At 67.0% G+C, this 450,453-nt stretch carries 438 protein-coding genes, 6 tRNA genes, 1 rRNA gene, 2 other RNA genes and 3 pseudogenes (2 of these 450 cut by a window edge); 168 read left to right on the forward strand and 282 right to left on the reverse strand.

The genetic code is table 11. The annotated features are described in order from the left end of the window. The 13 genes from NEF64_RS12510 to rpsB form a co-directional block, all read right to left on the reverse strand. Positions 1 to 184: ribosomal RNA gene (locus NEF64_RS12510) — 16S ribosomal RNA — on the reverse strand; it reaches 1,303 nt to the left of the window's first position. Between the two features lie 630 nt (positions 185 to 814). After that, entirely contained in the window at positions 815 to 1,045 is a 231-nt protein-coding gene (rpmE, locus tag NEF64_RS12515) for a 50S ribosomal protein L31 (protein ID WP_031393312.1), read from the reverse strand. Positions 1,046 to 1,147: 102 nt separating this feature from the next. Further along, positions 1,148 to 1,651 (reverse strand): 3-hydroxyacyl-ACP dehydratase FabZ, encoded by a 504-nt coding sequence (gene fabZ / locus NEF64_RS12520; protein WP_414711891.1) that lies wholly within the window; start codon positions 1,649 to 1,651, stop codon positions 1,148 to 1,150. An 11-nt stretch (positions 1,652 to 1,662) separates the two neighbouring features. After that, positions 1,663 to 2,328, reverse strand: a complete 666-nt coding sequence (locus NEF64_RS12525; protein ID WP_031439361.1) for an OmpH/Skp family outer membrane protein — start codon at positions 2,326 to 2,328, stop codon at positions 1,663 to 1,665. Then, positions 2,328 to 5,048, reverse strand: a complete 2,721-nt coding sequence (bamA, locus tag NEF64_RS12530) for an outer membrane protein assembly factor BamA (RefSeq protein WP_081877562.1) — start codon at positions 5,046 to 5,048, stop codon at positions 2,328 to 2,330. Before bamA ends, NEF64_RS12525 begins: the two co-directional genes overlap by 1 nt. 118 nt (positions 5,049 to 5,166) lie before the next feature. Further along, positions 5,167 to 6,300 (reverse strand): RIP metalloprotease RseP, encoded by a 1,134-nt coding sequence (gene rseP / locus NEF64_RS12535; RefSeq protein WP_031394217.1) that lies wholly within the window; start codon positions 6,298 to 6,300, stop codon positions 5,167 to 5,169. After that, complete coding sequence (locus NEF64_RS12540) at positions 6,297 to 7,454, reverse strand: 1-deoxy-D-xylulose-5-phosphate reductoisomerase (protein WP_056405632.1); 1,158 nt, start codon at positions 7,452 to 7,454, stop codon at positions 6,297 to 6,299. Before NEF64_RS12540 ends, rseP begins: the two co-directional genes overlap by 4 nt. After that, positions 7,451 to 8,206, reverse strand: coding sequence for a phosphatidate cytidylyltransferase (locus NEF64_RS12545; protein WP_056405693.1), 756 nt, complete (start codon positions 8,204 to 8,206; stop codon positions 7,451 to 7,453). The genes NEF64_RS12540 and NEF64_RS12545 overlap by 4 nt, the downstream gene beginning before the upstream one ends. A 65-nt stretch (positions 8,207 to 8,271) precedes the next feature. Beyond that, on the reverse strand, positions 8,272 to 9,039 hold the full coding sequence (locus NEF64_RS12550) for an isoprenyl transferase (protein WP_042466469.1): 768 nt from the start codon (positions 9,037 to 9,039) through the stop codon (positions 8,272 to 8,274). Beyond that, positions 9,036 to 9,593 carry a ribosome recycling factor gene (gene frr / locus NEF64_RS12555; RefSeq protein ID WP_031394213.1) on the reverse strand — a complete coding sequence of 186 codons (558 nt, stop codon included), beginning with the start codon at positions 9,591 to 9,593 and terminating at the stop codon, positions 9,036 to 9,038. The genes NEF64_RS12550 and frr overlap by 4 nt, the downstream gene beginning before the upstream one ends. Position 9,594: 1 nt before the next feature. Beyond that, a complete protein-coding gene (gene pyrH / locus NEF64_RS12560) occupies positions 9,595 to 10,323 on the reverse strand; it encodes a UMP kinase (RefSeq protein WP_056405631.1) in 729 nt (242 codons plus the stop codon). Positions 10,324 to 10,730: 407 nt separating this feature from the next. Then, positions 10,731 to 11,663 carry a translation elongation factor Ts gene (gene tsf / locus NEF64_RS12565; protein WP_056405630.1) on the reverse strand — a complete coding sequence of 311 codons (933 nt, stop codon included), beginning with the start codon at positions 11,661 to 11,663 and terminating at the stop codon, positions 10,731 to 10,733. 90 nt (positions 11,664 to 11,753) lie between these two features. Continuing rightward, on the reverse strand, positions 11,754 to 12,605 hold the full coding sequence (gene rpsB, locus NEF64_RS12570; RefSeq protein ID WP_056405629.1) for a 30S ribosomal protein S2: 852 nt from the start codon (positions 12,603 to 12,605) through the stop codon (positions 11,754 to 11,756). A gap of 292 nt (positions 12,606 to 12,897) precedes the next feature. Here rpsB and NEF64_RS12575 point away from each other — a divergent pair, with 292 nt between their 5' ends. Beyond that, entirely contained in the window at positions 12,898 to 13,173 is a 276-nt protein-coding gene (locus NEF64_RS12575; RefSeq protein ID WP_235516292.1) for a hypothetical protein, read from the forward strand. Positions 13,174 to 13,309: 136 nt separating this feature from the next. Here NEF64_RS12575 and pssA read toward each other — a convergent pair whose 3' ends face one another. Both pssA and NEF64_RS12585 read right to left on the reverse strand, forming a co-directional pair. Then, entirely contained in the window at positions 13,310 to 14,098 is a 789-nt protein-coding gene (gene pssA, locus NEF64_RS12580; protein ID WP_056405692.1) for a CDP-diacylglycerol--serine O-phosphatidyltransferase, read from the reverse strand. 98 nt (positions 14,099 to 14,196) lie between these two features. Continuing rightward, positions 14,197 to 14,925, reverse strand: a complete 729-nt coding sequence (locus tag NEF64_RS12585) for a phosphatidylserine decarboxylase (RefSeq protein ID WP_031440639.1) — start codon at positions 14,923 to 14,925, stop codon at positions 14,197 to 14,199. Between the two features lie 196 nt (positions 14,926 to 15,121). Between NEF64_RS12585 and NEF64_RS12590 the strand changes: the two genes are divergently transcribed. Next, positions 15,122 to 16,342, forward strand: a complete 1,221-nt coding sequence (locus NEF64_RS12590; RefSeq protein ID WP_031394019.1) for an NADP-dependent isocitrate dehydrogenase — start codon at positions 15,122 to 15,124, stop codon at positions 16,340 to 16,342. Positions 16,343 to 17,045: 703 nt separating this feature from the next. Further along, positions 17,046 to 18,824, forward strand: coding sequence for a cation:proton antiporter domain-containing protein (locus tag NEF64_RS12595; protein WP_056405628.1), 1,779 nt, complete (start codon positions 17,046 to 17,048; stop codon positions 18,822 to 18,824). Positions 18,825 to 18,833: 9 nt separating this feature from the next. On the opposite strand, the gene NEF64_RS12600 is transcribed toward NEF64_RS12595, so the two are convergent. The 7 genes from NEF64_RS12600 to NEF64_RS12630 all read right to left on the reverse strand — a co-directional run bounded on the left by NEF64_RS12600 (position 18,834) and on the right by NEF64_RS12630 (position 30,845). Further along, positions 18,834 to 20,426, reverse strand: coding sequence for a long-chain fatty acid--CoA ligase (locus tag NEF64_RS12600; protein ID WP_252573808.1), 1,593 nt, complete (start codon positions 20,424 to 20,426; stop codon positions 18,834 to 18,836). 19 nt (positions 20,427 to 20,445) lie between these two features. Next, positions 20,446 to 24,003 (reverse strand): DNA polymerase III subunit alpha, encoded by a 3,558-nt coding sequence (gene dnaE / locus NEF64_RS12605; protein ID WP_056405626.1) that lies wholly within the window; start codon positions 24,001 to 24,003, stop codon positions 20,446 to 20,448. Positions 24,004 to 24,869: 866 nt separating this feature from the next. Next, positions 24,870 to 25,346, reverse strand: a complete 477-nt coding sequence (locus tag NEF64_RS12610) for a glutathione peroxidase (protein ID WP_192070122.1) — start codon at positions 25,344 to 25,346, stop codon at positions 24,870 to 24,872. Continuing rightward, positions 25,343 to 25,939, reverse strand: coding sequence for a GNAT family N-acetyltransferase (locus tag NEF64_RS12615; protein ID WP_056405624.1), 597 nt, complete (start codon positions 25,937 to 25,939; stop codon positions 25,343 to 25,345). The genes NEF64_RS12610 and NEF64_RS12615 overlap by 4 nt, the downstream gene beginning before the upstream one ends. Beyond that, complete coding sequence (locus tag NEF64_RS12620; protein ID WP_056405623.1) at positions 25,936 to 26,649, reverse strand: ABC transporter ATP-binding protein; 714 nt, start codon at positions 26,647 to 26,649, stop codon at positions 25,936 to 25,938. The genes NEF64_RS12615 and NEF64_RS12620 overlap by 4 nt, the downstream gene beginning before the upstream one ends. After that, complete coding sequence (locus tag NEF64_RS12625; protein ID WP_031396032.1) at positions 26,642 to 27,892, reverse strand: lipoprotein-releasing ABC transporter permease subunit; 1,251 nt, start codon at positions 27,890 to 27,892, stop codon at positions 26,642 to 26,644. Before NEF64_RS12625 ends, NEF64_RS12620 begins: the two co-directional genes overlap by 8 nt. Positions 27,893 to 28,370: 478 nt before the next feature. After that, a complete protein-coding gene (locus NEF64_RS12630; protein ID WP_056405622.1) occupies positions 28,371 to 30,845 on the reverse strand; it encodes a TonB-dependent receptor in 2,475 nt (824 codons plus the stop codon). 242 nt (positions 30,846 to 31,087) lie between these two features. Between NEF64_RS12630 and NEF64_RS12635 the strand changes: the two genes are divergently transcribed. Then, the gene (locus NEF64_RS12635; RefSeq protein WP_252573810.1) at positions 31,088 to 31,552 is read left to right on the forward strand and encodes an Hsp20 family protein; all 465 of its coding nucleotides are present in this window, start codon (positions 31,088 to 31,090) and stop codon (positions 31,550 to 31,552) included. A gap of 365 nt (positions 31,553 to 31,917) precedes the next feature. On the opposite strand, the gene NEF64_RS12640 is transcribed toward NEF64_RS12635, so the two are convergent. Then, the gene (locus NEF64_RS12640) at positions 31,918 to 33,552 is read right to left on the reverse strand and encodes a CTP synthase (protein WP_031395051.1); all 1,635 of its coding nucleotides are present in this window, start codon (positions 33,550 to 33,552) and stop codon (positions 31,918 to 31,920) included. Positions 33,553 to 33,636: 84 nt separating this feature from the next. Then, positions 33,637 to 34,029: a preprotein translocase subunit SecG gene (secG, locus tag NEF64_RS12645; protein ID WP_031395050.1), complete on the reverse strand. Its 393-nt coding sequence runs from the start codon at positions 34,027 to 34,029 to the stop codon at positions 33,637 to 33,639. Positions 34,030 to 34,264: 235 nt separating this feature from the next. Here secG and NEF64_RS12650 point away from each other — a divergent pair, with 235 nt between their 5' ends. The 8 genes from NEF64_RS12650 to eda all read left to right on the forward strand — a co-directional run bounded on the left by NEF64_RS12650 (position 34,265) and on the right by eda (position 41,811). Beyond that, positions 34,265 to 34,582, forward strand: a complete 318-nt coding sequence (locus NEF64_RS12650; RefSeq protein WP_031395049.1) for a MarR family transcriptional regulator — start codon at positions 34,265 to 34,267, stop codon at positions 34,580 to 34,582. Further along, positions 34,521 to 34,952 (forward strand): hypothetical protein, encoded by a 432-nt coding sequence (locus NEF64_RS12655; protein ID WP_235516291.1) that lies wholly within the window; start codon positions 34,521 to 34,523, stop codon positions 34,950 to 34,952. The genes NEF64_RS12650 and NEF64_RS12655 overlap by 62 nt, the downstream gene beginning before the upstream one ends. Further along, positions 34,949 to 35,878: an N-acetyl-gamma-glutamyl-phosphate reductase gene (argC, locus tag NEF64_RS12660; protein WP_056405620.1), complete on the forward strand. Its 930-nt coding sequence runs from the start codon at positions 34,949 to 34,951 to the stop codon at positions 35,876 to 35,878. Before NEF64_RS12655 ends, argC begins: the two co-directional genes overlap by 4 nt. A gap of 23 nt (positions 35,879 to 35,901) precedes the next feature. Beyond that, positions 35,902 to 37,365: a glucose-6-phosphate dehydrogenase gene (gene zwf / locus NEF64_RS12665; RefSeq protein WP_037528659.1), complete on the forward strand. Its 1,464-nt coding sequence runs from the start codon at positions 35,902 to 35,904 to the stop codon at positions 37,363 to 37,365. A gap of 251 nt (positions 37,366 to 37,616) precedes the next feature. Then, positions 37,617 to 38,321, forward strand: coding sequence for a 6-phosphogluconolactonase (gene pgl / locus NEF64_RS12670; protein WP_031396120.1), 705 nt, complete (start codon positions 37,617 to 37,619; stop codon positions 38,319 to 38,321). A gap of 1 nt (position 38,322) precedes the next feature. Then, positions 38,323 to 40,137, forward strand: a complete 1,815-nt coding sequence (gene edd / locus NEF64_RS12675; protein WP_031440817.1) for a phosphogluconate dehydratase — start codon at positions 38,323 to 38,325, stop codon at positions 40,135 to 40,137. A gap of 88 nt (positions 40,138 to 40,225) precedes the next feature. Then, positions 40,226 to 41,194 (forward strand): glucokinase, encoded by a 969-nt coding sequence (gene glk / locus NEF64_RS12680; protein WP_056405619.1) that lies wholly within the window; start codon positions 40,226 to 40,228, stop codon positions 41,192 to 41,194. Continuing rightward, on the forward strand, positions 41,191 to 41,811 hold the full coding sequence (gene eda, locus NEF64_RS12685) for a bifunctional 4-hydroxy-2-oxoglutarate aldolase/2-dehydro-3-deoxy-phosphogluconate aldolase (protein WP_056405618.1): 621 nt from the start codon (positions 41,191 to 41,193) through the stop codon (positions 41,809 to 41,811). Before glk ends, eda begins: the two co-directional genes overlap by 4 nt. 252 nt (positions 41,812 to 42,063) lie before the next feature. On the opposite strand, the gene mltG is transcribed toward eda, so the two are convergent. The 6 genes from mltG to fabD form a co-directional block, all read right to left on the reverse strand. Continuing rightward, complete coding sequence (gene mltG / locus NEF64_RS12690) at positions 42,064 to 43,032, reverse strand: endolytic transglycosylase MltG (RefSeq protein WP_056405617.1); 969 nt, start codon at positions 43,030 to 43,032, stop codon at positions 42,064 to 42,066. A 100-nt stretch (positions 43,033 to 43,132) separates the two neighbouring features. Then, on the reverse strand, positions 43,133 to 44,395 hold the full coding sequence (gene fabF / locus NEF64_RS12695) for a beta-ketoacyl-ACP synthase II (RefSeq protein ID WP_037528671.1): 1,263 nt from the start codon (positions 44,393 to 44,395) through the stop codon (positions 43,133 to 43,135). Positions 44,396 to 44,516: 121 nt separating this feature from the next. Continuing rightward, entirely contained in the window at positions 44,517 to 44,753 is a 237-nt protein-coding gene (locus NEF64_RS12700) for an acyl carrier protein (protein WP_031393971.1), read from the reverse strand. Between the two features lie 161 nt (positions 44,754 to 44,914). Beyond that, positions 44,915 to 45,652, reverse strand: a complete 738-nt coding sequence (fabG, locus tag NEF64_RS12705) for a 3-oxoacyl-[acyl-carrier-protein] reductase (RefSeq protein ID WP_031440821.1) — start codon at positions 45,650 to 45,652, stop codon at positions 44,915 to 44,917. 1 nt (position 45,653) lies between these two features. Next, positions 45,654 to 46,082, reverse strand: a complete 429-nt coding sequence (locus NEF64_RS12710) for a GxxExxY protein (RefSeq protein ID WP_031393973.1) — start codon at positions 46,080 to 46,082, stop codon at positions 45,654 to 45,656. A gap of 33 nt (positions 46,083 to 46,115) precedes the next feature. After that, positions 46,116 to 47,075, reverse strand: a complete 960-nt coding sequence (fabD, locus tag NEF64_RS12715) for an ACP S-malonyltransferase (protein WP_056405616.1) — start codon at positions 47,073 to 47,075, stop codon at positions 46,116 to 46,118. A 194-nt stretch (positions 47,076 to 47,269) separates the two neighbouring features. Between fabD and NEF64_RS12720 the strand changes: the two genes are divergently transcribed. The 9 genes from NEF64_RS12720 to NEF64_RS12760 all read left to right on the forward strand — a co-directional run bounded on the left by NEF64_RS12720 (position 47,270) and on the right by NEF64_RS12760 (position 54,889). Next, positions 47,270 to 47,626 (forward strand): RcnB family protein, encoded by a 357-nt coding sequence (locus NEF64_RS12720; RefSeq protein ID WP_037528667.1) that lies wholly within the window; start codon positions 47,270 to 47,272, stop codon positions 47,624 to 47,626. 172 nt (positions 47,627 to 47,798) lie between these two features. After that, positions 47,799 to 48,233: a 30S ribosomal protein S6 gene (gene rpsF / locus NEF64_RS12725; RefSeq protein WP_031393977.1), complete on the forward strand. Its 435-nt coding sequence runs from the start codon at positions 47,799 to 47,801 to the stop codon at positions 48,231 to 48,233. A 2-nt stretch (positions 48,234 to 48,235) separates the two neighbouring features. Next, on the forward strand, positions 48,236 to 48,460 hold the full coding sequence (rpsR, locus tag NEF64_RS12730; RefSeq protein ID WP_031393978.1) for a 30S ribosomal protein S18: 225 nt from the start codon (positions 48,236 to 48,238) through the stop codon (positions 48,458 to 48,460). An 11-nt stretch (positions 48,461 to 48,471) separates the two neighbouring features. After that, positions 48,472 to 49,068, forward strand: coding sequence for a 50S ribosomal protein L9 (gene rplI / locus NEF64_RS12735; RefSeq protein ID WP_031440825.1), 597 nt, complete (start codon positions 48,472 to 48,474; stop codon positions 49,066 to 49,068). A gap of 379 nt (positions 49,069 to 49,447) precedes the next feature. After that, complete coding sequence (locus NEF64_RS12740; RefSeq protein ID WP_031393980.1) at positions 49,448 to 49,759, forward strand: hypothetical protein; 312 nt, start codon at positions 49,448 to 49,450, stop codon at positions 49,757 to 49,759. Between the two features lie 75 nt (positions 49,760 to 49,834). Beyond that, complete coding sequence (locus NEF64_RS12745) at positions 49,835 to 50,647, forward strand: hypothetical protein (protein WP_252573811.1); 813 nt, start codon at positions 49,835 to 49,837, stop codon at positions 50,645 to 50,647. Beyond that, on the forward strand, positions 50,644 to 51,021 hold the full coding sequence (locus NEF64_RS12750; RefSeq protein ID WP_156360245.1) for a Rap1a/Tai family immunity protein: 378 nt from the start codon (positions 50,644 to 50,646) through the stop codon (positions 51,019 to 51,021). The genes NEF64_RS12745 and NEF64_RS12750 overlap by 4 nt, the downstream gene beginning before the upstream one ends. 268 nt (positions 51,022 to 51,289) lie before the next feature. Next, a complete protein-coding gene (locus NEF64_RS12755) occupies positions 51,290 to 54,370 on the forward strand; it encodes a TonB-dependent receptor domain-containing protein (RefSeq protein ID WP_056405615.1) in 3,081 nt (1,026 codons plus the stop codon). A 207-nt stretch (positions 54,371 to 54,577) separates the two neighbouring features. Continuing rightward, the gene (locus NEF64_RS12760; protein ID WP_031440198.1) at positions 54,578 to 54,889 is read left to right on the forward strand and encodes a hypothetical protein; all 312 of its coding nucleotides are present in this window, start codon (positions 54,578 to 54,580) and stop codon (positions 54,887 to 54,889) included. A 140-nt stretch (positions 54,890 to 55,029) separates the two neighbouring features. Here the strand turns inward: NEF64_RS12760 and NEF64_RS12765 are convergent, their stop codons facing one another. Together NEF64_RS12765 and mutL are read right to left on the reverse strand one after the other, a co-directional pair. Then, on the reverse strand, positions 55,030 to 55,311 hold the full coding sequence (locus tag NEF64_RS12765; protein ID WP_156360244.1) for a hypothetical protein: 282 nt from the start codon (positions 55,309 to 55,311) through the stop codon (positions 55,030 to 55,032). Positions 55,312 to 55,876: 565 nt separating this feature from the next. Further along, complete coding sequence (gene mutL / locus NEF64_RS12770; protein WP_056405614.1) at positions 55,877 to 57,691, reverse strand: DNA mismatch repair endonuclease MutL; 1,815 nt, start codon at positions 57,689 to 57,691, stop codon at positions 55,877 to 55,879. Between the two features lie 149 nt (positions 57,692 to 57,840). On the opposite strand from mutL, the gene NEF64_RS12775 reads away from it, so the two are divergent. From NEF64_RS12775 to NEF64_RS12800, 6 genes are all read left to right on the forward strand, one after another. Further along, on the forward strand, positions 57,841 to 58,884 hold the full coding sequence (locus tag NEF64_RS12775; RefSeq protein WP_031439534.1) for a rod shape-determining protein: 1,044 nt from the start codon (positions 57,841 to 57,843) through the stop codon (positions 58,882 to 58,884). A gap of 101 nt (positions 58,885 to 58,985) precedes the next feature. Beyond that, positions 58,986 to 59,873 (forward strand): rod shape-determining protein MreC, encoded by an 888-nt coding sequence (locus NEF64_RS12780; RefSeq protein WP_056405613.1) that lies wholly within the window; start codon positions 58,986 to 58,988, stop codon positions 59,871 to 59,873. Positions 59,874 to 59,919: 46 nt separating this feature from the next. After that, positions 59,920 to 60,441, forward strand: a complete 522-nt coding sequence (gene mreD / locus NEF64_RS12785; RefSeq protein WP_031440173.1) for a rod shape-determining protein MreD — start codon at positions 59,920 to 59,922, stop codon at positions 60,439 to 60,441. Positions 60,442 to 60,454: 13 nt separating this feature from the next. Next, positions 60,455 to 62,527 (forward strand): penicillin-binding protein 2, encoded by a 2,073-nt coding sequence (gene mrdA, locus NEF64_RS12790; protein WP_107045554.1) that lies wholly within the window; start codon positions 60,455 to 60,457, stop codon positions 62,525 to 62,527. Beyond that, entirely contained in the window at positions 62,524 to 63,633 is a 1,110-nt protein-coding gene (rodA, locus tag NEF64_RS12795; RefSeq protein ID WP_031392826.1) for a rod shape-determining protein RodA, read from the forward strand. The genes mrdA and rodA overlap by 4 nt, the downstream gene beginning before the upstream one ends. A 117-nt stretch (positions 63,634 to 63,750) precedes the next feature. Beyond that, a tRNA-Lys gene (locus NEF64_RS12800) sits at positions 63,751 to 63,826 on the forward strand. 757 nt (positions 63,827 to 64,583) lie between these two features. On the opposite strand, the gene NEF64_RS12805 is transcribed toward NEF64_RS12800, so the two are convergent. Next, complete coding sequence (locus NEF64_RS12805) at positions 64,584 to 64,760, reverse strand: hypothetical protein (RefSeq protein ID WP_156360243.1); 177 nt, start codon at positions 64,758 to 64,760, stop codon at positions 64,584 to 64,586. A 407-nt stretch (positions 64,761 to 65,167) separates the two neighbouring features. Here NEF64_RS12805 and NEF64_RS12810 point away from each other — a divergent pair, with 407 nt between their 5' ends. Together NEF64_RS12810 and NEF64_RS12815 are read left to right on the forward strand one after the other, a co-directional pair. Further along, on the forward strand, positions 65,168 to 65,632 hold the full coding sequence (locus NEF64_RS12810; RefSeq protein WP_031392833.1) for a DUF6265 family protein: 465 nt from the start codon (positions 65,168 to 65,170) through the stop codon (positions 65,630 to 65,632). Positions 65,633 to 65,816: 184 nt separating this feature from the next. Then, positions 65,817 to 66,251 (forward strand): DUF7684 family protein, encoded by a 435-nt coding sequence (locus NEF64_RS12815; protein ID WP_031393313.1) that lies wholly within the window; start codon positions 65,817 to 65,819, stop codon positions 66,249 to 66,251. Positions 66,252 to 66,505: 254 nt separating this feature from the next. On the opposite strand, the gene NEF64_RS12820 is transcribed toward NEF64_RS12815, so the two are convergent. The 3 genes from NEF64_RS12820 to NEF64_RS12830 form a co-directional block, all read right to left on the reverse strand. Further along, positions 66,506 to 67,198, reverse strand: coding sequence for a hypothetical protein (locus NEF64_RS12820; RefSeq protein WP_156360242.1), 693 nt, complete (start codon positions 67,196 to 67,198; stop codon positions 66,506 to 66,508). A gap of 101 nt (positions 67,199 to 67,299) precedes the next feature. Beyond that, positions 67,300 to 68,568, reverse strand: a complete 1,269-nt coding sequence (locus NEF64_RS12825; RefSeq protein ID WP_056405609.1) for a hypothetical protein — start codon at positions 68,566 to 68,568, stop codon at positions 67,300 to 67,302. Positions 68,569 to 68,707: 139 nt separating this feature from the next. Beyond that, a complete protein-coding gene (locus tag NEF64_RS12830; RefSeq protein WP_056405608.1) occupies positions 68,708 to 69,778 on the reverse strand; it encodes an acyltransferase family protein in 1,071 nt (356 codons plus the stop codon). A gap of 625 nt (positions 69,779 to 70,403) precedes the next feature. Here NEF64_RS12830 and NEF64_RS12835 point away from each other — a divergent pair. Further along, positions 70,404 to 71,396, forward strand: coding sequence for a glycoside hydrolase family 5 protein (locus NEF64_RS12835; RefSeq protein WP_056405607.1), 993 nt, complete (start codon positions 70,404 to 70,406; stop codon positions 71,394 to 71,396). A 62-nt stretch (positions 71,397 to 71,458) separates the two neighbouring features. On the opposite strand, the gene NEF64_RS12840 is transcribed toward NEF64_RS12835, so the two are convergent. Then, complete coding sequence (locus NEF64_RS12840; protein WP_056405606.1) at positions 71,459 to 72,667, reverse strand: ROK family transcriptional regulator; 1,209 nt, start codon at positions 72,665 to 72,667, stop codon at positions 71,459 to 71,461. 434 nt (positions 72,668 to 73,101) lie between these two features. Between NEF64_RS12840 and NEF64_RS12845 the strand changes: the two genes are divergently transcribed. Next, positions 73,102 to 74,538, forward strand: a complete 1,437-nt coding sequence (locus NEF64_RS12845) for a glycoside hydrolase family 125 protein (protein ID WP_252573813.1) — start codon at positions 73,102 to 73,104, stop codon at positions 74,536 to 74,538. A 35-nt stretch (positions 74,539 to 74,573) separates the two neighbouring features. After that, positions 74,574 to 76,886: a GH92 family glycosyl hydrolase gene (locus NEF64_RS12850; RefSeq protein WP_252573815.1), complete on the forward strand. Its 2,313-nt coding sequence runs from the start codon at positions 74,574 to 74,576 to the stop codon at positions 76,884 to 76,886. 21 nt (positions 76,887 to 76,907) lie between these two features. Here NEF64_RS12850 and NEF64_RS12855 read toward each other — a convergent pair whose 3' ends face one another. After that, entirely contained in the window at positions 76,908 to 78,146 is a 1,239-nt protein-coding gene (locus NEF64_RS12855) for an amino acid deaminase (RefSeq protein WP_252573817.1), read from the reverse strand. Positions 78,147 to 78,264: 118 nt separating this feature from the next. On the opposite strand from NEF64_RS12855, the gene NEF64_RS12860 reads away from it, so the two are divergent. From NEF64_RS12860 to NEF64_RS12870, 3 genes are read left to right on the forward strand one after another with little or no spacing between them, the layout of a single operon-like run. Next, positions 78,265 to 79,713, forward strand: a complete 1,449-nt coding sequence (locus NEF64_RS12860) for an N-acyl-D-amino-acid deacylase family protein (protein ID WP_252573819.1) — start codon at positions 78,265 to 78,267, stop codon at positions 79,711 to 79,713. 12 nt (positions 79,714 to 79,725) lie between these two features. Next, positions 79,726 to 80,118 (forward strand): RidA family protein, encoded by a 393-nt coding sequence (locus NEF64_RS12865; protein WP_192070096.1) that lies wholly within the window; start codon positions 79,726 to 79,728, stop codon positions 80,116 to 80,118. Then, the gene (locus tag NEF64_RS12870; protein WP_252573820.1) at positions 80,119 to 81,456 is read left to right on the forward strand and encodes a GntT/GntP/DsdX family permease; all 1,338 of its coding nucleotides are present in this window, start codon (positions 80,119 to 80,121) and stop codon (positions 81,454 to 81,456) included. A 1-nt stretch (position 81,457) separates the two neighbouring features. On the opposite strand, the gene NEF64_RS12875 is transcribed toward NEF64_RS12870, so the two are convergent. Beyond that, entirely contained in the window at positions 81,458 to 82,321 is an 864-nt protein-coding gene (locus tag NEF64_RS12875; protein ID WP_252573823.1) for a glycoside hydrolase family 2 protein, read from the reverse strand. Between the two features lie 107 nt (positions 82,322 to 82,428). Here NEF64_RS12875 and NEF64_RS12880 point away from each other — a divergent pair, with 107 nt between their 5' ends. The 11 genes from NEF64_RS12880 (at position 82,429) to NEF64_RS12930 (ending at position 94,017) form a co-directional block, all read left to right on the forward strand. Further along, positions 82,429 to 83,337 carry a TonB-dependent receptor domain-containing protein gene (locus tag NEF64_RS12880; protein ID WP_252573824.1) on the forward strand — a complete coding sequence of 303 codons (909 nt, stop codon included), beginning with the start codon at positions 82,429 to 82,431 and terminating at the stop codon, positions 83,335 to 83,337. Between the two features lie 35 nt (positions 83,338 to 83,372). Beyond that, complete coding sequence (locus tag NEF64_RS12885; protein WP_252573826.1) at positions 83,373 to 85,679, forward strand: beta-N-acetylhexosaminidase; 2,307 nt, start codon at positions 83,373 to 83,375, stop codon at positions 85,677 to 85,679. Continuing rightward, positions 85,676 to 86,617 (forward strand): alpha-L-fucosidase, encoded by a 942-nt coding sequence (locus tag NEF64_RS12890; protein WP_420833714.1) that lies wholly within the window; start codon positions 85,676 to 85,678, stop codon positions 86,615 to 86,617. The genes NEF64_RS12885 and NEF64_RS12890 overlap by 4 nt, the downstream gene beginning before the upstream one ends. After that, the gene (locus NEF64_RS12895; RefSeq protein ID WP_252573828.1) at positions 86,601 to 86,960 is read left to right on the forward strand and encodes a discoidin domain-containing protein; all 360 of its coding nucleotides are present in this window, start codon (positions 86,601 to 86,603) and stop codon (positions 86,958 to 86,960) included. Before NEF64_RS12890 ends, NEF64_RS12895 begins: the two co-directional genes overlap by 17 nt. Before the next feature lie 68 nt (positions 86,961 to 87,028). After that, on the forward strand, positions 87,029 to 88,852 hold the full coding sequence (locus NEF64_RS12900) for a diguanylate cyclase (protein ID WP_082446560.1): 1,824 nt from the start codon (positions 87,029 to 87,031) through the stop codon (positions 88,850 to 88,852). A gap of 188 nt (positions 88,853 to 89,040) precedes the next feature. Next, positions 89,041 to 89,649, forward strand: coding sequence for an alpha/beta hydrolase (locus NEF64_RS12905; protein WP_056405603.1), 609 nt, complete (start codon positions 89,041 to 89,043; stop codon positions 89,647 to 89,649). Between the two features lie 253 nt (positions 89,650 to 89,902). Next, positions 89,903 to 90,808: an ATP-grasp domain-containing protein gene (locus NEF64_RS12910; RefSeq protein WP_056405602.1), complete on the forward strand. Its 906-nt coding sequence runs from the start codon at positions 89,903 to 89,905 to the stop codon at positions 90,806 to 90,808. Next, positions 90,808 to 91,824 carry an LLM class flavin-dependent oxidoreductase gene (locus NEF64_RS12915; RefSeq protein ID WP_037529438.1) on the forward strand — a complete coding sequence of 339 codons (1,017 nt, stop codon included), beginning with the start codon at positions 90,808 to 90,810 and terminating at the stop codon, positions 91,822 to 91,824. The genes NEF64_RS12910 and NEF64_RS12915 overlap by 1 nt, the downstream gene beginning before the upstream one ends. Next, a complete protein-coding gene (locus NEF64_RS12920; protein ID WP_082446558.1) occupies positions 91,821 to 92,555 on the forward strand; it encodes a methionine ABC transporter ATP-binding protein in 735 nt (244 codons plus the stop codon). The genes NEF64_RS12915 and NEF64_RS12920 overlap by 4 nt, the downstream gene beginning before the upstream one ends. Beyond that, entirely contained in the window at positions 92,552 to 93,214 is a 663-nt protein-coding gene (locus NEF64_RS12925) for a methionine ABC transporter permease (protein ID WP_056405601.1), read from the forward strand. The genes NEF64_RS12920 and NEF64_RS12925 overlap by 4 nt, the downstream gene beginning before the upstream one ends. A gap of 8 nt (positions 93,215 to 93,222) precedes the next feature. Further along, positions 93,223 to 94,017 (forward strand): MetQ/NlpA family ABC transporter substrate-binding protein, encoded by a 795-nt coding sequence (locus tag NEF64_RS12930; RefSeq protein WP_056405600.1) that lies wholly within the window; start codon positions 93,223 to 93,225, stop codon positions 94,015 to 94,017. Here the strand turns inward: NEF64_RS12930 and NEF64_RS12935 are convergent. The 4 genes from NEF64_RS12935 to NEF64_RS12950 form a co-directional block, all read right to left on the reverse strand. Continuing rightward, entirely contained in the window at positions 93,987 to 96,107 is a 2,121-nt protein-coding gene (locus tag NEF64_RS12935) for a phosphocholine-specific phospholipase C (RefSeq protein WP_252573830.1), read from the reverse strand. The two genes, NEF64_RS12930 and NEF64_RS12935, sit on opposite strands and share 31 nt — an antisense overlap. 176 nt (positions 96,108 to 96,283) lie before the next feature. Beyond that, positions 96,284 to 96,547 carry a hypothetical protein gene (locus NEF64_RS12940; protein WP_056405598.1) on the reverse strand — a complete coding sequence of 88 codons (264 nt, stop codon included), beginning with the start codon at positions 96,545 to 96,547 and terminating at the stop codon, positions 96,284 to 96,286. Further along, the gene (locus NEF64_RS12945; protein WP_235516290.1) at positions 96,544 to 97,119 is read right to left on the reverse strand and encodes an SAM-dependent methyltransferase; all 576 of its coding nucleotides are present in this window, start codon (positions 97,117 to 97,119) and stop codon (positions 96,544 to 96,546) included. The genes NEF64_RS12940 and NEF64_RS12945 overlap by 4 nt, the downstream gene beginning before the upstream one ends. A 135-nt stretch (positions 97,120 to 97,254) precedes the next feature. After that, a complete protein-coding gene (locus tag NEF64_RS12950) occupies positions 97,255 to 97,533 on the reverse strand; it encodes a hypothetical protein (protein WP_252573832.1) in 279 nt (92 codons plus the stop codon). 176 nt (positions 97,534 to 97,709) lie between these two features. On the opposite strand from NEF64_RS12950, the gene NEF64_RS12955 reads away from it, so the two are divergent. Continuing rightward, entirely contained in the window at positions 97,710 to 98,672 is a 963-nt protein-coding gene (locus NEF64_RS12955; RefSeq protein WP_056405596.1) for a 2-hydroxyacid dehydrogenase, read from the forward strand. 6 nt (positions 98,673 to 98,678) lie between these two features. On the opposite strand, the gene NEF64_RS12960 is transcribed toward NEF64_RS12955, so the two are convergent. Genes NEF64_RS12960 through NEF64_RS12985 form a run of 6 tightly spaced genes read right to left on the reverse strand, consistent with a single transcriptional unit; the run spans position 98,679 to position 107,657 of the window. Then, positions 98,679 to 99,683, reverse strand: a complete 1,005-nt coding sequence (locus NEF64_RS12960; protein WP_056405595.1) for a sugar kinase — start codon at positions 99,681 to 99,683, stop codon at positions 98,679 to 98,681. Next, a complete protein-coding gene (locus NEF64_RS12965) occupies positions 99,680 to 101,125 on the reverse strand; it encodes a mannitol dehydrogenase family protein (protein ID WP_252573839.1) in 1,446 nt (481 codons plus the stop codon). The genes NEF64_RS12960 and NEF64_RS12965 overlap by 4 nt, the downstream gene beginning before the upstream one ends. Continuing rightward, positions 101,122 to 102,534, reverse strand: a complete 1,413-nt coding sequence (gene uxaC / locus NEF64_RS12970; protein WP_056405593.1) for a glucuronate isomerase — start codon at positions 102,532 to 102,534, stop codon at positions 101,122 to 101,124. The genes NEF64_RS12965 and uxaC overlap by 4 nt, the downstream gene beginning before the upstream one ends. After that, positions 102,531 to 103,715, reverse strand: a complete 1,185-nt coding sequence (gene uxuA / locus NEF64_RS12975) for a mannonate dehydratase (RefSeq protein WP_056405592.1) — start codon at positions 103,713 to 103,715, stop codon at positions 102,531 to 102,533. The genes uxaC and uxuA overlap by 4 nt, the downstream gene beginning before the upstream one ends. A 4-nt stretch (positions 103,716 to 103,719) precedes the next feature. Beyond that, positions 103,720 to 105,003 (reverse strand): MFS transporter, encoded by a 1,284-nt coding sequence (locus NEF64_RS12980; RefSeq protein ID WP_056405591.1) that lies wholly within the window; start codon positions 105,001 to 105,003, stop codon positions 103,720 to 103,722. Further along, complete coding sequence (locus tag NEF64_RS12985; protein ID WP_056405590.1) at positions 105,000 to 107,657, reverse strand: glycoside hydrolase family 2; 2,658 nt, start codon at positions 107,655 to 107,657, stop codon at positions 105,000 to 105,002. Before NEF64_RS12985 ends, NEF64_RS12980 begins: the two co-directional genes overlap by 4 nt. A gap of 545 nt (positions 107,658 to 108,202) precedes the next feature. On the opposite strand from NEF64_RS12985, the gene NEF64_RS12990 reads away from it, so the two are divergent. The 3 genes from NEF64_RS12990 to NEF64_RS13000 all read left to right on the forward strand — a co-directional run bounded on the left by NEF64_RS12990 (position 108,203) and on the right by NEF64_RS13000 (position 113,166). Continuing rightward, the gene (locus NEF64_RS12990; RefSeq protein ID WP_056405589.1) at positions 108,203 to 109,840 is read left to right on the forward strand and encodes a ShlB/FhaC/HecB family hemolysin secretion/activation protein; all 1,638 of its coding nucleotides are present in this window, start codon (positions 108,203 to 108,205) and stop codon (positions 109,838 to 109,840) included. Positions 109,841 to 109,910: 70 nt separating this feature from the next. After that, positions 109,911 to 112,475, forward strand: coding sequence for a two-partner secretion domain-containing protein (locus NEF64_RS12995; RefSeq protein ID WP_252573841.1), 2,565 nt, complete (start codon positions 109,911 to 109,913; stop codon positions 112,473 to 112,475). Position 112,476: 1 nt separating this feature from the next. Continuing rightward, on the forward strand, positions 112,477 to 113,166 hold the full coding sequence (locus tag NEF64_RS13000) for a L,D-transpeptidase (protein WP_252573843.1): 690 nt from the start codon (positions 112,477 to 112,479) through the stop codon (positions 113,164 to 113,166). Here the strand turns inward: NEF64_RS13000 and NEF64_RS13005 are convergent. After that, positions 113,160 to 113,870: a prolyl hydroxylase family protein gene (locus tag NEF64_RS13005; RefSeq protein WP_043156602.1), complete on the reverse strand. Its 711-nt coding sequence runs from the start codon at positions 113,868 to 113,870 to the stop codon at positions 113,160 to 113,162. The two genes, NEF64_RS13000 and NEF64_RS13005, sit on opposite strands and share 7 nt — an antisense overlap. A 212-nt stretch (positions 113,871 to 114,082) precedes the next feature. Here NEF64_RS13005 and NEF64_RS13010 point away from each other — a divergent pair, with 212 nt between their 5' ends. Continuing rightward, complete coding sequence (locus tag NEF64_RS13010; protein WP_234387285.1) at positions 114,083 to 114,529, forward strand: PA2169 family four-helix-bundle protein; 447 nt, start codon at positions 114,083 to 114,085, stop codon at positions 114,527 to 114,529. Between the two features lie 46 nt (positions 114,530 to 114,575). Here NEF64_RS13010 and NEF64_RS13015 read toward each other — a convergent pair whose 3' ends face one another. Beyond that, complete coding sequence (locus NEF64_RS13015; protein WP_031393552.1) at positions 114,576 to 117,164, reverse strand: PAS domain-containing protein; 2,589 nt, start codon at positions 117,162 to 117,164, stop codon at positions 114,576 to 114,578. Positions 117,165 to 117,305: 141 nt separating this feature from the next. Then, on the reverse strand, positions 117,306 to 117,575 hold the full coding sequence (locus tag NEF64_RS13020; protein ID WP_031393553.1) for a GlsB/YeaQ/YmgE family stress response membrane protein: 270 nt from the start codon (positions 117,573 to 117,575) through the stop codon (positions 117,306 to 117,308). A 170-nt stretch (positions 117,576 to 117,745) separates the two neighbouring features. Between NEF64_RS13020 and NEF64_RS13025 the strand changes: the two genes are divergently transcribed. After that, positions 117,746 to 119,221 (forward strand): helix-turn-helix transcriptional regulator, encoded by a 1,476-nt coding sequence (locus NEF64_RS13025; RefSeq protein WP_043156603.1) that lies wholly within the window; start codon positions 117,746 to 117,748, stop codon positions 119,219 to 119,221. 39 nt (positions 119,222 to 119,260) lie between these two features. On the opposite strand, the gene NEF64_RS13035 is transcribed toward NEF64_RS13025, so the two are convergent. Then, positions 119,261 to 120,379: a Gfo/Idh/MocA family protein gene (locus NEF64_RS13035; protein ID WP_056405586.1), complete on the reverse strand. Its 1,119-nt coding sequence runs from the start codon at positions 120,377 to 120,379 to the stop codon at positions 119,261 to 119,263. 196 nt (positions 120,380 to 120,575) lie between these two features. Here NEF64_RS13035 and NEF64_RS13040 point away from each other — a divergent pair, with 196 nt between their 5' ends. Continuing rightward, positions 120,576 to 121,418 (forward strand): type 1 glutamine amidotransferase, encoded by an 843-nt coding sequence (locus NEF64_RS13040; protein WP_056405585.1) that lies wholly within the window; start codon positions 120,576 to 120,578, stop codon positions 121,416 to 121,418. A gap of 96 nt (positions 121,419 to 121,514) precedes the next feature. Beyond that, entirely contained in the window at positions 121,515 to 121,991 is a 477-nt protein-coding gene (locus tag NEF64_RS13045; protein WP_056405584.1) for a GAF domain-containing protein, read from the forward strand. Positions 121,992 to 122,001: 10 nt separating this feature from the next. Here the strand turns inward: NEF64_RS13045 and NEF64_RS13050 are convergent, their stop codons facing one another. The 5 genes from NEF64_RS13050 to NEF64_RS13070 form a co-directional block, all read right to left on the reverse strand. Beyond that, the gene (locus NEF64_RS13050; RefSeq protein WP_056405583.1) at positions 122,002 to 123,402 is read right to left on the reverse strand and encodes a PepSY-associated TM helix domain-containing protein; all 1,401 of its coding nucleotides are present in this window, start codon (positions 123,400 to 123,402) and stop codon (positions 122,002 to 122,004) included. Then, the gene (locus NEF64_RS13055) at positions 123,402 to 125,765 is read right to left on the reverse strand and encodes a TonB-dependent receptor family protein (RefSeq protein ID WP_235516289.1); all 2,364 of its coding nucleotides are present in this window, start codon (positions 125,763 to 125,765) and stop codon (positions 123,402 to 123,404) included. The genes NEF64_RS13050 and NEF64_RS13055 overlap by 1 nt, the downstream gene beginning before the upstream one ends. 169 nt (positions 125,766 to 125,934) lie before the next feature. Next, the gene (locus NEF64_RS13060; RefSeq protein WP_056405581.1) at positions 125,935 to 126,360 is read right to left on the reverse strand and encodes a DUF2946 family protein; all 426 of its coding nucleotides are present in this window, start codon (positions 126,358 to 126,360) and stop codon (positions 125,935 to 125,937) included. A gap of 9 nt (positions 126,361 to 126,369) precedes the next feature. Then, positions 126,370 to 127,542 (reverse strand): endonuclease/exonuclease/phosphatase family protein, encoded by a 1,173-nt coding sequence (locus NEF64_RS13065; RefSeq protein WP_162235350.1) that lies wholly within the window; start codon positions 127,540 to 127,542, stop codon positions 126,370 to 126,372. Then, on the reverse strand, positions 127,543 to 129,993 hold the full coding sequence (locus NEF64_RS13070; RefSeq protein ID WP_252573845.1) for a TonB-dependent receptor plug domain-containing protein: 2,451 nt from the start codon (positions 129,991 to 129,993) through the stop codon (positions 127,543 to 127,545). A gap of 250 nt (positions 129,994 to 130,243) precedes the next feature. Between NEF64_RS13070 and NEF64_RS13075 the strand changes: the two genes are divergently transcribed. Continuing rightward, positions 130,244 to 132,622 (forward strand): TonB-dependent receptor, encoded by a 2,379-nt coding sequence (locus NEF64_RS13075; protein WP_252573847.1) that lies wholly within the window; start codon positions 130,244 to 130,246, stop codon positions 132,620 to 132,622. A 49-nt stretch (positions 132,623 to 132,671) separates the two neighbouring features. Here the strand turns inward: NEF64_RS13075 and NEF64_RS13080 are convergent, their stop codons facing one another. Both NEF64_RS13080 and NEF64_RS13085 read right to left on the reverse strand, forming a co-directional pair. Next, entirely contained in the window at positions 132,672 to 134,465 is a 1,794-nt protein-coding gene (locus tag NEF64_RS13080) for an autotransporter domain-containing protein (protein WP_056405578.1), read from the reverse strand. Positions 134,466 to 134,560: 95 nt separating this feature from the next. Next, positions 134,561 to 135,043, reverse strand: coding sequence for a hypothetical protein (locus NEF64_RS13085; RefSeq protein WP_056405577.1), 483 nt, complete (start codon positions 135,041 to 135,043; stop codon positions 134,561 to 134,563). A gap of 358 nt (positions 135,044 to 135,401) precedes the next feature. On the opposite strand from NEF64_RS13085, the gene NEF64_RS13090 reads away from it, so the two are divergent. The 7 genes from NEF64_RS13090 to NEF64_RS13120 all read left to right on the forward strand — a co-directional run bounded on the left by NEF64_RS13090 (position 135,402) and on the right by NEF64_RS13120 (position 140,947). Continuing rightward, positions 135,402 to 135,983: an SRPBCC family protein gene (locus NEF64_RS13090; RefSeq protein WP_056405576.1), complete on the forward strand. Its 582-nt coding sequence runs from the start codon at positions 135,402 to 135,404 to the stop codon at positions 135,981 to 135,983. Further along, the gene (locus tag NEF64_RS13095) at positions 135,983 to 137,161 is read left to right on the forward strand and encodes a zinc-dependent alcohol dehydrogenase (protein WP_037530290.1); all 1,179 of its coding nucleotides are present in this window, start codon (positions 135,983 to 135,985) and stop codon (positions 137,159 to 137,161) included. Before NEF64_RS13090 ends, NEF64_RS13095 begins: the two co-directional genes overlap by 1 nt. A gap of 14 nt (positions 137,162 to 137,175) precedes the next feature. Further along, complete coding sequence (locus NEF64_RS13100; protein ID WP_037530287.1) at positions 137,176 to 137,976, forward strand: SDR family NAD(P)-dependent oxidoreductase; 801 nt, start codon at positions 137,176 to 137,178, stop codon at positions 137,974 to 137,976. 99 nt (positions 137,977 to 138,075) lie between these two features. After that, a complete protein-coding gene (locus tag NEF64_RS13105; protein WP_056405575.1) occupies positions 138,076 to 138,555 on the forward strand; it encodes a MarR family winged helix-turn-helix transcriptional regulator in 480 nt (159 codons plus the stop codon). A gap of 98 nt (positions 138,556 to 138,653) precedes the next feature. Next, positions 138,654 to 138,914 carry a DksA/TraR family C4-type zinc finger protein gene (locus tag NEF64_RS13110; RefSeq protein ID WP_056405574.1) on the forward strand — a complete coding sequence of 87 codons (261 nt, stop codon included), beginning with the start codon at positions 138,654 to 138,656 and terminating at the stop codon, positions 138,912 to 138,914. Positions 138,915 to 138,969: 55 nt separating this feature from the next. After that, a complete protein-coding gene (locus NEF64_RS13115) occupies positions 138,970 to 139,842 on the forward strand; it encodes an exonuclease domain-containing protein (protein WP_252573849.1) in 873 nt (290 codons plus the stop codon). Positions 139,843 to 139,939: 97 nt separating this feature from the next. Further along, positions 139,940 to 140,947: a zinc-dependent alcohol dehydrogenase family protein gene (locus NEF64_RS13120; protein WP_056405572.1), complete on the forward strand. Its 1,008-nt coding sequence runs from the start codon at positions 139,940 to 139,942 to the stop codon at positions 140,945 to 140,947. Positions 140,948 to 140,964: 17 nt separating this feature from the next. On the opposite strand, the gene NEF64_RS13125 is transcribed toward NEF64_RS13120, so the two are convergent. Continuing rightward, a complete protein-coding gene (locus NEF64_RS13125; protein WP_056405571.1) occupies positions 140,965 to 141,399 on the reverse strand; it encodes a DUF3291 domain-containing protein in 435 nt (144 codons plus the stop codon). A gap of 126 nt (positions 141,400 to 141,525) precedes the next feature. Between NEF64_RS13125 and NEF64_RS13130 the strand changes: the two genes are divergently transcribed. From NEF64_RS13130 to NEF64_RS13140, 3 genes are read left to right on the forward strand one after another with little or no spacing between them, the layout of a single operon-like run. Next, complete coding sequence (locus NEF64_RS13130) at positions 141,526 to 142,398, forward strand: SDR family oxidoreductase (protein ID WP_056405570.1); 873 nt, start codon at positions 141,526 to 141,528, stop codon at positions 142,396 to 142,398. Then, a complete protein-coding gene (locus NEF64_RS13135; RefSeq protein ID WP_037529043.1) occupies positions 142,395 to 142,607 on the forward strand; it encodes a hypothetical protein in 213 nt (70 codons plus the stop codon). The genes NEF64_RS13130 and NEF64_RS13135 overlap by 4 nt, the downstream gene beginning before the upstream one ends. Before the next feature lie 38 nt (positions 142,608 to 142,645). After that, a complete protein-coding gene (locus tag NEF64_RS13140) occupies positions 142,646 to 143,560 on the forward strand; it encodes an EthD domain-containing protein (protein WP_056405569.1) in 915 nt (304 codons plus the stop codon). A 10-nt stretch (positions 143,561 to 143,570) separates the two neighbouring features. Here the strand turns inward: NEF64_RS13140 and NEF64_RS13145 are convergent, their stop codons facing one another. Together NEF64_RS13145 and NEF64_RS13150 are read right to left on the reverse strand one after the other, a co-directional pair. Then, entirely contained in the window at positions 143,571 to 144,377 is an 807-nt protein-coding gene (locus NEF64_RS13145) for a universal stress protein (protein WP_056405568.1), read from the reverse strand. Positions 144,378 to 144,433: 56 nt separating this feature from the next. Then, positions 144,434 to 144,916 (reverse strand): potassium channel family protein, encoded by a 483-nt coding sequence (locus tag NEF64_RS13150; RefSeq protein ID WP_056405567.1) that lies wholly within the window; start codon positions 144,914 to 144,916, stop codon positions 144,434 to 144,436. 132 nt (positions 144,917 to 145,048) lie between these two features. Between NEF64_RS13150 and NEF64_RS13155 the strand changes: the two genes are divergently transcribed. Next, the gene (locus NEF64_RS13155) at positions 145,049 to 145,621 is read left to right on the forward strand and encodes a cytochrome b (protein ID WP_162235349.1); all 573 of its coding nucleotides are present in this window, start codon (positions 145,049 to 145,051) and stop codon (positions 145,619 to 145,621) included. A gap of 16 nt (positions 145,622 to 145,637) precedes the next feature. Here the strand turns inward: NEF64_RS13155 and NEF64_RS13160 are convergent, their stop codons facing one another. The 3 genes from NEF64_RS13160 to NEF64_RS13170 are packed head-to-tail and all read right to left on the reverse strand — an operon-like array spanning position 145,638 to position 148,395. Beyond that, positions 145,638 to 146,180 carry a RidA family protein gene (locus NEF64_RS13160; RefSeq protein ID WP_082446553.1) on the reverse strand — a complete coding sequence of 181 codons (543 nt, stop codon included), beginning with the start codon at positions 146,178 to 146,180 and terminating at the stop codon, positions 145,638 to 145,640. 35 nt (positions 146,181 to 146,215) lie between these two features. Then, complete coding sequence (locus NEF64_RS13165; protein WP_252573851.1) at positions 146,216 to 146,782, reverse strand: GNAT family N-acetyltransferase; 567 nt, start codon at positions 146,780 to 146,782, stop codon at positions 146,216 to 146,218. An 11-nt stretch (positions 146,783 to 146,793) separates the two neighbouring features. Further along, positions 146,794 to 148,395 carry a flavin monoamine oxidase family protein gene (locus NEF64_RS13170; RefSeq protein WP_276576757.1) on the reverse strand — a complete coding sequence of 534 codons (1,602 nt, stop codon included), beginning with the start codon at positions 148,393 to 148,395 and terminating at the stop codon, positions 146,794 to 146,796. A 381-nt stretch (positions 148,396 to 148,776) separates the two neighbouring features. On the opposite strand from NEF64_RS13170, the gene NEF64_RS13175 reads away from it, so the two are divergent. The 10 genes from NEF64_RS13175 to NEF64_RS13220 all read left to right on the forward strand — a co-directional run bounded on the left by NEF64_RS13175 (position 148,777) and on the right by NEF64_RS13220 (position 158,595). Beyond that, positions 148,777 to 149,472 (forward strand): endonuclease/exonuclease/phosphatase family protein, encoded by a 696-nt coding sequence (locus NEF64_RS13175; protein WP_031441229.1) that lies wholly within the window; start codon positions 148,777 to 148,779, stop codon positions 149,470 to 149,472. Positions 149,473 to 149,523: 51 nt separating this feature from the next. Continuing rightward, on the forward strand, positions 149,524 to 151,812 hold the full coding sequence (locus NEF64_RS13180) for a patatin-like protein (RefSeq protein WP_056405563.1): 2,289 nt from the start codon (positions 149,524 to 149,526) through the stop codon (positions 151,810 to 151,812). A 110-nt stretch (positions 151,813 to 151,922) separates the two neighbouring features. Beyond that, positions 151,923 to 152,303 carry a LapA family protein gene (locus NEF64_RS13185; RefSeq protein WP_042467388.1) on the forward strand — a complete coding sequence of 127 codons (381 nt, stop codon included), beginning with the start codon at positions 151,923 to 151,925 and terminating at the stop codon, positions 152,301 to 152,303. Further along, positions 152,303 to 152,977 (forward strand): orotidine-5'-phosphate decarboxylase, encoded by a 675-nt coding sequence (gene pyrF / locus NEF64_RS13190; protein WP_056405562.1) that lies wholly within the window; start codon positions 152,303 to 152,305, stop codon positions 152,975 to 152,977. Before NEF64_RS13185 ends, pyrF begins: the two co-directional genes overlap by 1 nt. Before the next feature lie 92 nt (positions 152,978 to 153,069). Continuing rightward, complete coding sequence (locus NEF64_RS13195) at positions 153,070 to 153,702, forward strand: phosphoribosylanthranilate isomerase (RefSeq protein WP_056405561.1); 633 nt, start codon at positions 153,070 to 153,072, stop codon at positions 153,700 to 153,702. A gap of 97 nt (positions 153,703 to 153,799) precedes the next feature. Beyond that, positions 153,800 to 155,038: a tryptophan synthase subunit beta gene (gene trpB / locus NEF64_RS13200; RefSeq protein ID WP_056405560.1), complete on the forward strand. Its 1,239-nt coding sequence runs from the start codon at positions 153,800 to 153,802 to the stop codon at positions 155,036 to 155,038. Then, positions 155,035 to 155,862: a tryptophan synthase subunit alpha gene (trpA, locus tag NEF64_RS13205; RefSeq protein ID WP_252573853.1), complete on the forward strand. Its 828-nt coding sequence runs from the start codon at positions 155,035 to 155,037 to the stop codon at positions 155,860 to 155,862. Before trpB ends, trpA begins: the two co-directional genes overlap by 4 nt. Beyond that, positions 155,859 to 156,710, forward strand: coding sequence for an acetyl-CoA carboxylase, carboxyltransferase subunit beta (accD, locus tag NEF64_RS13210; protein ID WP_056405558.1), 852 nt, complete (start codon positions 155,859 to 155,861; stop codon positions 156,708 to 156,710). The genes trpA and accD overlap by 4 nt, the downstream gene beginning before the upstream one ends. A gap of 44 nt (positions 156,711 to 156,754) precedes the next feature. Beyond that, complete coding sequence (locus NEF64_RS13215) at positions 156,755 to 158,074, forward strand: bifunctional folylpolyglutamate synthase/dihydrofolate synthase (protein ID WP_056405557.1); 1,320 nt, start codon at positions 156,755 to 156,757, stop codon at positions 158,072 to 158,074. A gap of 68 nt (positions 158,075 to 158,142) precedes the next feature. After that, positions 158,143 to 158,595, forward strand: a complete 453-nt coding sequence (locus NEF64_RS13220; RefSeq protein ID WP_056405556.1) for a DUF6628 family protein — start codon at positions 158,143 to 158,145, stop codon at positions 158,593 to 158,595. A 19-nt stretch (positions 158,596 to 158,614) separates the two neighbouring features. Here the strand turns inward: NEF64_RS13220 and NEF64_RS13225 are convergent, their stop codons facing one another. After that, positions 158,615 to 159,955 (reverse strand): AmpG family muropeptide MFS transporter, encoded by a 1,341-nt coding sequence (locus NEF64_RS13225; protein WP_056405555.1) that lies wholly within the window; start codon positions 159,953 to 159,955, stop codon positions 158,615 to 158,617. Between the two features lie 87 nt (positions 159,956 to 160,042). Then, positions 160,043 to 160,474, reverse strand: coding sequence for a response regulator (locus NEF64_RS13230; RefSeq protein WP_031395459.1), 432 nt, complete (start codon positions 160,472 to 160,474; stop codon positions 160,043 to 160,045). Between the two features lie 119 nt (positions 160,475 to 160,593). Here NEF64_RS13230 and NEF64_RS13235 point away from each other — a divergent pair, with 119 nt between their 5' ends. Together NEF64_RS13235 and rsmD are read left to right on the forward strand one after the other, a co-directional pair. Continuing rightward, entirely contained in the window at positions 160,594 to 162,198 is a 1,605-nt protein-coding gene (locus tag NEF64_RS13235) for a pseudouridine synthase (RefSeq protein ID WP_252573855.1), read from the forward strand. After that, positions 162,198 to 162,734 carry a 16S rRNA (guanine(966)-N(2))-methyltransferase RsmD gene (rsmD, locus tag NEF64_RS13240; RefSeq protein ID WP_056405554.1) on the forward strand — a complete coding sequence of 179 codons (537 nt, stop codon included), beginning with the start codon at positions 162,198 to 162,200 and terminating at the stop codon, positions 162,732 to 162,734. The genes NEF64_RS13235 and rsmD overlap by 1 nt, the downstream gene beginning before the upstream one ends. Positions 162,735 to 162,769: 35 nt before the next feature. Here the strand turns inward: rsmD and NEF64_RS13245 are convergent, their stop codons facing one another. The 4 genes from NEF64_RS13245 to NEF64_RS13260 all read right to left on the reverse strand — a co-directional run bounded on the left by NEF64_RS13245 (position 162,770) and on the right by NEF64_RS13260 (position 166,893). Next, positions 162,770 to 164,029, reverse strand: coding sequence for an MFS transporter (locus NEF64_RS13245; RefSeq protein ID WP_056405553.1), 1,260 nt, complete (start codon positions 164,027 to 164,029; stop codon positions 162,770 to 162,772). Positions 164,030 to 164,078: 49 nt separating this feature from the next. After that, positions 164,079 to 165,725 carry an inorganic phosphate transporter gene (locus NEF64_RS13250; RefSeq protein WP_056405552.1) on the reverse strand — a complete coding sequence of 549 codons (1,647 nt, stop codon included), beginning with the start codon at positions 165,723 to 165,725 and terminating at the stop codon, positions 164,079 to 164,081. A gap of 220 nt (positions 165,726 to 165,945) precedes the next feature. Next, on the reverse strand, positions 165,946 to 166,272 hold the full coding sequence (locus NEF64_RS13255; protein ID WP_252573857.1) for a UrcA family protein: 327 nt from the start codon (positions 166,270 to 166,272) through the stop codon (positions 165,946 to 165,948). A gap of 225 nt (positions 166,273 to 166,497) precedes the next feature. Next, the gene (locus NEF64_RS13260) at positions 166,498 to 166,893 is read right to left on the reverse strand and encodes a GFA family protein (protein ID WP_031396463.1); all 396 of its coding nucleotides are present in this window, start codon (positions 166,891 to 166,893) and stop codon (positions 166,498 to 166,500) included. A gap of 110 nt (positions 166,894 to 167,003) precedes the next feature. Here NEF64_RS13260 and NEF64_RS13265 point away from each other — a divergent pair, with 110 nt between their 5' ends. Next, positions 167,004 to 169,286: an ATP-dependent helicase gene (locus NEF64_RS13265; protein ID WP_056405686.1), complete on the forward strand. Its 2,283-nt coding sequence runs from the start codon at positions 167,004 to 167,006 to the stop codon at positions 169,284 to 169,286. 44 nt (positions 169,287 to 169,330) lie between these two features. Here NEF64_RS13265 and NEF64_RS13270 read toward each other — a convergent pair whose 3' ends face one another. Beyond that, a complete protein-coding gene (locus NEF64_RS13270) occupies positions 169,331 to 169,663 on the reverse strand; it encodes a hypothetical protein (RefSeq protein WP_156360237.1) in 333 nt (110 codons plus the stop codon). 120 nt (positions 169,664 to 169,783) lie between these two features. Between NEF64_RS13270 and NEF64_RS13275 the strand changes: the two genes are divergently transcribed. Then, on the forward strand, positions 169,784 to 170,338 hold the full coding sequence (locus NEF64_RS13275) for a glycine zipper 2TM domain-containing protein (protein WP_031440853.1): 555 nt from the start codon (positions 169,784 to 169,786) through the stop codon (positions 170,336 to 170,338). A 116-nt stretch (positions 170,339 to 170,454) separates the two neighbouring features. Here NEF64_RS13275 and NEF64_RS13280 read toward each other — a convergent pair whose 3' ends face one another. Beyond that, on the reverse strand, positions 170,455 to 172,620 hold the full coding sequence (locus NEF64_RS13280) for a prolyl oligopeptidase family serine peptidase (protein ID WP_082446581.1): 2,166 nt from the start codon (positions 172,618 to 172,620) through the stop codon (positions 170,455 to 170,457). 57 nt (positions 172,621 to 172,677) lie between these two features. On the opposite strand from NEF64_RS13280, the gene NEF64_RS13285 reads away from it, so the two are divergent. Continuing rightward, positions 172,678 to 174,093 (forward strand): MFS transporter, encoded by a 1,416-nt coding sequence (locus NEF64_RS13285; protein ID WP_056405550.1) that lies wholly within the window; start codon positions 172,678 to 172,680, stop codon positions 174,091 to 174,093. A 14-nt stretch (positions 174,094 to 174,107) separates the two neighbouring features. Here NEF64_RS13285 and NEF64_RS13290 read toward each other — a convergent pair whose 3' ends face one another. Then, a complete protein-coding gene (locus NEF64_RS13290) occupies positions 174,108 to 175,868 on the reverse strand; it encodes a DUF885 domain-containing protein (protein WP_056405549.1) in 1,761 nt (586 codons plus the stop codon). Between the two features lie 128 nt (positions 175,869 to 175,996). On the opposite strand from NEF64_RS13290, the gene NEF64_RS13295 reads away from it, so the two are divergent. Next, entirely contained in the window at positions 175,997 to 176,821 is an 825-nt protein-coding gene (locus tag NEF64_RS13295; protein ID WP_056405548.1) for an alpha/beta fold hydrolase, read from the forward strand. A 42-nt stretch (positions 176,822 to 176,863) separates the two neighbouring features. On the opposite strand, the gene NEF64_RS13300 is transcribed toward NEF64_RS13295, so the two are convergent. After that, positions 176,864 to 177,196: an FtsB family cell division protein gene (locus NEF64_RS13300; protein ID WP_042466854.1), complete on the reverse strand. Its 333-nt coding sequence runs from the start codon at positions 177,194 to 177,196 to the stop codon at positions 176,864 to 176,866. 23 nt (positions 177,197 to 177,219) lie between these two features. Further along, positions 177,220 to 178,500, reverse strand: coding sequence for a phosphopyruvate hydratase (eno, locus tag NEF64_RS13305; protein WP_031393148.1), 1,281 nt, complete (start codon positions 178,498 to 178,500; stop codon positions 177,220 to 177,222). 153 nt (positions 178,501 to 178,653) lie between these two features. Between eno and NEF64_RS13310 the strand changes: the two genes are divergently transcribed. The 5 genes from NEF64_RS13310 to NEF64_RS13330 all read left to right on the forward strand — a co-directional run bounded on the left by NEF64_RS13310 (position 178,654) and on the right by NEF64_RS13330 (position 180,636). After that, positions 178,654 to 179,163, forward strand: a complete 510-nt coding sequence (locus NEF64_RS13310; RefSeq protein WP_031393149.1) for a hypothetical protein — start codon at positions 178,654 to 178,656, stop codon at positions 179,161 to 179,163. Positions 179,164 to 179,167: 4 nt separating this feature from the next. Beyond that, complete coding sequence (locus NEF64_RS13315) at positions 179,168 to 179,521, forward strand: phage holin family protein (RefSeq protein ID WP_234387280.1); 354 nt, start codon at positions 179,168 to 179,170, stop codon at positions 179,519 to 179,521. Next, the gene (locus NEF64_RS13320; protein WP_052149343.1) at positions 179,518 to 179,790 is read left to right on the forward strand and encodes a hypothetical protein; all 273 of its coding nucleotides are present in this window, start codon (positions 179,518 to 179,520) and stop codon (positions 179,788 to 179,790) included. Before NEF64_RS13315 ends, NEF64_RS13320 begins: the two co-directional genes overlap by 4 nt. A gap of 67 nt (positions 179,791 to 179,857) precedes the next feature. Next, complete coding sequence (locus NEF64_RS13325; RefSeq protein WP_042466851.1) at positions 179,858 to 180,325, forward strand: hypothetical protein; 468 nt, start codon at positions 179,858 to 179,860, stop codon at positions 180,323 to 180,325. A gap of 80 nt (positions 180,326 to 180,405) precedes the next feature. Continuing rightward, positions 180,406 to 180,636 (forward strand): DUF4170 domain-containing protein, encoded by a 231-nt coding sequence (locus tag NEF64_RS13330; RefSeq protein WP_031395167.1) that lies wholly within the window; start codon positions 180,406 to 180,408, stop codon positions 180,634 to 180,636. Between the two features lie 313 nt (positions 180,637 to 180,949). Here the strand turns inward: NEF64_RS13330 and NEF64_RS13335 are convergent, their stop codons facing one another. From NEF64_RS13335 to carA, 4 genes are all read right to left on the reverse strand, one after another. Next, positions 180,950 to 181,600 carry a rhomboid family intramembrane serine protease gene (locus NEF64_RS13335; RefSeq protein ID WP_056405546.1) on the reverse strand — a complete coding sequence of 217 codons (651 nt, stop codon included), beginning with the start codon at positions 181,598 to 181,600 and terminating at the stop codon, positions 180,950 to 180,952. 5 nt (positions 181,601 to 181,605) lie between these two features. Then, positions 181,606 to 182,082, reverse strand: a complete 477-nt coding sequence (gene greA, locus NEF64_RS13340) for a transcription elongation factor GreA (RefSeq protein ID WP_031394601.1) — start codon at positions 182,080 to 182,082, stop codon at positions 181,606 to 181,608. Positions 182,083 to 182,155: 73 nt separating this feature from the next. Beyond that, on the reverse strand, positions 182,156 to 185,488 hold the full coding sequence (gene carB / locus NEF64_RS13345) for a carbamoyl-phosphate synthase large subunit (RefSeq protein WP_056405545.1): 3,333 nt from the start codon (positions 185,486 to 185,488) through the stop codon (positions 182,156 to 182,158). A gap of 304 nt (positions 185,489 to 185,792) precedes the next feature. Continuing rightward, complete coding sequence (carA, locus tag NEF64_RS13350) at positions 185,793 to 187,067, reverse strand: glutamine-hydrolyzing carbamoyl-phosphate synthase small subunit (RefSeq protein WP_056405544.1); 1,275 nt, start codon at positions 187,065 to 187,067, stop codon at positions 185,793 to 185,795. Positions 187,068 to 187,207: 140 nt separating this feature from the next. Between carA and NEF64_RS13355 the strand changes: the two genes are divergently transcribed. The 3 genes from NEF64_RS13355 (at position 187,208) to rpoD (ending at position 191,787) form a co-directional block, all read left to right on the forward strand. Next, a complete protein-coding gene (locus NEF64_RS13355; protein ID WP_056405543.1) occupies positions 187,208 to 187,660 on the forward strand; it encodes a GatB/YqeY domain-containing protein in 453 nt (150 codons plus the stop codon). Between the two features lie 237 nt (positions 187,661 to 187,897). Further along, positions 187,898 to 189,760, forward strand: a complete 1,863-nt coding sequence (dnaG, locus tag NEF64_RS13360; RefSeq protein ID WP_252573859.1) for a DNA primase — start codon at positions 187,898 to 187,900, stop codon at positions 189,758 to 189,760. Next, positions 189,760 to 191,787 carry an RNA polymerase sigma factor RpoD gene (gene rpoD, locus NEF64_RS13365; RefSeq protein WP_031440180.1) on the forward strand — a complete coding sequence of 676 codons (2,028 nt, stop codon included), beginning with the start codon at positions 189,760 to 189,762 and terminating at the stop codon, positions 191,785 to 191,787. The genes dnaG and rpoD overlap by 1 nt, the downstream gene beginning before the upstream one ends. 675 nt (positions 191,788 to 192,462) lie before the next feature. Here the strand turns inward: rpoD and NEF64_RS13370 are convergent. Beyond that, complete coding sequence (locus NEF64_RS13370) at positions 192,463 to 192,651, reverse strand: hypothetical protein (protein WP_252573861.1); 189 nt, start codon at positions 192,649 to 192,651, stop codon at positions 192,463 to 192,465. A gap of 903 nt (positions 192,652 to 193,554) precedes the next feature. On the opposite strand from NEF64_RS13370, the gene NEF64_RS13375 reads away from it, so the two are divergent. Then, positions 193,555 to 194,097 carry a pseudouridine synthase gene (locus NEF64_RS13375; protein ID WP_056405541.1) on the forward strand — a complete coding sequence of 181 codons (543 nt, stop codon included), beginning with the start codon at positions 193,555 to 193,557 and terminating at the stop codon, positions 194,095 to 194,097. Between the two features lie 423 nt (positions 194,098 to 194,520). Here the strand turns inward: NEF64_RS13375 and rplS are convergent, their stop codons facing one another. Both rplS and trmD read right to left on the reverse strand, forming a co-directional pair. Continuing rightward, a complete protein-coding gene (rplS, locus tag NEF64_RS13380) occupies positions 194,521 to 194,913 on the reverse strand; it encodes a 50S ribosomal protein L19 (protein WP_031395442.1) in 393 nt (130 codons plus the stop codon). Between the two features lie 2 nt (positions 194,914 to 194,915). Continuing rightward, on the reverse strand, positions 194,916 to 195,641 hold the full coding sequence (gene trmD / locus NEF64_RS13385) for a tRNA (guanosine(37)-N1)-methyltransferase TrmD (protein WP_056405684.1): 726 nt from the start codon (positions 195,639 to 195,641) through the stop codon (positions 194,916 to 194,918). A 363-nt stretch (positions 195,642 to 196,004) separates the two neighbouring features. Between trmD and NEF64_RS13390 the strand changes: the two genes are divergently transcribed. Continuing rightward, a complete protein-coding gene (locus NEF64_RS13390) occupies positions 196,005 to 196,910 on the forward strand; it encodes an NAD(P)/FAD-dependent oxidoreductase (protein WP_252574950.1) in 906 nt (301 codons plus the stop codon). Positions 196,911 to 196,973: 63 nt separating this feature from the next. Here NEF64_RS13390 and rimM read toward each other — a convergent pair whose 3' ends face one another. From rimM to ffh, 3 genes are all read right to left on the reverse strand, one after another. Continuing rightward, the gene (gene rimM / locus NEF64_RS13395) at positions 196,974 to 197,516 is read right to left on the reverse strand and encodes a ribosome maturation factor RimM (RefSeq protein ID WP_056405539.1); all 543 of its coding nucleotides are present in this window, start codon (positions 197,514 to 197,516) and stop codon (positions 196,974 to 196,976) included. A 234-nt stretch (positions 197,517 to 197,750) separates the two neighbouring features. After that, positions 197,751 to 198,176, reverse strand: coding sequence for a 30S ribosomal protein S16 (rpsP, locus tag NEF64_RS13400; protein ID WP_031396325.1), 426 nt, complete (start codon positions 198,174 to 198,176; stop codon positions 197,751 to 197,753). Positions 198,177 to 198,242: 66 nt separating this feature from the next. Further along, positions 198,243 to 199,772, reverse strand: coding sequence for a signal recognition particle protein (gene ffh / locus NEF64_RS13405; RefSeq protein ID WP_056405683.1), 1,530 nt, complete (start codon positions 199,770 to 199,772; stop codon positions 198,243 to 198,245). Between the two features lie 306 nt (positions 199,773 to 200,078). Here ffh and NEF64_RS13410 point away from each other — a divergent pair, with 306 nt between their 5' ends. From NEF64_RS13410 to NEF64_RS13425, 4 genes are all read left to right on the forward strand, one after another. Continuing rightward, a complete protein-coding gene (locus NEF64_RS13410; RefSeq protein WP_056405537.1) occupies positions 200,079 to 201,704 on the forward strand; it encodes a putative bifunctional diguanylate cyclase/phosphodiesterase in 1,626 nt (541 codons plus the stop codon). Between the two features lie 116 nt (positions 201,705 to 201,820). Then, complete coding sequence (gene mtaB, locus NEF64_RS13415; RefSeq protein WP_056405536.1) at positions 201,821 to 203,068, forward strand: tRNA (N(6)-L-threonylcarbamoyladenosine(37)-C(2))-methylthiotransferase MtaB; 1,248 nt, start codon at positions 201,821 to 201,823, stop codon at positions 203,066 to 203,068. After that, the gene (gene ftsY / locus NEF64_RS13420) at positions 203,065 to 204,000 is read left to right on the forward strand and encodes a signal recognition particle-docking protein FtsY (RefSeq protein ID WP_031396330.1); all 936 of its coding nucleotides are present in this window, start codon (positions 203,065 to 203,067) and stop codon (positions 203,998 to 204,000) included. The genes mtaB and ftsY overlap by 4 nt, the downstream gene beginning before the upstream one ends. A 46-nt stretch (positions 204,001 to 204,046) precedes the next feature. Then, the gene (locus tag NEF64_RS13425) at positions 204,047 to 204,658 is read left to right on the forward strand and encodes a septation protein A (RefSeq protein ID WP_261362605.1); all 612 of its coding nucleotides are present in this window, start codon (positions 204,047 to 204,049) and stop codon (positions 204,656 to 204,658) included. A gap of 49 nt (positions 204,659 to 204,707) precedes the next feature. On the opposite strand, the gene NEF64_RS13430 is transcribed toward NEF64_RS13425, so the two are convergent. Both NEF64_RS13430 and pspF read right to left on the reverse strand, forming a co-directional pair. Then, positions 204,708 to 205,322 carry a superoxide dismutase gene (locus NEF64_RS13430; RefSeq protein WP_031396332.1) on the reverse strand — a complete coding sequence of 205 codons (615 nt, stop codon included), beginning with the start codon at positions 205,320 to 205,322 and terminating at the stop codon, positions 204,708 to 204,710. A gap of 104 nt (positions 205,323 to 205,426) precedes the next feature. After that, the gene (gene pspF / locus NEF64_RS13435; protein WP_031396333.1) at positions 205,427 to 206,488 is read right to left on the reverse strand and encodes a phage shock protein operon transcriptional activator; all 1,062 of its coding nucleotides are present in this window, start codon (positions 206,486 to 206,488) and stop codon (positions 205,427 to 205,429) included. Between the two features lie 174 nt (positions 206,489 to 206,662). On the opposite strand from pspF, the gene NEF64_RS19270 reads away from it, so the two are divergent. The 9 genes from NEF64_RS19270 to NEF64_RS13475 all read left to right on the forward strand — a co-directional run bounded on the left by NEF64_RS19270 (position 206,663) and on the right by NEF64_RS13475 (position 209,799). Next, positions 206,663 to 206,797, forward strand: a complete 135-nt coding sequence (locus NEF64_RS19270) for a hypothetical protein (protein ID WP_261362606.1) — start codon at positions 206,663 to 206,665, stop codon at positions 206,795 to 206,797. Between the two features lie 40 nt (positions 206,798 to 206,837). Further along, complete coding sequence (gene pspA / locus NEF64_RS13440; protein ID WP_031396334.1) at positions 206,838 to 207,503, forward strand: phage shock protein PspA; 666 nt, start codon at positions 206,838 to 206,840, stop codon at positions 207,501 to 207,503. A gap of 1 nt (position 207,504) precedes the next feature. Next, positions 207,505 to 207,813 (forward strand): envelope stress response membrane protein PspB, encoded by a 309-nt coding sequence (gene pspB, locus NEF64_RS13445; protein WP_043158492.1) that lies wholly within the window; start codon positions 207,505 to 207,507, stop codon positions 207,811 to 207,813. A gap of 1 nt (position 207,814) precedes the next feature. Further along, entirely contained in the window at positions 207,815 to 208,198 is a 384-nt protein-coding gene (gene pspC / locus NEF64_RS13450) for an envelope stress response membrane protein PspC (RefSeq protein ID WP_031396336.1), read from the forward strand. A gap of 27 nt (positions 208,199 to 208,225) precedes the next feature. After that, entirely contained in the window at positions 208,226 to 208,528 is a 303-nt protein-coding gene (locus tag NEF64_RS13455) for a hypothetical protein (RefSeq protein ID WP_031396337.1), read from the forward strand. Positions 208,529 to 208,539: 11 nt separating this feature from the next. After that, positions 208,540 to 208,809, forward strand: a complete 270-nt coding sequence (locus tag NEF64_RS13460; protein WP_031396338.1) for a hypothetical protein — start codon at positions 208,540 to 208,542, stop codon at positions 208,807 to 208,809. A gap of 22 nt (positions 208,810 to 208,831) precedes the next feature. Continuing rightward, positions 208,832 to 209,071 (forward strand): hypothetical protein, encoded by a 240-nt coding sequence (locus tag NEF64_RS13465; protein WP_031396339.1) that lies wholly within the window; start codon positions 208,832 to 208,834, stop codon positions 209,069 to 209,071. 12 nt (positions 209,072 to 209,083) lie between these two features. After that, a complete protein-coding gene (locus tag NEF64_RS13470; RefSeq protein ID WP_031396340.1) occupies positions 209,084 to 209,323 on the forward strand; it encodes a hypothetical protein in 240 nt (79 codons plus the stop codon). Positions 209,324 to 209,391: 68 nt separating this feature from the next. Next, complete coding sequence (locus NEF64_RS13475) at positions 209,392 to 209,799, forward strand: SufE family protein (protein ID WP_081874150.1); 408 nt, start codon at positions 209,392 to 209,394, stop codon at positions 209,797 to 209,799. On the opposite strand, the gene NEF64_RS13480 is transcribed toward NEF64_RS13475, so the two are convergent. Continuing rightward, positions 209,796 to 210,158 (reverse strand): (2Fe-2S) ferredoxin domain-containing protein, encoded by a 363-nt coding sequence (locus NEF64_RS13480; RefSeq protein ID WP_320466365.1) that lies wholly within the window; start codon positions 210,156 to 210,158, stop codon positions 209,796 to 209,798. The genes NEF64_RS13475 and NEF64_RS13480 overlap by 4 nt on opposite strands. After that, complete coding sequence (locus NEF64_RS13485) at positions 210,143 to 210,682, reverse strand: J domain-containing protein (protein ID WP_031439670.1); 540 nt, start codon at positions 210,680 to 210,682, stop codon at positions 210,143 to 210,145. Before NEF64_RS13485 ends, NEF64_RS13480 begins: the two co-directional genes overlap by 16 nt. A 216-nt stretch (positions 210,683 to 210,898) precedes the next feature. Here NEF64_RS13485 and NEF64_RS13490 point away from each other — a divergent pair, with 216 nt between their 5' ends. After that, on the forward strand, positions 210,899 to 212,479 hold the full coding sequence (locus NEF64_RS13490) for a SulP family inorganic anion transporter (protein WP_051916675.1): 1,581 nt from the start codon (positions 210,899 to 210,901) through the stop codon (positions 212,477 to 212,479). Continuing rightward, complete coding sequence (locus NEF64_RS13495; RefSeq protein WP_031396345.1) at positions 212,476 to 213,114, forward strand: carbonic anhydrase; 639 nt, start codon at positions 212,476 to 212,478, stop codon at positions 213,112 to 213,114. Before NEF64_RS13490 ends, NEF64_RS13495 begins: the two co-directional genes overlap by 4 nt. A 32-nt stretch (positions 213,115 to 213,146) precedes the next feature. On the opposite strand, the gene NEF64_RS13500 is transcribed toward NEF64_RS13495, so the two are convergent. The 11 genes from NEF64_RS13500 to NEF64_RS13550 all read right to left on the reverse strand — a co-directional run bounded on the left by NEF64_RS13500 (position 213,147) and on the right by NEF64_RS13550 (position 223,764). Beyond that, on the reverse strand, positions 213,147 to 215,114 hold the full coding sequence (locus NEF64_RS13500) for an energy transducer TonB (protein ID WP_252573863.1): 1,968 nt from the start codon (positions 215,112 to 215,114) through the stop codon (positions 213,147 to 213,149). 45 nt (positions 215,115 to 215,159) lie between these two features. Then, positions 215,160 to 215,548: RNase P RNA component class A (gene rnpB / locus NEF64_RS13505), an RNA gene on the reverse strand. Positions 215,549 to 215,559: 11 nt separating this feature from the next. Continuing rightward, complete coding sequence (locus NEF64_RS13510; RefSeq protein WP_081874152.1) at positions 215,560 to 216,192, reverse strand: N-acetylmuramoyl-L-alanine amidase; 633 nt, start codon at positions 216,190 to 216,192, stop codon at positions 215,560 to 215,562. A gap of 53 nt (positions 216,193 to 216,245) precedes the next feature. Continuing rightward, positions 216,246 to 217,160 carry a DMT family transporter gene (locus NEF64_RS13515; RefSeq protein WP_056405533.1) on the reverse strand — a complete coding sequence of 305 codons (915 nt, stop codon included), beginning with the start codon at positions 217,158 to 217,160 and terminating at the stop codon, positions 216,246 to 216,248. A 60-nt stretch (positions 217,161 to 217,220) separates the two neighbouring features. Further along, positions 217,221 to 218,099 (reverse strand): CheR family methyltransferase, encoded by an 879-nt coding sequence (locus NEF64_RS13520; protein ID WP_234387279.1) that lies wholly within the window; start codon positions 218,097 to 218,099, stop codon positions 217,221 to 217,223. A 29-nt stretch (positions 218,100 to 218,128) separates the two neighbouring features. After that, positions 218,129 to 219,268, reverse strand: coding sequence for a chemotaxis-specific protein-glutamate methyltransferase CheB (gene cheB / locus NEF64_RS13525; RefSeq protein ID WP_082446549.1), 1,140 nt, complete (start codon positions 219,266 to 219,268; stop codon positions 218,129 to 218,131). Positions 219,269 to 219,285: 17 nt separating this feature from the next. Continuing rightward, entirely contained in the window at positions 219,286 to 219,651 is a 366-nt protein-coding gene (locus tag NEF64_RS13530; RefSeq protein ID WP_031396352.1) for a response regulator, read from the reverse strand. Positions 219,652 to 219,736: 85 nt separating this feature from the next. Continuing rightward, positions 219,737 to 220,168 (reverse strand): chemotaxis protein CheW, encoded by a 432-nt coding sequence (locus tag NEF64_RS13535; protein WP_031396353.1) that lies wholly within the window; start codon positions 220,166 to 220,168, stop codon positions 219,737 to 219,739. Next, positions 220,168 to 222,522 (reverse strand): chemotaxis protein CheA, encoded by a 2,355-nt coding sequence (locus NEF64_RS13540; protein WP_056405532.1) that lies wholly within the window; start codon positions 222,520 to 222,522, stop codon positions 220,168 to 220,170. Before NEF64_RS13540 ends, NEF64_RS13535 begins: the two co-directional genes overlap by 1 nt. 100 nt (positions 222,523 to 222,622) lie before the next feature. Next, positions 222,623 to 223,267: a histidine phosphotransferase family protein gene (locus NEF64_RS13545; RefSeq protein ID WP_056405531.1), complete on the reverse strand. Its 645-nt coding sequence runs from the start codon at positions 223,265 to 223,267 to the stop codon at positions 222,623 to 222,625. Between the two features lie 104 nt (positions 223,268 to 223,371). Then, positions 223,372 to 223,764 (reverse strand): M67 family metallopeptidase, encoded by a 393-nt coding sequence (locus NEF64_RS13550; RefSeq protein WP_056405530.1) that lies wholly within the window; start codon positions 223,762 to 223,764, stop codon positions 223,372 to 223,374. 17 nt (positions 223,765 to 223,781) lie between these two features. Here NEF64_RS13550 and NEF64_RS13555 point away from each other — a divergent pair, with 17 nt between their 5' ends. Genes NEF64_RS13555 through mtgA form a run of 4 tightly spaced genes read left to right on the forward strand, consistent with a single transcriptional unit; the run spans position 223,782 to position 227,638 of the window. Continuing rightward, on the forward strand, positions 223,782 to 224,729 hold the full coding sequence (locus NEF64_RS13555) for an RluA family pseudouridine synthase (protein ID WP_056405529.1): 948 nt from the start codon (positions 223,782 to 223,784) through the stop codon (positions 224,727 to 224,729). 52 nt (positions 224,730 to 224,781) lie between these two features. Then, positions 224,782 to 225,684, forward strand: a complete 903-nt coding sequence (gene rpoH, locus NEF64_RS13560) for an RNA polymerase sigma factor RpoH (protein ID WP_031396358.1) — start codon at positions 224,782 to 224,784, stop codon at positions 225,682 to 225,684. After that, positions 225,674 to 226,957, forward strand: coding sequence for a flavin monoamine oxidase family protein (locus tag NEF64_RS13565; RefSeq protein WP_235516288.1), 1,284 nt, complete (start codon positions 225,674 to 225,676; stop codon positions 226,955 to 226,957). The genes rpoH and NEF64_RS13565 overlap by 11 nt, the downstream gene beginning before the upstream one ends. A gap of 9 nt (positions 226,958 to 226,966) precedes the next feature. After that, a complete protein-coding gene (gene mtgA / locus NEF64_RS13570) occupies positions 226,967 to 227,638 on the forward strand; it encodes a monofunctional biosynthetic peptidoglycan transglycosylase (RefSeq protein ID WP_252573865.1) in 672 nt (223 codons plus the stop codon). A gap of 27 nt (positions 227,639 to 227,665) precedes the next feature. Here the strand turns inward: mtgA and NEF64_RS13575 are convergent, their stop codons facing one another. From NEF64_RS13575 to NEF64_RS13610, 8 genes are all read right to left on the reverse strand, one after another. Then, entirely contained in the window at positions 227,666 to 227,989 is a 324-nt protein-coding gene (locus tag NEF64_RS13575) for a YbaB/EbfC family nucleoid-associated protein (protein WP_031395321.1), read from the reverse strand. Then, positions 227,986 to 229,689 (reverse strand): DNA polymerase III subunit gamma/tau, encoded by a 1,704-nt coding sequence (locus NEF64_RS13580; protein ID WP_056405679.1) that lies wholly within the window; start codon positions 229,687 to 229,689, stop codon positions 227,986 to 227,988. The genes NEF64_RS13575 and NEF64_RS13580 overlap by 4 nt, the downstream gene beginning before the upstream one ends. 381 nt (positions 229,690 to 230,070) lie before the next feature. Further along, an RNA gene (ffs, locus tag NEF64_RS13585) (signal recognition particle sRNA small type) lies at positions 230,071 to 230,164 on the reverse strand. A gap of 70 nt (positions 230,165 to 230,234) precedes the next feature. Beyond that, positions 230,235 to 230,471, reverse strand: coding sequence for a hypothetical protein (locus tag NEF64_RS13590; protein WP_031441523.1), 237 nt, complete (start codon positions 230,469 to 230,471; stop codon positions 230,235 to 230,237). Positions 230,472 to 230,553: 82 nt separating this feature from the next. Beyond that, positions 230,554 to 230,904, reverse strand: a complete 351-nt coding sequence (locus NEF64_RS13595; RefSeq protein ID WP_056405525.1) for a hypothetical protein — start codon at positions 230,902 to 230,904, stop codon at positions 230,554 to 230,556. Positions 230,905 to 231,043: 139 nt separating this feature from the next. Then, positions 231,044 to 231,349 carry a 2Fe-2S iron-sulfur cluster-binding protein gene (locus tag NEF64_RS13600; RefSeq protein WP_056405524.1) on the reverse strand — a complete coding sequence of 102 codons (306 nt, stop codon included), beginning with the start codon at positions 231,347 to 231,349 and terminating at the stop codon, positions 231,044 to 231,046. A 13-nt stretch (positions 231,350 to 231,362) separates the two neighbouring features. Next, complete coding sequence (locus NEF64_RS13605; RefSeq protein WP_056405523.1) at positions 231,363 to 232,433, reverse strand: cysteine desulfurase family protein; 1,071 nt, start codon at positions 232,431 to 232,433, stop codon at positions 231,363 to 231,365. Then, positions 232,430 to 233,581, reverse strand: a complete 1,152-nt coding sequence (locus tag NEF64_RS13610; protein WP_056405522.1) for a cysteine desulfurase family protein — start codon at positions 233,579 to 233,581, stop codon at positions 232,430 to 232,432. Before NEF64_RS13610 ends, NEF64_RS13605 begins: the two co-directional genes overlap by 4 nt. A gap of 63 nt (positions 233,582 to 233,644) precedes the next feature. On the opposite strand from NEF64_RS13610, the gene NEF64_RS13615 reads away from it, so the two are divergent. Next, the gene (locus NEF64_RS13615; protein ID WP_031395613.1) at positions 233,645 to 234,301 is read left to right on the forward strand and encodes an alpha/beta hydrolase; all 657 of its coding nucleotides are present in this window, start codon (positions 233,645 to 233,647) and stop codon (positions 234,299 to 234,301) included. 145 nt (positions 234,302 to 234,446) lie between these two features. On the opposite strand, the gene NEF64_RS13620 is transcribed toward NEF64_RS13615, so the two are convergent. Continuing rightward, a complete protein-coding gene (locus NEF64_RS13620; protein ID WP_056405521.1) occupies positions 234,447 to 234,626 on the reverse strand; it encodes a hypothetical protein in 180 nt (59 codons plus the stop codon). Next, positions 234,623 to 235,585: a threonine ammonia-lyase gene (locus NEF64_RS13625; protein ID WP_056405520.1), complete on the reverse strand. Its 963-nt coding sequence runs from the start codon at positions 235,583 to 235,585 to the stop codon at positions 234,623 to 234,625. Before NEF64_RS13625 ends, NEF64_RS13620 begins: the two co-directional genes overlap by 4 nt. Before the next feature lie 137 nt (positions 235,586 to 235,722). Between NEF64_RS13625 and NEF64_RS13630 the strand changes: the two genes are divergently transcribed. The 4 genes from NEF64_RS13630 (at position 235,723) to NEF64_RS13645 (ending at position 239,801) form a co-directional block, all read left to right on the forward strand. Further along, positions 235,723 to 236,958: a type III PLP-dependent enzyme gene (locus NEF64_RS13630; RefSeq protein WP_031440749.1), complete on the forward strand. Its 1,236-nt coding sequence runs from the start codon at positions 235,723 to 235,725 to the stop codon at positions 236,956 to 236,958. A gap of 132 nt (positions 236,959 to 237,090) precedes the next feature. Continuing rightward, positions 237,091 to 238,152, forward strand: coding sequence for a 1,9-bis(guanidino)-5-aza-nonane synthase (locus NEF64_RS13635; RefSeq protein WP_031396469.1), 1,062 nt, complete (start codon positions 237,091 to 237,093; stop codon positions 238,150 to 238,152). Between the two features lie 116 nt (positions 238,153 to 238,268). After that, complete coding sequence (locus NEF64_RS13640; protein WP_031396468.1) at positions 238,269 to 238,694, forward strand: MAPEG family protein; 426 nt, start codon at positions 238,269 to 238,271, stop codon at positions 238,692 to 238,694. A 72-nt stretch (positions 238,695 to 238,766) separates the two neighbouring features. Beyond that, positions 238,767 to 239,801: an alpha/beta hydrolase gene (locus NEF64_RS13645; RefSeq protein WP_056405519.1), complete on the forward strand. Its 1,035-nt coding sequence runs from the start codon at positions 238,767 to 238,769 to the stop codon at positions 239,799 to 239,801. 72 nt (positions 239,802 to 239,873) lie between these two features. Here the strand turns inward: NEF64_RS13645 and NEF64_RS13650 are convergent, their stop codons facing one another. The 12 genes and pseudogenes from NEF64_RS13650 to NEF64_RS13705 all read right to left on the reverse strand — a co-directional run bounded on the left by NEF64_RS13650 (position 239,874) and on the right by NEF64_RS13705 (position 255,729). Continuing rightward, positions 239,874 to 241,760, reverse strand: coding sequence for an XrtA/PEP-CTERM system amidotransferase (locus NEF64_RS13650; protein WP_056405518.1), 1,887 nt, complete (start codon positions 241,758 to 241,760; stop codon positions 239,874 to 239,876). Further along, positions 241,761 to 243,266, reverse strand: a complete 1,506-nt coding sequence (xrtA, locus tag NEF64_RS13655; RefSeq protein ID WP_235516287.1) for an exosortase A — start codon at positions 243,264 to 243,266, stop codon at positions 241,761 to 241,763. Beyond that, a pseudogene (locus NEF64_RS13660) lies at positions 243,263 to 243,799 on the reverse strand (glycosyltransferase); the annotation flags it as partial. The pseudogene NEF64_RS13660 and the gene xrtA, both read right to left, overlap by 4 nt. A gap of 1,178 nt (positions 243,800 to 244,977) precedes the next feature. Further along, positions 244,978 to 246,009 carry a FemAB family XrtA/PEP-CTERM system-associated protein gene (locus tag NEF64_RS13665; RefSeq protein WP_056405516.1) on the reverse strand — a complete coding sequence of 344 codons (1,032 nt, stop codon included), beginning with the start codon at positions 246,007 to 246,009 and terminating at the stop codon, positions 244,978 to 244,980. After that, on the reverse strand, positions 246,006 to 246,833 hold the full coding sequence (locus NEF64_RS13670) for an XrtA system polysaccharide deacetylase (protein ID WP_056405678.1): 828 nt from the start codon (positions 246,831 to 246,833) through the stop codon (positions 246,006 to 246,008). Before NEF64_RS13670 ends, NEF64_RS13665 begins: the two co-directional genes overlap by 4 nt. A gap of 43 nt (positions 246,834 to 246,876) precedes the next feature. Then, positions 246,877 to 247,950, reverse strand: coding sequence for an ExeA family protein (locus NEF64_RS13675; protein WP_056405515.1), 1,074 nt, complete (start codon positions 247,948 to 247,950; stop codon positions 246,877 to 246,879). Positions 247,951 to 247,962: 12 nt separating this feature from the next. Further along, positions 247,963 to 249,615: a hypothetical protein gene (locus NEF64_RS13680; RefSeq protein WP_234387277.1), complete on the reverse strand. Its 1,653-nt coding sequence runs from the start codon at positions 249,613 to 249,615 to the stop codon at positions 247,963 to 247,965. After that, positions 249,612 to 250,643: an AAA family ATPase gene (locus NEF64_RS13685; RefSeq protein ID WP_056405676.1), complete on the reverse strand. Its 1,032-nt coding sequence runs from the start codon at positions 250,641 to 250,643 to the stop codon at positions 249,612 to 249,614. Before NEF64_RS13685 ends, NEF64_RS13680 begins: the two co-directional genes overlap by 4 nt. A 10-nt stretch (positions 250,644 to 250,653) precedes the next feature. After that, on the reverse strand, positions 250,654 to 252,177 hold the full coding sequence (locus tag NEF64_RS13690) for an XrtA system polysaccharide chain length determinant (protein ID WP_056405514.1): 1,524 nt from the start codon (positions 252,175 to 252,177) through the stop codon (positions 250,654 to 250,656). An 11-nt stretch (positions 252,178 to 252,188) separates the two neighbouring features. After that, complete coding sequence (locus NEF64_RS13695; protein WP_031393819.1) at positions 252,189 to 252,833, reverse strand: XrtA/PEP-CTERM system exopolysaccharide export protein; 645 nt, start codon at positions 252,831 to 252,833, stop codon at positions 252,189 to 252,191. Between the two features lie 128 nt (positions 252,834 to 252,961). Beyond that, positions 252,962 to 254,203, reverse strand: a complete 1,242-nt coding sequence (locus tag NEF64_RS13700; RefSeq protein WP_056405675.1) for a pyridoxal-dependent decarboxylase, exosortase A system-associated — start codon at positions 254,201 to 254,203, stop codon at positions 252,962 to 252,964. Beyond that, positions 254,203 to 255,729: an acyl-CoA ligase (AMP-forming), exosortase A system-associated gene (locus tag NEF64_RS13705; RefSeq protein ID WP_252573867.1), complete on the reverse strand. Its 1,527-nt coding sequence runs from the start codon at positions 255,727 to 255,729 to the stop codon at positions 254,203 to 254,205. The genes NEF64_RS13700 and NEF64_RS13705 overlap by 1 nt, the downstream gene beginning before the upstream one ends. A 77-nt stretch (positions 255,730 to 255,806) precedes the next feature. On the opposite strand from NEF64_RS13705, the gene NEF64_RS13710 reads away from it, so the two are divergent. Genes NEF64_RS13710 through NEF64_RS13720 form a run of 3 tightly spaced genes read left to right on the forward strand, consistent with a single transcriptional unit; the run spans position 255,807 to position 257,559 of the window. Beyond that, positions 255,807 to 256,085 (forward strand): acyl carrier protein, encoded by a 279-nt coding sequence (locus tag NEF64_RS13710; RefSeq protein WP_031441379.1) that lies wholly within the window; start codon positions 255,807 to 255,809, stop codon positions 256,083 to 256,085. An 11-nt stretch (positions 256,086 to 256,096) separates the two neighbouring features. After that, on the forward strand, positions 256,097 to 256,759 hold the full coding sequence (locus NEF64_RS13715) for a hypothetical protein (protein WP_056405512.1): 663 nt from the start codon (positions 256,097 to 256,099) through the stop codon (positions 256,757 to 256,759). Continuing rightward, entirely contained in the window at positions 256,747 to 257,559 is an 813-nt protein-coding gene (locus NEF64_RS13720; protein WP_056405511.1) for a hydrolase 1, exosortase A system-associated, read from the forward strand. The genes NEF64_RS13715 and NEF64_RS13720 overlap by 13 nt, the downstream gene beginning before the upstream one ends. 311 nt (positions 257,560 to 257,870) lie before the next feature. On the opposite strand, the gene trxB is transcribed toward NEF64_RS13720, so the two are convergent. Then, positions 257,871 to 258,839, reverse strand: a complete 969-nt coding sequence (trxB, locus tag NEF64_RS13725) for a thioredoxin-disulfide reductase (protein ID WP_056405510.1) — start codon at positions 258,837 to 258,839, stop codon at positions 257,871 to 257,873. A 125-nt stretch (positions 258,840 to 258,964) separates the two neighbouring features. Here trxB and NEF64_RS13730 point away from each other — a divergent pair, with 125 nt between their 5' ends. From NEF64_RS13730 to fdhD, 3 genes are read left to right on the forward strand one after another with little or no spacing between them, the layout of a single operon-like run. Beyond that, the gene (locus tag NEF64_RS13730) at positions 258,965 to 261,253 is read left to right on the forward strand and encodes an FdhF/YdeP family oxidoreductase (protein ID WP_252573869.1); all 2,289 of its coding nucleotides are present in this window, start codon (positions 258,965 to 258,967) and stop codon (positions 261,251 to 261,253) included. Then, on the forward strand, positions 261,160 to 261,765 hold the full coding sequence (mobA, locus tag NEF64_RS13735) for a molybdenum cofactor guanylyltransferase (protein WP_320466367.1): 606 nt from the start codon (positions 261,160 to 261,162) through the stop codon (positions 261,763 to 261,765). Before NEF64_RS13730 ends, mobA begins: the two co-directional genes overlap by 94 nt. Next, entirely contained in the window at positions 261,762 to 262,574 is an 813-nt protein-coding gene (gene fdhD, locus NEF64_RS13740; RefSeq protein WP_056405673.1) for a formate dehydrogenase accessory sulfurtransferase FdhD, read from the forward strand. Before mobA ends, fdhD begins: the two co-directional genes overlap by 4 nt. Here the strand turns inward: fdhD and NEF64_RS13745 are convergent. From NEF64_RS13745 to NEF64_RS13760, 4 genes are all read right to left on the reverse strand, one after another. Continuing rightward, positions 262,553 to 262,629 (reverse strand) — tRNA-Met (locus tag NEF64_RS13745). The two genes, fdhD and NEF64_RS13745, sit on opposite strands and share 22 nt — an antisense overlap. A 65-nt stretch (positions 262,630 to 262,694) precedes the next feature. Next, positions 262,695 to 263,213, reverse strand: coding sequence for a 2'-5' RNA ligase family protein (locus tag NEF64_RS13750; protein WP_056405672.1), 519 nt, complete (start codon positions 263,211 to 263,213; stop codon positions 262,695 to 262,697). Between the two features lie 136 nt (positions 263,214 to 263,349). Then, entirely contained in the window at positions 263,350 to 265,197 is a 1,848-nt protein-coding gene (locus NEF64_RS13755) for a potassium transporter Kup (protein ID WP_107932838.1), read from the reverse strand. Positions 265,198 to 265,508: 311 nt separating this feature from the next. Beyond that, positions 265,509 to 265,949 (reverse strand): Lrp/AsnC family transcriptional regulator, encoded by a 441-nt coding sequence (locus tag NEF64_RS13760; RefSeq protein ID WP_082446547.1) that lies wholly within the window; start codon positions 265,947 to 265,949, stop codon positions 265,509 to 265,511. Positions 265,950 to 266,076: 127 nt separating this feature from the next. On the opposite strand from NEF64_RS13760, the gene ald reads away from it, so the two are divergent. Together ald and NEF64_RS13770 are read left to right on the forward strand one after the other, a co-directional pair. After that, a complete protein-coding gene (gene ald, locus NEF64_RS13765) occupies positions 266,077 to 267,183 on the forward strand; it encodes an alanine dehydrogenase (RefSeq protein WP_056405671.1) in 1,107 nt (368 codons plus the stop codon). Between the two features lie 52 nt (positions 267,184 to 267,235). Beyond that, positions 267,236 to 267,454 (forward strand): DUF3072 domain-containing protein, encoded by a 219-nt coding sequence (locus NEF64_RS13770; protein WP_056405507.1) that lies wholly within the window; start codon positions 267,236 to 267,238, stop codon positions 267,452 to 267,454. A 78-nt stretch (positions 267,455 to 267,532) separates the two neighbouring features. Here NEF64_RS13770 and NEF64_RS13775 read toward each other — a convergent pair whose 3' ends face one another. The 20 genes from NEF64_RS13775 to NEF64_RS13870 all read right to left on the reverse strand — a co-directional run bounded on the left by NEF64_RS13775 (position 267,533) and on the right by NEF64_RS13870 (position 285,189). Beyond that, the gene (locus tag NEF64_RS13775) at positions 267,533 to 268,210 is read right to left on the reverse strand and encodes a tetratricopeptide repeat protein (RefSeq protein ID WP_235516284.1); all 678 of its coding nucleotides are present in this window, start codon (positions 268,208 to 268,210) and stop codon (positions 267,533 to 267,535) included. After that, entirely contained in the window at positions 268,171 to 268,605 is a 435-nt protein-coding gene (locus NEF64_RS13780; RefSeq protein WP_056405506.1) for a cytochrome c-type biogenesis protein, read from the reverse strand. The genes NEF64_RS13775 and NEF64_RS13780 overlap by 40 nt, the downstream gene beginning before the upstream one ends. Continuing rightward, the gene (locus NEF64_RS13785; RefSeq protein ID WP_031440727.1) at positions 268,602 to 269,129 is read right to left on the reverse strand and encodes a redoxin family protein; all 528 of its coding nucleotides are present in this window, start codon (positions 269,127 to 269,129) and stop codon (positions 268,602 to 268,604) included. The genes NEF64_RS13780 and NEF64_RS13785 overlap by 4 nt, the downstream gene beginning before the upstream one ends. Beyond that, positions 269,126 to 271,039 carry a heme lyase CcmF/NrfE family subunit gene (locus tag NEF64_RS13790; protein ID WP_056405505.1) on the reverse strand — a complete coding sequence of 638 codons (1,914 nt, stop codon included), beginning with the start codon at positions 271,037 to 271,039 and terminating at the stop codon, positions 269,126 to 269,128. The genes NEF64_RS13785 and NEF64_RS13790 overlap by 4 nt, the downstream gene beginning before the upstream one ends. Beyond that, entirely contained in the window at positions 271,036 to 271,482 is a 447-nt protein-coding gene (ccmE, locus tag NEF64_RS13795) for a cytochrome c maturation protein CcmE (protein WP_056405504.1), read from the reverse strand. The genes NEF64_RS13790 and ccmE overlap by 4 nt, the downstream gene beginning before the upstream one ends. Before the next feature lie 111 nt (positions 271,483 to 271,593). Next, positions 271,594 to 272,319: a heme ABC transporter permease CcmC gene (ccmC, locus tag NEF64_RS13800; RefSeq protein WP_031440724.1), complete on the reverse strand. Its 726-nt coding sequence runs from the start codon at positions 272,317 to 272,319 to the stop codon at positions 271,594 to 271,596. A gap of 105 nt (positions 272,320 to 272,424) precedes the next feature. Beyond that, complete coding sequence (locus NEF64_RS13805; protein WP_056405669.1) at positions 272,425 to 273,474, reverse strand: Leu/Phe/Val dehydrogenase; 1,050 nt, start codon at positions 273,472 to 273,474, stop codon at positions 272,425 to 272,427. A 105-nt stretch (positions 273,475 to 273,579) separates the two neighbouring features. Continuing rightward, positions 273,580 to 273,656: transfer RNA gene (locus NEF64_RS13810), tRNA-His, on the reverse strand. A 74-nt stretch (positions 273,657 to 273,730) separates the two neighbouring features. After that, on the reverse strand, positions 273,731 to 274,495 hold the full coding sequence (gene gspN, locus NEF64_RS13815; protein ID WP_056405503.1) for a type II secretion system protein N: 765 nt from the start codon (positions 274,493 to 274,495) through the stop codon (positions 273,731 to 273,733). Further along, entirely contained in the window at positions 274,492 to 274,968 is a 477-nt protein-coding gene (gene gspM, locus NEF64_RS13820) for a type II secretion system protein GspM (protein ID WP_037532937.1), read from the reverse strand. Before gspM ends, gspN begins: the two co-directional genes overlap by 4 nt. Then, positions 274,965 to 276,086, reverse strand: coding sequence for a type II secretion system protein GspL (gene gspL, locus NEF64_RS13825; protein ID WP_056405502.1), 1,122 nt, complete (start codon positions 276,084 to 276,086; stop codon positions 274,965 to 274,967). Before gspL ends, gspM begins: the two co-directional genes overlap by 4 nt. Next, positions 276,083 to 277,063 carry a type II secretion system minor pseudopilin GspK gene (gene gspK / locus NEF64_RS13830; protein WP_037532276.1) on the reverse strand — a complete coding sequence of 327 codons (981 nt, stop codon included), beginning with the start codon at positions 277,061 to 277,063 and terminating at the stop codon, positions 276,083 to 276,085. The genes gspL and gspK overlap by 4 nt, the downstream gene beginning before the upstream one ends. Further along, positions 277,050 to 277,763, reverse strand: coding sequence for a type II secretion system minor pseudopilin GspJ (gene gspJ, locus NEF64_RS13835; RefSeq protein WP_082446545.1), 714 nt, complete (start codon positions 277,761 to 277,763; stop codon positions 277,050 to 277,052). Before gspJ ends, gspK begins: the two co-directional genes overlap by 14 nt. Continuing rightward, a complete protein-coding gene (gene gspI / locus NEF64_RS13840) occupies positions 277,760 to 278,155 on the reverse strand; it encodes a type II secretion system minor pseudopilin GspI (protein WP_056405501.1) in 396 nt (131 codons plus the stop codon). Before gspI ends, gspJ begins: the two co-directional genes overlap by 4 nt. 19 nt (positions 278,156 to 278,174) lie before the next feature. Beyond that, positions 278,175 to 278,657, reverse strand: a complete 483-nt coding sequence (locus NEF64_RS13845; RefSeq protein WP_082446543.1) for a GspH/FimT family pseudopilin — start codon at positions 278,655 to 278,657, stop codon at positions 278,175 to 278,177. Further along, complete coding sequence (gene gspG / locus NEF64_RS13850) at positions 278,632 to 279,072, reverse strand: type II secretion system major pseudopilin GspG (RefSeq protein WP_031395041.1); 441 nt, start codon at positions 279,070 to 279,072, stop codon at positions 278,632 to 278,634. Before gspG ends, NEF64_RS13845 begins: the two co-directional genes overlap by 26 nt. A gap of 8 nt (positions 279,073 to 279,080) precedes the next feature. Next, a complete protein-coding gene (gene gspF, locus NEF64_RS13855; RefSeq protein WP_056405499.1) occupies positions 279,081 to 280,307 on the reverse strand; it encodes a type II secretion system inner membrane protein GspF in 1,227 nt (408 codons plus the stop codon). Between the two features lie 120 nt (positions 280,308 to 280,427). Beyond that, positions 280,428 to 282,071 (reverse strand): GspE/PulE family protein, encoded by a 1,644-nt coding sequence (locus NEF64_RS13860; RefSeq protein ID WP_082446541.1) that lies wholly within the window; start codon positions 282,069 to 282,071, stop codon positions 280,428 to 280,430. Continuing rightward, positions 282,068 to 284,311: a type II secretion system secretin GspD gene (gene gspD, locus NEF64_RS13865; RefSeq protein WP_252573871.1), complete on the reverse strand. Its 2,244-nt coding sequence runs from the start codon at positions 284,309 to 284,311 to the stop codon at positions 282,068 to 282,070. The genes NEF64_RS13860 and gspD overlap by 4 nt, the downstream gene beginning before the upstream one ends. Positions 284,312 to 284,361: 50 nt before the next feature. Then, positions 284,362 to 285,189, reverse strand: a complete 828-nt coding sequence (locus NEF64_RS13870) for a type II secretion system protein N (protein WP_056405496.1) — start codon at positions 285,187 to 285,189, stop codon at positions 284,362 to 284,364. Between the two features lie 142 nt (positions 285,190 to 285,331). On the opposite strand from NEF64_RS13870, the gene NEF64_RS13875 reads away from it, so the two are divergent. After that, positions 285,332 to 286,018 (forward strand): prolyl hydroxylase family protein, encoded by a 687-nt coding sequence (locus tag NEF64_RS13875; RefSeq protein ID WP_056405495.1) that lies wholly within the window; start codon positions 285,332 to 285,334, stop codon positions 286,016 to 286,018. Positions 286,019 to 286,258: 240 nt separating this feature from the next. Here the strand turns inward: NEF64_RS13875 and NEF64_RS13880 are convergent, their stop codons facing one another. Together NEF64_RS13880 and NEF64_RS13885 are read right to left on the reverse strand one after the other, a co-directional pair. Then, on the reverse strand, positions 286,259 to 289,075 hold the full coding sequence (locus NEF64_RS13880) for a TonB-dependent receptor domain-containing protein (RefSeq protein WP_056405494.1): 2,817 nt from the start codon (positions 289,073 to 289,075) through the stop codon (positions 286,259 to 286,261). Positions 289,076 to 289,170: 95 nt separating this feature from the next. Next, complete coding sequence (locus tag NEF64_RS13885) at positions 289,171 to 290,790, reverse strand: hypothetical protein (protein WP_056405492.1); 1,620 nt, start codon at positions 290,788 to 290,790, stop codon at positions 289,171 to 289,173. 328 nt (positions 290,791 to 291,118) lie between these two features. Here NEF64_RS13885 and NEF64_RS13890 point away from each other — a divergent pair, with 328 nt between their 5' ends. Further along, a complete protein-coding gene (locus tag NEF64_RS13890; protein ID WP_031396424.1) occupies positions 291,119 to 291,454 on the forward strand; it encodes a DUF6481 family protein in 336 nt (111 codons plus the stop codon). A 288-nt stretch (positions 291,455 to 291,742) separates the two neighbouring features. Here the strand turns inward: NEF64_RS13890 and ahpF are convergent, their stop codons facing one another. The 5 genes from ahpF to lon all read right to left on the reverse strand — a co-directional run bounded on the left by ahpF (position 291,743) and on the right by lon (position 297,274). Continuing rightward, positions 291,743 to 293,326: an alkyl hydroperoxide reductase subunit F gene (ahpF, locus tag NEF64_RS13895; RefSeq protein ID WP_056405490.1), complete on the reverse strand. Its 1,584-nt coding sequence runs from the start codon at positions 293,324 to 293,326 to the stop codon at positions 291,743 to 291,745. A 208-nt stretch (positions 293,327 to 293,534) separates the two neighbouring features. Beyond that, on the reverse strand, positions 293,535 to 294,098 hold the full coding sequence (gene ahpC / locus NEF64_RS13900) for an alkyl hydroperoxide reductase subunit C (RefSeq protein ID WP_031396422.1): 564 nt from the start codon (positions 294,096 to 294,098) through the stop codon (positions 293,535 to 293,537). A gap of 188 nt (positions 294,099 to 294,286) precedes the next feature. Then, positions 294,287 to 294,361, reverse strand: a tRNA-Val gene (locus NEF64_RS13905). A gap of 73 nt (positions 294,362 to 294,434) precedes the next feature. Then, positions 294,435 to 294,707, reverse strand: a complete 273-nt coding sequence (locus tag NEF64_RS13910) for an HU family DNA-binding protein (RefSeq protein WP_031438963.1) — start codon at positions 294,705 to 294,707, stop codon at positions 294,435 to 294,437. A 173-nt stretch (positions 294,708 to 294,880) separates the two neighbouring features. Further along, positions 294,881 to 297,274 carry an endopeptidase La gene (gene lon / locus NEF64_RS13915; RefSeq protein WP_031438964.1) on the reverse strand — a complete coding sequence of 798 codons (2,394 nt, stop codon included), beginning with the start codon at positions 297,272 to 297,274 and terminating at the stop codon, positions 294,881 to 294,883. Positions 297,275 to 297,472: 198 nt separating this feature from the next. Here lon and NEF64_RS13920 point away from each other — a divergent pair, with 198 nt between their 5' ends. Beyond that, the gene (locus tag NEF64_RS13920; RefSeq protein WP_056405488.1) at positions 297,473 to 299,209 is read left to right on the forward strand and encodes a M1 family metallopeptidase; all 1,737 of its coding nucleotides are present in this window, start codon (positions 297,473 to 297,475) and stop codon (positions 299,207 to 299,209) included. Further along, entirely contained in the window at positions 299,206 to 299,520 is a 315-nt protein-coding gene (locus NEF64_RS13925) for a hypothetical protein (protein WP_235516283.1), read from the forward strand. The genes NEF64_RS13920 and NEF64_RS13925 overlap by 4 nt, the downstream gene beginning before the upstream one ends. A 30-nt stretch (positions 299,521 to 299,550) precedes the next feature. Here the strand turns inward: NEF64_RS13925 and NEF64_RS13930 are convergent, their stop codons facing one another. The 32 genes from NEF64_RS13930 to NEF64_RS14085 form a co-directional block, all read right to left on the reverse strand. Beyond that, positions 299,551 to 300,186, reverse strand: a complete 636-nt coding sequence (locus NEF64_RS13930) for a DUF4198 domain-containing protein (protein ID WP_235516282.1) — start codon at positions 300,184 to 300,186, stop codon at positions 299,551 to 299,553. A gap of 127 nt (positions 300,187 to 300,313) precedes the next feature. After that, positions 300,314 to 301,444, reverse strand: a complete 1,131-nt coding sequence (locus NEF64_RS13935) for a calcium:cation antiporter (protein WP_197975092.1) — start codon at positions 301,442 to 301,444, stop codon at positions 300,314 to 300,316. Positions 301,445 to 301,647: 203 nt separating this feature from the next. Next, on the reverse strand, positions 301,648 to 302,913 hold the full coding sequence (gene clpX, locus NEF64_RS13940; RefSeq protein ID WP_031396414.1) for an ATP-dependent Clp protease ATP-binding subunit ClpX: 1,266 nt from the start codon (positions 302,911 to 302,913) through the stop codon (positions 301,648 to 301,650). 108 nt (positions 302,914 to 303,021) lie between these two features. Continuing rightward, entirely contained in the window at positions 303,022 to 303,711 is a 690-nt protein-coding gene (locus NEF64_RS13945; RefSeq protein ID WP_031396413.1) for an ATP-dependent Clp protease proteolytic subunit, read from the reverse strand. A 114-nt stretch (positions 303,712 to 303,825) separates the two neighbouring features. Beyond that, positions 303,826 to 304,752 (reverse strand): glycosyltransferase family 2 protein, encoded by a 927-nt coding sequence (locus NEF64_RS13950; RefSeq protein WP_252573873.1) that lies wholly within the window; start codon positions 304,750 to 304,752, stop codon positions 303,826 to 303,828. Positions 304,753 to 304,963: 211 nt separating this feature from the next. Beyond that, the gene (gene tig, locus NEF64_RS13955) at positions 304,964 to 306,607 is read right to left on the reverse strand and encodes a trigger factor (RefSeq protein ID WP_056405482.1); all 1,644 of its coding nucleotides are present in this window, start codon (positions 306,605 to 306,607) and stop codon (positions 304,964 to 304,966) included. 69 nt (positions 306,608 to 306,676) lie between these two features. Next, positions 306,677 to 306,761 (reverse strand) — tRNA-Leu (locus NEF64_RS13960). 35 nt (positions 306,762 to 306,796) lie between these two features. Further along, positions 306,797 to 307,921: a tyrosine-type recombinase/integrase gene (locus NEF64_RS13965; RefSeq protein ID WP_252573875.1), complete on the reverse strand. Its 1,125-nt coding sequence runs from the start codon at positions 307,919 to 307,921 to the stop codon at positions 306,797 to 306,799. After that, positions 307,922 to 308,272 carry a MarR family winged helix-turn-helix transcriptional regulator gene (locus NEF64_RS13970; protein WP_252573878.1) on the reverse strand — a complete coding sequence of 117 codons (351 nt, stop codon included), beginning with the start codon at positions 308,270 to 308,272 and terminating at the stop codon, positions 307,922 to 307,924. 139 nt (positions 308,273 to 308,411) lie between these two features. Continuing rightward, positions 308,412 to 308,696, reverse strand: coding sequence for a hemolysin XhlA family protein (locus tag NEF64_RS13975; protein WP_252573881.1), 285 nt, complete (start codon positions 308,694 to 308,696; stop codon positions 308,412 to 308,414). Positions 308,697 to 308,705: 9 nt separating this feature from the next. Continuing rightward, positions 308,706 to 308,957, reverse strand: coding sequence for a hypothetical protein (locus NEF64_RS13980; protein ID WP_252573884.1), 252 nt, complete (start codon positions 308,955 to 308,957; stop codon positions 308,706 to 308,708). Between the two features lie 3 nt (positions 308,958 to 308,960). Next, positions 308,961 to 309,923: a hypothetical protein gene (locus NEF64_RS13985; RefSeq protein WP_252573887.1), complete on the reverse strand. Its 963-nt coding sequence runs from the start codon at positions 309,921 to 309,923 to the stop codon at positions 308,961 to 308,963. Continuing rightward, on the reverse strand, positions 309,923 to 310,423 hold the full coding sequence (locus NEF64_RS13990) for a collagen-like triple helix repeat-containing protein (RefSeq protein ID WP_252573889.1): 501 nt from the start codon (positions 310,421 to 310,423) through the stop codon (positions 309,923 to 309,925). The genes NEF64_RS13985 and NEF64_RS13990 overlap by 1 nt, the downstream gene beginning before the upstream one ends. Positions 310,424 to 310,427: 4 nt before the next feature. After that, a complete protein-coding gene (locus tag NEF64_RS13995) occupies positions 310,428 to 311,039 on the reverse strand; it encodes a phage adaptor protein (RefSeq protein WP_252573892.1) in 612 nt (203 codons plus the stop codon). 4 nt (positions 311,040 to 311,043) lie between these two features. Then, positions 311,044 to 311,403, reverse strand: a complete 360-nt coding sequence (locus NEF64_RS14000; RefSeq protein ID WP_252573906.1) for a hypothetical protein — start codon at positions 311,401 to 311,403, stop codon at positions 311,044 to 311,046. Between the two features lie 62 nt (positions 311,404 to 311,465). Continuing rightward, positions 311,466 to 312,371 carry an SU10 major capsid protein gene (locus tag NEF64_RS14005; protein WP_252573909.1) on the reverse strand — a complete coding sequence of 302 codons (906 nt, stop codon included), beginning with the start codon at positions 312,369 to 312,371 and terminating at the stop codon, positions 311,466 to 311,468. 62 nt (positions 312,372 to 312,433) lie between these two features. Further along, the gene (locus NEF64_RS14010) at positions 312,434 to 313,384 is read right to left on the reverse strand and encodes a hypothetical protein (protein WP_252573912.1); all 951 of its coding nucleotides are present in this window, start codon (positions 313,382 to 313,384) and stop codon (positions 312,434 to 312,436) included. A 341-nt stretch (positions 313,385 to 313,725) separates the two neighbouring features. Further along, positions 313,726 to 315,768 carry a portal protein gene (locus NEF64_RS14015; RefSeq protein ID WP_252573915.1) on the reverse strand — a complete coding sequence of 681 codons (2,043 nt, stop codon included), beginning with the start codon at positions 315,766 to 315,768 and terminating at the stop codon, positions 313,726 to 313,728. A gap of 7 nt (positions 315,769 to 315,775) precedes the next feature. Next, positions 315,776 to 317,461, reverse strand: coding sequence for a terminase large subunit (locus tag NEF64_RS14020; protein ID WP_252573918.1), 1,686 nt, complete (start codon positions 317,459 to 317,461; stop codon positions 315,776 to 315,778). 12 nt (positions 317,462 to 317,473) lie between these two features. Then, a complete protein-coding gene (locus tag NEF64_RS14025) occupies positions 317,474 to 318,010 on the reverse strand; it encodes a hypothetical protein (protein ID WP_252573921.1) in 537 nt (178 codons plus the stop codon). Between the two features lie 44 nt (positions 318,011 to 318,054). Continuing rightward, positions 318,055 to 319,938 carry a hypothetical protein gene (locus tag NEF64_RS14030; protein ID WP_252573923.1) on the reverse strand — a complete coding sequence of 628 codons (1,884 nt, stop codon included), beginning with the start codon at positions 319,936 to 319,938 and terminating at the stop codon, positions 318,055 to 318,057. Between the two features lie 42 nt (positions 319,939 to 319,980). After that, a complete protein-coding gene (locus NEF64_RS14035) occupies positions 319,981 to 322,266 on the reverse strand; it encodes a hypothetical protein (RefSeq protein ID WP_252573926.1) in 2,286 nt (761 codons plus the stop codon). Then, positions 322,266 to 322,922: a hypothetical protein gene (locus NEF64_RS14040; RefSeq protein ID WP_252573928.1), complete on the reverse strand. Its 657-nt coding sequence runs from the start codon at positions 322,920 to 322,922 to the stop codon at positions 322,266 to 322,268. Before NEF64_RS14040 ends, NEF64_RS14035 begins: the two co-directional genes overlap by 1 nt. Then, positions 322,919 to 323,785, reverse strand: coding sequence for a hypothetical protein (locus NEF64_RS14045; protein ID WP_252573931.1), 867 nt, complete (start codon positions 323,783 to 323,785; stop codon positions 322,919 to 322,921). Before NEF64_RS14045 ends, NEF64_RS14040 begins: the two co-directional genes overlap by 4 nt. A 14-nt stretch (positions 323,786 to 323,799) precedes the next feature. Beyond that, positions 323,800 to 324,795 carry a hypothetical protein gene (locus NEF64_RS14050; protein WP_252573934.1) on the reverse strand — a complete coding sequence of 332 codons (996 nt, stop codon included), beginning with the start codon at positions 324,793 to 324,795 and terminating at the stop codon, positions 323,800 to 323,802. 8 nt (positions 324,796 to 324,803) lie between these two features. Beyond that, the gene (locus NEF64_RS14055) at positions 324,804 to 325,121 is read right to left on the reverse strand and encodes a hypothetical protein (protein WP_252573937.1); all 318 of its coding nucleotides are present in this window, start codon (positions 325,119 to 325,121) and stop codon (positions 324,804 to 324,806) included. 28 nt (positions 325,122 to 325,149) lie between these two features. Beyond that, positions 325,150 to 325,824: a hypothetical protein gene (locus NEF64_RS19275; RefSeq protein WP_261362607.1), complete on the reverse strand. Its 675-nt coding sequence runs from the start codon at positions 325,822 to 325,824 to the stop codon at positions 325,150 to 325,152. A 478-nt stretch (positions 325,825 to 326,302) separates the two neighbouring features. After that, positions 326,303 to 327,880 (reverse strand): hypothetical protein, encoded by a 1,578-nt coding sequence (locus NEF64_RS14065; RefSeq protein ID WP_252573940.1) that lies wholly within the window; start codon positions 327,878 to 327,880, stop codon positions 326,303 to 326,305. Positions 327,881 to 327,924: 44 nt separating this feature from the next. Further along, complete coding sequence (locus NEF64_RS14070; RefSeq protein WP_252573943.1) at positions 327,925 to 328,719, reverse strand: phage tail protein; 795 nt, start codon at positions 328,717 to 328,719, stop codon at positions 327,925 to 327,927. 1,273 nt (positions 328,720 to 329,992) lie between these two features. Then, the gene (locus tag NEF64_RS14075; RefSeq protein ID WP_252573946.1) at positions 329,993 to 330,310 is read right to left on the reverse strand and encodes a hypothetical protein; all 318 of its coding nucleotides are present in this window, start codon (positions 330,308 to 330,310) and stop codon (positions 329,993 to 329,995) included. A 51-nt stretch (positions 330,311 to 330,361) separates the two neighbouring features. Then, positions 330,362 to 330,547, reverse strand: a complete 186-nt coding sequence (locus NEF64_RS14080; protein ID WP_252573949.1) for a hypothetical protein — start codon at positions 330,545 to 330,547, stop codon at positions 330,362 to 330,364. A 352-nt stretch (positions 330,548 to 330,899) separates the two neighbouring features. After that, the gene (locus NEF64_RS14085; RefSeq protein ID WP_252573952.1) at positions 330,900 to 331,229 is read right to left on the reverse strand and encodes a hypothetical protein; all 330 of its coding nucleotides are present in this window, start codon (positions 331,227 to 331,229) and stop codon (positions 330,900 to 330,902) included. Between the two features lie 1,848 nt (positions 331,230 to 333,077). Between NEF64_RS14085 and NEF64_RS14090 the strand changes: the two genes are divergently transcribed. Both NEF64_RS14090 and NEF64_RS14095 read left to right on the forward strand, forming a co-directional pair. Further along, positions 333,078 to 333,260: a hypothetical protein gene (locus NEF64_RS14090; RefSeq protein WP_252573955.1), complete on the forward strand. Its 183-nt coding sequence runs from the start codon at positions 333,078 to 333,080 to the stop codon at positions 333,258 to 333,260. A 91-nt stretch (positions 333,261 to 333,351) separates the two neighbouring features. Further along, positions 333,352 to 334,173, forward strand: coding sequence for a hypothetical protein (locus NEF64_RS14095; protein ID WP_252573957.1), 822 nt, complete (start codon positions 333,352 to 333,354; stop codon positions 334,171 to 334,173). A 9-nt stretch (positions 334,174 to 334,182) separates the two neighbouring features. Here NEF64_RS14095 and NEF64_RS14100 read toward each other — a convergent pair whose 3' ends face one another. From NEF64_RS14100 to NEF64_RS14150, 11 genes are all read right to left on the reverse strand, one after another. Next, positions 334,183 to 334,638: a hypothetical protein gene (locus tag NEF64_RS14100; protein WP_252573959.1), complete on the reverse strand. Its 456-nt coding sequence runs from the start codon at positions 334,636 to 334,638 to the stop codon at positions 334,183 to 334,185. Further along, positions 334,635 to 334,910 carry a DNA ligase LigA-related protein gene (locus tag NEF64_RS14105; protein ID WP_252573962.1) on the reverse strand — a complete coding sequence of 92 codons (276 nt, stop codon included), beginning with the start codon at positions 334,908 to 334,910 and terminating at the stop codon, positions 334,635 to 334,637. The genes NEF64_RS14100 and NEF64_RS14105 overlap by 4 nt, the downstream gene beginning before the upstream one ends. Before the next feature lie 14 nt (positions 334,911 to 334,924). Beyond that, positions 334,925 to 335,497 carry a dATP/dGTP diphosphohydrolase domain-containing protein gene (locus NEF64_RS14110; protein WP_252573964.1) on the reverse strand — a complete coding sequence of 191 codons (573 nt, stop codon included), beginning with the start codon at positions 335,495 to 335,497 and terminating at the stop codon, positions 334,925 to 334,927. Between the two features lie 33 nt (positions 335,498 to 335,530). Further along, on the reverse strand, positions 335,531 to 335,725 hold the full coding sequence (locus NEF64_RS14115) for a hypothetical protein (RefSeq protein WP_252573965.1): 195 nt from the start codon (positions 335,723 to 335,725) through the stop codon (positions 335,531 to 335,533). A gap of 14 nt (positions 335,726 to 335,739) precedes the next feature. Then, positions 335,740 to 336,027, reverse strand: a complete 288-nt coding sequence (locus tag NEF64_RS14120) for a hypothetical protein (protein WP_252573967.1) — start codon at positions 336,025 to 336,027, stop codon at positions 335,740 to 335,742. Positions 336,028 to 336,219: 192 nt separating this feature from the next. After that, positions 336,220 to 337,014: a hypothetical protein gene (locus tag NEF64_RS14125; RefSeq protein ID WP_252573969.1), complete on the reverse strand. Its 795-nt coding sequence runs from the start codon at positions 337,012 to 337,014 to the stop codon at positions 336,220 to 336,222. A gap of 141 nt (positions 337,015 to 337,155) precedes the next feature. Further along, a complete protein-coding gene (locus NEF64_RS14130) occupies positions 337,156 to 337,392 on the reverse strand; it encodes a hypothetical protein (protein WP_252573971.1) in 237 nt (78 codons plus the stop codon). After that, on the reverse strand, positions 337,389 to 337,652 hold the full coding sequence (locus NEF64_RS14135; RefSeq protein WP_252573973.1) for a hypothetical protein: 264 nt from the start codon (positions 337,650 to 337,652) through the stop codon (positions 337,389 to 337,391). Before NEF64_RS14135 ends, NEF64_RS14130 begins: the two co-directional genes overlap by 4 nt. Next, complete coding sequence (locus NEF64_RS14140) at positions 337,649 to 337,846, reverse strand: hypothetical protein (protein ID WP_252573975.1); 198 nt, start codon at positions 337,844 to 337,846, stop codon at positions 337,649 to 337,651. Before NEF64_RS14140 ends, NEF64_RS14135 begins: the two co-directional genes overlap by 4 nt. Then, the gene (locus tag NEF64_RS14145; protein ID WP_252573977.1) at positions 337,833 to 337,991 is read right to left on the reverse strand and encodes a hypothetical protein; all 159 of its coding nucleotides are present in this window, start codon (positions 337,989 to 337,991) and stop codon (positions 337,833 to 337,835) included. Before NEF64_RS14145 ends, NEF64_RS14140 begins: the two co-directional genes overlap by 14 nt. Positions 337,992 to 338,151: 160 nt before the next feature. After that, the gene (locus NEF64_RS14150) at positions 338,152 to 338,586 is read right to left on the reverse strand and encodes a hypothetical protein (protein WP_252573980.1); all 435 of its coding nucleotides are present in this window, start codon (positions 338,584 to 338,586) and stop codon (positions 338,152 to 338,154) included. A gap of 165 nt (positions 338,587 to 338,751) precedes the next feature. Between NEF64_RS14150 and NEF64_RS14155 the strand changes: the two genes are divergently transcribed. Then, on the forward strand, positions 338,752 to 340,011 hold the full coding sequence (locus NEF64_RS14155) for a HEPN domain-containing protein (RefSeq protein ID WP_252573984.1): 1,260 nt from the start codon (positions 338,752 to 338,754) through the stop codon (positions 340,009 to 340,011). Between the two features lie 5 nt (positions 340,012 to 340,016). On the opposite strand, the gene NEF64_RS14160 is transcribed toward NEF64_RS14155, so the two are convergent. The 5 genes from NEF64_RS14160 to NEF64_RS14180 are packed head-to-tail and all read right to left on the reverse strand — an operon-like array spanning position 340,017 to position 344,837. Continuing rightward, a complete protein-coding gene (locus NEF64_RS14160; RefSeq protein WP_252573986.1) occupies positions 340,017 to 340,289 on the reverse strand; it encodes a hypothetical protein in 273 nt (90 codons plus the stop codon). Then, entirely contained in the window at positions 340,289 to 340,849 is a 561-nt protein-coding gene (locus tag NEF64_RS14165; RefSeq protein ID WP_252573987.1) for a hypothetical protein, read from the reverse strand. Before NEF64_RS14165 ends, NEF64_RS14160 begins: the two co-directional genes overlap by 1 nt. Further along, the gene (locus tag NEF64_RS14170; RefSeq protein ID WP_252573989.1) at positions 340,846 to 341,088 is read right to left on the reverse strand and encodes a hypothetical protein; all 243 of its coding nucleotides are present in this window, start codon (positions 341,086 to 341,088) and stop codon (positions 340,846 to 340,848) included. Before NEF64_RS14170 ends, NEF64_RS14165 begins: the two co-directional genes overlap by 4 nt. Positions 341,089 to 341,103: 15 nt before the next feature. Next, on the reverse strand, positions 341,104 to 343,209 hold the full coding sequence (locus NEF64_RS14175) for a DNA polymerase (RefSeq protein ID WP_252573991.1): 2,106 nt from the start codon (positions 343,207 to 343,209) through the stop codon (positions 341,104 to 341,106). Positions 343,210 to 343,259: 50 nt separating this feature from the next. Beyond that, on the reverse strand, positions 343,260 to 344,837 hold the full coding sequence (locus tag NEF64_RS14180) for a DnaB-like helicase C-terminal domain-containing protein (RefSeq protein WP_252573993.1): 1,578 nt from the start codon (positions 344,835 to 344,837) through the stop codon (positions 343,260 to 343,262). Between the two features lie 284 nt (positions 344,838 to 345,121). On the opposite strand from NEF64_RS14180, the gene NEF64_RS14185 reads away from it, so the two are divergent. Further along, positions 345,122 to 345,445, forward strand: a complete 324-nt coding sequence (locus NEF64_RS14185; protein ID WP_252573995.1) for a hypothetical protein — start codon at positions 345,122 to 345,124, stop codon at positions 345,443 to 345,445. A 50-nt stretch (positions 345,446 to 345,495) separates the two neighbouring features. On the opposite strand, the gene NEF64_RS14190 is transcribed toward NEF64_RS14185, so the two are convergent. The 9 genes from NEF64_RS14190 to NEF64_RS14230 all read right to left on the reverse strand — a co-directional run bounded on the left by NEF64_RS14190 (position 345,496) and on the right by NEF64_RS14230 (position 351,021). Then, positions 345,496 to 345,693: a hypothetical protein gene (locus NEF64_RS14190; RefSeq protein WP_252573996.1), complete on the reverse strand. Its 198-nt coding sequence runs from the start codon at positions 345,691 to 345,693 to the stop codon at positions 345,496 to 345,498. A gap of 16 nt (positions 345,694 to 345,709) precedes the next feature. Next, on the reverse strand, positions 345,710 to 345,949 hold the full coding sequence (locus tag NEF64_RS14195; protein ID WP_252573999.1) for a hypothetical protein: 240 nt from the start codon (positions 345,947 to 345,949) through the stop codon (positions 345,710 to 345,712). Then, positions 345,942 to 346,214 (reverse strand): hypothetical protein, encoded by a 273-nt coding sequence (locus NEF64_RS14200; RefSeq protein ID WP_252574002.1) that lies wholly within the window; start codon positions 346,212 to 346,214, stop codon positions 345,942 to 345,944. Before NEF64_RS14200 ends, NEF64_RS14195 begins: the two co-directional genes overlap by 8 nt. Beyond that, positions 346,211 to 346,360 carry a hypothetical protein gene (locus NEF64_RS14205; RefSeq protein WP_252574014.1) on the reverse strand — a complete coding sequence of 50 codons (150 nt, stop codon included), beginning with the start codon at positions 346,358 to 346,360 and terminating at the stop codon, positions 346,211 to 346,213. Before NEF64_RS14205 ends, NEF64_RS14200 begins: the two co-directional genes overlap by 4 nt. A 13-nt stretch (positions 346,361 to 346,373) precedes the next feature. Then, entirely contained in the window at positions 346,374 to 346,595 is a 222-nt protein-coding gene (locus NEF64_RS14210; protein ID WP_252574016.1) for a helix-turn-helix domain-containing protein, read from the reverse strand. 11 nt (positions 346,596 to 346,606) lie between these two features. Continuing rightward, positions 346,607 to 347,110: a glycoside hydrolase family protein gene (locus tag NEF64_RS14215; RefSeq protein ID WP_252574018.1), complete on the reverse strand. Its 504-nt coding sequence runs from the start codon at positions 347,108 to 347,110 to the stop codon at positions 346,607 to 346,609. Positions 347,111 to 347,127: 17 nt separating this feature from the next. Further along, a complete protein-coding gene (locus NEF64_RS14220) occupies positions 347,128 to 347,601 on the reverse strand; it encodes a hypothetical protein (protein WP_252574021.1) in 474 nt (157 codons plus the stop codon). Next, a complete protein-coding gene (locus NEF64_RS14225; protein ID WP_252574024.1) occupies positions 347,552 to 348,190 on the reverse strand; it encodes an ssDNA-binding protein in 639 nt (212 codons plus the stop codon). The genes NEF64_RS14220 and NEF64_RS14225 overlap by 50 nt, the downstream gene beginning before the upstream one ends. 215 nt (positions 348,191 to 348,405) lie before the next feature. Continuing rightward, entirely contained in the window at positions 348,406 to 351,021 is a 2,616-nt protein-coding gene (locus tag NEF64_RS14230) for a DNA-directed RNA polymerase (protein ID WP_252574026.1), read from the reverse strand. Between the two features lie 441 nt (positions 351,022 to 351,462). On the opposite strand from NEF64_RS14230, the gene NEF64_RS14235 reads away from it, so the two are divergent. Genes NEF64_RS14235 through NEF64_RS14245 form a run of 3 tightly spaced genes read left to right on the forward strand, consistent with a single transcriptional unit; the run spans position 351,463 to position 352,568 of the window. Further along, complete coding sequence (locus tag NEF64_RS14235; RefSeq protein ID WP_166747620.1) at positions 351,463 to 351,618, forward strand: hypothetical protein; 156 nt, start codon at positions 351,463 to 351,465, stop codon at positions 351,616 to 351,618. Between the two features lie 2 nt (positions 351,619 to 351,620). Then, positions 351,621 to 351,839: a hypothetical protein gene (locus NEF64_RS14240; RefSeq protein ID WP_031396410.1), complete on the forward strand. Its 219-nt coding sequence runs from the start codon at positions 351,621 to 351,623 to the stop codon at positions 351,837 to 351,839. A 60-nt stretch (positions 351,840 to 351,899) separates the two neighbouring features. Then, positions 351,900 to 352,568, forward strand: coding sequence for a retropepsin-like aspartic protease family protein (locus tag NEF64_RS14245; protein WP_234387754.1), 669 nt, complete (start codon positions 351,900 to 351,902; stop codon positions 352,566 to 352,568). A gap of 262 nt (positions 352,569 to 352,830) precedes the next feature. Here NEF64_RS14245 and gatB read toward each other — a convergent pair whose 3' ends face one another. The 4 genes from gatB to gatC are packed head-to-tail and all read right to left on the reverse strand — an operon-like array spanning position 352,831 to position 356,505. Continuing rightward, a complete protein-coding gene (gene gatB, locus NEF64_RS14250) occupies positions 352,831 to 354,312 on the reverse strand; it encodes an Asp-tRNA(Asn)/Glu-tRNA(Gln) amidotransferase subunit GatB (protein ID WP_056405480.1) in 1,482 nt (493 codons plus the stop codon). Beyond that, entirely contained in the window at positions 354,309 to 354,725 is a 417-nt protein-coding gene (locus NEF64_RS14255) for a hypothetical protein (RefSeq protein WP_235188237.1), read from the reverse strand. Before NEF64_RS14255 ends, gatB begins: the two co-directional genes overlap by 4 nt. Further along, on the reverse strand, positions 354,719 to 356,203 hold the full coding sequence (gatA, locus tag NEF64_RS14260) for an Asp-tRNA(Asn)/Glu-tRNA(Gln) amidotransferase subunit GatA (RefSeq protein WP_056405478.1): 1,485 nt from the start codon (positions 356,201 to 356,203) through the stop codon (positions 354,719 to 354,721). The genes NEF64_RS14255 and gatA overlap by 7 nt, the downstream gene beginning before the upstream one ends. Continuing rightward, positions 356,203 to 356,505, reverse strand: a complete 303-nt coding sequence (gene gatC / locus NEF64_RS14265) for an Asp-tRNA(Asn)/Glu-tRNA(Gln) amidotransferase subunit GatC (protein ID WP_031396405.1) — start codon at positions 356,503 to 356,505, stop codon at positions 356,203 to 356,205. Before gatC ends, gatA begins: the two co-directional genes overlap by 1 nt. 127 nt (positions 356,506 to 356,632) lie before the next feature. Here gatC and NEF64_RS14270 point away from each other — a divergent pair, with 127 nt between their 5' ends. Both NEF64_RS14270 and ruvX read left to right on the forward strand, forming a co-directional pair. Continuing rightward, positions 356,633 to 357,742: a DUF3089 domain-containing protein gene (locus tag NEF64_RS14270; RefSeq protein ID WP_056405476.1), complete on the forward strand. Its 1,110-nt coding sequence runs from the start codon at positions 356,633 to 356,635 to the stop codon at positions 357,740 to 357,742. After that, complete coding sequence (gene ruvX / locus NEF64_RS14275) at positions 357,739 to 358,206, forward strand: Holliday junction resolvase RuvX (RefSeq protein ID WP_056405475.1); 468 nt, start codon at positions 357,739 to 357,741, stop codon at positions 358,204 to 358,206. Before NEF64_RS14270 ends, ruvX begins: the two co-directional genes overlap by 4 nt. Here the strand turns inward: ruvX and NEF64_RS14280 are convergent. Further along, complete coding sequence (locus NEF64_RS14280; protein ID WP_056405473.1) at positions 358,203 to 359,771, reverse strand: hypothetical protein; 1,569 nt, start codon at positions 359,769 to 359,771, stop codon at positions 358,203 to 358,205. The genes ruvX and NEF64_RS14280 overlap by 4 nt on opposite strands. A gap of 100 nt (positions 359,772 to 359,871) precedes the next feature. On the opposite strand from NEF64_RS14280, the gene NEF64_RS14285 reads away from it, so the two are divergent. Next, positions 359,872 to 360,858, forward strand: coding sequence for an aspartate carbamoyltransferase catalytic subunit (locus NEF64_RS14285; protein ID WP_056405470.1), 987 nt, complete (start codon positions 359,872 to 359,874; stop codon positions 360,856 to 360,858). After that, positions 360,855 to 362,072, forward strand: a complete 1,218-nt coding sequence (locus NEF64_RS14290) for a dihydroorotase (RefSeq protein ID WP_056405467.1) — start codon at positions 360,855 to 360,857, stop codon at positions 362,070 to 362,072. Before NEF64_RS14285 ends, NEF64_RS14290 begins: the two co-directional genes overlap by 4 nt. Before the next feature lie 31 nt (positions 362,073 to 362,103). Here NEF64_RS14290 and NEF64_RS14295 read toward each other — a convergent pair whose 3' ends face one another. Genes NEF64_RS14295 through NEF64_RS14305 form a run of 3 tightly spaced genes read right to left on the reverse strand, consistent with a single transcriptional unit; the run spans position 362,104 to position 364,557 of the window. Next, a complete protein-coding gene (locus NEF64_RS14295) occupies positions 362,104 to 363,399 on the reverse strand; it encodes an SPOR domain-containing protein (RefSeq protein ID WP_056405465.1) in 1,296 nt (431 codons plus the stop codon). Positions 363,400 to 363,418: 19 nt separating this feature from the next. Then, positions 363,419 to 363,847, reverse strand: coding sequence for a hypothetical protein (locus NEF64_RS14300; protein WP_056405464.1), 429 nt, complete (start codon positions 363,845 to 363,847; stop codon positions 363,419 to 363,421). Continuing rightward, the gene (locus NEF64_RS14305; RefSeq protein ID WP_031394522.1) at positions 363,844 to 364,557 is read right to left on the reverse strand and encodes a ParA family protein; all 714 of its coding nucleotides are present in this window, start codon (positions 364,555 to 364,557) and stop codon (positions 363,844 to 363,846) included. The genes NEF64_RS14300 and NEF64_RS14305 overlap by 4 nt, the downstream gene beginning before the upstream one ends. A gap of 196 nt (positions 364,558 to 364,753) precedes the next feature. Here NEF64_RS14305 and NEF64_RS14310 point away from each other — a divergent pair, with 196 nt between their 5' ends. Continuing rightward, complete coding sequence (locus tag NEF64_RS14310; RefSeq protein WP_056405462.1) at positions 364,754 to 365,821, forward strand: SPOR domain-containing protein; 1,068 nt, start codon at positions 364,754 to 364,756, stop codon at positions 365,819 to 365,821. A gap of 22 nt (positions 365,822 to 365,843) precedes the next feature. On the opposite strand, the gene NEF64_RS14315 is transcribed toward NEF64_RS14310, so the two are convergent. Both NEF64_RS14315 and serB read right to left on the reverse strand, forming a co-directional pair. After that, complete coding sequence (locus tag NEF64_RS14315) at positions 365,844 to 366,578, reverse strand: Crp/Fnr family transcriptional regulator (protein WP_056405459.1); 735 nt, start codon at positions 366,576 to 366,578, stop codon at positions 365,844 to 365,846. 140 nt (positions 366,579 to 366,718) lie between these two features. Continuing rightward, positions 366,719 to 367,600, reverse strand: coding sequence for a phosphoserine phosphatase SerB (gene serB, locus NEF64_RS14320; protein ID WP_031393966.1), 882 nt, complete (start codon positions 367,598 to 367,600; stop codon positions 366,719 to 366,721). Between serB and miaA the strand changes: the two genes are divergently transcribed. The 6 genes from miaA (at position 367,593) to leuA (ending at position 374,931) form a co-directional block, all read left to right on the forward strand. Next, positions 367,593 to 368,522 (forward strand): tRNA (adenosine(37)-N6)-dimethylallyltransferase MiaA, encoded by a 930-nt coding sequence (miaA, locus tag NEF64_RS14325; protein WP_056405457.1) that lies wholly within the window; start codon positions 367,593 to 367,595, stop codon positions 368,520 to 368,522. The genes serB and miaA overlap by 8 nt on opposite strands. Before the next feature lie 82 nt (positions 368,523 to 368,604). Continuing rightward, on the forward strand, positions 368,605 to 370,353 hold the full coding sequence (locus tag NEF64_RS14330; protein ID WP_056405455.1) for an acetolactate synthase 3 large subunit: 1,749 nt from the start codon (positions 368,605 to 368,607) through the stop codon (positions 370,351 to 370,353). Beyond that, positions 370,353 to 370,868, forward strand: a complete 516-nt coding sequence (gene ilvN, locus NEF64_RS14335; protein WP_031395186.1) for an acetolactate synthase small subunit — start codon at positions 370,353 to 370,355, stop codon at positions 370,866 to 370,868. Before NEF64_RS14330 ends, ilvN begins: the two co-directional genes overlap by 1 nt. Positions 370,869 to 370,975: 107 nt before the next feature. Further along, positions 370,976 to 371,995 (forward strand): ketol-acid reductoisomerase, encoded by a 1,020-nt coding sequence (gene ilvC, locus NEF64_RS14340; RefSeq protein WP_056405453.1) that lies wholly within the window; start codon positions 370,976 to 370,978, stop codon positions 371,993 to 371,995. A gap of 478 nt (positions 371,996 to 372,473) precedes the next feature. Further along, complete coding sequence (locus NEF64_RS14345) at positions 372,474 to 373,079, forward strand: YceI family protein (RefSeq protein ID WP_056405452.1); 606 nt, start codon at positions 372,474 to 372,476, stop codon at positions 373,077 to 373,079. A 193-nt stretch (positions 373,080 to 373,272) separates the two neighbouring features. After that, on the forward strand, positions 373,273 to 374,931 hold the full coding sequence (gene leuA, locus NEF64_RS14350; RefSeq protein WP_056405450.1) for a 2-isopropylmalate synthase: 1,659 nt from the start codon (positions 373,273 to 373,275) through the stop codon (positions 374,929 to 374,931). A gap of 42 nt (positions 374,932 to 374,973) precedes the next feature. On the opposite strand, the gene NEF64_RS14355 is transcribed toward leuA, so the two are convergent. From NEF64_RS14355 to NEF64_RS14385, 7 genes are all read right to left on the reverse strand, one after another. Continuing rightward, complete coding sequence (locus NEF64_RS14355) at positions 374,974 to 375,651, reverse strand: type 1 glutamine amidotransferase domain-containing protein (RefSeq protein ID WP_056405666.1); 678 nt, start codon at positions 375,649 to 375,651, stop codon at positions 374,974 to 374,976. 105 nt (positions 375,652 to 375,756) lie between these two features. Continuing rightward, entirely contained in the window at positions 375,757 to 376,113 is a 357-nt protein-coding gene (locus tag NEF64_RS14360) for a dihydroneopterin aldolase (RefSeq protein ID WP_031395191.1), read from the reverse strand. Further along, positions 376,106 to 376,879 (reverse strand): SDR family NAD(P)-dependent oxidoreductase, encoded by a 774-nt coding sequence (locus tag NEF64_RS14365; RefSeq protein WP_056405447.1) that lies wholly within the window; start codon positions 376,877 to 376,879, stop codon positions 376,106 to 376,108. The genes NEF64_RS14360 and NEF64_RS14365 overlap by 8 nt, the downstream gene beginning before the upstream one ends. Continuing rightward, positions 376,876 to 377,502 (reverse strand): GTP cyclohydrolase I FolE, encoded by a 627-nt coding sequence (gene folE / locus NEF64_RS14370; RefSeq protein ID WP_081874053.1) that lies wholly within the window; start codon positions 377,500 to 377,502, stop codon positions 376,876 to 376,878. The genes NEF64_RS14365 and folE overlap by 4 nt, the downstream gene beginning before the upstream one ends. A 173-nt stretch (positions 377,503 to 377,675) precedes the next feature. Then, positions 377,676 to 378,515 (reverse strand): S-formylglutathione hydrolase, encoded by an 840-nt coding sequence (fghA, locus tag NEF64_RS14375; protein WP_056405445.1) that lies wholly within the window; start codon positions 378,513 to 378,515, stop codon positions 377,676 to 377,678. Next, the gene (locus tag NEF64_RS14380) at positions 378,515 to 378,898 is read right to left on the reverse strand and encodes a VOC family protein (protein WP_056405443.1); all 384 of its coding nucleotides are present in this window, start codon (positions 378,896 to 378,898) and stop codon (positions 378,515 to 378,517) included. Before NEF64_RS14380 ends, fghA begins: the two co-directional genes overlap by 1 nt. Positions 378,899 to 378,908: 10 nt before the next feature. After that, positions 378,909 to 380,015 carry an S-(hydroxymethyl)glutathione dehydrogenase/class III alcohol dehydrogenase gene (locus tag NEF64_RS14385; RefSeq protein WP_031394797.1) on the reverse strand — a complete coding sequence of 369 codons (1,107 nt, stop codon included), beginning with the start codon at positions 380,013 to 380,015 and terminating at the stop codon, positions 378,909 to 378,911. A 118-nt stretch (positions 380,016 to 380,133) separates the two neighbouring features. Here NEF64_RS14385 and NEF64_RS14390 point away from each other — a divergent pair, with 118 nt between their 5' ends. Both NEF64_RS14390 and NEF64_RS14395 read left to right on the forward strand, forming a co-directional pair. After that, on the forward strand, positions 380,134 to 380,337 hold the full coding sequence (locus tag NEF64_RS14390) for a hypervirulence associated TUDOR domain-containing protein (protein ID WP_031394798.1): 204 nt from the start codon (positions 380,134 to 380,136) through the stop codon (positions 380,335 to 380,337). A gap of 48 nt (positions 380,338 to 380,385) precedes the next feature. Next, a complete protein-coding gene (locus tag NEF64_RS14395) occupies positions 380,386 to 380,646 on the forward strand; it encodes an SWIB/MDM2 domain-containing protein (protein WP_031394799.1) in 261 nt (86 codons plus the stop codon). A 178-nt stretch (positions 380,647 to 380,824) separates the two neighbouring features. Here the strand turns inward: NEF64_RS14395 and NEF64_RS14400 are convergent. Then, a tRNA-Arg gene (locus NEF64_RS14400) sits at positions 380,825 to 380,901 on the reverse strand. A gap of 245 nt (positions 380,902 to 381,146) precedes the next feature. On the opposite strand from NEF64_RS14400, the gene NEF64_RS14405 reads away from it, so the two are divergent. The 4 genes from NEF64_RS14405 (at position 381,147) to NEF64_RS14420 (ending at position 384,157) form a co-directional block, all read left to right on the forward strand. Then, positions 381,147 to 381,842, forward strand: a complete 696-nt coding sequence (locus NEF64_RS14405; RefSeq protein WP_159043710.1) for a hypothetical protein — start codon at positions 381,147 to 381,149, stop codon at positions 381,840 to 381,842. A 236-nt stretch (positions 381,843 to 382,078) separates the two neighbouring features. Continuing rightward, on the forward strand, positions 382,079 to 383,011 hold the full coding sequence (locus tag NEF64_RS14410) for a glycosyltransferase family 2 protein (RefSeq protein ID WP_252574029.1): 933 nt from the start codon (positions 382,079 to 382,081) through the stop codon (positions 383,009 to 383,011). A gap of 82 nt (positions 383,012 to 383,093) precedes the next feature. Continuing rightward, entirely contained in the window at positions 383,094 to 383,483 is a 390-nt protein-coding gene (locus NEF64_RS14415) for an oligosaccharide flippase family protein (protein ID WP_159043709.1), read from the forward strand. Continuing rightward, the gene (locus NEF64_RS14420; protein ID WP_252574031.1) at positions 383,456 to 384,157 is read left to right on the forward strand and encodes an MATE family efflux transporter; all 702 of its coding nucleotides are present in this window, start codon (positions 383,456 to 383,458) and stop codon (positions 384,155 to 384,157) included. Before NEF64_RS14415 ends, NEF64_RS14420 begins: the two co-directional genes overlap by 28 nt. Before the next feature lie 18 nt (positions 384,158 to 384,175). Here the strand turns inward: NEF64_RS14420 and NEF64_RS14425 are convergent, their stop codons facing one another. Genes NEF64_RS14425 through NEF64_RS14440 form a run of 4 tightly spaced genes read right to left on the reverse strand, consistent with a single transcriptional unit; the run spans position 384,176 to position 386,445 of the window. Then, a complete protein-coding gene (locus tag NEF64_RS14425; RefSeq protein ID WP_056405436.1) occupies positions 384,176 to 384,607 on the reverse strand; it encodes a DUF1178 family protein in 432 nt (143 codons plus the stop codon). After that, complete coding sequence (locus tag NEF64_RS14430; protein ID WP_056405434.1) at positions 384,604 to 385,431, reverse strand: carbon-nitrogen hydrolase family protein; 828 nt, start codon at positions 385,429 to 385,431, stop codon at positions 384,604 to 384,606. The genes NEF64_RS14425 and NEF64_RS14430 overlap by 4 nt, the downstream gene beginning before the upstream one ends. Further along, positions 385,431 to 385,685, reverse strand: coding sequence for a glutaredoxin 3 (grxC, locus tag NEF64_RS14435; RefSeq protein WP_031396302.1), 255 nt, complete (start codon positions 385,683 to 385,685; stop codon positions 385,431 to 385,433). Before grxC ends, NEF64_RS14430 begins: the two co-directional genes overlap by 1 nt. Positions 385,686 to 385,716: 31 nt before the next feature. Then, a complete protein-coding gene (locus NEF64_RS14440; protein ID WP_056405432.1) occupies positions 385,717 to 386,445 on the reverse strand; it encodes a ComF family protein in 729 nt (242 codons plus the stop codon). Between the two features lie 41 nt (positions 386,446 to 386,486). Between NEF64_RS14440 and NEF64_RS14445 the strand changes: the two genes are divergently transcribed. After that, positions 386,487 to 387,359 (forward strand): class I SAM-dependent methyltransferase, encoded by an 873-nt coding sequence (locus NEF64_RS14445; RefSeq protein ID WP_056405431.1) that lies wholly within the window; start codon positions 386,487 to 386,489, stop codon positions 387,357 to 387,359. A gap of 2 nt (positions 387,360 to 387,361) precedes the next feature. Here the strand turns inward: NEF64_RS14445 and NEF64_RS14450 are convergent, their stop codons facing one another. From NEF64_RS14450 to NEF64_RS14480, 7 genes are all read right to left on the reverse strand, one after another. Continuing rightward, positions 387,362 to 387,604 carry a hypothetical protein gene (locus tag NEF64_RS14450; protein ID WP_252574033.1) on the reverse strand — a complete coding sequence of 81 codons (243 nt, stop codon included), beginning with the start codon at positions 387,602 to 387,604 and terminating at the stop codon, positions 387,362 to 387,364. Between the two features lie 96 nt (positions 387,605 to 387,700). After that, positions 387,701 to 388,522, reverse strand: coding sequence for a transporter (locus NEF64_RS14455; protein WP_056405429.1), 822 nt, complete (start codon positions 388,520 to 388,522; stop codon positions 387,701 to 387,703). Then, positions 388,519 to 389,289, reverse strand: coding sequence for an exodeoxyribonuclease III (xth, locus tag NEF64_RS14460; RefSeq protein WP_056405427.1), 771 nt, complete (start codon positions 389,287 to 389,289; stop codon positions 388,519 to 388,521). Before xth ends, NEF64_RS14455 begins: the two co-directional genes overlap by 4 nt. A 6-nt stretch (positions 389,290 to 389,295) precedes the next feature. Further along, entirely contained in the window at positions 389,296 to 389,634 is a 339-nt protein-coding gene (erpA, locus tag NEF64_RS14465) for an iron-sulfur cluster insertion protein ErpA (protein WP_031394554.1), read from the reverse strand. Positions 389,635 to 389,723: 89 nt separating this feature from the next. Then, positions 389,724 to 390,947: a M23 family metallopeptidase gene (locus NEF64_RS14470; protein ID WP_056405425.1), complete on the reverse strand. Its 1,224-nt coding sequence runs from the start codon at positions 390,945 to 390,947 to the stop codon at positions 389,724 to 389,726. Positions 390,948 to 391,196: 249 nt separating this feature from the next. Then, positions 391,197 to 391,661 (reverse strand): peroxiredoxin, encoded by a 465-nt coding sequence (locus NEF64_RS14475; protein ID WP_056405423.1) that lies wholly within the window; start codon positions 391,659 to 391,661, stop codon positions 391,197 to 391,199. Beyond that, complete coding sequence (locus tag NEF64_RS14480; RefSeq protein ID WP_056405420.1) at positions 391,654 to 394,338, reverse strand: bifunctional [glutamine synthetase] adenylyltransferase/[glutamine synthetase]-adenylyl-L-tyrosine phosphorylase; 2,685 nt, start codon at positions 394,336 to 394,338, stop codon at positions 391,654 to 391,656. Before NEF64_RS14480 ends, NEF64_RS14475 begins: the two co-directional genes overlap by 8 nt. Positions 394,339 to 394,411: 73 nt before the next feature. On the opposite strand from NEF64_RS14480, the gene NEF64_RS14485 reads away from it, so the two are divergent. After that, positions 394,412 to 394,594: a hypothetical protein gene (locus NEF64_RS14485; protein ID WP_056405418.1), complete on the forward strand. Its 183-nt coding sequence runs from the start codon at positions 394,412 to 394,414 to the stop codon at positions 394,592 to 394,594. 30 nt (positions 394,595 to 394,624) lie between these two features. Here NEF64_RS14485 and NEF64_RS14490 read toward each other — a convergent pair whose 3' ends face one another. Further along, on the reverse strand, positions 394,625 to 395,278 hold the full coding sequence (locus NEF64_RS14490; RefSeq protein WP_031439350.1) for a sigma-70 family RNA polymerase sigma factor: 654 nt from the start codon (positions 395,276 to 395,278) through the stop codon (positions 394,625 to 394,627). A 344-nt stretch (positions 395,279 to 395,622) separates the two neighbouring features. Then, positions 395,623 to 396,426: a response regulator gene (locus NEF64_RS14495; RefSeq protein WP_031394883.1), complete on the reverse strand. Its 804-nt coding sequence runs from the start codon at positions 396,424 to 396,426 to the stop codon at positions 395,623 to 395,625. 211 nt (positions 396,427 to 396,637) lie between these two features. Here NEF64_RS14495 and NEF64_RS14500 point away from each other — a divergent pair, with 211 nt between their 5' ends. The 3 genes from NEF64_RS14500 to NEF64_RS14510 all read left to right on the forward strand — a co-directional run bounded on the left by NEF64_RS14500 (position 396,638) and on the right by NEF64_RS14510 (position 398,968). Next, positions 396,638 to 396,880, forward strand: a complete 243-nt coding sequence (locus NEF64_RS14500) for a NepR family anti-sigma factor (protein WP_128082163.1) — start codon at positions 396,638 to 396,640, stop codon at positions 396,878 to 396,880. A 140-nt stretch (positions 396,881 to 397,020) separates the two neighbouring features. Further along, complete coding sequence (locus NEF64_RS14505) at positions 397,021 to 398,562, forward strand: sensor histidine kinase (RefSeq protein ID WP_031439352.1); 1,542 nt, start codon at positions 397,021 to 397,023, stop codon at positions 398,560 to 398,562. A 271-nt stretch (positions 398,563 to 398,833) separates the two neighbouring features. Further along, entirely contained in the window at positions 398,834 to 398,968 is a 135-nt protein-coding gene (locus tag NEF64_RS14510) for an entericidin A/B family lipoprotein (protein ID WP_031394885.1), read from the forward strand. Between the two features lie 77 nt (positions 398,969 to 399,045). On the opposite strand, the gene tatC is transcribed toward NEF64_RS14510, so the two are convergent. The 10 genes and pseudogenes from tatC to NEF64_RS14560 all read right to left on the reverse strand — a co-directional run bounded on the left by tatC (position 399,046) and on the right by NEF64_RS14560 (position 408,297). Continuing rightward, the gene (tatC, locus tag NEF64_RS14515; protein ID WP_031394886.1) at positions 399,046 to 399,837 is read right to left on the reverse strand and encodes a twin-arginine translocase subunit TatC; all 792 of its coding nucleotides are present in this window, start codon (positions 399,835 to 399,837) and stop codon (positions 399,046 to 399,048) included. A 175-nt stretch (positions 399,838 to 400,012) separates the two neighbouring features. Further along, a pseudogene (gene tatB, locus NEF64_RS14520) lies at positions 400,013 to 400,381 on the reverse strand (Sec-independent protein translocase protein TatB); the annotation flags it as partial. A gap of 49 nt (positions 400,382 to 400,430) precedes the next feature. Further along, entirely contained in the window at positions 400,431 to 400,670 is a 240-nt protein-coding gene (locus NEF64_RS14525) for a twin-arginine translocase TatA/TatE family subunit (RefSeq protein ID WP_031394888.1), read from the reverse strand. Positions 400,671 to 400,698: 28 nt separating this feature from the next. Continuing rightward, positions 400,699 to 401,310 carry an SMC-Scp complex subunit ScpB gene (scpB, locus tag NEF64_RS14530; RefSeq protein ID WP_056405415.1) on the reverse strand — a complete coding sequence of 204 codons (612 nt, stop codon included), beginning with the start codon at positions 401,308 to 401,310 and terminating at the stop codon, positions 400,699 to 400,701. Further along, a complete protein-coding gene (locus NEF64_RS14535) occupies positions 401,307 to 402,065 on the reverse strand; it encodes a segregation and condensation protein A (RefSeq protein WP_235516280.1) in 759 nt (252 codons plus the stop codon). Before NEF64_RS14535 ends, scpB begins: the two co-directional genes overlap by 4 nt. Before the next feature lie 33 nt (positions 402,066 to 402,098). Beyond that, complete coding sequence (locus NEF64_RS14540; protein WP_056405411.1) at positions 402,099 to 403,121, reverse strand: glycoside hydrolase family 3 N-terminal domain-containing protein; 1,023 nt, start codon at positions 403,119 to 403,121, stop codon at positions 402,099 to 402,101. 59 nt (positions 403,122 to 403,180) lie between these two features. Continuing rightward, entirely contained in the window at positions 403,181 to 403,906 is a 726-nt protein-coding gene (locus tag NEF64_RS14545; RefSeq protein WP_056405408.1) for an SPOR domain-containing protein, read from the reverse strand. Beyond that, the gene (gene argS / locus NEF64_RS14550) at positions 403,906 to 405,630 is read right to left on the reverse strand and encodes an arginine--tRNA ligase (protein WP_056405406.1); all 1,725 of its coding nucleotides are present in this window, start codon (positions 405,628 to 405,630) and stop codon (positions 403,906 to 403,908) included. The genes NEF64_RS14545 and argS overlap by 1 nt, the downstream gene beginning before the upstream one ends. A gap of 78 nt (positions 405,631 to 405,708) precedes the next feature. Beyond that, positions 405,709 to 406,863 (reverse strand): DUF1501 domain-containing protein, encoded by a 1,155-nt coding sequence (locus tag NEF64_RS14555; protein WP_252574035.1) that lies wholly within the window; start codon positions 406,861 to 406,863, stop codon positions 405,709 to 405,711. Between the two features lie 3 nt (positions 406,864 to 406,866). Continuing rightward, a complete protein-coding gene (locus NEF64_RS14560; RefSeq protein WP_252574037.1) occupies positions 406,867 to 408,297 on the reverse strand; it encodes a DUF1800 domain-containing protein in 1,431 nt (476 codons plus the stop codon). Positions 408,298 to 408,503: 206 nt separating this feature from the next. Here NEF64_RS14560 and NEF64_RS14565 point away from each other — a divergent pair, with 206 nt between their 5' ends. Continuing rightward, on the forward strand, positions 408,504 to 408,797 hold the full coding sequence (locus tag NEF64_RS14565) for a hypothetical protein (RefSeq protein ID WP_031394322.1): 294 nt from the start codon (positions 408,504 to 408,506) through the stop codon (positions 408,795 to 408,797). Between the two features lie 58 nt (positions 408,798 to 408,855). Here NEF64_RS14565 and NEF64_RS14570 read toward each other — a convergent pair whose 3' ends face one another. From NEF64_RS14570 to NEF64_RS14670, 21 genes are all read right to left on the reverse strand, one after another. Next, positions 408,856 to 410,022, reverse strand: coding sequence for a deoxyguanosinetriphosphate triphosphohydrolase (locus tag NEF64_RS14570; protein WP_056405403.1), 1,167 nt, complete (start codon positions 410,020 to 410,022; stop codon positions 408,856 to 408,858). Next, on the reverse strand, positions 410,019 to 412,235 hold the full coding sequence (locus NEF64_RS14575) for an SPOR domain-containing protein (protein WP_056405401.1): 2,217 nt from the start codon (positions 412,233 to 412,235) through the stop codon (positions 410,019 to 410,021). Before NEF64_RS14575 ends, NEF64_RS14570 begins: the two co-directional genes overlap by 4 nt. A gap of 112 nt (positions 412,236 to 412,347) precedes the next feature. Next, positions 412,348 to 413,955 (reverse strand): cell division protein FtsZ, encoded by a 1,608-nt coding sequence (ftsZ, locus tag NEF64_RS14580; protein ID WP_056405399.1) that lies wholly within the window; start codon positions 413,953 to 413,955, stop codon positions 412,348 to 412,350. Positions 413,956 to 414,069: 114 nt separating this feature from the next. After that, positions 414,070 to 415,332 carry a cell division protein FtsA gene (ftsA, locus tag NEF64_RS14585; RefSeq protein ID WP_031393123.1) on the reverse strand — a complete coding sequence of 421 codons (1,263 nt, stop codon included), beginning with the start codon at positions 415,330 to 415,332 and terminating at the stop codon, positions 414,070 to 414,072. Between the two features lies 1 nt (position 415,333). Further along, positions 415,334 to 416,281, reverse strand: a complete 948-nt coding sequence (locus NEF64_RS14590; protein WP_056405396.1) for a cell division protein FtsQ/DivIB — start codon at positions 416,279 to 416,281, stop codon at positions 415,334 to 415,336. Next, the gene (locus NEF64_RS14595) at positions 416,278 to 417,231 is read right to left on the reverse strand and encodes a D-alanine--D-alanine ligase (RefSeq protein WP_056405395.1); all 954 of its coding nucleotides are present in this window, start codon (positions 417,229 to 417,231) and stop codon (positions 416,278 to 416,280) included. The genes NEF64_RS14590 and NEF64_RS14595 overlap by 4 nt, the downstream gene beginning before the upstream one ends. After that, entirely contained in the window at positions 417,228 to 418,085 is an 858-nt protein-coding gene (gene murB / locus NEF64_RS14600) for a UDP-N-acetylmuramate dehydrogenase (protein ID WP_235516279.1), read from the reverse strand. The genes NEF64_RS14595 and murB overlap by 4 nt, the downstream gene beginning before the upstream one ends. Before the next feature lie 80 nt (positions 418,086 to 418,165). Beyond that, on the reverse strand, positions 418,166 to 419,596 hold the full coding sequence (gene murC / locus NEF64_RS14605) for a UDP-N-acetylmuramate--L-alanine ligase (RefSeq protein WP_031439537.1): 1,431 nt from the start codon (positions 419,594 to 419,596) through the stop codon (positions 418,166 to 418,168). Further along, positions 419,593 to 420,750 (reverse strand): undecaprenyldiphospho-muramoylpentapeptide beta-N-acetylglucosaminyltransferase, encoded by a 1,158-nt coding sequence (gene murG / locus NEF64_RS14610; RefSeq protein WP_031395403.1) that lies wholly within the window; start codon positions 420,748 to 420,750, stop codon positions 419,593 to 419,595. Before murG ends, murC begins: the two co-directional genes overlap by 4 nt. Beyond that, positions 420,747 to 421,979 carry an FtsW/RodA/SpoVE family cell cycle protein gene (locus tag NEF64_RS14615; RefSeq protein ID WP_235516297.1) on the reverse strand — a complete coding sequence of 411 codons (1,233 nt, stop codon included), beginning with the start codon at positions 421,977 to 421,979 and terminating at the stop codon, positions 420,747 to 420,749. The genes murG and NEF64_RS14615 overlap by 4 nt, the downstream gene beginning before the upstream one ends. A gap of 5 nt (positions 421,980 to 421,984) precedes the next feature. Beyond that, positions 421,985 to 423,298 (reverse strand): UDP-N-acetylmuramoyl-L-alanine--D-glutamate ligase, encoded by a 1,314-nt coding sequence (gene murD / locus NEF64_RS14620; protein WP_056405390.1) that lies wholly within the window; start codon positions 423,296 to 423,298, stop codon positions 421,985 to 421,987. Continuing rightward, positions 423,295 to 424,365: a phospho-N-acetylmuramoyl-pentapeptide-transferase gene (gene mraY / locus NEF64_RS14625; protein WP_031395401.1), complete on the reverse strand. Its 1,071-nt coding sequence runs from the start codon at positions 424,363 to 424,365 to the stop codon at positions 423,295 to 423,297. Before mraY ends, murD begins: the two co-directional genes overlap by 4 nt. Next, positions 424,366 to 425,748, reverse strand: a complete 1,383-nt coding sequence (locus tag NEF64_RS14630) for a UDP-N-acetylmuramoyl-tripeptide--D-alanyl-D-alanine ligase (RefSeq protein ID WP_031395400.1) — start codon at positions 425,746 to 425,748, stop codon at positions 424,366 to 424,368. It abuts the gene before it with no gap. Beyond that, positions 425,745 to 427,211 carry a UDP-N-acetylmuramoyl-L-alanyl-D-glutamate--2,6-diaminopimelate ligase gene (locus NEF64_RS14635; RefSeq protein WP_082446530.1) on the reverse strand — a complete coding sequence of 489 codons (1,467 nt, stop codon included), beginning with the start codon at positions 427,209 to 427,211 and terminating at the stop codon, positions 425,745 to 425,747. The genes NEF64_RS14630 and NEF64_RS14635 overlap by 4 nt, the downstream gene beginning before the upstream one ends. Before the next feature lie 24 nt (positions 427,212 to 427,235). Next, the gene (locus tag NEF64_RS14640; RefSeq protein ID WP_037528403.1) at positions 427,236 to 428,975 is read right to left on the reverse strand and encodes a peptidoglycan D,D-transpeptidase FtsI family protein; all 1,740 of its coding nucleotides are present in this window, start codon (positions 428,973 to 428,975) and stop codon (positions 427,236 to 427,238) included. Then, positions 428,972 to 429,604, reverse strand: a complete 633-nt coding sequence (locus NEF64_RS14645) for a hypothetical protein (protein ID WP_056405388.1) — start codon at positions 429,602 to 429,604, stop codon at positions 428,972 to 428,974. Before NEF64_RS14645 ends, NEF64_RS14640 begins: the two co-directional genes overlap by 4 nt. Then, complete coding sequence (gene rsmH / locus NEF64_RS14650; protein WP_031395594.1) at positions 429,601 to 430,557, reverse strand: 16S rRNA (cytosine(1402)-N(4))-methyltransferase RsmH; 957 nt, start codon at positions 430,555 to 430,557, stop codon at positions 429,601 to 429,603. The genes NEF64_RS14645 and rsmH overlap by 4 nt, the downstream gene beginning before the upstream one ends. Then, positions 430,554 to 430,964: a division/cell wall cluster transcriptional repressor MraZ gene (locus NEF64_RS14655; RefSeq protein ID WP_311723314.1), complete on the reverse strand. Its 411-nt coding sequence runs from the start codon at positions 430,962 to 430,964 to the stop codon at positions 430,554 to 430,556. The genes rsmH and NEF64_RS14655 overlap by 4 nt, the downstream gene beginning before the upstream one ends. A 413-nt stretch (positions 430,965 to 431,377) precedes the next feature. Then, positions 431,378 to 431,758, reverse strand: coding sequence for a hypothetical protein (locus tag NEF64_RS14660; protein ID WP_234387749.1), 381 nt, complete (start codon positions 431,756 to 431,758; stop codon positions 431,378 to 431,380). After that, positions 431,731 to 432,711, reverse strand: a complete 981-nt coding sequence (locus NEF64_RS14665) for a cysteine synthase A (RefSeq protein WP_031395591.1) — start codon at positions 432,709 to 432,711, stop codon at positions 431,731 to 431,733. The genes NEF64_RS14660 and NEF64_RS14665 overlap by 28 nt, the downstream gene beginning before the upstream one ends. Before the next feature lie 99 nt (positions 432,712 to 432,810). Beyond that, positions 432,811 to 432,981, reverse strand: coding sequence for a hypothetical protein (locus tag NEF64_RS14670; RefSeq protein WP_156360231.1), 171 nt, complete (start codon positions 432,979 to 432,981; stop codon positions 432,811 to 432,813). A gap of 233 nt (positions 432,982 to 433,214) precedes the next feature. Here NEF64_RS14670 and NEF64_RS14675 point away from each other — a divergent pair, with 233 nt between their 5' ends. The 3 genes from NEF64_RS14675 to aat all read left to right on the forward strand — a co-directional run bounded on the left by NEF64_RS14675 (position 433,215) and on the right by aat (position 435,190). Continuing rightward, positions 433,215 to 433,601: a hypothetical protein gene (locus NEF64_RS14675; protein WP_031395590.1), complete on the forward strand. Its 387-nt coding sequence runs from the start codon at positions 433,215 to 433,217 to the stop codon at positions 433,599 to 433,601. Positions 433,602 to 433,719: 118 nt separating this feature from the next. Next, positions 433,720 to 434,445 (forward strand): ParA family protein, encoded by a 726-nt coding sequence (locus NEF64_RS14680; RefSeq protein WP_031440793.1) that lies wholly within the window; start codon positions 433,720 to 433,722, stop codon positions 434,443 to 434,445. A 10-nt stretch (positions 434,446 to 434,455) separates the two neighbouring features. Next, complete coding sequence (gene aat, locus NEF64_RS14685) at positions 434,456 to 435,190, forward strand: leucyl/phenylalanyl-tRNA--protein transferase (RefSeq protein WP_056405386.1); 735 nt, start codon at positions 434,456 to 434,458, stop codon at positions 435,188 to 435,190. Positions 435,191 to 435,225: 35 nt separating this feature from the next. Here the strand turns inward: aat and NEF64_RS19380 are convergent. The 5 genes and pseudogenes from NEF64_RS19380 to NEF64_RS14710 all read right to left on the reverse strand — a co-directional run. Next, a pseudogene (locus tag NEF64_RS19380) lies at positions 435,226 to 435,660 on the reverse strand (DUF2155 domain-containing protein); the annotation flags it as partial. Next, on the reverse strand, positions 435,660 to 436,049 hold the full coding sequence (locus NEF64_RS14695; protein WP_031395586.1) for an NADH:ubiquinone oxidoreductase subunit NDUFA12: 390 nt from the start codon (positions 436,047 to 436,049) through the stop codon (positions 435,660 to 435,662). The gene NEF64_RS14695 and the pseudogene NEF64_RS19380, both read right to left, overlap by 1 nt. A 92-nt stretch (positions 436,050 to 436,141) precedes the next feature. After that, the gene (locus NEF64_RS14700; RefSeq protein ID WP_056405385.1) at positions 436,142 to 436,687 is read right to left on the reverse strand and encodes a DUF192 domain-containing protein; all 546 of its coding nucleotides are present in this window, start codon (positions 436,685 to 436,687) and stop codon (positions 436,142 to 436,144) included. Positions 436,688 to 436,716: 29 nt separating this feature from the next. Beyond that, complete coding sequence (locus NEF64_RS14705; RefSeq protein WP_414711856.1) at positions 436,717 to 437,307, reverse strand: cold shock domain-containing protein; 591 nt, start codon at positions 437,305 to 437,307, stop codon at positions 436,717 to 436,719. A 142-nt stretch (positions 437,308 to 437,449) separates the two neighbouring features. Beyond that, positions 437,450 to 437,971 (reverse strand): regulatory protein RecX, encoded by a 522-nt coding sequence (locus NEF64_RS14710; protein WP_235516278.1) that lies wholly within the window; start codon positions 437,969 to 437,971, stop codon positions 437,450 to 437,452. Positions 437,972 to 438,242: 271 nt separating this feature from the next. Between NEF64_RS14710 and NEF64_RS14715 the strand changes: the two genes are divergently transcribed. Next, positions 438,243 to 439,973, forward strand: a complete 1,731-nt coding sequence (locus NEF64_RS14715; protein ID WP_056405660.1) for a fatty acyl-AMP ligase — start codon at positions 438,243 to 438,245, stop codon at positions 439,971 to 439,973. Positions 439,974 to 440,182: 209 nt separating this feature from the next. Continuing rightward, complete coding sequence (locus tag NEF64_RS14720; RefSeq protein WP_235516277.1) at positions 440,183 to 442,507, forward strand: putative bifunctional diguanylate cyclase/phosphodiesterase; 2,325 nt, start codon at positions 440,183 to 440,185, stop codon at positions 442,505 to 442,507. 144 nt (positions 442,508 to 442,651) lie between these two features. Here the strand turns inward: NEF64_RS14720 and NEF64_RS14725 are convergent, their stop codons facing one another. After that, a complete protein-coding gene (locus tag NEF64_RS14725) occupies positions 442,652 to 444,115 on the reverse strand; it encodes a CYTH and CHAD domain-containing protein (RefSeq protein WP_252574050.1) in 1,464 nt (487 codons plus the stop codon). Positions 444,116 to 444,192: 77 nt separating this feature from the next. Further along, positions 444,193 to 445,116 carry a helix-turn-helix domain-containing protein gene (locus tag NEF64_RS14730; protein ID WP_056405378.1) on the reverse strand — a complete coding sequence of 308 codons (924 nt, stop codon included), beginning with the start codon at positions 445,114 to 445,116 and terminating at the stop codon, positions 444,193 to 444,195. A 371-nt stretch (positions 445,117 to 445,487) separates the two neighbouring features. Here NEF64_RS14730 and NEF64_RS14735 point away from each other — a divergent pair, with 371 nt between their 5' ends. From NEF64_RS14735 to NEF64_RS14755, 5 genes are all read left to right on the forward strand, one after another. After that, positions 445,488 to 446,486, forward strand: a complete 999-nt coding sequence (locus NEF64_RS14735) for an NAD-dependent epimerase/dehydratase family protein (protein WP_037528139.1) — start codon at positions 445,488 to 445,490, stop codon at positions 446,484 to 446,486. A gap of 59 nt (positions 446,487 to 446,545) precedes the next feature. Further along, on the forward strand, positions 446,546 to 447,421 hold the full coding sequence (gene yghU, locus NEF64_RS14740; protein ID WP_031395473.1) for a glutathione-dependent disulfide-bond oxidoreductase: 876 nt from the start codon (positions 446,546 to 446,548) through the stop codon (positions 447,419 to 447,421). Positions 447,422 to 447,627: 206 nt separating this feature from the next. After that, positions 447,628 to 448,647, forward strand: coding sequence for a ferritin-like domain-containing protein (locus tag NEF64_RS14745; protein ID WP_031395472.1), 1,020 nt, complete (start codon positions 447,628 to 447,630; stop codon positions 448,645 to 448,647). A gap of 51 nt (positions 448,648 to 448,698) precedes the next feature. After that, positions 448,699 to 449,742, forward strand: a complete 1,044-nt coding sequence (locus NEF64_RS14750; RefSeq protein ID WP_031395471.1) for a ferritin-like domain-containing protein — start codon at positions 448,699 to 448,701, stop codon at positions 449,740 to 449,742. An 81-nt stretch (positions 449,743 to 449,823) separates the two neighbouring features. After that, positions 449,824 to 450,453 carry the 5' portion of an outer membrane protein gene (locus tag NEF64_RS14755; protein WP_056405377.1) on the forward strand. Its footprint extends 240 nt past the window's final position, so the window shows 630 of its 870 coding nt (coding positions 1-630); the start codon lies at positions 449,824 to 449,826; the stop codon falls past the right edge of the window.

The following is a 450,453-nucleotide window of genomic DNA, read 5'->3' on the forward strand; positions in this document are numbered from 1 at the left end:
AAATCTTTGGACTTACGTCATCATCCGGTATTAGCAGTCGTTTCCAACTGTTATTCCGAACCAAGGGGCAGATTCCCACGCGTTACGCACCCGTGCGCCACTAAACCCGAAGGCTTCGTTCGACTTGCATGTGTTAGGCATGCCGCCAGCGTTCATTCTGAGCCATGATCAAACTCTCAAGTTTATGCCACCATCACGTCGCAGTGGAATTCCACGACACGACAGCTCATCTCAAGGAGCCGCTCTACACAAAATTCTTCAGACGACCCGCGCAGTTCGAAAACCGCACAGACCGTCCATTACGTATGGATACGTGAAGGACATATGAGAACGACTTAGCTTTAAACGATTATCCAGAGCCTTGAGGACCCCAGAAACCGCAAGCCGCCGCCCACATGTCCCTTCATCTAAACCTACAATGTCAAATAGCCGACAAAAATACCGACACTCGCATAACCTCCCTCGCGGAAGGCTTGGAGCATCTGGTTGTTTGCGACCTCAGCAACCAGACCGTGTGGCCGTTCGCTGCGGTGACACCCCTCTAGGGCCCATCCCCAACCCCGTCAAATGCAAATTTCACTTTTATGGCAATTTTTGCGAACTGGCGCGCTGCGGAGCTTCTAGACCGCCCTACCCCAGTTCCTGCCCCTCCCGATGGGCCGGGTCGTGCAATTCCGCGACCCGGTACCGTGGTAGAGACCGCTTCGCCTTATTCACCTTATTCAAACGCGAAATGAAAAACGAAAAAGCCGGCGCACGCTGATTGCGTACGCCGGCTTTATCTTCCGCCAATCCGACATGGGTCGGACAGGAATTACTTGCGAAGCGTGAGACCGCCACCGAAGCGCTTGTTGAAGCGGGCGACCTGGCCACCGGTGTCGAGCATCGTGCCACGACCGCCGGTCCACGCCGGATGAGCGAGCGGGTCGATTTCGAGCGTCATCACATCACCTTCCTTACCCCAGGTCGACCGGGTCTGGTACTTAGTACCATCGGTCATCTGGATCGTGATCATGTGATAGTCGGGATGCGTATCGGCCTTCATCGTATGTCTCCGGTATAAACGGCTGGTTCCGACCAGCCTAAAGCACGGCGGGCCCGTACACACAGCAGAGCCGTGATGCAAGCGAGCCCCCCGTTTTGGCAATTACGCCTTAGGCGGATCGGCGATCATCGCGGTAAAATTCGCTCCCGCCACCAGCTGACCGTCAACCAGGGCGCGCCCTGCGAATTTACAGACGCTTGCGCGCTTCTGCACGAACGTCACGTCGAGCTGAAGCAGAACCCCGGGCTCGACCGGCTTGCGGAACTTCGCACCGTCGATCGCCATGAAATAGACGAGCTTTCCCGAACCTGCGAGACCGAGCGATTCGACCGCCAAGATGCCGGCGGCTTGCGCCATTGCCTCGACGATCAGCACGCCGGGCATGATCGGCCTGCCAGGGAAATGCCCCTGAAAAAACTGCTCGTTCATCGACACCGCCTTGATCGCGCTGATCGATGTGTCGGGGACGAGATCCACGACACGATCAACCAGCAACATCGGATAGCGGTGGGGCAATGCCGCCATCACCCGGCCGATATCGAGCGGTCCGCTCGATCGACCGGGCGCAGCGTCAGCCACGTCGACGTTCACGTTATCCGTGCTCACCGACGATGTTCTCAGCGGCCCTGCGGCGTCGTGCGCGCGGGGGTCGCGCGGGCGGGTGCCGCTGCGGCAGGTGCGGCTGCCCCACCCTGCTGGCCCTGCTGGTTCGGCTGCCAGCCGGCGGGCGGCGTGATGCCGACGGTCGGGACGAGACGGTCGAGCTCGGCCGTGATCGACGCCGTGATATCGGCAGCCGGCTGTGCGAACAATGCGGCATCCGGACGAAGCAGCAGGGTCACGTTCTTGGCGCGGACAGCATTGCTGACCGCATCGCCGAGCTTCGCCTGGATCTGTTCGATGACATATTGCTGGGCGCGCTGTGCCGGCTGGGTCAGACGGGCGAGTTCCTGGTTTGCCGCGGTCTCGCGTGCCTGGATCGCCTGAGCCTGGCTCTGGAGCGACGCCGCATTCGGGGTCGGCGCGCGCTGTGCGGTCTGGAAGGCGGTCACGAGCGGCTGCAGTTCACGGGCGATCGCCTGGCGGCGGGTCTCGGCCTGGTCGAGCTGTGCCTTGTAGGTCGTCTCGATCTGGCCACGCGCGGTGGTCCAAGCCTTGGAGCCTGCGATCGCGCCCTGCGGGTCGGCGACCGCGATACCCGAAACCTGGGCCTGCGCCGGTGCGACGATCGCCGCCGGTGCGAGCACGGCTGCGGCGAGAAGAAGCGTCTTGAACGTCGTCATCAGAACTGTGTCCCTACGTTGAAAGTAATAAGCTTGGGGTCATCACCCGGCTGCGTCAGGATCGCCTTGGCGAGATCGATACGCAGCGGGCCGAATGGCGAATTCCAGTTCACGCCGATACCCACCGACAGACGCGGTCGCGGCGAGTTGCCAAGGAACGTCTCCTTGAACGGCGCGATCGCGCTGGTCGCGATGACATTGGCCTCGGCACCCGCGCAGGCACCGCCGAGCGTATCGGAATAGCCCGTCTGACACGTCGTTGCCCGCTGCGCCGTTTCGGTCGCGCCGGTCGGCGTGTAGGTGTTGAAATAGAGCTGGCGGCCTGCGCTGTCGAACAGCGGCGTGTTGATCGGCAACACGGTGACATTGCCGGCCGCGTCGACCGACGTTGGGAAGACCGCGGTTGGCAATGGCTTGGTGATGCCGAACAGGCTGCCGATCTGCGCGTAGATGGTCGGGCGAAGCCCCAGTTCGCGCGCGCCAGAGCCCAGCGGAATCTCGATTTCGGCACGAGCCAGATAATAAGCCCGGCCGCCGAGCGCGTCATCGACGATCTGGTTGCGATCGGTCACCACGGTCTGCGTACCATCGGCCGCAGTGACATATTGCTGGCGCAGGACTCGCGGACCGACGCCGCGAATGTCGAAACCACGGAATTGCGGCTCGCCCAGATAGAAGCGATCGGTGATGCGGACGCGGTCGACGCCCTCGCCACGGCTCTTCTCGAGCGAGTGGATATAGCCGCCTTCCGCGATGATCGAACCGATAAAGCCGCTGCCGAGGTTCCAGAATTTGGATCCTTCGGCGCGCGTACGGATATACTTCACGTCGCCGCCCAGACCGGCAAAGTCCTGGCTGAACGAGAAGCGTTGCCCGGCGGTCGGACGCAAACGGCTGTTCAGCGTATCGTAGATCAGCGAATAGCCGATCGACGACGTCCAGCGATTGCCGAGTGCCTCACAGAGGTAGCGCCCGGCCTTGAGCGGGTCGCAGACGCCGTTGGTGAAATAGGACGCCTGATCGAGGCCGACCTCGTCATAGGACAGGCCGTAGCGGCCCGACAGCGACCAGAACTCCGTCAGCGGCACGCCGGCACGGATCTGGAAGCCCGTCGAGACCTGTGAATAGGTCGTCTGGCGGTCGTTCCCGACATAGTTGAAAGAATTGTAATCGCGCCGGAATATGTCGCCACCGAGCGCGATGTTCTTGTCGAATAGATAGGGCTCGGTGAAACCAAGCTCGATCGACTTGGAATAGCTGGAATAGTTCACGCCGGCGCGCAGTTCCTGGCCCTTGCCGCGGAAATTGCGCTGCGTGATGTTCGCCTGGATGATGAACCGCTCGAGACTCGAATAGCCCGCCGACAGCTGCAATTCGCCCGTCGAGCGCTCTTCCAGATTGGTTTCAAGGATCACGCGATCGGGCGCGGAGCCCGGCGTCTGCTTGATCTCCATCTTGTCCTGGAAATAACCGAGCGAGTTGATGCGATCCTGCGAGCGCTTCACCTGGAAGCTGTTGAACGCGTCGCCCTCGGCAAGACGGATCTCGCGACGCACGACCTTGTCCTGCGTCTGCGAATTGCCATTGATCTCGACGCGCTCGACATAGGTGCGCTTGGCTTCGGCGATATTGAAGTTGATACCCATGGTCAGGGTATCGACGTCCTTCTGGAACTCCGGGTTCACCTCGGTGAACGCATAGCCGAACAGGCCCGCGGTCTGGCTCAGATTGTCGACCGAATCCTCGACGAGCTTCGCGTTATACCACTCGCCCTTCTTGAGCGGCAGCGTCGAGGCGAGCTTCTTGTTGTCGAAGTCGCGGATCTGGCTGTCGACGGTCACGTCGCCGAATTTGTAGCGCTTCCCCTCCTCCACCACGTAGGTGATGATGAAGTCCTTCTTGTCCGGCGTCAGCTCGGCGACCGCGGACGTGACGCGGAAATCGGCATAGCCCTCGGTCAGGTAAAACTGGCGCAGCTTCTGCTGGTCATAGCTCAGGCGATCCTGATCGTAGCTGGTCGCCGAGGACAGGAGGCGGAACAGCCGCGCCTGCTTGGTCGCCATCTGGCCGCGGATCTTGTCGTCCGAAAACACCTCGTTGCCGAGGATGTTGATCTGGCGGACCTTGGACTTCGGGCCTTCGCTGATCTCGAACACGACATCGACGCGGTTCTGGTCGAGATTGACCATCTTCGGATCGACCACCGCGGCGAAGCGGCCCTGCCGGCGATAGAGCTCGATGATCCGGGCAATATCCTGGCGGACCGCGGTGCGCGTGAAGATCTGCCGCGGCGCGAGCTTGATCTCTTTCGTGATCTTGTCCGCCTTGAGCGCCTTGTTGCCCTCGAGAATCACGCGGTTAATGATCGGATTCTCGCGGATACGCAGGACGATATTGCCGTCCTCGACCCCGGCGATCGAATAATCCGCGAACAGGTCGCTTGCCTGCAGGTCCTTGAGCGCCTGATCGAGCGTCTCGGCCGTGTACGGAATGCCGACGCGGAGCTTGGTGTAGCTCAACACGGTCTCGGGCTCGATGCGCTGCGAGCCTTCGACACGCAAAGTCTTGATCAGAGTCTGGGATACAGGCGCCGCTACGGGCGTTGTAGGAGCAGATGCAGGGGCAGCCGCCTGTGCACGCGGCGGACCGGATCGTGCCTGAGCCGCGGGCGCGGCGCCGGTAGGCGCAACCTGTGCCCAGACCGGCACGCCGGACAGCATCGTACCTGCCAGGAGCAGGGCGCCGTTACGCGCCAAAGTGTAACCGTTGATTGCTGTCACCAAACCCACCCCAAGAAACTTGCATACGCAAGGGCGCGCCCGCCCTGCCCTAACCGCGTCAGCCGATCAAGCCGGCCAGATTCTTCCACAACCCGAAATTGCCGAGATCGTTGAAGGTCACGAGAAGCATCAATGCGAGGATCGCCGCAAGACCGCCGCGATACGCCCATTCCTGAACGTCGGGACCGACGGGCTTTCGCCGGACTGCCTCTATCGCATAAAATAGCAAATGTCCGCCATCAAGCATCGGCACTGGCAGCAGGTTGATGAACCCCAGATTGATGGACACCAGCGCAATCAGAAAGACATAGGCATCGAGGCCGAGCGACATCTGCTCGCCCGAGACCTTGGCGATACTGAGCGGTCCGCCAAGCTCCTTGACGGAGCGACGGCCCGAAATCACCTGGCCTAGCGTCTCGACCATCATCGAGACGATCTCGCCCGTCCGCTTCACCGAGACGGCCGGTGCTTCGAGCAAGCCGACGCGAACGACGATGGGTTTGCCACCGGCGATCCCGAGCCGGCCGATCCGATATTCATTCCCGAACCGGTCGCGCTGGAGCTCGGTACCGATCACGACATCGCGCGATACCAGTCGTCCATCACGCAGTACATCAATGCGGGTGCGTTCTCCCGCACGGATGCGGGCATAGCGTGCCATGTCGTCGAAGGTTTCGACCGAACGCCCGCCCAGCGCGGTGACCCGGTCGCCCTGTTGCAGACCGGCGAGTGCCGCCGCACTGCCCGGAACGGTGGCCCCGATCACCGGCGGCATCCGGACGTCGCCATAAGCGAGCGCGAATCCGGCGAGGATGACGATTGCGACGACGAAATTGACCACCGGACCTGCGGCAACGACAATCGCGCGCTGCCAAACCGGTTTCGACTGGAATGTCCGCTGACGTTCGTCGGCAGGCAAGGCGAGCCATTCGGCGGAAGGCTGGCTTGCCGGGGTCATGTCCCCGGCGAATTTCACATAACCGCCAAGCGGCAGCCAGCCGAATTTCCAGCGTGTGCCGCGACGATCGGTAAAGCCCGCGATCTCGCGTCCGAACCCGATCGCAAAGGCATCGGCCTTGATCCCGAATATCCGTCCAGCGAGATAATGGCCCATCTCGTGAACGAACACGAGCGGTCCGATGACGAGCATAAAGGACAGGATCGTCAGCAGGATACCGGGCGTTTCGATCAAACCACGCAATCCTTCACACGCTCGCTCGCAAGGCGCCGCGCCTCGGCGTCGATGGCCAGAACGGCATCGACGCTATCCGGTGCGGCCGGATCGTAGCGTATCAGCGTATCCTCCACGATTGCGGCAATTTCGAGGAAGCCGATCCGGCGGTTGAGAAAGGCGTCGACCGCGACCTCGTTCGCCGCGTTGAGGATCGCCGGGCGCCCCCCGCCCGCGTCCAGTGCTTCGCGGGCCAGCCGCAGTGCGGGAAACCGGACCGGATCGGGCGCCGCAAAATCGAGTCGGCCGATGCCGACGAGATCGAGCGGCGCCATCGGTGTCGCCATCCGGTCGGGCCAGGCCAGGGTATGTGCGATCGGCGTGCGCATGTCAGGCGGGCCGAGCTGCGCGAGAACCGAGCCATCGACATAGTCGACCAGGCTGTGAATCACCGACTGCGCATGGATGACGATCTCGATCCGGTCGGGAGCGATCGGGAACAGCCGGGCGGCCTCGATCAGTTCGAGCCCCTTGTTCATCATCGTCGCCGAATCGACCGAAATCTTGGCGCCCATCGACCAGTTGGGATGCTTGACCGCCTGTTCGAGCGTCACGCCGCGCATCTGATCGGTCGTCCAGTCGCGGAAGGGCCCGCCGCTGCACGTCAGGATAATCCGCCGCACGCCTTCGGGCCGCGCGGCATCAAAGCATTGGAAAATTGCGTTATGCTCGGAATCTGCCGGGAGCAGGGTCGCCCCGGACCGCGCAGCTGCGCGCAAGATGACGTCGCCCGCGGAGACCAGCGGCTCCTTGTTCGCGATGACGACCGTGCCGCCCTGCTCGATTGCCGACAGGACGGGCTTGAGGCCCGCACAGCCGACGATCGCGCCCATCGTCCAGTCGGCGCCCGATGCGGCGGCCTCGGCGATCGCGTCCGCACCGCCACCGGCGCGGACACCCGTTCCCGCCAGCGCCGCCTGCAACTCTGGCAGGCACTGCTCGTCGGCAACCACCGCGAATTCGGCGCGGGTCCGGATCGCGGCCGCAGCGAGCCGTGCGACGTCGCAATTCGCGGTCAGTGCAACGACGCGAAAACGATCGGGCTCGCGTTCGACGAGATCGAGCGTCGACGTACCGACCGACCCGGTCGCACCGAGAATCGTGACGCTTTTCATGAGTATAAGCTCGGCAACATGATGAGTAACGCCGCGACGGGGGCGACCGGGACGAGCCCATCGAGACGGTCCATCACGCCGCCATGCCCGGGCAGCGTATTGCCGCTGTCCTTGACGCCTGCGACGCGCTTCAACCAGCTTTCGTACAGGTCCCCCATCTGCGCCAGCGCCGCGAGAAACGGCGTGGCGACCGCAAGATGGAACGGCAGCGCATATTCAACGTGAAGGATCGCCGCGACGATGCCCGCGAGCACCACGCCGCCAATCAGGCCCGACCAGGTCTTGTTCGGGCTGATCACGGGTGCAAGCTTGGGTCCGCCGAGTGAGCGTCCGGTGAAGAACGCGCCGATATCGCACGCCCATACCAGCGACAGCGCCCAGAGCGTCAGCAGCACGCCGTCCTCCTGACGCCGGATGATCATCAGCGCGAGCACGGGTAGCCCGCAATAGATAATTCCGAGCGCCAGCGGAGGCTTACGCGTGGTGATGACGACGAAGAACGCCGCCCCGGCAAGCAGGCCGAGCGTGAAGAAGTCGTGCACGACGAGGATCAGCGAGGCCGGCGCCATCAGCGCGAGCGGCACGGACAACGCGAACTGCGTCATGCGCCTGGTTTTCGCGTCGGCGCCCTGCAGCATCGCCCATTCGGCCATCATGAACAGCGCGGCCACCACGCCGAGCAGCCAGAAGGCGATGCCGCCCAGCGTCAGCGCGATGCTCGCGACGACGATCATGCCGACGCTCGCGATCATCCGGAGCTTGAGGTTGGATGGTGTGCGAAGCGCCTGATCGGGGGCCCGTTCGGGATCGGTAAGCGTCACAGCCCACCGTAGCGGCGTTGCCGCACGCCAAAGGCCGCAACGGCCTCGGCCAGCGCGTCGCCATCGAAATCGGGCCAGAGCGTGTCGACGAACAGCAGTTCGGCATAAGCCGCCTGCCACAACAGGAAATTCGACAGGCGTTGTTCGCCCGAGGTGCGGATCATCAGGTCCAGCGGGGGAAGATCGCGCGTGTCGAGTTCGCCCTCGACCATCGCCGCGTCGATGCTTGCCGGATCGAGCACCCCGTCGCGCGCGCGTTCCGCAAGCCTGCGGGCCGCGAGCACGAGTTCGGCATGGGCGCCGTAGTTGAGTGCGATCGCGAGCAGCGGACCGGTATTGGCCGCGGTCCGCGCGATCGCATCGTCGACCATCGCGACCAGATCGGGCGAAAAGGCGTGGTAGTCGCCGATGACGCGCAGACGGACATTCTCGCGGGTCAGCTCGTCGAGATCGCTGCGGATGAAATGCCGCAGCAACCCCATGAGATCGCTGACCTCTTCCGCAGGACGGCGCCAGTTTTCCGACGAGAACGCATAGAGCGTGAGCGCCTCGATCCCCATCGCGCGCGCCGCGCGGGTGACGTTTCGCACCGCATCGACGCCCGCCTTGTGGCCGGCAAAGCGGGGGAGGAAGCGCTTCTTCGCCCACCGCCCATTGCCGTCCATGATGATCGCGACATGGCGCGGCACCGCGCCGCCCCCAGGAACGGCGACGAGCGACGCAGCCTGGGAGGCTCCGGCCGAAGCAGCGCCAAGCGGCCTCACTTGCCCAGGATTTCCTTTTCCTTGGCGCCCGCGGTCGCGTCGAGATCGGCGATCGTGCTGTCGGTGAGCTTCTGCACCTCGACTTCGTGACGCTTGCGCTCGTCCTCGCCGAACACGCCCTTCTTCTCGTCGACCTTCAGCGAGTCCATCCCGTCGCGGCGGACGTTACGGACTGCAATGCGGGCCTTTTCAGCATATTGGCCGGCGAGCTTGGCAAGTTCCTTGCGGCGCTCCTCGGTCAGATCGGGAATCGGCAGACGCAGCGTCTGGCCGTCGACGATCGGGTTGAGACCCAGCCCAGCGGAGCGGATCGCCTTGTCGGTCGGGCCGACATTCGACTTGTCCCAGACCTGCACCGACAGCATCCGCGGCTCAGGCGCCGACACGGTCGCGACCTGGTTGAGCGGCATCGACGAGCCGTAGACCGTGACCATCACCGGATCGAGCAGCGCGGTCGACGCGCGGCCGGTGCGAAGCCCCGCCAGATCATGCTTCAGCGCTTCGACGGCACCCGCCATGCGGCGTTCCAGGTCGCTCTTGTCATACGCTGCCATCTTAACTCTCCTGCTCGTTCTGGACGATCGTCGACACGCCATCACCCGCCAGCACCGCGGCAAGATTGCCGGGTTCGCGGATGTTGAAGACGACGATCGGGATATTGTTGTCGCGGCACAGAGCGATCGCGCTCGCGTCCATGACCTTGAGGTCCTCGGACAGCACCGTGCTGTACGAGATCGTCTCGTAGCGCGTTGCGTCCGGGTCCTTTTTCGGATCGGCGCTGTAGACGCCGTCGACCGACGTGCCCTTGAACAGCGCGTCGCACTTCATCTCGGCAGCACGCAGCGCGGCGCCCGAATCGGTGGTGAAATAGGGGCTGCCGACACCGGCGGCGAAGATCACGACGCGGCCCTTTTCAAGGTGCCGTTCGGCGCGACGCCGGATGAAGGGTTCGCAGACGCTCGCCATCGGGATCGCCGACTGGACGCGCGTGTCGATGCCGATCTGCTCGAGCGCGTTCTGCACCGCGAGCGCGTTCATGACGGTCGCGAGCATGCCCATATAATCGGCGGTCGCGCGCTCGAAACCCTTGGCGGCGGCGGCGAGGCCACGGAAGATGTTGCCACCCCCGACGACGATGCAGATCTCATAGCCCTTGGCGCGGACGTCGGCGATCTCGCCGGCGACACGTGCGGTGACGGTGGGATCGATCGAAAGACCGGCGGGTCCCATCAGGACTTCGCCCGACAGTTTGAGCAAAATGCGTTTGAAGCGCGGAGGCGTCATAAATCTCGAATTGTGATTGGCGGGGCGGCGCGGACCTTAGGCGGCGAGGCCGGGGATGTGAAGCGCTGCGACGTGCCTGTGTGGACTCTGAGCGATCAGGAGACGGAAAATCGTCGACCGCAGGAGGGCGCGCGAGGGGAAATGCCGTCATTTCCGCGGGAACGGACGCCCATAGGGGGTGGATCGCGAGCGAACACCGATTGCATAGGGTCTGGATCCCCGTCTGCGCGGGGATGACGGAGTAGTACGCGGTTACTCCGTGATCCTTCTCCCCTCGGGGAGACGGTGGACCAGCGGGGCCGGATGAGGGGCGTGAGGTTCGAGACCTCGCCACTCCCCTCACCCTTCCCACGGCCAAGTGGCCGTGGGCCCCTTCCCTCTCCCCGGACGGGAGAGGGAGGGCGTTGTTACGCCTGCGGAACGCCCGAGGCGGCAGCGACTTCGGCGGCGAAGTCGGACTGTTCCTTCTCGATGCCTTCGCCGAGCTGGAAGCGGACATAGTCCACCAGCTTGATCTCGGCGCCCGCGTCCTTGCCGGCCTTGGCGACGACGTCGGAGATCTTGGTCTTGCCGTCCATCACGAACAGCTGGCTGACCAGAGCATGCTCCTTGCGGTACTTGGCGATGCCGCCTTCGACCATCTTGGCAATGATATCAGCAGGCTTGCCCGATTCGGCGGCCTTCTCGGTCGCGATTGCGCGCTCACGCTCGATCTCGGCTTCGTCGAGATCCGCTTCGTTCAGCGCCTTCGGGAACGCCGCTGCGATGTGCATCGCGAGCTGCTTGCCGAGCGTCTGGAGCACCTCGTCCGAAGCCTCCGACTCGAGCGCGACGAGCACGCCGATCTTGCCGAGGCCCGGCGATGCCGCGTTGTGGATGTACGGAACGACCGCACCCTTGCTGACTTCGAGCGTGCGCGAACGGCGCAGCGACTGGTTCTCGCCGATCGTCGCGACGTTGTTCGTCAGGACTTCCTCGACGGTCTTGCCCGATGGCATCGGCTGCGTCTTGAGCGAATCGATGTCACCGCCGGTGGCGAGCGCGATCTGCGTCACGTCACGGACAAACGACTGGAACTGATCGTTCTTTGCGACGAAATCGGTTTCCGAGTTGACCTCGACCGCAGCACCCTTGGTGCCCGAGACGGCGACGCCGACGAGACCCTCGGCCGCGGTGCGGCTGGACTTCTTGGCGGCGGCGGCGAGACCCTTGGTCCGCAGCCAGTCCATCGCCTGCTCCATGTCGCCGGCGTTCTCGCTGAGCGCCTTCTTGCAGTCCATCATGCCCGCGCCGCTCTTTTCGCGCAGATCCTTGACCATTGCTGCCGTGATATCAGCCATGTCCGTAAATCCTCTTTAGTCTGAATGTAGTTGCGGGCGAGGTAAGGCCAGATGCCCTACCCCGCCCGCATGACGGTTCGGCGACGACGCTTATGCGTCGATCTGGCGCTCACCCTCGGCCGCGAACTCTGCGGCGGTCTCGGCATTCGCCGCAACCTGCGTCGTGTCGGCGGTCGGCTCGACGATCGGCTCGGCGATCGCCTCTTCCTTCGGCGGCTCGACCATTGCGCCGATGTCGGCACCGGTCCGGCGCTGCTGCTCCTGGCCACCACGAGTCGCTGCGATTGCAATGGCTTCGCAGTAGAGGCGGATGGCGCGGGCGGCGTCGTCGTTTGCGGGCACCGGGAAGGCGATTCCGTCCGGCGAGACGTTCGAATCGAGGATCGCGACGACGGGAATACCCAGCGTGTTGGCTTCCTTGATCGCCAGCTCTTCCTTGTTCGCGTCGATCACGAACATCACGTCGGGAATGCCGCCCATGTCGCGGATGCCGCCGAGCGAAAGCTCGAGCTTGTCCTTCTCGCGGGTGAGCTGGAGCACTTCCTTCTTGGTCAGGCCGACGGTGTCACCCGACAGCATTTCCTCGAGCGTCTTCAGACGCTTGATCGAACCCGAAATGGTCTTCCAGTTGGTGAGCATGCCGCCCAGCCAGCGATGGTTGACGAAGTGCTGGCCTGCGCGACGTGCGGCGTCGGCGACGGGTTCCTGCGCCTGGCGCTTGGTGCCGACGAACAGGACCTTGCCACCGCCGGCGACGGCCGACGACACGAATTCGAGCGCGCGCGCGAAGAGCGGCACGGTCTGCGAGAGGTCGAGGATGTGGACGCCGTTGCGGTCACCGAAGATGTAAGGCTTCATCTTGGGGTTCCAGCGATGCGTCTGGTGACCAAAATGTGCGCCCGTTTCAATGAGCTGCTGCATCGAGACGACTGGTGCCGCCATAGGATATGTCCTTCCGGTTGTGCCTCTGGGAAGCGGATGACGTGCCGGCCGAATGACCGAAACGCACCGGGCTATGATGCCTCCCATGCGGGGTTAGAGGCGCGGCCCTTAGCCGGGGACCGCGCCAAATGCAACGGCTTACCGCCGACTTGACAAAAGAACGCAATAAGAACATAACGGGGCCAGAACAGAACAGAGGTTCGACTCGGCGCAGAATCACCCCGGAACGGCGGTGATCCAAATGCGACGAACGGAACGATGTTTTCGACCGGGTGTTGCGAACCTTAACACAATGTTCGCATTTGCAGGGAAGGCGAGCGGGAAGATGAGCGGGATGATGATAGTGAGCTTCATGGTGTTCTCGGGGTCGTTCGCAGTCGCGACCGCGGTGATCCTGACGTCGATCGCACCGCAATGGTCGCGCATCGTCAGCTTGGCATCGGGCAATGTCGAGCCGGCCTTCGCCCCGCTGCAGACGCTCGCGCGGGCCGAGCGCCGCATCGCGGTCCGCCGCTGGTCTTCGACCGGCATGCCGCAGCCGTCACAGCGCTGGAATGCCGCCGCCTGAACTTTGGCGGTGTGACCTGGGGGCCTGTCGACAGGCGCCTTGCTGACCCGCGGGCGTGGTCGGCTTGTGGATTACACGGAGTCCGCCTGGGGATCGTCCGCCCCGGGCCAGCAGGCCCGGGGCTCGATCGGCCGGATCAGAGACCCGGCTTGGAGGATGTCTCGCCGCTACGGACGCCGGCGCGCTGGCGGCGGACCCTGGCATAGCTGGCGATGCTGAACGGCATCGAGACGATATAGAGAAGGCAGATGAGGCTGAGCGTGTGCCACGGGGCGCTGACGAGCGCGGCACCGAGCAGGACGACGAGTGCGATCGCCTCGAACCGGACGTTGCGACGCAGCTTGAGCGAACTCCACGACCAGGTCGCGATGCTCGACACCATCAGCAGCGCGACGAACGCGATCCAGGGTGCGACGAGATAGGGCGAAGCGAAGAGCGGTTCGTCGGTCCAGAACCAGAAGAACATCGGCATGAGCGCGAGGCCTGCGCCGGCAGGCGCGGGAACACCGGTCAGGAAGCCTGCGGACTTGTGCGGCTGATGGCTTTCGTCGATCTTGGCGTTGAAGCGCGCGAGCCGGAGCGCGCAGAACACGGCGAAGATCAGCGCACAGATCCAGCCCATCCGCGGCAGCGCGGCGAGCGACCAGAGATAGACGATCAGTGCAGGGGCGACCCCGAAGGAGATCGCATCGGACAGCGAATCGAGTTCCGCGCCGAACCGGCTCTCGCCGTGGAGCATGCGCGCGATCCGGCCGTCGAGCCCGTCGAGCACGCCCGCGACCATGATCATCGCGACCGCGCTTTCCCATTGGCCGCCGATCGCGAACCGGACGCCGCTGAGACCCGAGCACAAAGCGAGCGCGGTGACCGCATTGGGTGCGACCGCGCGGAGCGGCAGACCGCGACGCGGCCGGCGCGCCCGCATCGCGCGGCCCGCCGCCTGCGACTCGTCGGCGCGGCTGGCGGATCCGTAAGACGTCCCGTCCCGATCGTTCACCGGACCATCATTCGAAGGACCATCGATCACTGGGCAATGCCGCCGACGGGCACGCCGCCGACCCGGCCGAGCACGGTCTCGCCGGCGATGCTGCGCTGGCCGAGACAGACCTGGGGCACGACATGATCGGGGAGATAGACGTCGACGCGGCTGCCGAATCGGATGAGCCCGATCCGCTGGCCGACCGCGACCATGTCACCCGCCTTGACGAAGCCCAGGATGCGGCGCGCGACGAGCCCGGCGATCTGGGTGAAGCCGATCCGCATGCCGTTGCGATCCTCGACCACGAAATGCTGGCGCTCATTTTCCTCGGACGCCTTGTCGAGATCGGCGTTGAGGAACTTGCCCGAGATATAGACGACCTGGCGGATCGTGCCCGCAATCGGCGTGCGGTTGATGTGCACGTCGAACACCGACATGAAGATCGACACGCGCACCAGCGGCGCGTCGCCCAGACCATTCTCGCCCGCGAGCTCACGCGGGATGGGGACGCGCTGGATCATCGTGATCAGCCCGTCGGCGGGGGCGACGATCAGCCCCTCGCCCTGCGGCGTGGTGCGGACGGGGTCGCGAAAAAAGGTCGCGACCCAGATCACGACGCCGACCATCGGCCAGAACAGCACATGGCTGAGCATCGTCAGCAGCAATGTGATGCCGGTCGCGATGGCGACGTATTTATAGCCTTCCGGATGGACTGCGGGAAATCGCCATTTGACCGTGGAGGTCGTGACGGGCGGCTTGTCGAGCGATGCCATAGCGTGCGGGTCTATCCGTGCCGGACGCGCGATACAACGATGAACAGCCTTTTCGCGACAGGACCGTGGGTTGCGCAAGGTTGCTCGAGGTTGCTTCGCGCGACATTCGGCAGTCGATCGGCGCGCGCCCGACGGTTGATCGCCGGGGCGCGCTCCCCTAGACGCTCCCCCAACCCCCTCCCCCGAAGGACGATATATGGCGAAGATCAAGGTTAAGAATCCGATCGTGGAGATCGACGGCGACGAGATGACCCGGATCATCTGGGAATGGATCCGCGAGCGCCTGATCAAGCCGTATCTCGACATCCAGCTCGATTATTACGATCTCGGCGTCGAGCATCGCGACGCGACCGACGACCAGGTGACGATCGACAGCGCGCTCGCCACGCAGAAGCACGGCGTCGCGGTCAAGTGCGCGACGATCACGCCCGACGAGCAGCGCGTGACCGAGTTCGGCCTGAAGAAGATGTGGAAGTCGCCGAACGGCACGATCCGCAACATCCTGGGCGGGACGATCTTCCGCGAGCCGATCGTGATCAAGAACGTCCCCCGCCTGATCCCGGGCTGGACCCACCCGATCGTCGTCGGCCGCCATGCGTTCGGCGACCAGTATCGCGCGACCGATTTCCTCGTCCCCGGCCCCGGCAAGCTGCGCCTGGTGTTCGAAGGCGATGACGGCGCGACGATCGACCGCGAAGTGTTCCAGTTCCCGTCGGCGGGCGTCGCGATGGCGATGTACAATCTCGACGACTCGATCCGCGATTTCGCGCGCGCGTCGATGCATTACGGCCTGAACCTGAAATGGCCGGTGTACCTGTCGACCAAGAACACGATTCTGAAGGCCTATGACGGCCGCTTCAAGGACCTCTTCGCCGAGGTTTTCGAGAGCGAATTCAAGGACAAGTTCAAGGAAGCGGGCATCGTCTACGAGCATCGCCTGATCGACGACATGGTCGCGTCGGCGCTGAAGTGGAACGGCGAGTTCGTGTGGGCGTGCAAGAACTATGACGGCGACGTCCAGTCGGACCAGGTCGCACAGGGCTTCGGCTCGCTGGGTCTGATGACCTCGATCCTGCTGACCCCGGACGGCAAGACCGTCGAGGCCGAGGCCGCGCACGGCACGGTCACGCGCCACTTCCGCATGCACGAGCAGGGCAAGGCGACCTCGACCAACCCGATCGCGTCGATCTTCGCCTGGACCGGTGGCCTCAAGTATCGCGGCAAGTTCGACGACACGCCCGACGTGACGAAGTTCGCCGAGACGCTCGAGCGCGTCTGCGTCCAGACGGTCGAGAACGGCCACATGACCAAGGATCTCGCGATCCTGATCGGGCCGGACCAGCCCTGGATGACGACCGAGCAGTTCTTCGAGCAGGTCCGCTCGAACCTCGAAGCCGAAATGGCCAACTGGGCCTGACGGACGGCCCCTCCCGGAAACGGGAGGGGCCTTTTTTTTGGGTGCGGGTTGCGTGATGGCGGCCTTCCGTGACGCCGCGCGCTCACGGCGCTGCGAGGCTCGGCCGGCCCGGCGTCCACGGCCCTCCCGGCTCTCCAACTCCCCTGCTTTAGCTTTCCGGTCCTGGCCCTCTCCGCCGTCATCCTGACGGAAGTCAGGACCCAGGGTTACGCGCGCCGCGCTGCTTGGCTCTGGATCCTGACTTTCGTCAGGATGACGGGTTGGGGGGTGGGGCGTGGGTCGTTGCCGAGTAGCGGGGCTTGGCTTTGCGCAGCTTCGGTTTGCGCTGGTCAATCGCTGCCTGCTCCGCGCCGCGCCCCCGCCCCGCCCCGCCCCGGCCTGCTCTGAGCCCCGCCACCGCCGTCATCCTGACGAAAGTCAGGATCCAGGGTTACGGGCGGTGCGCTGCTTGGCTCTGGGTCCTGACTTTCGTCAGGATGACGGGTGGAGGTGGATGTCGGTGTTCGATGCCCGGCATTGCGCTGCCCGGCTTGGCTTGGCTTGGCTTGGCTTGGCTTGGCTCGGCTCGGCCCACCTCGGCCCAGCCAAGCGCGGCTCGCCCCGCCCCCCCCCCCGCGCTGCCGCTCGCAGGCGCACGAACCGCGCGGCGGTGGGGCGGTATTATTCCCTGACGAATCGGGGAGGCGTCGCCTAAGGTCGGGGGATGGCATTACGGCTCGACAATCAGGGTTTCAGCGACACACTCGTCATTCTCGGCGCGGCGGGGCTGGTGATCCCGGCGTTTGCGCGGTTCAGGGTCAGTCCGGTGATCGGGTTCATCCTGGTCGGGCTGCTGGTCGGGCCGGCGGGGCTGGGTTCGCTTACCGGGGCGGTGCCGTGGCTCTATTACCTGACGATTTCCAACCCCGAGGCGATCGAGCCGTTCGCCGAGTTCGGGATCATCCTGCTGCTGTTCTCGATCGGGCTCGAGCTGTCGTTCCGGCGGCTCTGGTCGATGAAGCGGCTGGTGTTCGGGACGGGGGCGGCCGAGCTGATCGGGTCGGCGATGATCATCGCGGTCGCGCTGCATTTCATCGGGCAAGGCTGGGCGGGCGCGATCGGGCTGGGCTTTGCGCTGGCGCTGTCGTCGACCGCGCTGGTGCTGCCGCTGGTCGGGACGACCGGCGCGGTCGGGCGCGGGGCGTTTGCGATGCTGCTGTTCGAGGATTTGGCGCTGGTGCCGCTGATCTTCGTGCTGGGCGCGCTGGCGCCGACCGCGACCGCGGACGGGTGGAGCAACCTGGCAGGCGTCGCCTTGCGCGGCGCGGCCACGGTGGTGGCGATGTATGTCGGCGGGCGGCTGATCCTGCCGCGGCTGTTCGGGCAGGCGGCGCGGACCAAGAGCCCCGAGCTGTTCCTGGCGGCGTCGCTGCTGGTGGTGATCGTGGCGAGTGTCGCGACGACCGCGGCGGGGCTGTCGCCGATCGTCGGCGCGCTGCTCGCCGGGCTGCTGATCGCGGAGACCGAATATCACAGCGAGGTCGAGGTGATCACCGCGCCGTTCAAGGGGCTGGCGCTCGGCGTGTTCCTGATCACGGTGGGGATGAGCCTCGACCTGCGGCTGATCGCGCAGAACTGGCCGTCGCTGCTGCTCGCGGTGACGGGGGTGGTGGCAACCAAGGCGGTGGTGACGTTCCTGTTCCTGCGCGTCGCCAATTCGCGGCGCGGGGTGGCGGCGGAGACCGGGCTGCTGATGGGCAGCCCGTCCGAGACGACGCTGATCGTGCTGGCGACCGCGGCGCAGGCGCAGCTGATCCTGCCATCGACCGCGAGCTTCTGGCAGACGGTGACCGCGATCGGGCTGACGATCACGCCGCTGCTCGCCAAGCTCGGCCGCACCGTGTCGCGCCACCTGGAGAGTCGCACGGTCGCCGATGCGGGCGATGTCGAGATCGACGAGGAGGGTCCGGGGACGGTGGTGATCGGCTTCGGCCGGGTCGGGCGGATGGTCGCGGACATGCTCGCGGTGCACGGCCAGCGCTATGTCGCGGTCGAGGCGGATATCGACTCGGTCGAAGCCGCGCGGGCGCAGGGGCATCCGGTGCTGTTCGGCGACGTCGCGCGGCCCGAGCTGGTCGACCGGCTGAAGCTGGATACCGCCAAGGCGCTGATCCTGACGATGGACGACCCGGTGCTGACGGTGCGGCTGGCGCGGCGGGTGCGGCTGCTGGCGCCCAATTTGCCGATCGTCGCGCGCGCGCGCGATACCGCGCATGCTGCCGAGCTGTACCGCGCGGGCGTGACCGATGCGGTGCCCGAGACGCTGGAGAGCTCGCTGCAGCTGGCGGAGGCGGTGCTGGTCGACCTGGGCGTCGCGATGGGGCCGGTGATCGCGTCGATCCACGAGAAGCGCGACGAACTGCGGCAGGAGATCAAGGCCGCGGCGGACATGCTGGTCGAGCCGCGGGTCCGCAAGGCCAAGCGGACGCCGCGGAAGGTCTAGCGCAGGGCGTCAGGCGTCGGTGAGGGTGAAGTCCCTGAACCGTTCGCGGAGCGCGGTTTTCAGGAGTTTGCCCGTTGCGGTGTGGGGCAGTTCGTCGACGAAGACGATCGCGTCGGGGAGCCACCATTTGGCGACGTGCCGGGCCAGGTGATCGCGGATCGCGGTGTCGGTGACGGTGCTGCCGGGCTTGCGGACGACGATCAGCAGCGGGCGCTCGTCCCATTTGGGGTGGTGGATGCCGATCGCCGCGGCCTCCGCGACGCCGGGGCAGCCGATCGCGGCGTTTTCGAGATCGACCGAGCTGATCCATTCGCCCCCCGACTTGATGACGTCCTTCGACCGATCGGTGATCTGCATCGTGCCGTCGGTGTGGAGCATCGCGACGTCGCCGGTGTCGAACCAGCCCTCCGCGTCGACCGCGTCGCTGTCCGCGCCGAAATAGCGCTGCACCACCCAGGGGCCGCGGACCTGGAGCGAGCCGGCGATCGAGCCGTCGCGTGGCAGCACCTGCCCCTGATCGTCGACGATGCGCAGTTCGATGCCGAAGGGGACGCTGCCCTGCTTGGTGACGAGATCGAGCTTCTCGTCATGCGTCATCATGTCCCAGTGCGGCGGCGCGAAGCCCGCGGTGCCGATCGGCGAGGTCTCGGTCATGCCCCAGAGATGCTTGACCGACGCGCCCATGGTCATGATCCGGTCGATCATCGCGCGCGGTGCCGCGGCGCCGCCGATCGTCACCAGCTTCAGATGCTCGGGCGCCTCGCCAGTCGCGTCGATATGCCCGAACAGCGCGAGCCAGACGGTCGGCACGCCCGCCGAATGCGTGACATGCTCCTGGTTCATCAGCCGGCACAGCACGCCCGGATCGTTGATGGCCGAATAGACGACCTTTGCCCCCGACAGCGCGCAGGCGAAGGGCAGCCCCCAGGCGGCGGCGTGAAACATCGGCACGACCGGCAGCACGACCGCGCTGGGGGACAGATCGAACACCCAGGGCGCGACCTCCGCCATCGCGTGGATCAGCGTCGAGCGGTGCGTGTAGAGCACGCCCTTGGGATTGCCGGTGGTGCCGCTGGTGTAGCAGAGCATGCACGGATCGCGCTCCGGCCCCTCGACCCAGGCATAGTCGCCATCCTGCTCGTCGAGCAGCGCGCGGAAGCCGTCGGGGCCGAGATCGTCGAAACAGACATAGTGCCGCACGCTCGACCATTGGCCGCGCAGCCGGTCGACGATGGGTTGGAAGGCCTTGTCGTAGAGCATCACCCGGTCTTCGGCGTGGTTGGCGATATAGACGAGCTGTTCGTCGAACAGCCGCGGGTTGATCGTGTGGATCACCCCGCCCATCCCGATCGTGCCATACCAGGCGATCAGGTGGTGCGCGTGATTCATGGCCAGCGTCGCGACCCGGTCGCCCGGACGGACGCCAAGCTTCTCAAGAGCTTGCGCGAGCTTCTTCGCGTCGCGTGCGATCCCGGACCAGTCGGTGCGGGTCTCGCGGCCGTCCGCCCAGTAGCTGACGATCTCGCGCCGGCCATGTTCGCGCGCGGCATGGTCGATCAGCCGGGGGACGCGAAGCTCGAAGTCCTGCATTCCACCCAGCATTCCCGCTCTCCCAAGCTGTTTATCCGACGAGAGCCAGCCGCGTTTCTGAGGTCTTGAGCTCCACCTTTGTCACACCGTGCAACGACTCGATGTGCTCTGCAAGCTCGCCGTCGAGCAGGAAATCGCGGCCGAGCAGGATGCTGACCTCGCCGTCGGGGAGCATCGCGCGGACCCGCACCTCACCGCGCGCGCCGCGGTGATCGGCGAGCAAGGACGCGAGCCCGGCGAAGGCGGCCATGTCCGAGATGGTCACGACGACCTGGAAGCGCGCAATGTTGGCGAGCCCCTCGAACGGCTGGATCCGCTTGATGCTGACGCGCGGCGTGTCCTCGCCGGGCTTGCGGTCGAGCTCGACGGTGATGAGCCCGCAGCCGCCCGCCTTGGCGGCGTCTTCCAGATCCTTCGAGACCTGATCGTCGAAACAGGTCGCCATGAACTGGCCGCTGGCGTCCGAGCATTGCGCCATCATGAAGCGCTTGCCGCGCGCGGAGGTGCGATAGCGCGCATCCTCGACCAGCACCGCCATCGTCGCGCCGGCGCGGCTGCCGTCGTCGGGAATGTTGAGCTCCGACAAGGCGGTATAGGCGCGCGCGCCGTGGCTGTTGGCGATGTGGCGGTGGCGGTCGACCGGGTGCGCGGAGAAGTAGAAGCCGAACGCCTCCTTCTCCTGATCCATCCGCTGGCTGAGCGTCCAGCGGACCGACGGCGGCAGCTTGATCGCGTCGCCCGCGGGTTCTGCATCGCCGAACAGACCGCCCTGCCCGCTGGTCTTGGCGGCGTGGGTGCGCGCGGCGATCGCGAGGATCGTCTCGGCGGTGGCGTGGATCCCGGCGCGGTTGGGCTCGAACCCGTCGAACGCGCCCGCGGCGGCGAGCGTTTCGAGCTGGCGCTTGTTGAGCAGGCGCGGGTCGACGCGCTTGGCGAGATCGTCGAGCCCGGCAAACGGGCCGTTCTGGACGCGCTCGACGATGAGCTTCTCCATCGCGCCTTCGCCCACGCTCTTCAGCGCGCCGAGCGCATAGCGGACCGCCAGATTGTTTCCCCGCGAAGGCGGGGACCCAGTCTGGGCACCCGCCTTCGCGGGTGAACTGTCTTCTTCCTCGGTGTCGGGCAGCACCTCGACGTCGAACTCGGCCTGGCTCGCGTTGATGCAGGGCGGCAGCGTGGCGATGCCCAGACGGCGCATGTCGTCGGTGAAGATCGCGAGCTTGTCGGTCTGGTGCAGGTCGTAGCACATCGACGCGGCGAAGAATTCGTGCGGGTGATGCGCCTTCAGCCACGCGGTCTGGTAGGCGAGCAGCGCATAGGCGGCGGCGTGGCTCTTGTTGAAGCCGTAGCCGGCGAACTTGTCGATCAAGTCGAACAGCTCGTTGGCCTTCGCCTTGGGGATGGCGTTCACCTTCGCGCAGCCCTCGACGAAGATCGCGCGCTGTGCGTCCATCTCGGCCTTGATCTTCTTGCCCATCGCGCGGCGCAGCAGATCGGCGCCGCCGAGCGAGAAGCCCGCGAGGATCTGCGCGGCCTGCATGACCTGCTCCTGATAGACGAAGATCCCGTAGGTCTCCGACAGGATCGATTCGAGCGCAGGGTGCGGATATTCGATCGTCTCGGTGCCGTTCTTGCGGCGGCCGAACGACGGGATATTGTCCATCGGGCCCGGTCGGTAGAGCGAGACGAGCGCGATGATGTCGCCGAAGTTGGACGGGCGCACCGCGGACAGCGTGCGGCGCATACCCTCCGATTCGAGCTGGAACACGCCGACCGTGTCGCCCTTCTGGAGCAGCGCGTAGACGCCCGCGTCATCCCATTCGAGCGCGTCGAGATCGACCTTGATCCCGCGCTTGGCGAGCAATTGCACGCCCTTCTGGAGCACCGAGAGCGTCTTCAGCCCGAGAAAGTCGAACTTCACGAGCCCTGCGCCCTCGACATATTTCATGTCGAACTGCGTGACGGGCATGTCCGAGCGCGGATCGCGGTAGAGCGGCACAAGCTGGGCCAAGGGCCGGTCGCCGATCACCACGCCGGCGGCGTGGGTCGACGAGTGGCGCGGCAGCCCCTCCAGCTTCATCGCCAGATCGAGCAGCTTTCGCACGCCATTGTCGTTGGCATATTCCTTGGCGAGTTCGCCGACGCCGTTCAGCGCGCGCTCGAGCGTCCAGGGATCGGTCGGGTGGTTGGGGACGAGCTTTGCCAGCCGGTCGATCTGGCCATAGCTCATCTGCAGCACGCGGCCGGTGTCTTTCAGCACCGCGCGCGCCTTCAGCTTACCGAAGGTGATGATCTGCGCGACCTGGTCGCGGCCGTATTTCTCCTGGACGTAGCGGATCACCTCGCCGCGGCGGGTTTCGCAGAAGTCGATGTCGAAATCGGGCATCGACACGCGTTCGGGGTTCAGGAAGCGCTCGAACAGGAGCCCCAGCTTGATCGGGTCGAGATCGGTGATGGTCAGCGCCCAGGCGACGACCGAGCCTGCGCCCGAGCCACGGCCGGGACCGACCGGAATGTCATGGTCCTTCGCCCATTTGATGAAGTCGGCGACGATCAGGAAATAGCCCGGAAAGCCCATCTGGACGATCACGTCGACCTCGAAGGCGAGCCGCGCGCGATAGACGTCGCGCCAGCCGTCCTCGGCCTCTCCGTGGAGTTCGGTGATGCGCGCGAGACGCGCCTCGAGCCCGGCCTCGGCATCGTCGCGGAGCAGTTTCGCCTCGCCTTCGATATCGCCGGCGAGGCTGGGGAGGATCGGCTTGCGATAGGGCGCCATCACCGCGCAGCGCTGGGCGACGACGAGCGTGTTGGCGATCGCCTCGGGCAGGTCGGCGAACATCTCGTGCATCACCGGCGCGGGCTTCATCCACGCTTCGGGGCAGCTGCGGATGCGGTCCTCGGTCTCGACATAGGTCGAATGCGCGATGCAGAGCATGGCGTCGTGCGCATCGCCGAACGCGCTCTCGGTGAAGCAGCACGGATTGGTCGCGACGAGCGGCAGGTTGCGCTCGTACGCGATGTCGATCAGCGCGTCCTCGGCGGCGATCTCGGTCGCGTCGCCGCGGCGCGACAGTTCGATGTAGAGGCGGTCGCCGAACAGCCCCTCGAGGCGGCCGAGATAGGCACGGGCGCGGTCGGGCTGGCCCTCCGCGAACAGCCGGGCGAGACCGCCCTCGCCGCCCGCGGTCAGTGCGATCAGCCCGTCGGCATGGCGCTCGAGCGCGGCGAAATCGACATGCGCTGGCATCTCGATCGGGCGGTCGAGATGCGCCATCGAGACGAGTGCGCAGAGATTGTCATAGCCCTTCGCGTTCTGCGCATAGAGCGCGATCCAGTCGAACGGGGTGGCGATGCCGTCGGGCATGTCGGGGCGGCTGAGGCCGAGCATCACGCCGATGACCGGCTGGACGCCATCCTTCTTGGCGGCGTCCGAATAGGCCATCGCGGCGTAGAGCCCGTTGCGGTCGGTCAACGCGGCGGCGGGGAAGCCGAGCGCGCGCGCCTGCTTGGCGATCGCCTTGGGATCGATCGCGCCGTCGAGCATGGTGTAGCAGGAAAAGACGCGGAGCGGGACGTAACCGGAATGCATGGGTGAGAGGTAGGCGTTGCGGCGTGATTCGACCAGACGCGATGGCGGGGGGTGCGGGGTGGGACGGGATGAGTTGAGTCTGTGTGTGTGGGTTTTTGGTTCGAGGCTGTTCTCCCGCGAAGGCGGGAGTCCAGTCTGGGCCCCCGCCTCCGCGGGGGAACAGTCTTGTGGTGCGGGTGCTGCCTATAGTTACCACCCCGGCGGAGGCCGGGGCCCAGTTGGTGGGCGTTGCTGACTGAGGTCTGCGCTGCGTTACTGTGGCCTCTCCAACTGGGCCCCGGCCTTCGCCGGGGTGGTCCGGAAGGGAGCGGGACGCCGGGCTGGGCCCCCGCCTTCGCGGGGGAACATCCTTGTGGTGAGGGTGCTCCCCACAAGCACCTCCCCGGCGGAGGCCGGGGCCCAGTTGGGGGACGTTGCTGACTGAGGTCTGCGCTTCGTTACTGTGGCCTTTCCAACTGGGCCCCGGCCTTCGCCGGGGTGGTAGGAAAGGAGGTGGGAGTCCGGGCTGGGTCCCTGCCTTTCCGGGGGAACAGTCTTTTGGTGCGGGTGCTGCCCACAAGCACCTCCCCGGCGGAGGCCGGCGCCCAGGTGGGGGACGTTGCTAACTGAGGTCTACGCTTCGTTACTGTGGCCTTTCCAACTGGGCCCCGGCCTTCGCCGGGGTGGTCCGGAAGGGTGCGGGACGCGCCGGGCTGGGTCTCTGCCTTTGCGGGGGAACAGTCTTTTGGTGCGGGTGTCGCCCACAATTACCACCCCGGCGGAGGCCGGGGCCCAGTTGGGGGACGTTGCTGACCGAGGTCTGCGCTTCGTTACGGCGACCTTTCCAATTGGGCCCCGGCCTTCGCCGGGGTGGTAGGAAGGGCGCGCTAGAGCAGTTTTTCGATGTCGGTGCGGATGTCGGCGGGTTTGGTGGTGGGGGCGTAGCGGTCGACGACCTTGCCGTTGCGGTCGATCAGGAACTTGGTGAAGTTCCATTTGATCGCCTTCGACCCCAGCACGCCGGGGGCGTCGGATTTCAGGCGGTCGAACAGCGGGTCCGCCTCGCCGCCGTTGACGTCGACTTTCGCAAAGACGGGGAAGGTCACGTCGTAGGTGAGCGTGCAGAAGTTCGCGATCTCCGCCGCGTCGCCGGGTTCCTGCGCGCCGAACTGGTTGCAGGGGAAGGCCAGCACCTCGAACCCGCGGTCGGCATAGTCGCGGTGGAGCGCCTCGAGCCCTTCATATTGCGGGGTGAAGCCGCATTTGGAGGCGGTGTTGACGATCAGCAGCACCTTGCCGGCATAGGCCGCGAGCGACGCGGGGGTGCCGTTGGCGGCCTTCACGGTGAAGTCGGTGATGGTCATGCGCGGTCCTCGTGTCGGGCGAGCAGATAGGTCAGGTTCTGACGGACGCCCGGCCATTCGTGCGACAAGATGCTGTAGACGATGGTGTCGCGCAAGCGGCCGTCCGCCATCACCTGATGCCCGCGCAGCACGCCGTCGCGTTTCGCGCCGAGCCGCTCGATCGCGGCCTGTGAGCGCTTGTTGAGGCTGTCGGTGCGGATCTGGACGCATTCGCAGCCGAGCGTGTCGAACGCGTGGGCGAGCAGCATCCGCTTGGCCTCGGTGTTGACGCCGGTGCGCTGGACCGCGGTGGCGTAGAAGGTGCCGCCGATCTCGAGCCGCCGGTTGGCCGCGCTCATCCGCATGAAGCGGGTGCTGCCGCGGACGATGCCGTCCACCACCACCGCGAAGACCCGCGCGCGGCCAAAGTCCTGCTGCTCGAACGCCGCCGCGAGCCAGCGATCGGGCGCCTTCATCAGCGCGACATTGGCGTAGAACAGGTCCCAGAGATTATCCGCAGACGCGGCGGCAACGAGCGCGTCCTTGTCCTCCGCGACCAGCGGGCGGAGCGTGACATGACGCCCGACGAGCGTCGGTGTCGCGTCCCAGCTCAAGCCAGCCGGCCCTCGTGCAGCCGGAACACACGGTCCATCCGCGCGGCGAGCCGTTCGTTGTGGGTCGCGACCAGCGCCGCGGTGCCCTGTTCGCGGACCAGCCGGACGAATTCGGCAAAGACGATGTCGGCGGTATGCTCGTCGAGATTGCCGGTCGGCTCGTCCGCCAGCACCAGCGCGGGCTTGTTGGCGAGCGCGCGGGCTACCGCGACACGCTGCTGCTCGCCCCCTGAGAGCTGACTGGGGCGGTGCGTGAGGCGGTGGCCGAGCCCGAGCTGGGTCAGGAGTTCGGCCGCACGCGCATCCGCCTGTGCGCGCGTCGCGCCGTGGACGAGCTGTGGCAGGACGACATTCTCGGTCGCGTTGAAATCGGGGAGGAGGTGATGGAACTGATAGACGAAGCCGAGGCTGTCGCGGCGTACCACCGTGCGGTCATGCGCGTTGAGCTTCGACGCCTCGGTACCGGCGATCTTGATCGATCCCTGGAAGCCACCTTCGAGCAGGCCGACCGCCTGGAGCAGGGTCGACTTGCCCGAGCCCGAGGGGCCGAGCAGCGCGACGATCTCACCCGGTGCGATTCCGAGGTCGATGCCGCGCAGCACGTCGATCGTCGCGCCGCCCTGCGTGAAGCTTTTGGTCAGACCGCTGGTCTGCAGGACATAGTCGTACGCCTGCGCGCTGCGCCGCTCGATCGGAAGGCCATTATTCATAACGCAGCACCTGCACTGGGTCAGTACTCGCCGCCTTCCAGGCCGGATAGAGCGTGGCGAGGAAGCTGAAGATCAGCGCCATCAGCGCGATCACGATGATCTCGACCGGATCGGTCTTCGACGGGAGTTCGGTCAGATAGCGGATCGAGGGATCCCAGAGATTCTGCCCCGTCACGAGCTGGACGAAGTTCACGACGCCCTGCCGGTAGAACAGGAAGACGAAGCCGAGCCCGAGCCCGGCGAGCGTGCCGAGCGCGCCGATCGTCGTGCCGACGACGATGAAGATCCGCATCAGCCCGCCGCGCGTCGCACCCATCGTCCGGAGGATCGCGATGTCGCGCGTCTTGGCGCGGACCAGCATGATCAGCGACGACAGGATGTTGAACACCGCGACGAGGATGATGATCGACAGCACGGTGAACATCGCGACGCGCTCGACCGCCAAAGCCTCGAACAGCTGCGCGTTCATCGTCCGCCAGTCCTGGATGACCGCGCGGCCGCCGATCTTCTCGGCGAGCGGCCTCAGGATCTCGCCGACCTTGTCCGCATCGACGGTCTTCAGCTCGACCATGCCCGCGGCATCGCCCATCAGGAGGAGCGTCTGCGCATCCTCGATCGGCATGATGATATACGCCTTGTCATAGTCATAGACGCCGATCTCGAAGATCGCGCCGACCTTGTAGCTGACGATGCGCGGCACGGTGCCGAACGGCGTGGTCTGCCCCTGCGGGCTGAACAGCGAGATGTCCGAACCGACCTGCGCACCGAGCGACTCGGCGAGCCGCGAGCCGATCGCGATCCGGCCGGAGCCTTGCGTGATCGACTGGAGCGACCCCATCAGCACCTTGTCCTGGATCGTCGAGTTGCGGCGGATGTCGTCGACGCGCATGCCGCGGACCAGCACCGCCTCCGCGCGGCCGTTATAGGTGGCGGCGAGCGGCTGTTCGATCAGCGGCACCGCGCTGGTGACGCCGGGGGTGGCGCGCGCCTGTGCGACGATCTCGCGCCAGTCGGGCATCCGGCCGCCGAGCGGCTGGACCACCGCATGGCCGTTGAGCCCGACGATCTTGTCGAACAGCTCGGCGCGGAAGCCGTTCATCACGCTCATCACGATGACGAGCGCGGCGACGCCGAGCATGACGGCGACCAGGCTGATCGAGGCGACGAGGAAGATGAACGCCTCGCCCTTGCCCGGCAGCAGATAGCGCCGGGCGATCATCCGTTCATAGCGTGACAGGATCATGGGTGCGGGGGTTCGATCGTTAGAAGAGATGTCCATCGGCTCTAGGACGCGGCCCCGCGCGAGGCAACCATGGCCGCGTCTGGATTGGTCTGTTGCGGATTCGACACAGCCCCCTGCCAATCGTGTGGCGCGCCCCGCAAACAGGGTGACAAACACCACGCAATTACTTAGCAAAAACCTCGCTGAGACACAGGCAACGGCCGTGGTTCGGGGAATGCTTTGACGCCGCACCGAAGGTGCAGAGCGGAAGCGACAAAATGGGGGCTGACGAGCGATCGTCACGCAGGCGCCCGGATCGGAAACGGTCCGGGCGTTTGCTTGTCCGGGCCATTTTCCTTACAACGAATACACTATTCGCCGCTCCCGGAACCCCCGAAGTGCAACAGGCACCGGACGAAGAGTGGGAGCTTCCAATTCTCACCCTTCGCCCGGATCTCTCTTTATAGCAGATAGAGTAGAGCAGCGTTTGTGAACCGTATCAGAACGAGCGCGAGATCGTGACGCCGTACGTGCGCGGATCCCCCGGCTGGCCGACGACCAGCCCCGTGCTGCCCGATTGCAGCGCGAGCAATTCGTAATAATCCTTGGCGAAGACGTTGCGGACCCAGGCGAAGACGTTCAGCCGGTCCTCGCCGCGGAAGCCCAGCCGGACATTGCCGAGCGCATAGCCCTTGATGTTCGTATAGGCCGAGGCGGACGGGTTGGACGAGAAGGTCGAGCGATAGCTGCCGTCATAGCCCAGATACACCTGGCCATCGAGACCGCCGATCCGCGCGGGCAGGTCGTACTCCGCGCCGTAGGAAAAGGCCCATTTCGAGATGCCGGGCAGACGCTGGCCCGATATGTCGCAGTTTGCGGGGCTGATCCCGCCCGGGGTCCCTGCCGGGCTTGGGATCTGGCCCGCGGTGGCGGTAGTGCCGCCCGACAGCTCGGGCGGGCATGGCGCATCGACGAAGCGGACATATCTGGCGTCGGTATAGGCGCCGTTGACGTAGAGGTTGAAGCGCGACGTCGGGCGGAACGCCGAGTCGAATTCGAACCCGCGCGTCCGCACCTTGCCCGCATTGGCCAGATAGCCGCGTAGTACGCCCAGCTGGCCGTTGGTGACGGTCGCCTGGTAATCGTTGATCTCGGTCCAGAAGCCCGCGAGGTTGAGCGTCACGCGGCGGTCGAGAAACTGCGTCTTGAGTCCCAGTTCGTAATGGTTGACCGTCTCGGGCTTGACCGTCGCCGAGGCGAGGATCGGGTTGTTCGCGCCGTCGAGCGGGAGCCCCGACAGGTTGATGCCGCCCGATTTGTAGCTGCGTGCATAGGTCGCATAGGCGTGGATGTCCTGAGCGACGTCATAGGCGAGCGTGGCGTCGCCCGACACGTTCCAGTCGTCGAAGGCGGGGGTGTAGACCTGTGGCGCGAGCGTGCTGCACCGGTCGCGCGTGACCGAACTGGCCGCCTGCGCGGTGGTCGAACAGTTGAGCACCGCCCCCGCCCCCGCCCCCGTCCCCGTCGTCACGACCGAGACATAGGAGCCGGTCTTCCTGTCGTAATTGACGCGCAGGCCCGGGGCGAAGGAGAGGGTGTCGGCGATGTGCCACGTCACCTTGCCGAACCCGGCCGCGGACGTGTTCTTGAAGCCGATCGTGTTGGTCGCGGTCAGGCCGTCGAGCACCGCGGGGTTGGATGCGTTCGCGCTGGTCGGGTTGAGCAGATAGCGGCTGGCGGCGGCGCCCTGGACCTGGAGCCCCTGCGTGTCGATCGTCTGGTGGAAGTAGAACAGCCCGGCGACGTAATCGACGGTGTTGCGGCCGTTCGACGAGAGGCGGACCTCCTGGCTGACCTGTTCCTGCTGCGACGGGTTGGCGGAGACCGAGGTGATCGGCAGGCCGATGAAGTCGCGGTCGTTCGACGGCTTCCAGTCCCAGACGCGCCATGCCGAGACCGAGGTCAGCGACACTGGTCCGAGATCCCATTCGGCGAGCAGCGCGGCGCCGCCCAGCTCCTGCCGTGCGCGCAGCGGGGTGTCGAGATCGGTCACGCGGTCGAACGCGTCGCGCGACGGCGGGGTGTAGTTGAGCGCGGCGGCGAGCGCGTCATATTGCCGCGACACGGGCCGCTGCGTGGTGCCGACGCGTGCGAAGATCTGCGCGCAACAATCGGGGTTCTGGTGATTATAATCGCCCGACAGCGTGAGATCGAGATTGCCGGTCGCGTGCCAGAAGAGCTGGCCGCGCAGACTCTGATTGTCCTGCGCGTTGACGTCCTTGCCGGTGCGGAGATTGCGGATCGTGCCGTCGCGCCGGGTGATCGACGAGGACAGCCGGATCGCGAGCCTGTCGTCGACCAGCGGGCCCGACACCGACGCCTTGGCCTGGACGAAGCGGAGATTGCCGGTGGTGAGCTCGATCCGCGCCTCGGGGGTGAAGCTGGGCTTGCGCGTGTAGATGTTGATCGCGCCCGCGGTGGTGTTCTTGCCGTAGAGCGTGCCCTGCGGCCCGCGCAGGATCTCGATCCGTTCGGTGTCGGTGAAGTCGAACGTCGCCGACGCGATGCGGCTGTAATAGACCTGGTCGACATAGATGCCGACCCCCTGTTCGATGCCGTCATTGGTAAGGCCGAACGGCGCGCCGAGCCCGCGGATGTTGGCGGCGGAGTTGCGCGGGTTGGTCGAGTAGAATTGCAGCGTCGGCTGAAGCTGCGTGATGCGGTTGACGTTGTACGCGCCGGTGTCGGCGATCGCCTGGCCGCCGATCACCGACATCGCGATCGGCACGCTCTGGATCGTCTCCGCGCGGCGGCGTGCGGTGACGACGATGTCTCCCCCGCCCTGCTGTGCCGCGCCGAGCCGGCCGGTGTCGCGCTGTGCGTCCTGCGGCGCGGGTGCGGCCTGATCGGCGGGTGTGGGCAGCGGTGATGCGGCCGCCTGTGCGGCGACCAGCATCGCGAAAATATGGGCCATAATCGTCTCCCTTGAACCTTGGCGCTAAAAGTCCATTGATTTGGTGGGATTTCAATCGGGAACGGCTTTGCGGGCGCAAAGCTGCGCTATCGGGGGCCTGGAAAAAATCTTGGCGGGGCGATCTTGAAGGTTTTTGCGGGGTGACCAGATCACTGCCGCACGGCGCCTGATGGGCCGTGTGCCCGGGCCGCGCATAGGCGGGCCAGGGCTGAAGTTGGATTGCTCAAGACGAGGATTTGACCATGCGACTCGACCTTACCCCCTATCGCCGCTCGACCGTCGGGTTCGACCGGCTGTTCGACATGATCGAGACGAACGCGCGCGGCGCGACGTCCGACAATTACCCGCCGTTCAACCTCGAGCGGATCGCACAGGACCGTTACCGCATCACACTGGCGATCGCCGGCTTCTCGCGCGACGAGATCGCGATCACCGCGCAGCAGAACCTGCTGCTGGTCGCGGGCAAGAAGGAGGAGCGCGCGCCCGAGGGCCAGCTGCTCCATGTCGGCATCGCCAACCGCTCGTTCGAGCGGCGGTTCGAGCTGGCGGACTTCGTGCTGGTGGAGGATGCGCGGCTGAACGACGGGCTGCTCGTGATCGACCTGGTCCGCGAAGTGCCCGAGGGGATGAAGCCGAAGAGCATCGCGATCAAGACCGGCGCGCCGCTGGCTGCGGTCGATACGGTTGCTGTCGATCAGGCTGCCTGATTTTTGGTCAGCGCGGTGGGGCGTCCGGATCCTTGGGGTCCGGGCGCCTTTTTTGTGTCTGGGGTTCGGCGTTTAGAAGAAATTTGTTCGCGCGGAGGCGCGGAGGCGCGGAGATTTTCCTGGCCGCGTTGCGGCCCTCATGAAATCCTGCGCGAACCTGAGTGAGGCTGGCTGCGATAGGCCACGAATGCACTCCGCGTCTCCGCGTCTCCGCGTGAACACATTCTTCTGTTCGGATCGGGCGCAGCGAGTTTTGTTCGCGCGAAGGCGCGAAGGCGCTAAGATTTTGGGTCCCTTTGCGCCTTTGCGCCTTCGCGTGATCGATATTTCGCCCTTGCGGGCGCCCGTGAGGGCGCCCGGTCGAGTCAGACGAGGCGGCTCTGTTTGACCGCGGCTTCGATGAAGCTGGCGAACAGGGGGTGTGGGTCGAAGGGTTTGCTTTTGAGTTCGGGGTGGAACTGGACGCCGACGAACCAGGGATGGTCGGGACGCTCGACGATCTCGGGCAGCGTGCCGTCGGGCGACATGCCCGAGAAGACCAGACCGCCCTGTTCGAGCACGTCCTTGTACCCCGTATTCACCTCGTAACGGTGACGATGGCGTTCCGAGATGTCGGTGCCGCCATAGATCGCCGCGACGACGCTGTTGCCGTCGAGCTTGGCGTCATAGGCGCCGAGCCGCATCGTGCCGCCGAGATCGCCCTCGGCCGCGCGCGTCTCGAGACCCTCGCGGCCCATCCATTCGGTGATCATGCCGACCACCGGCTTGTCGGTCGGGCCGAATTCGGTCGACGAGGCGTCGGGCACGCCGCCGAGACCGCGCGCGCCCTCGACGCAGGCCATCTGCATCCCGAAACAGATCCCGAAATAGGGGATCTTGCGCTCGCGCGCGAACTTGACCGAGGCGATCTTGCCCTCCGCGCCGCGTTCGCCGAATGCACCGGGGACGAGGATCGCGTCGCAGGGCTCGAGCTGGCCGGCGATGTCGCTCTCGGCATTCTCGAACAGCTCGGCGTCGATCCAGCGGACGTTGACCTTGACGCGGTTGGCGATGCCGCCATGGACCAGCGCCTCGTTGAGCGACTTGTAGGCGTCCTGCAGGCCGACATATTTGCCGACCACGCCGATCGTGACCTCGCCCTGCGGATTGGTCAGCCGGTCCATGATCTCGGTCCAGCGCGACAGGTCCGGCGCGGCGGCGGGTTCGATCCCGAACGCGCGCAGCACCTCGATATCGAGGCCCTCGCCGTGATATTGCAGCGGCACCGCATAGATGCTCTTCGCGTCGAGCGCGGGGATGACCGCGCTGGCGGGGACGTTGCAGAACAGCGCGATCTTCGCGCGCTCCGACGGCGGCAGCGGGTGTTCGCAGCGGCAGACGAGCACGTCGGGCTGGACGCCGAGGGCGGCGAGTTCGCGGACCGAATGCTGGGTCGGCTTGGTCTTCAGCTCGCCCGCAGCGGCGATATAGGGAACCAAGGTCACGTGGATGCTGATCGCCTTGCCGCGCCCTTCCTCGTTCTTCAGCTGGCGAATCGCCTCGATGAAGGGGAGCGATTCGATGTCGCCGACGGTGCCGCCAATCTCGCAGAGCACGAAGTCGACATCGTCGGTCTCGGCCCGCGCGAACGCCTTGATCGCGTCGGTGACGTGCGGGATGACCTGCACCGTCGCGCCGAGATAGTCGCCGCGGCGTTCGCGGGCGATGATCTGCTGATAGATGCGGCCGGAGGTGACGTTGTCCGACTGGCGCGAGGGCACGCCGGTGAAGCGTTCATAGTGACCGAGGTCGAGATCGGTCTCGGCGCCGTCGTCGGTCACATAGACCTCGCCGTGCTGATAGGGCGACATCGTGCCGGGATCGACGTTCAGATACGGATCGAACTTCCGGATCCTGACGCTGTAGCCGCGTGCCTGGAGGAGGGCGGCAAGCGATGCCGCCATGAGACCTTTACCGAGCGACGATACCACGCCCCCGGTGATGAAAATGTACCGAGCCATGGGAAGAGTCTCGTAGCGTGTGTTGGGGACGAACGACAAGCGCCCGCGGATCACGCAGGGCGCTTTTGTCGGCGAATGGAGTGTTTAGCGGGCGAGCGGGACCGCGCCATTGTCGGCAGGCGCCGGTGCGGCGGCGCCGGCATTCTCTGCACCACCGGCGAAGGGTGCCGCATCGCCCTTGGGCTCCGCGGTCGGAACCGCGGTGGCGGCGGCGGCGGGCGTGCGGGCGAGCGACGTGTCGATGTCGGTGCTGCGGTGATTCGCCGCGAGGATCGCGAGCAGGATCGAGAACAGCACGAACATCGTCCCCAGCACGCCGGTTGCGCGCGTCAGGAAATCGGCGGCGCCGCGGGCCGACATCAGCCCCGAGGGACTGCCGCCCATGCCCAGACCGCCGCCTTCCGACCGCTGCATGAGGATCACGGTGACGAGGGCGGCCGCGATGATCGCGTGGATGACAAGCAGGAAGGCGAACATTGCGCGGAAAACCCCGGAACTTTTACGAAGCCGCGCACATAGGCGAGCCGGCGGCAACGATCAACCGCATCCCGGGCTCCGGATATCGCACGCGACACCGAAACACACGGAAACAAGCCGTGCGGGCGGGCGTTGTGACAGCGTAATGACGTTCCTTAACGGGACGTAGACCCTGAAATTCAGATGGCGGATCAACGCTGTGGCATCAATGGCAGTCAATACTCTATCGACGTGGATGACGGCTCTGGTCGATTATGTCCGTTCGGGTGAACCGGATCTGACCAATCGCCAGATGGCGCTTTTGCTGCTCGTCTATCTCAAACCCGGCCCGCATACGGTGCGCGGTCTGGCGCGTGCACTGAACGTATCGAAGCCGGTCGTCACGCGCGCCTTGAACAGATTGGGTGCCCTCGGCTATCTGCGCCGGCAACGCGACGATAGCGACAAGCGCAACATCTTCGTCGCGCGGACGAGTGAAGGGGCAGATTTTCTTGAAGAATTCGGGCAGTTCATCGGCGATAACGACGCCGCGCCCCGCGCCGCGACAGCCTGACGGCGTCATTCAGCCGCGTGATTCTGCCGACTCGCGTCGCCAGAGTTTCGCGCTGACCGGGCGTTCGGTCGATCTCGACCTGCGCACGCACGCGGTCCGCCGCGACATTGCCGACATCCGCCTCGCCGAGCATGTCTTTGCGCCGCATTATGCGGTGCCGATGATCCGGCTGGTCGCGCGCACCGCGACGCTGCGCGCGGGCCGTGACACGGCGAGCGAGACGGTCACCGCGCTGGCGGTCGGCGACACGATCGAAGTGCTCGAGATCGCCGGATCGTCCGCCTGGGGGGTCGCGCAGCCGCACGGGCTGGTCGGCTATGTCGAGATCGACGCGCTCGACCTGCCGGACAGTAAGGCCGTGGCGGCATGACCGCGACGGTGTTCATCGATGGTGCGGCGGGCACCACCGGGCTCGAGATCCGCGACCGGCTCGCCGGGCGGTCCGACATCCGGATCGCGTTGCTCGACGAGGCGAACCGCAAGAATCCCGCGGCACGCCGCGCGGCACTCAACGATGCCGATTTCGTCATCCTCTGCCTGCCCGACGACGCCGCACGCGAAGCGGTCGCGCTGATCGACAATGACCGCACGCGGGTGATCGACGCATCGAGCGCGCACCGCGTGGCGCCGGGCTGGACCTATGGGTTCGCCGAGCTGCCGGGCCAGGCGGCGCGGATCGCCGCGGCGACGCGGGTGTCCAACCCCGGCTGCTATCCGACCGGCTTCCTTGCGCTCGTAGCCCCGCTGGTCGCGGCCGGGCTGCTGCCGGCGGGCCATCCGCTGAGCGTCAACGCGACATCGGGCTATTCGGGCGGCGGCAAGGCGATGATCGCCGAGTTCGAGGGGGCCGGCGCCACCCCGACCGCGTTCCGCGCCTATGCGCTGGGCCTCGCGCACAAGCATATCGCCGAGATGACGCAGCATGCCGCGCTGACGCATGCGCCGATCTTCGCGCCCGCGGTCGCCAACACCTATCGCGGAATGGTCGTCGAGGTGCCGTTGCACCTTCATGCCCTGCCCGGCCGACCAACGCTGGCGGCGGTCGAGGACGTGCTGCGGCACGCCTATGACGGCGCGGCGCTCGTGAGCGTGGCGGCGGGCGATGCGGCGGCGATCGCGATCGAGGAAAATGCCGGAACCGACCGGTTGACGTTGCGCGTCTGCGGCAACGATGCGACCGGTCACGCGCGGCTGGTCGCGACACTCGACAATCTGGGCAAGGGCGCCGGCGGCGCCGCGGTCCAGAACCTCAACATCATGGCCGGGGTCGACCCGGTCGCCGGTCTGGTTTCGTAAGACCGACTGACCCAGGAGCTCTCATGCACCGTAATCCCGTAGCCAAGCTGCTCCTGTTCGGCGCCACCGGCGATCTCGCGCAGCGGATGCTGTTGCCCTCGCTCTATGGCCTGCACGCCGACGGGCTGCTGCCCGAGGGGCTGACGATCACCGGCGCGGCGCGTCACGATCACGACGACGCAGCGTATCGCACCTTTGCGAGAGCCGCGCTCGACGAGTATCTGAAGGACGATCGCAAGGATGCGGGGACGATCGACGCGTTCCTCGAGCGCGTGCATTACCAGCCGACCGACCTGTCCGATCCGGCGAGCTTCCAGCCGCTGGCGGACAAGATCGGCGACATTTCGGGCGGGCTCGCCATCTATCTGTCGACCGCGCCGTCGCTGTTCGAATCGGCGATCGAAGGGCTGCACAAGGTCGGACTGGCGGGCGAGACGGTCCGCGTCGGGCTGGAAAAGCCGCTCGGCTATGACCTGCCGACGAGCCGCGAGATCAACGACGCGGTCGCCAAGGCGTTTCCCGAGAACCGGACCTACCGGATCGATCATTATCTGGGCAAGGAAACCGTCCAGAATATCCTGGCGCTGCGCTTCGGCAACTCGTTCTTCGAGCCGGTGTGGAATGCGCAGGGGATCGACAACGTCCAGATCACGATCTCCGAGACGGTCGGGCTGGAAGAACGCGCGGGCTATTACGAGAGCGCGGGCGCGCTGCGCGACATGGTGCAGAACCATATCCTGCAGCTGCTCGCGCTGATCGCGATGGAGCCGCCGGCGCGGTTCGAGGGCACTGACGTGCGCGACGAGAAGTCGAAGGTGTTCCGATCGCTCCGGCTGATCAAGCCCGAAGAGGCGCCGCACGTCACCGTGACCGGGCAATATGCCGAGGGCGCGGTCAACGGGAAGTTCGTGAAGAGCTATTCGGAAGAGCTCGGCCAGACGTCGACCACCGAGACGTTCGTCGCGATCAAGGCGCATGTCGACAACTGGCGCTGGCAGGGTGTGCCCTTCTACCTGCGCACCGGCAAGCGGATGGCGGCGCGCGGCAGCGAGATCGCGATCCAGTTCAAGGCGGTGCCGCATTCGATGTTCGCAGGGCGCGGCGGGCTGCTCCAGCCCAACATGCTGATCATCCGCCTTCAGCCCGAAGAGCATGTCCAGCTGCTGGTGATGGCCAAGGAACCGGGTCTCGACCGCGAGGGCGTGCGGTTGCGCGAGGTGCCGCTCAACCTCAGCCTCGACGCCGAGTTTGCGGGCACGCGCCGACGGATCGCCTATGAGCGGCTGCTGCTCGACCTGATCGAGGGCGACCAGACATTGTTCGTGCGACGCGACGAGGTCGAGGCGCAGTGGACCTGGATCGATGCGATCCGCGAGGGCTGGAAAGCGAACGGAATGAAGCCCAAAAGCTATCCGTCGGGCAGCTGGGGCCCGTCCGCCGCGATCGCGCTGACCGAGCGCGACGGCGTGACCTGGCAGGACGACTGAGCATGTTTTCCTCCGTTCGTCCCGAGTAGCCGTCGAGCTTGTCGAGATGGCGTATCGAGGGATCGGCCCGGTTGTGGCATTGTACCTCGATACGGGCTCTCGGCTTCGCTCGATCCCTACTCGGCACGAACGGGACTGGTTGGTACGAACGGGCCGCTGAGTAGGAACGGGACTGCTGGGTGCGAACGGGACTGGCGGACACGACCTGAACTGTTGGGCACGAACACTAATTTCTAAGTGAGTTTGAGCATATGACCGAGATCGAATGGTGGGATTACGAGGACACCGAAGAGCTCGCAGCCGCGGTTGCCGGCGACATCCAGTTCGTCATCGAGAGCGCGCTCGACGCGCGCGGCTCGGCGGTGATCGCGCTGGCGGGCGGCAAGACGCCGATGGCGGCGTATGAGAAGCTCGCCCAGGCCAAGCTCGACTGGAAGAAGGTCACGATCATCCCCGGCGACGAGCGGATCGTGAAGCTGGGCGATCCGATGTCGAACGTCACCGCGCTCGCCAAGATCTTCCTGCCCAAGGGTGCGCGGGTGAAGCCGATCGTCCCCGATGCGATCTCCGACTACAAGGCCGCTGGCCGCTCGGCGGATGCGCTGATGCAGGACCTGCACTGGCCGCTGGACTTCTGCCTGCTCGGCATGGGCACCGACGGCCATACCGCGTCGATCTTCCCCGGCCCCGATTTCGACGAGGCGCTGAGCGGTCCCAAGGAACGCCGCGCGGTGGGCGTGATGCCCGAGCCGCTGCCCCCCGAGGCGCCGGTCGCGCGCGTCACCCTGTCCGCGGCGGCGATCGCTTCGTCCAAGGCGCTGATGATCATGATCACCGGCGAGGAGAAGAAGACGCTGCTCGAACAGGCGATCGAGCAGGGTCCGTCGTCCAAATATCCGATCGGGCGCGTGCTGGCCGAGGTCGAGCTGCCCGTCGACATCCACTGGGCCGCCTGAGATGCTGAACGCCGTCGTCTCCGCGGTCACCGACCGGATCATCGAACGGTCACGCGACAGCCGCGCCGCCTATCTCGCGCTGATCGACCGCGAGGGCGAGGCGCAGGTGCGCCGGCCGTCGCTGGGCTGCGCAAATCTCGCGCACGCCTATGCGGGAACCGAGGAGGACCGCGATGCGATGAAGGCCGATGCCGGCATGAACATCGGCATCGTGACGGCGTATAATGACATGCTGTCGGCGCATGCGGTCTATTACCGCTATCCCGAACTGATGAAGGTCTGGGCGCGCGAGGCCGGCGCCACCGCGCAGGTCGCGGGCGGCGTGCCGGCGATGTGCGACGGCGTGACGCAGGGCTATCCGGGGATGGAGCTGTCGCTGTTCAGCCGCGACACGATCGCGCTGAGCACGGCGATCGCGCTGAGCCACGGCACGTTCGAGGGCGCGGCGCTGCTCGGCATCTGCGACAAGATCGTGCCGGGGCTGCTGATGGGCGCGCTGCGCTTCGGGCATCTGCCGATGGTGCTGATCCCAGGTGGGCCGATGCCGACCGGGCTGCCCAACAAGGCCAAGGCCGCGGTGCGCGAGAAGTTCGCCGAAGGGCTGGTCGGCCGCGAGGAACTGCTCGAGGCGGAGATCGGCGCCTATCATTCGAAGGGCACCTGCACCTTCTACGGCACCGCCAATACCAACCAGATGATGATGGAGGTCATGGGCCTCCACATGCCGGGCGCGGCGTTCGTCAATCCGGGCACGAAGCTGCGCCAGGAACTGACGCGCGCGGCGGTCCATAGGCTCGCCAAGATCGGGGCACGCGGCGACGACTACCGGCCGCTCGGCCGCTGCGTCGACGAGCGGGCGATCGTCAATGCGGCGGTCGGCCTGCTCGCGACGGGCGGGTCGACCAACCACCTGCTCCACGTCCCCGCGATCGCGCGTGCGGCGGGGATCGTGATCGACTGGGAGGATTTCGATCGCCTGTCGGCCGCGGTGCCGCTGATCGCACGCGTCTATCCCAACGGTTCGGCGGACGTGAACGCGTTCGAGGCGGCGGGCGGCATGCCCTATGTGATCCGCGAACTGCTGGGCGAAGGGCTGCTCCACGGCGACATCATGACGATCGGCGGACAGGATCTGTCGGCCTATGCGAAGACCGCGGTCGTCGCGGACGGCGCGCTCGAATGGCGCGACACGCCCGACAGCGGTGACGAGACGATCCTGCGCCCCGCCACCGCGCCGTTCTCGGCGGATGGCGGCATGCGGATCCTCGCGGGCAATATCGGCCGCGCGTGCATCAAGGTGTCCGCGGTCGAGCGCGATCGCTGGATCGTCGAGGCACCGGCGATGGTGTTCGACGACCAGCTCGACGTGATCGAGGCGTTCAAGCGCGGCGAGCTGGAAAAGGACGTCGTCGTCGTCGTCCGCTTCCAGGGGCCGCGCGCCAACGGCATGCCCGAGCTGCACAAGCTGACCCCGCCGCTGGGCGTGCTGCAGAATCGCGGGTTCAAGGTGGCGCTGGTCACCGACGGCCGCATGTCGGGCGCGAGCGGCAAGGTGCCGTGCGCGATCCATTGCTCGCCCGAGGCGCTGCTCGACGGCGCGATCGGGCTGATCCGCGACGGCGACATGATCCGCGTCGATGCGGTCAACGGCACGCTGGAAGCGCTGGTCGATGCGGACGTGTGGGCGACGCGCGAGATGGTGACGCTGCCGCCCGCGGTCAGCGGCATGGGCCGAGAGCTGTTCGGCATGTTCCGCGGGCTGGCCGACGAGGCCGAAAAGGGCGCGTCGGCGATGCTGGCGGGCGCGGGGCTTTAAAGCCCGCGCGAACCGTTCGTTCCGGGCGATGTCCTTCGACGTCGCTCAGGACGAACGGCGATAAGAGATCAAGGATCGGGAGAGACCAATGGAAATCGTAGCGGCAGATATCGGCGGGACGCATGCGCGCTTTGCGATTGCCGAGGTCGAGAATGGCCGCGTCGTCAAGCTGGGCGAGCCGGTGACGATGAAGACCGCGGATCATGCGTCGCTGCAGACCGCCTATCAGGCGTTCGAGGCGGGGCTGGGACGGCCCCTGCCCCACGCGCTGGGCATCGCGGTCGCGTCACCGGTCGCCAACGATGTGATCCGCCTGACCAACAATCCGTGGATCATCCGCAAGTCGCTGATCACCGAGCGGCTGAACGCGGACCAGTGGGTCGTCGTCAATGATTTCGGCGCGGTCGGCCATGCCGTCGCGCAGGTCCCCGACAGCGACTTCATCCATCTGTGCGGACCCGACACGCCGCTGCCGTCCGAGGGGATCACGACGATCTGCGGGCCGGGCACCGGCCTGGGCGTCGCCCAGCTGCTGCGGCACCGCGACCGGTACCAGGTGCTCGAGACCGAGGGCGGTCACATGGATTTCGCCCCGCTCGACGGGATCGAGGATGCGCTGCTCAAGCGGCTGCGCAAGACCTTCACGCGGGTGTCGGCCGAGCGCGTCGTCGCCGGGCCGGGGATCGTCGCGATCTACGAGACGCTGGCCGAGATGGAGGGGCGTTCGGTGCCCAGCCGCGACGACCGGACGATCTGGACCGAGGCGATCGACGGCACCGATTCGATCGCGCTGGCCGCACTGGACCGCTTCTGCCTCGCGCTCGGCGCGGTGGCGGGCGATCTTGCGCTCGCGCAGGGCGCCAAGGCGGTGGTGATCGCGGGCGGGCTCGGCTTCCGGATCAAGGACCGTCTGGTACGCTCGGGCTTCGACCAGCGCTTCGTCGCCAAGGGCCGGTTCCAGACGATGATGGCGGCGATGCCCGTCAAGCTGATCACCCATCCCCAGCCCGGCCTGTTCGGCGCCGCGGCTGCCTTCGCACAGGAACACACGCAATGACCGCCACAGCCTTGCCCACCATTGCAAACATCATGCAGACCAGCGCCGTCATCCCGGTGCTGGTGATCGAGGACGCGGCGCTGGCCCGTCCGCTCGCCGAGGCGCTGGTCGCAGGGGGCCTGCGCGTGCTCGAGGTGACGCTGCGCACCGGCGCCGCGCTCGAGGCGATCGCCGAGATGAAGAAGGTCGAGGGTGCGATCGTCGGTGCGGGCACCGTCATCAACACGCGCCAGTTCGCCGAAGTGATGGACGCGGGCGCCGAGTTCATCGTCTCGCCCGGCCTGACCGAGCGGCTCGCGACGCCGATCATCGAGAGCGGCGTGCCGTTCCTGCCGGGCATCGCCAATGCCGCGGACATCATGACCGGGCTCGACCTCGGCCTCACGCATTTCAAGTTCTTCCCGGCGGAGGCAAGCGGTGGGCTGAAAGCGCTGAAGGCGCTGGCGGCGCCGTTCTATCAGGCGCGGTTCTGCCCGACCGGCGGGATCACCGAGGCGTCGGCGCCCGAGTGGCTGGCGTTCAAGCCGGTGCTGTGCGTCGGCGGCAGCTGGGTGACCGGCGGCACGATGGCCGAGATCGAGATGAAGGCACGCGCGGCGAACGCGCTGCGGGGGTAAGGATCGGACGTGCGGCACTGGTGCCCACGTCCCCCCCTTCCCGTTCGTGCCGAGTAGAGGCCGAGTAGCCCCGATGGGGCGTATCGAGGGCTCGTATCGAAGCACCGCTTATCCGAAAAGGGGGTATCGACGGAGGGGGCCCGTGCGCCAATTGTCCCTCGATACGCCGCTTCGACTTCGCTCAGCAGCTACTCGGGACGAACGGGGTGGCTGAGCGACCCGGCGCCATGCTGTCGGGCGCCGAGGGGGCGATTACATCTCGCCGCGGGCCTTGCGGATGGCGTACCATTTGCGGACGTTGGCGTTGTGCTGGTCGAGCGTGTCGGCGAAGACATGGCCGCCGGTGCCGTCCGCGACGAAATACAGCGCCTGGGTCTGTGCCGGGTCGAGCACCGCGTCGATCGAGGCGCGGCCGGGATTGGCGATCGGGCCGAGCGGCAGGCCGGGGCTGGCATAGGTGTTGTAGCCGTTCTTCGCCTGCAGTTCGGAGCGCAGGATGCGGCGGCCGAGCGGGCGCCCCTTGGTGATCGGGTAGATGACTGTCGGATCCGCCTGGAGCGGCATGCCGACGCGCAGACGGTTGCCGTAAACCGCGGCGACCATGCGACGCTCGGACGGCTTGCCGGTTTCCTTCTCGACGATCGAGGCGAGGATGATCGCCTGTTCGGGGGTCGCCACCGCGATGCCCGGCTTGCGCGCCGCCCAGGCCTTGGCGAGGTACGCCGTCATCGCCGACTGCATCTGCGCGACGACCGTGGCGCGCGTGTCGCCGCGCTCGAACGCATAGCTGTCGGGCAGGATCGAGCCTTCGGCGGGGACGGGCACGGTACCGGTCAGGCCGTCGGCCTTCATCAGCGCGTCGTGGACGAGGACCGAGGGATAGCCCTCGGGGACCGCGACCAGCCGCTGGACGACCTTGCCGCCCTGCATCAGCTTGAGGATATCGGACGGGCTGGCCTGTGCGGGGATGCGATATTCGCCCGCCTTGATCGGATCGCCCGAGCCGAAGATGCGCGCGTAGAGGCGGAAGCGGCTGGCGGAGCGGATCGCGCCGGCCTTTTCGAGCTCGGTCGCGGCGGCGGCGAGGCTTGACCCCTGCGCGACCTGGACGGTGAGCGTGCGCGCGGCCGGGCCGGCGCCGCCCCAGCCCTGGACGACGAGGAACAGCGCGACGACCGCCACGAGGGCGAGGATCACTCCGAAACAGCCGACCTTGCGCATTAAAGTTCCCCGGCGGAGGCCGGGGCCCAGTTGGGCGAACGGCTCGCTTCTATCGATAGACCATTCCAACTGGACCCCGGCCTTCGCCGGGGCACAGCGGTTACTTGACCAGCGTCATCACCAGCGAGGCGTTGGTGCCGCCGAAGCCGAACGAGTTATTCAGCACCGCGCGGACTTCGCGCTTCTTGGCGACGTGCGGCACGAGGTCGACGCCGATGCAGCTGTCGCTCGGATTGTCGAGGTTGAGCGTCGGCGGCACGATCTGGTCGCGCAGTGCGAGGATGCAGAAGATGCTCTCGACCGCGCCGGCGCCGCCGAGCAGATGGCCGATCGCCGACTTGGTCGACGACATCGACAGGCCCGAGATCGCATCGCCGAACAGCCGGCGGACCGCGCCGAGTTCGAGCTCATCGCCCATCGGCGTCGAGGTGCCGTGCGCGTTGATGTAGTCGATGTCCTCGAGCTTGAGGCCCGACTTCCTGATCGCCATCTGCATCGAACGGAACGCACCGTCGCCTTCGGGATGCGGTGCGGTGACGTGATAGGCGTCGCCCGACAGGCCATAGCCGATCACCTCGGCATAGATCTTCGCGCCACGCGCCTTGGCGTGTTCATATTCCTCGAGCACGAGCACGCCCGCGCCCTCGCCCATCACGAAGCCGTCGCGGTCCTTGTCATAGGGACGCGAGGCCTTTTCGGGCGAATCGTTGAAGTTGGTCGACAGCGCGCGCGCCTGCGCGAAGCCGGCGATGCCGAGCGGGCAGACGGTGCCCTCCGCGCCGCCCGCGAGCATCACGTCGGCATCGTCCATCGCGATCATCCGCGCGGCGTCGCCGATCGCATGCGCGCCGGTCGAGCAGGCGGTGACGACCGCGTGGTTGGGTCCGCGCAGGCCGTATTTGATCGAGACCTGACCCGAGATCAGGTTGATGAGGCGGCCATGGACGAAGTGCGGCGAGACGCGGCGCGGCCCCTTGGTGTGGAGGACGATCGATTCGCTCTCGATACCCGGCAGGCCGCCGATGCCCGAGCCGATCGACACGCCCGCGCGCCAGCTTTCCTCGACCGTCATCTCGGTCAGGCCGGCGTCTTCGAGCGCCTGGCCCGCGGCGTCGATGCCGTAGATGATGAAGGGATCGACCTGGCGCTGGACCTTGTGGTCGACTCGCTTGGCGGGATCGAAGCCATATTCATGGTCTGCGGGCTTCACCTCGCAGGCGATGCGACAGACCTGGTCCGACGCATCGAACCGGGTGATCGGGCCCGCCCCCGACTTGCCGGCGAGAATGTTCGCCCAAGCCGTTTCAACATCGGCCCCCAGGGGGGTGACCAGGCCTAGCCCGGTTACGACGACACGCCGCATGACCTCAAACTCCACATGCTTCCAAAACGAAACGGCTCCCCGCCCTCTTAGCCCAAGGACGGGGAGCCGCTCAGATCATAGCCACCAGGGCAAGCCCGACGGATCGGACCTCAAGCCCTGATCAGGCCTTGTGCTCGTCGATATAGGTGATCGCGTCCTTGACGGTCGCGATCTTCTCAGCCGCGTCGTCAGGGATCTCGACGCCGAATTCTTCTTCGAACGCCATGACCAGCTCGACGATGTCGAGGCTGTCGGCACCCAGATCGTCGATGAAGCTCGCATCTTCGGTCACCTTGTCGGCTTCGACGCCGAGATGCTCGACGACGATCTTCTTCACGCGGTCTGCGGTCTCGCTCATGTTCGTTCCCTCTATCTTTGGGGGTTTTTACCAGTTCCTGAACGCCCGTAGAACGGGGTCCGTTTCGTGGCAAGGGTCAGTTCATCGCCTTGCCGGGTCGCTTTGCGCGATTGCGGGCGAAAACCGGGCGTTAGCCCGGCTCATGCCGCGGATCCGTGACGTCAGATCATCGCCATCCCGCCATTCACGTGCAGCGTCTGCCCGGTGACATAGCCCGCCTCGCGGCTGGCGAGATAGACGATCGCCGCGCCGATGTCCGCGCCCTCGCCCAGCCGGCCGGCCGGAATCTTCGTCGTCAGCGCGGTCTTCTGCGCGTCGGGGAGTGCGTCGGTCATCGGCGAGGTGATGAAGCCGGGGGCGACGCAGTTGACGGTGATGCCGCGGCTGGCGAGCTCCTGCGCCATCGATTTCGACATGCCGATCAGCCCCGCCTTCGACGCGGCGTAGTTCGCCTGGCCGGGATTGCCGGTGACGCCGACGATCGAGGTGACCGAGATCATCCGGCCGAAGCGCGCCTTCATCATCGGCTTGGCGGCGGCGCGCATCAGGCGGAACGCGGCCTCGAGGTTGACGCGGATGACGCTGTCCCACTCGTCGTCCTTCATCCGCATCGCGAGATTGTCGCGGGTGACGCCGGCATTGTTGACGAGGATGTCGATCTTGCCGAGCTTCTCCACCGCCTGGGGGACGAGCGCGTCGACCGCGGCGGGGTCGGACAGGTCGCAGGGCAGCGCGACATGGTCACCGCCGAGGGTGGCGAGGAAGGCGTCGAGCTTGGCGGCGTTGGAGCCGGATATGGCGAGGCGCGCGCCCTGTGCGGCGAGGGCCCGGGCGATCTCGGACCCGATCCCGCCCGATGCGCCGGTGACGAGGGCGGTCATGCCTGTGAGGTCGAACATTCTAGTCTCCAATAGATTGGTTCACGCGGAGACGCGGAGACGCGGAGGGGCGATGGTCATTGACGATCCGTCGCACCCCTTCCTTGAGCGTCGCGCCACCGAAGTTGATAAGCAGCCCGACGGGCTGTTTGGTGAGGCGTAGATAGGTGAGCAATTGCTTGCCGTGGACGGCGTTCAGTTGCTCTACCGATTTGATTTCTACGAGAAGGCGCTCGTCGACCAGGAGGTCGATCCGAAAGGCCGCTTCGAAGCGGGTCCCGTCGAATTCGATGTCTACCGGTCGCTGCCGCGCCACGTGGTAACCCAGACTGGCGAGCTTACCCGCCAGCACCAGTTCGTAGACGCTTTCGAGAAGTCCCGGACCCAGAGCACGGTGAATCCGAACGGAGAGATCGAGCACATCGCCGCTGATCTGGTCGATCTCTCTCAAATCTTCTCTCCGCGGCTCCGCGTCTCCGCGTGATCACATCTTCTTCACGAAATCCTCGATGTCGTCCATCGTGATGACGCTGGTGGTTTCGGCGTCGGGGGCGGTGCGTTTTACCATGGGGGCGAGGACCTTGCCGCCGAATTCGACGAAGCGGCCGACGCCGGCTGCGTGCATCGCGAGGACCGATTCGCGCCAGCGGACCATGCCGGTGACCTGCTGGACGAGCAGGTGGCGGATCGCGCCGGGGTTGGCGACGGAGACCGCGTCGACATTGGCGAACACCGGCACCAGCGGCGCGCGGAGGTCGGCGTCGAGGAGGGCGGCTTCCATCGCCTCGGCGGCCGGCTGCATCAGCGGGCAGTGGAACGGCGCGGAGACCGGGAGCAGGACCGCGCGCTTGGCGCCGAGATCCTTGGCGAGCGCGATCGCCTTCTCGATCGCGAGGCGGTGGCCCGAGATCACGACCTGCGACGGGTCATTGTCGTTGGCGACGGTGCAGACCAGCTCGGCCCCGCCCTCGGCGAGGATCGAATCGACCGCGGCGCCGGCGATCAGCTGCGCCTTTTCGAGGTCGGTACCGAGCAGCGCGGCCATCGCGCCCTCGCCCACCGGCACCGCTGCCTGCATCGCCCGGCCGCGCAGCTTCAGCAGCCGCGCGGTGGTCGACAGGTCGAGCGCGCCCGCGGCGCACAAAGCGGTATATTCGCCGAGGCTGTGCCCGGCGACATAGTCGGCCTTGTCGGCGAGGCGCAGACCGCCCTCCTTCTCGGCGACGCGCAGCGTGGCGATCGCGTTCGCCATGATCGCGGGCTGCGCATTCTCGGTGAGGAGGAGGTCGTCGGCCGGCCCCTCGCTCATCAGCCGGAACAGATTCTGGCCGAGCGCCTCGTCGACTTCGGCGAAGACCTCGCGCGCGGTGGCGCTGGCGTCGGCGAGCGCCTTGCCCATGCCGACAGACTGGCTCCCCTGGCCGGGGAAGATGAACGCGCGCATGACCTCTCCTCTTTGAAGCGGGCGGACTAGAAAGGTGTGGCCCGAGTTGCAACCGCGCGAACCTGAACGGACCCGGCAGGTTTGCGACAAAATGCGACCAATTCGCGACCCCTGCGACAAGCGCCTGCGACAAGCGGCCCCCAGATTATGGAGGACGCCGCAGCATCGGCGCCGTGTTTCAACGGGAGAGTATCATGAAGACGTTCATCCTCAGCGCGCTTGCCGCCACCCTCGTCGCCAGCCCGCTGCTGGCCGCCGCTCCGGCCGAGGCGCAGCAGCGCCGCGAAGTGACCACCGTGCGCCAGAACAACAATGGCCGCACCGTCGTCACCAAGCGGACCACCGTCCGCCCGAACCAGTATCGCAATTTCCGCACCGGCCAGCGGTTCGACCGCCGTTATGCGCAGAACTACCGGGTGATCACGACGTACCGCAACTATCGCCTCGCCGCCCCGCCGCGTGGCAGCCAGTGGGTCCGTTCGGGTCGTGACGCGCTGCTGGTCAACGGCCGCGGCAACGTGGTCCAGGTGCGGGGTGGCGCGTTCCGGTAATCGCGCCGTCAGGGTCGTAACCAACCTTGCCTTTCCCCGATAATCGGGTAAGGGCCATCGCAACCGGGGTGAGGGATTCGCGTCCCTTGCCCCGGTTTGCATTCTAGACGACAGCCGGAGGGGTGCACGCATGGGGCGTGTATCAGCGATCGGCCAAGACGAAGGACAAGACATGGCTCTTTACGAGCACGTGTTCCTTGCGCGCCAGGATCTGGCACAGGCGCAGGTGGACGCTCTGGCGGAAATCGCCACCAAGATCGTGAACGACAACGAAGGTCGGGTCGTAAAGACCGAGAACTGGGGCCTGCGTTCGCTGGCGTACAAGATCGCCAAGAACCGCAAGGCGCACTATGTGATGCTCGAGATCGATGCCCCGGGCAACGTGATCGCAGAGCTGGAGCGCCAGACGCAGATCAACGAAGACATCATCCGTTACATGACGGTCAAGGTCGACACGCTCGAAGAGGGCCCGACCGTGATGATGCGCAAGTCGGACCGCGACCGTGAGCGTCGTGGCGACCGTGAAGGTGGCCGTGAAGGCCGTCCTGACCGCGGCGATCGTCCGGACCGTGGTCCCCGTCGTGACCGCGAAGAGGGAGCTGAATAATCATGGCACGTCCATTCTTCCGCCGCCGCAAGAGCTGCCCGTTCTCTGCCAAAGACGCTCCCCGGATTGACTATAAGGATGTCCGGTTGCTGCAGGGCTTCGTGTCCGAGCGTGGCAAGATCGTCCCGTCGCGTATCACTTCGGTGGCCGCAAAGAAGCAGCGCGAACTGGCCCAGGCCATCAAGCGTGCGCGTCATCTGGGCCTGCTGCCCTACATCGTTAAGTAAGGAGCGCCCCCATGGACGTCATTCTGCTTGAGCGCGTCGAAAAGCTCGGCGCCATCGGCGACGTGGTGAAGGTCAAGGACGGCTATGCCCGTAACTTCCTTCTCCCGAACAAGAAGGCGCTTCGTTCGAACGAAGCCAACCGCAAGGTTTTCGAAGCGAACCGTGCGCGGATCGAATCGGACAACGCATCGCGCCGTGCCGATGCCGAGACCGAAGCGAAGACCTTCACCGACGCGAGTGTGACCCTTATCCGTCAGGCGTCGAACACCGGTCAGCTCTACGGCTCGGTCGCGGTTCGCGATCTGGTCGATGCGCTGGTGGCCGATGGTCACAAGGTCGGCAAGTCGGCGATCGTGCTCGACAAGCCGATCAAGGCAATCGGCGTGTACACCGTCAAGGTTGCACTCCACCCCGAGGTGTCGGTGTCCGTCAAGGTCAACGTCGCCCGGTCGCCGGAAGAAGCCGAGATGCAGGCTCAGGGCGTCGACGTCATGTCGTCGATGTTCGAGCGCGACGAGGCTGGCTTCGTCGAGGATTACGATCCGAACGCAGAGCCCGGCGCGACCGCCGAAGCCCCGCGCGACCAGGAGGAAGAGGCACAGGGCTAACCCCCTCGCCTTTCCTGGCCAAATCGAAAAAGGCCCGTCCGGAGCGATCCGGGCGGGCCTTTTTCATGTCCGCGGCAGGAACGCCAGCGGCTCAGGGGCAGGTGACGCAGGCACCGACCATCGCGGCGAGGGGCACGAGCGCGAAGATGACGGGGAGGATCTGTTTCATGGCCGGCGAACTCTTTGAGATGGGACGCGGCGATAATGCCCAAGGCCTGCAAAAGGTTGCGGGCAGATGAACCGCGCGGCGCGGCGAACCGGCGGCATTCACCCCGCCCCCTGCTCCACCGCAGAAGACGCACATTCTGGCCAAAATCGATTGTCAGCGCGCGATTGTGATCGCTGAGTGCAGGTTCCAGTTTTTGGAAAGGTTAAGAAAATGCGTACGAGTCTCCAGAAATATCCGACGGTTGCCCTCCTGCTGATCGGGTCGATCGGGCTGGGCGGTTGCGCCACCAAGGGCTTTGTCCGCGAGCAGATCGCGACCGTCAACACGCGCATCGACGGCATGGACGGCCGCCTGCGGACCGTCGAGGGCACGTCGGGCGAGGCGCTGACCCAGGCCCAGGCCGCAGCCGGCCAGGCGCAGCAGAACGGCCAGCGGATCGACCAGATCAATGGTCGCGTCGACGGCATGGAGCAGAAGATGCAGCAGCAGATGCAGCAGCGCCAGCGCAAGCCGCGCGGCTGAGCCTGACCCTGCTCCATGCCAATACCCGGGACGGCTTTCGCCGCGCAGGATCGCCATCGTGAGAGGATCTTGCGCGTGAGAGGGCCGTTACCGGGACGGTACCGGGCGGCGGCGCTTGCCGGCCTGGCGCTGGCGCTCGTCGCCGCGCCGGTGCCGCTGGCGGCCGCTGCCGGCGCCAAGGTCGCCGCGAAGACGGGTGGCAAGGCGGGTGGCAAGGCCGCTGGCAAGACGCGCGCGAAGCCGCGGCGCGGGGTGGCGGTGGCCGCTCCGGTCGTGCCGCTCGCGCTGCCGCTGCTGTCGCCGGCTGCGGACCAGATCGTCGCCTGGGTCGCGGCGGCGAAGGACAATGCCGGCCTGCCCTATGCGGTGATCGACAAGCAGGCGGCGTCGCTGCTGCTGTTCGATGCGAAGGGCGCATATGTCGGGCAGACGCCGGTGCTGCTCGGCGTCGGGATCGGGGACGATTCGTCGCCGGGCGTCGGCGCAAAGGATCTGGCCGAGATCGGCCCCGCCGAGCGGACCACGCCCGCGGGCCGGTTCGTCACGAAGTTCGGCCGCGCGTTCGGACGCCAGTCGGTGCTGTGGGTCGACTATGCCAATTCGGTCGCGATCCATGCGGTGATCACGACCCACAAGAAGGAACGCCGGGTCGAGCGGCTGGTGTCGCCGAGCCCGGAGGACAACCGGATCAGCTTTGGCTGCATCAATGTCGGCAGCAAATTCTATACCGGCCAGCTGAGCCCGCTGTTCCGCCGCAAGGGCGGCGTGGTGTATATCCTGCCCGAGAGCCGGACGCTCGACGACGTGTTTCCGCGGGCGCGGCTGCTGCCCTATCTGAAGCCGACGCCGGTCGCGGCGACCCCTGGTGCGGAAAGCGAACCGACATGATCCTGCTCTGGCTCGCCGTGGTGGCCGCTGCCCCCGCTCCTGCCCCCGCCCCCACTTCCCGCACCCCCGCTCGCGCCGACCGCCCCGTGGTGGTGAGCGCGCTGACGACCGAGGAGCTGATCGCGCAGTGCCGCGGCAAGGATGCGGACCCGGCGCCGAGCTTCTGCACGGGCTATATCCTCGGCGCGTTCGACACGCTGTCGATGGCGCGCGAGATCTGCCCCTCGGCAACCAAGGGGTCGACGATCGACGCGGTGGCGACGACGCGGAAGTATCTGCGCACCAAGGGCAAGAAGGCGAAGGCCGCACCGATCTTCGTGGTCCGCGACGCGCTGCGCCGGTCCTTTGCGTGCAAGCGGAACGCCAAACGCTAGCCCGCCCGCCGTACCGGTAGCGGTACGGCCCTATGACAATCCGCCGAAGTGCCGCCCGCGACGATTCGTCGGCGGGCGGCCTGCCAATGTGCGGCGCCACGGTGAACGGCGATGGCTCTCGATAACCGAAATAGTGCCTATTCTGAACATGCTCGCAACATTCGTATGAAGAGGTCATATTTAGGTATTGTCATATAAGTCAGAATGGAGAATTCATGTCCCCGGAACCGGACCAAGCGCGATCGCGCAGCCGGACAAGGGGGCCTTCATGAACTTCAGACATACCACGTCCTATATTGCACTTGCCGGATCGCTGTTGCTGACGGCGATCCCCGCTGCGGCGCAGACCGCGACGGACAGCCCGGCGACGCCGGCCCAGGCCAAGGTCGAGGCCGATGCGCAGACCGCGTTCGCCGCGGGCGATACGGCCAGGACCGTGTCCGACGACATGATCGTCGTCACCGGATCGCGGATCCAGCGACCCAACATGACATCGGCCGCGCCGATCACCTCGGTCACCGCGCAGGACATCCGCGCGCAGGCGGCGATCACCGTCGAGGACGTGCTCAACCGCCTGCCGCAGGTGTCGCCCGACAGCCAGCAGACCTATCAGGATTCGGACGGCCGCCAGCGGATCAAGCTGCGCAGCCTCGGCTTCGAGCGGACGCTGGTGCTGGTCGACGGCAAGCGGCTGGGCACGCAGAACGGCCAGGACGTCGGCATCATCCCGCCCTCGCTGCTCGAACGCGTCGACGTGCTGACCGGCGGCGCGTCGTCGGTCTATGGATCGGACGCGGTCGCGGGCGTGGTGAACTTCATCCTGAAGAAGGATTTCGAGGGGATCCAGCTCGACGGCAATTACAGCTTCTACAATCACGAGAACAAGGACACGATCGTGTCGCCGCTGGCGCGCGCGAACGCGTTCGAGGCGCCGCGCGGGCTGACCAATGATGGCGGCCGGTCCGACGTCACGCTGACCGCGGGTACCAAGCTGTTCGACGGCGCGCTGCGCGTGTCGGGCTTCGTCAATTACCGCCAGGCCAATGACGTCCCCTATGACGCGCGGTCGAGCTCGGCGTGCCAGCTGGTCCAGACCGGCAAGGACGGCCCGCTGTCCTGCTCGCTGTCGACCTATTCGCCGAGCGGCTATATCTCGCCGCGCAGCGGGGCGAACAGCGGCGTCGGCTATGTCAACGATCCCGCCGGCACGCGCAGCTTCGTGCCGTACGGCGCGGGGGCGGGCAACGCGGCCAACCCCTATGACGGCTATTCCTATCAGCGCGAATTCGAACGCTATACCGCCGGCGGCTTCGTCAGCGCGAAGATCGCGCCAGAGCTCGAGCTCTATGGTTCGGGGATCTGGTTCCGCGACAGGTCGGTGAACCCCTATCCGACGCGCGTCTACAGCTACACCGCCTATGGCGACACGCCGTACCAGGTAAACTGCAACAACCCGTTCCTGTCGACGTCGCAGGCCAGCACGATCTGCGGTGCGCAGGCGGGGACGTCGGCGCTCGCGCCGCTCGACGTGCGCTATCGCTTCAACGACCTGCCCTTCTCGCCCGACGTCTATCTGAACAAGGGGATCCGCGCGACCGCGGGCATCCGCGGTACCGTCGGCGAGGCGTGGACCTATGACCTGGGCGGCGTGTTCTCGCGCAACCAGCAGGACATCACCTTCGGCAATTTCGCCGATTTTGATCGGGTGAACCGCTCGCTCAACGTCGTCAGCGTCAACGGCACGCCGACCTGCGCGGCGACCGTGTCGGGGGTCGACCCGGCCTGTGTCCCGTTCAACGCGTTCAGCGCAGGGACGCTCGGCGGACCGCTCGCCGACTACCTCTTCACCGCGCGCAGCGGCACCTCGACCGGCGTCGCCAAATTGTGGGACATCGTGTCGTCGGTGACCGGCGACCTCGGCAAATACGGGATCACCTCACCCTTTGCGAACCAGGGCGTCGCGATCGCGCTGGGCGGCGAATATCGCAAGGACAGCTATGCCTCGTCCGCGGATGCGATCTACCGCGAGCAGAATGGCGGCGAGGATTTCAACCTGAGCCAGGACGTGTGGGAATCGAACATCGAAGTCCAGGCGCCGCTGATCGAGGAGCGCCGCTTCGCGCATCTGCTGCAGGTCACGGGCGGCTATCGCGTGTCGAAATACAGCAGCAATCCCAAGACCTTCAACACGTGGAAGCTCGAGGGCACCTATGCCCCGGTCAGCGACCTGACGTTCCGCGCGTCGTTCAACAAGGCGCAGCGCGCGCCGACCGTGTTCGAGATCCGCCAGGCGACCGCGATCAACTATAGCCGGCAGGGCGGATCGCAGAACGACTTCTGCGCCCCCGTGCCGCGCCAGATCGCGGACCCCGCCAATCCCGGCCGCACGATCACCACGACCACGCCGATCGCCTCGCGCGAGGTGTGCGCGGCGACCGGGCTGTCCGACGCACTCTATGGCAGCGCGACTCTGTTGTGCCCGAACGACCAGTGCACGGTGCGATCGGGCGGGTTCACCGCGGATCCGGAAACCGCCTATACCCAGACCTATGGCCTGGTCGTGAAGCCGAGCTTCCTGCGCGGGCTGGTCTTCTCGGTCGATCGCTACCGGATCAAGATCAACAACTCGCTCGGCTATAACGACGACAGCTATTACACCGATGGCTGCCAGCGTTCGAACGGCGACCCGTTCTTCTGCTCGGGGATCGTCCGCCAGCCCGGCACCGGCATCCTCTACGCCGCCGCCGCGAACAACCCGACCAGCGGCTTCATCCGCGCGGGCACGACCAATTATTATTTCTCGATCGCGCGCGGCTGGGACTTCCAGAGCCAGTATACGCTGGGTCTGGGCGGGGTCGGCAAGATCGACTGGAACTTCAACGGGTCGCTGACCACCTTTGCCGGCGGGCAGGATTCGCCGCTCCAGCCCAAGCGCAATTGCGCGGGCTATTACGGCAATGGCTGCGGCCAGCTGCTGCCGAAATGGTCGCACGGGCTGCGGACGACCTATACGACGAGCGACGGCATCTTCAGCACCTCGTTCAACTGGCGCTATGTCGGGTCGCTGACGAGTGCGGACAATTCGGGCGATCCGGCGATCGGCGGCACGCCCGACCGGGCGCGGACGACCTTCTACAGGATCGCGCCGGTGAATTATTTCGACCTGGCGCTGACCTTCGCCGTGTCGCGCGATTTCTCGCTCCGGCTGATCGCGAACAACCTGCTCGACAAGACGCCGCCGATCCTGGCGAATTCCTATGACATCAGCCTGGCGCGCAGCAACACGATCCCCGCGCGCTACGACGCGCTGGGCCGCAACCTCGCGGTCGGGGCGACCGTGCGGTTCTGATCGAACCGGGGCGTATCGGGGGGCTCGTCGTTCGCGACGGGCCCCCTTTTTTTTTGGTGCGGGAGCCGGCGACGTCCGCCCGTCGCTCCGCCCTCGAGACGCGTTAAGATCCGCGTGCCGGGCGCCGGCAATTTTGACGTCATGACGCAAACGGAACAAGACTGCGTCGAGAGTGTTCGAACCTGTTGTAAGTACAGGGAGAGTTAAATGTCAGATTATCGGGGCGGCGAGCCAATTCGTCAGAAGAGCGGCGCAGGCAAGACGATCGTCATCGTCCTTGTCGTCATTGCGGCCATCGTCGGTGTCCTCTTTGCGACCGGGTTCTGGAGCGCCAACGTGAAGGAAGGTTCGCTTCCGGAGGTCTCCGTCAAGGGCGGTGACATGCCGAATGTCGATCTCGACTCGAAGGCGGTCGTCGTCGGCACGAAGAAGACCGAAGTCGAGGTCCCCAAGGTCAAGACCGAGACCGAAACGGTCGACGTGCCCACCGTGGGCGTCAAGGACAATGGCGAGAAGTAAGACTTCGCCTGACGTCACGAGCCCTCACCTGACGGTGGGGGCTTTTTTTTTTGTGACGAGACGCGGATGTGAGGGCGTTATCGCCGGGCACCGGGCAGCCGGTGTCAACGGCTCAACTAGGTGGAAACTCGACTTTCAGCCTATAAAGCGAGCATGAGAATCCTCATGCCGAGAAGGTGCAAAGCCGGCAGTGCGAGCGCAGTGACGAAGCGCCATTTTGTCAATCGGCGATAGCAGAGAAAGCCCGCCGTCATAGCAGCGACGAGCATGATAGGCTGAGCGAGCAAGAACAATACCAGCGCCCACGCGCCGACGGACTGTCCACCGTCCATCGCCATCGGCGAAACTAACGCGAGCATTGCCGCTCGACCCAATAGAGTGCCAGACAGCAGCGATGCCGCGAGCGGAAGCATACGCGTCACGGTAATTGCCAGATGTTTTGCCGGGCATGAACGCTCCTTTGCTTCCAACCTCGCTAAGCTTCGAATGTCTGCAATTACGCGAAGGTGGAAGTGTCAGCTTAATCCACCTGCCAAGTTAACCTGTTGCGAACAACGTTGGCAATGGCCATGGACGACGCTCGCAGTAGATAGCACTCCTGCCACGAAAGTGTTGAAGTATCTCGTCGAATCAGAATATGCAGAAGCACAAAGAAGTCGATCCTAAAACATAACCTATGTTATGCATTATGCGCTTTATCCATGTCCGGATAAGCCTTGAAGTACACCTGAAAGGTGTATTTTCCATAAATCGTAGTATCAATAGTTAATTGTCGATCCTCGGATCAAACTTAATAATAGTCCTGAGCAGCCTGCTTTATTACATGCCGATGCGTTCGGCAGGCGGTTCTGCTGGGGGGGGGGGGGGGGGTACCGTGAGCAGTGCCTGTCGAACACCATCGTTGGTCAAAGCTCTTGTATTTACGATAATCACGAACGGGAGTGTGGGGGGCTGCGGGAGACGGCGCCCACCCCCACGCCGCACGGTTTACTTGCGGCCGAACAGTTTCTCGATGTCGCCGTGCGCGAGCTTCACCCAGGTGGGGCGGCCGTGGTTGCATTGGCCGGAATGGGGGGTGATCTCCATTTCGCGCAGCAGCGCGTTCATCTCGGGGACCGAGAGGATGCGGCCGGCGCGGACCGAGCCGTGGCAGGCCATCGTGCCCGCGACCGCGTCGAGCCGTTCCTTGAGCGACAGCGCCTCGTCGAACGCGGCGAGTTCGTCGGCGAGGTCGGTGACGAGCCCTTTGGGATCGCTCTGGCCGAGCAAGGCGGGGGTCGCGCGGACGAGCATCGCGCGCGCGCCGAAGCGCTCGAGGTCGAGCCCGAACTCGGACAGTTCGGCGGCGCGTGCCTCGAGCCGGTCGCAGGCGGGTTCGTCGAGCTCGACGACCTCGGGGATCAGCAGCGCCTGGCTCGCGACCGTGCCGCCGGCGAGTGCGGCGCGCATCCGTTCGAGGACGAGGCGTTCATGCGCGGCATGCTGATCGACGAGCACGAGACCGTCCTCCGCCTCGGCGACGATATAGGTCTTGGCGACCTGGCCGCGCGCGACGCCCATCGGGAAGGCGCTGGTCTGTGGCGGCGGCGTCCAGGCGGGTTCGGCTCTTGCCTGTGGGGGGGCGGCGAAGAAGGTGGGGCGGGCGTCGTTGACCGTGGCGTAGCTGCGGTTTTCTAGCGGCAGTCTTTGGGGCGTGCCCTCACCTTCCCACCCGCTTTGCGGGCGGGCCCCTTCCTCTCCCCCGGGGGGAGAGGAGGTTTCCTGCTGCCACATCGACAGGGCGGACTCGGATGCGCGCTGGCTGCGGTGGCCGGCGGCGTCGAGGGCGCGGCGCAGGCCCGAGACGATCAGGCCGCGGACCATCGCCGGGTCGCGGAAGCGGACCTCGGTCTTGGCGGGGTGGACGTTGACGTCGACCTGGTCTGTCGGGACGTCGAGGAACAGCGCCACGACCGCGTGCCGGTCGCGCGGGAGCATCTCGGCATAGGCGCCGCGGATCGCGCCCATCAGCAGCCGGTCCTTCACCGGCCGGCCGTTGACGAACAGATACTGGTGATCGGCGATGCCGCGATTGTAGGTCGGGAGACTGGCGACCCCGCCGAGCACGAGCATGCCCGAGTCGACCGGGCGTTCGAGATCGATCGTGACCGCATTGTCGGCGAGCGCGCGATCGGTGAGCGTCGCGACCCGGCCCGGCCGGTCCTCGACCTGCGTCGCCGCCAGCGTGCGGCGGCCGTCATGCTCGATCGTGAAGCCGATATCGGGACGCGCCATCGCGAGCCGGCGGACGACGTCGAGACAGGCGGCATATTCGGCGCGCGGGGAGCGGAGGAACTTGCGGCGGGCGGGGACGCGCGCGAACAGATCCTCGACCACGACGCGCGTGCCGGGGGGCAGCGCGGCGGGCCCCTCACGCTCGACGCGGCCATTGTCGACGATCCGCGACCAGCCTTCGGCCCCCCTCACCCGGCTCTCGATCGTCAGCCGCGCGACGCTGGCGATCGAGGGCAGCGCCTCGCCGCGAAAGCCGAGCGTCACGACCGATTCGATGATCTCGTCGGGCATCTTCGAGGTCGCGTGCCGTTCGAGCGCGAGCATCATGTCGGCGGGCGTCATGCCGCATCCGTCGTCGGCGACTTCGATGCGCGATGTGCCGCCTTCGACGAGGAGAATCGCGATGCGTCCGGCGCCTGCGTCGATGGCGTTCTCGACTAACTCCTTCAACGCGCTGGCGGGTCTTTCCACCACTTCACCGGCGGCGATACGATTGACGAGATGCTCGGGGAGACGCCGTATTGACATGGGTTTGCGTCTAGACCAAGCGACGGCATCCCGCGACCCGCAAACGCCCGCTTATTAGGCACCCGGTGCTCGAAAACACCGGCGGGGCCCGCGAGATGATGTGCGAAATGCCGCCCGTCCGGCGGCCAGGATTACGGGACCCTGATTGAATGGCCTTCTACTCGCGTTTCTTCAAGTTCATGTCGCACGACATGGCGATCGACCTCGGCACCGCGAACACGGTTGTCTATGTCCGTGGCCGCGGCATCGTCCTGAACGAGCCGTCGGTGGTCGCGGTCGAGACAATCAACGGCATCAAGCGCGTCAAGGCGGTCGGTGACGACGCGAAGCTGATGATGGGCAAGACCCCGGGCAATATCGAGGCGATCCGCCCGCTGCGCGACGGCGTGATCGCGGACATCGACGTCGCCGAGCAGATGATCAAATATTTCATCCAGAAGGTGCACGGCCCGCGCCGCTTCGCCCGTTGGCCCGAAATCGTGATCTGCGTGCCGTCGGGGTCGACCAAGGTCGAGCGCCGCGCGATCCGCGACGCCGCGTCGAACGCGGGCGCGAGCACGGTCTGGCTGATCGAGGAGCCGATGGCGGCCGCGATCGGCGCCGACATGCCCGTGACCGAGCCGATCGGCAGCATGGTCGTCGACATCGGCGGCGGCACGACCGAGGTCGCGGTGCTGTCCCTGCGCGGTCTGGCCTATACGACGTCTGTCCGCGTCGGCGGCGACAAGATGGACGAGGCGATCGTCAGCTATGTCCGCCGCAACCACAATCTGCTGATCGGCGAAGCGACCGCCGAGCGGATCAAGCAGGAGGTCGGCATCGCCAAGCCGCCGGTCGACGGCATCGGCACGATCATCCACATCAAGGGCCGCGACCTGGTCAACGGCGTGCCCAAGGAAATCCAAATCAACCAGGGCCAGATCGCCGAGGCGCTGAGCGAGCCCGTCGCGACGATCGTCGAGGGCGTCCGCGTCGCGCTGGAGAACACGGCACCCGAGCTGGCCGCGGACATCGTCGACCAGGGCATCGTCCTGACCGGCGGCGGCGCGCTGCTGCAGGGGCTGGACGAGGTGCTGCGCGACGAGACCGGCCTGCCGGTGACGGTCGCCGAGGACCCGCTGACCTGCGTCGCGCTGGGCACCGGTCGCGCGCTGGAGGACCCGCTGTTCCGCGGCGTGCTGATGAGCGGCTGAGAAGCGTGTAGGTGGGAATCGGGTCAGTGGAAATCGCATCGACCGAGTCGCGGGGATAGGGCCCCGGACCCGGCGATGCCCGAGAACGAGGGGACAGGCGCATGGCGCCAGCCCGCGACCGCCGGACGGGGTTTTCCCGACGGCGTCAATATGGGGTGTTCGTAGGCTATGTGCTCGCCATCGCCGGTGCGGTGGTGGGCGCAGCGTTGCTCGTCGTCTCGACCTTCAACCCGCCCGCCTTTGCCGGCGCGCGGATGGGCGTGGCGGGCCTCACCGCGCCGGTCTCGTCGGGTCTCGCCTGGGTCGTGGGCGGGGTCGCCGCGGTGCCCGAGGCGATCGGGACCTATTTCTTCGTCCGCCAGGAAAATGTCGCGTTGCGCCGCGAGCGTGAGCAGACGCGCGCTTTGCTGATGCGTGCGCGGACGATCGCCTATGACAATCGCCGGCTGCGATCGCTGCTGAAGGTCCGTGACCGGATCGCCGAACCCGTCGTCACCGCGCGACTGGTCAGTTCGAGCGCGTCGAGCGGGCGCCGCTTCGCGCTGCTCAATGCGGGCCGCTGGAGCGGGGTGCGGCCGGGCATGGCGGTGCGCGGCCCCGACGGGCTGGTCGGGCGCGTCGTCGAGACCGGCCCGAATGCGGCGCGCGTGATGCTGCTGACCGACGGCGACAGCATCGTGCCGATCCGCCGGACGCGCGACGGGCTGCCCGCGATCGCGGTCGGGCGCGGCGACGGCATGCTCGACGTCCGGTCGGTCAACGCGACCAACGTCAAGTTCAATGCGGGCGACCTGTTCGTCACGTCGGGCGTCGGCGGTCTGTATTCGCCCGGCATCCCGGTCGCGCGGGTGATGACCGCGGGGGCGGATTCGGTGATGGCGCGGACCTTCGCCAATCCCGACACCTTCGATTTCGCGGTGGTCGAGCCAGGCTTCATGCCGGTGCCGCCGCCGCGCCCCCTTGCGCCCTCCGACAATAGCGCCAAGTGACTGCCAAACCACCCTATCCCGTCTTCCCCCAAATGATCGACCAGCCGTGACCACCCGCAACAGCGTCGACTACAAGCCATTCGAACCGAAGGTCGCAGGCGGCCGGGCGCGGGCGATCCCGTGGCTGACCGTCATGGCGGGATCGCTGATGACGATCGTGCCGCTGATCGCGACGATCCCGATCCTGCCGCCGTTCGGCTTCGTCATGCTGCTCGCATGGCGGCTGCTCGCGCGTTACGCGCTGCGCCCCTGGGCGGCGGCACCGCTCGGGCTGTTCGACGACCTGCTCAGCGGGCAGCCGCTGGGCAGCGCGGTGCTGCTCTGGTCGCTCGCGTTCGTGGCGATCGACATGATCGAGCAGCGGCTGGTGTACCGCGATTTCTGGCAGGACTGGCTGATCGCGAGCGGCGGAATCGCGTGCTGCGTGATCGGCGGGCGATTTCTGGGCGTACGGGTCGGCACGCATGTCGACACCGTGCTATTGGCGCAGATCGTGATCACCATGATGCTCTTCCCGCTGGCGGCGCGGATCGTCGCGACGATCGAACGACGCAGGGTTCAGGAATGAGGCGGGTTTCCGAATGAGACGGCCGCCGCGTGTCGTGACCGAGATGTCGCAAGCCTATAGTTTCTCGCGCCGTGCCTGGATGCTGGGCGCGGTGCAAGGTGGCGTCGGGCTGATGCTGGCCGGGCGGATGGCATGGCTGTCGATCGCGCAGAACGAACGCTACACGATGCTGTCCGAGAGCAACCGCGTGAACATGACGCTGTTGCCGCCGCGGCGCGGCTGGATCGTCGACCGCCACGGCGTGCCGATCGCGAACAACCGCACCGATTTCCGCGTCGACATCATCCCCGACCGGCTGCGCGACAAGGAACGCGTGCTGCCGCTGCTCGGCCGCATCCTCCAGCTGCCGCCCGAGGAGATCGAACGGATCGCGATCGACCTCGACCATGCCGCCGGGTTCCAGCCGGTCCAGGTCGCGGAGAATCTCGACTGGGAGCGGTTCGCCGCGGTCAGCGTGCGCCTGCCCGAGCTGCCCGGCGTCGCGCCGACGCGCGGCTTTGCGCGCAACTATCCCGCAGGCGCCGCGGTCGCGCATCTGACCGGCTATGTCGGCGTGCCCAATGCCGAACAATACAAGAAGACGCGCGACCCGCTGCTCGTTACCCCCGGCTTCAAGCTCGGCAAGGACGGGCTCGAGAAGATGCTCGAACCCGCGCTGCGCGGCGAGGCGGGCGCGAAGCGGGTCGAGGTCACCGCGCGCGGCAAGCTGGTCGCCGAGCTCGCGACCAAACCCGACGTGCCGGGCAAGACCGCGCGGCTGACGATCGACGCGGGGCTGCAGGAATATGCCGCGCGCCGGCTGGGCACCAATTCGGGCTCGGTGGTTGTCATCGACTGTCGCACCGGCGAGATGCTCGCGATGGTGTCGATGCCCGCCTATGACCCGAACAGCTTTTCGGACGGGATCAGCCATCTCGAATGGCAGATGCTGAGCGACGACGATCACGTGCCGCTGATGAACAAGGTCACGCAGGGGCTGTATCCGCCGGGCTCGACGGTCAAGCCGATGAACGGGCTCGCGCTGCTCCATGCCGGCGTCCCGGCCGACGCGCGGGTCAATTGTTCGGGCGCGATGCGGCTGGGGACGAGCGTGTTCCATTGCCACAAGCGCGGCGGGCACGGGCCGCTCGACCTCAAGAACGCGATCATGCAGAGCTGCGACATCTATTTCTACGAGATGGCGCGGCGGGTCGGCTATGCCGCGATCGCGCCGATCGCGCGGACGCTGGGCATGGGGCAGAAGTTCGACCTGCCCTTTTCGACGCAGCGGTTCGGGACGATGCCCGACCCCGACTGGAAGCTTCACAAGTACAAGCGGCCCTGGACGGTCGCGGATTCGCTCAACGCGTCGATCGGCCAGGGCTATGTGCTCGCCAACCCGTTGCAGCTGGCGGTGATGGCGGCGCGGATCGCATCGGGCCGCGACCTGCAGCCAAGCATTCTCGCGAGCCAGGTCCACCGCGACGCGCCCGCGCTGGCGATCGATTCCGAAAATCTCGCGCGGGTGCGCGAGGCGATGTTCGGCGTGATCAACCAGGGCGGCACCGGCGGCGCGGCCAAGCTGCTGATCCCGGGCGTCGCGATCGCGGGCAAGACCGGCACCGCGCAGGTCCGCCGCATCACCATGGCGGAGCGGCGGTCGGGCGTGCTCAAGAACGGCCAGCTGCCGTTCAAGCTGCGCGACCATGCGCTGTTCATCGGCTTCGCGCCCGCGGACAACCCGCGCTACGCGCTCGCCGTGGTACTCGAGCATAACGGGCACACGGTGCGCAACCTCGACACGCCGATGATCGGGCGCGACATCATGACCTACATGCTCGACCGCGAGCGCGCGCTGAAGACGCTCGCCGAGGTCGAACCGACCTGGGGCGGCGACATCAGGACGCGGATGGCGGCGACCGCGGCGACCTATCGCGCGGCGCAGAGCGCCCCGCCCGCCGCGATCGCGACCAAGACCGACGCGACCGTGCCGAGCGACGCCCCGGCAGTCGAGAACGCCACCGACGTCGCCAACCGGACGCAGGCGGATCTGGCGACCGCGGGCGGCGGGGTCGCGGAAGACGGAACCACGGAGCGCGGCCAATGACATCGCGGATCATCCCCGAACAGCTTGCCACCCTGCCCTGGCGGACGTTGCTGCTGGTCACGGCGATCGGGACCTTCGGGCTGGTCGTGCTCTATTCGGCGGCGGGCGGCTCGCTGCGCCCCTGGACGCTGCCGCAGGGCATCCGCTTCTTCATCCTGCTGGCAGGCTCGGTCGTGCTCTCACGCATCCCCGAGCGCGTCTGGAAGGCGGCGGCGTGGCCGACCTATGGTGCGCTCGTCCTCGCGCTCGTGCTCGTCGAGCTGCTCGGCGCGGTGCGCGGGGGCAGCCAGCGCTGGCTCGACCTCGGCTTCATCCGGCTGCAGCCGTCCGAACTGATGAAGCCGGCGATCGTGCTCGCCTGTGCGCGCTTCTACGACATGCTGCCGCCCAACGAGACGCGGCGGTTCGCGGCCGTCTGGCCCGCCGCGGTGCTGATCGGCATCCCCGCGGCGATCGTGATGAAACAGCCCGATCTGGGCACCGCGCTGATGATCTGCGCGGGTGGCGCGACGGTGATGTTCCTAGCGGGCATTCCGCTGAGGCTGTTCGTCGGCGGCGCGGTCGCCGCGTCGGTCGCGATCCCGCTCGCGATCAACTTCGCGCTGCACGACTATCAGCGCAACCGCATCCTGATCTTCCTCGATCCCGAAAGCGATCCGCTGGGCACCGGCTATCATATCAGCCAGTCGAAGATCGCGATCGGATCGGGCGGGCTGTGGGGCAAGGGGTTCCTCAACGGCACGCAGAGCCATCTCGACTACCTCCCCGAAGGGCATACCGACTTCGTCTTCGCGACGATGGCGGAGGAATGGGGGCTGGTCGGCGGCTGCCTGCTGATCCTCGCCTTCCTACTGGTGATCCGCTGGGGGATCGAGGTCGGCCAGCGCGCGCAGTCGCGGTTCGCGCGGCTGGCCGCTGCGGGGCTCGCCACGACGATCTTCTTCTATGTCGCGATCAACCTGATGATGGTGATGGGCCTCGCCCCCGTGGTGGGCATCCCGCTGCCGCTGTTCAGCTATGGCGGGTCGTCGCAGATGACGGTGCTGCTGTGCCTGGGGATATTGATGTCGATCGACCGGGAAAATCGCAAGACGACACGCTGGTAAGCAGAAAAAGACAGCAATTTGGACGAAAGGGGGTTGCGGCCCCCGATGAGTCTGCTAACAGCGCGCCTCCAGCAGCGGGGCGCCACACCAGGGCGCCACTCAAAACCGCCCCGGAATGGACGCATAGCTCAGTTGGTAGAGCAGCTGACTCTTAATCAGCGGGTCCTTGGTTCGAGCCCAAGTGCGTCCACCATTCTCCACCGCAGAAAACAAATGTTTTCCACTGCGGCGGAGTCATGTCTGTTCGATATGGTCTGATCTGTCTTCCGACAGTTTCTCTCCCAACTGGATGATATACGCTCGCCGCGCGACCGCGATCTTTCGCGCCTTGTTCGCGATTGGCTCGCTGCAGGTTCGCATGACGTTGAGCATTGCGTGACCGGAGATCGGTCGTACGACCGGGTTGCCCGTCTTCGACTGTATCAGGGCGATCTGCTCGCCTAGCTGGGCCCCTGCCCGCGCGATCGCGCGGTACCCGGCGCCTGTGGCATCCTCCGAGCCTAATACGTCCCAGGCGCGCCGGCAGCGGTCGCTCGGACTCGCTCATTGGGCCGCAGTCCCTGCCCGTCCCAGCTGGGGCGGCATCGTGACGAGCAGGGAACCCTTGCGGGGAGGCGAGGCCTCATCTGCCGGGTGAGGCTTTGTGGTTAAGAAATGGTTAACGCCGTGGATCGTGGCGCCGTTTGTACGAACGAGGCTGGTCGAAGGCCACAGCACCTCGGCACGGATCGACTTCGGTGATGTCCCGACCATGACGGGACAGATGATGCGGAGCGATAGCTCTTCCGCATCGCGCATCGGCCACGCCTTGCGGATGGTCGCAAGCATACGTTGCTATTCGGCAACCGCGATGGCTGAACCGCTTCTACGGCTCACCATCGCTGACCTTGCCGACCTCTCAGATATGCCCCTGACGTCTGTTGCCAGTGACAGCCGAGCTCGGCTTTGAGTTAGATATAGGCCGGCGTCGTACCATGGCCCTGGTATTTCTCGCCTTTCACGCTGCTGCGATTGAACATGCCGAGATCTCGGTTGCCCGCCTTCATACTGCTCGGCATCCGCTGGCAGTAACCACGATCCTGGTTTGCTGATCCAGCACCATGTGGTGTCGAGGCCTTGTCGCGCATCGTGAACTCCTATTAACCCTATTGTTTAACTCTTTTCACAATCGCGTTAATTGCGACGTAACTGAGTTCGTGAGAGTCCAAGAATTGAGCGGCGCATTGGTTCCGACCCAAAATTCCGGTAAATTTTGCGAGCAACCAAAGTACCATAGTGCCCTTGGTGCCGTGATACCCAGGGCCGAGGACGTGACGAGCCGGGCAAGGCCGAAAGGTCGCAACGGCCCCCTGTTCGGGCAGGCCAAGCGCGCCGAGATAGAGCCGGGGACAAATTTTCGCGCGATCGTGCTGGTCGACGCGGCCACGGTCCAGGCACGAAAGACACGGTGGATTCCGTCGGCCGAGGCGCTAGGCTGCGCCTGATCACAGGGAGACGTGCCGTGATACGGACCTTGGCCGCTATTGGTCTTGCGATGGCCGTTCCAGCGACCGCGCAGCACACGCGCTCACTGGGGACCGGCACGTCGCCACCCGCGTCAATCGATCAACTGGCCTGGCTGGCTGGCAGCTGGGTCGGCACGGGAATGGGCTCCGACGTGACGGAAACCTACTCCGCACCGCTGGGAGGCCGGATCACGGGCCATTTCGCGATGGCCGACGGCAAGGGCGGCGTTTCGTTTACCGAACTCGTGGACTACGTCCCGCTCCGGGGATCGCTGGCCTATCGGGTTCGTCACTTCAGCCAGGACATGACGGGCTGGGAAGATGGGACGGGCAAGCCCGTAATCTTCCCGCTGGTGGCGGTAGAGAAGGATCGATGGTTTTTCGACGGCATGACGATCGAACGCACGAGCCCAAGCGCGCTCACCATGTGGGTAAGGATCACCGAAAAGGGCACGACGAACGAGGTTCCCTTCAGACTGGTCCGGACGCGCTAGGTGGTTCGATAGGTGAGCGGGATTGGTAGCAAGGTGTCCGCGATGTCAATTTGACCGATGTCTGCATTCGGGTCGGAGGCAGAATGGCCGGAGTTGGTGGTGAACAGACCGACCGCTTTCGGGCAGAAACGTGGCGAAGCTGCCGTTTACTTGCACTCGGCTAGGCCGCCGCTAGGCTGTCTCCATGCAAATCAACTATGTTCATCTACGTCCGGACGAAGCGCCGCCTGCGATGGTGGCTCGACCTTACCGAGCAGTGATGATCGCAAAGCTGGATACAAGTCAGAGCTGGCGAAACGACATCGCCTCGTGGCTTGTGCAGAGCGGATGCCTTTACTTCATCGCGTGGGGTACAGATTGCGAGGCGTGGCACGATACCGTGGACTGGACCGTGTTGGAGGGCTTCAACTTCGGCGACATACCGGACGACAAGTTCGTGATGACCACGTGGCATGACAAAGAACCGCTTGCAGAGGCTCTTTGGTTTGCAGGTCATAGCGCATCACACCCTGACGTTGTCCTTCACGAAACGGTGATTGTGCATGTTGCGCCAGAAGAGCAGCGCGTCGCCACGTTGCAATGTTACAACGAAAGCCAAGGGCTGGCGGATGGAAGCTAACCCGCAGATCGCGCCCTAACCGGACGTCCGCTTCCGGGCCGCGTCAACGGCGCGGTGAACAGCCGCAAATGGGCGTAAGCGGACAAGCAGGCAGGCATGATCCATCTCTGGATTCGGCTGACGATATTACGGCCTGCCGGTGCATCGGTAAGCTCCGTCGCGGCATAGGCTGCTTGCCGATCACGAGTTGCTGTGGGCTGTGATCGGCCGCGGCGGAGGGGGGCTCTGCCGCCACGGAGGGCGACAGCGCGCGATCAGTCGCGACGTCGGCGTGTCAATTTTCTCAGCTGGGCTTGATTGAGTTCCCGGGTCCGCTTGCGATCGGCAATCAACGCCCGTCGAAGAGCGGCACCGTGCAGAGGCTGTGCAATCCACCTTGACGACCGCGCGCGAGCACGCCGCACTTTACGTTTCGCGGGTGACAGCCTCCGTGCCTTTTTGGGCATTGACGCTCCAGCCTGGCTCGGTGCGGCATTGGCCTTCTGCGCCACCGGAATGTTGCCACCTTCAGCTGGAACTGCGGTCGAGATAGCGGCTGGCTGCGGCCTGACAGGCGGTGCGATGGAGGCTTTTGGGGTTTGGGCGACGGGAGCCTTGACCAGAGCCGGGCGGGGATCTGCCTGGCGGGCATAATAGGCTGCGCCAACCGTGCTCATGATCCCCAGAACGACTGCGGCGATCGCCGAGTATCGTGCCGTACGGATGCTTCGTTGGTTACGGGCCGTGAGGACCGCCAAACGCTTGTCGATGTCCTGACGCTGGTTCGCGAGCGCCCAGAGCGCCGCGTTGCTCCCGATCCTTGCGCCGTAGTGCGAACCCGGAATCGTGCTCGCGGCGACCAGATATTCCCGATCGGCCGGCTCGATGGCCGGCGGTTGCAGGGGAGAATCGTCGGGGAGTGTTTCCGCAGACCGGGTTGCCGTTGAGGGAGATTCGCTGCTTGCCATGGAAAAGCTACGTATCAGATTGAATTAGGTTTTATGCAGCCAATCGGTCCCGACATAGCACACCGACGCCAATACTCCCCGGATGCAGGCCGGGTCCTGCTTCAGGCCGCGATCGATCCTCGAGGCGCGGGGCCATTCGGTCGCGACGTCTGGGGCTTGGGCGCGGTGGCGGCCATATACCCGACCAGCATCCACAAGGGGGCGGCGACCTTCATCGAGAAGATCGCGGTGCCGCCGATCATCATGTTGGCGAAGAGATAGACCGCGGTCGCCCAGGCGCAGCGCTTCGAGGCGGTGTCCGTCGCGCGCTGGCCAAGCGAGAAGAACAGCCAGATCGCGATCAGTCCGAAGATCGAGCTGGAGGCGGTGACATAGCCGAAGCCGGTGTCCATCAGATGCCGCGCCTTCATCGCATTCGCACCGAATATGGTCGGAATGTCGAGCTTGCGCAGCGCCTCGGTGGTGATGCCCAGCCGGCCGATCAGATCATCATTATGCGTCACAGTGTCGCCGACGGCGAGAAACGCCAGCAGGACCAGAACCGGTGCGATCAGCAGCGTGAGTCCGCGCGACAGATACGGGAAGATGAAATATCCCATCATCGTCACCACCGCCAGCGCCGACGACGTCCGCGTGTTGTTCGACAGCAGGATCAGCACGATCGTCGTCACCATCGTCGTCCGGATGGCGACGCTCAACCGTCCCCATGTGGCGACGAGGAACACGCAGAGGATACCGGCGAAGTTCGCATTGGAAACCTGCTCGAGGAACACCGACGAGGTCCGCGCGCCCGAAAACACCCCGAAGGAAAAGCGCGATTCGAACCCCGCCGCATTGTTGAACAGGCCGGTCTCGTTGAACTCGCTCACCTCCATGCCGCGCGTTGCCGCATAGTAATTGCCCGGCTGGAATACCGACACATAGGCGGTCGGGAAGGCGATCTCGAAGATCAGCACCGTCAGGGTGATGATCGTCAGCAGCGCAAAGGCGAGATGCACCTGGGGAAAGCTGCACCGACGACCGAGCAGGAAGAAGGACGCGATGATCGCGACGTTGCGAAAGGCATCGGGGAACACCGCATCGCTCGCGAGCGACGTGAACACCGCAAGGAGCGCAAACAGGTAGAGCAAGCCGATCGCCGGAGCGTCTTCGCCGTCTGGGCGGCGCTTGAGCAGCGCCAGCCCCATCGCGCCGCCGAGCAGCAGCCCCTCCATCGCGATCGGCGCCGCGGACGTGAGGCCCTTCACATGCGCGCTGATGATCGCGAGTATCGCATTGTACAGGCTCGCGGAGACGACGAGCGTGACCGCGAGGATCCCGAACCTGTGATCGCTGATCAGCGCCTTGCCGCCGGTTGGCGTCGCCGTCATGCGCCGCGCCCTGATCCCGGTGATAGGTTGTGAAGTCTTCATGATGTCACCGTTTGCAGTTGGTGCGGATGATCGAGGCCGACGCGCCGTTGGACGAACATTCTACGGCTGCCCGTCGATGGCCAGCCCTAAATCCCAACTAGGATGTGCCGAGTTCGGCGGCGGCGGGCGGCTTGCGGCCACCGCGCAGCAGCCTGTTCATGCCCTTGAGCAGCGGGAGTTCGATGGTCCGGTGGACGACGATCCCGGCGACGCTGCTGACGACGAGCGCGAGGATAACGAAGACGGCACCGTTCGCCATGCCCAGATCGAGACCGACGACATGGGCCGCGACGCGGGTGCCCGCGATCACGAAGATATGGCTGAGATAGATGCTGTAGGACGCGTCGCCGAGCAGGGACAGTTTCGGCAGGTCGGGCAAATGGCCCGAGATCTCGATCTGCAGCGCCGCGCACAGCAGAATGACCGCGGGTATGCCGAGGACAATGAATTGCGAGACGGAAGGCCTTTCGAGATCCATCCAGAACAGCATGGCGAACGCGCCAAGCCCTGCCACCGCCCAGATGCCGGGCGACAGGCGCGGAAGACGGCGGATCGTACACGCCAGAACAATCCCCGCGAGAAATTCGGCGAGGCGGTCCGTACCGTAGAAGGCCGCGGTCGTCCCGGAGAGCCACGTCTTGGCCGATACGTACACGAGCGCCAGCAGCACGGCGACGAACAGGGGCCTGAGCGTCTGCCTGACGGCCAGCGCGCAGGCAAAGACCGCGTAGAACATCATCTCGGTATTGAGCGTCCAGCCCGGAACGATGACCGGGGTCAGGACCTCCGCATTGGTCGCGGCAACGGCCGGGTTCCAATAGGGGAGAAACAGGAGCGAGAAGCCGAGATGCGGAAGGTCGAACTTGGTCGACCGCAACAGATCGCCGAAGAACAGCGCGACCATCGCGGCAAATATCGTCAGAACCCAGTAAAGCGGCGCGATCCGGATCAGGCGCTTGACCAGGAAGTCGCCGATGCCGACCTTGCGATCCCTGGTCGTCCACCACATGACGAACCCGCTCAGGACGAAGAAGATATCGACGCCGAACGATCCAGACATGGGAAGTTCGCGAATATGCGCCACCTGCTCGACTTGTACGACCGCGTGGAAATAGACGACGGCCAGTGCAGCGATACCGCGCAGATATTGCAAGGAGGACAGGTGCATCCCGGATTTTGGTACGGAGGTCACTGATTGTCCGCCTTACAGTTTAAACAGGTTTACGGGCCCTGCGGCACGCAACCGGTGCTGCAGGACAGGATATTCGACTATTATACGCGTCGATTTCGGCATCTGACGGGGGTACAACCTCAGAGTCATAGGGTGCTCGTCGAACCACGTCGGCGGTTCAGCGTCATGTCGACGGGCTTAAAACCGCATTATCAGATAGATAGAGGGCATATCTGACCGCACGCTGGTCCCCATCCGGTATCGTGAGCGGGCTTCTGGCATAGAATGGCGCTGACTTCCACGGGATTCCCGGCGTCCGCGCGACCCGGAATGGCACTGACCGCGGCTGGCAGGCATGTCGTCGCATCAGAGCATTTGGTTACCGGACGATTCACTTTGCCGATGATCTCGACCATGTTCATGCCGAACACGCGCCACCTGTGTCACACGTCTCGATGGCATCTGTCGAACTCTGTCAGTAATTGTGACGCTCCCGATAATTTTTCGGCGCCAACGTCTTGTTGCGGAAGAAAAATTTAACACAAATTGGCTATTTGAAGGATCGCACTGTGCTTCACATCGAAAGCACGGCATTCCATACAAACCTCGTAGGTGAAGTAAGATGATTCTTCCTCGCGTCATCGCCGCTGCCACGGCCCTGCTGTCCTTCGCCACGGCCGCCGAGGCCGCGCCGCGGTTCGGCGTCAATCTCGCGGGATGTTCGTTCGTCGCGAACGGCGCGCTGTGCCCGACCGTGGCCGACGTCGCCTGGTACGTCGACAAGGCCGGGTTTCGCAGCATCCGCCTGCCGTTCAACGGCAGCCAGATGAATGACCCCGTCGTCCTCCAGCGGGTGATCGACGTGGTCAAGGCGGCCAACGCCCGCAACGTGCCCGTGATCCTCGACCGCCATGACTATAAATGGCCGACGCCGGCCGAGCAGATCGCATTCTGGCTGCCGATCCTGCGCAAGCTCGACAATTCCGAAATGGTCATGATCGACCTGATGAACGAGCCGCGCTTCTTCACCGATCCCGTGGTGACGAACGACTGGATGCAATGGGTTCGCGATACCAACCAGATCGTCGCAGGCATTCGCAACGCGGGGTTCAAGCACCGCATCCTCGTCGAGTGGCCGCAATGGTCCGCGTCATTCCGGTTCGACAAGAACGAACCGGCCAGCCGGGACTGCGAGAGCGCTGCGTGCGCGATCGATCGCTCGGGCGGCCTCATCGATCCGCTGAACCGCATCATCCTGTCGCCGCATCGCTATTTCGACACCGGCTCCAGCGGTACCAATGCCGAGTGCGTCAGCGAACCGGCGGGCGACGGCGGACTGAAGATCTTCGCCGCCGCTGCCCGGAAGCGGGGATATCGGGCGATCCTGGGCGAATATGCACTGGGAAGCTCGAAGGGGCTGCCCGCATCCTGCACCGCGATCGCGGCGAACGTCGTCAAGTCGATCAAGACCGACAGTGACGTCTGGCTCGATGCGATGGCCTGGGGCGGCGGTCGCGCGTGGACGGAATCCTATTTCTTCAAGATCGAACCGACCAAGGGCACGCGGGAATCGGTGCCGGTGGCGGCCTACACGAAGATGATCGCGGGACAGTAAGCCGCGAGGGCCCCTCCCTCGCAGGCGCGGCGTGAAGGGCCGTATTCCGGCTCTTCACGCCCCTACCGGCCGACCTGCATCAGGATGGCGTCGGAGGGGAGCAGCTTGTCGAGGAAGGGTAGCAGCGCGGCGCCGATGACCGGTGCGTCGGCGGCAAGGGCGCCGCGGATGATCGTGGTCATCGGGGGCTGTACGGTGACCGCCAACGCGCCGGCGAGGCGGGCGATCAGGCGGTCGAGCAGCGCGGTGTCGAGCCGGCCGCCGATGACGATGGCGTCGGGATCGATCAGACAGGTGATATTGATCAGCGGTGCGATCAGCGCCTTGGCGGCGAGATCGACCCAGCGTTCGAGCACGCGGTCGGTCTGCGGATCGGCGGGCCGGATGTCCTTCTGGCTTTCGACATCGAGGCCGGCCTCCTTCAGCATCTGCAGCAGCGCCGAGATCGAGACGATGTCCTGCACGACCGCGCCCGGCGCCGGGTTGGTCGCGTCGGGCAGCAATCCCAGTTCGGCGCTGCGCTTGTTCGCGCCCTCGACGAAATGGCGGTCGATCATCAACCCGCCGCCGAGCCCGGAATTGATCAGGATATAGAAGAAGCTCGCCAGCGGTGACCCCGCCCCCGCCTGCGCCTCGCCGATCGCCGCCGCGGCGGCGTCGTTCTCGATCACGGTCGGCCAGGGCATGACCGGGGCGAGCAGCGCGGGGATCGAGAGGCCCGCCCAGCGATCATAATCCGACGGCCGCCCGGGCAGCGTGATGACCCCCAGATCATTGGGCACCGCGACCCCGACGCCGATCACGCGGTCGCGTCCGATCCCGGCCTCCGCGAGCAGCGATTCGAGGTTGTGCGCGACGAACGCGACGACGTCCTCGGGCATCGCAAAGGCGATATCCTGCGCGATCCGGCTGCGCACCTGACCCGCGAGATCGAGCACGACCAGCGTCAGGTGATCACGATCGATGTTGAGGCCGATCGCGACGCATCCCAGCGGCTCGATCGTCAGCTGGATCGCGGGCTGGCCGCGTGGGCCCTGAAGGCGGCCGACCTCCTTCACCAGACCCGCGTCGATCAGGCGGCGCGTGATGTTGGCGATCGTCGGCGCGGTGAGCCCGGTCGTCCGGCTCAGCTCGACACGGCTGGTCTCCGGGCTGAGCCGGATGGCCTGCAGAACCACGCGCTGATTATAGTCGCTCGCACGCGCCAGGTTCGTGCCCGACAACGACACTGCGAGGCGCGCACCGCGCGCTTCCCGTATCGGTTTGTCCATCGTGATATGCCCCTCCGACGTATTCTTACACGTCCGGCGAAAGAAAAGTCGATGGGCCCGGCCGGGCTCATCGATCCGCCCGGGCCCTATCACGCGCCACCCCGCTGCAACCGCATGGAAAACCGACCGCGTGAAAGAAAATTAAATTTCTTAATCTGCTTGCGCCCCGGTACGTCGGCCCCTAGCCTTCACCCCAGCACATCATGTCGCGCCGCCGTTCAATGGTTCGACAGTATCTTTCCGGCAATCCCGACGAGGACGCCGGCCCCGGACGTGTATTGGAGAGGCGCATTGGCAGCATCACGAGGCATCGCCTGCAAGGACACCGGGCGATTGGTGGAGCGTGTACGGAGCAATCTTCTTCCAGGACTTGCATGTGTGGAGATGTCAGCCGCATGATCGGGGTGTCATCTTCTGCACTACTTCGCCGCGACATGCTGAAGGCCGGCGCTGCGGCGCTGTGCACGGCAGCGGCGACGCCCGTGTTCGGGGTCGCGGCGGGGGCGCCTGTCGGTGGCGGCGCCCGGCCGCCGCGCGATCAGCGTCGCTTCGTCAGCCCGGCGGTCGAGCAGGAGATCGTGCGGGTGAAGGCGAGGATCGCGGATCCTGCGCTGCGCCATCTGTTCGAGACCTGTTATCCCAACACGCTCGACACGACGGTCCGGTTGGGGATCGTCGACGGCAAGCCGGACGGGTTCGTCATCACCGGCGACATCGAGGCGATGTGGCTGCGCGACAGCTCGGCGCAGATGCAGACCTATGTCCATCTGTGCCGCCGTGACCCGGAGCTGCGCCGCCTGTTCCACGGCGTCATCCAGCGCCAGGCGCGGTGCATCCTGATCGATTCCTACGCCAATGCCTTCATGGCGGATCCGCAGTCTAAGTCGAACCTGGGCGCGATCGACGACCTGACCGAGATGCGCGCGGGCGTTGCCGAACGCAAATGGGAGCTCGATTCGCTCTGCTATCCGATGCGGCTCGCCTATGGCTACTGGAGCGAGACGCGCGATACCGCGCCGTTCGACGCGCTCTGGGCCAAGGCGATGGCGCGGGCGGTGGCGACGATGCGCGAGCAGCAGCGCAAGACCGATGACGGCCCGTACCGGTTCGAGCGCGTCAATCGCCACGCGACCGAAACGCTGATGCTGAAGGGCGTCGGTGCGCCGACACGCAAGGTCGGGCTGATCCATTCGATGTTCCGCCCCTCGGACGATGCCTGCACGCTGCCCTTCCTGATCCCGTCGAACCTGTTCGCGGTGTCGGCGCTGCACATGCTCGCCAAGGTTCATGTCGAGGCGCGGCACGACAGCGCCGCGGCGGCGGAGTGCATTGCGCTCGCCGACGAGGTCGACGCGGCGCTGCGCACGCATGGCCGGATGGCGGATCGCGCGGGCGGCACGGGCACGGGCGGGGACGTCTGGGCGTTCGAGGTGGACGGGTTCGGTAATGCGATCTTCATGGACGATGCGAACGTGCCGAGCCTGTCGGCGCTGCCGCTGCTCGGCGCCGCGTCGCGCACCGATCCGCTGTACCGTCGGACCCGGGCGGCCGCCTGGAGTGCGCGCAATCCGTATTTCTTCACCGGCAGCGCGGCGGACGGAATCGGCGGCCCGCACAAGGGGCTGGGCATGATCTGGCCGATGTCGATCATCGTCCGCGCGATGACCAGCGACGACGATGCCGAAATCCGGCAATGCCTGCGCTGGCTCAAGACCACCGACGCGGGCACCGGCTTCATCCACGAATCGTTCGACAAGGATGACCCGAAACGGTTCTCGCGGCCCTGGTTCGCCTGGGCGAACGGGCTGTTCGGCGACCTGATCCTCGATCTCGAGCGGCGCCGCCCCGCCCTGCTGCGCGAGACCTTCTGATTCCCCCGACCGCCCGACCTTTAGGAGACCACCGCGTGATCCGCGCCACCCGTCGCGAGCTGCTTGCCGGCTCGACCCTTGCCGCGTTCGGCACGGCCCTTCCCCTTGCCGCACGCGCGCAGTCGCCGGCAGTCACCAGGCCCGACCTGTTCATCGGCACGGGCGGGCATGGCCATACCTTCCCCGGCGCGACCCTGCCGTTCGGGATGGTCCAGCTTTCGCCGGATACCAACAATCATGGCTGGGATGCCTGTTCGGGCTATCACCAGTCCGACCGCTCGATCATGGGCTTTTCGCACACGCATTTGTCGGGGACCGGGATCGGCGACATGCTCGACGTGCTGCTGGTGCCGACGCGCAAGCCGCTGAAGCTCGTCGCGGGGCCGCGCGAGACGCCGTCCGACGGCTATCGCCAGCGCTATACCGACGAACATGCCGAGCCGGGCTATTACCGCGTCAAGCTCGAGTCGGGCGTGCTCGCGGAGCTGACCGCGACGGAGCGGACCGGGCTGCACCGCTACACCTTTGCCAAGGGTCCGGGGCATATCCTGATCGACCTGACGCACTGCAAGCAGGAGACCGCGGAGGAGGCGATCCGGATCGAGGACGCGTCGCTGTCGATCGGCGAGGACGGCCTGCTGACGGGCAGCCGCCAGGTCTTCCGCTGGGCGGAGGGGCGCCGCATCCATTTCGCGATGCAGCTGTCGCGCAAGCCCGACCGCGTGCAATTCTATGGCGACGGCGACACGCCGGTCGCGGGCGGCGGGCGCGGCGTGACCGGGCACCGGCTGAAGGTCGCGCTGTTCTTCGACGATGCGGGCGCGGCACCGATCCTGGTCAAGACCGGCATCTCGGCGGTCGACGTCGCAGGCGCGCGCGGCGCGCTGGCCGAGGCACCGGGCTGGACGTTCGACGCGTCTTGCGCCGCCGCGCGGCGGATCTGGGCGAAGGAACTCGACATGGTCCGCGTCGCGGGCGGGACGCCGGCGCAGCGGACGATCATGGCGAGCGCGCTCTACCACACGCTGATGGGCCCGACCTTGTTCAGCGACCGCGACGGTCGCTATGTCGGGCTCGACCAGCAGGTCCACGCCCTGCCCGCGACCGAACGCGCGTACAGCGCCTATTCGCTGTGGGACACGTATCGCGCGCTGCATCCGTTGATGACGCTGGTCCGTCCCGACATGGCGGAGCGCTTCGTCCACGATCTCATCCGCCAGACGCAGCAGAGCCCCTATGGCCCGCCGACCTGGCCGTTGCAGGGGTTCGAGACCGGGTGCATGAACGGCTGGCATTCGGTCGCGGTGCTCGCCGAGGCGCATGCCAAGGGGATCAAGGCCGATTATGCGGCGGCCTGGCCCAATATCCGCCGGCGTGCCTTCGACCCGCAGTACAAGGACAGCCTCGCGACGCTGGGCCGCGATCATTACATGCGGCTCGGCTATATCCCCGCGGACAAGATCAAGGAGTCGGTCAGCCGGACGCAGGAATATGCGTATGACGATCATGCGATGGCGCTGCTCGCCGACGCGATCGGCAAGACCGACGATGCGGCGCTGCTCCGCAAGCGCAGCGGCAACTGGCGCAACGTGATCGATCCGAAGATCGGCTTTGCCCGGCCGCGCTTCGCCGACGGAAGCTGGTGGGCGGCCTATGATCCGATCCAGCTCGGCCACATGCCGCAACCGCGGTGGCGGGATTATACCGAGGCGAATGGCTGGCAGGCGACCTTCCTGAACCAGCACGACATATACGGGCTGATCGCGCATTTCGGCGGCGATGCGGCGTATGACGCGAAGATCGATTCCTTCTTCAACGCACCCTCGACCCTGCCCGCCAACGCGCCACCCGACATCGCCGGGCTGGTCGGGCAATATGCGCACGGCAACGAGCCCGGGCATCATGTGGCGTATCTCTATGCCTATGTCGGGACGCCGTGGAAAACCCAGGCGATGGTCCGCCGGCTGTGTACCGAGATGTACAAGGACGATCCCGACGGCGTGATCGGTAACGACGATTGCGGCCAGATGAGCGCGTGGTTCATCCTGTCGTCGCTCGGATTCTATCCGGTCGATCCGACGACGGGGATCTATGTCTTCGGGTCGCCGCTGTTCGACAGCGGCGAGATGCGCGTCGGCGCGGGCAAGACGCTCCGGGTGCGCGCGATCGGCAATGCGCCCGACCGGCCCTATGTCCAGTCGGTGCGCTGGAACGGCAAGCCCTGGACCCGCAACTGGATCGCGCATGCCGACTTGATCCAGGGCGGCGAGCTGGAATTCACGATGGGCGCGAAGCCGTCGCGCTTCGGCACGCGCGCCGAGGACCGCCCGCCCTCGGCGCCGCGCTGACAACCGCTGCCGAGGGCGGGATCAGAAGAAGGTCTCGACCACCTCGACGCAGGTGAAATCGTCGTCGACCACCAGCACCCGCCGCCATTTGTCGAAGGTGAGGCAGGGGTGCGAGATGTCGAAGGCGATGACGTCGCCGACCGCGATGTCATCGCCGGGGGTGATCGCCAGATAGGCGTGCTGGTCCATCAGCCCGGTCACCGCCCAGTGCGCGGGGGCGTCGACCGGGCGGCGGTCGCGTGCCTTGCGGAACAGCGTCGCGGGCCGGGGAAGCCCGGCATCGAAGGCAACGTCGCGCTTGCCCATCGCGATGACCGCGCGCGCCGGATCGGGGATCGACTGCACCACCGCCCATATGCGGAGCGCGGGCAGCAGCGCGTCGCCAAAGCCCGGCGCGACCGGATTGCGTTTCAGGATCTGGTCCTGCGCGATGCGGTACAGGCCATCGTCATGGCTGATGTAACAGCCGGGGCGCAGCACGACCTGGACGTCGCCGGCCTTTGCCAGCGCGGCGGTTTCCTCCGCGACCACGTCGTACCAGGCCGAGCCCGCCCCCGACAGGATCGCGGGCGTCCGCGCGATCCGCCCCGTCGCGAGCAGATCGCGCGTGATCGTCACCGCACGACGGATGAACCGCCGGACCTCCGCCTCGTCGCTCAGCACGCCTTCGTAGAATTCGACCCCGGCGAGATGAAGATGCTCCGGCCAGTGCGCGACCGCGTCGAGCACCCCGGCGAGCGCGGCGGCATTGCGGACGCCGGTGCGGAAGCCCGACTGGTCGGGCTCGGGGGCGAGTTCGACGAGCAGGTCGAGCGACACGTCGGCCGCGCGGCACGCCTCCCCGAGCAGCGCCACCCCGGCGGCGGAATCGACGATGCAGATCAGCCGCAGCGCAGGATCGGCGAGCAGATCGACGATCGCGGCGATATTGGCGTCGCCGACGATCTGGTTCGCGATCAGGATGGTGTCGATGCCGTGCGCCGCCGCGACCTGCGCCTGCTGGCTGGTGGCGACCGTGATGCCCCACGCGCCGGCATCGATCTGGCGCTTGAAGAGCGCGGGCGCCATCGTCGTCTTGCCATGCGGTGCGAGCGACACGCCATAGGCATCGATGAACGCGCACATCCAGTCGAGATTATGCTGCATCCGCCGCGCATCGAGCACCGCCGCCGGAAACATGACGTCCCCCGCGAGCAGGTTCCAGCGCGCGGCCGCATCCCGACCGATACCCTTGTGCAGCTTCACACCGACGTCGCTCACGGCAGACCTCCCAGATAAAGAAAATTGTTTACATTATTTTGACCCGCGGTGACAGTGTCGATCCAGCCCGGCCACGACAGACGCGTGGCACTGACCTCTGGAACCTCTGGGAGGTGAAATGATGGCGACAGTCATTGCCGGTGTCGACGTGTATGACGGCAGCGGCGGCGCGGCCTTCCGCGCCGACGTCGAGATAGGCGACGGGATCATCGCGCGGGTCGCGGCAGCCGCCGCGTCGCCGCCGCCAGGCGCGATCGACGGGCGGGGCCTGGCGCTCGCACCCGGGTTCATCGACGCGCATACGCATGACGATCTGGTCGTGATCGCGGCGCCCGCGATGACCGCGAAGGTGACGCAGGGCGTGACGACGGTGGTGGTCGGCAATTGCGGGATCAGCGCAGGCAGTGATCTGAGCGCGCATGCCCCCCTGCCCGACCCGCTGGTGCTGCTCGGTGGCGCGGACGAATTCCGCTATTCCGATTTCGCGGCCTATGCGCAGGCGGTCGACGCCGCAGTCCCTGCCACCAATGTCGTCGCGCTCATCGGCCATACCGCGCTGCGTGCGCGACACATGGACGGGTTCGACCGCGATGCGAGCGACGACGAACGCGCGGCGATGCGCCGCGACCTGGAGGACGGGCTGGCGGCAGGCGCGTTCGGGCTGTCGACCGGGCTCGCCTATGCCAATGCCAACGCCGCCTCGACCGCGGAGGTGATGGCGATCGCCGAGGCGTTGCGCGGTACCGGCGCGCTCTATTGCACGCATCTGCGCAGCGAGGCGGCGGCGATCGTCCCCGCGCTGGACGAGGCGTTCGCGATCGGCCGGCACGCCGCCGCGCGCGTGATCGTGTCGCACCTCAAATGCGCGGGCGCCCCGCAATATGGTCGCAGCGGCGAAATCCTTGCGATGCTCGAGGACGCCGATGCGCACCAGCCGGTCGGGTGCGACTGCTACCCCTATACGGCAAGCTCCTCGACGCTCGATCTGAAGCAGGTCGTGCCGGAGACGCCGATCCGGATCACCTGGTCGGAGGCCGAGCCCGCCCAGGCGGGGCGGATGCTCGCGGACATCGCGGCCGATTGGGGCGTCGACCTGCGCGCCGCCGCAACGCGGCTGCAACCGGCGGGTGCGGTGTATCACTGCATGACCGACAGCGATGTCGACCGGATCCTCGCGCATCCGCTGACGATGGTCGGGTCGGACGGCCTGCCCTGCGATCCGCGGCCGCATCCGCGGCTATGGGGCAGTTTCCCGCGCGTGCTCGGCCATTATGCGCGCGACCGCGGCCTGTTCCCGCTGGCGACCGCCATCCGCAAGATGACCGGGCTTCCCGCCGATCGCTTCGGCCTGCACGACCGCGGCTATGTCCGCGAAGGGCTCGCCGCGGATCTCGTATTGTTCGACCCCGCGCGGATCGCCGACCGTGCGACCTATGACGAGCCGACGACCGCGGCCGATGGCGTGGTCGGTGTCTGGGTCAACGGCGTCGCGACGCTCGCGCTCGGCCGACCGACCGGCGCCCGCGCGGGCCGCCTGCTGCGCCGCGCAAACCCCATTACCCAGTGAAGGAATGATCAGATGACGGACGGACTCAAGCGTTATGGCGTCGAAGGCGGCAGCGGCACCGGTGGCCAGCATCTGCCGTTCGCGCGCGCGGTCGGCGCGGATGGATGGCTGTTCGTATCGGGCCAGGTGCCGATGGTCGATGGCGAGGTGATCGACGGCGGCATCATCCCGCAGACGCATCAGGCGATCCGCAACGTGCTGAAGATCCTCGAGGAAGCCGGATACGGTCCCGAGCATGTCGTGCGCTGCGGCGTATGGCTGGACGACGCGCGCGACTTCATGTCGTTCAACCGCGTGTTTCAGGAATATTTCGGCGCGCATCCCCCCGCGCGTGCCTGTGTCGTGTCGCAGATGGTCGTCGACTGCAAAGTCGAGGTCGACTGCGTCGCCTGGAAGAAACCGTAAATGCAGCCGGGCGGCATGCTGCTGACCGAGGCGGCGATCGCCGTCGCCGCGCTCATCGTGCTGATCGTACGGGTGCGGCTCAGCCCGTTCATCGCGCTGACGCTGGTGTCGCTCGCGCTCGCGCTGGTCGTCGGCATCCCGCTCGGATCGATCGTCAAGAGCTTCGAGGCGGGCGTCGGTGGTGCGCTCGGGCATATCGCGCTGGTCGTCGGGCTCGGCACGATCCTCGGCAAGATGATGGTCGAAAGCCGCGGCGCGGAGCGGATCGCTGACAGCGTGATCGGCTTCTTCGGCCCTGCGCGCGCCGACTGGGCGATGATGACGGTCGCGCTGGTCGTCGGCCTGCCGGTGTTCTTCGAGGTCGGCTTCGTCCTGCTGGTGCCGATCGTCTTCACGCTGGCGCGGCGGCTCGGGCAGCATCCGATGCGAATGGGGCTGCCGATGGCGGCCGGGCTGTCGGTCGTGCATGCGATGGTCCCGCCGCATCCGGCGGCGTTGCTGGCGACGCAGGCGTATAATGCGGATGTCGGGCTTACCGTGCTGTTCGCGTTGATCGTCGGCATCCCGACCGCCGCGATCGCCGGACCGCTTTATGGCCGGCTGGTGATCCGGCATCTCGCACCGCAGCCGATCGCCCCCGCCGCGGTCGTCGAGGCCGATGACACACGGAGCCTGCCCGGCTTCGGCATCACGCTTGCGACATTGCTGCTGCCCGTCGTGCTGATGCTCGCCGGCAGCCTCGCGACGATGATCGCGCTGCCCGGATCGCGGCTCGACGGCATCCTGCGCTTCGTCGGCACGCCGGTCGTCGCGCTGCTCGCCGCGGTGCTCGTCAGCTACTGGACGCTGGGGCTCGCGCGCGGGATGAACCTCGGGACGATCCAGAAGTTCACCAACGACTGCCTAGCGCCGACCGCGATGATCACGCTGGTGGTGGGCGTGGGCGCAGGATTCGGCCGCGTCCTGATCGACAGCGGCGTATCGGACGCGATCGTCGCCGCGGCGACCAGCGTCCATATGCCGATCGTGCTGCTCGCCTGGCTGATCGCGGCACTGATGCGCGTGGCGACCGGGTCGGCGACGGTGTCGATGGCGACCGCCGCGGGGATCATCGCGCCGCTGGCCGCGGCCAATCCCGGTATCCGGCCCGAGCTGCTGGTGCTCGCGACCGGTGCGGGATCGGTGATTCTCAGCCACGTCAACGATGGCGGCTTCTGGCTCGTGAAGGAGTATTTCGGGCTGAGCGTCGCCGACACGATCCGCAGCTGGACCGTGTGCGAAACGCTGATCTCGGTGGTCGGTCTGGGGCTGACGCTGCTGCTGTCGCTGGTCGTCTAGCCTATCTGCCCCCGATCGTCGTCGCGGGGCTGTTCCACCCGCGCAGCCGCACCGTGGCGACGCCGCGGTCGCCCGGATAGGCGACGGTGACGTCACGCGTCTCTCCGGGCAGCAGCGAGACGTAATTGTCGCTGAAATAGGCCGGCAGGATCTGCACGCCCTTGCCGTCGAACAGCGTCAGCTTGGTCTGCAATGCGGGAGTCGTGCCCGGATTGGACAGCGTGACGCGGAGCGATCGCTCGCCCGCCGCCGCCGTTCCTGCCGCCACGTCAGCCCGGAGCGTGGCCTGCGGCATCGCCGACAGCGCACGCAGATCCGCGGGGTTCGCCGCCTGCCAGTAGAAATTCTCCGACACGCGGCTCCCGTCGGAGGCGGATGCGTCGAGCCGGACGAGCACCGGCCCCTTCGCCAGCGCCGCATCGAGCGCCAGCGGGAAGAGCGCGACGGTGGCGTTGGCGGGCAGGTCGACGGTCTGCGCGTGGGTCGCGACGGTCGCGCCGGTCAGATCGGTGACCCGCGCGGTGGCCTTCACCCCGGTCAGCGGCTGGCGCGTGGTGTTGACCATCACGACCTGACGGCCCGGCTGGTTCATCTGGATATGAACCGGCTCCGCCCCCTTCTTGGTGCCGTAGAACGCGGCGTGCGTGTCATAGTCCGACGAGTAGATCTGGAAATCGCTCGAGGGCCAGGCAGGGTGCGTCATCCACAGCATCCGGGCGCTGTTGGTGGTCCACAGCCCGGCATTGAACCCTTCGAAGATCGCGCGGTGCGATTCGTAGTTGAGCATCTGCGCCTTGCGCTCGAAATCGGCGAGATCGCGGGCCGGACCGAATTCGGTGTCCATCGCGCGCACGAAGCTCGCCATCGAGACGCCGCGTTCCTGGTGCCAGTCGTGATAGACCCAGGTGTCGCTGATCGGCCAGCGATCCTCGACGGGGACGGTGCGCTGCCACGATTCCAGCGTCGGAAAGCTTGCCGTGCCGACCTCGATCGCGAAGCCGTGCGGATATTCCCGGCAGCCTGCGCTGCGTCGACGATGTCTGCCGCCAGCGCAACAACGGCACGCCGATCGATCCCGAGGACGCGCAGACGCTGACCTATGGCCTGGTGCTGACGCCCCGGTTCCTGCCGCGGTTCAGCTTTTCGGTCGACCGGTACAAGATCCGCGTCGACAATGTGATCAGCTATCTGGGTGCGAGCTTTGCGGTCGATGGCTGCGTGATCACCGGCGACCCCTATTATTGCAGCCGACTGGTGCGCGATCCGACGACCTATCAGCTGAACGGCACGGGCACGACGGCGGGCTATATCCAGGGCGGCAATCTGAACGCGTACCGGCTGTATGCGAGCGGCTATGACTTCCAGGCGCAATATTCGGCGCGGCTGGGCGGGACGGCGGGCAAGCTCGACTTCCTGATGAACGGCACGCTGACCACCGACCAGGGCGGCCAGGCCGCACCCGATCAGCCGCGGACCAATTGCGTCGGCTATTTCGGCCGATCCTGCCCGCAGCCGACACCACGCTGGATCCACAATGTCCGCACCACCTATTCGAGCGACGACGGGATCTTCAGCGCGTCGGTCGCGTGGCGCTATATCGATGGCACGACCGCGGGTCAGAATGGTGGCCCGAACTCGACGCCGGCGACCGAGGTCTCCGACTTCACGCGGATCCCCGCCTATCATTATTTCGATCTGTCGCTGGGCGTGAACATCGCCAAGCGGATGACGCTGACCGCGGCGGTCAACAACATCTTCGACCGCCAGCAGCCGATCCTGACGAACACCTATGATTACGCGCTGTCGCGCGGGAACACGATTCCCCAGCGTTACGACACGCTGGGACGCCAGATCTCGATTTCGGCAACGACGCGCTTTTGATGCGCGTGGTCCAAGGGGCGATCCGTCGGCGTCGGATGAGCCTCGTCATCGCGCCGTGCGTTGCCGCGGCGCTGGTTACTGTCTGCCAGCCCGCGGTCGCCGGCCCCTCCCCGCTGCTGCCGCTGCCCGCGCATGCGACAGCGGGTACGGACAGCGTCCGCATCGACGATGGTGCGCGGATCGTCGTCCCTGCCGGCGACACGGGCGCTGCCAGTGCGGCGCGGCGCGCGGTCGAGATCGTCGCCCGCACGCGCGGCATCACGCTGAACGTGGCCGACCGCGGACCGGGGGCGATCAGTTTCGTGCGGCTGCCCGCCGCAAATGGGGGGAGCAGCGAGCGATACCGGCTCGACGTGACCCCCGCGGGGATCCGCATCGCCGCGGCCACCGATGCCGGGCTGTTCTATGGCGCGATGACGCTGACGCAGATGCTGTCCCCCGATGCGCGGTTCGGGACGGGCGTCGCAGTCCCCGTCGTGGCGATCGACGACGCCCCGCGCTTTGCGTGGCGCGGGGTGATGCTGGACGTCGCGCGCCACATGCAGCCAATCGCATCGATCGAGCGCGTCATCGACATGATGGCGCAGCACAAGCTGAACCGCCTGCAACTGCATCTGACCGATGACCAGGGCTGGCGGATCGAGATCAAGCGTCATCCCGAGCTGACGCGGATCGGCGCCTGGCGCGCCTCGTCCACGCCCAACGCGGGTGCGCCGGCAGGCCGCTATGGCGGCTTCTACACGCAGGACCAGCTGCGCGCGCTGGTCGCCTATGCCGCAGCACGCGCGGTGACGATCGTGCCGGAAATCGACCTGCCCGGCCACGCACAGGCAGCGGTCGCCGCCTATCCGCAGATCGGCGTGACGGGGGACCGGCCGCCGGTGTCGGGCGACTGGGGCATCAACCCCTATCTGTTCAACGTCGACGATCGCAGCATCACGTTCGTCAAGCAGGTGCTCGACGAGGTCATGGCGATCTTCCCGTCGACCTATATCCATATCGGCGGCGACGAGGCGCTGAAGGAGCAGTGGCAGGCATCGGCCGCGGTCCAGGCGAAGATGCGCACGCTCGGCATCGCCGATGAAAAGGGCCTGCAGAGCTGGTTCGTCGGTCAGCTCGGCGCGCACCTCGCCAAGCGCGGGCGCCGCCTGATCGGCTGGGACGAGATCCTCGAGGGTGGGCTTCCGCCGACCGCGTCGGTGATGTCGTGGCGCGGCGAGGCGGGCGCGATCGAAGCGGCGAACATGGGGCACGACGTCGTGCTGTCGCCCGGCCCGGTCCTGTATCTCGACAATCTGCAAAGCGGGCGCGACGACGAGCCGCCGGGACGCATGGCGGTACAGACGCTCGCCGACGTCTATGCCTATGACCCCCTGCCCGCCGGGATTGCCGCAGCAAAGGCGCATCACGTGCTGGGGCCGCAGGCCAATCTGTGGGCCGAATATATGGTCACCCCCGCGCAGCGCGAACATGCGCTGTTTCCACACATCGCGGCGCTGGCGGAGATGGCCTGGTCGCCGCGCGCCGCGCGCGACTGGCCGGGCTTCCTCGCGCGGCTCGATCCCCAGCTCAACCGCTATCAGCGGCAGGGGATCGCCGCCGCGGACAGCGCCTTCGCGGTCGATTACACCGTGGTCGGCGGGGTCGGTCCGGCGGTGCGCGGCAAGACGGTCACGATCGGCATGGCGAACCAGGCCGGCTATGGCACGATCCGCTACACGACCGATGGCGCGGCGCCGTCATCGACCTCGCGCGCCTATGCCCGACCGCTGAGCGTGGCGCCGGACACGGTCGTCCGCGCGGTGACGTTCGCACCCGACGGCCGCGCGCTCGCCGCCGTGCGCAGCTTCGATACCGCACCCGCCGCGCTGTTGACGCGGGCGAGTGCGAGCCTCGAAACTTGTGCCGGCGCGGGGATCCGGCTGCGCCTGCCGCTGACGCCGGATGCGACGGGCGGCGGGCCGGCGTACAGCATGAACATCTATGACGGCTGCTGGCTGTACCGCGCCGCGCCGCTCGGACAGATCCGGGGCATCACGGTCTCGCTCGGCCGGCTGCCGCGCAACTTCGCGCTGCGCCAGCCACAGCGGCAGATGGTCGCGTGGCGCTACAACCCGACGCATTTCGGGACGCTGATGGTGCATGCGCGGACCTGCGACGGGCCCGCGCTGGCGATGGTGCCGCTGCCCGATCCGGCGACCACGCCGAACCAATTCATACTGACCGCGCCGCTGGCGGGTGGGACGACCGACACGGACCTGTGCCTGATCGTCGCGCCGCCGGTCGGTGGACCGCTCTACGGCGTCGACACGGTACGCTTTACGCTGAAGGACATTCGATGACCGATCCCCTGCGCCCATCGCGGCGCGATGCAATCGCCTTCACGGCCGGAACGCTTGGCGCAGCGATGGCCTTTCCCGGCGGCACGTTCGCGGCCACCATTGGCGCGGCGACCACCGGTGCGGCGCTCGTCCCCTTCGGTGCCACGCCGTCGAAGCGGCAACTGGCGTGGCACCGGCTGGAACAGACCGCGTTCGTCCATTTCACGATCAATACCTTCACCGACCGCGAATGGGGCTATGGCGACGAGGATCCCGCGATCTTCGACCCCAAGCAGTTCGATGCCGACCAGATCGTCGCCGCGGCAAAGGCGGCGAACCTGCGCGGCCTGATCGTCACCGCCAAGCACCACGACGGCTTCTGCCTGTGGCCGAGCAAGTTCACGAAACACAGCATCGCGAGCAGCCCCTACAAGAACGGCAAGGGCGACATCGTCGGCGAACTGGCCGCCGCATGCCGGCGGCAGGGGCTGAAGTTCGGGATCTACCTGTCGCCCTGGGATCGCAACCATCCGGACTATGGCCGGCCCGAATACATCACCTTCTTCCGCAACCAGCTGCGCGAGCTGCTGACGCAATACGGGCCGATCTACGAGGTGTTCTTCGACGGCGCGAACGGCGGCGACGGCTATTATGGCGGCGCGCGCGAAGTGCGGAAGATCGACGCGGTCCCCTATTATGACTGGCCGTCGATCATCGCCTTCGTCCACGCGCTGCAACCGATGGCCTGCACCTTCGATCCGGTCGGCGCGGACCTGCGCTGGGTCGGCAACGAGGAGGGCGAGGCCGGCGACCCGTGCTGGGCGACGATGGACGACAAGGGCTTCACCGAGGAAAAGGGCAATGCCGGCGTTCGCGGCGGTGCGATCTGGTGGCCGGCCGAGGCGGATGTCTCGACCCGCTATGGCTGGTTCTGGCACGCCTATGAGGAACCGCACTGACTGGGTCGCGCCGCTGATCGGTCCGGACGGCAAGCCCTGTTCGGTGACGATCGATCTCGGCCGCAGCGTCGCGCTGCGCGGGTTCGTGCTGAAGCCCGGCTGGCACGCGCCGCAGGGGGCCGGCGACCCCGCCGCCTGGCGCGTGCGCATCGGTGACGACCCGGGGCTGGCCGACGCGCCGCAGGAGCAGGGCGAGTTCTCGAACATCGCCGCCAACCAGGCGCCGCAGCGCCTCGCCTTCGCGCGGCCGCACCGTGGCCGCTACATCGAGATCGCCTTCACCCGGACCGCCAAGGGCGAGACGCGGCTGGCCATCGCGGAGCTCGGGGTGCTGACGCAGTAGACCGGTCGCGGCGCGGCGTGTGATGGCGAGTAACCAAAAGCTAAGTCTTTGTTGTTTAACATAGCGCAATGTTCATATCGCTTACTGCGCGGATCGTCGCGATCGGCCTCATCGTGGTCCTGGCACTGGGGTCGCTGGCCGGGCTGCTCGCCGACGCCTCGTACCAGGCCAGCCAGAGCTTCCAATGGGCCGCCCATTCCGCGCAGGTCATCGAGACGACCGAGGCGGCGCTGAACGATCTGCGCGAGGCCGAATCGGGCCAGCGCGGGTTCGTCATCACGCGGGATCCAGCCTATGCCCGGTCCTTCGCCAAACGCCTGGACAGCGCCGCCCGGACCATCGCGCGGGTTGCGGGCCAGACCCGCGACAACCCGCGCCAGCATGCCCGTGCGCGCGAAATGGCATTGCTGATGAAGGAGCGGTCCGCCTTTCTGCGCCAGCCGCTCGACCTTGCCCGCCGGGGCAATTTTGCGGGAGCGGTCACGATCATCGCCAGCGGCCGTGGTCGCGACCTGATGGATGCGATCAGCGTGCGCGGGGAGGCGTTTCTCGAAGAGGAACGCGCGTTGCAGACCGCGCGGCAGGATGCGGCGGCGCAGCGCCTGCGCCGCGGCAAGCGGCTTGCCATCTTCGGCGCGATCGCCGTCGCGCTGATCGTCATCGGCGGCTTTACCTTGCTGGTGCAAGGTATCCGCCGCCCGCTGGAAACCATGTTGCGCGCGATGACCGCGCTGGGCAGCGGGGACGAGCAGACACGGATCGATACCGCGATGGGATCGCGCGAATTCAACCGCCTCGCGATCGGCTATAATGCAATGGCCGACCGGCTGGAGGGCGCGGTTTCCGATCAGGGCGCGAGCGAGCGCCAGCTGCAGGTCGTCAACGCCGAGCTCGAGCGCAATACCAAGACGCTGCGCGAACGCGGCGACGTGATCGAGCTGCTCGGCGGCATGGCGCATCGCATGCAGGCCGCGCGCACCGACGACGAACTGGCCCAGATCATCCGGGTGTTCGTACCGCAGGTCCTCCCCGACATTCCCGGCGCGCTGTACGCGCACAACAACTCGCGCAACTGCCTGGTCCCGGTCGCCAGCTGGGGAGACATCGTCGTGCCGGACGACGGCTTCGCGCCGGAGCGGTGCTGGGCACTGCGCCGTGGTCAGAGCCATTCGGTCGTGGATCCGCGCCGCGACATCGTCTGCGCGCATGTCGCCGAGGGCGAGGTCTATCACTGCGAGCCGCTGCTCGCGGGCGGCGAGGTCATCGGCGTGCTCTATCTGCGCGGCCGGATCGAGGCCGAGAACCGCTTCCGGATGAACGTGCTGACCGAGAACATCGCCTCGGCGCTGGTGAACCACCGCCTGCAGCGGTCGCTGCGCGAACAGACGATCCGCGATCCGCTGACCAGCCTGTTCAATCGCCGCTACATGGAGGAGGCGCTCAAGCTGGAGATCGCCCGCGCCTCGCGGTCGGGCAATCCGCTCAGCCTGGTCATGTGCGACGTCGATCATTTCAAGCGGTTCAACGACGAGTTCGGTCACGACGCGGGGGACGCGGTGCTCCAGCAGGTCGCGGCCGAGATGCGCAGCCGGTTCCGCGACGGCGATGTCGTCTGCCGCTTCGGCGGCGAGGAGTTCACCATCATCGCGCCGGGCACGACCGCGGAGGCGCTGGCCAAGCGCGTCGATATCGTCCGGCAGGCGATCTCCGAGATCGCCGTCCGCCACGGCAACCGCGCGCTGGGATCGACCAGCATGTCGTTCGGCATCGCGACCTGGACGGACATCATGGACCGGGAGGGCGCGACGCTGATCCAGGCGGCGGACATGGCGCTGTATCAATCCAAGCGCGACGGCCGCAACCGCGCGACGATCAGCGCGCTCGCGGCCTGATCGGGGCGCTCCGGCCATGCCAGCACGACAGGGTCGGCAGGACGCGATCCGGCGCATCGCCGGCATGGGATGACGCAAGACTATTGCCTATCGGCCGGGCCGGATTACGCTTCGTCATCGTAGCGCGAGACTGCGAGTCGGAGATCGATGGTCGCGCGCTGCTGCAGGTCTATCCGAGGTGATCCGCTATGGCCGTCAGGGACAAGGCTTCGACCGATACCCAGCATGCCGTGATCGTCGTGATCCGGGGCGATCCGGTCCCCGACGCCGCGATCCCGACGATCGAACTGGATCTCGCGAAATTTCAGAGCGGTCGCTGGGCACTGCAGCTCGACGCGGCATTTGCCCGGCGCGAGGAGCCGGCGGTGATCCTGGCGCAGGGGGTCGCCTGTCTTGCGGTCGCGTGGTGGGCGCAATTGTCGCCGCGCAGCTATTTGCAGGCGATCGAGGGCGCGGTCCTGCTCTCGCCGCTGTCGGTCGGCTTCGGTCAGGAGGCGATCGCGGCGGCGGCGCGACCCGGGCCGACGACGCGCCTGCCCTTCCCGTCGGTCGTCGCCTGTGCCCCGGGTCCGTTCATCGACCGGGTGCTGGCGCTGGCCGATCGCTGGGGCAGTCATTTCGTCGAGCGCGGATCGATCGCCGCTCCGGCGCCGACGACGCGCACCGCCACCCCGACCGAGGACGAGGCCCGGCTGATCGCGCTGCTCCCGCTGCTCCAGCACCGGGTACCGGGCGATGCGTTCACGCCCGGCCCCCGCCCCGCACGGCGCCTCCGCCGACCCGCCGCGATCGACTGAGCGCGCCTGCCGTCGGCGCTGCGCCGCGAGGCCCGCCCCTCCCCACCCTCCCGGTCGGCATCGTCGCCACGCTGACGAGCGCGCCGCAAGCGTGCTGCGTCGAGATCGCGCAGGTCGATCCCGCGGATCGATTGGAGCGACCGCCGGCGCCGGCGCCGTTCGCTAAACCCAGGCTTGATCGGGCCAAAGCCGCTATCGATGGCGGTCCGCGCGTCGGCGTGGCAGAGGGCGCGCTCAATTCATCCGAGGCTTCATGATCGATCTCGCCGTCCTTTACGAACATCCCGCCTGGTTCGTGCCGCTGTTCGCGGCGCTCGACGCGCGCGGCGTCGGGTTCTCGCGCGCCACGCCGGACGGGTTTTGGAACCCCGCGGACCAGACTGCGCCGGCGCGCGTCGTGTTCAACCGGATCGCGATGTCGAGCTTCCTGCGCAGCGACGAGCATCCGATCTTCGACACGATGGCGATGCTCGATCACTGGCGCCGCACCGGTGCGCGCGTGATCAACGGCGCCGACGTGCTCGCGATCGACGCCTCCAAGGCGCGGCAATTGTCGCTGATCGCGTCGCTCGGCCTCGCGATCCCCGAGACGCGCGTCGTCCACCGCGCCGCCGACGTCGTCGCCGCCGCGCAGACGCTGCGCTTCCCGCTGGTCGTGAAGGCCAATATCGGTGGTTCGGGCGCGGGGATCATCCGCTTCGACAGTCTCGACGAACTCCGCGCCGCGGTCACCGACAATGGCCTGCCGAGCAGTGTCGACGGCGTGCTGCTGGTGCAGGAATATGTCCCCGTCCGGGGTGGCGCGATCACCCGGATCGAGACGCTCGACCGCAAGTTCCTCTATGCGATCGACGTCGCAGGCGGCGGCGCGTTCGATCTCTGCCCCGCGGATGCGTGCGTCGTCCCCGGCTCGGGGATCAAGATGGCCGCGGTCGAGCCGTCGCAGGTGCTGAAGGATGCCGCCGAGGCGATCGCGCGCGCAGTCGATCTCGATGTCGGCGGGGTCGAGGTGATGATCGACGACCGCGACGGCGTCGCGCGCTTCTACGACATCAACGCGCTGTCCAATTTCGTCGCCAGGCCGCTCGACGTCCTCGGCTGGGATCCGCATGACCGGCTCGTCGATTACCTGATCGAACAGATTGGGAAGACTCGTTGATGCGCTATGGCTATTGGACTCCGGTTTTCGGCGGCTGGCTTCGCAACGTCCCCGACGAGGGGATGGAGGCGAGCTGGGCCTATACCAAGGCGCTGACTCAGAATGCGGAGCGCTGGGGCTATGACCTGACGCTGATCGCCGAGCTGAACCTCAACGACATCAAGGGCGTCGAGCAGCCCGCGCTCGATGCGTGGTCGACCGCGGCGGCGCTGGCGGCGGTGACCGACAGCATCGAGCTGATGGTCGCGGTGCGCCCCAATTTCCACCACCCCGCGCTGTTCGCCAAGGCGGCCGCCAATATCGACCGGATCTCGGGCGGGCGGCTCGCGCTCAACGTCGTGTCGTCCTGGTGGGCGGACGAGGCGAAGCAATATGGCCTGCAGTTCGACCAGCATGACGATCGCTATGCGCGGACCGACGAATGGCTCTCCGTCGTCGACGGGTTGTGGACGCAGGAGCGGTTCGACTTTGCCGGGCAGTTCTACACCACCGAGCAGGCGATCTGTTCGCCCAAGCCTGTCAAGCGCCCCACCGTCTATGCCGGCGGCGAGAGCGAGAAGGCGAAGGCGATGATCGCGGCCAAGTGCGACGCCTATGTCATGCACGGCGACCCGGCCGACGCGATCGCGCCGAAGATCGCGGACATGGCGGCGCGACGCGAAGCCGCGGGCGGCGCACCGATGCAATACGGCATGGCCGCCTATGCGATCGTCCGTGACAGCGAAGCGGAGGCGAAGCGCGAGCTCGAGCGCATCACCAGCGTCACCGAACTGCCCGCAGGCTATGCCAATTTCGACCAGTGGCTGTCGGGCACGCAGCTCGAACGCGAACTGAAGATCCAGGAATATTCGGTCTCCAACCGCGGGCTGCGCCCGAATCTGGTCGGCACCCCCGAACAGCTGAAGGAGCGGATCGCGGAATATGAGGCCGCCGGGCTCGACCTGCTGCTGCTCCAGATGAGCCCGCAGGCTGAGGAAATGGAACGGTTCGCGGTGCAGGTCATGGGGTCCGCATGATCCGCCTGCGCGACGTTTCCAAAACCTACCCGGCCAGCGATGCGGCCGCGCTCGACGGCGTGTCGCTGGAGATCCCGGCGCGCGGCGTGTTCGGGGTGATCGGTCAGTCGGGCGCGGGCAAGTCGACGCTGATCCGGCTGATCAATGCGCTCGAACGGCCGACGTCCGGGCGCGTCGAGGTCGACGGCATCGACGTCGCAGGCCTGTCAGCGGCGGACCTGCGCGCGCTCCGGCGGCGGATCGGCATGATCTTCCAGAATTTCGGGCTGCTCTCCTCGCGCACGGTCGCGGCGAACGTCGCCTTCCCGCTGGTGCTCGCCGGCGTCGCGAAAGCGACGCGCGAGAGCAAGGTCGCGGCCTTGCTCGACCGGGTCGGGCTCGCCGATCACGCGGCCAAATACCCCGCCCAGCTGTCGGGCGGGCAGAAGCAGCGCGTCGGCATCGCCCGCGCGCTCGCCACCGATCCCGACATCCTGCTGTGCGACGAGGCGACCAGCGCGCTCGACCCCGAAACCACGCGCTCGGTGCTGACGCTGCTCCGCGACCTCAACCGCGACCTCGGGCTGACGATCGTCCTGATCACGCACGAGATGGACGTCGTCCGCTACGTCTGCGACCGCGTCGCGGTGCTGGAACGCGGCCAGGTCGTCGAGACCGGCACCGTCACCGACATCTTCGCCAACGCCGCGCATCCGGCGACCCGGCGCATGCTGGCGGCGCTCGCGGCATGACCTTCTTCGAAAATGTCGACTGGTCCGATATCGGCCAGGCGTGCCTCGACACGCTCATCATGCTCGGCGGGTCGCTGGTCCTGACGATCCTGTTCGGCCTGCCGCTCGGCGTGCTGCTGTATCTGACCGGCAAGGGGCGGCTGATCGAGAACCGGCTTGCCAATGGCGCGCTCGGGATCGCCGTGAACATCCTGCGATCGGTGCCGTTCATCATCCTGCTGATAGTGATGATCCCGCTGACCGTCCTGCTGGTCGGCACGTCGCTGGGCGTCGCCGGCGCGATCCCGCCGCTGGTGGTGGGGGCCGCACCCTTCTACGCACGCCTGGTCGAGGGATCGCTGAAGGAGATCGACCGGACGACGATCGAGGCGGTGCAGGCGATGGGCGCGACGACGCGCCAGATCGTCACGCGGGCGCTGATCCCCGAAGCGATGCCGGGGCTGATCTCGGGCGCCACCGTCACCGCGGTCGCGCTCGTCTCGTTCACCGCGATGGCCGGGGTGGTCGGCGCGGGCGGGCTCGGCGATCTCGCGATCCGTTTCGGCTATCAGCGCTTCCAGACCGACGTGATGGTCGTCACCGTCGTCCTGCTGGTCGTCCTCGTCCAGATCATCCAATATGCCGGCGACGCGCTCGCCCGCCACTTTACCCGCCGCTAGGAAATGCCATGAACCGCCGCACCCTGCTCGCCTCGCTCTCGCTGCTCGCGCTCGCCGCATGCGGTGGCGCCAAGACGGATGACGGCACGGCGCTGACCGTCGCCGCGACCGCGGTGCCGCATGCCGAGATTCTCGAATCGATCAAGCCGGCGCTCGCCAAGCAGGGCGTCGATCTCAAGATCCGCGTCTTCAACGATTATGTGCAGCCCAATTTGCAGGTCGAGCAGAAGCAGATCGACGTCAGCTATTTCGAGACCAAGCCCTATCTCGACGAGTTCAACGCCTCGCGCGGCACGCATCTGGTTCCCTATGCGGGCGTCCATGTCGAGCCGCTGGGCGCCTATTCGCGCAAGTGGAAGACGATCGCGCAGGTCCCGAACGGCGCGACCGTCGCGATCCCGAACGAGCCGAGCAATGGCGGCCGCGCGCTGCTGCTGCTGCAGAAGGCCGGGCTGATCACGCTGAAGAACCCGACCAACCCGCTGTCGAGCCTCAACGACATCGCGACCAACCCCAAGAACCTCAAGTTCAAGGAGCTGGAGGGCGCCACCCTGCCCCGCACGCTCGGCGAGGTCGATCTGGCGCTGATCAACACCAACTATGCGCTCGATGCGAAGCTCAACCCGGTGCGCGACGCGCTCGCGATCGAGGACAAGAACAGCCCCTATGTCAATTTCGTCGTCGGCCTGCCCGGTGGCGACAAGGATCCGCGCGTCGTCAAGCTGATCGCGGCGCTGCGAAGCCCCGAGACGCGGCGCTTCATCGCGGACCGTTATGCGGGCGCGGTGCTCCCCGCGTTCTGAGCCGCGGTGACGAACGGATCGCTGCACGTCATCCGCCCGGGCGCATCGACCCGCCCCGAGACGCGGCGGCGATAGGTCGGCGCGGTCGCCGCGGTGATCGTGACGTCGTACCAGCCATGGCTGTTGCGGAGCGGCCAGCGGTAGCGCGTGTCGACCAGCCCGGTCACCAGCGCCGCCGCCCCGACGCGCTCGACCTGCGCGACCAGCCCGTGTTCGCGGTGTCCGGCGGGGAGCACTAATGCCAATTCGGTCGGTGTCGCGTGCCAGACGAGCCGCGACACCAGTGCCGGGTCGTCACGATGCCCCGCATAATGCCGGTGGAAGCCGTTCGGGCCTAGCACCCAGAGGTCGTAGCGGCCCTCCGCGTCGAACCCCCATTGCCCGTCGAGCGTGCGCCCGGGCTCGACCGTGAAGCGGCGGGGCGGCTGGTCCAGGCCCCTGCGGTCATAGACGTGGAAGACCGCGGCCTGCGTGCCGTCGGCGGTGAAGTCCAGCCGGATCGCGTCACCGGTGATCGTCTCGCCGACGCGCAGCGCATAGGGCAGCGGGCGGGACCGGCGGATGCCGGGTTCCTGCCACGGGAGGGACTCGCCTGGCGGTGCCTGCGGGCTCGGCTGCCGGGGGATCGCCGCGGCGCGCGCGGCTTCGGCACGCGGATCGGGCATTGCCGCGAAGGGCGCGACGTCGGCGGCGGTGAAGTCGAACGCCGAGGTCAGGTCGCCGCAGACCGCGCGGCGCCATGGCGTGATGTTGGGCTCGTGGACATCGAACCGTCGTTCGAGGAAGCGGATCACCGAGCTGTGGTCGAACACCTGCGAATTGACCCACCCGCCCCGGCTCCACGGCGAGACGACGTACATCGGCACGCGCGGCCCCAGGCCATAGGCGCGGCCGCGATAGGCGGGGAGGTCGAGCGCCGCGTCGCCCTTGCTCGGATTGAGGTGATAGCTGCCGGTCAGATCAACCGTCGATCCGCCGAGCAGCGTGCCGTCGGCGGCGCGCGACGGCGGCGCGGGCGGCGGGACATGATCGAAAAAGCCGTCATTCTCGTCGAACATGACGAACAAGGCGGTTCGCGCCCAGATCTTCGGATCCGCGGTGAGCGCGTCGAGCACCTCGGCGGTATAGGCCGCACCCTGTGCCGGGCTCGACGGGCCGGGATGCTCGGATCCCTTCGCGGTGGCGATGACATACGACACCTGTGGCAACCGCCCGGCCAGCACGTCGGCGCGCAGCGCGTCGAGCCCGCGCGTCGTCAGCGCCCGGTCGCGCAGCGCCGCATCGCCACCCGCATGATGCGCCGCGCGGAAGGCGGCGAACCCGACCAGCGGGTTGTCGGTGAAATTGTCGGCCATGTCCTGATAGATGCGCCAGTCGACGCCCTTGGCCTGCAACCGCTCGACGACCGTGGTCCAGCGATAGGGGTCGGGATCGCCGCCATCCTCCGGGAAACCGTCATGCGAATTGCCGATCGCCGGACCGCCCAGCGTGCCGCCGGGATCGTTGGTGCCGCTCCACAGGAACCGCCGGTTCGTGTTGGTCCCCGTCTGCACCGAGCAGTGATAGGCGTCGCACAGCGTGAACGCCTCGGCGAGCGCGAACTGGAACGGCAGATCCTCGCGCCGGTAATGGCCCATCGCCCGCTGGCTCTTCGCCTCGGGCCAGTGCGCCATCCGCCCCTCATCCCAGCCGCGCTGCGCATCGGGCCAGCTGTGCGGCGTCCCCTCCATCCGCATCAGGTCGAAATTGGCGCGGGTGGCGAGATGGAAGGGCAGCACGGTCCGCGCGCCGCCCGGTGCCGTCCGGTCGCGCTGATACCAGACCGGCGCCGCCGCCCCGCCCGCAGACGGTGCGGGCACGGGGATCGGCAACCGGTCGGCAAAGCCGCGGACGCCGCGCAACGTGCCGAAATAATGATCGAAGCCGCGATTTTCCTGCATCAGGATGACGACATGCTCGACATCCATGATCGAGCCGGTCTGCACATCGGGCGCAATCGCCGCCGCACGCGCGATCGCTGCGGGAAACGCGGACAGCGCGGCACCGGTGACGCCTGCACCGAGCAGTGTACGACGCGAAACATCGGTCATTGGGGCAACCCACAGGAGGAGCGCATGGTCCGCAAACGCGAGCGGACCATGCCCGGTTCAGATCAAACGTCGAGCGACAGCGGCGACGGCGTGTTCATCCAGGATCGCTAAAGCCGACAGGTTGCACGAGCGTGACATGCGATCGTCGACGATGTCCGTAACAGGTCCTCTGCTGGTCAGCGGCCGAAGCCATCGCTGCCCTGTCCGCGCCGACGTCTGCGCGCGGCATGGACGGCGTCGACCGTGTGGCTGTGCCCGCGGCGTTCCGCCCGGACCATCTGCCCGACGCGTTTGCCATGGATCATCAGCGGCAACCCGAGCAGCGCGAGCGGGAAGAAGAGGAGCATCAGCGGCGATCCGTCGACCGCCATGCACAGCGCACAGGAGACGGCCATCAGCGCGAAGCCACCCGCTTTCCATTGCAGGTCGCGCCGCGTCATGCCGCCTCACTCCGCACGCGCGTCGCGACGGGATCGGCGATCACGAGCGTGCCGGCGGCCGCCAGCAGCCGCGCGATGCCGCCGTCCTGGTCGTGGCACAGCACGATGTCGGCGGGGAAATCGGCTTCGCGGGCGAGCGCCTGCGCCAGACCGCCACCTTCGAAGTCGAGCCCGATCGCGGGATCGTGCAGCCGCGCTGCAGCGGCGCGGGCACGGCCGATCAGCGCCGGCGCATCGTCGACGCCCTGCCCCTCGATCGCGGTGAAGCCGAGCGCGCGGGCGTAACGCACGGTCTCGATCAGCAGTGTCCCGCAAGCACAGTCGGCATCAACGATCCGGACCGCGTGGCGATGCCGTTCGCGCAGATCGGCGAGCGCCGCCGTGATATGTGGCCAGCGCGGATCGCGCGTCGCGCGGCGTGCGCAGGCTCGGGTCATGGTGGCGGGCATGTCCGCCTTCGCTTCAGCCGTGGCGCCGCGTGCGGTCGTCACACGCCCGTGGCCCGCCTTGTTCTGGCCGAGAGGAATGACGCGCCCGCGTGCGCGGGGCTCCGGCGTGGGTTCAGACGACATGTTCGCGCTTTTGCCTGTGTGATCGGGCGTCCAGGCGCCCGCAAACCCGAATTACGAACCGCGGCATAGGGATTCGAGAGCGATTTCCCGAAACGCCATAGTGGCGCCATAGTGGCCGCAACGGCTCGTCGCATTTCAGCGCGTGGTCGCTGGCGTGGCGCGGACGCGGGGCCGCCAGCGCTCGCTGACCGCGATACCGTCGAACAGGTGATGCCCGAGTAGCACCATGACACTGCCCGCGCTCGCCCCCAGAAAGCCGATCGCGGCGAGCGCGAAGGCCAACGCACCCGCGGCGTGAGGGGAAAGCGCGAGGGCGGACAGCCGCCACACGGCGATGTACGTCATTGCGCAGAGGAGAAGTCCCACCGCGCGCAGACCAAGATCCGCGCGCCGCGAACGAGGCCACGCTGCCATGCCACTCTCCTTGTCGTGGCCCTCCAGCTATCGGCCGTGGCATAGCAATTCGAGAGCGATCCCGGCCTTTTGCGTAGCGGGGGCATAGGGTTGGGCAGTTTTCTCGCGTGCGTCGGCGGCCGCGGGTGACCCGGAAAGGGGTGTCTGCCCGCGCCATTTATGCGTAAACCCCCGGCATGAACCGACCCGAAATCCTGATCCCCGCCCCCATGCTGCCGAGCGTCGTCGACGCGCTGGGCGAGCGGTTCGTTGTGCACCGTCTATGGGAGCAGGAAGACCCCGACGCGTTCCTCGCGACGGTGGCGCCGCGCGTCCGCGGGCTTGCGGCGAGTTCGCTCGCGGGGCGGATCGACGCGTCGTGGTACGACCGGCTGCCCGCGCTCGAAATCGTCGCCAATTTCGGCGTGGGCTATGACGGGATCGACGCGGACGCCGCCGCGACGCGCGGGATCGTCGTGACCAATACACCCGGCGTGCTGGACGAGGAGGTCGCCGATCTGACCATCGGGCTGCTGCTGGCGACGCTGCGCGGGATTCCGCAGGCCGATCGCCATGTCCGCGACGGTGCCTGGGCGGAACAGTCGTTTCCGCTGTCGCCGAGCCTGCGCGGACGGCGGATCGGGATCCTGGGGCTCGGCGCGATCGGCAAGGCGGTGGCGCGGCGGCTCGCGGCGTTCGACGTGCCGATCGCCTATCACGGCCGGTCGCGGCAGGCCGATATCAGCTATGACTATCACGACACGCCGGTCGCGCTGGCCGCGGCGTGCGACGTGCTGATCGCGATCGTGCCCGGCGGTCAGGGGACGCAGCATCTGGTCGACGCCGCGGTGCTCGAGGCGCTGGGCGCGCAGGGCGTGTTCATCAACGTCGCGCGCGGCAGCGTCGTCGATCAGGACGCGCTGATCGCGGCGTTGCAGCAGGGCACGATCCTCGCCGCCGGGCTCGACGTCTATGAGGACGAGCCCAATGTCCCCGTCAGCCTGCGCGCGCTGCCGAACACGGTGCTGCTGCCGCATATCGGCTCGGCGTCGAAGCGGACGCGCGCGGCTATGGGCGGGCTGGTGGTCGACAATCTGCGCGAATGGTTCGAGACCGGCCGCGCGCTCACCCCCGTCGCGGAGACGCCCAACCCGGGCTGAGCCCGGTCACCGCCGCACGTCGGCGGGTGCCCCGGTGAAGTCGGCGAGATCGGTCAGCGTCGTCCGGCTGTGATCGCCCGCGGTGCCATGCTTGAGCGCGGCGAGCGCGAGGCCGCGTCGCGCCGCCGCCTCGCACCCGTCGTCGAGACAGGAGAGCACGCCCGCGGCGAACGCGTCGCCGGTGCCGATCCGGTCAACGATCTGCGTGACGAGGACAGTCTCGGTCTCGAACGAGTCGTCACGCCGATCGACGCGCGCGGACAGGGCGTGCGTATCGGCATCGATCACGCGGCGCGCGGTCGAGGCGATGCAGGCGAGCGTCGGAAACCGCGCGAACGCGGCCTCGCACGCGCGACGCCGCGCGTCCGGCGTGTCGCCCGCATGGTCCTCGCCGAGCAGCAGCGAGATGTCGCGGTGACTGCCGAACAGCAGGTCCGCACCGTCGATGTGATCGACCAGCACGCCTTGCGGATCGGCGCACCAGCGCGCCCACATGCTCGCGCGGAAATTGCCGTCGAACGAGACCCTGACCCCCGCCGCCCGCGCCGCCGCGATCGCATCGAGCGACAGCTGCGCAGCACCCGGACCAATTGCGGGAATGATCCCCGACAGATGCAGCCAGCCGACGCCGTCCAGCATCGCGGGCCAGTCATAGGCGCTCGACGGGGTCGCGGCGAAACTGCTGTCGAGGCGGTCGTAGACGATCTGCGCGCCGCGCGACCCGCTCGGCGGCGAGAGGAAATACAGGCCGAGCCGACCGTCCGCGCGCACCACCCGCGAGACGTCGACGCCCGCAGCGCGGACCGAGTCGAGCGCCGCATTGCCGATCAGCCCATGCGGCAGCGTCGTGACGACCGCGGCGGGAACGTCGATCCGCGCGAGCGCGACCGCGACGTTCGCCTCCGCGCCGCCGAAATGCGCGTCAAGCCGGGCGTCCTGGAACAAATGCCCCCGGTCGGGCGCGGCGAGCCGCAACAGCATCTCGCCGAAACACACTATCGTACCGGTCATGCGACGGGCTCTCCGATGGCGCCGCGCAGTGCGGCCTCTGGCCCCTGCGCCTGCCACGTTACCACCGCATCGCCCAGCGCCGCGTGGTCGAAATCGGCGGGGAATATGCCGAGCTCACCGACGAACCGCGCGACGACCTGCCGCGCGTCGCCCGCCGTGTCAGCCCAGATCGCGGCGTAGCGATCGCGCAGCGGATCGTCGGCCATGGCGGGCGCGGCGGCGGTATAGGCGATCCACGCGGCGAGGCTGAGCCGATGCTTCGGGCTGTCGAGCCCCTGCGCCTGCCGCTCGGCGACGGTCGCGATCCAGCGTTGCGGGAGCTTCTGCGATCCGTCCATCGCGATCTGATCGAGCCGGTGGTGAAGATCGGCATTGGCGAAGCGGTCGAGGATCGCGTCGATGTACGCCGCGGGATCGAGCCCCGCCGCCGCGGTCAGGCTTGGCACCGCCTCCTCCTGCATCTGAGCGATCACGAACGCGCGCAGCGCCGGGTCGGCGATCGCCTCATGGACAAAGGCGTGGCCCCGTTGCAGTCCGACATAGGCGAGCGTCGAATGGCTGGCGTTCAACAGCCGCAGCTTGGCGAGTTCGAACGGCGCGACGTCGTCGACGATCTGCGCCCCCGCCGCCTCCCAGCGCGGGCGCGGGCCGGCGAAGCGGTCCTCGATCACCCATTGCCGGAACGGTTCGGTGACAAGGGCGGCGGCGTCGTCGACCCCGATCGCGGTCGCGACCCCCGCGCGGTCGGCCTCGGTCGAGGCGGGCACGATCCGGTCGACCATCGTGTCGGGCGCGGTGACGTGCGCACGCACCCATTCGGCCAGATCCGCATCGCGGCGTTCGACGAACGCGAGCAACAGGCGCATCAACAGCGCGCCATTGCCCGACAGATTGTCGCACGACACCAACGTCAGTCCCCCTGCCCCCGCACCGCGTCGCCGATCGAGCGCCGCCGCCAGAAAGCCGAAGATCGTCCGCGGCACGCCGCCGCCCAGGTCGTGCGCGATCGCCGGATCGTCGACGAGCAGCGCGCCGGTCGCCGGATGCCGGTAATAGCCCTTTTCGGTGACGGTCAGCGTCACGACCTGGGTCGCGGGGTCGGCCAGCGCGGCGATCACCGCGTCGGGATCCTCCGTGGCGACCAGCAGCGTGTCGATCACGTCGATCAGCCGGGTCGCGCTGACGCCGTTCGACCGTTCGGTCACGGTATACAGCCCGTCCTGTGGTGCGAGCGTGTCGCGCACCTGCGGCGAGCGCAGCGACACGCCGGTGATCCGCCAGCCCGCGTCCGGCGTCGATGCATCCTGCGTATAGACCGCCTGATGCGCGCGGTGGAACGCGCCGATCCCGAGATGGACGATCCGCCCGACGGTGACGGCCGAGGACGCGGGCTGCGCCACGTCGGCGGCGAGCGCGGAGCGCGTGGCCCTGGACAGCCTCACAACCGGTACGCCTTGCGGACCAGATCGCTCGTCAGTTCGCGCGCGAGCTCTGCCGCCTCCCAATCCTCCAGCCGGTGCTCGGCGACCAGCCGCGCGAGATAGCCGCAGTCGATGCGGCGCGCGACGTCGTGCCGCGCCGGGATCGACAGGAAGGCGCGCGTATCGTCGTTGAAGCCGACGGTGTTGTAGAAGCCCGCAGTCTCGGTGGTCATCTCGCGGAACCGCCACATGCCCTCGGGACTGTCGTGGAACCACCAGGCGGGGCCGAGCTTCAGGCACGGATAATGCCCCGCCAACGGTGCCAGCTCGCGCGCATAGACCGTCTCGTCGAGCGTGAAGAGGATGATCGACAGCTCGGTCGAGGTCCCGAACCGGTCGAGCAGCGGCTTGAGGGCGTGGACATAGTCGGTGCGCCCGGGAATGTCCGCGCCCTTGTCGCGGCCATGGCTGGCGAACAGCCCGGCATTGTGATTGCGCACCGAGCCGGGATGGATCTGCATGACCATGCCGTCCTCGACGCTCATCGCCGCCATCTCGGTCAGCATCTGCGCGCGGAAGAGCTCGGCGTCGGCGGCGGTCCAGTCGTCACCGGTGATGCGCGCGAACAGCGCCTCGCATTCGGGGGTCGACAGGTTCGCGGTCGCCGCGGTCGGATGGCCGTGATCGGTCGCGGTGGCGCCCGCCGCGCGGAAATCTGCGCGGCGCTTGCGGTGCGCGGCGAGATAGCCCTGCCAGCCATAGACGTCCTCGCCGGTCAGCTCGCCGAAGCGGCGCAGCGCGCCGGCGAATTGCTCGTGCTCGACATCGATCACGCCGTCGGGGCGATAGGTGGTGACGACACGGCCGTTCCAGCCGCTCTCGCGGATCCGGTGATGCGCGTCGAGGCTGTCGTGCGCGCCTTCGGTGGTGGCGAGGAAATCGATCCGGAACCGGTCGAACAGCGCGCGCGGGCGGAACGCCGCGGTCGCGAGCTTTTCGCCGATCGTGTCGAAATACAGGTCCGCGGTCGCCGGCTCGAACGCGACGTCGAACTCGAACACCTCGGCAAAGACATGGTCGAGCCACATCCGCGACGGCGTGCCGCGGAACAGCGCATAATGGTCGGCGAGCAGCCGCCACGCCGCGCGCGGATCGGCGCTCCGCGTGCCATCGCGCCGCGCGATCGTCAGCGCGTCCAGATCGACGCCCTGGCTGTAGAGCATGCGGAACAGATAATGGTCGGGCGCGAGCAGCAGCGACGTCGCGTCGGTCCAGTTGGCATTGTCGGCGAACCAGGTCGGATCGGTATGGCCGTGCGGGCTGACGATCGGCAGGTCGGCGATCTCCGCATAGAGCGTGCGGGCGATCGCGCGGGTGGTCGGATCGGCGGGGAACAGCCGGTCGGGGTGAAGCTCTAAAGGACGGGTCATGCAAGGGCTCCTGCCGCAAAGGCGATACCGCGTTCAAGTCCGCGCAGTTCGGCGAGCCCGCGCATCCGGCCGAGCAGCGAATAGCCCGGATTGGTCGTGCGCGTCAGGTCGTCGAGCATCTGATGACCATGGTCGGGGCGCATCGGGATGCTGCGGCCTTCGCGGACCGACAGCCGGTGGACCGCCGCCATGACCGCGGCCATGCCGGCATCGCCCTCCAGATGATCGGCTTCGTGGAACGCGCCATCGGCCTCGCGCTGGACCGAGCGCAGATGGAGGAAGCCGATCCGCGAGCCGAGCCGGTCGACCATGCCGGGCAGGTCGTTGTCGGCGCGCACGCCGAACGACCCGGTACACAGGCACAGCCCGTTCGAGACATTGGGCACGCGCGTGAACAGGTCGGTCACGTCGGCCTCGGTGCTGACAACGCGCGGCAGGCCGAAGATCGGAAACGGCGGATCGTCGGGATGGACGACCAGCGCGATACCGAGCTCGTCGGCCAGCGGGCACACCGCCTCGAGAAACGCGACGTGATTGTCGCGCAGCCGCGCCGCGTCGATCGCGTCGTAGCGGCCGATCGCCTCGAGGAACGCGGCCGAGGTGAAGCCCTCCTCGCTGCCCGGCAGCCCCGCAAGGATCGTCCGTTCGAGATCCGCGCGCGCCGCCGTGTCCATGCCGGCAAAGCGCGCCGCCGCCGCGTCGCGCACCGCTGGCGCATAGCTCTGCTCGGCACCCGGCCGCTGCAGCATGAACAGGTCATAGGCGGCCACCACGATCGCCTCATACCGCAGCGCACGCGATCCGTCGGGCAGTTCCCAGGCGAGATCGGTGCGCGTCCAGTCGAGCAGAGGCATGAAATTATAGGTGACGACGCGAATGCCGCACGCCGCGAGATTGCGCAGGCTCTCGCGGTAGGCATGGATCAGCCGATCCCATTCGCCCGAGCGGGTCTTGATGCCCTCGTCGACCGGCAGGCTTTCGACCACCGTCCAGTCGAGCCCGGCGTCGCGCACCATCTGCTTGCGCGCGGCGATCGCCTCGCGCGTCCAGATCTCGCCGTTCGGGACCTCGTGCAGCGCGGTCACCACCTCGGTCGCGCCGGATTGCCGGATGCTGTCCAGCCGCACCGGATCGTTCGGCCCGAACCAGCGCATCGTCTGCGTCATCAACACACTCGTCATCCTCTTAAACCCTCAACCCCGTGCGCGGCGTAGCGCGCAGCAAACTCCACAAGACGACCGCCGCGAGCAGATCGAGCGCCGCCAACGCGGCGAACAGCGGGTCATATCCCCACGCATCCGCGCTCTGCCCGATCAGCAGCGTGAACAGCATCCCCCCTACCCAGGCCGACGTCCCCGCCATCCCGGTCGCGGTGCCGACCGTCCGGCTGTCGAACATGTCGGAACACAGCGTCACCAGCGCGCCGCTCAGCATCTGGTGCGCGAAGCCACCGATGCAGAACAGGATGATCGCGACACCGGGCGAGTCCGCAAGACCGATGCACGCCGGCCCGATCATGCACAGCGCGCCGATCGTCATCGTGATCTTGCGCGACGCGACCAGCGGCACGCCGCGCTTCATCAGCCAGCTCGGCAACACGCCCGCGGCCAGGCTGCCGAAATCGGCGGCGAGGAACGGCATCCACGCCCACAAGGCGATACTCTTCAGATCGAGCTTCCATACCGACACCAGATAGAGCGGGATGAAGAAGTTGAACGTCTGCCACGCCGGTTCGGCCAGGAATTTCGGGACCGCGATCCCCCAGAAGCTGCGGCTGCGCAACAGGTCGCCGCGCGTCGCGGGCTTGGCGGTGACGTCCTCGCCGCGGGTCTCGATGATCGCGGCGCGCTCGTCCTCGCTCAGCGCGGGATGGTCGGCGGGGCTGCGATAGCCCCAATACCACAGGAACGCCCAGACGAGGCTGAGCCCGCCGGTGACGATGAACGCCGCCTGCCAGTTCCAGGCGAGGATACAGAAGGCGACGAGCGGCGGCGCGATCATGTTGCCGACGCTGGTGCCCATCTGGAACACGCTGGTCGCCAGCGACCGCTCGCGCGGGGGGAACCATTCGGACACCGTCTTGGCGCCCGCGGGGATCGCCGCCGCCTCGCTCGCGCCGAGCAGCGCGCGGAACAGCGCGAGGCTCGGCCAGCCGGTCGCCAGCGCGTGCGCCATGTTGGCGAGCGCCCAGCCGACTGCGAACAGAAAGAAGCCGAGCCGCGTGCCGAGCAGGTCGAGCACGCTGCCGGCGACGGTCTGCATCACCGTGTAGCTGGCCTGGAACGCCAGCACGACCCAGCTGTAATCCTCGGTCGACATGCCGAATTCGGTCTTCAGCTGCGGTGCGGCGACCGACAGCGTCGAGCGCGCGAGATAGTTGAGGATCGTCCCCAGCGTCACCAGCGCGATCAGCCGCCAGCGCAGCGGCACGCTGCGCCAGCCGCGCCGCGGGGTGCCCGGCGCGCTCATCGCGTGATCTCGATGCCGGACACGATCGCGTCGCCCTTGATCGGCACGAATTTCAGGTCGAGCATGCCGTCGGTGACGCCCACGACGATCCGCCGCGTGACGCGCGTGAGCGGCGCGCCCGCGACCGCGGCGATATCCAACGCGGCGATCGCGCGCTTGCCGTTGGCGACGACGTCGAACTGCCGGGCGCCCGCCGCGAGCGCGGGTTCGACAAAGCTCAGCTCGACCGTGTAGCGCCCGTTGGCGAGCGGTACGCGGTAGCCGAACCGGCCTTCGCGGTAGGTTTCGGCGACCGCGCCTTCGGGCGTCCCCGCGACGACCTTCTTCTCGGGGCGCGGCCCATAGCCCGAATAGGCGTTGATATCGCCGAAACGGCCGCCGTCGAAGAACGCGTCCGAGCCATAACGCTTGCCCGCGATCTCGGGTGCGACCAGCGCGCCGCTGTCGATCCGGATCGAGCGCGCGGCCTCCGGCGCGACCCGCCATTCGATCGCGTCGTCGACCGCGCCGGTCGGGAAGACGCCGCGCGCGACGACGCGGTTCGCGCCCGCCGCCAGTGCGACGTTCGACCAGGCGCAGATCATCTGCGGACAGGCGCTCAGCGTGCCGACGACGCGGTCGTTGACGAGCAGATCGGTGCGCGGGGCGTTGCTGTAAACCCGGACGTCGGCGGCCGGATAGGCGCGGTCGACATAGCGCCGCCCGGCGACATGCACGGTCGGCGTCGCGGTCCAGTTCGCCTTGTAGAAATAATAGGCGTCCTTGCGGATCTTCCGGTCGTAGGTGACCAGCCCCTTGGTGTTGATGTCGATCGCATCGCCCTCGCGCCGGACGGTCGTCGCGAAGTCGAACGAATTCCACAGCCATGTCCCCCACAGATAGGGTTTGGCGGACAGCGTCGCCCAGGCGGTTTCGTGGATGTAGCTCTCATATTCCTCGGGCTGGTTGCGGCCGCGCTGGTCGACCTTGCCGCCGAGCGGGTTGTCGGTGTGGATCGTCGTCGCGCCGCCCGCGCCATATTCGGTCACCGACACGGGCTGGTTCGGGCGCAGCGCGCGGAGCGAGTCGAGATGCTTGCCGAGATCGCCGGGCTGTCCGTAATACCAGCCGAAATAGCGGTTGGCCCCGCCGAGATCGGCGGCCTCCGCGGTGATCGGAATGTCCGCGGAGCCGAGCAGCCGGCCTTCGCAACAGGTCGCCAGCGCGGTCGCGCGGGACGGATCCTCGCTTTTCGCCAACGCGTTCAGTTCGCGCAGCAGCGGCAGCGGATCGGGCGCGGGCGTATCCTTGCTGGTGGTGATGAACGCCGGCAGCGACTTGCCGAAATCGACCTCGTTCGCGATGCCCCAGTTGAACACCGACGCGTGGTTGCCGTTCTGCCGGATCAGCTCGCGCAGCTGCTGGCGCGCATCGTCGCGCAGCCCGGCAGTCGCGACCGCATCGTCCCCCCAGGTCCAGCGCGACACGAGCGGGATCTCGTCCCACAGCACCATGCCGTACCGATCGGCGAGGTCGTGGATCACCTGGCCGTGCTGGTAATGGGTGAGCCGGATGCTGTTCACGCCCATCTCGCGCATGATCGCGAAATCCTGCTCGATATCCGCAGGCGCGGTCGCCCAGCCCTTGCCCTCGCGATCCTGGTGATAGCCGACGCCCTGGAGCCGCAGCGGCTTGCCGTTGAGCAGGAAGCCGCGGGCCGGGTCGGCGCGCATCTCGCGGATGCCGAACGCCTGCTCGACCCGGTCGAGCACCGCGCCCGACGGCGTCGCGATCTCGACCACCAGACGGTGCAGATACGGATCGGCGACCCCGTTCCAAAGATGCGGCGTCGCGACCGACAGTGACTGGACGCTCTCGGACGCGGTGTCGGCGCGCAGGGGGATGCGGCGGGTTCCGGTCGCGACCGTCTTGCCGCCCGCGTCGATCAGCCTGACCACCGCGTTGACCGCCTGAGCCTTGGTGCCGTCGTTCCGGATCCGCACGCGGACGTCGACCTTGGCCATCGCCGCGTCGATCGACCTGGTCGTCGCGAAGATCCCGCTGCCACCGGCATCGAGCATGTCGACATGGACCGCGTTCGTGACGATCAGGCTGACCGGACGATACAGCCCGCCATGCACAAAGAAATCGCCCGCGAGCGGCAGGATGTCGGCGGTCGAGGATCCCTGCGCCGGTTGCGTATTGTCGACCTTGACCAGCAGCGTGTTCGCCTGCCCGGCGCGGAGCGCACGCGTGGCATCGAGCCGGAACCGCGAAAACCCGCCCTTGTGCCCGCCGATCCGCTGACCGTTGAGCCAGACCTCGGCAGTGCGGCTCGCCGCGTCGAATTGCAGCCAGGCCCGCTGTCCCGCGTCCATGGCGGGCGGCGTGAACGTCATGCGGTACCAGCCGACGCCCTGATATTTGTCGACCGATTCGGCACGGTTCAGATGGGTCTGGGGGTCGGGCATGTAATAGCCGACGCGGTTCCAGGTGTGCGGTACGCTGACCCGCTCCCAGGAGCCGGGGGCCTGTGCCGCCTGCGCCGGATCGACGTCGCCGCCGCGCTGGAACTCCCAGCCCTGAGCCAAGGGGACGACCGATCGCTCGCTCTGTGCGGCAGCGGGCGCGGCCATGACGGCGATGACGGCCGCCGCGACATATCTGGTCTGCATAACCCTCTCCCTGATCTTTTTTTGGCAGCTTAATTCCTGACAATTGGCCTGACCAGTTAATTTTTGAGTTTGGCCTGGATTTTGGACGGTTTTTGGACGAGCGAGTCACGTGGTGCCACGTCTCTGACGCCCCCCGGCCCTCTGCGTGTCAGGACAATAAGGCTGTCGCGGCTTGGCATGTGATCGGGTTTGCCGCCGTCCGGTAAGGCAGGTCGCGCGCCCAGCATCAGCCCGCGCGCGGACCTGTTTTTTGATTCAAATCAAGAACAGAGATCAACGTTAAGAGAACGATAACGGAATCGAGGTATATTTTAGTTGTATTCGAAGGACTAAGCCACAGCGGCCGTTCGTTTTATACAACGATCGACCTTCTCCTCATCAAGACCTTCGCCACCGACATTGCCGCATTCAGCGGCTCTTCCGACGCCTTGCTACTACGACTCCCGCTGCTGCGGATGGGAGGTTCGTAGCGTCCATCCGCGGTGACTTTCGAGGTATATCCAATGACGTCGATCCTTCGGGCAGCCGCGTGTGCGGCGGTGAGTATGGCTGCGCTCGTGGCAGGCGGCGGGGCCGCGCAGGCACAGGTGCCGGTCGGCGCCGGTGGCCAGCTGCAGCAGATCCCGCCCGTGCCGCTGAGCGATACGCCCGATCCCGAGCTCGGCCTGACGCGCAAGACGCCGGTCGCGATCCCGGCCGCGGGCGGACCCTCGGCGCGCGTGGATGCGATCCGCGTCACCGGCGCGACGCTGTTCCCCGAAGCGACGCTGGTCGCCGCGACGGGGTTCGCGCCCGGTGCGACGCTCGATCTCGCGGGTCTGAAGACGCTCGCGGCGCGGATCACCGACTATTATACCAGCCGCGGCTATTTCGTCGCGCAGGCCTATCTGCCCGCGCAGGACGTGCAGAGCGGGACGGTGACGATCGCGGTCGTCGAGGGTCGCCTCGGCGCGGTCGGGCTGCGCAACGAATCCCGCCTGGCCGACAGCGTCGCGAACGGCATGCTCGACGGGCTCGAGGTCGGTGATGCGGTCGCGGTCGCGCCGATCGAACGCCGGCTGCTGATGCTGTCCGACCTGCCCGGCGTGCGCGTGCGTTCGACGCTGAGCCCCGGCACCGCGGTCGGCACGTCGGACCTGCTGGTCGACATCACCCCGGGCCGCAGCATCAGGGGCAGCGTCGAGGCCGACAATGCGGGCAATCGCTATACCGGCGCTTACCGCGTCGGCGGGTCGGTCAACTGGAACAACCCGACCGGCTCGGGCGACGTGCTCGGCTTTCGCGCGCTGACGTCCTTCTCGGGGCTTGCTTATGGCCGCGCCTCCTATCAGGCGCCGATCGGCAAGGTGACGCTTGGCGTCGCCTATGCGCATCTCGACTATGAACTCGGCAAGGAATTCGACAGCCTCGACGGCAGCGGCAATGCCGAGATCGCCAGCGTCTATGCCAGCTACCCTCTGATCCGGTCGCGCGACAGCAACCTGTACGTGACGGTGGCGGGCGATGCGAAATGGTTCGACGACCGGTTCGGGATCGTCGACACGGTCACCTATCGCCGCGCGCAGGTCGTCACCGGCGGCCTCAGCGGTGACTCGCACGACACGCTGCTTGGCGGCGGCTGGAACGCCTATTCGCTGAGCGTCTCGGTCGGCACGCTCGACATTCGCGGTGCCTATGAGCGGTCGGTCGACGCACTGACCGCGCGCACCGATGGGCGCTACGGCAAGATGCAGTTCAGCCTGGCGCGGCTGCAGACGATCAGCGGGCCGGTCTCAGTGTTCGGCTCGGTCCGCGGGCAGGTCGCGTTCAACAATCTCGACATCTCCGAGAAGATGGAACTGGGCGGCGCCTACGCGGTGCGCGCCTATCCCGAGGGCGAGGCCTATGGCGACCAGGGCTATGTCGCGACCGCCGAGGCGCGGCTCGCGCTGCCGCGGGTCATCCCGGGCGCGCTGCAGCTGTTCGCCTTCGTCGATGTCGGCGAGGTCGATTATGTGAAGCGGCGCTATTTCGACGGATCGAACCATGCGGTCCGCAGCGCCTATGGCGCGGGCGCGACCTGGACTGCGCCGTACGACATCGTGCTGCGCGCCACCTATGCGCGCAAGCTGGGCAGCGCCGATGCGACCGCCGCCCCCGACCGGTCCGGCCGCGCCTGGTTCCAGATCGCCAAGAGCTTCTGACGCCCGCGCGCGCCCCAGCGACCAGCACCGACATTTCGCGGCCATCCGCCGCAACCCGAGGATACCGCCCATGACCCCGATCCCCGCATCGATCCGCCATCGCCCTACTGCCCCCTCCACCGCCCCGACGCGTCAGCGCCGCGGCGGGCTGTTCGGCACGACCGGACTCGCGCGGTTCGCGTGGCTGATCGGCATCAGCCTTGCCGGCACGGTCGCCGCGCGCCCCGCCACGGCGCAGACGCTGCCGACCGGGGGCGAGGTGGCCGCGGGCCAGGCGAGCATCGCGACGCGCGGGCCGGCGATGACGGTCACCCAGACCAGCGATCGCGCGGTGCTGAACTGGCAGTCCTTCTCGATCGGCAAGGACGCGAGCGTGACCTTCGACCAGCCGGGCACGAGCTCGGTCGCGCTCAACCGCGTGGTCGGGTCGGATCCATCGTCGATCCTCGGCAGCCTCTCGTCCAACGGCAAGGTCTTCCTGGTCAACGGCAACGGCATCGTGTTCGGCAAGACCGCCAGCGTGAACGTCGGCGGGCTGGTCGCATCGACGCTGAACATCAGCGATGCGGATTTCATGGCCGGCCAGTCGCGCTTTGCCGGGACCAGCACCGCGGGCGTCCAGAATGACGGCACGATCACTGCCAAGGGCGGCTATGTCGCGCTGCTCGGCGCCCAGGTCGGCAACAGCGGCGTGATCCGCGCCAATTTCGGCACGGTCGTGCTGGCGGCAGGCGAGGCGATCATGCTCGACGTCGCGGGCGACGGGCTGCTCAACGTCGCGGTCGACAAGGGCGCGGTGGGCGCGCTGGTCCGCAATGGCGGGCTGATCCGCGCGGATGGCGGCAAGGTCGTGATGACCGCGCAGGGCGCAGGCGACCTGCTCCACACCGCGGTCAACAACAGCGGCATCATCGAGGCGCGGACGCTGCAGAACCGCAGCGGCACCATCCTGCTGCTCGGCGACATGCAGACCGGCACCACCAATCTCAGCGGCACGCTCGATGCGAGCGCACCGGTCGGCGGCAATGGCGGCTTCATCGAAACGTCGGCGGCGACCGTCAACATCGCCGATGGGGCCAAGGTCTCGACGCTGGCGCGGACCGGCACGACCGGCACCTGGCTGATCGATCCGCAGGATTATGTGATCGGCGCAGGCGGCAACATCTCCGGCTCGACGCTGTCGGCGCAGCTCGTGACGACCAGCATCACGATCAGCACGCTGCCCGCGGCGGGCGACACGACGACGGGCAATGGCGACATCTTCGTCAACGACGCGGTCGCGTGGACCGCGTCGGGCGTGCCGACGACGCTGACGTTGAACGCGTTTCGCGACGTGGTCATCAACGCGCCGATCAGCGCGACCAACGGCAACATCGTCGCCTGCTGCGGCCGCGACGTGAACGTCAACGCCGACCTGACGACGGTCAATGGCAGCATCCTGCTCAACGCCGGGCGCAACGTGAACGTCTATCATGCGATCACGACGACCGACGGCAACATCGCGCTGTGCGCGGGGCATGACGTGATGATCGACGCCGCCGTCACGCTGACGCGCGGCACGACGATCCCGGCGCAGAGCCTGGGCCTGCCGGTCGGGCTGACGCTGATCGCAGGCGCGGACGGCACCGGGCCGGGCGTCAATGGCGGCACGATCGTGTTTTCCGCGCTGTCGCCGCCGACGACGGTGACCGCGGCGCCGGTGTCGATCAACTACAATCCTATTTCGTATACCACGCCGACCGACTTCTCGAGCGAGTTCGTGCTGACCGAGGGTGCGGCGATCGCGCAGCGGATGCTGGTCTTCCCGTCCGCGCAGAAGGTCGCGGACGGCACCAATGCGGCGGTGCTGAGCGGCTTCAACGCCTCGGACACGTCGGGTCTGCCGAGCGGCGTCGCCCTGGTCGCGGGGACGGACGCAACGGCGACGTTCGACAGCGCGGACGCCGGGGCGGGCATCGGCGTGAGCTATAGCGGCTATACGCTGACCGGCGCGAATGCGGACCAATATGCGCTGGCGGGATCCTGCTGCACCGCGGGCTTCCGGACCACCGGGACGATCACCGCAGCACCGGCGCCCGCGCCGGCGCCTGCACCGGCCCCAGCCCCTGCCCCGGCACCGTCGCCGGCCCCGTCGCCTTCGCCGGCCCCGTCGCCTGTGCCTTCACCGTCGCCAGCACCGGCCCCGTCGCCGGCCCCAGCGCCCGCACCGTCGCCATCGCCTGCGCCTGCGCCGGCGCCGTCGCCTGCCCCCTCGCCAGCGCCTTCGCCAGCCCCGTCGCCAGCACCCGCACCCGCGCCGTCGCCAGCACCCTCGCCTTCGCCAACGCCGATATTGACGCCGACGCCGACACCGACGCCGACGCCGGTGATCGTCACCGTCCTGCCGACCGCGACGCGGCCGTTCCTCGAGGTGCCACCGGCCCAGGTCCGGCGGCCGAACGTGCCGGTCGGGACGGTGGTCGATGGCGGCGTGAGCGTGCCGCCGGAGGGTCCGGGACCGTTCCCGATCCCCCCGGCCCCCGTGACGCCGGTCCCCGTGACGCCGCCGACGCAATCGTCGCTGGGGGAGCTGACGCAACCCGTGCCACGCACCCCCGTCGTCCCGGTCTATCCGCGCAAGCAGGCGCGCCACTGATATGGCAGGCTTCGGGTCGCGAGCAGCGCGGCACGGCGTGCTGGTCGCGGTCGCCCTGGCGGCTGGGGTCGCGTCCGCCGCCGGCGCGCGGCCGGTCGCGGCCAGCACACCGGCGACGGCGCGCTTCGGGACTGCCGCGGTCTCCAGCGATGCCCGCGACACGGTCGACTGGGTCATGCGGTCGCGCGACAACCAGGCGTTGCCGTTCGTCGTGATCGACAAGGTGAACGCGGTGGTCTTCGCGTTCGATGGCGCGGGGGTGCTGCGCGATACGGCACCCGCGCTGCTCGGGCTCGCCCGCGGCGACGACAGCGTGCCGGGGATCGGCCAGCGCAAGCTCGCGACCATCACGCCGGCCGAGCGGACCACGCCCGCCGGACGGTTCCAGGCGTCGATCGGCGCCGATTTCGAGCAGGATATCCTGTGGATCGACTATGCCGCTGCGCTGTCGCTCCACCGCGTCATCGCCGGCCGCCGGGTCGACGACCGCGCCGGACGATTGGCCTCGGCGACGCCGCAGGACAACCGGATCTCCTATGGCTGCGTCAACGTGCCCGCGCGATTCTATGACGGGGTGATCAAGCCGCTGTTCACGGGCACGGTCGGGATCGTCTATATCCTCCCCGAGACCCGGCCCTTACGCAGCGTGTTTGCAATGACGGCCTCAGCGCCGGACACCGTGCCTCACTGACCCCAGGGGCGCTCGCGATACCATTTGGTCAGCACGTACTTGACCCCCTGCTCGACCGGCATGCCCTGATGCACCGACCCCGGATTGGGCGCGCCATAGTCGTCCATATTGTTCCAGATCACCAGATTGCCCGCCTTGGGGGCGATGATCACGTCCGCCGCCGGGAAATTGGTCCGCCCCCCCGCCTCCGGTTCGTTAAGGAAGGTCATCGCCGACCAGGTCCGCTGTCCGCCGACCGCGACCTGATCCTGCCAGTAGAGCTGGCCGGTATCGAAGAAGTCGTGATGCGGCTTGAACTCCTGCCCGACCGCATAACGCTGGCCCTGCAGCGCCTCGCCGAAGCGCGGTTCCAGCCCGGTCAGCGCGTCAAGCCGCGTCTCGACCGCGGTGACCGCGTCGGGCCCCGCATAGAGGTAACAGGTCTCGCTGGTCCGGTAGGCGGGACGCGGATCGTCGGCGACGACCGGCGACGGCACGCGATCGGCATCGATCAGTGCGATCAGCGTCGCGCACACGTCGAGCGGCAGGAAATCGCGGACGATGTACAGTTCGATCCCGGGTGCCGGGATCCGGACGGCGCCGGGATAGCACAGGATCTGCTCGCGGACCTGTGCCGCGGACTCCGCGCGCGCGAGCGCTTCGACCGGGCCGTCGCGTCGGTCGGTGGCGGAAGAGGGCGATGCGGCGGACGGAACGGCGACCATGGGCACTCCAGACTGTCGGGCGCGTCGGTGGCGGACCGGCGGTCCGGCCCCGTGGCCAGACCATCACATAGATCAAGCCGTACAGGCGCAAAAGCCGTTTCACCGCCGAATTCGGCCGCAATGCTCGATACTTGTCCGCGCGGAAGGCAAAATCCGGGTGCGACTTAATCGCGTGACGATCGTTGAGCCGCCATTCCCAAAGGAGACGAATGATGAGCAACGACACCGACGTGTCCGTCCTGAACGGCCTGATCAAGACGACCCTCGACAGCATGAAGGGCTATGAGGACGCGGCCAAGGACGCCGAGAGCACGCAGTATGCGACGATGTTCGCCGACTTCGCACGCGATCGTGCCCAGGTTGCGACGAACCTGCAGGCGCAGGTCCGCGCACTCGGCAGCGAGCCCGAGATGGATTCGAGCATGCTCGCCGCAGCGCATCGCACCTTCATGGACCTGAAGCAGGCGCTGACCGGCAAGGACGACAAGGCGATCATCCTCGAGGTCGAGCGTGGCGAGGACCACATCAAGGCCAAGTATGAGGACGCGATGAAGGACGGCCAGCTGTCGCCCGCGTCGCTCGACGCGGTCACCAAGGGCTATGCCTCGGTCCGTGAAGGCCATGACAAGATGAGCGCGCTCAAGCACAGCCTCACCTGATCCGAAGGGGCGACCGGTCTCGGCCGGTCGCCCTTTTTCCTGCGCGCTATCCTGCCGCCTTGCGCAGGATCCGCGACAGGTCCTCGACCGAATAGGGTTTGTGCAGCAGCTCGAACCCGTCGGTACCATCCTGCGCCAGCACGTTGCTGTAGCCCGACGTCAGCACCACCGGCAGTCCGGGATGCGACGCCCGGATCGCCTTGGCCAGATCGATGCCGTTCATGCCCGGCATCACGACATCCGAAAACACGATGTCGAAGCGCGACGCGTCCTCGCCCAGCACCGCCAGCGCCTCCTGCGCATCCGCCGCCCAGACCGTCACATAGCCGAGCTCGGCAAGCGACTGGGTCGTGAACGTGCCGACGTCCTTGTTGTCCTCGACGACAAGCACGCAGGTGCCATGGCCGTCCGCCAGCCCCTCCGGGACCGCCCCCGGCAGGTTCGCGGTGCGCTCCTCCGCGCGCGGCAGATAGAGCGTGAAGACCGTGCCGCAGCCGACTTCGCTCTCGACAATGATGTCGCCATCGGACTGTTTGGCAAAACCGAACACCTGGCTGAGCCCGAGGCCGGTGCCCTGCCCGACCCCCTTTGTCGTGAAGAACGGCTCGAAGATCCGCTCGAGCTTCTCGGGCGGGATGCCCGACCCGGTGTCGCGCATCGAGATCGCGACGAACTGCCCCTCGACCGCCGGATGCGAGCGCACCGCGGGGATCATCGTGGCGGTCCGCAGCGCGATGTCGATCCGTCCGGCGCCGTCCATCGCATCGCGGGCATTGACCGCCATGTTGACCAGGGCGGTGTCGAGCTGGCTCGGGTCGACATTGGTGAAGCAGGGCGTGTCGGGCACGTCGATCGCGATCGTGATGCGCGATCCGGTCAGCGTGCCGAGCATGTCGGCGATGCTGCCGAGACTCTGGCCGACATCGATCACCTCGGGCTGGAGCGCCTGCCGCCGCGCAAAGGCGAGCAACTGCCCGGTCAGCTTGGCGGCGCGATCGGCGGTGTCCGAGATCGCGTCGATATAACGCTCGCGCCGTTCGGGCGGGAGGTCGGGGCGTTTGAGCAGGTCGGTCGCCGACCGGATCACGGTGAGCAGGTTGTTGAAGTCGTGCGCGACACCACCGGTCAGCTGGCCCACCGCCTCCATCTTCTGCGACTGGCGCAGCGCATCCTCGGCGGTCTGCAACTCGCTCGTCCGCGCGATCACTTGCTGCTCGAGCGATGCGGCGAGCGCGGCGAGCGCCTGTTCGGTGCGACGGCGCTCGGTAGCGATGCGGGTCCGATCCGCGACCTCGCGCGCGAACGCGACCTCGTCCGCGCGCCAGTGCCGCGCCCAGCCGCTGGCGAGATACAGCATCGCCACGATCCGGCCATTTTCGGTGATCGGCATGTTGATGATCGCACGGGCCTGCACCGCCTCGAGCGCAGCACTCGTCGCGTAGGTCCGCGGGTCGGCACGCGCATCGGTCACGCAGACCTCCTCGCCGCGCTTGAGGTCGTCGATATAGGTGCCGAAGTCGCGCAGCCTGAACGTTCCCGAAAGCTGGTCGACCCCCGGCGCGGTCCAGTCGCTGTGCACCGTCACGGTCTCGGCGTCCGGATCGATCTCGCCATAGCCGGTCCGGCTGAGGTCGATCGTCCGGCCGATGATCTGGACGGCCTGGTAGGAGATGTCGTCGGGGCAGTCGGTGTCGCGGAACATGTCGCCAAGCTCGACCAGCGCCGCGCGCATCATCTCGCCGCGGCGCTGGTCGGTGATGTCGGTCGACACGCCGGCGATGCGCAGCGCCTCGCCCGTGGCGGAATAAAAGGGCTGTCCGCGCGATCCGATCCACCGCAATTCGCCGTCCTGGCGGTAGATGCGGTAGACGACCTCGTAATCGGTCCCCTCCTCGACGCAGCGCCGGACCTCGGCGACGCTCAGCGCGCGATCGTCGGGATGGATCGCGGCCAGCCGGTCGTCATAGGAAAACGGCGCGTCCGTAGGCCGGCCGAAGATCTCCTTGCAGGTATCCGATGCGGTCAGCCGCTTCGTCGCGATCTCGAGGCTCCAGGTCCCGAACCGCGCCGCCTTGAGCGTGAAGGCGAGCTCGCGCTCATGCTCCTGCTGCTGCCGCAACCGGTCGGTCAGTTCCGCCATCAGCGAGGCGTTGCTGCTCTCGAGTCCCTTAAGCCGCTCACGCTCGAGCGTCACGTCGACCTGGCTGGCGAAGAAATAGGCGAGCACGCCGTGCGTGTCGAAGACCGGCGCCATCAGCAGCCGGTTCCAGAACGTCTCACCGTCCCTGCGGTGGTTCTGGATCTCGATCTCGATCGATTCGACCCGGCGGACCGCGTCGCGGATCCGGTCGATCGTCGCGAGATCGGTTTCCGGCCCCTGGAGGAACCGGCAGTTGCGCCCGAGTATGTCCTCGCGCGGATAGCCGGTGAGCCGGCAGAACGCGTCGTTGGTGAACACGATCGGATTGTCGGGCAGGCGCGGATCGGTGATGATCATCGGCATCCGCGTCGCCCGCACCGCCGCGACGAACGGGTCGGTGCCAAGGTCCTGCCCGATCAGCTCGGCGGCGATTCGCTCGGCGTCGGCCGTCAACGGACGAGCGCCGGGGTCGGCGCGGTCGGGTGTATCGTTCAAGACCGTCTACTCGCCCTTTGCACTAAGTCGCTGATATCTAGGCTACGCGCAAAGACACCGCAACGCCGGGCTGGCGTGACGAATAATCGAGATCAATATGCGACGAAGGGCGGCCGCGTGGTGCGGCCGCCCCTCCCCTCATCAGCGCACCGAACCGCGGCGCACCATGTTGACGATCGCGAGCAGGATCACCGCACCGACCAGCGAGATCAGGATCGACTGGATGTTGAGCGCGCCGTCCATGATCGAGGCGCCACCGATGAGCGGCGTGATCAGGAAGCCTGCGAGCAACGCGCCGACGATGCCGACGACGATGTTGAGGAAAACGCCCTGCTGTGCGTCGGTCCGCATGATCATGCTGGCGACCCAGCCGATGAGTCCGCCGACGACGAGAAGGATGATGAGGTTCATGATGAGGCTCCTGTTGATACTTGTACAGGCTGCTCAACGGACCGGGTGCGGCTAACGTTCAGTTCCGCCACGCATAGTGCTTTGCGACATTGGTGCAGGGATACTAGTCCGGTTGGTAGGTCGGGTCTGACTGTGAAGGAACCGGTCGTGCGCTCCAGCGCTGAGGAGGCATGACCAGTACCCCCGGCAAGCCGCTGCACGCCCCCACCCTGCACCATCTCGAACAGCTCATGGCCGGATTGCTCGAAGGGGTGATCCTGATCGACCCGACGGGCGTGATCCTGAGCGCCAACCCCGCCGCGCTCAAGATGCACGGCGTCCGCGGCGTCGGCGACCTAGGTGCGACCGCGGACGATTATGCCGCGCGGTTCGCCCTGCGCTACCGCGACGGGCGCAAGGTGCCGCGGCGCGAATATCCGCTGCTCCGGCTGCTCGCGGGCGAGAGCTTCCCCGACCTGATCGTCGAGGTCACGCCGCGCGACGCGGACGAACCATGCTGGGTCCATCAGGTCCGTGACATCGTCATGGACGAGGATGGCGGCGAGCCCGACTGCCTCGCGCTGGTGATCAGCGACGTGTCCGAGCGGTTCGACGCGGAGGACCGGTTCGAGGCGATGTTCCATGCCAATCCCGCCCCCGCGCTGATCATCCGCATCGCCGACCAGCGTTTCGTCCTGGTCAATCAGGGGTTTCTCGACCTGTCGGGCTATGACCGCGACGCGATCATCGGCAAGACGCTGTTCGATTTCGACTTTCTTGCAGATGTCGAGCGCAAGGCGTTCGTCAAGGCGTGCGTGGCGCGCGGCGAGGTCGTGCCACAGCTCGAGGCGGAGCTGCCGCTCGCCGGCGGCGACACCACGCTGGTCATCCTGGCGGGGCAGCCGATCGAGGTCGGCAACCGCGACTGCCTGTTGTTCACCTTCGCCGACCTCGAACCGCGGCGGCGCGCGGAACATGCGCTGAAGGCGAGCGAGCGGCATTTCGCCGCGGTGTTCGAGATGGCGCCGGTGGCAATGGTCGTGACCCAGACCGACGACAATCGCATCCTGCAGGTGAACGCGGCGTTCAAGACGCTGACCGGCTATGACGATCGCGCGGTGGTCGGCCGGGTCGCCGACGATCTTCAATTGTGGAACGATGCGGGCCAGCGCGAGCAGCTGGAAACCGAGATCCGCGCGCAGGGCGGGTTCCGCGGACAGGACGTCCGCCTGCTCCACAAGAATGGCGAGGCGCTCGACTGTCTCGCCTCCGCCGAAAACATGCGGATCGACGGCGATGCCTGCGTGCTCTGGCTCTATCAGGATATTACCGCGCGGCGGCGCGGCGAGCTCGAGCTGGTCGAGGCGATCGAGGCGGTGATGAAGGACGCCAACTGGCTCGGCCGGTCGATCATGGACAAGCTGGCGACGCTGCGGAACCCGCGCCCCGGCGCCGCCTCGGACGCGCCGCTGCTCGATCTCAGCAAGCGCGAGCGCGAGGTGCTCGAGCTGATCTGCCAGGATCTCGACGATGCCGCGATCGCCGAGCGGCTCGAACTGTCACGCAACACCGTGCGCAACCATGTCGCGCGGCTTTATGCCAAGATCGGCGTCAACCGGCGCAGCGCCGCGGTGGTCTGGGCGCATGAACGCGGGGTCGGCGCCTGAGACGGCGCGCGCCGCCCCGAAGGGCGGCGCGGCCGGTGGTCAGGCGGACTGCGGAATGATGCTGATCATCGCGTCCTCGCTCGGCTCCTTGGCGGGCTTGAGCTTGAGCGCCTGATCCGCGGTCACATGCCGCGTGCGCGTCGCCGGCTCGAGCGTCACGGTCTCGCCCGTCTCGAGCGACCGCTCGACCGCTGCCAGCACGCGCATGTCGAACAGGCCCTCCTGCCCATCGGCTTCGGGATGACGGTCGTTGAGGATGCAGTCGGAGAAATACTGCGTCTCGTTGCCGAACTGCTCGACCGGATCGAAGGCGTGCGTCTTCTCCTTGCCGTCCGCGGTGCGCTCGACATAGGTGATGCTCGTCGTCGGGCCGAACATGAAGGCGGGCGCGGCGTGGATGCTCGCCTTGGTGCCGACCAGCTCGAACCCCTCGGACGAGGCGGTCGCATAGCTGACGGTGAACTGCGCGATGCGGTCGTCGGCGAACTTCAGCGTCACCGCGACGGTGTCGTGAAAGTTGAAGCCGCGACCCGGCGTCTTCGTCCCGACCGCATGCACCGCGATCGGCTCCTGCCCGAACAGGTTGCGCACCGCGTTCAGCGGATAGGTGCCCATGTCGGGGACGGGCCCGCCCCAATAGCCGTTATGCCCGCGCGAATTCTCCTCGCGGACATTCTGCATGAAGGTCGACGAGAAGGCGCGCAGGTCGCCGAACTCGCCCGCCCGCGCGCGTGTGATCATCTCGACCGTGCCGGGTTCGTGATGCAGCCGGTAGGCGATCATCAGCTTGGCGCCGCCCTTCTTCTCGGCGGCGATGATTTGCTCGGCCTCCGCGACGCTCGACGCCATCGGCTTTTCGAGCAGGACATGGATGCCCGCCTGGAGCGCGGGGACGGCATATTGCATGTGCAGGAAATTGGGCGTCGCGATATAGACCGCGTCGATCTCGCCCGAGGCCAGCAGCTCGCCATATTGCTCGTAGGAATAGGCCTTGAGCTTGTAGAGCTTGGCCAGCTTGTCCGCCTTGACCGGGTCGCCGGTGACCAGTGCGGTCATTTCCGAATTATTGGTCCGCGCGATCCCCGGCATGAACGCCTGCTGCGAAATCTGCCCGCCGCCGACGACGGCGTAGCGCACCTTCTTGGTAAGTCCGAACATGACAGTCTCCGTGGTTCAGGAAGGATGGAATGAGGCTGGCAACTCCGCGCGACGCGGTTTTGTTGCACTGCACCCTGCGCGACGAAGCTGGCGGGCGAGGTCGTTACGGACGCGCGCGGATTATATGCCTGCGGTCTTGGGCGAACCGCCAGCGCGCGCGTTATCCTGTCGGCCATTTGCGGTCAGAGGACTGATAGTGCTGAAGTTTCTAGTGGCCGAAAGCGAAACACCCGAACAGCGCGACGCCCGCCGCGAGCATGCGGGAAAGAGCTCGGGCGAGACCTATGCGGCGACGCTCGAACAGCTCAGGCCCGATGCGCAGATCACGATCGTCGCACCCGCAGACGACGACGCGCGCGTGCTCGCGGCTGCCGAGATCGGCGATTTCGACGCGGTGTTCGTCACCGGCTCGCCGCTCCACGTCTATGACGACTCGCCCGAGGTGCAGCGCCAGCTCGCCTTCATGCGTGCGGTGTTCGCCTCGGGGACGCCGTCTTTCGGTTCCTGCGCGGGACTGCAGCTCGCGGTCGCCGCAGCGGGGGGCACGGTCCGCAAGATGCCGCAGACGATGGAGGCCGGGATCGCGCGCCGGATCACGCGGACGCAGGCGGGGCGCGATCACCCGCTGCTCGCCGGCCGCACGGAGAGCTGGGACGCACCCGCGATCCACGGCGACGAGGTCGAGCGGCTGCCGGACGATGCGACATTGCTCGCGAGCAACGCGGTCACCGCGATCCAGGCGGCCGAGATCCGGCATGACGGCGGGATTTTCTGGGGCGTGCAATATCACCCCGAACTGGCCCCGCGCGAAATCGCGATCGCGCTCCGCCGCCAGGCCGGCAGCCTGATCGAGGCGGGGCTCGCCGAGCGCGAGGCCGATGTCGAACAGCGCGCGGCCCAGCTCGATGCGCTGCACGACGATCCCGACCGCCGGTCGCTGCTCTGGCTGCTCGGCGTCGGCGACGATTTCGCGCAGGAGGCGGGTCGGCGGCTCGAACTCACCAATTTCCTGACGCATCTGGTCGAGCGGGGCGACTGACCCCTGCCCTTGCATTCTCACGCCGCGCCCACATCTGCCGTAGCGTAAGCAGCGCGATCTCCGGGGGGATCGTGCGCCGAACGGGGAATGGGGCGGATGTACGATCAACTGGCCGAGAGCGTCATGCTCGAAAGCGACAATGGCGATGTGCGGGCGATCCTCGAAAAGGTCGCGGCGCTGACCGGCATGGGGTTCGTCGCGGTCGCGCGCGTCACCGATACGCGCTGGATCGCCTGCCAGGTGCTCGACCAGATCGATTTCGGCATGTCGCCGGGCGACGAGCTGCGGATCTCGACGACGATCTGCGACGACATCCGCCAGTCGGGCAAGGCCGTCGTCATCGACGACGTGTCGACGAATGATCGCTGGCTGACGCACCCCGCGCCGTCGCTTTATGGCTTCAAGAGCTATGTCTCCTTCCCGATCCCGCTAGCCGACGGGTCGTTCTACGGTACGCTGTGCGCGATCGATCCGCGCCCGCGCCAGTTGAGCGGGCGCGAGACCGCCGCGGCGCTGGCGGGGTTCGCGGCGGAAGTCGGCGCGGTGCTGTCGCGGAACGTGCCCGCGGGCTGAGCGGGCCGGATCACCGAAGACCGAGCCAGTGTCGCGCCGCCGTCCAGTCGCGCAGCACCAGCCGCTCGACGACCAGCACCAGCAGCATCGACGCGCCGAACAGCGGCAAAGCCAGACCGAGCAGGATCAGCAGCGCCACGAACCCCGCCGCGACGCGCGGTCGCGGCCGCGCGGGTGGTGCGCCGAGCGTGTCGGCGGGCCGACGCCGCCACCACAGCACGACGCTGCTGACCGACACCAGCGCCAGCCCGATCGCGGTCAGCAGCCCGAGCAGCTGGTTCGCCCAGCCGAACAGCTGTCCCTCGTGCGCGGCGACGCCGTAACCGACGATCCGGTCGATCAGCCGGCGTTGCGCGAAGTCCTTGCGTGTCAGGATCGCGCCGGTCGCACCGTCGAGCGTCAGGTCGGTGCGCAGCGGCCGGTTCGCGGCATCGGACTTGGCGGTCCAGGGCTGGCCCGCGCCCGCCGGCGGCGCGATCAGGACCGGCGGCGCGAGCGCGAGCGGGCGCAGGGTCGCGATCAGCCGGTCAAGCGGCACGTCCGAGACCGCGGGATGCGCCATCGTCATCCCGCCATGTTCGGCATGCGCGCCCACCATCGCGCGGGTGCCGGCATCGGCGGCACCGCGCGCGCGAAGTTCCGCGGCCTGCCCCGCCGACCAGTCCTGCCTGACCACCCGCCCCTCGGCCACCGTCCGGATCGCCTTCAGGTAACTCCCCCAGCTCGCGGCCCAGGGCAGGCCCGATATGAGCAATGCGAGCGCGAAGACCGATACCCAGAGCCCGGTGACGCCGTGCAGGTCGCGCCAGAACCGCCGCCCGCCCGCGCGCAACCGCGGATAGACCACCCCCGCCAGCCCGCTGCCGCGCGGCCACCACAGGACCAGCCCCGACAGGATCATGACGATCGCCCAGGAAGCGGCGAGCTCGACCAGATAAGAGCCGGGCGTGCCGATCAGCAACTCACCGTGGAGCCGGAAGATGATCCGCATCAGCCGGCTGTCCTCGTCGACGCTGTGGAGGATCGCGAGCGTGTTCGGATGGACATAGACGCGCGTCTCGGTGGTGCCGGCGCCGACGATCACCTGCACCGCCTCGTCGGGCCGCTCGGGCAACTGATAGCGGTGGAGCACCGATCCCGGCACCGCGCGCACCGCCGCATCGGCCTGTCGCGCCGCCGAGGCGCGCGCGCCGTCCAGCGGGAGATGCGTATAGGGGCGATCGATCAGCGCCTCGATCTGCGGGCGGAACAGGTAGATCGAGCCGGTGACCGACAGCCACAGCACGAACGGAAGGCAGAACAGCCCGGCATAGAAATGCCAGCGCCAGATCGTCGGATAGCCCGGCCAGCCACGGCCGGGGCCGGGTCCGCCTGGAGAGGCCGGGGCGGCGGCGGGAGCGGACGCACGCATCAGAACCGCGCCTTCACGCCGGCATAGACGGTGCGCGGGACACCGGCATAGATCGACCCGGTCGCCGTCCGCAGCACCGCTTCCGGATTCTGCTGACCGGTCGTCGCGTTCAGGCTGTTCGCGATCACCGAGGCCGAGCCGACATAGGTCGTGTCGAACAGGTTCTGCACCGAGGCGAACAGCCGCAGCCGCGACCACACCCCCTCCCCCCTTGGTGGATCATAATGGAGGTTGAGATTGGCGAGCGTATAGCCCGCCACGCTCAGCAAATTGCCATTGTCGATCGCATAGCGATCGCGGTGGGTCAGCTCGACGAACCCGCCCAGCCCCGCCACCGCGCCACCCGGCTGGTCATAGCCGAACCGGACGTTGACGAAGGTCGGGATGACCCCGGGGATGCGGTTACCTGCGCGGTCGAACGTCGCCGACACCGCGCCCGACGTCAGCCGCTCGACGAATTCGGTATAGTGATGGTCGTTATAGCTGTAGCTCGCATCGATCCGCGCGCCTGGCAGCAGCGCGGGCAGCGGCGTCCAGCTGAGCCCGAGCTCGACGCCGCGGTGGACCGAGCGCGGCGCGTTGGTGGTATAGGCGAGCAAATTGACGCCCGCCGACTGGCTGACCTGTTCGTTGCGGAACCATTCGTAATAGCCCGTCACCTCGGCCTTCAGATTGGTCCCGAGCGCGACTTCGACGCCGAGGTCGATACCGGTGTTTCGCTGGGTCTTCAGCGTCACGTTGTTGCCCGGCACCCCCGCCGCGGTCACGAACAGCGCGCCGGCCTGCGGGATGCCATAGCCGGTGCCGACGCGCGCATGCAGGCGGACCGCGTCGATCGCCTGCCAGACGAGCGAGGCCTCGGGGGCGACGTTCCAGAAATGGCGCTCGGCGGGGATCACGCTCAGCACCGGGTTCGCGCCGAGCGGATAGGCATAGCCGGTCTGCGTCACGCCGATGATCGATCGCTCCGCGCCGATGCCGGCGATGAACTGGAGCCGCGACGTCAGGCTCAGCTCCTCGCGGGCGCGCGCGCCCATGTTGCGGACGTCGCCGAACACCGTCTGGGTCGGCGCGCCGATCCCGTCGCGGCCCGCGGGCGTCTTGTTAAAGCTGTAGCTCTGGTTATCGAGGTAATTGTAGAAGACGCCGACAAAGCTCGTCGCCGCCATTCCGAACAGCGTGCCGCGGTGCGTGACGTCGCTGGTGATGTTGTAGCTGTCGAGCGTCCCCTTGAACGGCGTCGCGCTGGTCGGCTGGTTGACGACGCGGCTGTCGAACGTCGCCTGGGTCCGCCACGTCGCGGTCGTGCTCAGGTCATGTTCGTAGCGGGTGCCGACGATCGTCCGGCGATCGTTGCGCGCAAGATCTGCCTCGGCCGCGGTCTGCGCGATCCGCGCGCCGTTGACGCCGTTGGCGAGCACCGAGATCGTCCCGCAGCCCGGCGCCGCGCCGACCCGCGTCGCGCAGCCGCGCTGATAGGGATTGGCGCGATACTGGTCGAGCGAGAGCCGCGTCGACAGCGCGAATTCGCCCTCGTTGTAGATGATCTTCGCGGTCAGCCGGTCGCGGTCCGAAATGGCATAGGTCGCCAGCGCGTTGATCGTCCCGGTCTCATACCCCGTATGCCCGGTCGACCCGTTCGCGCGGACGAAGCTGCCGAACAGCACATAGTCGAAATCCGCGCCGGCATCGCCGATCGTCGCATAGACATTGGCATAGCCGTCGCTGCCCGTGTCGATGCCGATCTCGGCGCCGTCGATGTCGCGACCGCGTCGGGTGCGGAAATTGACCGCGCCGCCGATCGCGTAATTGCCATAAAGTGCGGAGGACGGCCCGCGGACCACGTCGACCGCGCCGTAAGCATGCGGATCGGTCAGGTCGAACCGCGCCAGCCCGTCGGGCTGGGTGACGGGGAAGTCATCCTCGAACACCTGGATGTTGCGCGCGCCGAAGCTGTTGCGCGCGTTCGAGCCGCGGATCGACACGCCGACGTCGCGCGGGCCGTTGCCCTGGATGACGACGACGCCGGGCGACAGCTTGACGATGTCGGCGATCGTCGTCGCGGGGGTGTTGCGGAACGCGGCGTCGTCGATCGTCGTGACGGTCTGCCCGGTCACGCGCGTCGTCAGCGACAATGCGTTGCCGGTGACGATGATGTCGTCACCGTCAATCGCCACGGCGGCGGTACGCCGCGGCGCCTCCGCCGGGCCGCTCGGTTCGTCGAGGCGGCGCAGTTCGGCATCGATCGCGGCACGATCGCGCAGCAGCGCCGCACGCCGGGCTGCGATATCGGCATTCTGGGCGGCAGGGAGAGGCGCAGCCGCGATCGGCGCGGCACAGGCGATCGCGGAGATCGCCGCCATGAGATGGCATCGGGACATGGGAATTCCTGGTCGGACGCGGCCGGGTCCCGTCGGGACCGGGTCATGTAGGGGTCGCGGGCAGCCGCCCCCCGCCCGCACTTCGGCGGACAGGGTCGGCATCGCATCGGGTCACCGCGCGGCCCGTTCGGGGCGTCGCGCCGGCAACCGCTCAACCGCGGACCGGAGGACCTCGCAAGGGGGGACGCAGAAACTCGGGTGCGCGCGCGACGACCGGGGTCGCAACGCGGAAGACGGTGGCGACGACGAATGCGATCGCCAGCGCGAGCAGCACCGGATCGGCCGCGGCCAGCGCCGCCGTCGTCAGGCCGGAAAAGGCGCAGGGCATCTCGCGGCCCGCATGCTGAGTCTTGTCCGGGTCATGCGTCATCCCCGGCATCGCCGCGTGCGTCGTCTGCGACGTCGCCGTCGCGAGGGGGGAAGGCCCCGCCCCGGCACATAACTGGATCGTGAGCACGCCGTTCGTCACGACCGGCATGAACCCGCCCGGCACGAGGATCTTCATCGCCAGCGCGACCACGACCAGCCATGCGGCGAGCGCAGGATGATCGCGGAGCAGGCGGCGAAGCGGTGTCACGCGCCCGTCCTAGCGGGTCGGCGCGGATCTGTCGCCGGTCGTCGCGCGGGTCGGGCCATCCGCCTGTCCCGCCGCTGGACGCCCCGCTCCGCGCAGCTCGGCGATCCGCGGGCAGCCGCCGCCGGGCGGCGCATCGCCGGTCCAGCTGAGCCGGTAGCGGACGAGCAGCCCGTCATGATCGGACAGCTTCGGGCTGCCCGGCGCGCCGTCGAACATCGCGCGGACCGCGACCGGCACGATGCGGATGCGCGTACCCTGCGCAAAGAACTGGAGATCCTGCGTGTCGAGCCACGGCGCGTCGCCGTCCCAGGACAGTGATACCGCACAGGCTGCGCGCGCCTGGCAATATTCATGGACCAGACCGAACGGGTGATGCAGCCGGAAATCGTCGAACCGCGCGGGCGACCGGCGCATGTTGAAATCGCCGCCCAGGATCATCGGCCGCGAAGGGGTGCGGCGCGCGGCGAGAAACGCCTCGAGCTCGCGGGTCTGCGCGCGGTGCGCGGCGCGGTGCCGCGCGGGTGCGACCTTCGACGCCTTGCGCGCATTCATGTGCGTGTTGGCGATGTCTATTCCCTCGGGAACGCCGGGCACCGCGAGCGTCGCCAGCACCACGCCCTTGTTCGACAGACAGTCGAACCCCGCACAGGCCCGCCGCGAATAGGGATCGCGCGCGACGCCGGTGATCGCGAAGCGGCTGGCGATGACCAGTCCCGAGCTCATCAGCCGCACGCCCAGCTCGCCCTTCGCCAGCTTGGCACGCCCGGGCAGCCGGTCGTCCTGCGAATAGACGCTGCGCCTCGTCCGTGACGGTCCGCTCGCGAGCGACGGATAGCCGGTGGCGACCACCCCGCGCACCGCCGCGCGCGAGAAGACCTCCTGGAACAGCACCACGTCGGGCGCGGTCCCGGCCACGCGCAGATCGCGCAGGATCCGCCCGATCGCCGCGAGATCGCGCCCGCGCCCCGACCGCGCGGGCCATTGCAGCCCCTCGATATTATAGGTCAGCACGTCGATCGTCGTGCTGCGTTCGCCCGATGCCGCGATCTGGATCGCAGGCGGCCCGCCGCCCTCCCCGGCGTCGACGCCGCCACAGGGCAGCGTCCGGAACCGCGGCAAGCTGCCGCACCCTGCGAGGCCGAGCGTGAGCGCGACCCCCAGCAGGATGCGGCCTGGAATCACCTACCAGCTCAGCCCGGCGCGGGCGTAGAGATAGCGGCCGTTGAAGCCGAACGGCGAGTAATAGGGGAAGCCGATCACGCCGGTCGTGTTGTTCGCCGTGACGGTCGCATCGGGATAGACGTCGAACAGGTTGCTGACGCCCAGCCCGAGCTGCGCGCCCTTGGTCGCCTGATAGCGAAGCTCGACATCGGTGATGACGTGCTTGCCGCTGTGCACGTCCGCGGCGGGCGTCGTCCCCGGCTGGTTGACGTCGCCATAATAGGTGACGCGGGCGAGCGCGCCGAGCTGGTCGAGCGACCAGTCGATCGAGCCGGTGACCTTCTCGCCCGGCGTGCCGTCCTCGAGCGTCAGGATCCGGCTGCGCGCGAACAGCGTCGGTGCAGGGTCGAGCGTCGAGGTCGAGGTCGGGACGCGCGTCACCTTGCCGTCGTTGATGTTGCCCGCCACCGTCAGGTCGAAATTGCCCGCCGCCACGGTCCGCACGCGGTAATGCGCGACCGCGTCGATGCCCTTGGTGGTCGAGGCGAGACCGTTGATGAAGAACCGCGCCGCGGTCGCGCCCGATCCGGCGAGCAGCGTGGCGATCTGCGCGTTGACCTCGGGGGACTGGGTCGCCGCGGTGGTGATGTTCTCCGACAGCCCGATCTGGTTGCGGATGTGGATGCGATAGGCGTCGACGGTCAGGTCGAACCCGCCGAACCGCAGCACCGTGCCGAGCGACAGGTTGGTCGATTTCTCGGGCTCGAGCGGCAGTCCGCCGAGCCGCGCCGCGACCGGGCTGACCGAGGGGAAGGTGCCCGTCTGGATCGGCGCGCCATTCTGGATCACGGTCGAGATCGACGTGAAATATTGCTGCTGCAACGCCGGCGCGCGGAAGCCGGTCGAGGCCGTTCCGCGCACCGCGATCCACGGCGCGACGTCATAGCGTGCGGAGATCTTGCCGGTCCCGGTCGAGCCGAAGTCGGAATAATCCTCGCCGCGCCCCGCCAGCCCGATCAGCAGCGCGTCGGTCACCTGCGCCTCGAGATCGAGATAGGCGCTGAAGTTGCGGCGATTGCGGTCGACGACATTGTCGGTCGAGAAGCCGCCAAACCCCTGCGCCCCCACCGCCGCGCCCGCGACCGCGCCCGTCACGGGCGTGGTGTAGGAGGCGCGTTCGCCCGCCTGGATCTCGAAACTCTCGCGCCGCGCCTCGAGCCCGAAGGCAACGTTGAGCCCCTGCAGCACGTCGAGCTTGCGGTTGACGTCGAGCCCGGCGACCAGCTGGCCATAGATCAGCGCGCCGTCCGAAAAGTCCTGCGGCGTCGCGGCGCCATAGGCATAGTTGGCGGAATTGAGCGTGCGGAACCCGATCTTGTTGCGGCCATAGCTGACGTTCAGGTCGACGCTCCAGTCCGCGACCTCGCCCTTGATCCCGACCGCCGAATTGATGTCGCGCGACTTGGTGTTGATCAGCGGCAGGAAGCCGTCGGGATAGCCGGCCAGCGCGGTCGTCGCGCTCGCCAACCGCGGGAAGGCCGCGCTGCGCGTGTCGCGGTCCTGATAGCCGAACCAGCCATAAAGGCCCCAGCTTCCCGTCAGCGTCGTGCCGGCATTGGCGAAGACGCTATATTGCTCGACCTGCGGATCGCCGAAGCGTCCGGTGACGCGGGTCGGGGTGACGCGCGGATCGAAATCGGCGCGGTTGGTCGCCTGGCGGTTCAGATATTCGCCCGACAGCGTCAGGAACCCGTCCTCGCCAAAGCCCAGCCCCTGCCAGCCCGAGACCGTCACGGCATGCTCGCCGGTCGTGCTGCGGCTGCCGCGCGCGGTATCGATGTCGGTGTTGTAGAAGCCGTAATTGACCGTCGCGCCGCCGCCCGAACGCGCTTCGCGCAGCCGCAGGTTGACGACGCCCGCGATCGCATCCGACCCATATTGCGCCGATGCACCGTCGCGCAGCACCTCGATCCGGTCGAGCGCGACGGTCGGGATCGTGTTCAGATCGACTGCCGCCGAGCCGCGGCCGACCGAACCGCCGATGTTGAGCAGCGCCGCGGTATGCCCGCGCACGCCGTTGATCAGCACCAGCGTCTGGTCGGGCGACAGGCCGCGCAGCGTCGCCGGGCGGATCGCATCGGTGCCGTCGACCGCGGACGCGCGCGGGAAGTCGATCGACGGGGCGATCGCCGACAGCGCGGCGCCGAGCTCGGTCGTGCCCTGGCGCTGGAGCGACGCGCCGCTCAGCACGTCGACCGGCGACACGCTGTCGAGCCGCGACCGGCCGACCGCGCGCGTCCCCGTGACGATGATCTCGTCCTGCGCGACCGGCGCTGCGCCGTCAGGCCCCGCCGCGGGGGGTGCATCCTGCACGGTCTCCGCAGGCGCGGGCGCGACCTGCGCGTCGGCTTGCGCGGCCACGAAAGCGAGAGTCGAGGCGGCCAGCGCCAGCGCGGTACGATAGGCAGTCATGTCGAAGTCCCTGTTGGCGATCGTTCTGTGACGATCTTTCGCGTGCACGAAGATGCACAACGCATTCACCCGGCCCGATAGGTCCCAAGCGACTGTGCGATAAGTGAAAAGAATGCGCGACCGGATGCGCGGGCTGCAACGGGGCATCGCGGCGGCGACATCGAACCGTCACCGTAACGACGCGGCCACGTCACGGATCTGGTTAATGGATCCCCCCGAGGCTGCGCGGTCGCGGCCAAGGGGACGCTTCATGACCTATCTCTCCACCTTGCTCACGGGCGTCGCCGCGGTCGCGCTCGGGATCGGCCTCGCGGTCACGGCACCCGCCGCCGCGCAGACCGCGGGCGACCCTGCATCGCTGCCGGTCGCGACGCCCGCCGCCGACGCGCCGCCGGGTGACGAGATCGTCGTGCTCGGCTTTGGCGAGAGCCGTCAGGTGCAGAGCGTGACCGCCGCCGATCTCTCGCGGCTGACGCCGGGGTCGAGCCCCTTGAAGGCGATCGAGAAGCTGCCGGGCGTCAATTTCCAGGCCGCCGATCCGTTCGGCGCCTATGAATGGGCGGTCCGTATCTCGCTGCGCGGGTTCAACCAGAACCAGCTCGGCTTCACGCTCGACGGCGTGCCGCTCGGCGACATGAGCTATGGCAACGTCAACGGCCTGCACATCAGCCGCGCGATCATTTCGGAAAACGTCGCGCGGACCGACGTGGCGCAGGGCGCAGGCGCGCTCGGCACCGCTTCGACCAGCAATCTGGGCGGTACGATCGAGTTCTTCAGCGACAAACCGCGCGACACGCTGAACGTCACCGGCGGCGGCACCTATGGTTCGAACGACACCTATCGCGGCTTCGCACGGATCGACAGCGGCGATCTCGGCGGCGGGCTGAAGGGCTATCTGAGCTACGGGTTTCTCACCACCGACAAGTGGAAGGGCGCGGGCGTCCAGCGCCAGCACCAGGCGAACGGCAAGATCGTCAAGGATCTGGGCAGCCTCGGCAGCCTGTCGGCGTTCCTCAACTTCTCCGACCGGCGCGAGCAGGATTATCAAGATCTGAGCTACGACATCATCCGCCGCCGGGGGCTGGGCAACGACAACATCGCCGACAATTATCCGCTCGCGCTGCAGATCGCAAAGGTCGCGCAGAACCAGGCGGCAGCAGCGGCCGGCGCGGCGCAGCCCTGGGCGGGCGTCGGCACCGCGTTTCCCGCCGGGATCGGCACGGTCGACGACGTCTATTTCGACGCCGCGGGCGTCCGTCGCGATTATCTGGGCGGGGTCACGTTCGACGCCAACCTCACCCCCGGGCTGACGCTCAGGACCACCGGCTATTATCACGACAACAAGGGCCAGGGATCGTGGATCACGCCCTATTCGCCGACGCCGGCCGGCGCCGCCAATGCCGATGGCACGCCGATCGCCGCCGCCAGCCCGCTCGGCTTCCGCACCACCGAATATGCGATCAAGCGCGGCGGCGCGCTCAGCAACCTCGCCTATGAAACGGGCGCGAACACGCTCGAACTCGGCGGCTGGTATGAAAGCAACACTTTCACCCAGGCGCGCCGCTTCTACAGCATGACCGATACCGCGACGCCGAACCGCGACGTGCTGAAGTTCCAGGACAATCCCTATGCGACGCAATGGGACGGCAAATACACCACCGACACGATCCAGTATCATGTCGGCGACACGCTCCGCCTCGCCGACGATCGGCTGACCCTCAACGCCGGGTGGAAGGGCTTCACCGTCACCAACCGTGCGATCATGCTGCCCGCGACGACCTCGCCGCTCGCGGTCGGGCGGATCTCCGCCAAGGACTGGTTCCAGCCCCAGGCCGGGCTGCTCTTCAAGCTCGCGCCAGGCACCGAGCTGTTCGCGGACTATAAGGAAAACGTCCGCGCCTATGTCTCGTCGGCGACGACCGGGCCGTTCTCGACCACGCAGGCCGGGTTCAACGCGATCCGCGACCGGCTGAAGCCCGAACGGTCGAAGACCGCGGAGGGCGGGCTGCGGTTCCGCCAGGGCCCGGTCCAGGCCTCGGCGGTCGGCTATTATATCGACTTCTCGAACCGGCTGCTGGGCTTTGCTAATGGCGCGGGGATCATCGGCAACCCGGCGACGCTCAACAATGTCGGCAGCGTCCGGACCTATGGCGCGGAGGTCGCGCTGACCTACCGCGTGTTCACGCCGCTGTCGCTGTTCGCGAGCTACTCGTACAACAACTCGCAATATGCCGACGACGTGCTCGACGCGCGCGGCGCCGTGCTGGTCGCGACCGACGGCAAGACCGCGGTCGACAGCCCCGAGCACATGGTCAAGGGCGAGATCGTGTTCGAACAGTCGGGCGTCACCGCACGCGTCGGCGCGGACTATATGAGCAAGCGCTACTTCACCTATCTGAACGACCAGTCGGTGCCGGGCCGCGTGCTCGTCGATGCCAGCATCGGCTACCGCTTCGAGGGGGACGGCCCGCTCCACGGCGTCTCGATCGAGGGCAGCGTCACCAACCTGACCGACAAGGGCTATATCTCGACGATCGGCTCGAACGGCTTCACCGCCAGCGGCGACAACCAGACGCTGCTGGCCGGCGCGCCGCGCCAGGTGTTCGTGTCGCTGAAGAAGGGGTTCTGACGCGCGGGCCGGATCGGGACGCTGACGCCCCGGTCCGGCACGCCCGCGTTCAGAACGCTGCGGACAGCCCCGCGAACGCGGTCACGCTGTCGCGGTCGTCGCGCAGCGCATAGCCCGCGACGCCCGCGCGCAGCGACAATGCGCCCGCGACCTGTCCGTCGACCCCCATCGCATAGCTCATGTAATTGCGATCGGCGCGTTCGACGCTGCTGGTGAAGCGGATCGGCGCGCCGGTCGGGGTCATCGTCAGGGTGCGGGGATCGTCGTCGAACTCGCGCTCATAGCCTGCCCGCACGAACACGCGGACCGGCTCCCCCGGCAGCGACCGCACGACCGCGCCGAACCGACCGGTCAGGCTCTCGATCTGCTGGCGACCGAACGCGGCCGCGGTCGACAGCCCGCCCGCCTCGGCATAGCCTGCCAGCCGCACCCGGTCATATTGCACCGCCAGATCGGGCCCGAAGGCGAGGCCGCCGGTGCGGACGAGGTCGAGCGCCCCCGTGATCCGGCCCGCGACATAATTGCCGTCGGTCTCGCCGTCATGCGTGCGGATCGTCGGCCCGAGCTGCACGCTGCGCCGGATCTGGCGATAGTCGATCTCGCCATAGGTCCCGTCCGCCAGCAGCCGGACCGGCCCCAGCTCGCCGCGCGCATAGCCGCTCGCGGACCAGGCGCGCGGCTTGTAGCGTCCCGCACCGTTCTGGAAATCGCCCGTCCCGTCCGAATAGGCACCCGCGATCCCGACGCCCGATGCCGCGCCGATCGCGAGGTCCGCACCCAGCGTCCCGCTGAAGCCCCGCTCGGTGATCCCCACGCGCTGCGCCGAATTGCCGCTCGCGTAATAATGATAGGCCGCTCCGCCGAACACCGACAGCGCGCGACCGTCACGCTGCGACCCGCCGCGTTCGGGCCCCTCGAGCAGGTCGCGTTGCGCGCGGAACATCGCCTGCGCCGCATAGCCGAGCCCGGCGATCTGCTCGGGCGCCTGGACGAGGCTGGCGATCGCCTGCCCCTGGATCCGCTGGGTGATGCCCGCGGGGTGGACGCTGTCGGCGAGGATATAGGTCTCGTTCGCATTGGGCGTGACCAGGGTCGCACGCGTGCAGGCGAGCGACGAGGGCACGGTGCAGGCGACCCCGGTGATGTTGGTGTAGCCATAGGTCGCCGGGCTCGTCACCAGTTCGTTGAACAGCCGGTCGGTATCGAAATACAGCGCGTTGACGTTCGCCGCCGCGAGCGCTGCCGCATAGGTCCGGTTGAACAAAGCGAGCCCCGCCGCGCCGCCGGTCTGCACCGCCATCGTCACGATCCGCTGCGCTCCCGCGGCCTGCAGCCGGCTGACCTGCGTGGCGAGCTGAGTCGCGGCGGTGGTCAGGATCTCCGGGTTCGCGCCGCCCCCGGCCAGGAACGCGAAATAGTCGTTGCCGCCGCCCTGCACATAGACGAGGTCGCGCGGCCCGAACGTGCCGCCCGCGCCGAGGAAGTTGGTGATCTGAGTCGTGATCGGAATCGACAGCGCGTTCGCCGCGGTCACGCGCGCGCCGCCGACCGCATAGTTGGTGCCGCCCTGGCCATAGACCGGGGTCAGCGGCAGCCCGAGCCGCGCCGCGAGCACTTCGGGCGCCACCGGATCGGGATTGGTCGTGAAGCTGCCCGCGTCGCGCGGCAACCGCGGGTCGAGCGTCAGATAATAGCCCCCGTCGGCCAGGCTGTCGCCGAACACGACCATGCGGTTGACCGGCGCGGCGGCGGCGGTCGCGCCACTCGCGGTCTGGGCTCGCGCGGGGGATGCGATCGCCAGGGTCGTGCCCAGCAGCGCCGCGACGGCGGACGTCGTTTTCATAGATCCTCTCCTGTGCGGCAAGGGGTCGTTGCCCCCTGCTCTGGCACTGTCGTGGATCTGTCACATTGTGACGTCAAGCCGTCTCGCGCAGGGTGTCAGCCGGCGAGCTGCGCGCGCGTCGTCGCGCCGACGCGCATCCCGGTCACGCTGACGACCAGCGTCTCCATCTGCGCCTCGACGAAGCCCGCGGCGAGGAACGCGCGGATCTCGGTCATCGGCAGCGCGAAACCGCGCCGCCACGCATAGACCGCCATCCGCCGCAGCGCCTCGAGCCGCGGATCGGCAAGCTGCGACCGGCTGCCCAGCCCGAACAGCCCGCCCATCGCGCGCGACACCGCACCGGGGCTGGCAAGACTGCGCAGCGTGTCGCGCTTGGCGAGCGCGATGACGCTCCATTCGAGCGCGGAAAAGCCTGCCGTCTCATCGGACGCGTCACCAGCGAGATCGACCACCAGATCGGCGGCCAGATCCGCGGCGAGGTTCGCGGCCGGATTTACTAATGCGGCGGCTGCGACCCGCGTGGTGTTGCGCGTGCCACAGGGTGCGGCGAAATGCGTATCGAGGTCGAGATAGGCCATGAATATCCCCTTTCGGATCGGGCAGCACCGGACCTGCGTCGATGGAGGGTCCATCGGCACGGCATGGGGCAGCGCGGGTGCGGTCGTGGTGACGGTGTCGTTCCGACGTCGGAGCAACCTTCGATACCGAGCGGTATACAAACCGATCGACCCGAACGTCAACCACCTTCTGTACCGGGCGGTAGTTTTTATGCGTCGGGGTTCCCCGCCGCCCCGCCGAGAGAAATCTACTGAGCGACATCAATTTCCCGGGTGGCCGACGACGAGCCGTCGCTGTGTTGCGACGAACCGCCCGGCGCCCGCCGGCTCCCCGCCAGACTGACGCGTTGAGACAGCATCTTTGGACAGGAGAACGGACATGTCGCAGTCCCCTACCGACCATACCGACGACGCGCCCCCGACGACCTGGAAGAAGGGCGATCCGATCGCCGCCGAGGGCCTGCCGACCACGACCGGGGACAGCATCGTCGGCCGTACGGTCACGATCAATCGCCCGGCAGCCGAGCTGTTCGCCTATTTCCGCGACTTCACCAACCTGCCGCGCTTCATGGAAAACGTCGTGTCGATCACCCCGATCGACGCCACGCGGTCGCACTGGGTGGTCAAGGCGCCCGCGGGCCGCACGGTCGAATGGGATGCGGTCGTGACCGACGAAACGCCCGACCGAATGATCGCCTGGACGTCCGAACCCGGCGCCGATGTCGCGAACAGCGGCCGGGTCGAGTTCCGCGACGCCGGCGCGCGCGGCACCGTCGTCACCGCGACGATCGTCTATGATCCGCCCGCCGGCATCGTCGGCAGGATCGTCGCCAAGATGTTCCAGCGCGAACCCGCGATCCAGGCGCGCCGCGACCTGCGCCGGTTCAAGCAACTGATGGAGACCGGCGAGATCGCGACCGGCTCCTTCACCCGCAAACAGCATGACGAGGAGTTCGCCTGATGCGCGCATTGGCATGGCATGGCCGCCACGACGTCCGCGTCGATACCGTCGACGACCCCGAGATCCTCAACCCGCGCGACTGCATCATCAAGGTGACGTCGACCGCGATCTGCGGCTCCGACCTGCATCTCTATGACGGCTATATCCCGACGATGCAGGCGGGCGACATTCTCGGCCACGAATTCATGGGCGAGGTCGTCGAGACCGGTCCCAAGTCGACGCTGAAGAAGGGCCAGCGCGTCGTCGTGCCGTTCACGATCGCGTGCGGCAGCTGCTATCACTGCGGCAAGCATCAATATTCCGCCTGCGACAACGGCCTGCCCGCGGACAATCAGGACATCGCGCAGGAGCTGTACGGCCAGCCGATGAGCGGGCTGTTCGGCTATAGCCACATGACCGGCGGCTATGCGGGCGGCCAGGCGGAATATGTCCGCGTGCCGTTCAGCGATGTCGGCCCGATCGTGATCCCCGACGGGATCGAGGACGACAAGGTGCTGTTCCTCTCCGACATCCTGCCGACCGGCTGGCAGGCGGCGGAGAATGCGCAGATCGAGCCCGGCGATACCGTCGCGGTCTGGGGCTGCGGCCCGGTCGGGCTGTTCGCGGTGCAGTCGGCGTTCCTGATGGGCGCCGAGCGCGTCATCGCGATCGACCATTTCCCCAAGCGGCTGGCACTCGCCAAGCGGTTCGGTGCGGAGACGATCAACTTCGAGGAAAGCGCGGTCTATGAGGCGCTGATGGCTATGACCGGCGGGATCGGTCCCGATGCGGTGATCGACAGCGTCGGACTGGAGGCGCACGGCTTCTTCGTCGACAACGTCATCGACCAGATCAAAAAGTCGACCTTCCTCGGCACCGACCGCGCGCATGCGATCCGCCAGGCCATCATCGCCTGCCGCAAGGGCGGCCGCGTCTCGATGCCCGCAGTCTATGGCGGGCTCGTCGACAAGTTCCCGCTCGGCGCCTTCATGGAGAAGGGGCTGACGCTCAAGACCGGCCAGACGCACGTCCAGCATTACATGCCCGCGCTGCTCAACGCGATCCTCGAAGAGAAGATCGACACGACCTTCCTCATCTCGCACCGGATGGATCTCGAGGAGGCGCCGCAGGGCTACAAGATGTTCCACGACGATCAGAACGAAGTGACCAAGGTCGTGCTCAAGCCCGGCTTCAACTGAGAGGATATCGACCCATGGCTACAGCATCACCACACGGCAAATTCGCCGTCATCACCGGCGCCTCGACGGGCATCGGCTTCGAACTCGCGACGATTGCGGCGCAGGACGGCTATGACATCCTCGTCGTCGCGGACGAGGCGCTGATCGAGGCGGCGGCAGCCGACTTCCGCCAGTTTGGCACCACTGTCACCGCGCTCGAGGCCGACCTGTCGACCACCGACGGCGTCGACGCGCTGCTTGCGGCGACCAACGGGCGCCAGATCGACATATTGTGCGCCAATGCCGGCCGCGGACTGGGACACGGTTTCCTCGACCAGAGCGTCGCCGACTGGCGCGCGGTGATCGACACCAACATCATGGGCACGCTGTATCTGGTACAGAAGGTGCTGCCCGCGATGGTCGCGCGCAACGACGGCAAGCTGCTCGTGACCGGGTCGGTCGCGGGCTATATCCCCGGCGCGTTCCAGGCGGTGTATAACGGGTCGAAGGCGTTCATCGACAGCTTCACCGAAGCGCTCCGCAACGAGATCAAGGATGCGGACGGCGTCACGCTGACCACGCTGATGCCGGGGCCGGTCGACACCGAATTCTTCGACCGCGCAGACATGAACGACACCGATGTCGGCACCGATCCCAACAAGCGCTCGCCTGCCGATGTCGCGCGCGACGGCTGGGACGCGCTGATGGCGGGCAAGGGCTCGGTGTTCTCGGGCTGGATGACCAAGCTGCAGGGCGTGATCGCCAATGTCGTCCCCGGCTCGGTCCTCGCCGAGCAGCATCGCAAGATGGCCGAACCCGGCAGCGCGAAGGACTGATCGCGCGTTGAGGCGACGCGGCGGGCTTCGGTCTGCCGCGTCGTTTGCCACGATAAAGATCGGCATGGTAGGTCGGCTACTCAGACAGGAGCCCCTATCGTGCCCGATCAGCCGTCATCGTCCGATACCGTCCCCCCGCCGCTTCCCCTCGACGAGCAGCTCTGCTTTTCGCTCTACGCCGCGACAATCGCGATAAACCGCGCGTACAAGCCGATGCTCGACCAGCTCGGCATCACCTATCCGCAGTTCCTCGTGCTCCAGACGCTGCACGAGGCGGAGGATGGCCGGACGATCGGCGCGATCGCCGAACGGCTCGCGCTCGAACCCAGCACGATCACGCCGCTCGCCAAGCGGCTGGAGGCCGCGGGGCTGGTCACTCGGCTGCGCAACCCGGCAGACGAGCGGCAGATGCATGTCCGCCTCACCCCGGCGGGCCGGACCTGCTGGGCGGGTACGGGGTGCCTCGGGCCGATGATCGTCGACCGCAGCGGGATGACGCCCGACCGGCTGCGCGCGCTCAACGCCGAAGTCACTGCGCTGCGCCGCGCGCTGGGCGATCCGGATAGCGCAGGACGCTAGCTGGTGCCGCCGCCGGACCCGCCGACGTGCAATGCCGCCGATGCTTTCCCATATAGGTCAGGCACCTGACACGATCGGGGCACGAACGGAGACGAAGCATGGCAGGCGGCTGGACGCGCGATGGCGCGGTGCAGGATCAGATCGACGATACCGTGATGGATGCGGTGATGGCGGCGCGTGCGCGGATTCCGGTCGGCGAAAGCGAGGAACAGTGCATCGCCTGCGGCGACGACATTCCGGAAGGGCGACGCCAGGCCGTGCCGGGCGTACGGACATGCATCGCCTGCCAGAGCGGTCGCGATCGCCCCGCGGCATCGCTGTTCAACCGCCGCGGCAGCAAGGACAGCCAGCTTCGCTGATGCGGAGGGTGTTGGGGGATCGCGTGCCGCCTGGGTCGGCGCTAGAGGTGACGCCATGCTGACGACCACCGCGCTGCAACCGCTGGCCCACGACCTCGACGAGACTGCGCCCGATTTCGTCGTGATCGACGTCGAGACCGCCTGCGCGCGCGTCAGCAGCATCTGCCAGGTCGGGATCGTCGGCTTTCGGGGCGGTAACGAAGTCTTCGCCTATGAGACGCTGGTCGATCCGCGCGACGAGTTCCACGCGTTTAACACGCGGATCCACGGCATCGCCGCGCATCATGTCGTCGGCCAGCCGAGCTTTGCCGACATCCATGCGACGGTGACCGCGCATCTGTCGGGGCGAACGACGGTCGCACACTCCTATTTCGACAAGGGGGCGCTCGCCGCCGCGTGCCGCGTGCACGATCGCCCGGCGATCGAGACGACCTGGCTCGACAGCGTGCGCGTCGCCAAGCGCGCCTGGCCCGATCTGGCGAACCACAAGCTCGGGCAGCTCGCGCGCTATCTCGGGATCGAGCATCGCCACCATGACGCGCTGAGCGATGCGCGCGCCGCGGGCTGGGTGATCGTCAAGGCGATCGACCATACCGGGCTGACGCTCGCCGACTGGCTCGCCCCGCCGCGCGTCGCCGGCCCCGCCCCCGCCGCGGCGCTCGACGGGCCCCTGCGCGGCGAACGGATCGCGCTGCTCGGCCAGCCGCGCGACGGGCCGCTCGCACACCGGGTCGCCGCGCTCGGCGCGCGGGTGATGACCTCGGTCGGCGCGACCACGACGATCCTGCTCGTCGCCGGCCCCGACCCGCAGGCGCGCGCGTTGCGGACGCATCCCACCCGGTTGAAGGCGGAGGCCTATCGCCGCGACGGTGGCGCTATCCGGATCCTGGGCGAGGCCGACCTGGACGCGCTGCTTCACCGGGTCTGACGTCGGGACGTGCCGGGGATCGGGTAAAGCTTCCGACATCGGATGCGGCTGTTTGCCCGGCTCGGCCGTTGGGGGCGCGAACATCAGGAGTTTGACGATGAAGGCCATGACGCTGCGATCGCCCGCGGGGCTCGACATGCTGCAGAGCGAAGACCGTGCGGATCCGGGCGTGCCGGGCGCGGGAATGATCCGTGTCGCGCTGCACGGCAGTTCGCTCAACTACCATGATCTGGGCGTCGTCACCGGCCGGATGCCGACCGAGGACGGGCGCATCCCGCTGTCCGACGGCGCAGGCGTGGTCGAGAGCATCGGCGACGGCGTGACCGAATTCGCGGTCGGCGATCAGGTCGTGTCGTGCTTCTTCCCCGACTGGCAGACCGGCACGCCGACGATCGGGGATTTCTCGCGGACGCCCGGCGACGGCATCGACGGCTTCGCTCAGGCGCATGTCGTCCTGCCCGCGACCGCGTTCACGCACACGCCCAAGGGCTATGACGCGGTCGAGGCGGCGACGATCACCACCGCCGGGCTGACCGCGTGGCGCGCGCTCGTCGTCGACGGCAAGCTGAAGGCGGGCGACACCGTGCTGTTGCTCGGCACCGGCGGCGTCTCGATTTGGGCGTTGCAGATCGCCAAGGCGATGGGCGCGCGGGTCGCAATTACCTCGTCATCGGATGAGAAGCTCGACCGTGCGCGCGCGCTCGGCGCCGACTTCACGCTCAACTATCGCGACGAGTCCGACTGGGGGCGCAAGGTCGTCGACTGGACCGGCGGGCGCGGCGTCGATCATGTCGTCGAGGTCGGCGGCCCGGGCACGCTGGCGCAGTCGATCACCGCGGTCCGTGTCGGCGGGCACATCTCGCTGATCGGCGTGCTGACGGGTAACAGCGGCGAGGTCCCGACCGCCGCGCTGATGGGCAAGCAGGCGCGGCTCCAGGGCCTGATCGTCGGCAGTCGTCAGGAACAGCAGGAGTTCGTCCGCGCGATCGACGCGACCGGGATCAAGCCGGTGGTCGACCGCCGCTTCCCGCTCGACCAGCTTGCCGAGGCGTTCGCGCTGCAGCAGAGCGGCGCGCATTTCGGCAAGATCGGCATCGAATGGTAAGCGCAGCGACCGGGTAATTACCCCCGGCGCGGCGGGATCGCTGCCGCGCCGGTCAGCCGCGGCGGGCGGTAGTCGAGCGCGGCATGACCTGCGCTCGGATACCGGACCTTGGACGGCCGACCCTCCCCGCGCATCCGCCGATCCGCCTCGTCCCAGCCGGGCAGATCGGCGGTCTCGGTGGTCCAGTGAGCGATGCTCGCTTCGTCACACCAGTGCATCAGCTTCGGCATCGCCTTCAGATGCGAGCCGTCGGTAATATAGCGCTTCATGTCCGCGGCATCGCGCCAGACCGTCATCGTCCAGAAGGTCAGTGCACGGTCGCGCAGGATGGCCCCGGTGAGATACCCGTCGGCACGCCGCACCTGCGCAGTGGTCCTGAGCGCATCGAGCGCGAACAGCGGCAGGAACCGCAGCGCACGTAAGCGAAGCCGGGTGACGCTGACAAAGGCCATGCGCGACACCTACGCCTGCCCGCATCGCCCAGCAACTTCGCGATCGGCCTCCCGCGGCGGAGCGATGCGCGTGCTGGTTCGTTCGACCCGCATATCCCCCCTAAACTCTACCCAGGACACGAGATTATGAGCGATCCCCGCAGCAGCGCCCCCACGTCCTTTCCGAACGAACCGCAGCAGCCGAGCCCCGGTCTCGAGGTCGAGATGCGCAACAAGCCCGATCACGGCGAGGACAGCTATGTCGGCAAGGGGCTGCTGAAAGACCGCGTCGCGCTGATCACCGGCGGCGATTCGGGGATCGGTCGCGCGGTCGCGATCGCCTATGCGCGCGAAGGCGCCGACGTCGCGATCTCCTATCTCGCCGAGGAACAGGCCGATGCCGACGAGACCAAGGCCTGGGTCGAGAAGGCCGGCCGCCGCTGCATCCTGCTGCCCGGCGACATTCGCGACCGCGATCACTGCGCGGCTTTGGTCGAGCGGACCGTCGCGGATCTCGGCAAGCTCGACATCCTCGTCAACAACGCCGCCGCGCAGACGATGAACGAAACGCTCGACGATATCGACGACGACGAGATGCAGGATGCATTTTCCGCCAATGTCTTCGCGATGATCCGCCTGGCCAAGGCCGCGGTGCCGCACATGAAGCCGGGCGCCGCGATCGTGAATTCGACCAGCGTACAGGCGAAGATCGCGACCGAGAACATGATCGTCTATTCGACCACCAAGGGCGCGATCGCGAGCCTGACGATCGGGCTGTCCAACCTGCTCGCCCCCAAGGGCATCCGCGTCAACTGCGTCGCGCCCGGCCCCGTCTGGACGCCGATCCAGCCGATCGCCAAGGGCGGCGACGAGCTCGAGACGCTCGGCCAGAACACCCCGCTCGGCCGCGCGGGCCAGCCGGGCGAGCTCGCCCCGGCCTATGTCCTGCTCGCCTCGGACGAGGGCAGCTACATGTCGGGCGCGCTGCTGCCGGTGACGGGCGGCATGCCGATGCTGTGAGCGCCCGCCCCGCGCTGCACTTTGTCGGGTTTCGCGGCGACGAATACAGCGCCGCGCTACGCATCTTCGGCCCGCCGGATTTCATCCATATCGGATGGGACCGGTGGGCCCGGCAGGAGGTGATGCCGGGCGACATCGCCGTCTTCGCGCGCGGCACCGCCGACGACGAACCCTCTGTCTACAGCGTCCCCGATCTCCGCGAGCGCTGACGCTGCTCCCCCAATTTCTCCAGAACAAAGATCCTTCCATGTCAGACCCCAGCGTCACGACCGACTATTCCGCGCGCGATTCGCGGATCGCGATCAACACCTTCACGACGGTGCTGCGCCGACCGCAGGTCCCGCACGAGGTCTTCGCGACCTATTGGCGCGACGTCCACGGACCGCTCTGCTCGCGCATTCCCGGGCTCGGCTGGTACGTCCAGATGCATCTCGATCGCGCGCAGGACGCGCATCTCTGGCCGGCGATCGACGGGATCGCGCCGTTCGACGACTATGTGCTCGATGGCGGGGTCGAGATCGGCTTTGCCAGCGCCGCTGATCAGGAAATTTTCAACGCCGCCTGCCCGATCCTGTTCGCCGACGAACAGAACATGTTCGCCGCGACCGTCGCCTATGCGCTGCCGCAGGGATCGCGGACGCTGGTCGACCGGATCGCCAACCCGGTGCCCAATGGCGGGGAGAGCATCGATCGGCTCCACGTCCATTTCGGGATCGGCGACACCGATGCCGCCGGGTTTGCGGACTTCATGACGCAGTTCGCCGATACGCTCGCCGCCGACCCCGCGGTGCTGAAGCTGCGGCTGCATCTGCCCGAGCGCTACGACAATGCGGACCCCGCGCCGCCCGCGCCCGACGTCGCGCACACCGTGCCGCCCGAGCGTGAACAGGTCGCGATCCTCGAGCTGGCCTTCGAGACGCCGATGACGCGCCGCCGCTTCTTCGCCTCGGACCGCTTCACCGCCACGATCGACGGGCAGAAGGCGCATGTCGGCCATGTCGCGGCGTTCGCGGTCAGCGGCGTCTACACCTATGTCCGCGACGGCGAACTGACCGTCGCGGGCCTGCGCGGCAGCCGTCCCGCACAGCTGATCGAGCGGCTGGGCGCCGCCAACCAGGTACAGGACGACGTCCGCAAGCTGCTGCTGACCGGGGCGCTCTGACCCCGCTCATTTAGTGCGCGAGGAAGACGGGGATCGGGCTGCTGGTCAGCATGGTCCGCGTCACCCCGCCGAACAGCGCCTCGGTAAAGCGCAGATGCCCGAACCCGCCCATCACGACATAGCCGTACTGCCCGCTCGCGGCGGCGGCGAGCAGCTGTTTGGGCGCGCCGCCGGGCTGGACCTCGATCCGGCGAATGACGGGGTGGATGTCGTAGCGCGACAGATAGGTGGCGGCGTCCTCGATCGGCGACGCCATCGCCCCGTCGTCGACCGAGAACAGCGTGACCTGGTCCGCGAGCCTGAGCATCGGCACCGCCGCGCGCAGCGCCGCCGCGGCGCAGGGCGACCCGTCCCACGCGACCAGTGCAGTCGCCAGGTCGATCCCACGGGACTCGCCCGGCACCGCGAGCACCGGCTTGCCCGACTTGACGATCAGCTCGCTCGCGGTGCGGCGCATGTCGATCACCGACGGGTTGTCGAGCCGGCGGTTGAGGACGATGACGTCGGCGAGCGCCGCGGCGCGGACGATGCACGCCGCTGCCTCCCCGGTCGCATCGACCCAGTTCCACGCGACATCCTCGCGCGCGAACCGCGCCTCGAGCGTCACCTTGTTGGCGCGCTCGCGCGTCGTTTCGTCGGCCAGCACCGCCGCCATCGCATAGCCGGCCTCGCTATAGTCGTTGCCCAGGATCGGCGGAATATAGGTCACGTCGAGACAGGTGATATGCCCCGTCAGCGCCCGCCCGAGATCGAGCGCGACCTGGAGCCGGGCCTCCTGGCCCTCGTCGTCATGCGCCAGCACCAGAATGTTTTTCATCGGACGCCTTTCGGGTTGGATACGGCCCCGGTGCTAGGCCGTCCGGCGCGCACGCGTTATTGCGGTTTATACGGATCCGCCGCGGGGCGCGGGGTCGCTGGCCGCTCGGTGAATTCGCGCTCGACGATCGTGATGCGCGCGACCATCGCGACGAAGAACGCGGTCGACCAGCCGAGCAGGATCACGCCATTGGCGCCCTCGATCGCGCCGACGATCCGCCACGATTCCCCGAGCAGCACGTCGCCATACCCGATCGTCGTATAGGTCGCGGTCGAGAAATACAGCGCGGTGCCGAAATCGGTGAGCGCGCCCGTCCCGCTGTACAGCAGCGCATAGGCCCAGATCTCGATCCCGTGGACCACGAACAGCGCGGTCGCGGCGCCGACGATCCCGATCACGTCGTGCCAGCGCCGCCGCACGCCGGTCCTGCGCCCCTGCCGCCGGATCACCAGCAACAGCCCGGCCAGCCCGGCAAGATGGACCAGGATGGTGGCCAGCACCATGCCCGTCGCCACCGCGAGCTGGACGAAGAGGTTCATCGGCCGAGCGTAGGGCGGCCGCCTGCGCTTTCCCATGCGGGTATCTACCTAGGCCGGCCCCGGTGCCGGCGGGATGACCACTGTACGCCGATGGCCGCGCGGCGTAGAACCGGGCGACCGGGGAGACAGCAGATGACGGCACGACGCGATGGCGCACGGCGCTACAATTTGGGCGCGATCGCGTTCCACTGGATCATCGCAGCGCTGGTCTTCATCCAGCTCTATGTCGGCTGGACCTTTGCCGACATGCCGCGCGGCGACCTGCGCAGCGGCTGGTTCGACTGGCACAAGACGCTCGGCTTCACGATCCTGCTGCTCAGCATCGCCCGGCTGATCTGGCGGATCGCCAATCCGCCGCCGCCCTTCCCCGCTGCGCTCCAGACCTGGGAACGCGTGCTCGCCCGCGCCAACCACGCGCTGTTCTACATCATCCTGATCGGCCTGCCCGCGACCGGGTGGATGTATCTGTCGACGGGCAAGCCCGCGCTGACCAGCAGCACCACCTCGCTGATCGGCGGCTTGAGCTGGCCGTTCATCCCCGGTCTGCCGCGCGCTGCGCATGAGGGGTTCGAGGAGGCGCACGGCCTGCTCGTCTGGCTGACCTGTGCGCTGCTCGTCCTGCATGTCGGCGCCGCGCTGAAGCATCAGTTCGTCGACCGTATCGGCAACCGGATGCTGCCGTCGGGCGCGCGGGGCGACGCCTGACCGCCGCCCCGCCGCCTCAGCGACGCGGCATCCGCGCCGCGGTCGCCTCGATCTCGACAAGGTAATTGGGGCCTGCGAGCGCCGCGACCTGCACCGTCGACCGCGCGACCGTATTGGGGTTGTCCGCGCTCCCGAAGAACTGCTTGAAGCCGTCGTTCATGCCGGCAAAGTCCATCTTGCCGTCGCCGCGCTTCGGGTCGGCGGTGACGAACACCGTCAGCTTGTAGACATCGGCCATCGTATAGCCATGCTCAGCCAGGATCGCCTTGATCTTCGTGAAGATGCTGACCGTCTGCGTCCTGGTGTCGCCGAACGACTCGACGCCGGTGACCGGTTTCGACGGATCGATCGGCGCGGCGAGCTGCCCCGACAGCACCAGCGTTTCCGCGCCCGCGGGGATCGTCACGCTCTGCAGGATCAGCGACGGCCCCGGCCCCGGATTGGCGTGGCGGACGATCTGCGCGGAGGCCGAAGTCGCGAGCATCGCCGCCGCCGCTAGGCCTAGACCGGCACGGGTCAATGTACGCGAGACGCGGTTCACGATCGGTCGCACTGGCATGGTCGTCTCTCCCAAAAATTCGGTGGTCCCGCGCGTCAGGACGCGTCGGATGTGTGAAGCGCCTTGCTCATCGGCACGAACGGAACCGCGATCCCGTCCGCGTCGACGGTGATTCCGGGCTCCGCGACGAAGCCGTGGCTTTCGTAGAAGGGGACCCCCGACAGCGTCGCCATCAGCGCAAGCTTGTCGAAGCCCGCCGCGCGCGCCGCCGCCTCGCTCGCCGCCATGATCGCCGATCCCACCCCGCGCCGCGCAAAGCCCGGGGCGGTGAACATCGCGCGAATCCGCGCCGCATCCTGCCCCGGTACCAGCAGCGCGGCGGACCGGTCGGCATAGCGATCGCCGCCGAACAAAGTGGCGAAGCGGCTCCACCCCCCGCACCCCGCCAGCGCGCCGTCGATCTCCGCGACCAGATAACTGCCGTCGTCGACCAGATCGGTGTCGACCCCGAAGATCGTCCGGATCGCACTCGCCAGCGCATCGGGGGCGTAGAAGCCCTGCCCCAACGTCGCCGCCGACGTCGCGATCAGCTGCTCCAGCGCGGGGACATCCTCGCGCCGTGCCGCCCGGATCGTCACCCCGCCCGTCGTCGTGCCGCTCATTATCATGCCGATCACGCCGCCACCCGGTCCGGCCGCGCACCCAGATCGGCACGCTGAAGCCCCGCGATCGCGGCGATCGCGTGATGCGCGGACTGGACCGCGCCCTCCTGCCATCCCGGCGTCTGGCTCAGCGCGGCGCTGGCAAAGACGGTGCGGCCCGCGGGCTGGCACAACAGACGATAGCCTTCGGTATCGATATCACCCTCCTGATGTCCCGCCATCCCAACGAACCAGTTCGGCCATGGCCCCAGGCTGTACGGGATCTTGTTCCAGTTGACCGCGACGCCGTTGATCAGGTCCTTGCCATGCCCCGGGTGCAGCCGCTCGACCGCCGCGCGCGCCCGCTCGACCTGGTCGGCGATCGGCAGCTTCGCAAAGCCTTCCGCCCGCTCGCCCGAGGTATAGCAGGCCAGCAGCATCCCGCGCGGACTGAACAGCCCCGCGCTCGGATACCAGATCAGCGACGTCTCGCCGCCGACGAACGAGATGCCGCCATAGATCTGGTCCTGTTCCCAGAAGCGCGGCGAATCGAATGCGACCTTGTTCGAATGGTCGTACACCACGCCCGCAATCGCCTGCGCGACGGGTTTCGCGAAGTCGCAATCGACCTTGGCGAGCACCGGGAAGGGAATCGTGCAGACCGAGAAATCGGCGCGCGCGATCCGGCCCGCGCCCGTCTTCGTATCGCGCCAGGCGATCTCGACGCCATCGGGGCGGTTACGGATCCGCGTCACGTCCGCGCCGCGCACTACCTTGCGGGTCAGCGCCCGCTCGAACCCCGCCGGGATCCGGTCCATCCCGCCGACCGGCTGGAACATTGTCGCCTGCATATAGACATTGTCCTCGAACAGCATCGCCGGCAGCTGTTCGTTGGCGAGCAGCCGGTCGAGCGGCATCGGCGCGGGCGGTCGCGCGAAGACGCCGACGCCTGCATCGGGAAACGCCTGGAACCCCGATCGCAACGTCCCTGCGAAATGCCCCGTCGCGTCGAGATCGCCGTACGTCTTGAGGAAGGGCAGCAGCGCCTGCTTGTCCGCCGCGCTCAGGCTCTGGTCGAGCGCGCCCTGGTTGACCGCCTTCATCAGCAGTTCGGCGACGTGCCCACGCGTGTCGTTGATCGCGGTGCGCATCCGCACCTTGTCGCCCTTCTGCCCCATCAGGAAGGCGCTGCGGCTCGAATTGATCTCGACCTCGAGCGGAACGCCGAGCTTGCCGCAATAGCCGAGGATGCGGTGGTGGAAGCTCGGCAGCCGCGCCGGCCCGGCATTGAAATAGGCGCCGTCGGAGAAGCGCGCGACCTGGTCCGCCTCGCCGTCCATCACGATCCGGTCGCCGTCGCGCACCGTCCAGTTGCGCCCGCCGACCCGGTCGCGCGCCTCGAGCACGGTGACGTCGAACCCCGCCTGCTGCAGTTCATAGGCGGCGACCAGCCCGGCGATCCCCGCCCCCAGCACGATCACCGACCGCCCCTTGCCAAAGCCGGCGGGCAGGTCGGGCATCGGCGCCGCCGCCGCGACATTGCCCGCGATACCCAGCGCCTCCATCGCCCCGAAGGTCGCGGCCGCGCCGCCCGCCATGCCGATATGCTGTAGGATCGATCGCCGCGTGATCATCTGTGAGTCCGCCCCGTTTGCGCGGCCTCGACCGCGCGTCCCCTGGAAAGTCGCTCACCTTCGCGTCGTCCGTCCTGTTGGCTCGGATCCGCGGCACACTCCCCCGGCGACCGGCGCGTTGCCCGCACCAGCTCGTTATCGTCCGTCCCTGCGTTTTGTTATGACCGCATGACACCCCAATTGAATCGATCGCGCAAGCAGTTTTTGTCCTGTTTCGCGCGCATCCCGGTGCTATTGTTACGTACAAGGAGATTGCTGTATTCCAATCCATCGCTCCGCCGCCGTGCGGTGCCGGTTAGTCCATCATGCACGGCGCAGGCCGGGGCAATCGGCCGAGCCCGCGGCAACCCGCACCCGCCATCCCGCGTTAAGCCCGCGCACATGATCAAGGTCGCCAGCTATAATATCCACAAGGGCATCGGTCTCGACCGCCGCCGGAACCCCGAACGCGTGGTCGAGGTGCTGCGCGAGATCGACGCCGACGTCATCGCGCTGCAGGAGGCGGATCGCCGGTTCGGCACCCGCGCCTGCGTGCTGCCCTATCACCTGCTCGAGGAGCATAGCGACTGGAAGCCGATCCCCGTCAGCCTCAGCGCGCTCAGCATGGGATGGCACGGCAATGTCGTACTGGTGCGCAAGTCGGCGGTGATCGTCGACAGCGAGGCGATCCACCTGCCCTCGCTCGAGCCGCGCGGCGCGGTGATGGCGGACGTGCGGACCACAGGCGGGATGATCCGCGTCGTCGGCATGCATCTCGATCTGTCGGGGCTGTGGCGACGGCGTCAGGCGGCGGCGGTGCTCGCGCATGTCGACGCCTGTGCGACCCGCCACCCTACCGTGCTGATGGGCGACCTCAACGAATGGAGCGCGGGCTCGGGCTGTCTGCGCGACTTCGGCCGCGACTTCGCGTTTGCCGATACCGGCGCGAGCTTCCATTCGCGCCGCGCGATCGCCCGGCTCGACCGGATCATGGCGTCGCGCGACCTGCGCATCGCCAGCTGCGGCGTGCACAGCAGCGCCGCCGCGCGCAAGGCGTCAGATCACCTGCCGATCTGGGCGACGCTGGAACCCGCATGATCCGGACCGGCGCCGTCAGCTATCATCATTGCCCGGTCGGGGGCTGAGCGGGTGCGCGAGAAGGAGCTTCGTCTCGCCCTGGTCTGCTATGGCGGGATCAGCCTGGCCGTCTACATGCACGGCATCACCAAGGAGATCTGGCATCTCGTCCGCGCCAGCCACGGTCATCATGCCGGTGGCGGCCGCGGGACCGGCAGCCAGGCGGTGTACCGCGACTTGCTCGACGAGATCGAGGCGCAGGGCGCGCTCAAGGTCCGCGTGCTCGCCGACATCATCGCCGGCGCCAGCGCGGGTGGCATCAACGGCATCTTCCTCGCCCAGGCGATCGCGACCGGGCAGAGCCTCGATCCGCTCACCGATCTCTGGCTGAGCTCGGCCGATGTCGAGGCGCTGATCGATCCCCATGCCGCGCCGCATTCGCGCTTCTCGAAGGCCTGGGCCCTGCCGCTCGCCTGGATGGCGGCGGGGCGCAGCGCGGACAAGGTCCAGACGCTCGACGACACGACGCGCGAGGAGGTGAAGGCCAAGCTGTCGCATTTCGTCCGCTCGCGCTGGTTCGAGCCCCCGTTCGGCGGTGCGACCTTTACCGGGCTGCTGCTCGACGCGTTCGACGCGATGGCCGCCAGCGAACGCGGGCCCCGCCTGTTGCCGCCGGGCCAGCCGCTCGACCTGTTCGTGACGGTGACCGATTTCACCGGCCATCCCGAACGGCTCAAACTCAATTCGCCGCCCGAGGTCGTCGAGACCGAGCACCGCGTCGTCGTCGACTTTTCCGATCACGGCACGCCGACCGACAGCCTGGCGGACATCCCCGAACTCGCCTTTGCCGCACGCGCGACCTCGAGCTTTCCGGGTGCGTTCCCGCCGTTCATGGTCGCCGAGCTCGACGGCGTGCTCGCCGATCGCAAGACGTCCTGGGCGTCGCGCGATGCCTTCCTCAAGCGCATCCTGCCCCGCCAGTCGGCGACCAACGGCGCGGATCAGGTCGTGCTGATCGACGGGTCGGTGCTCGCCAATGCGCCGTTCCGCCCCGCGATCGACGCGCTGAAGGAACGCCCGGCGCGCCGCCAGATCGACCGCCGCTTCGTCTATATCGATCCGTCGCCGGGGATGAAGTTCCGCCTCCCGCCACAGAACGGCACGCCGGGCTTCTTCCAGACGATCATCGGCGCGATCAGCGAATTGCCGCGCCAGCAGCCGATCCGCGACAATCTCGACGCGATCGCCGCGCGCTCGGCGCAGATCGACCGGATGCGCGCGATCATCGATGCGATCCGCCCCGATGTCGAGGCGGAGGTCGAGCAGCTGTTCGGGCACACGCTGTTCCTCAACAGCCCGACCGCGGCGCGGCTCGCCAACTGGCGTGCGCGTGCGCAAAAGGCCGCGGCGAGCAGCGCGGGTTATGGCTATGCCGCCTATGGCCATCTGAAGGTCGCAGGCGTGGTCGAGACGCTGACCTCGCTGCTGTTCCACGCCGGCGGCGAACCCGGGCCGCAGCGCTGGGACCGGATCCGCGCGGCGATCGCGACCGCGGTGACGCAGAGCGGCGCCGAGGAGATCGGCGCGGCGCATGGCGGCGGCGCGAGCCCCGCGACGATCGCGTTCCTGCGACGCTTCGATCTCGGCTTCCGGATCCGCCGGCTGCGCCTGATGGCACGCCGTCTGACGGTGCTCGAGGCCGAGGTCGAGGAGGTCGCACTCGCGCCGATCCGCGATGCGATCTACGCGTCGCTGTCGGACTATCTCGAATGCCAGCGGACCGATGCGCATGCCGCGCTGCGCCGCGAGGTCCGCACGCTGCGCGACGACGCGATGCCGCTGCTCGACGCGCTCGCCGCCTCGCTCGACCTCAACCGCCGCGACGCCGAGACCGATGTACGGCTCGCGGAGGCGTTCGTCGCGCTCGACCGGCCGGTGCGCCGCTCGATGCTGCTCGCCTATCTCGGATTCCCCTATTTCGACACCGCGACGCTGCCGCTGCTGCAGGGTGAGGGGCTCGACGAATTCGACCCGATCAAGGTCGACCGGATCGCCCCCGACGACGCGATCGCGATTCGCTCGGGCGGCGCGGAGGCGACGCTGAAAGGGATCCAGTTCAACAGCTTCGGTGCGTTCTTCAGCCGCGCCTACCGCGAGAACGACTATCTCTGGGGCCGGCTGCACGGTGCCGAACGGATGATCGACATCACCGTCTCGACGCTGCCCCCGTCGGTGCGGATGAAGCCCGGCCGCGTCGCCGCGATCAAGCGCGCGGCGTTCCTCGCCATTCTCGACGAGGAGGAGGAACGGCTGACCGCTGTGCCCGGCCTGTTCGCGGATCTGCGCCGCGAGATCGGCTAAAACGCACCGTCCGTGACCGCCGGCTTGGTCCGGAACAGGGTTAAGTTGGCGCAAGGCTGGCCAAAAGCGGACGGCGGCTTTACCCCCGGGCGGATGCAAGGGGATAAGTCATGCAGTTCCTGAAGATCCTGTTCTGGTGCCTGCTGGCGTTCATCGCCGCAGTCTTCACCATCGCCAACTGGGCGACCGTGCCGATCCGGCTCTGGGGCGGCCTGATCGCCGACGTGAATCTGCCAATGCTGTTGCTGGTCACGTTCCTGATCGGGTTCCTGCCGACCTTGCTCTACAATCTCGCGATGCGCTGGCGCCTGCGTCAGCGGCTCGCGACCGCGGAGCGGACGATCCTCGACCTGCGCGCCGCGCATGCCGTGCCGCCGGTGGGCTACCCTACCCCGTCCTATCCGACTCCGTCCTACCCTGAGGAACCGGCCGTCGCGTCCGCCATCCCGCCCGCCGCCGCGCCGACCGCGGTCCCGCCGGGAGTCGCATGATGAGCAGCCCGATCTATGTCGCGATCGACACCCCCGATCTGGCCCGCGCCAAGGCGATCGCCGGGCGCGTCCGCCACCATGTCGGCGGGATCAAGCTCGGCCTCGAATTCTTCTGCGCGCACGGCCAGCCCGGCGTGCATGCGATGGCCGAGTTCGACCTGCCGATCTTCCTCGATCTCAAGCTGCACGACATTCCCAATACCGTCGCCAAGGCGGTGCAGGCGCTCGGCGGGCTCGCCCCCGCGATCCTGACCGTTCATGCCAGCGGCGGTCGCGCGATGCTCGAGGATGCAAAGGCCGCCGCGCCGGTCGGGACCAAGGTCATCGCGGTGACGATGCTTACCAGCCTCGATGCGTCCGATCTTACCGCCACCGGGATCACCGGCAGCGCGCACGACCATGTCGCGCGGCTGACCGAACTGGCGCGCGACTCCGGGGTCGACGGCATCGTCTGCTCGGGCGCCGAAGTCGCCGCGGCCAAGGCGATCTGGCCCAAGGGGTTCTTCGTCGTGCCCGGTGTCCGCCTGCCCGACGGCCATGTCGGCGACCAGAAGCGCGTCGTCACCCCGCGCGCGGCACTCGACGCCGGCGCCTCGATCCTCGTGGTCGGTCGCCCGATCACCCAGGCAGAAGACCCCGACACCGCCGCCCGCGCGATCGCCGCGACGCTCTGACCCTCACCGTCCACCGTCATCCCGACGATCTACCCCCGTCATCCTGACAGAGAATGTGGGAATTCACAGGCCGCCGGGATATGAGGAACACCATGACTACCGCCAAGATCTGCGGCCTCTCGACCCCCGCGACGCTCGACGCCGCGATCCGGCACGGGGCGAGCCATGTCGGCTTCGTCTTCTTCCCCGCCTCGCCGCGCCACGTGACCTTCGACAAGGCCGCCGAACTCGCCGCGCGCGTGCCGGGCCATGTCGCCAGGGTCGGCGTGTTCGTGGATCCCGAGGACGAGATGCTCGAACAGGCGATTGCCTCCGCGGCGCTCGACGTGCTGCAGCTCCACAAGGTCACGCCCGCACGTGCCGCCGCGATCCGCGCGCGGTTCGGGATCGAGCTATGGGTCGCCGTCGCGGTGCGCACGCGCGGCGATCTCGACGCTGCGCACGCGTTCGTCGGTGTCGCCGATCGTATCCTCTACGACGCGAAAACCCCCGATTCGGCCGCGCTGCCCGGCGGGATGGGTCTGCGTTTCGACTGGGACCTGCTCGACGGGTTCCGGCATCCGCTGCGCTGGGCGCTGTCGGGCGGGCTCGACCCGGCGAATGTCGCCGAGGCGATCCGGCGCACCGGCGCGGAGCTGGTCGACGTGTCGTCGGGGGTGGAGAGCGAACCCGGCGTGAAGGACGACGCCAGGATCGCGGCGTTTCTGAAGGCGGTCGCAACCTGAACTGTTCACCCGCGAAGGCGGGTGCCCAGACTGGGTCCCCGCCTTCGCGGGGATACAGGGGCTTGGCGCATTGTAACGAGGTGCTAAAGCGCTCCGCATGAACGCTACCCCTGCTCCCAATTCCTACCGCGCCCAGCCCGACGAACGCGGCCATTTCGGCGATTTCGGCGGCCGTTACGTCGCCGAGACGCTGATGCCGCTCGTCCTCGAACTCGACGAGGCGTACCGCGCCGCCAAGGCCGACCCTGCGTTCAAGGCGCAGTTCGACGACCTGCTCGAACATTATGTCGGCCGCCCGAGCCCGCTCTATTACGCTGAACGGCTGACCGAAGCGCTGCGCGAATCCGCAGAACCCGGCATGGGCGCGCAGATCTGGTTCAAGCGCGACGAGCTGAACCACACCGGCGCGCACAAGATCAACAACTGCATCGGCCAGATCCTGCTCGCGATCCGGATGGGCAAGACGCGGATCATCGCCGAGACCGGCGCGGGCCAGCACGGCGTCGCGACCGCGACCGTCTGCGCGCGCTTCGGCCTGCCGTGCGTGATCTACATGGGCGCCAAGGACGTCGAACGTCAGGCGCCCAACGTGTTCCGCATGAAGCTGCTCGGCGCCGAGGTCCGCCCCGTCACCAGCGGCGCGCACACGCTGAAGGACGCGATGAACGAGGGGATGCGCGACTGGGTCGCCAACGTCCACGACACCTTCTACATCATCGGCACCGCCGCCGGCCCGCACCCCTATCCCGAGATGGTCCGCGATTTCCAGTCGGTGATCGGCACCGAGGCGCGCGCGCAGATGCTCGACCGCGTCGGCCGCCTGCCCGACCTGCTCGTCGCCGCGATCGGTGGCGGATCGAACGCGATCGGGCTGTTCCACCCGTTCCTCGACGATGCCGATGTCGCGATGCTCGGCGTCGAGGCGGCGGGCCACGGGCTCGACAAGCAGCATGCGGCGAGCCTCGCGGGCGGCTTCCCCGGCGTGCTCCACGGCAACAAGACCTATCTGCTGCAGGACGAGGACGGCCAGATCACCGAGGCGCATTCGATCTCGGCGGGCCTCGACTATCCGGGCATCGGCCCCGAGCATGCCTGGTTGCGCGACATCGGCCGCGTCGACTATGACAGCGCGACCGACCAGGAGGCGCTCGACGCGTTCCAGCTGCTCTGCCGCACCGAGGGCATCATCCCCGCGTTGGAGCCGAGCCACGCGATCGCGACCGTGACCAAGAAGGCGCGCGCGATGCGGCAGGACCAGATCATCCTCGCCAATCTGTGCGGCCGCGGCGACAAGGACATCTTCACCGTCGCCGAAGCGCTCGGGGTGGCGATTTGAGCCGCCTCGCCGCCACCTTCGCGCGCACCGCGGCCGAGAACCGGGCCGCGCTCGTCGCGTTCGTCACCGCGGGCGATCCCTCGACCGCCGCGACGCCGGCGATCCTCGACGCGCTCGTCGCGGGCGGCGCGGATGCGATCGAGCTCGGCATGCCGTTCACCGACCCGATGGCCGATGGCCCCGCGATCCAGGCCGCCAACATCCGCAGCCTCGCGCAGGGGACGCGCACCGCGGACATCCTCGCGATCGCCACCGCCTTCCGCGCGCGCCATCCCGACACCCCGCTGGTGCTGATGGGCTATGGCAACCCGATGCTGCGGCGCGGCGCGGACTGGTTCGCGCAGGCCGCGGCGGCTGCGGGCGTCGACGGCGTGATCTGCGTCGACGTGCCGCCCGAGGAGGATGATGCGCTCGGGCCCCAGCTGCGCGCCGCCGGGATCGACCTGATCCGCCTCGCCACCCCGACCACCGACGCGGCCCGGCTGCCGGCCGTGCTCGATGGCGCGAGCGGGTTCCTCTATTACGTCTCGGTCGCGGGCATCACCGGGCTGCAACAGGCGCAGCAATCCTCGATCGAGGACGCGGTCGCACGGCTGAAGGCGCAGACCGACATCCCGGTCGCGGTCGGCTTCGGCATCCGCACGCCCGAGCAGGCGGCGAACGTCGCGCGCGTCGCCGACGGCGTCGTGGTCGGCTCGGCGATCGTCGAGCTGGTCGCGCAGCACGGCACCGCTGCGGCGGAGCCCGTCCGCGCCTATATCACGTCTCTCGCCGATGCCGTCGCGTCCGCAAGAAAGGAAATTCGCATGGAGATCGGGGCATGAGCTGGCTCAACAGCGTCCGCAACGTCCTGCCGTTCGTCGCCAAGCGCGAGACGCCCGAAAATCTCTGGCACAAGTGCAAGGGCTGCGGGCAGATGGTCTTCACCAAGGAGCTGGAGGAAAATCTCCACGTCTGCCCGAAATGCGACCATCACGACCGCATCGGCCCGAAGATCCGCTTCGCGCAGCTGTTCGACGAAGGCAGCTGCAGCGAGCTGCCCGCGCCGCCGGTGCCCGAGGATCCGCTCAAGTTCCGCGACCAGAAGCGCTATACCGATCGCCTCAAGGCGGCACGCACCGACAACAGCGAGCGTGACGCGCTCGTCAATGCCCGCGGCGCGATCGACGGCCACCGCGTCGTCGTCGGCGTGCAGGATTTCGGCTTCATGGGCGGATCGATGGGCCTCGCGGTCGGCGAAGCCTTCGTTCGCGGCGTCGAGGCCGCGATCGAGGACCGGGTGCCCTATGTGATCTTCACCGCCAGCGGCGGCGCACGCATGCAGGAGGGCATTCTCAGCCTGATGCAGATGCCGCGCAGCACCGTCGCGATCCAGATGCTCCACGACGCCGGGCTGCCCTATATCGTCGTGCTGACCGATCCGACGTCGGGCGGCGTGATGGCGGCCTATGCGATGCTCGGCGACGTCCAGATCGCCGAACCCAAGGCGACTTTGGCCTTCACCGGCCGCCGCGTGATCGAGAGCACGATCCGCGAGAAGCTGCCCGAGGATTTCCAGACGTCGGAATATTATTTCGAACACGGGATGATCGACATGGTCGTCCACCGGAAAGACCTGCGCGAACAGCTCGGCACCGTCATCGGCTATCTGAGCGCCCGCGAAGCGGCGTAAATCCGATCCTCCCCCGCCAGGGGGAGGATCGTGAGGAGCCAAGAATGCCCGACCACGCCACCTCCTCCTCCCCCGCCGTCCAGGCGCAGCTCGACCGGCTGACCGCGCTGTCCCCCGGCGCCGACATTCTCGGCCTCGAGCGCATCACCGCGCTGCTGTCGCGGCTCGGCGACCCGCATCGGTCGCTGCCGCCCGTGTTCCATGTCGCCGGGACCAACGGCAAGGGATCGACCTGCGCGTTCCTGCGCGCCGCGATCGAGGCGGCGGGGCTCAACGTCCATGTCTATTCGAGCCCACACCTCGTCCGCTTCAACGAACGCATTCGCCTCGCCGGCCGGCTGATCGACGACGACGCGCTCGCCGCGCTGCTGTCCGAGGTGCTCGACCACGCCGCGGACCTGCAGGCGAGCTTCTTCGAGGTCACCACCGCCGCCGCCTTCCTCGCCTTCGCGCGGACGCCCGCCGCGGCGACGATCGTCGAGGTCGGGCTGGGCGGCCGGCTCGATGCGACCAACGTCATCCCGAACCCCGTCGCTACCGGCATCGCCGCGCTCGGGATCGACCATCAGGCGTTTCTCGGCGACACGCTGCTGGCGATCGCGGGCGAGAAGGCGGGCATCGCCAAGCGCGGCGTGCCGCTCGTGACGATGGATTATGCCCGACCGCTGCGCGCGCGCATCGCGGGAATCGCCGAGGCGGCGGGCGCCCCCGTCCTCGCGCGCGGCACCGCCTGGACGAGCGAGACGACGCGCACGACGATGCGCTACACCGATGCGGACGGCACGCTCGTCACCAACCGCCCGCGGCTGGTCGGCCTGCACCAGTCGCGCAATCTCGCGCTCGCGATCGCGATGCTGCGGCATCAGTCGGCGCTCGCCATCCCCGACGCGGCGATGCGCGCCGCCGCGGACGCCGCGCATTGGCCCGCGCGGATGCAGCGGCTGTCCGACGGCCCGCTCCATGCGCGGTTGCCCGCGGGCAGCGACCTGTGGCTCGACGGCGCGCACAATCCCAATGCCGCACAGCCGGTCGCGCGCGTGCTGCGGACGCTGGCGGCAGGGCGTCCCGCGACGCTCGTGCTCGGCATGCTCGCGAACAAGGATGCCGACGCGGTGCTCGACATTCTCGGCCCGCAGGTCGGCCACGTCGTCGCGCTCCCCGTTCCGGGTCATGCGCACCACGCCCCGGACGCGCTGGCGGCGATCGCCCGACGCGCCGGGTGCAGCGCGGAGACCGCCGCGACCCCCGCCGAGGCGCTCGACCGCATCGCCGCGCAGGGTGACGCGCCGCAGTTCGTGCTGATCGCCGGTTCGCTCTATCTCGCGGGCGAAGTGCTCGCAGGCAACGACGAGCTGCCGCACTGACCCCTTATTGCTATTGACTATCAATAACGAACGCGCGACCTTGGTCTTGTAACCACGGAGTCGCGTATATGACCGATGCCAACCGCTTTGCCGGCACGACGCTTGCCAGCATGACGACGGTGCTGCCGCATCCACTGCCGCCCTGCGAGAATGCGCGGATCGCGCTGTTTGCGATGCGACGGATGGGTGCGAACGGGCTTGGCGACGCGCGCGCCGCGCACACGCTGTTCACCGCGTTCGGACAGGGGTTTCGCCGGCCGCTGATCCTGATGCGCGCGCTGATGGCCGATCTCGCGGGCAGCGCGGCGGGGACGATCGCGATCGCGCCCTGCTGCTGCGCGCGGATGACGCCGGCCGAATCGGCGTTGCTGTCGATCCTCGCGCGGGTCGAGACCGCGCCCGACACCGCGCGGCTGCTGATGACCGACCTGCTCGGCGTCCGCCGCGTCGACGGCGTCCTCACCAGCGCCGCCGCAGTCGCCGCCGCCTTCGCGGACGAGGGGCGCCCGGTTACGGGTTGAACCGGGTCACGCGCCGGTGTCAGTCCGCCCCGGCCGCGATCGCCGGGTCGCGCCGCACGCTTTCGACGACGAACCCCTGACGCCACAGGATCCACAGCAGCACGAGCCCCGGCACCGCGACGACCATCGTCAGCATCCAGAAGCCGGGCCAGCCCAGCGCGTTGGCGGCATAGCCTGCGGGTGCCGCCAGCCACGTCCGCCCGACCGCCGCGAACGACGACAGCAGCGCGAACTGCGTCGCGGTATAGGCGAGGTTGGACAGCCCCGAGAGATAGGTGACGAACACCGTCAGCCCGATCCCGCTCGTCACCTGCTCGGTCGCGACCGCGATCGTCAGCCAGGTGTTCGAATGGCCGTGCCAGGCAAGGATGACGAACATGAAGTTGCTGAGCATCATCAGCATGCCCGACACGAACAGCGCGCGGCCGAGGCCCAGCCACGCCATGAACGGCGCGCCCAGCGCGGTCCCGACGATCAGCCCCCAGAACCCGACCAGCTTATTGATCGCGATGAATTCGGTGTCGCTGAACCCCAGTTCGACGATCATCGGGTTCAGCATGCCCTGCCCCATCGCATCGCCCAGCTTGTAGATCAGCACGAACAGCAGGATCAGCACCGCGCCGCGACGCTGGAAGAACTCGCGGAACGGCCCGATGATCGTATCCTCGAGCCAGCGCCCGCGCGACGCCTCATCCTGTGATGCCAGCACCCGGTCATGCAGTCCGCGCCCCGCCCAGAGCGCCGCGAGCGCGCCGGGAATGACGCAGAACGCGGTCAGCCCATAGCCCATCGCCCAGCCCAGCCCGAGCCCTTCGGACGAGGCGATCGCGATCGTGCCGACCCCTGCCGCCAGATTGCCGAGCCGGTAGCCGAACTGGTTGTTCGCGGTCCCGTGCGGCAATTCGTCTTCGGGCAGGATCTCGATCCGGTAGGCGTCGATCACGATATCCTGAGTCGCGCCGAGGAACGCGGTCACGATCGCCCAGAAGGCGAACACCCCGAGATGATCCTGCGGCGCGCTGAACCCCAGCATCCAGACCGAGCCGAACAGCAGCGCCTGGACGAAGAACAGCCAGGCGCGACGCTGCCCGACCCAGGCCGTCAGCACCGGGATCTGGAACCGGTCGATGAACGGCGCCCAGAGGAATTTCAGCGTGTACGGGGTCGTCAGGCCGATCGCGAAGCCGATCGTCTTCTTGTCGATCCCGACCTTCGACAGCCAATAGCCCATCGTCCCCAGCAACAGCGCGAGCGGAAAGCCGCTCGATATCCCGAGCAGCAGCGCCGCGATCGGCCGGGGCCGCAGATAGGGGGCGATGGTGGCGAGCAGGGATCGACGCGGAACGGCTGTACTGGACATGGGCCGACCATAGCGGGCTGTCGACGCGAGGGAAGGCGGAAGACGTCGCCGCTTCGCCTTGGTCGCGACGAAGCTAAACGCGTGCCGTCAGACGGGCGCGCTGAACAGCCGCAGGCCCGAGGGCAGCTTCTTCGGCTCGCTCCCCGCCATCCGCGCCTCGATCGCGGCGATCGCGGCAAGCAGGTCACGCTGCGAATAGGGTTTGGAGAGACACCCCGCGGCCAGCGTCGTCGCCTCGACCGGGCAGTTGCCCGTGACGAACAGCACCGGCACCCCGCGTTCCAGGGCCGCACGCGCCACGTCGAGCCCCGATCCGTCGCTCAGGCTGACATCGGCGAGGATCAGGTCGATCGCGGACTCGCTTTCGATCACCGCCAGTGCATCGCTGACCCGGTCGACTGTCGCGACCACGGTGAATTTCGATTCGGTCAGGAAATATTCGGTGTCGAACGCGACCAGCGGTTCGTCCTCAACAACCAGCAAGCGGATGATCAGCCGCTTCTTCTTTGCGAACAGCATCGACATCACGCCCCTTCGCGCAACGAATGGTCGTTACGCCCATGCGACATAACGCACCGCATCACGAAGGGACGCAAATATTTTCGCGCTGCACCCCGATCCATAGTATCAGCCGCGCCATGACGACTTCAAAAGACGATAACCCGACTGCCAGCCCGTCGAACGACGCGCCCGCAACAGCCCCCGCAGCCCCCATCAAGGGCGACCGCATCGCCAAACTGCTCGCCCGCGCGGGCGTCGCGTCGCGCCGCGACATCGAACGGATGATCGCCGAGGGGCGCGTCGCGCTCAACGGCAGCACGCTCGACACGCCGGCGACGATCCTGCGCAACCTTGCCGGCGTCACCGTCGACGGCGATCCGGTCGAGGCGCCCAGCGCGGCGCGGCTTTTCCTTTACCACAAGCCGACCGGGCTGCTCGTCACCGAGCGCGATCCGGCGGGCCGGACGACGATCTACGACCGCCTGCCGCGCGAACTGCCGCGACTCGTCCCCGTCGGCCGGCTCGATCTCAACACCGAGGGGCTGTTGCTGATGACCACCGACGGTGGTCTCAAGCGCCAGCTCGAACTCCCCGCGACCGGCGTCGAGCGCGCCTATCGCGCGCGCGCCTATGGCAACATCACCCAGCCGCAGCTCGAGGAGCTGATCGAGGGGATCGAGATCGAGGGCGTCCGCTACGGCTCGATCAACGCCAATATCGAACGTCGCACCGGCGCGAACGTCTGGATCGAGATGATCCTGACCGAGGGCAAGAATCGCGAAGTCCGCCGCGTGCTCGAACATCTGGGCCTCCAGGTCTCGCGCCTGATCCGCACTCGCTACGGCCCGTTCGTGCTCGGCGACCTCGCCCCCGGCCAGATCGGCGAAGTGCTCCAGCACGACGTCGTCGCCTTCCAGAAGGAGCTCGCGCGCGGCAAGCCCGAGGGCCCCGGCGCGCGTCCGAACATCGGCATCAGCGCCAGTGCCGGCGCGGGTGCGGGGATCGGCGCCAAGTCGCCCCAGCGTGGCGCCAACGCCCCCCGTCCTGCCCCCTCGGCCCGGCCCGCGACCGCGGCACCGCGCCAGCCCGCGCGCAGCCCCTATGCGGCGCCGGCAAGCTCCGGCTTCTCGAGCGGCGCAGCGCCGGTCGATCGCGCCGCACGACCGGCCCGCCCGGCCCGGCCCGAGCGGATCCGCCCGACCGCGGCGATGGTCCGCGGCGACGTCACCGATCCCTGGGCCAAGCCCGATGCGCGCGGCGGCAATCGCGCGGCCGCGACGCATCACGCCCAGCCGACCGGCGCCGGCACCGGTCGCCCGACCTATCGCCAGGAGCGCGCGGACCGCGGCGAGGAACTGAGCACCAGCCCCAAGATCAAGCATTTCCGCGCCGCCAAGCCGCCCCGCGACCGCGCCGCCCCGACCCGCGTCGGCGGCGGGGGCAGCAGCGGTAGCGGTAGCGGGGGCACGACAGCCCCGCGCCGCCCCGACTCGCCCCAGCGTCAGGACCAGCGCCAGGACCAGCAACGCGGCTTCCGCCCTCAGACGGACGACTCCCGCGCGCGGACCGGTCTCGACAAGCGTGCCGCGCGCAGTGCCGCCGGTCGCCCCGGTGCGGATCCCCGCCCGCCGCGCGACGGCGCACCGCGTCCCGAACGCGGCAGCCGTCCGCCCGCGCCCGGCAAGGGACCATCAGGGGGGCGCGGTCATCCGCCCCGCGCACCACGCGGAGGTAAACGCTGATGCGGATCATCGCAGGCCAGTATCGCGGTCGCCAGATCGTCGCGCCCAAGGGTGACGCGACCCGCCCGACCGCCGATCGCATGCGCGAGGCGCTGTTCTCGATGCTGACCAGCCGCGTCGGCAGTTTCGAAGGGCTCGCGGTCGCCGATCTGTTCGCGGGCTCGGGTGCGCTCGGGATCGAGGCCTTGTCGCGCGGCGCGGGGTCGTGCCTGTTCGTCGAGCAGGACAAGCCCGCGCTTGATGCGCTGAAGGGCAATCTCGCCAAGCTCGGCATTCGCGGCGACGTCCGCGCGACCTCGGTGATGGCGATGGGCCCCGCGCCCGCGCCGCTCGACATCATCCTGATGGATCCGCCCTATGACACCGGTGCGGGCCTCGTCGCGCTCGACAAGCTCGCGCGGCTCGGCTGGACCAGCCCGGCGACGTGGATCAGCCTCGAGACCGCAAAGGCGGAGGTCGTCCAGCTGCCGGGCTTCGAGGTCGACGCCACGCGCGTCCACGGCAAGGCGCGGCTGACGCTGCTGCGCCCCGCCTGACGTAACGGTCTCCCGCGCAAGCGGGAGACCCCGTCCTACGCGTCGGCGCGGCGCCCGACGATCAGCAGCCCGCCAAGGCTCAGCACTCCCGCGGCCATCAGATACACACCGACCAGCCCCAGCCCGCGCGGCGCCAGCGCCTCCGCCACGATCGGCGCGAGCGCGCCGCCGAGCACGCCGCCAAGGTTGAACGTCATCGACACGCCGGTATAGCGCACGCCCGCCGGAAACAGGCTCGGCAGCCATCCACCGAGCGGGCCATAGGCGAACCCCATCACGAACAGCGCGCCCGACAGCCAGAGCGATACCGTGACCAGCGATCCCGATCCCAGCATCGGCCCCATCAGCGCGCCGACGACGATACAGCCCGCAAACCCGACGCTGAGCATCCGCGCCGCCGTATAGCGATCCGCCAGCACGCTCGCGAGGATCACCCCCGCCGCGAGGAACCAGATCGCGACCAGCTCGACGCCGAGAAACGCCTCGCGCGAATAGCCGAGCGTCTTCGTGCCGTAGCCGAGCGCGAACGCGGTCGCGAGATAGAAGAGCGCGAAACACGCGATCACCCCGAACGTCCCCGCCAGCGTCGCCCGCAGATGCCGCGTCAGCAGCTCGGCGATCGGCACGCGCGGGATCGCCTCGGTCTTCTCTGCTTCCAGAAACGCGGGCGTCTCGGTCAGCTTCAGCCGCACCCACAGCCCCAACCCGACCAGCACCGCGCTGACCAGGAACGGGATCCGCCACCCCCAGGCAAGGAACTGCGCCTCGTCGAGGACTAGGCCGATGATCAGGAACAGCCCGTTGGCGGCGAGAAACCCGACCGGCGCGCCGAGCGGCGGGAACATGCCGAACGTGTTGCGGCGGTGCGGCGGCGCATTCTCGACCGCGAGCAGCGCGGCGCCACCCCATTCGCCGCCCAGCCCCAGCCCCTGCCCCAGCCGCATCAGGCAGAGCAGCGCCGGCGCCCACCAGCCGACTTGCGCATAGGTTGGCAGGAACGCGATCGCGACGGTCGATCCGCCCATCAGCAGCAGCGACGCGACCAGGGTCGACTTGCGCCCGACCCGGTCACCGAAATGCCCGAACAGCACCGCGCCCACCGGCCGCGCGACGAACGCCAGCCCGAACGTCGCATAGCTCAGCAGCAGCTGCGCCGACGCCGACTGGCCCGCGAAGAACAGCGGCCCGAACACGAGCGCCGCGGCGGTCGCGTAGATGTAGAAGTCGTAGAATTCGACCGCGGTGCCGACCAGGCTGGCGGCGAGGATGCGGCGGCTGGACCTAAGCGTGCTCATGCCGCGTGCATCGCTGCCCGCCGCCGCCCCGTCAATCGTACGCTCGGCTTTAACGCCCCAAGGCGTGCGCCACCCCGAGCAGCATCCAGTACAGCCCGCCCGACAACAGCATCGCAACCGGCAGCGTCATGATCCACGCCAGCCCCATGTTCACCAGCGTGCGCCGCTGCAGCCCGCCGCCATTGGCGACGCTCGCGCCCGCAACGCCCGACGACAGGATATGCGTCGTCGACACGGGCAGGCCGAACCGGTCCGCCATCAGGATCGTCGCCGCCGCGACCAGCTCCGCCGACGCACCCATGCCATAGGTCAGATGCGACTTGCCGATCCGTTCGCCGACGGTGACGACGATCCGCTTCCACCCGACCATCGTGCCGAGCCCGAGCGCGAGCGCGACCGTGACCTTCACCCAGATCGGGATGTAGCGCGTCCCCTGCTCGAGCCCGCCGCCATAGGTTTTCAGCTCCGTGATCTCCTGCGCGGTAAAGCGCGCCTGCGCGGTCTTGTCCGCCGCGACCAGCTTGGTCGTGTCGAGCACGAGGTACATGTCGTTGCGCAGGTTCGACGTCGCTGCCGCGGGCACCTTGCCGAGCGAGCCATAGCCCTCGATCCGGCGGGTGACGTCGTTCGACAGCGTGGCCAGCGCGCCATAGACGACGGGCTCGGCGACCTGCTTGGATTTCAGCGCGGTGGTGACGCGCGCGCGCGCGGCCTCGACCGTCGAAGGCGTGCCGTCGGCATGTGCAGCAAAGGCCGACGACGCCGCGCGGGCGCTCTGGACGAACGCCGGCGTCGCGCTTTCGGGCATCGTCCGGTTCAGCGCATAGGCGGTCGGTGCGCAGCCGATCAGGATGAGCATGATCAGCCCCATCCCCTTCTGGCCGTCATTGCTGCCATGCGCGAAGCTGACCGCGGTGCAGGTGCCGATCAGCAGCGCGCGGATCCCGCGCGGCGGCGGCGTATTGCTCTCGGGCGCCTCGAACAGCTTGCGATCGGTCGAGAAGGCCTTCATCACCAGCAGCATCAGCAGCGCGCCGACAAAGCCGACCACCGGGCTGAACGCGAGCGCGGAAAGCACCTTGGTCACCTGCGCCATGTCGACGCCCGACGTGCCGTCCGCGCCGCCGTTGATCAGCTGGTTGGCGAGCCCGACGCCGAGGATCGAGCCGATCAGCGCATGGCTCGACGAATTGGGTAGCCCGACCGCCCAGGTCGCGAGGTTCCACAGGATCGCCGCGAGCAGCAGCGCGAAGATCATTGCGAAACCGCCCGCGCTGCCGACGTTGAGGATCAGGTCGACCGGCAGCAGCGTGATGATCGAATAGGCCACCGCGCCCGACGACGTCATCACGCCGACGAAATTGAAGAATCCCGACCAGACGACCGCGAGCGGCGCGGGCATCGAATGCGTGTAGATGACCGTCGCGACCGCATTGGCGGTGTCGTGGAAGCCGTTGACGAATTCGAACCCGAGCGCGATCAGCAGCGCGAGTCCGAGGAACGCGAACGCACCGACCGCGAGCGTCTCGCCGACCTGCGCGGTATCGGTGGCGATGCTGAACCCCGCATAGGCCAGCCCCCCCAGCAATATTGCCAGAAAGATCCAGCGCCCGGCCGGATGCAGATCATGATCGAGCCGCGGTCCGCTGCGCGGTGCGCGGTCGATCGCCTCGACCGTTAATGGGGAAGTAGCCATGATCGCGCAGTCGGCCCTAACGATTACAACTTTATGACAACGCGATGCATCGCCGCGCGGCGATACCAGAATGACACAGTGACGAACCCCGCGCAGCGCGCGACCGCCCATGATCCTCCCCCGCCGGGGGGGCAGGCACAGCCTGACGGCGGGGGAGGACCGCCGCGCCTCTGACAGAGCGGTCCTCCCTCGATCGCGCATCGGATCGAGCGCGAAGACGCTACCGCCCCGCGAGGCTTGCCAGCTGCGTCCCGTTGCGCGTCAGCAACGCGGCGGTCTGGACCGTGGCGTCCTGCATCATTTCCGTACGGCACCGGTGCGACTCGGCAAAGGCATTCAGCCCGCCGGTCCGCGGGGCGCAGGTCCGGTTGACCGCCGACTGCACGCGACGCGCAAGCACACGCCGCCCGGCGTCGCTGGCCAGGTCGAGCCCGGCATGCGAGACACGGATCGTGACGGGGTCGCGCACCGGATCGGCGGCAGCGCCGGTCGCAAAAAGGCACGCGGAAGCGATCGCCGCCGAAGCGACGCTGTGGAGGATCTTCATGATGACGTCCTTTGCTGGTCCTGCGGTCCGCAGGCACACCGGCCTGCGCGCGACTAAGCCCGACCGTCGGGAGGAGCGTCTCTGCGCGGCCTCTCCGACGAAGACCCTCGTCGCTGCGCACGCCCTACGCCCGGATCGTTACGCGCCCGCGACGGTTTGGCGACGGTTCGTCGGTCGCCCCGCGATTTCGATCACCCCGCACCTCGGTGGCGACCGAACGCGCGTTCACATCCCCGGATAGCGTGCGAATTCGGGCAGGCTCGCCAGGTCCGCCATCCACGCCAGCCGCTCCGCGACCTGGATTTGCGCGCCCGGTGCGACCGACTCGGGATCGTCGAGCGTGCACGACTGGATGTCGATGATCCCCGGCAGCGCGACCGGGTTGGTGTAGAACAGTCCGGTCCCGCACGTCCCGCAAAACTGCCGCCGCCCGTGCTCGGACGACGCATAGGTCACCGGATCGCCCGAAATCATCACCTGCTCGGTCCTGAACGCGATCCAGCCGACCATCGGCGCGCCTGCGCTTCGGCGGCAATCCTTACAGTGGCACAGCGCATGATGCGCCGCCTCGCCCGTCGCGACATAGTGGATCGCTCCGCAGTGGCATCGTCCCGACAACATGCACGCCTCCTGTTGATATTCTCGATTTGTTCCACACATCGCTGCGCCGTGCAAGCCTTAGCCGCTTGCCCGATCGCGCCCCGTTCCCTACCTGTTCACCGGTGAACCAGATCGCCCATCCGTCCGACGCAAACCGCCAGCCGCCCTATCTCCGCGGCCTCAACGATCCCCAGCGCGAGGCGGTGCTGACCACCGACGGCCCCGTCCTGATCATCGCGGGCGCGGGCACCGGCAAGACCGCGGCGCTGACCGCGCGACTTGCGCACCTGATCTTCACCAAGAAGGCGTGGCCGTCGGAGATCCTCTCGGTCACCTTCACCAACAAGGCCGCGCGCGAGATGCGCGAGCGCGTCGGGCGTCTGGTCGGCGACGCGGTCGAGGGGATGCCGTGGCTCGGCACCTTCCACGCGATCGCCGCAAAGATGCTGCGCCGCCATGCCGAACTCGTCGGGCTGCAGTCCAACTTCACGATCCTCGATACCGACGACCAGCTGCGGTTGCTGAAACAGCTCATCCTCGCCGCTGATATCGACGAGAAGCGCTTCCCGACGCGCAGCCTCGCCGGGCTGATCGACCAGTGGAAGAACAAGGGCCTCGTCCCCGCCGATATCGATGCGGGCGAGAGCGAGCGCTACGCCAACGGCCGCGGCGGCGAGCTGTACGAGCAATATCAGACCCGGCTGCGCGCGCTCAACGCCTGCGATTTCGGCGACCTGCTGCTCCACATGCTCGTCATCCTGAAGACGCACCGCGACGTGCTGGCGCAGTATCAGCAGCGCTTCAAATACATCATGGTCGACGAGTATCAGGACACCAACTCGTCGCAATATCTCTGGCTGCGGCTGCTCGCGCAGGAGCGCAAGAACATCGCCTGTGTCGGCGACGACGACCAGTCGATCTATTCGTGGCGCGGCGCGCAGGTCGAGAACATCCTGAAGTTCGAACGCGATTTTCCGGGCGCGAAAGTCATCCGCCTCGAACAGAATTACCGCAGCACGCCGCACATCCTCGGCGCGGCCTCGGGCGTAATCGCCAACAATGGCGGTCGCCTCGGCAAGCAGCTCTGGACCGAGCTCGACGTCGGCGAGAAGGTCAAGGTCATCGGCGTCTGGGACGGCCCCGAGGAAGCGCGCCGCGTCGGCGAGGAGATCGAGAGCGTCCGTCGCACGGGCAAGAGCCTCGACGAGGTCGCGATCCTCGTCCGCGCACAGCACCAAACGCGCGAGTTCGAGGACCGCTTCATCGCGATCGGCATGCCGTACAAGATCGTCGGCGGCTTCCGCTTCTACGAACGCGCCGAGATCCGCGACGCGCTCGCCTATCTCCGCGTCGTCAACCAGCCCGCGGACGACCTCGCCTTCGAACGCATCGTCAACGTCCCCAAGCGCGGGCTCGGCGACAAGGCGGTCGCGCGCATCCACCAGCTCGCGCGCGCCACCGGCACCCCGCTCACGACGGCCGCCGCGCGCATCCTCGACACCGACGAACTGACCGGGGCCGCCAAGAAGTCGCTCGGCCGCCTCGTCGGCGACATCGCGCGCTGGCGCGACATGGCGACCAGCCTGCCGCACGCCGAACTCGCCCGGCAGCTGCTCGATGAGAGCGGCTATACCGCGATGTACCAGGCCGAGAAATCGGTCGAGGCGACCGGCCGGCTCGAGAATTTGAGCGAACTCGTCCGCGCGATGGAGGAATATGACTCGCTCGGCGCGTTCCTCGAACATGTCTCGCTCGTCATGGACAATGAGGGCGGCGCGCAGGATCCGCAGGTCACGATCATGACCATCCACGCCGCCAAGGGCCTCGAATACGACACCGTCTTCTGCGTCGGCTGGGAGGAAGGACTTTTCCCCTCGCAGCGCTCGCTGGACGAGGGCGGCGTCAAGAGCCTCGAGGAGGAACGCCGCCTCGCCTATGTCGCGATCACGCGCGCGCGGCGCCTGGCCGTCATCCTCCACGCCGCCAATCGCCGCATCTACGGCCAGTGGAATTCGTCGATTCCCTCGCGCTTCGTCGCCGAACTGCCCGACGAGCATACCGACACCGAGACGACAATGTCGGGCGGCGCGAGCCTCTGGCAGGCCAACTGGTCCGACCGCGCCGATCCGTTCGCCGACGTCGCACGCGGCACCGGCCGCGGCCCCGGCTGGCAGCGCGCGGCCACGCCCGGCGGCGGCTTCTCGACCAAACCCGCCCGCGTCGTCGAAAGCCGCGCGAGCGCGATCAGCCTCGGCAACAAGGGTCGCGACGACCTCTCGCTCGGCCAGCGCGTGTTCCACCAGAAATTCGGCTATGGCAGCATCGCCGAGATCGAGGGCAACAAGCTCGAGATCGACTTCGAACAGGCCGGCCGCAAACGCGTCATGGACAGCTTCGTGACGATCGCACCGTAGGACGACCGGTCGGCGCCAACCTGTACGGGAGCCGACAACCCCGTTCAGGAACGATGCCGAAGCAGGATCGTATCGTCCTTCCAGCCCGATCTCGGGCAAGAGGACACCTCATGAAGTTCACGAATCTCATCGCCGCCGGGCTCGCCTTCGCCACGCTCGGCCTCGGCGTGGCCGCGCCCGCCGAAGCCCAGCGCGATCGGGGCCATAGCCAGCAGTATCGCGACAACGATCATCGCGGTGATCACCGCGCCGATCGTCGCGACTATCGCCGCAACGACCATCGCGGCCGCCACGACGGCCGCCGCTTCCGCGGCCGCGACAATGATCGTCGCAAATGGAACAATAATCGCCGCTGCCGCACCGAATGGCGCAACCATCGTCGCGTCCAGATCTGTCGTTGACGAGAGCCGGGTGGCGGCGCGATGTCGCCACCCGTTACCGGGACACCCCACCGGCCCCCCCCCCCCGTGCCACCCCACCGTGAAAGGATTTCGATCATGAAGCGTTCTCTCGGCCTCGCGACGATGATCGCCGCGACCTGCCTGTCCGCCGCCGCCCCCGCCGTCGCGCAGACCAGTGCCGACAACGCCCGTTTCGCCGCCGCCCAGGCGCGCCTCGACAGCGAGTTGCAGATCTTCCGCGAGGAATTCGATCGCTACCAGTCGCTGCGCGGCAATCGTGGCGGCAGCTATGTTCCGCCGGCGCCGCAGGGCGGCTATCGCCAGGCACCCGACCGGTATGAGGGCGGCTATCCCGACGAGCGCGACGAGGGCAATTACGACCCGGCCCGCGACTATCGCGTCGGCCCGAATTATCAGGAGCGCACCCTGTCCGCCAACGACCGCGTCTATGCGGGGCAGGACGGCCGCTATTACTGCAAGCGCAACGACGGCACGACCGGGCTGATCATCGGCGCGGCAGGTGGTGGCATCCTCGGCAACGTGATCGACGGCGGCCGCTCGCGGATCGTCGGTTCGCTGCTCGGCGCCGCCGCAGGTGGCCTCGCCGGCCGCGCGGTCGAGCAGAACAACAGCCAGATCCGCTGCCGCTAAGGCGGCCGCTCACCGCAGTCTTATGTTCCCCCGCGGAGGCGGGGGCCTAGGGTTACCCGCCACAGCGCCCGTAACCCTGGGCTCCCGCCTTCGCGGGAGAACAACAGGCGTGAGTCCTACTTCGCCGGCCCCATCAGCTTCTGCGCGAAATAGGTCATCTGCAGCGCCTGCATCCGTGCCCCCTGCTCGATGTCCGCGTCGCCCGAATGCCCGCCCGCGGTATCCTCGTAGAACAGGTACGGCAGGCCATATTCCTTCAGCCGCGCGGCGAATTTGCGCGCATGCTGCGGCCCGACCCGGTCGTCCTTGGTCGTCGTCCAGATATAGGGCTCGGGATACGCCCCGCCGCGCTTGATGTTCTGATAGGGCGAGATCGTCTCGAGAAACGCCTTCTCCGCGGGGATCTTCACCGACCCATATTCGTCGACCCAGGACGCGCCGGCGGCGATCTGTTCGTAGCGGATCATGTCGAGCAGCGGCACCTGGATCGTCACCGCCTTCCATAATTCGGGATGCTGGTTGAACTCGACCCCCATCAGCAGCCCGCCATTCGACCCGCCATAGATGCCGAGCGTCGCCGGGCTGGTCAGCTTGCGCGCGATCAGGTCCTGCCCGACCGCGGCAAAATCGTCATAGATGATCTGCCGCTTGGTCTTGCGTCCCGCATCATGCCATTTCGGCCCGAATTCGCCGCCGCCACGGATATTGGCGAGCACGAAGCTGCCCCCGCGCTCGAGCCACAATTTGCCCATCACCCCCGAATAATAGGGCGTCATCGACGATTCGAACCCGCCATAGGCGGTCATGATCGTCGGCGTCGTCCCGTCGAGCGGCACGTCCTTCCGGTGGACGATGAAATAGGGGATCTTTGTCCCGTCGGTCGACACCGCCTCGAACTGCTCGACGACGTCGCGCGATGCATCGAACTTCGCGGGCAGCGCCTTGATCTGCTTGGCCACACCGCCAGGCCCCGCATCGAGCGTCCACAAGGTCGTCGGCGCGAGGAACCCCGTCACCTGCACGAACGTCGCATTGCTGCGATCGGTCGTGCTCGCGACATCGACCGAGGCATTGTCGGGCAGCGCGACCGCCCGCGACGTCCAGCCTCCCTTGCCGTGCGTGAACACCATCGCCCGCCCGCGGACATTGTCATAGACGCTGGCGACCACGTGATCGCGCGTCACCGACACGCCGTCGACCGACTGGCGATCGGTCGGTGCGAAGACCAGGGTCGGCGTGAACTTGCCCTTGCGCACCTCGGCAAGCGGCGCCGAGGCGATCGCGCCGGCGGGGATCTGCCCCCACGCCTCACTGGTCGAGAAGATCACCTGTCCGTCGACCATGCCTGAGGGAAAGACGCGGTCGGGAACGTCGAGCTTCACCAGCCCGGCCGGCGTGACGACATGCTTCTCGCCGCCGAAAAAGGTCGGGCGCCGTTGGATCATCGTCACGCGGTTGCCCTGCCCGTCGGTCATCACGCTGGCATAGGTGCCGAGCTGGTCCGACGCCTCGCCGCGGAAGATCTCGCGCGCGGCGCTCAGCGGCTGGCCGCGCTTCACCTCCTTGACGACGAACGGATAGCCCGACGCGGTCATCGACCCCGCACCCCAGTCGCGCGCGACCAGCAGCGTGTCCTTGTCGACCCAGCTCGCGCCTTGTTTCGACGTCGACAGCGCAAAGCCGTTCGCGACGAACTGCCCGGTCTGCAGATCGAATTCGCGGTAGGACACCGCATCCTCGCCGCCCTCGGACAGCGAGACGAGGCACAGCCGCTCGTCGGGCTGAAGGCAGGTCGCGCCCTTCCACACCCATTTCTTGCCCTCGGCCTTGCTCAGCGCATCGAGGTCGAGCGCGGTCGTCCAGGCGGGATTGGCCTGCGCGTAGCCCGCCTCGCTCGTCCACCGCCAGATGCCCTGCGGATGCTCGGCATCGCGCCAGAAATTGTAGATCCGGCCGAAGCGCTGGTCGGGCATCGGGATCCGGTCCTTCGCCGCCGCGATCGCCAGCGCCTCGGCATAGAAGCTCTTGTAGCGCGGGTCGTTCTGCAACCGGGGCAGCGTCTTGGCATTCTCCGCCTCGACCCAGGCGAGCGGCTTGGCGCCATCCTTGTCCTCGAGCCAGATATAGGGGTCGGCGGCGGTGTCCGCGGCGGTGTTCACGGCCGGGGGCGGGGCAGGCTTTGTGTTCGTCATCGGTGCGACTTGGGCGAGCGCACCGCCCGCCGCAAGGCCGGCGCCGCCCGTCAATATCGTCGCCGCAAGCGCAGCCGTAAGAACCCGCATCGTCCATTTCCCCGAATAGCTTGGCGTCATTCATGACGGTGTCTATCGCGGTCCGCAATGCAGTCCGACCAGACAACGGCCCTGGATGGCCTTCCCAAGCCCCGCCGCTTCCTCGCGATCGCCGCCATCTCGGCGGGCACCGCGCTGACCATCATCGACGGCGGCGTCGCCAATGTCGCGCTGCCGACGATCGCACGCGATCTCGGCGTCGACAGCAGCGCGGTGGTGACCGTCGTCACCGTCTATCAGCTGATCCTGGCGATGGCGCTGCTCCCCTTTTCGGGGCTCGGCGACCGGATCGGGCTGAAGCGCATGTATCAATATGGCCAGCTCGTCTTCACCGTCGCGACCCTGCTCTGCTTCTTCGCCAAGAGCCTGCCCTTCCTGCTCGTCGTCCGCGCCGCCCAGGCGCTCGGCGCGGCGGCGGCGCTCAGCGTATCGTCGGCGCTGATCCGCTCGATCTACCCGTCGCAGCAGCTCGGCCGCGGCCTCGGGATCAATTCGGTCGTGGTGTCGAGTTCGGCCGCGCTCGCGCCGACGCTGGGCGGGCTGGTCCTCGCGGTCGCGCCCTGGCCCTGGGTCTTTGCCAGCGCGGTGCCGTTCGCGATCCTCAGCCTGTTTCTCGGGCGCGCCTTGCCCGATCCCGGGCCGCGGAGCGAACCGTTCGACGTGCTCGGCGCGGTGATGTGCGCGGCGATGATCGGGCTCGTCATCGGCGGGTCGGAGACCGCGGTGCACGGCGACAGCCCGGTCGTCTCGGCGGCGATCGTGCTGACCGGGATGGCGATCGGCTGGATCTTCGTGCGGCGCGAACGCGGCGAGGCCAAGCCGATCCTGCCGATCGACCTGCTTGCCCGCCCCGTCCTCGCGCTGTCCGCTATCGGTGCTTTTACCGCGTTCATCGCGCAGATGACGCTGCTGTTGTCGACGCCGTTTCGGCTGACCCAGGCTTACGGCTTTTCCGCGGCCGAGGTCGGTGCCGCGATCGCGCCATGGCCGCTCGCCAACATGGTCGTGGCGCCGCTGTCGGGATGGCTGTCGGATCGCTATCCCGCCGGGCTGCTCGGCGGCATCGGCATGGCGGTCTCGATCGCCGCGCTCTTGCTGCTCGCCTTCATGCCGGCCGATCCGAGCTATTTCGCAATCGCCTGGCGGATGGCGCTGTGCGGCTCGGGGTTCGGGATGTTCATGGCGCCGAACGCGCGGCTGATCATCGGCTCGGCCCCGCGCGAGCGGGCCGCCGCCGCCGGGGGGCTGATCTCGACGGTCCGGCTGGTCGGCCAGACGACCGGCGCCACCGTCGTCGCCGCGCTGCTCGCCATCGGGGTCGGCGCGGGCACGACGCCGCCGCTGGTCGCTGCGGGCATGGCGCTGGTCGCGGGCCTGTGCAGCGTGTCGCGCCTGCGCCCCTCGATCCGCAACCCGCCGATCGACGAGACGCGCGACGTCCAGCCGGCCGCACAGGCGCGCTAGCCGCCGCCTCCCGTTCAGAACGCCGCGATCGGCCTCGCCTCGCCCAGCATCGCCTGCCGGACCAGCGGGATCGGCGGCCCGCCATAGCGCAGCAGCCGGTCGTGGAACGCCTTCCACGCACGCCGCCCGCCCCGGCCCGCGGTCCAGTCCTGCCGCAACCGGCGGATCATCAGCTTGCCCATAGTGTAGTTGAGATAGGCCGGATCATAGGTCCCGCGCAGCGCCTGTTGCCGCGCATTGCCCTCGTCCTGGTAACATTGGTCGACGAACAGCGTGAACGCCTCCGCCTGGGTCATGCCGCGCGCATGCATCCCGATCGCGGCGAGGAACCGGCAGTCGCGCAGCAGCGCGTTCGACAGCTGGCCGATATGGATGTCCGCGCGGCCGCCGCCCAGCCCCGCCTCCCACATCATCTCCTCGGCATAATGCGCCCAGCCCTCGGCATAGCCATAGCCGACGAACACCCGCCCGATCAGCGACGGCACGCGATTGGCGTGGAGGAAATGGACGAAATGCCCGGGCATCGCCTCGTGGATCGAGGTGAAGAGCAGGTCCGCCTTGCCCGGCACGAACGCATCCCGCACCGCTGGCGTCCAGCGCGGATCGGGCGGCGAGATGTAATAGACCGACGGCACGCCGCGATCGAACGGGCCCGGCGGATCGATATAGGCGAGATTCTGCCGGCTATAGGGCGGGCTCTCCTCGACCAGCGCCTGTTCGTTGCCGGCCAGCGTCAGCAGGTCGCGCCACAGGATGAACGCGCGCAGCATCGGGATCTGGCGGCGCGCCTCGGCGACCGGTCCGTCGACCGGCTTGTCCGCATTCACCTGCGCCAGACAGTCGCGGACCGTCAGGCCGAACGCGAACCGGGCACAGGCCGCGGCGAGCGCGCGCTGGTTGCGCGCCAGATCGGCCCGCCCCGCCGCCTCGAGCGTCCCGATCGGCGTGTCGACCCCCTCGGTCTCGCGCAGCATCTTCGCGAACAGCGCGGGTCCCAGCGCGAACGACCGCGTCGCGCTCGGGCGCTGCGCCTCGACCCAGAGCGCCAGGTCGCGCATCGCCTCCGACGCGGTCATCGCCGCATCGGCGAGTTCGCGCTGCAGCCCCTCGTCCGCGACGCTGGCGAACGCCTTGACCGAATCGTCCATGTAATAGGACGCAAAGCCGCGGAACGCGTTGGCGGCATAGTCGATATGGCTGATCGGCATTGGCGTCGCGAGGTTCGCGCGGATCTGCAGCGTCGCCGCCGGGATCCGGCGCAGCAGCGCGATCAGCGCGCGCATCCGCCGAACCGGGTCGGCATAGGCACGCACGACATAGACATTGGGGTCGAGCCCGCCCGCGACATACCAGGCCGGGTTGCGATGCGGCGCGTCCGCCGCCTCGAGCCAGAACAGCTTGTCGCGCGCGACCATCACCAGATAGTCGCGCTCGAACCGCTGCTCGGGGCTGAGCGTCGCCGTCTCGAACCGTCCCGCCGCCGCGATCGACCGGTGCAGGAACGCCGCCTGCCGACCCAGCCCTTGCGCGCTCCAGTCGGGCAGCCCGCCATCATGCTCATGCCGCCCCTGATAGACCGCAAAGGCCGGGTCGAGCGCGAACCACGTCGCGACGAACCGGTCGCGAAACGCGGTCCACGCATCGGGCGCGATCGCAGCGACGGGCGCGGCAACGGGCGTGGCGGCGACGCGGTTCCGCGTCTGCGGATCGTCGGGCGTACAGCTGCCCAGCGCCAGCAGCAGCGCCGCCGTCCTCGCCGGGAACCTCGTCCGCATCAATCTCCCCCCTCACGCCGTAGCGTGCCCGCAATGCTGCCAGCGGAATCGCGCGGACGCCAGAGTTGGAACGGCCAATAGCCCGGACCGTTGAGGTGAGGACTTTGGCGACAACCCCGGAGATTGACATGCCCTTCATTAAAACCCGAGACGGTACAGACATTTACGTCAAGGACTGGGGCAGCGGGCGGCCCGTCATCCTCACGCATGGCTGGCCATTAAATGCCGACAGCTGGGATGCGCAGGCGATGGCGCTGGCCGAGGCGGGCTTCCGCGCGATCGCCTATGACCGCCGCGGCTTCGGTCGGTCGGGCCAGCCCTGGTCGGGCTATGACTATGACACGCTGACCGACGATCTCGCCGATGTCATGGCCGCGACCGGCGCGACCGAGGACGCGACGCTGGTCGGCTTTTCGATGGGCGGCGGCGAGGTCGCGCGCTACATGAGCCGCCACGACGGCAAGGGCGTGATCGCCGCCGGACTGATCGCCTCGGTCGTGCCCTATATGCTCAAGACCGACGACAATCCCCACGGCGTCCCCGAAGCGACGCTCGCCAGCATCGGCGCCGGGATCAAGGAGGATCGCCCCGCCTTCTTCCGCACCTTCCTGCAGCAGTTCCTCGGCGTCGGGTTCATCACCTCGCCGGTCAGCGACGAGATGGTCGACTGGGTCTGGGGTCTGGCGATGCAGGCGGGGCTGCGCCCGACGCTCGCCTGCGCCGAATCGTTCGGCCATACCGACTTCCGCGCCGACCTCGCCGCGTTCCGCGTGCCGACGCTGATCGTCCACGGCACCGCCGACAAGACCGTCCCGATCGACGCCACCGGCCGCGCCGCGGCCAAGGGCATCGCGGGTTCGCAGCTGGTCGAATATGACGGCGCCCCGCACGGGCTCACGCTCACCGAAAGCGACCGCTTCACGCAGGACCTGCTGCGCTTCCTCGGCCGGTAACCCCGCCTGCCAATCCTCCCCCGCAAGGGGGAGGATCGTAGTTCAGTTCCCCAGCGGCACGATCACCTCGTCCGGGTGCGCAACGTTCAGCTCCTTGCGGACCATCTCGTCGACCATGTCCGGATTGGCATGATCCGGGTTGAGCAGCGCTACCCGGTTCTTGAGCACCTCGCGCTTGCGGTCGAGCACGGCATAGTCGCGCTCCCGCTTCGCCAGCTGCCGCTTGTAATCACCGTACGCGAACATCCCGTTCGGCCCGAGCACGGCATAGGCGCCGAAGAACGCCATCAGCGTCAGCCCCAGCGCAGGCCAGGCGGCCTTGCGCATCGTCCGCCGCAATTTGGTGCTCTTCGTCGTGCTCGTCGTGCGCGCCATGCCGTCCTCCGGGTCTTAGCCTATCAGCCGCCGATCAGGATGTCGCGACCCGCATAGCGCGCCGCGTCGCCCAGCTCTTCCTCGATCCGGATCAGCTGGTTGTACTTGGCGAGCCGGTCCGACCGCGCAAGGCTGCCCGTCTTGATCTGCCCGCAATTGGTCGCGACCGCGAGGTCGGCGATCGTCGAATCCTCGGTCTCGCCCGAGCGATGCGACATGACCGCGGTGTACTTGGCGCGCTGTGCCATCGACACGGCTTCCAGCGTCTCGGTCAGCGTGCCGATCTGGTTGACCTTCACCAGCAGCGAATTGGCATAGCCGCCCTCGATCCCGCGCTTCAGCCGCTTCGGGTTGGTCACGAACAGATCGTCGCCGACCAGCTGGACCTTGTCGCCGATCAGGTCGGTGAGCGTCTTCCAGCCCTCCCAGTCGTCCTCGCCCATGCCGTCCTCGATCGAGAAGATCGGATAGCGGCGCGTCAGGTCGGCGAGATACTCGGCCATCTCGGCGCTCTCGAGGATCTTCCCCTCGCCCGAAATGTCGTACTTGCCGTTCTTGTAGAACTCGGTCGCGGCGCAATCGAGCGCGAGCATCACGTCCTCGCCGGGCTTGTAGCCGGCCTTCTCGATGCTCGACATGATGAAGTCGAGCGCCTCGGTCGTGCTGCCGATGTTCGGCGCGAAGCCGCCCTCGTCGCCGACGCTGGTCGACAGGCCCTTCGCGCTCAGGCCCTTCTTCAGCGTGTGGAAGATCTCCGAGCCGCAGCGCACCGCCTCGAGGATGTTCGACGCGCCGACCGGCACGATCATGAATTCCTGGAAATCGATCGGGTTGTCGGCATGCTCGCCGCCATTGATGATGTTCATCATCGGCACCGGCAACAGATGCGCCTGGACGCCGCCGACATAGCGGTACAGCGGCAGGCCGCGCGCTTCGGCGGCCGCCTTGGCCGCGGCCAGGCTGACGCCCAGGATCGCGTTCGCGCCCAGCCGCGCCTTGTTCTCGGTGCCGTCGAGCTCGATCATCGCGCGGTCGAGGTCCGACTGGTCCTCCGCGTCCATGCCCAGCACCGTGTCGGTGATCTCGTCATTGACCGCGTCGACCGCGCTGTCGACGCCCTTGCCGCCCCAGCGCGTGGCGTCGCCGTCACGCTTCTCGACCGCCTCGTGCGCACCGGTCGAGGCGCCCGACGGCACCGCGGCGCGGCCGAAGCTGCCATCCTCGAGCAGGACGTCGACCTCGATCGTCGGATTGCCCCGGCTATCGAGGATCTGGCGGGCGTGAATGTCGATGATTGCGGTCACGTAACGATGCTCCTACAAATCCCCAAGCTGGTCGATCGCCCGGGACGTTCGCGCTGCCTCTACCGCCTCGCGTCATATCGGGCAATCGGGCCGACTAGGGGAACCGTGCCTGCGCACCGGTGTTGAGGGCGTAGCATTTCGAAAGGGACGACCATGGCCGATACCGACGCACAGCCGATGACCACAGGCGATGTCGCCGCCGCCGGCACTGCCACCATCGCAGAGCCGCTGAAGGGCGGCGTCACGCGGCTCGACGACGCCGCTGACACCACCGGCACCAAGGCGACCGAGGCCAAGCAGGTGATCAAGGACAATGCGAGCAAATATGGCCAGCAGGCCGCCGACAAGGCGCGTCTGTTCGCCGAGGACGGCAAGGCCCGCGCCGGCACCGCGCTCGAGCAGGTCGCACAGTTGCTGACCGACGCCGCTGCGCAGGTCGATGACAAGCTCGGCGCGCAATATGGCGGCTATGCCCGCAGCGCCGCGGACAGCGTCTCGGGCTTCGCCGAGCAGGTCCGTAGCAAGGACATCGACGCACTGGTCGACGACGTCACCGCACTGGTCCGCAAGTCGCCCGCCGTTGCGGTCGGTGCGGCCGCGGCCCTCGGCTTCGTCGTGGCACGACTGGTCCAGTCGGGCATCGATGCAAACCCGAAGGACTGAGGTCTTGGCGGATCCCATCCCCTTTGCGCTCGATGGTGAGGAAAGCCTGACCGCGGTCGTCGGCCGTCTGGCCGGCGAGACGCGCGCGCTCGCGACCGCGGAAATTGCGGTGTACAAGGCAAAGTTCGGCGAGACGGCGACGGCGTACAAATCGGCGGCGATGTTCTTCGCCATTGCCGGGGTGTTGGCGCTGGCCGCGTTGATCGCACTTCTGGTCGGTGCGATCTTGACGCTGGCGACGCTGGTGGGGCCAGGATGGGCGACGGCCATCGTCGTCCTTGTCGTGCTGGCGATTGCCGGCGCGCTCGCGATGGTCGGCAAGTCGAAGCTTAAGCCCGAAAGCGAGCCCGCCACATGACATCCGCCAAAGTCGCCGCCGCAGAGATCGAAGCGGCCCTCGCCCGCCAGCGCGTCATGATGACGATCGGGCAGTTGCAGGACCGCCTCAATCCGCGTCGGCTGGCGCTCAACGCCAGCCGCGACGTTGCCGATGTCGGCACCGCCGCGCTCAATGCCAGTGTCGAGACGGTACGCCGCAACCCCGGTCCCGCCGCGGGCGCCGCGGCTGTGGCGGGCCTGTTTCTCGCCCGTCACCGTATCGTCGGACTGTTTCGCCGCGGACGCTGATCGCGCCCCAACCATATTGTCCCGGCCGCGTCCCGATGGCGCCGCCGGAAATCAGAAGGACCGTCCCATGACCGACGCCCACACCAAGATCGAAAACGCCGAACATCGCCTGCGCGAGGGTCTCGACACCGTTCGCGACACCGCCGCAAAGGTATATCACGACGCCGGCGACAAGGCCGCCGAGGCGCTCGACGCGTCGAAGGAAACCGCACGTCGTACCGTCAACAGCCTCGAATCCAACCCGCTCGGCATTCTCGTCGGCGGCCTGGTCGTCGGTGCGCTCGCGGGTGTGCTGATCCCGCGCTCGGCACGTGAGAAGTCGTTGCTCGCGCCGCTCGGCAAGCGTCTCGGCGAGACCGCGATCGCCGCCACCGCCGCCGCCAAGGCGGCCGGCCAGTCGGAGCTCGGCGAGCTCGGCCTTACCAAGGACAATGCCCGTGGCCAGGCCAAGGGTCTCGTCGAGGGGATCGTCAAGGCGCTGACCACCGCGGGTACCGCAGGTGCGAAGGCCGTTTCGCAAAAGACCCCCGGCTAAAGGACCGGTCCGCAAAGGGTTCAAAGCGCGGGTCGAACACGCTAGGGCGTCTGCAACCCCCATTCCAAGGACAGCAGCGCATGAGCAAGCTTCATCTCGTATTCGGCGGCCGCGTCAGCGACCCGCGCACCCTGGATTTCAACGACCTCAGCAAGATCGAATTCGTCGGTGTGTTCCCCGACTATGCCAGCGCCGAAAAGGCCTGGCGTGCTGCAGCGCAGCGCACGGTCGACGATGCCGAGATGAAGTTCGTCGTCGTGCATCTCCACCGCATGCTCGAGCCGAACCTGACCACCACCCCAACGGCGTAACACGCCGCACGGCGACGAGGCGGCCCGGACCGCGGTCGGCACCCGGTGCCCGACCGCCCACAGCCTCTACGCCCTATGGCTGGCTTAGGACGGCAATCCCCAATCCGTCATCCCGACGAAAGTCAGGACCCAGAGCCGCAAACGCCATCCAGCGTCACCTGCCTGCCGGCTCGTCCCCACCCCCGTCATCCTGACGAAAGTCAGGATCCAGGGTTACGGGGCGTGTCGTTTGTGGCTCTGGATCCTGACTTTCGTCAGGATGACGGAAGCGTTTGAGGCGACTGCAACACGCAAACCGCCAGCACCCGGCCCCTCAGGCCGTGCGGTACCGCCACAACAACAACGGCCGCGCGAGCACCAGCCCCGCCAGAAACCCGCCGATATGCGCGCCGACCGCGATCGACCCATTGGCCCCCACCGACGCGCCGAACCCCGCGACCCCCATCATCAGCTGGATGCCGATCCACGCCGCGGCCAGCCACAGCACGTGTACGACCCCCGCGGGCACCGGTCCGATCGCGCGCGCGCGTCGCTCACCATAGAGCAGCGCATAGGCGCCCACGACCGCCGAGATCGCGCCGCTGGCGCCGACCATCGGTGCGATCGATCGGGGATCGAGCACCCATTGCCCGGCGGCGGCGAAATACGCGCCGACGATGTAGAGGACGACGATCTGCATGGTGCCGATCGCCCGCTCGACGAACTGTCCGCAATAGACCAGCATGACGAGGTTGAGCGCGAGATGCGCCCAGCCGCCATGGAGCAGCGCCGCGGTCAGCGGCGTCGCCCAGGCGGGGATCGCAAAGTTGTGACCGCCCGCCATGCCGAGCTCGGTCAGCCGAAGCGGGATGAAGCCCGCATTCACCACCCAATAGGGCAGCGCGCCGGTCACCAGCAAAAGCCCCGAGATCACGACCGTCACGATCGTGATGATCGCCGTCGCCCGCGTCTCGAAAAATGTCATGATGCCTAGATGAACTCGATCTTGGAGACGACGTAATAGCGCTCGCCGGCGGGCACCGTGACCTCGACCTCTTCGTCGAGCTTGCGCCCGATCAGCCCGCGACCCAGCGGCGAGTTGTACGAGATCCGGCCGGTCTTGGCGTTCGCCTCAGTCTGGCCGACGATCTGGTACTTCACCGGCTTGTCGTTCTCGTCGAGCAGCGTAACGGTCGCGCCGAACACGACCTTGTCGCCCGAAAGCTCCTTGGGGTCGATGATCTGCGCGCGGCTCAGCTTGTCCTCGATGTCCGAGATCGAGGCCTCGACCTGGCCCTGACGCTCCTTGGCGGCGTGATATTCGGCGTTCTCCGACAGGTCGCCATGCGCCCGCGCTTCCTCGATCGCATCGACGATCGTCGGGCGTTCGGCCTTGAGGCGCTTCAGATCCGCGGACAGCGTCTCATAGCCCTCTTGCAGCATTGGCATCTTTTCGACGGTCGCCATATCTCGTCCCCAATTCATTACCCAACGCAAGCCGTTACGCGGCCCGCTCACACATCACGCTCTCATGTCGGGATCAGTTGTGCGACTGCGAATAATAGGATTGCAAGGGCCGTACTTCAAGGCTGTGCGTCGAAAGCTTCGCGATCGCCTTGGCCGCCTCGAGCGAGGCGGGGGCGGTCGTGAAGTAGGGAATCCGCTGGCCGAGCGCGGACGCGCGGATCGGCTGCGAGTCCTTCAGGCTCTGCCACCCCTCCGTCGTGTTAAAGATCAGCGCGATGTCGCCGTCCTTGATCCGGTCGACGATATGTGGCCGTCCCTGCGCGACCTTGTTGACCGTCTCCACCGGCAGGCCGGCGCGGGCGAGATGCTCCGCAGTGCCCCCGGTCGCGACGATCGAGAAGCCGGTGTCGACCAGTGCCTTGACCGCCTCGACGATCATCGCCTTGTCGCTGTCCTTCACGCTGACGAAGACGCTGCCCTTGGTCGGCAGGATCGTCCCCGCCCCCAGCTGTGCCTTGGCGAAGGCGATCGTGAAATCGGGATCGATTCCCATGACTTCGCCGGTCGACTTCATTTCCGGTGACAGCACGGGATCGACGCCGGGGAACTTGTTGAAGGGGAACACCGCCTCCTTCACCGCATAATAATCGATATGCCGGTCGATCTTGGGCAGGTCCTTCAGCTGCTCGCCCGCCATCACGCGCGCGGCGATCTTGGCGATCGGCGCACCGATCGCCTTGGCGACGAACGGCACGGTCCGCGATGCGCGCGGGTTGACCTCGATCAGGTAGACCAGCCCGTCCTTGACCGCGAACTGGATGTTCATGAGGCCCACGACCGACAGCGCATGCGCGAGCGCGACCGTTTGCCGCTCGATCTCGGCGACGATCTCCGCCGACAGCGAATAAGGCGGGATCGAGCAGGCGCTGTCGCCCGAATGGACGCCCGCCTCCTCGATATGCTGCAGCACGCCCGCGACGACGACATCGGTCCCGTCGCAGATCGCGTCGACATCGACCTCGATCGCATCGCGCAAATACTGGTCGATCAGCACCGGCGAGTCGCCCGACACCTGCACCGCGGTCGCGATGTAATGCTCGAGCTGCCCCAGCGTATCGACGATCTCCATCGCCCGCCCGCCGAGCACATAGCTCGGCCGCATCAGCACCGGATAACCGATCCGCTCGGCCGCAGCGACCGCCTCGTCACGGCTGCGTGCAAGCCCGTTGGCAGGCTGCAACAGCCCCAGCTTGGTGATCAGCGCCGCGAACCGCTCGCGGTCCTCCGCCAGATCGATCGCGTCGGGCGTCGTCCCCAGGATCGGGATCCCGGCCGCTTCCAGCGCGCGCGCGAGGTTCAGCGGGGTCTGCCCGCCGAATTGCACGATCACGCCGACCAGCTCGCCCTTCGACGCCTCTACATGCAGGATCTCGAGCACGTCCTCGGCGGTCAGCGGCTCGAAATACAGCCGGTCGCTGGTGTCGTAATCGGTCGACACGGTCTCCGGGTTGCAGTTGACCATGATCGTCTCATAGCCCGCATCCGCCAGCGCGAAGCACGCATGGCAGCAGCAATAATCGAACTCGATCCCCTGCCCGATCCGGTTCGGCCCGCCGCCGAGGATGACGATCTTCTTCCGGTCGGTCGGCGCGGACTCGTTCTCGGGCTCGCCGAAGCTCGGCGCCTCGTAGGTCGAGTACATGTACGGCGTCTTCGCGTCGAATTCCGCCGCGCAGGTATCGATCCGCTTGAACACCGGCCGCACGCCGAGCTTCAGGCGATGCTGGCGCACCTCCTCCTCGGTCACGCCACCAGTCATCGCCTTGACGACCTCGTGGATCAGCCCCGACCCGCGCGCGATCCCGCGGTTCATGCCGCGCAGATTGGCGGATTGCAGCGCGAGCCAGGCGAGCCTTTTGTCGCTGAACCCCATGCTCTTGAGACGCCGCATGCCCGGCGCGTCGATCGGCAGCCCGTCCTTCATCACCTCGGCCTCGGCCGCGATGATCTCGGCGATCCGCTCAAGGAACCACGGATCATACTTCGCGATCGCGTGCACCTCGGCGACGGTGAAGCCCTCGCGCAACGCCTGTGCGGCGACCAGCAGCCGGTCGGGGGTCGCGACGGCCAGCGCCGCCTCGATCTCCGCGCGCGGCGCGCCGACCAGATGGTCGACCTGGTTGAAGCCCGACAGCCCGGTCTCGAGCCCACGCAACGCCTTCTGCATCGATTCGTGGATGTTGCGGCCGATCGCCATCACCTCGCCGACCGACTTCATCGCGGTGCCGAGCGTGCTCGACGCACCCTTGAACTTCTCGAATGCGAAGCGCGGGATCTTGGTGACGACATAGTCGATCGTCGGCTCGAAGCTCGCGGGCGTCGCGCCGGTGATGTCGTTTTCGATCTCGTCGAGCGTGTAGCCGACCGCTAGCTTGGCCGCGACCTTGGCGATCGGGAAGCCCGTTGCCTTCGACGCCAGCGCCGACGAGCGCGACACGCGCGGGTTCATCTCGATGACGACGAGCCGGCCGTCCTTCGGATTGACTGCGAACTGGACGTTCGAACCGCCTGTTTCGACACCGATTTCCCGCAGTACCGCGATCGATGCGTTGCGCATGATCTGGTATTCCTTGTCGGTCAGCGTCAGCGCCGGCGCGACCGTGATCGAGTCGCCGGTATGGACGCCCATCGGATCAACATTCTCGATCGAGCAGATGATGATCGCGTTGTCCTTGCGGTCGCGCACCACCTCCATCTCATACTCTTTCCAGCCGAGCAGCGATTCCTCGATCAGCACCTCGGTGGTCGGCGACAGGTCGAGCCCGTTGCGGACGATCGCGATGAACTCCTCGCGGTTATACGCGATCCCGCCGCCCGATCCGCCCATCGTGAAGCTCGGCCGGATGATCGACGGAAGCCCCGTCTTTTCAAGCCCTTCGAGCGCTTCCTCGACAGTATGTGCGATCGCCGAGCGCGCGCTTTCCAGCCCGATCCGGTCCATCGCGTCGCGGAACTTCAGCCGGTCCTCGGCCATGTCGATCGCATCGGCATCCGCGCCGATCATCGTCACGCCGAATTGCTCGAGCGTACCGTCATGGAACAGCGCGAGCGCGGTGTTGAGCGCGGTCTGCCCGCCCATCGTCGGCAAGATCGCGTCCGGGCGTTCCTTCTCGATGATCTTGGCGACGATCGCGGGCGTGATCGGCTCGACATAGGTCGCGTCGGCCAGCTCGGGATCGGTCATGATCGTCGCGGGGTTCGAATTGACGAGGACGATCCGGTAACCCTCCTCCTTCAACGCCTTGATCGCCTGCGTGCCCGAATAATCGAACTCGCACGCCTGGCCGATGACGATGGGTCCTGCGCCGATGACGAGGATCGAGGAGATGTCGGTGCGTTTTGGCATTATTTCTCTTCATTCTCGCAAATTAGCGGGTCAGTGGTCATCGCTACGGCCAAATGACGCGTTTGGGCGGAATAGATCAGGCCACCGACAGATCGGTAGGGAATGTTTATACCAGCGCGCAGTCTGGCGAACCGAATACCTTTGGCAGTAGCGTCCGCCTCTACCGTCCATTGCGGCTGCTTCTTCGCTTCGGTCAGAAACGCAGAGAGCTGAGCCGGGTCACCGCTTACTATTAGGAATGATGACCCTGATTTTACGTCCGCCGCTTGCACGCAATGGTAAGCTGGAGGGGGGAGCGCCTGCATTATGCGTTCCTCAGCTGACCCACAAACCGCTCGAACAGATACAGGCTGTCCTGCGGCCCCGGGCTGGCCTCGGGATGATACTGCACCGAAAACGCCGGCTTGTCGGTCAGCTCGAGCCCCGCATTCGACCCGTCGAACAGCGACACATGCGTCTCGCGGACGTTCGCCGGCAGGCTGTCGCGCTCGACCGAGAAGCCGTGGTTCATGCTGGTGATCTCGACCGCGCCGTCGGACAGGCGCTTGACCGGATGGTTGGCGCCGCGGTGGCCCTGGAACATCTTGGTCGTGGTCGCGCCGACCGCGAGGCCGAGCAGCTGGTGGCCCAGACAAATGCCGAACAGCGGCTTGCCCGTCTCGAGAAGCTCGCGGATCACCGGCACGGCATATTCGGCGGTCGCGGCGGGATCGCCGGGGCCGTTCGACAGGAAGATGCCGTCGGGGGCGAGCGCCATAACCTCGTCATAGGTCGCGGTGGCGGGCACGACGGACACCTTCGCGCCGGCGGCGACGAGGTTGCGGAAGATGTTGCGCTTCGAGCCATAGTCGATCGCGACGACATGCGGGCGGGCCGCACTCGCGACGGGGGCATCGCCTTCGCCCGGCGCGAACGATTGAGGCGACGCATCCCCTTCCCCGTTCGTGCTGAGCGCAGTCGAAGCACCGCTCTCCCCATAGCCGAACCCAAGCCGCCACGTGCCGCCCGGCGCCTGATCCCCCCAGCCATAATGCATCTCGGTCGACACGCCCTTGGCGAGGTCCATGCCCTCGAGCCCCGGCCAGCCCCGCGCCATCGCCAGCAGCGCGGCGACGTCGAATTCGCCGCTCGCCGAATGCGCGATCACGCCGTTGGGCGCGCCGCCGACGCGGATCCGCCGCGTCAGCGCGCGCGTGTCGATCCCCGACAGGCCGATCCGCGCATGCCGCTTCATCCAGCCATCGAGCCCCTCGACCGCGCGGAAGCTGGACGGCTGCGTCACGTCCTCGCGGACGATGATGCCCAGCGCGTGCGGGTCGTCCGCCTCGATATCGTCGGGGTTCGCACCGACATTGCCGATATGCGGAAAGGTGAAGCAGATCATCTGCCCGGCGAAGGACGGATCGGTCAGCACCTCCTGGTAGCCGGTCATCGCGGTGTGGAAGCACACTTCGCCGACCGCCTCGCCCTCGGCGCCGAACCCGCGCCCCCAGATCACGTCGCCATTGGCAAGCACGAGCACGCCGGTCGCACCGGCGGGCTTTGCCGAAGACATGGGTGTAGGCTGGGCGTCGGCCATCAGGCTGGGCACTCTCTTTACGTTGACGATGTCGCTAAGTGGTGTCCGCTAAGGCCGGCGTGCCGCAGCGTCAATCTGTTAAACCTTGGCTCGACGCGCTATCGCGTCCGGCTATCCCGAACCGCCTGAAAGACCCGTATATGATTCGCGACGACATCAAGGCCGCGCAGCTCACCGCGATGAAGGCCGGCGACAAGGAGAGCCGCAACGCCATCTCGTTGATCCAGGCCGCAATCAAGAACCGCGACATCGAGGCGCGGACCGGCAAGGCACCCGAAAGCGACGACGCGCTGGTGATCGAAGTGCTCCAGAAGATGGTCAAGCAGCGCCGCGAGTCGATCGAAATGTTTTCGAACGGCGGCCGCCAGGAACTCGCCGACGCCGAGGCCGCGGAGGTCGCGGTGATCGAACGCTTCCTGCCAGCCCAGATGGACGAGGCGGAAACGACGGCGGCGATCCTCAAGATCAAGGACGAGCTCGGCGCGACCGGCATGAAGGACATGGGCCGCGTCATGGCCGAACTGAAGGCGCGTCATGCGAGCGAGCTGGACATGAGCAAGGCGAGCGGCCTGGTGAAGGCGGCGCTGTCCTAAGAAGATTTTTTCGCGCGGAGGCGCGGAGGCGCGGAGGTGTTGCGCTCGGGGCTTCTGCTGCGCGTCAGCGCAAGTATTGCTCTTATCTGCCGCTGCGCGGCGATAGTGGGGCGCATCCGCTCCCGGCGGACGCACCCCCTCCGCGCCTCCGCGCCTCCGCGCGAACAAACCCTGCTTCTTCTCCTCTTCGGATTGCAGGTATCACTCCAATAGTGATACCGAGCTATACTCGCGCGCATGGCCCTGACCCCGCAATTTCTGGACGAGCTGCGCGGCCGCACGTCGCTGTCGGCGCTGATCGGCAAGACCACCAAGCTCACCAAGGCCGGGCGCGAGCACAAGGGCTGCTGCCCGTTCCATAACGAGAAGACGCCCAGCTTCTACGTCAACGACGACAAGGGCTTCTACCACTGCTTCGGCTGTTCCGCGCATGGCGACGCGATCAAGTGGATGACCGACCAGCGCGGTCTGCCGTTCATGGACGCGGTCAAGGAGCTCGCCCAGGCCGCCGGGCTCGACATGCCCGCGATGGACCGCCAGTCCGCCGCCAAGGCCGAACGCGCCAAGGGACTGCACGAGGTCATGTCCGACGCCGCCGACTGGTTCGTCGAGCAATTGAACGGCCTGGCGGGCAACGACGCCCGCGCGCTGCTCGACCGCCGCGGCATCACGCCGGAGACCGCCCGCGCGTTCGGCATGGGGTTCGCCCCCGACAGCCGCGGCAAGCTGAAAGCCGCGCTGAAAACCTATGGCGATCCGATGCTCGTCGAATCGGGCATGCTCATCAACGTCGAGGGCAAGGACCCGTATGACCGGTTCCGCGGCCGGCTGATGATCCCGATCCGCGATCCGCGCGGCCGGACGATCGCGTTCGGCGGGCGCGTGCTCGACGGCGGCGAGCCCAAATATCTCAACTCCCCCGACACCCCGCTCTTCGACAAGGGCCGCACGCTCTACAATCTCGACCGCGCCGCCCCCGCGTCGCGCAAGTCGGGCCGCGTGCTGGTCGTCGAGGGCTATATGGACGTCATCGCGCTCGCCCAGGCCGGCTTTGGCGAAGCGGTCGCACCGCTCGGCACCGCGCTGACCGAGGCACAGCTCGAACGGTTGTGGCGGATGGTCGACGTCCCCCTCCTCTGCTTCGACGGCGACAGCGCAGGCCAGAAGGCAGCCCTCCGCGCCGCACACCGCGCGCTCCCCCTGCTCGCCCCCGGCCGCAGCCTCGCCTTCGTCACGCTCCCGCAGGGCCAGGACCCCGACGATCTCGTCCGCGCCGGCGGCCCCGGCGCGTTCGAGGCGCTGCTGAAGGCCCCCGAACCGCTCGTCGACCGCCTCTGGGCGTCCGAAGTCGCCGCCGAGGCACTCGACACCCCCGAACAGCGCGCCGGCCTCAAGCGCCGCCTCCACGAGCTTGCCGAGGGCATCGGCGATCCGTCGGTGAAGCAGGAATATCAGTCCGAGTTCAAGGACCGCTTCTACAAGCATTTCAAACCCGTCCGCGCGCCCTTCGTCCCCCGCGGCGAACGCCCCAAGGGCGGGTGGAAGCCGCCTTCCGCGCCGGTCACCGAGGACGCAAAGGCCTTCCTCGCCACGGGAATCGACCGCGTGCTGGCAAAAGCCGTGCTCGCCGGGCTGATCCGCCATCCGGTCGAGATCGCCCGCCACATGGAGGTGCTGGGGCCGCTGCAACTCATCGACGGCGCGCTCGGCCGGCTGTTCGAGGCGGTCGTGGATGTTGCACTTGAGGACCAGAAGCTTGATAGCGGCCGCTTGCTCACCATATTGGCGAGGTCCGGTTTCAATTCAGTCGCGAGTGACCTGTTGCGAGCCGATACGATGCCCTACTCGTTCACGCAGACCACGGCCGACCCCGACCGCGTCCGCGCCGACCTAGACGAGGCGATCGCGATCATGGTCGCGCGTCCCGAGGTCGATGCGGCGCTCAAACAGGCGACCGCGGCGATGCAGACGCACTTCACCGAAGATGCGTTCGAACGACAAGTGGCAATGGTAAGAGAGAAACAGGCGTTGGAAGTCCGACTTGCAAATCTTGTACAGTCGAACGAAGACGCCCGAGCGTTGGGTACCGAGGGCGATTGATGGCTAAGGCGAACATGGCGGAACCCGCCGAGACGAACGACACCGGCGATGCGCCACTGATCGACATGAACGATGCGTCGATCAAGAAGGTCATCGCGCGCGCCAAGAAGCGTGGCTACATCACCTATGATCAGCTCAACGAGGCCTTGCCGCAGGGCGAGATGTCGTCCGACCAGATCGAGGACATCAGCGCCGCGCTGAGCGAGATGGGCATCAACATCGTCGACAACGACGAAGCCGGCGAGGAAGGCGAGGCCGAGCCCGCCAAGGACGACGACGACGAGCCCGAGGCCGCCGACGCCGAAGCCGACACAGGCCCCGCGATCGAGAAGAAGAAGGAGACCGTCGATCGCACCGACGATCCGGTCCGCATGTATCTTCGCGAGATGGGCGCGGTCGAGCTGCTCAGCCGCGAGGGCGAGATCGCGATCGCCAAGCGGATCGAGGCGGGTCGCGACACGATGATCCTCGGCCTGTGCGAATCGCCGATCACCTTCAACGCGATCATCGACTGGTCGACCGCGCTCAACGAGGGCACGATGCAGCTGCGCGAGATCATGGATCTCGACGCGATGCTCTCGAAGGACCCCGCGCCCGAAGCCATGGCCGAGGACGGCGAGGCCGACGACGGCGAGATCAGCGAGAAGAACGCCGGCCCCTCGTTCAAGGAAGAGGCCGAGCCCGAAGAGCCCTCCGCCGACGAGGATGAGGACGGCGAGCGCCGCGCCCCGCGCGCGTCGGACGACGAGGAGGAGGACAACACCCTCAGCCTCGCGCAGATGGAGGAACAGCTCAAGCCGATCGCGCTCGAGCGGTTCGCCAACATCACCGCGCTCTACAAGAAGTTCAGCAAGATCCAGCAGAGCCGCGTCGACGCGATGGGCATCGGCGGCGATTTTTCCGCGGCCGACGAGCGCAAGTACCAGAAGCTGCGCGAGGAGCTGACCGCCGAGGTCGAGAGCGTCCAGTTCCACAACGCCAAGATCGAATATCTCGTCGATCAGCTCTATGCCTATAACCGCCGCCTGACCGCGCTGGGCGGCCAGATGCTGCGCCTCGCCGAGCGCCACAAGGTGCCGCGCAAGGACTTCCTCGATCGCTATATCGGGCACGAGATCGACGAGAACTGGCTGGCGACGGTCAACAAGGTCGACAAGAAGTGGACCGCGTTCGTCGCCAACGAGAGCGAGGCGGTCGAGCGCATCCGCGCCGAGATCGCCGACATCACGCAGCAGACCGGCATGGCGCTCACCGAGTTCCGCCGGATCGTCAACATGGTCCAGAAGGGTGAGCGCGAGGCGCGTATCGCCAAGAAGGAAATGGTCGAGGCGAACCTGCGTCTCGTGATCTCGATCGCCAAGAAATACACGAACCGCGGTCTTCAGTTCCTGGATCTCATCCAGGAGGGCAATATTGGCCTGATGAAGGCGGTCGACAAGTTCGAGTATCGCCGCGGCTACAAGTTCAGCACCTATGCGACCTGGTGGATCCGCCAGGCGATCACCCGCTCGATCGCCGACCAGGCCCGCACGATCCGCATCCCGGTCCACATGATCGAGACGATCAACAAGCTGGTCCGCACCAGCCGCCAGTTCCTCCACGAGCAGGGCCGCGAGCCCACGCCCGAGGAAATGGCCGAGCGCCTCTCCATGCCGCTCGAGAAGGTCCGCAAGGTGATGAAGATCGCCAAGGAGCCGATCAGCCTCGAAACGCCGATCGGCGACGAGGAGGATTCGCATCTCGGCGACTTCATCGAGGACAAGAACGCGATCATCCCCGTCGATGCCGCGATCCAGGCGAACCTCAAGGAAACCGTCACGCGCGTGCTGGCGAGCCTCACCCCGCGTGAGGAACGCGTGCTCCGGATGCGCTTCGGCATCGGCATGAACACCGACCACACGCTCGAGGAAGTCGGCCAGCAGTTCAGCGTCACCCGCGAGCGCATCCGCCAGATCGAGGCGAAGGCGCTGCGCAAGCTGAAGCATCCGAGCCGGTCGCGGAAGATGCGGAGCTTCCTCGACCAGTAAGGGTTGCGGAATTTCTGATCGAACGAACGGGCCGCGGTGGAAACATCGCGGCCTTTTTCGTTATCGTACCGGGGTCAATGCGAGACAGCATCGGCTCCCATATCCCCCGAACAACGACAAGCCGGCGTTCGCAAGACACCATGCCCTCCCCTGTTCTCCCGCGAAGGCGGGAGCCCAGTCTGGATCCCCGCCTTCGCGGGGAAACAAGTCTTAGGTGTCCGAAAGGGATGGCCGCCGAAAGCATCCGCGCTAGCTTGCGTGAACTCCACGCCCCCTCTGCCCGCCGGCACTTCTCACATTTCCGCTATGTTATCCTAGACAGTGTCGATGGTAGATCATTTGGCAACTGTGACACGTTATGAAACGATCGAGAACCACGCACGATAATGCAGGTCGCGCTAAGCGCGTCATATTCGCTTGAGGTTTGGACCGGGAATACGGGGTACAACCCGCTCACGGTCGCCTGCACGACCCTCTCGCAAGTCTCTATCAGTCGCTTTTTTGACCATCGGCGCTTAGTAACCGGTCAAACCACCTAGCCTGCCCGCTATTTCATCAACCTTACTACTCGCGTAGTCCCCGGTGCTCTGAACATCATCGACACGGCTAGATATGTCGGTTGCAAACAGCCAGGCTGCTATGAGTGCACATACGGCTAAGCCAGACGACTTGCGATTATTCGATCTCATCGGGCCGCTCTACAAGTAAATCGGCGCGGGTTGCCCGAACCCCGATTGCTGCCAGCACGCAAAGCCCTGCTAATGTCATTGCTTCCTCGATGCCATTAGCCGCTGCAAATCCAAACAGCACAAAGCCCAGCCAAAGAATGGCCTCGCCTAGTCTGAACCGCTTTAATGCCTTCATATTTCCCCCTTACCGACCTCGGCCCAAACACCGAATCGATACTGTCAGCTTGGGTCGCAGTTCCTCCTTTGGCAATGGCGCTTGCCCTACGTCACGAAAGCGCGTCTGTTACGACCTAGTTTGCTGAGAGGGTATTACGTGCTTTCGCTTTGGAATACCGTTAGTCCGTATCAGGTTCAGTTATGGAGCTTGGCAACCGTCCTATTCGCGACAACCGTCAATAGGTTTGCTCGGTTGCGCCCCAGGATTTATTACAGCATTCATCACTCTTCTAGTATTCTAGTCAATGAACCTCGACTGGACGCTAAGGGGAGCATCCTTTCACCGAATCAGATAGTCCACATGGCATCTATAGTCGTAGAAAATGGGGGCATTAGTACCGCCAAGGCTTTGGAAATCGCGTTCGCGTTCAAGCCTAAGATCATGAACGTATCCCCCCGTCGTGCATACTCAGAATCAACAAGCCCGCTGGGCGGTCATTCAATAAAATTCGACAGTATTGCACCGAGCGAACAGACTAAGATTGATATCATGTCGATCAATGAGGACCTCCCGATACTAACCGCTGTTCGATCTGACGAGTGTCAGGGAAAATATATAATGATGGCACCTCAGAGGATATGGCCAAGCTGGTTTACGCGATCCATTGGCGTGGTGCTTCTTATTGGTGCAATATCATCTGTTTATCTGCTCATTCGACTTATACAAACGATTGCTTATTGATCGATGAAGCCTCGCCTCTACTAGTACGGAGAGCTAACACAACGGCCCCGACGCCGAAATAGACACCCTTTTTCAAATGATTACGGGGATATTATCCGGCCACGCTCAGTTCCACCGATACAGCCTCGCGGAGCGATAACTGCGGTCGAAACTACCCGATAATGCCGGTAAAGCCCCGCCATGCCCCGCCTGATCCTCTTCAACAAACCCTATGACGTCCTCAGCCAGTTCACCGACGAGAAGTCGCCGACGCCGCGCGCGACGCTGTCGCAGTTCGTCGATGTGCCCGGCGTCTATCCGGCGGGGCGGCTCGATCGGGACAGCGAGGGGCTGTTGCTGCTGACCGACGACGGCCGCCTCCAGGCGCGGATCGCGGATCCCAAGTTCAAGCTGGCCAAGACCTATCTCGTGCAGGTCGAGGGCGAGGCGGGCGAGACCGCGCTCGATGCCTTGCGCCAAGGCGTCGTGTTGAAGGACGGCCCCACCCGCCCCGCCGAGGTCGAACGGATCGACGCGCCCGACCTCTGGCCGCGCGTACCGCCGATCCGCGTCCGCGCGAGCATCCCCGATTGCTGGCTGAGGATCACGATCCGCGAAGGCCGCAACCGCCAGGTCCGCCGGATGACCGCGGCGATCGGCCACCCGACGCTCCGCCTCGTCCGCTGGAGCATCGGCGACTGGACCCTGACGGATCTCGCCCCCAGCCGCTGGCGCGACGCCTGACCCGGCCCTGCGCCGCCCGCCTCAACACCACGGCCCACGATCCACACGGGCCACCACCCCACCCACACCGTCATCCTGACGAAAGTCAGGATCCAGGGTCACGAGGGCGGCCCTCCATGGCGCTCGTCACCACCCGGCCCGCTGTAAGGAACGCTGCTGGCCAAAATGCCGCAAAAAGCGCAGCCTGCCCGCATGGCCTGGTCTGATCCAGCCTCGACTCGCACCCCCGCCTCCGCGGCCGTCGGCTCATGCCCGACAGGGGGTCGTCACCCCCGCGCGAAAAAACGCGCTATCGTCTCAACATTCGCAACATTCGCGGCCCCTGCCCCTGCTTCGAACCCTGCCGGACGCCGGACGACAGGCACGAAAAAGGGCGCGGGGACCATCGCCCCCGCGCCCTCGATCGCGTCTCGCAGGACCCGATTACTCGGCGGCTGCGGTGCCCTTGGCGGGGCGCATGTCGCGACGCTCGGCGATACGCGCTGCCTTGCCGGTGCGGCCACGCAGGTAATACAGCTTGGCGCGACGCACGGCGCCCTTGCGGACGACTTCGATCGAATCGACGTTCGGCGAGTAGAGCGGGAAGACGCGCTCGACGCCCTCGCCGAAGCTCATCTTGCGCACGGTGAAGTTGCTGCCCATGCCTTTGTTCGAGCGCGCGATGCACACGCCCTCATAGTTCTGAATACGGGTGCGCTCGCCTTCGACGACCTTCACGCCGACCTTCAGCGTATCGCCGGGGCGGAAATCGGGGATCGTCTTGTTGGCCAGGAACTTCGCGATGTTCTCGGCTTCGATCGTCTGCAACAGGTTCATAGTCAGTCCTCGTGTCGCCGCGCGCCAGAGGGCGACTGGACCCGAGCGCCCTCATGGCGCTCCCAAAGGTCCGGTCGCCGTGACCGTGTATCGATCTCCGCGCAGCGTTTGCGCCATGCGTCGATCTTCGCATGATCCCCCGATCGCAGCACCTGCGGGATCGTGCGCCCTTCCCATATCTGAGGTCGGGTATAATGCGGATATTCGAGAAGCCCCGTTTCGAAGCTCTCGTCATCCCCACTAGAAGCCGCGCCCATTACGCCGGGCAGCAGCCGAATGCAAGCATCGAGCAGCACCAGCGCGCCCATCTCGCCGCCCGACAGGATATAGTCGCCGATCGACACCTCCTCGATCGCGCGCGCCTCGAACAGCCGCTCGTCGAACCCCTCGAACCGCCCGCACAGCACGGTGACGCCGGGCCCCTCGGCCAGCGCCCGGACGCGCTCCTGCGTCAGCGGCCTGCCCCGCGGCGTCATCGCCAGCACCGGCCGCCCGTCCGCGACGCTGTCGATCGCCGCGGCGACCACGTCCGCGCGGAGCACCATCCCCGCCCCGCCACCCGCCGGCGTGTCGTCGACCGAGCGATGCTTGTCGGTCGCGAAGTCGCGCAGCTGGACGGGCTCGCATGACCACCGCCCCTCCCCCAGCGCCCGCCCGGCTAGCGACGTGCCGAGCGGCCCGGGGAACATCTCGGGGTACAGCGTCACGATCGTCGCCGCCCAGGGCAGCTCGCCCGCCGCCAGCCGCGCCAGCCGCGCCTCCTCCTGCGCCGCGGCGAGGATTTGGGGCACGACGTCGGCGGGAAATTCACACCCCCGCGCCTTCAGCCATTTCAGGCGTGCAAGGAACGCGTCGGCGCTGTCCTCGACATACTCCGCCTCCACCCCGCACCGTTCCATGGCAGGCTCGGCGACCTGCGCGACGTACCGGCGCACCCCGTCCGCGGTGTGCGACGCATAGGCGTGGAGATCGCCTTCCGACCAACGACAATAGCTCATGCCGCACGCCGCTATCACTCCCGCGCCCGGCTTGCGATAGCGATCGAGCGTTTCGCCACCGGAACGGAATTGCCGCGCCGCGCTTATAGCGGGATGGACGATTGCATCATCATCGGCGCCGGCCCCGCGGGCCTCACCGCGGCGATCTATCTCGCGCGGTTCCACCTCTCGATCCGGCTGTTCGACTGCGGCAGCAGCCGCGCCGCGCTGATCCCCTGCACGCACAACCACGCCGGCTACCCCGAAGGCATCCGCGGCACCGACCTGCTCGCCCGGATGCTGGCACAGGCGGAGACCTATGGGGCGGTACGCGAGGCCGCGCGGGTCGATGCGATCGAGGTGGACGACGACGGCTTCACCGTCCGCCTCGGCGACCGCCGCGCCCGCGCCCGCAGCGTCCTGCTGGCAACAGGCGTCGTCAACAACCGCCCCGCCATGCCCGACGCGCTCCATGACGAGGCCCTGGAGGCGGGGCTGCTCCGCTATTGCCCGATCTGCGACGGCTATGAGGTCACCGACAAGCGCGTCGGCGTCATCGGCACTGGCGACCACGGCATGCGCGAAGCGCTGTTCCTGCGCGGCTACACCGCCGACGTCACCCTGATCGCCCCGGACGGCGGCCATGATCTCGATCCCGCCTGCGAGGCGGCCCTCGACGACGCCGGCATCATCCGCGTCGGCGGCCCTTGCGGCAACTACGCGATCGAAGACAGCCGGTTCGCGCTCGACACGGTCGACGGGCGTCTGTCGTTCGACAGCGTCTATCCGGCGTTAGGCTCGGTGATCCGCTCCGAGCTCGCCGTCGCGGCCGGCGCACGCGCGACCGCCGAAGGGTGCCTAGAGGTCGACGACCACCAGCGCACCTCGATCCCCGGGCTGTTCGCGGCGGGCGACGTGGTGAAGGGGCTCGACCAGATCAGCCACGCGATGGGCGAAGCCGGGGTGGCCGCCACGACCATCCGCAACATGCTGTCGGAGCAGCGCCCGATCCGGCGCTGACTTTGGATGCCTCACCGCGAAGGCGGGGCCCCCGCGTTCGTGAAAGAGCTAAGCTCGAAGGAACTATTCGGTAGCGAAAGACGCCTCGACTACGAGTCGTTCCGCATCCCACTCTGGAACCGCCTCAACGCGCATCGGCACCATGAACCGCTTTGCAGTCGGCCGTTCGATCTCGATCACGTCGCCCGCACCGAAATTATCGATTGCGACAACGCGTCCGATCGCCTCACCGTCGGTAGAGACGACGGGGAGCCCGATCAGGTCGGTGTGGTAATATTCGCCATCCTCGAGCGGTGGCAACGACGATCGCGGCACCGTCAATTCGGTCCCGCGCATCGCTTCTGCAGCGTTCCGATCGGCGACCTCGGCAAAGCGAGCGATCGTGCCGTTGTTGCCAGGGCGCGCCGACTTGAGCGTCAGCGTACCGTCGTTGAAACTCTTATAGCCCGACATGGTCTCGGCAAAGACCTTCAGCCGCACCTCGCCGCCGATGCCGTGCGCGCCGATCACGACGGCGAGCGTGACCTTATCCCTGCGCGGAGCCGGTATCGGGTCCAGGGGTGTCGTCGGCGCCTTCTGCGGGGTCGTCGGCGGAGACGCCTTCATTGCTGGCATCTTCGATGTCCTCGGGTGCGGGGGCTGTTCTGGGATCTGGATCGGGGGTCATCATGCGCTCCTTGTGGGTGATGGACCGACAAAGAACGCATGAACCGCCATTCGGGTGCGGACATCGCCCACCCCAAGCCGTCATCCTAGGCTAGACCCAGGATCCAGAGCCGAGGACGCTGCCGTCCCTGGCTCTGGATCCCAGCCCTCGCTGGGATGACGAGGAAGACGATCTTACGAAGCGGCTTCTTCAGTCTCGGCAGCAGGTGCCTCTGCGTCGGCAGCAGGTGCCGCCTTTGCCGCTGCTTCCGCCTCAGCAGCTTCAGCCGCCTTGGTCGCACGCTCTTCAGCGCGCTCGGTGGCCTTCTCGCCGGGCTTGCCCTTGTTCGGGTTGTTGCGTGCCGAACGCTCAAGAACGCCTGCTGCGTCGAGGAAGCGGGCGACGCGGTCGGTCGGCTGTGCGCCGACGCTCAGCCAATGCTTCGCGCGATCGGCGTCGAGCTGCACGCGCTGCTCGTTGTCCTTGGCGAGGAGCGGGTTGTAGTTGCCGATCTTCTCGATGAAGCGGCCATCACGCGGGCTGCGCGCATCGGCAACGACGATCTTGTAATAAGGACGCTTCTTGGAGCCGCCACGTGCGAGACGAATGTTGATTGCCATGATATTTTCCTTCGTTTTCTAATATTTCGCCCGGCAAACGCCAGGGTAATGGGGTTAAGTAAAAGGTTATTTCTTCTTCAGAAAATCGTCGAAGCCCGCAGGCAGCTGCGGCATCTTGCCGCCCAGGCCCGGTAGGCCGCCCCCGGAATTGCCCCCAGGGAGCCCACCTGCGCCGGCCTTGTTGAGCATGTCGCCCATCTGCGGCCCGCCGATCGCGTTACCGATTCCGCCGAGACCGCCGCCCATGCCGCCCTTGCCGAGCATCGCCATCATGCCCTTCATGCCGCCCATCTTCTTGATCTTTTTCATGGCGGTCGACATTTCGAGGTGCATCTTGAGCAGCTTGTTGACCTCCTGCACCGTGGTGCCGGAACCCTTGGCGATGCGGATCTTGCGCTTGGCGTTAATCAGCTCGGGCTTGGCGCGCTCCTTGATCGTCATCGATCCGATCATCGCGTCCATATGGACGAGGACCTTCTCGCCGCCGACCGAAGCGACCGCGCCCTGCGCCTTCTTCATGCCCGGGATCATCCCCGCCAGCGCACCGAGCCCGCCCATCCGCTGCATCTGCGCCAGCTGAGCACGCAGGTCGTTCATGTCGAACTGACCCTTGGCCATCTTGGCCGCCATCCGCTCGGCGTCTTCGGCCTGGATCGACTCCGCGGCGCGCTCGACCAGGCTGACGACGTCGCCCATGCCGAGGATACGCCCGGCGACCCGCTCGGGATGGAACGCCTCGAGCGCATCGAGCTTCTCGCCGGTACCCGCAAACTTGATCGGCTTGCCGGTAACCGCACGCATCGACAGCGCCGCACCACCGCGCGCATCGCCGTCCATCCGGGTCAGCACGATGCCGGTCAGCGGCACCTGGTCGGAGAAGTTCTGCGCGACGTTGACCGCGTCCTGGCCCGTCAGCGAATCGACGACGAGAAGGATCTCGGCCGGGTTCGCGACGTCGGCGACCGCCTTCATCTCGTCCATCAGCGCCTGATCGACATGGAGGCGACCCGCGGTATCGAGCATCAGGACGTCGAAGCCCTGCAGCTTGGCCGCCTGCATCGCGCGCCGTGCGATATCGACCGGCTGCTGGCCGGCGACGATCGGCAAGGTCGCGACCGAAATCTGCGTGCCGAGCGTCGCGAGCTGTTCCTGCGCGTTCGGGCGATTGACGTCGAGCGACGCCATCAGCACCTTCTTGCGATCACGCCCACCCGGCCCTGCCGACAGCCGCTTGGCGATCTTGGCGGTGGTGGTCGTCTTACCCGAGCCCTGAAGCCCAACCATCATGATGATCGCGGGCGGCGTGACGCCCAGATCGAGCTCGGACGCATCCGCGCCCAGCATCTCGACCAGCGCATCGCTGACGATCTTGACGACCTGCTGCCCCGGCGTGACCGAGCGCAGGACGTTCTGGCCGATCGCCTTCTCGGTCGCCTTCTCGACGAACTCGCGCGCGACGGGTAGCGCGACGTCGGCTTCGAGCAGCGCAACGCGCACCTCGCGCATTGCCGCGCGCACGTCCGCTTCGGTCAGCGCACCCCGGCCGCGCAGGCGGTCGAAGACGCCGCCAAGACGATCGCTCAGGCTTTCGAACATCGAGACACTCCCAATCACCATTACCGGACACATGACGACGCCCAACGCAAAAGCGCCGGCGGGCGAAACCTCGCCGGCCAGCGTGCATCCTTGGATGCTCGTCACATGTGCCCCGTAACGGAACGTGGCGTGCTGCTTACGCGACCCGGGCCGCCGACGCAAGCGACCCGTCCGTCGATGCGCTGCGACGGCGTCCAACGTCAAAGTCCCTCCCCGGCATATTGGACGGATCGACGCTCTTAACCGGTCCTACACTTATGCTATGTCATATGTGTGTCCGCCCCGACCTCACAGGCGATCCAGCCCATGACCGCACCGCCGGCGGCGACCCGTTCGCCCCGCACCATCAACCGGGAATTCGTCACCGGCGCCGTGACCGGGGCTGCAGCGTTGATGCTCGTCGGTACCGGCGGCGCTGTTCTGGTGAGCATCTTTGCCCGTCTGACGGGACGCAGTTCGGGTATCGACCAAGGTCTGGTTGTCGCCGTGCTGCTCAACGTCGCGCTGTTGCTGTTTGGCTGCCTGCGCTATCGCGCGCTCACTGCCGAGCTCAACGAGGCGACCGATGCGGGTCATCGCGCCCGCGTTCTGGCACAGCGGGATTCGCTGACCGGATTCCTCAATCGCCGCAGTCTGTCCGAAGATGGCGCGACCCTGTTCGGCAGCGCGAGACGCCGGGGCAAAGTGGTGGCGATGCTCACGATCGACGTCGACTTCTTCAAGAGCGTCAACGACATGCACGGCTATGCCGTCGGCGACCAGGTGCTCGTCCATGTCGCGGAAACGATCGCGGCCATCGCCCCCACATCAAGCCTTCTGGCACGCCTGGGCGCGGACGAGTTCGCCTGCGCCTTCGTCTTCGATCCGGCGCATCAAGGGGTGGCAGATCGAATTGCGGAGCGTCTCGTCACCGGCTTCGCGCGGCCCTTCCGTGCGAACGGCGTCGACATTCACGCCACCGTGTCGATCGGCGTCGCCCGCTCGGACGCAGACTGTGCCTCGATTGACGCGCTGTTGCGGAACGCGGACATCGCCCTGCACGCGGCCAAGACGGCGGGCCGCAACCGCCACGTCTGGTTCAACACCGCGATGGAGCAATCGCTGCAGGTGCGCGGTGAGCTCGAGTCCGGGCTCCGCCTTGCGGTCGCCGCGCAGGACATCATCCCCTATTTCGAGCAGCAGGTGGACCTCGCCACGGGGCTCACCACCGGGTTCGAGGTTCTAGCGCGCTGGGACCATCCGACGCGCGGGATGATCCCCCCGGACGTCTTCATCCCGATCGCCGAGGAGATCGGCGTGATTGGCGACCTATCGCTGTCTCTCATGCGTCAGGCCTGCACCGCGGCACGCGACTGGGATTCGGCGCTGACGCTGTCGATCAACATTTCACCGGTCCAGCTACGCGACGCGTGGCTGGCGCAAAAGATCATCAAGACGCTGGTCGAGACGGGCTTTCCCGCCAGCCGGCTCGAGATCGAGGTTACCGAAAGCGCGCTGTTCGACAATCTGGCGCTTGCCCAATCGATCGTCGGCAGCTTGAAGAATCAGGGCATCCGGCTGGCGCTCGACGATTTCGGTACCGGCTTTTCTAGCCTTGCGCATCTGCGCGCGCTCCCGTTCGACCGCATCAAGATCGACCACAGCTTCGTCGCGTCGATCCTCGACAATGCGGAGAGCATGGCGATCGTCAACACGATCGTCCGGCTTGGTGACAGCCTGAACCTGCCGGTCACCGCCGAGGGCATCGAGGATGCCGCGGTCGAGGAGCGGCTGCGCGCGCTCGGCTGTGCCAAGGGACAGGGCTATCTCTACGGTCGCCCCATGAACGCCGCGCAACTGCGCCGGCTGCTCGCCGAACAGCGTCTGCTCGCACACCAGCCCGATGGCGACTTCCCCCCGGTCCGCGGCATTGCACCACGACTCGCGGGCTGATCGCGAACCCGCTGCGCCCTGCACACGGACGCACCCACTGCCGAGCCGCCATCCTTACTCCAGCCCGGCGCTGCAAGCCGTGGACTTTGCCCCCCGCCCCTCCTAGATCGCGCATCATGCCGTCTGCCCCGCTGCCAGAGGTCGTCAGCCTCGGCTGCCGTCTCAACATCGCCGAAAGCGAGACCATCCGCGCGCTCGTCGCCGGGCGGGACATGGTCGTGGTCAACAGCTGCGCCGTCACCAATGCGGCAGTGAAGGCGACGCGGGTTGCGATCCGCCGGGCCCGGCGCGATCGCCCGGATGCGCAGATCGTCGTCACCGGATGCGCAGCGCAGATCGACCCGGGTGCCTTCGCGGCGATGCCCGAGGTCGATCGCGTGATCGGCAATGCCGACAAGCTCTCCCCAGCCGCATGGGCCACGCTCGCACCGGTGGTCGTCAGCGACATCATGCAGGTTCGCGAAACCGCGCCGCATCTGGTTGCTAGCTTTTCGTCGCATGCCCGCGCCTTTGTCGAGGTCCAGAACGGCTGCGATCATCGCTGCACCTTCTGCGCGATCCCGTTCGGACGGGGGCCAAGCCGCTCGGTCCCCGCAGGCGCAGTCGTCGACCGGATTGCCGGGCTGGTCGATGCAGGACACCGCGAGATCGTTCTGACCGGCGTCGACCTGACCAGCTATGGCCCCGATCTTCCCGGCGCCCCCACGCTCGGCCAGCTTGTCGAGCGCATTCTGCACGCGGTGCCGCGGCTCGAGCGGCTCCGTCTGTCGTCGCTCGACGGCATCGAGATCGACGACAGGCTCTTCGCGCTGCTCACGACCGAGCCCCGGATCATGCCGCATGTCCACCTCTCGCTCCAGGCGGGCGACGACATGGTGTTGAAGCGGATGAAGCGACGTCATTCGCGCGCCCAGAGCGTGGCGCTCGTCCAGCGGCTCAAGACCGCCCGTCCCGACATCGCGATCGGCGCGGACCTGATCGCCGGGTTCCCGACCGAGGACGAGGCGATGTTCCAGAACACGCATGCGCTGATCGCTGACTGCGACATCGTTCATTCGCACATCTTCCCCTATTCACCGCGGGCCGGCACCCCCGCCGCCCGAATGCCGCAGGTCGAGCCCGAGATCCGCCGCCGACGCGCTGCGATCCTCCGCGAGACGGGCCAGGCCGTTCACGCGGCATGGTTGCAGACGCTGGTCGGGACGACGCAGCACCTGCTGGTCGAACGTCCGGGCGACTCCGGCCATGTCGGAAATTTCGCGGAAGTCCTGCTGGACGCGCCTGCGGCACCGGGCGACATCCTCCGAATCACGATCACCGGCGTTCTGGGCGAGCGCCTGAGCGCAACACGGGAATCCCTATGAGCACCACCCCAAGCTGGCACGACAAACTCATCGGCGGCTTCAAGCGTACCTCTGACCGGCTCGTCGGCAATCTCGCTGGCCTCAGCGGTGCGCGGCTCGACGATGCGACGCTCGACGAGATCGAGGAGGCGTTGATCGCATCGGATCTCGGTCCTGAAACCGCCGGCCGCATTCGCCATCGGCTCGCCGAGGGCAGTTTCGAGCGCAACATGGAAGAGCTCGGCATCCGCGTCATCGTCGCGGAAGAGGTCGAAAAGGTCCTTGCCAAGGTCGCCAAGCCGCTCGAGATCGACGCCTTCCCGCGCCCTCAGGTGATCCTAGTGATCGGCGTCAACGGGTCGGGCAAGACGACCACCATCGCGAAGCTCGCCCATCTGCTGATGGAACAGGATTACGGCGTCATGCTGGCGGCGGGCGACACGTTCCGCGCCGCTGCGATCGGCCAGTTGCGCACCTGGGCCGAGCGCGTCGGCGTGCCGATCGTCACCGGACCGGAAGGCGGCGACGCAGCGGGCGTCGTCTGGGATGCGGTGAAGAAGGCGACCGAAACGGGGATCGACGTGCTGATCGTCGACACCGCCGGCCGCCTGCAGAACAAGCGCGAACTGATGGACGAACTCGCCAAGATCCGTCGCGTGCTCGGCCGTATCAATCCCGAGAGCCCGCACGACATCGTCCTCGTCCTCGATGCGACGACGGGGCAGAATGCGCTCCAGCAGATTGAAGTCTTCAAGGAGGTGGCGGGCGTGACTGGCGTTGTGATGACCAAGCTCGACGGCACCGCACGCGGCGGCGTGCTGGTCGCAGCGGCGGAGAAATACGGTCTGCCGATCCACGCGATCGGCATCGGCGAAGGCATGACGGACCTGCGCCCGTTCGACGCAAACGAGGTCAGCCGGATCATCGCGGGCGTCGAAAGCGTCCGAAAATAACACGCCGCCCCGCTCTCCGGTCTTACCGCAATTCCTGGATACAAAAGTGACCAAGCCCCCCCTGTCCCCCGGCCTGCGCATGGCGATCGATTATGGTCCGCTGGCGATCTTCTTCGCGGTGAACTTCCTCACCCCCGGCGCACCGATCGCGCGCGTGGTCACCGCGACGACCGCGTTCATCGTCGCGACGATCGTCGCGATGATCGTCTCGAAGGTAAAGGCGGGACATATCTCGCCGATGCTGTGGATGTCGGGTGCCCTGATCGTCGTGTTCGGCGGCCTGACGATCTATTTCCATGACCAGCGCTTTATCCAGATGAAGCCCACGATCATCTACGCGATGTTCGCCGCCATCCTGACCTTCGGGCTGGTGACCGGGCGCCCGCTGCTTCAGTCGCTGCTCGGCACCGCCTATCCAGGACTGACCGCCGAGGGCTGGCGCAAGCTCACGCGCAACTGGACCGTGTTCTTCGTGTTCATGGCAGTGTTGAACGAAGTCGTCTGGCGGAACACCACGTGGGATTTCTGGGTCGGCTTCAAGCTCTGGGGCGCGATCCCGATGACGTTGATCTTCGCCTTTGCCAACATCCCGATGCTGCTGAAGCATGGATTGCAAACGGGCGACAAGGCCGTCACCAACCTGCCGCCCGAAGGGTAATTATAAACCGTCATCCCGGTAAAGCCGGGATGACGGTAACGGGGTCGGCTCAGCCAGCGACCTTCGCGTAGCGCTCGCCGACGACATCCCAGTTCACGATATCCCACCACGCCTTCAGATAGCCCGGACGATCATTCTTGTACGTCAGGTAATAGGCGTGCTCCCAGACGTCGTTGCCGAGCAACGGCGTACCGGGCTCCTTGGCATCGTCCATCAACGGGTTGTCCTGATTCGGCGTGCTCGTGACCTTCAGCTTGCCGCTGTCATCGGCGATCAGCCACGCCCAGCCCGACCCGAACTGCCCCGCACCCTTGGTGTTGAACTCGTCCTTGAGCTTATCGAGGCTGCCGAAATCGCGATCGATCGCCTCGGCGAGCTTGCCCGACGGCGCCTGCCCCGTCTTGGCTGCCATCGTCTTCCAGAAGAAGTCGTGGTTCCAGAAACCGCCGCCATTGTTACGCACGAGCGGCGGCTGCGACGAGATCATGCCGAGAATGTCCTCGATCGACTTGCCCGCAAGCGCGGAGTCCTTCTCGACGCCCTCGTTCAGCTTGGCCGTGTATGCCGCATGATGCTTGTCGTGATGAAACTTCATCGTTTCCTGATCGATCACGGGCTCGAGCGCGTCATAGGCGTAAGGCAGCGGGGGAAGTTCGAAAGCCATCAGGAGTCTCCTCAAAGACAATGGGTGAATGGGGTCGGACGTCAAACGCCCGCGGCCCCCAAATGGTCCCCGGACGGTCGTTACACAAGCGGATCGGACCTCGATCAGGCGCCGGCGTGCAACAGTTCGTGCCGCTTCAGGGCATGCCGCAACTGATCATAGCTGAGACCGAGCGCCTCGGCGGTGGCCCGCTGGTTGAACCGATGCTCGGCCAACGCACGCGACAGCAGGTCGCGCTCGAACCGGGACACGCGCGACTTGAAATCCGACGGCCCGTCCTCGCATGCGACGACCGGATTGTCGGCGTCATCCTCTACCGCGTTATTAGTCGCGCCGGCAGACGGCGATGCTGGGGCTGGTGGCAGGACCGGCTTGCGGTCAGCAGCACGTGGCCTGTGCGGCGACTGGAATGGATCGATCTCGATCGCATCGATCGGCCCCTCATGCTCCCAGCGATAGACCGCGCGTTCGACGACGTTACGCAGCTCACGGACATTTCCAGGCCAGTCATAGTCTGCCAGCGCAGCGCGTGCGGAGGGTCCGAACCCCTCCCACCGCTCGCGCCCGAGCTCGGACGCCATCCGTCGACCGAAATGGTCCGCTAGCACCATCACGTCGCCGGCCCGCGCGCGCAGCGGGGGCAGTGTGACGACCTCGAATGACAACCGATCGAGAAGGTCGGCGCGAAATTCATGCCGCATCACCTTGTCGGGCAGATGCTCGTTCGTCGCAGCCACGATTCGAACGTCGACGCGCAGCGGCCGCGATGAGCCGATCCGGGTGATCTCGCCATATTCGACGGCGCGCAGCAACCGGTCCTGCGCCGCCATCGACAGCGTGCCCAGCTCGTCAAGGAACAGGGTGCCGCCATGTGCCTCCTCGAACCGCCCGACCCGTGCCTTGGTCGCACCGGTGAACGCGCCGGCCTCATGTCCGAACAATTCTGCCTCGATCAGCGTCTCGGGCAGCGCGGCGCAGTTCATGATCACAAGTGGCTGGTCCCAGCGCGGGCTCAGCCGGTGGAGTCGCTCGGCGACCAGTTCCTTGCCCGTACCGCGTTCCCCGATCACGAGCACCGGTCGGTCGAGCGCCGCCGCGCGCGACGCACGTTCGAGCGCTCCCATGAACGCGCCGGATTGGCCGATAACCTGCGTTGTTCTCTCCATTGCCAAAGTGTGGCGGAAATTCCCAACGCATAGCAAGGAACAAACTGCTCGCCCGACGCCCTGCTGGCACAACCGCATGATTTCCGGGCTTTTCTAAAACTGGCACGACTGATGCAACGCTTTGGACAACCCGCCCAAAGGCGGAACCAACCATCGCCTCAAAGGGGACTCATCATGATCAAGACCGGCATCGTCCGCACCGTCGCCACGCTCGCCTGCACCTTCGTCGTCAGCGCCACCTTCATTCTCGCGGCGGTGGCGCCCGCGCATCAGGCGCCCGCTACGCGACACACCGCAATCGTGGCATAAGGTTCGTCCGCCGCACGAAGACCCCTGGAGTAGAATTTACATGGGCATTTTTTCCCGCACCCGCGACATCGTCGCCGCCAACTTCGCCGACCTCATCGAAAAGGCGGAGGATCCGGCCAAGATGATCCGGATGATCATCCTGGAGATGGAGGAAACGCTGGTCGAGGTTCGCGCCTCCGCCGCGCGCACCATCGCGGACCAGAAGGAGATGCGCCGCCATATCGCCAAGCTGGAACAGCTCCAGGAAAACTGGACCGAGAAGGCCGAGCTCGCGCTGAGCAAGGACCGCGAGGATCTTGCCAAGGCTGCGCTGGTCGAACGCCAGAAGGCGTCCGACATGGCCGAGCAGCTCAAGGCGGAAGTCGGCGTCCTCGACGACGCGCTCAGCGCCTCCGAGGCGGACATCGCCAAGCTGCAGACCAAGCTGCGCGAGGCGCGGACCAAGCAGAATGCGGTGCAGACGCGGCTGGAAAGCGCGAACAACCGCACCCGGCTTCGCGAGATGTACAACGGCCCGAAGACGCACGAGGCGTTCAGCCGCTTCGACATTCTCGACCGCCGCGTCGACGAGGCGGAGGGTCGCGCCGACGCAATGGGGCTCGGCGTCGTCAAGACGCTCGAGGAAGAGATCGCCGAGCTGCGCAGCAACGACAAGGTCGATGCCCAGCTCGCCGCGCTCAAGGCCCGCCTGAAGAAGGACGACTGAGATGGATTTCGAAGGACTCGTCGCCATTCTCGGCGCGCTCGTCGGGCTGCCCTGGCTGATCCTGCATTATGTCACCAAGTGGAAGACCGCACCCAAGATCACCGATGAGGACGAACGACTGCTCGACGAGATGCAACTTCTCGCCCGCCGACTCGAGGACCGGGTGCTGACGGTCGAGCGGATCATCGCCGCCGACAATCCCGACTGGAAGCCCGGCCTCGGCACCAGCCAGTCGTCCTACCTGTCCGATCGCCAGGCTGACCGCACGATCGACACCCGCTTTGAACGCAACATGGATCGGAGGAACTGAAATGTCCGCCAGCCGTACCCAATTCTACCTCGACAAGCAGAACGCCAAATGGAAGGGCGTCTGCGCCGGGATCGCCGACTATACCGGGATCGATGTCCTGATCGTCCGCGTCTCGGTCGTCCTGCTGACGCTGGCCGGGGGCTTTCCCTGGACACTGATCGCCTATTGGCTGGTCGCGTGGATGGGACAGCCAAAGCCGTTCGGTCTGTACGAAACACCCGACGACGCGAAGTTCTGGCAAGGCGTCCGCTCGAACCCGAAGCGCTCGACCGCAGAGGTCCGCAGCAAGTTCCGCGACATCGATCGTCGTCTCGCCGACATCGAAACGCACTATACCAGCCGGAGCAGCAGCAGCCTCGCGGCAGAGATCGACAGCCTGCGCTGAGACGCGGCGTAGACGGGGAGAATGATGATGAATTGGGGTGGACCGGGTTTCGTCGTCGCGATCATCGCGATCACGACGATGGGATGGGTGATCAACAACTGGATACGCGCAAAGCACGGCTATGCGCTGGAGGATGAGTGGAGCGGGAAGACGCACCGGGTCGACCCGAAGGACGCCCGCAAGCTGGAACTGCTTTCCGGCGAGAACGAGCGCCTGACCGGCCAGGTTTCCCGTCTCGAAGAGCGGATTGCCGTTCTTGAGCGCATCGCCACCGATCCCGCGGAGCGTACCGCCCGCGAGATCGAGGCTCTCCGCCTCCAGCCGCGATAGAGGACGCCGCCATGATCAGCCCCCTGCTCATCCCCATTCTCGGCATATCCTGCGGCCTGCTCGCGATCTTCGGCGGCGTCTTCGTCAAGCCCTGGTTCGCCTATCGGCAGCGCCGGATGGAAATCGATGCCCAACTCGTCGCCGAAAAGTCCGCACAATATGCGGCACAGAATGAACGTCTCGAACAACGTGTGAGGGTGCTGGAACGGATCGTCACCGATCGCGGGATCGGCCTGGCGGACGAAATCGACCTGCTCCGCGACGAGCGCCCCCTAAACTAGACCCGTATTCAGGAGCTGACCGATGAATCCCTTCACGATGGTCGTCTGTATCGTTTTGATCGTGGCGGTCTCCCGCGTGCTCCGGGCGCGATACCATGCGCAAGGATCGCTCTCCGCCCCGGCGGATACCGCCGACACGCTGCGTCTGCGCGACGAGGTGCGCCAGATGAAGGAGCGCATCCAGGTGCTCGAACGCGTCATCACCGACAACCACAAGAGCGTCGATCTCGACCGAGAGATCGAGCGGCTCCGCGACCGCTAGGAGGAGGCGGACATGACCGAACCGAACGTCTATATCACGCTCGCGCTGACCGGCCTGGTGGCGCTCGCGATGATCGTCACCGCGGGACTCGCCGGCTGGCGCGGCTGGCTGTCGATCAGGCGCCTGGAGATCGACCAAGCGCACGACACCGGCCTGCCCGTGGCGGTGTCGACTGGCGCGCGCATCGAGATCGCAGACCTGAAGGAACGCATCAAGAAGCTGGAGGCGATCGCCGCCGGGGTCGACCTGTAGCGCGGCAATCGTGTCCTGCCGCACGCGCAGCGGTTGCGGGCGAGATGACGCGGGAGTACCGCGACGCCATGCCCAAGCTAGCCGATATCCATGAGGAATATGACTTCCTCGAACCCGACGACCGCTACCGCCTTCTGATCGACCTCGGACGCGATCTCGAACCCATGCCCGATGCCCTGAAGACCGATGCGACGCTGGTTCGCGGCTGCTCGGCATCCGTGTGGGTCTATCCGATGAAGACCGACGACGGCCGGCTCCATTTCCTCGCGGACTCGAACGCCGCGATCACCAAGGGGATCATCGCGCTCGTCCTTCAAGCGGTGCAGGACCAACCGCCGGCGGCGATCGTCGCGACCGACATCGGTGCGGAACTGGCGCCGTTCGATCTCGGCAAGCAACTCAGTTCGAACCGGACGCAGGGAATCCCGAACATGATCGCGTTGATCCGCGAGACCGCCGAACGCTACGCCAGCTAGGCGGCCTTGAGGCCGTCTTCCACCCGGGGAGGGCACGGCGGAGAGGCATCACCCCCGCGCAGCGTCGTTACGATCTCGCCAACGTCGGCGCCGGCGGGGACCAGCATCCACCGATCGGGCTGGGCCGCATCGATCATCACGACCGCGTTCTTCGGGCAGACCCCGAGACATTTGACCTCGACCACGCCGCGGTCGGCCTTGCGCCCCTTCTTCAGCCCGAGGGCGGCGCGCAACAGCTTGGCGAGCGGCGTGCGGCGCTTGTCGCCAAACCCGCCCGCGAGCTTCTTCGAACATTTGCCGCAGACCAGCACGCTTCCCTGCCAGCGGCTCGCCAGCACGCGGATCACGCCGGCTTCCACGTCCGTGCATCCTCTGCGGCGCGCAAGACCTCGTAAGCGGCCTGGACACCCTGGAACCGTGTTGCTGCATCCTTGTCGCCCGGACGCACATCGGGGTGATTGGCCTTGGCCATTCGCCGCCACGCGGCACGGACATCCTCGAACGTCGCATCAGGTTCGAGCTGCAGCACTTCAAGCGCGCGCATCTCGTCGCGCGACCGGCTGCCGTCGCCCGACCCCGCCCAGGCATAATGCTTCGGATCCGCATAGCCGTCCGCGGTACGCGTCTCCGCCGCCTCGCGCTCGGCAGCTTCCTCGGCGCTCAGACCTTCGAAATAATTCCAGCCGCGATTATACTCGCCCGCATGCGTCATGCAGAAATACCAGCGGTCCGGGCTGTTGGGCGATTTCGGCGCCGGGCAATTGCCGGGTTCGTTGCAGCCGTGCCGGTCGCACAATCGAACCGTCACCGCCTCGCTGCTAGAGCCATAGCCGCGCCACCGCGGAAATCCCCAATCGGGTGTACGTGTCGTGCTTCGCGCCATAGCCGTTCGAGATAGGCGTCCCCACCGACAACGCAACCGCGTACCGCACCGCCAAACGATCAAGCCACGCGGCCGCACCTGCGGCCGGGACCGACATTGCGCCTTGAGTCAGGAGGCGTTCATCGCCTAATGAACATGAATAAATTGTCATCTGGCATAGGGTAAAGCGTCTGCTCCGGGCGCATCCCGGCCGACGTCGCGGCGACAGGAGCCCTGGTGCAAACTCTCATTCCGAAGCTAAGCACGTGGCGGGCCGATCTGCCCGCGTCGATCGTGGTCGCCCTTGTCGCCCTGCCCCTGTGTCTGGGCGTTGCGCTTGCGTCAGGTGCGCCGCTGTTCGCAGGCGTCATCGCCGGAATCGTCGGCGGCATCGCCGTCGGGCTCTTCTCAAAATCTCCCTTGTCGGTCAGCGGACCGGCTGCAGGCTTGACCGTGATCGTCCTCGCGGCGATCGAAAGCATGCCGAGCTACCAGATGTTCCTGATGGCCGTCGTGCTGGCGGGCGTGCTTCAGATCGGCTTTTCGCTGACGCGCGCGGGTATTCTCAGCGAATTCGTGCCCTCCTCGGTGATCACCGGGATGCTGGCCGCGATCGGCCTGATCCTTATCCTCAAGCAGATTCCGCACGCGGTCGGCTTCGACCGCGAGGCCGAGGGGATCTTCGAATTCTCCACCGCCAACGGCGTCAACACCTTCTCGCGAATCATCGACAGTCTGAGCGCGAGCGTGACCCCCGGTGCGATCCTGATTGCCGGGATCAGCCTGGCATTCCTGTTCTGGTGGGACGGCGCGAAACCGAAGAATGGCCCGCTCCGGTTCGTCCCCGGCCCGCTCGTCGTCGTCCTGATCGGCGTGCTCGGCAACGCGCTGCTGGGCGCGGTCAAGCCTGATTGGCAGCTCCAGGCGACACATCTCGTCCAGGTACCCGTCACGCAGAAGCTTTCCGAATTTCCCACGCTGTTCACGCTCCCGGACTTTTCCGGCATCAGCATGGGCATCGTCTGGACAACTGCGGTCACGCTCGCAATCGTCGCGAGCTTGGAGTCGCTGCTCAGCGTGAAAGCGGTCGACGAGATCGATCCGCGCCGTCGCTCCACCGACAAGAACTGGGAGTTGCTCGCGCAGGGCGGGGGTAACATCCTGTCGGGCATGATCGGCGGGCTTCCCGTCACGTCGGTGATCGTCCGATCGTCGGCCAATGTCGACGCCAAGGCGGAGAGCAAGCTTTCGACCATGCTCCACGGCTTCTGGCTGCTGATCAGCGTTGCACTGATCCCGTCGCTGCTTAACCTGATCCCGCTCTCCGCGCTTGCCGCGGTGCTGATCGCGACCGGTTACAAGCTGACCAAGCCGAAGCTGTTTCTGGAACGCTACAAGCAGGGCTGGACGCAGTTCATCCCCTTCGTCGTCACAGTCGGCGCGATCCTGTTTACCGATTTGCTCGAGGGCATCGTGATTGGCATCGTTGTCGGCTTCGTATTCGTCATTGCACGCAACTTCCGTACCGCGATCACCTTTGCCTGCGATGGCGACGACTGCCTCGTCCGTGCGCGCCGCAACCTGTATTTCATCCACAAATATGAATTGCAGAAGTCGCTGAACCGCGTGCCCGACAATACCCAGGTGCTGATCGACCTGTCGTCGACCAGTTATGTCGACCTCGACAATATCGACATCATCAACGCGTTCATCAAAGGCGCGGAATATCGCGGCATCACCGTCAGCCTGCGCGGCGATATCGCCGGCAAGCGTGCCGCGTTGATCAACGCGCCATCGAGCGAGGTTCTGTACACATGAGACGCTACAAACAGCTGCTGCTCGCCAACAAGGCCTGGGTCGCAGAGCATACCGACGAGAATCCCGATTTCTTCAGCCGCCAGACGGTCGGCCAGAAGCCGGAATTCCTGTGGATCGGCTGCTCGGACAGTCGCGTCAGTCCCGAACAGATGACGATGACTCAGCCGGGCGGGATGTTCATCCACCGCAACATCGCCAACCTCGTCAACGATCACGACCTGAACCTCATGTCGGTGCTGCAATATGCGGTCGACGTACTGAAGGTGAAGCATGTCATCGTCTGCGGCCATCACGGTTGCGGCGGCATCATGGGTACGCTGCAAGGTGGCCTGGACGGTCCCGTCGACGAGTGGCTCGATACTGCGCGCGAAGTGCTGCGCGATCACCGCGACGAGATCGATGCGCAGCCTACCGAAGAGGCCAAGGTCAATCGCTTCGTCGAGGTCAACGTCCGCGACCAGCTCGTTCGCCTCGCGCGCACCAGGACTGTGCAGGATGCGTTCGCCAAGGGGCAGGAACTGGCACTGCACGGCTGGGTCTACGACATGCGTGACGGCCATATCAAACCGCTCATGGAGATCGCCGCCGACACGGTTCTCGACGAGATTGGCAGGCCTGACAAGGTGCTGGTCTGACGTCAGTCCCTCCTCCGACGGGGAGGGCAGGATCATCCCGGCATCTTGAACCGGACATTCTGGGAAAGCCCGCCGCAGCCGACACCGCCATCGGGGCGAAACGTCTTCGTATATCGGGCGCCCGCGACGGTCTGCGTGCCGGCCTTGGTGAAAACGAACGGCGGATAGCTGAGCACCGCGCGCTCGTTAAACACCTTGCCGTCCGGCCCCACATCGAACTGCGTCCGGGTCCAGCCTTCGAATCCCCAAATGCGGGCTTCATCCGGAAACGTGCCGCCGGCCGAAAGGAATCGGGGCGGGGCATCAAGGATCGCGCACTGGCTGGCCGCCAGCCCCGACCGGTTGAACGTGGCACGTGCCGCCACCGAATCCCCCGCCTGCTGCTGTAGCGACGCCAGCCGGATCAGCGCACCGACACGCATCGGGTCGTTTGCTGCCAAACCCTTGTCGTCCGCGACCGCCTGTAACGGCGCCACACGCCGGCTTCGGCTCTTGGTCGAATCCGCTATGAGCAGTTGCAGCGCCGATCGCGCTTGCGGATCCTGCGCATAACCGCGCTTCGACAGCAGCGGCGTGATAGCGCGGGCATAGGCGCCCTGCTTCCAGCTATCGGCACTTTCGGTCTCACGCACACGGATGTCGAGCGGGAGCAGCGCGATCGGCGGGGCGCCGTTTGCCTGAGCAATAGCGAACGCCCGCTGCGCCAGCTCATGCGCCTCCTCACGACCCACGACCGCGTTGCCAACGAGCTGGTACAAGGGTGGCAGCGTGGCGAGCGATGTCGGCCCCGACTTGCCCTCCGCCGCCGCGAGTGCGGCACGTTGCCCGACGATGGCGGCGGCATCCGCGCCACGTTCGCTTACCGGTAGCGAAAGCCCCTTGGACTCGAGCCAGGCCGCCATGTCCGCGTCGAGAAACTTGGTGATCGACGGTCGCTCGAACGCGGTCGAGCAGCGCATCTCGACGCGGATATTGTAGCGGAAGAACGCGGGAAAGGATTTGGTCTGCTCGGGCGTCCATGACCAGTCGCGGACGGCACGCGCAAATTCGAGCGCCACCGCGCCACCGCCTGCGGCATAGATGGGCGAGACGCCGCGCACCACGCCGTCATTGTCGATCGTGAACTCGACGACCGCCATGTCCGCAGGCCTCAGATCGGCCTCGCCACCGCAGGCGGGTACCTCCATCTGTACCGCCGGATCAAACTCCCCCTTGCTCAACCGGCCCGCGCCGGTCATCGCCATGTACCGGCGGGCCTCTTCGCTCTTGCCCGCCAACAGTGACGCGATCGCCGCATCTGACCGCGCAGAAACGTCGCGCGAATCGGTCTGCGACGTCATCCCGCCATAAAATTTGACCGCCTCAACCGCTTGCGTCCGCGCCTGTTCATACTGCCCCCGGTTCAGCGCCAGAATCGCGCGACGCCGCGCAATCAAAGCCTTTACATCCGCATCGGCAGGGGCCGTCCGGACGAGCGCATCGACCTTCGCAAGGGCCGCATCCGCGGCGGCGGGATCGGTGAACGTCGTCGTGTCCGCCAAAGACAACAACGCCGCGACCTTCAGCGACGCGCCGTCCGCCGCAGCGGCGGCGCTAGCAAACGAGACGCTCGCCCCCGCATAATCGAGCGCATTCTGCGCAATGAGGCCCAGATCATAATAGGCCCGCCACCGATCCTCGGCGAGCGTCGGATCGTTCGCGGGCAACAGGGCGAGGCCGTCGCGCGCCGCGGTCACCGCATCGTCCGACCGGTCGAGCTTGAACAGCGCCGCACTCTTGCGGATCAGCGCAATCCCCCGGCTCCGCGATCCGGGCTTGGTTCGCGCCTCGAGTGTCGTCCATGCCGCCAGCGCAGCGGGCCTGTCGCCCTTCGCATCCAACGCTGCTGCCGCTTCGAAATCCTGCTGCACTGTGGTTACGGGCCCCTGCGCCGTAACCTGCGCGGCGACCGTCGCCATCAAAACGCCTGCGCCCATCAGTCCTGCCCGGTCGATACGCATTACATCCCCCACGTCTTTTGGGCAGTCTGCATGCGATCGGGAAAGGATGCCAGAGGGTCTGTAAGCCGGGTTCTGTCCATTTCCGACCCTTCGGTCGAAAGTTAGGCGACCATTCCTCTAGGACGACGGTTGCCCGCCGCCTCAAGCAATCAACCCGGGTGACGAGCCGGAACGAAGCCCATGTGCCACCCCTATTCGATCTTGCTCCCGGTGGGGTTTGCCATGCCGCCCCTGTTACCAGGCGCGCGGTGCGCTCTTACCGCACCCTTTCACTCTGACCGCCCCGGCTTGCGCCGAGGGTTGGCCGTCTGCTCTCTGTGGCACTGTCCCTGGGGTCACCCCCGCCGGGCGTTACCCGGCACCGTCGTTCCGCGGAGCCCGGACTTTCCTCGCGGATGCCATTACAACACCCCCGCGGTCGCCCGACCCTCTGGCGCGCCGATCCCTAGTCGTCACCCATCGGTTTGGGAAGCAGCAAAGCGAGCAGGATGCACCGGCATTCCGCATCGATCTCGCCGTCCACCAGCTCGGGGCGGAACCGGCGCTGGAACGCCATGATCGCCGCCATCCGGTTCTCCACGTCGTAGCCGAACCGTTCGAGCGCAAGGCAGAACCCGCCCTCCGTCCAGCCGGGATCCATCAGATTCTTGGTCGGCCGCGGCAGCGCAAGCCGGCGTCGCGCCAGTTCGTGCCACGGGAACAACTCGCCGGGATCGCGCTTGCGCGTCGGCGCGATGTCGGAATGACCGACGATGTTACCCCGCGTGATCTCGTGGCGGTCCTTGATCTGCGCCACCAACGGCAGCAGCGCGGCGATCTGTTCGGGCGGGAACGGGCGATAGCCGAACTCATGCCCAGGATTGACGATCTCGATGCCGATGCTTGCCGAATTGACGTCCTCGATCCCGCGCCAGTGTGACCGTCCCGCGTGCCAGGCCCGCTTATCCTCGGCGACCATCCGCAGGACGGTCCCGTCCTCCTCGATCAGATAATGTGCCGACACCTTCGCGTCCGGATCGCGCAGGCGGGCGATCGCGGACGGGCCATCCTGCATGCCGGTATAGTGCAATACGATCATGCTGACAGGCAGCGTTCGGTCGTCGAAATTCGGTGACGGCGTCTCGATGATCGTCAAGCCAGCTTCCCCTCCAGCCGGTCCGCGCGTGCGGTCCGGATCGTGACGATCGCGACGCCGAGCATCGCAACGCCTCCGCCTGCAAGCATCAATAGCGTCAACGGGTTGCCGAAGTAATAGGCTGCGGCGAACACCGAGATTATTGGTGCGGCGAGCGTCATCGGCGTGACCACGCTGACCGAATGACGCTGCAACAGCCATGACATCGAGCCCTGGCCGATCACCGTCGATCCGATCGCGGAAAACGCCACCCAGCCGACCGTGCGGAGCGGCAGGTCAGGGATCGCGCGCATCGCCGCAGGCTCGGTGATCATCGCCACGACCGCCATTACCAGACTCCCCATCAGACCGACCCAGGCATAGATCGTCAGGACCGGCACGCCGACGAGCCGCCGCTGGATCAGCGAGGTGATCGCCCAGATCAGGCTTGCCAGCGCGGTCAGCGCAAGACCGGCGCCCTCGCGCGCTGCCGACGGATCGAAGACCAGCAGCACCACTCCCAGGATCGACAGGCCTATCCCCAGCATCCGGGGCCAGTGGATCCGTTCGCGAAAAACGACGATCGCGAGCAGCAGCGCGAACGGAACGCCGAGCTGGCCGGCGATCGCCAACGCGCCGATATTGGTCGCGACCGACAGTGACAGATTGATCACGAGATAGAAGATGCCGCCCGACAACAGTCCGAGCAGTGCCAGCGTCGCGGTCCGTCCCGGCACCAGCCGGAACCAGCTTGCGCAGACCGCAAACACGATGACCTGGCGCAGGAACCCGGCCGTCATCGGCGCGATTTCCGTCACCGCCATCTTCACGGCGATGATGTTGAGCCCCCACAGCACGTTCATCACGACGACGATCGCAAAGTCGCGCAGGCCGAACCGATGCGTCGCTGGAGGTGCGGCCTGGATCGTCATCCCCCAACGCTTGCCGGGATCGCACCGCGATGTAAACTGCCGCAGCACTCTATCGCGGGATCAGGACCCGGGCGCGCGAAGCCGCGGATCGCCAGTGCTTGACGACGGCGTTTCGTAGAAGCCGCGATAGCGCTGGCTGGGCTCGAACAACGGGGTCTGCCCGCTCACCGTCTCCCCCGCGCCCATCACGAACAGGCCGCCGGGCCGTAGTGTCCGTGCGATCGTCGAGAACACCCGCAATTTCGTCTCCGCCGTCAGGTACAACAGGACATTGCGGCACAGGACCAGGTCGAAACGTCCTGCCGGCGCCGCATCGGACACCAGATTCACCCGCCGAAACGTGACCAGCTTCACCAGCTCAGGCTTGGCGACCCAGTCTGCGCCGACACCGTCGAACCACCGCATCATCCGACGGATCGGTAACCCGCGCTGAATCTCGAACTGCGTGAAACGCCCCGACCGTGCGCGGGCGATTGCGGCGCCCGAAACGTCGGTCGCGACGATATCCGGAACCGGCGCACCAGTCGTCTCGTGCCGCTCGGCGAACAGCATCGCCAGTGACAGCGGCTCCTGCCCGGTCGAACATCCCGCGCACCAGATCCGGATGCGATGACCGGCGGTCTCGGCATCCGCGATCGCCGCGACGAGGTGCTCGAAGACCTGCGCGTCCCGGTAGAAGGACGTTTCCTGGTTCAGCAGCGCGTCGACGATATGCTCGCCGATCTCCCGATCCTTTCCGGCCAGCAACTGCGCAACCAGCTCATCAAGGCTGCCGAGCTGGCGTTCACGCAACAGCGGCTTGAGCGCTGTATCAAGGCGCCAGGAGCGATAGGCCGCGATCTGCTGTCCCGTCCGCGCTTCTAGCAGCGCGGTCAGCACGTCGATCGTCGCCTGGGAGGCCGCCGTTGCCGGTGAGGATGACGGCGCCGTGGTCGGCATGCTCCGCCCGCGCAACGCTGACGCGCCCATCATGGACGGCGCTGCGACGCGATGAGCCGCCCGATCGCCTCGGGGGGCAGTATCGCCGCAGCGACACCCGACGACACGACTGCGCCCGGCATGCCCCAGACGACCGACGTCGTCTGATCCTGAGCGACCACGCTGCCGCCGGCGTCGTGGACCTGTCGCGCCCCCTCCGCACCGTCACGGCCCATGCCGCTCAGCATGATAGCCAGCGCGCGCGCGCCAAAGACTTGGGCGACCGATCCCAGCATCGGATCGACTGAGGGGAGGCAGCCGCTGCCGACGACGCCCTGCCTGAGGCGGATCGCGGCACCGCCGTCGCTCAGCCGCACGCAGGTCATGTGGGCGTCGCCGGGGGCGATGAACAGGCGGCCGGGGCGGATCCGCAGGCGGTCGGTCGCGACGTCGCACGGCCGGCCGGACAGGACCGTGAGTTGTGCCGCGAAATACGGCATGAACGACGCGGGCAAATGTTGCGTGATCAGGATCGGCAGCTGGAACGTGGCGGGCAACTCACGCAGCAACTGGCTCAGTGCGTGAATCCCGCCGGTCGATGCACCGATCGCGACGATGTCATAGGCGTCGCCGACCGCGACGGAACGGCCTTGATCCGCAGCACCCCGGCCGCACAGCGGCTCAATTGCGGCCGTGACGTTGCTCGCGCTTCTCAGTCCCGACGCGCGGGTAGGCACGATCGCGGTCGGGGCTTCACACAGGCGTTCGAGCTTTTCGACCAGTGCGGTTGCAAAGCGGCCAGACATCCCGCTGGCGCCCGGCTTCACCAGCGTTTCCGCCGCCCCCAGCGCGAGCGCCTGGACCGCTGCCGCACCGCCCTCATCGGCGGAGGAGGAGACGATCAGGATCTTGGCACCCTGCCCCGCAGCGATAAGGTCCGGCAAAGCGGTCAGTCCGTCGACCCCCGGCATTTCGATATCGAGCAGGATGAAATCGACCTCAGCGGAGCGCAGGAACTCGAGTGCGGCTCCCGCATTGGCAACCGCGCCGACGACGGTGAACTGCGAGCTCGCGTCGATCAGCCGCGCCATCACCGCGCGGGCGACCACCGAATCATCGACGATCAGGACGCGCGCGACGGCGGACGAAGGCGACCGCGGCAGCGGTGGAAGGGGCAGCGAGGCGGCCACGGCGTCGTAAGACCCGCTCAGGCCATGCCGACGATTTGCAATTTCGATGCGAGGGTTTCGCGGTCGAACGGCTTCATGACATATTCGTCGGCACCCGCCTCGATCGCGGCGCGGATATACGCCATGCCGTTCTCGGTCGTGCAGAAGACGACCTTGGGACGCTGCGTGATATCGCTGTCGCGCAGCGCTCGCAGGAAATCCATGCCGCTCATGACGGGCATGTTCCAGTCGAGCAGGATGACGTCCGGAACCGACTCCAGACAGCACTGGAGCGCCTCCTGGCCGTCACATGCCTCGCGAACGGTAAAATCAAGCGTTTCGAGGATGTGACGCGCGACCTTGCGGATCACCTTCGAATCATCAACGACAAGACAGGTCTTCATGGAAAGCCTTCCGGGGTGATCATGGCGCCCGCCTTAGCCGGCAAAGCGTAAGCACCGGGTTAAGCGCGCGCGAGTTGGCCGCCGTTCAGGCGACGAGCGCGGGCAAGGACGACGGCACCACCGCGGCCAGGTCGAGCACCAGCATCGGCTCGCCATCGCGATCGACCAGCCCCGACGCCGCCGCCGCCCAGCCGTGGTTGAGCGCCAGCCCCGACGACAGCGGCAGCCGCTCGAACGGCGCGACATCCTCGAGCGAGTCGACCAGGATCGCATAATCATGCCCGTCGACCTGCGTGATGACCGCCCGTCTGGCGGTTTCGGGCGTCGGCGCGAGCCCCAGTGCAGTGCCGGTATCGATCACCGTCACAACCCGACTGCGAAGCGCGGTCAGCCCGCGGATCGCCGCCTCCGCCTGCGGCACCGCGACGACATCACCGATATCGACGACCGAGCCGACCTGTTCTGCCGGAATCGCGACGCCGCGCCCGGCGATATGCGCGATCAGAAACAATTCCATCAGCGCGCTCCCCCACTCGTCACGGCGCGAATAGAGGGTGCTGAATCCTCTTGTTGCGCGCCGGCCTGCGCCGCGACCCGCCGCGCGAGTTCCTCGATCAGGGCCGGACGATCATAGCGATAGATGCTATGGTCCTGCGCGCTCGCGCCCTCCCGATTACGGCGCAGCGTGACGATCGGGGCGGCGACCGCCTCGACCGGTCCATCCTCCATCGCCAGCGCGACCGCAGGCGTCTCGCCCGCGGCGAGGCGTGTCACACACCGATAGCCCGACGCCTCGAGCGCGGGTTTGAGGAACGTCTCCATCCACCCGCTGCTGTCGCTCTGCAACAGGCAGACCGGGCGCGAGGCGCGCCGGACCGGCTCGCCCGCGAACAACGCGTGCGGATCGATCAGTTCGACCTGCTCACCGCCGATGATCACGACGCCCGCGATCGGCCCGCCGCCATTAGCCGGCGCCATTTCGGGCGGCAATTCGACGATCTCGATGGCCTCCGCGATCGCATAGGCCATCTCGCTGTCGCCATCGGTCAGACGGAGTACGGCGACCTCTTCCCGGTCGCCGATCACGCCAACCGAATGCAACGGCACGATCGCCCCGCCGATGGCGAGACGCAGCGCGCCCGCCGTAAAGCTGATCGCCGACGTCGCCACCGGTTCGACCCGGTCGATCACCGCCAGCGCGATCACGCGGCGCTTGCCGTCCAGATCGTCGAACAGCAGCGCCTGTACGCCGGCGACGCTGTCCGCCGCAGCTTCGTCGTGCGCGACCGCGAGGGCGGAAAACCGCAGCCCCGCGACATGCGCGATCCCCGCTCCGTCGAGCAGCAGCATCGGCAGGCCGCTGTCGGGCAGCGTCTGGCCGGCGTAGACGCCGGTCGCCATCACGTGCGGCGAGGCAGGTTTGACGACCAGTTCCTCCGCGTCGAGCACGTCGTCGACGCCGAGCGCATAATCACCTTCGCGGGTCGACACGATCACGAGCGTGCCCGGGTCATGGTCGCCCAGCCCGAACAGCGCGGCCAGCGAGACCAGCGGCATCCGCCGTCCCCGGACCGCGACGGCCGATGCATCTCCGATCGTGTCGATCCGCACCTGCGTTCCACGGACCCTGACGATCTCCTCGATCGACTGCCGCGCCAGCGCGAAACGCTGCGTCCCCACGCTGACGATGATCGTCGACAGGATCGACAGCGTCAGCGGCACGTGAATGACGATCCGCAACCCGCGGCCGGGCATGTTGCACAGCGCGATGCGCCCGCCGATATGCTCGATATTGGCGCGCACGACATCCATACCGACGCCGCGTCCCGAGACTGTCGTGACCGTGTCGCGGCTCGACAGTCCCGCTTCGAATACGAGATCGAGCTTTGCGTCCTCATCCATCGCGCCGATCTGTGCTTCGGTACGCAGGGCCTGGTCCTTGGCCTTGCTGACGATCCGCGCAACGTCGATGCCACGTCCGTCGTCGCTGATCTCGATGAGGATCTGGTTGCCCGACTGGCGTGCGGACACGACGAGTCGCCCCGCCGCGGGCTTGCCCGCGGCCAGACGGTCGGCCAGCGACTCGATCCCGTGATCGACGGCGTTGCGGATGATATGTGCCAGCGGATCGCGGATCAGCTCGATCAGTTCGCGGTCGAGCTCGACGTCAGAGCCCTCGATCACCAGGTTGACCGCCTTGCCCAGTTCCGCGCTGGTATCGCGGACCATGCGCGGCAGCGCCGAGAACAGCGCATCGATCTTCTGCATCCGGGTCCGCGTCACCGTGTCGCGCATGTCGGCGACGGTCAGCGAGAGCCGTTCGAGCGCAGCATCGACATGCGGATCGCTGACGTTATCTCGCAATCGCCGCGCCAGTTCGTTGCGCGCGAGCACCATGTCGGACATGCCGCTCATCATCCGGTCGAGCAGATCGACGTTCAGACGGACACTGCGGCTGCTGGCCCGCACGGTTGCGACATGTACGGGCACGGCCGCCGGCGTGGCGTCCTCCGCCAGCGCCGTGATCAGCAGTTCCTCGCTTGCATCATCCAGCGCCGCGCCGGCATCGATCGCTTCGACGATCTCGCCGATCCGGTCGACGATCGCGAGCACGGCATTCACCAGCGCGGTGTCGGGCACGCGCTTGTTGTCCCGAACCGCCGCAAGCACGTCTTCAGCGGCGTGGCTCAGCCGGGCCAGCCGGGGGATGTCGAGAAACCCACAGCTGCCCTTCACCGTGTGAACGAAGCGGAAGATTGCATCGAGCCGCGCGCGATCCGTCGGCGCCGCCTCCCAGGCGACAATCTCGCCCGACAGTGCCTCCAGCGTCTCGCGCGTCTCGGCTATGAATTCCTGTAGAAGATCGTCCATGCGGGCCCCGGAACGCGTGCGTCGGGCCCGTCATGACGAACAGGGGTTAAGGCCGCGTTAGGATCGCTCCTCCCTCGCCGCACCACAGTATCCAGCCATGTTATCGCGCGTTGAACACCGCACCGAAGATCATGACGCCATCGGACGGTTCGAAGATCTGCATGCTGCCCCCGCTCTCGGCGACGAGCGTGTGCACCATATAGGCGGCGGCCGCGCGCGGCGTTACCGCCGTATCGCCAGGACCGTCGACCAGCGTCCGACGAATTTCGGGGTCCAGGACGAGCCGCGGCCCCTCGACCTTCACGACCACCTCGAGATGGCCGGCATTGTCCTCGCCGCCAATCTCCATCCGGCCGCCGCGCACCAGCGATTCGCCGCCGATCAGCACCAGGTTGAGCAGGACCTTGATCGCCGCCTTGGGCATCGTTTCCTCGTCCACGAGCCAGGCGAGCTCGATCCGCTTGTTCTCGGCGATCAGCCCTTCGACCGCGGACTTGGCCTCGCGGGTTGCGACTTCCTCGCCAAATCCCCCCGCAGCACCGAAGGCCAAGCGAAAGAATTTCAGCTTGCTCGCCGATGCGCGTGCGCTGTCCGCCAGCAGCTCCATGCACCGCGCACGCATTGCCGGATCGGTTTCGTCTGCCAGCAGTTCGAGCCCGTTGTTGAGCGCGCCGACCGGCGACAGCAGGTCGTGACACAAACGCGAACACAACAGGCTGGCAAAATCGACCGGGCTGACAGTCATGAATATCCTCTCGAAAACATGTGCCGTTCTGACCTCGCCACGATTGGCTGGCAAGCGGCAAGGCGCATCGTTGGCGCTTCGCGCTTTATGCTCCGCGGATCACGTCAAATCAGCACAATGGCAACCTCGGCAAATGCGCCGGGGGCGTGAGAGCGCCAAGCGCGGGCTTGCCTGCCGCCGATGATCAGCCAGATCGCTCCGTCGCCCATCGCCTGCGCGGCGTCGCGCGGCGACGGCACGGGGTTGCCCGTGGGATGCGAGTGGTAATGACCGATGACCGCTGGGCCGCCGTGGCGCGCGCGACGATGTGCGGCCAGCAGCGCTGCAGGATCGATTTCGAAGCTGTGGGCGGGATGGTTCGCGACGTTCTCGCAAGGCTCTGCCGTCGCGATGGCACCCGGCGTACCGAAGAGCAGTCCGCAAACCTCCTCCGCCGGCGATGCCGCCGCCCGTGCAAGGATCCGATCGAGGACGCCGCTTGAAATCGTAACGCTCATCGCCACATCGCTACCGCATGGACCGGGGGGTTGCCACGATTGAAGCGAAAATTGCCGCGGCGGCCGATGGATGGCGTCTCGACCGGGCGCTCGCGGATGCCGTTCCGACGATGTCACGCGAACGGCTGAAGACGTTGATCGCCGCCGGTGCGGTATCGCAGGCGGGTCAGGCCTGGCGCGATTCTTCGAAAAAAGCGTCCGCCGGTCAGACCTTCGCGATCGCCGTGCCGCCACCGACGCCGCTGCATAACGAGGCGCAGGACATCCCGCTCGTCATCGCCTATGAAGACGAGCATCTGATCGTCGTCGACAAGCAGGCGGGTCTGGTCGTGCATCCCGCAGCGGGCAATTTCGACGGCACGCTCGTCAACGCGCTGCTTCACCATTGCGCGGGCAATCTTTCGGGGATCGGCGGGGTCGCGCGTCCGGGCATCGTCCACCGGATCGACAAGGATACCTCCGGGTTGATGATCGCCGCGAAGAGCGACCGCGCGCACGAGGGACTGGCCAAGCAGTTCCATGATCACAGCATCGACCGTCGTTACCGCGCGATCGTCGGCGGGATCCCGCGCCCTTCCTCAGGGACCGTCGATGCCCCGCTGGCGCGCAGTCCGCAAAACCGGAAGAAGATCGCCATCGTCCAGGGCGGCAAACGCGCCGTCACGCATTTCACGACGTTGCAACCGCTTCGCGATGCCGCGCTGGTCGAGTGCCGGCTAGAAACGGGTCGCACGCATCAGGTGCGCGTCCACATGGCCTCGATCGGGCACGCCTTGCTCGGCGACCCGGTCTACGGTAGAAACCGGCCCGGTCAGAAGACGCTGCTCGAAACGCTTGGTTTCCGCCGTCAGGCCTTGCACGCCGCGTATCTCGGGTTCATCCATCCTATAAATAGTAACGCTTTGGCGTTCGAAAGCAGGATGCCTGCGGACATGCAGGAACTGTTCAGCGAGCTTCACGTATAGATATCGGACCCTGCCGCAGTGCGGTATGGTTTCGCAGAAAGGGAAGACTACCATGGCAGCCCGCTCCAACGTTCCAGCGACGATACCTGCGCTCGGCAGCGAGGCGGGTCTCAATCGCTATCTCGCCGAGATCAAGAAATTCCCCATCCTGCAACCCGAGCAGGAGTATATGCTCGCCAAGCGGTTCCAGGAGCATGGCGACACCGATGCTGCGGCGCAGCTGGTGACGTCGCATCTCCGTCTCGTGGCGAAGATCGCCATGGGCTATCGTGGCTACGGTCTGCCTACGTCCGAGCTGATCTCTGAGGGCAATATCGGCCTGATGCAGGGCGTGAAGAAATTCGAGCCGGAGCGCGGCTTCCGTCTCGCGACCTATGCGATGTGGTGGATCCGCGCGTCGATTCAGGAATATATCCTGCGCAGCTGGTCGCTCGTGAAGATGGGCACCACCGCAGCGCAGAAAAAGCTGTTCTTCAATCTGCGCCGGATGAAGAGCCGCCTCGATGCATTCGAGGACGGTGATCTGCGCCCTGAGCACGTGACGAAGATCGCCACCGATCTCGGTGTCGCCGAGACCGACGTCGTCAGCATGAACCGCCGCATGGCGATGGGTGGTGACACCTCGCTCAACGTCCCGATGCGCGAGGACGGCGAAGGCCAGTGGCAGGATTGGCTGCAGGACGACGCACCGCTCCAGGACAAGATCGTTGCCGACGCACAGGAGGCCGACGTCCGCCACTCGATGCTGGTTTCCGCGATGGACGACCTCAACGATCGTGAACAGCATATCTTGACCGAACGCCGCCTGACGGACGATCCCAAGACGCTCGAGGAATTGTCGCAAGTCTATGGCGTCTCGCGCGAGCGAGTCCGCCAGATTGAAGTTCGCGCGTTCGAGAAGCTGCAAAAGGCTATGATGCGCATCGCTGGCGAAAAGCGCCTGCTTGCCGCCTGACATCATGCGCACCGTCGTCATTGGCGGCGGTGCGGCCGGTGTTGCGGCGGTGCGGACGCTCCATGACGCCGCGCATGATGTGTTGCTGGTCGAGGCGAGCGACCGTCTTGGTGGTCGGGCGCATAGTCTATCGATAGACGCGTTATTGAGCCGCGAGGGCAGTAAGCCAGAGGCGAATTCTATCCTTGCGGGGTCTCATGTCGATGCCGGTTGCGGGTGGCTCCACTCCGCGCAGCGCAACCCATGGACCGCGATTGCGGAGCGTTCGGGTTTCAGCGTCGACCGGTCGGACGCGAACTGGCGCACGCAATGGCGTGACCTTGGTTTTTCACCCGAAAAGCAGGCGTCTTCGTCCACCGCCTATCAGGAATGGAACGCCCGGGCATTGGCGGCGCTCGACGGTCCCGACCGCCCGCTGTCCGACTTCGTCGACACTCACGATGAATGGCGGTCTAGGATCGACGCGATCTCAGGCTATGCGAATGGCGCGAACCTGTCGCAGGTGTCGCTCCATGACTGGGCCGCGTATGAAAATGCTGCATCGGACGATAATTGGACCGTGAAGCAAGGCTATGGCACGCTGGTCACCAGTCATGCCGCCGGTCTTCCGATCCGCCTCTCCACCCCGGTCACCCGTATCGACCATGGCGGTCGGCGGATTAGGCTCGACACGCCGTTCGGGGAGATCGACGCGGATCATGTCATCGTCTGCGTGCCCACCACCGTGCTTGCCCGATCGCAGATCAGGTTCGACCCGCCCCTGCCTGACAAGCATGCCGCCGCCGCCGACCTCCCACTCGGGCTGGCGGACAAGGTGTTCCTGCATGTCGATCGACCGGAATGGCCGGCGAATGCGCATCTCGTCGGCAACCCCTATGCCGCGTGCACCGCCAGCCACCGCCTGTCGCCGTTCGGCTGGCCGATCATCGAGAGTTTCTTCGGCGGCGACTGCGCGGAGATGCTGGAGGATGGCGACGCCGCGGCGTTCGCGATCGATGAGCTGGTCGCCCTGCTCGGCAGCGACTGGCGCCGCCGCTTCACGCCGCTTGTCGCAACCCGCTGGCGCCAAGAACCTTGGATCGGTGGCAGCTATAGCCATGCGCGGATTGGGTGCGCGGGCCAGCGCGCGATACTCGCCGCGCCGGTCGACGGCCGGATCTTCTTCGCCGGCGAAGCCTGCCACCGCGAGGATTTCTCCACCGCCCACGGCGCATATGAAACCGGCGTCGCGGCGGCGCGGGCGATCATTGGCGGGGGCGCGGTGATCGCATAAGGAGCGGCGATGGGCCTTATCCGCATCCTCGCCAAATTCGCGTCCGTCTTCGTCGTCGTGACGGTCGCCTGGGTCGGCCTGTACCGGTTCGTCCCGCCGCCCTTCACGTTCACGATGATGGGCGACCTGCTGTCCGGGCATACGGTGACGAAGGACTGGATGCCGTTGTCGGAGATGGATCCCGACATGGCGCGCGCCGCGATTGCGGGCGAGGATTCGGGGTTCTGTTCGCACAGCGGCTTCGACTTCAAGGCGATCGCCGGGGCTGCGGCACGCAATGCGCAGGGCGGGCGGATCCGTGGCGGGTCGACGATCAGCCAGCAGACCGCGAAGAACGCGTTCCTGTTCCAGGGCGGCGGCTATGTCCGCAAGGCGTTCGAGGCGTATTTCACCGTGCTGATCGAGACGCTGTGGCCGAAGCGGCGGATCATGGAGGTGTATCTCAATATCGCCGAGACCGGGATCGGCACCTATGGCGCCAATGCCGGGGCGATCCGGTATTTCAACCACGATGCGTCGCGGCTGTCGGCGACCGAGGCGGGGCGGATCGCGGCGGTGTTGCCGCTGCCGAAGAAGCGGGCGGCGATCGCGCCGCGCGGTTTCGTCCGCCGCCACGGCAACACGCTGTCGCGCCGCGTCTCGACGGTCCGCACCCAGAGGCTCGACGGCTGCCTCCGGTAGGGACCGGCAGCCGCCGCACCCGGCAGATCAGAACGGCAGCTTGAAGCCCGGCGGGAGCTGCAGGCCGCTGGTCATCTTCGACATTTCGGTGCCCGACACCGCATCGGCCTTGGCGCGGGCATCGTTGAACGCGGCGGTCAGCAGATCCTCGAGCATCTGCTTCTCGCCGACCTGCATCAGCGAATCGTCGATCGCGATGCCGATGATCCGGCCCTTGGCGGACGCCTTGACCTTGACCAGCCCGCCGCCCGACGCGCCCTCGACCTCGATCGTGTCGAGATTGGCCTGTGCCTTTTCGAGCTCGGTCTGGACGTTCTGCGCCATGGCGAGGATTTCGTCGATATTCTTCATGCGTTGCTCCTTTGACCCGGCCACGATTCAAGCTTGGCGTCGGGAAACGCTGCCACCGCGGCCTTCATGATGGGGGATTCGAGAATGGCCTGCTTCACCGCCTCGTCGGCGGCGTCCTGCGCCTCGCGCAGTGTCGGTTCGCCGGGCGCGTCGACGATCGACACCTTCCAGGCAGTCCGCGTGACCGACTTCAGCAGCGTGCCCAGTTCGGCCAGCGTGTCCGCCGAGACCGGCCGGCTGCCGCTGAGCGCGAATTCGGGCGGCGCATAGGAGACGATCCGCGCGCCGTGGCGCAGTCGCGCGGCGATCGCCAGCCCGCCCGAGTCGTCGAGCAGATCGACCAGAGCCGCGAAGGTCGGTGGCAGGATCGGTCCGGTGTCGACGGGTGCCGGCGGAGTGGACGCCCCCGCCCCGGCCCAGGGCGGTGCCTCGCCGGAGGATGCGGGAGCAGGCGCCGGCGCCTGTGTCGATGCAGCGGCCGCAGCAGCGGGTGCCGGACTGCCGGCGAGCTGCCGCGCGAGTTCGCCCGGATCGGGCAGCGTCGAGGCGTAGATCGTCCGCAGCAGCGCCATTTCCGCCGCCTCGATCGGCAGGACCGCCTTGGCGACCTCGTCATGGCCCTTGAGGAACAGCTGCCAGAGGCGGTGCAGCGCGGGGTAGGACAGATTGGCGGCCCACTCCTCGCGCGCGGCGCGCTCTTCCGCGGGCTGCGCGGCGTCGGCCGGCGTCCCGACCTTGGTCAGCGTGACGCCGTGGACGGTTTCGAGCAGCGACCGGAGCACCGACAGCGGATCGACGCCATAGTCATATTGCCGCCGCAGCGAGGCGAGCGCCCCCGCCCCGTCGCCCGCCAGGATCAGGGCGAGCAGGTCGCGCACCGCGCCGCGATCGGACAGGCCGAGCATCTGCCGGACCGCGTCCGCGGTGACGCCGCCACCTTCGAGCCCGGCATGCGCGATCGCCTGGTCGAGGATCGAGAGCCCGTCGCGCGCCGACCCTTCGGCGGCGCGTGCGATCAGCATCAGCGCCTCGGGCTCGGCGACGACGCCCTCCTGCTCCGACACCCAGGCGAAATGCCCGGCGAGCTGCTCCGCAGAGATGCGGCGCAGGTCGAAGCGCTGGCAGCGCGACAGGACCGTCACCGGCACCTTGTTCACTTCGGTCGTCGCGAACAGGAACTTCACATGCGCGGGCGGTTCCTCCAGCGTCTTCAGAAGCGCGTTGAACGCGTTCTTCGACAGCATGTGGACTTCGTCGATGATGTAGATCTTGAAGCGCGCGGTGACCGCCGAATAGCGCGACGCGTCGATGATCTCGCGGACGTCGTCGACGCCGGTATGGCTCGCGGCGTCCATCTCGATCACATCGATATGGCGGCCCTCGGCGATCGCGCGGCAGGGTTCGCAGACGCCGCACGGGTCGATCGTCGGACCGCCCTGCCCGTCCGGACCGATGCAGTTGAGCGCCTTGGCGATCAGGCGCGCGGTCGACGTCTTGCCGACCCCGCGCACCCCGGTCATCAGAAAGGCATGCGCCAGCCGGTCACGCTTGATCGCGTTGCCGAGCGTCTGGACCATCGCGTCCTGCCCGATGAGCTCGGAAAAGGTCTGCGGACGATATTTGCGCGCGAGCACACGGTACGCGACATCCGCCTTAGCAGCCGGCTGTGGCGGTTCGCCCAGGTCGAAGGAATCTGACATTGCGGTCGTCATAGCGGCTGTCGGGTCCGGTGTCGAAGGGCATGGCCGGGACCGCGAATGTTGCGAATGTTGAGACGATAGCGCGATTCAACATTGGGCGTCGGGTCGACATCGGGTGTCGCCGCGGTGCAGCCCGAGGTCGGAGTGCGGCCGTTCGGGACGGCGAACTGGGGGCCGGAACTGGGAGCGATCTGGGCCATGGCTTGGCCTACCACAATCGCGGACAGTTTTACAGCGAAATGGAACGTTTCGGGAACGTCTTTGCGAAAGCTGTTTGGGATCAGGGGTTTGGCGGCGAAGGTAGGGGCGCCACGGCGACGCCGTGTCGTCAGACGGCGCTGTGCGCCGCTGGCCGCGCTCACATTTGCTTGCAAATGTTCGCGGTGGGAGCCGGGACGACCCGGGGCGAAATCGTTGTGGCTGCTTCCTTCCGGATCTGACCAAGTTGGCGACGACCCCGTCCGCCCGACTCCCGCTGCGCATATGGCGGGGTCGGACGGGATGATCAAGCCGCTTTACGGCCTGATCCTGGGGAAGGCCCGTTCTTAGCGGTTGACGCGAACCGTGCGGCAGACGCGCTGGCGATGATGGTTGCGGACCACGTTGCGGCAGACCTGACGCGTGCGCGTACGATGACGGACGCCGGGACGGTTGTCGTTGTGACGGACGACGGTCCGCTCATGGACGACGGTGCGCTGTGCGGATGCCTCGGCGGCGAAGCCGACGGGCGCGAGGCCGGTGAGCGCAACGAGACCGGCGGCGGCGAGGGTAAACAACTTCATGGAAAGTCTCCTGAGCGGTCTGGATTCGCGTGAATCCCATAACCTATGTTGCAAACTCGCCTCGCCTCATTACGGTTCCGTATCAACGACGGAAACAGCGGCGAACCGGGCCGTAATAGCCGCGCTGGATGCGGCACACGACGCGCGAGCGGCCATAGCCACGCGGCCCGCCATAGCCGTAATGCGCGCGATAGCCGCCGCGGTGCCCGCGATAGCCGCCGCGATATCCATCCCGGTACCCGCCGCGGTAGCCGCCCCGGTAACCGCCATCCCGATAGCCGTCATAGCGGTGGCGCGGGCCATGCCAGCCGCGGCCATGATGACCGCCGCCGCGCGGCCCGTCCCAGCCGTAACGCTGTGCGTCCGCGGGGGCCGCTGCAACCAGGGTACCGGCGGCCAGGGCGCCGGCGGCGAAGAAAGCGATGATCCTCATGAGAGCTACTCCACTCGAGCCCCGGGCAGCGGGGCTGTATCAATGCCCCGTATACTGGGGCGGTGGAGGCTTGATCGCCGAACCGCCGTGGCTCGACGCTGAACCGGCCGTTGTCATTCTGTAAGGTTCGTCCGGACGGTCAGCCGGGGATGCGCACCGTCAGTCCGTCGAGCGCCTCGGTCAGGCGGATCTGGCAGGCGAGCCGGCTGGTCCGGGTCGCGTCGGGGGCGAGATCGAGCATGTCCTCCTCGTCCGCGCTCGCCGGCGGCAACCGGGCGACATCGGCGGCGTCGACGATGACATGGCAGGTCGCGCAGGCAAGCTGGCCCTCGCACGTGCCCTCAAGCGGCTGGCCGTCCGCCTGGGCGGCGTCGAGCAGCCGGTCGCCGGGGGTGGCGGCGACGCTGCGGATGCTGCCGTCGCGGGCGATGAAGTGGACGATCATGGGAAGCGGACGATCATGGCCATTGCCCTTCCGCGGCGGCCGCGATCGCGTCGATCGCGGCGGCGAGGTCTGTTTCGGTGGTGTAGCGGCCGAAGCCGAGGCGGATGCTCGACCGGGCCTGGGTCTCGGTCAGGCCGATCGCGCGCAGGACGTGGCTCGACCGCCCCGACCCGCTCGCACAGGCGGAGCCCGCGGAAAAGGCGATGTCGCGCAGGTCGGACATCAGCCGGTTCACGTCGAGCCCCTCGCGGCGAACATTGAGATTGCCGTGATAGCGCGGGTCGGTGGCGCCGTTGATCGTCCAGCCGGGGCCGAGCCGGTCGCGGGCGAGCGCCCAGAGGCGCTCGACATGCGCGGCGTCCTGATCCCTGCGGTCGGCCATCAGCTGCGCGGCGACGCCGAAGCCGGCGCATAGTGCGGGCGACAGCGTGCCCGAACGGCCGGGCGCCTCCTGCCCGCCGCCGTGGAGCAGCGGGGCGAGCGTGACGCCGTCGCGGATCCACAGCGCGCCGATGCCCTTGGGGCCGTGGATCTTGTGCGCGGAAATCGCGATCAGGTCGACGGTGTCGGGGATCGCTACGCGGCCATAGCCCTGGACCGCGTCGCACAGCAGCAGCGCGCCGGCGGCGTGCGCGGCCTCGGCGAGCGCGGCGATCGGCTGGATCACGCCGATCTCGTTGTTGACGAGCATCGCGGCGACGAGGCCTGTGCGGGCGACGGCATCGGGATCGACGATCCCGTCCGCGCCGACCGGCAGGATCGTCACGTCGCGCCCCTGCGCCGCTTCCGCCGCCGCTGTGTCGAGCACGGCGGCGTGTTCGGTGGCGAGTGTCGTGATGGGCCCGGATGTGCCCTTGATCGCCCAGTTGAGCGCCTCGGTCGCGCCGCTGGTGAAGGCGACGCGGCCGCCGGGGGGGAGCAATGCCGCGACCTGATCGCGTGCGAGCTCGACCGCGGCCTTCGCGCGGCGACCTTCGCGGTGCGGGGAATGCGGGTTGGCGTGCTGTGATTCGAGCCAGGGGAGCATCGCGGCTAGCGCCTCGGGCGCGAGCGGGGTGGTCGCCTGGTAGTCGAGATAGCTCATGCCGCCGCCCTGATGTCGCGGGCGATGCGCGTCCAGGCCTCGGCAAAGCGCGCGACGTCGTCGGCGGTGGTGGTCCAGCCGAAGCTGACGCGGACGACCTGCGCGGCGGCGTCGGCGGGATAGCCCATTGCCGCAAGGACATGGCTCGGCCGCATGCTGCCCGACGAGCAGGCGCTGCCCGCCGAGACCGCGAACCCGGCCATGTCGAGGCGGATCAGCTGCGCCGCCGCGCCGACGCCGGGCATCCGATAGGAGGCGATGGTCGGGATGCGGGGGCTGGCCCGCGCGACGATCTCGCCGCCGTTTGCGAGGATCGCGGCGTCGAGTTCGGCGCGCAGCTCGGCAAGCGGCGCGAACCAGTCGCGCGGAGCCTCGAGTGCGGCGGCGAAGCCGAGTGCGCCGGGGAGATTCTCGGTGCCCCCGCGATAGCCGCGCTCCTGCCCGCCGGTCGGATCGAGCAGGCCGAGGTCGTGGACGAGCAGCGCGCCGATCCCGGGCGGGCCACCGAGCTTGTGCGCGGAGACGATGATCATGTCCGCGTCCGGGAGCGGGAGCTTGCCGGCGGTCTGCGCGCAATCGGCGATGCGGGGGGTGGCGGTCGCGGGCTGGAGGACGCCGGTTTCGCTGTTGGCGGACTGGAGGGCGAACATGGGCGGGCGCTCCCCGTTCGTCTCGAGCGAAGTCGAGAGACCTGCGCCCGGGAGGTGTTTCTCGACTTCGCTCGAAACGAACGGGAGGGGGGAGGATGCGAGAGCGGGAGTCCTTAGCGGCGAGACGATGCCGCCCACATCGACGTCGAGCATGACCGGGCGGTCCGCGGCGCGCAGGACCGCGTCATGCTCGACCGCGGCGACGCCGATGCCTGGCCGGCCGCGCAGCGCGAGGCTTGCGGATTCGCTCGCGCCGCTGGTCAGGATCACGTGGTGCGGCCAGTCGAGCGCCTGCGCGATCCGGCGCCGCGCATCCTCCAGCGCTGCCCGTGCCGCCCGCCCCTCGGCATGCGGCGAGGACGGGTTCGCCCAGCGCGCCATGCCCTCGATCACCGCCGCGACGGCCTCCGGACGCATCGGCGTCGTGGCGGCGTGATCAAGGTAGATGCGGGGTTCGTTACGGGACAGGGTCGGTTCCAATTGCGAAAAGGGGTGCATTACCTATATAGCGCGCATCGTCCGGCACTCCACCCGAGTGCGTATCCCAGCTCGCGAGTGCCCATGCCAGAAGTCATTTTTCCCGGTCCCGAAGGCCGTCTCGAAGGTCGTTTTGCGCCGGGTCCGCGCCCGCGCGCGCCCGTTGCGATGATCCTCCACCCGCATCCGTCGGCGGGCGGCACGATGAACAACGCGATCGTGCAGCAGCTCTACAAGACCTTCCAGCGGCGCGGCTTTGCGACGCTGCGGTTCAACTTCCGCGGGGTCGGCAAGAGCCAGGGCGTGTTCGACAACGGCGTCGGCGAGCTTTCCGATGCGGCGAGCGCGCTTGACTGGGTGCAGAGCTTCCATCCCGAGGCGCAGACGACGTGGATCGCAGGCGTCAGCTTCGGTGCGTGGATCGGCATGCAGCTGCTGATGCGCCGGCCGGAGATCCGCGGTTTCATCTCGATCGCGCCGCCTGCCAATCTGTACGACTTCACGTTCCTCGCGCCCTGCCCGTCGAGCGGGATCATCATCCAGGGCGAGGGCGACGAGGTCGCGACGCCGGGGGCGACGCAGAAGCTGGTCGACAAGCTGCGCACGCAGAAGCACATCACGATCCATCACGACACGATCCCGAAGGCGAACCACTTCTTCGAGCACGAGATGCCCGAGCTGATGGGGTCGGTGGACAAGTATCTCGACATGCGGCTGGATCCGAATTCGCCGATCCGGTGAGCTTATGCCCTTCTCCCCTCGGGGGGGAAGGTGGCGCGCAAGCGCCGGATGAGGGCACGTTGGGGAGCCTTGCGCTTCACCACGTGCCCTCACCCTCCCACCGCTGCGCGGCGGGCCCCTCCCTCTCCCCCGAGGGGAGAGGGGTTTACAGGGTCCAGATTGCTACGTTGGCTAGCAGGACCGCGGCCATCACGAGCATGAGGATGCCTTTGCGGCGGTCGTGGTTCTTCACGATCAGCGTGATGCCGCCGATCAGGCAGGCGAACATGCCGAGCATGGCGATGGCGGGCGCGGCGGCGGCGATGGCGGTCAATGCGGCGGTCATGCTGCCAGCACCGCGGCATAGGCGGCGCGGTCGACATTGCCGCCTGACAGGATGACGAGCAGCCCGGGTTCGGGATGCACCTTGCCCGCCAGCAGCGCCGCGAGCGCGACCGCGCCGCCGGGTTCGATCACCAGCCGCAGCCGCTCCGCCGCCCAGCGCTGCGCCGCCGCGGTCTCCGCCTCGCTGACCGCGACGCCGGTCGCATCGCGGCGCGACAGGACGTCGAAGGTCAGCGGCGACACGCGCTGCGTCTGAAGCGAATCGCATGCGGTCGGCGGCGGGTTCGGCCCGACCGGCTCGATCCACGACGCTTCGAGAGACCGCCGCATGTCGTCCCACCCCTCGGGCTCGACCACCGTGATCGCCGCGTCCTTGACCGCCAGCGCGACCCCCGCCGCAAGCCCGCCGCCACCACACGGGACGATGATGCGGGAGGGCGACCCCAGGCCGAGCGCCGCCATCTGGGCATGCGCCTCGATCCCCGCGCTGCCCTGCCCCTCGATGATCCACGGATCGTCGAAGCTCGGCACCAAAGTCGCGCCGCGCGCCTTGGCGAGGCGTGCGGCGATCGCCTCGCGGCTTTCGGTCGCGCGGTCATAGGCGACGACCTCCGCGCCGAGCGCCAGCGTCGCGTCGCGCTTCGTCCGCGGAGCATCCGACGGCATGACGATCGTCGCGGCGATGCCGAGTCGCCGCGCCGCCCACGCCACGCCCTGCGCATGATTGCCCGACGAGAAGGCGACGACGCCGCGCGCGCGGGTGGCCTCGGGAATCGCGGTCAGCCGGTGCCAGGCGCCGCGAATCTTGAACGCGCCGACCGGCTGCAGCGATTCCGCCTTGAACGCGACCGCTATGCCCCTGATTTCGGCCACGAACAGCGGCGTCGGCGGCAGGATGCGCGCGATCTTCTCTGCCGCGTCACGGACCCCGGCCCCCGTCGGCTGTCGCAAAATCGTCACACGTCGTCTCCTGTGGTGCAGATGCTATTTACATGGGGGGCGTGCGCCCCTAAATCGCGCTTCCGCTGCCCCATGGGACTTCCAACCGCAAGGCAGTGTTTTCGTAATTTGTCTCAGGACATTGGAGGTCCCTTGAATTGGTCAAGCATCATATCGCGCTGGGGTTAGCGAAAGCCCATTCGACCGCCGACACTCCCCTCATCGGGGGCGGCATCGACATCGCTAAGGGGCGCCCGGTCAATCCGGTAACGCTCGTTCGTCCGCACGCTGCTGCGCGCGCCGCTCGGTTCTTCGTCGAGAAGTTCCCGGGCCGCTCGATGTATGCGGTGAAGGCGAATCCATCTCCCGAACTCCTGCAGATCCTGTGGGACAATGGCATCACGCATTACGACGTGGCGTCGATCGCCGAAGTGCGCCTGGTCGCGCGGACGCTGCCTGAGGCGACCCTGTGCTTCATGCACCCGGTCAAGGCCGAGGAAGCGATCGCCGAGGCGTATTTCACGCATGGCGTCCGCACCTTCAGCCTCGACAGCCTGGAAGAGCTGGACAAGGTCGTGCGCGCCACCCGCGAAGCCACCGACCTGACGCTGTGCGTCCGCCTGCGTGTGTCGTCCGAGCATTCGAAGCTGAGCCTCGCGTCGAAGTTCGGTGCCGCGCCGCATGAAGCCAAGGAACTGCTGTTCGCGGCCCGCCAGGCGGCGGACGCACTCGGTATCTGCTTCCATGTCGGCAGCCAGGCGATGACGCCCGAGGCCTATTCGAACGCGATGGAGCGCGTCCGCGCGGCGATCGTTGAGGCGGCGGTCACGGTCGACGTGATCGACGTCGGTGGCGGCTTCCCGTCCTCCTATCCGGGGATGGAGCCTCCTCCGCTCGAGCGTTTCTTCGAGACGATCCACCGTGCGTTCGAATCGCTGCCCGTCAGCTATTCGTCCGAGCTGTGGTGCGAGCCCGGCCGGGCGCTGTGCGCGGAATATTCGTCGATCATCGTGCGCGTTGAAAAGCGCCGCGGGACCGAGCTGTACATCAACGACGGCGCGTACGGCGCGCTGTTCGATGCGGCGCATATCGGCTGGCGCTTCCCGGTCGAGCTGCTCCGCGAGCCGGACAGCCGTGCCAAGGACATGGAGTTCAGCTTCTATGGTCCGACGTGCGACGACATGGATCACATGGCCGGGCCGTTCCTGCTGCCCGCCGACATCCAGGCGGGCGACTATATCGAGATCGGCATGCTCGGCGCATACGGCTCGGCGATGCGGACCGCGTTCAACGGGTTCGGATCGGACGAGACGGTGATCGTCACCGACGAGCCGATGGTCTCGCTGTACGACGAACGGTACCAGGACCTCGCGTCCAACGTCGTCACGCTGTAACCACGACCTACTATTTCTACCGTCATTCCCGCGCAGGCGGGAATCCATAAACGCTATCGGCGCGGCTCCACCTGCCCCCGAGTTTATGGATCCCCGCCTGCGCGGGGATGACGACGTTTGAGGATGATGACCATGACCGAAGACACCCGCATCGACGCGCAGCGCAAGGCTGAGCTCCTGTCCACCACCGTCGAGCATATCGACATCACCAGCTTCGACGCGCGGCCGATCGTCGACGCGATGAAGAAGATGTCGTTCACCAGCCGCGACCTCGGCCGTGCGACCGACATCTACAACCAGATGCTCGCCGACAAGGACTGCACGATCTTCCTCGTGATCGCAGGCAGCACGAGCGCTGGCGGCTGCATGGACCTCTATGCCGAGCTGCTGCGCAACAACATGATCGACGGCATCGTCGCGACCGGCGCGACGATCGTCGACATGGATTTCTTCGAGGGCCTCGGCCACAAGCATTACCAGGCGCTCGAGGTGCCGCACGACGACGTGCTGCGCTCGCTGATGATCGACCGGATCTACGACACCTATATAGACGAGGAAGAGCTCCAGCACGTCGACCACACGATCTTCGAGATCGCCGAGACGCTGGAACCCCGCCCCTATTCGAGCCGCGAGTTCATCCGCGAGATGGGCAAGTACCTCGTCGAGCACGGCAAGAAGGAGAACAGCCTCGTCAAGCTCGCCTATGAGCATGACGTGCCGATCTTCTGCCCGGCGTTCGTCGACAGCTCGGCGGGCTTCGGTCTGGTCAAGCACCAGGTCGATGCCGCAAAGGCGGGCAAGCCGTACATGGTCCTCGACGCGATCGCCGATTTCCGCGAGCTCACCGAGATCAAGATCAAGGCGGGCACCACCGGGCTTCTCATGATCGGTGGCGGCGTGCCGAAGAACTTCATTCAGGACACCGTCGTCTGCGCCGAGATCCTCGGTCACGACGACGTCCAGGTCCACAAATATGCGGTGCAGATCACGGTCGCCGACGTGCGCGACGGTGCGTGCTCGTCGTCGACGCTGCAGGAGGCGGCGTCGTGGGGCAAGGTCAACACCGGCATCGAGCAGATGGTGTTCGCCGAAGCGGGTTCGGTCATGCCGCTGCTCGCGTCGGACGCGTATCATCGCGGCCTGTGGAAGGACCGTCCGGTCCGCAAGTGGGGCGCGAGCTTCGACAAGGCCTGAGGCGGGCGCGCTGATCCTCCCCTGCAAGGGGGAGGATTCTGCGATTGCTCCCGATGCGTGATTGATGCAGCCTCCTCCGGGGAACCGGGGGAGGCTTTTTCATGCATGACGACCTGATCCACAGCGAGATCCTGCGGCCGATGGTCGCGCTGATCGCCTGGACGCTGGTGATGCTGCTCTGGATGCTGGCGACCCGCCTGCCCGCGATGAAGGCGGCGGGGGTCGACCTCAGCCAGCTCGTCGGCACCCGCGCCGCCGATGCGGATCGCTCGCTGCCCGCCAGTGCGCAGTGGAAGGCGCATAACTACAACCATCTGATGGAGCAGCCGACACTGTTCTATGCGGTGTGTGCGGTGCTCGCGCTCAGCCATACCGGCGACGGGGTCAACGCGTGGATCGCCTGGGCCTATGTCGGCTTGCGGGTCGCGCACAGCATCGCGCAGGCGACGACCAACCGGGTGCAGACGCGGTTCATCCTGTTCCTGCTGTCGAGCCTCGCGCTGATCGCGCTCACGCTGCACGCGGCGATGGCGGTATTCTGACGGGACCATTGCCGGCGATGCGTGTCGATCGCCCCTTCCCCTGCGCAATCGGGATCGGCTAGCTACCGCGCCATGACCTTCGACCGCCGAACCTTGCTCGCCCTGCCGCTCGCGGCCGGGATCGCCCCCGCCGCCCTGCTCTCCGACGCCGCCGGCCAGTCCGCGGCCAATGGCGGGGCCAATCGCGGAGCCCGTCTCGCCGGCGATCCGGTCTGGCCGCCCGCCGAGCGCTTTGCGCTGTGGCCCGGCATTCCCGCGGGCGCGCCGACCCCGCTGCCGCGCCCGCGCCCGATGATCACCGGACGCCCGGGCGGCTACCGCGACGTGCAGATGCGCGGCGTCGTCCAGCCCGAGGTCGGCGTGTTCCGCGCCGCCCGCCCCGATGGCCGTGCGGTGCTGGTCTGCCCCGGCGGCGGCTATTCGATCACCTCGCTGCGCAACGAGGGGATCGACGTCGCGCGGGTGCTGAACGGCTTCGGCATCACCGTGTTCGTGCTCAGCTACCGGCTGCCGGGCGAAGGCTGGGCGGACCGCGCCAACGTGCCACTGTCCGACGTGCAGCGCGCGATGCGGCTGATCCGCGCCAATGCGCGGCGCTATGCGATCAACCCCGAGGCGCTGGGCGTGCTCGGCTTCTCGGCGGGCGGGCATCTCGCCGGGTCGCTCGAGATCCATCATGGGCTCGAGGTCTATCGCCCGGTCGATGCCGCGGACCGGCTGTCGGCGCGGCCCGCCTTTGCCGGGCTGATGTACGCGGTGTCGAACATGGATCCGGGGCGCAGCCATGGCGGCTCGCGGGCGCAGCTGCTCGGCCCCAATCCCGATCCGGCGATGCAGGCGCGCTATGCGATCGACCGCAATCTGCGCAGCGGCGACGCGCCGTTGTTCCTGGTCCATGCCGAGGACGACGACACGGTGCCGGTCGCCAACAGCCTCGACATGCTCGCCGCCGCGCGCCGCGTCGACATTCCGGTCGAGGCGCATATCCTGCGGCGTGGGCGCCACGGCTTCGGCACGCGCCTGCCCGCGAGTTCGCCGGGCTCGCTCTGGCCGCAGCTGTTCGACCGCTGGATGCGCGAGGCGATCGGGCCCGAAGCGCCGCTCTGACGACGGGTGTGGGTCCTCCCTCCGTTCGCCCTGAGCGAAGTCGAAGGGCAGGCCGCGAACGCTGGCGCCGGCCTAGCCGAACACCCGCTTCAGCGACCGTTCGAGCATCATCAGCTGCCACAGCGTGCGGCCATGCTCGGCGCGCCCGCCGCGATGTGCCTCGGCGAGCGCGGTGATCGCGGCCATGTCGAACCAGCCCGTCTCGGCGAGCATCCGCGACGATCCGAGCGCGCTCGCCTCGCCCGCCAGCGCGCCGCGGAACCACGCGCTGATCGGCGTCACGAAGCCCATTTTCGGGCGGTAGAGGATTTCTTTGGGCAGATAGGGCTCCATCGCCTTCTTCATCAGCCATTTGCCCTCGCCGTGGCGCAGCCGCATGCCGACGGGCAAGGTCGCGCAGAACTCGACCAGCCGGTGGTCGAGCAGCGGTTCGCGCGCCTCGAGCCCGACCGCCATGCTGGTGCGGTCGACCTTGGTCAGGATGTCGCCGGGCAGCCAGTGCTTGAGATCGGCATATTGCGCGCGGTCGATCGCGTCGCGCGCGGGGGCGGCGGCCATCGTCGCGACATAGCGTTCCTCCGCGCGGTAGCCGCCCAGCGCGGCCTGCGCGGCGCCCGAGAACAGCCGCGCGCGGACCTCTGGCGTCGTGACGCCGACCGAGCGGGCATAGGCCTCGCCGCCGCCTGCTGCGAGCGCGAGCAGGGTCGATTTCGCGCGGAACGGTCGCGGTGCCCAGTCGGCCTTGGGATAATGCCGGCCGAGCGCCCCGAATATCTGCGTCCTGAGATGCGCGGGGAGCATCCCGCGCACGCGCTCTTCCGCCGCCTGGAAGCGGTAGCGCCTGTAGCCTGCCAGCGCCTCGTCCGCGCCGTCACCCGACAGCGCGACCGTCACCCGCTCGCGCGCCAGTGCGCAGACCTGATAGGTGGCGAGCGCGGACCCGTCGGCGAACGGCTCGTCGAACGCGGCGACCAGCGTGTCGATCAGCGAAAAATCGTCGGGATCGACGACCCGCTCGGCATGGTCCGTCGCGAAACGCCTTGCGATCGTCGTCGCATGGCTGCGCTCGTCATGCCCCGCCTCGTCGAAACCGATCGTGCAGGTCCGGACCGCGCGCGGGCTCGCCTCCGCCATCAGCGCGACCACCGCCGAGCTGTCGACCCCGCCCGACAGGAACGCGCCGAGCGGCACGTCGGCGACCATCCGCGACCGCACGCCCGCGCGCATCCGCTCGACCAGTTCCTCGCCCAGCGCCTTGGTTGAGCCGGTCGCGCGGTTGGAGAAATCGACGTCCCACCAGCGGCGCGGCGCGGGCATGCCGCGCCCGCGCTCGATCAGCAGGAAATGCCCTGCCGCGAGCTTCTTCACGCCTGCGACGAGGCAGGCGTCGTCGGGGACATAGCCGAGCGCCATGTAATCCTCGACCGCGGACAGATCGGGCGCGCGCCGCACCAGCGGGTTGGCGAGCAGGCCCTTCAGTTCGGAGGCAAACGCCACCGACCCATCCGCCAGCTCGACATAATGAAGCGGCTTTACCCCCAGCCGGTCGCGCGCGAGGAACAGCAAGCGTGCGCCGGCATCGTGGATCGCGAAGGCGAACATGCCGTTTAGCCGGTCGAGCATCGACGGCCCCCAGGCGCGCCAGCCGTGCAGCAGCACCTCGGTATCGCCCCTCGTGCGGAACCGCGCGCCGGCCGCGATCAGGTCGGCGCGCAGCTCGGCGAAATTGTAGATCTCGCCGTTGTAGCTGATCGTCAGGTCGCCGTCGGACATCGGCTGCGGCGAGCCTTCGAGGTCGATGATCGACAACCGGCGATGCCCCAGCCCGACGCCCGGCGCGGTCCAGATGCCGTCGCCATCGGGACCACGATGCGCGAGCGCGGCGATCATCGCCTGGATGCGGTTCGGATCGACCGGCTTTGGCGTGCCCGGGTGAAAGATCCCGGCAATCCCGCACATTCAGCGCAGGCCCGCGGCGTGATCGGCGACCGTGCCGACCGGTCCGAGCGCAGCAAGGAAGCGCGCCATCGGTCGCGGATCGCCACCCTCGACCGACAGATGCACCGCAACCGCGCGCTGCGGTCCGCCGAACAGCCGCGCCTTCATCGTCTCGATCTTCACGATCATCCCGTCATCGGTGGTAGCATCGCCGACCCGGTACCACGTCGCGACGATGCGCTCCACGGGTCCGGGCGCGGTAATCCGCATCGCCGAACCGCGCGCGCCCGCGGCATCCGCGACCGGGGGCAGGTCGGCGACGCGGACCCAGCGATCCTCCTCGCGCAGCACGCCCGTGCCGAACGCGATCAGCTCGTGCCCGTCGCCCTGCCGCCCGAATACCGCGAGCGCCATGTCGACGGTCGCGCCCGAGGCATCGGCATAGCGGCCGAACAGATAATGGTCCGCGCCCGGATACCAGGGCATCCACGGCGCGCGGACGCTGACATCGACGCGGTGCCAGCCGGGCACGTCGGGCAGCGTGATCTGGGCGGGCAGCGCCTGCCGCCGCCCCGCGACCGCCGCGCTCCACGCGGGAAACGCCGATGCCACCGCCAGCACGAGCAGCGTGATGACGGCGAGGTCGCCCCGATAGCGCGGGACCGCCTGCAGCTGCGCGGGATCGAAGGCGGGATCGTCGGGCGCGCGGTCGAACCAGCGCCAGCCGATCGCGAGCACCGCCGCCATGACGAGCGCGAAGAACAGCCAGCCATAGACGATATGGTCGATCCCCGTCGCCGCCTCGACCGAGGTCAGCTCGGCCGCCCAGATCGTCCCGAACGCGCGAAACCCGTTGGCGACGACCGGCACGACCACCGACACGGCGAGAAACGCCGCGCGCCGCCGCCACGACACGAAGCAGACATTGGCGACGAGCACCCCGAACGCAACCATCGCGATCACGAACTTGGCGCCCGAACACGCCTCCGCCACCTCGAAATAATAGCGGCCGGCATGGATCAGCACGCCGTCGACGACCGCGGGCACGCCGACCAGATGCAGCAGCGGCATGACGATCGCGACGGTCACCGCCTGCAAGGGCGGCTCGATCCCCTCACCGAAGGGCACGAGGAACAGCGCATAGCCGAGCGGAAACAGCAATCCGCGCGCGACATTGGGGCCTAGGATCGCGACGACCGCGCCCTGCAGCATCAGTACCAGCCCGACTTGCCGCGCGAGATTGACCGAGGCTGCATCGCCCATCAGCCACCCTGCCCCGCCGACCGCGACCAGCGCCAGCCCCGGCCACCAGCCGACCGGCGTCAGCTGCGCGAGCTCGACGCGCCGCTGCCACACCAGCCAGGCGATCACCGGGGCGATGAACAGACAGTGGCCGAAGGTCGTGCTGGTCCACCAGATCGTCGTCAGATCGGCGACGTCGCGGCGGAACAGCGCGAGCAGCAGGGTCGCCGCGATGCCGAGCGCGAGCAGATGCCGGGGCCAGGACGTCGCGGGGCGATCGGTCACGATGGGGACCGGCGCCCTTCGACCCCGAACAGCGCATCGAGCGGTGCGAGCCGCGCGTCCCAGCCATAGCGTCGCAGCACCTGCGCGCGCGCCGCCCGCCCGAGGTCGGCCGCGTCGGCGGGTGCGTCGAGTAGCGCGAGGACCTGTGCGGCGAACTCGCTCGCGTCCGCCGCGACGCGGATCGTGCCGGCGTGGTCGATGCCCTCCGCCGCCGCCGCCGAGGCGACGACCGGCCGCGCCATCGCCATCGCCTCCAGCACCTTGTTCTGGATGCCGCGGGCGAGTTTCAGCGGGGCGACGCAGACATCGGCCGCGGCGAGCCAGCCGCGCACGTCGTCGACCGCGCCGGTGACGATCACCGCGTCGCTCGCCAGCGCCTGCACCGCCGGAGTCGGGGCGCGGCCGACGATCGCGAACCGGGCTGTCGGGTGTTGCGTGCGGATCCGGGGGAGGATGTCGCGGGCGAACCAGGTCACGGCGTCGATATTGGGGCGGTAGTCCATCTGGCCGGTGAAGACGATCAGCGGGTCTGCGTGGGCGCTGCCGATGACCAGCCCACTCTTCACCTCCCCGGCGGAGGCCGGGGTCCAGTTGGGCGACGTCGATGACGACGGACTGTCCGCTGTTACTGCGACCTTTCCAACTGGGCCCCGGCCTTCGCCGGGGTGGTAGGATGGGGTTGCTGCCTGCCCAGCCTGCGCAGCCGGATCGAACGTCGCCGAGTCGATACCGTCCTCGACCGCCAGGAAGCGTCCGGTCGCGCCACCCGCGCCGCCCGGCACCTCCCCGGCGGAGGCCGGGGTCCAGTTGGGGGACGTCGATGACGACGGACTGTCCGCTGTTACTGCGGCCTTTCCAACTGGGCCCCGGCCTTCGCCGGGGTGGTGGGAAGGGGTTGCGGCGTGCCCGCCATGCGCAGCCGGGTCGGTCGCCCTGCCCTTCACCTCCCCGGCGGAGGCCGGGGTCCAGTTGGGGGACGTTGATGGCGACGGACTGTCCGGTGTTACTGCGGCCTTTCCAACTGGGCCCCGGCCTTCGCCGGGGTGGTAGGATGGGGTTGCGGCTTTCCTAGCGTTTCCAGCCTGCCCCGCCGGGTCGAACGTCGTTGAGTCGATGCCGTTCTCAACCGCGAGGATGCGTCCGGTGGCGCCGCCGGTGCGGAACAGGGCTGCCTCGGCTTCGCTGACGAACAGGCTGGCGGAGACCCTCGCCGCGATCTCCCGCTCGAAGGCCCCTAACAGCCGTGCCTCGCGGCGCATCATCCAGCGCATCGGGCCGCGGGAGTCGTCGGCGAAGCCTGCGAACTTGGCGGAGTCCATGTCGACGAAGTCCATGACCACGGGTGGCCCGTCATCGGGGAGGTACTGCGCCATCTGACCCGAGAAACAGTAGATGCCGTCGACGCGTGGCAGGATGCGGTCGACCGCGGCCTGCATGGCGGGAGAAGCGAACGCCGTCAGCGAGACGGGCCTGCGGGTGGCCAGCGCCTCGAGTCCGGCGCGCGCCTGCGACTTGCCGCGTGGCAGGATCGTGCAGCTCGCCAGCATGTCCGTGAAGGCGGCGGGCGGATCGCGGTCCGCCGCGTCGTCGGCAAATGCGACGAGATGGACGCGCATGCGTGCGCCGAGATAGCGGAGGACGTGGAAGCTGCGGATCTTGTCGCCGCGATCGGGCGGAAACGGCACCCGGTGCGCGAGGAACAGCAGATCGCTCACCCCAGACCCCGGGAGATCCACGGTCCGGCGAGGTTCGCCGCCCAGAGCGGCATCTTCTTCCAGCTACGCACCATCAGCGCATATCTGGGGTTGAGCGGATTGACCTCGCGCGCGGGGCCGTCGCTGCGCTTGGCATAAAGCCGCGGCACGGGCGTAAATCCCCAGTTCTTCTTGAACGCGGCCGCGCCGGTGCCGGTCTTCGACCGTCCGAAGTCGAACCGCGTGCAGCCGCGCGCGCGGGCATGCGCCATCAGCGCGAAATACATCCGGTCGTTGGCGCGCAGGCCGCGCGCCGCCTCGGTCCCGCCGCCCCAATAGGGATAGACCGTCCCGCGGTGATAGAGGCTGAGCACGCTCGCGACCGCGCGGCCGCGGTGGCGGACGGTCAGCACGTCGGCATCCATCGTCTCGACGACGCTGCGGAACAGCCGCGCGGGAAAGACCGGCGTGCCCAGATTGCGCACCGATTCGGCATAGACGCGGTAATGCTCGGCGAGCATTGCGCGGTCGCGGCCGGTCGCGATGTCGAGATCGAACCCGAGCGCGCGCCGCACCTCGGCGCGCTGCTTGCGCGGGATGGCGAGCAGCTCGGCATCGTCATCCGCCGCCAGATCGCGTGCGAATCCCAGATAGCTGTCCGCGTCGCTGTCCCAGCCCGCGGGCACCGCGCCGCCGCGAAGCTCGACCGACGGGCAGCCGAGCCGCTGCGCCAGATTCCAGGCCGCCGCGGCGAGCGGCTCGACCGCGCCATCGCCGAGCACGCCGCCATCGACCGCGAACCCCGCCGAGACGAGCGCGCGCCCGAACAGCGGCGACCGCATCTCGGTCAGCGGCAGCACGCCGGTGATCGTCCCGCCCCGCTCCGCGACCAGATAGCGTGCGCGCTGGCCGCAACCGCGCGCGACCGCGATGCTCCACGCGGGCAGATGGAACGGCGTCGCCGCCGCCGTCGCATCGACGAACGCCGCGATCCGCGCGCGCTCGTCCGCGTCGGCGAGATCCGCCTCGCGCACGGTGGCCGTCGTCACCGCAGCCGACCCGCCTCGACCGCGACCGCGGCATCGACGCGGCCCCAGTCATGCCGCCCGAGCAGTCCGCGCAGCTTGCCCGCCATCGCGCCAAGCCGCGAATAATGCCGGATCTTCGAGCGCAAGGGCGCCGCCGCGACGCGCGGCTGGGCGGGATCGATTTCCCAGGGGTGGAAATAGAACATCGCCGGGTGGTCGGCGGCGTTCACCTGGCGAACCGCGAAATCCATCAGCGCGGCGGGCAGCAGCCGGAAGAACCCGCCGCCCGTGGCGACGCGACGCGTGCCGAACTGCGCGACGGTGACGGGCACTTCGAGCAATGCGCTGTCGGCCAGCGGGCGGAAGGCGAAGCGCGGTGCGTCGCGCCAGCCATAATGATCGTGCGCGAGCGGTGCGACGCTCGACGAATAGGCATAGTCAGCTTCCGCCAGCACGGCGTGCGCCCAGGGCGTGCGCTGGTCGATCGAGAAGCTCGGGGCACGGTAGCCGGTGACACGCTGCCCCGCCGCATCCTCGATCGCCGCGCGCGCGCGTGCGAGGTCGGCGCGGAACAGGCCTGCATCCATCGTGAAGACGCGCTGGTGGTCCCAGCCATGGCTCGCGATCTCGTGTCCCGCATCGACGATCCGGCGGATCAGCGCGGGGTAGCGGTGCGCGACCCAGCCGAGCGTGAAGAAGGTCGCGTGCACGCCGCTTTCGGCGAACAGCGCGAGCACCGCATCGGTATTCGCCTCTACGCGCGGCTGGAGGCTGTCCCAGTCCGCCTTGTCGATCACCGTCTCGAACGCGCCGACCTGGAACCAGTCCTCGACATCGACCGACATGCCGTTGCGGATCGGGCCGGCCGTTACCGCCGTCGTCACCGGATCACGCCGCGTCGTGCCAGTGCGACGCGCCGCGGATCGGCTTGTAATCGGGCCTGGGCTCGTCGCCCTCGACCCACTCGACGAGTAAGGTCAGGACGCGGCGCAGCGCCTGGTCCTGCTGCTCGACGCGCGCCTCGAGCATCGCGAGACGGTCGAGGACCGCAGGGTCGGTGGCGGGGTCGGGCGTGGCGCGGGGCTGTGCCTTGGGTTCGGCGGCGGGTTCGGGGGCAGGCTCGGGCGTGGGCGTCGTCGCGAGTGTCGGCAGGTCCGCGGTCAGGTCGCTCTGCACGGCGCGGACGACGGCGCCGTCGATGACGCGCAGATCCTCGATCGCGGCATAGAGCATGACGCGGCCCGCCAGCATGTTGAGGCGGCGGGGGATGCCGTCCGACCCGTCGAACAGCGCGGCGACCGCGTCGTCGGTGAACGCCGGATTGCCCTCCCAGCCGACCACCGACAGGCGGTGCGCGATATAGTCGGCGACCTCGTGCGGCTCCATCGGATCGAGATGGTGGATCGCGATCACCCGCTGGCGCAGCTGTTCGAGCCCGTCGGAACCGTGGAGCCGGTCGCGGAATTCGGGCTGGCCGAGCAGCAGGATCTGCAGCAGCGCATGGCCGGCGGTCTGGAAATTGGACAGCATCCGCAGTTCCTCGAGCGCGGACACGGGCAGCGCCTGCGCCTCGTCGACGATCAGCAGCGTGCGCTTGCCGGTCCGCGCGACGGCGTGCAGCCCGCGTTCGATCGCGGTGAGCAGCTGTGCCTTTTCGAGCCCCGCCGGGTCGACACCGAGCGCGGTCGCGACGATCCGCAGCAGGTCGCTCGCCTCGATCGCGGTCGACACCAGACGAATCGCGTTCAGGCTCTGATGGTCGATCGTGTCCATCAGATGCCCGACCAGCGTGGTCTTGCCCGCGCCGATATCGCCGGTCATGACGATGAAGCCCTCGCCCTGCGCCAGACCATAGCCGAGATACGCCATGGCCTTGCGATGCGTCCCCGATTCGAACCAGAATCGGGGGTCCGGGGTGAGCTGGAACGGGCGTCCCGTCAGTCCGTAATGTTCGTCGTACATCTGCCAAATATCCTAGAACTGATACCGTGCACCGAGCAGCGCCTGTGCGGACCAGTCGCTGTCGAAGTCGCCGACCTTGAAGCTGTATAACCCGAGCGACGCGGTCGTGCCGAGCCGTCCGAAATTGCGGTAATAGGTGCCGGTCGCGCCATAGGACCAGACCCCGCCATCGCCCGCGGTAACGAAACCGCCGCCGAGCTGGCTGTCGAAATAGTTCACGAACGCGGTCGCATTGATCCCCGATACCGAAGACAGCGACCGCGCGAAATAGAGCTGGCCGTAATAGCTCTCGTCCTCGAGGCCCGTGACGACGAGGCCGGGCGCGCCGCGCGGCGCGAACAGCCGGCGATTGGCATAGCCGATGCCGCCGCCGAACGTCGTCCGCCCGCGCGTCGCGACGAGCACCGCGTCGATCCCGCGCGCACGGTAGCTCGAGGTGGAGATCGACTGGAACACGTCGTCGAGGCAGCCGCCCGGCGCCGCGCCGGTCGCGCCGAAGACGCAGCCGTTGAACTGCTGCGCGAAACCCTGGTTGGGCGCGAGGAAGCTCGTCGGCAGGTTGGCGAGGCCGGTGCGCAGCTGGCGGCCGAAGGTCTGCACACCGTCATAGACGTTGACCGCGACGCCGATGTCCTTCGACGCCTGGTAGGTCGCGGTGCCGGTGAAGCTGAGCGAGCCATAGCGTTCGCCGATCCGCGCCTCGACCGAGGTGCGCCGGTTCGGCCGCCAGATCACGCCCGCGTCGTAATAGAGCCCGTCGGTGCGATAGGCGATGCGGCGCGGCGATCCCGGCGCGGTCCGGAACCGGCCGTCGCGGTCGAGCACGGGGACGCCCGCGGCATCGACCAGCGCATCCTTCTGGCTCGTCTCGATCCGTTCATAGCCGAGGCCCGCGGTCAGCGCGACATAGGGCGACACCGGCAGCACCGCGTCGCCGCGGCCGAAATAGCCCTGGTAGCGCTGGCTCAGCTGGCCTGCGGTCTCGCGGTCGAACCCCGCGCTCGCGGTCAGCCCGACCGGCAGCAGCGTGCCCGGCCGGAACCCCGCGCTGGCCGTCGCGGTGTGGCCGATCGAATCGTCGTAATAATCGAGCCGCTGGCCACCGGTCGCCGCGGTGCCGAAGGTCGGGGTCTCGACCTTGGTATAGCCGAGCCGGTAGTTCGCGTTGAGCGCGACGTCGCCCGCCTGCGCGGCGAAATTCGGCCCCCCATAGACGGCATAGACCTGCGCGATGTTCGACACGTTGCCGACCAGCACGCCGGGCGCGGCGCCGCGGATGTCCGAGCGCGAGCGCGTGGCGATCCCGCCCGCTTCCAGCGAGAGGTTGCGCGTCAGCTGCGCCTCGACCCGCGCGAGACCCGAATGGATGTCGGTGTCGCCGATATCGTCGTCATAGGCGAAGCGGCGTTCGTAGCGATAGCTGACCTGCCCGTTGATCCGCGCGGTCGACACCGCCGCATCGACGCCGGCGGCGAGCGAGGTGTAGGTGAGCACGTCGCCGCCGCCGAGATCCGCGGTGAGGATCTGCGTCGCCTCGATATAGGGCCGGACGACGACGCGCCGTGCGCCCTGCCCGCTTCCGGACGCGGAGTCGGACTGGGCGAGCGCGGGCGCCGCGACGAACAGCGCCGCCGCGCCGCCGAGGATCAGGCGGACATCGCTCACCGCGCGCCGCCTTGCTCGTAATAGCTGCCGAACCGCGCGCCGCCGGGGACGAACGACACCGCGTTGAGCACCAGCTGAATATGCTCGCAGCTGTCGAGCCGGTTGACCGCGGCGCGGACCTCGCTCTCGGGCGTGTGATCGGCGCGGACGACGAGCATGACCTGCCCGACCAGCATCGCGAGCACGCCCGCGGGCGACGCGGCGAGCGCAGGGGGCGAATCGAAGATCACGATCCGCCGCGGATCCGCCGCGAGCAGCCGCGCGAGCACCGCACGGGTCCGCGCGCTGGCGAGCAGTTCGGTATCCATCGTGGTCCGGTCGCCCGCGGGCAGGATCGAGAGATGCGGCACGTCGGTGCGGATCACCAGCGTCTCGACGTCGATGCTCGTGTCGGCCAGCGCATCGAGCAGGCCGGGGCCATCGTCGAGCCCGAGCTGCCGCAGCACGTCGGGCTTGGCGACATCGGCATCGACCAGCAGCACCTCGGTATCACGCTCGGCCGCGATCGAGAGTGCGAGGTTGATCGCGCAGAAGGTCTTGCCGTCGTTCGGCCGCGCCGAGCAGACGAGAATCGTGCGCGCCTTGTCGGGCACCGTGCTGGCCTCGATCTGCGCGCGCGTGATCAGCAGCTGCCGCTTGATGAGGCGGAACTCCTCCGCCAGCGGGCCGACCGGCGCGCCGGGCACCATCATGCCGTTCGCCGCCAGCATCCCGCGATCGATCATCGCCGTGTCGCTGGCGACCAGCGGCAGGTGGAACTCGTCAGGCAATTCCTGCCCGATCGGCGCGCGAAGCTCGGGCGGGATCGCGAGGAAGGTCGCATCGTCGGAGTCCGGCGCGTCGGCTTCGAACGCGGCAACGGGCTCGGCGGCAGGCTCAGGCGCGCGTGCCGGTTCGACCGGCGGCACCGGCGGCCGGGCCCGCACGTGCTGGTTGAAGTCATAGACCGTGGCGGCGCGTTCGAGCAGCGACGGCGCGCGTGGCGGCTCGCCGCTGGCTTCGTGCGATTCGGGGATCTTGCTACGCATGGTCACGTCCTCAGGCCGCCAGGCCACGCTGCAGGATCTCGACGCCCAGCAGCAGCACATAGGCGGCGCCGAGTGCTGCCGTGCCGCCGAGGAACATCCGGAACTGCTTGGCGCGCAGCTCGGACTGGGTGCGCGTCACGACTTCGCCGATCGACCCGATCACCGGCATCCCCGCGACGCGTTCGAGCCGGGTGCTCGTCGCGAACGTGCCACGGAGCTGGCCGAGCAGGAACGCGCCGCCGATCCCGGCGCCGAGACCGGCGATCAGCACGCCGGTCAGCAACAGCATCCGGTTCGGTGCGCTCGGCTTTTGCGGCGTGGTCGGCGGGTCGATCACGCTGAACTTGACGCGATCGGTCTGCGACTGCGCCTGGCCGCGGAGCGCGATCTGTTCGCGCTGGGTCAGCAGCTGGTCATACTGGTCCTTCAGCACCTGATAATCGCGGTCGATCGCGCCCTGTTCGGCGGCGACGGTCGGATCCTCGGACAGCTTGGCGTTGAGCTGGTCGAGATCGCCCTGCAGCTGCGCGCGACGGATCCTGAGCGATGCGACCGCCGCCTGCTTGTCCGCCATCATCGCCTGCAGCGAGACATAGAGCGGATTGGGCGACGAACCCGCGCCGCTGCCGCCCGACAGCGGTTCGCCGCGCGCCGCCGCGGTTGCCTGGGCGAGCTGCGCGCGCAGTGCGACGACGTCGGGATGGCTTTCGGTATAGCCGCGCGCACGGGCATCGGCGAGCTGCCCCTGGATCGCTGCAAGCCGGGCGCGTGCGGGTCCGGCCGCACCGGCGACGCCGCCGCTGCCCGCGACCGTCCGCGCCACGCCGGCCATCTGCCCCTGCACCGCCGCCAGCCCCGATTGCGCGGCGGCGAGGTCACCATCGACCTGCGCCATCTGCGACCGCGCGGCGCCGATCCGGTCGGCGACCGACCCGGTGCCGGGCAGCGCGCCGAGATAGCGGTTCTGGAAGTCGGCGCGCTTGGCTTCCGCGTCCTGGAGCTGCTTCTGCCGCTGCGCCAGTTGCTTGTCGAGAAAGCTGAGGCTCTGGCTGGTGCTCGTCCGGTCGCCCGCCAGATTGCCCTCGACGAAGATGTCGATCAGCTTCTGCGTGATCGTCCGCGCCAGCTTCGGACTCGCCGCGGTCGTCGCGATCTCGAACAGATTGTCCTGCGCCGACGTCACCTTGATCGACTGGGCGAGGCTGGCGACGCGGTCGGCGACGTCGCGGTCGCTGGCCACCGTGTTGGCGAGGTCGGTGCCGCGCACGACCTTCTCCAGATTGACCGCGGAGGTCAGCGTCTGGCGGATCGTGTCGATGTCGGTGCGGCTCGAGGCCGACGGCTGGTCCATGCTCGCGGGCAGCAGGTTCTGCATCTGGACGAAGACGCGCGCGCGCGATTCATAGCGGCTCGGGATCTGCGACACGAACAGCCAGCCGAGGACGCACACGCCCCACGCGATCGCGAGCGCGAGCCACCGCCGCGTCCAGATCGCGTGCAGCGCGACCCGCGCCTCGTCATAGATGCCGTTCATACCGCCACGCCTCAGAACATCGATTCGGGGATGATGATGACGTCACCGGGCTCAAGCCTGACATTGGCGGACGAATCGCCTTTTTTCAACAGGTTCGAGATTTGCAGCGAGAACTCGCTCTGCTTGCCGCTCGCCCGGTCGTAGCGCACCAGCCGCGCCTTGTTGCCCGCCGCATACTGGCTGAGCCCGCCGACCGCGATCATCGCGTCGAGCAGCGTCATATTGGCACGATAGGGGATCGAGGCGGGCTTTTCGGTCGCGCCGACGATCCGGACCTGCTGGCTGTAGGTGCCGCTGAAATTCTCGACGATGACCGACACGATCGGGTTTTTGACATATTCGCCGAGCGCCTTCTTCATGTCGTCGGCGAGCTGGGCGGGCGTCTTGCCGACCGCGGACATGTCGTTGACCAGCGGCGTCGTGATCCGGCCGTCGGGGCGGACCTGGACCTTCGACGACAGTTCGGGATTGCGCCAGACGAAGATGTTAAGCTGATCGAGCGGGCCGATCACATATTCCTCGCCCGGCAGTTCCTTGTTCGCGACATAGGCCGCGGGCGGCAGTTCGGGCGGACCGCCGGTGCTGCTGCAGGCGGCCAGCGACGACGCGGCGAGCCCCAGCGTGAACAGGGAACGGGAAACGGGTCCGGAACGCATGGGCACTGATCTCCTGGCGCCATCCCGGCAACGGGTGTCCGATGGCCGGTTAAACTCGCACGGGCTATGCAGGGAAACAGGTGAAGATAGCGTTTAGGAGCGCTCCGCAACCCCGCCCGCCGCCACGCTCATGGCTGGGGTTGGACTGAAGTAACGATCTCGAGCGCGGGTGGATGCCCGAGAAACGCCGCCGGGCTCGCGCTGGCGCCGTATGCGCCCGCCATGAAGATCGCGATCAGGTCGCCGGGCACGACCGGCGGCAGCGCGACGCGGTCGCCGAGCCGGTCGAGCGGGGTGCACAGCGGTCCCACGACCGACACTGCGTCCGCCGCCGCCGCCTCCCCCATCCGCGCGGCGACCGCGAGCGGATAGTTGCGCCGGACGACGGTGCCAAAATTGCCGCTTGCCGCGAGCTGGTGGTTGAGCCCGCCATCGACCACGACGAAGACTTCGCCCTGGCTCTGCTTCACGTCGATCACGCGGGTCAGGTACACGCCGGCTTCGGCGACCAGCCACCGCCCGAGCTCGATCGCGAACCGGGTGTCGCGCAGCACGGCCGCGCGGGTCTCGAGTGCCGCGTGCAACGCCGCGCCGACCCGTTCGACGTCGAGCGCGACGTCGTTCGCGAAATAGGGCACGCCGAACCCGCCGCCCAGATTGACCAGCGGCGGCGCGACGCCCGCCGCGTCGGCGAGCCGTGCGGCGAGGTCGAGCGTGGCCGCCTGCGTCTCGATGATCGCGCCCGCGTCGAGCGCCTGGCTGCCCGCATAGATGTGGAACCCGCGCCAGTCCGCGCCCGCCGCGGCGATGTCGCGCACCAGCGCCGCCGCACGCTCCGCATCGACGCCGAAGGGCGAGGCGCGGCCGCCCATCCGCATTCCCGATCCGCGCAGTTCGATATCGGGGTTCACGCGCACCGCCATCCGCGGCGCGATGCCGAGCCGCGCGCCGATCGCGAAGCCGCGCGTGGCCTCGCCCTCCGATTCGACGTTCAACGTCGCGCCCGCGCGGATCGCCGCGGCAAGTTCGTCGTCGCGCTTGCCGGGACCGGCAAAGCTGATCGCGTGCGCCGGCTTGACCGACAGCGCCATGCCGAGCTCGCCTGCCGACGCGACGTCGAGCCCGTCGACCAGCGGTGCGACCGCCGCGAGCAGCTCCGAATGCGGGTTCGCCTTGATCGCATAATGCAGGTCGATCGCGGGCATCGCTGTGCGGAACCGCGCGATCCGCGCCGCGACGATGGCGCTGTCATAGACGAACAGCGGCGTGTCGCCGGCCTGTGCGACCCAGGCCTCCGCGGACCGCCCGCCGATCGTCAGCGCGCCCGACTGGTGCGCAAATTCGGGCGGCAACGCCCCCATCGGCTTCATCATGCCTGTCCCTGTTCCTGTGCCGACGACCATGCCCGGACCTCGGCTGCGATCGCGGACCGGTCGAGCTTGCCGTTGGCGTTGCGCGGCAGCGCGTCGCGCCACAGATAGCCGGCGGGCTGCATGAAGCTCGGCAGCGCGGTGCGCAACCGGCTCCTGAGCGCGGGCTCGTCCGCCGCGTCGCCCGCGAGCATCACGACGATCGCCTGCCCCAGCCGCCGATCGGCCACGCCGACTGCGACCGCCTCGCGGGCTACGTTGCCGGCGAGTACCGCCTCCTCGACCTCGAGCGGGCTGATCCGGTTGCCCGCGCTCTTGATCATCTCGTCGTCGCGGCCAACGAATCGGAGCAGCCCGTCCGTGTCCTCGACCACCGTGTCGCCCGACCAGACCGCCATGCCGTTGCCGTCGGGCGCGGGGCGGAAGCGCTGCGCGGTCCGCGCGGCATCGCGCCAATAGCCCTGCGCGACCAGCGGGCCGGCATGCACCAGCTCGCCCGGTTCGCCCGGCGCGGCGCTGGTGCCGTCGGGCCGGATCACCGACACCTGCGCGAACGGGATCGCCCGCCCCATCGCCTCGGGGTGCGCGTCGATCAGCGCCGGGTCGAGATAGGTCGAGCGGAACGCCTCGGTCAGCCCGTACATCGCGTAGATGTCCGCGCCGGCGAACCGCGCGCGCAACCCTGCGACGAGCCGCGGGGTCAGCGCGCCGCCCGAATTGGTCAGCCGCCGCAGCCGCGCCGCGGTCTCCGCCGGCCAGTCCGCCTCGAGCAGCTGCACCCAGAGCGGCGGCACGCCGGCGAGCGTCGTCGCGCCGACCCGTTCGACCGCCTTCACGACGTCGCGCGCGACCATATAGTCGATCGGCGCGACCGCCGCGCCCGCCGCCCAGGTCGAGAAGAGCTGGTTCTGGCCGTAATCGAACGACAGCGGCAGCACGCCCAGCACCCGGTCGTCGCGCGTGAGCTTCAGATAGTGCGCGACCGACACGGCGCCGAGCGACAGATTGGCGTGGCTCAGCATCACCCCCTTGGGCCGCCCGGTCGATCCCGAGGTGTAGAGGATCGCGGCGAGCTTCGCCGGATCGGCATCGGACGGGCCCGGGCCGCCCTCGCCTTGCAGATCGAGCGCGGTCTCGTCGACGATTGCGCAGTCCGCGGGCACGTCGCCCGGCTCGAGCGTCGCCGCGCGCGCGCCCTGCGTCACCAGCAGCACAGCACCGCTGTCGGCCAGGATATGCGCCACCTGTGCGCGCCGCAGCAGCGGGTTGACCGGAACATGGACCAGCCCCGCGCGCGCCGCCGCGAGCGGCATCACGCTGGCGACCCGCGTCTTGGGCAGCCAGGTCGCGACGCGCGCGCCCTCTGCAAGACCCTGCCCCGCCAGCCAGCCGGCGAGCGTGCCGACCGCGGTTTCGAGGTCGCGGAACGTCATCGTCCCTGCGCGGTCGATCAGCGCAACGTCGTCGGCTGCGCCGTGCGACGTAAGGTGATCGATCGGAAACGGGACGGGGTCGGGCGAGGTCATGGGTCCTCCATAGCGCCAAGCCGTTGCCGAATTCACCCCCACAGGCTAGCGGGGCCCGGTTCGCAACGGTTCAGGCGATGCTCGTGATCTTCGAAGGTACTTCCCAGGTTGAAACGACGGTCCGCGCCGTCCTTGCCGACATCCTTGGCCTCAGCGCCGAGCGAGTCGCGGCATTCACCGACGACACGCCGTTGTTCGGCGCGCTCCCCGAACTCGATTCGATGGCGGTGGCAAGCGTGCTGACCGAGCTCGAGGACCGGCTCGGCATCCTGATCGAGGATGACGAGATCGACGGCGAGATGCTCGAGACGTTCGGCGCGCTCGTCCAGTTTGCGGCGCGCAAGGCGCTGGTCTAGCCTCGGCCGGGATGACCGGCCCCCGCTTCGATCGCTATGACTGGGCCGGCGGGCGCGAGACGATGCTGCGTTTCGGCCCCGATGCCGGACCGCTGGTCGTCGCGGTGCTGCCGCTGTTCGAGGAGGCGAACCGCACGCGTGCGTTCCTCGTCGAAATGCTGCGCGCGCTGGCCAGGCGCGGGATCGGCAGCATCCTGCCTGATCTGCCCGGTACCGACGAGAGTGTGGTCGAGACGCGCGACCTGCGGTTGGCCGATCTGCGCCAGGCCTTTGCCACGCTCGTCGGCACGCTCGACGCGCCGGTTTACGCGCTGACGATCCGCAGCGGTGCGCTCGTCGATTGCGACGCCAGCCTTGCCGGGCGGTGGCGGCTCGCACCGCAGGCGGGTGATGATCTGTTGCGCGACCTGAACCGGATCCGCGCCGCGTCGACGATGCCCGATGCGGATGGGTATGCGGGCAACAGCCTGTCCGCCGCGCTGCTCGCCGATCTGCGCGACGCCGTACCGTGCGACGCGTCGCGAACGGTTCGACTCGAGAGCGACCCGCGTCCGGCGGATGCGCGCTATCCCGGCGCGCCGCTGTGGCGGCGGTCGGAGCCGGGCAGCGATGCAACGCTCTCCGACACGCTGGCCGCGGACATCGCCGGGTGGATCGCCGCATGCGCCGGCTGATCGCGGTCCCCTGCGAGGGCGAGACGCTGGTCGCGACGCTCGACGAGGCGGCGGGCGCTACCGGCGTGCTGATCGTGTCGGGCGGCAACGAGATCCGCAGCGGCGCGCACCGTGGCATGGCGATGCTCGCGCGGCGACTGGCGGCGGGGGGTACGCCGGTGTTCCGCTACGACCGCCGCGGCATCGGCGATTCGAGCGGCGAGAATCGCGGCTTTCTGTCGGCGCAGGCCGATCTGGTCGCCGCCGCCGCCGCGTTCCGCGCCGCCGCGCCGCAGGTCACGAGGCTGGTGGGGTTCGGCAATTGCGACGCGGCGAGCGCGCTCGCGCTGTTCGGGGGGGCGGCGGGGGTCGACCGGCTGCTGCTCGCCAACCCCTGGGTGATCGCGCCGACCGACGACCTGCCCCCTGCCGCTGCGATCCGCGCGCGCTATGCCGCGCGGCTGCGTGATCCGGCCGCGTGGCTCAGCCTGATCCGCGGTGGGATCGATCTGCGCAAGCTGGTCCGGGGTCTTGTGAGGGTGTCGCGGGCGTCGGGAGCGGTCGAGGGCGACCTTGCGAGCCGGGTCTGCGGCGCGATCGATGGCTGGGCGGCGCGTGTCGTCATTCTGCTCGCGACCGGTGACGTGACGGCGCAGGTGTTTGCGGCGCGTTACGGCGGCGAAGCGCGGATCGTGCGGCTGGCTACCGATTCGCACAGCTTCGCTGGTTCCGCTGCGGTTGCGCTGGAGGCGGAGCTCAGGGCCGTGATCGACCGCACGGACGATGCACAGGCCCCCGCCTCCCCCACTTCGTCATCCTGACGAAAGTCAGGACCAAGGGTTACGGGCGGTGCCGTCTTTGGCTCTGGATCCTGACTTTCGTCAGGATGACGGAGGTTGTGGGGGGACGCTGGCACTCCCCCGTCCGTCATAATGGCGAAAGGTGTGAGGGGAACACTGGCACCTCTACTCTCGTCATCCTGACGAAAGTCAGGATCCAGGGTTACGGGCGACGCCGTCCTTGGCTCTGGGTCCTGACTTTCGTCAGGATGACGAGAGGGTGTGAGGGGGCGAGAGCACGCTCCCCCATCATGCGAACGAGGGGGCGTGGATCAAACGCACGCCCCCCGCGCTTACTCCGCGGCTTCGGCCAGTTCCGCGAATTCCGCCGCCGCCAGGAACCGCTCCGCGTCCAGCGCGGCCATGCAGCCCGTGCCTGCCGCGGTCACCGCCTGGCGGTAGACCTTGTCGGCGACGTCGCCGCACGCGAAGACGCCCTCGACGCTGGTGCGCGTCGAGCCGGTCTCGACCGAGATATAGCCGTCCGAATCGAGATCGATATGCCCGCGGAACAGCTCGGTCGCGGGGTGGTGGCCGATCGCGACGAAGCCGCCATCGACCGACAGGCGCGAGCGTTCGCCCGTCACCGTGTCCTCGAGCTCGAGCGCGACGAGCCCGGCATTGCCGCCGCCGTCGACGAATTCGCGGACTTCCTTGTTCCACAGCACGGTCACGCCCTTGTGTGCGAACAGCCGCTCCTGGAGGATCTTCTCCGAACGCAGCGAATCGCGGCGGTGGATCAGCGTCACGTCGGGCGAATGGTTGGTGAGGTACAGCGCCTCCTCGACCGCGGTGTTGCCGCCGCCGATCACCGCGACCTTCTTGCCGCGGTAGAAGAAGCCGTCGCAGGTCGCACAGGCGCTGACGCCCTTGCCCTTCATCGGCTCCTCGCTGTCGATGCCGAGCCACTTGGCCTGCGCGCCGGTCGCGATGACGAGCGTCTCGCCCTCATAGACGTCGCCGCTGTCGCCGGTCAGGCGGAACGGGCGGCTGCTGACGTCGACCTTGACGATCGTGTCCCACATCATCCGCGTGCCGACATGCTCGGCCTGCGCCTGCATCTGCTCCATCAGCCACGGGCCCTGGATGACGTCCTTGAAGCCGGGATAATTCTCGACATCGGTGGTGGTGGTCAGCTGGCCGCCGGGCTGGATCCCCTGGACGACGATCGGCGCCATCCCGGCGCGCGCGCCATAGATCGCGGCCGACAGCCCGGCAGGCCCGGAACCGAGAATGAGCATGCGGGTCGTGTGCGTCGTCATCGTGATATCCTTGGAGTTTCGGATCCCATCTAGGCGATGGCGCGTGCGATTTGAACCATCGCCACCGCAATCGGCGTGCATCGTTTGCCGCCCCGCTTCGTTGGAAAGCAAAAGCGGAGAGACGTATGAGCGACGACCGGACCATCGAGATCGAAGACTATACCGCACCCGCCGGCGGCTGGGGGTCGATGAAATCGCTCGTGGAGATATCCGCGCGCGAGAAGATCGGCCCCGAGGCGCTGCGCGAACTCACGCGGCAGAACAAGCCCGAGGGCTTTGCCTGCGTCAGCTGCGCCTGGGGCAAGCCCGCGCATCCGCATACCGCCGAATTCTGCGAGAATGGCGCGAAGGCGACCGCGTGGGAGCTGACCTCCTACCGCGTGACGCCGGCGTTCTTCCAGGAGCATACGGTCACCGAGCTGCTCGGCTGGAAGGATTTCGATCTCGAACAGGCCGGCCGCCTGACGCATCCGCTGAAATATGACGCGACCACCGACAAATATGCCGCGTGCAGCTGGGACGAGGCGTTCGCCGGGATCGGTGCGAAGCTCAAGACCTATGACCCGACCAAGGTCATCTTCTACGCCTCGGGTCGCGCGAGCCTCGAGACCTCGTACATGTACAGCCTCATGGCGCGGATGTACGGCAGCCAGAACCTGCCCGACAGTTCGAACATGTGCCACGAGACGACCTCGGTCGGGCTGAAATCAGCGATCGGCTCCGCGGTCGGGACGATCCACCTCTCGGATTACGAGAAGTGCGACGCGATCTTCTATTTCGGGCAGAATCCGGGTGTGAACAGCCCGCGCTTCCTTCACCCGCTGCGCGACTGCGCCAAGCGCGGCGTCGAGATCGTCGTCTTCAATCCGCTCAAGGAGCGCGGTCTGGAGAAATTCCAGGATCCGCAGAATCCGCTGGAGATGGTCACCGGCAAGTCGACGCCGATCGCCTCGCAATATCATCAGGTGAAGACCGGCGGCGACGTCGGCGCGCTGATGGGGATGTGCAAATATCTGATCGAGGCGGACGATCGCGCGCGTGAACTCAACACGCTGCGCATCCTCGACCACGCCTTCCTCGCCGAGCACACCACCGGGTTCGAGAAGTTCGCGGACGTCGCGCGCGGCACTGACTGGGCGACGATCGAGCATGAGAGCGGGCTGTCGCGCGTCGAGATCGAATCGGCCGCCAAGGTCTATGCCAAGTCGAAGGCGGTCATCGCGGTATACGGCATGGGGCTGACCCAGCATGTCGGCGGGATCGACAACGTCCATATGCTCGTCAACCTGATGCTGCTGCGCGGCAATATCGGCAAGCCCGGCGCGGGCATGGGCCCCGTCCGCGGCCATTCGAACGTCCAGGGGCAGCGTACCGTCGGGATCACCGAAAAGCCGGAGCTCGCCCCGCTCGACAAGCTCGCCGAGCAATATGGCTTCGAGCCGCCGCGCGAGCTCGGCTGGGACACGGTCGCGTCGTGCGAGGCGGTCCTCGAGGGCGAGGCGCAGGCGTTCATCGGGCTGGGCGGCAATTTCGTCCGCGCGATCCCCGACCATGCGCGGATGGAACCGGCGTGGCGCGGGATCGACCTGACGGTGCACATCGCCACCAAGCTCAACCGTTCGCACCTGCTGCCCGGCAAGACCTGCTATTTGCTCCCCTGTCTCGGCCGGATCGAGACGGACATGCAGGGCACAGGGCCGCAGAGCGTCTCGGTCGAGGATTCGTTCAGCAAGATCTATGGCTCGAAGGGCAAGGCGACGCCGGCCGCGGAGACGTTGCTGTCCGAGCCGGCGATCCTCGCGGGTATCGCCAAGGCGACGCTGGCGCCCAATCCGAAGCTCGACTGGGATGCGTGGGTGCGCGACTATGCACGGATCCGCGATGCGATCGCCGAGACCTATCCGGACATGTTCTCCGACTTCAACGCCAAGATGTTCACCCCCGGCGGCTTCTGGAAGGGCGTGCCGGCGGCGCACCGCGAATGGTTGACCGAAAGCGGCAAGGCGGAGATCAACGTCCCCCACTCGCTCAACGTCACCGGGTTCGAGGAGAGCGAGGGGCGGTTCCGGCTGATGACGCTGCGGTCGAACGATCAGTTCAACACCACCGTCTATGGCTATCACGACCGGTTCCGCGGCGTGAAGGGCACGCGCGACATCGTCTTCATGAACCGCAGCGACATGCTGCGCATGGGGCTGACCGATGGTGACGACGTCGATCTGGTCGGCGATGCGGGCGACAATGGCGACCGCCGCTTCAACAAGCTGCGCGTCGTCGAATATTCGATTCCGGAAGGGTGCGTCGGGGCCTATTACCCCGAGTGCAACCTGCTGATGCCGGTCGCGCACCATGCGCGCGAAAGCCATGTGCCTGCCGCCAAGTCGGTGCCGGTGCGGATCGAGAAGACACGCTGAGCACGCCCAGGATCCTCGGCGTCGTCCTGGCGGGCGGGCGATCGTCGCGGTTCGGGTCGGACAAGGCGCAGGCGCTGCTCGACGGCCGTCGCCTCGCCGATCACGCCTGTGCGCTGCTCGGGCCGCATGTCGATGACGCGGTGGTCGCGGGCCGGGATGGCCTGATCCGCGACCTGCCGGGGCCCGATCTGGGGCCGCTGGGGGGTATAGCGGGTGCGCTGCACCATGCGGCGGGCCTGGGCTACACCTCGGTCCTCACGATCGCCTGCGACGTGCCTGCCCTGCCCGACGGGTTGCTGGCGGCGCTGGCCCGCCGCGCCCCTGCCTTCTGCCCCGATGCGCCCGTGCTGGGGCATTGGGAGACCGCGTCCGCCGCTGCGCTGGTCGCGCATATCGAATCGTCGCCGCGACGCTCGGTGCGCGGCTGGGCCGAGGCGATCGGCGCCTTGCCGATCCCTGCGCACGGGGCCATCCCGAACATCAACACCCCCGAGGACATGGCTGCGCTGTGACGACTGCCCGTACCGAAGCGATCACTATCCTGCGCCCCGACGCCGTCGCGGCGGGTACGCGCGCGATCGCGATCGAGGTGCCCGTCGCGATCGAGATCGACGGGCTTGGCTATGCGGTGATGATGATGACGCCCGCCGACCTGCCCGCCTTCACCACCGGCTTCCTGCTGACCGAGCGGCTCGCCGACAGCGCCGACGACGTGCGCGACATCGACGTATTCGAGGCGGAGGCGGGCTGGATCGTCCGGGTCGGCCTGTCGGAGCGGTGCAGGGGGCGGATCCACGACCGCGTCCGCCACCGGACCAGCGACACGTCCTGCGGGCTGTGCGGCATTTCCGGGCTCGAACAGTTGCGCAAGCCGGTGGCGGGTACCCCGCCCCGCCCCGACGTGCCCGTCACCGCGATCTTCGCCGCGCTGGCCGGGCTGCGCGCGCACCAGCCGCTCAATGCCGCGACGGGGGCTATCCATGCTGCCGCCGCCTGCGACCGGTCGGGAGCCGTACTGGCCGCCTATGAGGATGTCGGCCGCCACAATGCGCTCGACAAGCTCGTCGGCGGGCTGGCGATGCGGTCGAGCGAGCCCCCCGCCTTCATCCTCGTCACCTCGCGGATCAGCTTCGAGATGGTCGACAAGGCACTGGTCGCGGGCGTGGCGATGCTGGTGGGGATTTCCGCGCCGACCAGTCTCGCGATCGATCACGCGCGCGCACACGGCCTGACGCTGCTCGCGCTCGCCCGCAGCGACGCGATCCTGGTCGTCAACGACCCGTTCGGTGTGTTTGAAAATGGTAGCGAAGGAGGGACTTGAACCCCCGACCCCAGGATTATGATTCCCGTGCTCTAACCAACTGAGCTACTTCGCCGTACCGTCTGCGGGGAAGCATTCTTCCCTGCGAGGCGCGGCCTATAGGAAGCGGATTCGAGGCGGTCAAGCAAACATGTGACGCGAAATCGCTTCCCAGGGCCCGCCGCGATACCACCAGGCGCCGAGCCCGGCGATTTCGACGTCCCGCGCCACGAAGTCGCGCTGCAGATTGCCGAGCAGCAGCTTGGCGACCGACGGGTTGACCTTGTTCTGGATCGTGACGTGCGGACGCCAGCCGCCCGCGTCCTGCGGCGTCAGCATCCCCGTAAACGCATCGGCCAGCCGCGCGCGGATCCCGACCAGTTCGGGCGATTCGATCCGGTAGGCGACACCACGCCCCAGCGACATCAGCCCGCCGATCCGCGCCCGCGGCGCCGGCAGCCCGCGCGTCTCCTGATTCAGCCGGTGCTTGAGCTCGTCGAGCCCCGAGGGCGGCAGGTGATGGAACAGCGTCAGGTGCGAATCGAGCTGGTTGCGCTCGGGCGGGAAATGCTCGCGCCGCATCGCGTCGAAGAACGCGGTGTCCTGGCGGCCGAACAGCGCGGTGACGATGATCGGGGCGACTTCGGTCGTGCTTGCCATCATGCAGATACCTCCCCGGCGCAGGCCGGGGTCCAGTTGGAAAGGTTGATGTAACTTCGTGTGACGTCCGCCATCGACGTTTCCCAACTGGGCCCCGGCCTTCGCCGGGGAGGTGCGGGGTGCCGACCGACTGAGATCAAATCTCGATCTGGCTGCCGAGCTCGACGACGCGGTTGGTCGGCAGGCGGAAGAATTCCATCGCGCTTTCGGCGTTGCGCAGCATCCATGCGAACAGCTTTTCGCGCCAGAGCATCATCCCCGGCTTGTCCGAGGCGAGCAGCGTCTGGCGAGAGAGGAAGAAGCTGGTGTCCATCATCTTGAAGTCCGCGCCGCAGCTGTGCACCTGGCGCAGCGCGGCGGGGACGTCGGCATCCTCCATGAAGCCGTAGCGCAGGATCAGGCGGTGGAAGCCGTCGCCGAGCTCGTCGCGCACCGCACGGTCGTGCGCGGGCCAATAGGGCTGGCCGACGATCTTGACGGTCAGCAGGATCACGCGCTCGTGCAGCACCTTGTTGTGCTTGAGGTTGTGGAGCAGCGCATGCGGCACGCCGTCGGAAGTCGAGGTCATGAACACCGCGGTCCCCGGCACGCGCGACGCGGAGTTCGCCGCCGAGCCGATGAACACCTTGATCGGCATCGCCGCCTCGCGCATCCGGTCGATCATCAGCTGGCGCCCCTTCGACCAGGTCGTCAGGAAGGTGAAGATGATGAGGCCGATCAGCAGCGGGAACCAGCCGCCATCGGGCACCTTGGTCAGGTTCGCGGCCAGATAGGCGCCGTCGACCAGGAAGAAGATCGCGAGCAACGGGATCGCCGCGATCTTCGGCCAGTTCCACAGGCGGAACAGCACGACACCGAGCAGGCAGGTGTCGATCAGCATCGCCCCCGTCACCGCGATGCCGTAAGCGCTGGTCAGATTCGACGAGGTGCGGAAGAACAGCACCAGCAGGATCACCATCACCATCAGCGCGCCGTTGACCAGCGGGATGTAGATCTGGCCCGCGGTCGCGGCACTGGTATGCTCGATCCGCAGCCGGGGGATGAAGCCGAGCTGGATCGCCTGTTGCGTGACCGAGAACGCGCCCGAGATCACCGCCTGCGACGCGATCACCGCGGCCATCGTCGCGAGCAGGACGAGCGGCAGCTGGAGGCTTTCGGGGGCGAGATTGTAGAACGGGCTGACGAGCGCCGCCTGCCCGTCGCGGAACAGCAGCGCGCCCTGCCCCATGTAATTGAGGATCAGCGCGGGCAGGACGAAGAACAGCCAGGAGATGCCGATCGGCCGGCGGCCGAAATGCCCCATGTCCGCATAGAGCGCCTCCGCGCCGGTCACCGCGAGCACCACCGAGCCGAGCGCGAGGAAGGCGCGGGTCGGGTCGATCAGGAAGAACTCGACCGCATAATGCGGCGAGAAGGCCCAGAGCACGCCTGGCGTCTGGATGATGCTGAGGATGCCGAGCACCGCGATGACGCTGAAATACACCAGCATGATCGGCCCGAACACCATGCCGATTCGCGCCGTGCCGCTCTTCTGGACCCAGAACAAGGCGATCAGGATCGCGATCACGATCGGCAGGACGAGCCCGGCGAAGCTCGGCGCGGCGACCGCGAGCCCCTCGACCGCGGACAGCACCGACACGGCGGGGGTGATCATGCTGTCGCCGTAGAAGAGCGCGGTCGCGAAGACGCCGAGCAGGATGATCCCCTTGCTCCAGCGCCGCGTCTTGGTCTTGCCCGAGACGAGCGCGAGCAGGGCGAGACTGCCGCCCTCGCCCTTGTTGTCCGCGCGCATGATGATGATGACGTATTTCACCGTCACGACGATCATCATCGACCAGAACATCAGGCTGATGACGCCCATGATGTGTGCCGAATCGAGCGCGAGCTTGTGGTGCCCGGCGAACGTCTCGCGGAACGCGTAGAGCGGGCTCGTGCCGATATCGCCGAAGACGATGCCGATCGCGCCAAAGGCGAGTTTCAGCATGCCGTCCGCATGATGGTGGCCGGTATCCGGATCGAGACCGGCGGGGGGCACGGTCGACGCCGCGGCTGTGGGATCGACGCTCACTGGACGGTGAATCGACCCGGAAGTGCAGCAATCATCATCGAAATTCCGATTTCACCCTGTGCCCCAAGCTCGCGCATTTAGCATGGGGGTTGGAGAGCGGCAACGCCGCCGCCGGCAACGTGGATTAACCGGGGCTGATCACGCCGCTTCGCCTGTCTGAGGCAGGACGCTATCGGTAACGGGCATTGCCGTGCTTGGCCTTGGAGTCCTGGGCGCGCAGGAAAACGTCAGCGCGTGACGACTTCGCGAATCACGAAATGCGACGCCAGCCGCGTGACGCCCGGCAGTTGCGACAGCGTCTCGCGGTGGATCCTCTCGAACGTCTCGCCGCGGCGGAGCTCGACGTGCAGCATGTAATCCGCCTCGCCGCTCATCAGGAAGCATTGCACGACCTGCGGGCATCGCACGATCTCCGCCTCGAACGCCGCCATCGTCTCCTTGCGCTGGTCGCGCAGCGTGACGTTGACCAAGACGATGCTCGGATCGCCGCGGGCCGCGCGCGACAGGACCGCGCGATAGCCGGTGATCGCACCGCTCTCACGCAGCTGCGCGACGCGGCGATGCGCCGCGCTCGGCGACAGGCCCACCGCCTCGCCCAGCTCGGCGCTCGTCAGGTCGGAATTGGCCGCCAGCAGGTCCAGGATCCTGCGCTCGATCGCGATGCTCACAATTTTCCTGCTTCGTCGTCTCTGAGTGCAATATTCTCCCAGATTTGATAGGGCAGCGGGACGGCTTTGCGAACCCTTCCCGGTCGATGCGCGCTACACTGCGGTCAAAGATAATGGAGTGGAAATGATGCGCGTCGGTGTTCCCAAGGAAATCAAGAATCACGAATATCGTGTCGGTTTGACCCCGCCGTCGGTCGCCGAGCTGGTCGCCGCGGGGCACGAGGTCGTGGTCGAGACGCAGGCAGGCTCGGGCATCGACTTCGAGGACCAGGATTATGTCGACGCGGGTGCGACGATCCTGCCGACCGCCGCCGCGGTGTTTGCCGGCGCGGACATGATCGTGAAGGTCAAGGAGCCGCAGCCGGTCGAGATCGCGATGCTCGAACCGCGCCACCTGCTCTTCACCTATCTCCACCTCGCCGCGGACAAGCCGCAGGCCGAGGGGCTGATGAAGTCGGGCGCGACCTGCATCGCGTACGAGACCGTCACCGACCATCGCCGCGGCCTGCCGCTGCTGAAGCCGATGTCCGAGGTCGCGGGCCGCATGTCGGTGCAGGTCGGTGCGCATTATCTCGAAAAGGAACAGGGCGGCCGCGGCGTCCTGCTCGGCGGCGTCCCCGGTGTCGCGCCTGCCAAGGTCGCGATCCTCGGCGGCGGCGTGTCGGGCGTCAACGCCGCGCAGATGGCGGTCGGGATGCGTGCCGACGTGACGATCTACGACATTTCGAACGATCGCCTTGCCGAGCTCGACATGTTCTTCTCGAGCCAGATCAAGACCGCCTATGCGTCGAAGGCGGCGATCGCGGCGGCGGTGAAGAACGCGCATCTCGTCATCGGCGCGGTGCTCGTCCCCGGCGCGGCGGCCCCCAAGCTGGTCACGCGCGAGATGCTCAAGACGATGAAGCGCGGTTCGGTGCTGGTCGACATCGCGATCGACCAGGGTGGCTGTTTCGAGACGAGCCATGCGACCACGCATGAGGATCCGGTGTTCGAGGTCGACGGCGTGATCCATTACTGCGTCGCCAACATGCCCGGCGCGGTCGCGCGCACCTCGGCCTTCGCGCTCAACAACGCGACGCTGCCGTTTGCGCTGAAGCTCGCCAATCTGGGTGCGGAGGCCGCGATGAAGGCCGACCCGCACCTCGCCAACGGGCTCAACGTCTACAAGGGCAAGATCGCGTACAAGGCGGTCGCGGATGATCTGGGTTTACCTTACGAAGCTTGGTCGAATTAAGCGGGAACGGATGCGGAACACGGGGGTTGGACAGGCGGAAGGAATTTCACGCATGTCCGACACCCCGAACCCCAAGTCCGAGCCTTTTTCGAACGCCGAGAAGGATCCGCACGACTGGACGACCGGCGACGAGAAGATGACCGGGGCACAGGCCAGCTATCTGAAGACGCTGTCCGAAGAGGCGCATGAGGAATTCGACGAATCGCTGACGAAGGCGGATGCCTCGCTGAAGATCGACGAGCTTCAGGGCAAGACCGGCCGCGGCCAGTAAGCCCTTTTGCGGCACGGAACGGGACCCAGGATCCCCGGCATCGCGCCGGACGATTCGGGTCCCGTTTTGCGTCGGTGACTAGCTCGCCGGTGCGGCGTCCTGTGCGGCCATGACCTGATCGAGCAGCGCGAGGCGCACCGCGATCTCGTCGTGATAGGACACGCTTTTCGGGGTCAGCGCGAGCGCGCGGGCCCAATAGGGTCGTCCCGCCGCGAAATTGCCCGACCGGACATAGGCGAGGCCGAGGAAGAAGGGCGGCGCCGGGTGGCGCGGTGCGATCCGCATCGCCTGCTGGAACGCGAACAGCGCCGGCGGCGAGACCTGATCGCCGTCATGCGCGGCCAGCGCACTGGCAAGCCCGGTCCACAGGACGAGGCTTTTCGGCGCGACGCGGATCCCGCCGAGCAGGACCTTCACCGCCGCGCGACGCTCGCCGATCCGCGTCATCGCGTCCGCCGCGACCAGATAGGCGGCGGCACCGGTATAGCGTTCGAGCATCTTGTCGCGCAGCTCGATCATCGACCCGTCATCGGGCGTGATCGTCGTGCCCGTCACGACCGGATGCCCGGCAAGCTCGGGCTCACCCTGCAACGCATAGCCCGCCGCGCCAAGCATCAGCGCGGCGGCGACCATCGACCATAACAGCCGGTCGACCCTCAGCACCGCCAGCAGCGCGAAAGCCCCGACTGCGATGATCCCGAGCCAGAGCCAGCCCATCAGCGCGTCCTCCGGCGGAAACTCGACCGCGCGATCCACGCGCCGATCGCCAGCAGCGCGATCGGCGCCAGCCATAGCGGCCAGGTCAGCCCCGACAGCGGCGGGTCATAGGTGACATAGTCGCCATAGCGCGACACCAGCCAGTCGCGGACCGAGGCGGGCGTCTCGCCGCGCGCGATCCGTTCGCGGACCAGCGCGCGCATGTCGGCGGCCATGTCGGCATCGCTGTCCGCGATCGACTGGCCCTGGCAGACGAGACAGCGCAGCGTTTCCATCAGGGCCTTGGCGGAGGCTTCCTTGGCGGGGTCGGCGAGCTGGACATTGGCGTAATGCGCGGGCGGCGTGACGGGCTGCGCGGCGGCCGGCGCGATGCAGAACACCAGGGTCGCGACCACCGCGCTTCCCGCCAGCCCAAGGCCCAACCGCCCGCTCATCGGGCTTCCCTGACGGCCTGGACGATCTCGCCGATATTGTCCTCGCGGATGTCGCCGATGATCTGCTTGACGACGATCCCGCGGCCGTCGACCACGAAGGTTTCGGGCACGCCCGACGAGCCGAGCGCGAGCTGGACCCGGCTCGCGGTGTCGCTGCCGATCCGCGCATAGGGATCGCCGTTGCGGCGCAGGAAACCGGCGATCGCGGGCGTCGTGTCGCGGATCGCGATCGCGTCGATCGGGATGCCCATCGTCTTCAGCCGCATCAGGTGCGGCGCCTCGGCGATGCAGGGCACGCACCAGCTGGCGAACACGTTGAGCAGCCGCGGCTGACCGCCCTTGAACGAGGCGCTGGTCAGGCCCGGCTTGCCCGGCACCATCGCGGGCAGCGCGAAATCTGGCAGCGGCTTGCCGACCATCGCCGAGCGCACGACCTTGTCCGCCGGCCGGAACAGCCCGCTCGCCACCACCGCGAACAGCAAGGCGAAGATCGCCAGCGGCGCCCAGAGCGCGAACCGCTTCATGCCCAGGCCGCCCGGACTGCGCTGCGCCGTTCGCGACGCAGCCGCCCGACCAGCGACAGCGCGCCGCCCAGCGCGATCAGCACGCCGCCGAACCAGATCAGCGTCACGAACGGCTTCCACCACAGCCGCAACTGCCACCGCCCCTGCCCATCGGGCTGGCCGAGCACGGTATAGAGCTGACCGTCGAGCGCGGTCAGGATCGCCGATTCATTGGTGCTGGTCGGCGGGTTGGCGAAGAAGCGGAGCTGCGGGTGGAGCCGCGTGCTGTCATCGCCGCGCGTCGCGGTTAGCTGCGCCTCGAGCGCGGACCAGTTTTCGCCGATCACCGGCGAGATCCCGTCGAGCGTGACGCTGTAGGGCCCCACGCGCGCTGCTTCGCCTGCGCGCACCGCGACCAGCGTTTCCTTGGTGAACGCGCTGTCCGACGCCATGCCGGCCAGGCTGACCGCGATGCCAAGATGCGCGAGGACCATGCCATAGGTGAACATCGGCGTGCGCCGGAGATTGCGTTTCCACAAGGGGGCGACGCTGGCGACCGCGAGGCCTGCGGCAAGGCTGAGCCCGGCCCAGGGCAGCACGCCCGGCCAGACGAACAGCAGCGCGACCGCCGCCACCACGGTCGCGGCGATCGGCAGCGCGACCCGGCCGACGACCGCCCTCGCCTCGTCACGACGCCAGCGCAGCAGCGGCCCGACCGCCATCACCGCGACCAGCAGTAGCGCGATCGGTCCTGCGGCCTTGTTGAAGAAGGGCGGGCCCACCGACAGCTGCACGCCGAAGCTCGCCGCGACGATCGGGTAGAGCGTGCCGATCAGGACGATGCCGAGGATCACCGACAGCAGCAGATTGTTCGCGACCAGCCCGCCCTCGCGGCTGACCGGATCGAAGGTCGTGCCTGCGCGCACGGTACCGATCCGCGCCGCGAACAGCGCGAGCGCGCCGCCGATATAGATGGCGAGCAGCGCGAGGATGAACGCGCCGCGCTCCGGATCGACCGCAAAGGCGTGGACGCTGGTCAGGATGCCCGAGCGCACCAGGAACGTGCCGATCATCGACATCGAGAAGGCGACCACCGCGAGCATGATCGTCCACGCGCGCAGCCCGTCACGCGTCGCCAGCACCGTCACCGAATGGAGCAAGGCGGTCGCCGCAAGCCACGGCATCAGCGACGCGTTCTCGACCGGATCCCAGAACCACCAGCCGCCCCAGCCGAGCTCGTAATAGGCCCAGTAGCTGCCCGCGGTGATGCCGAGCGTCAGGAAGATCCACGCGATCAGCACCCAGGGGCGCATCGCCCTGGCGAAGCCCGGCCCGACGTCACGCGTGACCAGCGCACCGACCGCGAACGAGAAGGCGACCGAAAGCCCGACATAGCCGGTGTAGAGCGTCGGCGGGTGGAACGCCAAACCCGGGTCCTGGAGCAGCGGGTTGAGCCCAAGCCCGTCGGGTGCCGCCGGGGTCAGCCGTGCGAACGGATTGGAGGAGAAGAGCAGGAACGCATAGAAGCCGAGCGCGATCGTCGCCTGAGCGCCGAGCGTTGCGACCAAGGTGCGTTCGGGAAGCGTACGTTCGAAGATCGCGACCGCGCCGCCCGCCAGCCCCAGGATCGTCACCCAGAGCAGCATCGACCCCTCGTGATTACCCCAGGCGCCCGCGAACTTGTAGAGCCAGGGTTTCGCCGAATGGCTGTTCTCGACGACCAGCTTCACCGACATGTCGGAGTTGAGAAACAGGTTGATCAGCAACGCCATCGCCAGTGCGGCGAGTACGCCCTGGACGATCGCCACTGGCCGCACCGCCGCGGCAACGTCGTCGCGGCCGCGCGCGATGCCGATCACCGCCATCGCGAGTTGCAGCGCCGCCAGCGCGCCGGCGAGCCAGAGCGCCGCGAGTCCGGCTTCGGCGATCATGAACCGCGGTCCGGTGCCAGCGTCTTGGTCTCGTGCATCTTGCCCGCCATTTCGGGCGGCATGTATTTCTCGTCATGCTTGGCGAGCAGGTTGGACGCGACGAAGCGGCCGTCGGGCTGAAACTGCCCCTCGGCGACGACCCCCGATTTCTCGCGGAACAGGTTCGGGACGATCCCGGCGAAGACGACAGGCGTAGTCGCCGCACCGTCGGTGACGGTGAAGTGGACGGTGACGCCGTCCGCGGCGCGCTTGACGGATCCGTCCGCGACCATGCCGCCGAGCCGGACCGCGCGGCCGAGCGGCAGCCCGTCGCGCTTCACGTCGGAGGGCGCGTAGAAGAACGACGCCTGATCCTTCAGCGCGGCCAAAGCGAGCAGCCCCGCGACAACGACCGCGCCGAGCGCGAGCAACGCGAGGGTGAGCCGCTGATGCTTGGCCTTCATCGCTCCGCCTTCCGCATCGCCAGATAGCTGAGCAGCGCGACGACGGCGCCGCCGCCCAGCGTCACGGCATAGGCGGCAATCACGAACGGCCAGGCGGTCATGCGCGCACCTTCACGCTCTGGCCATCCGACGCATGCGCGCCTCGGCCTTGGCGGTGGCGAGCAGGGTCCGCATCCGCATCAGCACGATTCCGGCAAAGACGAAGGTGAAGCCCGCGAGCATGATCGGCAGCGGCCAGAGGATCGCGCCGTCGATCGTCGACTTGGTCAGCCCGATGCTCGGCCCCTGGTGCAGCGTGTTCCACCAGATCACCGAATAGCGGATGATCGGCAGCAGCACCGATCCGGCCACACCGTAGAGCGCGGGCACGCGCCCGTCGCCGCCGCGATCCGCATCCGCCTTCGCCAGCGCCATATAGCCGAGATAGACGAAGAACAGCAGCAGCATCGACGTCAGCCGCCCGTCCCATTGCCACCACGTTCCCCAGGTCGGCCGCCCCCAGATCGAGCCGGTCATCAGGCACAAAGCCGCGAACACCGCGCCGGGCAGCGCGATCGCGCGCGCAGCGATACCGGCCAGCGGGTGACGCCAGACGAGCAGCATGATGCTGGAGATCGCGATCCCGCTCCAACCGCCCATGCCGAGCCAGGCGGCAGGGACATGAATGTAGAGAATCCGCACCGTCTCGCCCTGCAGATAGTCGGGCGGAGTCTGCGTCAGGCCCGCCCAGCAGCCCAGCGCGATCAGCGCGACCCCCGCCCAGAACAGCGCAGGCGTCAGCGGCCTGGCGATCTTCAGGAAACGCGCGGGATTGGCGAGGGCGTGCAGGGTGGCCACTGGGTGTACCACTATGGCAAGTCGGGACGGACTTAAAGCCCCTCTCCCCATGTGGGGAGAGGGAGCGGGCCGCCGTGTCACCGTCCCCGCGAAAGGGAGCCGGACTTAACGGCCGATCAGGCGCTTTGCGATCGAATCGGCGACGTCGGACGACGGTTCGCCGCTGCGGTCGCTCTCGTCCCAGACCTGGATCAGCCGCTCGGGGATGCGTGCGATCCGGGCCTTCACTTCGGCTTCGTCGCCCTGGCCGAGATATTCGAGGCCGACATTGATGATGCCGCCCGCGTTGATCACGTAATCCGGCGCATAGAGGATGCCGCGTGCGTGCAGTCGCGCACCGTCCTCGCGGACGCTGAGCTGGTTGTTCGCGCCGCCCGCGACGACCTTGGCCTTCAGCGCGGCGATCGACATTTCGGTCAGGATCGCGCCCAGCGCGTTCGGGCTGAAGATGTCGGTGTCGGTCGTCAGGATCGCCTCGGCGGGGACTGCGGTCGCGCCGAGCTCACCCGCCAGCGCCTGCGCGCGGCCCTCGTCAACGTCCGCGAGCGTCAGCACCGCGCCGTCCCTGGCGAGCAGCCGGGCGAGCCCGCCGCCGACCGAGCCGACGCCCTGGATCGCAACGCGCACGCCCTTCATGTCGGTCGCGCCGAGCCCGCGCTGCGCCGCCGCCTTGACGCCCAGATAGATGCCGAGCGCGGTGTACGGCCCCGGATCGCCGCCCGCCGCACCGCTCGCGACCGGCAGGCCCGAGACGTAGCGCGTCTGCGTCGCGATCACCTTCATCCGCTCTTCGGACATGCCGACGTCCTCGGCGGTCACGTAGCGGCCGCCGAGCGATTCGACCGCACGGCCGAACGCCTCGAGCTGTTCGGTGGTGATCACGTCGCCGGGCTTGGCCGCGAGGACCACACCCTTGCCGCCGCCGAGCTCGAGCCCGGCCATCGCGTTCTTGAAGCTCATGCCGCGCGACAGGCGCAGTGCGTCGGTCACCGCGCGGCCATTGTCCGCATAATGCCAGAAGCGCGTGCCGCCGGCCGCCGGGCCGAGCTTGGTCGAATGCAGCGCGATGACGGCGCGGAGACCCGAAACCGGATCGGTGAAGACGTGAACGCCCTCATGGTCGTCGAAATCGGGAAGGTCCCAAACCGCTGTCATCGCCGGCTCCATCAGGAAGAAGAAAATTGCTTAAACCTGAAATATTATTTTCCGGCCGGTTTTACCAGCACAAAGCGGCGCAAGGCCAAGCAGTTGGGAAAATAATGGGGCGACCGACGGGACTTGAACCCGCAACATCCGGCATCACAAGCCGACGCTCTAACCAATTGAACTACGATCGCCGCGAAGGCCCGTGCCCCTAAGCGGGCTGTTCGGGTCCGTCAAGCGCCGCGATCATGCGCCGCGTCGAATGTCGTCAAAAACTGCCTTCGATCGCCTGGCTATAGCCGCCCGCCCCGCGCACGAAGCCGATCGATTCGAGCCGCTGCTGGACGATCGGGTCGGTGGGCTGCAGCGTCAGCATCGCGCGGTAGCGGCCCGTGCCGTCGATCCGCAGCGTGATCCCCTCGGTCCCCGCCTGGCTGGCGAGCGGCACGACGAGCGCGTCGCCCTCGCATTTGGGCGTCCCGCTGACCGACTGCGGCAGCGTGATCCCCGCCACCTCGCCGCCCAGCGTCGCGCGCACCCGCCCCTCGGCACGCTCGCACTGGCCGTCGGCGAACCGTACGGTCACGCCGTCGAGATCGAGCGTGGTGACCGGCACCGGCGCGAACACGGCGCCGGTCGGGATCGTCGCGGTCAGATCGTCGACGCCGAACCCGTGCCGGCTGACGCTCGCCGACCCGCGCAGCGGCCGCGCCTCCGTCTCGGGCCCGGCCAGCACGATCCGCGCGCGACCCGCCAGCAGCGGCAAGGGCGAGAGCCGGGCGTGGAGGTCGCCGAGCGACAGCTCGCCGAACCGCGCATCGGTCAGCGTCGCGCCCCAGATCGTGCCCGTCACGCGGCGCGCGACGAGCCCCGCATCCTCGATCCCGACCCAGCCGAGCGCGGCGCGCATCGGCAAAAACACGATCAGCGCGAGCAGCAGCATGCCGCCGAACATCGCGGTCGGGCCGGTCCGCAACCGGATCCGCGTGACGCGGCGTGCGCCGACGCCCACGAAGCGTGCGCTGTCGCTCATGCGGCGCGCGCCTTCAACGTCATCGTCACGCTCACCGTACGGTCACCCTTGTCGGTCATGGTCAGTGCGTCGACCAGGATGCCCGCGCGCTCGAGCCGCGCCAGCCACGCGGTCAGCGCGCCCGGCCGCGCCGACGGCATCACGATCCGCACCCGGTCCGCGCCCTCCTGGTCGAGGCTGGTGATCGCGAACCCCGCGAGGTCCGCCTGGGTCCGCACGATCGCATCGAGCGAGCCCGTCAGCGGCGTGGGCCGCGATCGCTGCGCGTCGCGGAGCAGCGCGACCATCGCCTGCGTCTCGCCGAGCCGGGTCACGGCGTTGGCATGGCGTTCGCGCGCGCTCGACAGACCATCGCCGACCGGCCGGATCACCGCGCCCCAGAGCAGGGTCAGCACCGCGAGCGCCGCCATCACCAGCAACAGCCGCTTCTCGCGCAGCGATCGCCCCTCGAACCAGTGCCGCAACCCGGTCATGCGCCCTCGCTCCCGCCTGCACGGCCTGCCGTGATCGTGAATTCGCCCGACACGCGCCCCGCCGCCGCCTGGAAGACGCCCGCCTGAACCGCAAAGCCGGCACGCTCGAGCGCACTCCTGAGATCGGTCGCCAGCGCCTCACGCTCGACCGCGACGCCCAGTCGGACGGTCCCGTTCGGCTGGAAGTCGAGCGCGGTGATCTCGCTGCCCGGCGTCGCCTGGACCACGGCGAAGATCGTGGCGGTGGTCGTGCTGAAGCCCAGCCCCGGCCCGCGCACGCGCGACAGCCGTTCGCCAAGCTGGCGCCCGGCATCGTTCACCGTCTCGCCGCGTGGCAGGCCGGAGCGGGCGACCTGTTCGGTCTGTGCCTCGATCATGTCCGCGCCGAAGCTGTATTTCGCAATCCGGACCAGCGTGATCGCCAGCGTCACCGCGAGGATCAGCCCCGACAGCACCGCCAGCCGCCGGATCAGCGCCCAGTCGAGCGCGAATCGCCGCCGCCGCGCGAACATCCCCTGCCGCAGGTCGAGCGGCCATGTGGCGACCGCCGCCGCCAGCGCCGCCTCGAGCGCGGCGGGCTCGACGGCGACGGGCGGCGTGTCGCCCGTCACCAGCGCGGTCAGCCCCGGCTCGTCGGCAAATCCGGTCGATGTCCCGCGCACGACCGCGTCGCCGGCAAGCTCGGCGCGGACATAGCCCTCGTCGGGGCGCGGCAGCAGCATCGGTGCGGGGAGCATCGCGACCGGATCGACGCCGGCCGCCGCGAGCATCCGCAGCCAGCCCTGCATCGCCTCGATCCCGACCACGCCGATCGGCCGGTCGCCCTGCCCCTCGTCCCCGACCGCGACGTGGAGTTCACCAAGCGGCGCCGCGCTCGCCTCTGCCGCGAGCAGCCGGGCGGCAGCGGTCGCCTGTGCGGCGCTGCGCGACGGCAGCTCGGCCCAGTGCAAGGTCACCGCCTCTGCCGGGGCGACCGCGATGACGCCGTGGTCCGCGTTCAGGTCGCCGCGATCATCGGCGGTCGGGATCCCCTCGCCCTGCGCGACGATGCGCTGGTCGGCGATCCGCATCCAGCGAAAGCCGGTCGCGCCGGAGGGAAGGAACAGGAGCGTGGTCATGATGGCTCGCCCCATTGCCGCGATACGAGCCGCGCGGGAAGCGTCGTCGCGTCCATCAGTGCCTGTTCCTGCAAAACCGTCGTCCCCACCGTCACGTCGATATCGAGCGTGAACCATTTCGACACCACTGCCGTCCCCCGTTCGCCATCCGCATTGGAATTGCCCTGCAACGCCGCGCTCTTGAAGAACACGTCGGTGGTCGCGACCCCTTGCGGCGGGCGTTGCAGGATCATCTGGCGCGCGCCCGCGATCGACATCGTGTCGGGAAACAGCATCGCCAGGATCGGCGCCTGTTCGGGGAGCAGCGTGTTGACGTTGATCGGCGCGGCCTGCGCGACCGGCAATGTACAGATCCACGGCCTGAGCGTCGCATAGATTTGCGGCGTCATGCCGACCACCGCGCGGAGTTCGCTCGGGTCGGTCATCAGCGTGCCCGCGGTGCGATAGGGCGTCTCGCGGTTCAGATAGGCGCCGTCCTCCGCGCCCATCGCCTGCTGATCCTGGTCGCTGTCGATCCAGTCGGCGGCGCCCGCGGCGATCTGTTCGCCGACCTGCGCAGGGATATCGAGCAGCCGCATCAGCCGGACGAATTGCGGCCGCATCAGCGGGTCGGTGACATAGGCGCCGGCGCGTCCGCTCACCAGGCTGTTGAGATTGAAGCAGTTTCCCCCGTCGCGCACGCGCGCGGTCGCAAAGCCGCCGCCGGGCAGCGGCATTCCGAACGGCTTGCCGCTCCAGTCGCCCTGCAACGTCACGCGTTTCACATTGGGCCCCAGCATCGCGTCGATCCGCGTCAGCGCGAGCGTCTCGGCGGCCAGCGCATAGGCGCGCGCCTGCTCCCCCGCCGCGGCATTGCCTGCAAGCCGCGTCGACAGCCGCAGCTTCTCGAGCGCCGCCCCCGCCATCACCGCGACGATCGCGACGAGCATGAGGACGGTCAGCAGCGCGGCGCCGCGTTCGTGCTCAGGGGGCTTCATTCTGGACCTCCCGCGCGGGCGGCGCATAGCCCGATCCGACGAGGAACAGCTGGCGATAGACCAGGCCGTCGGTGCGCTGGACGCTCAGCTCCATCGCCTCGGGCAAGGGCACGCCCTGCACGCCGTCCCAGCGGTCGCTCCACGCGCCGCCCAGTCGGTAGCGCAGCCGGACCTGGCGGACATTGGGCAGCAGCACGGCGGGCGGCAGCGGCGGCGCGCCGTCGACCATCGGATAGGCGATCCGCTGCAGCGCGCCGTCCGCGACCCGGTACGCAACCTTCTGCGTGCTCGACCGCGCTGCGCCGTCGATATTGGTCCAGCCACCGCGGACGAGGCGGAGCATCGGTGCGACGTCCGACCCGCTCTCGCCGACGAAGGCGGGCAAGGGCGCGCCGGATTCGTCGCGCGTGCCCCGCAGCGCCGCCTGGCCGAGATCCGCGGACAGGATCGACATCGTCCGCGTGAGCGCGCCGAGATCGTCGAGCTTGGTCCCCGTCGCACTCTGCGCCTTCACGCTGAACGACAGGATCGCCACCCCCGCCGCCGCGATCATGCCGAAGATCAGCAGCGACACCATCACCTCGACCAAAGTGAAGCCGTGTTCGGCGGAGCGCCTCACGGGGGTGAAGCCGTGTTCGGCGGAACGCCTCACGGGGGTGAAGCCGTGTTCGGCGGAGCGCACCGTGCGTCGCGCGGTCATGACGTCGACACCGTCGTCGCGGTCTGGCGCGGGGCGGGGCGGATCATCGTGAGGCGGCCGAGCACCGCGCCGCCGCGATCCGCGACCGCCACGTCGATCCGCAAGACGGACGATCCGCCCATCGCGCGCACCGAGCGCGTCCAGGCCCAGCGGCGCCCGCCATTCGTCTCGGCGCCGGTCACGGTCCCCGCGGTCGGCGGCTGCGCCTGCGTCACCGCGTCGATCGCGACGTTGCGCGCGACCATCTGGGCGACCAGCGTGTCGTCGAGGATCGACGCGCCGCGGATCGTCGCGCTCTCCAGCCGGACGAGCGCCATTGCCGCGAGGCTGAACACGGCCAGCGCGACCATGATCTCGATGAGCGTGAACCCGCGATCGGTTTCGGCGCGCATCGGCGTGCAAAGATGAGGATCAGCGCGCATCGGCGCGCACGGTGCCATCGGCGTCGATCGTCACGGTCGCGTTCGCGCCGCCGCGGCTGAGCGTCACGATGGCGGGCCGGTCGACCAGCCCGGTCGGGTCGAAGGTCACGCGGACGCGGCCGCTCATGTCGCCGATCACCGCGCGCGTGCCGTCGTTCCAGCGTTCGACGCGCATCGGTTTCTCGCTGATCGGCGTCCAGCCGCCCGCAAGCCGCTGGTCGAAGCCATAGCCGCCGCCGGTGATCCAGACGCTGACCGGACGTGCCTCGACGATCGCAGAATCATGCGCCGCGCGCGTCCGCGCCGCGAACCGCGTCGCCTCGTCGAACACGCGTCCGCGCGGATCGGGCATCACGAAGACTGCAACCGCGGATGCGAGCCCTATGATCGTCACCACGACCATCAGCTCTACCAGGGTAAAGCCGCGGTCGGCGTGACGCCAGGACCTACTGCCAGCTGCCAATATCGGCATCGATCCCCTCGCCGCCTTCCTTGCCATCGGCGCCGAAGGTCCAGACGTCGGCCTCGCCATGCGTGCCGGGCGAGGCATAGAGATACGGGCGACCCCAGGGATCGTTCGGCAGCTTCTTGAGATAGCCACCGCGCTGGTAGCGCGACGGATCGGTCAGCCCGGCGGGCGCGGTGACCAGCGCGTTCAGCCCCTGCGACGTGTTGGGGAAGGTCATGTTCTGCAACTTGTAGAGCTCCAGCCCGCCCTCGATCTGCGCGATGTCGGCCTTCGCCTTCTGGATCCGCGCGGTGTCGCCCGAGGGCAGCACGTTGAGCGCGACGATCGTCGCCAGCAGGCCGATGATGACGATGACCACCATCAGCTCGACGAGGGTAAAGCCGGCCTCGCGGCGCTTCTTCTTCTCTTCCGGACGCATACAAAACCTCATTGGCCTGCCAGCGTGTTGAGCTGGAGGATCGGGAGCAGGATGGATAGCACGATCGTCGCGACGATGCCGCCCATCACGACGATGATCAGCGGTTCGAGCAGCGACAGAGCGGTGGCGGTGAAGCGGTCGAATTCGCGTTCGAGATAGTCGGCGGCGCGTTCGAGCATCTCGTCGAGCCGCCCCGCCGCCTCGCCCGACGCGGCGAGATAGGTCAGCAGCGGCGGGAACACGCCCGCGCGCCGCATCGCCGCGGACAGGCTGCCGCCGCCGCGGATCGCTTCGACGATCTGGTCCGACGCGAGCCGCAGCCGACGGTTGTGGATCGTGCTCGCGGTCAGGTTGAGCCCGTCGAGCAGCGGCAGGCGGCTCGCAACCATCGTCCCCAGCGTCCGCGCCATCCGCGCTGCATGCAGGTCGCGCAGTAGCCGCCCGAGCATCGGGATCCTGAGCAGCCAGCTGTCGAAGGCGAGCCGGAAGCCCGGATCCTTCAGCGCGCGCCACAGGATCAGCCCCGACAGCAGCAGGACGAGCGCGATCACCCACCAGTATCCAACGAGGAACGCCGAGAACGCCATCACCATCCGCGTCAGCAGCGGCAGCTCCTGCCCGACCGTGTCGAACTGTTCGACCACCTGCGGCACGACGAACATCATCAGCGCGGTGACCACCCCCATCGCGACGAGCGCGAGGATCGACGGATAGGCGAGCGCGGTGATCAGCTTGCCGCGGATCTCCGCCTGGCGTTCGAGCAAAGCCGCGAGCCGGTCGAGGATCGTCGGCAGCGACCCCGAACTCTCGCCCGCCGCGACCATCGCACGGTAGAGCGGCGGAAAACTCTTGGGCTCGCGCGCCATCGCATCCGCCAGCCGCCGGCCCTCGACGACGCCCGCATGGACGTGCTGGACGATCGCGCGGACGCTGTCCTGCTCGGTCTGGCGGGTGATCGTGCGCAGCGATTCCTCGAGCGGCGACACGCGGTTGAGCGTGGCGAGCTGGCGCGTGAACAAGGTCAGGTTCTTGCCCGACATCTTGGGCTTGCCGAGCTGCAACCCGAACAGCGGCCGTCCCTTGGTCGCCTGCGGCGGCGCGCCCGGGCTGATCTTGACGACGTAGAATTTGCGCGCGTCGAGCGTTGCGCGCGCGAGATCGATGTCCGCCGCGGCGATATGGCCGCGGCGCTCGGCGCCCTTGGTGTCGATCGCGACATAGTCGAAATCAGCCATGCGGGTTGCCCGGTTGCCACATTATCCCGTTCGTTTCGAGCGAAGTCGAGAAACCACCGTCCGCGCGTGTGGCGCCAATTTCTCGACTGCGCTCGAAACAAACGGAGGTTTGAAGCAGCATCATGCCGCCGCCACCTCGACGACTTCGGTCGTGTCGCGGCGCGAGACGCGGACCGCTTCCTCCGCCGTGGTCTGTCCCGACAGGACGAGCTCGCGTGCCGACTGCGCCAGGTTCGGCGACTTGGCAAAGGCATGCGCGGTGATGTCGGATTCGGCGCCGTCGGTGTTGATCAGGCGGCGGATCGTGTCGTCGATGCGGACCGCCTCGAAAACGCCGATCCGGCCCTTGTAGCCGGTCTGGTTGCAGTCGTCGCAGCCCTGCGCGACGTAGACCACCGCGTCCGGCGCGATGCCGAGCAGCGGTGCGACCGTGTCCGATGCGGGCACTGCCTTGCGACAGGTCGGGCACAGCCGCCGCACCAGACGCTGCGCGATCACCGCGCGGAGCGTCGAGGCGAGCAGGAAGCTTTCGACCTTCATGTCGCGCATTCGCGTGATCGCGCCGATCGCGTCGTTGGTATGGACGGTCGACAGCACGAGATGCCCGGTCAGCGACGCCTGCACCGCGATCTCGGCGGTTTCGCGGTCGCGGATTTCGCCGACCATCACGACGTCGGGATCCTGGCGCAGGATCGCGCGCAGTCCCGCCGCAAACGTCAGCCCGACCTTGGGATTGACCTGGGTCTGGCCGACGCCATCGACCGCGTACTCGACCGGATCCTCGACCGTCAGGATGTTGCGGCTGCCGTCGTTGAGCAGGCGCAGCGCGGCGTAGAGCGAGGTCGTCTTGCCCGAGCCGGTCGGTCCGGTGACGAGGATGATCCCGTTCGGCTCGCTCAGCGCCTCGTTCAGCAGCGCGAACAAGGCGGGCGGCAGGCCCAGCGCCTCGAGGTCGATGCCGGCGTTTTCCTTATCGAGGATACGCAGCACGACGCGCTCGCCCGCGCGGCTCGGCAGCGTCGAGACGCGGACGTCGAGCAGCTTGCCGCCGAGCGTCAGCCCCATGCGGCCATCCTGCGGCACGCGGCGCTCGGCGATGTCGAGCCGCGCCATCACCTTGATCCGGCTGACGACGACCGGCGCGACGTTGGGCGGCATGCGCAACGTCTCGCGCAGCACGCCGTCGATGCGCATGCGTACGACGAGCCCGGTCTCGTACGGCTCGATATGGATGTCCGACACGCCGTTGCGTGCGGCGTCGGCGATGATCCCGTTGATCAGCCGGATCGCGGGCGCGTCGTCGGCGGTGTCGAGCAGATCCTCCGCGGTCGGCATGTCGCCTGCGAGCAGATCGAGCTCGTCGCCCATCCCGACCGCGGCGAGCGCGTTGGCCTGGCCGTCCATCGCATAGACGTTGGACAGCAGCCGGTCGAACGCGGGCGCCTCGACCGTGCCGATCGCGAACGGGCGGCCGAGATAGCGGCGCAGTTCGAGCAGCACCTTCGGGTCCGCACCCGCACGCATCGCGATCGTCAGCGGCGAATCGGGGTCGGTGTGGTCGACGACGACCCCGAACTTGCGTGCGAAGGCATAGGGGATGGTAATCTGGGGGAGTGCGACCTCAAGCCCCTCCCCTTCAGGGGAGGGGTTGGGGGTGGGGCCTGTCCCGGCAATGGCGGCGCTTGTGGCATCACCCCACCCCAACCCCTCCCCTGAAGGGGAGGGGCTTTGATCGCCCAGTTCATGCCCCTCGCGGATGATCATTTCTTCACCGGCCGGAAGACCGTGCTCGTGCTGCGCACCGGCACCGCGATCCGCGGATCCTCGATGCTGCCGGGGATCGGCGCGGACGGGATCGGGGGCGCCGCGCCCATATAGTCGCGCACCAGTTGGTCGATCGACGGCTCGCGCTCGGGCTCGGCGAGCCCCTGCTGCAGCCGGAGATAGCCGTAACGCTGTTCGGTGATCCGCCGGCTGTCGCCCGCGGTGCGCAGGATCGTCGGCCGGATGAAGATCATCAGATTGGTCTTCGACCGCTGCTTCGCCTTCGACGTGAACAGATGCCCGAGCACCGGCAGGTCGCCGAGCAGCGGGATCTTCTCGATCGTCCGGCGCTCGTTGTCGTCGAGCAGACCGCTGATCACCGCGATCTGGCCGTCGTCGACGGTCCGCACGGTCTCGACCTCGCGCTTGTTGAGGATCAGGTCGCTATTGTCGCTCGACACCGGCCCGGCGATCGAACTGACCTCGAGCCGCAGGTTGAGTTTGACCGTCCCGCTCGAATTCACCTGCGGACGGACGGTCAGCTCGATCCCGACATTCTGGCGTTGCGTGGTGCGGAACGCGTTGTCGAAATTGTTCGACAGCGCCTGCCCCGTGGTGATCGGGATCTCCTGCCCGACTAGGCTGTGCGCCTCCTGATTGTCGAGCGTGACGAGGTGCGGGACCTGGAGCAGGTTGGACGTCGTGTCGCTCTTCACCGCGTTGATGATCGCGCCGAAGAAGGTGCTGCCGATCTTGCCGCCAAAGCCACCGAACCCGCCGGTCGCGGCGAGGATCGAGCTGATCGCGGATTGCTGGAGCGTGTCGGCGGCGCTGCTGGTGTTCTTCGTCACCGTCGTGCTGCCGTCGGTGTTCGTCGTCGTCGTGGTCGAGGTATTGAGCTGCGTCGCACCGATCGCACCCGCGATCTGCAGGATGTTCGGCGCGGAATTGGAGAAGGTCGACGCGCCGAACGCGCCGCCGCTGGGATCCCCGACGATGAACTGCGCGCCGAGCGTCCGTGCGGTGGTGTCCGAGACCTCGGCGACGATCGCCTCGACGAGCACCTGTTCGCGGCGCGTGTCGAGCTGGCGGACCACCTCGGCGAGCTGACGCTGGATCTCGGCGGGCGCGGCGATGACGATCGCGTTGGCGCCGATGAAGCGCGTGACGACCGCGGCGGTGCGCCCGCCCGCGGCGGTGATCGCGGGCTGGCCAGAGCCCGATCCCGATGATCCGCCGCTCGACTGGACCGGCTGGCTCACCTGCGCCTGCTGGGTACCGCCAAAGCCCGATCCGCCGCCATTGCTGCCACTGCTGCTGTTCGCGCCGAAATTGGAGCGCGACAGCGGCTGGCTGCTCGGCTGGGTCGGGGTCCGCCCGACCAGTTCCTGCAGCACCGGCAGCAATTGCTCGGCATCGGCGTTTTCAAGGAACACGACCTTGATCTCGGTGCCGTTGCGCGCCTTCTGGTCGAGGTCGGCGGCGACCTGCGCCAGTCGCGCGACCGTGGTCGGATCGCCGCGGAGCGCGACCGCGTTCGATCCCTCGACCGCGACCACCGACGCGGTCGGTCCCGATCCCGCGCCGCCGCCCTGCGCGCCGCCCGGGGCCCCGCCGGTGCCGATCAGGCCCTGCAGCGCGGTCGCGATGTCGCGCGCGCTAGCATTCTTGAGCGCGACGACGCGCGTCGACGAGGTGTCGGTGTCGACCCGGCGGATGACCTCGCGGATGCGGCGGATATTGTCGGCGAAATCGACCACCACCAGGCTGTTGCCGCCGCGGTTCGCGGTGACCGACCCCTGCGCGCTGACCAGCGGCCGGACGGTGTCGACCGCGCTCGCCGCATCGGTCGCGCGCAGCCGGATGATCTCGGTGACATAGCTGTTGCGCGCCGCCCCCGCGACGCCGATCCGGCTCGGCTGCGACGCCGCATTGTCGAGCGGCTGGACGCGGAACGCCCCGTTCGAGGTCGGTACCGCGACCAGCCCGTTGGCGCGCAGCGTGGAGAGGAACACCTCGAAATATTCGGACCGGCTGAGCGGCCGGTCGGTGACGACGGTCACCTTGCCCGACACCCGGTTGTCGATGATGAAGGTGCGCCCCGTGACCTTGGCGGCATCGGCGATGAACGCGCGGATATCGGCGTCGCGGACGTTGAGCGTCGTCTGCGCGCGCGCTTCCGCCGCCAGCGTCAGCGCCAGCACCGGAGCAAGGACCGAGGCGAAAACCAGATTCTTCATTGCAGCCTTGGTCTTGGAAAGGGGAAGGGAAGCGAGAGTCATGCCGGAGATCATTGCGGGGGTGCGATCGTGATGGCGAGCGGCAGCGTGTCCTTGCCGCGTTCGACGGTGATGGGCACGTTGCCGCCCTGCGCGAAGTCGGCGGCGATGCGGTCGAGGTCGCCCGGCCCGGTGACGGGACGCCCGCCGATCGAGGTGACGATGTCGCCGTCGCGCAGCCCCGCCTGGCGGAAGGCGTTGCCCGAGCCCTGTGACCGGACCGTCAGCCCGCTGACGCGGCCACCGTCGATCCGCGGAATGAAACCGATCTCGCTGCGCAACTGGCCGATCGCGATGCCCGCGCCGCCCGGCGGGGGCGCCGCTCCCGGCGCTGTGCCGGTCGGGGATACCGGCGCGACCGCGTCGGACTGGTCGAGGAACAGGTCCTCGTCGACGCCGCCGCGATCGATCGTGACATGGTCGAACGCGACCGCCTTCAGCCGGACGCCGGGCTGGATCTCTTCGCCGACGACGATGCTGGTCTGGACATTGTCCGCGCCCGCGATGATCGCCGAGCTCCGCCCCGTCGCATCGTCGATCCGCGTCCCGAACAGCGTCAGCTGCAACGCGGTGACGGTCGCGGGTCCGGCACCGGCGGGCGCGCCCAGCCGGAAGAACGGATCGAAGCTGCGCAGGATGTCGCCGTTCGCCCCCGCGGGTGCGATCGCTGCCGGGCGCCACGCGCCGAGCGGCGTCACCGGCGCCACCGCGACCCAGATCAGCCGTGCGCATTGTACCGCCAGCCCCGCCATCAGCGCGAGCTCGGCGGCAGAATATACCGTGATCACGGGCAGCCGCCGCAGGATACGGCGCGCACGTGCGTCGATCGTCAATCGCATGAGCGAACCCCCTCCCGACGCGGTGCCGCCGCCATTGGCGCCCCCAATGGCGCTAGGCATGCCATGTTACAGTTACGCGTCAATCTGGCGATAGATTTATGCCGCGCTGGCGCAAGCGCGGATTGCCCGGCAAAACAGCATCATGGTCATCCGCTCCACCGACACGCCGCTCGCCCCCTCTCCGGTCTCGCTCGGCAGCGGCCTGCCCGCCGAGCCCGTCGTCGCACGGCTGACCGCGGCCCCGGGCGTCCAGCGCGTGCCGAGCCCCAAGCTAACGCTCTTCCTCAACCGCGGCTTCCTGCCGCCCGCGCTGTGCGCCGCGCTGCTCGAGCGGATCGACGCCGTCCGTCGCCCGTCGACGATCTCCGATTCGAACGGCGATGCGAGCTATCGTACGAGCGAGACGGGCGACCTTGACCCCGCCGATCCGGTGGTCATCGACGTCGAGGCGCGGATCGCCGCGCTGACCGGGCTCGAGGGTATTTATGGCGAACCGCTCCAGGGGCAGCGCTATGCGGTCGGGCAGGAGTTCAAGGGCCATACCGATTATTTCGAGCCGACCGGTGTCGACTATGACCGCTATTGCAGCGTCGCGGGCAATCGTACCTGGACCGTGATGGTCTATCTCAACCAGCCCGAGGCAGGCGGCGCGACGCGGTTCAAGGCGATCGACAAGATCGTCCAGCCCGAGACCGGCAAGCTGCTCGCCTGGAACAACCGCCGGCCCGACGGCTCGCCCAACCCCGCCACGCTCCACCACGGCATGAAGGTCCGCAGCGGCGTCAAATACGTCATCACGAAATGGTACCGCGAGCGCCCCTGGGGGTAACCGTCCCCTACCCCGGTACCCGGGATGCAGAGCCACGCAGCGGTCCGCCCGCGACCCTGGGTCCCGGCTTCCGCCGGGATGACGGAGGAGGTGTAAGGCACGCTACCCCACATCGTCATCCCGGGCTCGACCCGGAACCCAGAGCCACGCAGCGCGCCGCCTGTGCCCCTGGGTCCCGGCTTCCGCCGGGATGACGGGACGGTGCTAGCCCCCCCGGCCCAGCCCCGCCGCCGCCTAGCTTCAGAACGTCGTGCTCAGCCCCAGCGTGAACACCCGGCCCAGATTATAGCGGTTGATGAACACCTGCGCGCCATTGTCGAAGGTCTGGCCCTCCTGGAACCGCGTGCCGGTCAGGTTGCGAGCTTCGGCCTTCAGTTCCCATTTGCCGCCGACGAGTTCGAAGCCCTGCCGTGCGACCAGGTCGAGGCGGATGCCGGGCTTTTCGATGATGTCGGGCTGGAAGCCGACGCCGCTGAGGTTCGAGGGGCCGCGATTGGTCACGCGGTTGCTCGCATAGTTGAACAACAGCGTGATCGCCGACAGCGACGCCGTATCCTCGAGCCCGACCTGGACATTGACCAGATGGTCCGACTGGCCGGTCAGCGACGCGCCGTCGCGGAACTGGAGCGAGGCCGGACCGAAGCCCGCCTGGCACCCGCCGAGCGTCTGGTTGAGCACGTTCGGGACGCAGCTGTTGTCCGCGGTGATCGACGACTTCGAATAGGTGTAGTTGGCGATGAACAGCGCGCGGCGCGTCGCGAAGAAGTCCGAGTTGAGGAAATCGAGGTCGAAATATTTCTGGAGCTCGACCTCCGCGCCATACAGCGTCGCCTCGGGCAGGTTGGTGAAGCCGGTCTGCAGCCGGTCGTCCGCGCCGGTGTAGAAGCCGACCTGCTCGACCGGGTTCTTGATCTCCTTGTAGAAGCCGCCGAGCGTGAAGCGCTGGTCGCGCGCGAAGAACCACTCGTAGCGGCCCTCGAGATTGTAGAGCTCCGAGTCCTTCAGCAGCGGGTTACCGAAGAACAGCCGATCCGATTCGGGATCGCGGAACTGCTGCGGCGCGAGCTCGCGGAACTGCGGGCGAGAGATCGTCTTCGACGCGCTCGCACGCAGCTGCATGTTGTTCGCGAAGTTGTAGGTGAGCGTCGCGGCGGGCAGGAAATAATCGTTCTTCAGCCGCGTCGTCGTCGTGCCGATCGGCGTCACCTGCTCCTCGGCGGTCTCGTAGCGGACGCCGATCGTCGCGCGGACGCCGTCGGTCGCCTCGGCCTCGGCCTGGACATAGCCCGCATGGATGCGCAGCGACGCGTCATAGGCATAGGCGCCGAGCGGCGTGCTGAACTGCAGCTGGATCTGGTTGGCGTTGAGCGAATCGATCCCGAGCAGATAGTCGGGACGCAGCAGGTTGTAGGGATAGCCCGGCGCGGTGCCGCCGCCCGCGGCGGTCTGGTAGTTGAACTGGAGGCGCGTCGAATTGCGCTTCGTGTCCGAATAGAAATAGCCGGTCGACAGCGTCATCGGCCGCTCGGAGTCGAGCTTGTACGACAGGTCGCCCTGCCCGGTGTACAGATCCTCGTTGAGTTCGCTGAAGATGATCGAGGCGAACGGCGTGAAGCGCTGGGTCACCTGATAGGCGCCGTTGCACTGCGCGCCGTCCGAGCCGTTGGGCGCCTCGACGCTGATCGGCAGGCCGGTCGTGGTGGTTGCCGAGCACAGATAGTCGAACTGCCGCTCGTACGGCGCGTTGCGCTTCGAATTGGCATAGGCGCCCCGCGCGTCGAATTTCAGCGCGTCGGTCAGCTTGAATTCGCCGACCAGCTGGCTCTCGAACAGCTGGCGTTCGAACCAGTTGGTGTTCTGCTGGAAACGCAGCCCGCTCGAATTGTTGTAGACGGTCGCCGACGATCCGCGCGCCTGCTTCAGCGTGTCGTGGATATAGACGGTGGTCGAGCGGATCGTGTTCGGGCCGAACTCGTACCCGAGCCCGATCAGCGCGTTGGTGACGATCCGGTTGTCGGTCAGCAGCGTCTGGAAATCATTGCGCAGCGTGCCGTCGGTCGACACCGAATCCTGCTGCGTCGACGAGCGCGTGCGGAACGTGTTGCTCGCGCTGAGCGACGCGATGATGCCCAGCCGGTCCGAGCCGAAGTCGAACACCGATCCGCCGCTCAGCTCGCCCGACCAGTTGGCCGGCAGCTGGTTGTTGCGCTGGAGCAGCGTCGTGTTCGCGTTGGTCAGCTGCGCGACCTGGTCGGTCGGGATGATCCCGGTGCCGCCGGGCGCGTTCTTGATGAAGGCTGGCACCTTGCGCGCGCCGTCGTCGAAGCCGATCCAGTCCGCATCGCCGCCATAATAGGTATAGCCGAGCTCGCTGGTCGTCACGGTGTCGGCGGAGATCGACCCGCCGATGCTCAGGAAGTTCTTCTCGGGGATCGCCTTGGTCGTGAGGTTGATCACGCCGCCGCCGAATTCGCCGGGATAGTTCACCGAATAGGTCTTCTGGACCAGCGCCGAGCCGACGATCGCGGTCGGGAAGATGTCGAGCGGAACCGAGCGGCGGAGCGGCTCTGGACTCGGCAAGGGCGAACCGTTGAGCAGCGACGACGAATAGCGATCGCCGAGGCCGCGGACATAGACGAAGCCGCCGCCGACGACGCTGAGGCCGGTGACGCGCGTCAGTGCGCCGGCGATGTCGCCCTCGCCCGTCCGCGCAATGTCGGCGCTCGACAGCACCGAGACGATCTGTGCGGTCGCGCGCACGGTGTTCGGGATGTTGCGCCCGACGACGACGATGTCCTCGCCCGCCGCGGCGTCATAGCCGGGGCTCGACACCTCGACGCCGGCTTCGGGTGCGGCCTGCGGCGTGGCCTGCTGTGTGGTCTGCTCTTGGGCCGTCGTGCCCGGCGTCGCGGCATTGGTCTGGTCCGCCTCGGCCTGCGGCGTTGCGGCGGGCCGGGGCGGTGCGGCCGGCGCGGGCGCGGTCTGCGCGAGCGCGGCGGGCGCGACCAGCGTCGAGGTGAGGAGGAGCAGTGTTCCGTAGGCGCGGCGCTTGGACATGGCCTGTAATCCCGATTCGTAAAGTCATAGGCGAATGCCGGGACGGTCCCCCAAGGACCGCCCCGGCATCATCTCGCATTCAGATCGCGCCCGCCTCAGCGGCCCTGGCAGGCGAAGTAGACCGAGCTGAACGCGGGCGGTCCGACGTCCTGCAGCGCGGCATCCGCCGGCCGGACCGTCGTGCGGCCGCCCGTCGTCTGTTCGCCCGCGATCATGTTGACGCAGGCGACGTTCGCCGGGGTCTTCACCACGCCGTTGACGAAGGTCATGTCCGCACCACCACGCAGGCGGATCGCGGCCGGGGCCAGCGCCGTCTGGATGAAGGTGAAGTTGGCGTAGCGGCCGAACGTGCGCGGCAGCAGGTCCTCGGCATTGTTCGAATCGATCTCGGTCGAGAAGGAGTCGGCGGTCGCACCGAGCGTGCGCTGGGCGGCGATCATGAACTGGATGAAGCCGCGATAGCCATTGTCGATATCGAAGCCGTCATCGTCCGCGCCGGTGATCGCGATATACTTCAGGTTGCTCGTGCCACCGAAGATCTCGATGCCGTCATCCGCCGAATTGTGGCTCTGGATGTGGTTGAGCGTGGTGCCCGAGCCGGTACCGCCGAGCGTCAGGCCCTGGAGCTCGTTGCCGTCGCTGATCGCGATGCCGCTGTAGCGGATCTGGACGTACTGCATCGTGCCGCTGCTGTCGGCGGCCGTCGGACCGCCATAGAAGCGCCCGGTGACGCCCTCGATCGCCTGCTGGCAGGTCGTGCTGCTGCCGGCGGCATTGTTCGGGCCGGTGCCGGTGGCGCAGACCGCGACTGGTGCGCGGCCGAGCATGACGATCCCGCCCCACTGGCCCTGCGTCGCGTCGCTGACGCCGTTCGACGCCAGGTTCTGCTGCGAGGTGAAGACGATCGGCGCGGTGGCGGTGCCGACCGCGTTGATCTTCGACCCGCGGTTGACGATCAGCAGGTCGTTGGTCGTCTCGCTCGAATCCGCGGCGATCACGACACCGGCCTCGATGTTGAGGATCGCGCCATTGTCCGCACCGGTCGTGCCGACATCGGTGCCGATCTCGGTCTGGCCGCGCAGGCGATAGAAGACGCCGGCGATCTTCGGCAGCGTCAGCGTGCCGCTGATCACGGTCGGCAGGCGGCAGGCGCGGAACGTCGCGACCAGACCGTCATCGGTCGTGCCGGTCGGGCAGACGCTCGTCGCGGTGACCGCGCCGACCGAAGGCACCGCGGTGCAGCGTGCGCCCGCGCCGCCGAATTCGGCCGAGGTCGAGTTGCAGGTCCAGCCCTGGAACGCGGTGTCGGTCGGGCCGTTGAGCGCGCCGACGAAGTTCGTGCTGGTGAAGAAGCTGTTGAGCGTCGACGGATCCATCGGCGTGGTGAGCGACGTCGCCGAGGTCGGATACAGGCCGTTCAGGCCGGTGCTGACGCCGCTGACATTGTTGTTCGTGCCGGCGTTGACGACCGCGAGCTGCTCGTCAGGCGTGATCGTGATGGTGTTGACCGTGGTCGGGGCGGCGAACTGTGCCGCGGTGATCGCGCTGGGCGTCGGCGTCGGCGTGGGGGTCGGCGTCGGGGTCGGCGTTGCCGGCGGGATCACGATGGTGCCCGCACCCGGCGACGCGACGCTGTCCGCGCCTCCGCATGCCGACAGCGCCGCACAGGCGGTGCTGGTCAGCAGGATAAGGCCGATGCGCTTGAAGCTGGTCATTCACGGAACTCCCGGTCGATCATTGATTGCGTGGATCGACTCGGGTCCCCCTGCCGATCTCTCAACGGCGGTTAGGCGGCACAGATGACAGTGCGATGCGGTTTCGATGACGGCCGGATGACGGTGGTGTTTCAGCAATGTGACAACGGGGCGGCGAGGTACGCGCTGAGCCGGGGCGGGACGACGACGGACGGTATCACGGGGACCCGGGGTGCATCACCCCGCTTTCGCTGCGCGGCACAATGATTTAAGGGGCACGGACGCTAGCAAGGCCCTTATCCGGGCAATCCCGCGGATTTCACCGCGATTACAGGAATTTTCGACGAGTATGGCCTCTTTCAAGGACCCCGGTTTTCAGGAACGTACCGCCTCTGCGAACGACGCGAAGCTGAAGGCGCTCGAGAAACTGCGCGCCAAGCCTGCGATCGATCCGGCGGTCGCCGCCGAGCGCGCCGCCGCCCGCGCCGCCAAGGAGGAAGCCGAGCGCGCCAAGCGCCAGGCTAAGCGCGACGCCGAAGAGGAGGCCAAGGCCGCCAAGAAGGCCGCAGCTGCCGAAGCCGCAGCCCGTGCGCTCGAGGCCGAAGCCAAGTCGCAAATGTCCGACGCCGACAAGAAGGCGCTCCGCGACGCCAAATATGCGGCGCGCAAAGCCAAGAAGAAGTGAGGAAACGGCCGGGGATTTCCCCGGCCTTTTTCCTTTGCGCTGCCGGGATGTCCGGTCGCCGCCTTTTACCGTAATCCTGACGGAAGTCAGGACCCAGAGCCATAAGCGCCAACGCCTGCAACTCTGGATCCTGGATTAAGTCCAGGATGACGAAGGCGGGTGACGCTTACCCCGCACACATCGTCATCCTGACGAAAGTCAGGATCCAGAGCCACGAATGCCAACGCGCGTGACCCTGGGTTTCGGATCAAGTCCGAGATGACGGAAGGGGCGAGCCCCCCCCGCCCCTCAGGCTGCGAGTGCGTCCTGCTCTTCGGGTGCGAGCCGGATCATGTAGTCGAATGCCGCCAGCGCCGCCTTCGAGCCTTCGCCCATCGCGATCACGATCTGCTTGAACGGCACCGTCGTCACGTCGCCGCCCGCGAACACGCCGGGGATCGACGTCTCGCCGCGGTGATCGACCTCGATCTCGCCGCGCATCGTCAGCGCGACCGTGTCGGTCAGCCATTCGGTGTTCGGCACCAGCCCGATCTGCACGAAGATCCCCTCGAGCTCGACCTGATGCAGCGTGTCGTGGTTGCGATCCTTGTAGCTGAGCCCCGTCACCTGCTTGCCGTCGCCGAGCACCTCGGTGGTCATCGCCGAGGTGACGACCTTGACGTTGGGCAGGCTGGCGAGCTTGCGCTGGAGCACCGCGTCCGCACGCAGGTCGCTGTGGAATTCGATCAGCGTGACGTGCGCGACGAGGCCCGCCAGGTCGATCGCCGCCTCGACGCCGCTATTGCCGCCGCCGATCACCGCGACGCGCTTGCCCTTGAACAGCGGGCCGTCACAATGCGGGCAATAGGTCACGCCCTTGTTGCGATACGCCTCCTCGCCCGGCACGTTCATCTGGCGCCAGCGCGCACCGGTCGACAGAATCACGGTCCGCGCCTTCAGCGACGCGCCGCTCGCGAGCTGCACCTCGTGCAGGCCGCCGACCTGCGCTGCCGGGATCAGCTTGCTCGCGGTCTGCAGGTTCATCACGTCGACGCCATATTCGGCGACATGCTGCTCCATGTGCGCGACGAGCTTTGGCCCCTCGGTATGCGCGACCGAGATGAAGTTCTCGATCGACATGGTGTCGAGCACCTGACCGCCGAAGCGCTCTGCCGCTATTCCGGTGCGGATGCCCTTGCGCGCGGCATAGATCGCCGCCGCCGCGCCGGCGGGGCCGCCACCGACGACGAGAACGTCGAACGGATCCTTGCCCGCGATCTTCTCGGCCGCGCGCGCGGTGCTGCCCGTGTCGAGCTTCGCGACGACCTGCTCGACGCTCATCCGGCCTTGCGCGAACGGCTCGCCGTTGAGGAAGATCGCCGGCACCGACAGGATGTTGCGGTTCGTGACCTCGTCCTGGAACACGCCGCCCTCGATCGCGACATGGCTGATCCGCGGGTTGATCACGCTCATCAGGTTCAGCGCCTGGACCACCTCTGGGCAGTTCTGGCAGCTGAGCGAGAAATAGGTCTCGAACGCGAAATCGCCGTCGAGCCCGCGGACCTGCTCGATCACCTCCTGCGTCAGCTTCGACGGATGCCCGCCGACCTGCAGCAATGCGAGCACCAGCGAAGTGAACTCATGCCCCATCGGGATGCCGGCGAAGCGCACGCCGATATCGGTCCCGGCGCGGCGGATCATGAAGGACGGGCGGCGCTTGTCGTCGTCCTTGCGGACCATCGTCACCGAATCGGACAGCGCCGCGATCTCGGTCAGCAGGCCCTCAAGCTCGCGCGACTTCGCGCCGTCGTCGAGCGAGGCGACGAGTTCGATCGGCTGGACGATATTCGCCAGATAGGTCTTGAGCTGCGCGGTAAGGTTCACATCGAGCACGGACGCTCTCCTGTCTGGTGAAAGGGACGCGCGGCAGGCTGCCGTCGCGAAAATCGTCACCCCGGACCGGGTCCGGGGTCCACCATGCCGCACGACATCGGGGCGTCATGCGGCAGGGTGGCTGCCAGACCGAAGTCCGGCAGGCCGGGGAAGGAGCGAACCCCTTCCCCTTGGGTGACGAAGCCGGGCGACCGGCTCCGTCAGTGACTCAGATCTTGCCGACGAGATCGAGCGACGGGGCGAGCGTGGTCTCACCCTCTTCCCACTTGGCGGGGCAGACCTCGCCGGGGTGCGCTGCGATATACTGCGCGGCCTTGACCTTGCGGAGCAGCTCCATCGCGTTGCGGCCGACGCCTTCCGAGGTGATTTCCATGAGCTGGATCACGCCCTGCGGATCGACGACGAAGGTGCCACGATCGGCCAGGCCCTGGCCTTCGCGCATCACGTCGAAGTTGCGCGTGATGGTGCCCGACGGATCGCCCAGCATCGTGTAATCGATCTTGCCGATCGCCGGCGAGGTGTCGTGCCAGGCCTTGTGCGAGAAGTGGGTGTCGGTCGACACGCTGTAGACCTCGACGCCCATCTTCTGGAACGCGGCATAATTGTCGGCCAGATCCTCGAGCTCGGTCGGGCAGACGAACGTGAAATCGGCCGGGTAGAAGAAGAAGACCGCCCACTTGCCCGTGACGTCGGCGTCCGACACCTCGATGAACTTGCCCTGGCGATAGGCCTGGGTGGTGAACGGCTTCAGCTGGGTGCCGATGATCGACATGGGGTAGCTCCTTAGAATTGTGCGACGCATCATATATGGGATGCTGCGGCGCAGCGTGAAATGCAGAATGCCGATCTAGTACATTCACGCAGTCGATCACAGAGACACCAAAGATCGACTAAGGCACTGAAAGAACCCCGAAAACAGAAACGCCGGCCCGCTCGCAATGGAGAGGACCGGCGTAAATCTGGTGGGCGCGACAGGGATTGAACCTGTGACCCCACCCGTGTGAAGGGTGTGCTCTACCGCTGAGCTACGCGCCCGAAACTGGTTCGGAAGCGGGCCTTTAAGCGCAGCATGCCGCGCTGTCCAGCCCTGTCGGTCACGATCGGTCGATCAGTTGACCGAATCCTTCAGCCCCTTGCCCGCCTTGAACTTGGGCTGGGTCGACGCCTTGATCGTCATCGGCTCGCCGGTGCGCGGGTTGCGTCCCGTCGAGGCCTTGCGCTTCGAGACCGAGAAGGTGCCGAACCCGACCAGCCGGACTTCCTCGCCCTTTTTCAGCGCGGCCGAAATCGCGTCGAAAACGGCTTCGACGGCCTTGACCGCATCGCCCTTGACCAGCCCCGACGTGTCCGCGACCGTCGCGATCAGTTCCTGCTTGTTCATACAGTTAATCCCCCAAACAAATACCGAATCGGCAGCGATGGAATCGCGGCGCCAATTTCCAGGCAGTAACGCGGCGGTATCGTCTGCTGTCAAACGAAACCGCCGCGCGACGCTCTAACCGCGCGGTTCGGTAACGGCCATCGTGACGCGGCGAAATACCGCGCCGGATGCGCTCAGTGGTGAAGACCGCCCCCGACCGGCGGGATCGGCGCGGGCGGCAATGCCGCCAGCTCGTCCGCATCGGTCCACTCGATCGCCTCGAGCGGTTCAGTCAGGGCAAGCCGCAACACCTCGTCGACATGGCTGACGGGGATGATCTTCAGCCCCTCCTTGATGTTCGCCGGGATGTCCGCGAGGTCCTTCTCGTTCTCCTGCGGGATGAGCACGGTGGTGATCCCGCCGCGCAGCGCCGCGAGCAGCTTCTCCTTCAGCCCGCCGATCGGCAGCACGCGACCGCGCAGCGTCACCTCGCCGGTCATCGCCACCTCGCGCCGGACCGGCACGCCGGTCATCGTCGAGACGATCGACGTGACGATCCCGACACCCGCCGACGGTCCGTCCTTGGGCGTCGCGCCTTCGGGCAGATGGATGTGGATGTCCTTGCGGTTGAACAGCGACGGCTTGATGCCATAGCTCGGCGCACGCGCCTTGACGTAGCTGAACGCGGTCTCGATCGACTCCTTCATCACGTCGCCGAGCGTCCCCGTCAGCTTCGCCGCGCCCTTGCCCGACACGGTGACGCTTTCGATCGTCAGCAATTCGCCGCCGACCTCGGTCCAGGCGAGCCCGGTGACCGCGCCGATCTGATTCTCCGTCTCGGACAGGCCGTGGCGATATTTCTGCACGCCCGCGAACTCAGCGATGTTGTCGGGCGTGATCGTCACGCTCGTCGCCTTGCCCTCGAGGATCCGGCGCAGCGCCTTGCGCGCGAGCTTGGCGATCTCGCGCTCGAGCGTACGCACGCCCGCCTCGCGGGTATATTGCTGGATCAGCGTGCGCAGGCCCTCCTGCGTCAGGACGAACTCGCCGTCCTTCAGGCCATGCGCCTCGATCTGCTTGGCGATCAGATGCCGCTCGGCGATCTCGACCTTCTCGTCCTCGGTATAGCCCTCGAGACGGATGATCTCCATCCGGTCGAGCAGCGCCTGAGGCAGGTTGAGCGTGTTCGCGGTCGTCACGAACATCACGTCCGACAGATCGAGGTCGATCTCGAGATAATGATCCTGGAACTTGCCGTTCTGTTCGGGGTCGAGCACCTCGAGCAGCGCCGACGCCGGATCGCCACGGAAATCCTGGCCGAGCTTGTCGATCTCGTCGAGCAGGAACAGCGGGTTCGACGCCCCCGCCTTCTTCAGGTTGGTGACGATCTTGCCCGGCAGCGAGCCGATATAGGTGCGACGATGCCCGCGGATCTCGGCCTCGTCGCGCACGCCGCCCAGCGACTGGCGGATGAACTCGCGACCCGTCGCCTTGGCGATCGACTTGCCGAGCGAGGTCTTGCCGACGCCCGGCGGGCCGACGAGGCACAGGATCGGCCCCTTCAGCTTGTTGGTGCGCGCCTGGACCGCGAGATATTCGATGATCCGGTCCTTGACCTTCTCGAGCGCATAATGATCCTCGTCGAGCACCGCCTGGGCCGCCGAGATATCCTTCTTGATCTTCGACTTCTTGCCCCAGGGGAGCCCAAGCAGCACGTCGAGATAGTTGCGCACAACGGTCGCCTCGGCGCTCATCGGCGCCATCGTCTTCAGCTTCTTGAGCTCGGCGGTCGCCTTGGAGCGCGCTTCCTTGCTCATCTTGAGCGTCGCGATCTTCTGCGTCAGCTCGGCGATCTCGTCGCCTTCGCCCTCGTCACCCTCGTTACCGAGCTCGCGCTGGATCGCCTTCAACTGCTCGTTGAGGTAATATTCGCGCTGCGTCTTCTCCATCTGGCGCTTGACGCGGCTCTTGATCTTCTTCTCGACCTGCAGGACGCCGAGCTCGCCCTCCATCGCCGCAAACGCCATTTCGAGGCGCTTGGCGGGGTCGGTCTGCATCAGCATCGCCTGCTTGTCGGCGACCTTGATCTGGATGTTGGCAACGACTGCATCGGACAGCCGGGCGGCCTCGGTGATCTCGGACAGCTGCGTCGCGGTCTCAGCCGGCAGCTTGCGGTTGAGCTTTGCGTAATTCTCGAACTGGTCGACGACCGAGCGCATCAGCGCCGCGATCTCGGGCCCCTCGACCTCGGCATCGGCGACCGTCGCGACCTCGGCGGTCAGGAAATCGCCGCTCTCGTCGAGCGTCTCGAGCGTGGCGCGGACCTTGCCCTCGACCAGGACGCGCACCGTGCCGTCGGGCAGTTTCAGCAACTGGAGCACGGTCGCGGTCACGCCCATCGTGTAGAGATCGTCGCGCGCGGGATCGTCCTCCGCCGGGTCGAGCTGCGCGACCAGGAAGATCTCCTTTTCTGCCGCCATCGCCGCCTCGAGCGCCGCGACCGATTTCTCGCGGCCGACGAACAGCGGAACGATCATGTGCGGAAACACGACGATGTCGCGTAGCGGAAGAACGGGATAGTGGGTCATGCAAGCTCCGGTACCGGACCGAACAAGGTCGGCGTCAGCTCATTATATGGTGAGGATGGCGGATCCATCAATCGCCGGGCTACGTAATCGCCGAACCGCCCCCACACACCGTCCGGGACTCCGTCACACCGTGCCGTCCTATCACGGGTGCGCCTATCGCTCTTGTATCGATCCGAACGCCGCGCGAGAACGCGCCGCATGATCCCGCGCCTCCTCCTCGCCGCCAGCTGCACCGCGCTGCTCGCCATCCCCCCGGCCTCCGCGCAGCTGCCGCGCAAGGGCGAACCCGCGATCACCGCGCAGACGCAGCGTTCGGGGGGCGTGCTCACTCCCGAACAGACCGCACTGCAGTTCGACCATGCCGATCTCGCCTTCGAGGTACTGCCCGATGCGCAGCGGCTGAACGGCGTCGCGACGCTGCGCTTCACCGCGCGGGCGCCGGTCGCGCGGCTGCCGATCGATCTCGACCGCAACCTGCCGGTGAGCGCCATCGCGATCGACGGCGTCGCGCTACCCGCCTCCGCCTGGACCAATCCGGAGGGGCGGCTGACCATCACGCTGCCCCGGCCGGTGCCGGCGGGCGGGAAGGTGACCGCGACGATCACCTATGGGGGCACGCCGCATGTCGCGGTGAAGGCGCCGTGGGACGACGGCATGGTCTGGTCGAAGACCCCCGACGGCCGCACCTGGTTCGCGACCACGGCGGAGGGCTATGGCTGCGACCTGTTCTGGCCGTGCCTCGACTTCCCGACCGGCGAACCAGCGCTCGTCGATCTCCACATCACCGTGCCCAAGGGGCTGAAGGCGCCGTCGAACGGCGTGCTGGTCGGCATCGACACGTTCGCCGACGGCCGCACCACCTGGAACTGGCGCGCCAAGCACCCCAACACCTATGGCATCGCGCTGAATGTCGGGCCGTATGAGGAGGTTCGCGGCACTTACAAGAGCCGCTTCGGCAACAGCATTCCGATGTTCTACTGGTATCTGCCGGGCGAGAAGCCGCAGGCGGAGAAGCTGTTCGCCGAATTCGCCCCGACGCTCGACTTCTTCGAGAGCATGATCGGCCCCTACCCGTTCGGCGACGAGAAGCTCGGCGTCGTCGAGACCCCGCACAAGGGCATGGAGCACCAGACGATCAACGCGTACGGCAACGACTATGCCAAGGCGCCCGAGGGGTTCGACTGGCTGTTCCAGCATGAATTCGCGCATGAATGGTTCGGCAACCAGCTGACCGCCGCCAACTGGGACGATTACTGGCTGCACGAGGGCTATGGCACCTACATGCAGCCGCTCTATGGCCAGTGGCGCGAGGGCCGCGCGCGCTATGCGACGATGCTGCAGGGTGAACGCGGGGCGATCATGAACCGCATGCCGATGACCCAGCAGCGCATCACCACCGAGGAGGAGGTGTACGAGCTCGACAAGGGCGGCGCCGGGCAGGACATCTACAACAAGGGGTCGTGGATGCTGCACACGCTGCGCGGCCTGATCGGCGACACCGCCTTTTTCGACGTGACGCGCCGCGCGGTCTATGGCCGCCCCGATCCGAAGCCGGGCAACTTCACCCCCCGCTTCGGCTCGACCAAAGAATATGAAGCGATCGTCCGCCGCGTCACCGGCAAGGATTATGGCTGGTTCTTCGACGTGTATCTCCGCCAGGCGGCGCTGCCCGAGCTGATCGAGACACGCACCGGCACCACGCTCACGCTGGCGTGGAAGGTGCCGGGGAATGGCCGCTTCCCGCTGCCGGTCGAGGTGCAGATCGACGGCAAGACCCGGACGCTGCCGATGACGACGGGCACCGCGACGCTCGCCGTGCCGAAGGGCGCGCATGTCGTGATCGACCCCGATGCGCTGGTCCTGCGCCGGAGCATCGCGCTCGAGGAGGTGGCCGCGTGGAAATCCGCACAGGCAGCGAAGGCGAAACCGCAATGACCGATCCGTTCCCCTTTGAAGGCGGCGGCCCAGGAGCCACGGGCGTCGGCATGCCCGACCCTGGGCTCGTCCGTGCGCAGGAGAACCCGTGGCCCGCCCGCGCCGCGGAGATGGCGGCGATCTTCATGGTCGGCGACGGGCTGCTCGGATTGCTCCAGCCTAGCCGCCACGTCGATCTGTGGAAGGAGGACGCGCTCGGCACCGAGGCGCTGGTCCAGCCGTTCGTCGACCGCCCGGGCCGCCGCCGCCTCTATGCCGTCGTCCAGATCGCCGCGGGCCTCACACTCGCCGCCCGGCAACGCGCGCGCTGACGCGACCGGCGGCGAAGCCGGCGCGCGGTCTCAGGGGAGCGTGAAGCTGGTCGTCGTGATCCGGTGGAGCGTCGTCACGGGCCCGCGCGGCAGGCTGTGCTCGGTCATATCCTTGGCGGCGGCGGACAGCAGATAGCGGCCCTTCTCGACGAGCGGCGGCGTGATCGCACCGGCGGCGTCGGTGACCAGCTCGGTCGAGACGCGCGTCGGCGAGATCAGCGTGACCTTCGCGCCCGCGACCGGCTTCCCCTCGCGCGTCAGGACGAAACGCGTCCCGTTCGCGGTCGCGGGTGCGATCTCGAACGGCAATTTGGTGCGCGGATCGGCACGACCGGCGCGCGCGTAGTAGATGATGCCCTCGCGCTTGCCCGGATCACCCCAGGGCGCGAACACGTCGTCGTCCCAGACATGCACGTCACCCGCGGGCAGCTGCGCCTCGAGGAACCCGGCCTTGCGGACCAGCTCCGCCTGCGGGCGGGCGAGGATGCGCGGCGTCTTTAGGTTTGCGAATTCGGGATCGCCGCCCGCGGGCATCGGTTCGGCGGGCTCGCCGAGATAGATCCGCGCGGGTCCTGCCCCGTCGCGCTCGACCCACACTTCATGCGCATCCGCCGCGCCTGCTGCCATCAGCGCGAGCATCGCCGCGCCCATCCATGCCGTCTTCACATCCGCTCTCCCGCTTATTGGGTCGAAACCCGCTGAGGCGATGCTAATGCAAGTCACTCGCGGATACCACCCCAGCCGTCATCCTGAAGAAAGTCAGGATGACGGAGTGGGTAACGGATAAGCGCCCCTAGGGCACGACCGTCGTGAACAGATAGGCGGCGAAGATCACGAGGTGGAGGACGCCCTGCAGCACGGTTGTGCGTCCGGTGCCGAGCGACAGCGTCGCCACGAAAAGCGACAGCGCGAGCAGCGTCATCCCCTTGGCGTCGATCCCCAGCGCAAGCGGCAGGTCGAGCACCAGCGAGACGATCGCGACGCTCGGAATCGTCAGCCCGATCGTCGCCAGCGCGGAGCCCAGTGCAAGATTGAGGCTGGTCTGCAACCGGTTGCGCCGCGCCGCCTTGTACGCGGCGAGGCTCTCGGGCGCGAGCACCAGCGCGGCGATCACCACCCCGACGACTGCGAGCGGCAGGCCCGCGCCGAGCACGGCGGCCTCGATCGTCGGTGACAGCGTCTTGGCAAGCAGGACGACCGACACCAGAGCCGCGAGCAGCATGCCGAACGCGATTCCCGTCGCGCGCTGTGATGGCGGGGCGGCGTGCGCGTGTGTCTCAAGGTCCTCGGCGGAGGGCAGGAAATAGTCGCGATGCCGGACCGTCTGGACCAGCACGAACGTACCGTAGAGCACCAGCGAGACGATCGCGACGAACACCAGCTGCGACGGCGCATAGGTCGGCCCGGTCGTCGACGAGGTATAGTTGGGCAGGATGAGCGAGAGCACCGACATCGCCGCCAGCACGCCCAGTGCCGCGCTCATCCCCTTCAACGTGAAACGCTGTTCGTGATGCCGCACCGCGCCCGCGAGCAGGCAGAGACCGATGATGAAGTTGAGGATGATCATGATCGCGGCGAACACCGTGTCGCGCGCGAGCGCCGCAGCGTCGCCGGCATCCGACAGCATCAGCGACACGATCAGCGACACCTCGATCACCGTCACCGCGATCGCCAGCACGAGCGTCCCGAACGGCTCGCCAACCTTGTGCGCGATGACCTCGGCATGATGGACCGCGGCGAGCACGCTGGCGATCAGCACCACGATCGCCGCCGCCGTCCCGATCGACCCCATCTTGGCGAGGCCGAAGAGCACCGCGACGAGCCCCAAGCCGGGTGCGATCAGCGTCCAGACCGGCAATGCCAGCCGGTCCGGCATCGTCTCCACCACCGTTACCTTCGGTTGTTCAGCCACTTCGATCGTCATGCGGTCTCCCTCGTTGCACTAAGACAACGAATGCCCGACGCCCCGATAAGGGTCCGTCCCGCTGACGATCCACCGCCCACGCGGCCGCGAACGCACGCCCCGTCATCCTCACGTTCGTCAGGATGACGGACAATGAAGCGCCTTCCCGGAAAAAAAAGGGCGCCGATCGCTCGACGCCCCTTCCTCACCGGTATCGCCGCGGATCAGGCCGCGTCGCCGGCCTTCTTCTTCTCGGCATAGACGCGGATCGGTTCCTTGCGGCCCTCGATCACGTCCTTGTCGATCATCACCTCGTCGACGCCGTCCATGCCGGGCAGGTCGAACATCGTGTCGAGCAGGATGCTCTCGAGGATCGAGCGAAGCCCGCGTGCACCCGTCTTGCGTTCGATGCCCTTTTTGGCGACCGAGACCAGCGCGTCGTCGGTGAAGCCGAGCGCGACGTCCTCCATCTCGAACAGCTTCTGGTACTGCTTGACCAGCGCGTTCTTCGGCTCCTTCAGGATCTTCACCAGCGCATCGACATCGAGATCCTCGAGCGTCGCGATCACCGGCAGACGACCGACGAACTCCGGGATGAGCCCGAACTTGAGCAGATCCTCAGGCTCGACCGACTTCAGCGTCTCGCCCGTCTTGCGCTCGTCCGGCCCGGCGACATAGGCGCCGAAGCCGATCGACTTGCCCTGCAGACGATCGCCGATGATCTTTTCGAGACCCGAGAACGCGCCGCCGCAGATGAACAGGATGTTGGTCGTGTCCACCTGCAGGAATTCCTGCTGCGGATGCTTGCGACCGCCCTGCGGAGGAACGCTTGCCGTCGTCCCTTCCATCAGCTTGAGCAGCGCCTGCTGGACGCCCTCGCCCGACACATCGCGCGTGATCGAGGGATTCTCGGCCTTGCGGCTGATCTTGTCGATCTCGTCGATATAGACGATCCCACGCTGCGCCCGCTCGACATTGTAGTCGGAGGCCTGGAGCAGCTTGAGGATGATGTTCTCGACATCCTCGCCGACATAGCCGGCCTCGGTCAGCGTCGTCGCATCGGCCATCGTGAACGGCACGTCGAGGATGCGGGCGAGCGTCTGTGCGAGCAGCGTCTTGCCGCACCCGGTCGGCCCGACGAGCAGGATGTTCGACTTTGACAGCTCGACATCGGCACCCTTGGCGCCGTGGTTGAGCCGCTTGTAGTGATTGTGCACCGCCACCGACAGGACGCGCTTGGCGCGCTTCTGGCCGATCACATAATCGTCGAGGACGTCGCAGATCTCCTGCGGAGTCGGCACGCCGCCGTCCTTCTTGGACACCAGCGCCGACTTCGTTTCCTCACGGATGATGTCGTTGCATAGCTCGACGCACTCGTCGCAGATGAAGACCGTCGGCCCGGCGATCAGCTTGCGCACCTCGTGCTGCGACTTCCCGCAGAACGAGCAATAGAGGGTGCTCTTCGAGTCGCCACCGCTCAGCTTCGTCATTCAATCACCTCTCGCGCATGTCGGTGCGCGTGCCGTTTCCGGGGCGGTCATCGTAACGCACCCCGGATATCCTACAATCAAATAAACCCGCCAGGCTTACGATTCGCCTTATGCAGGCTTCGCCGCGTCGTCCGCGGGGGCGGGACGCTTGTCGAAAACCTCGTCGACCAGACCGAAATCCTTCGCCTCGTTCGCTTCGAGGAACGTGTCGCGGTCCATGCGACGCTCGATCTCCTCGATCGGCTGACCGGTATACTGCGAATAGAGCTCGTTCATCCGCTTGCGGATCCGCAGGATCTCGCGCGCCTGGATTTCGATGTCGCTCGCCATGCCCTGTGCACCGCCCGATGGCTGATGGATCATGATACGCGCGTTGGTCATCGCGACGCGCATGCCGGGCTCACCGCTCGCGAGCAGGAAGCTGCCCATCGAGGCGGCCTGGCCGATGCACACCGTGCCGACGCGCGGACGGATATACCGCATCGTGTCATGGATCGCCATGCCCGCCGTGACGACACCGCCCGGCGAGTTGATGTACATGAAGATGTCCTTCTTCGGGTTCTCGGACTCGAGGAAGAGGAGCTGCGCGGTGATCAGCGAGGCCATGCCGTCCTCGACGCCACCGGTCACGAAGATGATACGCTCGCGGAGCAGGCGCGAGAAAATGTCGAACGAGCGCTCACCGCGGTTCGACTGCTCGATAACGATGGGAACAAGGCCTGCTTGCGTCTGCTGCAGGCCGAGCCCGGCGCTGGCCAACGGGCTCGCGAAATCGCCGGTCTCGAACGGATTGTGCATGGAAATCTCTCTTATGCCCCAGTGAACCGCCAACATCGGCGCTCGCACGGGGGAGTTCAAGCCCTGCTACCCGTCAGGAGAACCACCTGCCCCCCGCCCCTCGGGGAGAGGGAGTCAGACGCCAGGCGCGGGGTAGGCCAGGTAGGCCAGCCGCCGAACCTCGCGACGACCGCGGACGACGGTGTCGAGGATCAGCCCGGTAAAGACGTTCAGCGCGGCGAAGATGCCGAGCCCGGTGATCAGGATCGCGGTCGGGAAGCGCGGCACCTGATGAATTTCGAGATAGGTGAGCACCAGCGGGATGCCGAGCAACAACGCGAGCAGCGCGAACGCCCCGCCGATCGCGCCGAAGAACCACAAGGGCCGCTCGATCCGGTACAGCGTCATGATCGTCCGCAGGATCCGCCAACCGTCGGCATAGGTGCTCAGCTTCGATTCGGACCCCTCGGGGCGCGCGAAATAGGGCGTCTCGACCTCGCCGATCGGCATCTTGAGCTCGAGCGCGTGGACGCTGATCTCGGTCTCGATCTCGAACCCCGCCGACAGCGATGGAAAGCTCTTCACGAACCGGCGTGAGAAGACGCGGTAGCCCGACAGGATGTCGGTGAAGCTGCGCCCGAAGAGCCGCGCGAGCATGCCCGTGAGCAGCGCGTTGCCGAACCGGTGCCCGCGACGATAGCTTTCCTGGACCTGGCTGATCCGCGAGCCGACGACCATGTCGAGCTGCTCGTCGAGCACGCGCGCGACCAAAGCCGGCGCGGATGCCGCGTCATAGGTCGCGTCGCCGTCCGCCATCACATAGATCTCGGCATCGATATCCGCGAACATCCGCCGGACGACCGCGCCCTTGCCCTGGATCCGTTCGGTCCGGACGACGGCCCCCGCCGCGCGGGCGACCGCGACCGTGCGGTCGGCGCTGTTGTTGTCGTAGACGTAGATCGTCGCGCCGGGCAGCGCGTCGCGGAACCCCGCTACCGTCTGCGCGATCGCCGCCTCTTCGTTGTAGCAGGGCAGCAGGACGGCAATTCTCGGTTCGGTCATGCCCTGCCCTGTACAGTCGAAGACGGCGTAACGATCAACGCGTCTTCCAATCAACGCAAATCCCCGGCGGCGGCAGGGGCCCAGTTGGGGAAGGTCCATAACGAAGCTTTGCGCGCCGTCACAGCAACCTTTCCAACTGGACCCCGGCCTCCGCCGGGGAAGTGGCCCGAAAACGGGGGGAGTGCCTCAGCGACGAGGCACTCCGATCGGCTTACGCCTCGGTCTTGGTCGCCGCCTTCTTGGCGCGCGGCTTCTTGGCCGGCGCGTCGGCAGCTTCGGTGCCCTCGGCATTTTCAGCCGCGACCGGCGACGATTCCGTTACCGCCGTCTCGGCCTCGACCGGAGCCGCCTTCTTCTTGGCGGGAGCCTTCTTGGCAGGCTTGGCCTCGTCCGCGGCGTCCGAAGCGGGCGCCTCGTCCGTCACCGCTGCGTCGTCGGCAGGCGCTGCCTTCTTCTTGGCGGCGGCCTTCTTCTTCGGCTTGTGGTTGTCATGGTCGTGCACGTGCGTGCCGCTGGCGAAACCGTCCTCGCTCTCGATCGCAGCTTCCAGCTCCTCGCGGGTGGCTTCGCGGTCAGTGATCTCGGCCTTCTCGAACAGGAAGTCGACGACCTTGTCCTCGTACAGCGGGGCGCGCAGCTGGGCAGCGGCCATCGGCTCGGACTGGACATACTGCATGAACTGCTGGCGCTGCTCGGCGGGATACTGCTGCGCAGCCTGGGCCAGCAGACGCTGCATTTCCTGGTTGGAAACCTCGACGCCGTTCGCCTGGCCGATCTCGGACAGGAGCAGGCCGAGGCGCACACGACGCTCGGCGATCTTGCGGTAATCGTCGCGCTCGCCTTCCATCTCGGCCATTGCTGCCTCGGGATCGGCTTCGTGCGTGGCTTCGTGCTGGAGCTGCGACCAGATCTGGTTGAACTCGGCTTCCACCATCGACGGCGGAACCTCGAAGTCATGACCCTCGGCGAGCTGGTCGAGCAGCTTGCGCTTCATGTGCGTGCGCGTGAGCCCGTTATGCTCCTGCTCGATCTGACCCTTGAGCAGGCCCGAAAGCTGCTCGAGGCTCTCGAGACCCAGCGACTTGGCGAGATCCTCGTCGATCTTGCTCTCGCCCGCGGTCTTCACCGACTTGACGGTGATGTCGAACGTCGCCGGCTGACCCGCGAGCGACTTCTCCTGATACTCCTCGGGGAAGGTCACGTTCAGGACCTTCTCCTCGCCGGTCTTCACGCCAACGAGCTGATCCTCGAAGCCGGGGATCAGACGTCCTGCACCGAGCTCGACGCCCATGTCGGTGCCGGTGCCGCCGTCGAACGCGACGCCATCGGCGGTCTTGCCGACGAAATCGACGGTGACGAGGTCGCCCATCGCCGCGACGTAATCGTCAGCGGCGTCGTCCCACTTCTTCTGCTGGTCGGCGAACTTCTGGAGCTGCTCGGTGACTGCCTCGTCGGCGACGGGCACGGTCAGGCGCTCGAGCTTCAGGCCGTCGATCGCGGGTGCGGGGACCTGCGGCAGGACCTCCATCTCGACCTTGACGACTGCGTCCTTGCCGAGGTCATAGCCGTCTTCCAGCTCGACCGAGGGCTGCATCGCGGGACGCAGCTGCTTTTCGGCAACGAGGCTCTGCACGCCTTCCTGGATCGCGGCGTTCAGCGCGTCCTGCGTCAGCGCGGGGCCGTGCATCTTGCGGATGAGGTTTGCCGGCACCTTGCCCGGACGGAAGCCCGGCATCTTCATCTGCGGCGCGAGGCGCTTCAGCTCGACATCGACCTTCGAATCGATATCCTTCGCAGTGATGGTGAGGGTGTAGGCGCGCTTGAGGCCCTCGTTCAACGTCTCGACAGTCTGCATGTCCGGCCTTTGTCTAAAAGAGCATTCGGGAAAAATTCATCTGGCGGTCGCCCCGCCAGTGCGGCGGAGTGGTGCGGGCGAAGGGACTCGAACCCCCACATCTTGCGATGGCAGGACCTAAACCTGCTGCGTCTACCAATTCCGCCACGCCCGCAACGGGAAAACCTTGTATTTCAACGACTTTCTAAATCACGCCGCCATCCTAAAACCCTCGATTTCCCCACTGGTGGGGAGCGTGGGGGGTGAGGCGAAACCCGCGGTTTTCTGCGGATTTTCGACCAGAGTGAGGAAGTGATCCCCCACCTTGACCAGGGCGTCCTCTAGATTTTCGTCCTTCACATGTGCGTAACGTAGGGTCGTTTCAATGCGTTTGTGGCCCATCCACTTCTTGATGACGAAGACGTTGATCCCCGCCTCGACCATGCGAGTCGCCCGTGTGTGGCGGCAAACATGGAAGACGAACTGGGGGTCGCCGAGGAGGCCCAGGTGTTCCCGCGCACGCTCCCACCACGACCGCAAGCCGCGTTCGGACGGCATCCTTCCGGTCTTGATGAGGTTCGCAAGCAACGCTGTTGTCTCTTTCGTCATGGGCACCGTACGCGGTGTATCCGTCTTAGTTTCCCACAGGTGAAGGCGGGTGCCATTGATCTGCTCAAGCTCAGAAGTCAATAATTCTTCCCGGCGGCACCCGGTCTCCAGGGCGACCTTGATGAGGTCCCAGACGGCGTTTGCCTCGGGCCGGTTGCGGCTCAGGAGGTAGTCCCGGATGCCGATCTCCTCCTTGGGCGTGATCCACCGGATGCGACCCTCGGACTCCTTGCGCCAGCCGAACTCGATCTCGTCGCGGATCGGGACCGTGCGGTACTTACGGGCCTTGCACCAGACGAGGAAGGTCCTGAAGTGGCTTAGGTAGCGGTTGATCGTCGCATCGGTCTTCCCCTGTTTCTTGAGGGACGCGATGACCTTGTCGATCGCCAGGGTGTCGATGGCGTCGAGCTTGGTGTTCACCCCGAGCGTGTCGGTGACGAATTGGACGTGCGCCCAGGCGGTCTCAGGCTTCTTGATGTCCTGCCAGAGCGACAGCCGGGCCTTGGGGATCGTGGAGGCCAGAGTGTGCGCCTCGGGGGCCTGGGGAGCGTGTGTGGCCGCGTCGACCGCCTCGCCCTTCGCCCAGGTCGCGAGGACAGCCGCCTCGTCCTTCTTGGCCTCCGCCAGGCTGTCCCAGCGCTTGCGATAGCGCTTGCCGGCCTGCTGTAGCTCGACGCGGAAACGCCCGGTCAGGTTCCCGTCCTTCTTGTCGGGGTAAATCGCCATTTAGTCCTCCAGTATGTCGACCAGATTATTCAATAGGAGCCGCCCCTTGGCGTTCAGGCTGTAATGCACGACCCGGAGGTTCGTGGGGTCCTGGACGCGGTCGAGGAGCCCGTAGCCGGGCGCTCCGCTGCGTAGGGTGCCGGACAGGTCCAGAAGGTGCCTGGAGACCGTCGAGGCCGTGGAACCGACCAGCTCGGCCAGCTCGTTGACCGTCACGCTCTTCTGGCGAGCGACGACGATGAACGTGTGCGCGACCTGCATGGGGATGGTTTCCCCGATCCCGGACCGAAAGGTGCCCAGAAGACGGTCGATCTTCTTTACGCCCTTCGTGGTCTTGGTGTCGTCGGTCATGGTAGGCTCCTAGTACGATCTCATAAAGTCCGCAATGGGATAACATCCGCGATTGCAGATGGTTTCTTTACTCGATTTCGAATTGACGAGTAAGGAGAACGAAAAGAGAACCCCCGATGAGGGGGGTTCTTTTTGGGACTTAATGCCCGCTCAGGAACGACCAGAGGTGGTCGCCGAGTAGTGAAAGGACAGCAATGATGGCGGATGCTACCGCGGCGAGCGTGGCGAACTTCGTCTTGCTCGCGTGGATGTCCTGGGTGTTTGTGTCGATGCGTCCGTCCATCGACTTTACGTCGGCTTCCAGAGCATCGAGTCGCTTGTCGATGACGACGTGGGACTCGTAGTGCCCGTCGATCTTAGTTTCGATGCGAGCCATGCGATCCCGGAGGTCCAGGATCAGCGTGGTGGGGTGTGGGGTATCCAAAGGGAACCTCTAGGGCATGAATAGCTGCCGGCGTTGAGACGCGGGCGGGATGATAGGAGGAGGGCCTTCGACGACCCAGGCCGAGACCTTCGCGACGGTGATAAGCCAGGGGGCCCCTTCGACCGTCGCATGGTTGACCTTGGCGACGTTGATGAGGAACCCCCCGCCCTCCACGGCGGCCTGGGTGAGCTTGGAGGCGCCCAGGATGCCTGCGGGACCGTCGACCGTCTGCTCGGCGAGCTTGGTGACTTCTACGGTCATGGGTTACTCCGTGGCGACGAGGCCGAACGGCTGATTTACGGGTGCGATGTCGGCACCCCATTTCTGGCCCGTGGCGGGGTTCGTGTCGAAGACGGTGGACGTTCCCGAGAACCCGGCGCCGACCAGAATGTTGTACGGCTTGCGGTACTCGACGCCCCCCAGGGTCAGGATCGCCGCGGCGTTGCGCGGTATGTCCCCGCCGTCGTTTCGGATGCGGGCGGACAAGCCGACCGCCTTGATGACGTTGCCGGTGGCGACCTGGGAGAAGTCGTCGGCACCAAAGGTCAGGACGGCGCCTACGGTCGAGGTGTTGATCGTATCGGCGTCGCTGTTGTTCGTCTCGTCAACGTCTGCGAACCCGCCGGTCCAACCCGTGTTCCTTACGTCCCGGTTGGGGACGCGACGGCGTACGGTGTGGCCGATGGTGTTGTAGGACGCGATGATCGTCTGGTCGAAGCGGGTGTCATACGTTCCGGTCTGGAGGCGAACCTTAGCGATCTCGCCCATGTTCGACGTGTCGATGCCGTCTCGATTGAGGAGCGTCACGCCGTTCAGGTTCACCCCGATCCGGCCAGCGGTCGGGTGCGACACGATGCGGATGTCCCAGATCACAGAGTCGCGGCAATAAACGGGGTCGCCCAGGTTCACCCACGTTCCGCCTTGGAAGCGCTGGGCCTGCGCCATGCCGAACACGTTGGTCCCGAAAATGCGGAGGACGCCGACGTTCTGGGCGTTGACGAACGTGATGATCGGGCCGTCGAGCGGGATCGTGTTGCAAACCGTATGGAACCAGAGGCTTGCCTGAGGGGCGCGGTCGCCGGTCGCCGGGTCGATAAGAAAGGCGTCTGCGAACCCCAGCCCGAGCGGGGTGGAAACCACGACGCCCAAGCCGCTGCCGTTGTCGTTCACGAGGGTCGGTGAGGTTACAAAGGACTCGACGCCCGTTCCGATGAAATAGGTGGCCATTACAGCTCTCCAGTGAGGGTGATGCGGACACGCCCGATTGAGGCGTCGGCGGGCTCGGGGGCCGTGAGGGTCACGACATCCAGGGGGACCAGCGGGATCGGGTGGGGACTGAGGGTCGACAGGGTCGCCACGCCGTCCGGTGTGATCGTCAGGGCCCCTACGGGCGTCTCGTTAAGCGTGATCGCGCCGGTCCAGAGGGCTTCGGGAGGCGAGCCGCACGAGGCGACGGAGCCGGCGAAGTCAGGAGCGAGTGTACACGCCTGGGCGACGACGTGATCCATGAGGATTTCGCCGGCCAGGATGCCCGTGGTGGCGAACATGCCGAAGCGGTAGACGGCGTTTTTGCCATTGGTGCCGGGGGCTCCGGGGGTTCCGGGGAAGCCCTCAGGACCGCGGGGTCCCAGGTCGCCCTGGTTGCCCTTCTGGCCCGGCTCGCCTCGGGGGCCGCGGAGGTCCGTCTGGCCCTCGCCGTAGAATGAAGTTTTAGGGAAGTCGGCCATCGGCCTAGAATTTTCCTCGGTTGATAGGGTCGCCGATCTCAAGGGGTCCGGCCCACTTCTCGCTGAGGTCCTGGGACAGGATGGCGTCGACAAGGGACGTGGCCTTGCCTTGGAAGCGCTGCACGTAGACATCCTCCATCTGGAAGTAGTCGGCGGCCAGGGCTGCGGCTTGGTAGAGGACGGCGTTGAAGCCCGCACGGGTCCAGACGTTCTCGTCGGTGTCCGTTTGGAGCGGAAGGGTCTCGCCGTAGAACTGGACGAAGACCGTCTCGCTCGCGGCGGGGTACGGCTTCACGATCCAGCTTGCGCCGATCTTACAGAAGACCGCGGGGCGGCCCTCGTTCCGGTGGGCGAATAGCTGGTCCTTGGTGACTTGCCGGAGCGTGCCGTCCTGGGTGAACATGTCGACCAGCTCCAGGTAGTTGCTGGGGATCGGGACGGTGTGTCGCTCGCCGTCGAACCCGGAGGCCTCTAGGAGCTGTTCCATAGGCCCGATGCGGACGACGCGTTCGACCTCACGGACGGCTCGGGTGATGAAGTCTCCGGCAAGCTCGTCGGTCAGGTCCTTGCGGTTGATGATGCCGCGGAGGGCGGTCTTGATTTTGCCGAAGCTCATGGGATCAGAAGGTCTTGGAGGTGGTCTGGAAGGCCGTCAGGTCCTCGGCGCGGAGTTTCGCGAGGATCAGGGCGGAGCCGTTGGGCTCGTGGATGGCCTGGAAGAGGTCGAAGCCCTCGCGCTGCCATTTCGACACGACCGCGACCGGGATGCGGGCGAGGTGTATCTTCTCGATCTCGTCGCCCTTGGTGAGCGCGGAGAAAGACTGGCGGTCCTGGAAGGCACGCTTGGCGGCGACGGAGTCCAGGAAGGACTGAGGGATGTTCTGGGTCGAAACGATGGTCCCCGTGACGTTGAAGTCGTTGTCGATCGTCTCGGGGATGAAGTCTTCGTCGGCGGTGACGAAGCGGTACGGAGTATTCAAGGTGGCTCTTAGAAAAGAGACCCCAGCGCTCCCGAAGGAACGCCAGGGCCAGGGAGGGGCGATTAGCCTTCGGCGATGCCCGTGACGAGGACCGACGCCTTGTAGTTGGCGTGCTGGAGACCGTACTCGCCGGCCAGCATGATCTTCGTGTTGTCGCCGGTCTTCGCCAGCGTCTCACGGAACCAGCCGCGACCCTTCAGGACCACGTCCTTCCAGTCAGCCGGGTTCCACAGAAGGCCGAAGTCGGTCTTCATCTCGCGGTTCGTCTCGATCGTGAGCGTGCCGAGGGCGGTCGTGTACACGTCGACGACATGCACGATCTCCTTCGCCGACTTGCCAGTGATCTCGCGGGTCCGGCTGGCGTTGCCGGCGAACTCTGCGGTCTGCTCCGCGACGTACGGTGCGACCATGAAGCGACGTGCGTTGCCGCCCTCGTCGTAATTCTTCTTGATCGCCTTGCGGAGCGTGGTCTCGGCCAAGGGACCGGGTGCGCCGCCGTTGGCGATGATGTTGCCGGCGTCGATCAGCTTGGAGACCGAAGCGTGACGGCGCGGGGTCGTGTTCGAACCCAGGACCGAGGCCTGGTCTACGCCGACGCAAGCGCGTTCACGGTCGAGGCGGAGCGCCTTGCCCTTCTTGATGATCTGGCGGGCCAGCTCGTCCTTGCGGCCATAGTGGTCGGTCGCCTGGAGCGAGCCCGACAGCTTGATGGTGCGCGAGAAAATCTGCGTCGTGTTCGAACGCATCTCGGTGGTCGTCAGGTCCTCTTCGACGGCTTCGAAGCCCTCGACCTGGGCGTTGTCCTTGCCGCCCTCCTGCTCGTCTTCCTGCCACTCGTACGACTTCTGCGAGACGGTACGCTTCGACAGCGACGAGGTGAAAGGCGTCTCGTGCTTGTTCAGCATCGAGATAACGTCCGAAACGTCTTCCTTAGCGCCGACCGAGTCGTAAGTCTGAAAAGTTGCCATGTGAGTTATTTATTTCCGTGTAGGGGTGTTGTGTTGGGTGTGTGTTTGGGGTGTCGGACGAATTACTTCGACCAGCGCCCCACGAGGACGGCGACAGCGTCGTCATCCGAGCCGGAACCTTGCGCCAAGCGGCGTTCGGCCTTCTTGGCGGCCAGCGACCGCTCCGAGGGAACGTCGCGCGTGCCGGGCTTCAGGACCTTGGTGGGCGCGGCTGCGACCTTCTTGGCGGCGACCTTCTGGCCCTTGCTGTACAGCATGGCCTGATGGAGGACCTTGATGACGCCCGCGTCAGCGATGCGTGACAGGTCGCCCTGGTCGAGCCCCTGAGAGGCCCCGTAGTCCAGGATGTCGCCATAAAGCTGCTCGCTCCAGCCGGGGATGTCCTTCTTCAGGACCTCGACGGCCTTGGCGGCTCGCTGGGTATGGGCGGCCTGCTGGCGCTCCTCGTGGGCCTGCTGGAAGCCCTGAGCCTGCCCGAGGACCTTGCGGTAACGGGCGTCGGCCTTCTGGGCGTTCTCGCGATGCCATGCGAACTCCTCCGGGGAGAGTTGGTTCTGGAGGACCAGCCAGTCGACATCGGCGTAGGGCGCCAAGTCTTCCTGGGCGACTTCCAGGGCCGCCTGGAGGGCCGCCGCTGCGCGACCGCCGACCGCGTCAGCCTCCGCCGATCGAGCCGTGATCTCGTCGCCCTGGGAGGCGAGTTGCTTGAGCTGGCCGATCGTGAAGTTTTTGGCCTCGCCGTTGATCGTGACCACAAGGGCTACGTCATCGCCGGGCTCGGCTGGAGGGGTGGCGGGTTCGCCTTCCTGGTCGTCGGCGTCGTCGGGGTCGGTGCCCTCGTCGTCGTCGTTCGGGTCCAGGTCATCGTCTGCGGGGTCGAGCGGTTCGCCGTCGTCGCCTTCGTTGTCGTCGTCGTCGGTCCCCGAGGGGTCCAGGCTTTCCATGATCGCGGAGAGTGCGTCGTCTTCGCTCATGCTTTCCATCGGTTCGATGGCCGATGCTTCGGTGGACAAGGGTGTCGGGTCTTTCAGTATGGTGCCGGCGGCTCGTCGGGATCGGCGAGGTCGTCAGCGGTTAGGGTTTCGGCGGCGGCCAGGATGGACTCCCCGCGGGCCTGGAGGACCAGTAGCCGTTCGGTGACGGCGGTTAGGCCGCGTGAGAGGTGGTAGGCGTCCTCGCGCTCCTGCCGTTTGTCCGGGAGGGACTGGAGGATCGCTTCGGCGCACTCGGCACGGACCGCTTCGATGGCCGTGAGGTAGGCGGGGTTTTCGAGGAGGAAGCGTGCTGCCTCCCCCTCGTCGACCGCGGCCTGTTCGACATCGTCGAGTAGGATCGTCGAGATTGGTGTCTCCTGTTAGCCGTTGGGCGAGATGATCGCCGAGGTCTTGGTGTTTTCCTCGGGAGCGTTCATGGCCGTGTGGATTGCCAGCTCCAGCTCCGCCTGCGAGGTGTCGATACGGTTGGCCGTCTCGTCGTCCTTGCGGTCGGCATCGCGCGTCTTGATGAGTTGCGCGAACCACTGGTCCTGTTCCTTCAGCTCGGCTTCCTTCTGGTCGAGGGATGCCTTGAGCGCGAAGTTTTGCTCCTTGAGAACCGTCTCTCTTTCGAGAACTTCGGTCTCCTTGGTGAGCTTCGCCAGCTCCGCTTCAGACTTGGGGTCCGGCTGGGGCTCGGGGAGCTTGGACGGATCATTCAGGAACTCTTGCGTGTTCTTGTGACCCTTGATCTCCAGGACCTTGCGGATGACGTTGAATTGCTTCGACTCATCGTACAGGCGCCCCCCGGTCTCCTTCATGTACTTATCGTACGTCAGAAGCTCTTGGGCCTGCCGGTCGCGCTCGTCGTAGCCCAGGGTCATGTCGACCCGGACATCCTGCCGGTTCCGCCACTGGGACGGAGTGACCTCGACGAAGTCCCCGGCGATCTCCAGGATACGCTTGCGGTCGTGTTCGATCGCGATGGCGTAAATCTTGAGGAACAGGGGTGCGAGGAACTGGACGGCGTAGTGCCGCGCCATGACCTTCGACCGGACTTGGCTGTTCGACGTGAGCTGTTCGACCAGGCCCGCGCTGTTCTGGTGGGATAGAGCGCCCTTATCGAGGCCCTGGGACAGCCGGGAGATGCCGGTGGTGTCCTCGCGTGACTGGTCGACCATGCCGATCGTCTGCATGACCATAGGGTTGATCGGGGTCTGCGGGAGCGGTGCGACGGAGTTGTTCACGTCCCGGACGTTGACGATCCCGCCGCGGCGGTTGTCGATCAGCTCTCGGGGGTTCGCAACGCCACCACGGGCGACTTGCCAGCGGGGGTTGGTGGCCTCGACCGCCTGCTCGATGATCGCACGGGTCAGCGTGGTCTTCGTGTTGGCGTGCTGGATCGTACGGGCGGCGAAGTTGCCCCCGTAGAGCGAGTGAGGCTCAGGGAGCATGGAGTAGACCACGAACGGATGGTCCGCGACCTTCTGCTTCTCCAGGAGCGTTGCGCCGACATGCACGACCTTCCAGAGCTGTTGCCGCCCGGTGCCTTCGGCGTCGATGCGGATGTAGCTCTCGTGGACCGTGACCATGCGGCCCGCCTCGTCCTCGGCGTCATCGTCCAGGCCGGTGACGATCGTGTCCTCGTCCCGGAGCATCTTCTCCTCGTTCAAGGAGAGGTCGTCGTAGGACCCGGTGATCGTGTACACGACCTTCGGATCATACCCGGCAACGACGAGGTCGCTGAGGGTCATCCGGGAGACGTGGGCGAGATACGGTGCCCGATCGAGACGCTTGAAGCGGCCCGACACGATGAACTCCTCCGGGGGGATCACGTCGATCGTGACCTGGGAGGTGTCCTCGACGCGGTCGAACTCGCCGGAGACCGTGCCGTCCTCGTGGACCTCGGGTTTCGCGGTGAGCTGGACCTCGGGGTCCTGGATGAGGGCGTTGGCGTCCTCGGGGCTTGCGCCGTCGAAGGTGTAGCCGGTCGACCGTTCGGACTTGTCCCAGTAGACCTTGGCGATGCCCAGGCGGTTCAAGGCGGAGTCGTGGATGACCCCGTTGTGGATTTCGAGGCCGGGGTTCTGGCGGAAGAAGACGTAATCGCAGTAGGCGGTTGCCTGCCGTGCGAGCTGTACGTCGTCCCCGTTCTGAGGGGCGAAAGCGACGATGTTGTTGCCGGCGCTATAGGCCTCGGTGAGCTGGGCCTTGATGGCCTCGACGCTCTCATAAACGTCCTGGGAGACGAATTGCGAGCCGCCGGCCCGGAGTGGGAACGGCTTCTTGCCCTGGTAGTACATTAAGACTTCACGGCGTTCCGCCGCGAGGTTGCTGTCAACGAACGCGGAGCCCTTTTCGGCCCTAGCGACGCAAGCGCCCACCAGCTCTTCGTCCGGGATCGGACGGAGCTTTTGTGTCATGGGGTTCCTAGATCATGTCGAAGTAGAGGTCGTCGGTGGACTCAAGTGGAGCCCAGCTTCCCTCGTGGATGTGGTTTGCAATGGCGAGCGACATGACACAGTCGTCATGGCACCCTACGTCAGCCTCGATCTTCCCGGTTTCGGGATCGGCGACGAAGGTTTGAAGCTCTCGCAAGGTATCGCGGTCGGTGAGACCGATAGCACGCTCGCGGATTGCTTGGCGGAGTTGGTCGATGATTAACGGGCGGGTCTTAACGTCCGTGTAGAAGCCGACCTCCTCTTTCGTCTGCTCGGTCGTCTTGTCGTAGACCTCGCGAACGTAGAGGTTCGGGTATGCTTTGTCCTTCCAGAGTCGGGTGTTCGGAAGGATGCCGTGATTGTTGAACTCGACGGCCAGCCGGGCGGTGTTGAACATGTAGCCCAGCGCCTCCAGGATGTCCGCGTAGTAGTCGGGGTCGACCTGGGCGCGAAACTTGGCGACGATGCGCTTCTTGCTGTCCAGGACTACGGCTACGCTGTAATCCCCCTCGCCTGCCGACATGAGGTTGCCCTTGGCATCCCGGCGTTCCTCGCGGCCCACGCCCTTCGCCACGTCGGCGCCGATCGTGTACTCCTCGTGGGGGTCGACTTCGTAATAGACGAACAGGCGGCCTCGATCGGAGGGACCGAAGCGCCCTTCGACCGGATCGAACTCAAGGCGATGCTTGATGTCCGGTGCGGCCTTCTCCTGCTCCGCCAGATACTCCAGGTTGAACACTGGGGCACCGGAGGTCAGGAAGGCCTCCTCGGGCGACGAGGGGTACTCTTGCTTGAAGAGGTCCAGGCCGTCCTGAGAGACCTTCTGGCGGCGCCATAGGAGCTGTCCGTCCGTGAGGGTCATCCCCCACTTCTCCAGGACCATAGCGGCGAGTTTGTCCTCGTCGTCGTTCCGGTTGAACCCTGCCGGGACCTTTTCGGTGTAGGCGGGGTCGACGAACCACGGGAGGAAGACCAGCTCGTACCCAGAGCCCAGCGTGGGGTCCTCGGTCGTGGCGGCCACGTATTGCTGATAGAACCAGCCGGACTTGCCGCGGGCGGTGGACTCGATGCAGACGAACGTGTCGTCGACATTCGGGACCGCCTGGAGCAAGCCGTTGCCGATCTCGGCGGCCTTGGATTTCGGCCAGAGACCGGCCTCGGAAAGGTGGGCAAGCTGGAGGGTTTCGCCTCGACCGACCGTGTCGGCGCCTGCCGTCGCGATCATGTAGCCGGAGTCCAGCACGTCGAATTTCAGCTCGCGGCTGTTCGATCGCGCCGTGTGGGGCCGCATCGTCGGCTCCATCTCCATGTGGTAGCGCTTGGTCATGTCGAACAGCGCTGCCGTGGCGTCGGCCTTGTGCGTCACCACAATGCCCTTGGTCGCCCGATGCTGGCTAATCCACCAGTACATGAAGCCGCCCCAGAGGGTCGACAGGCCGAGCTGGCGGGCCTTCAGGACGAGGACCCGGACGCGCCCCGTGCGCTGCCACTGTTCCAGGATTTGATCGAGGAACAGCTTCTGAGCGTGGTTCAATTTGAACGGGACGATCCGGGCGTCCTTGGTGCGGATTTTGAGGCACCGGGAGGCGTAAAATTCGAAGTCGGTCAGAAGGCGTTGCCGCACGCGCTTGCGCTTCTCTTCGACCGTCAGGGCCGAAGGGGCAGACTGGGGCATGGGGTAACTCGGTTAGGGGATGTCGCCCGCCAGCTCGTCGAGGAAGTCCTCGTGCGTGCGTACGGTGTGGTCGATCTTCTGGGCCGGCTTGGCCTTCGTGAAGTCGAGGATTAGGCGCCCGAGGGCGGCTACGTCCTTGGGGCTGTCAGAGGCCTTGAGGTGCTTCACCGCGGTCTCAAGGGCGAGGACGGCGCGGGGGTCGTCCGGGAGCTGGCCGGCGTCTTTCATTTTCTTAATGATCCGTTTGGCGTCGAGGGCGGCGATCTCCAGCACGGCGCTCCACTGGGCGTCGGTCAGGTGTGATGGCCTCCCCCGCGTATGGGTGGAGTTGTGATTGCCCTTGCGGGCGGCGATGAGCTTCTGGCTGAGGGCCTTGCGCTCTTCGGGTGTCTTGTTGGCCCAAGGTCCTCGCGGTGCCTTCTTCGCGGGACGCGGGGGCACGGGGATCGGATCGGCAAGCGCCTGGGCGACGAATTGCTCGATGTTCTTGGGCTTGTTCTTGGAGCCCGGCGGACGACCGCGGGGGCGGCCTGTTGGCTTGGTGGGCATAATGATCTCGGGGTTGCCCCAGGGTGTGACCCCTGGGGACTTGATTATTGTGTCGGGGGCATCCCGTTCGGGTCGAGGACCCAGTCGGGGAGCAATCCGATTTTCTGCGGTGCGAAGACGGTGTCCTCGGCCTTGGCGGTGCGGTTGGCCTCGCCGTGCGGACCGAAGTTGAGCCACGAGTTTTGCCCGCGGGTCTCGGTCGTCAGGGCACGCTGGGCCTCGGGGCTGTACATGCCGAGGTGCGAGCGCCACGCGTTCTCTTCGCCATTGTGCCGGAAGCCGAAGCCGTCCTTTGCGTGGCCGAAGTAGTCGTGGACGCCGCGGAACACGTCGTTGACGCGGACCGGCTTGCCGCCCCAGGTCTCGCCCTCGACCATGCTGAGGAGCGGGTTCTCGGCGATGTCCTGGTCGGTGATCCCGACGCCCGTGCCGTAGCCTTCGTCGGTCGGATAGACGTACATGCGGTTGTTCTCGCGAACGTCCTTGACGGCATCCCAGGGGCCCTTTTCGTAGACCGCCTGCCCTTCCGGGTTGAACTCGAACTTGAAGCCCGTCTTTTTGATGGCCTCGTACTGAGCCAGGGTTTCTTCGGCGAGCTTGGCGTAGGCCGATCGGACCGTGGGGTCCTGAGGGGCGTGCGCCATCTCCTCGTAGGCCTTGGCAATCGCCGAGCCGCGCTCGGGGTCGACCTTGAGGTATTCGGGCTGCGGCTGGTAGTCGATCCCGGCGGTTTCCGCATAGCTGCGGGCGGTATCCCGTGCGGGATCGAGGGGGCCCATGTAGCCGTATCCCTTGATGTTCGTCGGCTGGCCGGGGACTGGTAGCTCCGTACGGCGAACCGGGACCTTGTCGTAGGACTGGACCAGCTCGCCCAGCTCGGAATAATCGGACGGGAACCGCACGCCCTTCCAGCCAGCTTCTTTCGCCAGGGAGTCCATGAGGACCGACCCGTTGACTGCCGGCGGGAGCCCCCATGCCTTCTTCAGCTCTTCGGAGCGCGGACCCCGGAGGATTTCGCGACCGACGCCCTGAAGCTGCCGGTAGTTGGCGCTGCCGACCTCAAGTATCTGGTGAGCCGGGAGGTCCGCGTCGTAAGCGAAAGGCCCGAGGGTACTCTCACGGCGGTAGCCTCCTCGTTCGCCCGTGCGGACGCCGAAGTAGCTCTTGCCGCCGATGCTGGACGCGTTGTTGATCTCGTTGGCGGAGGTGATCCGGCGGCCCGTCTCGTCCCGGTTGGAGCCGATGAAGCTCGGGTCTACCTCGGTCAGGTCGGGCTTGCGGCTGAAGTGCTTGACTGCGAGCGTTTCCGTGGGCGGAGACGATAGGGCCCCGTTGCGCGGATCGCCGTGCAGAGGGATCGCGCCGTCCTTGGTGCGGACTGGACCCGAGCGGGCCCGAGGCTCCGACTTGACAGTCGTGTACACGCCCTCGATCGCGTCGTCGGCTGCGGGGATCGCTCCGCCGCCCTGGGACAGCACGCCGGCCAGCTTCTTGCCCAGGCCGGTCTTGGCGAGGGCTCGGGCCGCGGGGGCGGCGAACTCGGGGGCGACCGTGAGGGCCGTGCCGATGGCGCCTTCCGTCAGTGCCCGGCGGTCGAAGTCGGGGTCGTCTTCGGCGTAGCGGCGGGCCTGGGTGCCTACCTCGTCGGCCTGGGCCAGCGGGTTCCAGTCGTAGTTTGCCTGCTCGAAAGCGTTGGCTCGCTGGACCGCGTCGCGCTCGGTGGACCCGAGGGCCAGGGAGGCCCGCTTGACGAGGTCGGAGGCGGCGCTGGTGAGGACGCCGCGGGGTTTGGGGCTCGCCTTGATCGTGTCGCGCTGGGGGCGCTTCTTGATCTCGGTGGCGGCCTGGGAGAGTCTATCGGTCGTCGACCGCGGAAGCACGTCACTGAGCGCTCCCCGGCGGAAGGCGCCGAGGTTGTAGTTTGCCATAGGTTCCAGAGGGTTGTGGGGGCCAGGGTAGACCCCCAGCCCCTAGTTTTCGTAGTCCGGTGCGTCGGGGACCGGATCGGCGTCTTGGCCTGCGGCCAGGAGGCTCGCGACCTTCGCCGGGCCGATGCCGGCACGGTTGAGCAATGCGCGGAAGGCTTCGTCGCTGTAGGCTCGCTGCTCGATCGCGTTGAGGAGCTGGCGGACATCCCGTGGCTGGGACGCCGTCATAATCTCCGAGATGCGGTCCATCACGTCTTGCTTGAAGCGGAGCGTCCCTCGCGGGTTGCCCCGGAACAGGACGGACGTGAGCGTGCCGATGATGTCGCCGGACAGTGCCCGACCAACGGTGCCGAGGGCTTCGCTGGAGAGGGCTTCGTCCATCGCCTGCCGTGGCTGGGTCGGACTGCCGCCGAACGCCATATTGGAGGTCTTGAACGCTTGGTCCTCGGCCTCCAGCCGGTCGTCCAGCCGGTTCATCATGCCGGGTCGCCCCGACATCGCTTCGATCGCCTGCTGTTTCGCCGCATCGCCCGGAGACGAGTAGCCGCCAGCGCCGGAGAGTCCGAGCTGTTGGCGTGTGGCCTGGGCGACGTTCGCGGTGGGCCGGAGGCTCGCGTTGATCGCGTTGTCGGCCACGGCTGTCCGTGCGCCTGCAATCCAGGCCTCTTGAGCGTGCTGCGGGGTCGTGCGGACCTGAGCGTTGATCTCGTGGCCCGTCATCTTGCCCACGTCGGCCCCTCGGGCCATCGCGTCCTTAATCGCCATGTCGTCGGCGAAGGCCGCCTTGGCGTCCCGATAGGCCGGGTTCCGGTCCTTCAGGTGACCGTCGAGGCCCCGCATGACATCGTTGATCCCGCCGCTCTCGTTGTCGAGGATCGGGCGGCCCGTGAGGTCGCTGCGCTTGATGCCCTTGTTGAGCGTGCGGACCACTTGGTCGAACGCTTCGAAGGACGGGAGCTGGTCGAGGACGTAGATGCCCTCGGGCGTGACCATGTGCGGCATATCCGGCGGAAGGGGCGCGGAGCCCTGGGGCGGATGCGGGATCAGCCGGAACCCCATGCCCTCCGGGTTGCCCCCTCGGTTCTGGATGTTGCGGTAGGCCTGCGGAAGGGACTCGCGGAACGCTGGGCGCCGCATGAGGCCCGCAAGTTGGTCGTCGATGACCATAGGCGAACCCTGAGCGTAGGCCTGCCGGTAGGCGGGGTCGGCGGCATCGCTGGCTCGTCGCTGGATGTTCTCGGTCTCGACGATCGGATCGACCGCCGGTCCCATTTCGTCCGTGACGTGGCCCCGGATGCGAGACCCCTGCCCCGCTTGGCGGGACTGAAGGAGCTGGCGGGCTCGGGTGGTCGACGGACCGCGCCCCTGGAGTGCCCAGGCGGTAACGCGGCGGAGCCCTTCCGACGTATCGGCGGGGACCGCGGGAACCCCAAGGCCCTGCCGGCGAGCGACTTCAGCGCCGACGTTGGCCGGCGAGGCGGGGACGCTGCCCGTGCCCATGCCCGTTGCGATCGTGCTGTTGGTCATCTCGTCGCCGAGGATGCGCTCGGCCTGGGCGTATGCCGCGTCCTGGGGCTGTTCCAGGCCGCGCCCGGTGAGCCGGCGGGGTATGTTGGTGGCGAAGCGTGCCGCCGCATCGACTCCGGGGATGTTCCGGCGAGCTGCGGAGGCAACGGCGCCTGCCCCGTGCATGAGAGGAGCGCCAGCGGCGCCAAGCCCCACGCCAGCGGCGAGGCCGAGACCAGCGTTTGCCAGTCGACCGTCGCCGCTATCGTTGAGGGCGCCCGAAGCGGCTCCGTAGAGGCCGCCCGTGATCGCTCCGTTCGCCACGCCAGCGGCCATGCGGCCACCGCGTACGGCGTTGACGCCAGGGAGGGCGAATGATGCCGCGGTGCCCGCCCAGCCGGCCCCTGAGGCGATGCCGGGGCTGTCCTGCTCCAGTTGCTCCTGGTCGGCGTCGTGGGCCTCCTGCTCGGCCTGGAAGGCGTCTGCGGGGTGCCACTCGGTCCGGCCCAGGCCGGCGGCGATGGTGTTACCTATCGCGCCGCCGACGCCTGCCATTGTGCGGCCTGCGTTGGGGATCAGGCCGTCCAGGACCTCGCCTGCGGTGGCACTGACGTTCTGCATCGCGGTGTTCGGGCCCCGCTTGACGCTCGGGGGTGGCGTGGGAAGGCCCGTGCCATTGGACGCATTGAGGTCTGCCGGCGGCGTGTCGCCCTGGACGAAGGACTCGATCCGTTCGACGATCTGCGCCTCGTTGGCATCGTCCGGGGTCGTGACCTCGTACATGTAGCCGTCAGGTCCGCGGACCTCATACGTTTTTGACATTATTTCTTCCTGGTGATCGTCCAGCCTGAGGAGGACGCGGGAGCCCGCGGAGGGGCCTTGGGGAGCTGCCGGCGCTGGCCGTAGACGTGCTGCCCCTGGAGGCCCTTGATCTGCTCGGGTGAATATCCGGCGAGGCCGCCGTAGTTGGTGACGAAGCCGCGGAGAACGCTGTCCAGGGTTGCGAAGCGCTCCTTATTGGAGGCGTCGAAGGACCAGCGGTTCGGGAGGGCGTCGGTGATGAGCTTCAGCTCTCGATCCGAGTCCGAGCCTGAGCCCGAGACGCGGAACGCCTGCCGGGCCAGAAGCGGGATCGCCGCAACGGCGCCGTCAAACTCCTGGTTCTCCCGCCGGAACGGGTTGAACTCCGCCGCGCCCTGAAGGCCCGTCTTGGACATGTTCTTATCGTAGAGGTGGCGGACCTTGTTGAGCTGCTGGAGCATAGCGCGGGATGCGCCGACCTTGGTGTAGGCCGCCTGGGCCGCTGAGCCGGTCGGGGGTTTGACCGGGGTGTCCAGGTCGAGCGGGGCGCCGGTCGGGGGAGCCTTGGGGAGCCCGGAGGCCTTGCCCATGTCCCGTACGCCCTTGACGCCCAAGAGGGCTTTCACCTCGCGGGGGTCGGCTACGTCTTCCCAGCCGTCGTTGTCGTTGTCGATCATCGTTTCAGTCGCTTCTGCATGACCCCGTTGGGGCCGATGCGGTAATCGTATCGGGGGTCGAGACCGCCGGACTTGGAGCCGCCCTTGCCGCCACCGCCGGACCCTTTGGTCTTGGAGATGGCGATGCGCTGCTGGCCCTGAGCGAGCCGGGCGTTGCCTTGGGCCGTCGTGGCCGCGGCGCGGTCGCGGTAGATGCCGGTCCGTTCCTGCCGGTCCTGCTGGATGTCCTTGCGGTAGTCCTGGAGGTTGTCGGCGTTCTGGTCGGCACGCTGGCGGGTCATCGACTGGGAGACCGTCATGCCCATCCCCGCCGCCATTGCGACGTATCGGGGATCGAAGGTGTCCGGCATGGTCTCGGGGTCGACGCCGTACTGCGCCGGGTTGGCCCGGATCGCCGCATAGGCCTCGGGCTGCTGCTCGGGGGGGAGCTGCGAAAGGGCGAACATCGCGCGGCCATTGAGGTCGGCGGTGTCCTTGCCCTTCTTGCGCTTGCGCTCCGCGTACTCCTTGAACTCAGGGACGGCGCGGACGGTGCGTTGCCCGGTGGTTGGGTCGGTGGTGATGTCGAACGTGTTGTCCGGCCCGCCGAACTCGTGGGTCTTGCGGCTGGCGGCCTGGAGCTGGTCGTCGAGCGCGAAGACGTTGCGCCCAGCGGCGCCCACGCCATCGGCGAAGGAGCGGCCAGACAGGAGGCCGGAGCCGATTGCCAGGAGCGTCTTGTGGCGGTTGCCGGGGTCCCAGAGACCCGCCCGAGCGCTCGGGGGCGCCGCGGGGAGTCCGGGTGCCTGTTGAGCGAAGGACTGGGCCGGCGGGACGCTCGGGAGCCCCGCGGCGAGGCCGCCAGGGATGAGGAGCGGGTTCATGGGTTATCCGTGTGTTATTTGAAGGGTTTCCAGCCGAGACCCCCGGCGATGCCGAGGCCGGTGGACGCGATGCCGGCGAGCCCCGTGAGGAGGCCTTGGCTCTGCTGCTGGGTCTGGGTGCCCGTCGAGGTGCCCGAGGACCCCCAGGAGTTGTTCCCGATGATGCCGTAGTATTTGGACAGGAGGTCGGTGCCCCGATTGTCCTCGCCCTGCCACTTGGCATAGTCGGCATCGAGCTGGCCTTGCCGGTCGCCCTGCATGGACTGGTCGGCGCCGGCCATCGCCCCGAAAGCGCCATAGGCGGCCTGGGTGCCCGCGCCGAGGGCGGAGATGCCCTGCCCGGCGAGACTGCCGTAGCCGTTCGCCGCGGTGCTGAGGGCCCCGAGGGTCTGGGCGCGGTCGCCCTGGGCGAGGTTGAGCCCTTGGCTGTAGGCTTGGCCGCGCATGGTCGCCGATATGTCGGCCACACGATCCTGAGCGCCGCGGGTGGCGATGCCTGCGGCCACGCCGGCCCGGCTGGAGTTGATCCCGCCGCCTGCGGAGGCCTGCCGGTCAATGCCAGGAAGCGTCTGCTCGTTGAGGTTGCGGACCACGTCGCGGCTGTTCGCGTCGATCTGGGCGTCGAGATGCGGGTTGTTCGCATAGGCCGTCGCGGCGCTGATGTTCGCCGCGGTCGCGTCGGTCCCGGCGAGTGCCGAGAACTGGTCGAGGGCCGCGGTGGCCTTCCCGGCGTTGCCGGCGAGACTGGACCCGAGCGAGGAAAGCTGGCCGGCGGACTGGAGCCCGGTCGACCCGGCGTAGCCCTTGAGGCCTTCCAGGGTCGCCTTCGCGTCGTCGTTCATGCCAGCGTACGTGTTCCCCTGGTAAAACGGGGTGCCGGCCTTGTTGTTGTAGATGCCCTGAGCGGCGTTGAAGGCCGTGTCGAGGTAGGGTTGCTGAAACTTGGAGGGGCCAGAGTCCGTCGTCTGCGTAGACGTGCTGGTGGTCTTGCCGCCGAAGAGGTCGCCCATGATGTCCTTTAGGTGTGGTGGATTTCCATGAGCTTGCCGGCGTGGTCGATGAAGGACCCGGCGCGGCGGAAGCCGAACATGGAGAGAAACTTGGAGTGTTTGCGGTCGCCCGGCTGATGCAGGGCGTGAATGGGTCCGCCGTGGAGCGCTTTGAGCGTCGTCCAGTCGGCTAGAAGGTCGCGCTTGGTGCGCGGGGTCCAGCGACCGTGAATGTCGCAATGGATGAAGGTGTGGTGCGGGGTCGCCTGCTCCAGGTACAGCGTGTACACGGGGCGGCGCACTACCGGCACCTTGAGCTGGTGATCGGCATGATCCGGGACGATCATCGGTGTCTCCCGGAGTTGATCTTGAGGTTTAGCCGAAGGCCGCGATGGTAGCGAAACTGCCTTCTTTCCAGGCGGAGGTGTTCCCCATGAAGATCATGGGCATAACCCAGTCGCCCGCGGAGACCTTGAGGAGCCCGGTCGAGTGCTGGAGGTAATCCTTCGTACTCATAAAGCCGCGGATGTCCGAGACGACTCCGCCAATGCTTACGCGGAAGAAACCGGCCATGTTGTTCGTCCAAACTTGGCCGATATGTTCGAAGCCCTCGACGTACGTGACGCCCTCCGGGATGTCGAAACGCTGCGCTGCCGCGTTCCAGAAGCCCGAGGTGTCGAATACGACGATCCCGTCCGTGGCGGTCATTAAGGGGAACGCCGTATCGGGGCTGAGGATGGACGAATTGGCGTTCTTGACGACCTTGGCGCCGCGGAAAGCTCCGCCGCCACCGCCGCCCGTACCGGGCTCGCCCTGGGGGCCTGCGGGGCCGGGTTCCCCCTGGTCGCCCTTGTCGCCCTTTTCGCCCGGAGGTCCGGGCTCGGGCGCCGCGGCCATCTCGGCCCATGCGGACGCTGCGTGGTTCCACCGGAAGACTTGGCCGGTGTCGTCGGCGGAGTAGAAGGCCAGGCACCCCGGAGCGACGCCGGGGTTCGCAGGGCGGGAGTCGATCGGGCCGGCGCCGAGATAGTCTGAGATTAGGCCGGTCACGGCGATACCTTGTCGAAAATTAGACGGCCATCTGCCGTGTGGAGGAGGATAGGAGGCGACTGGCCGTTCGCGATCGGGACGAGATAGTCGGAGCTGCCCCCGTCGCCGGGGTCGCCTTTGGGGCCGGTTGCCCCTGGGGCCCCGTCGATCCCGTCGCGACCCGGAGGTCCTGGGGGTCCAGCGGGGCCTGGAACGGTACTCGCCGCGCCGGGCGCCCCGTTCTCGCCGTCACGTCCGGCTTCGCCGTCCGTTCCGTCTCGACCGGGAGGGCCTGGGGGTCCTGGGGGTCCGTCCCCGCCGGGGCCGGCTGCGGCGATAGCCGTTGCAGCGACCTTCAGGGCCTCGACGATGCCGGTTGTGGCTTGGTCGATCCGCTGAAGCTCGCCGTCCATGAAGGCCGGGAAGCTCGTCGCCGACGCGGGCCGGACCCGCCTCTTGTAGGGGGCCAGTCGGGCCAGCCGGGCCAGAAGGTCGGACATTAGCGCCTCCCTCGGATCACAAGCTGGACATCGAAGCCGGACAGGCGGAAGTCGCCGGTCCCGCGGAGGCCGAAGCGATACGCGAGGTATTTCCCGGACTCGTTGATGTCGATTTTGGACTCAGTCCGTGGGTCGAAGCTCGTCTCGTCGGACCACACGGGCTCCTGGTTCACGAGGTCGTTGGCCCCGAATTGCCAGTAGGAGTCCTCAGGGCGCTCGACGCTGATTTGCGGCCAGATGGCTTGCAGATGCGTGTATTGCGTCAGGTTCTTCCCGATGATGTCGAGGTCGAGGCCCGTCCGTTCCACGAAGGCCGGCTTGATGGCCTCGGGCTCGATCGGGTACGGCAAGGTGCCGTCCAGAAGGTCGAGGCCGTAGAGCCTGGAGGCCGTCAAACCCTGCCCAGGAGCCTCACGAGACACGAAGAGCGCGTGCTGCGACTCGTCGCCCTCGGAGGTCAGGAAAAGGCCCTCAGCGGCGTCCCAGGAAACCTCCTGGTCGCTCTCCCAGGACTTGCCGGAGATGAGCGCGGACCGACATGCGCCGGTCACGTTGGGGAGGTCGTAGAACGTCCAAGTCGAGTTGCCGTAATTGTAGACGGCGGCCCGGTTGCACCCGGTCTGGGGGTTCACGAAGCCGACCAGTCGATCGGCGGACGGATAGCAGAAGCGGACCTCGCCCATGCGGGCGTCGTGGGTGACGAAGCATAGGTGCGCCTTGGCCGTGTCGAGCGCGTCGAAGACGAACTCCTTGACCTGGGAGCTGGCGATGGACCGCGGGGCGATCCCGTCGTGGACGTAAATGTCGGCCTTATCGAAGACGAAGTGCTGGCCGGCGACCTGGACCACGCAATTCGGGGCGATCACGCCGCTCTCGTCGAACAGCTTGGTCCACTGGTAGATTTGGTCCGTGCCGGTGTAGTCCATCGACCACACGCTGTTGGTGCAGTAGATGATGAAGCTGTTCCGAAGGGCCAGCCCGTCGATGATTGAGTGCTGCATCTCGTTGACGATGTTCTCGCCTGCCGAGTTTGTGGTGCTATCGGTTTCCCAGGACGGCGGCGGCGCCCCGAACCCCGTGAGGTCGGACCATTTCACCATTGTCGGGAAGTAGCGCCCGCCCTTGGTCACGCCCAGGCCGATGAGCTGGTCCTTGTAGGCGCGAAGCACGCGGAACCGAACGTCATCCGGGAACGCCGGGATCGTCAGGTACGTGCTGTCCCCTGGGGACTTGTAGAGCGGAGCGTGGCTCTCGCGGTTGATGTAGGAGACGCCGCCCAGGAAGGACGACGTGATCGAGGTGATGTCTGCGGAGCCGGTGTGCCCCTCGGGCGTCACGTCCTCAAACGAGGTGCCGTTGAGCCGGAGGAGCTTGCCGTAATCCGCCGAGACGATCACGACCTCGTCGTAACCGCCCGAGGACGGCGGGATCGCAATCGCGTGGCCGGGCTCGATGTCGAGGGTCGCGATGGTGCGAAAGACTGGGCCGCGGGAGACGCGACCGTTGCGGAACCGGACGTTGACGCCCGCCGTGAAGACCGCGGGGTCCTCAATGTCAGCGGGGTGCGTGTCGGTCACAATCCCGGCTGCGCCGAGACGCCGCACTGGGAGAGTGGACATGCTTAAATCTTGATGATGAAGTGAAGAGCCACGGAGGCTTGGCGGGTGTCGATCGTGACCTTGTGAGCGTGAGCCCCATTGGTCGCGATGGTCCCGGTGTGGGTGTGAGCGCCGCCCTCGGTCGTGGTGACGTTGTGGCTATGCGCTAGGCCGCCGCCGATCTTTTCGGTGACGCCCTGGAGGGTGACGGTGCCGTGGCTGGACGACGACGGGTCCTCATTGGTCCCCGGCGCCTGCTTCGTCCCGTAGGAGAAGAAGTTGCCGTTGTCGTTGTTGATGCCGTTGCCGTGGTCGTGGCTGGGCATCTCCGCGATCGTCAGGGCGTGCCCTTCGGCGGACCCGGTGTGCGTGTGGGCCCCGCCGGTCGCGATCGTAGCGGTATGGGTGTGGTCGCCCGCGGACTCGGTCGTCACGGTGACGCTATCGGCCCCGAAGGTTGACAGGAGGTCAACGCTATCGGCCTTGCCGACTGGCACGCGGCCCCGAAGGTCCGGCGTAGTCAGGTTGCCCGAGCCGTCCGACTTGGGGACGATCTGTCCGTTACAGATGGCCCAGCCTGCGGGTGCGGCGGCGCCACTGAAGAGCGTGATGGTTCCGACCGGGACCAGAGAGGCCGCGATCGAATTGATGAATGTGTGCGTGACGGTGGACGCCAGCGGACCCGCGATGCCTGGGAACGTCGCCTTGAGGGCTGCCTTGAGCATACGGATATGGTCGTCACCTTCCTTCAGGCGATCGGCGCCGGACGGATTGCTCGGGTTGAGCTGGTGGATGAACTGAGCGGACTCAAGTGACATGGGGAAACCTTCGGCTGGACCGAAAGACCGGACGCCAATTCAATGATGGATAAATGGAAGGCCCTCATCGAACGGAGGGCACCTAAAGAAACTGAAGACCTAAAAGCACCTAAGGTGTCTTATAGGAGCATAACACTTATTCTAACACTTAGGGACCTATAGGACCCTAAGGGACCTCAAGCCCCTAAATCCCCATGCTGGATGTTCTGGGATTGCAGACGGTTGTACACATGGTCGCACTAATACAGGAATGGCCGAAAACCGTGGGTTTCAGGGGTGCCCATCCGCCTCCCGAGGGACCCTAGGAACCCCATTGCAGAATAATGTATCGGCAATCAGAAAGGGTCCGTTCTGTCACCTAAAGGGGACCCGAAGTGACCGCATGGGACCCAATGGGACCCAAGAAATAATCGGGTGACTGGGGGTTCGACCGGATCGGTCTGAGCCTGGGAGCGGGACCCGAATAAACGGCATGGGACCCGCGGAAAACCTGGGGAAACGGCGGGTGTACACAGGGTCGGACTGGCCGTGTGGCCGCGCGAGCGAAGCCGTCGATTTCGAACCCGATTGACCAGCGATCGAGCGGGCTCCCGCCCCCGCCCCCCAGGGGACCCGTAATCGAAATCCCCACCACTCCGTCCCCCACCCCCCAAGAAACGGCGGAGTTCTGCGGGTTTCAGGTAGGTGCTCAAGCCGATGCGTCCCCCACCGCTACCCTTGGACCTGGGTGACATTGCGCCTTGATCGGTCGACCCGTGCCCCTGCCGCCGCCAGACATTAGGCCGAGTGTGTTGCCCCCATGGCACACCCCGGACATTCGCGAGACGGCGTGGGACCGACGACCCTGCCGTACCCTGCCGCGCTGCCCGACCGTCCGATTGTGGTGGGTAGCGGACGCTCTTCCGACATGCGCCTCGAACGGATCAATGCACCACGGGCCTACCGACCGAGCCTCGCTCGGACCATGTGAAAGCCTAGCAGTCCTACTGAAACTAGGACACCGACGATAATCGAATATACAAGCGGCGCAGTGGCTTGGCGAAAGTTCGAGGCGAACATCCAGCCCCAGAAAGCCAGCCCGGCGATAAGCCATAAAAGAGCGCTTCGCTTCATCGTTCGCCCAACTTAGCCACCTACAGTGCTCCTGCCAATCGCCGGGATCATGTCAGCTATTGGGCGACAGCGGAAAGGCGGCTTATAGGGTCCGCTTTGCCGATCGCGAACGTCGCTACGTGGTGGTGAACGGACAGACTGCTTTTGGCCGTGAAGGCTACTAAGCGGACGGTCGCCTGTTAGTGCGACCAACCAAGATCAACCCGACCGGCGTAACATAGAACCACGCGGTGACGACCGCCCAGACGGCAAAGCCTTCGGACGTGCTCTCGGAGCTAAACGACGGCCAGAGGGGGATTTCCCACATGAAGAGACTTAGGGTCGCGATCGGGAGAGCTGTCGCAAGCCAGAACGCAAAGACCAGCCAGAACAGAAGTCTTTTGGCGGTGCAATGCTTGCCGATCATGCGCGAAGGATGTCGGCTTTTGTGTCGGCTGTCCAGATCGCGGAACGCCCGATTTTGGGCGCTTTCGGTCATTCGGCGCGATCGGCGTCGGAATGGCTGAATGTGGTGGGGAGCGAACGTTCGTTAGAACAGGCCTGACTGTCCGGTCGCAAGCTTCTCCACGGCGTTTCCGACCACGATGAACACACCGATCCCGGCTCCGCACCACGCCGCCAACCGCTTGTTTCGCCTGTAAACCAGCACCAGCAGCAGCGGCACACCGAACAGGACAACGATGGCCACGGCCATGTCAGCCAGCGAAGTTGGCATCCATTTTCCCTTCGTAGCTAACCCTGCCAACTCGAGCGAATGTCTGCAATTGGGCGAAAGCGGTCATTCGGTCTCCCACAGCCTCTCTTGGTGTACTACTTGACCAATACGGCCCTGGTGACGTTCGGCCCCCTGCGGTTACTGGTCGTCGGCCTCATCGGGCGGACCGTCTTCAGCGTGCCTAGCCGTCACCTCTAGGTCCTTGGCGAGCTGGTCGAGGGCACGATAGGCACCCAGCCGCTCCATGCCGTCTCTCTCGTCCCCCGTGACCCTGGGGTGACGTTGGGCGCTCTCAGCTCGCAGACGGGCCAGCTTTGCGGCGGCTCGCAAGGTCTCGGGGTCGAGCATGGGCTCAGTCGTCGACCGACATCTCAGGCGGGACAGACTGCGGCGACCATAGGCCCGTGCCGCGCCCCTCAGGCGGCGCTGCGGTCACGACCACGCCATCCATCGACCCGACGTAGACCCGCACGCCCTGTTGGTCGGCGAGGACGACCATAGACGCCGACGTGCCTGCATCCTCGACCGTCACGGCCTGGACCAGGCCAGGGAGGCGGACCTGGACGATCATACCTCGATCTATCTCCATGCGGATGATGGAGACCAGCGTGTCCTGCCAGCCGCCCCAGGGGGCCTCTGGGTGCCGATAACCGCGGTCGTCTTCGTCGTCTAACGTAGCCATGCCGTCACCTTAGGCCCTGCCGGCGACCTGGGCCAGCCTGCGGACAACGCCCGATCTTAAGACCGGACGGCGGCGTCACTGCCAAGCATCTCGACCACGGGACGAGGGGCGGAATGTCTGGACCGGGAAAGTTAGCGGCCTGTCCACTTTTGGCCAATCCATGCACATTGCAGAAGTGCGCAATGGCGCTAAGTTCAACTAGTGCACAAGCGAGACTTCGACATCGACGGGTGGCGCCTTGACGACGGAGAGGCGCCACACCAAAGTACACGACACCAGAGTAAAGTTTGGTTACCAGGCTTTATCGCGGATCATAGTTCGGCAATTAAGTGAGGTGCTAAGTATGGATCTTATGATAAACGGCCAAGACGCAGTAGTTAGTGGTTCAGTTTTGATACCCTCTGGGGTAAATGGCGCTATTAAACTTCCTGGTGGAATACTTGAATTAAAGTTTCTAACCGTTGGCGATCCTGGATATAAGTGGGACCACTGGACCCTGACGATTACTTCACCAGAAAACCCGCTTGGGATCGGAATCGAAGTACCGTTATCAACGGGTTTGGTGCAACGCCCAATGGCCTTATCGATGACCATACACACTATTGGCCAAGGATCAAAGGTCCAGCGAATAGTGCACTACACAGGTTATCTTCAAAATAAAGCTTAACTGCTGGGATTAGCTAATGCCGGAAATCATATCAACTGGCCCTATACAAGCTTCTACTCAGGGAATTGTGGTTTTACCAGATACACTTCGGGCTGTTTTGCACGAACGGCGCGGCAATAACGATGGATCAGTAGCCCTCGCATCGGTTGGTATTGCTATAACTATCTGGATCACGTTTGCCACCGCTAGATTTAGCAATCCTACTGTGAGCGGGGCTTTTCTATTCGGAGGAATTGCATTTTCGGTCGCTACAATAGCCTTCTTCATTAGGTTCGTAGCCGGTCGAAGCTATAGTTCGGTCGATAATATTGTTAAAGAGGTAGAAAGTCGATCAGCAATTAGAAGTACTACAATTTCTCAAAAGTAGTGGTTATTTCAAATAAATAATACGCTTGCGCCTTCTGGACATTTAGTGAAAAGCAGATTGACCCACCTCTGCCATTATGCAAGCCGTCGTCTGCCACTTCAATTAACTCATTCGCATCGTTCCTATCCCACACGTTTGTCTAGCGCTTGAGAACAGGTGGCGGAACGCACCTTGCCCGCTCGGCAAACTCGCGCCCCTGGCGCTCCCATCGTCAACATGGCGGCCTTAATTGGGCGCCGACTGTTAAAACAGCGCCATTCTAACATGCGAATAACCAATCTCGGATCGCACGCTCTATTATCTCGCAACCCTCGAACGCCACGGCACGCCACGCGCGGTATTACGCTAGTTATAGCCGGCCGCCCGATGCGACGAAACGAATATAGGGTGCTTTTTTCTCATTTCGCTTTGCGTTTCTTAGTGAGAAAATAGTCATTAGCCCAAGAAAAGCGTTGATTTAGTGATATCGAAGACGATCCCACCGAGGTCATGCGAACGCGTAAAAGCGATCCACGAAGCCCTCGGCCTCACCCAGGTCGCGGTGGGTGAATGGCTCCGTCTTAGCTCCAACGGCAAATACGCCGTTTCGCGTTGGGATCTAGGCCGAACCGATTGCCCTGGGCCCGTCTCGGTAGCGCTTGAAGCGTTCGAAGCGGGATGGCGTCCGGGTCAGTTATCGTGGCCCCTGCCCGGTGACCCCGATGCGATCCGCGTGATGGAGGAGCTAGAAAAAGCTGTCCTACAGGCACAGGAACATGTCAGGAACATCCGGCGCACTCAAGGGGTTTGAGTAAGCGTTAAGGAGCCGGAGATAATGCAGGACGACAAAGGGGCGGGGAACATCGCCCAGGTACAACACCAACTCCGGGTCGAACTGTCAGAGGGGTATGCCGAGTGCATGGGAGATGGCCTGTTCATCGTCTTCCACACCCAGGACGGCGAGACCCAGTCGGTTGTGCTGAGTCGCAACGACTTGGCGGCAATGCTGGACAGGTAAGCCGCCTAGAGCATTAAGGAGAACCTGAGGGGTCGCGCGGTACACCGCCGGCCCCTTTTTGATATCGTAGCACACCATACGAGGGATACCGATGAACACCATAGCGGCCCTTCTGCTGGCTTTCCTGGCCCTACTATCTCGCGTGCCGACTATTACCTTGGATTTAGGAAGCCTCGCGGATTGGGTGTCAGGGCTAGGATCGCTTGCGGCTGTCGCGGTCGCTCTAAATGGCTTCAGAATTGTCGAAGGCCACCGGGCATCTGACCGGGCTAATTTGGAGGCCGCTCGCGCAGAGGCCGCAACTGCCGCTGACAAAGCGGTAGCTTACGAACTAGCCGCCGCCATAGGTAACATGTCAAATAATCTGATCGTGCTCCGCAATCATGTTCGTAACGAAAGCCGAACCGTAGAGGTAGCATTAGGTGGAGTGGTTCGGGCGAGATACCAAACACTGACTCCACTGGTAGGCTTGAGCGAAGAGGGCAACATTTCGTTGCCAACCGGAACCACGGAACTACTGATAAAAGCCGATGCAGCACCATTTTGGAATGATGTAATGCTTCTTTCAAACTCTAACCGGGCAATAACTTCAATAATGAAGCAGTATAATATGCTTCATGAGGCATACATCCTTACTCTGCCGCCCCCAACAAGTTTTGTCGGTGCCATGGGCCACATCACTGGCGAACCGGATGAGCTTCGTAAGGTTGAGGCGCACATGGTTCGTCTGCACTCTGTAGTAATTTCGCTAGCGGACCAGATTGTAAGAACCGACGAGCTACAAAGAAGCGTTGCGGAGCAAATGGGTCCGATAATGACACGCTACTTCAAGGGCCGTTTCTTACACTTCCGCGAGGAAGAACCCAACACCCCCCCACGAAAAGAAAACCCCCAGCCTCCCGAAGGAGACTGAGGGTGTCTGTTAGGCGACTGGGGCCCAGTAGCGGCGGATCGAGGCGACCGTGCCACGCGACTCGCGACGGACGGCGTCGAAGCCCTCGACCACGAACATGACAGCCGTGAGGAACGGCAGAGCGGCGACAGCGAGGACCACTTGGGCACGGCGGCCCAGGGTCCGGCGCGACGGCAGGACCGAGCGGATGCGGCCCGGCAGATGCTTGGCGCGGTAGATCGTGCGGAGGATGCCCTTCACGACCTCCTGGAAGGCGTCGTCGAGCGCGTCGAGGAACGAATAGTCCTTCAGGCCCTCGTCGACCCAGCGCTCGGCCAGGAGAACGACAGCGGCGACCGTCACGGTCAGGGCGAACAGGCCGACCAGCGTTGCCGCGGATGCGACGACGAACAGCACGGGGCCCAGGGCGATCAGGCAGGCAGCAGCGGCCAGGGCGACGAGGCCCGTGCGATAGAGAAACTTCACGTTATGACTTCTTTTGAAATTGAATTGATGAGGCGGCGGGTCAAATATTCGAGCCGGCCCACCTCGGGGTGTTTGTGAACCCACTGGCCCGTGTGGGCCGCGAAGGTCTTGCGGAAAAAGGAGTCTAGCCGGCGGTTCTCCGTCGAGACCTTCGGGTCGATGAGCTTGCACTCTTCGTCAAACCGATGGTCACTGACGAGGGACACGTCGAGGACTTCGTAGGCGTAGGCCCAGACGGCGACCCGGATGCGGCGGCGCCTCTCGACTTCCACCGGGGTCCCCCAGGTCACGCGAGCTTGGGGGCCGGCAGCGGCAGGGAGACCAGAAGGCCCTCCAGGGCGTCGAGGGTCCGGCGGACGATCCCCGTCTTCTGGCGGTCGTCGACCAGTTGCCCGGTGGCCTGGGCGTCCAGGAGGAGCGTGCAGGACGCGATAGCGCTGGCGAGGTGCGACACGCCCGTCTCGGCGTCATTGTCCTCCCCGTCGAACCAGAGGGCCAGGTGTCGCTCCAGGGCATCCTGATAGGTCGACGCGGCGATCGGGGTCTCGCGGTAGTTGAACGCGCCGTATTTGGCAGCGCCGACCGACATGACCCGACCGACCTGGAGGGCGACCCAGCGCGGCATGACGGACCACGACGCGGGCTTCTTGGCGCCGGCCAGCTCCTTCGGGTTGACGGCCTGGGCCGGTAGCAAGGCCGGGGGCGTCAGGGGCGAACCGCTAAGGGCCTGGACGGGGGCCTGGATGCGACGCTGCGTCACCGCAAAGCGGCCCAGAGCGTCGGAACGGACCTGAGGGTCCCAGAGGGCCACGTCGGGGCCGTTATGCGCCCCAGGAAGCTCCAGGGACGCGCGGTTCATTTCAGATGGGGAAGGCATTGGGGGGCTTTCGGATTATCCCAGGTAGCGGGCTAGGATCGGCATGAGGGAGGCGGCCATGTCCTCGTTGATGATGACGTGATGGAGGTTCCCCTCCTCGTCGGCCTGGGCGAGGCTCAAGACCCCGTCGCCCATGTTCGTGACCGTCAGCGGGTCGAACATCGGGACCGAGATGAGGTCGACGCCGTTGCACTTGTTCAATTCGGGCATGGTGATCCTTCGGATTAGGCGCGGAGGGCGGTGGTGTTTTCCAGCTCGATGTCGAACTGGGATAAGAAGGACTCGTGACGCTCGACGAGGAAAGCCAAGCAAGCGACGACTTCTTCAGAGGGGATCGACAGACTAACCGGCCCGTCCTTGGTGCCGACCGTAATGGTTCCGGCTCCAGCTTGCGCCGCCACAAGGCCCCGCAAGTTGACGATACGATTTGCCACAGTGCCAATGGCACGGGCTTCCTGTTCGGTGAGGCGCGCTTTTTGCGCCGCCACCGTTGGCGAGAGGTGCATGTCCATGAGGTCTCGTGTTCTTCCTGTTCAATTAAAATAGCGGAACTGGAGTGCCGCGCCATGCACTTATTTCGATCACGGCTCGGGACAGATCGAAATAAGTGCATATGTGGTGTTTTAAGCGGCCTTTTGGCACCAGATAGGGGATGGCGCCTTTGGCGTAGCTGGAACCCGCTTGAGGAAGATCCCGATCGTGTCCTATCCGAACTCGGGGGTCCAAAGGATCGGAGCGCGGGCCTTGCTGTCCCAGTCACCGAAACGAAGGATGCGGGCGAGCTGGGCGTTGAGGAGCGCGAGGTCTTCGGGGGTGTCGACCTGGGCGTCCGTGAGGGCCTGGGGCTTTTTCGCGCATCCCTTTCGGTAGGCGTCGAGGATGTTCTCCCAGGGATCGCCGGGGCGGTCGAGGATGGCGTCCGCGGACTTCGGACCGACGCCGGGACAACCCTTATAGCCGTCCGTCGAGTCACCCATGAGGGTCTGGTAGCGCCAGAAGCGATCCGCGCTTTCCTCGGTCGTCTCGACGAGGCCCCCTTGCCGCCAGATTTCGACGTTCGGGAGGGTCTGCATGTCCTTGTCCTCGGACACGATGATCCGGCGGGTCGGGCTCGGGCGGGTCGCCAGGATGCCGATATAATCGTCGCCCTCCAGGCAGTCTTCGGAGACGACGCGGAACGTGCCCTCCTCGCGCAGCTCGCGGACGATCTCCCAGTAGGAGATGGGCTTGCGGCTGGAAGCGCGATTGGCCTTGTAGAGCGGCCAGACATCGTAGCGGAAGTTTTTGGACCCCGAGAACACGAGGACAGCCTCGGTCGCGAAGAGTTTCGTCATGTAGCCCTCGACGGACTTCAGGAACGTCTCCTTGGCCGACCGGCGGCAACAGTGCAGAATGTCGACGACATCGCCGGCTTCATTCTCGAAACTCGAAACGTGTTCATGCGTGGACGTATCGCGGAACAGGACATAGTCCGCGTCAATTAGGAGCTGGGTGGTCATGCGGGTCCTATCGGCGCCCGCGAACCCCTTGGGTCGGCGGAGCGGGCTGGATGAATGGCTGGGGATGTTCGGGGTGATCGAACGGGATCAGGAGGAGGCCCAGGGCAACGCGGGCCAGGACGTAGAGGCGGAGGCCGGCGGTCATGCGTATTCGACCTCGACCCGGCCCGTGAGCTGGGCCAGCGGGTAGACGAAGCGCTTGAACGTCCCGTCCTCGTGGACCTGGAGAACCCAGGCGCAGGCGTCGTCGATCGTGAAGTCCAGGCGGGTGACGGTCTTGCCACACGGGCCGGGCCCGAGGGTGAACTCGGCGCGATCCCGGCGGAGATGGCCCTCGTGGACCCAGTCAGCGGGCACGAGGATGCGGGTGATGTTCATGGGCGCCCGTCCGGGAACTCCCAGCGGTCGCACTCGACGCCCTCGGGTACGAAGACGGGCGTGTAGATCGTCTTGGTCGTTCCGTTGGGGCCCGGCACGAAGGTCGGCTGGACGTAGGAGTAGGCCGGGGTGACGTGGGAGGCGAGGCAAGCCCCGCGGTCCTTGAAGAGGTCGCAAGCCAGGGCGATGAGGCCCGCGATGAACCCGAGGGCCAGCAGGCCGCACGCGGCGGCGATGAGGGGTTCGCGAAGAGTCCTCAACGCTTGCGCTCCACTACCTCGGTCGTGATCCGGGCGATCTCGGCCCAGCCCTTCCCGTCTTCACGCTGGGCAGCGGCGAAGGCACGGGCGGACACGGTGGGGTCTTCCCCCTCCAGGCGGTCGAATTGCTTGCGTCCGCCTTGGTAGCGGACCTGGAACTGGACGGTCGGGCCGCCCCGTTTATTCAGGATCAATGGTGCCTCCGGGGCATGGGGTTTCGTTGGCGGCGCGGAGTCGGTCGCGCTCGGCGATGCGGACACGACGGTCGGCCATCGAAAGGCGGGCGAGCGTGTAAACGTCGTCCTCGTCCTCGATCAGGTCGCCGGGATAGGCAGGCATTGGGACCCGCTCGATCACACAGGCGACCGGGATGGCGACCTTGGCGACCACGGGGGGCGGCGGGGCCGGGAGGACCCTGGGGGCTTCAGCCCGTGAGCCACAGGCCGCGAGGGCCAGCGCCGGGGTCCACAAGATGAACCCGCGGAGCCGACAGAGCATGTCAGCGAACATTACGCATCTCCTGGAGGATGAGGGCCCGTGCGGCCTCGCAGCGATCGGCGGGCGCCGGGGTGGGCATTTGGATCAGCTCGTCGGCGCGGGCTTCATGGGCCTTGGCGCCTGCGTCGGCCTTTCGGATGCCGGCGAGGTAGCTGGAGCGATCGGCCTGGGCGGCGCGGTCGAGGGCGTCGATGGAGTCCGACTGAGAGCGGATGATCCCGTCGCGACGCTTCAGGGCCTCCGCACGTTCATTCGCCACGAGGACGACGGTGGCGAACGCCTTGTCCGCCCGGTCCAGGGAACCCTGGAGGGTCGTGACGGTGCCCTTCGACTCCGTGAGCCGGTGGGTCTGGAAGCTGGCGAAGGCCGACGTGGCGAGCGCAGCGGCGCCCAGCCCCCCCGACAGATAGCCGAGGAGCTTCTTGCCTAAGGGCATTTGTTGATCCTTGATTTTATGCGTGCCAAGACGTGGCTGGCGAGTGGCAAAGGCGAATTTTAAAACGCTTGGAAAACAGGTCGTAAATGATCTTACGATGACTTACCGTCGTGCGGGGATAGCAACGACGCCCGCCAATATGTCGCAAGCGAAGAGGTACCGGACGTGACGCTGAAGATTGATAATCAGGCCGCAGACTCTTTAATTTTGCGCATCGCGGATGGCATTAATAGAACTAGTTTTTTCTTTGGCCCCACGGTCAGTGACTTCACATGGGCGACAGATATAACCAAGCCGCTTCCCGGCAGCCTACACGACACTGTCGAGAGCATATGCGGAGATCGCGGCCTTGCCATATTTATGTACGGCCAAGTAATGCACAGGCTACTTCGTTCGGCAGACTATGATGAAACCGACACCGAGGATATTAGTAAGCTGGAAGCCTTCGCCGATCGCATCAAGGTTGCCAGGGATATTGTAGAAGAATTAAAAGCTCTCCCCTACAAGTATCGCCTTGCCGTTCCGCTGCCATCTTCATTTTCTGCTGACTTCCTCGATCTATGCGAAAACTATGATCTTGGCTCCGGGCTATCAATTTGCTCCGGAGCGTATCTTGAAAACCAGTTTCCTATTGAGACCGGAGTTGATTTAATCGATGCGGCAATAGCGTCTGCGGTTGGCAAGCTTGACACACTCCAACCGGACAGTGACACTTTGTATCTGGTTCAAAACAAGTCTGGCTATGTGAGCGGGCAGATGGAATCCCCCATGCTCGCCGAGTTCAAAAGTACTCATCGTCAATTTCTTGGCGCCGCCCTTGCAGTCAAGGCAGTAACCGGCAGCGGCTGGCACTTCGACAAGTCGATTGGTGGTTACGCGATCCATCATCGTAAAGAAGGGTTCGAGCTAGTATCAGCCGAGCAGATGCCGCCCCAACTAATTGAGTTCTATAGTAGGATGCATCGCCCCCGTCCTACAAAACCGGAAACCAAAAAATCGCCATCCACTCCTAGCAACCGAGAAAATAAATTAAGCGCCATAAAATCTGTTTTTTCTAATAACGAACATAGCCGAGGCCTATCAATTGCAACCATATGGTACCTTCGGTCCGTTCTTTCTCAGGATACCCTTGATGGCCTGTTAGAATCGACTATTGCGCTTGAAGCCCTTTTGGGAGGCGCAAATTCCGAGGGCACAAAATTATCAAGCTTACTTGGAAGCCGATGCGCTTACTTGATAGGCAGATCTGTTAAAGATCGTAATGACATTCTGAAGAAGTTTACCGAAATATATAAGCTGCGATCTCAAATCGTTCACGAAGGTCATCATAGTTTTACCAAAATTGAGCGATCACTATTAACGTATTCTAGAGAAATGTGTAGGCGGGCGATAGTTGCTGAGATGCGATTACCTGTTGGAGCTTGACTGGACTACTCGGGTTCAGTCTTTCGGGTGATCCAGACGCCAACGCCGCCGGAAGTGAGGATGAGCCCCATTCCAGTGCCAAAGTCTGTCGAGCTGAAGTCTTTCCCCAGGACCATGACGTGCCAGAAGGTCAGCGTAATCTGGGTGAGGGCTGCGAGGCACCAGTAGACACGAGACGGCGCATAGGTCTTGCCGTCCTTGATGGTTAGGAGATGCTTGATGACGCCGCCGAACTTCTGGGACCCCCGGATAAGGGCCCGTTGGAAGCGGTCGAGCATTAAGCCGCCTGGGCGACCGGCAGGACCAGGTCGATCAGGTCGTTCTCAGCGGCGCACCGGAAGCGCTGGCCATCGACCGTGATGGCCGGACCGCTCTCTTCGGTGTCGACGATCGTGATCCCAGCCGCCGACAGGGCGCCCTCGACCGCACGGACCCACGAGACGACCTCGGCGATCTCGCTGGCCTGCTCCAGGACCTGAGCCTCGGCAGTCACCGCACGCTCGGCGAAGTGGTCCAGGGCGTTCTTGAGGGTCACGCCGACCTGGAGGGCTTCGGTTCCGAACGACTGGGCGACCGCCAGGGCGTTCTTCAAATCCTCCCGCTCGTCCATGAAGGCGTCGATCGCCTGGGCGTGCTGGGCGAGGCGCTTGCCGCGCTTGGTGGCCTGGATGGCGCTCTTGGCGGCCATTTCGCCGTAGTTGTCGCGACCGGCCTTGAGGAAGAACGCGGTCTCCTCGGTCGACGCGAGGATGCGCTTGGTGGTCGCCAGCTCGACGCGGAGTGCCGAGACGGTTTCGAAGACGTTGAGCGAGCGGATGAACGAACGGAAACGGGTCATGTGTTAAGCTCCCAGAGGGGGTTGGTTTCCTGGATTTCCAGGATGGCGAGGCCGTTGGCGGTGATGCGCCAGACGCGGCCCCAGGTGTGTTGGTCGTGTCGTACAGTCAGGAGACCGCGACAGGAGGAGATTGCGACCTCTTCGGCGTTGCGCCGGGCGAAGTCAGAGCGTGTCAGAAAGGGGCTCTCCCAGGCCCTTTGCAGGACCGGGAGGAGCGAGGTGTTGTCGTACAGGTCCATAGGAACCGCGGGCTCCTAGTGGCACTCGGCCCAGTTAAGGCCGGTCTTCACGTCAACGTCGGTGGGGCAATTCCACGTCGGGAACGGCTCCCCGGCGATGCGTCCGGTAGAGATGAGGGTGGCGGAGATTTCGTCCTCCAGGCCTTCGCGTACGGCGACCTGAAGCTCGTCATGTATCCAGCCGAGGAACACGACATCGGCGTCCTTGTCCCAGTCGCCGTGTACACCCTCAGACAGCTTGTAGCCGGCATCGACGATGGCCTTCTCGGCCTTGACGATCCAGCTCTTGCAGATGAGGGCGCCCGCCGACTGGAGGAGCGTGTTGAGGGCTGCATGTTCCGAACGGATCGGGAGCTTTCGCCCGTCGAGTCCCTTCAGCCAGCCCTTCTTCGCGGCCTTCTTGACGAAGTCGATCAACGCTTCGAGCGCCGGGAACTTCTTGAGGAAGCGGGCCCGGAGCATAGCGCCAGCGCGGGCGCCCTTGCCGATGATCGAGCCGAGCTTGCCGTCCCCAGCGCCGTACAGGAAGGCGTAGATGAACGTCTTGGCAACGTCCCGCCACTTCTTGTGCTGGGGGTTGTTCGCCTCGTCGCGGACCAGGGTGTCGGCAAGGCCGAACAGGGCCTTAGCGTTCTCCCAGTGGATGTCCCCGTGGAGGACGATCTTGATGTAGGCGCCGCCGTCGAAGGCGGAGATGAAGGACCCGAGGCAGCGAAGCTCCAGGCCCGATTGGTCAGCGCCTAGCTGGCGCCAGCCACGCGGGACATGGAACAGCGCTCGACAGTCCCGTCCGAATGCCGCACCCACACTCGGGACCTGGGCGATGTTGGGATTTGAGTGAGTCGCGCGGCCCGTGACAGCGCCGTTAGTGTTGTAGCGTGCATGAATACGTCCCTTCTTCGTAACTTGTTTGAGCCATGCCTGAGCGCCCTCCCCGAGCTGTCCGACCCTTTTCTGGATCAGGAAGTATTCGGCGAGGAGCTTGGCTTCTGGAAACGGAAGTCGCTGGAGAACTTCGTCGTCGACCTTGGCTTGGCCGCCATCGGTGAACTCAGTGGGCTTCCAGCCGTACTTTTCGGTGAGCCGGTCGGCGATGTGTTCGCGACTCGACGGGTTGAACTCTCGGGTCTCCCAGCGTTCGATTGCGACGCCTTCGATGTAACCCTTGGTCTTGTTGTTCCGCTTGGGGACGAAGTCTTCCAGACGGACACGCCAGGGCGGGAAGGCCTCGACGAGGTCCTTCTCCAGCTCGTGCCGGCGTTGGCAAAGTCGGCTGTAGAGGTCTTGTGCGGCCCGAACGTCGAGGGGCCAGCCGTTGCGCTCCATGCGGCAGCAAAGGCGCTGCACGTCCATTTCGAGGCTAACCGACTGAGGCGTGGGGACCTCGTCGATCAGGTAATCGTAGACCCCGACCGTGACGACGGAGTCCTGGATCATGTAGGCGTACATGTCCTCGTTGAACTCAGCCCAGGGATCGAGCCCCTTGGCCTTCATGTCCTTGGAGTAGTCGCCCTTCTTCTCGGCCCCGATCCGGTAGCCCCAGGCTTCCAGGGAGTGCGAACCGCAAAACTGGCCGGGGAACTCCTGGGGCGCCTTGGCCGTGAACGGCTTGGCGACGTACGGTTCCGGGATGGTCCCGAGGCCGTCTTCCAGCGCCTCCTGGATGAACTCCAGGGAGTCGGCGACCTTCTGGGCTTCGTTGGCGTCGTGGGAGTCCCTAGCCTCGCGGTAGGCCTTCCAGACTTTCGCCCTGGGGAAGTCGAGCCCCTTGATGTCGGAGAACACGAGGCGCCCGAGGACCATTGTGTCGACGTGATCGCAGTCCGGCGGCCCGAGGGCGTACAGCTTGCGGATGACCTCAACGTCATAGCCGATCGAGTTGTGTCCGATCAGGAGCTTGGCGGCCCGGTAGTATTCGAGGAACCGCCCGATCTCGTGGGGCCGGAACCCCATGATCTCGTTGGTGTCGATGTCGTAGAGGACCGCACAGTGTACACGGGTCACATCGGCGAGGAGGTTGTTGGTCTCCAGGTCGAAGACGTAGCGGCGTTGGGTAGTGGAGGCGAAGGCATCGCAGGCGTCGAGGACGCGAGTGACGACCCGCCGGACCTTGTCGGTCAACGTGGGCATTTAATTCCTGGGGCGTCTCGCTGGACGCCATGTGTTCTAAGTCAGAGGTCGAGTTTGCTCGGGTCGACGGGGGTGAACCCGTGGGCCGGCTTGTCCCCGCCGGAGTCGTTAAGACCCTCGGGGAACTCGGTTTCGGTGAGCTGGGCGGTGTGGTGGTCGAAGTGGAGGCACATCGTATTGCCCCCTGCCCGCCCGGTGTATCGGTCCTTCACACAGCGGAAGGTGCTGTACTGGCGCATGGCCGGGTCATCGTGCTGCGTGTTGCGCTCGATGCCGAAGGCGTAGTGGGCAAAGGCGCCGATCGCTCGGGAGCCCTTGAACTGCTTCAGGGAGACGCGCCCGCCCTCCTCGTGGCTCTTCCCTTCGGGAGTAGCGAGGTGGCAGACGAGGATGATGATGATCCCCAGCTCTTGAGCCAGGAGCGCCATCTCCTTGATGATCGTCTCGACGGAGGACCGTTCGTTCGCCGGGTCGATGAGGGCCGTGAGGTTGTCCAGGTAGACAATCTTCACGTCCTTGGAGACGACGAGGTATCGGATGCGGCCCTTGATGTCGTCCCAGGCGGAGGCGGCGAAGTTGCCCCCGAACAGGAGATTTTCCTGCTCGCTGAGGCGGTCGATCGCGTCGTCCAGCTCGTCCTGGGTGTAGCCTCCCTCCTCCATCGGGATGTGGAAGGGCTTGCCGGCGATCTTGCCCGCCAGTCGCTTCAGGGTCTCAACGGGCGGCTGTTCCAGGTAGATGACCGCGGTGGTCATTCCGAGGACCAGGGCGTCGTAGGAGATTGACTGGGTACACCAGTCGGTCTTGCCCACGGCGTTGCCGGCCCCGAGGATGTACAGCTCGCCCAGGCGGCGCCCGAAGGTCCACTTGGTCAGCGTGTCGCTCCACCAGGGGATGCCCATGACGACGGGCTTCTTCGCCTCGTCGGCGAGGTCGCGTGCCGAGAATATGCCCTCGGGCCGGAACTCGGTGGCCCGCCAGAAAGCGTCCTGGATGGCCTTGGTGTCGCCGGCCAGGAGCGCGTCTCGTGCGTCCTTGTGTCCAGGGACCTCGCCGATGAAGGCCTTGCCCGGTGGGAGCATGGCGGCGACCCGCTTGGACCACTCGCGGCCCGTAGCGTCGGCGTCGAAGACCAGGACGATCTTGTCGAACCCGTCGATCCAATCGTACCAGGCCTTTACGGTCTCCTCGGCGCCCTTCGCCCCGTTGGGGAGCGAGACGCACGGGTACTTCCCGCCGGTCGTCTGATAGTAGGCGGCAGCGTCGCCCTCGCCTTCCCAGATGACCAGATTGCGCCGGTCGGTGCCTGGGCCCCACTTGTGCATGAGATACATCGGGGCCGGCTGGCCGCCCTTGGCGTGCGGGAACCGGAAGGTCTTGCCGTCCTCGGCGTCCGCCGGGAGCTTGTAGCGGACCTTCTGGCCCCACATGGTTCCATCGGGCAGGCGGTAGTCGAAGGTGACGCAAGGTTTCCGGGGATACTCAACGTCGAGGTGTGTGACGCCCATCGTCACCAGGGAGATGCCGATGTCGCGCCGTACGCTCGTCTGGATGCCGTAGGCGCGAGTGAAGGACTCGTCGCCCAGGTCGCCCGCGATCGGGCTGTAGGGTTCGCTCATTGTTTTCCTGGGTGTGGTGGACGCTCGTGGCGTGCCGTCGTCGTCGGGGAACTCGTTGTGTCCGCACCCGTGACAGTGCCCACGACCTGAGGCGTATCGAGCCAGATTGTCGCGGGAGCCGCACTTGGGGCAGGACTCATGGCCGACGAAGGAACTCTCGTCCCGTTCGCTCATGGTGTTGTCCGGTGGTGTAAAAAGGGAGGTGGTCGGGAAGCCCCCGCATGGCTATCCGGTGAACCGGGGAAGTGCGGGGGCTACCTGACGACCCCGGTTAGGGGGTTCGGATGAATATGTGGCAGCGGCTTGGGGTGGTCTTATCGGCCCTGTTTCTCGTCATCGGTGGCTTCTTATTAGAAAACGATGCCCAATCGAGGGCGCGGATGGCGGCGAGCGCGACTAAAGATGCCTGCCATCCAATTCACGGCGAAGCGCCGGAGCTTTTTGAGGGACGCTGCACACACAGCGCATACCTTGCCGCTGAACGAGAACTTTCCGAGGATCGTAAGAACTTTGTGCTTCAGATGATCGTCTGTTTAGCCGCCGTATGGGGCCTCGCGTATGCCGCAGTCTACTCGACGAGGTGGGTCCGTGCGGGGCGCAAGACCTAACTCGAAAAGAAAGCGGGGCCAATCGGTGTTAAGGATCGGCCCCGCGGGGGTCAGGTGCGGCTGAAGGACAGCAGCTCCGCGCCCGTGAAACGGATGCGGTAGTCGCCCACTAGGACGGCGTGGACGGTGGCCGGGTCGCTGGCCTGGAAGGCTTCGCAAGCGGCGATGAACGCTTCGCCCGCGGCCTGGAGGACCTGGACGGGCGTGAGGGTGACGGCTGGGGCCTTGGCGGCCTTAGGTGCGGTCATGGGATGCCTTTCGGGGCTAGGAGCCGGTCGCGCCGCTGAAGGCATCGGCGACGTATCCGAGGATGCCAGGGCGCCGACGCTTGGGGACCGGCCGGGGCTTGGGGGCCGGCGGGGTCCCGGTGGTTCCAGGGCCGGCGGTGGTGTTGGAGCCGTGCAGGCTTTCCGAGCGGTGCCGGTAGAAGGCGGCCAGCGCCTCTTCCTTCGATCGAGCGAGGTCCGCGTTGCTCAGGACGCCGCGGGGTCGCGGGTTAGGCATGGGGCGCCTTTCGGGTCAGGAAGCGACGGTGGACGTACATGGCCGACACGACCCCGACCCCGCCGCCCAGGCAATAAATCTGGGTGCTGAGGAACGAGGAGTGCGGACCGATCACGGAGGACAGGACGAGGACCTGGAGGTTCCCGATCGCCCAGGAGCCGGCAGCGGCCCAGGCGTATTGCCCGGAGTTGACGTTGCGGGACTGGAAGGCCTGGACGAAGACCCAGCCGAACGAGATGGCGAAGAGGCCCAGGAGGGCCGTCATGCTTCTTCCGCCAGCATCTCCTGAGCGAAGCTATAGCCCTCCCAGTTGTCGACCCCGGCGGCCTGGAGGCACGCTAGAAGCTGGCAATGGGCGACCATGACTTCGTAGTCGGCCTTGGGGATCGTCACCGTCGCCGGGAGAGGCAACGGTAACTGGTCGTCAGCTTGGGGCATACGTGTACACGTTGTAGCGCCGCTTCGTGACCGGGTGACGCTTGGTCTCGACGTTGATCGGGAAGCCGGCGTCCTTCAGCTCCGTAATGCGGCGCGTGAACGACCCGGAGTTGATGTCGATGTCGAGGAGCGCTTCGCGGGGCGACGTGCGGCCCTTGGTCTGGAGGTAGTCCAGGACTTCCTTGGCGCGGGGTGACAGGTTGGGCATGGTGGTCGCTTTCAGAGCTTGCGGGGGCCGAGGGCCATGAGGTCGGCCAGACGGTTCGCCCGCTTCCCGACTTGCCGGGCCCACTTGGACAGCAGCATGTTCTTGGAGGCGGCGGTGTACTGGCCGGTCTGGATGAGGCGGAGGGTGTTCTTGAAGGACAGGAGGCCCTTCTTCGCGTTCCCGATGCCCATGTTGAAACACATGTTGACCAGGACACGCTGGCGCACGTCGTCGAGCTGGCGCCACCAGGGGAGGTAGCGGTCCAGGTCGTGGATCGAGCGGTCGATGTCGTTGTCGAGGAGGTAGTCCGACTGGGCCGGCGTGAGGCCCTTGATGCGGACATCGCGGACCGTGAGGCCCAGGACGGAACACTCGGTTACGGACAGCCCTACGGTGTCCAGGTTGCGTCCGGTGCCGATGGTGTCGAAACCCTCGGTGCATTTATAGACGCGGTACTTCGTCCCCTCGTCGCGCTTCAGCTCGACGCGGAGAACGGCCCGGTTCAACGGGTCCATAGGGTGTCCTTTCGGGATCAGGCGGTCGCGGCGGTGATCGCTGCGTGACGCTCGGGGTCGGAGGGTTCGTCGATCCAGGCCTGCGGGATCGTCTTGTCGGAGAACGGGATGCCGCGCTTCTCGCACCAGACGGCGTAGGTCGTCGGCGAGCCCTTGCGGATCGGTGATTTGGAACGGGAGAACACGAAGCGGATGTCGAGGCGCGGGTGTTGCGCTCGGATCAGCTCGTGTTTCTGGCGGTCGGCAACGTCAAAGATGCCCTTCGTCTCGACTATAATGCCGTTCGGAAGGATAAAGTCGGGCGTATATTTGTGGTTCGAAGCCGGCTTTTGGTACGAGACCTTGACCTCTTCGTAACGGTACGGGACCCCACGCGTGGTGAGGTCCTGCATCGTCTTGTCTTCTAGGCCCGAGCGACCGTGCGTTACCTTCCGTCGAACATTAAATGTCGAGGAGGCCACCGTCACCCTGCGGTTCGCCGTCGTCGTCATCGCCGTCCGTGTCGGAGCCGATGTTGAGGCTATCGCCCGCGGCTCCGTCGTAGACGTAGGCGTCCTCGTCGCCCTCGTACTTCGTGAAGGAGCTGGAGCCGCCCTTCTCGACCAGCTTGATGATCTGGACGCCCGTGAGCGTGAACGAGATGCCGTCGTCGCCCTTCATGTTGTAGGGGCTCAGGAAGCCCTCCAGAATGGCCCGCGAGCCACCGCCGATCTCGACGGCCTTGGGGTTGATCGGACGCGCATTGGCGTCGACCAGGATCGGGGCCTTCTTCGTCTTGCTCTTGAGCTGGAGCTTGCCGGTCTCGACGCGCTTCGGCTTCTTGGCGCCGGCAGGAGCGTTCGGGTCCTTCATGGTCTCGCGGACCAGCGGGAGCTTGCAGTCGTCGGCGTCGAGGCCGAAGGTCTTGATGGCGTCGGCCAGGATTTTCTTGGCCTGCTTCATCGCGGCGCTATTGGGATCGTCGACCCCGTCCGCCTTGTAGTAGCTCTCGCCGAACTTGTCGTCCGGGGCGTTCAGGTGCGGATAGCTCAACGTGAGCGGGCCGAACTTAACGGAGAGGCTTGGTCGTTTGTCTGCCATGTTGGCGTAGGTATTCCGTAGGCTGCGGGGAGCGCCGGCCGCTATCAGCAAGCGCAGATATTCCGCGATTGTGGAGAAAAAGAAGCCGCCGATCGGACCTTGAGGGGAACGATCAGCGGCTTGGGTAACACTGGGTTGGCAGGGCCGGGTTTCAGCCGGTTCTACACATGGTCGCACTAATGCCCGGTCGCAGACATTCCGACATTGCGTAGGGTCTAGGCAAACGCATAGAGCGAGTCCTGGACCTTACGGATGTCCAGGGTGCCACGGGCCGGCTTCTCAAGGGCGGCCAGCTTCTCCAGGCCCTCTTCGCTCAGGACCGTGCGTGCGTAGGTCTCCAGGGCCTCAAACGGGCAATACTTCTCGTACTGGTCGACGAGGGCTTCCCGGATGATCTGGAAGAAGCGCGTCGTGTTGCCCGCGTGCGTAGCGAAGGAGTCGTGGATAAGCTGGAAGTGTGTGATCCCCTCGCGAACTGCGAACACCGCGGTCCGCTTCAGGTGCGATGCGTCCAGGCTATGCACCTTGTTCGGCGAGATGGCCGACCGGGCCTTCTTCTTGTTGATGCGCTTCGTCGGCGCCTCACGGATGAGGCATTCGATCCGCGCGAAGACGTTGCCGGCCTCGTCGGCCTTGTCGGAACCCGTGGGGACGACCAGCTCGCGATCGTACAGCCAGAGGTTCACGCGCTTCGTGACATAGTCGCTGTAGCGCTGGACGACCGGCAGGCCCGTGGGGGTCCGCCAGATAACCGGGTGGCTCTCGTGGGCCAGGATCGAGGCGACCCCCTGGAACCAGCGGCTCGCTTCGTCAGCCTTCGGGGCGGCAGAGACGACCGCGGCATAGACGTACTTCGCGAGGACCGAGGCGCACGAGAACCCGCCGTCGAGGGCTTCGGTCTCCTCCCCGGTCTTCTTGTCCTTGCGGACCGTCATCACGCTGTACGGGTTGGCCTCCAGCTCCCCCAGGGCGACCTTGTCGGCGATCGGCTGGATGAGGTTCTTGACGTGCTGGTCACGCATCCCGAACTGGCCGGACCCGTAGAAATAGGTCATCACGTTGGTCTTCACCTCGCCGCGCCCGAAGCCCTCGGCCAGGACGATCGTCTCCAGAAGCTCGCCGCGATCTCGGGCGGCCTCCAGGTGCGGGCGGGCCTCGGCGGCGACGACGTTGTAGACATCGCCCGGCTGTTCGCGCGGCAGGAGGTTGACGTGGTAGCCCTCGGCCTCCGACCGGGTCATCGCGGCATAGTGCTGGAGGCCCGAGCATGAACCGTCCAGCGCGATCGAGATGCGCCCGCCCCAGGTCTCGCTGTAACCGGAGTCAGCCCATTCGGCGTATTCCATCGCGGCCTGGATGAAACAGAAGGTCGAGTCCATGTCGCCCCAGGTCCCGTAGGTGCCCCGCGGATCACGACCGCACGCGAGGATCATCTCCTCGTTGTCGTGGGCCCACTGGATACGCTCGTCGAACGAGACCTTGTCGGTCTTGCGCCCGTCCGGGAGCTTCACGCTCGCGCAGTTTGCCAGATGGATGCGGAGCCAGTCACCGCCGTCCTCGCCCATCGCGACCTTGTCGGCAAAACAGAAGAGGGCCTTGATGTGGTCCGAGCGCTGCGGGTTGAAGTGCGGGATGGCGTAGACGCGACCGCGGAAGTCCATGTTGGCCGGGAGCCAGAAGGCCTCCTCCTGGGCCAGCTCGCGGGCCTGGGCAAGGTCGCCCTGGAACACGGTGCCATCGACGCCCATTGCGGCCTTGATGTCCACCAGGGCCTTGCGGCGACGTGCGGCGGCGGAGCGTGCCTCAGGGGCCAGCTCGGCCCACTCCTCGGGCGACATGCGCTCGGGGACGACCGGGGCCTCGGCGAGCGGGAAGGACTTGTCGGGGCGGTGGCCTTCCTCCCGGACCCACTCGACGAGGTCGAGGACGCGGGTGTCGATCGCGAACCGCGTGTCCTGGATGGCGTTGATGGCCTCCAGCTCCTCGGCCATCGAGCCGTCCGTGATTGCCTCGCGGATGAGGTTCTGGTGTTCCCGGCTGAAGGTGCGGACCAGCTTCACGGTCTTCGACACGCGGTAGTCCAGATAGGCGCCGGTATCGAGCCGGGTCCAGGTCCGCGGCTTGACGATCATCGGCTTGTAGATCGGGTGCATCCACTGTTCCACGTCCGCGTTGGCCTGGACGTACTCCAGGGCCACGTCGGTCAGCGCGATGCACGGGATGGTCCCGCGGTGATCCTTGAGGACAATCTTGCCGAACACCTCAGGGAGCGCGGTGAGGAGGATGTTCAACACGGCGCCGCCGATGAGGGCCCGCTTGTGGTCCGACCAGCCCAGGTCGACCCCGAGGTCATCGACCAGCTTCTCGTGCCGGCGGATCGTCGTGGACTCCTTCGCGTCACCCTCGGCCAGCTTGGCGAAGCGCTTGGCGGCCTTCGGGTCCTTGTTGTGGATCGCCTTGGCCTCGATCTCGATTTGGATGGCCTTGCCGATGTTGATGGCGACGACCGAGACCATGCCGTTCTTCAGGATCGACCGGAACGTGCGGGACAGGACGATCACGGCGATCTCCTCAGGCTCCAGCTCGACCAGGGAGGACAGTGCGACCGGGGGGCGGCCCTTCTTGTCCTTGGCCTCGGCGATGTACGCGGTGATGGCGTCGGCGACGATGCGCGAGGCGCCGCGGATCATCTTCTGGATGTCGTTGCGCTTGTCGAAACCCTCGGTCGCGGCCTTGCGGAGCTGGTTCGCGTTAAAGCGCTCGGCGCCGTCGATCAGGGCCTTTTCCTCGCGAGCGTGCTGGCGCTGGACGGCGGTGTTCTGCTGGGTCATGGGGGCTCCATTTCGAGTGCGATGTCGGAAGGTCTGGCCTTTCCGATGTTCTGCTATAGCGGAAATTTAGGGTATAGTGCGACCCCAGGTCAATCCGCATCTGCGGAATTTACGCATTCGCTTAGTTTCGCGGAGCCGGGCTCAGACGCAAAAAGGGTCCCCCACCAAACCTGATGAGCGACCCTTTTGTTTCGGCGGCGTGATGATCGTTAAAAGTGACGGTATTCTGCGATTGTGGACATTCCGCGATGTCTATATATTCCGCGATTGCGGATTAGAACCTAAACCTGCTGCGTCTACCAGTTCCGCCACGCCCGCACAGGACATCGCCGTAGCGGGCGCGTCTATACCAACGTTGTATCCCGGGGCAAGCACGCAAGGTAAGTCGGTGGGCAACTCGATACGATCGTGCGCGTTGATGCAGAAGAAGGAGAGAGCATCATGGCTACCCAACCCCCAGCAGAATTCCCGACGCCCTCGTCGCCTGCCGAGCCGACGACGCCGCCGCCGGAGTTCAATCCGCCCGCGCCGGACATCGACGTTCCCGATCCGGGCGCGCCCTCGACCGATCCCGCCCCCATCCAGCCAGAGTTCTGATCATGGCAGATCCCCATGCGGGCACCAATCCCGAAACCCGCCCCGAGGACCGTGACGCGGACACGCGCAGCGACATCGAGCAGGCAGTGCAGTCGCGCTCCGACGCGGTCGAACGCGGCGAAGGCGGCGACGAGCCCGAGACGTTCACCCAGACGGGCATGCCCGACGGCGTCGGCGGCACCGGCGGCGTGATCAAGAACCAGGATTCGGACGCGCAATAAGCCGCGCCGGTCAGCAACCATAAATGCGGGGGTGGATAGCACAGGCTGTCCACCCCCTTCTTGCAGGAACCGCCCATTTCCACGCCCGCCAGCACCCCGCTTTTCGGGCTGCTCCCCGACCTGGCCCAGCATCAGACGCTGTACGTGGCACTCGGGGTCGCGGTGCTGGTCTTCGTCCTTGCGCAGCGGATCCCGATCCTGCGGACGGTCGTCAATCTCGTGATGACGCTGGCGCTGGTCGGTCTGCTGTTCGTCGCGATCGGCCAGCGCAGCCAGTTCGATCCCTATCTCGGCAAGATCGCCAAGCTGCTGCGGATCGAGGACCAGACCGTCGTCGGTGGCGAGGTGCGGATCCGCATGTCGCCCGACGGCCATTTCTGGGCGCGGGCGCGGATCGACGGGGTCGAGCGCCGGTTGCTGATCGACAGCGGTGCGACGATCACCGCGATTTCGACGAAGACGGCCGACGCCGCGGGGATCGATGCGCGGACGAGCGTGGTGCCGATCGTGCTTCAGACCGCGAATGGTGCGATTCCCGCGCAGTCTGGCCGCATCGGCGAACTGAAGCTCGGCGCGATCGTCGCGCGCGACCTTCAGGTCGTGGTGTCGCCGGCGTTCGGCGACACCAACGTGCTGGGGATGAACTTCCTGTCGCGACTCGCATCATGGCGGGTCGAGGAGAATGTGCTGATCCTGGTGCCGCACCATCCGCAGAAGGTGGCGGCGTAACGCCGAGCTGGGCTCAAGCTCTCGCCCCTAACCTCGCACTTACCACCACCCCGGCGAAGGCCGGGGTCCAGTTGGAGAGGTCGTAGTAACGGTGCACCGCGCTTGATCAGAAACGTCCCCCAATTGGACCCCGGCCTTCGCCGGGGTGGTGAAGTTCTGGGCACCAGCCCCCTGATCGTTCTCCCGCGAAGGCGGGGGCCCAGAATTCCAGTAGCGCTGCGATTCGTCACCCTGGGCTCCCGCCTTCGCGGGAGAACAGGGCTTACGGCGCCACCGACTCCCCAAGCGCGGTCTTCAGCACCTCGTTCACCACCGCCGGATTGGCCTTGCCCCCCATCGCCTTCATCGTCTGGCCGACGAAGAACCCGAACAGCTTGTCCTTGCCGCCGCGGTAATCCGCGACCTTGTCCGCGTTCGCGGCCATCACCTCGGCGATGACCTTTTCGATCGCGCCGGTGTCGCTGGTCTGCTTCAGCCCGCGATCCTCGACGACCTTGGCCGCGCCGTCGCCAGTCTCGAGCATCACCTCGAACACCTGCTTGGCGAGGCTGCCCGACAGCGTGCCGTCGGCGATCAGCCCGAGCAGTTCGGCTGCCTGCGCCGGCGACACCGGCGAGTTGGAAATATCCTTGCCCGTCCGGTTGAGCGCACCGAACAGCTCCGACGTCGTCCAGTTCGCCGCCGCCGCCGGCTTCACGCCCGCATCGAGCAACGCATCGAACCAGCGCGCCGCCTCGACCTCGGCGGTCAGCACCGTGGCCTGATAGGCGGTGATGCCGAGCGCCTCATAGCGCGCGCGCTTCGCGTCGGGCAGTTCGGGGAGCGACGCGCGGCATTCCTCGAGGAACGCATCGTCGAGCACCAGCGGCAACAGGTCCGGATCGGGGAAGTAGCGGTAATCATGCGCGTCTTCCTTCGACCGCATCGACCGAGTCTCGTTGCGATCGGGATCGTAGAGTCGCGTCTCCTGGACGATCTTGCCACCGGCCTCGAGCACCTCCACCTGGCGCCTGGCCTCCTGCTCGACCACCGCCATCACGAAGCGCACCGAATTGACGTTCTTCGTCTCGGTCCGCGTGCCGAGTTCGTCGCCGGGCTTGCGCACGCTGACATTGACGTCGGCGCGCATCGAGCCCTCTTCCATGTTGCCGTCGCACGATCCGACATAGCGCAGGATCGACCGCAACTTGCGCAGATACGCCCCCGTTTCCGCGGGCGATGCGAGATCGGGCTTCGACACGATCTCCATCAGCGCGACGCCCGAGCGATTGAGATCGACATAGGACTGGGTCGGATGCTGATCGTGCATCAGCTTGCCCGCATCCTGCTCGACATGGATGCGCTCGACGCCGATCCGCTTGCCCGCGGCATCGGGGTTCTTATCGTCGAGGCTGATGTCGATCGCACCCTCGCCGACGATCGGATGGTAGAGCTGGCTGATCTGATAGCCCTGCGGCAGATCGGCGTAGAAGTAATTCTTCCGGTCGAACCGCGACCATTTGTTGATCTGCGCCTCGATCGCCATGCCGGTACGCACCGCCTGGCGGATGCACTCGCGGTTCGGCACCGGCAGCATGCCGGGCATCGCCGCGTCGACGAGGCTGACCTGCGTGTTGGGCTCGGCCCCGAACGCGGTCGCCGCGCCCGAGAACAGCTTGGCGTTCGACGTCACCTGCGCATGGACCTCGAGGCCGATCACGACCTCCCACTCGCCCGTGTCGCCCTGAATGCGATAGTCGCTCATATCCGGTTCCGATGATGAATATAGTTGATCGCGGTCAGTGCCGCGTTGCTGCCGAGCAGGCCGACCACCCAGCATGCCGAAAGAATACGCAGGATCGCGCCCTCGAAACCGAGCACCAGCGCCTCGTGATGCGCGGCCGCGGCGGCACCGCCGGCCAGCACCAGGAACACCGCGCCCAGCCGGTAATCGCCACGCAAAATCACGCTGTTGCCGACGCAAAGGCACAGGATGAACACCGCGAGCCCGAGAAAGAAGCGCGCGAGCACGGCGTGATCGAACGGCCGGTTGTCGATCTCGGTCAGCGACACGCCGACATAGGCGCTGAGGATCGCCCCGAACGCGACGTTGAGCGCGTTCTGCGCCTCGCGCAGCACGGCGACGTTGCGCGTGACGAAGGCGCGATCGGTTACCACCACGCCTCGGGCCGGGCAGTGAACCCCGCCCGCTGCTCGATCGCAAGGCCGGCGTTCAGCACGCCTTGCTCGTCGAGCGGCTTGCCGATGATCTGAAGCCCAAGCGGCAGCCCCTGCTTGTCGAGACCACCCGGCACCGACATCGCGGGCAGACCCGCGAGCGACGACGGCACGGTGAAGACGTCGTTCAGATACATTGCGATCGGATCGGACGACTTTTCACCAAGCGCGAACGCCGCCGATGGGGCGGTCGGGGTGAGCAGGACGTCGCACGTCTCCCACGCCTTTTCGAAATCGCGCGCGATCAGCGTCCGGATCTTCTGCGCCTGCGTATAGTACGCGTCGTAGTAGCCGGCCGACAGCACGTACGTGCCGATCATGATGCGGCGCTTCACCTCGGGGCCGAAGCCGTCAGCGCGCGTCGCCGCGTACATGTCCTGCAGGCCCGATCCGGCCGGCAGGTCGCGGATGCCGTAGCGCACGCCGTCATAGCGCGCGAGGTTCGACGACGCCTCGGCGGGCGCGATGATGTAATAAGCGGGCAGCGCGTATTTGGTGTGCGGAAGCGAGACCTCGACGATCGTCGCGCCAGCGTCCTTCAGCCAGTCGATGCCCTTCTGCCAGAGCGCCTCGATCTCCTCGGGCATGTTCTCGACGCGGTATTCCTTGGGGATACCGACGCGCAGGCCCGCGAGGCTGGCCGACAGACCCGCTTCCCACTTGGGCACGTCGAGCTGGAGCGAGGTGCCGTCCTTCGAATCGAACCCGGCCATCGCCTCGAGCAGGATCGCGCAGTCGCGCACGTCGTGCGCCATCGGCCCCGCCTGGTCGAGCGACGAGGCGAACGCGATCGTCCCCCAGCGCGAGCAGCGGCCATAGGTCGGCTTGATGCCGCTGATGCCGGTGAAGGCGGCGGGCTGACGGATCGAGCCGCCGGTGTCGGTGCCGGTCGCGCCGGGGCACAGCCGCGCGGCGACCGCCGACGAGGAGCCACCCGACGACCCGCCGGGTGCGAGCGCGGCGTTGCCGCCGTCGTTGCGCTTCCAGGGGCTGATCACGTTGCCAAACGCGGAGGTCTCGTTCGACGATCCCATCGCGAACTGGTCCATGTTCAGCTTGCCGAGCATTCCCGCGCCCGCATCCCACAGATTCTGCGAGACGGTCGACTCATAGGTCGGCGTGAAGCCTTCGAGGATATGGCTCGCCGCGGTCGTCGTGACGCCCTTGGTGCAGAACAGGTCCTTCATGCCGATCGGCACGCCGGCCAGCGGCTTGAGCGTCTCGCCGGCGGCGCGTGCGGTATCCGCGGCGGTGGCGGCGGCGATCGCATGGTCGGGCGTCTCGACCAGGAACGCGTTGAGCGCCTTGGCCTGGCTCACCTTGACGATGAACGCGTCGGCGACGTCGCGCGCCGAAAAGCTGCCGTCGCGCACGCCGTCGCGGATGCCGGCGATGCCGAGATCGGTAAGGTCGGTCATTATTCGATCACCTTGGGCACGGCGAAGAAGCCGTGCTCTGCAACGGGAGCGTTGGCCAGCACTTGCTCGCGGATGTTGCCGCCGGTCAGCGGGTCGGCGTTGACGACGTCGTCGCGCAGCCGCAGCGTGTTGGGGATGACGGCGGTCATCGGCTCGACGCCGGTCGTATCGACCTCGCCCAGCATCTCGATCCAGCCAAGGATGTTTCCGAGTTCCGGCGCCATGCGGGCGGCGTCCTCGTCGGTGATCGCGATGCGCGCAAGGCTCGCGATCCGCTTCACGGTTGCAGTATCTACGGACATGGCGCTCGGCTAGCACCGCGCGACGCGGCGGCGCAACACCCTTCGTGTTCCCCCGCGGAAACGCACCCGTTGCAACCGCGCCGCGCATGCGGCACGGGGACGCCACCGCCTGCACGGAAGGTCCCGCTTGGCCCGCAAGTTTCTCTATTTCGTCACCGCGATGATCGTCCTCGCGATCGCCGCGCTGCTCGCCTATCGCCTGTACGGGACCGAGCTGATGCGGATCGCGATGGTCCCGAGCGAGACGTTCCAGGCGCAGCGCAAGGCGCCGGCGAACATCTATGCGCGCAAGATCCTGTGGCTCGCGCGTCCCGACCGTCCCGGCAACCCCGCGCTCTGGACACCCGAAGGCTACGCACCCGGCACCCCGGGAACGGGCGCGGCGATCTTCTTCATCCACCCGACCTCGTACATCAGCCGCGACCACTGGAACGCGCCGATCGACGATCCCGAGACCAATGCCCGAGCCGAACTGTTCCTGCGCGGCCAGGCGAGCGCGTTCAATGGCGCGGGCGACATCTGGGCACCGCGCTATCGCCAGGCGACGTTCGGCGCGTTCCTGACCAGCGAGGCTGACAGCGAACGCGCGCTCGCGCTCGCATACGGCGACGTCACCGCCGCGTTCGACCGGTTCCTCAAGGAAGCCGGCCCGACCCGCCCGATCATCCTCGCCGGACACAGCCAGGGCGCGCTCCACCTCACCCGGCTGCTGCGTGACCGGATCGCGACCGACCCGAAACTGAAGGCGCGGATCGTCGCCGCCTATGTCGTCGGCTGGCCGGTCTCGCGCGTCACCGACCTGCCGCGAATGGGTCTGGCCGAATGCCGCAGCGACGATCAGACCGGCTGCATCCTGTCGTGGGAAAGCTTTTCCGAGCCCGCCGATCCGTCGCTGGTCGTCGAGACCTATGACCGGACCACCGGGTTCGACGGGCAGCCGCGCAAGGCCACGCCGATGGTCTGCACCAACCCGCTGACCGGCACCGCCGATGCGAGCGCGCCCGCGACCGCCAATCTCGGCACGCTGGTCCCGTCCGCCGACCTGTCGAGCGCGACGCTGTCGGTCGGCAACGTGCCCGCGCGCTGCGGCGACCGGGGTATCCTGCTGATCGGCGAGGGCCCCGATCTCGGGCCTTACGTGCTCCCCGGGAACAACTACCACGTTTACGACTATCCGCTGTTCTGGGCGAATGTGCGCGCGGACGCCAACCGCCGTCTTGCGGCGTTCACGCGATGATCACGCTCTCCCCCGCGCAGTTTCGTGATGCGCTCCCGAATGGCGGACGGCTGATCGGCCTCGACGTCGGCACCAAGACGATCGGCACCGCGCTGTGCGATGCCGGCTGGTCGTTCGCGAGCCCCGCGTTGCTGATCCGCCGCACCAAGTTCCAGAAGGACAAGGCCGCGCTCGCCGAGATGATCGCGGCGCAGAAGGTCGTCGGGTTCGTCATCGGCCTGCCGATCAACCTCGACGGCAGCGAAAGCCCGCGCTCGCAATCGACGCGGGCGTTCGCGCAGAATCTGAAGGACATGGGGTTGCCGATCCTGCTCCAGGACGAACGCTGGTCGACGGTCGCGGTCACGCGCACGCTGATCGAACAGGACGCCAGCCGCGCCAAGCGCGCCGAGCTGGTCGACAAGATGGCGGCGGCGTACATCCTCCAGGGCGCGATCGACGCGCTGGTGACCGCGCAGATCTAGCGGACGACGCGGCGCCCCGCCACGCGGTACAAAGTCGACGTCCCGTTGGTCCACACGACGCGCAAGTCCGCGGCCTGCGCAGCCCCCGGTGGATACCCGATCGTCCAGACATGCGTGAACGCCGCGCGCGGGAAGCCGGCGATCGCTGCGCTGAAGTTGGACCCGATATCGGAACATTGGGCAGGAAAAACGCTCTGACTCGGATCGGCGAGATAGGGGGCGGCGGCCTGATGCCGGATGCTCAGCAGTTGCTGGCCCTCGATCACCCACTGAACATTGGTGAAGACGTCGCGCCGGACGATCGCCAGCCCAGGCAGGTGATCGCGCCGCAGATCGGTCCATGCGCCAAAACAGGGCCGTGCGACCAGCGACAAAACCGCCGCGCCGCGCGGGATTGCAGCAATGGCGGAAAGCTCGCTTTGCTGCTCGGCAGAGCGCTCGACAAAGCTCAATGTCGTGCCGCCCAGACGGACAACGACGAACAGCACCGCCAGCCACGCGGTCATCCGCGTCGCCTTCCCCGTCACCGGCGGCGCGATCGCGATCAGCGCGAGCATCACCATGGCAGGCGCGATCCGCATATCGACATAGGCGCCCCCCATCAGCAACCTCGGCAACGCAACGAACGCCGCCAGACACGCCAGCGCAGGCCAGCCGAGAATTTGCGAAAACCGCCAGTCATGGCTGCGCGCCGCGGCATAAAGGACGAGGACAGGCGGGATCAGCGACAGAAGGTCGAACGCCTGCCACCGGTCCCTGAAAATCGACAGGATCCACCCGACCTTGGCGGGCATGTTGAACCAGTCCGACGCACCGAGCCCGGCTTCCCCGTGCCCGGACCCAAGCCCCGCTTGGAAGGCCATGATGCCCAGCGGCCCCGCGAGCGGCAGGCACTGGCTGATGGTCCCGCCGAGCGCTGCGCCCCAGCCCCGCCCCGCCGCCCGCAACCGCGCGAGTTCGGCGGCCGCCGCCATCAACCCGAACATCCCCCAGCCGAAGCTGTGCGCCACCCACAGCACGGGCGCGATTGCAACGAATGCCACCGCGCGCACCGCAAACCGCCCCTCACGCCCCCAGCGGATCCAGACGGCCAGCGCGCAAAAGGCCAGCGCCTGCGACAGCGCGAAATTGACGAACCCGAACTGGAACGGCCAGGCATAAACGAGCGGCACCGCAAGGATCGCGGTCGGCGGCACGCGCCCGTGCGCCTCGCGCGCGGTCCATAAAAGGCCGGCGACCGTCACCACCGGAATCGCGATCACCGCCAGCTTCGTCGCGGACTCGAATCCGATGATAAGGGCGAGCGCGGGCACCACCAGGTCCATCCCCAGATTGGGGATCAGTGCCCAGTGAAACGTATAATAGCGCGTTAAATCGGGCGAATCCCCCAGCGCCATCGCTATGTGCCACCGCCCCATATGCCCCGGCAGATCGCCCAGCGGCGGCAACGCGGGCCACAACAACGGCACCGCCGCCGCGACAACGAGCGCGACCATAACCCGGCCGTGCTCCCACCACCGCGCGCGCTGCGTGGTCACGTCAGTCTCGTTATCAGTCCCCACCATGTGTCCCTGATCGCAGGCCGCCCCTAAAACCGGGTTAACCACCCCGCGTCGAGCGACGAACCTTGCCCCCGCCGCCGCAGCCCACTACCCAGCGCGCTTGATGCAACGTTCAGATCACCGCCCCGCCACCCTTATCGAGGGCGGCGCCGTCTTCCCGCACCGGCACCTCACCGGGATCGACGGGCTCCAGCCGCACGAAATCGCGTTCCTGCTCGACGAGGCGGAAACCTGGGTCGAGGCGAACCGCACCCACGCGACCCCCGACAAAAGGCTCGCGGGCCTGACACAGATCAACGCGTTTTTCGAGAACAGCACGCGCACGCTGTTGTCGTTCGAGATCGCGGGCAAGCGGCTCGGCGCCGACGTCGTCAACATGCACGCCGCGCAGTCGAGCGTGAAGAAGGGCGAGACGCTGATCGACACCGCGATGACGCTGAACGCGATGCGCGCCGACGTCATCGTCATCCGCCACATGGCGAGCGGTGCGGTGCGGCTGATCGCCGACAAGGTCGACTGCCCCGTCCTGAACGCAGGCGACGGCCGCCACGAACATCCGACCCAGGCGCTGCTCGACGCGCTGACGATCCGCCGCCGCCGCGGATCGATCGCGGGGCAGCGTGTCGTGATCTGCGGCGACGTGCTGCACAGCCGCGTCGCGCGTTCGAACATCCTCGCACTTACCGCGCTCGCCGCCGAGGTCCGCGTCTGCGCGCCGTCGACGCTGATGCCCGCGGCGATCCACAAGATGGGGGTCACCGCGTTCACCGATTTCGATGCCGCGCTGGAGGGCGCCGACGTGGTCATGATGCTGCGCCTGCAAAACGAGCGGATGGACGGCGCGTACGTGCCCTCCACGCGTGAATACCGGATGCGCTACGGCCTGACGCTCGAACGGCTCGCGCGAGCGGCGCCTGATGCGCTGGTGATGCACCCCGGGCCGATGAACCGCGGCGTCGAGATCGATTCAGCGGTCGCGGATCACGCCCGCTCCGCGATCACCGAGCAGGTCGAGATGGGCGTCGCGGTCCGCATGGCGTGCCTCGACGTACTGACCCGCCGCGCGCGCGGCGTGGAGGGCTGGGTATGATCCTCGCGCTCACCAATGCGACGCTCGTCTGCCCGGTCGGCGGCATCACCAAGGGCAATCTCCTGATCCGCGACGGCGTCGTCGTCGCGACCGGGCTCGTCGAGATCCCCGCCGATGCGCAGACGATCGACTGCGCGGGCAAGACGCTCGCCCCCGGCATCGTCGATCTGGGCGTGGCGAAGATCGACCGGGCCGCCTTCCGCGCGGGCGGGATCGTCCGCGTTGGGCTGATGCCCGACCAGTCGCCTGTGCTCGACGATCCCGGCATCGTCCAGCGCGCCGCGCTGATCGGCAAGCCCGACCTGTGGATCCACCCGATCGCCGCCGCGACTCAGGCGCTGGCCGGTCATGACCTTGCCGAGATGGCGGTCTGCCTGTCGGCGGGCGCGCGCGCGGTCGGCACCGGCAAGGGCTGGATCGCCGACAGCGGCGTCATGCACCGCGTGCTCGCCTATGCGCGCGACCTCGACATCGCGGTCGTCACGCACGCCGAGGACGGCGGATTGACCGCGGGCGCCGTCGCGACCGCAGGCGAGACTGCGACCCGGCTCGGCCTGCCCGCCGCCCCCGCGATCGCCGAGGCGCTCGCGATCGCGCGCGACCTGATGCTGGCCGAGGACACCGGTGCGCGGCTTCACATCCGCCAGGTGACGACGGCGGCCGGCTTCGACCTGATCCGTGCCGCCAAGCGCCGCGGCGTGGCGGTGACCTGCGGCATAACGCCCGCGCATCTCCATCTGTCCGACATCGCGGTCAGCGACTTCCGAAGCTTCGCGCATCTCTCGCCGCCGCTCAGGAGCGAATCGGATCGCCAGGCGGCGCTGGCGGCGGTCGCCGACGGCACGATCGACGTGATCTGCTCCGCGCATGATCCGCGCGGGCCCGAGGAAAAGCGCCTGCCCTTCGCCGATTCGAGCGCCGGGATGGCGGGAGCCGAGACGCTGCTGCCGCTCGCGCTGATGCTGGTGCGCGACGAACGGGTCACGCTGTCCCGGCTGTTCGCGCTGCTGAGCCGCAACCCGGCCGCCGTGCTCGGGCTCGACACCGGGACGCTGGAGGTCGGCAAGCCCGCCGATCTCCTGCTGTTCGATGGTCAGGCGCCGTGGCAGATCACCGGCGACGCGTTCGCCGCCAGCGCGAACAACACGCCGTTCGACGGCTTGCCGGTGCAAGGCAAGGTACTGTGCGTCTGGAAAGGCGGCCGCGAGATCTGACCGGCATCGCGCGTCGGATCTCGCCTGTCATTCAGCGGGTCGCGACCTCGACGCCGCCGCCACGCAGCCAAAGCGCCATCTGGTCGCCGGCGCCCTGTCGCACGAAACAGGCGCCACCGGTCGCGCGGTAGCGCCGGCACACCTGATTGGCCTCGTCGCGGCCGAACCCGCCGACCGAAAGGCGGTAATAGGCCTCGCCATTCGTCTTGAATGCCATGCCGTTGGGCTGGCGGCCGGAGAAGCCGTCGAAGCGACGCGTGGCCTGGCTCCAGGCGGCCCTCGCGACGCCGGCATTGTCATAGGCGCCGATCTGTACATACCAGTCGCCCGTCCCTGTCGGGATCGCGCGCACGCCGCGTTGCGCACGCGCGGCGAGCACGGCGCCCTCGCTGCGGCTGGCGAGCATCGTCGGCATGCCGCCGGGCAGGGCCTGGACGACCTCGCGCGGCGCGGCGAAGGTGATCCTCGACGGGGCCAGAGCCGATCCCGCTTCGGCCAGTGCGACGGGACGCGCGCTGCGTTCGACCGCGGCCAGCGCCTCGATCGGCGAGACCGTCGGCATGAGCGGTGCGCGGTTGAGCGCGAGCGCGGCGGGCTGGCCGGCATCGGCGATCGCGCGCACGCCTAGCAGGCCGGCGACCTGATCATATGACGTCGTCGGCTGTGCGAAACGGGCCCATTGTTCGAGCCTCGCATCGACCTCGGTCGGCGCGAGATCGGCGGCGGCGACGACGCGCGCGGCCTGCCACTGGCCCGCCAGCGCGAGCGCGAGCGCAAGGTTCTGCCGGGCCTTGGCATTGCTTTCCGATGACCGCGCGACCTCGGTCAGCAGCCCGATCGCGCCGCCGGCATCGCCCGCCAGCGCCAGCGCGAGGCCACGATCGCTCGGCGGTATGATCGATGCGTTGCGTTCGAGCGTCTGCCGCGCGCCCTGCGTGTCGCCACCGGCGATCTGCGTCAGCGCCAGGTTGAGCGCCGCCTTCCCGTCCGCCGGCGACAGCGCCAGCACATCGGCAAACCCCTGCCGCGCCGAGGTGAACCGCCCCGCCTGGAGATAGCCCTGTGCAAGCAGCAGCCGATACGCCGCCGATTGCGGCATCATCGCCACCGCCGCCTCGGCGAAATAGACCGCGGCGCCGCCATCGTGCCGGGCCAGCGCGACCTCTGCACGGTGCGCGTTCACCGCGCCCGCCTTGGCTTCGAGATCGGCGTTGCGATCGCTCGCCGAGGCGAGGCCGCGGCCGGTCTCGCCCGCGCTGCACCCGACCATCGTGCCGCCCAGTACAAGGGCCGACAGCCCCATCGAAAGAAGGATTCGTGTCGTCATCGGCTATGATCCCACCGGTTCATTTCGGGGCCCTGGTCACGGGAAGCTGCGCAACGAGCGCGTCGACCTCGGGCAGATTTTGAAGAAAGGCATCGAGCGCGAGCGTCACGAGGTGTTGCGACGAATGCCGCGTCATCGCACTCGCCAGCCGCAGCCGGACATGCCGGTCGCTGTCGAGGCGGAGTGTAAAGGCGGCCTTGCCGTTGCGCGTTCTGGCTGCGCTCTCGCGCGCGATCCGGCGTGCGGTCGCAACCGTCACCGACGTGACAGAAGCGGCATCATCCTCGACCGGTACGACCGTGGCCGTACCGAGCGCGAGCGGCCGCATCGCCGGGCGTGCGTCGCCCTTGCGCGCCAGCAGCGACGCCGACAGCGAGCCCAGCGGCTTCGGCAGGTCGGCCGATTCGGGATGCGACTGGACGGGCGGGCGGGCGGGCATCGCGCTCATCCGACCACCCGCCGGCCGAAGCCCGGCGCGGGCCCGCGCTGCCCGAACCCCGCGCCTGCGTTCGGCACGCTGAACACCGTGCGCCGGAAATTCTTTTCGAGCCGGTCGGTGACATAGGCCCAGAGCGCTTCGATCTCCGCCGCGGACTTGCCCTTGGGATCGACCTCCATGACCGTGCGGCCGTCGATCATCGAGGCGGCGAAATCGGTGCGCTGGTGGATCGTCATCGGCGCGACGGTGCCGTGCTGAGAGAGCGCGACGATCGCCTCGGCCGTGATCCGCGCCTTGGGGGTCGCGGCATTGACGACGAAGATCAGCGGCTTGCCCGCGCGATCGCACAGATCGACGGTCGCACCGACCGCGCGCAGGTCATGCGGGCTCGGCCGGGTTGGCACGACGATCAGCTCCGCGATCTGGATCACCGTCTGGATCGCGACCGTGATCGACGGCGGCGTGTCGATCACCGCCAGCTTGAACCCCTGCTGGCGAAGAATTTCGAGATCGGCGGCGAGCCGCGCGACCGTGGTCTGCGCCAGCGCCGGCGCCTCCGCCTCGCGCTCGTTCCACCAGTCGGTCAGCGACGCTTGCGGATCGATATCGATCAGCACGACCGGCCCCTGCCCGGCGCGCTCCGCCTGGACCGCGAGATGCCCGGACAGTGTCGTCTTTCCCGACCCGCCTTTCTGCGATGCCATCGCCAGAACGCGCATAAGCCCCCTTACGTCTCGTCAACCAAGGCACGCGATGCCATGCCAGCGGATAAGAAGCGGTTAACGCGTGGTTCCCAAGCCGTTACGACGACGTGCTGCGCCCCCGCACCCGACCGGCGCACGGCTTAACCCGATCTTTGCCTTCGCCGGGCTATCGCGACATGACGATCATCATTTGGCTTTAACGAGGTACTCGATGCGCAACCTGATTCTGGGCGCGGCGGCGACGGTGGCAGCGCTGGGCGCGGTGCCGGCCGCGGCGGACGTGAAGGCCGGCGTCGATGCCTGGAGCCGCGGCGACTATGCGACCGCGATCGACCAGTGGCGTCCGCTCGCGATCGCGGGTGACGCCGATGCGCAGTTCAATCTCGCCCAGGCCTATAAGCTCGGCCGCGGCGTCACGCTCGACCCCGCGCTCGCCGAAAGCTGGTTCCGCAAGGCGGCGCTGCAGGGTCATGTCCAGGCGCAGGACAATTACGGCCTCGCGCTGTTCCAGGCCAACAAGAAGGCGGACGCGCTGCCCTGGCTCGAAAAGTCGGTGGCGCGCGGCGAACCGCGGACTCAGCTCGTGCTCGGGACGATGTTGTTCAACGGCGACGCGGTCCCCCGCGACTATCCGCGCGCCTATGCGCTGATGTCGCGCGCGAGCACGTCGGGATTGCAGTCGGCCTCGCAGACGCTGGCGCAGATGGACCAGTATATCTCCCCCGAAGACCGCCAGCGCGGCACGGCGCTCGCCGAGCGCTATGCAGCGCAGGAAAAGATCGCGCGGTCGGGACTGTCGCCTGCGTCGCCGCCGCCGATCTCGGCCACTGGCCCTGCCAGGCCCGCTCCCCAGCCCGCTCCCCGGCCGGTGACGCCGGTCGCGCGCACCACGGTCCCCGCCTCATCCGTGTCCCCCGCGCCGGTGCCCCCGCGCGCTGCGCCGGAGCGTGCTGCCTCGCAAGCCGCGACCAGACCCGCACCGGTCACCCCGCCCCGGCTCGCGTCCGCGCCCAAGCCGGCGCCGAAGCCCGTGCCGAAGCCAGCAGCGAAGCCGGTGGCCGGGTCGGGGAAATGGCGGATCCAGCTTGGCGCGTTCCGCGATCGCGGCAATGCCGAGACGCTGTGGGGCAAGGTCAAGGGCAGGCTGGGCGGCGCGCAGCCCAGCTATGTCGCGGCGGGACCGGTGACGCGGCTGCAGGCGGGCGGATTCGCCAGCCGGGCGGACGCGACGCGCGCCTGCGCCGCGTCAGGCCAGCCCTGCGTCATCGTCGCCCCCTGACGCATCCCGACACGCCCGGCGTTCAGCCGCGCCGGCTCGGGATCCAGCTCGTGTCGCGTTCCGGACTTTGCGGCAACGCGGCGAGGACCGCCAGCGCGTCGCGGTCGTCGATCGTGATGACCCCGCGCCGCCACGTCGCGATCCCCGAGGTCCGCAGCTGGCGCAGCGTCCGGTTGACATAGACCGGGGTCAGCCCGGTCATGTCGCCGATATCCTCCTGCGTCAGCGGCACCGGCACGACGTTCTCGATCGTCGGGTCGTTGCGCCGCAGCCGGGTGCGCAGTTCGAGGATCAGCGCGGCGATCCGGCTCGCCGCGCTGGTCCGCCCGATCGACGCCAGCCGCTCCATCAACACGACACGCTCCTGCTGCGAGACGAGGAAGAGCAGGGCCGCGAGCCGCGGGTTGCTGCTGAACACCTGCCCGATCGCTGCGGTCTCGATCACGCCGAGCTTCGCCGCCGAGACGGCTTCGATCGTGTCACACGCGGTCGGGGCGGCAAGGCTCGGCATCCCGACCAGATCGCCGGGCAGATGAACCTTGACGATCTGCCGCGCGCTCTCGCCGACGATGATGCTGCACGCGACCCAGCCGCTCAGCAGCATATAGACCTGCGGGTCGGGCGAGCCCTGCATCCGCAGGGTATCACCACGCTTCAACCCGATCGTCGGCCCGGCGAGCCGCCGGAAGGTATCAATGTCGTCGTCATCCGCACAGGTGAACGCCTTGAAGCGCTCATAATCCCAGCCAGCATCCATTCGTCTCAGCCAATCGATCGTAAGTCTTTGGCGCGACCCCTAAATTTTGCGCGTGACTTGGCAAGCTGAGATATGGTGCACGGCCTTAACCTGGATCACCAAAGTGGGACTCGGCGGCCTACGGACGCAATCGACGGGGGTTAATCGATTACCCACGCCGCACGGGGCAGCCCCTGTGCGTAGAGCAGCGTGGTCAGATCGCCATGGTCGATCCTCGCCGCCGCCGCCGCCGCGACGATCGGCTTGGCGTGATACGCGACGCCCAGGCCGGCCGCTTCGATCATCGCCAGGTCGTTCGCGCCGTCGCCGACCGCCAGCGACTGTCCCTCGACCAGCTGCCCGTCAGCGATTGCCGCGCGCAGCGTCGTCAGCTTGGTCTGCGATCCGACGATCGGCTTTTCGACCGCCCCCGTCAGCACGCCGCGCTCGACCTTCAGGACATTGGCGATCGCGCGGTCGAAACCGATCTCGCGCGCGACCGGCTCAGCAAAACGCGTGAACCCGCCCGAGACGAGCACCGTCGCGGCCCCTTGGGCGCGCATCGTCCGCACCAGCGCCTTGGCGCCCGGCATGATCCGGACCCGTTCGGAAAGGCAGCGTTCGATGTCGCTCTCAGCCAGCCCCTCAAGCAGCGCGACGCGCGCATCGAGTGCCGCCTCGAAGTCCAGTTCCCCGCGCATCGCGCGCTCGGTGATCTCGGCGATCTGCGGCTTGATGCCTGCATAGTCGGCGAGCTCGTCGATGCACTCTACGGTGATCATCGTCGAATCCATGTCCGCGATCAGCAGCGCCTTGGTCCGGGTCAGGCTCGACTGCACGACCACATCGGTCTTGCCGAACGCCCCCTCGAGCGCGGTCCGCGCCGCGTCGGGCGCCATGCCGAAGATCAGGTCGGCGGCGTCACCTTCGTCGATCCAGCCGCTCGCACCCGGCGCGCAGCCCGCATCGCGGAGCCGGTCCATCGCGGTCGAAATATCGCCTGCGGTCAGCGTGCCCGAGGCTATAAGCGTTGCCGTGAACATAGAACATCTCCCGAAGGTCGCGCTCATCGCAGGGCCGACCGCGAGCGGCAAGTCCGCGCTCGCGCTTGCCATCGCCGCGCGCCACGACGGCGTCGTCATCAATGCCGATTCCGCGCAGGTCTATGCCGATCTGCGCATCCTCACCGCGCGTCCTTCGGCCGAAGAGGAAGCGAGCGTCCCGCACCGCCTGTTCGGCCATGTCGACGCCGCCGACGCGACCTATTCCGCCGCGCGCTGGGCCGCGGAGGCGACGCGGGCAATCGACGAGGTGGTGGCGGAGCGCAGACTGCCGATCCTGGTCGGCGGCACCGGGCTCTATGTCCGCACTTTGCTCGACGGCATTGCCCCCGTCCCCGCGATCGACCCCGATCTGCGCGAAAAGGTCCGCGCGCTTCCCGTCGCCGAGGCGCATGCCGCGCTCGCGCTGCTCGACCCGCCCGCCGCCGCACGGCTCAACGCCGCCGACACCACGCGCGTCGCGCGCGCACTGGAGGTGGTCCGCGGGACCGGCCGCACGCTCGCCGACTGGCAGACCGAACGGGTGGGTGGGATCGGCGACCGTCTCGATGTCCGCGCGCTGATCCTGATCCCCGACCGCGACTGGCTGAACGCGCGCATCGACCAGCGCTTCGCCGAGATGGCCGAGACCAGCCAAGCGGAAGTCACCGCACTCCTCGCCCGCACCGACATCCCGCAGGACGCGCCGATCCGCCGCGCGATCGGCGTTCCCGAGATCGCCGCGCTCGTTCGCGGAGAGATGTCGAAAACCGACGCGATCGCGGCCGGATCGCTCGCCACGCGGCGCTATGCCAAGCGGCAATATACCTGGCTCCGGCACCAGCCCCCGGCCGCCTGGACGCGCACCGATGCACTCGATTTTTCAACGCGCTTGCAGCATTTTGAAACTATATTGCTGAAATGATGTTTGACACGCATCTTTTATATCGGTAGCCGCCCCCTCCACGAGGCGCTAAAGGCGGCGCATTCGAAAGGATTTTGACGTGATGACCGAGAAGAGTGGAGCCGATATCCTGATCGAGGCGCTGTGCGATCTCGGCGTGGAGGTCGTGTTCGGCTATCCGGGCGGTGCCGTGCTGCCGATCTACGACGCGCTGTTCCGCAGCGGCCGGATCAAGCACATCCTGGTGCGCCACGAACAGGCGGCGACGCATGCGGCGGAGGGCTATGCCCGCTCGACCGGCAAGCCCGGCGTGGTGCTCGTCACCTCGGGGCCCGGCGCGACCAATGCGGTCACCGGGATCACCGATGCGCTGATGGATTCGATCCCGATGGTGGTGATCACCGGTCAGGTGCCGACCGCGCTGATCGGCACCGACGCGTTCCAGGAGGCCGATACCGTCGGCATCACGCGCCATTGCTCAAAGCACAATTATCTCGTGAAGGACCCCGCCAAGCTCGGCGGGGTGATCCACGAGGCGTTCCACATCGCCACCTCGGGTCGTCCGGGGCCGGTGGTCGTCGACATCCCCAAGGACGTGCAGGTCGCGACCGCGCGCTATGCGAAGCCCGGCCCGATCCAGCACAAGACCTATCGCCCGCAGGTGAAGGCCGACCAGAGCCAGATCGAGCAGCTGGTGGACATGCTCGCCGCGGCCGAACGTCCGGTCCTGTACACCGGCGGCGGCATCATCAATTCGGGCCCGGCTGCGAGCCAGCTGCTGTGTGAGCTGGTCCGCATCACCGGCGCACCGGTGACGTCGACGCTGATGGGCCTCGGCGCCTATCCCGCGAGCGGTGAGCAGTGGCTCGGCATGCTCGGGATGCACGGCACCTACGAGGCCAACATGGCGATGAACCAGGCCGACCTCGTCGTCGCGCTGGGCAGTCGGTTCGACGACCGCGTGACCGGCCGGCTCGACGCGTTCAGCCCGAATTCGCGGAAAGTGCACATCGACATCGATCGCTCGTCGGTGAACAAGACGGTGCGCGTCGATCTCGGCATCATCGCGGACGTCGGCCATGCGCTCGAGGACATGGTGCGGATCTGGAAGAGCCGTCAGCATCCCAAGCCCGACACCACCGACTGGCAGCGGCGGATCGCCGGCTGGCGTGCGGTCAAGTGCCTGGACTTCCCCGAGAACGACCCGAACGAGATCATGCCGCAGCGCGCGATCCGGGCGCTGTTCGACGCGACCAAGGCACGCAACCCGATCATCACGACCGAGGTCGGCCAGCACCAGATGTGGGCAGCACAGCATTTCGGGTTCGAAAAGCCGAACAAGTGGCTGACCAGCGGTGGTCTCGGCACGATGGGTTACGGCCTGCCCGCCGCGATCGGCGCGCAGCTCGGCAATCCGAACGCGCTGGTGATCGACATCGCCGGCGAGGCGTCGATCCAGATGAACATCCAGGAGCTGGCGACCGCCACCCAATACCGGTTGCCGGTGAAGATCTTCATCCTCAACAACCAGTATATGGGCATGGTCCGCCAGTGGCAGGAACTCACCTATGAGAGCCGCTACGCCGAGAGCTATTCGGATTCGCTGCCCGATTTCGTCCGGTTGGGCGAGGCATACGGCTGGAAGGGCATCCTGATCGAGACGCGCGACCAGCTCGACAGCGGGATCGCCGAGATGCTGGCCCATGACGGCCCGGTGATCGTCGATTGCCGCGTGTCGCAGCTGACCAACTGCTTCCCGATGATCCCGAGCGGTGCTGCGCATACCGACATGATCCTGCAGGCGAACGAAGTGTCGGGCACGATGGACGACGAAGCGAAGGCACTGGTTTGATGCATATTTCCCAGGAAAAGGCCGAGCGGCACACGCTCGCCGTGATCGTCGACAACGAACCGGGCATCCTCGCCCGGATCGCCGGCCTGTTCACCGCGCGCGGCTATAATATCGAGAGCCTGACCGTCTCGGAGATCACCGCCGACAAGGCGGTCAGCCGGATCACGATCGTCACCAGCGCATCTCCCGCGACGATGGAGCAAATCCTCGCGCAACTCGACCGGCTCGTCCCCGTCCACAAGGTCACCGACCTGACCGCGCAGGGCGCGCATGTCGAGCGCGAGCTGGCACTGGTCAAGGTGCGCGGCACCGGCGACCACCGGATCGAGGCGCTCCGCCTCGCCGACGTCTACCGCGCGCGCGTGGTCGATGCGACGACGTCGAGCTTCGTGTTCGAGGTGACCGGCGGGATCGACAAGATCGACAAGTTCGTCGAACTCATGGGCGAAGTCGGCCTGATCGAAGTCGCCCGCACCGGCATCGTCGCAATCGCCCGCGGCAAAGAGCCGGCCTGAATTTACCCCGTCATCCCGACGCAAGTCGGGACACAGAACCACGAACGGCGCCGCCTGGAACCCTGGGTTCCGGCGTTCGCCGGAATGACGAAAGAAGGAAGAATATAATGCGTGTCTATTACGATCGCGACGCCGACCTGAACCTGATCACCGACAAGAAGATCGCGATCGTCGGTTACGGCTCGCAGGGCCATGCGCACGCGCAGAACCTGCGCGATTCGGGCGTCAAGGACGTCGCGATCGCGCTGCGCGAGGGCTCGCCAACCGCCAAGAAGGCGATCGAGGCCGGGTTCGCAGTCAAGTCGAACGCCGAGGCGGCCGCCTGGGCCGACATCGTCATGATCCTCGCGCCCGACGAGCATCAGGCCGCGATCTATGCGACCGACCTGCACGACAATCTGAAGCAGGGTGCGACGATCGCGTTCGCGCACGGCCTTAACGTGCATTTCGGCCTGATCGAGCCACGCGCCGATCTCGACGTCATCATGATCGCGCCCAAGGGCCCCGGCCACACCGTGCGCAGCGAATATGTCCGCGGCGGCGGCGTCCCCTGCCTGATCGCGATCGACCAGGACAAGTCGGGCAACGCGCACGACATCGCGCTCGCCTATGCATCGGGCGTCGGCGGCGGGCGCTCGGGCATCATCGAGACCAATTTCCGCGAGGAATGCGAGACCGATCTGTTCGGCGAGCAGGCCGTGCTCTGCGGCGGCATCACCCACCTGATCCAGGCCGGGTTCGAGACGCTGACCGAAGCCGGCTACGCCCCCGAAATGGCCTATTTCGAGTGCCTGCACGAGACCAAGCTGATCGTCGACCTGCTCTATGAGGGCGGGATCGCCAACATGCGCTATTCGATCTCGAACACCGCCGAATATGGCGACATCACCACGGGTCCGCGGATCATCACCTCGGAGACCAAGGCCGAGATGAAGCGCGTGCTGGCCGACATCCAGTCGGGCCGCTTCGTGAAGAACTTTATCCTCGACAACCGCGCGGGCCAGCCCGAGCTTAAGGCGGCGCGCAAGCAGGCGCTGGCGCATCCGATCGAGAAGATCGGCAGCGAGCTGCGCGGCATGATGCCGTGGATCGGGAAGAATGCGCTGGTGGATCGCGAGCGCAACTAAGCGCGAGCGCGGCCGGCACGACGGAGCACGCCCATAGGGCGCGGCTTCGCCGTGGCCGACGGGCGGGCGTGGGGATTGCGCGTCGCTCGCCCCAACACCCCCTACCCCACTCCGGCGAAGGCCGGGGCTTAGTTGGAAAGGCCGGAGTAACGAAGCGCCGTCTTCCGTTACCACCGTCCCCCAACTGGGCCCCGGCCTTCGCCGGGGTGGTTGCTTTTTTTTGGGGGGGTAACCGCTCTCCTCCCCGTTCCCACACCACTGCCGTTCCCAACCACACCCGTTCCCCCGCGAAGGCGGGGGTCCAGGTCTCGGGCGGTAATCGTGGTTCAGCTAGCCCCCCGCGTCCGCGGGGGAACAACAGCGGGCGTGCCTTCCCCCCCCCCCCACCGACCCAAATCCGAAACACAGCGTTGGCATAACGTCATTTGACGCGCTCCCTCCGCTCGGCCAGCATCGCGCGTTCAACAGGAGACCCCGCATGCGCCTAGCCCTAGCCACCATCCTCGCCCTCACCGCCGCCCCCGTCCTGGCCCAGACCGCCGCCGTCCCCGGCGCCCCCGTCAAGGCGCGCGTCGCCGCCGGTACCTACGCGGTCGATGCAAACCACACGCAGGTGACGTGGCAGCTCAACCATATGGGCTTCTCGATGCTCGAGGGGCAGCTCGGCGCGTCGGGTGGCAGCATCACGATCGATCCGGCCAAGCCCAACGCGACCAAGGTCGAGGTCAATTTCGCGATCGACCAGCTGTCGGTCACGTCCGCACCATTCGCGGGCCATCTGAAGTCGAAGGACTTCTTCGACGCCGCAACCTACCCGACCGCCAAGTTCGTTTCGACCAAGGTCGTCGCGACCGGCGACAAGGCGACCATCACCGGTGATCTCACGCTCAAGGGCGTCACCAAGCCGGTCGTGCTGCAGGCGACGTTCGTCGGTGCGGGCGCGAACCCGATGAACAAGAAGCTGAACTTCGGCTTCCGCGCGACGACCTCGATCAAGCGCAGCGATTTCAACATCGGCGCCTATGCCCCCGTCGTGTCGGACAAGGTCGACCTGACGATCAACGCGGCATTCGCTGCGCAATAATACGTACGCCCACCCTATCGCGCTGGACATTTACCGTGTCCGCGCGATAGGGAAGACGCAATGTCTCACGGTCGCCTCCTGCTGCTTCGACTTACGCGCCCTTAGGCGCGCCGATCGTTTGCGTGGTGGCCAGCCCCCGCGCCTCGCGCCTAAGGGCTGACCCGAACGCTCCCGATCACGAGAGACACGAGCCATGCTGCGCGACCCATCGACCAAATACCGACCCTTCCCGCCAATCGACCTGCCCGACCGCCAATGGCCGTCCAAGACGATCGTCAAGCCGCCGCGCTGGCTGTCGACCGATCTGCGCGACGGCAACCAGGCGCTGATCGACCCGATGGATGCCGAGAAGAAGACGCGCTTCTTCGACCTGCTCTGCAAGGTCGGGCTGAAGGAAATCGAGGTCGGCTTCCCCAGCGCGGGCGCGACCGAATTCGATTTCATATCCGGCCTGGTCAAGACAGGCCGCATCCCCGACGACGTATCGATCCAGGTGCTGACGCAGTCTCGCCGCGACCTGATCGAGACGAGCTTTGCCAGCCTCGTCGGTGCGAAGACCGCGATCGTCCACCTGTACAATGCGGTCAGCCCCGCCTGGCGCAAGATCGTGTTCGGGATGGACCGCGCGCAGGTGAAGCAGATCGCGATCGACGGCGCCAAGGTGCTGCGTGACGAGGCCGCCAAGCAACCGAACGTCCGCTGGCAGTTCGAATATTCCCCTGAGACCTTCTCGACCGCCGAGCTCGAGTTCAGCCTCGAGGTCTGCGAGGCGGTGATGGACGTCCTGATGCCGACGCCCGATAATCCGATCATCTTCAACCTGCCCGCCACCGTCGAGTGCGCGACGCCGAACATCTATGCCGACCAGATCGAATGGTTCGGGCGCCACATCCGAAATCGTGACTCGGTGGCGATCAGCCTGCACACGCATAACGACCGCGGCACCGGCGTCGCCGCCGCCGAGCTGGGCATGATGGCGGGTGCGGACCGCGTCGAAGGCTGCCTGCTCGGCAATGGCGAGCGCACCGGCAATTGCGATCTCGTGACCGTTGCGCTCAACATGTACACGCAAGGCGTCGATCCGAAGCTCGACCTGTCGGACATCGACGCGGTCGTGAACACGGTCAACTATTGCACCAACATCCCCGTCCATCCGCGCACACCCTACGCGGGCGACCTCGTCTTCACGGCGTTTTCTGGCAGCCACCAGGACGCGATCAAGAAGGGGTTCGCCGCGCAGGAGGCGAAGAACGACACATTGTGGGAGGTCCCCTACCTGCCGATCGACCCCGCCGATCTCGGTCGCAGCTACGAGGCGGTGATTCGCGTCAACTCGCAGTCGGGCAAGGGCGGCGTCGCCTGGGTGATCGAGCAGGACAAGGGGCTGAAGCTCCCCAAGCGGTTGCAGGCGGACTTCAGTCGTCACGTGCAGGCCTATGCCGACGAGACGAGCCGCGAACTGAATGCGGTCGATATCTGGCAGTTGTTCGAGCGGACCTATTTGCCGCACGCCGACGACCGCGTGGAGCTGCGCGACTATGAGGAAAGCGGTACAGCAGGGCAGCGCGTCTTCATCGGCCGCGTCGCGATCGATGGCGAGGAACGGTCTATCTCAGGCCGCGGTAACGGACTGATCTCGGGCGTGATCGCGGCGATCGCGGAGTCGACCGGGCCGACGCTCGATGTGGTGGACTATAACGAGCATGCGATCGGCCATGGTGCGGACGCGCAGGCGGCCGCCTATGTCGAATGCCGGACCGCGGCGGGCAAGACGGTGTTCGGTGTCGGCATGGACACCGACATAGCGACCGCATCGGTCCGCGCCGTGCTCAGCGCCGCCAACCGCGCCTGACACCCGGAAGGGCGGCCACCGGTCAAGCCGGTGGCCGTTCTCTCAGGCGAGCTTCGCCAGCAGCGCCTGTGCCGCCTTTTCCGACGATGCGGGGTTCTGCCCGGTGATCAGCAGGCCGTCCTCGACGACATGCACGCCCCAGTCGGCGGTCTTCGAATAATTTCCACCATGCTGCGCGAGCATGTCCTCGACGAGGAACGGCACGATATCGCTGAGCCCGACCGCGGCCTCTTCGCTGTTGGTGAAGCCGGTGACCGTCTTCCCCTTCACCAGCGGCGAGCCATCGGCCGCCTTCACGTCGCGCAACACGCCGGGCGCGTGACAGACCAGCGCCACGGGCTTGCCCGCGCCGATGGTCGTCTCGATCAGCGCGATCGACGCGTTGTCGTTTGCCAGATCCCAGAGCGGACCGTGACCGCCTGGATAGAACACCGCATCGAAATCAGCGATCTTCATCTCAGACAGTTTCCGCGTGTCGGCGAGCGCGGCGCTGGCCTCCGCATCCCCCTCGAACCGGCGCGTCGCATCGGTCTGCGCATCGGGCTTCGCGCTGCTCGGATCGAGCGGCGGCTGGCCACCGGCCGGCGAGGCCAGCGTGATGGACGCGCCGGCATCCTTGAACACGTAATAGGGGGCGGCGAGTTCCTCGAGCCAGAAGCCGGTCTTGCGGCCGGTATCGCCGAGGTCGGCATGCGAGGTGAGGACGACGAGAATGTTCACCATAAGTCTCCGGATGAGGGGGTTATGGGCACGGAACGAGCCGGCGCCGGGATCGGCGCCGCTCATGGGCACCAAATGCGCCCGGTCGTGGGACTATTGCCTCCACTAGATCGCACGCTCCCGCACGATCCGGCACCCGATCGCGGCATCGGGGTAGATGTCGGTCTTCATCGTCTCGACCTCGACCCGCCTCACCCGCGCGTCACCCAGGCACAGCGCCGCAATCGCCTCGCACAGCGTCTCCTGCAACGCGAACGGACGCTCCGCCGCCATCGCCAGTATCCCGGCGCGGACGAAGTCGTAATCGAGCACCTCGCCGATCGCGTCCTCGCCAAGCGGCCCCGGATACACGACCGTCATCTCGACCGAGACGACCACGCGCTGCGGCGCCACCTCGTGCGGATAAATGCCCAGCCGCATCATCACCTCGAGCCCGTCGAGGATCGTCGTGAACTCAGCCATTGCGCTCCCCATGATGCCGGTCGAACATCACGTCGCCGTCGCGCGCCAGAAACCGCTGCCCGCAATCGACGAACAGGTTCTGCCCGGTCACGCCCTTCGCACCCAGCAACCACGCGACCGCATCGGCGACCGCCCGCGCCCCGACCGGGCGCTGGAGCAGATTGTCGCTCGCCACTGCCCCGAATTCCGCGTCGGTCTGGTCGCCGCTTGGCAGCGTCAGCCCCGGCGAGACCGCGTTGACGCTGATCCGGGGGCCCAGCGCCTGCGCCAGCATCACCGTCGCCCCCTCCAGCGCGATCTTGCCGCAGCTATAGGAGAAGAAATCGGGATTGAGGTTTGCCACCTTCTGGTCGAGCAGATTGACGATCGCGCCGTCACGGACATCCTCCTGCGACGCCAGCGCCGAGGCGAGCAGCACCGGCGCGCCGCAGTTGATCGCGACCAGCTCGGCGAACAGCGCAGGATCGACCGCGGGCGGCCGATCGAACGCGAACTTCGACGCGCAGTTGACCAGCCCGTCTATCGGACCGCCGATCGCGCCCCGCGCCGCCGCGAACAGATCGCCGACCCCGTGCAGATCGTTCAGATCGCCCTCAGCCGCCGCCGCGCGGCCGCCACTCGCGACGATCTCGTCGACCAAGGCCGCGGCCTCCTCGGGCGAATGTCCCTGATGCACGACCACCGCATGCCCGTCCGCCGCCAGCCGCCGGACGATCGCGGCGCCCAAGCGCTTCGCCCCGCCGGTGACCAGGACGGTTCGGATCATGCGCGCGCGCCCATCAGCGACAGCACCTCCTTGCGGCTGCGCTCATCCTCGCGGAACACGCCCATCATCCGGCTGGTGACCATCGTCACCCCCGGCGTCCGCACGCCGCGCGCGGCCATGCAGGCATGCGTCGCCTCGATCACGACCGCGACGCCCTGTGGCTTCAGCTGCTCCCAGATGCAGTCGGCCACCTCCGCGGTCAGCCGCTCCTGCACCTGCAACCGGCGGGCAAAGCCGTGCAGCACGCGCGCCAGCTTCGAGATGCCGACGACATGGTTGCGCGGCAGATAGGCGATGTGCGCCTTGCCGATGATCGGCGCCATGTGGTGCTCGCAATGCGACTGGAACGGGATATCCTTCAGCAGGACAATCTCGTCATAGCCGCCGACCTCCTCGAACACGCGTTCGAGATGCCGCGCCGGATCGTCGCCATAACCCGCGCAATATTCCTTCCAGGCGCGTGCGACACGCCGCGGCGTATCGACCAATCCTTCGCGGGTCGGATCGTCGCCGGTCCAGCGGATCAGCGTCCGGATCGCCGCCTCGACCTCCTGCGGAACGATCAGCTTGCCATCCGGGCCGACGGCTGGCTCGGCATCGGCAAAAGGCGTCTCGGCGATCATCACAGCGCTCCATCATTCCGCCGCAGGCCGGCGTGCAAGGTCCTCGGTACGAAAGCCCGACCGAGGTATCATAATATCGACAATATCGCAGCGGACTCCCGCCCGCCGCGCGCCATGCGGCCGTCCGCGGTCCCAACACAAGGGCCACATCATATCGCTTGCGTTACGGCGTGTCAGGCGCGCCGCAGCCGTTCCGCATGCCACGCGACATGATCCGGCATGAAGGTCGATATGAAATTATAGCTATGGTCGTATCCCGGCTGCATCCGCAACGTCAGCTCGATCCCCGCCGCCGCGCACGCCTCCGCCAGCAGCGCCGGCTTCAGCTGATCGTCGAGGAACCCGTCGGCCTCCCCCTGATCGACGAGGATATCGGCGACCCGCGCGCCATCGGCGATCAGCGCACAGGCGTCGTACGCACGCCAGTCGGCACGGTCCGGCCCCAGATACCCCGTCAGCGCCTTTTCACCCCAGGGGCAGTGCAGCGGCGCGACGATCGGCGCGAAGGCCGACACGCTGCGGAACCGGTCGGGATTGCGCAGCGCGATCGTCAGCGCGCCGTGCCCGCCCATCGAATGCCCGGTGATCCCCTGCCGCGTCATGTCCGCCATCGGAAACTCCGCGGCGATCAGCGCGGGGAGTTCGTCCTCGACATAGCGCTTCATGTTAAAGTTCGCGGCCCAGGGCTGCTCGGTCGCATCGACGTAGAAGCCCGCGCCCTGGCCGAAGTCATAGGCGTCGTCATCGGGAACCCCCTCGCCGCGCGGACTGGTGTCGGGCGCGATCAGGATCACGCCGTGTTCGGCACAGGCACGCCGATACTCGCCCTTGTCCATGACATTGGCATGCGTGCAGGTCAGGCCCGACAGGAACCACAGGACCGGCAAGCGCGCATCCGGCGCGTGCGGCGGCACATAGACCGCAAAGGTCATGTCGGTGCCGGTCGCGGTCGACGCGTGGTGGTAGACGCCCTGCGTGCCGCCGAACGCCGTGCTGGTCGATAGCGCCTCCATCACGCGACCCGGTGAGCGGCGCAGAGCTTGTTGCCCGACGGGTCGCGCAGATACGCCAGATACAGGGTGCGCCCCGCGGTGCCGTGGCGGACGCCGGGCGGATCCTCGCAGGCCGTGCCGCCATGCGCGAGCCCCGCGGCATGCCAGGCGTCGGCCGCCTCGGGCGAGGCCGCGACGAACCCCATCGTGCTGCCATTGCCGTGGCTGGCCGGCTGCCCGTCGAGCGGCTTGGTCAGCAGGAAGCGGCCGCCAGCGTGCGCATAGACGAGCCGGCCCCACTCATCGACGACGCCCTCGGGCACGCCAAGCGCACCCAGGCTCGCGTCGTAAAACGCTTTCGATGCCGCGATATCGTCGGCGCCGAGCATGACATGGCTAAACATGGCGTATTCCTCAGTAGATCACGACGGAGCGGATGCTCTCGCCGGCGTGCATCAGGTCGAACCCCTTGTTGATCTCGTCGAGCGTCAGGCGGTGCGTGATCATCGGGTCGATCTCGATCTTGCCGTCCATATACCAGTCGACGATCTTGGGCGTGTCCGTACGTCCACGCGCACCGCCGAACGCGGTCCCGCGCCAGTTGCGCCCGGTGACGAGCTGGAACGGCCGCGTGCTGATCTCCTTGCCCGCCTCGGCCACGCCGATCACGATCGAGGTGCCCCAGCCGCGATGACAGGCCTCGAGCGCCTGGCGCATGACGGTCGTGTTGCCGGTCGCGTCGAATGTGTAATCCGCGCCGCCGTCGGTCAAAGCGACGATATGCTGGACGATGTCGCCCACATCTTTCGGGTTGGCGAAATGCGTCATGCCGAAGCGGCGACCCCATTCCTCGCGGTCGGGATTGATGTCGACGCCGACGATCATCCCTGCACCCGCCAGTCGCGCGCCCTGGATCACGTTCAGCCCGATCCCGCCGAGCCCGAAGACCACGACCGTATCGCCGGGCTGGACCTTCGCGGTGTGGACCACCGCGCCGACGCCCGTCGTCACGCCGCAACCGACATAGCAGGAGGTGTCGAACGGCGCGTCGGGGCGAATCTTTGCAAGTGCGATCTCGGGCAGCACGGTGAAGTTCGAAAAGGTCGAGCAGCCCATGTAATGGAAGATCGGCCGCCCCTTGTAGCTGAACCGCGTCGTGCCGTCGGGCATCAGCCCTTTCCCTTGCGTCGCGCGGATCGCGGTGCACAGGTTGGTCTTCTGGCTCAGGCACGACTTACACTGGCGGCATTCGGGGGTGTAGAGCGGGATGACGTGATCGCCGACCGCGACGCTGGTGACGCCCGCGCCGATCTCGCGGACGATGCCCGCCCCTTCATGCCCCAGCACGCTCGGGAAAAGGCCTTCCGAATCAAGTCCGTCGAGCGTGTAGGCATCGGTGTGACAGATGCCTGTGGCCATGATTTCGACCAGAACTTCGCCGGATTTGGGTCCCTCGAGGTCGAGCTCGACGATCTCGAGCGGTTTTTTCGCCTCGAAGGCTACGGCGGCGCGGGTCTTCATGCATGGGTCTCCTTGGTGGCGCATCAGATGAACCGCAGCCCCTGGGTCTGCAACCGCGGATCATGCAACAAAACCCGCACCTCTGCGCTTGATCGTTGAATATCAAGGAGATGGTGTGATGAAGGATCCGAAAAAGGGCGACGAGGTCACCTGGAAATCCCCCGGCGGCACCGCGCACGGCACGGTCGAAAAGAAGCAGACCAGCGACACGACGATCAAGGGCCACACCGTCCGCGCGTCCAAGGACGAGCCGCAATTCATCGTAAAGAGTGACAATGGCGGCAAGGCAGCGCACAAGGCGGGCGCGCTCAACAAGGCGTGACCACGCGTGCAGTGCCTAACGCACGCATGCGAACAGGAAGGAATGCTTATGGCTACAGCTCCCAAGACCGGCGGCATCCACGCCCCCGTCCAGCCCTCTCCCGAGCTCGGCGAGATCGTCGGTAACGACAAGCTCCCGCGCAGCGAAGTGATCAGCAAGGTCTGGGTCTATATCAAGGCCCACAATCTGCAGAACCCTGAGAACAAGCGCGAGATCCTCGCCGACGAGAAGCTGAAGAAGGTCTTCGGCCGTGACAAGTGCACCATGTTCGAGATGAACAAGTACATCTCGCAGCACGTCAAGGCCTAAGCCTGACCGGGACGCCAGGCGACGTTGCCACCTCCGCGGAGGGGTCAACGTCGCCTGATTGCTCCTAACCCCTCGCGACCCGGCCGCGCCAGACGACAACCCCTGTCGCCGGCCAAACTACATCCCTGACGAATGTCGCGATGCCCGCAGGCGGCGGATCGCTTGATAATGTCGGTGGTGGTGACCCCGAGTGGATTTGAACCACTGGCCCCCAGATTAGGAATCTGGTGCTCTATCCGGCTGAGCTACGGGGCCACGCACGCGACGTCCATACTAGCCCCATTCCCGTCGGTCCAGACTGCGCGCGTCCGTCGACGCAAGCGATTATGACAGCCAGACCCAAACCTGCGCAACGCGGCTGCAAGGCGGGCGAACGCTGAACCGCGGACCTGCGCCCTGCCCAAACGGGCTAGGCCGCCGAAAAGGCGCATCATCCAAACCACCTATGCAACTGTCAACAAACGCATTACAGTTTTGTGACAGGGCAATTGGGGGCCGTGATGAAAAAAATGATCGCCACGGCTGCAAGACCCATGCTGATCGGCCTGGGGGTCATTCTAGCGATCGACCTTGTTGTACTCGGGATGTTCCTGCGCTGGGCCTATGTCGAGCACGCGAATGTGACGGAGAGCATGCTCTATGGTCAGCTGCTCTACTCGTCCGTCGACGGATCGCTGATGGAGATCTGGGGATATCTCAAGGAACTGACGATCATCGGCCTCGCGCTTTATGCGTTCCTCCACGCGAAGGAGCTTTTCTACGCGGCCTACGCGCTCCTGTTTCTGGTGGTACTCGCCGACGACTCGCTGCGGCTTCACGAGCATTTCGGCGCGGTGCTGTCGCAGTATGCCGTGATCGGACCTCATGGCGAAATTCTTGCGCAGGCAATCTTGTCCGGCATTCCCCTGGCGCTGACCCTGTTGGGCATGGTCAGGCTTGCTCGCGATCGCATCGCCCCCGCCCTCATGCTGCTCTTCGGTTTCTGCGTCACCGCGTTCTTCGCCGTGGTCGTCGACAAGCTTCATGAGATGCTGATCGGCCCCGGGCATTTTCAGACGATCAGCACGCTCGTCGAAGATGGCGGCGAACTGATAAGTCTGACGCTCATCCTCGCCATATGGGGCATTTTCGGCCGTATGATCGTGCCGCACGTGACAATTGGCATGATACCGCACGATGCGCTTGAGGTTGCTTAGCGACAACTGAGCTGCTCCACGTCGCTGACACGGAAGCACGGCGACGTGTCGCCAATCGCGCGATCATCTACGACGCGGCGTCGATTTGACCTGTCCCGTCTTGACCTTGGTTAGCAGCCCGCGGTGTATTGCAATTCGAGCGGACGTCCGCTTAAGGCCCGTCAAGTACGCATTTGGCGGCTCAATCCAGGACTTCGAAGATGCCAAATAGCGTTTCGCCGACGAGCGCAATTCAGATGAATACGCCTGAGATCTGCGTCGTGATCCCGGCTTATCGTGCGGCCCAGTTCATCGGCAAGGCGATCGACTCTGCCCTGTCCCAGACCGACGTCGCGCTCGAAATGATCGTCGTTGACGATCATTGTCCTGATGACACGCACGCAGCCGTGACGGCGCGCTATGGTCATGTCGCAAACCTCTCCGTGATCCGGCTCGACCGGAACGGCGGCCCATCGGCGGCGCGCAATGCGGGATTTGCGGCGGCTCGGGCGCCGTGGATCGCGGTGCTCGATGCCGATGACGCCTTCGAACCCGGCCGGTTGCGGCACCTCCTCGACGTCGCCGGTGCGTTTGCCGCCGATATGGTTGCGGACAATGTGCGATTTCTGGACGAGGCCCAGGCGGCGTCGAGCCCGCCACAAATCCGGGCAATCCGGTCCGCCACGGAGATTGACCGCCACGCCTTCGTTGCGGCGGCCCGGCCGTTCAACCAGGACATGGACTATGGTTTGCTCAAACCGATGTTCCGCCGTCAGTTTCTCGAAGACCATGCCATTCGCTATAATCCGGCCATCCGCCATGGTGAAGACTTCAAGATGTATTTCGATGCCATGCTGTGCGGGGCAAAGTTCGTCATTACCCCGCAACCCGGCTATGTCTGGACGCTGCGCACATCGGGCAAAAGCCAGACGACCGTCGATTATACGGCGCAGATTGCGATGAGCGCATTGCTGGCGAAACGCTCCGACGTTGCCGGTGACGGCAAGCTGGTCGCACTATTGCACGATCGCAGGCAGGCGCTTGGACGGCTCGAGACCTTGAACGGATTTCGCCACGCGGTGCAGTCGGGCAAGCGCGGCCAGGCAATCCGCCTGTTCCTTGGACATCCCTTCATCGTGCGGCAATATGCCGGGCGCGCGATCAGGAAGGTCGCACGACTGATCCGCTAGCGCCGCCGCGCATCGTGTGCCAGCACGACCCCCGCCTTATACGTTGCAACGACAGTGATAGAGTGAGCCCGAGGCGTTGCGTATGCGCAAGTCACTTGGATGGATGGGCGGTTCTCAGCAATATATTCCATACTCCAGCTGGTTAACTTTGTCCGGCACGATCGCCACCGTGGCCTTCGCGGTCGCGGGCCAGAGCTATATGAGCTTTGCCTATGGGCAGATCATCGCCGCCTTGATCAGCACCGCGATGGCGATCGGCCTCGCGCCGCATCATGCCAGGGTCAAAGTCGCATTCGACAACTGGCGCGACGTGCATCGGTTCAGCATCAACGTGCTCGCCACGCTGGGCATTTCCCGGGTCTTCTCGCGGTTGCAGGATATGGCGCTCGCTTGGTGGGGTTGGCCGCGCTCGGCTTATATCCCAGGTCCGGCAACATTTTCAGCATGTTGTGGGACAGCGTGTTCCTGGTGATCTGCCGCATCATGTTCGTCGATTTTGCCGCGGGGATCCGCGCCGGCTTGCCGATCGGGCCGCGCTATCAGAACGCGCTGGCCCTGTTCACCGCGCTGATGTGGCCGACTTTCCTGGGGCTTGGCGTGCTGTCGGGGCCGTTCGTGCTGCTCATCTATGGCGCGAAATGGGTATCGATCGCGATGTGCCTGTCGATCCTGTGCGTCGTCGGCGTGTTCAATACCGCCATCGCGATGGCGTGGGATCTGTTCATCATCGCCGACGAAACCGGCCGTCAGGCACGCTTCGAGTTCGTGCGCAGCATCGTCGGCTTCGTCGTATTTTCGGCAGCCTGCTTCATCAGCATCGAGGCTGCAGCGCTGGCGAAGGTCATCGATGCGATTTTTGCCTGCGTGCTCTACATGCCGCATATCCGCCGGATCACGGACAGCCAGTACCGGGACATGTTCGCCATCTATCTGCGCAGCGGGATCGCCACCAGCGTCGCGATCGCGCCGGCGATCATCGTCATGGCCTGGCATGGCTGGGCCGCGACGACGCCGCTGGTCCCGATCGTCCTGGCCGTCGGCATCGGCATCGCCCTGTGGGGCATCGCGCTGCGGCTGCTGAAGCATCCGTTGTTCTTCGAGATCAAGTCCGCGCTGAAACCAGTGCTCGCGCGCGTTACGGGGTAAGGCCGGGCGACCCCATCTTTAGTTGATCGTGTCCGGTGGGGTGACCGGGAGCGGCAGCGTCAGCACGGCGACACCGTCGTCGACCAGCGCCCTGGCCTCGGCGAGGCTGGCCTGACCGTGGATCGGTTCGGCGACCTCGTCGCCCAAGTGCATCGCGCGCGCGCGATCCGCAAAGGCGCCGCCGACCCAGCGCGATGACGCGAGCAGTTCCGCCTGTTTCGATGCCAGCATCGTCATCATCGCCTTCATCCGCGCAGGCGTCGGCCCCTCGGGCACGCGGTTGCCCTTGCCCGAGACGGCCGGCGCCATCACCGCCTTCGCCACCTCGGCATCGCCGCAGAGCGGGCATTCGACCTGTCGGGCTGCGCGCTGTGCCTCATAGGCCGCGCTCGAGCCGAACCACGCCTCGAACACATGCCCGGTGCCGCATTTCAGGTCGAAGACGATCACCGGATCACGGCCACGGATGGGATCGGCCGCCGATGTTCGAGCGCCGGGATCCTGGCGCGGACGTCCGTCACGCTGTCCGGGCTGATACCTGCAAAGCCGAGCCCTGCCGCCTCACCCATGTCGAGCACGACCGTGCCCCAGGGATCGATCACCAACGAATGGCCATAGGTCGCGCGACCATCGGCATGGACGCCGGTCTGCGCCGCAGCGACGACGTAGGAGGCCGATTCGATCGCCCGGGCGCGGAGCAGGACATGCCAATGCGCGGCCCCCGTCGGCTTGGTGAACGCCGCCGGGACCGAAAGCACCGTCGCGCCGGCATCGCTCAACGCGCGGTACAGGTCGGGAAAGCGCAGGTCATAACAGATCGATGCGCCCAGCATGCCGATTGGCGTCTGCGTGACGATCGCCGCGTCCCCCGCGGCATAGGCCGCGGATTCACACCAGCTTTCTCCCGTCGGCAGGTCGACATCGAAAAGATGGAGCTTGTCGTAGCGCGCGCGGATAATGCCCGACGGATCGATCACGAACCCGCGATTGGCAAACCGGCCGTCTGCCCGGCGGACGGCGAGCGAGCCAAGATGCACCCAGATCCCCGCCTCGGCCGCAGCGGCGCAGACGCGAGCGAGCACAGGATCGTCGGCCTCGGCCACGATCGACGCGGCGGCCCGCGCGCGATCGCGGTCGATCAGACCCGACATTTCCGGGGTGAACAGCATCACCGCGCCCTGCCCTGCCGCCGACCGGATCGCACCGACCAGCGTTGCAGCATTGACCGCGGGATCAATCCCGCTGGTCATCTGCAGAAGCGCGATGCGGGGCATCAGGCCAGGAGCGGGTCGAGCCCACCCCGGGCATCGAGCGCGGCAAGGTCATCCGACCCGCCGATATGCTTCCCGTCGATGAACACCTGCGGCATGGTCATGCGACCACCCGAGCGCTCGACCATCTCCTTCTTCTTCGGCCCGCCCATCGTCACGTCGAACGTTTCGGGTTCGACGCCCTTGGCGGCAAGGAGCTTCATCGCCCGCGTGCAATAGGGGCAGAATTGCTTGATGTAGATTTCAACTTTAGCCATTATTTTCAGGTGTGGTCTGACCGCGCGCTTGTCAATAATCGGTGTCGTCCAGAACACGCGCCCAGCACAGGATCGTCACCGATTCCGCCCCCGCCGCGAGCAGCGCGCCGGTGCACGCCGCGCTCGTCGCCCCGCTCGCATAGATGTCGTCGATTAGCACTACCGCCCTGCCGCGCAGCCGGTCGCGCCCGCCCGCCGCGACGGCGAAGGCGCCCGCCACCGCCTTGCCGCGCTGACGCCTGCCGAGCCCGCGCAGCACGGTCGTCTGCCGCGTCCGGACGAGGACATTCAGATCGGCGGGCACGGCCGACAGGCTCGCGAGCGTCGTCGCGATGAGCGCCGCCTGGTTGAACCCGCGCGACCAGAGGCGCCAGCGGTGCAGCGGCACGGGCACGATCAGCGCCGCCTGCTCGGGCATGAGCCGGTGCATGGCGCGCGCCATCGTCGCGGCGAACGCGGTTCGGCCGCCATATTTCAACCGCAGCGCCAGGCCACGCGCCACCGGTCCATAGGCGACCGCGGCGCGGACGCCCGCGTGACGCGGCGGCTGGGTGAGGCACGCGGCGCACAATGCGCCGTCGCCGCGATCATGCGCAAAGGGCAGGTTGCACGCGACACACCAGGGCGGACCGAGAAAGTGCAGGCCGTTCCAGCAGCTTGCGCAAAACCGATGGTCCGCCGCCACCGGACTGCCGCAGCCGGGGCAGCACGGCGGCAGCGCCAGCCGGATCACCGCGCCAATCGGATCAAGCAACCGCATCCGCCCTTGTCGTCAAAGCATGCAGACGGCACAAGCGCGGCGTGCAGATCCCAGACCCCAGCCAAGGCAGCGCCCCGAAAATCTTCGACCGGGTCGCCCGCCGCCAGCGCCGCGACCGCGCGCGTGCCGCCTATGCCGACGCGGATTTCGTGCGCGCGACGATGCTCGACGGGATCGCCGAGCGGCTCGATGCGGTGACGCGGGACTTTGCCGACATCCTCGATCTCGGCTGTTTCGACGGCGCGTTCGTCGCGCCCCCGGGAGCACGGGTCGTACGCTGCGATGCGGGCCATGGCTTTGCCGCGCACGCGGGCGGCGTTCAGGCCGACGAGGACCGGCTGCCCTTTGCCGACGCATCGTTCGACCTCGTCGTCAGCGCGGGCGTGCTCGACCAAGTCAACGATCTGCCTGGCGCGCTGTCGCTGATCCGCCGCGTGCTGCGGCCGGATGGACTGTTCCTCGGCGCGTTCGTCGGGGCGGGGAGCCTGCCGGCGCTCCGCCAGGCGTTGCGGGTGGCGGAGGCGGAGCGACCCGCCGCGCGGCTGCATCCGCAGATCGACGTCCGTTCGGCGGGCGATCTGCTGATGCGCGCGGGCTTCGCGCTGCCGGTGGCGGACATCGAGACACTAAACGTCGGCTACCGCGATGTAGGGCGCCTGCTCGGCGATCTTCGCGGGATGGCGGCGACGAACGTGCTCGCGGGGCGCAGCGCACTCGGCCGGCAGGCGCTGGCGGGGCTCGCACAGGCCTTTGCCGAGCTCGCCGACGCGGACGGACGGACCGCCGAACGGTTCGAGATCATCTTCCTCACCGGCTGGTCGCCCGCCCCGTCACAGCCCAAGCCGGCGCGACGCGGCAGCGGCACCGCCTCGCTCAGCGATGCGCTGCGGACCCGGCCCCGCGACCCGGCCTGAGCCTAACGGGCGGGGTCGGCCGCTCGGCGACCCGGACCGAACGGGATACGCAGCGTGACCACCGCCCCGGATCCGGTTGCCCCCGGCAGCGTGCTCTGGACCGCGTGCACATTGCCCGTCCCGCCGCCCGGCAGCCGGAACGTCATCGGTGCATCGGGTGAACTGACGGGCGGCGTGGGGAGCCGTGCAAGACGCTGGTCGGTCGGCCGGGCACAGACGACGATCTCGCCACCGGGAGGCGTCACGGGACAGGGGGTCGCCGCCCGAGCGACCGGGGGGCGAAGTTCGCGCGGCAGCGGGGGGCCGGCGACGGCCTGCAGTCCGATCAGCACCGCGATCATCTAGAACCTCCGCGCCACCCCCGCATAAAGCCGCGCGTCGGGGGTATCATGGGTCAAGCCTGCCGCCCCGAAAATGTCAAACTGAAGATCGTCGCGGGCCATCCAGGCGAGCGACAGCGCAGCCAGTGCCTGGGTGCTGCGGCCGGACGGGTCATCGTCGCGCAGTGCCTGCAACTCGGCATTCAGCGTCACCGCCTTGTCGAGCGTGAAGGCGAGGCCGACCGCGCTGCTATAGGCCAGGTGCCGGCCATGCCCGTCATCGTCGACCGCGGCATCGACTTCGGGTGTCAGGTCGAGCGACACCGTGTCGGACATTTCGAATGTCACCGGCAGCAGCAACCCGCTGCCCCAGTCGCCATCACCGACCGGCGAACGGCCGACGGGAAGCGTCACGAACGGCAGGACGGCGATCGACAGGCCCTTGCCGTCGGGATGGCTCAGGCTGGCCTTCATGCTCAGTGACACGTCGCCGATACGGTCCGCGACGTCGATCCCCGTTGCGTCGCGCGTCCGGTCATGGCCGAACGGCGTCCATCCCACCCGTGCCTCGACCGTGTCGCTGACCCCGACCCGGACCAGCGTATCGGCGATCAGGACATTGTCCTCGCGCGAGCCCGCCCCGTCGTCGCGCGTCCAGTCGGCGAGCGCGGTTTCGACCGAGACGCGGCCTTTTTCCATGGTGCAGGCGGGCGTGTCGATCCCCGGGCGTTCAGGGCAATAGTCCCGCTCCTGCGCGCGAACCTGGGTCGAACAGGCCAGCAGCAGCGTCGCCAGCACACCCGTGGCAAGCCGTGTCGCAGGCCGCCCCGCCAATGCGTTCATCGCAGGCGGACCCAGGTCGGGGCATGATCGCTCGCCTTTTCGCGACCGCGATAGGCCTTGTCGACACCGGCATCGATCATCCGGTCGGCGGCCTGCGGGCTAAGCAGCAGATGATCGATACGGAAGCCCGCGTCGCGCTGCCACGCGCCCGCCTGATAATCCCAGAAGGTCCACACGCCCCCCTTGGGAAACTGCGTTCGCAGGGCGTCGGTCCAGCCCTGCCCGAGCAGCGCACGATAGGCGCTGCGGCTTTCGGGCTGCATCAACGCATCGTCCTGCATCCGCGACACCGAAAACGTGTCGTCGTCATTCGCGATCACGTTGTAATCGCCCGCGAGGATGGCGGGCACCTCCTCGGCCAGCAGCACGCGCGCGCGCGCCGCAAGCCGCGTCATCCAGCGCAGCTTATAGTCGAACTTCGGGCCGGGCTGCGGATTGCCATTGGGCAGATACAGCGCGGCGATCGTCAGCCCTTCGACCTCGGCCTCGATATAGCGGCTGTGCTCGTCCTCGGGCTCGCCTTCGAGGCCGCGTTGCCGGAGCTTGGGGGTCTGGCCCTTGGCGAGGATCGCCACGCCGTTCCAGGCCTTTTGCCCATGCCAGACAACACCATACCCCGCCGCCTCGATCTCCGCTGCCGGAAAGGTTTCGTCGCTGGTCTTGAGTTCCTGCAGACAGACGATGTCGGGCTGCTCTTCGGCAAGATACTCAAGCAGCCGCGGGAGACGGGCCTTGATCCCGTTGATGTTGTACGTGACGATCTTCACCGGGCGTCAGACCGAAAAGCTCGAGCCGCAACCGCAGCCCGAGGCTGCATTGGGATTTTCCACGCGGAACGCCGCGCCGGCGAGCGACTCGACATAGTCGACCGCGCAACCCCGGACGAGATCGATGCTGACGCTGTCGACGACCAGCCGGACGCCGTCGCGTTCGGCAACGACGTCATCAGCCTCGGCCGCATCGGCGAAACCGAACTTGTACTGGAAACCCGAACAGCCGCCGCCATCGACCGAAAGGCGCAGGATCGCGGGCTTGCCCTGTCGGGCAGCAATTGCGGCGACGCGCGCCGCGGCGGAGGGGGTCAGGATGATGTCGGGAGCCAGGGTTGCCATAGGCCCGAGATAGGCGGTCCCGCTATCCGCGGCAACCTCGCCCTGTCCGCGGCGGACCGCGGACAGGGCTTGATAGAAAACCGTACGGCTCAGTCCTGCGCCGCCGGACCGTCGGTCGAGACCGGGATGGCACCGACCGAGCGATCCTGCGCGGCGAGCAGGTAGTCGGCGGTCGTGAGGAACGGGATCGGGTTCACGGCATGACCGTCGATCCGGACTTCATAATGAAGATGCGGGCCGGTCGAGCGACCGGTCGAGCCCATCAGCGCGATCAGCTGGCCGCGCGTCACGCGGGCATTGTCGCCGACGAGGATCTTCGACAGATGACCATAGCGGGTGGCGATGCCCTTGCCGTGATTGAGCTCGACGAGATTGCCATAGCCGCCCTGACGACCGGCATGCGAGACGATGCCGTCAGCCGTGGCGTAGATCGGCGTGCCGACCGGACCCGGAATGTCGACGCCGGCATGCATCGCAGCGGTTCCGCGGAACGGATCCGAGCGGATGCCGAAATTGCTGGTGAAGGACAGCAAATGAACCGGCTGGACCGACGGGATCGCGATGACCCCCTGCTGCAGCGTATCGAGCTTCTTCCAGGTCTGGAATAGCGTGCGGAACTGGGCGTCGGCGCGGACATCGGCCAGCGCCTCGGGGCTGTCGGCGGCGATCAGCGGTCCGCCCATGGCGGCCTGCTTGCTGGCTTGAGTGCGCTTGGCGGCAGCAGCAACGCGTTCGGGACGCAGGCCGAGCTTGCGTACGGTGTCGGTGGTGTCGGCATAGCGCTGATCGAGAACCGTCTGCGCCGCGTCGGCGAGAAGGCGCTGGCGGCCCTCGACCTTGACCAGCGGCTTGACGACATCGGCGGCCAGCGCGTCGGGTGCAGGGTCGATCGCCAGCGTCGCCAGCGCCATCGCCTTGGTGTCGCCCTTGCCGGTCAGGGCGGCGGTGATCAGTTGCTGGCGCTGTTCGACGCGGGCGGCATGCGCTGCGGCGGTCTGGCGAATGGTCGCGACGCGCGCCTGCATCTGACCGATGCGGCGCTCCATCTGCGCGACCTGGAGTTCGGAATCGGGTGCGGCGACGACGCCGGTCGCGGCTGCGGCGCCATAGGCTGCCTGCGCGGCACCATAGCCGGAAAAGCCGAGCGTCACGGCGCTGAGTGCCGCCATCGCGGCCTGCTTGCGGCTGCCCAGGCGAACCCGGCGGACCGAGTGGCCGTCGTGAACCGTCAGGTCCCGCGCGGCGAAGAGCGTCTTGATACGAAAGGCTGCGCGGTTGGCTAAGGCTGCAGCGGAAACGGTGATATCGACCATTGGTCCCCGACAAAAAACAGGAGCCGGATCGCAAACGGGCCCGGCGCCAAGACTCTGTCCTGAACCGCAGCCCCTCCGCGTCCCAGACAAGTGAGGATGTGTGCCGATTTGACCCACTTCGGCAAGAGCTGCGCCGCTAACTTGGGGTGGACCGGGACGCGCGTGCGTTGAGCCGTTGAAACCAAATGGTACCGGTAAAAAGGAATCGCCTCGCCAGGGGACGCCGCGCCCTGCCCCGTGGAACGGTCTTTATTGCGGGGTCAGCGCCTTGGCGGCGGCAAGAACGGCTTCGGCATGGCCGGGGACACGGACCTTGCGCCACGATGTCGCCAGTCGGCCGTCCGCGTCGAACAGGAAGGTCGCGCGCTCGATTCCCATATATTTGCGGCCGTACATCGCCTTCTTGACCCAGACTCCGAAGCCCTCGCAGACCGTGCCATCGACGTCGGTCGCCAGCGAGACGGTCAATCCGTGCTTGGTGCTGAACTTGGCATGTGCGGCGGGCGTGTCCTTCGACACGCCAAGCACGCCGACCCCGATCTCAGCGAAGGCCGACTCGAGCGCGGAAAAGTCCTGCGCCTCGCGCGTGCAGCCGGCGGTATCATCCTTGGGATAGAAATAGACGACCAGCGGCCGCGCCAGCGTCGTGAGCGCAACGGCCGTGCCATCGGGCATCGTCACCGCGACGTCCGGGATCATCGCACCGTCATCCATCTTGCTCTCCTGTCAGTTCGTGCCAGAACGCGGTCACCTGTTGCCGGACCTCGGCAAGGCCCGCAAGAACCGCAGGCCAGTCGTGCAGCCCGAGCGCGCGCGCGATCAACGCCTGGGTCGGCGGGCCGGGCGGCGCCGCGTCGGGCGCGACGAGCCGCAGCGTCACGAGCAGCCGCGTCAGGATATCATGCGCGGCGATCATCGTCGCGGGCATCCGCCCTTCGGCAACGAGCTGCCCAATCGCACGCCCCAGATTGGCATCGAAGCCGCTGCGCTCAACGAGTTGTACGACATGCGTCGCGAATTCCAGATCGACCAGACCACCCGGCAGGAGCTTCGCGTCAAGCGGCCCCTTGGCAGGCTTGTGCGCGGCCATGTCGGCGCGCATCCGCGTCGCATCGCCGACCACGTCGCGCTCGGTCCGCGCACCGGTCAGGACATCGGCGATCACCGCGGACAGCGCCGCTCTGGCGGGTGCGGATCCGAAGACCGGCCGCGCCCTGGTCAGCGCCATATGCTCCCACGTCCAGGCTTCCTCATGCTGATAGCGTGCGAAGCTGTCGAGCGTCACGACCAGCGGCCCCTGCGCCCCCGATGGCCGCAGCCGCGTATCGATCTGATAGAGCGGCCCGGCCGCGGTCGCAACCGACAACGCCGCGGTCACGCGTTGCGCCAGCCGGTTGTAGTAGAGCGTCGCCCCAAGCGGCTTGGCGCCATCCGACTCGGCGGTGAAATCGCCGGTGAACAGATAGACGAGGTCGAGATCAGACGCATGCGTGAGCATCGCCCCGCCCATCCGGCCGAGCGCCAGGATCACGAGTTCGCTGCCCGGCACCTGCCCATGCACATCGGCAAAGCCGCGGATCGTCGCCTCCGCTAGCACCGCGATCGCCGCCTCCGCGACGCGCGCATAGCCCGCCGCGACGTCGAGCGGATCCGACGTCCCGGCAACGATCTGCGCGCCCAGGGCAAAGCGCAGTTCGCCGACCACGCGCCGGACGTGATCGAGCCGCCCCTGATAATCGAGCCCCGCCTCGCCCGCGCGCATCCGGTCGATCAGCGCGTCGAGCGCCGCGACCGGGGCGAGCGCGGTCGCATCGATCAACCCGTCGAGCAGCGCGGGGCGTCGCGCCAGATCCTCCGCCAGCGTCGGCGCATGGCTCAGGATCGCCGCGAGGAGCGTGGCGAGCGCCGGTCGTGCTTCGAGCAGTCGGAACACGTTGATCGCGCTCGGCAGGCGCTCGAGCATCGAATCGAGCCTAAGCATCGCGGCCTGCGGCTCGGGCGCGGCGGCGAGCGCCGGGACCAGCGTCGGCAGGACCGCCTCGAGCGCCGCCTGCGCGGCACTGCTGCGCAGCGCGGGATAGGCCCCTGCCCGCCACGCGGCGATCCGCTGGCGCGCGGGTTCGGGTTCGGCAAACCCCGCCTCTGCCAGCTCGACGTCGAGCCGCGTCGGATCATGCGAAAGCCCGGATGGCGCGCCATCGTCGAGCGCGTCGTAGATCCGCCCGGTCGCCGCGACATGCGGGGCGAGCAGCGCCAGCAATGCCGCGCTGCTGTCGAGCCCGTGCAGCCACGCCACCCGATCGAGCGCATCGCCGGTCGGCAAGGCATGCGTCTGCCGGTCGTCGATCATCTGCACCCGGTGCTCGATCGTCCGCAACAGCGTATAGCTGTCGATCAGCGCGCGCGCCTCGTCACCGCCGATCCACCCCGCCTCCGCCAGCCGCGCAAGCGCGACGCGGGTGGCCGGCGCGCGAAGCGCGGGGTCGCGACCGCCATGGATCAACTGATGGATCTGCGCGAAGAATTCGGCTTCGCGTATTCCGCCGCGGCCGCGCTTCAGGTCGTAACCCGGCCCGAAGGCCTGACCCTGCGCATGATGATCACGGATCCGTCGCGAGATGCCGCGAATCTCGCCGATCGCGCCGAAATCGAGCGCGCGCCGCCAGACGAACGGGCGGACCGTGTTGAGGAACTGCCTGCCGAGTGCGATGTCGCCCGCCGCGGCGCGCGCCCGGATGAAGGCGGCGCGCTCCCAGGGGAGCGCCTGCGCCTCGTAATAGCTGATCGCCGCATCGATCGGCAGCGCGATCGGCGTGATCTCGGGAGACGGCCGCAGGCGGAGGTCGACGCGCAGCACATAGCCGTCGCCGTCGCGTGCCTGGAGCAGTTCGACGACGCGCTTGCCGATCCGCACGGCGGCGGCTTCGGGTTCCTCGCGCGGGCGGAGCGGCAGCGTGTCCGGATCGTAGATCAGGATCGGATCGATATCCGACGAGTAATTGAGTTCGCCACTTCCCTGTTTACCGAGCGCGATCGCGGCGAACCCGCGCGCTTCGGCGCCGGGCGTGCGTTCTTCGATCGCGGTGCGGATCGCCGTGTCGAGCGCGTGGTCGGCAAACCCGGTAAGCTGCTGCGTCACGGCGGTGAGATCGAACACGCCGGCCAGGTCACCGATCGCGACCCTCAGCGCAAGCGCACGCCGTTCGAGGCGGAGGCGTCGTGCAACCGGCATGTCGGGGTCGAGCGGCACCGGGATGGGATCCAGCCGTCCCTCTGCCAGCTCCGTGGCAAGGACAGGCTCGCGGTCGAGGAGCATGGCGAGGAAGGGGGACCAGCGTCGCGCACGCTGCGTTGCGGCGATGATGTCCGACGCCCGATGCGCGTTATCCATGCCACACCCCACAATTCTTTTATAAAGTCAAGCCAGGGTAGCAACAAAAGCTCTTGAGGCTCGTTGACCCCGCATGACCCATCTGCACCCGACTATTCGCCGTGACCAGACCGATCATCTGGTCGTTCGCGCGCCTCGCAAGACGGATGCGATCGGACAGTCGCTGCGCGGTGCGTTCGATCGCGACTCCGGAATGCCTGACGAGTTCATGTCGTTGCTGCGTGAACTCGACACTGTATCCTCGCGACGCCACTGATTCAAACGCCAACCGCGGCGGGCGTCTATTTCAACGCCCGCGGCTCAGCTCTTCGACATCGCCCATGATCGAGTCGAGTGCTGTCTTAGTCGTGTCGGTTTCATGATCGCGACGCGACGGCAGCGATCCATCCGTCAGAATGGTTTCAAGCGCGACACGGCCACGCGCGACACGGCTCTTGATCGTGCCGACCGCCACGTTGCAGATTTCCGCCGCCTCTTCATACGCGAACCCGCCCGCGCCGACGAGGATCAACGCCTCACGCTGCGGTTGCGGCAGATGCATCAATGCACGCTGCATATCGCCCAGTTCGACATGCCGATCCTGGCTCGCAGGCGCCGCAAGGATGCGATCCGCCACCAGATCGTCCCACTCACCCTTGAAACGGGCGCGGCGCATCTGTGACAGATAGAGGTTGCGCAGGATGATGAACGTCCAGGCACGCATGTTCGTACCAGCCTGGAAGCGCAGCCGTGCGGCCCACGCCTTCAGCAGTGTCTCCTGCACCAGGTCATCCGCAAGGTCGCGGCTGCCCGACAGCGAACGCCCGAACGCACGAAGATGCGGAATCACCTGGGCAAGCTGGACCTTGAACTCGGCATCGGAAAGCGAGACGTGCTCAACGGGCGCGACCTGAGGCTCGGCGCCGTCGACTTCGTCGTCACGCTGGGCGGGCTGTACCATGAAATTCCGATCGTTCCCGAATGACGACCGCCGCCCAGAGGACGGCGATCTTGAGCATACGGATCGGCATCAACCGGTCCGCCACGCCACGCATATGCTATCGAATGACGAGAAATGCAAAAATGGCGATAACCAGGACCAGTGATATCACAAGGATATAGCGGGTCATATGCGGTGTTGCGCCAGCGCGGGCGTCTTCGCCGGCGACGTGAATCTGCTCTTTTGGGTCAACCATGAGACTGAAACCCCCGAACGCCGTTTTGGGTCCGTAACTATCAAAAACTTGATGCCGGCGTTGCTGACGATATCGTCGACGGCAACCCCGGCCCAAGTCTAGCGGCGTATCAGGCGCCGGGAACGGTCGTCTGATCGAAGAACAGTGCCTGGCTGATTGCCGCCTTCACTGTCGAACGCTGGAACGGCTTGGTGATCAGGAAGGTCGGCTCGGGACGCTCACCGGTCAGCAGACGTTCGGGGAACGCAGTGATGAAGATCACGGGAACCTCGAATTCGGCAAGGATGTCCTTGACCGCGTCGATACCCGAACTGTCGTCTGCCAGCTGAATATCGGCGAGCACGAGACCCGGACGCTCTTCCATTGCAAGCGCTACGGCCTCGTCGCGGGTCACCGCAACACCGGTCACGTCGTGACCCAGGTCGCGCACGATCGTCTCGATATCCATCGCGATGATCGGCTCGTCCTCGATGATCAGGACGCGCGCGCGGGTCTGACCTTCGATTTCCGCGAGTGCTGCGGCGACGAGCTCCTCGACCTCGTTCGCATCGACGTCGATCAGATAGGCCGCGTCCTCGGGCGTGAAACCCTCCATCGCAGTCAGCAGCAGCGCCTGACGCGAGAGCGGAGTCATCCGCGACATACGTGCGCGAGCAACTGCTGCGTGGCCGTCGGTATCGCCGACACCCTCGTCGCCCATCTCGTCATAATTCGCCGACGACCAGATCGCCTGGAACATCCGATAAAGACCGAGACGCGGATCGACGTCCTTCGGGAATTCATCGGGCGCCGCGACGATCGCCTCGAGCGTCGCGCGAACATATTTGTCGCCATGACTCTGGCTGCCGGTCAGGGCCCGGCCGTAGCGCCGCAGAAAGGGAAGATGCGGTGCGAGTTGCTGTCCAAGCGACATGGGTATTGGTAACTCCCTGATCGTTACGCCGGCCCGGTGAGGACGACGATACTAGAATATGACGCGACCGACCGATTGCCAGACCCTCGGAACCTTTTGGCCCGACGCCCACGACAATATCGATTTTTCGCTCGAACAGGGAACTAACGAGAGGCTATTTGGTTTCACGGACAATCACCGCGAGTGTATGACGCAGGTCTAGCTGTGTCATGTGCCGCCCGCGGCCTATGGTAAACATCATCTTACGTGCGTCGTGCAGGGGGAAATTTTGAGTTTGGGCCACGACACGCAGAACGAAACTCCCGCCGGCACTCCCGCCGGCAAGGGCACCGGCAAGCCGCGCGACACGGCCCGCGATCGGCAGATGGGAACGGCATTGCGGTCGGTCTATCAGCAGACCGTCGAGGAAGCCGTTCCTGACGAGTTTCTGGCGCTGCTCGGCAAGCTGGACTGAGGGCGGGCCGCATGGCCTCGCCAACCGGTTCCGTGAGCAAATCCGGCACCCCGTCACCTGCCGCCCCGGGCGCCACAGAGACCCCGGCCGACACCAGTTCTGTTGACGCTAATGCGACGGCGGCACGTCCACCGTCGCAGATCGCCACCGCGATCGGGCGGCTCCCCACCGGGGCCAAGCTTTTCCTGATCCTCAGCGCAGCGCTTCTGCCGCTCGCGCTGATCGCGATCTTCGCCACCTTGCAGACGACTCGTGTCGCCGATGCGGAAGCCCGTGCACGGTTGCGGGTCGCTGCGGCAGAAAGCGCCCGATCGATCGCCATCGAGCTGATCGGCGACATGACCGCGTTGCGGGTCGCGGTGAACGCGCTGGGCTTCGACCCGGCCGATGCGCCGAGCTGCGCCCGCGCGCAGGGTGTGTTCGCGCAGCAGGCCTCTTCTGGTACGCGATTCGTCATCACCGACCGCGCCGGCCGCGTGCTGTGCGGGCGCGCGCTGCCCGAAGCCGTCGCGCTGGATTCGACCAGCAATCCCGTTGCCGCCGCGATCGTCCCGAACCGCGGACTGGTCCTCGCGATCACCGGCCCCGGCGGCGAGACATCGGCACGTGCCTATTTCCCGCAGCCCTTCCTCGAACGGATCGGCCGGCCGTCCAACCAGACCCTGGAATTCAACAGCGCGCTGATGCTCGGACAGGACGCGCTGCTCCTCGAATCGATCGACGACGAGGCACCGCTCGATCGGCTGGAAACGATGCGCACGGACCTTGGCGTCGCGGGCCTTGCGCTGCGCACCAGCATCCGCAGCGCACCGATCACCTCGTCGCTGATCATCGCGCTGCTGCTGCCGCTGCTCATGTGGGCGGCGGCGGCGGGGATCGGCTGGTTCGTCGTCGATCGTCTGCTGATCCGTCCCTTGCGGCAATTGCGCGCCGCGGTCGCCGCGTTCACGCCGGGTGAGGTCATTGATACCGGCACCGTCCGCACCATGCCCGCGCAGGAGATCCGCGAGCTCGGCGACACGTTCCAGGTCATCAGCCGGACCGTGGCGGCGCACGAAGCGGGCCTGGCGGCCGGGCTCGTGCGACAGACCAAGCTGACGCGCGAAGTGCATCACCGGGTAAAGAACAACCTCCAGGTGATCTCGAGCCTGATCAATTTCCACGCCCGCAGTGCACGCAGCGCCGACGCGACCGAGGCCTATTCGTCGATCCAGCGCCGGGTTGACGCGCTGGCGGTCGTTCACCGCAATCACTTCGCCGAGCTCGAGGAAAATCGCGGTCTCAACATGCGCACGATGCTCGGCGAGCTGTCCGCCAACATCCGCGCCACCGCCCCCGATCGCTCGCACGGTCTCGGCATCACGCTCGACGTCGCTCCGTTCCTCGTCAATCAGGACGTTGCCGTGGCGGTCGCGTTCCTCGCGACGGAGACGATCGAGCTGGCGATGACCTGCGATCCATCGGCACAGATCCGCGTGTCGATCCAGCCCGGCGCCACGCCCGACCGCGCAGTGCTCCGCGTCGTCTCGCGGGCGCTGATCGAGAGCGACGCGTTGCGCGAGGCAGCAACACGCTATGGCCGTGTAATGGAAGGCCTTTCACGCCAGTTGCGCTCGGCGCTCCATCATGACCCGCTGGTCGGCGCGTATGAGATCGCCTTTGCGGTCATCGGTCGCGATTGAGCACGACGAAACACCTCGTCGAAAAAAACTTGAAAACGGCAGGAACCACCTTTCCCGAACGCCGTTCTATAGTTCGGATAGCGACTTTATGCCCCCCCGCTCTCGCTATCCAAGTGACAGGCCCGGAAGCATCACCCTCCCCCCCCCGGTGACGCTTCCGGGCCTTTATCATTCCAAATCAGATGCGTGCCTGGTTGCACCAACGGAACGAAACCCGCGCCCGTACATTTCTCCCCTCGGTGGCATTCAAGCCCTTCTAGGAGGAAGTATTATGCGTAAGTTGGTTGGATTGGCCGTTGTGGCCAGCGCGCTCATCGTGTCGGCATGCAACACCGTCGAAGGCGCCGGCAAGGACGTGAGCTCGGCCGGCCGCACCGTGGCGAAGACCGCGAGCGACGCCAAGTAAGCCTTTGCGCTTGAGATACGAAAACGGGGCCCGGTGCAGCTGCACCAGGCCCCGTTTTTACGCCTGCCGCCGATCGTTCAGTGCGTTTCGGCGATATCGGTAGAGTCCGACGTCTCATCCTGCGCCTTGGCCTTAGCCCGGCTGCGCTCGGTGAACCAGATGCCGATCAGCGCGAATTCATACAGGATGGTCAGCGGGATCGCGAGCAGCAGCTGCGACCCGATATCCGGGGGCGTCAGGACCGCGGCAATCGCGAACGCCGCAACGATGGCGTAGCGCCGCGCGCCGACGAGCTGCTTGCGCGTGACGATCCCGGCGCGCTCGAGCAGCATCAGCAGCACGGGCAGCAGGAAAGCGATCCCGAAGCCGAACAGGAACTGCATCGTGAACGACAGGTAATTGCCGATCGCCGGCAGCGCCTCACGCTTCACGCCGCCGACCACGCCGTCGAACCCCAGCAGGAAGTGGAGCGCCATCGGGATCGCGACATAATAGGCCATGGCCGCGCCCGTGAGGAACAGCACGGGGGTCGCGAGGATGAACGGCAGGAGCGCGTTCTTCTCCTTCTTGTACAGACCGGGGGCAACGAACTGCCAGAGCTGGTTCGCTATGACCGGGAAGGACAGCATCATCGCCGCGAAGAACGCAACCTTCACCTGGACGAAGAACGCCTCGAACACTTCGGTGTAGATCACTGTATCCTGCCCCGCCGCGAGCAGCGGGTGGACGAGGAAGCCGAAGATATCCTCGGCAAAATACATCGCCACGGCGAACGTCACGACCAGCGCGGCGATGCAATAGAGCAGCCGCCGCCGCAACTCGATCAGATGGTCGAGCAAGGGGGCCCGGCTCTCGTCGATCTCACTCATGACGCTATGCTCTCGGCAGTCTGGAAGTCGGTCACGACGACGCTACGTCGGACTTGCCCGTCCGCGCGTCGGACGGCGTGGCAGCCGGTATGGCGTGTTCATGCCGATCAAGCCCGGGTGCGGCGTCGACGCCTGCCCGGTGATCCGGAGCCGGCGCTTCGATATCGAGGCCGGCCGGCGCCGGCTTATCACCCGAGGGCCCGGATGCCGGGAGCACGACGGGCTTCTCGACCATCACGGGTTCGGACGACGGCAGATCGTGATGGATGTCGGGTTCGGGCGAATGGACGATCTGCGCGGTGTCGGTCGGCGGGTGCTCACGCATGATCCGCTCATTCTCCGACGCCCAGCGCTTCTCCATTTCCTCGAGCTCCGCCTCGCGGACCATCGAGTCGAAGCCCGACCGGAATTGGCGCGCCACGCCGCGCGCCTTGCCGACCCAATAGCCGACGACGCGCATCGCCTTGGGCAGGTCCTTCGGACCGATCACGACGAGCGCGACGAACGCCACGAGCAGGAATTCGGACGGAGCGATATCGAACATTCAGGCGCGCCTATCTGGACCCGTCGAGTCTGGGAACGTCAAGCGCGGCTCAGCGGTCTTCGCGGACGCGATTGCCGTCGCGATCGAACGCCGGATCGGCCGTCTTCTGGGCTTCGATACGCGCGGAAGGCTTGGCCGGCGTCTCGTCGTCGGGCTCGGCCATGCCCTTCTTGAAGTTCTTAACGCCCTTGGCAACGTCGCCCATCAGGCTGGAAAACCGACCGCCGCCTAGAAGGAGGATCGCGACGACCGCAAGAACGAGCAGATGGATCGGGCTGAATCCGCCCATGACAATTCTCCTGAAAACCTGCCTCTATCTAGGCGTCATCGTCACGCTTTGCCACAGTGCTTTCATGGCTGCCGCGATCTGTACGGTCCTCGACGTCGACATCGACCGGATCGAGCAGCCCCGCAGCGCGGAGATCGTCGATGCCCGGCAGGTCGCGCCGGGTCTTCAGCCCGAAATGCACAAGGAACGCGGCGGTCGTGGCATAGAGCAAGGGTCGCCCCGGAACCTCGCGCCGCCCCGCGGGCCGGACCCAGTCCGCCTCCATCAGCACGTCGAGCACGCCCTTGGAGATCTGGACGCCGCGGATCGCCTCAATCTCGGCGCGGGTGACGGGCTCGTGATAGGCGATGATCGCCAGCGTCTCGATCCCCGCCCGGCTCAGCCGCCGCGGCTCTTCGGATTCGCGGCGCAACACATGAGCGAGGTCGGGCGCGGTCTGGAACTGCCAGCGATCCCCGCGCCGGACGATATTGAAGCCGCGCGCCGTATAGTCCTCGACCAGCACCTCGATCGCGGCGCGGACGTCGCGCGCCGTCGCGATCGCCCCGACATGCGCGCGGATCGCATCAAGTGTCAGCGGCGCGTCGGCGGCGAACAGCACCGCCTCGACTGCGCGGACGAGCGCATCGGGCCGCGTCATGCCTGCGTGGCGCGCAGATAGAGCGGGGCAAAGGGCGCCGCCTGCCGCAGCTCGACACGCCCCTGCCGCGCCAGTTCGAGCGCCGCGACGAAACTCGACGCCAGGGCGGACCGACGAAACCGCTCCGCGCCGGGCACGACCGCGGACGCAGGCAGGAACGTCTCTATCCTGCCCCAGTCGAGCCGCTCGCCGACCATCATCGACACGCGCTCGAGCGCCGCCTCGAGCGTCATGACCGCGCGGTCCGCAACCACGTGCATCACTGGCCGGGTACGCCCCGATACCCGCCCGTATGCCGCGATCAGGTCGAAGATCTCCGCCGTCCAGACCGCCTTGCGGACCGTCCGCAGCCCCTCGGGCGCGCCGCGCACGAAGACGTCGCGCCCCGTCCGGTCGCATGCCATCAACCGCGCCCCCGCCTCGCGCATCGCGTCAAGCCGCTCGAGCCGGTGCTGGAGACGCCGTGCGAGGTCATCCGGATCGGGCTCGACCAACGGATCGCGGGGCAGCAGCAGTGCTGACTTCAGATAGGCCAGCCACGCCGCCATCACGAGATAATCCGCGGCAAGTTCGAGTTTGAGCGTGTGCGCATCATCGACATAGGCGAGATACTGCTCGACCAGCGACAGGATCGAGATCGTCCGCAGATCGACCCGCTGCGCGCGCGCGAGCGACAGCAGCAGGTCGAGCGGTCCCTCCCATCCATCCAGATCCAGCGTCAGCTGTGCATCGTCCATCCGCGCAGCGTACAGCATCCCCGCATCTGTCGCAGCCCGCTCGTGAGCCGATTAGACTTCGGCAGGGTCCTGCATGGCCCGGTCGAGCAGCGCATCGCGGGTCGCGATCAGATCGTCGAACCGTCCCTGTGCAGGGCCCACCGACGCCATCGCGCGGTCGAGACGGGCGCGCGCTACCGCGGAGATCGGACCCAGCCGGCCGGCAATCTCGACCATCTCGTCCATGCGCGCCCAGCAGTCGAGGACCAGGTCACATCCTGCCGCGATCGCGCCGGCTGCCTTGTCGCCCGCGGTGCCCGACAGCGCCTTCATGTCGATGTCGTCGGTCATCAGCAGCCCGTCGAAGCCGATGCGGTCGCGTATGATCCGATCGATCACGACCGGTGACAACGTCGCCGGGCGATCCGCGTCCCAGGCGTCGAAGACGATATGCGACGTCATGCCCATCGGCGCCTGGTTGAGCGTGCGGAAGGGCTCGAGATCGACCTCCAGCTCGGCATCGGTGGCGGTGACGGTGGGCAGGTGATGATGCGTGTCGACGCGCGCGCGGCCATGGCCGGGCATGTGCTTGACGACCCCGACGACACCGCCCGCGGCCAGCCCCTCCAGCGTGGCGCGTCCGAGCGCTGCGACCCGCATCGGATCGGACCCGAACGCGCGCGAGGCAACCGCCTCGGTCGTGTCGGGTTGCGCGACGTCGAGCAGCGGCAGGCAGTCGACCGTGATCCCCACCTCGCTCAGCATCACCCCGAGCGCCTGGGCGTTCGCCCGGGCCGCCTGGATCGCGGTCATCGGCGCGCGGTCATAGGCCGCGTCGAACACCGGTCCGGCGGGAAAGCTCGGCCATTCGGGCGGCCCCATCCGGGCGACGCGTCCGCCCTCCTGATCGATCAGGATCGCCAGGTCGTCGCGCCCCGCCATCGCGCGCAGCGAATCCGTCAGCGCGCGCAACTGGGCGCGGTCGACAACGTTGCGTTTGAACAGGATATATCCCGCCGGTACGCACTCGGCAAAGAATGCGCGTTCCTGCGGGGTGAGCACGGGGCCGGACAGGCCGAAGATGACGGGCTTCATGCGCCTCGCCTAGCGAACCGCCCCTGCGTCGTCACGTTCAACCTGCCGCAGCGTGACGATCAGCTGGCGACGAAGCAGGTTTCGCCGGCGACACGCAACCGTCCGCAAATATCGGCGGCCTGATTCGCGCTGCCCGCATCAACGCGCAACCGGTACAGCGTGTTGCCACCGCGTGCGACCGGCTCGACGAACTTGTTCAGCGGCGCAAGATAGCTGAACCGCTTGGCGAAGTTGGTCCATGCCGAATTGGCCACCGCAGCACTCGGAAAGGCGCCGAGCTGAACGAGCGATCCGCTCGCGACAGGGCCCGCCGCCGCCGGCCGCGCCTGGAGCGGCGGGGCCGCGACCAGCCGGCCGCCCGATGCAGGCACCTGCGCCACCGCGTTGCGGCCGGCGGGATCGTCCACCCCCGTCGACGTCGCTACTGCACGGCGTCCGGCAACCGGCGCCTCGGGCACGCCCGTCAGGTCGATCGCACCATTGCCGGCACCCTTGCCCGCGCTGGTGGCGATCGCGCTGTCGCCCTCGCCATTGACCTTCAGACCGCCCACCGCATCCGGCTTGACCTTGTACGGCGTAGCAGGCGCGGCGATCAGCTGGCCGTCGCCCGACGGCACGCGGTTCTGCAGCGTGTAAACCCCGAAGATGATCGCCGCGAGCAGACCCAGCCCCAGCACGACCAGCGCGACGACACGCGCGATCGGCGGGCCGTCACGATCGTCCGACTCGATCGTCTCCAGCCAAGGCAGTCGATCTTCCTCGCGCAGGTTCATCTCGTCGGCCATCAGTTCAACTCCGAAACCGCCTCGACGCCCATGATGGCAAGGCCGTTGCGGATGATCTGCCCGATTGCGTCCGCCAAGAAAAGCCGTGCCGCCGTGGCGCCGGGATCCTCGACCACCAGGAAGCGCCGCTCGGGCCGATCGTTGCCGACATTCCACAGCGCATGGAACGCTGCGGCCAAGTCGTAGAGATAGAACGCGATCCGGTGCGGCTCGCGCGCCGTAGCGGCGGTTTCGACGATTCGCGGAAACTGGCTGGCGAGCTTCATCAGCGCGAGCTCGTCCGTATCAAGCCGGGACAGGTCCGCCTCGATCGCGGCGATTCCCGCCTCGTCCGCGCGCCGGTGCAGCGAGGCGATCCGTGCATGCGCATATTGGACGTAGAAGACCGGATTGTCCTTCGACGCCTCGACCACCTTGGCGAAGTCGAAGTCCATCTGCGCATCCGACCGCCGGGTCAGCATCGTGAAGCGCACGACATCCTTGCCGACCTCGTTCACGACATCGGCCAGCGTGACGAAATTGCCCGACCGCTTCGACATCTTCACCGGCTCGCCATTGCGCAGCAGCCGGACCATCTGGACCAGCTTGACGTCGAACCGCGTCTTGCCGCCGGTCAGCGCGGCCACGCCCGCGACGATCCGCTTGACCGTGCCGCCGTGATCCGCGCCCCAGATGTCGATCAGCTGGTCGGCGGTCTGGCTCTTCTGGAAATGATAGGCGAGGTCGGCACCGAAATAGGTCCACGACCCGTTCGACTTCTTGATCGGCCGATCCTGATCGTCGCCGAACTGCGTCGAGCGGAACAGCGGCAGCTCGACCGGCTCCCAGTCGTCCGCCATCTCGCCCTTGGGCGCCTCGAGCACGCCGTCATAGACCAGATCGCGCGACCGCAATTCGACCTCCGCGGCCTCGGGCTTGCCCAGCGCCTGCAGTTCGGCCTCGGATGAGAACACCTCATGCTCGATCCCGAGCAGCGCGAGATCGGCGCGGATCATCACCATCATCGCCGCGACCGCGCGCGTCCGGAACGTCGCCAGCCAGTCGCTTTCGGGCGCACCGACGAACCGGTCGCCATATTCGCTCGCCAGCGCCTGCCCGATCGGCACGAGGTAATCGCCGGGATACAGGCCCTCGGGGATCGTCACCGTCTCGCCCAGCGCCTCGCGGTACCGCAGGTGGACCGAGCGCGCGAGCACGTCGACCTGCCCGCCGGCATCGTTGACATAATATTCACGGATCACCCGGTGCCCGGCAAATTCGAGCAGGCTGGCGAGCGCGTCGCCGACCACCGCGCCCCGGCAATGCCCCATGTGCATCGGTCCGGTCGGGTTCGCCGACACATATTCGATGTTGACGGTGATCCCGTCGCCCAGCGTCGAGCGCCCGTAATCGGCCCCCGCGACCGGCACTGCGGCCAGCTCGCCGCGCCAGGCATCGTCGGTCAGCTTCATGTTGATGAAGCCCGGTCCCGCCACGCTCGCGCTGTCGACGGACTCGATCTTGCCGAGCTCGACGACCAGCGCATCCGCCAGCACGCGCGGGTTGGTCTTGGCGGGCTTGGCCAGCACCATCGCCGCGTTGGTCGCGAGATCACCGTGGCTTGCATCGCGCGGCGGCTCGACCGTCACGTTCTTGCGGTCGAGCCCGGCCGGCAACAGTCCCGCCTCGGTCAGCGTGTCGAGCGCCGCATCGATATGCGCGGCGAAGCGGGTATAGAGCGTCATGACAATTCCGGTATCGTAAGGAAGCGGGGGCTCTAGCCCAAAGCAGGGCCGGGCTCAATTCATCCCGCACCGGCCCGGTCAGGTGCGGACCAGCCCTTCGATCGCCAGGGTCCGGGCGCTGGCCGGGAACAGCGTCGCCATCGCGCGGCCGGGCTCGACGCCGAAATGCGCGGCGACCGCACCGCCGATGAACGCGTCGAGCGCCATCGTCGGCCTGAGGTCGCGCCCGTCGTAAAGCGCCCCTGCCCCCAGCCCCGGCCAGTCTGCGATCACGCGCCCGCCCGCGACCCCGCCGCCCAGCACCATCGCCGACGCGCCCGTCCCGTGATCGGTGCCGCCGGTCCCGTTGACCGCGACGGTCCGCCCGAACTCGGTCGCGACCAGCACCATCGTCTCCGCCCAGAGCGGCCCGAGCCCCGTCTGCAACGCGCCGATCATCGCATCGAGGCCCTTGAGCTGCGCGGCGAGGCGCCCGCGCTGGCCGGCATGCGTGTCCCAACCGCCGGTCTCGATCATCGCGATCCGTGCGCCGTTCTCGGGCACGATCAGGCGGGCGGCGAGCGTGCCCGTCGCCGCCGCATTCTGGCCGTTCGCCGCGGCGAGGTCGCTGGTCAGCGTCCGTGTCGCCATTGACTCGCTCCACAGGCCATGAAGCTGCGCGTCGCCCTGATACAGCATCGCGACGCGCTGGAGCAGGTCGTCGGACGCATCGGGCAGGTTGGACGGCGCATAGGAGGCGACCTCCCGCCGGCCGCGCAGCGCCATCGGCACGGTCGCGGCGACCGCGATGCCGCGCGCCGAGTCCGCGGGCAGCAGGTCGAGCAGGCGATTGAGCCACCCGTCCTTGACCTGATAGGCCGTGGCGCCACCCGTCTCGAGGACGTTCTGCCCATCGAAATGCGATCGGTCGCGATAGGGGGACGCGATCGCATGCGCGAACACCGCCTCCTTGCGCGCATACAGGCCCGCGGTCGTCGCGAGCGCGGGATGCAACGCGAACAGGCAGTCGAGCCTGGCGCCGGACGCGAAGTCGACCGCGAGATCGCCGCGGACGCCCGCAAAGGCCGGGTCGCCGACCGCCCCGATGGTCCCCAACCCGTCGGCCGCGCCACGCTGGATGATGAAGACGAACCGCTTCGCGGTGGCGGCGCGGGCAAAGGCCATGCGCGGTGCAAAGGCGCTGGCGAGGCCGCCGAGCATGGCGGAGGTGATGACGTGACGACGGTCGAGCATGACTTATCTCCGCATCGATTCGGGTGCGACGAGCAGCAGCGCGAGCGCCTGCCCGGGGCTTTCGGCGCGCGCCAGCGCCTCGGTCGTGGCGGCGCTGACTGATCCGGGGAACAGCGTCGCCGCCAGTCTGCGGGCATCGATCGCCCCGCCCGCGCGCGAGGCGAACCGCTCCGCCGCCTCGACCCGGCGCATTATCGCATCGGGCCCCGCCCAGCTCGCGGCGATATCGTCATAGCCGGCCGGCTGTCCGGGCTTCCACACCGGCTGGCCGAGCTGCGTCAGCAGGCCGGCGATCGCGCCCGGCTGGACGGTCGTCATGCCCAGCGCGCGCATCGCCGCGATCGACCATTCCCAGGGCGTCTTGAATTTCACCGGCGTCTCGATCCAGGCCTCGGGCGATGCGATCAGCGCGCGGTACACGCTTGGCAGGTCGCCGCCCGTCTCGAGGAAGACGGCCCGCAAGCGCGCGACCATCGCCGGCGGCGGCACGTCACCGGCGAAATGCCGGGCAAGCTTGGTCGCGACGTGCGTCGCGGTCGCCGGGTTCACCGCGAGGTCGCGCAAGACAGCCCGCGCCTGATCCTCGCCATCCTCCCCATAGCGTTTGCCGAGCACGGTCCGCACGCCAGGTTCGTGGACCGCCGCCGCGAACCGGAACCGCCCCGCCGGGCTCTGATCCCGCCCGCCGCCACGCCCCAGGCCGGCCACCGTCCACCCCGTCATCGCCCGCGCGAGCTCGGTGACGTCGTCCTGACCATAGCCGGTGCGCACCCCCAGCGTGTGCAGTTCGAGGATCTCGCGCGCGAGGTTTTCGTTCAGCCCGACCTTGCGCCCGCCCCGCGCCGCGACCCGCATGCCGAGTGCGCTGCTCGGGCCGACCGATACCGCCTGGTCGAGATAGAGCAGCATCGCCGGGTGCCGTTCGACCGCCGCCAGCATGTCACCGAACCGGCCCAGCACGTGCGGCCGGATTGCCTCGAACTCGAGCGTCCCCGCCAGCCCGACCACCGTCAGCCGGTCGGCCGACACCGCAAAGTGATTCGCCCAGAAATGCACCAGCCGCTCGACGAAGGGGGTCTGCGTGGTGAGCGCGGCGATCGCGCGCGCGGCAACCGCAGCACCGTAATCGTCCCGCGCCTGCTTCCCAATCGCCTGCCGTGCGGCCCGCACCGCGTCGCTGCGCACCGGCGGTGTCGCCGGCGCGGGGCGCATGGCATCCGGCGGCGGTGCGGCCGCGCGAGCCGCACGTTGCGCTTGCTGATAGCTGGCGAGATCGGTTGCAACGCGCGCGCTGTCAGGGGCGGCGGCAATCGCCGGCGGGCGGATCGCAAACGCCGGCATCTGCGCCGATAGCCAGTCCCTGCCGTTACCGACCACGTCGTCGGGTCGCGCACCAATTCCGAACCGGTTCAATGCGATGCTCGCCTGCGTCATCCATCATCTCCTGCGGTCTGGCCCTAAGCCGGGAGTGTCGCAGGATTATGCCAATCGCGGCGCCAAGGGTTGCCGTGCACGCCGTGCAAGTGCGACGGACTCCTTTGCAATTGCTGCTTATGCTGCACCGCAATATCTTCAGGGCATCAAAGCTGGGTGACCACCCGATTGCGCCCGGTACGATCTTTCACTGCGGAGCACATATCATGCGCAAGACCGTATACATCCTCGCCGCCGCGGCGGCCGCCCTCACCTCGACGATCGGCATGGCCAAGGAAGCCAAGCAGTCCTTCGAATATGAAGGCAGCACCTATGTCTACACCAGCAGCGTCGAGAACGGCCGCCAGGTCATCAACGGCCGCCGATTTCCGTCGGGCCAGGCGTTTCACCTGATCGTGCGCGGCGACCGCGTGTCGGGTACGGCGGGCGGCGTGCCGGTCGCCTTCGCGACGACCGAAGCATCGGGCGCGGCCGGCGGTATCGCCGCCGTCGCACGCTAAGACGCTGGCGGCTCAGCCGATTTCGCGCGGACATTGATCCCGCGAAATCGGCCGGGCTTCAGAACCCCTCGGGCAGATCGATCGGCCCGACCAGCTCGCGGTAGCGCGAGATGGCATAGCGATCGGTCATGCCGGCGATGAAGTCGGCGATGTGCCGGCTGCGATCCGGGTCCGCCTCGGGCAGGCGATCGCGCCATTCCTCGGGGATCGTGCCGGGGTCGTCGCGATAGATCGCGAACAGCCCGGTCACGATCCCGTGTGCGGCATCCGCCGCAGCGATCTGGCGCGGATGATGATACAGGTTCGCGTACATGAACCGCTTCAGATCGCGTTCTTCCTCGCGCATCGCATCGGAAAAGCCGACAAGGCATTCGCCCGCGTCGCGCACATCCTCGACGCTGGTGACGCCGCTCGCAGCGATCCGGCGACGCGTTTCGGCGATCAGGTCGTTTGCCATCGTGCCGATCTGCGAGCGCACAAGTTCACCCATCAGTCGCTTCGGCTCGACATCGGGGAAGCGCGCGCAGGTATCGTCCCAGCCGCGCGCGATCAGCGGGACCGCCATAAGCTGATCGAGCGTCAGCAATCCTGCGCGCAAGCCGTCGTCAATGTCATGATTGTCATAGGCGATGTCGTCGGCGATCGCCGCGACCTGCGCCTCGAGCGACGAGAAGCTCGTTAGCGCAAGATCGAAGGCCGAATCCGCCACGCGCAGCGCCCAGCCGGGGTGGCGGACCGGACCATTATGCTTGGCCAGCCCCTCGAGCGTTTCCCAAGTCAGGTTCAGCCCATTCCAGCGCGGATAGGGGCGCTCGATCTCGGTCAGCGTCCGCAGCGTGTGGCCATTATGGTCAAACCCGCCCTGCCCGGTCAGCGCGATCTTGAGCGCATCCTCGCCGGCATGACCGAAGGGCGGATGGCCGATGTCGTGCGCCAGACACAGCGCCTCGGTCAGATCCTCGTTGAGCGCGAGCGTGCGGGCGACCGCACGGCCGATCTGCGCGACCTCGAGACTATGGGTCAGCCTGACGCGAAAATGATCGCCGTCGGGCGCCATGAAGACCTGTGTCTTGTGGCGCAGCCGGCGGAAGCTGATCGAGTGGATGATCCGGTCACGGTCACGCTGGAATGCGTCACGTGGGCCGCGGACGGTCCCGTTCTGTTCCTCGTGAAGCCGACCTTTGCTCCGCGCTGGGTCCGAGGCCCAGGGCGCACGCGCGCTCACTTGGCGGGCAACTTCGTGACGACCTGACCGGCATCGCTGGTGAAGGAGAAGGTCGAGACGCCCTCCTTGGCGAGCGCATTGACGAAGGTCCGCGCCTCCGCGGCGGTCTTGAACGGCCCCGCCAGCACGCGGTTCGTCGCGCCCCACGGCGCCGTCCAGCCGCCGCGCGTTCCGACGACGGTCGGCGCCTTTGCCTTCACGCCCTTCCACGCCTTGGGCAGGTCACCCTCGGTCGCGCCGGTCGACACCTGGACCCAGATGCGCTCGGGGTTGGCGCGCGCGATCCGCTTCTCTTCTGCCGCGGCCTTGTCGGCGATCGCCTTCTTCTCGGCGGCGGCCTTCTTCTCGGCGGCGAGCTTCCTGTCGGCTATCGCCTTGCGATCGGCGATCTTCTTGTCCGCCGCCAGCTTCGCGCGCGCCGCCTTCGCATCGGCAAGCCGGGTCGCCGCAAGCGCGTCCGCCTCGGCTGCGGTATCGCGCTCCGCCTTGGCCTTGGCGTCGGCGAGTGCCCGTGCGCCAGCGTCGTCGCCCGCACCGACCCCGGCGGTCGTTGTCGGCACCACGGGTGCAGCCCGAGCGATCGGCGCGACGCCGAGTTCGGATGCCGGGATCGACAGCCCGGCAATGATCCGTGCGAGGATCGAGTCCTCGCTGACGGGGATGGTCCGCCCGGTCGGAGCAGGCGTGGCGGCGACCGCGACCTGCGTCGGGGTCGACCCGATGCCGGGCGCGACGGCGGCGGGCGTCGCCGGAACCGTTGTAGCGGCAACACCCGCCGCCGCTGGCGTGGTCGGGACAGACGACGACACCGTGACCGGGGCCGTCGTGGTCCGCGGCATCACCGGCGGCGTCGTTCCGGCGGTCGTCGCCGAAGCTGTCGGCAACGCCGCCATCTGCGCGACGATCGCAGAGGGCAGCGCACCGGGCGTATCGGGCGCGCGGGTCGGAGTAGACGCCGCCACGCTTGCCTGCGAGACCCGATTCGCGTCCGCCGCCGCACCCGACGTCGTCCGGGCCGGCAAGGGCTGGACGAAGGTCGATGTCGGCGCGGACGGTGCGGGCGTCGTGGCGGCTGCAGGACCGGTCGGCCGCTGGACCGGCTGCGTCGATGCCAGCACCACCGGCGGTTTCGGCAGCGGCTGGACCATGACCATCGGTGCGGACGCCTGCACGGTTGCAGTCGGGCGGACAGGTGGCGGTGTCGGAGTGGGCGTGGGCGTGGGCGTGGGCGTGGGCGTGGGCGCGGTCGTAGGGGTCGGCGTCACAGCGGCGATTTCAACGCGACCCGGCCGTGCGGTCTTGTCGCGGCGGGTAGCCGATCGATCGGCGGCCGCCTTGGCACGGCCCGTCGGCTGGGGTGCGGGCTGCGGCTCGGCCGCCGCGAGCATCACCGGCGCGGTCGGATCGGCACCCAGTTGCGGCAGGACCGGCGTCATCCGCGCATCGGCGATCCGCTGCGGAGTCGCATGCACTTCGCCGAAATGCACCGCAAAGGCGCGGTCTGCGGGCGCAAGCAACGGCAGACGCTGGAAAAAGGGCTGCAGACCGCGGGCCGCAGCCCCGGGCATCATCGTCGTGACGATCGTCTCTGCGCCGCGCACGTCATTGTTCATCGCCAGGATAAACGCACGCGCACGCCACGCCCCGCGGTCCTTCTTGAGGACCAGCGGGTCGAGCTGCTGCAGTGCCAGATCACGCTTGCCGGATATGCCGAGTGACAGGGCGTAACGCCGGACAGTTTCGTCATCGGGGGCATCGCGCAACGCGACACGATAGTCGCGCTGCGCCCGGTCCTGTTCGCCGATCAGGTCATAGGCCAGCCCGCGATCCGCAGCATAATAGCGCGGCTGGAGCCCGAACGCCTCGGCCTGCGCGAAATAGCGGAGCGCCTCGCCCGGTCGCTCGGAGCGGACCAGGATCGAGGCCATGCCGGCCTTCACCCGGCCATTGCGCGGATCGACCTTCTCGGCGCGCGCGAACAATGCCGCGGCACCACTCAGATCACCGAGCCCGATGGACAGATCCCCCGCACGTACCAGCGCATCGACGTTGCGCGGGTTTGACGCGAGCTGCCGCATCGTGTCGCCGAGGCGATCCGCGTCGGTCGTTCCGGGCAGGGGCTGGACGACTTCCTGCGCCCGCGCGCCGCTCGGGGCGGTGACCAGAACCAGCGCGAGCGCGGCGGTCAGGAGATGATGGGTCGGGAAGATCATGGGTGCCCGTAGCTAGACCCGAGCGCGCGGGAACGGGCAACATGTCGCGGCGCGCTACGCGCCAGGACGGGGCGCGCCGGCGACGAACCGGCGCGCCCCTTTGTGCAGGCCGTTACTGGTTGTTCTGGCGGTGCAGGAAGCGCGGAATGTCGAGCGGATCGGTCGGAGCCGCCTCGCCGTCTTCCTTGGCCGCGCCGCGCGCCGCATTCGACATGCGCTCGAACAGCGTCCCACCGAGCTTGACGCGCGGCGTCGCCGGCGTGGCGGCCTCGGGCGCAGCTTCCGCACCCGGAGCGAGCCAGCGACGGCGTGCACCACCCTCGTCCGCAGCCGGCATCGGCGCCGGGGACGCGGGCGTGGGAGCGGCATAACGATCGTCCGCGTAGGAACGCGGCGGAGCCTGATAGGCAGGAGCCTGGGGCGTACGCGCGGTCGGCTGCGGCGCAGGCTGAGCCTGGACCGGCGACTGCACCGGGGCGGGTGCGGGCGCAGACTGTGTCGGCGCAGCGGCATAGGACTGCGGTGCGGCCGGTGCGGCGGGGACCATCTTGTCCTGGCCCAGAACGAGTTCCTCGTCGGTGGTGCCGGACTGTACCGCGTCCGCGCTCGACAGGTCGAGCGGCTCGTCGCCCGTGCCAGTCGTGCCGGTCGGTGCCGCGGGCTCGCTCGGACGGAACGACGTCGATTCGTCGTTCTTGCGGCCCATGCCGAAGCTGAACGAGCGCGTCGGCTCGGGCGCGACGGCGGGCTTGGCGTCCGCATCGATCCCGGTCGCGACGACCGAGACGCGGATCTTGCCTTCCAGCTCCTGGTTGAACGCCGAACCCCAGATGATGTTGGCATCGGGATCGACCAGGTCGCGAATGTGATTCGCGGCTTCATCGACTTCGAGCAGGCGCATGTCGTCACCGCCGGTGATCGAGATGATCACGCCCTTGGCACCCTGCATGCTGACGCCGTCGAGCAGCGGGTTGGAGATCGCCTTCTGCGCCGCCTCGAGCGCGCGGTTGTCGCCGCTCGCCTCGCCGGTGCCCATCATCGCCTTGCCCATTTCCTGCATCACCGAACGGACGTCGGCAAAGTCGAGGTTGATGAGGCCAGGCATGACCATCAGGTCGGTGATGCTGCGCACGCCCTGCTGGAGGACCTCGTCCGCCATCGAGAACGCTTCCTTGAAGGTCGTGTTCGCGTTGGCGATCAGGAACAGATTCTGGTTCGGAATGACGATCAGCGTATCGACGTACTTCTGCAGTTCCTCGATGCCGCCATCGGCCGACTTGGCGCGACGATTGCCCTCGAACGCGAACGGCTTGGTGACCACGCCGACGGTCAGGATGCCCATGTCACGCGCCGCCTTGGCGATGACCGGGGCGGCACCCGTGCCGGTACCGCCGCCCATGCCGGCGGTGATGAAGCACATGTGCGCGCCTTCGAGCATCTTGGCGAGCTGGTCGATCGTCTCCTCGGCGGCCGCGCGGCCGATCTCGGGACGGCTGCCGGCACCGAGGCCCTGCGTGATCTTGGTGCCCAGCTGGATCCGCTGCGGCGCGGTCGACTGCTTGAGCGCCTGCGCGTCGGTGTTGGCGACGAGGAAGTCGACGCCCTGGACGTCGGCCCTCATCATGTTCGCGATCGCGTTACCGCCCGCGCCACCGACCCCGATCACCGCGATGCGGGGGGCCAGCTCGTCCACTTCGGGACTCAGAAATTCGATGCTCATCGCCTGCTTCTCCGCCCATCCCGGTGATACGCTACGGCCGGGCCCCTGATTAACCTGTGTGCACCAACGCTACCGGCTGTTCCAGCCGAAATAGCGTCAGCCGTTTCGAAACTCTCAATAATTCGCGCGTGCCGCCTGAATCAACTTGCGGACCATGCCGATTCCCTTCGGCCGGTGAACGATCGTCCGCTGCGGTGCAATACCGCGCAGGTCGATCGGATCGGTCGCCGCATAGAAGGCCAACCCCGCTAGCGTCGCAAAGGCCGGTCCGCCATGCGCCTCGGGCAGAGCGGTCAATCCGCGCGGTCGGCCGATCCGGACCGACCGCCCCAGCGCCTGTTGCGCATAATCGGCAATGCCCTTCAGCTCCGCGCCGCCGCCGGTCAGCACGACCTGGCGCCCCACCGGCCCCTCGAACTTGAGCGTGCTCAGCGCATTGCGCACCTCGCCCATCTGATGTTCGAGCCGCTGGCGGATCACGCTGATCAGCTGCGCCTTGGTGATCTGCGCGCCCTCGCCCGCACCATCCTCGGCCGAGATCGGCATGACCGGGATCATGTCGTGATTGTCGCGGGGGGAGGCATTGGCGGATCCGTGGAAACACTTCATCCGCTCGGCATTCTGCCGCCGCGTGCCGAACGCACTGGCGATGTCGTCGGTGATGTCCTGCGCACCGATCGGGATCGAGGTCAGTCCGACGAGCATGCCGCCCGCGAACAGCGAGACATTGGTGATCCCCGCCCCCATCTCGACTAATGCGACGCCCAGCTCGCGCTCCTCGTCACTGAGGCACGCAAGCCCCGTCGCGACCGGCGAGGCGATGATCGACTTCACCTCGAGATGCGCCGAACGCACGCACAGATCGAGATTGCGGACCGGCGAACCGTCCGCGGCGACGACATGGATATGCACGCCGAGCCGGTCGGCATGCAGCCCGAGTGGCGTCTTCACGCCCGTCAGCCCGTCGAGCGTGTAGAGCGCGGGCTGCGCGTGCAGCACCATCCGCCCCTGCGGATCAATCGAGTTGCGCCCCGCCGCGAGCAACGCATCGATATCCTGCTGCTCGACGCGGTGGCCGCCCAGTTCGAACTCGACCTCGGCGACGTCGGACACCAGCCCGCCGGCCGAGAAGCCGACCCAGACATTCTCGATATTGATCCCGGCGATCCGCTCGGCCTGCTCGACCGCCTCGCGTACCGCGGCCTCGGTCGTCGCCATGTCGGCGATATAGCCGCGCTTGACGCCGCGGCTCTCGCGCTGGCCGGTGCCGAGCACGATCAGTTCGCCGCCATCCCCCTTTTGCGCGATCATCGCCGAAACCTTCGACGACCCGATATCAAGCGCCGTGATCAGCCCTTCCGGTGCCACCTTCGCCATGTCATCCCTCCCCGCCCGTTACGTTCGCGTCCGCCGTCTGCGACGGTATAGTCGTCTGTGGCTCGCTGGATACCGGCGCGGGCACGTCGACGCTGTGCGCCAGGCTCGCACCCGGCTTGCGCGCGACCAGCTTGGTCGGGTCGCGCATGTCGAAGCGGATCCAGCCACGCCCGAGCAGCGGCCGTGCGCCATCGAGCTCGGCAAACTTCACCAGCGCACGCGGCGCCCCGTCCTCGGGCAATGCCAGCGTCTCGCCGCTCTCGAAGGTCAGGTCCCAGCGCCGGTTGCCGACCCAGGTCGCCGCCTTCACCCGCGGCTTGAGCGCGGGGGCGGCGGCGAGCAGCGCCTGGTAGGACGCTTCCTGCCGGTCCGCGCCGGGTCCGATCACCAGCGGCAGGTTCGGGATCGCATCGGGCTGCACCGGTTCGAGCAGCACGCCCGACGCGTCGATCAGCGTCAGATTGCCATTGTCCTGCCACACCGCCGCGGGGGTCCGCTCGACGATGTCGACCAGCAACGTGTCGGGCAGCCGCCGCGACACATGCGCGTCCGCGATCCAGCCATAGCGCAGCAATTTCTGGCGCACCGCTTCGAGATCGACGAGCGGCATCGCGCGGCTCTGCTGATCGAGCGCGACCGCATAGACCGACATCCGGTCCATGCGCTTCAGCCCGGTGACCTCGATCTGGTCGACCTTGAACCCCGCGCGCCCGGCGCCTTCGGCCATCGCGCCGCCGATCATGCCGGGAATGCCGATCCAGGTCGCCGCCGCGATCACCACCGCGCCGCCCGCGCCCAGGATTGACCAGGTCGCAATCTTCTTCAGCGTTTCTTCGCTGACCGGGAGCATCCCGACCAGCCGGTCGAGCACCGACACCTTCTTGACCGCGACCTTGCGCCGCGGGGCGGGCCGCTTGGGGGGCGGGCCGCGCTTGATCGTCCGGCTCATGGCGCCCCGCCCGGCGCCAGCGGATGATCCGACAGCGCCTCGTCGACGATCGCCTGGACGAGCTCGGCATAGCTCATGCCGATGTGCCGCGCCTGTTCAGGCACGAGGCTGAGCGGGGTCATGCCCGGCTGCGTGTTGACCTCGAGCAGGAACAGCCCGTCGACCCCGCGCTCGTCGTCCCAGCGGAAGTCCGAGCGCGATGCGCCGTTGCAGCCGAGCAGCCGGTGCGCCTCGAGCGCGAGGCTCTTGCACGCGTCGGCGATCTCGTCGGGAATGTCCGCCGGGCAGACATGCTCGGTCATCCCGTCGGTATATTTCGCGTCGTAATCATACCAGCCGCTCTTGGGCTTGAGTTCGGTGACGCCGAGCGCGCGACCGCCCAGCACCGCGGTCGTCAACTCGCGCCCACGGATATAGGGCTCGGCGAGCAGCTCGTCGAAGTCGATCCACGGCCCGACCGCGTCGCGCGCGATCGGATTGCCGTAATTGCCGCTGTCGGTGACGATCGCCACGCCGACCGACGACCCCTCGTTGACGGGCTTGAGCACATAGGGGCGTGCCATCGGATCCCCCTCGAACAGGTCGACCGAGCGGACGATCCGTCCGCCCGGCATCGGCACACCGGCCGGGACGAGCAGCAGCTTGGTCAGCACCTTGTCGATCGCGATCACCGAGGTCGCAAGCCCCGAATGCGTGTAGCGCAGACCCATCAGGTCGAGCAGCCCCTGCACCGAGCCATCCTCGCCGGGCGTCCCGTGCAGCGCGTTGAACACGAGATCGGGCCTGGCTTCCGCGAGCCGGGCGGCGACGTCGCGCCCCATGTCGATCCGCGTGACGCGGTGGCCGAGCGATTCGAGCGCATCGGCGCAGCCATTGCCCGACATCAGCGAGACCTCACGCTCCGCCGACCAGCCGCCCATCAGCACGGCGATGTGAAGAGCGCCGCTCATTTCGCCACCCCGACCCGCTGGATTTCCCATTCCAACGTCACTCCAGAATGCGCCTTCACCTTGGTCCGTACCTCTTCGCCCAGCGCCTCGATCTCCGCGCTCGACGCGGACCCGAGGTTCAGCAGGAAATTGCAATGCTTCTCGCTGACCTGCGCGTCGCCGCGGGTCAGCCCGCGGCACCCGGCGGCGTCGATCAGCGCCCAGGCCTTATGCCCCTCGGGATTCTTGAACGTCGATCCGCCGGTGCGCGACCGGAGCGGCTGCGACGCCTCGCGCTCCGCGGCGATCCGGTCCATCTCAGCCCCGATGACAGCCGGTTCGCCGGGCGTGCCCGAAAACACCGCCTCGACCACGACCGCCCCCGCCGGCAGGTCCGAATGCCGATAGACATAGCCGAACCGCGCTTCGGGCCAGGTCTCGACCGCGCCGTCGCGCGTGACGACGGTCGCCTCGATCAGGATATCGCTGACGTCGCGCCCATAGGCGCCAGCGTTCATCCGTACCGCGCCGCCGACCGTCCCCGGGATCCCGCGCAGGAATTCGAGCCCGGCGATCCCCGCATCGCGCGCGGCGCTGGCGACCGTGATCCCCATCGCCCCCGCCCCTGCGCGAACGCGACCGTCCTGGACCGACACCTTCGCCATTGCCTTGGGCAGCCGCACCACGACCCCCGGCACACCGCCGTCGCGGACGATCAGGTTGGAGCCGACGCCGACCGGCAGGACCGGCGTCGACGGATCGAGGGTCTTCAACAACCCGGCCAGATCCTCGACATCCGCCGGCCGCACCAGCCATTCGGCAGGCCCGCCGGTCCGGAACCAGATGAAGTCCGCAAGCGACCCACCGGCCTCCACGCTCCCCCTGATGGTCTCCCGCGAAGGCGGGAGCCCAGTCTGGGTTCCCGCCTTCGCGGGGGCACAAGGAGATGCAGAGCTCACGCCGGCACCTTCGCACGCTCGACCGCGATCGCATCGGCCAGCCCGGCCGCCCATTTCGTGATGTCGCCCGCGCCAAGACAGACGACCATGTCATCCGCCTCGATCGTAGCCGCCAGCTCGGCCGCCAGTGCATTCGCATCCGCGACCACGCCCGCAAACCGGTGGCCGCGCCGCTTCAATCCCTCGACCAGAGCCGCCGCATCGACACCCTCGACCGGCGCCTCGCCCGCCGCATAGACCGGCGTCACCAGCACCCGGTCCGCGTCGTTGAACGCGGTCTGGAAATCCTCCATCAGATTGCCGAGCCGTGAATAGCGATGCGGCTGCACGACCGCGATCACGCGCCCCTTCGCGCCCTCGCGCGCAGCGGCCAGCACCGCGCGGATCTCGACCGGGTGATGCCCGTAATCGTCGATGATCGCGACACCGCCACCCTCGACCGGAACCTCGCCCACCTTGGTGAAACGCCGCTTCACGCCGCCGAACTTGGCAAAGCCCTGCTGGATCGTCGCATCCTCGATCCCCAGCTCGAGCGCGACGCCGATCGCGGCCAGCGCGTTCTGGACATTGTGCCGCCCGGGCATCGGCATCTCGATTCCCGCAATCGTCCGCGTCGCACCGTCGCGCGTCCGCACCACGCAATCGAAGCGGTTGCCACCCGGGATCGGCGTCACCTCGACACCGCGCACGTCCGCCTGTGCCGAGAAGCCATAGGTCACGATCCGCCGGTCGCGCACGCGCGGCAGGATCCCCTGCACCTCGGGATGATCGAGGCACAGCAACGCCGCGCCGTAAAAGGGCACGTTCTCGACGAACTCGACGAACGCATCCTTCACCGCGTCGAACGATCCGTAATGATCGAGATGCTCGGGATCGATGTTGGTGACGACCGCGATCGTCCCGTCGAGCCGCAGGAAGCTGCCGTCGCTCTCGTCCGCCTCGACCACCATCCAGTCGCTCGCGCCCAGTCGCGCATTCGATCCGTAGCTGTTGATGATCCCGCCATTGATCACGGTCGGGTCGACCCCGCCCGCATCGAGCAGCGCGGCGACCATCGACGTCGTCGTCGTCTTGCCGTGCGTGCCTGCAACCGCGACGGTCGACTTCAGCCGCATCAGTTCGGCCAGCATCTCCGCACGCCGCACCACGGGTACGCGCGCGTTGAGCGCCGCCTCGACCTCGGGGTTCGAGCGCACGATCGCAGTCGAGACGACCACCACCGCCGCGTCGCCGATATTCTCCGCGGCATGGCCGATCGCGACCGGAATGCCCTTGTCGCGCAGGCCCTGCACGACATAGCCCTCGGCCACGTCAGACCCCTGCACGCGGTAGCCGAGATTCTTCATCACCTCGGCGATGCCCGACATGCCGATCCCGCCGATGCCGACGAAATGGATCGTGCCGATATCGGTCGCTACACCCTTCATGCAAATTGTACCTTTGGCTTGGATGGGCGCCCGACCGGCAGTCGCGACACCGGCGCATCGAGGCTTTCGACCAGGTCGGCCAGATCGCTCGCGGCATTGGGCCTGCCGCAACTGCGCGCGCGTCCCGCGGCGTTCTGCAATGCAGCCGGGTCGAGCCCGAGCTTCTGCATCTGCTTGGCGAGTTCGACCGCGGTGAAATCGCCCTGCCGGATCGTCCGCGCGCCGCCGGCGCGGGTGATCTCGCGCGCGTTGACCGTCTGGTGATCGTCGGTCGCGCCCGGCAGCGGCACCAGGATCGCCGGCCGCCCCGCCGCGGTTAGCTCCGCGATCGTCGAGGCGCCTGCGCGCGCGATCACCAGGTGCGCCCATGCAAGCTGTTCGGGCATGTCGGGCAGATAGGTGGCGAGCTCGGCCGGGATGTGATGCTCGGCATATTGCGCGCGCACCGCATCGATATCCTCGATCCGCGCCTGATGCGTGACCTGCAGCCGCCGCCGGAACGTCACCGGCAGCATCGCCAGACCATCGGGGACCACCTGTGACAGGATGCTCGCGCCCTGGCTGCCACCGGTCACGAGCACGCGGAAGATACCATCCTCCTCGAGCAGCGGATAGGGCCGGGCACGCAATGCGAGCACCGCCTCGCGCACCGGATTGCCGACGAGATGCGTCTTGGCGAGAAGCCCGGACGCTAGCCGTTCGGTCGGCTCGGACGAGGTCGCGATCGCGTCGACGCGGCGCGCCACGAGCCGGTTCACCCGCCCCAGCACCGCATTCTGCTCGTGCACTGCGGTCGGGATCCGATTCGCAAACGCCGCCAGCAGCGCGGGCAGCGCGGGATAGCCGCCAAAACCGATCACCGCCGCCGGCTTGAACGTGCGATATAGTTCGCGTGCCATCATCCGCCCGCGCCACATCGATCGCGTCGCCTTGGCCCAGCCCAGCGGTCCGCCGGTGAAGCGTCCGGCGGGAAGGACATGCGTCTGGATTCCCTCGAACAATCCAGGGAAGCGCACGCCGCGCTCGTCGCTGACCAGCGCGACGCGGTGGCCACGCCTCGTCAGCTCAGCGGCAAGCGCCGCCGCCGGCACCATGTGACCGCCGGTCCCGCCTGCCGCGAGCACGAAATGCCGGGGACGTTGATTCACAGTCATTCACCACTCCAGCGGACGACATAGGGGCTCCGCGTGAGAAACGGATTGCGCCGGGTAAACGCCAGCAGCAACCCCATGCCGACCGACAAGGCGATCATCGACGACCCGCCATAGCTGATGAACGGCAGCGTCATGCCCTTTGAGGGTGCGAGCCCGGTGTTCACCGCCATGCTGACCAGCGCCTGCGCACCGAACTGCGTCGTCAGCCCGGCCGAGGCCAGAAGCTTGAATTCATCCTGCTCGTCCAGCAGCTTGACGAACACGCGCACGACGATCGCAAGGAAGATCACCGCGATCACCGAACAGGCGATCAGCCCGAATTCCTCGCCGATCACCGAGAAAATGTAATCGGTATGCGCCTCGGGCAGCCCGAACTTGGCGATGCCGCCGCCGGGGCCCGTGCCGGTCCAGCCGCCCGCGGTCAGCGTATTGTGCGCGGCATTGGTCTGGAAATGATCCGACGCGCCCTCGCCCTCGATTCCCGGGAACAGGAACGCGTCGATCCGCGACCGCGCCGTGCCGTAGAACATATAGGCAGCCACCAGCCCGACCGGCACACAGCCGACCAGACCCGCCATCACGCGCATCGGCGTTCCCGCGATCATCAGCAACGCCATCCACACGGTGCAATAGATGATCGTCTGGCCGAAATCGGGCTGCAGCATCAGCATCACCGCGATCGTGCCGGTCAGCCCGCCCGTGATCAGCACGGTCGGCAGTTCGGGATCCTTCGCGCGCAGCGACAGGAGCCAGGCGACGGTGACGATGAAGACCGGCTTCAGAAACTCGGAGGGCTGGAACTGCGCGAAGCCATAGCCGATCCAACGACGCGCGCCGTTGACCTCCGATCCGACGAACGGCGTCACCGCGAGGATCAGCAGCAGCACCGCCGCCGCTGTCAGCGCCATGCGCCGCGCCATCGCGACGGGCATCATCGACACCCCGAACAGCACCGGCATCGAGACGCCGACCCACATCAGCTGGCGCCAGAAATAATAGAGCGGCGTCAGTTTGTGATGCTCGCCCGAATAGCGCACCGCGGTCGCTGGTGACGCTGCGGCCACCGCGATCAGCCCGATCGCGATCAGGAACAGCGTCAGCAACAGCAGCATCCGGTCGATATCCCAGAACCACGTGCCGAGCGGCGACTGATCGCCACGCCCGCCGCGCCGCTTCATCTTCGCGACGATCCCGGTCTTCTGCCCTGCGCTCATCATCGGTGTCCGCATATCGCTCATGCCAGCGACTCGACCGCAGCGCGGAATGCCGCGCCGCGCGCTTCGTAATCGGCGAACTGGTCGAAGCTCGCACAGGCGGGCGACAACAGGATCGTGTCGCCGGGCCGGGCATTGGCCGCCGCGCTGCGGACGGCCGCGTCGAGCGTGCCGACATGGTCGACCGGCATCAACCCGGCCAGGATCTCGGCGAACCGCGGCCCGGCCTCGCCGATCGTATAGGCGTGAACGACATGGCCAAAGCCGGGCCTGCACGCATCGAGGTCATCCCCCTTGGCGCGCCCGCCGACGATCCAGTGAACCCGCTCGAACGCCGCCAGCGCGGGCGCGGCGCTTTCCGGATTGGTCGCCTTGCTGTCGTCGACATAGGCGACGCCGTCATAGGAGGCGATCTGCTGCATGCGGTGCGGCAGGCCGGTAAAGCTGACCAGCCCGCGATCGATATCGACCTCGCTCAAACCGAGCGAGCGCGCGACACCCACAGCGGCACGCGCGTTCAGCGCATTGTGCGGCCCCTGCAGCGACGGCCAGCCGGCCTGGTCGCCGAGGTCGATACGGTCGATGAACTGGATCGGAAGGTCAGCGGGAGCGTCATCCAGTAGACGATGCTCCGCCTCTGCGCCGTGGTCGACGATCGCGAGATGCGGCGCCGTCTGCATCGCGAACAGCCGTGCCTTCGACGCCGCATAGCCGGCAAAGCCGTCATAGCGATCGAGATGGTCGGGGGTGATGTTGAGCAGCACCGCGACGTCGCAGTCGAGCGTCTGTGTCAGGTCGATCTGATAGCTCGACAGCTCGAGCACATAGACGCCGCCCTCGGGCAGCGGATCCTGCCCCAGAATCGGCAGCCCGATATTGCCGCCCATCAGCGTCGGCACGCCCGCGGTCCGCAGGATATGATGCACGAGCGCGGTGGTGGTCGACTTGCCGTTCGTGCCCGTGATCCCGACGACCTTGTGCGGCGGCAGGTCGCCCCGCGCCTGTGCGAAGAGTTCGATGTCGCCGATGACGGGAACGCCCGCCGCACGCGCGGCCGCGGCGAGCGGATGCGTGTTGAGCGGCACCCCCGGCGAAACGACGAGCGCGTCGAACGCCGCCAGATCGTCCAGCGGATCAAACCGGAGATCGACGTCATCGCGGGTGACCGACAGGTCTTGAATGCTCTCGGCGAGAGCCTCGCGCTTTGTTTCGTCGGAGTCCCACGCGACCACGCTCGCGCCGCCCGCCACCAGCGCCTGCACCGTCGCCGCACCCGACCGCGCCAGCCCCAGCACCGCAAAGCGTTTTCCGCGCCAGGCCTTGGCGACGATCACCGCAGCTTCAACGTCGACAGGCCGACCAGCGCCAGGACCAGCGCGATGATCCAGAAGCGGATCACGACGGTCGGCTCGCTCCAGCCGAGCTGTTCGAAATGATGGTGGATCGGCGCCATCCGGAACACCCGCTTGCCGGTCCGCTTGTAGAAGAACACCTGGATGATCACGCTCATCGCCTCGGCGACGAACAGCCCGCCGATGATCCCGAGCACGATCTCGTGATGCGCGACGACGGCGATGGTGCCGAGCGCGCCACCGAGCGCGAGGCTGCCGGTGTCACCCATGAACACCGCGGCGGGCGGCGCATTGAACCACAGGAACGCCAGACCGCCCCCGACGACCGCACCGCAGAAAATGGCCAGCTCGCCCGCGCCGGGAACGTGCGGGATGCCGAGATAGTCGGCGAACTTCACATTGCCCGCGAGATAGACGATGACCATGAACGCCACGCTCGCGATGATCACCGGCATCGTCGCCAGTCCGTCGAGCCCGTCGGTCAGGTTCACGGCATTGCCGAACGACACGATCGTGAAGGCGGCGAAGACGGGGAAGAACCAGCCGAGATCGATATACATGCGCGACGTGAACGGCAGGTACAGATGCGGCCCGTTCTGCGACATGATGATCGTTGCGGCGATCCCGGCGATCGCGAATTCGAGCAACAGCCGCGTGCGACCCGAAATGCCCGCGGTGCTCGCCTTCCGCACCTTGTCATAGTCATCCATGAACCCGATCGTGCCGAAGCCCAGCGTCACGAACAGGCACGACCAGACATAGGGGTTGCTGAGGTCCATCCAGAGCAGGATCGCCAGCGTCATGCTGGTGAGGATCATCAACCCACCCATCGTCGGCGTGCCGCGCTTGGCGAGATGCGTCTGCGGGCCGTCGGCGCGGATCGGCTGGCCCTTGCCCTGACGCACGCGCAGCCAGCCGATGAAGCGCGGCCCGATGATCAGGCCGATGATCAGCGCAGTCGCGACCGCCCCGCCCGTCCGCGTCGACTGATAGCGGAGCAGGTTCAATATCCCCGGGAAACCCAGATGTGCGGCGATCCAGTACAGCATTTACGTCTTCCCGCCCCCGAGACTCGTCACGACCCGCGCGAGCCCTACACCGTTCGATCCCTTGATGAGAACCGCATCGCCCGGCGCCAGGATCGTCCGTAACGACGTCAGCGCGGCCACAGCGTCGCCCACATGGACGGTTTCGACTTTACCCTCAAGCGCTTGCGCAAGCGGCGCCATCGCTTCACCGACCAGCAGCGCCATTTCGACGTTTGCCGCGACGATCGGCTCGGCAAGCCCGGCATGATAGTCGGCCGACGCCTCGCCCAGCTCGCGCATCTCGCCGAGCAGCGCGACATGCCGCCCCGGCTCCTTGGCCAGCACGGCCAGCGTCGCACGCATCGACGCGGGGTTCGCATTATAGCTTTCGTCGATCACGAGCGCCTGCCCGTCCGCGAGCGTCGTCATGAACCGCGCACCGCGTCCCTGCAGCCCGCCGAGTTCGGCGAGCGCCAGTCCCGCCAGCCCGAGATCCGCGCCCGCCGCTTCGACGCACGCGACCACCGCCAGCGCGTTCGAAACCCAGTGCATCCCCGGCTGCGCCATCGTGAAGCTCAGCTCGCGGCCGTCCTGCTGGACCGTCACGAATGTCGCGCCGGTCGCCAGCCGGACCGTCTCGATCGCGCGGACATCGGCACCCTTCGCGATGCCGAAGGTCACGATCCGCGCCGCATGCGGCGTTGCCGCTGCGGCCAGGCGGTCGCGATGCGGGCTGTCGAAGGGGACAATTGCGACGCCGTCCGGCTCGAGCCCGGCGAAGATCTCGCCCTTGGCGTCGGCGATCGCGCTTTCGTCGCGGAAGAATTCGGTATGCGCCGGCGCGATCGCGGTGACGACGGCGATATGCGGGCGGACGATCTGCGTCAGCTCGGCCAGCTCACCCGCGTGGTTCATCCCCATCTCGAACACGCCGAAACGCGCGTCGCGCGGCATCCGCGCGAGGCTCAGCGGGACGCCGGTATGGTTGTTGTAGCTCTTGACCGAACGATGCACCGCCCCCGGTGCGCCGCGATCGAGCGCCGCGAACAGCGCTTCCTTCGCGCTCGTCTTGCCGACCGATCCGGTGACGCCAATGATCGTCGCGCCGCTGCGCGCCCGGCTCGCGCGCCCGAGCATCTGCAACGCGGTGAAGCTGTCGGCGACCAGCACATGCGGATGCGCGCAGGGTTCGGAGACGATCGCCCCCGCGGCGCCCTGCGCGAACGCCTGGTCGAGATACAGATGGCCGTCGCTCGCCTCGCCCTTCATCGCGACGAACAGGTCACCCGGACCGACCTCGCGCGAATCGAACGCGACGCCCGTCACGGCAAATTCGGCCGAGGCGACCCCGCCGGTCGCCGCAGCGATCTCGGCGGACGTCCACAGGGGCACCGCAGTGCTCATGCTGCACACTCGCGCGCGACGCCGACGTCGTCGAACGGCAGCACCATGTCGCCGACGATCTGGCCCTGTTCGTGGCCCTTGCCAGCGATCAGCACGATGTCGTCGCTGCCCGCCTCGTCGATCGCCGCCTGGATCGCCGCGCGCCGGTCGCCGATCTCGATCGCGCCGGGCGCGCCCTTCAGCACGTCGCGGCGGATCGCGGCGGGATCCTCGGTACGCGGATTGTCGTCGGTGACGATCACGCGGTCGGCGTAATGCATCGCAACCTGCCCCATCGTCTCGCGCTTGCCGGTATCGCGGTCGCCGCCCGCGCCGAACACGACGATCAGCCGGCCGCCCGCATGCGGCTTGAGCGCGGCGATCGCCGCCTCCAGCGCGTCGGGGGTATGCGCATAATCGACATAGACCGGCGCACCCGAGCGCGCGATGACCGCACGCTCGAGCCGCCCGCGCACGGGCTGCAACCGCGCCAGATTGGCGATGGTCGTCGCGATATCGCCCCCGGTCGCGATCACCAGCCCCGCCGACACGAGCGCATTGGCGGCCTGATATCCGCCGATCAGCGGCAGCGTCACGCGGTAGGTCTGCCCGCCCGCCTCGATCGTCAGCCCCTGCCCCAGCAACGTCGGATCGCGATCGACCAGCCGCAGCGTATCCCCGCGCGTGCCGACGGTCACGAGCCGATTGCCCCGCTCCCGCGCGAGGTCGATGACGCGCGCCGCCTGCGGATCATCGGCCCACACCACCGCCGCCCCATCCGGGCCGAGTACTTCAGAAAACAGGCGGATCTTGGCGGTGAAATAGGCCGCCATGTCGCCGTGATAATCGAGATGATCACGGCTGAGATTGGTGAAGGCGGCCGCCGATACGGGCAGTCCCTCGGTGCGATACTGGGTCAGCCCGTGGCTCGACGCCTCGAAGGCGAGATGCGTCACGCCTTCGCGCTCGAGCCCGGCGACGTTCGACAGGAAGGTGACGACGTCGGGCGTCGTGAGGCCCGTGGTGACGCGCTCGTCGGCGGTCGTGACGCCCAGCGTCCCGATCGATGCGGCGTGATGGCCGGCCATCCGCCACAATTGGCGGGTCATCTCGACACAGCTCGTCTTGCCGTTGGTGCCCGTGATCGCGACCGTCGTTGCGGGAAAGGGAGCGAAAAACGCCGCCGCGAGCTGTGCGAACCGTTCGCGTGGGGTCTCGTCGGCGATGTACGCCGCACCCTCGACCGCGAGGCCCGGCCGCGCGACGATGCCGATCGCCCCGGCGCGGATCGCGTCGGCGATATAGTCCTCGCCATTGACGCGGGCGCCCTCGAACGCCCCGAAGATCGTCCCCGGTGCGACCTTGCGATGGTCGATCGCGAAGCCCGTGACGTTGCCGTCATACGCATCGCGCGGTGCAGATCCGTGCACTGATGCCCCGCCATCGCTGACGGGGCCCTTACCGATCAGCGTTGCCAGTTTCATGCACCGATCCTCATGTATCGCCCCTCATTCCGCACCGGACGTCGGCTTTGCGCCAAAGGCCGGCGTGCCCGGCGCATGCCACAACAGCGGCAACAAGTCGCTTTCGTCAATGTCGCGGTTCGCGTCCGGAATGACGCCGAGCATCGATCCGGTCCGGCTGATCACGCGCGATACCACCGGCGCCGCGGTCCAGGCCGCGGTGGTGAAGCCGTAAGATTCCTTGTTACCCTTTGCGGAATCGAGCGTCACCACGACGACGTAACGCGGCGCGTCCATCGGGAAGGCAGCGGCAAAGGTCGAGACGTTGGTGTGCTTGTTATAGCCACCCGCCTGCGCGATTTCGGCCGTACCGGTCTTGCCGCCGACGCGGTAGCCGGGCGCCTCGCCCTTGCGGCCCGTGCCATATTGCACGACCAGCCGGAGCAGCTGCCGCATCCGCGCACTCGTCGTCGTGCTGATCACGCGTCGCCCGGCGGGAATATGCGCCGGATCGATCTTCAGCAGCGTCGTCGGGCGCCAGATCCCGCCATTGACCAGTGTCGCATAGGCGTTGGCGAGGTGCAGCGGCGTGACTGCGATTCCGTGCCCATAGGCCGACGTCATCAATGTGGTGCGGGCCCAGAAGGTCGGCCAGATCGGCCGGCCCTTCTCGCGCAGTTCGATATCGGGCTTGGTGTCGAAGCCGAGCTTGCGGAACATGTTCTGCATCCCGGCGGCACCAATCTGATCGGCGATCCGCGCGGTCGCAATGTTCGACGAATAGATCAGCGTCTCGGGGATGTTCAGCCAGCGCTTCTCTTCATCGCCCGGATCGTCGTGGATTGTGTAGCCGCCAACGCGCAGCGGGACGGTCGCGTCGAAGCGCCGCGCCATCGAGGTGACGGTGCCCGAATCGATCGCCGCCGCCATCGCGATCGGCTTGAACACCGACCCCAGCTCGTACACGCTCTGGGTGCCCATGTTGCGCAGCTGCTCGGTCCCCGCCATGCCGACCCGGTTGGGATTGAAGACCGGCATCGACGTCATCGCGATCACTTCGCCGGTGTCGACGTCGAGGACGATGCCTGCCGCGCTTTTGGCCTGGAACGACGCGACCGCACGCGCGAGTTCGCTTTCCATCGCCGCCTGGACGCGCGTGTCGATCGACAGCGCGACCGGCGCGCCGTTCAGCGCAGGGTTGGTCAGCCGCTCGTCGAGGACGCGCTCCATCCCCGACATGCCGTGGCCGTCGGTCGACAGGAATCCCAGCGCATGCGCCGCCATGGTCGACTGCGGATACAGGCGCTGCGTCTCGCGCGCGAACACGATCGCGGGTTCGCCGATCGCGTTGACCTGCTCGACCAGCGCAGGCGACGCGCGGCGTTGCAGGTAGCTGAAATTCACATCCTTGGTCAGCAGACCGTAGAAGAAGGCCTGGTTGCCGCGATCGGGCATCAGCGCCGCCAGCCGCGCGGCGATCTCGGTCGGATCGCCGATCATTTTCTTGGGATGAACCGCGATCGTCCATGCGTCGATCGTCCTGGCCAGCGGCGCGCCGTTACGGTCGACGATATCGCCGCGCGCGGCGATCGCCGCGGCGCGTGCACCGGGATCGCTCAGCGACGACTGGATCGCGAGCACGCCGAGCCGGCCGATCACGACCAGCACCGCGGCCCCGAACAGGAACATCAACATCATCAGGCGCGTGTGCGCGGTCGCGACCAGCGCGTGGCGCTGCGTTGCGGTACGCCGCTCGGAAACCGGCCGGGCGACGAGGGTGGTCAACGCAGACGCCCTGCCTCGGCCCGCGCGCCGCTCAGGATCGAACCCAGCGTGTTGTCGGACAGCAGCTTGCGGTCGAGCATTGCGACTGCCTGCGGACGGACCTTGGCAACCGCGGCGAGGCGCTCGGGGGCGGCCGCGCGGACGATCGCCGTGTCGGTGGCACGGGCGGTCTGGACGGTGGCGCGGACGGTGACGGGCTTGAGCGGCGCTGCGGCAGCGACGGCCTGCACGGCGACGTCGACCGCCTGCGGTGCCGCGGCGGCGGCAGCAACCGGCAGCGACGGCACGAGCAGCTGCGCGGTCTGGACGGCGGCGCCCGCGGGCCCGCCGATCTGATTCACGTCGAGGCTGGCGAGGGCCGACTCGCTTGCGACGAACTGCCCGGCGGTCGGCGCGGACAGCGCCAGCGTATCGCCGTTCCAGCGCTCGAGCTGCGCGAGGTTCGCGCGCGTGTCGAATTCGGTCTCGAGCGCGCGGATATCGCGCTCGGCCGACCGGATCTGGCCGTTGACGGTCTCAAGCTTCTTGCGCTCGGCGGCCACCTGCAGCGAAACGAGGTAAAAGCCGAGTACGACGGCAACGCAGCCACCGAACCAGCCCACACCCTTCAACCGATACGCCGCCGTCATGTCGTCACCTCTTCCGTCCAAGGTTGCGCGGAGGTCCGCCGCGCCGTTCGTAAAGTCGCAGAGCGTGCGCGCGGATTGCGCGCCAACTCGTCCTCGCCGGCGCGCACGGGGCGGCCGACATCGGTAAAACTCGGTTCTACCACGGTTTTTGCCTGTGGAAGATGACGGGAACCTGAAGGCGCACTGCCCGACCGCGTGCGCAGGAACCGCTTCACCATGCGATCCTCCAGACTGTGGAAGGTCACGATGGCGAGCCGTCCGCCGGGCTTGAGCGCGCGTTCCGCCGCCAGTAGCCCATCGGCGAGCTCGCCGAGTTCGCGGTTGATATGGATCCGGATCGCCTGGAACGCGCGCGTCGCGGGGTCCTTCTTGTCGTGCGCCTTGTACCCCAGCGAGCGACGGACGACATGCGCGAGCTCGCCGGTACGCGTCATCGGTCGTGCGGCAACGATCGCCCGCGCGACGCGACGCGACTTGGGCTCGTCACCAAAATGATAGAGGACGTCGGCGATCTCGTCCTCGTCGGCCTCGTTGACGAAATCGGCGGCGGTCATGCCGGCCTGCGCCATCCGCATGTCGAGCGGTCCGTCCGACTGGAACGAAAAGCCGCGCTCGGCCTGGTCGAGCTGCATCGACGAGACGCCGATGTCGAGCGTGATGCCGTCGACGGGCAACGCGTCGCGTGCCTCGAGTTCGGCGACCATTGCGGAAAAGTCGGCGGCAACCAGCGTCAGCCGCTCCTCGCCATCGGCCCAGTCCTGACCCGCCGCGATCGCGTCGGGATCACGGTCGAAGGCGATGACGCAGGCGCCACGCGACAGCAGCGCCCGCGTATAGCCGCCCGCACCGAACGTCCCGTCAACGATCGTCTCGCCGGGCGCGGGGGCCAGCGCGGCGATCACCTCGTCGAGCAGGACCGGAATGTGCGGGGCGGCGGGGATCGCGTCGCTCACAGCGCAATTCCCTTCTCGGCCATGTAGAAGCGCGCCATTTCCTTGACGACGGGGGGCATGTCGTCGGTCGCGACCAGCGCGGCGGGGTCCCAGATCTCGATATAGTCGAGGACACCGTAGAAGAACGCGTGACCCTTGATCCCGGCATAGAAGCGCGGGAAGGCGGGCATGATGAAGCGCCCCGAGCCATCGAACGGCACGGCCTCGCCCGACGCCGCGCGACGCTTGATGTTATAGTCATATTCGCCGTCTTCGCGGGTATTCTCGGCCTCGCGGCGGTCGAGCTTTTCGGCGAGCAGCGCGACATAACCCGGATCATAGGCGACCAGGCAGCGGTTCTTCTGGTGTGCGCCGATGATGATGGTTCCGCCGTCCTTGCCGTTCGCCTTGGGGGCATTTGCCGACAAGATCGTCCGAAGGGCGGAAGGGATGGCTACCCGGCCCTTGTCGTCGACAAGGCCGATGCCATCTCCTTGATATCGCCCTCGATCCGACACGCCAATATCCCGCGAATGGCGCGCACGTCTTCCCGCCTCGAACCGCAGCCTTCGCCGCGGCCCGGCCGCGCAATCGCGAACGGTGAACGTGCCCCTGTGTTAATCTCCGTCTATCACAGCGGAACGGGGACGCAACGGGATATTTGGGGATTTCCGGGAATCAAGCGCTGTATTGCCCTTGATCCGGGACCATGTGCCCTGCCGGGACGGCCCGGTGCGCACATTGATCTACGGCAAGATCGAGTCGACCCTGGCATGCGGACGCGCTGCGTGTCAGCGTGGTCCCGTGATTTCCCCGGCGCGGCAGCGACGGAAAGCCCGGATCAGTTCGGAGTAGCGGGTGCCTGTGCGTTGACGCTGGGTGCGAGGCCCATTTCCGCGAGTGGCTCGTCAGAGCCATCGGCGGCGGCGGTCGTATTCGACACGGCCATGTTCGCGACGACATCGGCCTGCGCCGAGCCGGCGGCGACCACGGGTCGTTCGCGCGTCGCCGACCCGATGATCGCGCTGGCGAGCCCGATGAAGATCACCACTGCGGCGAGCCCGATCATGCCGACCTTGATCCGCTGCATGGTTTGCGAAGGTGCGCGTTGCGTCTGCATCTTGTCGCGCGCATCTACCCGATCATCGCGCACTTGTCGAATTTCACCATCCCGCGGCGCGCCGCCGCCCTCGCTCACATCAGGCCCTTCGCCGCGCGCCATTCGGGATTGTACAGCGTCGAGAGGTAGCGGAACCCCGTATCGCACAGGATCGTCGCGATCCGCTTGCCCGGCCCGAGCTGCCGCGCCAGCGCGACCGCGCCCGCGACGTTGATCCCCGACGACAGGCCGAGGCACAGCCCCTCCTCGTCGAGCAACTGCCGGGTCCAGGCATAGCCTTCCGCGTCCGAGATCCGGAACTGCGTGTCGATCGGCGCGCCATCGAGATTGGCGGTGATCCGCCCCTGCCCGATGCCTTCCGCAACCGAGGACCCTTCGGACTTCAGCTCGCCATGCGCGTAATAGTTATAGAGCGCAGCACCATGCGGATCGGTCAGCGCGATGCAGATCGCCTCGTCCTTGGCCTTCAGACCCAGGCCGACGCCGGCGATCGTCCCGCCCGTCCCCGCCGCGCAGGTGAAGCCGTCGATCCGCTCCTCCATCTGCCGCCACAGCTCTTCGGCGGTGCCGATGATGTGCGCGTGGCGATTGGCGGTGTTGTCAAACTGGTTCGCCCAGATCGCGCCCGGCGTCTCCTCGGCGATGCGCCGCGACGTGTGCACGAAATGACACGGGTTGGAAAAGGCAGCAGCGGGCACGAGCACGAGTTCGGCACCCAGCGCGCGCAACGTGTCCATCTTCTCGCGACTCTGCGTCTCGGGCATCACGATGATCGTCTTGTAGCCCTTGGCATTGGCGACCAACGCCAGGCCGATCCCGGTATTGCCCGCGGTCCCCTCGACGATCGTCCCGCCCGGCTGAAGCAGGCCGCGCGCCTCGGCGTCCTCGACGATGAACAGCGCGGCGCGATCCTTGATCGACGCGCCCGGATTGGTGAACTCGCACTTGCCGAAGATATCGCACCCCGTCGCGTCGCTCGGGCCCTTCAGTCGCACCAGCGGCGTATTCCCGATCAGGGCAAGCGTATCGGGGGCGGTCAGCGTATCGGATCTCATCTGCATAGCCTGTAGATGGCGCCACTGCCGGTCCGCCACAAGCGCGCTAAAACTATCCACCGGACAAGCCGGCGCACGAGGCCCCGTCAGGCCGCCCGTTCACGCCACGTCGCGCCTCACCGTTTCGATGCGGGCCTGAACGCAATCCAGTGCGTCGGACAATTTGGCGCCGAGCAGCAATTCGCCCCCCTCGTCGGCCAGGCAGAGCGCCTGGGTGATGAGCGTCGATATCGCCGACAGGCGCTCGGCGACAGGAATTTGGCCCGGCATGCAACGTCCTCTTACAACGGTTCCGTGAAATATAGTGGCAGATGCGTGACATCGGACGACCCCGGTGCCTTTATTCCCGCGTCGCCACTGCCCGAATGTGGTGGCGAAACACTGCCGGGCGCCATCGCCAATGCGACGAAACGGCGCATCCCGGGGATGACCCGTCCCGCCGGGCGCGCATCGCGGCCGCTACGGCTTGACGCGATTTGCTGCATGCGCGAAGCCCCGACGATATGAAGAAGACGCTCCCCCTCACCGCCGTGGCTGCGCTGCTTGCGCTGGCTGCCTGCAACTCCAAACCGGCTGCACCCGAGGTGGTCGACAGCAATCCCGATCCGATGGCGAACCAGCTCGCCAATGCGGCACCGGTCGAGCTGCCGCCGTCGATCAAGTCGGAGCAGACGATGCGCTGCAAGGACAACAGCCTGGCCTATGTGACCTTCTTCCAGGGGGGCAAGCAGGCCGTGGTTCGTCTCAAGGAAGGCGGTCCGGCCACGACGCTCAAGGCGCCTGCCGAGGGTGAGCCACTGGTCGCCGACGGCGGCTGGTCGATGACGGGCACCGAGAAGTCGATCGAACTGACCCAACCGGGCAAGCCCGGCCAGACCTGCCACACCTGATCCTTCAGCCGGCCACGGCCGGATGATCCCGCGCCCCGGATGACCACCAGCGTCGCCCGGGGCGTTGTTATGCCGCGACGCCTTGCCATCGGCGTCGCGCGACGGCACGCTGGCCGGCATGGCAACCATCGCGATCTACAGCCTGAAGGGCGGCGTCGGTAAGACGACGCTGGCGGTCAATCTCGCCTGGTGTTCGGCAACTCGGTCGGCACGCCGCACGATTCTCTGGGACCTCGACCCGCAGGCCGCGAGCAGTTTTCTGCTGCACGGTACCGCCGGGCGGGATCAGGCCCAGGCGATGTTCTCCCGCGATATCAGCGTCGCCAAACGGGCCCAGCCGACGCCGGTCGCGAAGCTCGACCTGATCACCGCCGACGCCTCGCTCCGCGGTCTCGACCAGCTGTTTCACACGCTCGACAAGAAAAAGAGGCTCGGCAAGCTGATCGGCGCGCTGACCGATTATGATCGCGTCCTGCTCGATTGCCCGCCGGGTCTTACCGAAACCGCCGATCAGGTGATGCGCGCCGCCGATCTGATCGTCGTCCCCGTCATCCCCTCGCCGCTGTCGCAGCGCGCCTATGAGGAGGTGATCCGCCATCTCGGCGGCAAGGTGCCCGTGCTGCCCGTCCACGCGATGGTCGATCGCAGGCGGCGCCTGCATGCCGACGCGCTGGCCGCCAACCCCGACTGGCCGGTCATTCCAATGAGCAGTGTGATCGAGGCGATGACCGTACAACGCGCGGCGGTCGGGGCCTTCGCACCGCGCTCGACCGCCGCGGCGGCGTTCGATCAGCTGTGGCGGACGATCGAACACCGGCTGGCGGCGGGGTCGGCAGCGGGCTAAGGCGCGACCGATGGACATTCTCGATCCGCGCCTCGTGCTTGGCGGCTATGCGGCCGGCGTCTTCCCGATGGCCGACAGCCGCGACGCGATCGACGTCTACTGGGTCGAGCCGCGCCAGCGCGCGGTCCTGCCGCTCGACGGGTTCCGTCTCTCGCGCTCGCTGCGCAAGACCATCGTCGCGGACCGTTTCCGCGTCACCGTCGACACGGCGTTCGGCCAGATCCTCGCGCTCTGCGCTGAAAGCGTCGAGGGCCGGCCTGAGACGTGGATCAATGCGGGGATCGAGCGGGTCTTCCACACACTGCATCTGATGGGCTTTGCGCATTCGGTCGAATGCTGGGACGGCGACCGGCTTGTCGGCGGACTATACGGGCTGGCGCTCGGGCGGGCCTTTTTCGGCGAAAGCATGGTCAGCCGCGCGACCGACGCGTCGAAGGTCGCGCTGGCGCATCTCGTCGCGCGGCTGAAGGCCGGCGGCTTCGATCTGCTTGATTGCCAGTTCCAGACCTCGCATCTCGAATCGCTCGGCGCGATCGAGATCGAGCGTGCCGATTATATCGCGTTGCTCGCCGCGGCGCTCGATGGGGTGGTCGGCTCGACCGGCTCGTCCGGTGCGGCTGCATCATTGGTCGCCACCGGGGATTTCTTCGCACTCGACCGCGCTGCCGCGGGTGCGCCGGACGATGCCGTATCCGGCCCGGTCGCGGGGAAGGTCATCGCGCAGCTTTTGGTCCAGACGTCGTAGATCGGATGCTGCACCGCGTTCAGCGCGGGGCGCTCCTTGTACAACCAGCCCGAAAATGTCCGCCGCCATTTCTTGTCGACGCCGCGGACGATCACCTGGACAAAGGCCCCCGTCAGTTGTTCGGGCTCCCAGGGCGCGGTCTGTTCGCAGGCGCGCAGGCGGAGGACGACGTCGCCCATCCGGGTCGCCTGTCCTGGCTTCAACGTGACGTCGCGCGTCACGCCGTTCCGCTTGTTGAGCAGGCCGATCACCGCGACGCGCTCTGCCATCGGCGTCCCGCCATTGGCGAGCGCCGCGCCGCCCGTGTCGATCGTCTCGACCGACCCGTCACCGGCCTGATCGCCGCCCGGCAGATCCTGCTGGACCACGACGGTCGTATCGGCCTTGCGGTTCGTCCACGCGCGATAGCCGAACCAGCCACCGACCGCGAGAACCACGACCAGGATCGCCGCAGCGATCCAGCGCTGCATCACTCAGGCACCCACGCTTCGTAATCGCCGGTCGCCGCAGCGCGCTGGCCACCCTTTTCCATCGCGCCCGTCGGGCGATAGGCGAGTGCGGTACCCGTCAGATTCGGCAGGGCGGGCTTCTGCCAGGGGCGGACCGGCGGCAGGGCACGATCGGGCACGTCGGCGACCTGATGGTGCAGCCAGCTGAACCAGGCGGGCGGTACCCGGCTGGCGTCGGTCGCACCCTGATAGATCACCCAGCGACGCGGATTACCCGCGGTATCCTTGCCGCCTTCATAATAGACGTTGCCGAGCGCGTCCTCGCCCATCCGCGTCTTGCCGCGAAGCCCGAATTTGGTGCCGAGCGTGGCGCCGTTCCACCAGGTGAAGGTCGATGCGAGAAATCCCATAGCCGCCGCTTAGCGGGTGCACGCCGCGCCATCAACCTCGAACGCAGTGCCTGCGCCATGGCGGGACGGCACTTTGCGGCGGATATGGCGGTTCAGCCCGGCGCGCCCGGCCATTCGACACGGTCGCCCTCGGCGATGCCGAGTTCCCCGGCACGCCCGCCCATGATCTCGAGCACCGCTCCGACGGGTTCGCCCGACGGGATCGGCGTTTCGGAGAAGGGGATCGTGTTCTCGGCGATCCGCGCGATCGTCCGGTCGGCGCGGATATAGATGATGTCGAGCGGGCTCGGCGTGTTCTTCATCCAGAAATTCGCCTCGTGCGGCCCGCTGCCGTCGGTCGGATAGGGCCAGAACAGCATGCCCCGATTCGGCTTGAGATCGGTCCGGTACATCAGCCCGCGGGCCTGCTCCGCCTCGGTCTTGGCGCTCTCGACGGTGAACACATGCGCGCCGTTCGCGCTGTGGATCGTCACGGACAGCGTCGCGGCGGCCTGACCCGGTGCAGCACCGGTGCCCGTGCCGGTCGCAGTGCCCGCGGCGGTAGCGTCTGGGGCGGCGGAGTCGCCGGCCCGAGCGTCGCCGTTCGAACACGCGCACAGGCCGAGCGCCAGAAGCGCGGCGAAGACGGTTTTACTCATTACATATATCCCCGGTTGCGGCGGGCCGGTTACCACGCCGGCGCGGATCGCTCCACCGTGACGGCCAGCGGCCCCTTGCGACCGGTCACGATTCGCGCCTGCAACGGCTGATCGGGCTCAACGACGTCGATCCCCGCCCGCCGCAGCGTTTCCATATGGATGAACACGTCACTGTCGTCGCTTGCCCGTACCAGGAAGCCATAGCCCTTGAGCCGGTTGAACCACTTGACGACGACGGGTTCGAACGGGCCTGCGGCATCGATCAGCGCGACCGGATCGATCCGGTCGACCGGCGCCGCCGTGCCCGGTCGTGCCGCCGTTTCCTCGACCGCGCCGCTCAGATCGATCGACAGGACCTCGCGTGCCTGGAAGCCCCGCCCGCGCTGCACCGCGACCACGTCGACCCGCGCGCCCTCTGGCAGGCTGCGCCGGCCATGCGGCTGGAGCACCGAGAAATGGATCAGGATATCGCCGATCGCCGTATCGTCAGCGACTGCGAAGCCGAAACCGCGCGTCACATCGAACCATTTGATCACCCCGCCGAGCACGGATGGCTCCGCGATAGCCTGTGCAGTCGCTTGTGCAGCGGGCGGATCGACGCCTTGATCGATGTCCGGCACTGCGCGCGGTCCTGCAGCCGCAACCGCGTCCGGTACCGTGGCCGGCCTGTCCCCGTCATATTGCGCTTCACTACGCATCGTTACGCACCCCTGCACCTTGCTAGCACGCTTCGTCGCAGCCGCAACAACCTGCAATGCGTCTTCACTCAAAATCTGTCGTATCGATCGCCTCAGACGGGGACGCGGCAAGAATTTTGCGTGCCAGATCGAAACCGTGGCCGGCGCGCACCATCGCGCTGAGCTGCTTTTGCCGCAGCGCACGATTCTCGGCCCCACCCCCGTCGCTATTCTCCGACCGGGCAAACGGGCCCAGCCGCTTGCGCTTCGCATAGGCCAGCGCCGCATCGACGTCGCGCGCCGCGATTTCGGGGGCGAGCGCATCGGCATCGGCCTCGTCAATCCCCGCCTCGCGAAACGCCCCCGCGACGCGCCGCGCGCCCAGGCCGCGGCGCTGCATCGCTGCCGCCCGCGCCTCGGCAAAGCCGCGATCGTCGATATAGCCGAGATCCGCCAGCCTCTGCGCCAGCCCTTCGGGATCGGCGGGCGACACCGCGGGGCCGGTTTCGGGCGCCTCGACCCAGCCGCGCTCGCGTACCTTGCGCCGCAGATAGTCGCTCAGGCGGCCGCGCGTGGTCGCGAATCGCTCGACATAGCGCAGCGCCAACCCCTCCAGTCCCGCGGCATCCAGCGGTTTTGGCGGGCGTTTCTCCTGTCTTTCTCGGCGGCGATCCTGGGTCACGCCATCATTGTGCCACACTGGGATAGGATTTTGAACGCCACGACCGTGCATGGCTGGCCTTTGCACGGTCTCAAGCGGCGGATGTCCCCGGACAGGCCGCGACGTGGAAGACAGGACGCACATGACGATCGACACCTTTCAGACGACGGCGACGAACGGGCTGGTAAAGCCTGCGGTCGCACCGTCGGCCGATCCGATGCCGGCGCAGCGCACGGCGACCCCCACCGCGGACACGCTGCCGCGCCGCTTCGCCGACTTCGCGACACTTGGCGAGGCGCTCGACTATGCGGCGACGGGGCAGCGCGGCCTCAACTTCCACGATGCGCGCGGTACGCTCAGCCAGCCCTATCCTTATGCGACGCTGCGCCGTGACGCGCTGGCGATGGCCGACCGCCTGATCGCCGCCGGCGTCGCCCCCGCCGACCGCATCGCGCTGGTCGCCGAGACCGGCCCAGAATTCGCCGCGCTGTTCTTCGGTGTCGTCTATGCCGGCGCCTGGCCGGTGCCGCTGCCCCTGCCGACGTCGTTCGGCGGCCGCGATTCCTATATCGAGCAGCTCCGCGTCCAGCTTTCCAGCTGCGATCCCAAGATGCTGATCTTTCCGCCCGAGCTCGCGCAGATGGCGAGCGAGGCGGCGCGTCTGGCGGGCACGCACGGGATCGACTGGTCCGAATTCGCGACCCGCGAAGCCCCCGCCGCCACGCTGCCCGAGGCACGTCCCGACGATATCGCCTATCTGCAATATTCGAGCGGCTCGACGCGGTTCCCGCACGGCGTCGTCATCACGCACGAGGCGTTGCTCAACAATCTCGCCGCGCACAGCCACGGCATGGAGATTTGCGACACCGATCGCTGCGTCTCCTGGCTGCCCTGGTATCACGACATGGGGCTGGTCGGCTGCTTCCTGTCGCCGATCGCCAACCAGGTCTCGACCGATTACCTCAAGACCGAGGATTTCGCGCGCCGTCCGCTCGCCTGGCTGGATCTCATCAGCCGCAACACCGGCACCACGCTCAGCTATTCGCCGACCTTCGGCTATGACATCTGTGCGCGGCGCATGTCGTCGCAGACCAAGGCGAGCGACCGGTTCGACCTGTCGCGCTGGCGCGTCGCGGGCAATGGCGCCGACATGATCCGTCCCGACGTGATGCAGTCGTTCGTCGACGCCTTTGCCGATGCCGGGTTCCAGGCGTCTGCCTTCCTGCCCAGCTACGGCCTTGCCGAAGCGACGCTGGCGGTATCGCTGATGCCGCCGGGCGAAGGGATCCGCGTCGAGCTGGTCGAGGAAACCCAGTTGTCGGGCGGCGCGCGCGGCGAGGACCGCCCGCAGCGCTACCGGGCGATCGTCAATTGCGGCAAGCCGGTGCGCGACATGACGATCGAGATTCGCGAAGAGGACGGCACCCCCCTCCCCGAGCGCGCGATCGGCAAGGTGTGGTGCAAGGGCAAGTCGGTGATGGTCGGCTATTTCCGCGACGACGCCGCCACCGCGGCGTGCATGTCCGACGGCTGGCTCGATACCGGCGACATGGGCTATATGTCCGACGGCTATATCTACATCGTCGGCCGGGCGAAGGACATGATCATCGTCAACGGCAAGAACCACTGGCCGCAGGACATCGAATGGGCCGTCGAGCAGCTGCCCGGGTTCAAGGCGGGCGACATCGCCGCATTCGCGATCACGACCCCGGGGGGCGAGGAAACCCCCGCCGTCCTCGTCCAGTGCCGCAGCTCCGACGAGGGCGAACGCCTGCGCCTGCGCGACGAGATCCGCGAACGCGTGCGCTCGGTAACGGGCATGAACTGCGTGATCGAACTGATCCCTCCCCGCACGCTGCCGCGCACCTCGTCGGGCAAGCTCAGCCGCGCCAAGGCGCGCAACCTGTACCTGAGCGGCGACATCAAGCCCTATGACATCGCCGCCTGACGACGCCTGCCCCGCCGCACCGTCCCGCCAGTGCGGCGGGACGGTCGCGGCCCCTGCCCCCGACCCGGTTATTTTTCACAACGCGGGGGATGGGAACGTTGCGATAACCAACGTGCATTAAGCCCGGCGGTGTGAGCAGCCAGTCGCCTTCCGGATCCGATACGCCCCCGCCGATCATGCCGGCGCGTACACGAATGTCGACGCATCACATGCCCATCGACATGCGCGCGCTGCTCGCGCTGTCGGAAGGGTGCGATCCCAGGGAATGGGGCCGGCTTCGCGCGGCGCAGCTCGACGCCGGCCGGCAACTCGCCTGGTTCGCTCTCGCCGCCAACCTGCTCGCGACCGCCGTCTGTGCCGCATTGCTCTATCCCCGGATGCCGTTCTGGCAGGTCGCGTCATGGTCGACGCTCCTGATCGCGGGGACCGTGTGGGTGACCATCCGCCGCCGCCTCGCTCCCTCGCGCGCTGCCGGGCATGGTGGCAGGACGGATATCCGGGCAACCTTGTGGGAGGGGGGCAGCCTCGCTTTGGCCTGGTCGGTCATCCCGGTTTTCTTCTGCCCGCAAGTCCCGGTCGCAACGAGCATCGGGCTCGGCCTCACGCTAATGATCGTGATGACGGGGGCAGCCTTCGCGATGGCACCGCTGCCGCTCGCCACGCTCATGTTCATCGGCACACTCGGGTTCGTATCGTGCGTCCAGCTCATGCTGATGCACGCGAGTGGAATCGCCGGGGGGGTGCTCGCCTTCACCCTGTTGCTGATGACCGCCTGCCTCAGCCGGACGCGCGCGCTGGTCACGATCCACAATGCGCAGGCGGTGCTCGACGAACGCGACGAGACGATCAGCGTGCTCCTGCTCGAATTCGAGGAGAGCGCTGCCGAATGGCTGTGGGAGACCGACGCGACACGACGCGTGATCCGGCCCAGCGCCCGTTTCGCGCGGGCGTGCGGTCGCGCGCCGGCGGATATCGACGGCATGCCGATCCTCCAGCTGCTCGCCGGACCATCCTGGGACAGCGGCACGTTCGCGGCAGGCCTGCGCGCGCTTGCCGAAAAGCTGCGCAACCGGGACAGCTTCGTCAACCTGAGACTGCCGATCCGCTTCACCGAACAGGAGCGCTGGTGGCAGCTGGCCGCCGCGCCGCGTTACGACGACCGCGGAATATTCTGCGGTTTCCGCGGCGTCGGCGCGGATGTCACGGATCAGCGCGCGTCCGCGGACAAGATCAACCGCATGGCGCGGTTCGACACGTTGACCGGGCTGCCCAACCGTCGGCTGATCACCGAGACGCTGTCCGACGCGATGATCGCGGCGGAGGCCTGTGGCGGACGCTGCGCGTTTATGATGCTCGATCTCGACCGGTTCAAGGCGGTCAACGACACGCTCGGCCACCCGGTCGGCGACCGGCTGCTGTGCCAAGTCGCGGAACGGCTCGGCCACATGATGAGCGCGAACGAATCCTGCGGGCGGCTTGGCGGCGACGAGTTCGCGCTCGTTGTCCGCGACGCCAGCGATACCGGCGCGGTCGAGGAGCTCGCCGGACGCATCATCACCGCATTGTCGCGGCCCTACGACGTCGATCATTATACGCTGCATATCGGCGCCAGCATCGGGCTCGCCTTCGGGCCACGCGACGGGCGCACGTCGGAGATGCTGATCCGATCCGCCGATCTGGCGCTCTATCGCGCCAAGGATGCCGGTCGCGGCGTGTTTCGCGTCTACGAGCCCGCGCTTTACGTCCAGGCGGAGGAGCGGCGGGTGCTCGAGATCGCGCTGCGCGGCGCACTCGATCGGGGTGAGATGTCCCTCGCCTATCAGCCGATCATCGACACGCAGGGCGGCATGCTGCGCGGCTTCGAGGCGCTGCTGCGCTGGGAAAGCCCGGAGTTCGGCACGGTCCCGCCGTCCCGCTTCATCCCGCTCGCCGAAGACGCACGGATCATCGCGCAGATCGGCGCCTGGGTCCTGCGCACCGCCTGCGCCGAAGCCGCGAGCTGGCCCGAGGGTCTGCGCATCGCCGTCAACGTGTCGCCGGTCCAGCTGCAGAATGACGGTTTCGTCACGACCGTCGCGACCGTGCTTGCCGACAGCGGACTGTCGGCCGACCGGCTCGAGCTCGAGGTTACCGAGGGCATCTTCCTGCGCGAGGATCGTGGCGCGACGACGACCCTCGCGCGTATCCTCGACCTTGGCGTACGCCTGAGCCTCGATGATTTCGGCATTGGCCACTCGTCGCTGGGCTATCTCAGCCGCACCCGCTTTTCCTCGATCAAGATCGACGGCAGCTTTGTCCGTGCCGCAGCGCGCGGCGGCCGTGAGGCGCTGGCGATCATCCGCGCGGTGGTCGCGCTCGCGCAAAGCCTCGACATCGCGACCATCGCCGAAGGCGTGGAGACGCAGGACGAGCGCCAGCTTGTCGCGGCACTCGGCTGTACGCACGCGCAAGGCGATCTGTTCGGCCGCGCGCTCCCCGTCACCGAAACCCGCACGCTGGCGGAGCGCGACTGGACTGATTCGGCCGCGGCCTGACGTCGCAATGACGCGTCAGCCGAGCATCCCGGCATAGCTTTGCAGCGGCGGCGGCAGCAGGATCGCCCGGGCCAGACACCCCCGACGACGACGACCATCGCGCACAAGCTGATCTGCATCGACATGCGCCGGTCGTGCACCCGATCAGCGCCAGAAGGCTTTCCGGTCGAGCAGCGCCGAGTGCGCCGCGGCAGCGCGGTCGAGCCGCTTGGCGTGTTTGCGATCGTCGACCAGCGCCGCTTCAGTGTCCTCCATCCCCAGCCGGGCGAGGATCGCGGGCACCGTTGCCGCGTCGTTCAGCGTGCCGAGCCGGTCCTGCAGCGTTTCGAGCGTCGAGACGAACTTGGCCTGCCGCTTTTGCTGCGCCGTATCGGCGAACAGGTCCGCGAAGAATTCCGTCGCATAGCGCAGCGTCTTGGCGTCCTTGCGGATCGCATGACGCTCGTCGTCCGTCAGCAGCGCGAGCGATGGCGCGTCAATCTTGAGCGCCTTGCGTCGCTTGCGGAGCGCCGCCGCTGCAAATTCGCGGGCGGGCGCCTCGCGCACCGCCCGCGTCGCGTCCGCCGTCGACCAGTCGCCGACCGCGAGCCACTGCGTCAGATCGAGCATCACCGCCCGCACGCGCGACGACTTCAGCGCCACATCGACCTCGTCATAGGCCAGCCCACGCGCCGCCTCGATCCGGTCAAAGACGTCCCCCGCGCCCAGCTTCGCCGCCGCCATGTCCGTCAGCACGTCGAGATCGCGCGCCTGCCCAAGCGTCTGCGCCAGCCAGCGCAGCTCGGACCGGAAATGCGCCGTCTGCTCGCGTCCCAGCACGCGCTTGAAGAGCCCAAGCGCGGCGCGCGTCCGCCGCAACGCGACACGCGCCTGGTGCAGCGCCTCCGGCGCGCGCGTCTCGAGCAGGATCGTCTCGTTCAGCCGGTAGTGCCGCAGGCAGGCGCCAATAACTGTCCGGAGCGCCTCGATCGTCGTCGCGCCGCCATCGAGCGACACCGGCTCGGCCTTGAAGGCGCGACGCACTGGCCCGGTCAGGCCGTAACCGCGCTCGGACTTCGTCACGACGCCCAGCCGCAGCGGCACCATATCCGCGATCCGGCGGGCCAGCGTGAACAGCGCGATCGGGTCGCCGCGCTTGAGTTCGATCTCGACTTCGCAGACCGGCGACTGCCGCTCGCCAACCCGGACCATCCCGCGGTCCAGCACGAGTTCGATCTCCGCCCCGTTCTCGCTGATCTCCCAGCTGCGTCGTTCCACCGACACGGTGAAGGCCGGCGCGAGCCGTTCGGTCGTCCCGTCGAGCAGCGCGAAGACCGGCGTAATGTCGTCGAGACGCGGACGATCGTCCGTGACCGGCCGTTCCCATTCGGGGCGCGAGAACAACCCCGCGCCCTTTGCCGGGTCGATCTTGATCGTCTGGATCCGCGTATCGCCCGCGCGCCGGATCCGCAGCGACGCGCCGTGCTCCCGTAGCGTTTGCTCGGGCGTGTCGAAATAGATCGCCTCGAGCATCGTGGTACGGGTCGCGTCATCCGACGGCAGTTCGCGCACGATCCGGTCCGCGGCGTCCGCCGTCAGGACGAGCTTCAATTCGACTTCCTGCATCATCCCAGTGTCCGATCTGCGTTCTCCTTACCATAACGCATATCGGCGATGGAGGGCACAACCGGACTTGCGTGCTGCGGCTAGCTTGTCAGTTCGTCGCGGCGGCCACGGCCGTCATGGACGATGCGGATGATGCTGCTGACACTGACCGGGGGCGTCGGGATGTGCAGCGCCTGGGTCGGCGTACCGATCACCGCCGCGCGGGCACGCAGGCTGGATTTCAGGAACAGCGTCTCCGATGCGAGGAACCGGCGCGGCGTCGTGCCGAGGAACGTCGTCGCATCGCGCAGGAAATGCGACGCGTCGAAATAGCTGCTGTCGATCGCCGAATAATCGACATGGCCATCGGGCCGGATCAGCCGGATGAACGACCGCAGAAAGCGCGCGCGCCGCAGCAGCATCTTGGGCAGCATGCCGAAATGGCGGGTGGCGAGCCGCCTGAGCGCGTGCGTCTCGATCCCCAGCCGGTCGGCGACGTCCTGCATCTCGATCACCCCGTCGGTCACCGTCAGTGCGGCGAATGCACGGATCAGTTCCTCCTGCGGGTGCCGGCGCTGGAACAGCGGTTCCAGCACGTCGTCGAGGAACGGCTTGATCATCGCATCGTCGGACAGCGCGTCGAGCCCCGTCGTCAGCCGGCGCGACACCTCCGGACCGAGCAGCGTCTCGAGCGGCACGATACGGTTGCGGAAATCGCCCGCCAGCCGCGACGTCATCCGGGACCAGCCGATCGCGCTGATTCCGATCCCGACCGCGACGCCGCCATGTGTGACGGTGCGAAACGCGCGGCTGGTCGGGCCGTAGAGACTGGCGCGCTCGAGCGGCCCGAACCGGTGATTGCCGATCGCCACGGTGATCGGCCCCGCATCCGCCAGAATAGAAATCATAACTGGTGCAGGTAGATACCAGTTGACGAGCGGGTTGCGATCACTGGCCGAATAGATCGCATATCCGGTCAGGCATTCGGCAAGGCTTGCCTGGGGCAAGTCATACCGCATCCGCATTCCCGGTGGCATCGCAAATTTTTCCGGCGATACACCCGGAGAGTGTGTTCCACCAAAAACTTGATCTACGTTCATACCATCCACTCGTTTCTGTACGGAAGTATCCGCGCGCTTGCGGCCTATGGCTATACTGCTTTGCAGCGAAACGCTAGTTGTCCTATAATCTGTCTTAGTATTGATTGGCTTCAATACTTTGCCCGTTCTTCGCCGGGTCTCGACATTGAAGACCGGCCACCGCCGCCGCCGTCCCGGTGATGGACGTCGCGTTCGCGCCGCCTCGCGCGGCACAGCAGGGATGCGGGATTGATGGGGTTGACACTGGTATCGGCATCGCTTCTCGGTGCCGCCGAACCCATCAGGAAAGAACAGCGATGACAGTGATCGTAACCGGCGCCGCCGGCTTCATCGGCATGCATGTCGCGGACGCGTTGCTGGCACGTGGCGAAACGGTGTTCGGCATCGACGAGTGCAACGCCTATTACGACCCCGCGCTCAAGGCGGCGCGGCTCGCCTATCTGCGCGACCGGCACGGCGCGGCCTTCACCTTCGCCAAGCTCGATTTCGCGGACACGCCCGCGCTCGACGCAGCGGTGGCAGGCCTCGACATCGACCGGATCGTCCATCTCGGTGCGCAGGCCGGCGTCCGCTACTCGATCGAGAATCCGATGGCCTATGCCCGGGCCAATCTGGTCGGGCATCTCAACATCCTCGAACTCGCGCGCGCGCGGCAGGTCCGGCACCTGGTCTACGCCTCGTCCTCGTCGGTCTATGGCGGCAATGACAGCGTGCCCTTCCGCGTCGAGGATCGCACCGACCGCCCGCTGTCGCTCTATGCCGCGACGAAGAAGTCGAACGAGCTGATGAGCGAAAGCTACGCGCATCTCTATCGCCTGCCGCAGACGGGGTTGCGTTTCTTCACCGTCTACGGCCCCTGGGGGCGTCCCGACATGATGATGTGGATCTTCACCAAGGCGATCCTCGCGGGCGAACCCATTCCGGTGTTCAACGCAGGCCGGATGGAGCGCGACTTCACCTATATCGACGACATCGTCGCCGGCATCGTCGCCGCGCTCGATGCGCCGCCCGCGGATGATGGCCAGGCGAAGCCCGGCGGCAGCATGGGGCCGCACCGCGTCTACAATATCGGCAACAGCCGCGCCGAACAGCTCGGCGAGGTCATCGACGTGCTCGAGCAGGCGATCGGTCGCAAGGCGATCCGCCAGGACCTGCCGATGCAGGCGGGCGATGTCGTGCGCACCTGCGCCGATGTCAGCGCGATCGGCAACGATCTCGGCTTCGCCCCCACCACCAGCATCACCGAGGGCGTGCCACGCTTCATCCGATGGTATCGCGACTATCACGGCGTCTAGGCGTTAGGATCGCCGAGACCGAACCCCGAGCCCACCCTTTCGATGCACGGAGCAGCCCGATGACCGACGCCCCGACCTATACCCCCCCGGCAATCTGGACCTGGAACCGCGACAATGGCGGCCGGTTCGCCGCGATCAACCGGCCGGTCGCCGGATCGACGCATGACAAGGATCTGCCGGTCGGGCGCCACCCGCTGCAGCTCTATTCGCTCGGCACGCCGAACGGGGTGAAGGTCACGATCATGCTCGAGGAGCTGCTCGCGCTCGGCCATGCCGGCGCGGAATATGACGCCTGGCTAATCCGGATCAACGAAGGCGACCAGTTCGGCAGCGGCTTTGTCGAGATCAATCCCAATTCGAAGATCCCGGCGCTCATGGATCGCAGCGGCACGACGCCGCTGCCGATCTTCGAATCCGGCGCGATCCTGATGCATCTCGCGGAGAAGTTCGGCGCGTTCCTGCCGACCGAACCCGCGGCGCGCGCGACCTGCCTGTCCTGGCTGTTCTGGCAGGTCGGCAGCGGCCCGTTCGTCGGCGGCGGCTTCGGCCATTTCTACGCTTATGCGCCGGTCAAGATCGAGTATGCGATCGACCGGTTCGCGATGGAGGCCAAGCGCCAGCTCGACGTGCTCGACCGGCGTCTTGCCGACAGCGCGTATCTGGCCGGTGCCGCCTATACGATCGCCGACATGGCCGCCTGGCCCTGGTACGGGGCGCTGGTCCAGGGGCAGCTATACGACGCCGGTGAGTTCCTTCAGGTCCAGGACTATCCGAACGTGAAGCGCTGGGCGGATGCGATCGGCGCACGCCCCGCGGTCCAGCGTGGCCGCATGGTCAACCGCGTCATGGGCGATCCCGCGAGCCAACTCCACGAACGCCATGACGCCACGGATTTTGCGACCCGTACACAGGACAAGTTAAGCCCGCCATCCTGAATGGCGCTATAAATGCTGTGGTGCAGCATTACTGAAAACATTGCGCGCGATTAGTGTAATTGGAGAAGTTTGCCTAAGTATTCCATTTATTTGCAACTTTATCTCCCAGCTCCCGTTCCTTGAACCGTTGTGCACACAGGATCGCCCGCCAGAGGCGATCGAGGCCGACCGTGTGCCGACGTGCCTGGTTCAGGGAGATGAAGCCAATGACCCAATCAACCCATCTGATCGATGCCCTCGATGCCCGTGTCGAACGGCGCAACGACCGGCGCGAGTTCTTCAAAAACGCACTTGGTGCGGCTGCGATGACGGCAGCCGGAGCGACCGCTCTGTCCCTCTCGAGCGCCGCCGCGGCACAGTCGGTAACCGACGCCGACGTCCTGAACTTCGCGCTCAACCTCGAATATCTCGAGGCGCAATTCTACTCCTATGCAGCCTATGGCACCGGACTCGACAACGCTCTGCTGACCGGCAGCGGTACGCAGGGTGCCGTTCGTGGCGGCCGCAAGGTCGCGTTCACCGATCCCATCGTCGAGCAATATGCACGCGAGATCGCACAGGACGAAATCGCGCATGTCAGGTTCCTGCGCACTGCGCTTGGCAGCTCGACGGTGTCGCAGCCGGTGATCGACGTCAGCGTCTCGCCGACCAGCGCCTTCTCGGTTGCTGCGCAGGCCGCCGGGCTCGTGCCTGCCGGCACCGCGTTCGATCCCTATGGCTCGGACGAGGCGTTCCTGCTCGGTGCGTTCATCTTCGAGGACGTCGGCGTCACCGCCTACAAGGGTGCCGCCCCCTTGCTCACGAACAAGACGTTTCTCGATGCCGCGGCCGGCCTGCTCGCGGTCGAGGCCTATCATGCCGCGATCGTCCGCACGACGCTGTACGGCAAGGGTATTGACGTGCCGTCGTTGCGGACCTCCGCCGATGCCATTTCGCGCGCGCGCGACAGCCTCGACGGCGGTGGCGCCAACACGACGATCTTTGGCGCGAATGATATCGACCAGGGCATCTCGTCCTACAGCGCGACGCCGATCAACCTGTCCGCCACCCAGGCGGCGGTGACCGTGTCGAACATCGTGCCGCTCGACGCCGACGGTGTCGCCTATAGCCGCTCGGTGAGCCAGGTGCTTAACATCGTGTACCTGAACAGTGGTGCAGTGGCCGCGGGCGGGTTCTTCCCGGCAGGCATGAACGGCAACATCAAGACGAGCACCGCAGCAGCCTGAACCGCTTCAGCTCTGCCGTAAGCTTTCTTTGCTATTCAGGGGATTAACCCAATGACCGACCTCAATACCAAGCTCGAAATATTCGACGCCATCGCCGCCCGGCGCAACGAACGCCGCGGCTTCCTGCGCTTTGCCGGTGGCAGCGCGCTTGCCGTCGGCGGTGCGTCGCTGCTCGCGGCCTGCGGCAACGACGATGCCGATCTCGCACCGTCGCCGACGCCCACGCCGACACCCGCGACGGGGTCCGCCATCACCGATGCCGACGTGCTGAACTTCGCGCTCAACCTCGAATATCTCGAGGCGCAGTTCTACGCATTCGCGACGTTCGGCGTTGGCCTCAACGCCAGCCTGCTGACCGGTACCGGGACTCAGGGCGCCGTGACGGGTGGCCGACAGGTGCCGTTCCAGGACGCGATCGTCCGTGAATATGCGCGCGAAATCGCCATCGACGAAGTCGCGCACGTTGCCTTCCTGCGCCGGGCACTCGGCACTGCCGCAGTCGCACAGCCTGCACTGGACATCTCTGCCGGCACCGCGGCTGCGCCGGGCGCCTTCACCTTGGCCGCACGTGCGGCACGTGTCGTTCCGGATACGGGCGTGTTCGATCCGTATGCCGACGACAACAGCTTCCTGCTCGGCGCGTTCATCTTCGAAGATGTCGGCGTCTCGGCGTACAAGGGTGGTGCAACGCTGATCGGCAACAAAACCTATCTCGAGGCGGCCGCCGGCATCCTCGCGGCAGAGGCGTATCACGCCGGCCTGATCCGCACGATCCTGTATCGCAAGGGACTGCAGACGCCGTCGCTGCGTACCGCCGCAAACCAGATCAGCGACGCGCGCGACAGCCTGGACGGCACCGTCACCAACGCAACGACGGGCATCATCGGCGACATCGATCAGGGCATCACCGGCATGGATCCAACCGTGTCGAACATCGTCCCGACCGACGCCAACGGCCTGGCGTTCAGCCGGTCGGTCGCACAGGTGCACAACATCGCCTATCTGACCAACACCGCAAAGATTGGCGGGGGCTTCTTCCCCAACGGCACCAACAACCGCACCGATGCACTGCGCACCAGCGGCGCCAACGCGTGATCGTCGTCACGAACTGAAACAGGACAACCTGGGCCGCGGCGTACATTGGGCGCGTCGCGGCCCCTCGTTTGGGGAACGACCATGAAGCATTACATGAATCTGACCGCGCTCGCCGGCCTCGCCGTTGCGGGCCTTTTTGCCGTTCCGGCCGTCGCACAGGAAACCACCGAAGATCGTCCGTTCTCGGGTGTCTATATCGGCGCCGCGGGCGGCTATGACGTGCAGGGCAATGACGTCGGCTCATCGATCCTGTTCGACCGCAACGGCGACGGCGCTTTCAACGACAGCGTCAACACCATCACCGGCGCCAACGCCTTCTCGCCAGGCTTCTGCAACGGCTCGGCCCGTACCGGTGCCGCGGCTTCCGGCTGCCGTAACGACGACGATGGTTGGGCCTATTACGGTCGTGCAGGCCTCGACGTTCAGCGCGGCAACATCGTCGTCGGTGTCGTCGGCGAATTCGGCACGAGCGACATCACCGACAGCACCTCGGGCTTCTCGACCACGCCTGCGAGCTACACGATGGCGCGCAAGCTGAAGTGGGAAGCGTCCGCCCGCGGCCGCCTCGGCTATGCTGCCAACACCACGCTGTTCTACGGCACGTTCGGTGCGGGCTATGCCAAGATCGACAATCTGTTCTTCACGACGAACACGGCGAACGCGTTTTCGGCGACTGGCTCGAAGAACCAGTGGGGCATTCTCGGCGGCGGC

It is taken from the genome of Sphingomonas aerolata (assembly GCF_023935825.1).
In the GTDB taxonomy this organism is placed as follows: domain Bacteria; phylum Pseudomonadota; class Alphaproteobacteria; order Sphingomonadales; family Sphingomonadaceae; genus Sphingomonas; species Sphingomonas aerolata.

Bases quoted from the DNA above. Each gene is read 5' to 3' on its own strand.
- rpmE (WP_031393312.1), bottom strand. From the start codon at position 1,045: ATGAAGGCCGATACGCATCCCGACTATCACATGATCACGATCCAGATG.
- NEF64_RS12525 (WP_031439361.1), bottom strand. From the start codon at position 2,328: ATGACGACGTTCAAGACGCTTCTTCTCGCCGCAGCCGTGCTCGCACCG.
- bamA (WP_081877562.1), bottom strand. From the start codon at position 5,048: ATGCTGTCCGGCGTGCCGGTCTGGGCACAGGTTGCGCCTACCGGCGCC.
- NEF64_RS12540 (WP_056405632.1), bottom strand. From the start codon at position 7,454: ATGAAAAGCGTCACGATTCTCGGTGCGACCGGGTCGGTCGGTACGTCG.
- NEF64_RS12545 (WP_056405693.1), bottom strand. From the start codon at position 8,206: ATGATCGCGAGCGTCGGCATGATCGTCGTCGCGAGCATCGCGCTGACG.
- frr (WP_031394213.1), bottom strand. From the start codon at position 9,593: ATGGCAGCGTATGACAAGAGCGACCTGGAACGCCGCATGGCGGGTGCC.
- pyrH (WP_056405631.1), bottom strand. From the start codon at position 10,323: ATGACGCCTCCGCGCTTCAAACGCATTTTGCTCAAACTGTCGGGCGAA.
- tsf (WP_056405630.1), bottom strand. From the start codon at position 11,663: ATGGCTGATATCACGGCAGCAATGGTCAAGGATCTGCGCGAAAAGAGC.
- rpsB (WP_056405629.1), bottom strand. From the start codon at position 12,605: ATGGCGGCACCAGTCGTCTCGATGCAGCAGCTCATTGAAACGGGCGCA.
- NEF64_RS12575 (WP_235516292.1), top strand. From the start codon at position 12,898: ATGTTCGCATTTGCAGGGAAGGCGAGCGGGAAGATGAGCGGGATGATG.
- pssA (WP_056405692.1), bottom strand. From the start codon at position 14,098: ATGCGGGCGCGCCGGCCGCGTCGCGGTCTGCCGCTCCGCGCGGTCGCA.
- NEF64_RS12585 (WP_031440639.1), bottom strand. From the start codon at position 14,925: ATGGCATCGCTCGACAAGCCGCCCGTCACGACCTCCACGGTCAAATGG.
- NEF64_RS12590 (WP_031394019.1), top strand. From the start codon at position 15,122: ATGGCGAAGATCAAGGTTAAGAATCCGATCGTGGAGATCGACGGCGAC.
- NEF64_RS12595 (WP_056405628.1), top strand. From the start codon at position 17,046: ATGGCATTACGGCTCGACAATCAGGGTTTCAGCGACACACTCGTCATT.
- NEF64_RS12600 (WP_252573808.1), bottom strand. From the start codon at position 20,426: ATGCTGGGTGGAATGCAGGACTTCGAGCTTCGCGTCCCCCGGCTGATC.
- dnaE (WP_056405626.1), bottom strand. From the start codon at position 24,003: ATGCATTCCGGTTACGTCCCGCTCCGCGTCTTTTCCTGCTACACCATG.
- NEF64_RS12610 (WP_192070122.1), bottom strand. From the start codon at position 25,346: ATGACCATCACCGACTTCACCGTGAAGGCCGCCAACGGCACCCCCGCG.
- NEF64_RS12620 (WP_056405623.1), bottom strand. From the start codon at position 26,649: ATGAATAATGGCCTTCCGATCGAGCGGCGCAGCGCGCAGGCGTACGAC.
- NEF64_RS12625 (WP_031396032.1), bottom strand. From the start codon at position 27,892: ATGATCCTGTCACGCTATGAACGGATGATCGCCCGGCGCTATCTGCTG.
- NEF64_RS12630 (WP_056405622.1), bottom strand. From the start codon at position 30,845: ATGGCCCATATTTTCGCGATGCTGGTCGCCGCACAGGCGGCCGCATCA.
- NEF64_RS12635 (WP_252573810.1), top strand. From the start codon at position 31,088: ATGCGACTCGACCTTACCCCCTATCGCCGCTCGACCGTCGGGTTCGAC.
- NEF64_RS12640 (WP_031395051.1), bottom strand. From the start codon at position 33,552: ATGGCTCGGTACATTTTCATCACCGGGGGCGTGGTATCGTCGCTCGGT.
- secG (WP_031395050.1), bottom strand. From the start codon at position 34,029: ATGTTCGCCTTCCTGCTTGTCATCCACGCGATCATCGCGGCCGCCCTC.
- NEF64_RS12650 (WP_031395049.1), top strand. From the start codon at position 34,265: ATGACGGCTCTGGTCGATTATGTCCGTTCGGGTGAACCGGATCTGACC.
- argC (WP_056405620.1), top strand. From the start codon at position 34,949: ATGACCGCGACGGTGTTCATCGATGGTGCGGCGGGCACCACCGGGCTC.
- zwf (WP_037528659.1), top strand. From the start codon at position 35,902: ATGCACCGTAATCCCGTAGCCAAGCTGCTCCTGTTCGGCGCCACCGGC.
- pgl (WP_031396120.1), top strand. From the start codon at position 37,617: ATGACCGAGATCGAATGGTGGGATTACGAGGACACCGAAGAGCTCGCA.
- edd (WP_031440817.1), top strand. From the start codon at position 38,323: ATGCTGAACGCCGTCGTCTCCGCGGTCACCGACCGGATCATCGAACGG.
- glk (WP_056405619.1), top strand. From the start codon at position 40,226: ATGGAAATCGTAGCGGCAGATATCGGCGGGACGCATGCGCGCTTTGCG.
- eda (WP_056405618.1), top strand. From the start codon at position 41,191: ATGACCGCCACAGCCTTGCCCACCATTGCAAACATCATGCAGACCAGC.
- mltG (WP_056405617.1), bottom strand. From the start codon at position 43,032: ATGCGCAAGGTCGGCTGTTTCGGAGTGATCCTCGCCCTCGTGGCGGTC.
- fabF (WP_037528671.1), bottom strand. From the start codon at position 44,395: ATGCGGCGTGTCGTCGTAACCGGGCTAGGCCTGGTCACCCCCCTGGGG.
- NEF64_RS12700 (WP_031393971.1), bottom strand. From the start codon at position 44,753: ATGAGCGAGACCGCAGACCGCGTGAAGAAGATCGTCGTCGAGCATCTC.
- fabG (WP_031440821.1), bottom strand. From the start codon at position 45,652: ATGTTCGACCTCACAGGCATGACCGCCCTCGTCACCGGCGCATCGGGC.
- fabD (WP_056405616.1), bottom strand. From the start codon at position 47,075: ATGCGCGCGTTCATCTTCCCCGGCCAGGGGAGCCAGTCTGTCGGCATG.
- NEF64_RS12720 (WP_037528667.1), top strand. From the start codon at position 47,270: ATGAAGACGTTCATCCTCAGCGCGCTTGCCGCCACCCTCGTCGCCAGC.
- rpsF (WP_031393977.1), top strand. From the start codon at position 47,799: ATGGCTCTTTACGAGCACGTGTTCCTTGCGCGCCAGGATCTGGCACAG.
- rpsR (WP_031393978.1), top strand. From the start codon at position 48,236: ATGGCACGTCCATTCTTCCGCCGCCGCAAGAGCTGCCCGTTCTCTGCC.
- rplI (WP_031440825.1), top strand. From the start codon at position 48,472: ATGGACGTCATTCTGCTTGAGCGCGTCGAAAAGCTCGGCGCCATCGGC.
- NEF64_RS12740 (WP_031393980.1), top strand. From the start codon at position 49,448: ATGCGTACGAGTCTCCAGAAATATCCGACGGTTGCCCTCCTGCTGATC.
- NEF64_RS12750 (WP_156360245.1), top strand. From the start codon at position 50,644: ATGATCCTGCTCTGGCTCGCCGTGGTGGCCGCTGCCCCCGCTCCTGCC.
- NEF64_RS12755 (WP_056405615.1), top strand. From the start codon at position 51,290: ATGAACTTCAGACATACCACGTCCTATATTGCACTTGCCGGATCGCTG.
- NEF64_RS12760 (WP_031440198.1), top strand. From the start codon at position 54,578: ATGTCAGATTATCGGGGCGGCGAGCCAATTCGTCAGAAGAGCGGCGCA.
- mutL (WP_056405614.1), bottom strand. From the start codon at position 57,691: ATGTCAATACGGCGTCTCCCCGAGCATCTCGTCAATCGTATCGCCGCC.
- NEF64_RS12775 (WP_031439534.1), top strand. From the start codon at position 57,841: ATGGCCTTCTACTCGCGTTTCTTCAAGTTCATGTCGCACGACATGGCG.
- NEF64_RS12780 (WP_056405613.1), top strand. From the start codon at position 58,986: ATGGCGCCAGCCCGCGACCGCCGGACGGGGTTTTCCCGACGGCGTCAA.
- mrdA (WP_107045554.1), top strand. From the start codon at position 60,455: ATGAGACGGCCGCCGCGTGTCGTGACCGAGATGTCGCAAGCCTATAGT.
- rodA (WP_031392826.1), top strand. From the start codon at position 62,524: ATGACATCGCGGATCATCCCCGAACAGCTTGCCACCCTGCCCTGGCGG.
- NEF64_RS12805 (WP_156360243.1), bottom strand. From the start codon at position 64,760: ATGCGCGACAAGGCCTCGACACCACATGGTGCTGGATCAGCAAACCAG.
- NEF64_RS12810 (WP_031392833.1), top strand. From the start codon at position 65,168: ATGGCCGTTCCAGCGACCGCGCAGCACACGCGCTCACTGGGGACCGGC.
- NEF64_RS12815 (WP_031393313.1), top strand. From the start codon at position 65,817: ATGCAAATCAACTATGTTCATCTACGTCCGGACGAAGCGCCGCCTGCG.
- NEF64_RS12820 (WP_156360242.1), bottom strand. From the start codon at position 67,198: ATGGCAAGCAGCGAATCTCCCTCAACGGCAACCCGGTCTGCGGAAACA.
- NEF64_RS12825 (WP_056405609.1), bottom strand. From the start codon at position 68,568: ATGACGGCGACGCCAACCGGCGGCAAGGCGCTGATCAGCGATCACAGG.
- NEF64_RS12830 (WP_056405608.1), bottom strand. From the start codon at position 69,778: ATGCACCTGTCCTCCTTGCAATATCTGCGCGGTATCGCTGCACTGGCC.
- NEF64_RS12835 (WP_056405607.1), top strand. From the start codon at position 70,404: ATGATTCTTCCTCGCGTCATCGCCGCTGCCACGGCCCTGCTGTCCTTC.
- NEF64_RS12840 (WP_056405606.1), bottom strand. From the start codon at position 72,667: ATGGACAAACCGATACGGGAAGCGCGCGGTGCGCGCCTCGCAGTGTCG.
- NEF64_RS12845 (WP_252573813.1), top strand. From the start codon at position 73,102: ATGCTGAAGGCCGGCGCTGCGGCGCTGTGCACGGCAGCGGCGACGCCC.
- NEF64_RS12860 (WP_252573819.1), top strand. From the start codon at position 78,265: ATGATGGCGACAGTCATTGCCGGTGTCGACGTGTATGACGGCAGCGGC.
- NEF64_RS12865 (WP_192070096.1), top strand. From the start codon at position 79,726: ATGACGGACGGACTCAAGCGTTATGGCGTCGAAGGCGGCAGCGGCACC.
- NEF64_RS12870 (WP_252573820.1), top strand. From the start codon at position 80,119: ATGCAGCCGGGCGGCATGCTGCTGACCGAGGCGGCGATCGCCGTCGCC.
- NEF64_RS12875 (WP_252573823.1), bottom strand. From the start codon at position 82,321: ATGGCGAGCTTCGTGCGCGCGATGGACACCGAATTCGGTCCGGCCCGC.
- NEF64_RS12885 (WP_252573826.1), top strand. From the start codon at position 83,373: ATGAGCCTCGTCATCGCGCCGTGCGTTGCCGCGGCGCTGGTTACTGTC.
- NEF64_RS12890 (WP_420833714.1), top strand. From the start codon at position 85,676: ATGACCGATCCCCTGCGCCCATCGCGGCGCGATGCAATCGCCTTCACG.
- NEF64_RS12895 (WP_252573828.1), top strand. From the start codon at position 86,601: ATGAGGAACCGCACTGACTGGGTCGCGCCGCTGATCGGTCCGGACGGC.
- NEF64_RS12900 (WP_082446560.1), top strand. From the start codon at position 87,029: ATGTTCATATCGCTTACTGCGCGGATCGTCGCGATCGGCCTCATCGTG.
- NEF64_RS12905 (WP_056405603.1), top strand. From the start codon at position 89,041: ATGGCCGTCAGGGACAAGGCTTCGACCGATACCCAGCATGCCGTGATC.
- NEF64_RS12910 (WP_056405602.1), top strand. From the start codon at position 89,903: ATGATCGATCTCGCCGTCCTTTACGAACATCCCGCCTGGTTCGTGCCG.
- NEF64_RS12915 (WP_037529438.1), top strand. From the start codon at position 90,808: ATGCGCTATGGCTATTGGACTCCGGTTTTCGGCGGCTGGCTTCGCAAC.
- NEF64_RS12920 (WP_082446558.1), top strand. From the start codon at position 91,821: ATGATCCGCCTGCGCGACGTTTCCAAAACCTACCCGGCCAGCGATGCG.
- NEF64_RS12925 (WP_056405601.1), top strand. From the start codon at position 92,552: ATGACCTTCTTCGAAAATGTCGACTGGTCCGATATCGGCCAGGCGTGC.
- NEF64_RS12930 (WP_056405600.1), top strand. From the start codon at position 93,223: ATGAACCGCCGCACCCTGCTCGCCTCGCTCTCGCTGCTCGCGCTCGCC.
- NEF64_RS12935 (WP_252573830.1), bottom strand. From the start codon at position 96,107: ATGACCGATGTTTCGCGTCGTACACTGCTCGGTGCAGGCGTCACCGGT.
- NEF64_RS12940 (WP_056405598.1), bottom strand. From the start codon at position 96,547: ATGACGCGGCGCGACCTGCAATGGAAAGCGGGTGGCTTCGCGCTGATG.
- NEF64_RS12945 (WP_235516290.1), bottom strand. From the start codon at position 97,119: ATGTCGTCTGAACCCACGCCGGAGCCCCGCGCACGCGGGCGCGTCATT.
- NEF64_RS12950 (WP_252573832.1), bottom strand. From the start codon at position 97,533: ATGGCAGCGTGGCCTCGTTCGCGGCGCGCGGATCTTGGTCTGCGCGCG.
- NEF64_RS12955 (WP_056405596.1), top strand. From the start codon at position 97,710: ATGAACCGACCCGAAATCCTGATCCCCGCCCCCATGCTGCCGAGCGTC.
- NEF64_RS12960 (WP_056405595.1), bottom strand. From the start codon at position 99,683: ATGACCGGTACGATAGTGTGTTTCGGCGAGATGCTGTTGCGGCTCGCC.
- uxaC (WP_056405593.1), bottom strand. From the start codon at position 102,534: ATGACCCGTCCTTTAGAGCTTCACCCCGACCGGCTGTTCCCCGCCGAT.
- uxuA (WP_056405592.1), bottom strand. From the start codon at position 103,715: ATGACGAGTGTGTTGATGACGCAGACGATGCGCTGGTTCGGGCCGAAC.
- NEF64_RS12980 (WP_056405591.1), bottom strand. From the start codon at position 105,003: ATGAGCGCGCCGGGCACCCCGCGGCGCGGCTGGCGCAGCGTGCCGCTG.
- NEF64_RS12985 (WP_056405590.1), bottom strand. From the start codon at position 107,657: ATGCAGACCAGATATGTCGCGGCGGCCGTCATCGCCGTCATGGCCGCG.
- NEF64_RS12990 (WP_056405589.1), top strand. From the start codon at position 108,203: ATGGCTGCGCTCGTGGCAGGCGGCGGGGCCGCGCAGGCACAGGTGCCG.
- NEF64_RS12995 (WP_252573841.1), top strand. From the start codon at position 109,911: ATGACCCCGATCCCCGCATCGATCCGCCATCGCCCTACTGCCCCCTCC.
- NEF64_RS13000 (WP_252573843.1), top strand. From the start codon at position 112,477: ATGGCAGGCTTCGGGTCGCGAGCAGCGCGGCACGGCGTGCTGGTCGCG.
- NEF64_RS13005 (WP_043156602.1), bottom strand. From the start codon at position 113,870: ATGGTCGCCGTTCCGTCCGCCGCATCGCCCTCTTCCGCCACCGACCGA.
- NEF64_RS13010 (WP_234387285.1), top strand. From the start codon at position 114,083: ATGAGCAACGACACCGACGTGTCCGTCCTGAACGGCCTGATCAAGACG.
- NEF64_RS13020 (WP_031393553.1), bottom strand. From the start codon at position 117,575: ATGAACCTCATCATCCTTCTCGTCGTCGGCGGACTCATCGGCTGGGTC.
- NEF64_RS13025 (WP_043156603.1), top strand. From the start codon at position 117,746: ATGACCAGTACCCCCGGCAAGCCGCTGCACGCCCCCACCCTGCACCAT.
- NEF64_RS13035 (WP_056405586.1), bottom strand. From the start codon at position 120,379: ATGTTCGGACTTACCAAGAAGGTGCGCTACGCCGTCGTCGGCGGCGGG.
- NEF64_RS13045 (WP_056405584.1), top strand. From the start codon at position 121,515: ATGTACGATCAACTGGCCGAGAGCGTCATGCTCGAAAGCGACAATGGC.
- NEF64_RS13050 (WP_056405583.1), bottom strand. From the start codon at position 123,402: ATGCGTGCGTCCGCTCCCGCCGCCGCCCCGGCCTCTCCAGGCGGACCC.
- NEF64_RS13055 (WP_235516289.1), bottom strand. From the start codon at position 125,765: ATGGCGGCGATCTCCGCGATCGCCTGTGCCGCGCCGATCGCGGCTGCG.
- NEF64_RS13070 (WP_252573845.1), bottom strand. From the start codon at position 129,993: ATGACTGCCTATCGTACCGCGCTGGCGCTGGCCGCCTCGACTCTCGCT.
- NEF64_RS13075 (WP_252573847.1), top strand. From the start codon at position 130,244: ATGACCTATCTCTCCACCTTGCTCACGGGCGTCGCCGCGGTCGCGCTC.
- NEF64_RS13080 (WP_056405578.1), bottom strand. From the start codon at position 134,465: ATGAAAACGACGTCCGCCGTCGCGGCGCTGCTGGGCACGACCCTGGCG.
- NEF64_RS13085 (WP_056405577.1), bottom strand. From the start codon at position 135,043: ATGGCCTATCTCGACCTCGATACGCATTTCGCCGCACCCTGTGGCACG.
- NEF64_RS13090 (WP_056405576.1), top strand. From the start codon at position 135,402: ATGTCGCAGTCCCCTACCGACCATACCGACGACGCGCCCCCGACGACC.
- NEF64_RS13095 (WP_037530290.1), top strand. From the start codon at position 135,983: ATGCGCGCATTGGCATGGCATGGCCGCCACGACGTCCGCGTCGATACC.
- NEF64_RS13100 (WP_037530287.1), top strand. From the start codon at position 137,176: ATGGCTACAGCATCACCACACGGCAAATTCGCCGTCATCACCGGCGCC.
- NEF64_RS13110 (WP_056405574.1), top strand. From the start codon at position 138,654: ATGGCAGGCGGCTGGACGCGCGATGGCGCGGTGCAGGATCAGATCGAC.
- NEF64_RS13115 (WP_252573849.1), top strand. From the start codon at position 138,970: ATGCTGACGACCACCGCGCTGCAACCGCTGGCCCACGACCTCGACGAG.
- NEF64_RS13120 (WP_056405572.1), top strand. From the start codon at position 139,940: ATGAAGGCCATGACGCTGCGATCGCCCGCGGGGCTCGACATGCTGCAG.
- NEF64_RS13125 (WP_056405571.1), bottom strand. From the start codon at position 141,399: ATGGCCTTTGTCAGCGTCACCCGGCTTCGCTTACGTGCGCTGCGGTTC.
- NEF64_RS13130 (WP_056405570.1), top strand. From the start codon at position 141,526: ATGAGCGATCCCCGCAGCAGCGCCCCCACGTCCTTTCCGAACGAACCG.
- NEF64_RS13140 (WP_056405569.1), top strand. From the start codon at position 142,646: ATGTCAGACCCCAGCGTCACGACCGACTATTCCGCGCGCGATTCGCGG.
- NEF64_RS13145 (WP_056405568.1), bottom strand. From the start codon at position 144,377: ATGAAAAACATTCTGGTGCTGGCGCATGACGACGAGGGCCAGGAGGCC.
- NEF64_RS13150 (WP_056405567.1), bottom strand. From the start codon at position 144,916: ATGAACCTCTTCGTCCAGCTCGCGGTGGCGACGGGCATGGTGCTGGCC.
- NEF64_RS13155 (WP_162235349.1), top strand. From the start codon at position 145,049: ATGACGGCACGACGCGATGGCGCACGGCGCTACAATTTGGGCGCGATC.
- NEF64_RS13160 (WP_082446553.1), bottom strand. From the start codon at position 146,180: ATGCCAGTGCGACCGATCGTGAACCGCGTCTCGCGTACATTGACCCGT.
- NEF64_RS13165 (WP_252573851.1), bottom strand. From the start codon at position 146,782: ATGAGCGGCACGACGACGGGCGGGGTGACGATCCGGGCGGCACGGCGC.
- NEF64_RS13170 (WP_276576757.1), bottom strand. From the start codon at position 148,395: ATGATCACGCGGCGATCGATCCTACAGCATATCGGCATGGCGGGCGGC.
- NEF64_RS13175 (WP_031441229.1), top strand. From the start codon at position 148,777: ATGATCAAGGTCGCCAGCTATAATATCCACAAGGGCATCGGTCTCGAC.
- NEF64_RS13185 (WP_042467388.1), top strand. From the start codon at position 151,923: ATGCAGTTCCTGAAGATCCTGTTCTGGTGCCTGCTGGCGTTCATCGCC.
- pyrF (WP_056405562.1), top strand. From the start codon at position 152,303: ATGAGCAGCCCGATCTATGTCGCGATCGACACCCCCGATCTGGCCCGC.
- NEF64_RS13195 (WP_056405561.1), top strand. From the start codon at position 153,070: ATGACTACCGCCAAGATCTGCGGCCTCTCGACCCCCGCGACGCTCGAC.
- trpB (WP_056405560.1), top strand. From the start codon at position 153,800: ATGAACGCTACCCCTGCTCCCAATTCCTACCGCGCCCAGCCCGACGAA.
- accD (WP_056405558.1), top strand. From the start codon at position 155,859: ATGAGCTGGCTCAACAGCGTCCGCAACGTCCTGCCGTTCGTCGCCAAG.
- NEF64_RS13215 (WP_056405557.1), top strand. From the start codon at position 156,755: ATGCCCGACCACGCCACCTCCTCCTCCCCCGCCGTCCAGGCGCAGCTC.
- NEF64_RS13220 (WP_056405556.1), top strand. From the start codon at position 158,143: ATGACCGATGCCAACCGCTTTGCCGGCACGACGCTTGCCAGCATGACG.
- NEF64_RS13225 (WP_056405555.1), bottom strand. From the start codon at position 159,955: ATGTCCAGTACAGCCGTTCCGCGTCGATCCCTGCTCGCCACCATCGCC.
- NEF64_RS13230 (WP_031395459.1), bottom strand. From the start codon at position 160,474: ATGCTGTTCGCAAAGAAGAAGCGGCTGATCATCCGCTTGCTGGTTGTT.
- NEF64_RS13235 (WP_252573855.1), top strand. From the start codon at position 160,594: ATGACGACTTCAAAAGACGATAACCCGACTGCCAGCCCGTCGAACGAC.
- rsmD (WP_056405554.1), top strand. From the start codon at position 162,198: ATGCGGATCATCGCAGGCCAGTATCGCGGTCGCCAGATCGTCGCGCCC.
- NEF64_RS13245 (WP_056405553.1), bottom strand. From the start codon at position 164,029: ATGAGCACGCTTAGGTCCAGCCGCCGCATCCTCGCCGCCAGCCTGGTC.
- NEF64_RS13250 (WP_056405552.1), bottom strand. From the start codon at position 165,725: ATGGCTACTTCCCCATTAACGGTCGAGGCGATCGACCGCGCACCGCGC.
- NEF64_RS13255 (WP_252573857.1), bottom strand. From the start codon at position 166,272: ATGAAGATCCTCCACAGCGTCGCTTCGGCGGCGATCGCTTCCGCGTGC.
- NEF64_RS13260 (WP_031396463.1), bottom strand. From the start codon at position 166,893: ATGTTGTCGGGACGATGCCACTGCGGAGCGATCCACTATGTCGCGACG.
- NEF64_RS13270 (WP_156360237.1), bottom strand. From the start codon at position 169,663: ATGGTTGCGCCATTCGGTGCGGCAGCGGCGATTATTGTTCCATTTGCG.
- NEF64_RS13275 (WP_031440853.1), top strand. From the start codon at position 169,784: ATGAAGCGTTCTCTCGGCCTCGCGACGATGATCGCCGCGACCTGCCTG.
- NEF64_RS13280 (WP_082446581.1), bottom strand. From the start codon at position 172,620: ATGCGGGTTCTTACGGCTGCGCTTGCGGCGACGATATTGACGGGCGGC.
- NEF64_RS13285 (WP_056405550.1), top strand. From the start codon at position 172,678: ATGCAGTCCGACCAGACAACGGCCCTGGATGGCCTTCCCAAGCCCCGC.
- NEF64_RS13290 (WP_056405549.1), bottom strand. From the start codon at position 175,868: ATGCGGACGAGGTTCCCGGCGAGGACGGCGGCGCTGCTGCTGGCGCTG.
- NEF64_RS13295 (WP_056405548.1), top strand. From the start codon at position 175,997: ATGCCCTTCATTAAAACCCGAGACGGTACAGACATTTACGTCAAGGAC.
- NEF64_RS13300 (WP_042466854.1), bottom strand. From the start codon at position 177,196: ATGGCGCGCACGACGAGCACGACGAAGAGCACCAAATTGCGGCGGACG.
- NEF64_RS13310 (WP_031393149.1), top strand. From the start codon at position 178,654: ATGGCCGATACCGACGCACAGCCGATGACCACAGGCGATGTCGCCGCC.
- NEF64_RS13320 (WP_052149343.1), top strand. From the start codon at position 179,518: ATGACATCCGCCAAAGTCGCCGCCGCAGAGATCGAAGCGGCCCTCGCC.
- NEF64_RS13325 (WP_042466851.1), top strand. From the start codon at position 179,858: ATGACCGACGCCCACACCAAGATCGAAAACGCCGAACATCGCCTGCGC.
- NEF64_RS13330 (WP_031395167.1), top strand. From the start codon at position 180,406: ATGAGCAAGCTTCATCTCGTATTCGGCGGCCGCGTCAGCGACCCGCGC.
- NEF64_RS13335 (WP_056405546.1), bottom strand. From the start codon at position 181,600: ATGACATTTTTCGAGACGCGGGCGACGGCGATCATCACGATCGTGACG.
- greA (WP_031394601.1), bottom strand. From the start codon at position 182,082: ATGGCGACCGTCGAAAAGATGCCAATGCTGCAAGAGGGCTATGAGACG.
- carB (WP_056405545.1), bottom strand. From the start codon at position 185,488: ATGCCAAAACGCACCGACATCTCCTCGATCCTCGTCATCGGCGCAGGA.
- carA (WP_056405544.1), bottom strand. From the start codon at position 187,067: ATGGCCGACGCCCAGCCTACACCCATGTCTTCGGCAAAGCCCGCCGGT.
- NEF64_RS13355 (WP_056405543.1), top strand. From the start codon at position 187,208: ATGATTCGCGACGACATCAAGGCCGCGCAGCTCACCGCGATGAAGGCC.
- dnaG (WP_252573859.1), top strand. From the start codon at position 187,898: ATGGCCCTGACCCCGCAATTTCTGGACGAGCTGCGCGGCCGCACGTCG.
- rpoD (WP_031440180.1), top strand. From the start codon at position 189,760: ATGGCTAAGGCGAACATGGCGGAACCCGCCGAGACGAACGACACCGGC.
- NEF64_RS13370 (WP_252573861.1), bottom strand. From the start codon at position 192,651: ATGAAGGCATTAAAGCGGTTCAGACTAGGCGAGGCCATTCTTTGGCTG.
- NEF64_RS13375 (WP_056405541.1), top strand. From the start codon at position 193,555: ATGCCCCGCCTGATCCTCTTCAACAAACCCTATGACGTCCTCAGCCAG.
- rplS (WP_031395442.1), bottom strand. From the start codon at position 194,913: ATGAACCTGTTGCAGACGATCGAAGCCGAGAACATCGCGAAGTTCCTG.
- NEF64_RS13390 (WP_252574950.1), top strand. From the start codon at position 196,005: ATGGACGATTGCATCATCATCGGCGCCGGCCCCGCGGGCCTCACCGCG.
- rimM (WP_056405539.1), bottom strand. From the start codon at position 197,516: ATGAAGGCGTCTCCGCCGACGACCCCGCAGAAGGCGCCGACGACACCC.
- rpsP (WP_031396325.1), bottom strand. From the start codon at position 198,176: ATGGCAATCAACATTCGTCTCGCACGTGGCGGCTCCAAGAAGCGTCCT.
- ffh (WP_056405683.1), bottom strand. From the start codon at position 199,772: ATGTTCGAAAGCCTGAGCGATCGTCTTGGCGGCGTCTTCGACCGCCTG.
- NEF64_RS13410 (WP_056405537.1), top strand. From the start codon at position 200,079: ATGACCGCACCGCCGGCGGCGACCCGTTCGCCCCGCACCATCAACCGG.
- mtaB (WP_056405536.1), top strand. From the start codon at position 201,821: ATGCCGTCTGCCCCGCTGCCAGAGGTCGTCAGCCTCGGCTGCCGTCTC.
- ftsY (WP_031396330.1), top strand. From the start codon at position 203,065: ATGAGCACCACCCCAAGCTGGCACGACAAACTCATCGGCGGCTTCAAG.
- NEF64_RS13430 (WP_031396332.1), bottom strand. From the start codon at position 205,322: ATGGCTTTCGAACTTCCCCCGCTGCCTTACGCCTATGACGCGCTCGAG.
- pspF (WP_031396333.1), bottom strand. From the start codon at position 206,488: ATGGAGAGAACAACGCAGGTTATCGGCCAATCCGGCGCGTTCATGGGA.
- NEF64_RS19270 (WP_261362606.1), top strand. From the start codon at position 206,663: ATGATCAAGACCGGCATCGTCCGCACCGTCGCCACGCTCGCCTGCACC.
- pspA (WP_031396334.1), top strand. From the start codon at position 206,838: ATGGGCATTTTTTCCCGCACCCGCGACATCGTCGCCGCCAACTTCGCC.
- pspB (WP_043158492.1), top strand. From the start codon at position 207,505: ATGGATTTCGAAGGACTCGTCGCCATTCTCGGCGCGCTCGTCGGGCTG.
- pspC (WP_031396336.1), top strand. From the start codon at position 207,815: ATGTCCGCCAGCCGTACCCAATTCTACCTCGACAAGCAGAACGCCAAA.
- NEF64_RS13455 (WP_031396337.1), top strand. From the start codon at position 208,226: ATGAATTGGGGTGGACCGGGTTTCGTCGTCGCGATCATCGCGATCACG.
- NEF64_RS13460 (WP_031396338.1), top strand. From the start codon at position 208,540: ATGATCAGCCCCCTGCTCATCCCCATTCTCGGCATATCCTGCGGCCTG.
- NEF64_RS13465 (WP_031396339.1), top strand. From the start codon at position 208,832: ATGAATCCCTTCACGATGGTCGTCTGTATCGTTTTGATCGTGGCGGTC.
- NEF64_RS13470 (WP_031396340.1), top strand. From the start codon at position 209,084: ATGACCGAACCGAACGTCTATATCACGCTCGCGCTGACCGGCCTGGTG.
- NEF64_RS13475 (WP_081874150.1), top strand. From the start codon at position 209,392: ATGCCCAAGCTAGCCGATATCCATGAGGAATATGACTTCCTCGAACCC.
- NEF64_RS13485 (WP_031439670.1), bottom strand. From the start codon at position 210,682: ATGGCGCGAAGCACGACACGTACACCCGATTGGGGATTTCCGCGGTGG.
- NEF64_RS13495 (WP_031396345.1), top strand. From the start codon at position 212,476: ATGAGACGCTACAAACAGCTGCTGCTCGCCAACAAGGCCTGGGTCGCA.
- NEF64_RS13500 (WP_252573863.1), bottom strand. From the start codon at position 215,114: ATGCGTATCGACCGGGCAGGACTGATGGGCGCAGGCGTTTTGATGGCG.
- NEF64_RS13510 (WP_081874152.1), bottom strand. From the start codon at position 216,192: ATGATCGTATTGCACTATACCGGCATGCAGGATGGCCCGTCCGCGATC.
- NEF64_RS13515 (WP_056405533.1), bottom strand. From the start codon at position 217,160: ATGACGATCCAGGCCGCACCTCCAGCGACGCATCGGTTCGGCCTGCGC.
- NEF64_RS13520 (WP_234387279.1), bottom strand. From the start codon at position 218,099: ATGCCGACCACGGCGCCGTCATCCTCACCGGCAACGGCGGCCTCCCAG.
- NEF64_RS13530 (WP_031396352.1), bottom strand. From the start codon at position 219,651: ATGAAGACCTGTCTTGTCGTTGATGATTCGAAGGTGATCCGCAAGGTC.
- NEF64_RS13535 (WP_031396353.1), bottom strand. From the start codon at position 220,168: ATGGAATTGTTTCTGATCGCGCATATCGCCGGGCGCGGCGTCGCGATT.
- NEF64_RS13540 (WP_056405532.1), bottom strand. From the start codon at position 222,522: ATGGACGATCTTCTACAGGAATTCATAGCCGAGACGCGCGAGACGCTG.
- NEF64_RS13545 (WP_056405531.1), bottom strand. From the start codon at position 223,267: ATGACTGTCAGCCCGGTCGATTTTGCCAGCCTGTTGTGTTCGCGTTTG.
- NEF64_RS13550 (WP_056405530.1), bottom strand. From the start codon at position 223,764: ATGAGCGTTACGATTTCAAGCGGCGTCCTCGATCGGATCCTTGCACGG.
- NEF64_RS13555 (WP_056405529.1), top strand. From the start codon at position 223,782: ATGGACCGGGGGGTTGCCACGATTGAAGCGAAAATTGCCGCGGCGGCC.
- rpoH (WP_031396358.1), top strand. From the start codon at position 224,782: ATGGCAGCCCGCTCCAACGTTCCAGCGACGATACCTGCGCTCGGCAGC.
- mtgA (WP_252573865.1), top strand. From the start codon at position 226,967: ATGGGCCTTATCCGCATCCTCGCCAAATTCGCGTCCGTCTTCGTCGTC.
- NEF64_RS13575 (WP_031395321.1), bottom strand. From the start codon at position 227,989: ATGAAGAATATCGACGAAATCCTCGCCATGGCGCAGAACGTCCAGACC.
- NEF64_RS13580 (WP_056405679.1), bottom strand. From the start codon at position 229,689: ATGTCAGATTCCTTCGACCTGGGCGAACCGCCACAGCCGGCTGCTAAG.
- NEF64_RS13590 (WP_031441523.1), bottom strand. From the start codon at position 230,471: ATGAAGTTGTTTACCCTCGCCGCCGCCGGTCTCGTTGCGCTCACCGGC.
- NEF64_RS13595 (WP_056405525.1), bottom strand. From the start codon at position 230,904: ATGAGGATCATCGCTTTCTTCGCCGCCGGCGCCCTGGCCGCCGGTACC.
- NEF64_RS13600 (WP_056405524.1), bottom strand. From the start codon at position 231,349: ATGATCGTCCACTTCATCGCCCGCGACGGCAGCATCCGCAGCGTCGCC.
- NEF64_RS13605 (WP_056405523.1), bottom strand. From the start codon at position 232,433: ATGAGCTATCTCGACTACCAGGCGACCACCCCGCTCGCGCCCGAGGCG.
- NEF64_RS13610 (WP_056405522.1), bottom strand. From the start codon at position 233,581: ATGCACCCCTTTTCGCAATTGGAACCGACCCTGTCCCGTAACGAACCC.
- NEF64_RS13615 (WP_031395613.1), top strand. From the start codon at position 233,645: ATGCCAGAAGTCATTTTTCCCGGTCCCGAAGGCCGTCTCGAAGGTCGT.
- NEF64_RS13620 (WP_056405521.1), bottom strand. From the start codon at position 234,626: ATGACCGCCGCATTGACCGCCATCGCCGCCGCCGCGCCCGCCATCGCC.
- NEF64_RS13635 (WP_031396469.1), top strand. From the start codon at position 237,091: ATGACCGAAGACACCCGCATCGACGCGCAGCGCAAGGCTGAGCTCCTG.
- NEF64_RS13645 (WP_056405519.1), top strand. From the start codon at position 238,767: ATGACCTTCGACCGCCGAACCTTGCTCGCCCTGCCGCTCGCGGCCGGG.
- NEF64_RS13650 (WP_056405518.1), bottom strand. From the start codon at position 241,760: ATGTGCGGGATTGCCGGGATCTTTCACCCGGGCACGCCAAAGCCGGTC.
- NEF64_RS13670 (WP_056405678.1), bottom strand. From the start codon at position 246,833: ATGTCGGTCGATGTCGAGGACTGGTTCCAGGTCGGCGCGTTCGAGACG.
- NEF64_RS13675 (WP_056405515.1), bottom strand. From the start codon at position 247,950: ATGTACGACGAACATTACGGACTGACGGGACGCCCGTTCCAGCTCACC.
- NEF64_RS13685 (WP_056405676.1), bottom strand. From the start codon at position 250,643: ATGCGTAGCAAGATCCCCGAATCGCACGAAGCCAGCGGCGAGCCGCCA.
- NEF64_RS13690 (WP_056405514.1), bottom strand. From the start codon at position 252,177: ATGAACGGCATCTATGACGAGGCGCGGGTCGCGCTGCACGCGATCTGG.
- NEF64_RS13695 (WP_031393819.1), bottom strand. From the start codon at position 252,833: ATGCGTTCCGGACCCGTTTCCCGTTCCCTGTTCACGCTGGGGCTCGCC.
- NEF64_RS13700 (WP_056405675.1), bottom strand. From the start codon at position 254,203: ATGAAGCCGATGGGGGCGTTGCCGCCCGAATTTGCGCACCAGTCGGGC.
- NEF64_RS13705 (WP_252573867.1), bottom strand. From the start codon at position 255,729: ATGACCTCGCCCGACCCCGTCCCGTTTCCGATCGATCACCTTACGTCG.
- NEF64_RS13710 (WP_031441379.1), top strand. From the start codon at position 255,807: ATGCTCGTGATCTTCGAAGGTACTTCCCAGGTTGAAACGACGGTCCGC.
- NEF64_RS13715 (WP_056405512.1), top strand. From the start codon at position 256,097: ATGACCGGCCCCCGCTTCGATCGCTATGACTGGGCCGGCGGGCGCGAG.
- NEF64_RS13720 (WP_056405511.1), top strand. From the start codon at position 256,747: ATGCGCCGGCTGATCGCGGTCCCCTGCGAGGGCGAGACGCTGGTCGCG.
- trxB (WP_056405510.1), bottom strand. From the start codon at position 258,839: ATGACGACGCACACGACCCGCATGCTCATTCTCGGTTCCGGGCCTGCC.
- NEF64_RS13730 (WP_252573869.1), top strand. From the start codon at position 258,965: ATGAGCGACGACCGGACCATCGAGATCGAAGACTATACCGCACCCGCC.
- NEF64_RS13750 (WP_056405672.1), bottom strand. From the start codon at position 263,213: ATGGCAAGCACGACCGAAGTCGCCCCGATCATCGTCACCGCGCTGTTC.
- NEF64_RS13755 (WP_107932838.1), bottom strand. From the start codon at position 265,197: ATGCTGAAACTCGCCTTTGGCGCGATCGGCATCGTCTTCGGCGATATC.
- ald (WP_056405671.1), top strand. From the start codon at position 266,077: ATGCGCGTCGGTGTTCCCAAGGAAATCAAGAATCACGAATATCGTGTC.
- NEF64_RS13770 (WP_056405507.1), top strand. From the start codon at position 267,236: ATGTCCGACACCCCGAACCCCAAGTCCGAGCCTTTTTCGAACGCCGAG.
- NEF64_RS13780 (WP_056405506.1), bottom strand. From the start codon at position 268,605: ATGAGCGGGCGGTTGGGCCTTGGGCTGGCGGGAAGCGCGGTGGTCGCG.
- NEF64_RS13785 (WP_031440727.1), bottom strand. From the start codon at position 269,129: ATGAAGCGGTTCGCGCTCTGGGCGCCGCTGGCGATCTTCGCCTTGCTG.
- NEF64_RS13790 (WP_056405505.1), bottom strand. From the start codon at position 271,039: ATGATCGCCGAAGCCGGACTCGCGGCGCTCTGGCTCGCCGGCGCGCTG.
- ccmE (WP_056405504.1), bottom strand. From the start codon at position 271,482: ATGAAGGCCAAGCATCAGCGGCTCACCCTCGCGTTGCTCGCGCTCGGC.
- NEF64_RS13805 (WP_056405669.1), bottom strand. From the start codon at position 273,474: ATGACAGCGGTTTGGGACCTTCCCGATTTCGACGACCATGAGGGCGTT.
- gspN (WP_056405503.1), bottom strand. From the start codon at position 274,495: ATGAGCGACAGCGCACGCTTCGTGGGCGTCGGCGCACGCCGCGTCACG.
- gspM (WP_037532937.1), bottom strand. From the start codon at position 274,968: ATGACCGGGTTGCGGCACTGGTTCGAGGGGCGATCGCTGCGCGAGAAG.
- gspL (WP_056405502.1), bottom strand. From the start codon at position 276,086: ATGACCACGCTCCTGTTCCTTCCCTCCGGCGCGACCGGCTTTCGCTGG.
- gspK (WP_037532276.1), bottom strand. From the start codon at position 277,063: ATGAAGCCCCCTGAGCACGAACGCGGCGCCGCGCTGCTGACCGTCCTC.
- gspJ (WP_082446545.1), bottom strand. From the start codon at position 277,763: ATGACCGCGCGACGCACGGTGCGCTCCGCCGAACACGGCTTCACCCCC.
- gspI (WP_056405501.1), bottom strand. From the start codon at position 278,155: ATGCGCGCCGAAACCGATCGCGGGTTCACGCTCATCGAGATCATGGTC.
- NEF64_RS13845 (WP_082446543.1), bottom strand. From the start codon at position 278,657: ATGCCGATATTGGCAGCTGGCAGTAGGTCCTGGCGTCACGCCGACCGC.
- gspG (WP_031395041.1), bottom strand. From the start codon at position 279,072: ATGCGTCCGGAAGAGAAGAAGAAGCGCCGCGAGGCCGGCTTTACCCTC.
- gspF (WP_056405499.1), bottom strand. From the start codon at position 280,307: ATGGCTGATTTCGACTATGTCGCGATCGACACCAAGGGCGCCGAGCGC.
- NEF64_RS13860 (WP_082446541.1), bottom strand. From the start codon at position 282,071: ATGATCATCCGCGAGGGGCATGAACTGGGCGATCAAAGCCCCTCCCCT.
- gspD (WP_252573871.1), bottom strand. From the start codon at position 284,311: ATGAAGAATCTGGTTTTCGCCTCGGTCCTTGCTCCGGTGCTGGCGCTG.
- NEF64_RS13870 (WP_056405496.1), bottom strand. From the start codon at position 285,189: ATGCGATTGACGATCGACGCACGTGCGCGCCGTATCCTGCGGCGGCTG.
- NEF64_RS13875 (WP_056405495.1), top strand. From the start codon at position 285,332: ATGGTCATCCGCTCCACCGACACGCCGCTCGCCCCCTCTCCGGTCTCG.
- NEF64_RS13880 (WP_056405494.1), bottom strand. From the start codon at position 289,075: ATGTCCAAGCGCCGCGCCTACGGAACACTGCTCCTCCTCACCTCGACG.
- NEF64_RS13885 (WP_056405492.1), bottom strand. From the start codon at position 290,790: ATGACCAGCTTCAAGCGCATCGGCCTTATCCTGCTGACCAGCACCGCC.
- NEF64_RS13890 (WP_031396424.1), top strand. From the start codon at position 291,119: ATGGCCTCTTTCAAGGACCCCGGTTTTCAGGAACGTACCGCCTCTGCG.
- ahpC (WP_031396422.1), bottom strand. From the start codon at position 294,098: ATGTCGATCATCGGCACCCAGCTGAAGCCGTTCACCACCCAGGCCTAT.
- NEF64_RS13910 (WP_031438963.1), bottom strand. From the start codon at position 294,707: ATGAACAAGCAGGAACTGATCGCGACGGTCGCGGACACGTCGGGGCTG.
- lon (WP_031438964.1), bottom strand. From the start codon at position 297,274: ATGACCCACTATCCCGTTCTTCCGCTACGCGACATCGTCGTGTTTCCG.
- NEF64_RS13920 (WP_056405488.1), top strand. From the start codon at position 297,473: ATGATCCCGCGCCTCCTCCTCGCCGCCAGCTGCACCGCGCTGCTCGCC.
- NEF64_RS13925 (WP_235516283.1), top strand. From the start codon at position 299,206: ATGACCGATCCGTTCCCCTTTGAAGGCGGCGGCCCAGGAGCCACGGGC.
- NEF64_RS13935 (WP_197975092.1), bottom strand. From the start codon at position 301,444: ATGACGATCGAAGTGGCTGAACAACCGAAGGTAACGGTGGTGGAGACG.
- clpX (WP_031396414.1), bottom strand. From the start codon at position 302,913: ATGACGAAGCTGAGCGGTGGCGACTCGAAGAGCACCCTCTATTGCTCG.
- NEF64_RS13945 (WP_031396413.1), bottom strand. From the start codon at position 303,711: ATGCACAATCCGTTCGAGACCGGCGATTTCGCGAGCCCGTTGGCCAGC.
- NEF64_RS13950 (WP_252573873.1), bottom strand. From the start codon at position 304,752: ATGACCGAACCGAGAATTGCCGTCCTGCTGCCCTGCTACAACGAAGAG.
- tig (WP_056405482.1), bottom strand. From the start codon at position 306,607: ATGCAGACTGTCGAGACGTTGAACGAGGGCCTCAAGCGCGCCTACACC.
- NEF64_RS13965 (WP_252573875.1), bottom strand. From the start codon at position 307,921: ATGGCGATTTACCCCGACAAGAAGGACGGGAACCTGACCGGGCGTTTC.
- NEF64_RS13970 (WP_252573878.1), bottom strand. From the start codon at position 308,272: ATGACCGACGACACCAAGACCACGAAGGGCGTAAAGAAGATCGACCGT.
- NEF64_RS13980 (WP_252573884.1), bottom strand. From the start codon at position 308,957: ATGACCGTAGAAGTCACCAAGCTCGCCGAGCAGACGGTCGACGGTCCC.
- NEF64_RS13985 (WP_252573887.1), bottom strand. From the start codon at position 309,923: ATGGCCACCTATTTCATCGGAACGGGCGTCGAGTCCTTTGTAACCTCA.
- NEF64_RS13990 (WP_252573889.1), bottom strand. From the start codon at position 310,423: ATGGCCGACTTCCCTAAAACTTCATTCTACGGCGAGGGCCAGACGGAC.
- NEF64_RS13995 (WP_252573892.1), bottom strand. From the start codon at position 311,039: ATGAGCTTCGGCAAAATCAAGACCGCCCTCCGCGGCATCATCAACCGC.
- NEF64_RS14005 (WP_252573909.1), bottom strand. From the start codon at position 312,371: ATGGCAACTTTTCAGACTTACGACTCGGTCGGCGCTAAGGAAGACGTT.
- NEF64_RS14015 (WP_252573915.1), bottom strand. From the start codon at position 315,768: ATGACACAAAAGCTCCGTCCGATCCCGGACGAAGAGCTGGTGGGCGCT.
- NEF64_RS14020 (WP_252573918.1), bottom strand. From the start codon at position 317,461: ATGCCCCAGTCTGCCCCTTCGGCCCTGACGGTCGAAGAGAAGCGCAAG.
- NEF64_RS14025 (WP_252573921.1), bottom strand. From the start codon at position 318,010: ATGCCCACCAAGCCAACAGGCCGCCCCCGCGGTCGTCCGCCGGGCTCC.
- NEF64_RS14030 (WP_252573923.1), bottom strand. From the start codon at position 319,938: ATGGCAAACTACAACCTCGGCGCCTTCCGCCGGGGAGCGCTCAGTGAC.
- NEF64_RS14035 (WP_252573926.1), bottom strand. From the start codon at position 322,266: ATGTCAAAAACGTATGAGGTCCGCGGACCTGACGGCTACATGTACGAG.
- NEF64_RS14040 (WP_252573928.1), bottom strand. From the start codon at position 322,922: ATGATCGACAACGACAACGACGGCTGGGAAGACGTAGCCGACCCCCGC.
- NEF64_RS14045 (WP_252573931.1), bottom strand. From the start codon at position 323,785: ATGAACCCGCTCCTCATCCCTGGCGGCCTCGCCGCGGGGCTCCCGAGC.
- NEF64_RS14050 (WP_252573934.1), bottom strand. From the start codon at position 324,795: ATGGGCGACCTCTTCGGCGGCAAGACCACCAGCACGTCTACGCAGACG.
- NEF64_RS14055 (WP_252573937.1), bottom strand. From the start codon at position 325,121: ATGATCGTCCCGGATCATGCCGATCACCAGCTCAAGGTGCCGGTAGTG.
- NEF64_RS14070 (WP_252573943.1), bottom strand. From the start codon at position 328,719: ATGTCACTTGAGTCCGCTCAGTTCATCCACCAGCTCAACCCGAGCAAT.
- NEF64_RS14075 (WP_252573946.1), bottom strand. From the start codon at position 330,310: ATGACCGAAAGCGCCCAAAATCGGGCGTTCCGCGATCTGGACAGCCGA.
- NEF64_RS14080 (WP_252573949.1), bottom strand. From the start codon at position 330,547: ATGCCAACTTCGCTGGCTGACATGGCCGTGGCCATCGTTGTCCTGTTC.
- NEF64_RS14085 (WP_252573952.1), bottom strand. From the start codon at position 331,229: ATGGCTACGTTAGACGACGAAGACGACCGCGGTTATCGGCACCCAGAG.
- NEF64_RS14090 (WP_252573955.1), top strand. From the start codon at position 333,078: ATGCAGGACGACAAAGGGGCGGGGAACATCGCCCAGGTACAACACCAA.
- NEF64_RS14095 (WP_252573957.1), top strand. From the start codon at position 333,352: ATGAACACCATAGCGGCCCTTCTGCTGGCTTTCCTGGCCCTACTATCT.
- NEF64_RS14110 (WP_252573964.1), bottom strand. From the start codon at position 335,497: ATGAACCGCGCGTCCCTGGAGCTTCCTGGGGCGCATAACGGCCCCGAC.
- NEF64_RS14115 (WP_252573965.1), bottom strand. From the start codon at position 335,725: ATGCCCGAATTGAACAAGTGCAACGGCGTCGACCTCATCTCGGTCCCG.
- NEF64_RS14120 (WP_252573967.1), bottom strand. From the start codon at position 336,027: ATGGACATGCACCTCTCGCCAACGGTGGCGGCGCAAAAAGCGCGCCTC.
- NEF64_RS14125 (WP_252573969.1), bottom strand. From the start codon at position 337,014: ATGACCACCCAGCTCCTAATTGACGCGGACTATGTCCTGTTCCGCGAT.
- NEF64_RS14130 (WP_252573971.1), bottom strand. From the start codon at position 337,392: ATGAACATCACCCGCATCCTCGTGCCCGCTGACTGGGTCCACGAGGGC.
- NEF64_RS14145 (WP_252573977.1), bottom strand. From the start codon at position 337,991: ATGCCTGCCTATCCCGGCGACCTGATCGAGGACGAGGACGACGTTTAC.
- NEF64_RS14150 (WP_252573980.1), bottom strand. From the start codon at position 338,586: ATGCCCTTAGGCAAGAAGCTCCTCGGCTATCTGTCGGGGGGGCTGGGC.
- NEF64_RS14160 (WP_252573986.1), bottom strand. From the start codon at position 340,289: ATGCTCGACCGCTTCCAACGGGCCCTTATCCGGGGGTCCCAGAAGTTC.
- NEF64_RS14165 (WP_252573987.1), bottom strand. From the start codon at position 340,849: ATGACCCGTTTCCGTTCGTTCATCCGCTCGCTCAACGTCTTCGAAACC.
- NEF64_RS14170 (WP_252573989.1), bottom strand. From the start codon at position 341,088: ATGGACCTGTACGACAACACCTCGCTCCTCCCGGTCCTGCAAAGGGCC.
- NEF64_RS14180 (WP_252573993.1), bottom strand. From the start codon at position 344,837: ATGAGCGAACCCTACAGCCCGATCGCGGGCGACCTGGGCGACGAGTCC.
- NEF64_RS14185 (WP_252573995.1), top strand. From the start codon at position 345,122: ATGAATATGTGGCAGCGGCTTGGGGTGGTCTTATCGGCCCTGTTTCTC.
- NEF64_RS14190 (WP_252573996.1), bottom strand. From the start codon at position 345,693: ATGACCGCACCTAAGGCCGCCAAGGCCCCAGCCGTCACCCTCACGCCC.
- NEF64_RS14195 (WP_252573999.1), bottom strand. From the start codon at position 345,949: ATGCCTAACCCGCGACCCCGCGGCGTCCTGAGCAACGCGGACCTCGCT.
- NEF64_RS14200 (WP_252574002.1), bottom strand. From the start codon at position 346,214: ATGACGGCCCTCCTGGGCCTCTTCGCCATCTCGTTCGGCTGGGTCTTC.
- NEF64_RS14210 (WP_252574016.1), bottom strand. From the start codon at position 346,595: ATGCCCAACCTGTCACCCCGCGCCAAGGAAGTCCTGGACTACCTCCAG.
- NEF64_RS14215 (WP_252574018.1), bottom strand. From the start codon at position 347,110: ATGGACCCGTTGAACCGGGCCGTTCTCCGCGTCGAGCTGAAGCGCGAC.
- NEF64_RS14220 (WP_252574021.1), bottom strand. From the start codon at position 347,601: ATGACGACGACGGCGAACCGCAGGGTGACGGTGGCCTCCTCGACATTT.
- NEF64_RS14225 (WP_252574024.1), bottom strand. From the start codon at position 348,190: ATGGCAGACAAACGACCAAGCCTCTCCGTTAAGTTCGGCCCGCTCACG.
- NEF64_RS14230 (WP_252574026.1), bottom strand. From the start codon at position 351,021: ATGACCCAGCAGAACACCGCCGTCCAGCGCCAGCACGCTCGCGAGGAA.
- NEF64_RS14235 (WP_166747620.1), top strand. From the start codon at position 351,463: ATGGCTACCCAACCCCCAGCAGAATTCCCGACGCCCTCGTCGCCTGCC.
- NEF64_RS14240 (WP_031396410.1), top strand. From the start codon at position 351,621: ATGGCAGATCCCCATGCGGGCACCAATCCCGAAACCCGCCCCGAGGAC.
- gatB (WP_056405480.1), bottom strand. From the start codon at position 354,312: ATGAGCGACTATCGCATTCAGGGCGACACGGGCGAGTGGGAGGTCGTG.
- gatA (WP_056405478.1), bottom strand. From the start codon at position 356,203: ATGACCGACCTTACCGATCTCGGCATCGCCGGCATCCGCGACGGCGTG.
- gatC (WP_031396405.1), bottom strand. From the start codon at position 356,505: ATGTCCGTAGATACTGCAACCGTGAAGCGGATCGCGAGCCTTGCGCGC.
- ruvX (WP_056405475.1), top strand. From the start codon at position 357,739: ATGATCACGCTCTCCCCCGCGCAGTTTCGTGATGCGCTCCCGAATGGC.
- NEF64_RS14280 (WP_056405473.1), bottom strand. From the start codon at position 359,771: ATGGTGGGGACTGATAACGAGACTGACGTGACCACGCAGCGCGCGCGG.
- NEF64_RS14285 (WP_056405470.1), top strand. From the start codon at position 359,872: ATGCAACGTTCAGATCACCGCCCCGCCACCCTTATCGAGGGCGGCGCC.
- NEF64_RS14290 (WP_056405467.1), top strand. From the start codon at position 360,855: ATGATCCTCGCGCTCACCAATGCGACGCTCGTCTGCCCGGTCGGCGGC.
- NEF64_RS14295 (WP_056405465.1), bottom strand. From the start codon at position 363,399: ATGACGACACGAATCCTTCTTTCGATGGGGCTGTCGGCCCTTGTACTG.
- NEF64_RS14300 (WP_056405464.1), bottom strand. From the start codon at position 363,847: ATGAGCGCGATGCCCGCCCGCCCGCCCGTCCAGTCGCATCCCGAATCG.
- NEF64_RS14305 (WP_031394522.1), bottom strand. From the start codon at position 364,557: ATGCGCGTTCTGGCGATGGCATCGCAGAAAGGCGGGTCGGGAAAGACG.
- NEF64_RS14310 (WP_056405462.1), top strand. From the start codon at position 364,754: ATGCGCAACCTGATTCTGGGCGCGGCGGCGACGGTGGCAGCGCTGGGC.
- NEF64_RS14315 (WP_056405459.1), bottom strand. From the start codon at position 366,578: ATGGATGCTGGCTGGGATTATGAGCGCTTCAAGGCGTTCACCTGTGCG.
- serB (WP_031393966.1), bottom strand. From the start codon at position 367,600: ATGTTCACGGCAACGCTTATAGCCTCGGGCACGCTGACCGCAGGCGAT.
- NEF64_RS14330 (WP_056405455.1), top strand. From the start codon at position 368,605: ATGACCGAGAAGAGTGGAGCCGATATCCTGATCGAGGCGCTGTGCGAT.
- ilvN (WP_031395186.1), top strand. From the start codon at position 370,353: ATGCATATTTCCCAGGAAAAGGCCGAGCGGCACACGCTCGCCGTGATC.
- ilvC (WP_056405453.1), top strand. From the start codon at position 370,976: ATGCGTGTCTATTACGATCGCGACGCCGACCTGAACCTGATCACCGAC.
- NEF64_RS14345 (WP_056405452.1), top strand. From the start codon at position 372,474: ATGCGCCTAGCCCTAGCCACCATCCTCGCCCTCACCGCCGCCCCCGTC.
- leuA (WP_056405450.1), top strand. From the start codon at position 373,273: ATGCTGCGCGACCCATCGACCAAATACCGACCCTTCCCGCCAATCGAC.
- NEF64_RS14360 (WP_031395191.1), bottom strand. From the start codon at position 376,113: ATGGCTGAGTTCACGACGATCCTCGACGGGCTCGAGGTGATGATGCGG.
- NEF64_RS14365 (WP_056405447.1), bottom strand. From the start codon at position 376,879: ATGATCCGAACCGTCCTGGTCACCGGCGGGGCGAAGCGCTTGGGCGCC.
- folE (WP_081874053.1), bottom strand. From the start codon at position 377,502: ATGATCGCCGAGACGCCTTTTGCCGATGCCGAGCCAGCCGTCGGCCCG.
- fghA (WP_056405445.1), bottom strand. From the start codon at position 378,515: ATGGAGGCGCTATCGACCAGCACGGCGTTCGGCGGCACGCAGGGCGTC.
- NEF64_RS14380 (WP_056405443.1), bottom strand. From the start codon at position 378,898: ATGTTTAGCCATGTCATGCTCGGCGCCGACGATATCGCGGCATCGAAA.
- NEF64_RS14385 (WP_031394797.1), bottom strand. From the start codon at position 380,015: ATGAAGACCCGCGCCGCCGTAGCCTTCGAGGCGAAAAAACCGCTCGAG.
- NEF64_RS14390 (WP_031394798.1), top strand. From the start codon at position 380,134: ATGAAGGATCCGAAAAAGGGCGACGAGGTCACCTGGAAATCCCCCGGC.
- NEF64_RS14395 (WP_031394799.1), top strand. From the start codon at position 380,386: ATGGCTACAGCTCCCAAGACCGGCGGCATCCACGCCCCCGTCCAGCCC.
- NEF64_RS14405 (WP_159043710.1), top strand. From the start codon at position 381,147: ATGAAAAAAATGATCGCCACGGCTGCAAGACCCATGCTGATCGGCCTG.
- NEF64_RS14410 (WP_252574029.1), top strand. From the start codon at position 382,079: ATGAATACGCCTGAGATCTGCGTCGTGATCCCGGCTTATCGTGCGGCC.
- NEF64_RS14415 (WP_159043709.1), top strand. From the start codon at position 383,094: ATGCGCAAGTCACTTGGATGGATGGGCGGTTCTCAGCAATATATTCCA.
- NEF64_RS14420 (WP_252574031.1), top strand. From the start codon at position 383,456: ATGTTGTGGGACAGCGTGTTCCTGGTGATCTGCCGCATCATGTTCGTC.
- NEF64_RS14430 (WP_056405434.1), bottom strand. From the start codon at position 385,431: ATGCCCCGCATCGCGCTTCTGCAGATGACCAGCGGGATTGATCCCGCG.
- grxC (WP_031396302.1), bottom strand. From the start codon at position 385,685: ATGGCTAAAGTTGAAATCTACATCAAGCAATTCTGCCCCTATTGCACG.
- NEF64_RS14440 (WP_056405432.1), bottom strand. From the start codon at position 386,445: ATGCGGTTGCTTGATCCGATTGGCGCGGTGATCCGGCTGGCGCTGCCG.
- NEF64_RS14455 (WP_056405429.1), bottom strand. From the start codon at position 388,522: ATGAACGCATTGGCGGGGCGGCCTGCGACACGGCTTGCCACGGGTGTG.
- erpA (WP_031394554.1), bottom strand. From the start codon at position 389,634: ATGGCAACCCTGGCTCCCGACATCATCCTGACCCCCTCCGCCGCGGCG.
- NEF64_RS14470 (WP_056405425.1), bottom strand. From the start codon at position 390,947: ATGGTCGATATCACCGTTTCCGCTGCAGCCTTAGCCAACCGCGCAGCC.
- NEF64_RS14475 (WP_056405423.1), bottom strand. From the start codon at position 391,661: ATGGATGACGGTGCGATGATCCCGGACGTCGCGGTGACGATGCCCGAT.
- NEF64_RS14480 (WP_056405420.1), bottom strand. From the start codon at position 394,338: ATGGATAACGCGCATCGGGCGTCGGACATCATCGCCGCAACGCAGCGT.
- NEF64_RS14485 (WP_056405418.1), top strand. From the start codon at position 394,412: ATGACCCATCTGCACCCGACTATTCGCCGTGACCAGACCGATCATCTG.
- NEF64_RS14490 (WP_031439350.1), bottom strand. From the start codon at position 395,278: ATGGTACAGCCCGCCCAGCGTGACGACGAAGTCGACGGCGCCGAGCCT.
- NEF64_RS14495 (WP_031394883.1), bottom strand. From the start codon at position 396,426: ATGTCGCTTGGACAGCAACTCGCACCGCATCTTCCCTTTCTGCGGCGC.
- NEF64_RS14510 (WP_031394885.1), top strand. From the start codon at position 398,834: ATGCGTAAGTTGGTTGGATTGGCCGTTGTGGCCAGCGCGCTCATCGTG.
- tatC (WP_031394886.1), bottom strand. From the start codon at position 399,837: ATGAGTGAGATCGACGAGAGCCGGGCCCCCTTGCTCGACCATCTGATC.
- NEF64_RS14525 (WP_031394888.1), bottom strand. From the start codon at position 400,670: ATGGGCGGATTCAGCCCGATCCATCTGCTCGTTCTTGCGGTCGTCGCG.
- scpB (WP_056405415.1), bottom strand. From the start codon at position 401,310: ATGACGCGGCCCGATGCGCTCGTCCGCGCAGTCGAGGCGGTGCTGTTC.
- NEF64_RS14535 (WP_235516280.1), bottom strand. From the start codon at position 402,065: ATGCTGTACGCTGCGCGGATGGACGATGCACAGCTGACGCTGGATCTG.
- NEF64_RS14540 (WP_056405411.1), bottom strand. From the start codon at position 403,121: ATGAAGCCCGTCATCTTCGGCCTGTCCGGCCCCGTGCTCACCCCGCAG.
- NEF64_RS14545 (WP_056405408.1), bottom strand. From the start codon at position 403,906: ATGGCCGACGAGATGAACCTGCGCGAGGAAGATCGACTGCCTTGGCTG.
- argS (WP_056405406.1), bottom strand. From the start codon at position 405,630: ATGACGCTCTATACCCGCTTCGCCGCGCATATCGATGCGGCGCTCGAC.
- NEF64_RS14555 (WP_252574035.1), bottom strand. From the start codon at position 406,863: ATGCTCGACCGTCGTCACGTCATCACCTCCGCCATGCTCGGCGGCCTC.
- NEF64_RS14560 (WP_252574037.1), bottom strand. From the start codon at position 408,297: ATGACGCAGGCGAGCATCGCATTGAACCGGTTCGGAATTGGTGCGCGA.
- NEF64_RS14565 (WP_031394322.1), top strand. From the start codon at position 408,504: ATGCGCAAGACCGTATACATCCTCGCCGCCGCGGCGGCCGCCCTCACC.
- NEF64_RS14575 (WP_056405401.1), bottom strand. From the start codon at position 412,235: ATGATCTTCCCGACCCATCATCTCCTGACCGCCGCGCTCGCGCTGGTT.
- ftsZ (WP_056405399.1), bottom strand. From the start codon at position 413,955: ATGAGCATCGAATTTCTGAGTCCCGAAGTGGACGAGCTGGCCCCCCGC.
- ftsA (WP_031393123.1), bottom strand. From the start codon at position 415,332: ATGGCGAAGGTGGCACCGGAAGGGCTGATCACGGCGCTTGATATCGGG.
- NEF64_RS14590 (WP_056405396.1), bottom strand. From the start codon at position 416,281: ATGAGCCGGACGATCAAGCGCGGCCCGCCCCCCAAGCGGCCCGCCCCG.
- NEF64_RS14595 (WP_056405395.1), bottom strand. From the start codon at position 417,231: ATGAGCGGCGCTCTTCACATCGCCGTGCTGATGGGCGGCTGGTCGGCG.
- murC (WP_031439537.1), bottom strand. From the start codon at position 419,596: ATGAAGGGTGTAGCGACCGATATCGGCACGATCCATTTCGTCGGCATC.
- murG (WP_031395403.1), bottom strand. From the start codon at position 420,750: ATGACTGTGAATCAACGTCCCCGGCATTTCGTGCTCGCGGCAGGCGGG.
- NEF64_RS14615 (WP_235516297.1), bottom strand. From the start codon at position 421,979: ATGCGGACACCGATGATGAGCGCAGGGCAGAAGACCGGGATCGTCGCG.
- mraY (WP_031395401.1), bottom strand. From the start codon at position 424,365: ATGCTGTACTGGATCGCCGCACATCTGGGTTTCCCGGGGATATTGAAC.
- NEF64_RS14630 (WP_031395400.1), bottom strand. From the start codon at position 425,748: ATGAGCACTGCGGTGCCCCTGTGGACGTCCGCCGAGATCGCTGCGGCG.
- NEF64_RS14635 (WP_082446530.1), bottom strand. From the start codon at position 427,211: ATGAAACTGGCAACGCTGATCGGTAAGGGCCCCGTCAGCGATGGCGGG.
- NEF64_RS14645 (WP_056405388.1), bottom strand. From the start codon at position 429,604: ATGACGGCGGCGTATCGGTTGAAGGGTGTGGGCTGGTTCGGTGGCTGC.
- NEF64_RS14660 (WP_234387749.1), bottom strand. From the start codon at position 431,758: ATGGCGCGCGGCGAAGGGCCTGATGTGAGCGAGGGCGGCGGCGCGCCG.
- NEF64_RS14665 (WP_031395591.1), bottom strand. From the start codon at position 432,711: ATGAGATCCGATACGCTGACCGCCCCCGATACGCTTGCCCTGATCGGG.
- NEF64_RS14670 (WP_156360231.1), bottom strand. From the start codon at position 432,981: ATGCCGGGCCAAATTCCTGTCGCCGAGCGCCTGTCGGCGATATCGACG.
- NEF64_RS14675 (WP_031395590.1), top strand. From the start codon at position 433,215: ATGAAGAAGACGCTCCCCCTCACCGCCGTGGCTGCGCTGCTTGCGCTG.
- NEF64_RS14680 (WP_031440793.1), top strand. From the start codon at position 433,720: ATGGCAACCATCGCGATCTACAGCCTGAAGGGCGGCGTCGGTAAGACG.
- aat (WP_056405386.1), top strand. From the start codon at position 434,456: ATGGACATTCTCGATCCGCGCCTCGTGCTTGGCGGCTATGCGGCCGGC.
- NEF64_RS14695 (WP_031395586.1), bottom strand. From the start codon at position 436,049: ATGGGATTTCTCGCATCGACCTTCACCTGGTGGAACGGCGCCACGCTC.
- NEF64_RS14700 (WP_056405385.1), bottom strand. From the start codon at position 436,687: ATGAGTAAAACCGTCTTCGCCGCGCTTCTGGCGCTCGGCCTGTGCGCG.
- NEF64_RS14715 (WP_056405660.1), top strand. From the start codon at position 438,243: ATGCCGGCGCAGCGCACGGCGACCCCCACCGCGGACACGCTGCCGCGC.
- NEF64_RS14720 (WP_235516277.1), top strand. From the start codon at position 440,183: ATGCCCATCGACATGCGCGCGCTGCTCGCGCTGTCGGAAGGGTGCGAT.
- NEF64_RS14725 (WP_252574050.1), bottom strand. From the start codon at position 444,115: ATGATGCAGGAAGTCGAATTGAAGCTCGTCCTGACGGCGGACGCCGCG.
- NEF64_RS14730 (WP_056405378.1), bottom strand. From the start codon at position 445,116: ATGCGGATGCGGTATGACTTGCCCCAGGCAAGCCTTGCCGAATGCCTG.
- NEF64_RS14735 (WP_037528139.1), top strand. From the start codon at position 445,488: ATGACAGTGATCGTAACCGGCGCCGCCGGCTTCATCGGCATGCATGTC.
- yghU (WP_031395473.1), top strand. From the start codon at position 446,546: ATGACCGACGCCCCGACCTATACCCCCCCGGCAATCTGGACCTGGAAC.
- NEF64_RS14745 (WP_031395472.1), top strand. From the start codon at position 447,628: ATGACCCAATCAACCCATCTGATCGATGCCCTCGATGCCCGTGTCGAA.
- NEF64_RS14750 (WP_031395471.1), top strand. From the start codon at position 448,699: ATGACCGACCTCAATACCAAGCTCGAAATATTCGACGCCATCGCCGCC.